General features: G+C 69.6%; 455 protein-coding genes, 5 tRNA genes, 3 pseudogenes and 1 riboswitch (1 of these 464 cut by a window edge). Of the genes and pseudogenes, 188 read left to right on the top strand and 275 right to left on the bottom strand.

Annotated elements, in window-relative coordinates:
- Positions 1-261 carry the beginning of a winged helix-turn-helix transcriptional regulator gene (locus tag ABIE44_RS13595; protein ID WP_209716690.1) on the bottom strand. 387 nt of this gene lie to the left of the window's left edge, so the window shows 261 of its 648 coding nt (coding positions 1-261); it begins with the start codon at positions 259-261; its stop codon lies beyond the left edge, outside the window.
- 77 nt (positions 262-338) lie between these two features.
- Between ABIE44_RS13595 and ABIE44_RS13590 the strand changes: the two genes are divergently transcribed.
- Positions 339-1784 (top strand): MFS transporter, encoded by a 1446-nt coding sequence (locus tag ABIE44_RS13590; protein WP_209716694.1) that lies wholly within the window; start codon positions 339-341, stop codon positions 1782-1784.
- Entirely contained in the window at positions 1781-2224 is a 444-nt protein-coding gene (locus tag ABIE44_RS13585; protein WP_209716696.1) for a PaaI family thioesterase, read from the top strand. The genes ABIE44_RS13590 and ABIE44_RS13585 overlap by 4 nt, the downstream gene beginning before the upstream one ends.
- Before the next feature lie 108 nt (positions 2225-2332).
- Here ABIE44_RS13585 and dapF read toward each other — a convergent pair whose 3' ends face one another.
- The 4 genes from dapF to ABIE44_RS13565 are packed head-to-tail and all read right to left on the bottom strand — an operon-like array spanning position 2333 to position 5065.
- A complete protein-coding gene (gene dapF / locus ABIE44_RS13580; protein ID WP_209716699.1) occupies positions 2333-3172 on the bottom strand; it encodes a diaminopimelate epimerase in 840 nt (279 codons plus the stop codon).
- Positions 3173-3181: 9 nt separating this feature from the next.
- Positions 3182-3850 carry an endonuclease/exonuclease/phosphatase family protein gene (locus ABIE44_RS13575; RefSeq protein WP_209716702.1) on the bottom strand — a complete coding sequence of 223 codons (669 nt, stop codon included), beginning with the start codon at positions 3848-3850 and terminating at the stop codon, positions 3182-3184.
- 35 nt (positions 3851-3885) lie between these two features.
- Positions 3886-4515: a hypothetical protein gene (locus ABIE44_RS13570; protein WP_209716705.1), complete on the bottom strand. Its 630-nt coding sequence runs from the start codon at positions 4513-4515 to the stop codon at positions 3886-3888.
- Positions 4516-4534: 19 nt separating this feature from the next.
- Positions 4535-5065, bottom strand: coding sequence for a dihydrofolate reductase family protein (locus tag ABIE44_RS13565; RefSeq protein WP_209716708.1), 531 nt, complete (start codon positions 5063-5065; stop codon positions 4535-4537).
- A gap of 71 nt (positions 5066-5136) precedes the next feature.
- Here ABIE44_RS13565 and ABIE44_RS13560 point away from each other — a divergent pair, with 71 nt between their 5' ends.
- Complete coding sequence (locus tag ABIE44_RS13560; RefSeq protein WP_209716711.1) at positions 5137-5280, top strand: hypothetical protein; 144 nt, start codon at positions 5137-5139, stop codon at positions 5278-5280.
- Between the two features lie 3 nt (positions 5281-5283).
- Here ABIE44_RS13560 and ABIE44_RS13555 read toward each other — a convergent pair whose 3' ends face one another.
- Together ABIE44_RS13555 and miaA are read right to left on the bottom strand one after the other, a co-directional pair.
- A complete protein-coding gene (locus tag ABIE44_RS13555; protein WP_209716714.1) occupies positions 5284-6294 on the bottom strand; it encodes an aldo/keto reductase family protein in 1011 nt (336 codons plus the stop codon).
- A gap of 7 nt (positions 6295-6301) precedes the next feature.
- On the bottom strand, positions 6302-7207 hold the full coding sequence (miaA, locus tag ABIE44_RS13550; RefSeq protein ID WP_209716717.1) for a tRNA (adenosine(37)-N6)-dimethylallyltransferase MiaA: 906 nt from the start codon (positions 7205-7207) through the stop codon (positions 6302-6304).
- Between the two features lie 73 nt (positions 7208-7280).
- Here miaA and ABIE44_RS13545 point away from each other — a divergent pair, with 73 nt between their 5' ends.
- Positions 7281-7484 (top strand): antitoxin, encoded by a 204-nt coding sequence (locus tag ABIE44_RS13545; RefSeq protein ID WP_209716720.1) that lies wholly within the window; start codon positions 7281-7283, stop codon positions 7482-7484.
- 36 nt (positions 7485-7520) lie between these two features.
- A complete protein-coding gene (locus tag ABIE44_RS13540; RefSeq protein ID WP_209716724.1) occupies positions 7521-7769 on the top strand; it encodes a hypothetical protein in 249 nt (82 codons plus the stop codon).
- An 18-nt stretch (positions 7770-7787) separates the two neighbouring features.
- Here ABIE44_RS13540 and ABIE44_RS13535 read toward each other — a convergent pair whose 3' ends face one another.
- The 7 genes from ABIE44_RS13535 to ABIE44_RS13505 form a co-directional block, all read right to left on the bottom strand.
- Positions 7788-8129: a hypothetical protein gene (locus tag ABIE44_RS13535; protein WP_209716727.1), complete on the bottom strand. Its 342-nt coding sequence runs from the start codon at positions 8127-8129 to the stop codon at positions 7788-7790.
- 71 nt (positions 8130-8200) lie between these two features.
- Positions 8201-8554, bottom strand: coding sequence for a hypothetical protein (locus ABIE44_RS13530; protein WP_354438076.1), 354 nt, complete (start codon positions 8552-8554; stop codon positions 8201-8203).
- A gap of 336 nt (positions 8555-8890) precedes the next feature.
- The gene (gene miaB / locus ABIE44_RS13525; protein ID WP_209716733.1) at positions 8891-10372 is read right to left on the bottom strand and encodes a tRNA (N6-isopentenyl adenosine(37)-C2)-methylthiotransferase MiaB; all 1482 of its coding nucleotides are present in this window, start codon (positions 10370-10372) and stop codon (positions 8891-8893) included.
- Between the two features lie 56 nt (positions 10373-10428).
- Positions 10429-11454 carry a hypothetical protein gene (locus tag ABIE44_RS13520; protein WP_209716737.1) on the bottom strand — a complete coding sequence of 342 codons (1026 nt, stop codon included), beginning with the start codon at positions 11452-11454 and terminating at the stop codon, positions 10429-10431.
- Between the two features lie 257 nt (positions 11455-11711).
- Positions 11712-11879: a hypothetical protein gene (locus ABIE44_RS13515; RefSeq protein ID WP_209716739.1), complete on the bottom strand. Its 168-nt coding sequence runs from the start codon at positions 11877-11879 to the stop codon at positions 11712-11714.
- Between the two features lie 106 nt (positions 11880-11985).
- Positions 11986-13392, bottom strand: a complete 1407-nt coding sequence (locus tag ABIE44_RS13510) for a hypothetical protein (RefSeq protein ID WP_209716742.1) — start codon at positions 13390-13392, stop codon at positions 11986-11988.
- An 84-nt stretch (positions 13393-13476) separates the two neighbouring features.
- Positions 13477-14913, bottom strand: coding sequence for a hypothetical protein (locus ABIE44_RS13505; protein WP_209716745.1), 1437 nt, complete (start codon positions 14911-14913; stop codon positions 13477-13479).
- Positions 14914-15086: 173 nt separating this feature from the next.
- Between ABIE44_RS13505 and ABIE44_RS13500 the strand changes: the two genes are divergently transcribed.
- A complete protein-coding gene (locus ABIE44_RS13500) occupies positions 15087-17921 on the top strand; it encodes an amidase family protein (protein WP_209716748.1) in 2835 nt (944 codons plus the stop codon).
- 54 nt (positions 17922-17975) lie between these two features.
- Here ABIE44_RS13500 and ABIE44_RS13495 read toward each other — a convergent pair whose 3' ends face one another.
- The 3 genes from ABIE44_RS13495 to ABIE44_RS13485 form a co-directional block, all read right to left on the bottom strand.
- The gene (locus ABIE44_RS13495; RefSeq protein ID WP_209716751.1) at positions 17976-20975 is read right to left on the bottom strand and encodes an MMPL/RND family transporter; all 3000 of its coding nucleotides are present in this window, start codon (positions 20973-20975) and stop codon (positions 17976-17978) included.
- A gap of 210 nt (positions 20976-21185) precedes the next feature.
- Positions 21186-21674, bottom strand: a complete 489-nt coding sequence (locus ABIE44_RS13490; RefSeq protein ID WP_209716754.1) for a hotdog fold domain-containing protein — start codon at positions 21672-21674, stop codon at positions 21186-21188.
- A 9-nt stretch (positions 21675-21683) separates the two neighbouring features.
- Positions 21684-22391, bottom strand: a complete 708-nt coding sequence (locus ABIE44_RS13485) for a GNAT family N-acetyltransferase (protein ID WP_209716756.1) — start codon at positions 22389-22391, stop codon at positions 21684-21686.
- A gap of 34 nt (positions 22392-22425) precedes the next feature.
- Here ABIE44_RS13485 and ABIE44_RS13480 point away from each other — a divergent pair, with 34 nt between their 5' ends.
- The gene (locus ABIE44_RS13480) at positions 22426-22920 is read left to right on the top strand and encodes a nuclear transport factor 2 family protein (protein ID WP_209716759.1); all 495 of its coding nucleotides are present in this window, start codon (positions 22426-22428) and stop codon (positions 22918-22920) included.
- Positions 22921-22923: 3 nt separating this feature from the next.
- Here the strand turns inward: ABIE44_RS13480 and ABIE44_RS13475 are convergent, their stop codons facing one another.
- The 7 genes from ABIE44_RS13475 to ABIE44_RS13445 form a co-directional block, all read right to left on the bottom strand.
- A complete protein-coding gene (locus tag ABIE44_RS13475) occupies positions 22924-23625 on the bottom strand; it encodes a hypothetical protein (protein ID WP_209716762.1) in 702 nt (233 codons plus the stop codon).
- A gap of 177 nt (positions 23626-23802) precedes the next feature.
- Positions 23803-24453 carry a regulatory protein RecX gene (locus tag ABIE44_RS13470; protein ID WP_354438075.1) on the bottom strand — a complete coding sequence of 217 codons (651 nt, stop codon included), beginning with the start codon at positions 24451-24453 and terminating at the stop codon, positions 23803-23805.
- 35 nt (positions 24454-24488) lie between these two features.
- Positions 24489-25571, bottom strand: coding sequence for a recombinase RecA (gene recA, locus ABIE44_RS13465; protein ID WP_354438394.1), 1083 nt, complete (start codon positions 25569-25571; stop codon positions 24489-24491).
- Between the two features lie 289 nt (positions 25572-25860).
- Entirely contained in the window at positions 25861-27135 is a 1275-nt protein-coding gene (locus ABIE44_RS13460) for an MFS transporter (protein ID WP_209716781.1), read from the bottom strand.
- Positions 27135-27329: a DUF3046 domain-containing protein gene (locus ABIE44_RS13455; protein WP_209716784.1), complete on the bottom strand. Its 195-nt coding sequence runs from the start codon at positions 27327-27329 to the stop codon at positions 27135-27137. The genes ABIE44_RS13460 and ABIE44_RS13455 overlap by 1 nt, the downstream gene beginning before the upstream one ends.
- A complete protein-coding gene (locus ABIE44_RS13450) occupies positions 27326-27844 on the bottom strand; it encodes a DinB family protein (protein ID WP_354438074.1) in 519 nt (172 codons plus the stop codon). Before ABIE44_RS13450 ends, ABIE44_RS13455 begins: the two co-directional genes overlap by 4 nt.
- Before the next feature lie 82 nt (positions 27845-27926).
- Positions 27927-28937 carry a hypothetical protein gene (locus ABIE44_RS13445; protein WP_354438073.1) on the bottom strand — a complete coding sequence of 337 codons (1011 nt, stop codon included), beginning with the start codon at positions 28935-28937 and terminating at the stop codon, positions 27927-27929.
- Between the two features lie 86 nt (positions 28938-29023).
- On the opposite strand from ABIE44_RS13445, the gene ABIE44_RS13440 reads away from it, so the two are divergent.
- Complete coding sequence (locus tag ABIE44_RS13440) at positions 29024-29521, top strand: GNAT family N-acetyltransferase (protein WP_354438393.1); 498 nt, start codon at positions 29024-29026, stop codon at positions 29519-29521.
- A gap of 1395 nt (positions 29522-30916) precedes the next feature.
- On the opposite strand, the pseudogene ABIE44_RS13435 reads toward ABIE44_RS13440, so the two are convergent.
- The 11 genes and pseudogenes from ABIE44_RS13435 to pstC (ABIE44_RS13385) all read right to left on the bottom strand — a co-directional run.
- A pseudogene (locus ABIE44_RS13435) lies at positions 30917-31669 on the bottom strand (serine/threonine protein kinase); the annotation flags it as partial.
- A 171-nt stretch (positions 31670-31840) separates the two neighbouring features.
- Positions 31841-32677 carry a phosphate ABC transporter ATP-binding protein gene (locus ABIE44_RS13430; protein WP_209716800.1) on the bottom strand — a complete coding sequence of 279 codons (837 nt, stop codon included), beginning with the start codon at positions 32675-32677 and terminating at the stop codon, positions 31841-31843.
- A gap of 111 nt (positions 32678-32788) precedes the next feature.
- A complete protein-coding gene (locus ABIE44_RS19635) occupies positions 32789-33409 on the bottom strand; it encodes an Ig-like domain-containing protein (RefSeq protein ID WP_502912761.1) in 621 nt (206 codons plus the stop codon).
- Positions 33410-34041: 632 nt separating this feature from the next.
- Entirely contained in the window at positions 34042-34677 is a 636-nt protein-coding gene (locus ABIE44_RS13420) for a hypothetical protein (protein WP_209716806.1), read from the bottom strand.
- Positions 34678-34708: 31 nt separating this feature from the next.
- On the bottom strand, positions 34709-36007 hold the full coding sequence (locus ABIE44_RS13415) for a hypothetical protein (RefSeq protein WP_209716809.1): 1299 nt from the start codon (positions 36005-36007) through the stop codon (positions 34709-34711).
- Positions 36008-36234: 227 nt separating this feature from the next.
- Positions 36235-37167, bottom strand: a complete 933-nt coding sequence (locus ABIE44_RS13410) for a sortase (protein ID WP_209716812.1) — start codon at positions 37165-37167, stop codon at positions 36235-36237.
- Positions 37164-39911: a hypothetical protein gene (locus ABIE44_RS13405; protein WP_209716815.1), complete on the bottom strand. Its 2748-nt coding sequence runs from the start codon at positions 39909-39911 to the stop codon at positions 37164-37166. The genes ABIE44_RS13410 and ABIE44_RS13405 overlap by 4 nt, the downstream gene beginning before the upstream one ends.
- Positions 39911-41044: a substrate-binding domain-containing protein gene (locus ABIE44_RS13400; protein ID WP_502912738.1), complete on the bottom strand. Its 1134-nt coding sequence runs from the start codon at positions 41042-41044 to the stop codon at positions 39911-39913. The genes ABIE44_RS13405 and ABIE44_RS13400 overlap by 1 nt, the downstream gene beginning before the upstream one ends.
- A 97-nt stretch (positions 41045-41141) precedes the next feature.
- Positions 41142-41567: pseudogene (locus ABIE44_RS13395) on the bottom strand (substrate-binding domain-containing protein); the annotation flags it as partial.
- Complete coding sequence (pstA, locus tag ABIE44_RS13390) at positions 41564-42691, bottom strand: phosphate ABC transporter permease PstA (protein WP_209716821.1); 1128 nt, start codon at positions 42689-42691, stop codon at positions 41564-41566. The gene pstA (ABIE44_RS13390) and the pseudogene ABIE44_RS13395, both read right to left, overlap by 4 nt.
- Complete coding sequence (pstC, locus tag ABIE44_RS13385; RefSeq protein WP_209716824.1) at positions 42688-43731, bottom strand: phosphate ABC transporter permease subunit PstC; 1044 nt, start codon at positions 43729-43731, stop codon at positions 42688-42690. Before pstC (ABIE44_RS13385) ends, pstA (ABIE44_RS13390) begins: the two co-directional genes overlap by 4 nt.
- Positions 43732-43928: 197 nt before the next feature.
- Here pstC (ABIE44_RS13385) and ABIE44_RS13380 point away from each other — a divergent pair, with 197 nt between their 5' ends.
- Genes ABIE44_RS13380 through ABIE44_RS13370 form a run of 3 tightly spaced genes read left to right on the top strand, consistent with a single transcriptional unit; the run spans position 43929 to position 49760 of the window.
- Complete coding sequence (locus tag ABIE44_RS13380; RefSeq protein ID WP_209723257.1) at positions 43929-48536, top strand: ATP-dependent helicase; 4608 nt, start codon at positions 43929-43931, stop codon at positions 48534-48536.
- Positions 48529-49305, top strand: coding sequence for an Fpg/Nei family DNA glycosylase (locus tag ABIE44_RS13375; RefSeq protein WP_209716827.1), 777 nt, complete (start codon positions 48529-48531; stop codon positions 49303-49305). Before ABIE44_RS13380 ends, ABIE44_RS13375 begins: the two co-directional genes overlap by 8 nt.
- 29 nt (positions 49306-49334) lie before the next feature.
- On the top strand, positions 49335-49760 hold the full coding sequence (locus tag ABIE44_RS13370) for an HNH endonuclease (protein WP_354438072.1): 426 nt from the start codon (positions 49335-49337) through the stop codon (positions 49758-49760).
- Here the strand turns inward: ABIE44_RS13370 and ABIE44_RS13365 are convergent.
- A complete protein-coding gene (locus ABIE44_RS13365) occupies positions 49688-49912 on the bottom strand; it encodes a hypothetical protein (RefSeq protein ID WP_209716829.1) in 225 nt (74 codons plus the stop codon). The genes ABIE44_RS13370 and ABIE44_RS13365 overlap by 73 nt on opposite strands.
- A gap of 123 nt (positions 49913-50035) precedes the next feature.
- Here ABIE44_RS13365 and ABIE44_RS13360 point away from each other — a divergent pair, with 123 nt between their 5' ends.
- From ABIE44_RS13360 to ABIE44_RS13335, 6 genes are read left to right on the top strand one after another with little or no spacing between them, the layout of a single operon-like run.
- Entirely contained in the window at positions 50036-51541 is a 1506-nt protein-coding gene (locus ABIE44_RS13360) for a spermidine synthase (protein WP_209716832.1), read from the top strand.
- Positions 51542-51589: 48 nt separating this feature from the next.
- Positions 51590-52672, top strand: coding sequence for a glycoside hydrolase family 26 protein (locus tag ABIE44_RS13355; RefSeq protein WP_209716835.1), 1083 nt, complete (start codon positions 51590-51592; stop codon positions 52670-52672).
- A 55-nt stretch (positions 52673-52727) separates the two neighbouring features.
- Positions 52728-53663: a hypothetical protein gene (locus tag ABIE44_RS13350; RefSeq protein WP_209716838.1), complete on the top strand. Its 936-nt coding sequence runs from the start codon at positions 52728-52730 to the stop codon at positions 53661-53663.
- A 10-nt stretch (positions 53664-53673) separates the two neighbouring features.
- Positions 53674-54675 (top strand): 5'-3' exonuclease, encoded by a 1002-nt coding sequence (locus ABIE44_RS13345; protein ID WP_209716841.1) that lies wholly within the window; start codon positions 53674-53676, stop codon positions 54673-54675.
- 14 nt (positions 54676-54689) lie between these two features.
- Positions 54690-55325 carry a DUF6629 family protein gene (locus tag ABIE44_RS13340; protein ID WP_209716843.1) on the top strand — a complete coding sequence of 212 codons (636 nt, stop codon included), beginning with the start codon at positions 54690-54692 and terminating at the stop codon, positions 55323-55325.
- A gap of 9 nt (positions 55326-55334) precedes the next feature.
- On the top strand, positions 55335-56900 hold the full coding sequence (locus tag ABIE44_RS13335) for a peptide chain release factor 3 (protein ID WP_209716846.1): 1566 nt from the start codon (positions 55335-55337) through the stop codon (positions 56898-56900).
- Here ABIE44_RS13335 and ABIE44_RS13330 read toward each other — a convergent pair.
- Together ABIE44_RS13330 and ABIE44_RS13325 are read right to left on the bottom strand one after the other, a co-directional pair.
- Entirely contained in the window at positions 56897-57538 is a 642-nt protein-coding gene (locus ABIE44_RS13330; RefSeq protein WP_209716849.1) for a LuxR C-terminal-related transcriptional regulator, read from the bottom strand. The two genes, ABIE44_RS13335 and ABIE44_RS13330, sit on opposite strands and share 4 nt — an antisense overlap.
- The gene (locus ABIE44_RS13325; RefSeq protein ID WP_209716852.1) at positions 57531-58805 is read right to left on the bottom strand and encodes an ATP-binding protein; all 1275 of its coding nucleotides are present in this window, start codon (positions 58803-58805) and stop codon (positions 57531-57533) included. Before ABIE44_RS13325 ends, ABIE44_RS13330 begins: the two co-directional genes overlap by 8 nt.
- Before the next feature lie 122 nt (positions 58806-58927).
- Here ABIE44_RS13325 and ABIE44_RS13320 point away from each other — a divergent pair, with 122 nt between their 5' ends.
- From ABIE44_RS13320 to ABIE44_RS13310, 3 genes are read left to right on the top strand one after another with little or no spacing between them, the layout of a single operon-like run.
- Positions 58928-60205 carry a PspC domain-containing protein gene (locus ABIE44_RS13320; protein ID WP_209716855.1) on the top strand — a complete coding sequence of 426 codons (1278 nt, stop codon included), beginning with the start codon at positions 58928-58930 and terminating at the stop codon, positions 60203-60205.
- Positions 60202-60555 (top strand): hypothetical protein, encoded by a 354-nt coding sequence (locus ABIE44_RS13315; RefSeq protein WP_209716858.1) that lies wholly within the window; start codon positions 60202-60204, stop codon positions 60553-60555. The genes ABIE44_RS13320 and ABIE44_RS13315 overlap by 4 nt, the downstream gene beginning before the upstream one ends.
- A complete protein-coding gene (locus tag ABIE44_RS13310) occupies positions 60552-60761 on the top strand; it encodes a PspC domain-containing protein (RefSeq protein WP_209716861.1) in 210 nt (69 codons plus the stop codon). Before ABIE44_RS13315 ends, ABIE44_RS13310 begins: the two co-directional genes overlap by 4 nt.
- Positions 60762-60860: 99 nt before the next feature.
- Here the strand turns inward: ABIE44_RS13310 and ABIE44_RS13305 are convergent, their stop codons facing one another.
- Entirely contained in the window at positions 60861-61610 is a 750-nt protein-coding gene (locus ABIE44_RS13305) for a MerR family transcriptional regulator (RefSeq protein ID WP_354438071.1), read from the bottom strand.
- Positions 61611-61801: 191 nt separating this feature from the next.
- Here ABIE44_RS13305 and ABIE44_RS13300 point away from each other — a divergent pair, with 191 nt between their 5' ends.
- The 5 genes from ABIE44_RS13300 to ABIE44_RS13280 all read left to right on the top strand — a co-directional run bounded on the left by ABIE44_RS13300 (position 61802) and on the right by ABIE44_RS13280 (position 68637).
- Positions 61802-62941: an acyl-CoA dehydrogenase family protein gene (locus ABIE44_RS13300; RefSeq protein ID WP_209716875.1), complete on the top strand. Its 1140-nt coding sequence runs from the start codon at positions 61802-61804 to the stop codon at positions 62939-62941.
- 45 nt (positions 62942-62986) lie between these two features.
- The gene (locus tag ABIE44_RS13295; RefSeq protein ID WP_209716878.1) at positions 62987-64177 is read left to right on the top strand and encodes an acyl-CoA dehydrogenase family protein; all 1191 of its coding nucleotides are present in this window, start codon (positions 62987-62989) and stop codon (positions 64175-64177) included.
- Positions 64178-64258: 81 nt separating this feature from the next.
- Positions 64259-66109: an AMP-dependent synthetase/ligase gene (locus ABIE44_RS13290; protein WP_209716881.1), complete on the top strand. Its 1851-nt coding sequence runs from the start codon at positions 64259-64261 to the stop codon at positions 66107-66109.
- Positions 66110-66115: 6 nt separating this feature from the next.
- Complete coding sequence (locus tag ABIE44_RS13285; protein ID WP_209716885.1) at positions 66116-67720, top strand: succinic semialdehyde dehydrogenase; 1605 nt, start codon at positions 66116-66118, stop codon at positions 67718-67720.
- Entirely contained in the window at positions 67717-68637 is a 921-nt protein-coding gene (locus ABIE44_RS13280) for an oxygenase MpaB family protein (protein WP_209716888.1), read from the top strand. Before ABIE44_RS13285 ends, ABIE44_RS13280 begins: the two co-directional genes overlap by 4 nt.
- Positions 68638-68735: 98 nt before the next feature.
- Here ABIE44_RS13280 and ABIE44_RS13275 read toward each other — a convergent pair whose 3' ends face one another.
- Positions 68736-69695 (bottom strand): glycerophosphodiester phosphodiesterase family protein, encoded by a 960-nt coding sequence (locus ABIE44_RS13275; RefSeq protein WP_209716891.1) that lies wholly within the window; start codon positions 69693-69695, stop codon positions 68736-68738.
- Positions 69696-69766: 71 nt separating this feature from the next.
- On the opposite strand from ABIE44_RS13275, the gene ABIE44_RS13270 reads away from it, so the two are divergent.
- The 9 genes and pseudogenes from ABIE44_RS13270 to ABIE44_RS13230 all read left to right on the top strand — a co-directional run bounded on the left by ABIE44_RS13270 (position 69767) and on the right by ABIE44_RS13230 (position 80347).
- A complete protein-coding gene (locus ABIE44_RS13270) occupies positions 69767-70312 on the top strand; it encodes a YbaK/EbsC family protein (RefSeq protein WP_209716894.1) in 546 nt (181 codons plus the stop codon).
- 45 nt (positions 70313-70357) lie between these two features.
- Positions 70358-72535, top strand: coding sequence for an MMPL family transporter (locus tag ABIE44_RS13265; RefSeq protein ID WP_209716897.1), 2178 nt, complete (start codon positions 70358-70360; stop codon positions 72533-72535).
- 90 nt (positions 72536-72625) lie between these two features.
- Positions 72626-73123 carry an ABC transporter ATP-binding protein gene (locus tag ABIE44_RS13260; protein ID WP_354438070.1) on the top strand — a complete coding sequence of 166 codons (498 nt, stop codon included), beginning with the start codon at positions 72626-72628 and terminating at the stop codon, positions 73121-73123.
- An 18-nt stretch (positions 73124-73141) separates the two neighbouring features.
- Positions 73142-73516: pseudogene (locus tag ABIE44_RS13255) on the top strand (ABC transporter transmembrane domain-containing protein); the annotation flags it as partial.
- A 3-nt stretch (positions 73517-73519) separates the two neighbouring features.
- Positions 73520-74329 (top strand): ATP-binding cassette domain-containing protein, encoded by an 810-nt coding sequence (locus ABIE44_RS13250; protein ID WP_354438390.1) that lies wholly within the window; start codon positions 73520-73522, stop codon positions 74327-74329.
- Positions 74326-76092, top strand: a complete 1767-nt coding sequence (locus ABIE44_RS13245) for an ABC transporter ATP-binding protein (protein ID WP_209716900.1) — start codon at positions 74326-74328, stop codon at positions 76090-76092. Before ABIE44_RS13250 ends, ABIE44_RS13245 begins: the two co-directional genes overlap by 4 nt.
- A gap of 40 nt (positions 76093-76132) precedes the next feature.
- Positions 76133-76522, top strand: a complete 390-nt coding sequence (locus ABIE44_RS13240; protein WP_209716903.1) for a hypothetical protein — start codon at positions 76133-76135, stop codon at positions 76520-76522.
- A 72-nt stretch (positions 76523-76594) separates the two neighbouring features.
- The gene (locus tag ABIE44_RS13235; protein ID WP_209716906.1) at positions 76595-77635 is read left to right on the top strand and encodes an LLM class F420-dependent oxidoreductase; all 1041 of its coding nucleotides are present in this window, start codon (positions 76595-76597) and stop codon (positions 77633-77635) included.
- A gap of 135 nt (positions 77636-77770) precedes the next feature.
- Positions 77771-80347, top strand: coding sequence for a bifunctional FO biosynthesis protein CofGH (locus ABIE44_RS13230; RefSeq protein WP_209716909.1), 2577 nt, complete (start codon positions 77771-77773; stop codon positions 80345-80347).
- A 151-nt stretch (positions 80348-80498) separates the two neighbouring features.
- On the opposite strand, the gene ABIE44_RS13225 is transcribed toward ABIE44_RS13230, so the two are convergent.
- The 3 genes from ABIE44_RS13225 to ABIE44_RS13215 are packed head-to-tail and all read right to left on the bottom strand — an operon-like array spanning position 80499 to position 83657.
- Positions 80499-81770, bottom strand: a complete 1272-nt coding sequence (locus tag ABIE44_RS13225) for a sugar ABC transporter permease (protein ID WP_209716912.1) — start codon at positions 81768-81770, stop codon at positions 80499-80501.
- Positions 81763-82584 (bottom strand): ATP-binding cassette domain-containing protein, encoded by an 822-nt coding sequence (locus tag ABIE44_RS13220; protein WP_209716915.1) that lies wholly within the window; start codon positions 82582-82584, stop codon positions 81763-81765. The genes ABIE44_RS13225 and ABIE44_RS13220 overlap by 8 nt, the downstream gene beginning before the upstream one ends.
- A complete protein-coding gene (locus ABIE44_RS13215; protein WP_209716918.1) occupies positions 82584-83657 on the bottom strand; it encodes a substrate-binding domain-containing protein in 1074 nt (357 codons plus the stop codon). Before ABIE44_RS13215 ends, ABIE44_RS13220 begins: the two co-directional genes overlap by 1 nt.
- Before the next feature lie 186 nt (positions 83658-83843).
- Here ABIE44_RS13215 and ABIE44_RS13210 point away from each other — a divergent pair, with 186 nt between their 5' ends.
- From ABIE44_RS13210 to ABIE44_RS13185, 6 genes are all read left to right on the top strand, one after another.
- Positions 83844-85010, top strand: coding sequence for an ROK family transcriptional regulator (locus tag ABIE44_RS13210; RefSeq protein ID WP_209716920.1), 1167 nt, complete (start codon positions 83844-83846; stop codon positions 85008-85010).
- Between the two features lie 65 nt (positions 85011-85075).
- Positions 85076-87004: an LTA synthase family protein gene (locus ABIE44_RS13205; RefSeq protein ID WP_209716923.1), complete on the top strand. Its 1929-nt coding sequence runs from the start codon at positions 85076-85078 to the stop codon at positions 87002-87004.
- 86 nt (positions 87005-87090) lie between these two features.
- On the top strand, positions 87091-88119 hold the full coding sequence (locus tag ABIE44_RS13200; RefSeq protein WP_354438069.1) for an iron ABC transporter substrate-binding protein: 1029 nt from the start codon (positions 87091-87093) through the stop codon (positions 88117-88119).
- Complete coding sequence (locus ABIE44_RS13195) at positions 88116-89651, top strand: ABC transporter permease (protein WP_354438068.1); 1536 nt, start codon at positions 88116-88118, stop codon at positions 89649-89651. Before ABIE44_RS13200 ends, ABIE44_RS13195 begins: the two co-directional genes overlap by 4 nt.
- The gene (locus ABIE44_RS13190) at positions 89648-90676 is read left to right on the top strand and encodes an ABC transporter ATP-binding protein (protein WP_209716926.1); all 1029 of its coding nucleotides are present in this window, start codon (positions 89648-89650) and stop codon (positions 90674-90676) included. The genes ABIE44_RS13195 and ABIE44_RS13190 overlap by 4 nt, the downstream gene beginning before the upstream one ends.
- A complete protein-coding gene (locus ABIE44_RS13185) occupies positions 90673-93159 on the top strand; it encodes an AMP-binding protein (protein ID WP_209716929.1) in 2487 nt (828 codons plus the stop codon). The genes ABIE44_RS13190 and ABIE44_RS13185 overlap by 4 nt, the downstream gene beginning before the upstream one ends.
- On the opposite strand, the gene ABIE44_RS13180 is transcribed toward ABIE44_RS13185, so the two are convergent.
- Positions 93149-94426: a cytochrome P450 gene (locus tag ABIE44_RS13180; RefSeq protein WP_209716932.1), complete on the bottom strand. Its 1278-nt coding sequence runs from the start codon at positions 94424-94426 to the stop codon at positions 93149-93151. The two genes, ABIE44_RS13185 and ABIE44_RS13180, sit on opposite strands and share 11 nt — an antisense overlap.
- A gap of 282 nt (positions 94427-94708) precedes the next feature.
- Between ABIE44_RS13180 and ABIE44_RS13175 the strand changes: the two genes are divergently transcribed.
- Positions 94709-95248, top strand: coding sequence for a hypothetical protein (locus ABIE44_RS13175; protein ID WP_209716935.1), 540 nt, complete (start codon positions 94709-94711; stop codon positions 95246-95248).
- 73 nt (positions 95249-95321) lie between these two features.
- Positions 95322-97073 carry a DUF4012 domain-containing protein gene (locus ABIE44_RS13170; RefSeq protein WP_354438067.1) on the top strand — a complete coding sequence of 584 codons (1752 nt, stop codon included), beginning with the start codon at positions 95322-95324 and terminating at the stop codon, positions 97071-97073.
- A 65-nt stretch (positions 97074-97138) separates the two neighbouring features.
- Here the strand turns inward: ABIE44_RS13170 and ABIE44_RS13165 are convergent, their stop codons facing one another.
- From ABIE44_RS13165 to ABIE44_RS13150, 4 genes are all read right to left on the bottom strand, one after another.
- A complete protein-coding gene (locus ABIE44_RS13165; RefSeq protein ID WP_209716941.1) occupies positions 97139-98632 on the bottom strand; it encodes an ABC transporter substrate-binding protein in 1494 nt (497 codons plus the stop codon).
- Entirely contained in the window at positions 98629-100119 is a 1491-nt protein-coding gene (locus ABIE44_RS13160) for an ABC transporter substrate-binding protein (RefSeq protein WP_209716944.1), read from the bottom strand. The genes ABIE44_RS13165 and ABIE44_RS13160 overlap by 4 nt, the downstream gene beginning before the upstream one ends.
- Positions 100116-101345, bottom strand: coding sequence for an ABC transporter substrate-binding protein (locus ABIE44_RS13155; protein ID WP_209716947.1), 1230 nt, complete (start codon positions 101343-101345; stop codon positions 100116-100118). The genes ABIE44_RS13160 and ABIE44_RS13155 overlap by 4 nt, the downstream gene beginning before the upstream one ends.
- A 563-nt stretch (positions 101346-101908) precedes the next feature.
- On the bottom strand, positions 101909-103378 hold the full coding sequence (locus tag ABIE44_RS13150) for an ABC transporter substrate-binding protein (protein WP_209716950.1): 1470 nt from the start codon (positions 103376-103378) through the stop codon (positions 101909-101911).
- A 156-nt stretch (positions 103379-103534) separates the two neighbouring features.
- On the opposite strand from ABIE44_RS13150, the gene ABIE44_RS13145 reads away from it, so the two are divergent.
- Complete coding sequence (locus tag ABIE44_RS13145) at positions 103535-105085, top strand: NAD(P)H-dependent amine dehydrogenase family protein (RefSeq protein ID WP_354438066.1); 1551 nt, start codon at positions 103535-103537, stop codon at positions 105083-105085.
- On the opposite strand, the gene ABIE44_RS13140 is transcribed toward ABIE44_RS13145, so the two are convergent.
- The gene (locus ABIE44_RS13140; RefSeq protein WP_209716956.1) at positions 105027-105443 is read right to left on the bottom strand and encodes a DUF6069 family protein; all 417 of its coding nucleotides are present in this window, start codon (positions 105441-105443) and stop codon (positions 105027-105029) included. The genes ABIE44_RS13145 and ABIE44_RS13140 overlap by 59 nt on opposite strands.
- A gap of 106 nt (positions 105444-105549) precedes the next feature.
- Positions 105550-106320 (bottom strand): trypsin-like serine peptidase, encoded by a 771-nt coding sequence (locus tag ABIE44_RS13135; RefSeq protein ID WP_209716958.1) that lies wholly within the window; start codon positions 106318-106320, stop codon positions 105550-105552.
- Between the two features lie 66 nt (positions 106321-106386).
- Here ABIE44_RS13135 and ABIE44_RS13130 point away from each other — a divergent pair, with 66 nt between their 5' ends.
- The 3 genes from ABIE44_RS13130 to ABIE44_RS13120 are packed head-to-tail and all read left to right on the top strand — an operon-like array spanning position 106387 to position 110617.
- Entirely contained in the window at positions 106387-108957 is a 2571-nt protein-coding gene (locus ABIE44_RS13130) for a DEAD/DEAH box helicase (RefSeq protein WP_209716961.1), read from the top strand.
- 44 nt (positions 108958-109001) lie between these two features.
- Positions 109002-110036: a hypothetical protein gene (locus tag ABIE44_RS13125; RefSeq protein WP_209716964.1), complete on the top strand. Its 1035-nt coding sequence runs from the start codon at positions 109002-109004 to the stop codon at positions 110034-110036.
- A gap of 8 nt (positions 110037-110044) precedes the next feature.
- Positions 110045-110617 carry a hypothetical protein gene (locus ABIE44_RS13120; protein ID WP_209716966.1) on the top strand — a complete coding sequence of 191 codons (573 nt, stop codon included), beginning with the start codon at positions 110045-110047 and terminating at the stop codon, positions 110615-110617.
- A 13-nt stretch (positions 110618-110630) separates the two neighbouring features.
- Here the strand turns inward: ABIE44_RS13120 and ABIE44_RS13115 are convergent, their stop codons facing one another.
- Positions 110631-111722, bottom strand: a complete 1092-nt coding sequence (locus ABIE44_RS13115; RefSeq protein WP_209716969.1) for a saccharopine dehydrogenase family protein — start codon at positions 111720-111722, stop codon at positions 110631-110633.
- A gap of 114 nt (positions 111723-111836) precedes the next feature.
- Between ABIE44_RS13115 and ABIE44_RS13110 the strand changes: the two genes are divergently transcribed.
- Positions 111837-112457 carry a ClpP family protease gene (locus tag ABIE44_RS13110; protein ID WP_209716972.1) on the top strand — a complete coding sequence of 207 codons (621 nt, stop codon included), beginning with the start codon at positions 111837-111839 and terminating at the stop codon, positions 112455-112457.
- Positions 112454-113041, top strand: a complete 588-nt coding sequence (locus ABIE44_RS13105) for a ClpP family protease (RefSeq protein WP_209716975.1) — start codon at positions 112454-112456, stop codon at positions 113039-113041. The genes ABIE44_RS13110 and ABIE44_RS13105 overlap by 4 nt, the downstream gene beginning before the upstream one ends.
- Positions 113042-113057: 16 nt before the next feature.
- Here ABIE44_RS13105 and ABIE44_RS13100 read toward each other — a convergent pair whose 3' ends face one another.
- From ABIE44_RS13100 to ABIE44_RS13090, 3 genes are all read right to left on the bottom strand, one after another.
- The gene (locus ABIE44_RS13100) at positions 113058-113381 is read right to left on the bottom strand and encodes a helix-turn-helix domain-containing protein (protein WP_209716978.1); all 324 of its coding nucleotides are present in this window, start codon (positions 113379-113381) and stop codon (positions 113058-113060) included.
- Positions 113382-113497: 116 nt separating this feature from the next.
- Entirely contained in the window at positions 113498-115054 is a 1557-nt protein-coding gene (gene guaA, locus ABIE44_RS13095) for a glutamine-hydrolyzing GMP synthase (protein WP_209716981.1), read from the bottom strand.
- A gap of 79 nt (positions 115055-115133) precedes the next feature.
- Positions 115134-115520 carry a hypothetical protein gene (locus tag ABIE44_RS13090; protein ID WP_209716984.1) on the bottom strand — a complete coding sequence of 129 codons (387 nt, stop codon included), beginning with the start codon at positions 115518-115520 and terminating at the stop codon, positions 115134-115136.
- Positions 115521-115553: 33 nt separating this feature from the next.
- On the opposite strand from ABIE44_RS13090, the gene ABIE44_RS13085 reads away from it, so the two are divergent.
- A complete protein-coding gene (locus ABIE44_RS13085; RefSeq protein WP_209716987.1) occupies positions 115554-117044 on the top strand; it encodes an ArnT family glycosyltransferase in 1491 nt (496 codons plus the stop codon).
- A gap of 338 nt (positions 117045-117382) precedes the next feature.
- Here ABIE44_RS13085 and ABIE44_RS13080 read toward each other — a convergent pair whose 3' ends face one another.
- The 5 genes from ABIE44_RS13080 to ligD form a co-directional block, all read right to left on the bottom strand.
- Positions 117383-119116 (bottom strand): GMC oxidoreductase, encoded by a 1734-nt coding sequence (locus ABIE44_RS13080; RefSeq protein WP_209716990.1) that lies wholly within the window; start codon positions 119114-119116, stop codon positions 117383-117385.
- Positions 119117-119120: 4 nt separating this feature from the next.
- Positions 119121-120722: a succinic semialdehyde dehydrogenase gene (locus ABIE44_RS13075; RefSeq protein ID WP_209716994.1), complete on the bottom strand. Its 1602-nt coding sequence runs from the start codon at positions 120720-120722 to the stop codon at positions 119121-119123.
- A 68-nt stretch (positions 120723-120790) separates the two neighbouring features.
- Positions 120791-121189: a hypothetical protein gene (locus ABIE44_RS13070; RefSeq protein ID WP_209716997.1), complete on the bottom strand. Its 399-nt coding sequence runs from the start codon at positions 121187-121189 to the stop codon at positions 120791-120793.
- 14 nt (positions 121190-121203) lie between these two features.
- Complete coding sequence (locus ABIE44_RS13065) at positions 121204-121914, bottom strand: hypothetical protein (protein ID WP_209717000.1); 711 nt, start codon at positions 121912-121914, stop codon at positions 121204-121206.
- Positions 121915-121944: 30 nt separating this feature from the next.
- A complete protein-coding gene (ligD, locus tag ABIE44_RS13060) occupies positions 121945-122898 on the bottom strand; it encodes a non-homologous end-joining DNA ligase (RefSeq protein ID WP_209717003.1) in 954 nt (317 codons plus the stop codon).
- 79 nt (positions 122899-122977) lie between these two features.
- Between ligD and ABIE44_RS13055 the strand changes: the two genes are divergently transcribed.
- Positions 122978-123883, top strand: a complete 906-nt coding sequence (locus ABIE44_RS13055) for a carotenoid biosynthesis protein (RefSeq protein WP_209717006.1) — start codon at positions 122978-122980, stop codon at positions 123881-123883.
- Positions 123884-123910: 27 nt separating this feature from the next.
- Here ABIE44_RS13055 and ABIE44_RS13050 read toward each other — a convergent pair whose 3' ends face one another.
- From ABIE44_RS13050 to glmU, 5 genes are all read right to left on the bottom strand, one after another.
- Positions 123911-124705 carry a 3'(2'),5'-bisphosphate nucleotidase CysQ gene (locus ABIE44_RS13050; protein ID WP_209717010.1) on the bottom strand — a complete coding sequence of 265 codons (795 nt, stop codon included), beginning with the start codon at positions 124703-124705 and terminating at the stop codon, positions 123911-123913.
- A gap of 209 nt (positions 124706-124914) precedes the next feature.
- On the bottom strand, positions 124915-125505 hold the full coding sequence (gene pth, locus ABIE44_RS13045) for an aminoacyl-tRNA hydrolase (RefSeq protein WP_209717013.1): 591 nt from the start codon (positions 125503-125505) through the stop codon (positions 124915-124917).
- Entirely contained in the window at positions 125502-126176 is a 675-nt protein-coding gene (locus tag ABIE44_RS13040; RefSeq protein ID WP_209717016.1) for a 50S ribosomal protein L25/general stress protein Ctc, read from the bottom strand. Before ABIE44_RS13040 ends, pth begins: the two co-directional genes overlap by 4 nt.
- 521 nt (positions 126177-126697) lie before the next feature.
- Positions 126698-127678, bottom strand: coding sequence for a ribose-phosphate diphosphokinase (locus ABIE44_RS13035; RefSeq protein WP_209717019.1), 981 nt, complete (start codon positions 127676-127678; stop codon positions 126698-126700).
- Between the two features lie 104 nt (positions 127679-127782).
- Complete coding sequence (gene glmU, locus ABIE44_RS13030) at positions 127783-129246, bottom strand: bifunctional UDP-N-acetylglucosamine diphosphorylase/glucosamine-1-phosphate N-acetyltransferase GlmU (protein WP_209717022.1); 1464 nt, start codon at positions 129244-129246, stop codon at positions 127783-127785.
- A 124-nt stretch (positions 129247-129370) separates the two neighbouring features.
- On the opposite strand from glmU, the gene ABIE44_RS13025 reads away from it, so the two are divergent.
- Complete coding sequence (locus ABIE44_RS13025; protein ID WP_209717025.1) at positions 129371-130378, top strand: hypothetical protein; 1008 nt, start codon at positions 129371-129373, stop codon at positions 130376-130378.
- Here the strand turns inward: ABIE44_RS13025 and ABIE44_RS13020 are convergent.
- Positions 130341-131690, bottom strand: a complete 1350-nt coding sequence (locus ABIE44_RS13020) for a wax ester/triacylglycerol synthase domain-containing protein (protein ID WP_209717029.1) — start codon at positions 131688-131690, stop codon at positions 130341-130343. The genes ABIE44_RS13025 and ABIE44_RS13020 overlap by 38 nt on opposite strands.
- A gap of 224 nt (positions 131691-131914) precedes the next feature.
- On the opposite strand from ABIE44_RS13020, the gene ABIE44_RS13015 reads away from it, so the two are divergent.
- Both ABIE44_RS13015 and ABIE44_RS13010 read left to right on the top strand, forming a co-directional pair.
- Complete coding sequence (locus ABIE44_RS13015) at positions 131915-133537, top strand: calcium-binding protein (RefSeq protein WP_209717032.1); 1623 nt, start codon at positions 131915-131917, stop codon at positions 133535-133537.
- 14 nt (positions 133538-133551) lie between these two features.
- Complete coding sequence (locus ABIE44_RS13010; RefSeq protein ID WP_209717036.1) at positions 133552-134154, top strand: TetR/AcrR family transcriptional regulator; 603 nt, start codon at positions 133552-133554, stop codon at positions 134152-134154.
- Positions 134155-134163: 9 nt separating this feature from the next.
- Here ABIE44_RS13010 and ABIE44_RS13005 read toward each other — a convergent pair whose 3' ends face one another.
- From ABIE44_RS13005 to ABIE44_RS12990, 4 genes are all read right to left on the bottom strand, one after another.
- Complete coding sequence (locus ABIE44_RS13005) at positions 134164-134610, bottom strand: SRPBCC family protein (protein WP_209717039.1); 447 nt, start codon at positions 134608-134610, stop codon at positions 134164-134166.
- 15 nt (positions 134611-134625) lie between these two features.
- Positions 134626-135825 (bottom strand): oxygenase MpaB family protein, encoded by a 1200-nt coding sequence (locus tag ABIE44_RS13000; protein ID WP_209717042.1) that lies wholly within the window; start codon positions 135823-135825, stop codon positions 134626-134628.
- A gap of 168 nt (positions 135826-135993) precedes the next feature.
- Positions 135994-136072, bottom strand: a tRNA-Gln gene (locus ABIE44_RS12995).
- Between the two features lie 44 nt (positions 136073-136116).
- Positions 136117-136965, bottom strand: a complete 849-nt coding sequence (locus tag ABIE44_RS12990; protein WP_209717045.1) for an acyl-CoA thioesterase domain-containing protein — start codon at positions 136963-136965, stop codon at positions 136117-136119.
- A gap of 157 nt (positions 136966-137122) precedes the next feature.
- Between ABIE44_RS12990 and ABIE44_RS12985 the strand changes: the two genes are divergently transcribed.
- Complete coding sequence (locus ABIE44_RS12985) at positions 137123-138097, top strand: acyl-CoA desaturase (RefSeq protein WP_209717050.1); 975 nt, start codon at positions 137123-137125, stop codon at positions 138095-138097.
- On the opposite strand, the gene ABIE44_RS12980 is transcribed toward ABIE44_RS12985, so the two are convergent.
- Positions 138087-138659: a DinB family protein gene (locus ABIE44_RS12980; RefSeq protein ID WP_209717053.1), complete on the bottom strand. Its 573-nt coding sequence runs from the start codon at positions 138657-138659 to the stop codon at positions 138087-138089. The genes ABIE44_RS12985 and ABIE44_RS12980 overlap by 11 nt on opposite strands.
- 94 nt (positions 138660-138753) lie before the next feature.
- Between ABIE44_RS12980 and ABIE44_RS12975 the strand changes: the two genes are divergently transcribed.
- On the top strand, positions 138754-139350 hold the full coding sequence (locus ABIE44_RS12975; protein ID WP_209723272.1) for a TetR/AcrR family transcriptional regulator: 597 nt from the start codon (positions 138754-138756) through the stop codon (positions 139348-139350).
- A gap of 1 nt (position 139351) precedes the next feature.
- Here the strand turns inward: ABIE44_RS12975 and ABIE44_RS12970 are convergent, their stop codons facing one another.
- Genes ABIE44_RS12970 through ABIE44_RS12960 form a run of 3 tightly spaced genes read right to left on the bottom strand, consistent with a single transcriptional unit; the run spans position 139352 to position 141218 of the window.
- Positions 139352-140032, bottom strand: a complete 681-nt coding sequence (locus tag ABIE44_RS12970; RefSeq protein ID WP_209717056.1) for an alpha/beta fold hydrolase — start codon at positions 140030-140032, stop codon at positions 139352-139354.
- Positions 140032-140412 carry a VOC family protein gene (locus ABIE44_RS12965; protein ID WP_209717059.1) on the bottom strand — a complete coding sequence of 127 codons (381 nt, stop codon included), beginning with the start codon at positions 140410-140412 and terminating at the stop codon, positions 140032-140034. Before ABIE44_RS12965 ends, ABIE44_RS12970 begins: the two co-directional genes overlap by 1 nt.
- A gap of 32 nt (positions 140413-140444) precedes the next feature.
- Entirely contained in the window at positions 140445-141218 is a 774-nt protein-coding gene (locus tag ABIE44_RS12960) for a methyltransferase domain-containing protein (protein WP_209717062.1), read from the bottom strand.
- An 86-nt stretch (positions 141219-141304) separates the two neighbouring features.
- Here ABIE44_RS12960 and ABIE44_RS12955 point away from each other — a divergent pair, with 86 nt between their 5' ends.
- Entirely contained in the window at positions 141305-141805 is a 501-nt protein-coding gene (locus tag ABIE44_RS12955) for a MarR family winged helix-turn-helix transcriptional regulator (RefSeq protein ID WP_209717065.1), read from the top strand.
- Position 141806: 1 nt separating this feature from the next.
- On the opposite strand, the gene ABIE44_RS12950 is transcribed toward ABIE44_RS12955, so the two are convergent.
- The 7 genes from ABIE44_RS12950 to rsmI form a co-directional block, all read right to left on the bottom strand.
- Positions 141807-142448 carry a LysE family translocator gene (locus ABIE44_RS12950; RefSeq protein ID WP_209717068.1) on the bottom strand — a complete coding sequence of 214 codons (642 nt, stop codon included), beginning with the start codon at positions 142446-142448 and terminating at the stop codon, positions 141807-141809.
- A 55-nt stretch (positions 142449-142503) separates the two neighbouring features.
- Positions 142504-144303: an ABC-F family ATP-binding cassette domain-containing protein gene (locus tag ABIE44_RS12945; protein ID WP_209717071.1), complete on the bottom strand. Its 1800-nt coding sequence runs from the start codon at positions 144301-144303 to the stop codon at positions 142504-142506.
- A 13-nt stretch (positions 144304-144316) separates the two neighbouring features.
- Positions 144317-145216, bottom strand: coding sequence for a 4-(cytidine 5'-diphospho)-2-C-methyl-D-erythritol kinase (locus tag ABIE44_RS12940; RefSeq protein ID WP_354438064.1), 900 nt, complete (start codon positions 145214-145216; stop codon positions 144317-144319).
- Positions 145213-146100, bottom strand: a complete 888-nt coding sequence (gene rsmA / locus ABIE44_RS12935) for a 16S rRNA (adenine(1518)-N(6)/adenine(1519)-N(6))-dimethyltransferase RsmA (protein WP_354438063.1) — start codon at positions 146098-146100, stop codon at positions 145213-145215. The genes ABIE44_RS12940 and rsmA overlap by 4 nt, the downstream gene beginning before the upstream one ends.
- 47 nt (positions 146101-146147) lie before the next feature.
- Entirely contained in the window at positions 146148-147275 is a 1128-nt protein-coding gene (locus ABIE44_RS12930; protein WP_354438062.1) for a resuscitation-promoting factor, read from the bottom strand.
- Positions 147276-147541: 266 nt separating this feature from the next.
- Positions 147542-148411: a TatD family hydrolase gene (locus ABIE44_RS12925; RefSeq protein WP_209717080.1), complete on the bottom strand. Its 870-nt coding sequence runs from the start codon at positions 148409-148411 to the stop codon at positions 147542-147544.
- The gene (gene rsmI / locus ABIE44_RS12920; protein WP_209717083.1) at positions 148411-149271 is read right to left on the bottom strand and encodes a 16S rRNA (cytidine(1402)-2'-O)-methyltransferase; all 861 of its coding nucleotides are present in this window, start codon (positions 149269-149271) and stop codon (positions 148411-148413) included. Before rsmI ends, ABIE44_RS12925 begins: the two co-directional genes overlap by 1 nt.
- A 37-nt stretch (positions 149272-149308) precedes the next feature.
- Here rsmI and ABIE44_RS12915 point away from each other — a divergent pair, with 37 nt between their 5' ends.
- A complete protein-coding gene (locus ABIE44_RS12915; RefSeq protein ID WP_354438061.1) occupies positions 149309-151003 on the top strand; it encodes a dolichyl-phosphate-mannose--protein mannosyltransferase in 1695 nt (564 codons plus the stop codon).
- Here ABIE44_RS12915 and ABIE44_RS12910 read toward each other — a convergent pair.
- From ABIE44_RS12910 to ABIE44_RS12900, 3 genes are read right to left on the bottom strand one after another with little or no spacing between them, the layout of a single operon-like run.
- The gene (locus tag ABIE44_RS12910) at positions 151000-151380 is read right to left on the bottom strand and encodes a hypothetical protein (RefSeq protein ID WP_209717086.1); all 381 of its coding nucleotides are present in this window, start codon (positions 151378-151380) and stop codon (positions 151000-151002) included. The genes ABIE44_RS12915 and ABIE44_RS12910 overlap by 4 nt on opposite strands.
- 3 nt (positions 151381-151383) lie before the next feature.
- On the bottom strand, positions 151384-151908 hold the full coding sequence (locus tag ABIE44_RS12905) for a ferritin (protein WP_209717090.1): 525 nt from the start codon (positions 151906-151908) through the stop codon (positions 151384-151386).
- 21 nt (positions 151909-151929) lie between these two features.
- Entirely contained in the window at positions 151930-152094 is a 165-nt protein-coding gene (locus tag ABIE44_RS12900) for a hypothetical protein (RefSeq protein WP_209723760.1), read from the bottom strand.
- 434 nt (positions 152095-152528) lie between these two features.
- Between ABIE44_RS12900 and ABIE44_RS12895 the strand changes: the two genes are divergently transcribed.
- Entirely contained in the window at positions 152529-154139 is a 1611-nt protein-coding gene (locus ABIE44_RS12895; protein ID WP_209717093.1) for an AMP-binding protein, read from the top strand.
- Positions 154140-154142: 3 nt separating this feature from the next.
- Here the strand turns inward: ABIE44_RS12895 and ABIE44_RS12890 are convergent, their stop codons facing one another.
- Together ABIE44_RS12890 and ABIE44_RS12885 are read right to left on the bottom strand one after the other, a co-directional pair.
- Positions 154143-154997 carry an LLM class F420-dependent oxidoreductase gene (locus ABIE44_RS12890; RefSeq protein WP_209717096.1) on the bottom strand — a complete coding sequence of 285 codons (855 nt, stop codon included), beginning with the start codon at positions 154995-154997 and terminating at the stop codon, positions 154143-154145.
- A gap of 142 nt (positions 154998-155139) precedes the next feature.
- Entirely contained in the window at positions 155140-157314 is a 2175-nt protein-coding gene (locus tag ABIE44_RS12885; protein ID WP_209717099.1) for a glutamine synthetase III family protein, read from the bottom strand.
- Positions 157315-157527: 213 nt separating this feature from the next.
- Between ABIE44_RS12885 and ABIE44_RS12880 the strand changes: the two genes are divergently transcribed.
- A complete protein-coding gene (locus ABIE44_RS12880; RefSeq protein ID WP_209717102.1) occupies positions 157528-157791 on the top strand; it encodes a DUF3263 domain-containing protein in 264 nt (87 codons plus the stop codon).
- A gap of 12 nt (positions 157792-157803) precedes the next feature.
- On the opposite strand, the gene ABIE44_RS12875 is transcribed toward ABIE44_RS12880, so the two are convergent.
- Both ABIE44_RS12875 and ABIE44_RS12870 read right to left on the bottom strand, forming a co-directional pair.
- Positions 157804-159015: a sulfotransferase family protein gene (locus ABIE44_RS12875; RefSeq protein WP_209717104.1), complete on the bottom strand. Its 1212-nt coding sequence runs from the start codon at positions 159013-159015 to the stop codon at positions 157804-157806.
- Positions 159012-159626, bottom strand: a complete 615-nt coding sequence (locus tag ABIE44_RS12870) for an acyl-CoA-like ligand-binding transcription factor (RefSeq protein WP_209717107.1) — start codon at positions 159624-159626, stop codon at positions 159012-159014. Before ABIE44_RS12870 ends, ABIE44_RS12875 begins: the two co-directional genes overlap by 4 nt.
- A gap of 75 nt (positions 159627-159701) precedes the next feature.
- On the opposite strand from ABIE44_RS12870, the gene ABIE44_RS12865 reads away from it, so the two are divergent.
- Both ABIE44_RS12865 and ABIE44_RS12860 read left to right on the top strand, forming a co-directional pair.
- Positions 159702-160733, top strand: a complete 1032-nt coding sequence (locus tag ABIE44_RS12865; RefSeq protein WP_209717110.1) for a quinone oxidoreductase family protein — start codon at positions 159702-159704, stop codon at positions 160731-160733.
- A gap of 22 nt (positions 160734-160755) precedes the next feature.
- Positions 160756-161220 (top strand): acyl-CoA thioesterase, encoded by a 465-nt coding sequence (locus ABIE44_RS12860; RefSeq protein ID WP_209717113.1) that lies wholly within the window; start codon positions 160756-160758, stop codon positions 161218-161220.
- Here ABIE44_RS12860 and ABIE44_RS12855 read toward each other — a convergent pair whose 3' ends face one another.
- The 4 genes from ABIE44_RS12855 to ABIE44_RS12840 all read right to left on the bottom strand — a co-directional run bounded on the left by ABIE44_RS12855 (position 161221) and on the right by ABIE44_RS12840 (position 164443).
- Complete coding sequence (locus tag ABIE44_RS12855; protein ID WP_209717116.1) at positions 161221-162024, bottom strand: ABC transporter permease; 804 nt, start codon at positions 162022-162024, stop codon at positions 161221-161223.
- Positions 162021-163004 carry an ATP-binding cassette domain-containing protein gene (locus ABIE44_RS12850; protein ID WP_209717119.1) on the bottom strand — a complete coding sequence of 328 codons (984 nt, stop codon included), beginning with the start codon at positions 163002-163004 and terminating at the stop codon, positions 162021-162023. The genes ABIE44_RS12855 and ABIE44_RS12850 overlap by 4 nt, the downstream gene beginning before the upstream one ends.
- 96 nt (positions 163005-163100) lie before the next feature.
- Positions 163101-163421, bottom strand: coding sequence for a putative quinol monooxygenase (locus ABIE44_RS12845; RefSeq protein ID WP_209717122.1), 321 nt, complete (start codon positions 163419-163421; stop codon positions 163101-163103).
- Positions 163422-163510: 89 nt separating this feature from the next.
- Positions 163511-164443 carry a siderophore-interacting protein gene (locus ABIE44_RS12840; RefSeq protein ID WP_209717125.1) on the bottom strand — a complete coding sequence of 311 codons (933 nt, stop codon included), beginning with the start codon at positions 164441-164443 and terminating at the stop codon, positions 163511-163513.
- A 95-nt stretch (positions 164444-164538) separates the two neighbouring features.
- On the opposite strand from ABIE44_RS12840, the gene ABIE44_RS12835 reads away from it, so the two are divergent.
- Positions 164539-166317 carry an ABC transporter ATP-binding protein gene (locus ABIE44_RS12835; protein ID WP_209717128.1) on the top strand — a complete coding sequence of 593 codons (1779 nt, stop codon included), beginning with the start codon at positions 164539-164541 and terminating at the stop codon, positions 166315-166317.
- Between the two features lie 48 nt (positions 166318-166365).
- Here ABIE44_RS12835 and ABIE44_RS12830 read toward each other — a convergent pair whose 3' ends face one another.
- From ABIE44_RS12830 to ABIE44_RS12820, 3 genes are read right to left on the bottom strand one after another with little or no spacing between them, the layout of a single operon-like run.
- Positions 166366-167175: an ABC transporter ATP-binding protein gene (locus tag ABIE44_RS12830; RefSeq protein WP_209717130.1), complete on the bottom strand. Its 810-nt coding sequence runs from the start codon at positions 167173-167175 to the stop codon at positions 166366-166368.
- Complete coding sequence (locus ABIE44_RS12825; RefSeq protein WP_354438060.1) at positions 167172-168272, bottom strand: FecCD family ABC transporter permease; 1101 nt, start codon at positions 168270-168272, stop codon at positions 167172-167174. Before ABIE44_RS12825 ends, ABIE44_RS12830 begins: the two co-directional genes overlap by 4 nt.
- Complete coding sequence (locus ABIE44_RS12820) at positions 168269-169327, bottom strand: FecCD family ABC transporter permease (RefSeq protein ID WP_209717134.1); 1059 nt, start codon at positions 169325-169327, stop codon at positions 168269-168271. Before ABIE44_RS12820 ends, ABIE44_RS12825 begins: the two co-directional genes overlap by 4 nt.
- 63 nt (positions 169328-169390) lie before the next feature.
- Between ABIE44_RS12820 and ABIE44_RS12815 the strand changes: the two genes are divergently transcribed.
- Both ABIE44_RS12815 and ABIE44_RS12810 read left to right on the top strand, forming a co-directional pair.
- Positions 169391-170425, top strand: coding sequence for an ABC transporter substrate-binding protein (locus tag ABIE44_RS12815; protein ID WP_209717138.1), 1035 nt, complete (start codon positions 169391-169393; stop codon positions 170423-170425).
- A 216-nt stretch (positions 170426-170641) separates the two neighbouring features.
- Positions 170642-171877, top strand: a complete 1236-nt coding sequence (locus ABIE44_RS12810; protein WP_209717141.1) for an MCE family protein — start codon at positions 170642-170644, stop codon at positions 171875-171877.
- Between the two features lie 14 nt (positions 171878-171891).
- On the opposite strand, the gene ABIE44_RS12805 is transcribed toward ABIE44_RS12810, so the two are convergent.
- From ABIE44_RS12805 to ABIE44_RS12775, 7 genes are all read right to left on the bottom strand, one after another.
- Positions 171892-172074 carry a hypothetical protein gene (locus ABIE44_RS12805; protein ID WP_209717144.1) on the bottom strand — a complete coding sequence of 61 codons (183 nt, stop codon included), beginning with the start codon at positions 172072-172074 and terminating at the stop codon, positions 171892-171894.
- Entirely contained in the window at positions 172071-172397 is a 327-nt protein-coding gene (locus tag ABIE44_RS12800) for a hypothetical protein (protein WP_209717147.1), read from the bottom strand. The genes ABIE44_RS12805 and ABIE44_RS12800 overlap by 4 nt, the downstream gene beginning before the upstream one ends.
- Positions 172394-173602 (bottom strand): fatty acid desaturase family protein, encoded by a 1209-nt coding sequence (locus ABIE44_RS12795; protein WP_209717150.1) that lies wholly within the window; start codon positions 173600-173602, stop codon positions 172394-172396. The genes ABIE44_RS12800 and ABIE44_RS12795 overlap by 4 nt, the downstream gene beginning before the upstream one ends.
- Positions 173603-173614: 12 nt before the next feature.
- Positions 173615-174691 carry a ferredoxin reductase gene (locus ABIE44_RS12790; RefSeq protein WP_209717152.1) on the bottom strand — a complete coding sequence of 359 codons (1077 nt, stop codon included), beginning with the start codon at positions 174689-174691 and terminating at the stop codon, positions 173615-173617.
- A gap of 70 nt (positions 174692-174761) precedes the next feature.
- The gene (locus tag ABIE44_RS12785) at positions 174762-175469 is read right to left on the bottom strand and encodes a class F sortase (protein ID WP_209717156.1); all 708 of its coding nucleotides are present in this window, start codon (positions 175467-175469) and stop codon (positions 174762-174764) included.
- Positions 175470-175537: 68 nt separating this feature from the next.
- Positions 175538-176128, bottom strand: coding sequence for a hypothetical protein (locus ABIE44_RS12780; protein WP_209717160.1), 591 nt, complete (start codon positions 176126-176128; stop codon positions 175538-175540).
- A 53-nt stretch (positions 176129-176181) separates the two neighbouring features.
- The gene (locus ABIE44_RS12775; protein ID WP_209717163.1) at positions 176182-176784 is read right to left on the bottom strand and encodes a TetR/AcrR family transcriptional regulator; all 603 of its coding nucleotides are present in this window, start codon (positions 176782-176784) and stop codon (positions 176182-176184) included.
- Positions 176785-176833: 49 nt separating this feature from the next.
- Here ABIE44_RS12775 and ABIE44_RS12770 point away from each other — a divergent pair, with 49 nt between their 5' ends.
- Positions 176834-177664, top strand: coding sequence for an alpha/beta fold hydrolase (locus tag ABIE44_RS12770; protein ID WP_209717166.1), 831 nt, complete (start codon positions 176834-176836; stop codon positions 177662-177664).
- 91 nt (positions 177665-177755) lie between these two features.
- Here the strand turns inward: ABIE44_RS12770 and ABIE44_RS12765 are convergent, their stop codons facing one another.
- From ABIE44_RS12765 to ABIE44_RS12730, 8 genes are all read right to left on the bottom strand, one after another.
- Positions 177756-177977 (bottom strand): hypothetical protein, encoded by a 222-nt coding sequence (locus ABIE44_RS12765; protein WP_209717169.1) that lies wholly within the window; start codon positions 177975-177977, stop codon positions 177756-177758.
- Between the two features lie 41 nt (positions 177978-178018).
- Positions 178019-178094, bottom strand: a tRNA-Ala gene (locus ABIE44_RS12760).
- Between the two features lie 66 nt (positions 178095-178160).
- On the bottom strand, positions 178161-178952 hold the full coding sequence (sepX, locus tag ABIE44_RS12755) for a divisome protein SepX/GlpR (protein ID WP_502912760.1): 792 nt from the start codon (positions 178950-178952) through the stop codon (positions 178161-178163).
- 90 nt (positions 178953-179042) lie between these two features.
- On the bottom strand, positions 179043-179642 hold the full coding sequence (locus ABIE44_RS12750) for a GNAT family N-acetyltransferase (RefSeq protein ID WP_209717175.1): 600 nt from the start codon (positions 179640-179642) through the stop codon (positions 179043-179045).
- The gene (locus ABIE44_RS12745; protein ID WP_354438059.1) at positions 179639-180133 is read right to left on the bottom strand and encodes a MogA/MoaB family molybdenum cofactor biosynthesis protein; all 495 of its coding nucleotides are present in this window, start codon (positions 180131-180133) and stop codon (positions 179639-179641) included. Before ABIE44_RS12745 ends, ABIE44_RS12750 begins: the two co-directional genes overlap by 4 nt.
- A complete protein-coding gene (gene moaC, locus ABIE44_RS12740; RefSeq protein WP_209717178.1) occupies positions 180118-180591 on the bottom strand; it encodes a cyclic pyranopterin monophosphate synthase MoaC in 474 nt (157 codons plus the stop codon). Before moaC ends, ABIE44_RS12745 begins: the two co-directional genes overlap by 16 nt.
- Positions 180591-181829, bottom strand: coding sequence for a molybdotransferase-like divisome protein Glp (gene glp / locus ABIE44_RS12735; RefSeq protein WP_354438058.1), 1239 nt, complete (start codon positions 181827-181829; stop codon positions 180591-180593). Before glp ends, moaC begins: the two co-directional genes overlap by 1 nt.
- A gap of 36 nt (positions 181830-181865) precedes the next feature.
- Complete coding sequence (locus ABIE44_RS12730) at positions 181866-183245, bottom strand: UTP--glucose-1-phosphate uridylyltransferase (protein WP_209717185.1); 1380 nt, start codon at positions 183243-183245, stop codon at positions 181866-181868.
- 26 nt (positions 183246-183271) lie between these two features.
- Between ABIE44_RS12730 and ABIE44_RS12725 the strand changes: the two genes are divergently transcribed.
- From ABIE44_RS12725 to ABIE44_RS12710, 4 genes are all read left to right on the top strand, one after another.
- The gene (locus tag ABIE44_RS12725; protein ID WP_209717188.1) at positions 183272-183862 is read left to right on the top strand and encodes a 5-formyltetrahydrofolate cyclo-ligase; all 591 of its coding nucleotides are present in this window, start codon (positions 183272-183274) and stop codon (positions 183860-183862) included.
- A gap of 66 nt (positions 183863-183928) precedes the next feature.
- Positions 183929-184231 (top strand): FmdB family zinc ribbon protein, encoded by a 303-nt coding sequence (locus ABIE44_RS12720; protein WP_209717191.1) that lies wholly within the window; start codon positions 183929-183931, stop codon positions 184229-184231.
- 66 nt (positions 184232-184297) lie between these two features.
- Positions 184298-184927: an SAF domain-containing protein gene (locus ABIE44_RS12715; protein WP_209717194.1), complete on the top strand. Its 630-nt coding sequence runs from the start codon at positions 184298-184300 to the stop codon at positions 184925-184927.
- Between the two features lie 65 nt (positions 184928-184992).
- Positions 184993-185340 (top strand): MscL family protein, encoded by a 348-nt coding sequence (locus tag ABIE44_RS12710; protein WP_209717197.1) that lies wholly within the window; start codon positions 184993-184995, stop codon positions 185338-185340.
- A 33-nt stretch (positions 185341-185373) separates the two neighbouring features.
- On the opposite strand, the gene ABIE44_RS12705 is transcribed toward ABIE44_RS12710, so the two are convergent.
- The 4 genes from ABIE44_RS12705 to ABIE44_RS12690 all read right to left on the bottom strand — a co-directional run bounded on the left by ABIE44_RS12705 (position 185374) and on the right by ABIE44_RS12690 (position 188490).
- The gene (locus ABIE44_RS12705; RefSeq protein ID WP_209717199.1) at positions 185374-185559 is read right to left on the bottom strand and encodes a hypothetical protein; all 186 of its coding nucleotides are present in this window, start codon (positions 185557-185559) and stop codon (positions 185374-185376) included.
- A complete protein-coding gene (locus ABIE44_RS12700) occupies positions 185559-186473 on the bottom strand; it encodes an NAD-dependent epimerase/dehydratase family protein (RefSeq protein WP_209717202.1) in 915 nt (304 codons plus the stop codon). The genes ABIE44_RS12705 and ABIE44_RS12700 overlap by 1 nt, the downstream gene beginning before the upstream one ends.
- A gap of 69 nt (positions 186474-186542) precedes the next feature.
- Positions 186543-187754: an LCP family protein gene (locus tag ABIE44_RS12695; RefSeq protein ID WP_209717205.1), complete on the bottom strand. Its 1212-nt coding sequence runs from the start codon at positions 187752-187754 to the stop codon at positions 186543-186545.
- Positions 187755-187884: 130 nt separating this feature from the next.
- Positions 187885-188490, bottom strand: a complete 606-nt coding sequence (locus ABIE44_RS12690; RefSeq protein WP_209717208.1) for a phosphatase PAP2 family protein — start codon at positions 188488-188490, stop codon at positions 187885-187887.
- Positions 188491-188614: 124 nt separating this feature from the next.
- Here ABIE44_RS12690 and ABIE44_RS12685 point away from each other — a divergent pair.
- Positions 188615-188690: transfer RNA gene (locus ABIE44_RS12685), tRNA-Arg, on the top strand.
- Positions 188691-188702: 12 nt separating this feature from the next.
- On the opposite strand, the gene ABIE44_RS12680 is transcribed toward ABIE44_RS12685, so the two are convergent.
- Positions 188703-189134: a hypothetical protein gene (locus tag ABIE44_RS12680; RefSeq protein WP_209717211.1), complete on the bottom strand. Its 432-nt coding sequence runs from the start codon at positions 189132-189134 to the stop codon at positions 188703-188705.
- Positions 189135-189220: 86 nt separating this feature from the next.
- Positions 189221-190264: an iron-siderophore ABC transporter substrate-binding protein gene (locus ABIE44_RS12675; RefSeq protein ID WP_209717214.1), complete on the bottom strand. Its 1044-nt coding sequence runs from the start codon at positions 190262-190264 to the stop codon at positions 189221-189223.
- A gap of 78 nt (positions 190265-190342) precedes the next feature.
- Here ABIE44_RS12675 and ABIE44_RS12670 point away from each other — a divergent pair, with 78 nt between their 5' ends.
- The 7 genes from ABIE44_RS12670 to efeB all read left to right on the top strand — a co-directional run bounded on the left by ABIE44_RS12670 (position 190343) and on the right by efeB (position 196993).
- Positions 190343-191425, top strand: a complete 1083-nt coding sequence (locus ABIE44_RS12670) for a FecCD family ABC transporter permease (RefSeq protein WP_354438057.1) — start codon at positions 190343-190345, stop codon at positions 191423-191425.
- Positions 191422-192459 (top strand): FecCD family ABC transporter permease, encoded by a 1038-nt coding sequence (locus ABIE44_RS12665; RefSeq protein ID WP_209717217.1) that lies wholly within the window; start codon positions 191422-191424, stop codon positions 192457-192459. The genes ABIE44_RS12670 and ABIE44_RS12665 overlap by 4 nt, the downstream gene beginning before the upstream one ends.
- 5 nt (positions 192460-192464) lie before the next feature.
- The gene (locus ABIE44_RS12660) at positions 192465-193280 is read left to right on the top strand and encodes an ABC transporter ATP-binding protein (RefSeq protein ID WP_209717220.1); all 816 of its coding nucleotides are present in this window, start codon (positions 192465-192467) and stop codon (positions 193278-193280) included.
- Positions 193281-193346: 66 nt separating this feature from the next.
- Positions 193347-193526, top strand: coding sequence for a CsbD family protein (locus ABIE44_RS12655; RefSeq protein WP_209717223.1), 180 nt, complete (start codon positions 193347-193349; stop codon positions 193524-193526).
- A gap of 159 nt (positions 193527-193685) precedes the next feature.
- Complete coding sequence (gene efeU, locus ABIE44_RS12650) at positions 193686-194540, top strand: iron uptake transporter permease EfeU (RefSeq protein ID WP_209717226.1); 855 nt, start codon at positions 193686-193688, stop codon at positions 194538-194540.
- Between the two features lie 30 nt (positions 194541-194570).
- On the top strand, positions 194571-195728 hold the full coding sequence (efeO, locus tag ABIE44_RS12645) for an iron uptake system protein EfeO (RefSeq protein ID WP_209717229.1): 1158 nt from the start codon (positions 194571-194573) through the stop codon (positions 195726-195728).
- A complete protein-coding gene (efeB, locus tag ABIE44_RS12640) occupies positions 195725-196993 on the top strand; it encodes an iron uptake transporter deferrochelatase/peroxidase subunit (protein ID WP_209717233.1) in 1269 nt (422 codons plus the stop codon). Before efeO ends, efeB begins: the two co-directional genes overlap by 4 nt.
- Before the next feature lie 31 nt (positions 196994-197024).
- Here the strand turns inward: efeB and ABIE44_RS12635 are convergent, their stop codons facing one another.
- Positions 197025-198203: a saccharopine dehydrogenase family protein gene (locus tag ABIE44_RS12635; RefSeq protein WP_209717236.1), complete on the bottom strand. Its 1179-nt coding sequence runs from the start codon at positions 198201-198203 to the stop codon at positions 197025-197027.
- A gap of 58 nt (positions 198204-198261) precedes the next feature.
- Here ABIE44_RS12635 and ABIE44_RS12630 point away from each other — a divergent pair, with 58 nt between their 5' ends.
- Entirely contained in the window at positions 198262-200172 is a 1911-nt protein-coding gene (locus ABIE44_RS12630; RefSeq protein WP_209717239.1) for a beta-propeller domain-containing protein, read from the top strand.
- Positions 200173-200187: 15 nt separating this feature from the next.
- Entirely contained in the window at positions 200188-200469 is a 282-nt protein-coding gene (locus ABIE44_RS12625) for a DUF2277 domain-containing protein (protein ID WP_502912737.1), read from the top strand.
- Positions 200470-200561: 92 nt separating this feature from the next.
- On the opposite strand, the gene ABIE44_RS12620 is transcribed toward ABIE44_RS12625, so the two are convergent.
- Together ABIE44_RS12620 and ABIE44_RS12615 are read right to left on the bottom strand one after the other, a co-directional pair.
- Positions 200562-201248, bottom strand: coding sequence for an iron-dependent transcriptional repressor DtxR (locus ABIE44_RS12620; RefSeq protein ID WP_209717243.1), 687 nt, complete (start codon positions 201246-201248; stop codon positions 200562-200564).
- 13 nt (positions 201249-201261) lie between these two features.
- Positions 201262-201654, bottom strand: a complete 393-nt coding sequence (locus ABIE44_RS12615; RefSeq protein ID WP_209717246.1) for a hypothetical protein — start codon at positions 201652-201654, stop codon at positions 201262-201264.
- Positions 201655-201834: 180 nt separating this feature from the next.
- Between ABIE44_RS12615 and ABIE44_RS12610 the strand changes: the two genes are divergently transcribed.
- Positions 201835-202497, top strand: coding sequence for a response regulator (locus ABIE44_RS12610; protein WP_209717249.1), 663 nt, complete (start codon positions 201835-201837; stop codon positions 202495-202497).
- A 94-nt stretch (positions 202498-202591) separates the two neighbouring features.
- Here ABIE44_RS12610 and ABIE44_RS12605 read toward each other — a convergent pair whose 3' ends face one another.
- The 9 genes from ABIE44_RS12605 to ABIE44_RS12565 form a co-directional block, all read right to left on the bottom strand.
- Positions 202592-205351 (bottom strand): GAF domain-containing protein, encoded by a 2760-nt coding sequence (locus ABIE44_RS12605; RefSeq protein ID WP_354438056.1) that lies wholly within the window; start codon positions 205349-205351, stop codon positions 202592-202594.
- On the bottom strand, positions 205348-205824 hold the full coding sequence (locus ABIE44_RS12600; protein ID WP_209717252.1) for a chemotaxis protein CheW: 477 nt from the start codon (positions 205822-205824) through the stop codon (positions 205348-205350). Before ABIE44_RS12600 ends, ABIE44_RS12605 begins: the two co-directional genes overlap by 4 nt.
- A complete protein-coding gene (locus tag ABIE44_RS12595) occupies positions 205824-208082 on the bottom strand; it encodes a chemotaxis protein CheA (RefSeq protein ID WP_354438055.1) in 2259 nt (752 codons plus the stop codon). The genes ABIE44_RS12600 and ABIE44_RS12595 overlap by 1 nt, the downstream gene beginning before the upstream one ends.
- A gap of 98 nt (positions 208083-208180) precedes the next feature.
- Positions 208181-209152 (bottom strand): SGNH/GDSL hydrolase family protein, encoded by a 972-nt coding sequence (locus ABIE44_RS12590; RefSeq protein WP_209717255.1) that lies wholly within the window; start codon positions 209150-209152, stop codon positions 208181-208183.
- 89 nt (positions 209153-209241) lie between these two features.
- On the bottom strand, positions 209242-209478 hold the full coding sequence (gene csrA / locus ABIE44_RS12585) for a carbon storage regulator CsrA (RefSeq protein ID WP_209717258.1): 237 nt from the start codon (positions 209476-209478) through the stop codon (positions 209242-209244).
- A 142-nt stretch (positions 209479-209620) separates the two neighbouring features.
- The gene (gene fliW, locus ABIE44_RS12580; protein WP_209717261.1) at positions 209621-210019 is read right to left on the bottom strand and encodes a flagellar assembly protein FliW; all 399 of its coding nucleotides are present in this window, start codon (positions 210017-210019) and stop codon (positions 209621-209623) included.
- A gap of 28 nt (positions 210020-210047) precedes the next feature.
- On the bottom strand, positions 210048-210938 hold the full coding sequence (gene flgL / locus ABIE44_RS12575) for a flagellar hook-associated protein FlgL (protein ID WP_209717264.1): 891 nt from the start codon (positions 210936-210938) through the stop codon (positions 210048-210050).
- A complete protein-coding gene (flgK, locus tag ABIE44_RS12570; protein WP_209717267.1) occupies positions 210938-212329 on the bottom strand; it encodes a flagellar hook-associated protein FlgK in 1392 nt (463 codons plus the stop codon). The genes flgL and flgK overlap by 1 nt, the downstream gene beginning before the upstream one ends.
- A 1-nt stretch (position 212330) precedes the next feature.
- Positions 212331-212810, bottom strand: coding sequence for a flagellar protein FlgN (locus ABIE44_RS12565; protein ID WP_209717270.1), 480 nt, complete (start codon positions 212808-212810; stop codon positions 212331-212333).
- 233 nt (positions 212811-213043) lie between these two features.
- Here ABIE44_RS12565 and ABIE44_RS12560 point away from each other — a divergent pair, with 233 nt between their 5' ends.
- The 5 genes from ABIE44_RS12560 (at position 213044) to ABIE44_RS12540 (ending at position 216983) form a co-directional block, all read left to right on the top strand.
- On the top strand, positions 213044-213898 hold the full coding sequence (locus tag ABIE44_RS12560; protein WP_209717273.1) for a sigma-70 family RNA polymerase sigma factor: 855 nt from the start codon (positions 213044-213046) through the stop codon (positions 213896-213898).
- A gap of 137 nt (positions 213899-214035) precedes the next feature.
- Complete coding sequence (locus ABIE44_RS12555) at positions 214036-214818, top strand: flagellin N-terminal helical domain-containing protein (protein WP_209717276.1); 783 nt, start codon at positions 214036-214038, stop codon at positions 214816-214818.
- A 100-nt stretch (positions 214819-214918) separates the two neighbouring features.
- A complete protein-coding gene (fliD, locus tag ABIE44_RS12550) occupies positions 214919-216253 on the top strand; it encodes a flagellar filament capping protein FliD (protein WP_209717279.1) in 1335 nt (444 codons plus the stop codon).
- 23 nt (positions 216254-216276) lie between these two features.
- A complete protein-coding gene (gene fliS / locus ABIE44_RS12545) occupies positions 216277-216663 on the top strand; it encodes a flagellar export chaperone FliS (RefSeq protein ID WP_209717282.1) in 387 nt (128 codons plus the stop codon).
- Positions 216660-216983 (top strand): hypothetical protein, encoded by a 324-nt coding sequence (locus ABIE44_RS12540; protein WP_209717285.1) that lies wholly within the window; start codon positions 216660-216662, stop codon positions 216981-216983. The genes fliS and ABIE44_RS12540 overlap by 4 nt, the downstream gene beginning before the upstream one ends.
- Before the next feature lie 114 nt (positions 216984-217097).
- Here the strand turns inward: ABIE44_RS12540 and ABIE44_RS12535 are convergent, their stop codons facing one another.
- On the bottom strand, positions 217098-217550 hold the full coding sequence (locus ABIE44_RS12535) for a molybdenum cofactor biosynthesis protein MoaE (protein WP_354438054.1): 453 nt from the start codon (positions 217548-217550) through the stop codon (positions 217098-217100).
- A 46-nt stretch (positions 217551-217596) separates the two neighbouring features.
- Between ABIE44_RS12535 and ABIE44_RS12530 the strand changes: the two genes are divergently transcribed.
- Positions 217597-218955, top strand: coding sequence for a zinc-dependent metalloprotease (locus ABIE44_RS12530; protein ID WP_209717292.1), 1359 nt, complete (start codon positions 217597-217599; stop codon positions 218953-218955).
- Positions 218952-219500: an NUDIX hydrolase gene (locus ABIE44_RS12525; RefSeq protein WP_209717295.1), complete on the top strand. Its 549-nt coding sequence runs from the start codon at positions 218952-218954 to the stop codon at positions 219498-219500. The genes ABIE44_RS12530 and ABIE44_RS12525 overlap by 4 nt, the downstream gene beginning before the upstream one ends.
- 4 nt (positions 219501-219504) lie before the next feature.
- On the opposite strand, the gene ABIE44_RS12520 is transcribed toward ABIE44_RS12525, so the two are convergent.
- From ABIE44_RS12520 to ABIE44_RS12510, 3 genes are all read right to left on the bottom strand, one after another.
- Complete coding sequence (locus ABIE44_RS12520) at positions 219505-220020, bottom strand: M48 metallopeptidase family protein (protein ID WP_209717298.1); 516 nt, start codon at positions 220018-220020, stop codon at positions 219505-219507.
- The gene (locus ABIE44_RS12515) at positions 220017-221099 is read right to left on the bottom strand and encodes a PHP domain-containing protein (protein WP_209717300.1); all 1083 of its coding nucleotides are present in this window, start codon (positions 221097-221099) and stop codon (positions 220017-220019) included. Before ABIE44_RS12515 ends, ABIE44_RS12520 begins: the two co-directional genes overlap by 4 nt.
- A 326-nt stretch (positions 221100-221425) precedes the next feature.
- Positions 221426-222232, bottom strand: a complete 807-nt coding sequence (locus ABIE44_RS12510; protein ID WP_209717302.1) for an enoyl-CoA hydratase/isomerase family protein — start codon at positions 222230-222232, stop codon at positions 221426-221428.
- A gap of 238 nt (positions 222233-222470) precedes the next feature.
- Here ABIE44_RS12510 and ABIE44_RS12505 point away from each other — a divergent pair, with 238 nt between their 5' ends.
- The 3 genes from ABIE44_RS12505 to ABIE44_RS12495 all read left to right on the top strand — a co-directional run bounded on the left by ABIE44_RS12505 (position 222471) and on the right by ABIE44_RS12495 (position 225036).
- A complete protein-coding gene (locus tag ABIE44_RS12505; RefSeq protein WP_209717305.1) occupies positions 222471-222629 on the top strand; it encodes a DUF5679 domain-containing protein in 159 nt (52 codons plus the stop codon).
- A 173-nt stretch (positions 222630-222802) separates the two neighbouring features.
- Positions 222803-223711: a TOMM precursor leader peptide-binding protein gene (locus ABIE44_RS12500; RefSeq protein WP_209717308.1), complete on the top strand. Its 909-nt coding sequence runs from the start codon at positions 222803-222805 to the stop codon at positions 223709-223711.
- The gene (locus ABIE44_RS12495; protein ID WP_209717311.1) at positions 223708-225036 is read left to right on the top strand and encodes an ABC1 kinase family protein; all 1329 of its coding nucleotides are present in this window, start codon (positions 223708-223710) and stop codon (positions 225034-225036) included. Before ABIE44_RS12500 ends, ABIE44_RS12495 begins: the two co-directional genes overlap by 4 nt.
- Positions 225037-225054: 18 nt before the next feature.
- Here ABIE44_RS12495 and ABIE44_RS12490 read toward each other — a convergent pair whose 3' ends face one another.
- From ABIE44_RS12490 to ABIE44_RS12470, 5 genes are all read right to left on the bottom strand, one after another.
- On the bottom strand, positions 225055-225456 hold the full coding sequence (locus ABIE44_RS12490) for a hypothetical protein (RefSeq protein ID WP_209717314.1): 402 nt from the start codon (positions 225454-225456) through the stop codon (positions 225055-225057).
- A 140-nt stretch (positions 225457-225596) separates the two neighbouring features.
- Positions 225597-225833, bottom strand: coding sequence for a putative WhiB-interacting protein (locus ABIE44_RS12485; protein WP_354438053.1), 237 nt, complete (start codon positions 225831-225833; stop codon positions 225597-225599).
- Entirely contained in the window at positions 225830-226105 is a 276-nt protein-coding gene (locus ABIE44_RS12480) for a WhiB family transcriptional regulator (RefSeq protein WP_209717317.1), read from the bottom strand. Before ABIE44_RS12480 ends, ABIE44_RS12485 begins: the two co-directional genes overlap by 4 nt.
- A 136-nt stretch (positions 226106-226241) precedes the next feature.
- Positions 226242-226454, bottom strand: coding sequence for a hypothetical protein (locus ABIE44_RS12475; RefSeq protein WP_354438052.1), 213 nt, complete (start codon positions 226452-226454; stop codon positions 226242-226244).
- 115 nt (positions 226455-226569) lie between these two features.
- Positions 226570-228648 carry an ATP-dependent DNA helicase UvrD2 gene (locus ABIE44_RS12470; protein ID WP_354438051.1) on the bottom strand — a complete coding sequence of 693 codons (2079 nt, stop codon included), beginning with the start codon at positions 228646-228648 and terminating at the stop codon, positions 226570-226572.
- A gap of 67 nt (positions 228649-228715) precedes the next feature.
- Between ABIE44_RS12470 and ABIE44_RS12465 the strand changes: the two genes are divergently transcribed.
- Positions 228716-228979, top strand: a complete 264-nt coding sequence (locus tag ABIE44_RS12465) for a mycoredoxin (protein ID WP_209717320.1) — start codon at positions 228716-228718, stop codon at positions 228977-228979.
- A 129-nt stretch (positions 228980-229108) separates the two neighbouring features.
- On the opposite strand, the gene nudC is transcribed toward ABIE44_RS12465, so the two are convergent.
- Genes nudC through ABIE44_RS12445 form a run of 4 tightly spaced genes read right to left on the bottom strand, consistent with a single transcriptional unit; the run spans position 229109 to position 234329 of the window.
- Entirely contained in the window at positions 229109-230023 is a 915-nt protein-coding gene (nudC, locus tag ABIE44_RS12460; RefSeq protein ID WP_209717323.1) for an NAD(+) diphosphatase, read from the bottom strand.
- On the bottom strand, positions 230020-231927 hold the full coding sequence (locus ABIE44_RS12455; protein ID WP_209717326.1) for a M3 family metallopeptidase: 1908 nt from the start codon (positions 231925-231927) through the stop codon (positions 230020-230022). The genes nudC and ABIE44_RS12455 overlap by 4 nt, the downstream gene beginning before the upstream one ends.
- 9 nt (positions 231928-231936) lie before the next feature.
- Positions 231937-232593, bottom strand: a complete 657-nt coding sequence (locus ABIE44_RS12450; protein WP_209717330.1) for a class F sortase — start codon at positions 232591-232593, stop codon at positions 231937-231939.
- Positions 232590-234329 carry a hypothetical protein gene (locus ABIE44_RS12445; protein ID WP_209717333.1) on the bottom strand — a complete coding sequence of 580 codons (1740 nt, stop codon included), beginning with the start codon at positions 234327-234329 and terminating at the stop codon, positions 232590-232592. The genes ABIE44_RS12450 and ABIE44_RS12445 overlap by 4 nt, the downstream gene beginning before the upstream one ends.
- A gap of 235 nt (positions 234330-234564) precedes the next feature.
- Between ABIE44_RS12445 and deoD the strand changes: the two genes are divergently transcribed.
- Positions 234565-235275 carry a purine-nucleoside phosphorylase gene (gene deoD, locus ABIE44_RS12440; RefSeq protein ID WP_209717336.1) on the top strand — a complete coding sequence of 237 codons (711 nt, stop codon included), beginning with the start codon at positions 234565-234567 and terminating at the stop codon, positions 235273-235275.
- A gap of 76 nt (positions 235276-235351) precedes the next feature.
- Here the strand turns inward: deoD and ABIE44_RS12435 are convergent, their stop codons facing one another.
- From ABIE44_RS12435 to moeZ, 6 genes are all read right to left on the bottom strand, one after another.
- Positions 235352-238573: an ATP-dependent helicase gene (locus tag ABIE44_RS12435; protein ID WP_209717339.1), complete on the bottom strand. Its 3222-nt coding sequence runs from the start codon at positions 238571-238573 to the stop codon at positions 235352-235354.
- The gene (locus ABIE44_RS12430; RefSeq protein WP_354438050.1) at positions 238570-239388 is read right to left on the bottom strand and encodes a RecB family exonuclease; all 819 of its coding nucleotides are present in this window, start codon (positions 239386-239388) and stop codon (positions 238570-238572) included. Before ABIE44_RS12430 ends, ABIE44_RS12435 begins: the two co-directional genes overlap by 4 nt.
- 142 nt (positions 239389-239530) lie before the next feature.
- Positions 239531-241831: an ATP-dependent helicase gene (locus ABIE44_RS12425; RefSeq protein WP_354438049.1), complete on the bottom strand. Its 2301-nt coding sequence runs from the start codon at positions 241829-241831 to the stop codon at positions 239531-239533.
- A 374-nt stretch (positions 241832-242205) separates the two neighbouring features.
- Positions 242206-242535: an MGMT family protein gene (locus tag ABIE44_RS12420; RefSeq protein ID WP_209717345.1), complete on the bottom strand. Its 330-nt coding sequence runs from the start codon at positions 242533-242535 to the stop codon at positions 242206-242208.
- 30 nt (positions 242536-242565) lie between these two features.
- Positions 242566-243429 carry a hypothetical protein gene (locus tag ABIE44_RS12415; RefSeq protein WP_209717348.1) on the bottom strand — a complete coding sequence of 288 codons (864 nt, stop codon included), beginning with the start codon at positions 243427-243429 and terminating at the stop codon, positions 242566-242568.
- A 118-nt stretch (positions 243430-243547) separates the two neighbouring features.
- A complete protein-coding gene (gene moeZ / locus ABIE44_RS12410; protein WP_209717351.1) occupies positions 243548-244747 on the bottom strand; it encodes an adenylyltransferase/sulfurtransferase MoeZ in 1200 nt (399 codons plus the stop codon).
- Positions 244748-244906: 159 nt separating this feature from the next.
- Between moeZ and ABIE44_RS12405 the strand changes: the two genes are divergently transcribed.
- The 3 genes from ABIE44_RS12405 (at position 244907) to ABIE44_RS12395 (ending at position 246197) form a co-directional block, all read left to right on the top strand.
- On the top strand, positions 244907-245566 hold the full coding sequence (locus ABIE44_RS12405; protein ID WP_354438048.1) for a TetR/AcrR family transcriptional regulator: 660 nt from the start codon (positions 244907-244909) through the stop codon (positions 245564-245566).
- 53 nt (positions 245567-245619) lie between these two features.
- Entirely contained in the window at positions 245620-245841 is a 222-nt protein-coding gene (locus tag ABIE44_RS12400) for a DUF3107 domain-containing protein (protein WP_209717354.1), read from the top strand.
- A 65-nt stretch (positions 245842-245906) separates the two neighbouring features.
- Complete coding sequence (locus ABIE44_RS12395; protein ID WP_209717357.1) at positions 245907-246197, top strand: GlsB/YeaQ/YmgE family stress response membrane protein; 291 nt, start codon at positions 245907-245909, stop codon at positions 246195-246197.
- On the opposite strand, the gene ABIE44_RS12390 is transcribed toward ABIE44_RS12395, so the two are convergent.
- On the bottom strand, positions 246194-246916 hold the full coding sequence (locus ABIE44_RS12390; RefSeq protein ID WP_209717360.1) for a ferritin-like fold-containing protein: 723 nt from the start codon (positions 246914-246916) through the stop codon (positions 246194-246196). The two genes, ABIE44_RS12395 and ABIE44_RS12390, sit on opposite strands and share 4 nt — an antisense overlap.
- Positions 246917-247151: 235 nt before the next feature.
- On the opposite strand from ABIE44_RS12390, the gene ABIE44_RS12385 reads away from it, so the two are divergent.
- A complete protein-coding gene (locus tag ABIE44_RS12385; protein WP_502912736.1) occupies positions 247152-248519 on the top strand; it encodes a DEAD/DEAH box helicase in 1368 nt (455 codons plus the stop codon).
- On the opposite strand, the gene ABIE44_RS12380 is transcribed toward ABIE44_RS12385, so the two are convergent.
- Together ABIE44_RS12380 and ABIE44_RS12375 are read right to left on the bottom strand one after the other, a co-directional pair.
- Positions 248520-249239 (bottom strand): L,D-transpeptidase, encoded by a 720-nt coding sequence (locus ABIE44_RS12380; RefSeq protein ID WP_209717364.1) that lies wholly within the window; start codon positions 249237-249239, stop codon positions 248520-248522.
- A gap of 6 nt (positions 249240-249245) precedes the next feature.
- Entirely contained in the window at positions 249246-250010 is a 765-nt protein-coding gene (locus ABIE44_RS12375) for a ParA family protein (RefSeq protein ID WP_209717366.1), read from the bottom strand.
- Between the two features lie 62 nt (positions 250011-250072).
- On the opposite strand from ABIE44_RS12375, the gene ABIE44_RS12370 reads away from it, so the two are divergent.
- The gene (locus tag ABIE44_RS12370; protein ID WP_209717369.1) at positions 250073-250846 is read left to right on the top strand and encodes an SDR family NAD(P)-dependent oxidoreductase; all 774 of its coding nucleotides are present in this window, start codon (positions 250073-250075) and stop codon (positions 250844-250846) included.
- A 36-nt stretch (positions 250847-250882) separates the two neighbouring features.
- On the opposite strand, the gene ABIE44_RS12365 is transcribed toward ABIE44_RS12370, so the two are convergent.
- Complete coding sequence (locus ABIE44_RS12365; protein WP_209717372.1) at positions 250883-251488, bottom strand: MarC family protein; 606 nt, start codon at positions 251486-251488, stop codon at positions 250883-250885.
- A 415-nt stretch (positions 251489-251903) separates the two neighbouring features.
- Between ABIE44_RS12365 and ABIE44_RS12360 the strand changes: the two genes are divergently transcribed.
- Both ABIE44_RS12360 and ABIE44_RS12355 read left to right on the top strand, forming a co-directional pair.
- Complete coding sequence (locus ABIE44_RS12360; RefSeq protein ID WP_209717375.1) at positions 251904-252365, top strand: hypothetical protein; 462 nt, start codon at positions 251904-251906, stop codon at positions 252363-252365.
- Between the two features lie 235 nt (positions 252366-252600).
- Positions 252601-252837 carry a hypothetical protein gene (locus ABIE44_RS12355; protein WP_209717379.1) on the top strand — a complete coding sequence of 79 codons (237 nt, stop codon included), beginning with the start codon at positions 252601-252603 and terminating at the stop codon, positions 252835-252837.
- Positions 252838-253069: 232 nt separating this feature from the next.
- On the opposite strand, the gene ABIE44_RS12350 is transcribed toward ABIE44_RS12355, so the two are convergent.
- Entirely contained in the window at positions 253070-253699 is a 630-nt protein-coding gene (locus ABIE44_RS12350; RefSeq protein ID WP_209717383.1) for a DUF6758 family protein, read from the bottom strand.
- 239 nt (positions 253700-253938) lie between these two features.
- A complete protein-coding gene (locus tag ABIE44_RS12345) occupies positions 253939-254511 on the bottom strand; it encodes a histidine phosphatase family protein (protein WP_209717386.1) in 573 nt (190 codons plus the stop codon).
- A 28-nt stretch (positions 254512-254539) separates the two neighbouring features.
- Between ABIE44_RS12345 and ABIE44_RS12340 the strand changes: the two genes are divergently transcribed.
- On the top strand, positions 254540-255730 hold the full coding sequence (locus tag ABIE44_RS12340) for an MFS transporter (RefSeq protein ID WP_209717388.1): 1191 nt from the start codon (positions 254540-254542) through the stop codon (positions 255728-255730).
- A gap of 3 nt (positions 255731-255733) precedes the next feature.
- On the opposite strand, the gene ABIE44_RS12335 is transcribed toward ABIE44_RS12340, so the two are convergent.
- The 4 genes from ABIE44_RS12335 to ABIE44_RS12320 form a co-directional block, all read right to left on the bottom strand.
- Positions 255734-256126 (bottom strand): YbjQ family protein, encoded by a 393-nt coding sequence (locus ABIE44_RS12335; protein WP_209717391.1) that lies wholly within the window; start codon positions 256124-256126, stop codon positions 255734-255736.
- A 1-nt stretch (position 256127) separates the two neighbouring features.
- Positions 256128-256310: a DUF5302 domain-containing protein gene (locus ABIE44_RS12330; protein WP_209717394.1), complete on the bottom strand. Its 183-nt coding sequence runs from the start codon at positions 256308-256310 to the stop codon at positions 256128-256130.
- Between the two features lie 163 nt (positions 256311-256473).
- Positions 256474-257673, bottom strand: coding sequence for an acyl-CoA dehydrogenase family protein (locus ABIE44_RS12325; RefSeq protein ID WP_209717397.1), 1200 nt, complete (start codon positions 257671-257673; stop codon positions 256474-256476).
- A 142-nt stretch (positions 257674-257815) separates the two neighbouring features.
- Positions 257816-258514, bottom strand: a complete 699-nt coding sequence (locus ABIE44_RS12320; protein ID WP_354438047.1) for a phosphocholine cytidylyltransferase family protein — start codon at positions 258512-258514, stop codon at positions 257816-257818.
- Positions 258515-258647: 133 nt separating this feature from the next.
- On the opposite strand from ABIE44_RS12320, the gene ABIE44_RS12315 reads away from it, so the two are divergent.
- Positions 258648-259190: a GNAT family N-acetyltransferase gene (locus tag ABIE44_RS12315; protein WP_209717403.1), complete on the top strand. Its 543-nt coding sequence runs from the start codon at positions 258648-258650 to the stop codon at positions 259188-259190.
- Here the strand turns inward: ABIE44_RS12315 and ABIE44_RS12310 are convergent.
- Together ABIE44_RS12310 and ABIE44_RS12305 are read right to left on the bottom strand one after the other, a co-directional pair.
- A complete protein-coding gene (locus ABIE44_RS12310) occupies positions 259159-260055 on the bottom strand; it encodes a DMT family transporter (RefSeq protein ID WP_209717406.1) in 897 nt (298 codons plus the stop codon). The two genes, ABIE44_RS12315 and ABIE44_RS12310, sit on opposite strands and share 32 nt — an antisense overlap.
- A 10-nt stretch (positions 260056-260065) precedes the next feature.
- Positions 260066-260944: a PhzF family phenazine biosynthesis protein gene (locus tag ABIE44_RS12305; RefSeq protein WP_209717409.1), complete on the bottom strand. Its 879-nt coding sequence runs from the start codon at positions 260942-260944 to the stop codon at positions 260066-260068.
- 125 nt (positions 260945-261069) lie between these two features.
- Between ABIE44_RS12305 and ABIE44_RS12300 the strand changes: the two genes are divergently transcribed.
- From ABIE44_RS12300 to ABIE44_RS12285, 4 genes are read left to right on the top strand one after another with little or no spacing between them, the layout of a single operon-like run.
- A complete protein-coding gene (locus ABIE44_RS12300) occupies positions 261070-262317 on the top strand; it encodes a magnesium transporter MgtE N-terminal domain-containing protein (protein WP_209717412.1) in 1248 nt (415 codons plus the stop codon).
- Positions 262318-262322: 5 nt separating this feature from the next.
- Complete coding sequence (locus ABIE44_RS12295; protein WP_209723303.1) at positions 262323-262928, top strand: DUF1003 domain-containing protein; 606 nt, start codon at positions 262323-262325, stop codon at positions 262926-262928.
- 18 nt (positions 262929-262946) lie between these two features.
- Positions 262947-264110 carry an Mrp/NBP35 family ATP-binding protein gene (locus ABIE44_RS12290; RefSeq protein WP_209717415.1) on the top strand — a complete coding sequence of 388 codons (1164 nt, stop codon included), beginning with the start codon at positions 262947-262949 and terminating at the stop codon, positions 264108-264110.
- Between the two features lie 16 nt (positions 264111-264126).
- Positions 264127-264474 carry a sec-independent translocase gene (locus ABIE44_RS12285; RefSeq protein ID WP_209717417.1) on the top strand — a complete coding sequence of 116 codons (348 nt, stop codon included), beginning with the start codon at positions 264127-264129 and terminating at the stop codon, positions 264472-264474.
- 122 nt (positions 264475-264596) lie between these two features.
- Here ABIE44_RS12285 and ABIE44_RS12280 read toward each other — a convergent pair whose 3' ends face one another.
- Genes ABIE44_RS12280 through sigE form a run of 3 tightly spaced genes read right to left on the bottom strand, consistent with a single transcriptional unit; the run spans position 264597 to position 267124 of the window.
- Positions 264597-266033 carry a S1C family serine protease gene (locus ABIE44_RS12280; protein ID WP_209717420.1) on the bottom strand — a complete coding sequence of 479 codons (1437 nt, stop codon included), beginning with the start codon at positions 266031-266033 and terminating at the stop codon, positions 264597-264599.
- 10 nt (positions 266034-266043) lie between these two features.
- Positions 266044-266514 (bottom strand): anti-sigma factor, encoded by a 471-nt coding sequence (locus ABIE44_RS12275; RefSeq protein ID WP_209717423.1) that lies wholly within the window; start codon positions 266512-266514, stop codon positions 266044-266046.
- Positions 266515-266536: 22 nt separating this feature from the next.
- Positions 266537-267124 (bottom strand): RNA polymerase sigma factor SigE, encoded by a 588-nt coding sequence (gene sigE, locus ABIE44_RS12270; RefSeq protein WP_502912735.1) that lies wholly within the window; start codon positions 267122-267124, stop codon positions 266537-266539.
- 238 nt (positions 267125-267362) lie between these two features.
- On the opposite strand from sigE, the gene ABIE44_RS12265 reads away from it, so the two are divergent.
- Positions 267363-268013: an O-methyltransferase gene (locus ABIE44_RS12265; RefSeq protein WP_209723306.1), complete on the top strand. Its 651-nt coding sequence runs from the start codon at positions 267363-267365 to the stop codon at positions 268011-268013.
- 148 nt (positions 268014-268161) lie between these two features.
- Here ABIE44_RS12265 and ABIE44_RS12260 read toward each other — a convergent pair whose 3' ends face one another.
- The 8 genes from ABIE44_RS12260 to ABIE44_RS12225 form a co-directional block, all read right to left on the bottom strand.
- Positions 268162-269754 (bottom strand): GAF domain-containing sensor histidine kinase, encoded by a 1593-nt coding sequence (locus tag ABIE44_RS12260; protein ID WP_209717429.1) that lies wholly within the window; start codon positions 269752-269754, stop codon positions 268162-268164.
- Positions 269755-269791: 37 nt separating this feature from the next.
- Positions 269792-270244 carry a MarR family winged helix-turn-helix transcriptional regulator gene (locus ABIE44_RS12255; protein ID WP_209717432.1) on the bottom strand — a complete coding sequence of 151 codons (453 nt, stop codon included), beginning with the start codon at positions 270242-270244 and terminating at the stop codon, positions 269792-269794.
- Positions 270244-271818: an MDR family MFS transporter gene (locus tag ABIE44_RS12250; protein ID WP_354438046.1), complete on the bottom strand. Its 1575-nt coding sequence runs from the start codon at positions 271816-271818 to the stop codon at positions 270244-270246. Before ABIE44_RS12250 ends, ABIE44_RS12255 begins: the two co-directional genes overlap by 1 nt.
- A gap of 289 nt (positions 271819-272107) precedes the next feature.
- Positions 272108-274138, bottom strand: coding sequence for an ABC transporter ATP-binding protein (locus ABIE44_RS12245; protein WP_209717435.1), 2031 nt, complete (start codon positions 274136-274138; stop codon positions 272108-272110).
- Entirely contained in the window at positions 274135-275868 is a 1734-nt protein-coding gene (locus ABIE44_RS12240; protein WP_209717438.1) for an ABC transporter ATP-binding protein, read from the bottom strand. Before ABIE44_RS12240 ends, ABIE44_RS12245 begins: the two co-directional genes overlap by 4 nt.
- Entirely contained in the window at positions 275868-276464 is a 597-nt protein-coding gene (locus tag ABIE44_RS12235) for a TetR/AcrR family transcriptional regulator (RefSeq protein ID WP_209717441.1), read from the bottom strand. Before ABIE44_RS12235 ends, ABIE44_RS12240 begins: the two co-directional genes overlap by 1 nt.
- A gap of 103 nt (positions 276465-276567) precedes the next feature.
- Positions 276568-278316 carry a S8 family serine peptidase gene (locus tag ABIE44_RS12230; protein WP_209717443.1) on the bottom strand — a complete coding sequence of 583 codons (1749 nt, stop codon included), beginning with the start codon at positions 278314-278316 and terminating at the stop codon, positions 276568-276570.
- Between the two features lie 97 nt (positions 278317-278413).
- Positions 278414-278818 carry a MarR family winged helix-turn-helix transcriptional regulator gene (locus ABIE44_RS12225; protein ID WP_354438045.1) on the bottom strand — a complete coding sequence of 135 codons (405 nt, stop codon included), beginning with the start codon at positions 278816-278818 and terminating at the stop codon, positions 278414-278416.
- An 86-nt stretch (positions 278819-278904) separates the two neighbouring features.
- Here ABIE44_RS12225 and ABIE44_RS12220 point away from each other — a divergent pair, with 86 nt between their 5' ends.
- Positions 278905-280365: an MFS transporter gene (locus tag ABIE44_RS12220; RefSeq protein ID WP_209717446.1), complete on the top strand. Its 1461-nt coding sequence runs from the start codon at positions 278905-278907 to the stop codon at positions 280363-280365.
- A gap of 9 nt (positions 280366-280374) precedes the next feature.
- Here ABIE44_RS12220 and pdxH read toward each other — a convergent pair whose 3' ends face one another.
- Entirely contained in the window at positions 280375-281007 is a 633-nt protein-coding gene (gene pdxH, locus ABIE44_RS12215) for a pyridoxamine 5'-phosphate oxidase (RefSeq protein ID WP_209723315.1), read from the bottom strand.
- 160 nt (positions 281008-281167) lie between these two features.
- Here pdxH and ABIE44_RS12210 point away from each other — a divergent pair, with 160 nt between their 5' ends.
- The gene (locus tag ABIE44_RS12210) at positions 281168-282271 is read left to right on the top strand and encodes a citrate synthase 2 (protein WP_209717448.1); all 1104 of its coding nucleotides are present in this window, start codon (positions 281168-281170) and stop codon (positions 282269-282271) included.
- Positions 282272-282329: 58 nt separating this feature from the next.
- Here the strand turns inward: ABIE44_RS12210 and ABIE44_RS12205 are convergent, their stop codons facing one another.
- Both ABIE44_RS12205 and ABIE44_RS12200 read right to left on the bottom strand, forming a co-directional pair.
- Positions 282330-282947 (bottom strand): DedA family protein, encoded by a 618-nt coding sequence (locus ABIE44_RS12205; RefSeq protein ID WP_209717452.1) that lies wholly within the window; start codon positions 282945-282947, stop codon positions 282330-282332.
- A 5-nt stretch (positions 282948-282952) separates the two neighbouring features.
- Entirely contained in the window at positions 282953-283591 is a 639-nt protein-coding gene (locus ABIE44_RS12200) for a DedA family protein (RefSeq protein ID WP_209717455.1), read from the bottom strand.
- Positions 283592-283982: 391 nt separating this feature from the next.
- Here ABIE44_RS12200 and ABIE44_RS12195 point away from each other — a divergent pair, with 391 nt between their 5' ends.
- A complete protein-coding gene (locus ABIE44_RS12195) occupies positions 283983-284711 on the top strand; it encodes a hypothetical protein (protein WP_209717458.1) in 729 nt (242 codons plus the stop codon).
- Here the strand turns inward: ABIE44_RS12195 and ABIE44_RS12190 are convergent, their stop codons facing one another.
- The gene (locus tag ABIE44_RS12190; protein WP_354438044.1) at positions 284712-285011 is read right to left on the bottom strand and encodes a GNAT family N-acetyltransferase; all 300 of its coding nucleotides are present in this window, start codon (positions 285009-285011) and stop codon (positions 284712-284714) included. It lies immediately after the preceding gene.
- Positions 285012-285048: 37 nt separating this feature from the next.
- A complete protein-coding gene (locus ABIE44_RS12185) occupies positions 285049-285204 on the bottom strand; it encodes a hypothetical protein (protein ID WP_354438043.1) in 156 nt (51 codons plus the stop codon).
- A 95-nt stretch (positions 285205-285299) separates the two neighbouring features.
- Between ABIE44_RS12185 and serC the strand changes: the two genes are divergently transcribed.
- Both serC and ABIE44_RS12175 read left to right on the top strand, forming a co-directional pair.
- Positions 285300-286421 carry a phosphoserine transaminase gene (serC, locus tag ABIE44_RS12180; RefSeq protein WP_209717462.1) on the top strand — a complete coding sequence of 374 codons (1122 nt, stop codon included), beginning with the start codon at positions 285300-285302 and terminating at the stop codon, positions 286419-286421.
- Positions 286422-286508: 87 nt separating this feature from the next.
- Positions 286509-287144: a serine O-acetyltransferase gene (locus ABIE44_RS12175; protein WP_209717465.1), complete on the top strand. Its 636-nt coding sequence runs from the start codon at positions 286509-286511 to the stop codon at positions 287142-287144.
- 2 nt (positions 287145-287146) lie between these two features.
- On the opposite strand, the gene ABIE44_RS12170 is transcribed toward ABIE44_RS12175, so the two are convergent.
- The 6 genes from ABIE44_RS12170 to ABIE44_RS12145 form a co-directional block, all read right to left on the bottom strand.
- Positions 287147-287644: an O-acetyl-ADP-ribose deacetylase gene (locus tag ABIE44_RS12170; protein ID WP_209717468.1), complete on the bottom strand. Its 498-nt coding sequence runs from the start codon at positions 287642-287644 to the stop codon at positions 287147-287149.
- Positions 287641-288597 (bottom strand): hypothetical protein, encoded by a 957-nt coding sequence (locus ABIE44_RS12165; RefSeq protein ID WP_209717471.1) that lies wholly within the window; start codon positions 288595-288597, stop codon positions 287641-287643. Before ABIE44_RS12165 ends, ABIE44_RS12170 begins: the two co-directional genes overlap by 4 nt.
- Positions 288594-289787: a class I SAM-dependent methyltransferase gene (locus ABIE44_RS12160; RefSeq protein ID WP_209717474.1), complete on the bottom strand. Its 1194-nt coding sequence runs from the start codon at positions 289785-289787 to the stop codon at positions 288594-288596. The genes ABIE44_RS12165 and ABIE44_RS12160 overlap by 4 nt, the downstream gene beginning before the upstream one ends.
- Positions 289788-289891: 104 nt before the next feature.
- Positions 289892-291181: an MFS transporter gene (locus ABIE44_RS12155; protein ID WP_209717476.1), complete on the bottom strand. Its 1290-nt coding sequence runs from the start codon at positions 291179-291181 to the stop codon at positions 289892-289894.
- Complete coding sequence (locus ABIE44_RS12150) at positions 291178-291630, bottom strand: MarR family winged helix-turn-helix transcriptional regulator (protein ID WP_354438042.1); 453 nt, start codon at positions 291628-291630, stop codon at positions 291178-291180. Before ABIE44_RS12150 ends, ABIE44_RS12155 begins: the two co-directional genes overlap by 4 nt.
- A gap of 83 nt (positions 291631-291713) precedes the next feature.
- The gene (locus ABIE44_RS12145) at positions 291714-293150 is read right to left on the bottom strand and encodes an NCS2 family permease (RefSeq protein ID WP_354438041.1); all 1437 of its coding nucleotides are present in this window, start codon (positions 293148-293150) and stop codon (positions 291714-291716) included.
- Positions 293151-293228: 78 nt separating this feature from the next.
- Between ABIE44_RS12145 and ABIE44_RS12140 the strand changes: the two genes are divergently transcribed.
- Complete coding sequence (locus ABIE44_RS12140; RefSeq protein ID WP_354438040.1) at positions 293229-293510, top strand: DUF2530 domain-containing protein; 282 nt, start codon at positions 293229-293231, stop codon at positions 293508-293510.
- Here the strand turns inward: ABIE44_RS12140 and ABIE44_RS12135 are convergent.
- On the bottom strand, positions 293507-294292 hold the full coding sequence (locus ABIE44_RS12135) for a DUF3027 domain-containing protein (RefSeq protein WP_354438039.1): 786 nt from the start codon (positions 294290-294292) through the stop codon (positions 293507-293509). The two genes, ABIE44_RS12140 and ABIE44_RS12135, sit on opposite strands and share 4 nt — an antisense overlap.
- Before the next feature lie 51 nt (positions 294293-294343).
- The gene (locus ABIE44_RS12130) at positions 294344-294808 is read right to left on the bottom strand and encodes a hypothetical protein (protein WP_354438038.1); all 465 of its coding nucleotides are present in this window, start codon (positions 294806-294808) and stop codon (positions 294344-294346) included.
- A gap of 227 nt (positions 294809-295035) precedes the next feature.
- Here ABIE44_RS12130 and ABIE44_RS12125 point away from each other — a divergent pair, with 227 nt between their 5' ends.
- Positions 295036-295755 (top strand): MFS transporter, encoded by a 720-nt coding sequence (locus ABIE44_RS12125; protein WP_354438037.1) that lies wholly within the window; start codon positions 295036-295038, stop codon positions 295753-295755.
- A gap of 10 nt (positions 295756-295765) precedes the next feature.
- Here the strand turns inward: ABIE44_RS12125 and ABIE44_RS12120 are convergent, their stop codons facing one another.
- The 4 genes from ABIE44_RS12120 to ABIE44_RS12105 form a co-directional block, all read right to left on the bottom strand.
- Positions 295766-296764: a hypothetical protein gene (locus tag ABIE44_RS12120; protein WP_209717488.1), complete on the bottom strand. Its 999-nt coding sequence runs from the start codon at positions 296762-296764 to the stop codon at positions 295766-295768.
- A 143-nt stretch (positions 296765-296907) separates the two neighbouring features.
- On the bottom strand, positions 296908-297303 hold the full coding sequence (locus tag ABIE44_RS12115; protein ID WP_209717491.1) for a cold-shock protein: 396 nt from the start codon (positions 297301-297303) through the stop codon (positions 296908-296910).
- 91 nt (positions 297304-297394) lie between these two features.
- Positions 297395-298204, bottom strand: a complete 810-nt coding sequence (locus ABIE44_RS12110; RefSeq protein ID WP_209717494.1) for an ABC transporter permease — start codon at positions 298202-298204, stop codon at positions 297395-297397.
- On the bottom strand, positions 298201-299139 hold the full coding sequence (locus tag ABIE44_RS12105) for an ATP-binding cassette domain-containing protein (protein ID WP_209717496.1): 939 nt from the start codon (positions 299137-299139) through the stop codon (positions 298201-298203). The genes ABIE44_RS12110 and ABIE44_RS12105 overlap by 4 nt, the downstream gene beginning before the upstream one ends.
- 98 nt (positions 299140-299237) lie before the next feature.
- Here ABIE44_RS12105 and ABIE44_RS12100 point away from each other — a divergent pair, with 98 nt between their 5' ends.
- From ABIE44_RS12100 to ABIE44_RS12090, 3 genes are read left to right on the top strand one after another with little or no spacing between them, the layout of a single operon-like run.
- Entirely contained in the window at positions 299238-299714 is a 477-nt protein-coding gene (locus tag ABIE44_RS12100) for a hypothetical protein (protein WP_354438036.1), read from the top strand.
- Positions 299707-301440: a helicase-associated domain-containing protein gene (locus ABIE44_RS12095; RefSeq protein ID WP_354438035.1), complete on the top strand. Its 1734-nt coding sequence runs from the start codon at positions 299707-299709 to the stop codon at positions 301438-301440. The genes ABIE44_RS12100 and ABIE44_RS12095 overlap by 8 nt, the downstream gene beginning before the upstream one ends.
- Before the next feature lie 31 nt (positions 301441-301471).
- The gene (locus ABIE44_RS12090) at positions 301472-303127 is read left to right on the top strand and encodes a DNA repair helicase XPB (protein WP_209717501.1); all 1656 of its coding nucleotides are present in this window, start codon (positions 301472-301474) and stop codon (positions 303125-303127) included.
- A 175-nt stretch (positions 303128-303302) separates the two neighbouring features.
- Here the strand turns inward: ABIE44_RS12090 and ABIE44_RS12085 are convergent, their stop codons facing one another.
- Together ABIE44_RS12085 and ABIE44_RS12080 are read right to left on the bottom strand one after the other, a co-directional pair.
- Entirely contained in the window at positions 303303-304940 is a 1638-nt protein-coding gene (locus ABIE44_RS12085; RefSeq protein WP_209717504.1) for an alpha/beta hydrolase, read from the bottom strand.
- Between the two features lie 108 nt (positions 304941-305048).
- A complete protein-coding gene (locus ABIE44_RS12080) occupies positions 305049-305789 on the bottom strand; it encodes a copper homeostasis protein CutC (protein ID WP_209717507.1) in 741 nt (246 codons plus the stop codon).
- 10 nt (positions 305790-305799) lie between these two features.
- On the opposite strand from ABIE44_RS12080, the gene ABIE44_RS12075 reads away from it, so the two are divergent.
- Positions 305800-306141: a DUF8819 family protein gene (locus tag ABIE44_RS12075; RefSeq protein WP_502912734.1), complete on the top strand. Its 342-nt coding sequence runs from the start codon at positions 305800-305802 to the stop codon at positions 306139-306141.
- Between the two features lie 20 nt (positions 306142-306161).
- Here the strand turns inward: ABIE44_RS12075 and ABIE44_RS12070 are convergent, their stop codons facing one another.
- A complete protein-coding gene (locus tag ABIE44_RS12070) occupies positions 306162-306905 on the bottom strand; it encodes a GntR family transcriptional regulator (RefSeq protein WP_354438034.1) in 744 nt (247 codons plus the stop codon).
- 165 nt (positions 306906-307070) lie between these two features.
- On the opposite strand from ABIE44_RS12070, the gene ABIE44_RS12065 reads away from it, so the two are divergent.
- Both ABIE44_RS12065 and ABIE44_RS12060 read left to right on the top strand, forming a co-directional pair.
- A complete protein-coding gene (locus ABIE44_RS12065; protein WP_209717513.1) occupies positions 307071-308384 on the top strand; it encodes an MFS transporter in 1314 nt (437 codons plus the stop codon).
- A 37-nt stretch (positions 308385-308421) separates the two neighbouring features.
- Positions 308422-309045 carry an alpha-ketoglutarate-dependent dioxygenase AlkB gene (locus ABIE44_RS12060; protein WP_209717516.1) on the top strand — a complete coding sequence of 208 codons (624 nt, stop codon included), beginning with the start codon at positions 308422-308424 and terminating at the stop codon, positions 309043-309045.
- Here ABIE44_RS12060 and ABIE44_RS12055 read toward each other — a convergent pair whose 3' ends face one another.
- The 12 genes from ABIE44_RS12055 to ABIE44_RS12000 all read right to left on the bottom strand — a co-directional run bounded on the left by ABIE44_RS12055 (position 309046) and on the right by ABIE44_RS12000 (position 320270).
- Entirely contained in the window at positions 309046-309726 is a 681-nt protein-coding gene (locus ABIE44_RS12055; protein WP_209717519.1) for a hypothetical protein, read from the bottom strand.
- A 34-nt stretch (positions 309727-309760) separates the two neighbouring features.
- Complete coding sequence (locus ABIE44_RS12050) at positions 309761-311716, bottom strand: CASTOR/POLLUX-related putative ion channel (protein WP_209717522.1); 1956 nt, start codon at positions 311714-311716, stop codon at positions 309761-309763.
- Between the two features lie 102 nt (positions 311717-311818).
- Positions 311819-313444, bottom strand: coding sequence for a chaperonin GroEL (groL, locus tag ABIE44_RS12045; protein WP_209717525.1), 1626 nt, complete (start codon positions 313442-313444; stop codon positions 311819-311821).
- A gap of 200 nt (positions 313445-313644) precedes the next feature.
- Positions 313645-314499 carry an ATP-grasp domain-containing protein gene (locus ABIE44_RS12040; RefSeq protein WP_209717528.1) on the bottom strand — a complete coding sequence of 285 codons (855 nt, stop codon included), beginning with the start codon at positions 314497-314499 and terminating at the stop codon, positions 313645-313647.
- 27 nt (positions 314500-314526) lie between these two features.
- On the bottom strand, positions 314527-315573 hold the full coding sequence (locus ABIE44_RS12035) for an amidohydrolase family protein (RefSeq protein ID WP_209717530.1): 1047 nt from the start codon (positions 315571-315573) through the stop codon (positions 314527-314529).
- 40 nt (positions 315574-315613) lie between these two features.
- Positions 315614-316258 (bottom strand): Pr6Pr family membrane protein, encoded by a 645-nt coding sequence (locus ABIE44_RS12030; protein WP_209717532.1) that lies wholly within the window; start codon positions 316256-316258, stop codon positions 315614-315616.
- On the bottom strand, positions 316255-316650 hold the full coding sequence (locus ABIE44_RS12025) for a hypothetical protein (protein ID WP_209717534.1): 396 nt from the start codon (positions 316648-316650) through the stop codon (positions 316255-316257). Before ABIE44_RS12025 ends, ABIE44_RS12030 begins: the two co-directional genes overlap by 4 nt.
- 81 nt (positions 316651-316731) lie before the next feature.
- On the bottom strand, positions 316732-317007 hold the full coding sequence (locus ABIE44_RS12020; protein ID WP_209717536.1) for a MoaD/ThiS family protein: 276 nt from the start codon (positions 317005-317007) through the stop codon (positions 316732-316734).
- Between the two features lie 22 nt (positions 317008-317029).
- Positions 317030-318301, bottom strand: coding sequence for a threonine synthase (gene thrC / locus ABIE44_RS12015; protein WP_354438033.1), 1272 nt, complete (start codon positions 318299-318301; stop codon positions 317030-317032).
- Positions 318302-318312: 11 nt separating this feature from the next.
- Positions 318313-318458, bottom strand: a riboswitch (SAM riboswitch).
- 79 nt (positions 318459-318537) lie between these two features.
- The gene (gene otsB / locus ABIE44_RS12010; RefSeq protein WP_209717553.1) at positions 318538-319383 is read right to left on the bottom strand and encodes a trehalose-phosphatase; all 846 of its coding nucleotides are present in this window, start codon (positions 319381-319383) and stop codon (positions 318538-318540) included.
- A gap of 34 nt (positions 319384-319417) precedes the next feature.
- The gene (locus ABIE44_RS12005) at positions 319418-319966 is read right to left on the bottom strand and encodes a LytR C-terminal domain-containing protein (RefSeq protein ID WP_209717556.1); all 549 of its coding nucleotides are present in this window, start codon (positions 319964-319966) and stop codon (positions 319418-319420) included.
- 7 nt (positions 319967-319973) lie between these two features.
- Positions 319974-320270 (bottom strand): DUF3263 domain-containing protein, encoded by a 297-nt coding sequence (locus tag ABIE44_RS12000; protein ID WP_209723325.1) that lies wholly within the window; start codon positions 320268-320270, stop codon positions 319974-319976.
- Between the two features lie 124 nt (positions 320271-320394).
- Here ABIE44_RS12000 and ABIE44_RS11995 point away from each other — a divergent pair, with 124 nt between their 5' ends.
- Both ABIE44_RS11995 and ABIE44_RS11990 read left to right on the top strand, forming a co-directional pair.
- Complete coding sequence (locus ABIE44_RS11995; protein WP_209717559.1) at positions 320395-321858, top strand: alpha,alpha-trehalose-phosphate synthase (UDP-forming); 1464 nt, start codon at positions 320395-320397, stop codon at positions 321856-321858.
- An 84-nt stretch (positions 321859-321942) separates the two neighbouring features.
- Positions 321943-323346: a WS/DGAT/MGAT family O-acyltransferase gene (locus tag ABIE44_RS11990; RefSeq protein WP_209717562.1), complete on the top strand. Its 1404-nt coding sequence runs from the start codon at positions 321943-321945 to the stop codon at positions 323344-323346.
- Here the strand turns inward: ABIE44_RS11990 and ABIE44_RS11985 are convergent.
- Positions 323343-324902: an FMN-binding glutamate synthase family protein gene (locus tag ABIE44_RS11985; RefSeq protein ID WP_209717565.1), complete on the bottom strand. Its 1560-nt coding sequence runs from the start codon at positions 324900-324902 to the stop codon at positions 323343-323345. The two genes, ABIE44_RS11990 and ABIE44_RS11985, sit on opposite strands and share 4 nt — an antisense overlap.
- A 114-nt stretch (positions 324903-325016) precedes the next feature.
- Here ABIE44_RS11985 and ABIE44_RS11980 point away from each other — a divergent pair, with 114 nt between their 5' ends.
- The 5 genes from ABIE44_RS11980 to ABIE44_RS11960 all read left to right on the top strand — a co-directional run bounded on the left by ABIE44_RS11980 (position 325017) and on the right by ABIE44_RS11960 (position 329624).
- A complete protein-coding gene (locus ABIE44_RS11980; protein WP_209717568.1) occupies positions 325017-326303 on the top strand; it encodes an alpha/beta fold hydrolase in 1287 nt (428 codons plus the stop codon).
- The gene (locus tag ABIE44_RS11975; protein WP_209717571.1) at positions 326300-327187 is read left to right on the top strand and encodes an SGNH/GDSL hydrolase family protein; all 888 of its coding nucleotides are present in this window, start codon (positions 326300-326302) and stop codon (positions 327185-327187) included. Before ABIE44_RS11980 ends, ABIE44_RS11975 begins: the two co-directional genes overlap by 4 nt.
- Before the next feature lie 163 nt (positions 327188-327350).
- Positions 327351-328103: an SGNH/GDSL hydrolase family protein gene (locus ABIE44_RS11970; protein WP_209717574.1), complete on the top strand. Its 753-nt coding sequence runs from the start codon at positions 327351-327353 to the stop codon at positions 328101-328103.
- A 9-nt stretch (positions 328104-328112) separates the two neighbouring features.
- Positions 328113-328805: a uracil-DNA glycosylase gene (locus ABIE44_RS11965; RefSeq protein ID WP_209717577.1), complete on the top strand. Its 693-nt coding sequence runs from the start codon at positions 328113-328115 to the stop codon at positions 328803-328805.
- Positions 328806-328841: 36 nt separating this feature from the next.
- On the top strand, positions 328842-329624 hold the full coding sequence (locus ABIE44_RS11960) for a dioxygenase family protein (RefSeq protein WP_209717579.1): 783 nt from the start codon (positions 328842-328844) through the stop codon (positions 329622-329624).
- Between the two features lie 102 nt (positions 329625-329726).
- On the opposite strand, the gene ABIE44_RS11955 is transcribed toward ABIE44_RS11960, so the two are convergent.
- On the bottom strand, positions 329727-331346 hold the full coding sequence (locus ABIE44_RS11955; RefSeq protein ID WP_209717581.1) for a GMC family oxidoreductase: 1620 nt from the start codon (positions 331344-331346) through the stop codon (positions 329727-329729).
- A gap of 232 nt (positions 331347-331578) precedes the next feature.
- Between ABIE44_RS11955 and pdxY the strand changes: the two genes are divergently transcribed.
- The gene (pdxY, locus tag ABIE44_RS11950) at positions 331579-332346 is read left to right on the top strand and encodes a pyridoxal kinase PdxY (RefSeq protein WP_354438032.1); all 768 of its coding nucleotides are present in this window, start codon (positions 331579-331581) and stop codon (positions 332344-332346) included.
- A gap of 3 nt (positions 332347-332349) precedes the next feature.
- On the opposite strand, the gene ABIE44_RS11945 is transcribed toward pdxY, so the two are convergent.
- Both ABIE44_RS11945 and ABIE44_RS11940 read right to left on the bottom strand, forming a co-directional pair.
- Positions 332350-332808 carry an ImmA/IrrE family metallo-endopeptidase gene (locus tag ABIE44_RS11945; protein ID WP_209717587.1) on the bottom strand — a complete coding sequence of 153 codons (459 nt, stop codon included), beginning with the start codon at positions 332806-332808 and terminating at the stop codon, positions 332350-332352.
- Entirely contained in the window at positions 332775-333176 is a 402-nt protein-coding gene (locus tag ABIE44_RS11940; protein WP_209717590.1) for a hypothetical protein, read from the bottom strand. Before ABIE44_RS11940 ends, ABIE44_RS11945 begins: the two co-directional genes overlap by 34 nt.
- Before the next feature lie 284 nt (positions 333177-333460).
- Here ABIE44_RS11940 and ABIE44_RS11935 point away from each other — a divergent pair, with 284 nt between their 5' ends.
- Positions 333461-334954, top strand: a complete 1494-nt coding sequence (locus ABIE44_RS11935; protein ID WP_209717593.1) for an aldehyde dehydrogenase family protein — start codon at positions 333461-333463, stop codon at positions 334952-334954.
- On the opposite strand, the gene ABIE44_RS11930 is transcribed toward ABIE44_RS11935, so the two are convergent.
- The 3 genes from ABIE44_RS11930 to ABIE44_RS11920 all read right to left on the bottom strand — a co-directional run bounded on the left by ABIE44_RS11930 (position 334951) and on the right by ABIE44_RS11920 (position 336273).
- Positions 334951-335277 carry a plasmid stabilization protein gene (locus ABIE44_RS11930; RefSeq protein WP_209717596.1) on the bottom strand — a complete coding sequence of 109 codons (327 nt, stop codon included), beginning with the start codon at positions 335275-335277 and terminating at the stop codon, positions 334951-334953. The genes ABIE44_RS11935 and ABIE44_RS11930 overlap by 4 nt on opposite strands.
- A gap of 14 nt (positions 335278-335291) precedes the next feature.
- A complete protein-coding gene (locus ABIE44_RS11925; RefSeq protein ID WP_209717599.1) occupies positions 335292-335903 on the bottom strand; it encodes a flavodoxin family protein in 612 nt (203 codons plus the stop codon).
- A gap of 139 nt (positions 335904-336042) precedes the next feature.
- Positions 336043-336273, bottom strand: coding sequence for a hypothetical protein (locus tag ABIE44_RS11920; protein ID WP_209717601.1), 231 nt, complete (start codon positions 336271-336273; stop codon positions 336043-336045).
- A gap of 88 nt (positions 336274-336361) precedes the next feature.
- Between ABIE44_RS11920 and ABIE44_RS11915 the strand changes: the two genes are divergently transcribed.
- Entirely contained in the window at positions 336362-337006 is a 645-nt protein-coding gene (locus tag ABIE44_RS11915) for a GAF and ANTAR domain-containing protein (RefSeq protein ID WP_354438031.1), read from the top strand.
- A 165-nt stretch (positions 337007-337171) separates the two neighbouring features.
- Here the strand turns inward: ABIE44_RS11915 and ABIE44_RS11910 are convergent, their stop codons facing one another.
- From ABIE44_RS11910 to ABIE44_RS11890, 5 genes are all read right to left on the bottom strand, one after another.
- Positions 337172-338017, bottom strand: coding sequence for a sigma-70 family RNA polymerase sigma factor (locus ABIE44_RS11910; protein WP_209717607.1), 846 nt, complete (start codon positions 338015-338017; stop codon positions 337172-337174).
- A 246-nt stretch (positions 338018-338263) separates the two neighbouring features.
- On the bottom strand, positions 338264-338395 hold the full coding sequence (locus ABIE44_RS11905; protein ID WP_354438030.1) for a hypothetical protein: 132 nt from the start codon (positions 338393-338395) through the stop codon (positions 338264-338266).
- A 23-nt stretch (positions 338396-338418) separates the two neighbouring features.
- Positions 338419-339114, bottom strand: a complete 696-nt coding sequence (locus ABIE44_RS11900) for a hypothetical protein (protein WP_209717610.1) — start codon at positions 339112-339114, stop codon at positions 338419-338421.
- Positions 339114-340343 carry an NRAMP family divalent metal transporter gene (locus ABIE44_RS11895; protein ID WP_209717612.1) on the bottom strand — a complete coding sequence of 410 codons (1230 nt, stop codon included), beginning with the start codon at positions 340341-340343 and terminating at the stop codon, positions 339114-339116. Before ABIE44_RS11895 ends, ABIE44_RS11900 begins: the two co-directional genes overlap by 1 nt.
- The gene (locus ABIE44_RS11890; RefSeq protein WP_209717615.1) at positions 340340-340816 is read right to left on the bottom strand and encodes a hypothetical protein; all 477 of its coding nucleotides are present in this window, start codon (positions 340814-340816) and stop codon (positions 340340-340342) included. Before ABIE44_RS11890 ends, ABIE44_RS11895 begins: the two co-directional genes overlap by 4 nt.
- Before the next feature lie 78 nt (positions 340817-340894).
- Here ABIE44_RS11890 and ABIE44_RS11885 point away from each other — a divergent pair, with 78 nt between their 5' ends.
- From ABIE44_RS11885 to ABIE44_RS11875, 3 genes are read left to right on the top strand one after another with little or no spacing between them, the layout of a single operon-like run.
- Complete coding sequence (locus ABIE44_RS11885; protein ID WP_354438029.1) at positions 340895-341023, top strand: hypothetical protein; 129 nt, start codon at positions 340895-340897, stop codon at positions 341021-341023.
- Positions 341020-342021 (top strand): DNA topoisomerase IB, encoded by a 1002-nt coding sequence (locus ABIE44_RS11880; RefSeq protein WP_354438028.1) that lies wholly within the window; start codon positions 341020-341022, stop codon positions 342019-342021. Before ABIE44_RS11885 ends, ABIE44_RS11880 begins: the two co-directional genes overlap by 4 nt.
- Before the next feature lie 55 nt (positions 342022-342076).
- On the top strand, positions 342077-342208 hold the full coding sequence (locus ABIE44_RS11875; RefSeq protein ID WP_354438027.1) for a hypothetical protein: 132 nt from the start codon (positions 342077-342079) through the stop codon (positions 342206-342208).
- On the opposite strand, the gene ABIE44_RS11870 is transcribed toward ABIE44_RS11875, so the two are convergent.
- The 3 genes from ABIE44_RS11870 to ABIE44_RS11860 form a co-directional block, all read right to left on the bottom strand.
- Positions 342195-343247: a mechanosensitive ion channel family protein gene (locus tag ABIE44_RS11870; RefSeq protein WP_209717618.1), complete on the bottom strand. Its 1053-nt coding sequence runs from the start codon at positions 343245-343247 to the stop codon at positions 342195-342197. The genes ABIE44_RS11875 and ABIE44_RS11870 overlap by 14 nt on opposite strands.
- A 90-nt stretch (positions 343248-343337) precedes the next feature.
- Entirely contained in the window at positions 343338-344015 is a 678-nt protein-coding gene (locus ABIE44_RS11865) for a YihY/virulence factor BrkB family protein (protein ID WP_354438385.1), read from the bottom strand.
- 34 nt (positions 344016-344049) lie between these two features.
- Positions 344050-344325: a YhjD/YihY/BrkB family envelope integrity protein gene (locus ABIE44_RS11860; RefSeq protein ID WP_354438026.1), complete on the bottom strand. Its 276-nt coding sequence runs from the start codon at positions 344323-344325 to the stop codon at positions 344050-344052.
- Positions 344326-344397: 72 nt separating this feature from the next.
- Here ABIE44_RS11860 and ABIE44_RS11855 point away from each other — a divergent pair, with 72 nt between their 5' ends.
- Positions 344398-344874: a DUF6328 family protein gene (locus ABIE44_RS11855; RefSeq protein ID WP_209717624.1), complete on the top strand. Its 477-nt coding sequence runs from the start codon at positions 344398-344400 to the stop codon at positions 344872-344874.
- On the opposite strand, the gene ABIE44_RS11850 is transcribed toward ABIE44_RS11855, so the two are convergent.
- Both ABIE44_RS11850 and ABIE44_RS11845 read right to left on the bottom strand, forming a co-directional pair.
- Positions 344871-345164 (bottom strand): DUF4235 domain-containing protein, encoded by a 294-nt coding sequence (locus tag ABIE44_RS11850; protein WP_209717627.1) that lies wholly within the window; start codon positions 345162-345164, stop codon positions 344871-344873. The two genes, ABIE44_RS11855 and ABIE44_RS11850, sit on opposite strands and share 4 nt — an antisense overlap.
- On the bottom strand, positions 345161-345565 hold the full coding sequence (locus ABIE44_RS11845; RefSeq protein ID WP_209717630.1) for a DUF5709 domain-containing protein: 405 nt from the start codon (positions 345563-345565) through the stop codon (positions 345161-345163). The genes ABIE44_RS11850 and ABIE44_RS11845 overlap by 4 nt, the downstream gene beginning before the upstream one ends.
- A 51-nt stretch (positions 345566-345616) precedes the next feature.
- On the opposite strand from ABIE44_RS11845, the gene ABIE44_RS11840 reads away from it, so the two are divergent.
- Positions 345617-346411 (top strand): enoyl-CoA hydratase/isomerase family protein, encoded by a 795-nt coding sequence (locus ABIE44_RS11840; RefSeq protein WP_209717633.1) that lies wholly within the window; start codon positions 345617-345619, stop codon positions 346409-346411.
- Positions 346412-346420: 9 nt separating this feature from the next.
- On the opposite strand, the gene ABIE44_RS11835 is transcribed toward ABIE44_RS11840, so the two are convergent.
- The gene (locus ABIE44_RS11835; protein ID WP_354438025.1) at positions 346421-347398 is read right to left on the bottom strand and encodes a TIGR03557 family F420-dependent LLM class oxidoreductase; all 978 of its coding nucleotides are present in this window, start codon (positions 347396-347398) and stop codon (positions 346421-346423) included.
- A gap of 28 nt (positions 347399-347426) precedes the next feature.
- On the bottom strand, positions 347427-348011 hold the full coding sequence (locus ABIE44_RS11830; protein ID WP_209717639.1) for an STAS domain-containing protein: 585 nt from the start codon (positions 348009-348011) through the stop codon (positions 347427-347429).
- A 126-nt stretch (positions 348012-348137) separates the two neighbouring features.
- Here ABIE44_RS11830 and ABIE44_RS11825 point away from each other — a divergent pair, with 126 nt between their 5' ends.
- The 4 genes from ABIE44_RS11825 (at position 348138) to ABIE44_RS11810 (ending at position 350800) form a co-directional block, all read left to right on the top strand.
- Positions 348138-348452 (top strand): STAS domain-containing protein, encoded by a 315-nt coding sequence (locus ABIE44_RS11825; protein WP_209717643.1) that lies wholly within the window; start codon positions 348138-348140, stop codon positions 348450-348452.
- 65 nt (positions 348453-348517) lie between these two features.
- Positions 348518-350104 carry a PP2C family protein-serine/threonine phosphatase gene (locus tag ABIE44_RS11820; protein ID WP_209717646.1) on the top strand — a complete coding sequence of 529 codons (1587 nt, stop codon included), beginning with the start codon at positions 348518-348520 and terminating at the stop codon, positions 350102-350104.
- A complete protein-coding gene (locus ABIE44_RS11815; protein ID WP_209717650.1) occupies positions 350101-350478 on the top strand; it encodes an ATP-binding protein in 378 nt (125 codons plus the stop codon). Before ABIE44_RS11820 ends, ABIE44_RS11815 begins: the two co-directional genes overlap by 4 nt.
- 34 nt (positions 350479-350512) lie before the next feature.
- Entirely contained in the window at positions 350513-350800 is a 288-nt protein-coding gene (locus tag ABIE44_RS11810) for a hypothetical protein (RefSeq protein ID WP_209717653.1), read from the top strand.
- 10 nt (positions 350801-350810) lie between these two features.
- Here the strand turns inward: ABIE44_RS11810 and ABIE44_RS11805 are convergent.
- The 4 genes from ABIE44_RS11805 to ABIE44_RS11790 form a co-directional block, all read right to left on the bottom strand.
- A tRNA-Thr gene (locus ABIE44_RS11805) sits at positions 350811-350883 on the bottom strand.
- Positions 350874-351047, bottom strand: a complete 174-nt coding sequence (locus ABIE44_RS11800) for a hypothetical protein (protein ID WP_209717655.1) — start codon at positions 351045-351047, stop codon at positions 350874-350876. Before ABIE44_RS11800 ends, ABIE44_RS11805 begins: the two co-directional genes overlap by 10 nt.
- 25 nt (positions 351048-351072) lie before the next feature.
- Positions 351073-351309, bottom strand: a complete 237-nt coding sequence (locus ABIE44_RS11795) for a DUF3618 domain-containing protein (RefSeq protein WP_209717658.1) — start codon at positions 351307-351309, stop codon at positions 351073-351075.
- Positions 351306-351761 carry a phage holin family protein gene (locus tag ABIE44_RS11790; RefSeq protein WP_209717661.1) on the bottom strand — a complete coding sequence of 152 codons (456 nt, stop codon included), beginning with the start codon at positions 351759-351761 and terminating at the stop codon, positions 351306-351308. The genes ABIE44_RS11795 and ABIE44_RS11790 overlap by 4 nt, the downstream gene beginning before the upstream one ends.
- 105 nt (positions 351762-351866) lie before the next feature.
- Between ABIE44_RS11790 and ABIE44_RS11785 the strand changes: the two genes are divergently transcribed.
- The gene (locus tag ABIE44_RS11785) at positions 351867-353636 is read left to right on the top strand and encodes a glycoside hydrolase family 13 protein (RefSeq protein ID WP_209717664.1); all 1770 of its coding nucleotides are present in this window, start codon (positions 351867-351869) and stop codon (positions 353634-353636) included.
- Here the strand turns inward: ABIE44_RS11785 and ABIE44_RS11780 are convergent.
- The 3 genes from ABIE44_RS11780 to cysS all read right to left on the bottom strand — a co-directional run bounded on the left by ABIE44_RS11780 (position 353633) and on the right by cysS (position 356527).
- Complete coding sequence (locus tag ABIE44_RS11780; protein WP_209717667.1) at positions 353633-354091, bottom strand: RrF2 family transcriptional regulator; 459 nt, start codon at positions 354089-354091, stop codon at positions 353633-353635. The genes ABIE44_RS11785 and ABIE44_RS11780 overlap by 4 nt on opposite strands.
- A 73-nt stretch (positions 354092-354164) precedes the next feature.
- Positions 354165-355115 (bottom strand): 23S rRNA (guanosine(2251)-2'-O)-methyltransferase RlmB, encoded by a 951-nt coding sequence (rlmB, locus tag ABIE44_RS11775; protein ID WP_209717671.1) that lies wholly within the window; start codon positions 355113-355115, stop codon positions 354165-354167.
- The gene (gene cysS, locus ABIE44_RS11770; protein ID WP_209717674.1) at positions 355115-356527 is read right to left on the bottom strand and encodes a cysteine--tRNA ligase; all 1413 of its coding nucleotides are present in this window, start codon (positions 356525-356527) and stop codon (positions 355115-355117) included. The genes rlmB and cysS overlap by 1 nt, the downstream gene beginning before the upstream one ends.
- A gap of 73 nt (positions 356528-356600) precedes the next feature.
- On the opposite strand from cysS, the gene ABIE44_RS11765 reads away from it, so the two are divergent.
- Complete coding sequence (locus ABIE44_RS11765; RefSeq protein ID WP_209717677.1) at positions 356601-357911, top strand: C39 family peptidase; 1311 nt, start codon at positions 356601-356603, stop codon at positions 357909-357911.
- 267 nt (positions 357912-358178) lie between these two features.
- Here ABIE44_RS11765 and ABIE44_RS11760 read toward each other — a convergent pair whose 3' ends face one another.
- Positions 358179-358964 carry an SDR family NAD(P)-dependent oxidoreductase gene (locus ABIE44_RS11760; RefSeq protein WP_209717680.1) on the bottom strand — a complete coding sequence of 262 codons (786 nt, stop codon included), beginning with the start codon at positions 358962-358964 and terminating at the stop codon, positions 358179-358181.
- Positions 358965-359008: 44 nt separating this feature from the next.
- Complete coding sequence (locus tag ABIE44_RS11755; protein ID WP_209717683.1) at positions 359009-360520, bottom strand: molybdopterin-dependent oxidoreductase; 1512 nt, start codon at positions 360518-360520, stop codon at positions 359009-359011.
- A gap of 187 nt (positions 360521-360707) precedes the next feature.
- Between ABIE44_RS11755 and ispF the strand changes: the two genes are divergently transcribed.
- Genes ispF through ABIE44_RS11740 form a run of 3 tightly spaced genes read left to right on the top strand, consistent with a single transcriptional unit; the run spans position 360708 to position 362794 of the window.
- The gene (gene ispF, locus ABIE44_RS11750) at positions 360708-361184 is read left to right on the top strand and encodes a 2-C-methyl-D-erythritol 2,4-cyclodiphosphate synthase (RefSeq protein WP_209717686.1); all 477 of its coding nucleotides are present in this window, start codon (positions 360708-360710) and stop codon (positions 361182-361184) included.
- A 28-nt stretch (positions 361185-361212) separates the two neighbouring features.
- Complete coding sequence (locus ABIE44_RS11745) at positions 361213-362082, top strand: alpha/beta fold hydrolase (protein WP_209717690.1); 870 nt, start codon at positions 361213-361215, stop codon at positions 362080-362082.
- Between the two features lie 10 nt (positions 362083-362092).
- On the top strand, positions 362093-362794 hold the full coding sequence (locus tag ABIE44_RS11740) for an IspD/TarI family cytidylyltransferase (protein WP_209717693.1): 702 nt from the start codon (positions 362093-362095) through the stop codon (positions 362792-362794).
- Here the strand turns inward: ABIE44_RS11740 and ABIE44_RS11735 are convergent.
- Both ABIE44_RS11735 and ABIE44_RS11730 read right to left on the bottom strand, forming a co-directional pair.
- Positions 362763-363332 carry a 2-C-methyl-D-erythritol 4-phosphate cytidylyltransferase gene (locus tag ABIE44_RS11735; protein ID WP_354438024.1) on the bottom strand — a complete coding sequence of 190 codons (570 nt, stop codon included), beginning with the start codon at positions 363330-363332 and terminating at the stop codon, positions 362763-362765. The two genes, ABIE44_RS11740 and ABIE44_RS11735, sit on opposite strands and share 32 nt — an antisense overlap.
- 69 nt (positions 363333-363401) lie before the next feature.
- Positions 363402-363887 carry a CarD family transcriptional regulator gene (locus tag ABIE44_RS11730; RefSeq protein ID WP_209717698.1) on the bottom strand — a complete coding sequence of 162 codons (486 nt, stop codon included), beginning with the start codon at positions 363885-363887 and terminating at the stop codon, positions 363402-363404.
- 191 nt (positions 363888-364078) lie between these two features.
- Between ABIE44_RS11730 and ABIE44_RS11725 the strand changes: the two genes are divergently transcribed.
- From ABIE44_RS11725 to ABIE44_RS11715, 3 genes are all read left to right on the top strand, one after another.
- Positions 364079-364807, top strand: a complete 729-nt coding sequence (locus ABIE44_RS11725; protein ID WP_209717700.1) for a UbiA family prenyltransferase — start codon at positions 364079-364081, stop codon at positions 364805-364807.
- Between the two features lie 62 nt (positions 364808-364869).
- Positions 364870-365454, top strand: coding sequence for a copper chaperone PCu(A)C (locus ABIE44_RS11720; RefSeq protein WP_209717704.1), 585 nt, complete (start codon positions 364870-364872; stop codon positions 365452-365454).
- Positions 365451-366194: a phosphoglyceromutase gene (locus tag ABIE44_RS11715; RefSeq protein ID WP_209717707.1), complete on the top strand. Its 744-nt coding sequence runs from the start codon at positions 365451-365453 to the stop codon at positions 366192-366194. The genes ABIE44_RS11720 and ABIE44_RS11715 overlap by 4 nt, the downstream gene beginning before the upstream one ends.
- Before the next feature lie 117 nt (positions 366195-366311).
- On the opposite strand, the gene phoU is transcribed toward ABIE44_RS11715, so the two are convergent.
- The gene (gene phoU, locus ABIE44_RS11710) at positions 366312-366968 is read right to left on the bottom strand and encodes a phosphate signaling complex protein PhoU (RefSeq protein ID WP_209717709.1); all 657 of its coding nucleotides are present in this window, start codon (positions 366966-366968) and stop codon (positions 366312-366314) included.
- A gap of 124 nt (positions 366969-367092) precedes the next feature.
- On the opposite strand from phoU, the gene ABIE44_RS11705 reads away from it, so the two are divergent.
- Genes ABIE44_RS11705 through ABIE44_RS11690 form a run of 4 tightly spaced genes read left to right on the top strand, consistent with a single transcriptional unit; the run spans position 367093 to position 371093 of the window.
- Positions 367093-368244, top strand: a complete 1152-nt coding sequence (locus ABIE44_RS11705; protein ID WP_209717711.1) for a sensor histidine kinase — start codon at positions 367093-367095, stop codon at positions 368242-368244.
- Positions 368241-368918 (top strand): response regulator, encoded by a 678-nt coding sequence (locus ABIE44_RS11700; protein WP_209717714.1) that lies wholly within the window; start codon positions 368241-368243, stop codon positions 368916-368918. The genes ABIE44_RS11705 and ABIE44_RS11700 overlap by 4 nt, the downstream gene beginning before the upstream one ends.
- 20 nt (positions 368919-368938) lie before the next feature.
- Positions 368939-370222, top strand: a complete 1284-nt coding sequence (locus ABIE44_RS11695) for a serine hydrolase domain-containing protein (protein WP_209717716.1) — start codon at positions 368939-368941, stop codon at positions 370220-370222.
- Positions 370223-370253: 31 nt separating this feature from the next.
- Complete coding sequence (locus tag ABIE44_RS11690) at positions 370254-371093, top strand: NAD-dependent protein deacetylase (protein WP_354438023.1); 840 nt, start codon at positions 370254-370256, stop codon at positions 371091-371093.
- On the opposite strand, the gene ABIE44_RS11685 is transcribed toward ABIE44_RS11690, so the two are convergent.
- Complete coding sequence (locus ABIE44_RS11685; protein ID WP_209717719.1) at positions 371063-371365, bottom strand: hypothetical protein; 303 nt, start codon at positions 371363-371365, stop codon at positions 371063-371065. The genes ABIE44_RS11690 and ABIE44_RS11685 overlap by 31 nt on opposite strands.
- Before the next feature lie 106 nt (positions 371366-371471).
- The gene (locus ABIE44_RS11680; RefSeq protein ID WP_209717721.1) at positions 371472-372395 is read right to left on the bottom strand and encodes a DMT family transporter; all 924 of its coding nucleotides are present in this window, start codon (positions 372393-372395) and stop codon (positions 371472-371474) included.
- A gap of 125 nt (positions 372396-372520) precedes the next feature.
- On the opposite strand from ABIE44_RS11680, the gene ABIE44_RS11675 reads away from it, so the two are divergent.
- Positions 372521-373195, top strand: coding sequence for a hypothetical protein (locus ABIE44_RS11675; RefSeq protein WP_209717724.1), 675 nt, complete (start codon positions 372521-372523; stop codon positions 373193-373195).
- Here ABIE44_RS11675 and ABIE44_RS11670 read toward each other — a convergent pair.
- Entirely contained in the window at positions 373192-373686 is a 495-nt protein-coding gene (locus tag ABIE44_RS11670; protein WP_209717727.1) for a type III secretion system chaperone family protein, read from the bottom strand. The two genes, ABIE44_RS11675 and ABIE44_RS11670, sit on opposite strands and share 4 nt — an antisense overlap.
- On the bottom strand, positions 373683-374984 hold the full coding sequence (gene mshA / locus ABIE44_RS11665) for a D-inositol-3-phosphate glycosyltransferase (protein ID WP_502912733.1): 1302 nt from the start codon (positions 374982-374984) through the stop codon (positions 373683-373685). The genes ABIE44_RS11670 and mshA overlap by 4 nt, the downstream gene beginning before the upstream one ends.
- Positions 374985-375054: 70 nt before the next feature.
- On the opposite strand from mshA, the gene ABIE44_RS11660 reads away from it, so the two are divergent.
- Entirely contained in the window at positions 375055-375855 is an 801-nt protein-coding gene (locus ABIE44_RS11660; protein ID WP_354438022.1) for an SDR family oxidoreductase, read from the top strand.
- Here the strand turns inward: ABIE44_RS11660 and ABIE44_RS11655 are convergent.
- Both ABIE44_RS11655 and ABIE44_RS11650 read right to left on the bottom strand, forming a co-directional pair.
- Positions 375852-376697, bottom strand: a complete 846-nt coding sequence (locus tag ABIE44_RS11655; RefSeq protein ID WP_354438021.1) for an N-acetylmuramoyl-L-alanine amidase — start codon at positions 376695-376697, stop codon at positions 375852-375854. The two genes, ABIE44_RS11660 and ABIE44_RS11655, sit on opposite strands and share 4 nt — an antisense overlap.
- Entirely contained in the window at positions 376694-377245 is a 552-nt protein-coding gene (locus ABIE44_RS11650) for an arsenate reductase/protein-tyrosine-phosphatase family protein (RefSeq protein ID WP_209717741.1), read from the bottom strand. The genes ABIE44_RS11655 and ABIE44_RS11650 overlap by 4 nt, the downstream gene beginning before the upstream one ends.
- 103 nt (positions 377246-377348) lie before the next feature.
- Here ABIE44_RS11650 and typA point away from each other — a divergent pair, with 103 nt between their 5' ends.
- Entirely contained in the window at positions 377349-379265 is a 1917-nt protein-coding gene (typA, locus tag ABIE44_RS11645) for a translational GTPase TypA (RefSeq protein WP_209717752.1), read from the top strand.
- Positions 379266-379299: 34 nt separating this feature from the next.
- Here typA and ABIE44_RS11640 read toward each other — a convergent pair whose 3' ends face one another.
- The 5 genes from ABIE44_RS11640 to ABIE44_RS11620 form a co-directional block, all read right to left on the bottom strand.
- A complete protein-coding gene (locus tag ABIE44_RS11640) occupies positions 379300-380307 on the bottom strand; it encodes a hypothetical protein (protein WP_209717754.1) in 1008 nt (335 codons plus the stop codon).
- Between the two features lie 2 nt (positions 380308-380309).
- The gene (locus tag ABIE44_RS11635) at positions 380310-381785 is read right to left on the bottom strand and encodes a sugar transferase (RefSeq protein ID WP_209717756.1); all 1476 of its coding nucleotides are present in this window, start codon (positions 381783-381785) and stop codon (positions 380310-380312) included.
- 10 nt (positions 381786-381795) lie between these two features.
- Complete coding sequence (locus ABIE44_RS11630) at positions 381796-382080, bottom strand: DUF2516 family protein (protein ID WP_209717757.1); 285 nt, start codon at positions 382078-382080, stop codon at positions 381796-381798.
- A gap of 153 nt (positions 382081-382233) precedes the next feature.
- The gene (locus tag ABIE44_RS11625; protein WP_209717759.1) at positions 382234-382812 is read right to left on the bottom strand and encodes a hypothetical protein; all 579 of its coding nucleotides are present in this window, start codon (positions 382810-382812) and stop codon (positions 382234-382236) included.
- Position 382813: 1 nt separating this feature from the next.
- A complete protein-coding gene (locus ABIE44_RS11620; protein ID WP_209717761.1) occupies positions 382814-383278 on the bottom strand; it encodes a helix-turn-helix domain-containing protein in 465 nt (154 codons plus the stop codon).
- Positions 383279-383421: 143 nt separating this feature from the next.
- Here ABIE44_RS11620 and ABIE44_RS11615 point away from each other — a divergent pair, with 143 nt between their 5' ends.
- The 6 genes from ABIE44_RS11615 to ABIE44_RS11590 all read left to right on the top strand — a co-directional run bounded on the left by ABIE44_RS11615 (position 383422) and on the right by ABIE44_RS11590 (position 389673).
- On the top strand, positions 383422-384375 hold the full coding sequence (locus tag ABIE44_RS11615; protein ID WP_209717763.1) for an asparaginase: 954 nt from the start codon (positions 383422-383424) through the stop codon (positions 384373-384375).
- Positions 384376-384431: 56 nt separating this feature from the next.
- Entirely contained in the window at positions 384432-385601 is a 1170-nt protein-coding gene (gene cysC / locus ABIE44_RS11610) for an adenylyl-sulfate kinase (protein ID WP_209717765.1), read from the top strand.
- Positions 385602-385650: 49 nt separating this feature from the next.
- Complete coding sequence (locus ABIE44_RS11605) at positions 385651-386619, top strand: sulfite exporter TauE/SafE family protein (protein WP_209717767.1); 969 nt, start codon at positions 385651-385653, stop codon at positions 386617-386619.
- Positions 386620-386629: 10 nt separating this feature from the next.
- Positions 386630-387295 carry a histidine phosphatase family protein gene (locus ABIE44_RS11600; protein WP_209717770.1) on the top strand — a complete coding sequence of 222 codons (666 nt, stop codon included), beginning with the start codon at positions 386630-386632 and terminating at the stop codon, positions 387293-387295.
- 123 nt (positions 387296-387418) lie between these two features.
- Complete coding sequence (gene cysD, locus ABIE44_RS11595) at positions 387419-388333, top strand: sulfate adenylyltransferase subunit CysD (RefSeq protein WP_209717773.1); 915 nt, start codon at positions 387419-387421, stop codon at positions 388331-388333.
- Positions 388333-389673 (top strand): sulfate adenylyltransferase subunit 1, encoded by a 1341-nt coding sequence (locus tag ABIE44_RS11590; RefSeq protein ID WP_502912732.1) that lies wholly within the window; start codon positions 388333-388335, stop codon positions 389671-389673. The genes cysD and ABIE44_RS11590 overlap by 1 nt, the downstream gene beginning before the upstream one ends.
- Before the next feature lie 101 nt (positions 389674-389774).
- On the opposite strand, the gene manA is transcribed toward ABIE44_RS11590, so the two are convergent.
- From manA to ABIE44_RS11570, 4 genes are all read right to left on the bottom strand, one after another.
- Entirely contained in the window at positions 389775-390962 is a 1188-nt protein-coding gene (gene manA / locus ABIE44_RS11585) for a mannose-6-phosphate isomerase, class I (RefSeq protein ID WP_209717776.1), read from the bottom strand.
- A 61-nt stretch (positions 390963-391023) separates the two neighbouring features.
- Positions 391024-391968 (bottom strand): CAF17-like 4Fe-4S cluster assembly/insertion protein YgfZ, encoded by a 945-nt coding sequence (gene ygfZ, locus ABIE44_RS11580; RefSeq protein ID WP_209717779.1) that lies wholly within the window; start codon positions 391966-391968, stop codon positions 391024-391026.
- 31 nt (positions 391969-391999) lie between these two features.
- Complete coding sequence (locus ABIE44_RS11575) at positions 392000-392419, bottom strand: Fur family transcriptional regulator (protein ID WP_209717782.1); 420 nt, start codon at positions 392417-392419, stop codon at positions 392000-392002.
- A gap of 10 nt (positions 392420-392429) precedes the next feature.
- Positions 392430-392930 carry a heme-binding beta-barrel domain-containing protein gene (locus ABIE44_RS11570; protein WP_209717785.1) on the bottom strand — a complete coding sequence of 167 codons (501 nt, stop codon included), beginning with the start codon at positions 392928-392930 and terminating at the stop codon, positions 392430-392432.
- 236 nt (positions 392931-393166) lie between these two features.
- On the opposite strand from ABIE44_RS11570, the gene ABIE44_RS11565 reads away from it, so the two are divergent.
- Positions 393167-393526, top strand: a complete 360-nt coding sequence (locus ABIE44_RS11565) for a DsrE family protein (RefSeq protein WP_209717787.1) — start codon at positions 393167-393169, stop codon at positions 393524-393526.
- Between the two features lie 16 nt (positions 393527-393542).
- On the opposite strand, the gene ABIE44_RS11560 is transcribed toward ABIE44_RS11565, so the two are convergent.
- Positions 393543-394499 (bottom strand): DUF1707 SHOCT-like domain-containing protein, encoded by a 957-nt coding sequence (locus ABIE44_RS11560; RefSeq protein ID WP_209717790.1) that lies wholly within the window; start codon positions 394497-394499, stop codon positions 393543-393545.
- A 65-nt stretch (positions 394500-394564) separates the two neighbouring features.
- Between ABIE44_RS11560 and dtd the strand changes: the two genes are divergently transcribed.
- From dtd to ABIE44_RS11540, 4 genes are all read left to right on the top strand, one after another.
- Positions 394565-394993: a D-aminoacyl-tRNA deacylase gene (gene dtd / locus ABIE44_RS11555; protein ID WP_209717793.1), complete on the top strand. Its 429-nt coding sequence runs from the start codon at positions 394565-394567 to the stop codon at positions 394991-394993.
- A 176-nt stretch (positions 394994-395169) separates the two neighbouring features.
- Entirely contained in the window at positions 395170-396558 is a 1389-nt protein-coding gene (locus ABIE44_RS11550; RefSeq protein WP_209717796.1) for a tyrosine-protein kinase domain-containing protein, read from the top strand.
- A 22-nt stretch (positions 396559-396580) separates the two neighbouring features.
- On the top strand, positions 396581-397912 hold the full coding sequence (locus tag ABIE44_RS11545) for an O-antigen ligase family protein (RefSeq protein WP_209717799.1): 1332 nt from the start codon (positions 396581-396583) through the stop codon (positions 397910-397912).
- Positions 397913-398091: 179 nt separating this feature from the next.
- Positions 398092-399024, top strand: coding sequence for a class I SAM-dependent methyltransferase (locus ABIE44_RS11540; RefSeq protein WP_209717802.1), 933 nt, complete (start codon positions 398092-398094; stop codon positions 399022-399024).
- On the opposite strand, the gene ABIE44_RS11535 is transcribed toward ABIE44_RS11540, so the two are convergent.
- The 6 genes from ABIE44_RS11535 to ABIE44_RS11510 all read right to left on the bottom strand — a co-directional run bounded on the left by ABIE44_RS11535 (position 399021) and on the right by ABIE44_RS11510 (position 404105).
- Positions 399021-399881, bottom strand: a complete 861-nt coding sequence (locus ABIE44_RS11535) for an NADase-type glycan-binding domain-containing protein (protein WP_209717805.1) — start codon at positions 399879-399881, stop codon at positions 399021-399023. The two genes, ABIE44_RS11540 and ABIE44_RS11535, sit on opposite strands and share 4 nt — an antisense overlap.
- A gap of 106 nt (positions 399882-399987) precedes the next feature.
- Entirely contained in the window at positions 399988-400284 is a 297-nt protein-coding gene (locus ABIE44_RS11530) for a DUF1416 domain-containing protein (protein ID WP_209717810.1), read from the bottom strand.
- Positions 400284-401132, bottom strand: a complete 849-nt coding sequence (locus tag ABIE44_RS11525; protein WP_209717813.1) for a sulfurtransferase — start codon at positions 401130-401132, stop codon at positions 400284-400286. The genes ABIE44_RS11530 and ABIE44_RS11525 overlap by 1 nt, the downstream gene beginning before the upstream one ends.
- Positions 401129-401638 carry a DUF4395 domain-containing protein gene (locus ABIE44_RS11520; RefSeq protein ID WP_209717816.1) on the bottom strand — a complete coding sequence of 170 codons (510 nt, stop codon included), beginning with the start codon at positions 401636-401638 and terminating at the stop codon, positions 401129-401131. The genes ABIE44_RS11525 and ABIE44_RS11520 overlap by 4 nt, the downstream gene beginning before the upstream one ends.
- A 289-nt stretch (positions 401639-401927) precedes the next feature.
- Complete coding sequence (locus tag ABIE44_RS11515) at positions 401928-403118, bottom strand: glycosyltransferase family 4 protein (RefSeq protein WP_209717819.1); 1191 nt, start codon at positions 403116-403118, stop codon at positions 401928-401930.
- A gap of 9 nt (positions 403119-403127) precedes the next feature.
- Positions 403128-404105: an NAD-dependent epimerase/dehydratase family protein gene (locus tag ABIE44_RS11510; protein WP_209717822.1), complete on the bottom strand. Its 978-nt coding sequence runs from the start codon at positions 404103-404105 to the stop codon at positions 403128-403130.
- Between the two features lie 210 nt (positions 404106-404315).
- Between ABIE44_RS11510 and gmd the strand changes: the two genes are divergently transcribed.
- The 3 genes from gmd to ABIE44_RS11495 are packed head-to-tail and all read left to right on the top strand — an operon-like array spanning position 404316 to position 406993.
- Positions 404316-405290, top strand: a complete 975-nt coding sequence (gene gmd, locus ABIE44_RS11505) for a GDP-mannose 4,6-dehydratase (RefSeq protein WP_354438020.1) — start codon at positions 404316-404318, stop codon at positions 405288-405290.
- A gap of 39 nt (positions 405291-405329) precedes the next feature.
- Positions 405330-406136: an SGNH/GDSL hydrolase family protein gene (locus ABIE44_RS11500; RefSeq protein WP_209717825.1), complete on the top strand. Its 807-nt coding sequence runs from the start codon at positions 405330-405332 to the stop codon at positions 406134-406136.
- A 53-nt stretch (positions 406137-406189) separates the two neighbouring features.
- Positions 406190-406993: an SGNH/GDSL hydrolase family protein gene (locus ABIE44_RS11495; RefSeq protein WP_209717828.1), complete on the top strand. Its 804-nt coding sequence runs from the start codon at positions 406190-406192 to the stop codon at positions 406991-406993.
- A 182-nt stretch (positions 406994-407175) separates the two neighbouring features.
- Here ABIE44_RS11495 and ABIE44_RS11490 read toward each other — a convergent pair whose 3' ends face one another.
- The 6 genes from ABIE44_RS11490 to ABIE44_RS11465 all read right to left on the bottom strand — a co-directional run bounded on the left by ABIE44_RS11490 (position 407176) and on the right by ABIE44_RS11465 (position 410926).
- Positions 407176-408174 carry a class I SAM-dependent methyltransferase gene (locus ABIE44_RS11490; protein WP_209717830.1) on the bottom strand — a complete coding sequence of 333 codons (999 nt, stop codon included), beginning with the start codon at positions 408172-408174 and terminating at the stop codon, positions 407176-407178.
- Positions 408175-408304: 130 nt separating this feature from the next.
- Positions 408305-409018 (bottom strand): FkbM family methyltransferase, encoded by a 714-nt coding sequence (locus tag ABIE44_RS11485; protein WP_209717833.1) that lies wholly within the window; start codon positions 409016-409018, stop codon positions 408305-408307.
- Entirely contained in the window at positions 409018-409761 is a 744-nt protein-coding gene (locus ABIE44_RS11480) for an SDR family NAD(P)-dependent oxidoreductase (protein WP_209717838.1), read from the bottom strand. The genes ABIE44_RS11485 and ABIE44_RS11480 overlap by 1 nt, the downstream gene beginning before the upstream one ends.
- Positions 409762-410004 (bottom strand): hypothetical protein, encoded by a 243-nt coding sequence (locus tag ABIE44_RS11475; RefSeq protein WP_209717841.1) that lies wholly within the window; start codon positions 410002-410004, stop codon positions 409762-409764.
- Positions 410005-410118: 114 nt separating this feature from the next.
- Positions 410119-410565, bottom strand: a complete 447-nt coding sequence (locus tag ABIE44_RS11470; protein WP_209717843.1) for a thioredoxin family protein — start codon at positions 410563-410565, stop codon at positions 410119-410121.
- 58 nt (positions 410566-410623) lie between these two features.
- Positions 410624-410926, bottom strand: coding sequence for a MoaD/ThiS family protein (locus ABIE44_RS11465; RefSeq protein WP_209717846.1), 303 nt, complete (start codon positions 410924-410926; stop codon positions 410624-410626).
- Positions 410927-410991: 65 nt separating this feature from the next.
- Between ABIE44_RS11465 and ABIE44_RS11460 the strand changes: the two genes are divergently transcribed.
- A complete protein-coding gene (locus ABIE44_RS11460; RefSeq protein WP_209717849.1) occupies positions 410992-411711 on the top strand; it encodes a winged helix-turn-helix domain-containing protein in 720 nt (239 codons plus the stop codon).
- Complete coding sequence (gene mshD, locus ABIE44_RS11455) at positions 411708-412598, top strand: mycothiol synthase (protein ID WP_354438019.1); 891 nt, start codon at positions 411708-411710, stop codon at positions 412596-412598. The genes ABIE44_RS11460 and mshD overlap by 4 nt, the downstream gene beginning before the upstream one ends.
- A 9-nt stretch (positions 412599-412607) precedes the next feature.
- On the opposite strand, the gene ABIE44_RS11450 is transcribed toward mshD, so the two are convergent.
- Positions 412608-413663: an alpha/beta hydrolase gene (locus ABIE44_RS11450; protein WP_209717852.1), complete on the bottom strand. Its 1056-nt coding sequence runs from the start codon at positions 413661-413663 to the stop codon at positions 412608-412610.
- Positions 413664-413727: 64 nt separating this feature from the next.
- On the opposite strand from ABIE44_RS11450, the gene ABIE44_RS11445 reads away from it, so the two are divergent.
- On the top strand, positions 413728-415893 hold the full coding sequence (locus ABIE44_RS11445) for an RNA degradosome polyphosphate kinase (RefSeq protein WP_209717855.1): 2166 nt from the start codon (positions 413728-413730) through the stop codon (positions 415891-415893).
- A 36-nt stretch (positions 415894-415929) separates the two neighbouring features.
- Entirely contained in the window at positions 415930-416181 is a 252-nt protein-coding gene (locus ABIE44_RS11440; protein ID WP_209717858.1) for a hypothetical protein, read from the top strand.
- Between the two features lies 1 nt (position 416182).
- On the opposite strand, the gene ABIE44_RS11435 is transcribed toward ABIE44_RS11440, so the two are convergent.
- Positions 416183-417298: a hypothetical protein gene (locus ABIE44_RS11435; RefSeq protein ID WP_209717870.1), complete on the bottom strand. Its 1116-nt coding sequence runs from the start codon at positions 417296-417298 to the stop codon at positions 416183-416185.
- A 41-nt stretch (positions 417299-417339) separates the two neighbouring features.
- Between ABIE44_RS11435 and ABIE44_RS11430 the strand changes: the two genes are divergently transcribed.
- The 5 genes from ABIE44_RS11430 to pstB all read left to right on the top strand — a co-directional run bounded on the left by ABIE44_RS11430 (position 417340) and on the right by pstB (position 422406).
- Positions 417340-418221, top strand: coding sequence for an NUDIX hydrolase (locus tag ABIE44_RS11430; protein ID WP_209717873.1), 882 nt, complete (start codon positions 417340-417342; stop codon positions 418219-418221).
- Positions 418222-418395: 174 nt separating this feature from the next.
- Positions 418396-419496 carry a phosphate ABC transporter substrate-binding protein PstS gene (locus ABIE44_RS11425; protein ID WP_209717876.1) on the top strand — a complete coding sequence of 367 codons (1101 nt, stop codon included), beginning with the start codon at positions 418396-418398 and terminating at the stop codon, positions 419494-419496.
- Between the two features lie 78 nt (positions 419497-419574).
- The gene (pstC, locus tag ABIE44_RS11420) at positions 419575-420525 is read left to right on the top strand and encodes a phosphate ABC transporter permease subunit PstC (RefSeq protein ID WP_209717879.1); all 951 of its coding nucleotides are present in this window, start codon (positions 419575-419577) and stop codon (positions 420523-420525) included.
- Positions 420522-421604, top strand: a complete 1083-nt coding sequence (gene pstA / locus ABIE44_RS11415; protein WP_209717882.1) for a phosphate ABC transporter permease PstA — start codon at positions 420522-420524, stop codon at positions 421602-421604. Before pstC (ABIE44_RS11420) ends, pstA (ABIE44_RS11415) begins: the two co-directional genes overlap by 4 nt.
- Before the next feature lie 22 nt (positions 421605-421626).
- Positions 421627-422406, top strand: a complete 780-nt coding sequence (gene pstB / locus ABIE44_RS11410) for a phosphate ABC transporter ATP-binding protein PstB (protein ID WP_209717885.1) — start codon at positions 421627-421629, stop codon at positions 422404-422406.
- Between the two features lie 70 nt (positions 422407-422476).
- On the opposite strand, the gene ABIE44_RS11405 is transcribed toward pstB, so the two are convergent.
- From ABIE44_RS11405 to ABIE44_RS11385, 5 genes are all read right to left on the bottom strand, one after another.
- Positions 422477-423370 carry a hypothetical protein gene (locus ABIE44_RS11405; protein ID WP_209717888.1) on the bottom strand — a complete coding sequence of 298 codons (894 nt, stop codon included), beginning with the start codon at positions 423368-423370 and terminating at the stop codon, positions 422477-422479.
- Positions 423371-423551: 181 nt separating this feature from the next.
- A complete protein-coding gene (locus ABIE44_RS11400) occupies positions 423552-424574 on the bottom strand; it encodes an inorganic phosphate transporter (protein WP_209717891.1) in 1023 nt (340 codons plus the stop codon).
- 3 nt (positions 424575-424577) lie between these two features.
- A complete protein-coding gene (locus ABIE44_RS11395; RefSeq protein ID WP_209717894.1) occupies positions 424578-425195 on the bottom strand; it encodes a DUF47 domain-containing protein in 618 nt (205 codons plus the stop codon).
- Positions 425196-425356: 161 nt separating this feature from the next.
- Positions 425357-425503 carry a hypothetical protein gene (locus tag ABIE44_RS11390; protein ID WP_209717897.1) on the bottom strand — a complete coding sequence of 49 codons (147 nt, stop codon included), beginning with the start codon at positions 425501-425503 and terminating at the stop codon, positions 425357-425359.
- A 116-nt stretch (positions 425504-425619) separates the two neighbouring features.
- The gene (locus tag ABIE44_RS11385) at positions 425620-425823 is read right to left on the bottom strand and encodes a cold-shock protein (RefSeq protein ID WP_209717900.1); all 204 of its coding nucleotides are present in this window, start codon (positions 425821-425823) and stop codon (positions 425620-425622) included.
- A gap of 413 nt (positions 425824-426236) precedes the next feature.
- Here ABIE44_RS11385 and ABIE44_RS11380 point away from each other — a divergent pair, with 413 nt between their 5' ends.
- Together ABIE44_RS11380 and ABIE44_RS11375 are read left to right on the top strand one after the other, a co-directional pair.
- A complete protein-coding gene (locus ABIE44_RS11380; RefSeq protein WP_354438018.1) occupies positions 426237-428150 on the top strand; it encodes a hypothetical protein in 1914 nt (637 codons plus the stop codon).
- Positions 428151-428718: 568 nt separating this feature from the next.
- Positions 428719-431019, top strand: coding sequence for a hypothetical protein (locus ABIE44_RS11375; protein ID WP_354438017.1), 2301 nt, complete (start codon positions 428719-428721; stop codon positions 431017-431019).
- Between the two features lie 13 nt (positions 431020-431032).
- Here ABIE44_RS11375 and ABIE44_RS11370 read toward each other — a convergent pair whose 3' ends face one another.
- A complete protein-coding gene (locus tag ABIE44_RS11370; RefSeq protein ID WP_209717906.1) occupies positions 431033-431722 on the bottom strand; it encodes an aspartate/glutamate racemase family protein in 690 nt (229 codons plus the stop codon).
- Positions 431723-431745: 23 nt separating this feature from the next.
- Positions 431746-433983 (bottom strand): molybdopterin-dependent oxidoreductase, encoded by a 2238-nt coding sequence (locus ABIE44_RS11365; protein ID WP_209717909.1) that lies wholly within the window; start codon positions 433981-433983, stop codon positions 431746-431748.
- A 72-nt stretch (positions 433984-434055) separates the two neighbouring features.
- Here ABIE44_RS11365 and ABIE44_RS11360 point away from each other — a divergent pair, with 72 nt between their 5' ends.
- The 5 genes from ABIE44_RS11360 to ABIE44_RS11340 all read left to right on the top strand — a co-directional run bounded on the left by ABIE44_RS11360 (position 434056) and on the right by ABIE44_RS11340 (position 436257).
- Positions 434056-434700 carry a TetR family transcriptional regulator gene (locus ABIE44_RS11360; protein WP_209717912.1) on the top strand — a complete coding sequence of 215 codons (645 nt, stop codon included), beginning with the start codon at positions 434056-434058 and terminating at the stop codon, positions 434698-434700.
- Positions 434701-434749: 49 nt separating this feature from the next.
- Positions 434750-434822, top strand: a tRNA-Lys gene (locus ABIE44_RS11355).
- 31 nt (positions 434823-434853) lie between these two features.
- Positions 434854-435783, top strand: coding sequence for an SPFH domain-containing protein (locus ABIE44_RS11350; RefSeq protein WP_209717916.1), 930 nt, complete (start codon positions 434854-434856; stop codon positions 435781-435783).
- Between the two features lie 23 nt (positions 435784-435806).
- Positions 435807-436100, top strand: coding sequence for an SRPBCC family protein (locus ABIE44_RS11345; protein ID WP_354438016.1), 294 nt, complete (start codon positions 435807-435809; stop codon positions 436098-436100).
- A gap of 13 nt (positions 436101-436113) precedes the next feature.
- Positions 436114-436257, top strand: coding sequence for a hypothetical protein (locus ABIE44_RS11340; protein WP_354438015.1), 144 nt, complete (start codon positions 436114-436116; stop codon positions 436255-436257).
- A 2-nt stretch (positions 436258-436259) separates the two neighbouring features.
- On the opposite strand, the gene ABIE44_RS11335 is transcribed toward ABIE44_RS11340, so the two are convergent.
- Both ABIE44_RS11335 and ABIE44_RS11330 read right to left on the bottom strand, forming a co-directional pair.
- Complete coding sequence (locus ABIE44_RS11335) at positions 436260-437216, bottom strand: haloalkane dehalogenase (RefSeq protein ID WP_209717924.1); 957 nt, start codon at positions 437214-437216, stop codon at positions 436260-436262.
- A gap of 1 nt (position 437217) precedes the next feature.
- Positions 437218-437808 carry a DUF4352 domain-containing protein gene (locus tag ABIE44_RS11330; RefSeq protein ID WP_209717927.1) on the bottom strand — a complete coding sequence of 197 codons (591 nt, stop codon included), beginning with the start codon at positions 437806-437808 and terminating at the stop codon, positions 437218-437220.
- Between the two features lie 53 nt (positions 437809-437861).
- Between ABIE44_RS11330 and ABIE44_RS11325 the strand changes: the two genes are divergently transcribed.
- Positions 437862-438998: a serine hydrolase domain-containing protein gene (locus tag ABIE44_RS11325; RefSeq protein WP_209717930.1), complete on the top strand. Its 1137-nt coding sequence runs from the start codon at positions 437862-437864 to the stop codon at positions 438996-438998.
- Positions 438995-440305 (top strand): flavin-containing monooxygenase, encoded by a 1311-nt coding sequence (locus tag ABIE44_RS11320; RefSeq protein WP_209717933.1) that lies wholly within the window; start codon positions 438995-438997, stop codon positions 440303-440305. The genes ABIE44_RS11325 and ABIE44_RS11320 overlap by 4 nt, the downstream gene beginning before the upstream one ends.
- Positions 440306-440310: 5 nt before the next feature.
- On the opposite strand, the gene ABIE44_RS11315 is transcribed toward ABIE44_RS11320, so the two are convergent.
- Genes ABIE44_RS11315 through ABIE44_RS11305 form a run of 3 tightly spaced genes read right to left on the bottom strand, consistent with a single transcriptional unit; the run spans position 440311 to position 443208 of the window.
- Entirely contained in the window at positions 440311-441234 is a 924-nt protein-coding gene (locus ABIE44_RS11315; RefSeq protein WP_209717936.1) for an alpha/beta hydrolase, read from the bottom strand.
- Between the two features lie 4 nt (positions 441235-441238).
- Positions 441239-442294, bottom strand: a complete 1056-nt coding sequence (locus ABIE44_RS11310) for an NAD(P)H-dependent amine dehydrogenase family protein (protein WP_209717939.1) — start codon at positions 442292-442294, stop codon at positions 441239-441241.
- A gap of 32 nt (positions 442295-442326) precedes the next feature.
- The gene (locus tag ABIE44_RS11305; RefSeq protein WP_209717954.1) at positions 442327-443208 is read right to left on the bottom strand and encodes an LLM class flavin-dependent oxidoreductase; all 882 of its coding nucleotides are present in this window, start codon (positions 443206-443208) and stop codon (positions 442327-442329) included.
- Between the two features lie 101 nt (positions 443209-443309).
- On the opposite strand from ABIE44_RS11305, the gene ABIE44_RS11300 reads away from it, so the two are divergent.
- Positions 443310-444830 (top strand): DUF1800 domain-containing protein, encoded by a 1521-nt coding sequence (locus ABIE44_RS11300; RefSeq protein ID WP_209717957.1) that lies wholly within the window; start codon positions 443310-443312, stop codon positions 444828-444830.
- Between the two features lie 5 nt (positions 444831-444835).
- The gene (locus tag ABIE44_RS11295; RefSeq protein WP_209717960.1) at positions 444836-446092 is read left to right on the top strand and encodes a DUF1501 domain-containing protein; all 1257 of its coding nucleotides are present in this window, start codon (positions 444836-444838) and stop codon (positions 446090-446092) included.
- 62 nt (positions 446093-446154) lie between these two features.
- Here ABIE44_RS11295 and ABIE44_RS11290 read toward each other — a convergent pair whose 3' ends face one another.
- The gene (locus ABIE44_RS11290) at positions 446155-446679 is read right to left on the bottom strand and encodes a nitroreductase family deazaflavin-dependent oxidoreductase (RefSeq protein ID WP_209717963.1); all 525 of its coding nucleotides are present in this window, start codon (positions 446677-446679) and stop codon (positions 446155-446157) included.
- A 101-nt stretch (positions 446680-446780) separates the two neighbouring features.
- Between ABIE44_RS11290 and ABIE44_RS11285 the strand changes: the two genes are divergently transcribed.
- Entirely contained in the window at positions 446781-447461 is a 681-nt protein-coding gene (locus ABIE44_RS11285; RefSeq protein ID WP_209717967.1) for a PaaI family thioesterase, read from the top strand.
- Positions 447462-447486: the final 25 nt, after the last annotated feature.

The raw sequence follows: 447486 nt of genomic DNA, 5'->3' as shown, positions 1-447486 counted from the left end.
GACACCCTCGCGGGTGAGTCGGTAGACCGAGCGGGCAGCCGGCGAGGGCAGCTCGTGCTGCTCGATGAGCCCGGCCTCCTCGAGCTTGCGCAGCCGCTCGCTGAGCAGGTTCGTCGCGATGCCGGGCAGACCCGCCTTCAGGTCGGTGAAGCGCTGCTCGCCGAAGGAGAGCTCTCGGAGCACGAGCAGCGTCCAGCGGTCGCCGATCAGGTCCATGGCCCGGGCGATCGTGCAGTACTGGTCGTAGGTCTTGCTGCTCACGTGACGTACCTTACGTTGCTTGCTTTTCTAAATCAATCAGTTGCTTTTCTAAACTGCATGGGTCTAGCGTCCTCGCCATGACGTCTCCCCAAGCTCGACGACCGGAGGACGTGAAGCCCTGGTCGGTGCTCGGCATCGCCAGCCTGGCCGCCTTCATGGTCTTCCTGGACACCCAGGTCCTCTTCATCGCCTTCGACGACATCGCCGCGAGCTTCCCGGAGGTCTCGTTCGCGACCATGTCCTGGACCCTGTCGGCGTACACGATCGCGCTGGCCGCGGCCCTGGTCCCCGCGGGGCGGCTCGCGGACCGGTTCGGGCGCCGACGAACGTTCCTCGTCGGCCTGGTCGCGTTCACGCTGGCCTCGGCCCTGTGCGCGGCCGCGACCTCGCCGTTCCTGCTCGTCGGCTTCCGGGTGATCCAGGCGCTCGGCGCCGCGGCCTTGATTCCCGCCTCGTTGGCGATCGTGCTCACGGTGTTCCCGAAGGAGAAGGTGCCCGCCGCCGTCGCGATCTGGGGTGCGATCGCGGCGCTCGCCGCCGCCGTCGGACCGACGCTGGGTGGCCTGCTGGTCGACGGCTGGGGCTGGCGCTCGGTCTTCCTGATCAACCTGCCCGTCGGTGCCATCGCCTTCGTGCTCGCCCGACGCGCGATGCCGGAGTCGCGGGAGTCGCACACCGCGCGCTTCCCCGACCCGATCGGCATCCTGCTGCTCGCCGGCGCCCTGAGCCTGCTGGCACTCGGCATCGTGCAGAGCGACCAGTGGCACTGGGGATCGGCACGCACGATCGGCGTGCTCGTCGGTGGCCTGCTGGTGCTGACGGCATTCGTCGTACGGACCCTCGACCACCCGCACCCTGCTCTTGACCTCACGCTGTTCGGGTCGCCGAGCTTCCGATGGGCCAACATCGCCACGGCGGCGTTCACCATCGGCTTCACCGCGATGTTCTTCGCCCAGGTGCTCTTCCTGACCCAGGTCTGGGGCTACAGCATCGTGAAGACCGGCGTCGTGATGATGCCCGGGCCGGCCGTCGTGATGGTGCTCGCACCGATCTTCGGACGGCTGGCAGGTCGGATCGGTCAGCGCTCGCTGCTCGTGCCCGGCGGTCTCGTCTACGCGTCGAGCGCCGTCTGGATGCTCGCGGTGATGACGACCGAGCCGAACTGGGCCGGCCACCTGCTGCCCGGCGCCCTGCTCGGTGGGCTCGGCGTTGCGATGGTGATCCCGCACCTGACCAGCGCGGCCGTCCAAGGTCTGCCCGCCGACCAGTTCGGGGCCGGGTCGGCGGTGAACCAGGCCGTCCGACAGCTCGGTGCCACCTTCGGGGTCGCACTCACCGTCGCGTTGCTCGGCACCGTCACCCCGCTGAACGTGCTGGACCACTTCCACCGCGTCTGGTGGATGTTGGTGATCTCCGGCGCGCTCACCACACTGGCCGCGCTCGCCCTGCCGCGCAAGGAGCGCGCCTTCACCCCCGAGATCACGCCCGACCTGACCCCCGCCTCGATCGGAGACCCCGCATGACCGCCACCGTGGACCTCGCCAGCCTGACCGGCCTGGAGACCATGCAGCTGATCGTGAACGGCGAGCTGCCCCCGCCGGGCATCGCCGTCCTGCTCGGGATGAGCGTCGTGGAGGTCGGCGAGGGCATCGCGACCTTCGAGCTGAGCCCCGACGAGCGGATGATGAACCCGATCGGCACGGTCCACGGCGGTATCGCAGCCACCATCCTCGACTCGTGCATGGGCTGCGCGGTGCACACGACGCTGGCGCCGGGCGAGGCGTACACGACACAGCAGCTCAACCTGCACTACCTCCGCGCGATGCAGCCGGGCATGGGACCGGTGCGCGCTACTGGGACGGTGCTGTACCGCGGCCGCAAGCAGGCGACCGCCGAGGGCAAGCTGTTCAGCGCCGACGGGAAGCTGATCGCGCACGGGACGACAACCTGCTTGGTGCTGTAGCTCCGGTCATAGCCAGCCCGGTCATCGCCAGCCCGGTCATCGAGCTTGCCGAGATGCGGTGACCTCCGCGCCGACCTCACCACGTCTCGACAAGCTCGACGACCGGGACTACAGGCTGGTGAAGCCCTCGGCGACGAGCACGGCCGGACCGGTCATCAGGATCCGGTCGTCGTCGGTCCAGACGATGTCGAGGGTGCCGCCCGGCAGGTCCACCCGGTACGACGTCCCTCGCTCGGCCTCGTCGGCGATCGCTGCGGCGACCATGACCGCGCAGGCGCCCGTGCCGCACGACCGGGTCTCCCCCGAGCCGCGCTCGTGGACCCGCATCGACAGGTGCTTGTCCCCCGCCCGGACGACGAACTCGACGTTCACACCGTCGGGGAAGACCGAGCGGTCGAACTCGGGCTCGGCGTACAGGTTGCCCGCGTCCTCGAGCGACTCGACGAACGCGACTGCGTGCGGGTTGCCCATGCTGATCTTGGTCGCGGGCCAGGAACGGTCGCCGACGCTGACCTTCGTCTCCTCGAAGACCTGCGGGTTGCCCATGTCCACGGTGATTCGCAGCTCCCCGTCATCGGCACGACCGAAGGTCAGCACCTTGATCCCGGCGCGGGTCGCGATCTTCAGCGGCTCGCGAGGGTCGGCGTCGGCGTGCGTGACCAGGTAGAGGCCGAGCACCCGGATGCCGTTGCCACACATCTCGGAGACCGAGCCGTCGCTGTTGCGGTAGTCCATGAACCAGCGGGCGGTCCCGCGCGACTCGACCGCGGCCGGGTCGTCGGTCGCATCGGTCCGTACGACGCGGATCACCCCGTCGCCGCCGATGCCCGCGCGGCGGTCGCACAGCCGCACGACCTGCTCGGCGGTGAGGTCGAGCTTGCCGTTGGCATCGGGGATCAGCACGAAGTCGTTCTCGGTGCCGTGACCCTTGACGAAGGAGATGTCCACCGGACCAGTCTAGGTGTGGGAGGGAGCGGTCGAGCCCGGGGCGACAACCTCGATCCAGTACGCATCGTGATCAGACAAACTCGGCGTCACCGCCACATGTCCAGCATCTACGACCTCCCAGCTCGCAGGTACGGCGATGTGGTCGATCGATTGCTGTCCGGCCGGTCGCCCCGGGAGCAGCTGGGTGGGCACCACCAGCCCGGCTGCATCGACGGCGCCTAGCAGGACTCGCTGGGCATCGCGGGTGAACCCCTGGATGTTGCCGGAGAGCGGCTGGTTCCAGTCACCGCCCCAAACGACCGGAGGTTCTGCGAGAACCGGACGGAGTCGCCCAAGGACCTCGGCCATCTCCCTCCCGTGGGACCCACCGCCCCACGGCGAGTACTGACCAGCCTGTTTCCACGGCAGCACGGATGAGCAGAAGCGGACCCCGCTGATCTGGCCGAGGGCCGATGCGACGTCCGGATCAGGCAGTGGATCGATCGGCCAGCGCGATGCGATGCCCGCCCAGTACTTCTTTTCGCCCATCCGGTCCACGGTGAGGTGCAGGTCGTACCCGTCGGGGCGAGCCAATGGCACGTTCTCAGTCAGCAACCACACGTCGCAGGCGAGCTCGCCGAGCAGACGGGCGTGATCGTCCGACCACTTGCCTTCCAGGTTCCAGGTCCCGATCCGCACGGGTCGAGCGTAGGGGTGACCGGTGCCGGTCTGAGTCAGCCTGCGAGCAGCACGTCCCGCACGTCGTCGCAGAACCCGACGAACTTCGTCTGGCTGCCGTAACCCTGGCCGCTGCAGACCAGCACCTTCTTCCCCACCACACGAGCCAGCGTGTACGCCGCCCCGACCCGAGTCGCGTAGGACCAGCCATCGAGTCGCAGCTCGGTCATCCCGGCGTCGGCCTCGGCCCGGAGTTCGGCGACGTACGCCTCCCCCGTCGGAAACCGGTCGGGCAGGGTGTTGACGGTGACGTGCACGGCCCTGCCGTCGACGTCGTCGCCCTCGAAGGCGTCGTCCGGGTTCTCGCAGGCGCCGCCCTCGGGGCGGTACTCGAGAACGGGCGCGCCGAGCGCGCGCGCAGCGATGGTGCTGACCTGAGCGCAGCGGGCGTCGTCGAGCGGGGTGTAGGTGTCTGCGGGCGGACGCGTCGGCTTTGCTGCCGCAGACGGCTTCTTGTCCGACTTCGGGGTCGGCTTGTCCGACGGTTCGGCGCCGCCGGGGGCGGCGGTGGTCTCCCCTGCAGCCGGCTTCTCGGCCTTCTTGTCGTCGCCGCCGCACCCGGTGAGCACGAGGCCGCTCAGGCACACGAGCAGGACAACGGCGGTGAGCCGACGGTTCAGGCGCATTCGGGAAGCCTACGACTCCCTACTTCTTGACCCTCAACCGGCGACAGGCGAACTCCCTGTTCTCGTCCAGCGCGATCTGCTCGAACTCGGCCCGGCGAGGAAGCAGGGGCGCTCCGGCCCCGAGCGTCAGCGGCGCGTACTGGATCCAGAGCTCGTCGAGCAGGCCGTGGTCGTGGAACTGCCCGGCCAGCTCACCGCCGCCGACGATCCAGACGTTCTTCTCCCCGGCCGCCCCCGCCATCTGCGCGTGGACCTCCGGCACCGGGTCGGCAGTGAACCGGATGTCCCGGCCTTCCGGCACCGCCGGGAAGGTGCGGTGCGTGAACACCCAGGTCGGCATCTCGTAGTACCACTCGTCCGGAGCGTGGGTGAGCAGCCACTGGTACGTCGTCGCCCCCATGGCGAGCGCGCCGACGTCGGCGATGAAGGCGTTGTATCCCTGCGGACCGTCGGCGTCGACGTCCCGGCTGAGCAACCAGGCGAGCCCGTCCTCCGGCTCCGCTGCGATGAAGCCGTCCAGGCTGGATGCGGTGAAGTACTGGGTGACCATGCGCTCAGCGTGCCAGCGACCTCGGACAGTTCCAGAGGACATGTGTCGGGGGTCTGTTCCACCCTCGAGCCATGGACACCTTGCTGATGCTCCGGGGCGAGACCCGGCACTGTGACGACTGCGGCACCGAGACGGTGTTCCTCCCGGTGGAGGACCTGGCTCCCGCGCTGCAGGACGTCTGGATCTGCACCGCCTGCGACTGCGCCTACGTCTGAGGTCTAGGTCGGTCGCCCCGCTGGCGCGCTCTTCGCGGTCATCGACGGGTCGCCGACGACGACGTCACCGAGCGCGTCGTCGATCGCGGCCATCGTCTCAACGCTGAGCTTCACCCCGGCTGCCTTCACGTTCTCCGCGACCTGCTCCGGACGCGACGCCCCGACCAGTGCCGAGGCGACGTTGGGGTTCTGCAGCACCCACGCGACCGCCAGCTGCGCCAGCGTCAGGTCGACGCCCTCCGCGATCGGCTTGAGCCGCTGGACGGCGTTCAGGATGTCGTCGGTCATCAACCGCTGGATGAAGAACGAGCCACCGTTCTCGTCGGTCGCCCGCGAGCCGGCCGGCGGCGGCTGCCCGGGGAGGTACTTGCCGGTCAGCACGCCCTGGGCGATCGGGGACCACACGATCTGGGACAGGCCGAGCTCCTCGCAGGTCGGGACCACCTCGGACTCGATCACCCGCCAGAGCATCGAGTACTGCGGCTGGCTGGAGATGAGCTGGACGTTCAGCTCCTTGGCCAGGGCGGCACCGGCGCGGATCTGGTCGGCGGTCCACTCGCTGACCCCGATGTAGAGCGCCTTGCCCTGGCGAACCACGTCGGCGAACGCCTGCATGGTCTCCTCCAGCGGCGTCTCGGTGTCGTACCGGTGGGCCTGGTAGAGGTCCACGTAGTCGGTCTTCAGCCGGCGCAGCGAACCGTTGATCGACTCGAGGATGTGCTTGCGGGACAGACCGCTGTCGTTCGGGCCACCAGGACCGGTGGGCCAGTAGACCTTGGTGAAGATTCCCAGGGACTCGCGACGCTCGCCGGCCAGGGCGTCACCGAGAACGGTCTCCGCCGCGGTGTTCGCATAAACGTCGGCGGTGTCGAAGGTCGTGATCCCGGCGTCGAGCGCCGCGCGGACGCACTCCCCTGCGACGTCGTTCTCGACCTGGGAACCGTGGGTGATCCAGTTGCCGTAGGTGATCTCGGAGATCTTCAGGCCGCTGTTGCCGAGGTATCGGAAGTCCATAGGTCGATCATGCCCGAAGGGCGTTCATCGCCTTCTCGACCCGGTTCGGGTCGTCGTGGTCGACCCAGACGATCCGGGGGTCCTTGCGGAACCAGCCGTCCTGGCGGCGTACGAAGCGGCGGGTGCGGTTGATGGTCTGCTCGCGGGCCTCGTCCTCGCTGATCTCCCCGGCGAGGAACTGCAGGATCTGGGCGTACCCGATGGCACGTGACGCGGTGACCCCGTCACGCAGGCCACGGGCCTCGAGGTCGCGCACCTCGTCGACGAATCCCGCCGTCCACATGGCGTGCACCCGCTCGGCGATCCGTGCGTCCGAGACAGCCCGGTCGATGTCGACGCCGATCTGGACCGTGTCGGGGTCGGCGTACGTCGGCTCCGGCAGCGTCGAGGCGTACGGCGCCCCGGTCAGCTCGATGACCTCAAGTGCGCGGACGATCCGGCGTGGGTTGGCCCCCATGATCTCTGCGGTGGCCGGGTCGAGCTCGGTCAACCGGGCGAGCAGCACCCCGGCCCCGACCTCGGCGAGCTCTGCCTCGAGACGCTCGCGGACCTCGGGATCGGTCGGCTGGAAGTCGAACTTGTCGAGGATCGCGCGGGTGTACAGCGCCGAACCGCCGACCAGAACCGGTACGACGCCCCGCCCGCGGCAGTCCGCGATCAGCCCCCGCGCGACGTCCTGGAACTTCGCGACCGTCGCCGGTTCGGTGACCTCGAGCAGGTCGAGCAGGTGGTGGGTGATCCCGCGGCGTTCGGCGACCGGCAGCTTCGCCGTTCCGATGTCCATGCCGCGGTAGACCTGCATCGCGTCGGTGTTGATGATCTCGCCACCGAGGCGCTCTGCGAGGTCGAGCGCGAGGTCGCTCTTGCCCGACGCGGTCGCGCCGACCACAGCAACGATCGGCGCGTTTGACATGCCTCTAGTCTGCCAATACTCAGCGAGCAGTCCGCACCGACCGGTGCGGACGAGAGGGAATGGGAGATCAAGCATGGGGTTCCTCGATGACGCCAAGAACAAGCTGGCCGACGCGGTCGACAGTCAGGGCGACAAGATCGGTGACGGGCTCGACAAGGCCGCCGACCTGATCAACGACAAGACCGGCGGGAAGTTCGGCGACAAGATCGACGCCGGCGCCGACAAGGCGAAGGACGCCCTCGACGGGCTCGACGGCAAGAACGACGACATCGCCTGAGTGTTGAACGCCGTCGGTCCGGGTACGGATACCTGCATGAGTGCTGCCGTACCCGGACCGCCGACCACCCCGACGATCGACGAGAACCCCGACCCCGGCAACGCCGCCGGCGGGACCGACGCGATCGAGGATCCCACCCCGTCGACCGAGGAGACTCCCCTCACCCGGGACCTGCCCGCGTCGGAGCACGTCGACCAGGAGCAGATCCCCGACGAGCTCCAGGAGCCCGAGGGCCCGGACTCCGAGGCGAACCTCGACGACCCGAGCGCGGAACCGCCGGGCTGAACCTCGGAACGACCCGGGTCAGACCGGAGCAGGCATCTCCAACGGAGCGACCTGCACGACGACCTCGGTCTCGTGCTCGAGGTTGCGGTCGTGCAGGTAGCGCCCGACGAGCTCACGCAGCCAGAGCGGCAGGCCGGAAGGCAAAGGCTGGCTCACGGCGACGTGGACCCGAACGGCTCGTACGCCCTCCCGGGTCGCCGTGACGACGCCGTACACCGGCAGTCGGTGGACGTAGACCATGCACCCGTCGCTGTCGCGGGAGTCAGGCAGGCCCTCGACGAAGGCCGCCAACGACTGGCCGAGCTCGGCGTCGACGTCGATGGGCAGGTCATCAGGCAGGTACAGGTCGACAAGGATCACGGCGGGCCCCCTCACGAGCGGATGAGTCTCCCCTAGGACCGCCTCCGGGCTGATCCATTACGCGTCGGCGTTCACGACGAGGGTGCGATGCGGCTGCCGAGGTAGAGCCGCGCGGTGTCGTCGGTGGTCCGCGGGGAGAACAGCCGGTCGGTCGTGTACACGATGTCGTCGTCCACGTGCACCGAGGCGAAGGTCTCCAGGAACGAGAACCGGACCCAGGGGCGTGCTCCCGGCTCGGCCTTCGGCAGGCACCCGGACCCGAACCTGATGGTGATCTGCCTGCCCTCGTCGCGCGGCAGGTTGATCCGGGCCTTGCAGCCCGGGACCTCCCCCACGATGTCGAACGGGTAGGCGCCCGCGCCGTCGCCGGACTCGTGGGTGAAGTTGCCGTCGAGCACCACCCCCGCACTGCGACCGATCTGCATCCCGGACGCCCCAGCGCGCGTCGGAACCGAGATCGATCGGCTCGGCGTACGTCAGCACCAGGTGGAGCTCCTCACCCACGCCCCGGGCGTCGACCTTGACCAGGTCGACGTTGTCGGCCGGCTCCACCTCGTCGCTGCTCACCATGACGTCGTCGGTCTGGTCGGGGATCTCCAGGCTCGGGTCCCAGCGGTCGGCGGTCGGCGCGACCTTCGACTCCCCGCACCCGGCGAGGACGATCAGGAACGTCAGGACGAGAAGTGCACGCAGCGGGTTCATGCCCCCAAGGACCCCGGAGCCGGGCCGCCCTTACGGACGAGCCGAGAAACTGCTGCGCGTCAGCGACAGGCGGGAGCGTCCGGCAGCGGCGCCGGTACGCCGATCCCCGGCAGACCCAGCGAGACCCCGGTCGGTTGCGGCGCCGCCTTGTTCTCCCAGACGTCGCCGGCACGGGTGCGTCGTACGGAGAGGACCGGACCGTCCGCGATCAGGTACGTCGGCGACCCGTAGGTGACCTTGATCTCGACCATGTCGCCAGGGCGGATGCTCAGCGGCGAGCCGTCCTCGGCGGTCGGCGTGAAGTGCACCAGCCGGTTGTCAGGAGCCCTGCCAGAGAGCCGCAGCGTCTCGGCGTCCTTGCGACCCTCGCCCTCGGACACCATCAGCTCGACGACCTTGCCGACCTGCTGCTGGTTCTCCTCCAGGGAGATCTGCTGGACGAGCGCGACGAGCCGGTTGTAGCGCTCGGTGACGACCTTCGGGTCGACCTGGTCGGGCAGGTCCGCGGCCGGCGTACCGGGCCGCTTGGAGTACTGGAAGGTGAAGGCGTTCGCGAAGCGGGCCTTGGCGACGACGTCCAAGGTGCCCTGGAAGTCCTCCTCGGTCTCGCCGGGGAACCCGACGATGATGTCGGTGCTGATCGCGGCGTCCGGCATCGCGGTGCGGACACGGTCGATGATCCCGAGGAAGCGCTCGGCTCGGTAGGACCGACGCATGTCACGCAGCACCTTGTCCGAGCCGGACTGCAACGGCATGTGCAGCTGGTGCATGACGTTGGGGGTCTCGGCCATCGCGTCGATCACGTCGTCGGTGAAGGAGGACGGGTGCGGCGAGGTGAACCGGACGCGCTCGAGGCCCTCGATCTGGCCGCAGGCGCGCAGCAGCTTGCCGAAGGCCAGGCGGTCGCCGAACTCGACGCCGTACGTGTTCACGTTCTGGCCGAGCAGGGTGACCTCGCTGACGCCCTCGGCGACCAGTGCCTCGATCTCGGCGAGGATCTCGCCGGGACGCCGGTCCTTCTCCTTGCCGCGCAGTGCCGGGACGATGCAGAAGGTGCAGGTGTTGTTGCAGCCGACGCTGACCGAGACCCACGCGGCGTACGCCGACTCGCGCTTGGTGGGCAGGGTAGAGGGAAACACGTCGAGGGACTCCAGGATCTCGACCTGGGCCTCTTCCGCGATCCGGGCACGTTCGAGCAGCACCGGCAGCGAGCCGATGTTGTGCGTGCCGAAGACCACGTCGACCCACGGGGCCTTCGAGGTGATCGTCGAGCGGTCCTTCTGCGCCAGGCAGCCGCCGACCGCGATCTGCATCCCCGGGTTCTTGGCCTTGATCGGCGCGAGGTGGCCGAGGTTTCCGTAGAGCTTGTTGTCGGCGTTCTCGCGCACCGCACAGGTGTTGAACACCACCACGTCAGCCTGGGTGTCCTCGGGCGCGGCGACGTAACCGGCGTCCTCGAGCAGGCCGGAGAGGCGCTCGGAGTCGTGGACGTTCATCTGGCACCCGTAGGTGCGGACTTGGTAGGTACGAGGCTCAGACATGGCGGGTCAAGCCTACGGCGCAGTCAGAGTCGTTGTGACCCCGAACCCCGCACGGACTACTTGCTGTACCGCTTCGCGTAGGACCAGTTGTTCTCGAAGATTACGTAGAGCGATGCCGACTTGTCGCAGGTTCGGTAGTACCGGCTCTCGATGATCTGGCCCTCGCCGTCGTCGGTGTAGCTGTTGCGCACGCCGGCTCCGTGCAGGATGCGCGCCACGTCGGACTTGTGAGTGCCGTACACAGACGGCTGATCGAAGTCGACCGCGACCTTCTTGAAGTCCGAGTACGTGGCGCAGGTGCGTCCCTTGAGAACAGTGAGCTTCTGCGAGCGCTTTGCGGTCTGCGTCTTGCCGTAGGTGAGCACAGGCACCGAGTTGCTGATCGACTTCTCGACCGTCATCCCAGCCTGGAGGTAGCCCGTGTAGCCGACGAAGTCCTCGGCCTTGTTCGTGTCAGGGGACTCATTGAAGAAGAGATCCATGCCTTCAACTATGAACTGGTAGTAGACCTCGCCCTCGCCGAAATCAATCGTCTCCACGTAGGCGGTTGTCTCGGCGTTGCCGAAGAACCGGTCGATGTTCCGATCGTCGACCGCCCAGCGGACCGCGCACGACAACTTCGCCGTACGAGGATTGGCACTCTCGGGGTCCACGGAAACGACCTTGCAGTCGCCCGGGGTGTAGAAACCGCCTGTCGGGTAACCCTCGTAGTAGCCGGCGAGGTAACGACCCCGCGCGAGCGTCAGGTTCTTGTTGGTCAACGTCGAGTTCCGGTACTTCAGGGTGGTCGTGACGCTGTACTTGCCGGGCTTGAGGCTGGCACTGGTCGCGTTCTTCTTGACGACCGTTCGCCCCTTCTTCACCGTCAGGCGTGCGCTCGACACAGCAACGCCCTTCCCGGACTTGTAACTCGGCTTCACCTTCGCCTTGCCCGTGTAGCCGGCACGCACTGTCGGGATCTTCTTGATCGTCACGGAGCTCGCGGCCTGAGCCGACTGCTGAGGCGCACCGACCAGCAACCCGCCCACCAGGGTGCTCGCGACGGCAAGAGCAAACAGGCGGAACTTTGCGGACGGCTTCATCGGTGTCTCCACTCCTGGATCGACGCGCAGAAAGGGAACGGCGCGGTGGAGAACCTAGATCACACCTCCGTCAGATCGCCTCTTGTCAGCGCGTCTGTCTAGACGATCCAAGTGTCACCCGTCGTTCAGACGTGATCGCCCGTGCGTTCACCACGGCGACCCACCATGGCCGGGACGTAGTTGAACCGGGACGAACGCTCCAGCGAGCGCCCCAACCCCGACGGGCCTGATGCGGATCGCATCGGGCCCGTCGCTCGTCACTGGCCCATGTGTCGCAGGAGGAAGAGCGCCCAGCGCGGATCCTCCTGCTCGGCCCGGCTGTGCGTCGGGCTGGGGGTCGGGCTCTCCTCCGAGTGGTCGAGGTGGTGCCCGGTTGCTTCGTCCTCGACGAGTACCGGGACGCTGAGGGGGTTCTGCGTCTTCATGGGGTCTCCTTCGCGGTGCGCTTGCACCTCACCCCTGCCCCGCCCGTCCATCGACAAACGGGACTGATCAGTACCTGATACGACTTCCGGCAGGAGACACCGGTCGTCAGCGCCGGTGCGCGGTGGGCACGACCACGATGTAGGGGCCGCTCATCACCGCGCGCACCCCGCGGTCCGCGAGCCGCATGACCCGCGCGTTGGCCGCCGGCGCGCAGCCCGGCGGGTGGCAGTTGACCATCACGGTGCCGTCGTCGTCGAGCGCCTTCTGGCTCAGATACTGCGCCTCGCGGGTGAAGACGGGGTTCGCCCAGTCCTCCGTCGTCCCGACGATCAGGATGCGAGCGCCGGGGTGCGCCTCTACCAGGACGTCGACGCGGTCCAGGATCTTCTCGTAGCGCGCACGCCGGTCCTGGTAGTCGTCGAGCACGCCGAGGTCGTACCGCACGCCCCAGCTCGCCACCAGCACCAGACCGACCACTGCCGTCGCCCGCTGCCAGCGCGGGAGGCCAAGCTCCTGGGCCAACCAGACCAGCGCGATCACCGGGAGAAGCCAGGCCCACCCCATCGAGCGGAACGGCGTGCTGACCCCGGTCAGCACCGTCGCGGACGACTGCACCCCGAAGCCGACGACTCCGAGCAGGACCAGCCGGATACCGCGGTCGCGGACCTCCGGGCGCAGCAGGCAGGCCAGCACGGCCAGGGCGCCGATCGCGAACGGGATGGTGGCCGTACCGAGGAGGGTGCGCACCTGGTCACCGACCCGGCTGATGTTCTCCGCCAGGTCGCCGAAGTCGTGGAGGTGGTTGGGGTTGCGCCACGGACGAACCTCGACCCCGAACGTGCCCAGCTGCCAGCCGTTGAGGCTGAAGACGATGCCGGTCGCGACGGCGTACGCGATGCCGAAGGCGACCACGAGCAGCGCGAGCTCGCGCAGGGGTCGGTCGATCAGCTCGCCGACCAGCACCACCAGCACGATCACGGTCAGGGCCGGGTAGGCGAGGAACACCAGGACCGTCGAGGCGAACACCCACCCGATCAGCCGGCGTCGGTCCTCGGTGCAGAACGGGAGCGTTGCGACGGCGGCGGCCAGCAGCAGCACCGACGGCGCCATCGTGGCCGGCCAGTAGGAGAGGTCGGTGATCATCGGCCAGGAGAACAGGGCCACCACGGTCGGGACGAACAGCCAACCGGGCGCCCACCGGCGCGCGATCAGCACGGCGAGCAGGAGCAGCACCGCGGAGAAGAAGAGGGCAGCCACGGTCGGCGTGAGCAGGTGTCCCACGGTCCGCCACCAGGCGTAGTTGAACCAGCGTCCCTCGGCGAGCAGACGGGAGTGGTGCTGGTCGATCCGCTCCGGGTTGACCGGCAGCAGGAACTCCCAGTCGTCGTGCTCCAGGAACGGGTGCGCGACCTGGCGCCACGCCCCGGTGACGAGCACGGCCAATGTCACGCCGACAGCCAGCGGCCCGAGATCCCCCGGCAGGCGGAGACGCGCGCGCTGGTCCGTGGTCATCGCAGCATGCTACGTGGCGGGTGGCGCGGTAGAGGGGCCGCCACGACGGAGTCGCCCCACCCCAGAACTGCCTGCGGCGCACTCCTAGACATCGTGCCCGGAGGGGGTGAAATGCGGCGGAGCGACGAGGATCTGTCCGTCGACGACGCGGACGCTCCCCTTCCGCTCGGCCCGCGCCGCCGCAGAGTCGAAGAACCGGCAGGTCTCCGGCGAGCAGTTGACCGCACGGATCCGGTGGTCGTGATACATCTTCGCGCCGAGGTACTGCGCTTCCTTCGAAGTCCGGCCAGTCTCGACCTGGCTGCGGGTGCGGAAGAGGATCACCGGGGCATCCGGGTTCTCGCGTAGCGCGTCCACGACCTCGTCCTCCACCGAGGAGAGCACGTCCTGGCGGTTCTGGTTGTAGTCGACGCCCTCGCGCACGTACCGGACCCCCCAACCCGCCACGAGCACGAGAGCCACCGTCGCTCCGATCGCCGTCAGGCGCGGCGACGGCACCGGGCGGGTCTGCGCCAGCCAGACGAACGGCAGCAGGATGAGCAACCACACCCAGCCCATCGACCGGAACGGGATCGTCGCGCCGGTCAGGATCGTGGCCGAGGAATGTATGCCGAAGCAGAGCACGGCCAGCGCGAGCACGCGGAGCGCACGTTCGCGCAGCGCGGGCACCGCCAGGCACACGCCGTACGCCGCGACCCCGAGGAGCAGCGGAGCCGTGGCGTACCCGAGCAGGTCGCCGAGCTGGTCGAGGGAGCGGCGGACGTTCTCGCCGAGGTCGCCGAGGCTCCGCAGCTTGTTCGGGTTGCGGAACGGCAGCACCTCGAGGCCGAAGACGCCGAACTGTGCCTTGTTCAGCGAGAAGACCAGCAGGGTGCTCAAGCCGTACGACGCGAGGAACACGACGACCACCCGCACGAGCTCGCGCACCGGCCGGTCCAGCAGCTCGACGCAGAGGACGACCAGGACGAGCAGCGCGTTCGCCGGGTAGGTGAGGAACATCAGGAGCGTCGAGGCCGCGATCCAGAGCACCAGGAGCCGCGGATCCGCTGCGCACCGGCGCAGGGTGCACACCGAGACCGCGAGTAGCAGCATCGTCAGGTCGAGGGTCGCCGGCCAGTAGGAGAGGTCCGTGACCATCGGACTCGCGGCCACCGCGACGACCACCGGGAGGCGCAGCCAGCCGGTCGCCCAGGTCCAGGCGATCCGCACCGCGAAGACCAGCAGCGAGAGCTGGAACAGGAGCACGGCGCCCACGGGCGAGAACAGGTGCCCCGGCCCGCGCCACCAGTAGTAGTTGAGCCAGCGCCCTTCCCACAGGACCCGCCGCAGCTGCGACTCCTCGCGCACCGGTTCAACCGGATTCAGGTAGTCCCAGTCGTCGTGGGAGAGGAACGGGTGCGCGACCTGGAGGTAGACCCTCGTCGCAAGAACGACGAGGACGAGACCGAGGGCGACCGGGAGCCAGGCGGATCGGTCGGGTCGCTCGGACTGCGTCGCAGCCTGGGCGTCTCCGGAAGTCACCGCAGCAGGCTACGTGCCGCGCCCCTGTCTCATTCGCTGCAACACAGTGTTCACGGGTCTCGTCGCCGCGAGAAACGGTTCTGACCCGTCCGCGAAACAGCGAGCGCGTTTGCTACTGCCCTCTCGGTCTCCCACGCCCACCCCTTGTCTGCTCACCTGGAGGACCCACCGTGATGCTGTCACGCAGAACCGTTGCCAAGACCGCCTCGATCGCCCTGGCAACCAGCCTGTCGATCGCCGCCCTCGCCGTCGGCGCCAGCAAGGCCGAGGCCGACCCGCCGGCCGCGCCGGCCACCTCGGCCGGCTTCCTCGCGCCGTACTACACGAAGGGCGACATCACCGGCGACGGCCAGCTGACCCGCGCGGACCTCGACGCGCTCGGTGCCGCGCTCGGCACCGTCAGCACCGACGCCGGCTGGAGCGCCGTGTCCGCCGCGGACTACGACGGTGACCTCAGCATCACCGCGACTGACGTCGCCGACCTGAGCCGACGCCTGCTGTACGACGACGGCCCGTTCCAGCTGCTGGAGTCCGACGCCGTGGAGATGCAGAAGGCGATGAATGCCGGTGTCGTCACCAGCGTCCAGCTGACCCAGGCCTACCTGGACCGGATCGCGGCGTACGACAAGCTCACCGACGACACCCACAGTCGTGCGCTGAACTCGATCATCACCGCCAGCAGCGTCGCGCTCGAGGCCGCCGCCGCCAGCGACGCCGCCCGTGCCGCGAACGGCGGCCCGCGCAGCATGGTCGACGGCATCCCGATCCTGCTCAAGGACAACTACGACACCAAGGACATGCCCACCACGGCCGGTTGCGGCTGCTGGGACGCCAACCAGACCTCCGACGACGCGTTCATGGTCAACGGGCTCAGGTCCGACGGCGCGATCATCCTGGGCAAGGCGACGCTCGACGAGTTCGCGTTCGGCTTCGTGTCCGAGTACTCCAGCTACCTCCCGTCCGGCACCTCCAAGCTGGTCGCGAGCCCGTACCGACTCGCCAGCACGGCCGGCGGGTCCAGCGGCGGCACCGGAGCCTCGATCGCGGCCAACCTCGGCGCCATCGGTTTCGGCACCGACACCGGCGGCTCTATCCGGGTCCCGTCGTCGTACAACCAGCTCGTCGGCATCCGGCCGACAGTCGGCCTGGCCAGTCGCGACGGCATCGTCCCGCTCGCGCTGTCGCAGGACACCGGCGGCCCGATCGCACGGTCGGTCACCGACGCGGCGATCGCGCTCGACTCGGTCACCGGCGTCGACCCCAACGACCCGGTCACCTCCGGGCAGTCGGGCAAGGTGCCGACGTCCTACACGTCCTACCTGGACCCGAAGGCCCTGACGGGCAAGAAGTTCGGCTACGTCGCCTCGATGGTGCCGACCAGCGGCGTGCCGAAGCGGCTCTTCGACCAGGCCGTCGCCAAGCTCACCGAGCTCGGAGCGACCGTCAGTCCGATCACGATCCCGAACATCTCCGCCACGCTCAACGAGGGCAGCGGCAGCACGAGCGAGATGAAGCACGACCTCGACATCTACATCGCCAACCACCTCAACCCGGGGGTCACGGCGAACACGATGCAGGGGATCATCGACTCCGGCAGGTACGTGCCGTCGCGGCTCTCGACGTTCAACCAGCGCAAGGTGATCACGCCCACGCAGTACGCGAGCTGGATGGCCTCGCACACCAACGTGATCAACACCAGCCGCGCGACCGTCACCGCGGCGATGGACGAGGGGGCCTACGACGCGTTGATCTACCCGAGCGCCGGGGTCTACACGACCATCGGCACCAACCTCCGGCTCAGCCCGAACACCGGCCTGCCGGCGGTGTCGATCCCGATGGGCCAGACCATCGCGGCCGACAACTCCGCCCTGGGTACCGGACTGGGCGTGAACCTGGAGTTCCTGGGTCGCGCGTACGACGAGGGCAAGCTCATCGGCCTGACCTACGCCTACGAGCAGGCCACCAAGTGGCGCACCGCACCGTCGCTCTACCCGGCTCTCGCGCCCGCGGCTCCGCCGGTCAGCCCGACGGTCGCGGCAGCCCCCGCCAGCGTCGAGCCGTACACGGTCACCGTCGACGACAACGACGTGAAGATCGGGGACACCGTCGAGATCACCGTGGCCACGACCGGCGCCACCGACCTGTACGCCTACGACCTCGACCTCGGCTTCGACGCCTCCAAGCTGAGCTACGTGGCCGGCAGTGCGACCACGGACATCAGCGGTGCGACGTACGTCGACGAGACCGGCAGCGGTGACCTGCACGTCGTGCACACCAAGCTCGGCACCTCGCCGGCGACCACCGGTCAGGCCACGCTGGTGAAGCTGAAGTTCAAGGCGAAGAAGGACGGCACCGCCACGGTGACGGCCGACGGGATCAGGAAGATCGCGACCGACCTGACCACCAGCACCGAGTCCACGCTTGGCTCGGTGGACGTGGCCGTCGCCCTGCTCGACCCGGCCGTGGCCACCACCGACCCGCTGATCGAGGGCAACTCGCTGCCGGGTGGCGTGATGACCGCGAAGGGCGGCACCTGGGACCTCGACGGTGTCACCCTCGGCTACCAGTGGCTGCTCGACGGCCTCCCGATCGCGAACGCCACGGGGACGTCGTACACGGTGAAGAAGGTGGACGTCGGGCACAAGCTGTCGGTCCGGGTGACGGCCTCGCTGGAGGACCACGCTGACGGGGTAGCAACCTCGAACAAGGTCGCGGTCACCAAGTTCGGCACGACCATCGCGGTCTTCCCGCTCAAGGGGAAGGTCAACAAGAAGCCGGGGATCGTGGTGGCGACCGGTGCGCTCTTCGGCCCGAAGGTCACCGGCGCGATCGACGTCTACTACGCCGGCGTGCTGATCAAGGACGAGCTCGTCCTCAACAAGGGAACCGCAGGTTTCCTCCTGCCGGCGAAGAGCGTCGCGGGCAGCTACCCGCTCAAGGTGGTCCTGCACCCCACGGGAGGGACGGCATCGGCCAGCAAGACCTTCACCTTCAAGGTCGTGCGCTAGTCACCTGAAAGCTCGGACGGCCCCACGCTCCCCACGGGCGTGGGGTCGTTCGTCCTAGTCGGTGGACGCGGGAACCTTCGAGGGCCACCACAGCTTCGGCCCGACGATCGCCGCGAACGCCGGCACCACCAGGGTGCGCACCACGAACGTGTCGATCAGCAGGCCGATGCCCGCGGTGAAGCCGAGCTGGACCAGCGTCGTCACCGAACCGCTCATCATCGCGAACAGCGATGCCGCGAAGATCACGCCGGCCGCGGTGATCACGCCACCGGTCAGCGCGACCGCACGGGCCACCCCCTCACGGGAGCCGTCCGGCGCCTCCTCGTGCACGCGTTTGATCAGCAGCAGGTTGTAGTCCGCCCCGACCGCGACCAGCAGGACGAAGGCGATGCAGGCCACCGTCCACTCGATCGGCGTGCCGCCGATGATCTGCCAGACCAGGATCGCCAGGCCCATCGTGGCGGCGTACGAGAGCACGACGGAGGCAAGCAGGAACGTGGCCGCGACGATGCTGCGGATCAGGAGCAGCAGGACCAGGTAGACCGCGATCAGGGCAGCGATCGCGACCAGCCGGAAGTCCGACTGCGAGAGCTCGGCGATGTCGGCGTTCGTGGAGGCCATGCCCGTGGCCGCGACCTTGCTGCCCTCCAGGCTCGTTCCGCTGAGGCTCTCGGTGACCGCGTCCGTGACGTCACCGGAACGGTCGGCGGCAGGGCGACCGAACGGGTCGGAGTCACCGAGCACGATCAGCCGGGCGACCTTGCCGTCCGGCGACAGGTAGGCACCGCTGGCGAGCGCGAACCGGGAGTCCTTCAGGGCGCTGGGCGGCAGGTAGAAGCCGCCGCTGGACGGCGGGGTCGACCTCGCCACGCCCTGGAGGTACGTCGCCGCGGCGTTCAGCCCGGCCTGGAGCTCGGTGACCGATCCGGCCAGCTTCTTGGTGCCGCCGGCGACCAGTCCGGTGCCGTCGGCGACCTGACCGGTTCCGTCGGCCAGCTTCCCGAGACCGTCGGACAGGGTGCGCTGGGCGTCGACGAGCTGGGCGGACCCGTTCTCGGCGGTGTCGAGGCCGTTGCGGATCTTCCGCAGCCCGGTCTCCAGGTCGACCGCGCCGTCGGCGAGCTGACGCGCGCCCTTCGCTGCAGCACGCAGGCCCGGGACGAGCTGGTCCCGCTCGGCGACCCAGATCTTCTTGATGCCGTCGCGGGCGCCGTTGCAGTAGGGGTCCAGCCCGCAGGTGAGGCTCTTGCCCAGTGCCTGGTGAGCCAGGCCGAGGCCGTCCACCGCGAGCTGGGTCTGACTGACAGCAGCCTCCAGTCCGTCGGCGAGCTGATCGGCTCCCTGCCGCAGCTGCGTGCTGCCGCCGGCCGCGGATCCGCTTCCGGCGGCGAGCTTCTCCAGGCCCGCGTGCAGCTTCTCGACACCCGTGAGCAGCCGCCCGGCTCCGTCCGCGGCGTCGCCGGCCCCGCGGGCCACCTGGGTGGCGCCCTCGTCGAGCTCACCGGCTCCGTCGACGAGCCGGTCGGTCTTCTTCTCGCCCGCCTTGAGCTGCTTGCCCGCGTCCTCGAGCTTGTCGCCGATGACGCCGGTCTGGTTGCGCAGCGAGGCCTGCTGGATCGTCGTACCGGTCGGGCGGGTGACCGCGCGCACCGAGGTGACACCGTCCACGCGGGCGGCTGCCGCCGAGGCCTGCTCGAGAGAGGCCAGATCGGTCGGGTTGCGCAGGTCGTGGTCGGCGGTGATCAAGACGAAGTCCGGCAGCGCCTCGTTCTTGGTGAAGTGCGCGTCCATGACCCGGTAGCCGAGGTTGCTCTCGGTGTCCTTCGGCTGCGGACTGCGTTCGTCGTAGCTCGGGGTGAACGCCGGGAAGAACGCCGCCAGGACGACGAGCGGGACGACGCCCGCGGCCAGGACGCGTGCTGGGTGGGCGACGACCTGCTTGCCGAGTCGTTCCCAGCCACGCGAGCTGCTCGGACGCTTCCGTGGTTCCAGAAGGCCGCGCTTGCCGAGGATGGCCAGCAGCGGCGGGGTGAGCGAGAGCGAGATGCCTAGCGCGAGCAGCACGCTGACCGCGATCGCCGGTCCCGTCGTACGGAACAGGCCCACGTGGGCCAGCCCCAGGCAGGCGTTGGCGAGGACGACGGTGAGCGCCGAGCCGATGATGACGGCCGAGACGCGGGAGGACGCCGTACGGGCGGCTTCCTCCGGCTCGAGGCCCTCGCGCCGCAGCTCGTGGTACCTGCTGATCAGGAAAATCGCGTAGTCGGTGGTCGCGCCGAGGACCACACCGGTCAGGAACGAGCCGGTGAAGGTCGAGACGTCGAAGACGTCGGCGTTGCCGAGCAGGGCGGTGATGCCGCGGGCGGCGCCGAGAGCGACGCCGATGATGCCGAGCACGAAGGCCGTGGTCGCGACCGAGCGGTAGATGAGGAACAGGATCAGCGCGATCCCGACCATCGTGACAGCGGTGATCTTGAGGATGCTGTTCTCGACCTCGACGACCATGTCGGTGACGGTCGCGGAGGCACCGGTGACCTTGATGTCCAGACCGTCGGGCTTGCCGGACTTGGCATCCTCGCGGATCGACTCGACCTGTCCTACCGACGTCGGGGCGCCGGTGTAGCCGGGCAGGCCGACCTGGAAGTACGTCGCCTCGCCGTCCTTGCTGGTCAACGCCTCGCGCAGCTGCGGCTCGCTGACGTCCTGGACGTAGGTGACGTTCTCGGTGTCCTTCTCCAGCCGCTCAGCCAGGCCCGTGACGAAGGTCGTGTCGGCGGCGGTCAGCCCGCCCTTGCGCTCGGCGACCACGACGATGAATGAACGGCTCTTGCCGTTGCCGAAGGTCGCGTCCATGTCCTTGACCGCGCGCAGCGACGGCGCGGTGTCGGGCACGAACGGGGTGCTGTCCTTCGCGACGACGACCTCGAGCTGGGGCACCAGCACGTTGACGGCGATCACGAACAGCAGCCAGCCGCCGATCATCCACGGCGCCTTGGCGATGGTGAACCTCGCGAGCCGGGCCAGCGGGGAGGACGTACCGGCTTCGGAGCTCATGGGGAGAGTGTCCCGGCGCGGGCCGGCCGAGCGCGTCCTACTGCGGTACGAATCGGGACGTGACGCGCGTCATGCAGGTCGGGCCTCGAGCTTCCCCGGTCATCGAGCTGCCCCGGTCATCGAGATTGCCGAGATGCAGTGAGGTCACTGCCGACGTCAGGACGTCTCGACAAGCTCGACGACCGGGGGCGGCCCGACGACCGTTGGCGGTCAGGCGTCCTTCGAAGGCTTCTCGGTCACCCAGAGCTTGATGACGCCCTCGATCACCACGACGCCGTCCGTGCGGTAGCCCTTGACCCGCACGTGCAGGTCGGGGTTGTCGCTGGTCCACTGCTCGGCATCGGTCTCCGCGACACAGGTGATGTCGGTGGTCGCCTTGGCGGTGTAGGAGATGTCCATCCCCTTGGGGATCCACCGCTTGTTCTTCGGGATGGTCGACTCGGCCAGCGCGCCCATCGCCGCCTCGAGGCCGTTGCACAGCGCGATCGCGTGCACCGTGCCGATGTGGTTCTGCACGGAACGACGCTTCGGGATCACCAGCTCGGCGTAATTCGGCTCGATCTTGGTGAACCGCGGGTGGATGCTCGCGAAGTACGGCGCCTTCTGCGCGAACGCGAGGGAGAACAGGCGCTCACCGACCAGCGGTCCGATGATTGGAAGCGTGGTGGTGGTTTTGTAGAGATCAGCAACGTTGGCCATGGCCAGATGTTACTCCTCGGTAACCTCCGCGGTCGAGAGGTTAAGACCCATGACCTGCGCCACATCGAGAGAGCACCCGATGACGGTGTCGACCTTGCCGTCGGACCCCGGCTCGTCGAACCAGAGCCCGCGGGTGAAGCCGAGCTTGTCGAGCAGCCTGAGGGAGGCCGCGTTGCGGTGGTCAGGCGCCGCGAAGAACTCGGTGACCCCCGCGTACGCCGGCCAGACGATGTCGCGCAGGAAGACCCAGATCAGGCTCGTGCCCAACCCCCGCCCCGCGAACGCCGGCTCACCGATCGCGTAGTCGATGCCGACCGCGTCAGGCTTCGAGGACAGCAGCGCGTACTCGGGGTGGTCGCTGATCCGGTAGTCCTGACCGAAGCCCACCGACCGCCCGTTCACCTCCCAGATCCACAGCCGGGTAGGATCCTCCCCCGCCAGCGCCGGCCCGTAGTAGGCGGCGACCTGGTCCGCCGAGCGGTTCTCGTCCCACCACTGGGCCACGTGCGGCTCGTTGGTCCATCGGGTCACGTCGGCGAGGTCGCCGGCCGTCATCGGCCGGACCGAGAGACGCTGGGACGGGTCGGTCCGGAAGACCAGCGGGTCGCCGGAGAGGTCCACCGCGAGAGCCGGCCCGGGCTCGGGCAGGTGCCGGTCGGCCAGGGCGGCCCAGGACTCCCCTGTTCGTGCCTGCGTACGAAGTACCTCGAAGTGCATTCCCACATTCTGCCGCGAGTGGTTTGATGGCGCGGTGAGCGAAAACGAGAACGTGTTGCAGTCCGGCTTCCAGCGCTACCTCGACAAGGTCGAGGAGATCTGCCAGACCCGGAACTGGTCAGAGTTCGCGGATATCTTCACCGAGGACGCCACCTACTGCGAGCACGTGTACGGCGACTTCAACGGTCGCGAGGAGATCCGCGCCTGGATCGTCAAGACCATGGTCGACGAGTTCCCCGGCAACGAGATGATCGGCTTCCCGCCGAAGTGGTACGTGTTCGACTACCCGACGAACCGGGTGATCCTCGACGTCCGCAACATCATGCGCGACCCGGGCGACGGTTCGGTGCACGAGGAATCGAACATCACGATCCTGACCTTCGACGACGAGGGCGGGTTGATCCGCGAAGAGGACATCTACAACCCCGCGAAGTTCGCCACGATGACGCGCGACTGGTGCCGGGTCGCCGATGCGCACGGGACCCTGAGCGAGGTCGGGCAGCGGATGCTCAAGGCGCTGGGCGGCTGACGCTCAGCTCTTCGAGATCCGGTTCGCCTCGGTCAACTTCGTGCCGAAGCTCAGCGCCGGCGTCTTGTCGCAGGCCTTCCCGTTCGGGTAGGTCGTCTTGAACTTGAAGGTCCGGCTCTGCTGGTAGATCGAGCGGCCGTCCCCAGCGAGTCCCTCGATCAGCAAGGTGGCCTTGGTCTCGGCGTTCCAAGAGCCCGGGAGTGCGGTCGGCCTGTTGCCGCTGCCCCCGAGCACGAAGGTGAAGTTGTCACCCTCCACGCCGACACCGGGCACCACCGGGAAGCCGTGGCGGTTTTTCAGGTCGTCAGCGGTCCAGGCCGTCCGCGACAACGTGCCCTGGCTCAGGGTCACCCGGAAGCTCTGCACGGACTTGCGGATCTTGCTGGTCGCGACGAAACCGATCAGGTTGACCTTGCCCACCTTGCCGCAGCCCGTGGAAGCCTTGGTCGCAGCCTTCGACGGCTTCGCCGATCCCGACGCAGGCCCCGAGGCCGGTGCCTTGGACGCGGTCGAGGCCGATGCCGGGCTTGTCACCGGCGGTATGGAGAGGTTCGGAACGGCCGGACCGTCACCGTTGCCGTTCGCGCCCTGCCCGTTCGCTACGCCCGGCTCGTCCTCGGGCGGGCGCTGCCCGGTGTAGCCGCCGCAGCCGGCGAGCAGCACCAGCGAAGCAGCGGCCGCAGCGACGAATCCCCGTTCCTTCACGTTCCCAGTGTCGGGCAACCGAGCCCGGCGCACCGGAGAACGTCGAGAAAGCCAAAGGGGACATCTGCGCCCGCTCGAAGTGGCTGGGCGGGACATCTGCGCCCGCTCGAAGTGGCTGGGCGGGACATCTGCGCCCGCTCGGCGGGGCTCGGCGGGACATCTGAGCCCGCTCGGCGATCAGAGGCCGGAGTGCTCCGGGTCGTTGAGGTCGGCGTCGAGCTCCTCGCGGACCACCCGGAAGGAGATCGAGCTCGAGTAACCCTTGCGGGCGAGCATGCCGACCAGACGCCTGATCGCGACCTGCTGGTCGAGTCCGCGCATCGACCGCAGCTTGCGCTGCACCAGCAGGCGCGCGGCTTCGACCTCGTCCTCGGTCTCGACGGTGTCCAGCGCTGCCCGCGCGACCTCGTCGTCGATACCCTTGCGGCGGAGCTCCTGGGCGAGGGCGCGGCGAGCGAGTCCTTTGCCCTCCTGCCGCTGGGTCACCCACTCTTGAGCGAACGCAGCGTCGTCGATCAGGCCGACCTCCTCGAACCTGTTCAGGAGCCGCTCGGCGATCTCCGCTGGGACGTTCTTCTGCCCCAGCTTCTTCGCCAGCTCAGCACGGCTTCGGGCGCGTCCGGTCAGCTGGTCGAGCAGGATCTTGCGGCCGACGGACTCGGGATCGGCCTCGGGGCCGAGGTCGCGGTCAGTGTCGTCGGCGATGGCCTCTGCGGTTTCGTCACCGCGTCTCGACGAGCTCGACGACCGGGAGTTGCTCGACGAGCGACGCTCGTGAGGAGTCCGCCGGGGCTCGTTCGACGACCGCGCCGGTGCGGCGTCGCCCACGAGGAGAGGCTCGTGGGCGACACCGAAGAGCTTGGCTACCTGCTCCGGATCAGAAATCGATGCCATCGGGGTCGATCACCTTCGGCGGTGCGGCGGCGTCGGGCCGGGGCGTCGAGGGTCGGACCGATGCCGAGCTTCTCGAGGATGCGCTTCTCGATCTCGTTGGCGAGGTCGGGGTTGTCCTTGAGGAAGCCGCGCGAGTTCTCCTTGCCCTGACCGAGCTGGTCACCCTCGTAGGTGTACCAGGCGCCGGCCTTGCGGACGATGCCCTGCTCGACACCCACGTCGATCAAGCCACCCTCGCGGGAGATGCCACGGCCGTACATGATGTCGAACTCGGCCTGCTTGAACGGCGGCGCGACCTTGTTCTTCACGACCTTGACCCGGGTCCGGTTGCCGACCATGTCGGTGCCGTCCTTGAGGGTCTCGATGCGACGGACGTCGAGGCGGACCGAGGAGTAGAACTTCAGCGCCTTGCCGCCGGTCGTGGTCTCCGGCGAGCCGAACATGACACCGATCTTCTCGCGGAGCTGGTTGATGAAGATCATCGTGGTGTTGGTGTTGTTCAGCGCACCGGTCATCTTGCGCAGCGCCTGGCTCATCAGTCGGGCCTGGAGGCCGACGTGGCTGTCGCCCATCTCGCCCTCGATCTCGGCCTTCGGCACCAGCGCGGCCACCGAGTCGATGACGATCAGGTCGAGCGCGCCGGAACGGATCAGCATGTCCGCGATCTCGAGCGCCTGCTCACCGCTGTCGGGCTGCGAGACCAGGAGCGCGTCGGTGTCGACACCGAGCGCCTTGGCGTAGTCGGGATCGAGCGCGTGCTCGGCGTCGATGAAGGCGACGATGCCGCCCGCGGCCTGCGCGTTGGCAACCGCGTGCAGGGCCACCGTCGTCTTACCGGAGGACTCCGGACCGTAGATCTCGACGACGCGACCGCGCGGCAGACCGCCGAGGCCGAGCGCGATGTCGAGGGAGATCGACCCGGTGGGGATCACCTCGAGGGGGGCGCGGACCTCGTCACCGAGACGCATCACCGAACCCTTGCCGTAGTTCTTCTCGATCGTGGCAAGGGCCATGTCGAGCGCCTTGTCCTTGTTGTCCCGCTCTTTGTCCATCGGGGTCTTGGTGCCAGCCATGTCCTTCGTCCTGTCTCGAGGTCCTGCGCGCCTGTCTTCGGCAGCTCGTGTCTGCCAGACGCTAGAGACGGCCCCCGACACTCGCTCCGCGCCCGGGAGGGCCGGTGGATAGTCGCCGGTTTGCACCGTCTGTGGAAGAGACGTTAGCCGAACAGGTGTTCGAACTGCCAGCAATCGCGTCCGCGTGTCGCGCGGAAAGACGCCGGGGAACGGGGCACCTGCATGAGGGGAGGGAGTAGGTGCCCCGTTCGGCCACCCGAGTACCCGCCTAGAGCGCTGGTGAAACGCGGACCAGCCTGGCCGACCAGAGCGCGGCGACCAGGCCGACCACGGCGAAGATCGACGCGAACGCCGCGAGCGTGGAGAACGAGAAGACCCCGACGATGACGCCGGAGGCGGCGCCACCGACAGCAGCGGCGAGGCTCATCACCAGGTCCGCGGTCCCTTGCACGACGGTGAGCGAGGCGATCGGAGCCTGCTGCGCGACGAGGGTCGAGGCGGCGACGGTGGCCATCGACCAGCCGAGGCCGAGCAGGAACAGGCCGACGAAGATCGCCTCCGAGCTGCCCTCGGGCGAGAGCGCGCAGAACAGCAGCGAGCCGAGTAGCACCGCTCCCCCGAGCGCGAGGACCACCGGTGCTCCGAACCGGTCGACCGCGCTGCCGAAGAGCGGCGCGAAGGCGAACATCCCCAGCACGTGCAGGCTGATCACGATCCCGATCACCTTGAGACCGGCGTGCCCGTGCCGCATGTGCAGCGGCGTCATCACCATCACCGAGATCATCACCGCGTGGGCTGCCGCCAGCCCGGTCATCGCCGCGACCAGGATCGGACGCTCCCGCAGGATCTCCCGGATCGGCTGGGCCGACGACGCGGTCGCCGTACCGTCCTGGACCGCGGCCGCGTGCAGCCGGCGGGCCGCGAGCAAGGGATCCGGCCGCAGCCGGACGAACAGCACCAGCGCGGCGATCAGCATGCCGAAGGCGCCGAGCGCGAACGGACCGGTGAGCTCGGGGATCCCCCAGGCGGCGGCCAGGTCCGCGGCGGGACCGGTCAGGTTCGGGCCCGCGACGGCACCGATGGTCGTCGACCAGACCACGATCGCGAGTGCACGTCCCTGTTCGGCTGCCGGCGCGAGGTCGGTGGCGGCGTAACGGGACGCGTAGTTGGCCGAGCTGGTGGCGCCCAGCAGGGTGGCACCGAGGAGCAGCAGCGGCATCGACTCCACGACGCCGGCGAGGACGGCGAGGGCTGATCCCGCCGCCCCGAGCAGGTAGCCGAGCACGAGCCCGATCCGGCGTCCGTGCGACGCCATCACCCGTGCCAGGAGCCAGGACGCCCCACCGGCGCCGAGCACCTGGGCGGTCTGCGCCGTACCGGCAAGGGTCTCGGAGTTCGCGAGGTCGCTGGCGAGCAGGGACGCGGTGGCGACACCGATGGTGATGCCGACGGCACCGAACGCCTGGGCCCCGACCAAGGTCTGAACCGTACGTCGCTGCAGCGCGGCGGTCGCGGTCGACGCACCGGCCACGGTCTCCCCCATCACCTTTCCTTCGCGGGCAGGTCGAGGGCAGCCCAGACCGCGCGCCAGACCTCCTTCGGCGGGACACCGGCGTCCAGCGCTTCCTGCGCGGTCCGACCGCCGAGGTCGGCCATGACGTAGAGGGTCGCCCAGGAGCGCGAGTACGCCGGCCCGAGGGCCGCGTCGAGGCGCTCCCAGAACTCGGTGTGCCTCACCGACCGATGTCGTGCAGGTGGTGGACGACGTCGTGCAGGTAGTACGCCCCGAGGGTGGCGACCGTGAAGCGCGAGCCGTTGCTGCGTCGGCCCGGACGGTCCCACTGGTCCTCCTGCACGCCCGCGAACACAGCGGCGATCTGGTCGGCGGCCTCGGCCATCTCACCCGCGACGACGGCCGGGTCCTGCTCGTCGTACCGGCTCTCGACCGCGGTCTCGTCCTGGTCCCAGTTCGCGAACTGCGGGTCGTCCTCCTCGAGCATCAACCGCACCCGCTCGCCGAACAGGCGGTGCACGTCGCGGACGTGGCAGCCGTACTCGAGCACGGACCAGACGTTCGACGCCGGTCGGACGGCGGCGTCCGGATCGGCGAGCGCGCCGTCCCACCCGCGCAGGTTCGCGGCGATCAGGTCAGGCAGGGCGCGCACGTCCACGACTGCCGGATCGAAGCCGCACTCGTCGCAGCGCTCTTCGAGGACCCAGGTCCAGTCCTTGGTGTCAGGTTCGATGGCCACCGGTGCAGTCTGCCCCATCACCGAGAAGGCCCCGCACCCATTTCCTGCCGAAGTGCGGCGACTTCCTGCCTTTGCTGCGCCCTCATCCCGCTGCCGGCTTGAGGTCGACCTCGATCTCCTTGGTCCCCAGCGTCGAGGAGTACGCGACGCCGGTGGTGGAGGTCTTCTCGAACGTCCCGCCGATCACGATCGTGCCGCGCTTGGCCTTCGCCGGGATCTCGAAGCCCAGCAGTGCCTTCTCCGGGGAGGGGTCGAGGTCCTTGGCCGGGAAGGTCCGCCCGTCGCCCAGGACGAACTTGATCTCGCTCGGGTCGAACGCGCTGGCCTGTTGCTGACCGTCGTAGGTGTAGGCGATCGACAACGTGAGGAACGTCCGCGCGGGGTCCGAGGGCGTCTGGTCGTCGAGGAAGAACTGACGTTGGACGTCGCCGACGTTGACGGTGCGGAAGAAGGTGTCGGTCGGCTGTCCGTCGGGGCCGAGCAGCGGGGTGCTGGTCCGCTCGCCGATCCGGAAGCTCTGCCGCACGTCGATCGGCTTGGTCAACCCGCGCTTGCCGAACAAGAGGATGTTGTCCGCGCCGAGCTCACCGTCGAGCAGCGAGACCGACTGGCTGAATTCGTCGGCGTCGACGACCAGGTCGACCTCGTCCGTACCGGGGGGCACCACGACGACGTAGGTGTTCTGGCCGGACTCCAACGACGAGGTCGTCCCGTCGATGGAGACCTGCGGGTCCAGCGTGTCCCAGGACTCGCACGGGGTGTCCTCGCAGGTCCAGTCGGCGACCTTGAACGCGACCATCCGGCTTCCCTCGGGAGGTCGGCGGACGCCGTCCTCGGTCTTCACCCGGTCGACCGGTGAGAGCGCGACGACGGCGAGGCCTGCGCTCCTCGAGCCGAGCGCCAACGGCTTGTCGAGCTTCTTCGGGCTCGCACCGGGCGCGGTGATCAGCTCACCGGTCACGGCCGGGCGGAAGACGGCGGTCGGTGTGCTCGTGCCACCCCCGCCGGCGCCCTTGCCGATCGCGGTGCCGATGACGGCGCCGACGAGAACGGTCCCGAGCAGGACCGCCGCGACCAGTGACCACTGGCGCACGGGGCCCGGTTCCTTGAGGGACGCCAAGAGGTCGTCCATGCGATCGCCCACACCGCAAGTCTGCCGCACCGGTCCCCGGTGGGATCATGGATCCCATGTCTGCCCCCGTGACGATCCGCGACGCCGTCGAGGCCGATCTCGTCTCGGTCGCCGCGATCTACACCCACGAGTCGCTGCACGCCTACTCCACGTTCGAGACCGAGGAGCGACCGCTGGGCGACTGGCAGCACAAGCTCACCACGGGCGACCCGTTCGTGGTCGCCGTGGACGGCGATCGGGTGGTCGGCTTCGCCTACGCGTCGCCCTTCCGTGACCGCCCGGCCTACCACCGGACCCGGGAGACCTCCGTCTACCTGCACACCGACGCCCGACGTTCGGGCACCGGCAGCCTGCTGTACGCCGCCCTGCTCGAACGGCTCCGCGCGGCCGGGTTCCACACGGCGTTGGCCCTGATCGCGATGCCGAACGACGGCAGCGTCGCGCTGCACGTGCGGCACGGGTTCGAGCTCGCCGGGACGATGTCCGAGGTGGGCGACAAGCAGGACCGGATGATCGACGTCGCGATCTACCAGCTGATGCTGTAGGACGCCTAGAACGCCTGCTGAACAGTGATCCGATCTCCAGTCCGCGGTCACCGGGATGTTCGCCGGGTCGTTGCAGCTGACCACCTGGTCCTGCTCGGGCGCGAGCTCGCCCGTGGTGCAGTCGAGGACGACGACCACCTTGGTGAGCTTGTAGAGCTTCAGGGTGAACGACGCGGTGTCGGGGGCCGAGGACACGTTCGTGACCCTCAGTCCGCTGACGGTCCAGAGCGGGCTGGTCCGGCTGATCGTCCAGCCGCCGTCCGCGGTGAACGAACCGACATCGAAGCGGTCGCCCTCGTCGATCTTCGCCGGCGGCGTGATGGTGCTGTCGCCGTAGCTGGAACCACCCGGTCCCTTGACCAGGACGAAGACACCGATGATCACCAGGACCGGGAGCACCAGGAGCAGGCCGCCGGGGATCATCCAGCCGAGGTCGGGGAGCTGCCGCTCGGCCTTGCGTCGGGGCAGGGCGATGGATTCGTCGGTGTTCTCGGGCGCGTCGGTCGGTGGGATCTCTGGCGCGGCCGGAGCGGGGTCGGAGTCGTCCGACGGGGCGTCCAGAAGTGCAGAGATCTGTACGGCGGACGGCTCGGACCTCTCGGGCTCCGCAGCGGCGGCCTTCGCCGCCGCCTTCTCCGCGGCCTTGGCCTGCTTCGCCTCCTTGCGGGCGCGGCGGGAAGGCAGGGTGAGCTTGCGCTCGATCTCGGCGTCGATGCGCGCCTGCAGGTCGGCGTCGAAGTCGGGCTCGGAGGCGGGGGTCTCGACAGGCTCGACCACCGGGGGGAGTTCGGGCGCGGAGGTCTCGGCGGGTTCGGCGGGCTCGCCCACCGCGGGGAGAGCGGTTTCGGCGGTGGCTGCTTCTTCCTTGCGAGCGCGGCGGCGGGCACGGAAGCCGAGGCGCGGCTGAGGTTGAGGGTCCTCGGCGCCGTCCTCATCATCCGCCGCAGGCTCAGGGCCCGCGAGCTCGTCGGCGAAGAGCGGGCGGGCTGCGGGGGTCTCGACAGGCTCGACCACCGGGGACGGCTCGGGCTCCGAGGGCGGCTCGGGCTCGGAAGGTGCCTCGGGCTCTGGGGACGGCACGGAAGTCGACTCAGGCTCGACGGGTGCGGGGGTCTCGACAGGCTCGACCACCGAAGGCAGCTCGACCACCAGGGACGACTCGGAAATCGACTCAGGCTCGACGGGTGCGGGGGTCTCGGCAGGCTCGACCACCGGGGACGGCTCGACCACCGGAGGCGGCTCGACCACCGGAGGCGGCTCGACCACGACCACCGGCTCGGGCTCCGGCTCGGGTTCGACGACCGGGAGCCCGACACCGGGGGTGACCGACGTCGGAGCGGGCGAGAGGGCGGAGAGCGCGGCGGCGAGCTCCTGGGGGTCGGCGTACCGGTCACCGGGGGCCTTGGCGAGGGCCTTGGCGAGGATCGCGTTGAGGCGGACGGTCGGTTCGTCGGTCGGCTCGAGCTGCGGGATCGGGTCGCGCAGGTGCGCCATCGCGACCTGCAGGTCGGTGCCGGCGTACGGCGGCGTGCCGGTGAGCGTGAACCACAGCAGGCAGCCCAGCGAGTACACGTCGCTGCGCAGGTCGGCGCGGACGCCCTCGTGCAGCTCCGGAGCGCGGTAGCCACCGCCCGACATCCCCTGCCCGTCGACGAGGCTCGCGGTGCCGAAGTCGCAGAGGTACGCGTACAGCACGCTGCCGCGCTCGCGCACCAGGACGTTGGTCGGCTTGATATCGCCGTGGACGACCCCGGCGGCGTACGCCTCGCCGAGAGCCTCGCAGAGCTGGGTGACGACGCTGATGGTGGCCTTCGGGCCCAGTGCCCCGTTGGCCGCGACGTGGGCCCCGAAGTCACCCTCGGGGATCAGCTGGACGGCGAGGTAGAGACATCCGTCCTCCTCGCCGCGCTCGAAGATCTGCGTGATGTGCAGCGAGTTGAGCGCGGTGATCGCGTCGGCCCGGTCGGAGTGGAAGCGGGTGCGGAACATCGGCTCGTCGGCGATCACCGGCGAGAACACCTTGAGCGCCACCGAACGGCTCAGCCGCGAGTCCAGCGCCTCGAACACGACCCCGAGCGGACCCCGTCCGAGCACGCCGGTGATGCGGTACGGCCCGAAGGCGTCACCGACTGCCGGGAACTTGGCCATCACTACCTTCTCGACTCGAGTATTTCGAGCATCTGGTCTGTCGCCGGAATATAGCGTCCGCAGGCACTCCGCGGGACCTTGCGGTGCGACGTCCTCGGAGATGACCTCGCGGCCGGCATCCCTCTGACCAGGAGGGACGCCGACCGCGAGGGGTTCGGGAGGGCTGGTCGATCAGCCGAAGCGACCGTGGACGTAGTCCGCGGTGCGCTGGTCCTGCGGGTCCGAGAACATCGTCTCGGTGCTGCCGTGCTCGACGATGACGCCCGGCGCGCCGTTCTCCGCGAGGAAGAACGCGCACTGCTGGGAGACCCGCGCAGCCTGCTGCATGTTGTGCGTGACGATCACGATCGTGACGTCGGCGGAGATCTCGGCGATGGTCTCCTCGACCACCCGGGTCGAGCTCGGGTCGAGCGCCGAGCAGGGCTCGTCCATGAGCAGCACCCGCGGACGGACCGCCAGCGAGCGGGCGATGCAGAGCCGCTGCTGCTGGCCACCCGACAGGGCGCTACCGGGCTGCTTGAGACGGTCGCGGACCTCGTTCCACAGACCCGCGCGGACCAGGCTCTCCTCGACCAGGTCGTCGCGCTCGGAACGCCCCGCCTTGACCCCGGTGAGGTGCAGACCCGCGAGCACGTTGTCGTAGATGGACATCGCCGGGAACGGGTTGGGCTTCTGGAAGACCATCCCGATCGAGCGGCGCGCGTCGGTGACCTTGCGCTCCGGGTCGTAGATGTCGGCACCGTCGAGGCGGACCTCGCCGGCCAGCTGCGCACCCGGAACGAGCTCGTGCATCCGGTTCAGGATCCGCAGGAACGTCGACTTGCCGCAGCCGGACGGGCCGATCAGCGCGGTGACCTGCCCGGCAGGAACGCTGAGGGAGACGCGGTCCAGCACCTTGCGCTGGCCGAACCAGGCCGAGACACGCTCGGCCTCCAGGGAGCCGGATACGGCGAGACCCGAGCGGTCGGGCAGGACGTCAGGTGCTGCGGGCAGTACGGCGGTGGTCATGTCGCCTTCGCTTCCGTGGTCGAGATGGTGCGGGGAGGGTGTGGGCGGCGCCGTGCCGGGAGGTGGCACTCCCGGCACGGCATCCGCTCAATAAATAGTAACTTACTGCACTTACTTCTTGATGGTGATGGTGACGGCCTTGGAGTTGCTCGCCCCGACCAGCGTGCTGCCGGCGTACTTGGCGACCAACGAGTACTTCTTGGCCTTCTTGAACTTCGGCAGGCTGATCGTCAGCTTCCCGTTGCTCGCCGCCGTCAGCGTCACCGTCTTCAGCAGCTTGGAGCCGCTGTAGATCCTGATCACGCCCGTCGGCTTCGCGACGCCGGCTGCCCTCACCGTGACCGTGATCTTGGGGGTCTTGGTCTTCTTCAACGGCGTCTTCACGATCGCCGCCGTCGTCGTCGAGACCGCCTTGGTGACCACGATGTTCTTCGCCGAGGCGCTGCTCGGGGCGACCGATCCGGTGCCGCTGTACTTGACGACCAGGGCACTTGTCCCCGGGTTCAGCTTGCCCCCGGGCACGGTGATCGTCGCCTTGCCGGCACCGTTGGCCGCGAGAGCCTTCGACGCCAGCGTGACGTTGCCGCGCAGCACCGAGACGGTGCCGGTCGGGTTCGGCGTACCAGCGACGGTGACGGTCGCAGTCACGTTGAAGGCTGCACCGTACTTCGCCGACGACGGGACGACCGAGGTCGTCGACGAGTTCGTCAGGTTGACGGGCGAGGTGGTCACGGTCCAGGTGCTGCCGGTGACCTTGACATACGCCGAGGCGTACCTCGTCCCGACGCCCTTCGCGTTGCCGGTGCGCAGCCGGATCTCGTAGACGCCCGCGAAACCGGTCGCGTTCGAGGTGTTGGGGTACGCCTCGATGTAGTCCGCGAGCGACTCGCTGCCACTGGTGCCCTTGACGACCGGGTCGTTGCCCACGACGCCGGGGGCGCCGGCCACCGGGTAGCTGTTGGCCGCGGTCAGCTGGGCGCCGCTCCACGCGCCCTGAACGAGGCTCGGGTTCGCGGTGTAGGCGAACAGCGACGCGGCGGTGTCACCGGATCGCAGCTCACCGTCGGCGTGGGCGAAGGCCACGAAGGGCTTCGCCGTCGTCGACCCTGTGGTGATTTCGGTACCGCCCGCGTTGTAGAACTTCAACGGGACAGCGGTCTTGTCGGGGTTTGCGGTGACCGTGGTCTCGTCCGCGCTGTACCAGGCGAGCGTGGTCGGGTCACCCGTGAAGCCGGCGGCGACGGACGCCCCGGCTGCAGCGGTGGACGCGAACAGGGCGAGCCCTGCCACCAGCGCCCACGGCTTGCGAAGTCGTGTGTTCACGATGTTCCTCTCGAGTCTTCTGTGGTGGATCGCCGTGGCGATCAGGGAGTGACGTTCTTGGCTGCGGTCCGTGCCGTGCTACGACAGTCCCCGCCACCGCCGGTGACGAGCTTCCAGTGGTCGCCGTCGATGCGGATGTCTGCTGCGTTGTAGTCGGTCGGCGCCTGCGACCCGGGGGCGGCGACGAGCAGCCGGAGCTGCACGTAGCCGTCCCAGGTCGCCGGGTACCCGGCCGTGAAGTCCGCCAGCGTGGTGGAGCGGGAGCTGATCACGGCGAACGGGTGCTTGACGTCGACGAGCGGGGTCGCCTTCGTCAGCAGCCCGCCGCTGAACTCCTCGGGGGAGACGCCCTCGCGGGGCTGGTACGCGAACAACGTCGCGTTCCCGCCCTCACCGAACTGGGCGTCGACTCCCGAGGAGCCGACGGCCAGATCGGCGAACGGTGCGTCCTTCACCGACCCCTCGACGACTTCCTTGCCCTGGGCGTCGCAGAACGTCAGGGTGCCGGTCGCCGCGGGGTCCGTGTACGGGGCCTCGTCGTCGCGCGTCACGAACCAGCCGATCACGAGCCCCGCGAGCACACCCGCCACCGCGATCGCGATCCAGACCTTGGTCCGGGCCGCGGGCGCGGTCGCGACGGCCTGGTCAGGGCCGGCGCTCTCGGTGTGTGTACTCACGGGACTTCTCTCTGCTGGAGGTGGTGTCGGCTCAGCCGCGGTCCACGTAGTTGGGCTCGATGCCCGCGGCCTCGAGGAGCGCCTCGCCGGCTTCGGTCTTGACGAACGGCTCCGGACCGTCGGGGTTGTAGAAGAGCGCCTGGACCCAGTTCAGCGTGCTGCCCGGCTGCCACGGCGTGTTCGACTGGTAGTCGGAGTCGCGGAAGATGGCGTTGTACGGGAAGTCCACGACGAACGGCGACGCGCCACCGGTCTGGTTGGTGCCGTTCTCGTTGAGCAGCTTCAGCCCGGCGATGCTCAGCGCGGTGCGGGTACCGGTCGAGTTGTAGGTGTTCGCGCCGGCGCTCCCGTCGACCGCGTTGATGTAGTAGCCGTTCTGCAGCAGGCGGAAACGGCCCCGCGGGAACGGGACGATGGTGTTGTCCTTGGCCGCCTGCGTCGGCAGCGCGGTGATCACCGTCGGGTCGTTCTGCTGCACCTGGCGGCGGTTCGGGTTGGTGATGTAGCCCGCGATGAACGCGTCCTTCTCGGCCGTGGTGCCGAATGCCTGACCCCAGTACGCCGCCAGCGGACGCAGGAACACGTCCCGCATGCCGGCCGAGGAGGGCAGCGTCAGCGGCAGGATCGTGTCGGTCGAGGTCCCGCCGATGTCCTGCCAGGTCAGCGCCGGCGTGGTGCCGTCGTCCTTCTTGCCGCGGTAGATCCAGGCCACCTGCTGCACCGTCAGCGAGCTCGGCGCGTTGGTGGTCGTCGAGGTCAGGATCAGGTCCTTGTCGATGCCGATCTGGACCGTGTGGATCGCACCGACTCCGGCGGCGTTGGTGGCGTCCGACTTCTGCTGGGCGGTCGGCAGGTTGGGGCTGCGGGCGACGTCGATCCAGTCGTTCGCGCCGTCGCGCAGCAGCGCGGTGATGCCGCCGTTGCCGCCCGAGGGACGGATCTCGTTGGGCGCACCGGCGGCCAGCGTGCTGGCCGGGTTGAGCACCTTGATGTCGTCGAGCTTCACGTACTTCTCGTTGCCCGGGTTGCCGTCGAGGTCGGCGGTGTAGCTCGTGGCCGCGGACGGGTCCGTGTACGCCGTACGCCCCTGCGCGTCACCCGAGGAGTCGAAGTTCACGAAGCGCCACTTGTTGCCCGCGGTGTTGTAGCCCGGGAGCGGGCCGTAGCCGTCGGCCAGGAAGTTGAAGGCGTTCTGCTGGATGTCGGAACCGACGGTGACGACGTCCTTGGGCTGCGGCGCCAGGTCGGCCTCGGCCGGGGCCGCGGCAAGGGTGCCGGCGACGCCGAGCCCAATGGCCAGGAGGCCGAGGGCAGTCCTCTTTTTCTGCATGGGATGACCTTTCTTAATGAACTCAGTCGAGTTAACGGGCGCGACGAGCCGCGTCCGTGGAGCTGGGTGATGGGCGAAACGGGGATCCGAGAGGTCAAGCGGGATCGAGGGCGAGCTTCAGCGACAACATCGCTGGGACGCCGGGGTTCGCATGCAGGTCATCCTAGGGCTCGCCTCCGCTTTCTGCAGTAAGTCTTCTATTTCAATACACAATGTCTGGACCGGTGTCAGATCATCGCCGGGAGCATCCGTGAGACCAGGGACGAGACCAGCCACAGCACCGCCAGCACCGTCGGGAGCCCGGTCACCCAGGCACCGATCCGTGACCAGCGGAACCAGGCCCAGACCGCGCCGGCCAGGACCAGGACCAGGAGCTGGACCGCGAGCGCGAGCACCGCCAGCTGACCCGCGCTCGCGTGGGCCTTCATGCCGATCCCCTGCGGGTCGCGGCCGGTGACCCGGCCTGCGACCACGGGGGTGCCGAGGAGCTTGGCGTCCACGTAGTAGGTCTCCGAGCGACGAAGGCCGGAGAACCACCCCTCCCCCGCCGAGGTGACCAGGGTGAGTCGGGCCTCGTCGGCCGAGGACAGGGCCGGCACACGGTCACCCTCGCGCCGACTGGCGAACACCTCGAACGTGAACTCGCCCTGGCCCGTGGTCACCCGGATCGTGTCGCCCTTGCGGAGATCGGTCAGTCGCCCGAACGGCGCGCCGTAGGTCAGCGAGCGTCCGGTGACGTAGCTCCACCCGGCCTGCCCCGGAAGGACGCTCCCGGGCATGTGCCCGGGGCCCTGCTTGAGCTGCTCGCTGCGCCCGCCCTCGACGACCACCAGGTTCTCGAGGTCGATGCTGGGCACACTCACCAGCGCGACCGGGGCACCGGCAGCGATGGGCGCGCCGACGGGTGCGGTGCCCTCGGCCAGCTGGGAACGCAGCTCGCCGTACAGGCGGTCCTGGTCGTGCGAGGTCTCGAAACCGCTGAGCACCAGCAGGTAGACCAGCAGCCACGCGATCAGGGCTGCGAGCGCGAGCAGCAGCTGGGAGACCAGGGACGGCAGCGCCTCGCGCCTCCCGGGTCCGGTGCTGCGCGCCGCGGACGGCGGCGAGGCGTCGATCGTCCCGGTGTGCACCGTGGTCGCAGAACCGGTCAGCGTGCTCATCGGCGCAGCCCTCCCACGACAGCGCGCGCCTGGGCGATCAGCTCGGTGCGACGCGGCAGCACCTGGAGTCCCAGCCCGCCGATCAGGGCGGCGACCAGCAGGGCGAGCGCGAGCAGGAAGCCCAGGTTGCCCAGCGGCGAGTAGTCCCGCTTGGTGCGGACCAGCTGGACCGGTTCGGTGACCGGAGCGGCGACCGGGCCGGTCTCGGGTGCACCCGGAGTGGCCTGGTCAGCCGCCACGGGCACGTTGCTCACGCCGCTCCCGGTACTGCCGCCGGGGTTCGGCGTGCTGCTCGGGGCGGTCTCGGGCGTCTTCTCGGCCTTCGTGCTGCAGGTGCCCGCCGGACCGGTCTGCCCGGGCAGCTGGCCGGTCTGCGCCTTCACCAGGCGTGAGGCACGGACCGTGTAGGCGCGGAGCTCGCCCAGCCCGTTGGCTGCGGTGATCGGCAGGTACCCCGCCGGCAACTGCCCGTTCGACGCACCCGAGGTCTGCCCGGACGTGGCCGCGTAGCAGAGCAGCCGCGAGAGCTTGCCCGCCTGCTCGGCGTCCACCCCCTGGGTCGGGACGTCGGCGAAGACCGGGACCAGACCGGGGTAGGCCCGGGTGGAGCCGGACGCCTTCAGGGCCGCGTAGTCGAAGGACCAGGAACCGGCGTCGTCCGGCTGGAGGAACTTCGCGGCCGCGGTCAGGCCGGCCACGTCGGGAGCCACGAAGCTGCCGCCGGGCACCTTCAGCGCGGCCGTCCGCAGGTTGTAGCGCCGGGCAGCCGAGATCGTCGAGAGTCCCAGCACCATCCGGGACCCGACCAGCTGGCGGCCGAACTTCTTCAGGCCGAGCTTGGTCACGTCACCCCGGTCCGCCGCCTCGCAGGCGAAGTTCACCGCGGACAGGGCGTACTGGATGTTGAACGCGATCGAGGCGAGGTTGGTCGTCGGGTTGGAGACGAGTCCCAGAACCGGCGAGGGGTTCTTGGAGTAGCAGAAGTTGCGGTCGCTGTTGCGGAAGGACTCCGGTGCGATCCAGGTGTCCAGCTGCGGCCACGCCTCGGTCGGCAGCTCGATGTCCTTGTACGCCGGGTTCACCTTCATGCCCCAGGGGTCCGGCGTGCCGTTCAGCCAGGCACGGGCCTCCGGGTCGGCGTCCAAGTACCGGGTCACCGACCACATCAGGTCCGAGTCCGTCCCGAGGAACTGGATGGTGCCGGCGGTCGCGTTCGCCGAGTCGGTCTTCACGCCCGGGTTCAGCTCCTTGAACTCCGGGTCGACGGTGATGTTCATCGGGTTGCCCGCGAGGGCGGCGTAGTCGGTGCCGACGACGTCCAGCGCCGGGTAGGACTGGCTGAGCAGCTTGGCGAGAAGACGTCCGTTCAGCTTGAGCGACTCCTTCGGCTCCTTGTCGCTGCCGTCGACGTTGAAGACGACCGCGAACCCACCCACGGCCAGCGGCGCCTGGACCGTCGGCCTGGCCGGCGCCTCGAGGGACTGCGACCCCAGCGCCGCGGAGATGTTGCCGATCTGGAGGAGGTTGCGCGAGGCCACCTCGGAGGACTGGACATGCACGAACGGGAACAGCCCGCGGTCGGTGCAGAACTTGGGCTGCCAGGACGCGGTGAGCTCGTTGAGGATCACCGAGCCGTAGACCGGCTCGGGCTTGTCCCCACCGACGACCTTGCAGATCGAGTCCGAGGCCGCGAACTTCAGCGGGACGGTGAACCGGTTGCGCCAGTTCGACGCCGACCACCACAAGGTGCCCGCCGTCGCCAGGTTCGTGACCTTCGCGTCCGAGTGGTCCGTGCCGGGTGCGTAGGCGTCGTCGCGGTCGCAGAACTCAGCAGCCTCGACCGCCTCGGTCTCGTTCGGACGCGCAGCAGCGGGGAGCCTGGTCCCGGACGCATCGCAGCTGATGCCGACGACCGGGACCGCCACAAGGGAGCAGTCCACCGTGTCGGTACAACCGAGGGAGGCGTTCTCGCTGGAGGTCCAGACGGGGAAGCTCGCGCTGCCGTTGCCCTGGGCGTCGGTGATCCCGTACGTCGTGTTGCTGGGCAGGCCGCCGGTGCCGACCTCGTCGGACTCCGGCGCCATCCCGACGCATCCGCCGAGCGGGGTGGGCCCGCCCTGGTAGACCGTGCCCGACTTCGCGATGAACGGCACCCAGCGCTCGGCCGGCGCGACCCGTCCGCAGGCGTCCGGACGCGGGTCCGGCGCGAGCACGTGGCGTTCACGCTCGGCCGGCGTGGCGTAGGCGTCCGAGCGCCACGCCGGCCACCGGGTCGCGGTGTCCCTGCGGAAACGCTCCTGAGCGGTCTGGGTCCAGCAGGTCTCGGGACGGACCTTGGTCTGCCCCTTGCCGGGGTTCTCGACGCCGCGGCACTGGAGCAGCACGAAGGGGTACTCCATGTCGACGCCCGCGCCCGAGTGCACGTCGTCGACGAGGCCGCCGGTCGGGTGTGCTCCGCTCCACCTGACCGCCACCTCCTGGCGGCCACGCAGGTTGGTCGTCTGGGAGACCGTGACCTTGATGTCGTAGTCGGCAACCGTGGTGGAGGTGCCGTCCGCGCTGATCTCGGTGCGCTCGATCTTCTTGGTCTTGCTGTACGCCACCCCGGTGGCGGCGTCAGCGGGGACGTCGACGACCGGGGCGAAGACGATGCCGGTCAGCGCGAGGAGCGCCGCGGCGACCAGCAGCGCGACCCGGGCCTGGCTGCCCCGGGACAACGACCGGACGTAGACGATCGGCGACATCACGCGCCGCCTCGACGCCGGATTGCCCGGGTCACCGCGACGGGCGTCACGACGGCTCCCGCGAAGAGGCCGATCACCACCGCCGTCAGGACCCCCGAGGCCCCGTCGGAGCCGCCCGCGTCCAGGGTGGTCGGCACGATCACCGCGTCGGCCTGAGCCGCACCCTGGGCAGAAGCAGGGACCAGCTCACCGGTGACGGGGTCGGTGACCAGGCCGCCGGCGGTCGGCGTACCCCCGGCCCCGTTCGGTCCCGCGGCTCCCGAGGCGCCGTTCCCGGTGCTGCCGGTCCCGGCCCCGCTGCCGCTGCCGCCCTGCTTCGCGCCACCGGTCGACCCCGGGTTCGCGTTGCTCGACCCGACACCCTCCGCGCACGGTTCGGCGCCGATCTTGTCGCAGGCGGGGGGCTGCGGGGCGATCTGGGCGAGGTGGTTCACGTTGGGCTTGCCGGCGATGAACGTCGGGTTGTTGCAGGTGCTCACGTCACGCTTGGTGAGGTCCACCTTGGAGTCGGCCTTCTTGATCTTCGCGATCTGCTCGAACCCGGCCTTGACCAGGTTGATCGGCAGCGGCGAGTAACCCACCGGGCCGATCTCGGACTGCCCCTGGCAGATCGAGTAGTACAGGAAGTCGGCCAGGGTCTGCCGCTTCGGCGTCGAGCTGAGCCGCTGGTCATTGGCGGCCGTCGGGATGATCGCGTACACGTAGGACGACAGGGCGTAGGTGCGCTTGTCCGGGTTCACGTAGACCCGGTCGAGCTTCTGCGTCAGGTAGTTGGGGTCCTTCGGGTTGTTGTTGATCTGCGCTGCGGTGAGCGCGACCGCGACGTTGTACTGGGTGGGCAGCGTGTAGTAGCCGGCCTTGTTGAGCAGCTTGGCCACCGGGAAGTTGGCCATCAGCGGGTAGGAGTACTCCTCCATCGCGATCGCACCGACCGCGTTCGACGACTTCACGTAGTTCATGACGCCGTCGGATCCGCTCTGCGCCTTCTGCGGCCCGTGGTCCTCCCCGCAGTTGGTGGGGAAGTAGTCGGTCGGGGCGGCCTTGCCGTTGCAGGCCTTCCAGATCGACGGGTACTCCTTGGCCAGCCAGGTCGTGAACTGGTTCGTGACACCGGCGCCGTCGGCCCGGACCACCGGGATGATCGGGGATGGAGGGCAGCTTGCGACCGTTGTTGTCCTTCGAGATCTGCGGGTCGTTCCAGTTGGTGATCTTGTTGGTGAAGATCTTCGCCACCGTCTCGCCGGACAGTCGCAGGTTGCGGACAGCCTTGCCGCCGACCTTGACGTTGTAGGGGAACGAGGTGCCGCCGGCGACGACGGGAAGGTAGGCGAACGAGCGGCCACCGGAATTGTCCGGCGCCCCGGTGGTCGGGTCCTGCCCGCGGTACGGCGAGTCGGTGACACCGAAGTCGGTGGACCGGTTGGCGTAGTCCTTGCGGCCCTGGGCAGCGCCGTTCGCGGTGTACACGATCTGCAGGCCCTGGTTCTCGACGTCGGCGACCCACTGGTTGATCGCGTTGGCCGCCCAGCTGGAGCCGGATCCCTGGATGAGCGCGTGGGCGTTGGCCGCGTAGGCGCCGCTGGGGCCGACGAGGACGGCGAGCACGCCTGACAGCGCGATCGCAGCGAGCTGGAGGAACCTCCGCGAGTGGTTCATCGGGCTTTTCCTTCCGGAGACTTTCGGGTCCTGACGACGAAGCGGGCCAGGACGAACAGGGACAGCACGACGACCAGCAGCACGGTGGCGGCGGCGTACGCGCGCACCTCGGCGTTCGGGTTTCCCGAGACGACCGAGGCGTAGACGAAGAGGGGCAGCGAGTTCATCGGGTTGTGGAAGGGGTCGGCGTTGAGGAACGTCGAGGCGCCCGAGGTCAGCAGCACCGGCGAGGTCTCCCCCACCGCTCGGGCGACGCCGAGGATCAGCGCCGTGGCCAGGCCGGGGCGAGCGGTGGGCAGCACTACCTTCCAGACCGTCTGCCACTTGGTGGCGCCGAGCGCGTACGACGCCTCGCGCAGCCCGCCGGGGACGACCCGGAGCACGACGTCACTGGCGCGGGCCATGATCGGCAGGGCCATCACGGCCAGGGCAAGTGCCGCCGCGAAGCCGCTGCTCGGGACGCCCAGCTTGACGATGGCGACGGTGTAGATGAACAGGCCCGCGACGATCGAGGGCAGCGCGGTCATCGCCTCGACGACGGCGCGCACCAGCCGGGCACCGCGACCGCCGACCTCCGACATGTAGATCGCGGTGAGCAGCCCGAGCGGCATCGCGATGGCGACGGCGATGCCGACCTCGATCACCGTGCCGAGGATCGCGTGCGCGATCCCGCCCTGGTCGAAGTCGGACGAGGGCCGGATGCCGGCCATGTCGTCGACGTAGAAGTTCGGGTGCACCAGTGCCGGCATACCCTTGGCCACGATCACCACGACCGTGCTGAGCAGCGCGGCACCGATCAGGACGGGAGCACCGATGACGGCGGTGGTCACCACCCGGTCCACGACGACGTGGCGCGGCTGGGTCAGCGCGCTCAGGCCGGCGTAGAACACCACGAAGGCCAGGTACCAGCAGACGACGAAACCGATCTTCCCGTCGAACGGCAGCAGCTTGGTGTAGAGCAACCAGAGGGTGGCCAGGGACCCGATCGCCGCGGCGACCACGGTGAGCTGGTCGTCCCGGGTGCGCGAGCGCGGCCGCAGGACCTTTTCCTCCGGCGGCTGCGGGACCTCTGCGCGGCGTCGGCCCGGAACGTTCTCGACGGGTCGCTCCTGCAACGTCGTCATATCTCGGTCACCTCGTTGCCGCGTGCCCGGGCGACGACGAGCGCAGCGCCGGTGTTGACCACCAGCGTCATGCAGAAGAGCACGAAGCCGGCCGTCAGCAGGGCGGAGAGCTGCGACGGCGAGGCCTCCTTGAAGCCGCTGGCGATCAGCGCGGAGATCGTCGAGGTGCCGGCCTCGAGCACGTACGGCTTGAGCTCGAAGGTCTGCGAGATGATCAGCACGACCGAGATGGTCTCGCCGAGCGCGCGGCCCAGCGCGAGCATGCTGCCCCCGACGATGCCGCTCTTGCCGAACGGCAGCACCACCGTGCGGACCATGGCCCACCGGGTCGCGCCGAGCGCGATCGCCGCCTCCTTCTCACCGGCCGGAGCCTCGGAGAAGACCTCTCGCATCACCGACGTCGCCATCGGGAAGATCATCATCGCCACCGCGATCGAGGCCATCGCGGCCGAGCCGGCGTACGACGGGTAGCCGGGCGCCTGGCTCCAGATCGGGTAGTCGGTGTCGGTGCGCACGTGGAAGAGCGGGATCCACCCGAAGGTCTTGCTCAACCAGTGCGCGACGTGCGTCGCGTGCGGCTGCACGAAGACCAGCACCCAGAGACCGAACACGATGCCCGGGACCGCGGCCATCAGGTCGGTGAGCCGGATCAGGGTCGGGCGCATCCAGCCCGGAGCCCAGTCGGTGATGAAGAGCGCGCTGAGCAGCGCGAGCGGGACCGCCAGCAGGAGCGCCAGCACGGCGACCTGGATCGTGCCGAGGACGACCGCGGCGATGCCGACGATGTCCTGGCTGGGCAGCCACCGGTACTCGGTGAAGTAGGAGAGGCCGTAGTGGTTCAGCGTCGGACCGGCCTGGACGCCGAGGAAGATGCCGATCGAGGACACGATGATCAGCACCAGGATGCCGATGCTGCGGACACCGTGGACGAAGAGCTTGTCCTCGAGCGTCAGCGGGGACGTGATCTGGCGCGGGCTGTCGTCGCCGTACGTGTCGGTGAGCAGGTCCCCCGCACCGTGGTCAGGAGTCGCGTCAGACATGGACGGTCCTTTCCATGGTCGACCTGCACCACCCGGTCGCGGTGGCGCTCAGGGACCAGCCCGAACTCGTCCGGACGCAAACTATACACAGTTAATAGAGTTTGTTTTCTTGATGGACAAAATCATGGATGGGACCTGCGTCACGCCTGACGCCCTCTCCGTCGGGGCGCCCGGCGGTGTCGGAGCGCTGCGTCATGATGGAGTGCGTGGAACAGTTCAGCGAGTCGACCCGGACGTGGTTCGAGGCTGCCTTCGCTGCTCCCACGCCGGCCCAGACCGGGGCGTGGGAGGCCATCTCGGCCCGGCGCAACGCGCTGGTCGTCGCGCCGACGGGTTCCGGCAAGACCTTGGCTGCGTTCCTCTGGTCGCTGGACCGGATCGCCTCCGAGCCGCGCCCGCCGGAGAAGACCAAGCGCTGCCGCGTCCTCTACATCTCTCCGCTCAAGGCGCTGGCCGTCGACGTCGAGCGCAACCTGCGCGCACCGCTGGCGGGCATCCGGCACACGGCCGACCGTCTGGGGGTCGAGGTCCCGGAGATCTCCGTGGGGGTCCGGTCCGGGGACACCTCCCCCGCCGACCGCCGTCGCCTGAGCACCAGTCCCCCCGACATCCTCATCACCACCCCCGAGTCGCTCTTCCTGATGCTGACCTCGCAGGCGCGCGAGGCCCTGCGCGGCGTCGAGACCGTCATCCTCGACGAGGTGCACGCCGTCGCCGGCACCAAGCGCGGAGCCCATCTGGCGCTCTCCCTGGAACGCCTCGACGAGCTCCTCGACCAGCCCGCCCAGCGGGTCGGCCTCTCCGCCACCGTCCGCCCGATCGAGGAGGTAGCCCGCTACCTCGGTGGAGCGGCCCCCGTCGAGATCGTGGCGCCTCCGTCGGAGAAGACCTGGGACCTCAAGGTCGTCGTTCCGGTCGAGGACATGACCGCCCTGGACACCGACGACGACTCCCCGCGCAACGGCTCGATCTGGCCTCACGTCGAAGAACGAGTCGTCGACCTCATCGAGCAGCACACCTCCACGATCGTGTTCTGCAACTCACGACGGCTGGCCGAACGCCTCACAGCCCGCCTCAACGAGATAGCCGCGGATCGTGCAGGCTCGGTCGTCGAGCTTGCCGAGACGTCCCACCCCGTCTCGGCAAGCTCGACGACCGGAAAGCGCACCCCCGCAGAAACCATGGCCCAGTCCGGCCAGAGCCACGGAGCTCCCGCCGTCATCGCTCGCGCCCACCACGGTTCGGTCTCGAAGGAGCAGCGCGCGATCATCGAGGACGACCTGAAACGAGGTCGCCTCCCCTGCGTCGTCGCCACCAGCAGCCTCGAGCTCGGCATCGACATGGGCGCCGTCGACCTGGTCATCCAGATCGAGTCGCCCCCCTCGGTCGCGAGCGCCCTGCAACGCGTCGGACGCGCCGGCCACCAGGTGGGCGAGACGTCCCGCGGCGTCCTCTTCCCGAAGCACCGGGGCGACCTGGTCCCCACCGCCGTCGCCGTGGAGCGGATGCGCTCGGGCGGGATCGAGGCCCTGCGCATCCCGACCAACCCGCTCGACGTCCTCGCCCAGCAGATCGTCGCCGCCACCGCGCTCGATCCGTGGCAGACCGACGCCCTCTACGAGCTCGTACGCCGCACGGCCTCCTTCGCGGGGCTCCCGCGCTCGGCGTTCGACGCGACGCTGGACCTGCTGGCCGGGCGGTACCCGAGCGACGAGTTCGCCGAGCTGCGCCCGCGGATCGTCTGGGACCGCGTGACCGGCATCGTCACCGGGAGACCGGGCGCCCAGCGCCTAGCGGTGACCTCCGGCGGCACCATTCCCGACCGAGGGCTGTTCGGCGTCTTCCTCGTCGGAGCCGCAGAGTCGTCGGGCGGGCGCGGTGGCGGCCGCGTCGGCGAGCTCGACGAGGAGATGGTCTACGAGTCCCGCGTCGGCGACGTCTTCACCCTGGGCACCAGCACCTGGCGCATCGAGGACATCACCCACGACCGCGTGCTCGTCTCCCCCGCCCCCGGGCAGCCCGGGCGACTGCCCTTCTGGACCGGCGACGCACTGGGCCGTCCCGCCGAGCTCGGCGAGGCGGTGGGCGCGTTCACCCGGGACCTCGCGGCCCTGCCCCCGAAGGAGGCGATCGCGCGAGCGCGGGACGCCGGCCTCGACGCGTGGGCAGCGGACAACCTGGTCACCCTGCTCACCGAGCAGCGCGAGGCCACCAACGTCGTCCCGCACGACCGGCAGCTGGTCGTCGAGCGGTTCCGCGACGAGCTCGGCGACTGGCGCCTGGTGGTGCACTCCCCGTTCGGCACCCCGGTGCACGCACCGTGGGCGCTGGCGATCAACGCGCGGCTGCGCGAGCGGTACGGCGTCGACGCGCAGGCGATGGCGGCGGACGACGGCATCGTGCTGCGCATCCCGGAGACCGACCAGGACCCGCCGGGGGCGGAGATCATCGCGTTCGAGCCCGACGAGATCGACCAGATCGTCACCACCGAGGTGGGCGGCTCGGCGCTGTTCGCCTCCCGGTTCCGCGAGTGCGCCGCCCGCGCCCTGCTGCTCCCCCGTCGCGACCCGGGTCGGCGGTCGCCGCTGTGGCAGCAGCGGCAGCGCTCGGCCCAGCTGCTCGAGGTCGCCTCGCGCTACCCGTCGTTCCCGATCGTGCTCGAGACCGTCCGCGAGGTGCTCCAGGACGTGTACGACGTCCCGGCGCTGACGGCACTCCACCGGCGGATCTCCGAGCGCCAGGTGCAGCTCGTCGACGTCTCCACCCACCGCGCGTCCCCCTTCGCCCAGTCGCTGATGTTCGGGTACGTCGCCGCGTTCATGTACGAGGGCGACTCCCCGATCGCCGAGCGCCGGGCCGCTGCGCTCACCCTCGACCAGGGTCTGCTCGCCGAGCTGCTCGGCCGGGCGGAGCTGCGCGAGCTCCTCGACCTCGACGTGCTCGAGGAGGTCGAGGCCGAGCTGCAGCGACTGCGGGGCAAGGAAGGGGCCGAGGACCGCCGCGCCCGCGACGCCGAGGGCCTGGTCGACGTGATCCGGATGATCGGACCGCTGAGCACCGCCGAGCTCGTCGACCGCTGCACCGCCGACGTGCCCGACGCGCTGGCCCTGCTCGCCGAGGCCCGCCGGATCGTCGAGGTCCGTGTGGCCGGCGAGGCCCGCTGGGCGGTCGTCGAGGACGTCGCCCGTCTCCGCGACGGGCTCGGTGTTCCCGTCCCGCCGGGCACGCCGGACGCGTTCACCGACCCGGTCGCGGATCCGCTGGGTGACCTGATCGCTCGGTACGCGCGCACCCACGGCCCGTTCACCACCGCCGAGGTGGCCGACCGCCTCGGCCTCGGTGTCGCCGTCGCCCGGCAGAACCTGCTCCGACTCGCCGCTGCCGGCCGCGTGCTCGAGGGCGAGTTCCGACCGTCCGGCTCGGGGAGCGAGTGGTGCGACGCCGAGGTGCTGCGCAAGCTCCGCCGCCGTTCGCTCGCCCGGCTGCGCCAGGAGGTCGAACCGGTCGAGCCCGCCACCCTAGGCCGGTTCCTGCCTGCCTGGCAGCAGGTGATCGGGGCGCGCAGCGGCGGTTCTCCGGTGCGCGGGCTCCGCGGACCCGACGGGGTGGTCGCTGTCGTCGAGCAGCTCGCGGGCTGTGCCGTTCCCGCCTCGGCCCTCGAGTCACTGGTGCTGCCCAGCCGGGTCGCCGACTACCAGCCGGCGCACCTCGACGAGCTCACCGCGTCCGGGGAGGTGCTCTGGGCCGGGCACGGCGGCATCACCGGCGCTGACGGCTGGATCTCCCTGCACCTCGCCGACGCGGCACCGCTGACCCTTCCCGGCCCGGGCGACCTGGTCCTGACCGACGAGCACCAGGCCCTCCTCGAGGTGCTGTCCGGCGGTGGGGCCTACTTCTTCCGCCAGCTCGGCCAGCAGCTCGCCTCCACCGACGACCGGGCCCTCTCGGCGCTGGTGTGGGAGCTCGTCTGGGCCGGTTACGTCGGGAACGACACCCTTGCTCCCCTGCGCGGACTCACCCGGTCGGGCACGGCGAGCCACCGAGCCCGGCGTACGCCGCCGCGGGCGCGGGTCACCACCGCCTCCAGCCGTTCGGCGCTGCCGTCGCGCTCCGGCCCGGCCGACATGGCCGGCCGCTGGTTCCTGCTCCCCGAGGTCGAGAGCGACCCGACCCGTCGCGCCCACGCCGCCGCCGAGGGCCTGCTCGACCGGCACGGCGTCGTCACCCGAGGCGCGGTGATGAGCGAGCGCACCCCGGGCGGGTTCGCGGCGGCGTACAAGGTGCTGTCGAAGTTCGAGGACTCCGGTCGCGCCCGCCGCGGCTACTTCGTCGAGGGTCTCGGCGCTGCCCAGTTCGGGACGGCCGGCTCGATCGACCGGCTGCGCACCTACGGCACCGCCAGCACCGAGGAGAAGCCCACCGGCGTCACCCTGGCAGCCACCGACCCCGCCAACCCGTACGGCGCCGCGCTCCCCTGGCCCGCCTCCGCAGGCTCGACCGCCGAGACCCGGGGTCACCGCCCCGGACGCAAGGCGGGCGCACTGGTCGTCCTGGTGGACGGCGAGCTGGCGCTGTACGTCGAGCGCGGCGGCAAGACCCTGCTCACCTTCTCCGAGGACGGTGCCGTGACCGGCGCTGCGATAGAAAGTCTGGGCACCGCCGTACGCCGCGGCGCTCTGGGACGTCTCACCGTGGAGAAAGCAGACGGTGCCGGGATCCTCGGCGCCGAGTCCGAGCAGATCCGAACCGCGTTGGAAGCCGCCGGCTTCATCGCCACCTCCAAAGGACTGAGAATTCGTGCCTGAGGGCGACACCGTCTTCCACACCGCGCGGCGGCTCGACCCGCTCGTCGGCCAGGAGCTGACCAGCACGGACTTCAGGATCCCCAGCCTGGCGACCGTCGACCTGTCCGGGCGGACCGTGGTCGAGTCCGCGAGCCGCGGCAAGCACCTGCTGCTGCGCCTGTCCGGCGACGTGACCATCCACTCGCACCTGAAGATGGAGGGCCGCTGGGACCTGCAGAAGCCCGGCGAGAAGTTCCGTCGGCCCGAGTTCGACATCCGCGCACTGCTGCGCACCGAGCAGCACCAGGCCGTCGGGTACGCCGTCCTGCTGGACGTGGTCCCGACCGCGGAGGAGCACAGCCTCGTCGGCCACCTCGGTCCCGACCTCCTCGGCGCCGACTGGGACCCCGAGGTCGCGGTCGAGCGGCTGATGCGTCTCCCGCACGTGCCGATCGGCGAGGCGCTCCTCGACCAGCGCAACCTCGCCGGCATCGGCAACGTCTACCGCGCCGAGATCTGCTTCCTCTCCGGCGTCGCTCCGCGCACCCCCGTCTCGGCCGTACCGAACCTGCCGCGGATGGTCACCCTCGCGGCCCGGTTGCTCGACATCCACCGCGACAAGGCGAGCCGGGTCACCACCGGCGACCGTCGCCCGGGCCGACGACTCTGGGTCTACGGCCGCAAGGGCCCGTGCCTGCGCTGCGGCACGACGGTGCTCATCGACGAGCTCGGACCCGAGGGCCAGGAGCGCACCGTCTGGTGGTGCCCGTACTGCCAGCCTCCCCGCTGACGGTGCCCCTCGCCCCTACGCTGAGCCGCATGCCCACGACGAGCCGCAAGGCGCGGTACGCCAAGCGCCGCAAGCGTCGGATGGACCAGGTCGAGCACGACCTCAGCTCCGAGCAGTGGGCGGCGCTCCAGGACCTGTGGGGCGGGTGCGCCTACTGCGGCGCGACGGACAAGCCGCTCCAGCGTGACTGCGTCCAGGCCATCTCGCGCGGCGGCCGCTACACCCTCGACAACATCGCCCCGGCGTGCGGCTCCTGCAACGCCAGCAAGTGCAACGACGAGGTCACCGGGTGGCTCCGCCGCAAGCGCCTCGACGAGCGCGCATTCCTGCAGCGGCACGTCGAGATCCAGGCCGAGCTCGCCACCCGGTTCGCGGCCGGGGCTCAGTCGGCGTCGGAGTCCTCGACCGACTCCTCGGCGGTCAGCGCGAGCGCCACGATGCAGAAGCCCGCGTAGGCGACCGCCAGCGAGCCGGTCACCAGCAGCTCGCCGCGTCGTACGCCGTCATGGCCCACCAGCAGCCGTGCCCCCAGGGCCAGGGGTCCGAGCACCAGGGTCACCCAGAGCACCGCCCGGACCGGGTGCAGCTTGGTCTTCGTCGTCGCCACGCGTGTTCTCCGATCTTCTGCGGGCCGGGTGCCCGTCGGAGAAGGACGCTCGGGAGGTCGTCGCCATCACGCGCTATCGCCGGACAGCGCGAGCGGTACCCACCACCTCGCTAGGGTCGGCGCGTGGCCACACGATCCCGCTCCCTCGAGCTCCTCGTCTTCGCCGTCGGAGCCGGCACCCTCGGCGCCGAGATCGCCGCAGCCCGCCTGCTCGCCCCGTGGTTCGGCGCGAGCACGATCGTCTGGGCCAACACCATCGCGATCGTGCTGGTCGCGCTCTCGATCGGCTACGCGCTGGGCGGCCGGTTCGCCGACCGGGACCCGCGGCCGGCCGCGCTGGCCCGGATCGTGCTGGTCGCCTCCGCGCTGCTCGCGATCGTCCCGTTCATCAGCGGTCCGTTCCTGCGCCAGGCCGTGAAGGCTGTCGACCAGCTCAGCGCCGCGACGTTCCTCGGTTCGCTGGTCGGCGTCGGCGTGCTGCTCGCCGTACCGCTGCTGCTGCTCGGGATGGTCTCCCCGTTCGCCGTCCGGCTCTCGGTCGACTCGGTGGCCGACGCCGGTCGGACCGCGGGTCGGCTCTCCGCGATCGCCACCGTGGGCTCGCTGACCGGCACGTTCCTGTCCTCGCTGCTGCTCATCCCGGTGGTCGGGACGCGGCGCACGTTCCTGATCTTCGCCGCCGCGATGGCGCTCGCCGCGCTGCCGCACCTGACCCGTGGCCGGCTCCCGGCGCTCGGCGTACCGGGGGTGATCCTCGTCCTGATGGCACTGCCGACCGGCACCCTGAAGAGCGCTGAGTCCGGCGACAAGGTGGTCTGGGAGAAGGAGACCGAGTACCAGTACGCACGGGTGATCCTCGATCCGGACGGGCAGCGGTCGCTCGAGCTCAACGAGGGCCACGCCGTGCACTCGGTCTACACCCGGGACACCTGGCTGGTCGGCGGCTACTGGGACGAGATGCTGGCGCTCTCGACGGCAGGTGGCGGCGAGCCACCGGGCTCGGTGGCGATCCTCGGCAACGCCGCGGGCACGACCGCGCGCGCGATCGGCCACTTCTTCCCGGGCACGCGCATTGACGCCGTCGAGATCGACGGCGAGCTGACGAAGGTCGGCAAGGAGCAGTTCGACATGACCGGCCCCGACCTGCACACCCACACCGCCGACGCACGTCCGTGGCTGCAGGCGACCTCGCGGACGTTCGACGTGATCATGATCGACGCGTACCGGCAGCCGTACATCCCCTTCTACCTCGCGACCGAGGAGTTCTTCGACCTGGTCCGCAAGCGCCTCGACCCGGGCGGGGTCGTGATCGTGAACGTCGGCCACCCGGCCGACTCCGACGCACTGGAGAAGGTGCTCACCGCGACGATGGCCACCGCCTTCGGTCCTCAGAACGCCTGGCGCGACCCGGTCAACGACACCAGCACGGTCCTGCTCGGCACCTCCGGCGGCGACCCGGCAGGACGGCTCCGGCAGGCGGCCACGAGACTGCCCGACGACCTGGCGGACGTGCTCGAGGACAGCGCCGACCGGCTCGCGCCCGGCCTGAAGGGCGGGAGGGTCTACACCGACGACAAGGCGCCGGTGGAGTGGCTGGTCGACACCTCGCTGGCCGCCGAGGCCGAGTAACCCTCGGCACCACCCGGAGTTCATCTCGTTGCCCTAGCATCCGGCGCGATGACTGAGGGCCTGGACCGACGGAACCTCCTGCGCCTGGGCGCAGGCGGCGCGATCGCCTCCGGTCTGGGGCTCGCGGACCTCGGGACCGCGTCCGCCGCTCCCGCCAGGAAGAAGCGGAAGAAGAAGGTCGGCAAGCCCAAGGTCCCCGGCACCTACCGCGATGCCGCCGGGACTGCGCACAGCCTCGCCTACCTCGGCCTGTACGACGCCCGGCGCGTCCCCGGTCTCTCGGAGCCCGAGCCTCTGGAGAACCGGATCGGGCGCCGGGTGTCCATCAACCACAGCTTCCGCCAGCCGCCCGAGGCCCCCTGGGGTCCGCTGAAGGCCCGGATGCTCAAGGACAAGGCTGCCGGACGGATCCCGATGCTGTCGTGGGCCGGTGGTGAGAAGCCCGGCATCGCCGACCACGACGCGGCGGCGCTGGCCCGGCTCCGCGAGATCGCGGCCGGGAAGCGCGACGCGGCGATCAACGGACAGGCCAAGGCGCTGCGCGACTTGAGGACGCCGGTGTTCCTGCGCTTCACCTGGGAGTTCGACACCCGCTACGCCGGCCCCGTCGGCGTACGGACGCACAAGGCTGCCTGGCGGCACGTGGTCAAGCGGTTCCGCGCGGTCGGAGCGACCAACGTCGCGTTCGTCTGGTGCCCCACCTGGCAGGCCTTCGGCAACGGCCGGGCCGCGGCGTTCTACCCGGGCGACACCTACGTCGACTGGATCGGCGTCGACGGTTACGCCCGCACGCCTGACTACCGGACCTTCTACAAGCTCTTCGCCGACGCCAGCGCGTTCGCCGTGAAGCACCGCAAGCCGCTGATGGTCTCCGAGACCGGGGTCCACCGGCTCGACAGCGGGGTCGACGTACCGGCAGATCGGACCGCGCAGAGCACCTGGCTCGACGCGCTGCGCACCGACCTGGACAAGGACCGGTTCAGCAACGTCAAGGCGCTGCTCTACTTCCACGTCGACGGTGACGACCACCCGCTGCCGAACCAGTGGCGGGTCACCGACCCTGGCGACGGACCCGCTTTGCTGTCCTTCAAGGCCTTGGCCCGGCACCCGCGGCTGCGAGCGGTCCGCTAGCCCGCTCCGCGGCACGTCCACGGCGCCGGACGGCGTACACGGCACAATGACGCCCATGGAAGCAGACGACCTCGCGTCTGCCGACGACCTCTGGTGGTCCTGGGCAGTGCTCGCAGCGGGCGACCGCCTGCCCGAGGGAGCCGTCGCGAGCCTCGACACCGAGGAGCACGTGCTGTCCTACGAGTACGGCGGCTCCTGGGCGCGGATGCAGCGGATCGGCGGCGGCCGGGCGGTCATCTGGGGCGCTGCGGCGGGGTCGACCCGGGACGCGATCAGCACCCACCTCGACCCGCTCGAGGGTGCTCCGGACTGGGCCAGCTCGAACGCCGTGTGGCGCTCGATCCGGACGGTGAAGCCCGGCTTCCTGGCGTGGTACTCGCGCGACGGCTGGGACACCAGCACGACCGGCATGTTCAGCGGTGTCGTCGACCTGCTCGCCCCGCTGCTGCGCGGCGACCCGCACCTGGTGGCAGCGGCGCGCGGCGGCACCGCCACCGACGAGCTGCTCGTCCGCGCGCACGGCGTCGCCCACGTGGCTGCTCAGGGGGCGATCCGCAAGCGGCTCAAGAGCCAGATCCACCGGCAGATGCGCGAGGCACACGAGCGCGACCGCGGTCTCCCCGAGCGTCCCACCCTGCTCGCGCGCTGGCACCGGGTCAGCGAGCCGGGCATCAGCTTCGAGTACACCGTCCTCGTCGACCAGGGCGAGCTGGTCCCCCTCGGCGACGCGCCCTGGCTCCCCGAAGCCCTCCAGGTCAGCCTCTCGAACATCCTGCGGGAGCTGCACCTCGCCGAGGCCGGCGAGGAGTCCGGCGCGTGGATCGCCGCCCAGGTGCGGGCCGCGTCCGGCCGGATCACGATCGCCCGCGCGTTCGACAGCCTGCCCGCCTGGTACACCGGCAAGGGCCCCACCCTGCGTGCGCTGACCTGGGAGATGCAGCAGCGCAGTGCCGTCTGGCGGCCCGCCTGGGCCACCCTGCTCCCGGCCTGATGCTCGCGTGATGTCCGTGCCTGACCGCCCCCGCAAGCTCCTGCTCGTCGTCGACGCCCCGTCGCTGCTGCACCGCAACCACCACGCGCGTGCCTACACCCAGGTCACGGACCGTTCGGGACGACCGGCGTGGGCTCTGCGCGGCATGCTGCGCCAGATCATCGAGGCCATCGACTCCTTCGCCCCGGACGCGGTGCTCTTCGGGCTCGACGACCGGACCTACTCCGAGCGCGCCGCCCTCTACCCCGACTACAAGGCGGGCCGGGCCGAGAAGGACGCAGCGCTCGTCGACCAGCTCGACCGCGCCGGAGCGCTTCTCGACGCTCTGGGTCTGCTGACCCTCACCCCGCCGGGACTCGAGGCCGACGACGTCAACGCCTCCGGCGCGACCTGGGCCGAGGCGAACGGCTGGAGCTGCGTCATCATCACCTCCGACCGGGACGCGTTCGCGCACATCAGTGAGCACACCCAGGTCCTCCGTCTCATCGACGGCGGCATCAACGGATCCCCGCTGCTCACCCCGAAGCGCCTGTTCGCGATGTACGGCGTCGCCGCCGAGCACTACCTCGAGTACGCCGCACTGCGCGGAGACGCCAGCGACAACCTCCCGGGTGTCAGCGGTATCGGCGAGAAGACCGCGGCCACCCTGCTCGCCCAGGTCGGCTCGATGCGGGCCGTCTGGGCCGACATCGAGCAGAACGAGGGCCGCGTCCTCGCCGCGACCCTGGACGCCTGGGCCGAGGAGACCGGCAGGCGGCGGATGGGCGCGACCGTCGTGCGGCGGCTCTCGGCGCCGGGCGCCAAGGAGCGGTTCGACTTCAACGTCCGGATCATGTCGGGACGGCACGACCTCGAGCTCGGACTGACCCCGGACGTCCCGGGCAGCCGCGGGCTGCTGCCGCTGGATCCCGACCGGGTCAGCCGCGTCGTGGGTTTCCTCGACGACCACGCGACCACGACGCTCGCCGTCCGCGTGCTCAGCACCGACCCCGCCTCGGCCACGAGCCGGTAGGCCAGGAGCCGACCGTGTGCTTCGCCCCCGAGGCCGACCTCGTCGCCGGTGTCGTCGTCACGGCGATCGGCGTGGACACCCTGCGCCGCACGTCGCGCCGCGAGCTGCTGCCGCTGGCGGCCCTGCCGCTGGTCTTCGGCGTGCACCAGCTGATCGAGACCCTCGTCTGGTGGAACCTGCGCGGCGAGGTCTCCGACTGCGTCGGTCGGCCGGCCGCGTGGATCTACGCGCTGATCGCGCTCTGCATCGTCCCCGTGCTGGTCCCGGTCGCGTTCGTCCGCGCGGACGCGATCTCGTCGAGGCCCCTCGCGCGCCTGCTCGTCGCAGCGGGCGTGGTGTCCGCGACCATCCTGTTCCTCACCCTGCTGTTCGGGACGATGCATGCCGGCATCAAGGGCCACCACATCGACTACCACGTCGGGACACCGTGGCTGCCGTTCACCTTGGGCCTGTACGTCGTCGCGACGTGTGCTCCCGGCCTGCTCGCGAACAGCCCGCCCCTGCGGGTCTTCGGTGCTGCCAACCTGGTCGTCGTCGTGCTGCTGATGTGGCTGGCGCAGTCGGCGCTCGTGTCCCTGTGGTGCGTGTGGGCCGCGATCAGCAGCGTCCTGATCAACGTCCATGTCAGGAGACGCGCGCACACCCGGTAAATTCGTCCGGTGTCCGACAACCGCCCTCGCCGCACCTTCGCCGTCATCAGCCACCCCGACGCGGGCAAGTCCACGCTGACCGAGGCGCTCGCGCTGCACGCCCGGGTGATCACCGAGGCCGGCGCCGTGCACGGCAAGGGCGACCGACGCGCGACGGTCTCGGACTGGATGGCGATGGAGAAGGCCCGCGGCATCTCGATCACCTCCGCGGCACTGCAGTTCGTGTACGGCGACCACGTCGTGAACCTCGTCGACACCCCCGGCCACAGCGACTTCTCCGAGGACACCTACCGGGTGCTGTCCGCGGTCGACTCGGCGGTGATGCTGGTCGACGCCGGTAAGGGGCTCGAGCCGCAGACCCTCAAGCTCTTCCGGGTGTGTGCGCTGCGCGGTATCCCGGTGATCACCGTGATCAACAAGTGGGACCGCCCGGGACTGTCGCCGCTGGCGCTCATGGACGAGATCCAGGAGCAGATCAAGCTGCGCCCGACGCCGCTGACCTGGCCGGTCGGCGAGGCCGGCGACTTCCGCGGGGTGCTGGACCGGCGTACGGGTGAGTTCGTGAAGTACACCCGCACCGCCGGCGGCGCGACCCGCGCTCCCGAGCGCAGGATGTCGGCCACCGAGGTGGAGGAGTCCGACCGCGCCGTGTGGTCGGACGCGGTCGAGGAGCACGAGCTGCTCACCCTCGACGAGGCCGACCACGACCAGGAGAAGTTCCTGGCCGGCGAGACCACCCCGGTCATGTTCGCCTCCGCGTTGCAGAACTTCGGCGTCGCCCAGCTGCTCGACCTGCTGCTCGAGCTCGCGCCAGGACCGAGTGCGACCGAGGGCGTCGACGGCTCGGTCCGCCACCCGGACGACGCGTTCAGCGCCTTCGTCTTCAAGGTGCAGTCCGGCATGAACAGCTCGCACCGCGACCGGCTCGCCTACGCCCGGGTCGTCTCCGGTGTCTTCGAGCGCGGCATGGTCGTCACGCACGCGGCGACCGGCCGGCCGTTCGCGACGAAGTTCGCGCAGTCGATGTTCGGGCGCGAGACCACCTCGGTCGAGACCGCCGCCCCCGGCGACATCATCGGGCTGGTCAACGCCCAGGCCTTGCGCGTCGGCGACACCATCTACGAGGGCGAGCGGATCGACTACCCGCCGGTCCCAAGCTTCGCCCCCGAGCACTTCATGACCGTGAGCGCCAAGGACATCGGCCGGTTCAAGCAGTTCCGCAAGGGCATCGAGCAGCTGGACCAGGAGGGCGTCGTGCAGGTGCTGCGCTCGGACCTGCGCGGCGACCAGAGCCCCGTGCTCGCAGCCGTCGGGCCGCTCCAGTTCGAGGTCGTCGAGGAGCGGATGGCCAACGAGTTCAACTCCCCGATCCGGCTGTCCCGGCTCGACTACGGCGTCGCACGACGTACCGACGCCGAAGGCGCCAAGGAGCTCGCGGGCATCCGCGGCTCCGAGGTGCTGCAGCGCTCGGACGGCACCTACCTGGCGCTGTTCGCCGACAAGTGGCGGGCCAACAACGCGGCCCGCGAGAAGCCGGACGTGCTGCTCGAGGAGCTCCCGGCCGGCGGCAGCTAGAGGAGCCTGCGCTCGGAAGCCCACCGCGTGAGCTCGTGCCGCGAGCTCAGCTGGAGCTTCCGCAGCACCGAGCCCATGTGGGTCTCGACGGTCTTGATCGAGATGAACAGCTCGCCGGCGACCTCCTTGTAGGAGTAGCCGCGGGCGATCAACCGCATCACCTCGCGCTCCCGGTCGGTGAGCCGGTCCAGGTCCTCGTCGACGGCGGCGACCTCGATCGTGCCGGCGAACGCGTCCAGCACGAAGCCCGCCAGCCGCGGCGAGAACACCGCGTCCCCGGCGGCGACCCGGTCGATCGCGTCGACGAGCTCCTCGCCGGTGATCGACTTGGTGACGTACCCGCGCGCCCCCGAGCGGATCGTGCCGATCACGTCCTCCGCGGCGTCGGAGACGCTCAGAGCGAGGAACTTGGTGTCGACGGCCTTGCCCGCCGTACGACGGATGACCTCGGCGCCACCACCGCCGGGCAGGTGGACGTCGAGCAGGACCACCTCCGGCTGGCCGGCGAGCACCGCGGCGACGGCTTCGTCGACGTTGGCGGCCTCGGCGATCACCTCGACCGCATCACCGAGCTCGGCGCGCACGCCCGCCCGGAACATCGCGTGGTCGTCGACGATCACGACGCTGCGCCTAGCCATGCGAGTCACTTCCCGTCGGTTGGGTCAGGCGGACCTCGGTGCCCGAGCCCGGGGTGCTGCGGATCTCCGCAGTGCCACCGTGCCGGCGCATCCGTTCGATGATGCTGTCACGGACGCCGTGCCGGTCGCTCGCCACGCTGTCCAGGTCGAAGCCGGTACCGCGGTCGCGCACGAAGATCTCGATCGTCCGGGCGGTCGCCTCGGCGTACACGTCGACCTTGGCCGCCCCGGAGTGCCGGGCCGCGTTCACGACCGCCTCGCGGGTGGCGAGGACCAGCGCACGCAGGTCCTCGGTGACGGTCCGGTCGCCCACGCAGACCACCTCGACCGGGACGCCGTACGCGTCCTCCACCTCGCCTCCCAGGGCACGCAGCGCGACCGCCAACGTGGTGGTGTCCCCGCCGGCGGAGTCGAAGAGCCAGGAACGCAGGTCTCGCTCCTGGGCGCGTGCCAGCCGCGCGACGGCGGACGGGTCGCCGGCGGACTTCTGGATCAGGGTCAGCGTCTGCAGCACGGAGTCGTGCAGGTGCGCAGCGACGTCGGCCCGCTCCTGGGACCGGATCCGCTCGGCACGCTCCTCGCCGAGGTCGGAGGTCAACCGGATCAGCCACGGGCCGGTGATCAGCGCGATGCCGAGCAGCCCCAGCGCCGTCGCCACGCCGACGTCGCGGACGGCACCCCAGCCTCCGCCGCCGACGGAGACGCCGATGATCGCCGAGCCGACCATGAGCACGCCGATGACCAGGCGCAGGTACGGCGCCGGGCCGCCGTCCCCGACGACGACCCGGATCAGGCTGATCCGGCCGGTGGAGTCGACCCAGCGCTCGCGCTGCGCCTCGTCGGCCTGGCGCCACAGCACCGCGACGCCACCGACGGCGAGCAGGACGGGGACGAGGAACTGGCCCCGCCCGCTCACCATGGCGAGCAACAGGCAGATGCCCAGACCGAGCGCGCCCAGCGCGATCAGCGGACCGTAGTCGGCGAGCTTGAGCATCCGGCGCGGGCGCTTGCCCTGCCGGTCGACCGCGGCGAGCCCGGGCGCCGCGTCGTCGAAGTGCCGCTGGACCGGGAGCACCATCCACAACGCGGCGTAGAACATCACGCCGAAACCGCCGATCACGGTGGCCGCGATGAAGCCGATCCGGACCGTCGAGACCGCCATCCCGAGGTGCTCGGCCAGGCCGGCAGCGACGCCGCCGACCACGCCCTCGTCGGCGTTCCGATACGCCTTGCGCACGGGCGCAGGAGGAGTCGCGGTGCCGGTCATGGATCCATCGTGGCATCCGGAACGCCGTCGGACATCAGGTGAGACCCCGAGACGGACCCCTGACCCAGAACCAGGGTGGTCCCCGATAGGAATCACCCCTCCGGAGAACCACGATGGATGACATGAACACGACTCCTCACGACTCGGGCACCGGCCAGACCCAGGCCGAGCCCCCGCCGGCAACGCACCAGCAGCTGCCGCCGCCGCACCAGGACCTGGACCGGCTGCGCCGCAGCGTCTCCGACCGCTACATCGCCGGTGTCGCCGGCGGCCTCGGTCGGCACTTCAACGTCGACCCGACCGTCATCCGGGTCCTGCTCGCCGTCCTCACCCTGTTCGGTGGCGCCGGCGTCCTCGTCTACGCCGTCTGTTGGGCGTTCGTGCCCGAGGAGGGCAGCGAGAAGGCAGCGATCAGGACCGGCAGCGACGCCCGCAAGATCCTGCTGCTCGCCGCCGCCGGCATCGCGGTCCTGCTGGCCGTCAGTGACTCCTTCAGCGGGTTCAACGCCGGCTTTCCGATCGCCGGCGTGGCGGTGGTCATCGGCGTGATCATGATCGCTCGCGACCGCCGGGCCGAGAAGCGCGCCGGAGCGGGCGCGCCTCCGGTGCCCCCGATGCCGCACGCCCCCGAGCACGACTACACCGAAGGCCGTTCGTACGTCGGGTCCTCCTACACCGGGTGGATCCAGCCGGGCGAGGAAGCCGCTGCGCCCAGCTACGGGGCTGACTACCGGCCGCCGGCGTACCAGCCGCCCGTGATCGCGCCGCCGATCCTGCCGCCGCACCCCAAGCGCACCGGGATCCTCTGGTTCTGGCCGACGCTCGCCCTGATCGCCATCGCCCTGGGCGTCGTCGGGATCATCGACGGCTCGCACGACGTGCACGCCGGCGTCTACCCGGCCACGGCACTGGCCATCACCGGTGTGATGCTGCTGGTCGGCTCGTTCGTCGGGCGCCCGGGTGGCCTCATTCTCCTCGGCATCGCCTCGACGACGGCCCTCAGCGCCGCCACCGTGCTCGGCTCGTTCAACTTCGACGACAGCCGTCAGCTCGAGGACAACCCGACGAGTGCCGCGGCGGTCCCGTCGAGCTACCGGGTGCACTTCGGCGAGATCGTCGTCGACCTGACCGACGTCGCGGACCCGGAGAACCTGGCCGGTCGCGAGATCAGGATGCGCCTCAACGCCGGCGAGATCCGGGTGATCGTGCCGAAGAGCCTGAACGTCGACATCGAGGCCGACCTGGGCTTCGCCGGCGGGATCAACATCCCCGGGTACGACGGCGGTGGCTTCGAGGTCTCCCGCGAGAAGCGCTTGGTCGGCGTACCGGCCAGCACCGCAAGCCCCCTCGAGCTGGACCTGGACGTCCGGGTCGGCCAGATCACCGTGGAGCGACGATGAACGACAACAACAGCAGCAACCGCCCCTTGGGCGTGGTCCACCTGGTCTTCGGCCTGGTCTTCTCCGGCATCGCAGCGATCTGGTGGATCGGCGAGGCGAACGACAAGGACGTCTCCGACCTCGCCGCCGGCTTCCCGGTGGTGCTGATCGGCGCCGGGATCATCGGCCTCGCGGCCAGCGTCGTGAACCAGCGCCGCGCCAAGGAGCGCCTGGCCGCGGCCCGCGCAGCAGCCGTGGAAGCCAGCGAGGTCACGGCAGCCGAGACCGAGGTCGTCGAACCCACCCAGACCATTCCGACCCAGGCGGTCCCCGATGACACCCTGGTCATCAACGAGAAGGACGAGTCATGAACTACGCCGAGAGCACTCCCGAGCCCAAGCGCCTGACCCGCGCGACCGACGACAAGATGGTCGCCGGCGTCTGCGGAGGCCTGGCCCGCTACTTCGGGGTCGACCCCACTCTGGTCCGCGTCGCCCTGGTCATCGCCCTGGTCGTCGGGTTCCCCGCCACCGTGATCGCGTACCTCGTCGCCTGGGCGATCACGCCGATGGCCTGAGCTCACTCAGGTGCACGAAACTGGCAGGGCAGCCCGATGCAACGGGCTGCCCTGCCGGTTTCACGCCAGCAGGCGTGAAACCGACACCGCATCTCCGCGTCACCGCGAAAGCGAGCGCGTGATCACCTGGTTCGCCGCCCGCTGGAACCCGCTCACCACGGCCTCGAGCGTCAGCTGGCGCAGCCGCGCCATCGTGTGCTCGAACTCGGCCTTGTCGGCCTCGGTCTTCGGGCTCTCCAGGTACGGCGTCAGGACCTGGTCCTTGAGCACGGCGGTGAGCTCGTCGGCCAGCTCCTCCATGTGCCGGTTGATCGCCACGCCGGCGGCCACCATCGAGTCGACCGGGATCGGCAGGTCGAGCACCTGCAGGCCGACGGAGAACGCAGGAAGGATCTCGTAGCGGCCGTCCTCGACCTCGTCGATCGACATGGTCGCGACCAGACGGGCCAGCGCGTCGTCGTCGAGCTTGCGACCGGCGCGGGACTCGAGCTGGCGCCGGGTGACCACCTCGTGGCCGCCGGTCTTCCAGCTGGTGAGCATCGCGCGCTGGACGGCGAGGTCCTCGACCGACGCGTCGGCGGGGATCTTCGCGAGGTACTTCTCGATCGCGGCGAGGGTGAAACCGTGGTCCTGCAGCGCGCGGATCAGCTCGAGGCGGGCGCGGTGCTGGGCGGAGTAGTAGGCCATCCGGCCGCGTCGCATCGGCGGCGGCAGCAGCCCCAGTCCGGCGTAGTAGCGGGTGGTCCGGACGGTCATCCCGGTGATCGAGGCGAGCTCGTCGACGGTGTACGACGCCTCGACGGAGTCCGTCGGCGAGTCAGCCGGCTCTTCGGTGCGCGACGCGCTCACGACGTCTCCTTACCGGGTGCGGCGGGCTGTGCCGGGACTGGCACCGTGCGACTGTAACAGTAGAACTGGCAGGTTTGGGGAGCACTTCGTGGCCGAGGTCACAGGGCTCTTGTATCGTGACAGTATTGCTGTAACAGTTGCGTTGTCACCATCGCGAGCAGTACCCAACCCCGAGAGGCCGACCCAGCCCCATGCGCGACATTTTCACCGCAGAACACGAGGACTTCCGCAGCACCGTGCGTACCTTCATGGAGAAGGAGGTCGTCCCCTTCCACGACCAGTGGGAGAAGGACGGCATCGTCCCGCGCGAGATCTGGACCAAGGCCGGCGAGCTCGGCCTGCTCTGCTTCGACGTACCGGAGGAGTTCGGCGGCGCCGGCATCGACGACTTCCGCTTCAACGTGATCGTCTCCGAGGAGCAGACCCGCGCCGGAGCCAACGGCCTCGGCTTCTCGGTGCACTCCGACATCATCGTCCCCTACATCTCCGCCGTCGCGAACGACGAGCAGAAGCAGCGCTGGCTGCCGGGCTGCGTGTCCGGCGAGCTCATCACCGCGATCGCGATGACCGAGCCGGGCACCGGATCCGACCTGCAGGGCATCCGCACCAGCGCCGTCGACAAGGGCGACCACTACGTCCTCAACGGCTCGAAGACCTTCATCTCCAACGGCATCCACGCCGACCTGGTGGTCGTCGTCGCGAAGACCAACCCCGAGGCCGGCCACCTGGGCTTCAGCCTGCTGGTCGTCGAGGAGGGCATGGAGGGCTTCGAGCGCGGTCGCAACCTGGAGAAGATCGGTCTGCACGCCCAGGACACCGCCGAGCTCTCCTTCAACGACGTCGTCGTCCAGAAGGCCAACCTGCTGGGCGAGGAGGGTCAGGGCTTCATCTACCTGATGCAGAACCTCCCGCAGGAGCGTCTGATCATCGCTGCGCAGGCGGCGTCGGCGTGCCAGCACGTCGTCGACATCACGCTGGACTACGTGAAGACCCGCGAGGCGTTCGGCAAGCCGATCGGCAAGTTCCAGAACACGCGCTTCAAGGTCGCCGAGATGGCCACCGAGGCCCGGGTCACCCAGACCTTCGTCGACGACTGCCTGAAGAAGCACCTCGAGGGCAAGCTCGACACCACCGACGCGTCGATGGCGAAGTACTGGGCCACCGAGACGCAGCAGAAGCTGGTCAACACCGGCCTCCAGCTGCACGGCGGCTACGGCTACATGCTCGAGTACCCGATCGCCCGGGCCTACCTCGACAGCCGGATCTCGACGATCTACGGCGGCACCACCGAGATCCAGAAGGAGATCATCGGCCGGTCCCTCGGCCTCTGATCACCCAGCAACCGCGGCACGCCCCAACCGACAACGAGGAACTCCATGGACTTCAACCTGCCCGAGTCCGCGATCGCCGTCCGTGACGGCGTGGCCGCGGTTGCTGCCAAGTACGACAACGCCTACTGGTCCCGCTGCGAGGAGGAGCACCGCTTCCCCGACGAGGTCTTCAAGGACCTCGGCGACGGCGGATGGCTGGGCCTCTGCATCCCCGAGGAGTACGGCGGAGGCGGGCAGGGCCTCCTCGAGCTCGCGGTCGCCAACGACACCCTGTGCGCGTCGGGCGGCACCCAGGGCACCTTCATCTACGTGACCACTCCTGGCTTCGGCGCGATGACGCTGGTCCGGCACGGGACGCAGGAGCAGAAGGAGCGCATCCTGCCGGGGCTCGCCTCCGGCGACATCCAGTTCTCCTTCGCGCTCACCGAGCCGGACGCCGGCTCGAACGCCATCGAGATCACGACCCAGGCCCGCCGTGACGGGGACGACTTCCTGATCAAGGGCCAGAAGGTCTGGATCTCCAACGTCGAGCGCGCCGACTGGATGGTCGCGGTCACCCGCACGGTCCCGGCCGCCGAGGCCAAGGAGGCGGGCGGCAACCGCACCCACGGCTTCACCCTCTTCCTGGTCAACGTCAAGGAGGCGCTCGCCGCGGGCACGCTGTCCTACACGCCCATCCCGAAGATGGGCAGCAACATCCTGCAGTCCTCGCAGGTCTTCTTCGACAACGTCCGGGTGCCGGCCGAGAACGTCCTCGGCGAGGTCGACAAGGGCTTCGGTGTCCTCTGGGACGTCCTCAACCCCGAACGCATCCTGGCCGCCGCCGGCGGTGTCGGCTCGGCGGACGCCGCCCTCGACGTGGCGGCGAAGTACGCCCGCGAGCGCGAGGTCTTCGGCCGTCCGATCGGCTCGAACCAGGCGATCCAGTTCCCGCTCGCCCAGATCAAGGCGAAGACCGAGATGGCCCGGCTGATGACCTACAAGGCCGCCTGGCTCTTCGACCAGGGCCAGATGTGCGGCAACGAGGCCAACGTCGCCAAGCTGAGCGGCGCCCAGGTCGCCTGGGAGGCAGCCGACCAGGCGTTCCAGACGCTCGGCGGCATGGCGTACTCCAAGGAGTACCCGATCGAGCGGATGTTCCGCGACGCCCGGATCGGCAAGAACATCCCGGTCTCCGAGCAGCTGGTGCTGGCCCACATCGGTACGTCGATGCTCGGCCTGCCGAAGAGCTACTAGGAATCCCGGGAACCCGGGCCCTTCCCGGGACGTTCACGCCCGTAAGAGACTGTGACCCCCGCCACACACCAGGAGACCGCCATGACCGACGTCCTCACCGAGCGCAGCGAGATCGATGCGCAGATCGCCGGCCGCAACATCGCCCACGCCTTCGCCGACACGGTCGCGCGCCTCGGCGACGCCCCGGCGTACTCCGACAAGGTCGGCATCGAGGGCGCTGGGTGGCGGACCCTGTCCTGGGCGCAGCTGCGCGAGCAGGGCCTGGAGGTCGCGGCTGCCCTGATCGACCTCGGCGTCGAGCCCGGCGACCGGGTCGCCATCATGGCGTCCAACCGGACCGAGCACATCCTCGCCGACATCGGCGCCATGCACGCGGGCGCGGTCGGGATGTCGATCTACAACACCCTCTCCCCCAGCCAGGTCGCCTACGTCGCGGGCCACTCGACGCCGTCGGTGGTGATCCTGGAGAACGCCGACCACGTCGCGCGCTGGTCCGAGGCGCTTGCGGAGTCCGCACCGAAGCAGGTCGTCGTCATCGACCCGACCGCTGCTCCGGCCGGTGCCATCACCTGGGACGACCTGGTCAAGCGCGGCCAGTCGCTGCGCGCCGAGCTCGCCGACGAGATCGACAAGCGCTGGCAGGCCATCGCGCTCGACGACCCCGCGACGATCCTCTACACCTCCGGCACCACCGGGAACCCGAAGGGCGTCGTGATCAGCCACCACAACGTGCTCTTCGAGGTGGCCAGCACCGACAAGACCGTGGGTGCCAGCGCGGACGAGGACCTGATCACCGTCTCCTACCTCCCCTACGCGCACATCGCCGAGCGGGTGCTCGGCATCTACCTGCCGCAGGTCATGGGTGCGCACCTGCACCTGATCGCCGACCCGGCGCAGCTGGTCGGCGCCCTCGGCGAGGTGAAGCCGACGCGGTTCTTCGGGGTCCCGCGCGTGTGGGAGAAGATCCAGACGGGCATCAACGGCCTGCTCGCGATGGAGACCGACGAGACCAAGAAGCAGGCCGTCGCCGACGCCATGGCCGTCGGCCTGGAGTACGTCGAGTCGCTCCAGTACGGCAGCACGACGAGCCCTGAGCTGCAGGCGAAGTTCGACGCCGTCAACGCTGCCGTGCTGACGCCGATGAAGTCGATGCTCGGTCTCGAGCGGGTCGCCTGGGCCGGCAGCGCCTCGGCGCCGATGCCGCTGGAGACCGCGAAGTTCTTCGCCGGACTCGGCTTCTCGATCTACGACATCTACGGCATGACCGAGACCTGCGGCGCGGTCACCGCGTGCGGCCCGGGAGCCTTCCGCCTCGGCACCGTCGGCCGCGCGCAGCCGGGCATCGAGGTGAAGCTCGCCGAGGACGGCGAGATCCTCGCCCGCGGTCCGGTCACCACCTCGGGCTACCACAAGAACCCGGAGGCGACGGCCGACCTGATCGACGCCGAGGGCTGGGTCCACACCGGCGACATCGGCGAGATCGACGAGGACGGCTTCGTGAAGGTGGTGGACCGCAAGAAGGAGCTGATCATCACCTCGGCCGGCAAGAACATCGCGCCGTCGAACATCGAGAACATGCTCAAGGAGAGCCCGCTGGTCGGCCACGCGCTCGCGTTCGGCGAGGGCAAGCCGTACGTCGTCGCGATCCTCACCCTGGACCCGGACATCGCGCCCGTCATCGCCGGCAAGCTCGGCATCGAGGACACGAACCTGGCCTCGCTGGCGCAGAACGAGGCGATCCTCGGCATCGTCGGGCAGGCCGTGGAGAAGGCCAACGACCGGCTCTCGCGACCCGAGCAGGTCAAGAAGTGGAAGCTGCTCCCCGTCGAGTGGACTGCCGAGTCCGCCGAGCTCACCCCGACGCTCAAGCTCAAGCGCCGCGTCGTGCACACGAACTACGCCGACGAGATCGCCGGCCTCTACGAGAACTGAGACACCATGACCGCCATCGTCGAGAACCACCTGCGCCACGTCGACATCCCCGCCGCTCGGCCTGAGTGGGTGACCGACGAGGTGATCACCTCGCTGGCCGCCCGCGTCTTCCGCGACGAGAACGGCACCGAGAGCGTGACGGCGTACGCGCCGTACGACTCGCGGGAGATCGCGACGATCCCGGCCAGCACGGCCGAGGACGTCCGGCAGGCGGTCGAGGCGGCGCGGCTCGGCCAGGTGGCGTGGCGCAAGCGCGACTTCCGCGAGCGTGCCCAGGTCATGCTCAACTTCCACGACCTGTTCCTCACCGAGCAGGACAAGCTGATCGACCTGGTCCAGTGGGAGATGGGCAAGGCCCGCTTCACCGCGTGGCAGGAGATCCTCCAGGTTGCCAACATCACCCGGCACTACGCCAGGGTCGGGCACAGGTACCTGAAGCCGAAGGGCGTCCGCGGCGCGATCCCCGGACTGACCAAGGTCGCCGAGACCCGCGTACCCAAGGGTGTCGTCGGGATCATCTCGCCGTGGAACTACCCGTTCTACCTGGGCGTCGGTGACGCCGTACCGGCACTGCTGGCGGGCAACGCTGTCGTGTCCAAGGCCGACTCGCAGACCGCCCTGACCCTGCTGTTCGCCCGTGAGCTGATGGGCCGCGCCGGGCTGCCGACCGACCTGTGGCAGATCGTCGTGGGTCGCGGCAACGTGGTCGGCACCGCACTCATCGACGAGGTCGACTACATCTGCTTCACCGGTTCGACGGCCACCGGCCGCACCGTCGGTGAGCAGGCCGGTCGCCGACTGATCGGCGCCTCCCTCGAGCTCGGGGGCAAGAACCCGCTGATCGTTCGGGCGGACGCGGACATCGCCAAGGCGGCCGAGGGCGCGGTCGCCTCCTCCTTCGCCAACACCGGGCAGATGTGCATCCACACCGAGCGCGTGCTGGTGCACACCGACGTGTACGACGAGTTCCGCAAGGCGATCCTGGACGCCACCCAGTCGTTGCGCTTGGGTCAGACCTTCGACTACACCGTCGACATCGGTTCACTGGCATCGCCGGCCCAGCTGGCGACGGTGGCGGAGCACGTCGAGCAGGCGCGCGCCGCGGGAGCGACCGTGCTCACCGGAGGTCGGGCGCGCCCCGACCTCGGACCGCTGATGTACGAGCCGACGATCCTCGAGGGCGTCACCAGCGACATGACGGTGTGCCACGAGGAGACCTTCGGCCCGGTGATCTCGCTGTACCCGTTCAGCACCGACGCCGAGGCGATCGCGCTGGCCAACGAGGGCAGCTACGGCCTCTCGGCGAGCATCTGGTCGAAGGACTCCCACACCGCCCGCACGATGGCAGCCCGGATCCGGTCGGGCTCGGTGAACATCAACGACGGTGCCGCCGCTGCAGCCGGTTCGATCGAGGCCCCGATGGGCGGCATGGGCGATAGCGGGTTGGGTCGTCGGCACGGCGCCGAGGGCATCCGGAAGTACACCGAGGCCCAGACCGTCGCCGAGCAGCGCGGCATGGCCCTGGGTCCGCCGCCGTCGATGACGCTGGACAAGTTCGTCGCCCTGACGAACGGCCAGCTGAAGCTGCTCCGCAAGCTCCGCGTGCGGTGAGCGACAGTCCCCACGCACGTGACGGCATCTCGGCAAGCTCGATGACCGAGCCCCGGTCGTCGAGCGCCCCCCGGTCGTCGAGCTTGTCGAGACGCAGCGAGAAGCGCGCAGACTTCGACATCGCCGACCAGATGCCCGGCGCCGCGGGGATGCTCGGAGCCGCCGCCAACGTGATCATGCAGCTGGGCCACCCCGGAGTCGGCTACGGCGTCGTGGAGAGCAAGGTCGATTCCGGCAACGTGATGCTGCACCCGTGGAAGCGGCTGCGCACGACGATCTCCTACCTCGTCGTCGCCCTGTTCGGCACGGACACCGACCGCAACGTCTACCGCAAGGCGGTCAACCGCTCGCACGTCCCGGTGCGCTCGGGCCCGGACAGCCCGGTGGCCTACAACGCCTTCGACCCCGAGCTCCAGCTGTGGGTGGCGGCGTGCCTGTACGTCGGCTTTCGCGACGGACGCACGCTGTTCCTCGGCCCGATGGACGACGAGACCGCTGACGGTCTGTACAAGTACTGCCACCGGCTCGGCACCTCGCTCCAGGTCCCCCGCGAGGCCTGGCCCGAGGACCGTGCGGCGTTCGAGGAGTACTGGCAGGCCGGCCTGGCGAAGGTCAGGTACGACGAGCCCGTCCGCGCGCACCTGATGAAGGTCGTCGAGCTCCGCATGGTGCCGAAGCCGCTGCAGTGGGGCAACGCCCCGCTGAACACGTTCTTCACCATCGGGCTGCTCCCGCCCGAGATCCGCACCGCGATGGGTCTGGAGTGGACGCCGAAGCAGCAGGCGACGTTCGACCGTTGGGTACGACGCATCAGGTTCGTCACCAGGCTGACGCCCCGCTGGGCGCGCAACCTGCCGATCCACCTGCAGCTCGCCGAGGTCCGCTTCCGGATCCGGCGGGGCTGGAAGCTGACCTGAGCCGGTCGGCGAACGCGCCTCCGGTAGCCGAGCTTGCCCCGGTCGACGAGCTTGCCCCGGTCGTCGAGCTTGTCGAGACGTGGTGACGTCTACAGCTCTCAGAGCGCCTCGGCCAAGCCCGGCAGCCGCCGGCGACCCACGACCGCGATCTCGGGGAAGTCGCTGATCAGACCGTCGATGCCGGCCTGGAACAGCATCGCCGCCTCCCCCGCCGCGTCGCCGTGTCCGTGCGGCGCGGCACCGATCCGCAGGTTCGAGGGCAAGTGCTGGTTCTCGGCGCGGTGCGTCCACACCAGGACGTCGAGGCCGCGTTTGTGCGCCTTGGCGACCAGCTTCGACGGCTCGCCGACCCGGCCACCGACGTCGCGCGGCAGGACTGCCTTGCGGCGTACGGCGACACCGGAGACGAACTCCGAGATCCGCGACAGCTCCTTGGGCGCGGGCGTCTGGTCGTAGATCTTGTACGAGCGGGACGCACCGAGTGCCTCCAGTGCCGAGGAGCTGAAGCTCATGAACGTGAGGTCGTCGGCCTCGGGGTCGGCGATCAGCTCGGGCAGCCACAGCCCCTGGGTGCGCAGGTGCGCGACCGACTTGAGCTCGACATGGATCCCGAGCCGGGTCCCGGTGCGCGCGGCCTCCGCGTCGCGCAGCTCGACGACCTCGGCCAACGTCGGGACCGGCCAGCGCCCGTCGTGGCTCGCGCTGGCCGATCGCTTGCGGGACCAGCGCTCGCGCGTACGCAGCTCGCGCAGCTCGGCGAGGGTGAAGTCGTGCACGAACCAGCCGGTCTGCAGCTCCCCCTCCACCTCGAGGGTCCGACGCAGGTGGGTGAACTCCGGACGACGCGCGACGTCGGTCGTGCGGGACAGCTCGACGTCGTGCCGGCACACCAGGTGTCCGTCCTTGGTCGCGACCACGTCGAGCTCGACGGAGTCGGCGCCGAGGCGGTAGGCCAGCTCGTAGGAACCGAGGGTGTGCTCGGGACGGTGACCGCTCGCTCCCCGATGGGCGATGACGAGCGGGGAGCCGAGGATGCGGGAGGGCGGTCGCAGTGCCATGGGCACAGCCTCGAGGGAGCCGGTGGACGTCAGGTGTCGTGGAGGACAACGAGCCCTTTACGGTGGGTGGCATGTCTGCCATCCACCACCTCGGCAAGCTCACCACCGTCCCCGTCCTCGACCGGCTCGACCTGGTCGGTGCCCCGGTCGCGGAGCTGCTGAGGACCTGGGAGCACGCGGCGGAGGTCGGCGTCGTCGAGATCGATCCCGAGCTCGCTGACACCTCCTCCACGGTCGACGTGTACGGCGTTCCGTGGGAATCCGGCGCCAACTGCGTCGTGGTCATGGGCAAGCGAGAGGGCGTGGAGCGGATCGCCGCGTGCGTGGTGCGGGGCGACACGAAGGCCGACGTGAACAACCGGGTCAAGCGTCTGCTGGACGTGCGCAAGTGCTCGTTCCTCGACCACGACCGGGCCGTCACCGAGACCGGCATGGAGTACGGCGGCATCACCCCGATCGGGACACCGCCGGAGTGGCGGCTGCTCGTCGACGCACGCGTGCCGGCCACCCCGACCGTGCTGATCGGGTCGGGAATCCGCGGCTCGAAGATCATCCTCCCCGGGCACCTCCTCGGCGTCCTTCCGGGCGCAGAAGTGGTTGAAGATTTAGCCGTCTAGAAGTCAGGGAAAACCCTGAGGCGCTTGTCGGTCGGCTCTGGTCAAATGTCGGCATGCATCGACAAAGTAGCCGGCAAGCTGACCGGCCCCGTGACCAAGTGGATCGTCCTCGTCGGGGCGATCGTCCTCGTGGGCATCATGGCCCCTCTCAACGGCAAGCTGATCGACGTGCAGAACAACGAGGCGTCCTCGTGGCTGCCCGGCTCGGCTGAGTCGACGAAGGTCGTCGAAGAGCTGACCGGCACCGTCGACCCCAACGACATCCCCACGCTCGTCGTCTACCACCGCGCCTCCGGTCTCACCGACGCGGACCTCGCCGCGATGGACGCGGACGCCCAGGAGATCGCCGAGATCAAGGGCGTGACCGACGAAGGCGCCTTCTCCCCCAACCAGGCCAAGGCCCTGGCCGCCACCGGCGCAAAGATCCCGCCGCTGCTGTCGGAGGACGGCAAGGTCGCGTTCATCGCGTTCACGTTCAACTTCGGCAAGAACGGTTGGCAGGACATCCCCGACGCGGCCAAGGACGTGCGCAAGCTGTCGAAGATCGACGGGGTCGACGTGCACCTCGCCGGGTTCGGCGGTCAGGCCTCCGACGCCTCCGAGGCGTTCGAGGGCATCGACACCAACCTGATCTTCGCGACCCTGCTGGTCGTCATCATCATCCTGCTGTTCACCTACCGCAGCCCGATCCTGTGGTTGCTGCCGATCATCTCGGCCGGTTTCTCGTACATGATCTCCGGCGGCGTGGTCTACCTGCTGGCCAAGTACGCCGACCTCACGGTCAACGGCCAGAGCCAGTCGATCCTCGGCATCCTGGTCATCGGCGCAGGCACCGACTACGCCCTGCTCCTCATCGCCCGGTACCGGGAGGAGCTCCGCAACCACGAGGACCGGCACGAGGCCATGGCGTTCGCCCTGCACCGTGCCGCCCCGGCGATCCTGGCCAGCGCCGCGACCGTCGTGATCGGCATGCTCTGCCTGGTCTTCGCCGACCTCAACTCGACCGCTGGGCTGGGGCCCGTGCTCGCCGTCGGCGTCGGCGTCACCTACCTGATCATGGTGACCCTCCTGCCGGCTCTGCTCGTGATCGTCGGGCGCTGGATCTTCTGGCCGAAGCGGCCGACCTTCGGCTCCGAGGAGCCGACCGGCTCCGGCCTCTGGGCCCGTGTCGGCGCTCGTATCAAGCCGCGCCCCCGGATGGTGTGGGGCATCACCACGGCGATCCTGGTGATCGCCTGCCTGGGTCTGTTCAAGCTCGACCCGTCCGGCTTCTCGACCGAGGAGACCTACACCAAGAAGTTCGACTCCATCCAGGGGCAGGCGCTCCTCGTCGACCACGGCCTCTCGGACACCTCCAACACTGTTCAGATCGTCGCCGACACCGACAAGGTCGCCGACGTCGCGTCGTCCCTCTCCGGGATCAAGGGGCTGGGTGACCCGACCGAGGTCCAGGACATCGGCAAGGGTCGGTCCTACTTCGAGGCGACGGTCAACGCCGACATCTCCTCGACGAAGGCCTTCGACCTGGTCGAGGACACCCGGGACGCGGTCCACGACGTCGACGGGGCCGGCGCTCTGGTCGGCGGCGGGTCCGCGTTCTACCTCGACACCAAGATCGCCTCGGAGCGCGACAACAAGGTGATCATCCCGATCGTCCTGGTCGTGGTGTTCCTCATCCTGGTGCTCCTGCTGCGGGCCCTGGTCGCTCCGCTCATCCTGATGGCGACGGTGGTGCTGTCCTTCGGCGCCGCGCTCGGCATCTCGACGCTGTTGTTCACCGAGGTCTTCACCCGACTCGGCGTCTTCGAGAGCAACGAGGGGTTCGCACACGTCGATCCAGGCTTCCCGCTGTTCACGTTCGTGTTCCTGGTCGCGCTCGGTATCGACTACAACATCTTCCTCATGACGCGGGTCCGCGAGGAGACAGCGAACGTCGGCACCCGTGCCGGCTCGCTGATCGCCCTGTCGTCCACGGGTGGTGTGATCACCTCGGCCGGCCTGGTGCTCGCTGCGACGTTCCTCGTGCTCGGCTCACTGCCGCTGGTCTTCCTGGCCCAGCTCGGTGTCGCCGTCGCGCTCGGCGTCCTGCTCGACACGATGATCGTCAGGTCGGTGCTGGTGACGGCGCTCAACCTCGATCTCGGCGGCAAGATCTGGTGGCCGAGCAAGCTCGACCGTGACCCGGTCGTCACCGCCCCGGAGGAGACCCCCGCGACGGTCTGATCAGCACCATCACCCAGCACCACCTCGGCGCCCCGGTACCGGTCGACAAACCATTCGACCGATACCGGGGCGTTTCGTAACGTAGGGACGGTGCGCCAGCTGCCCCTCGAACACCCCGGTCATGCGGATGCGCGCACCCCGTGGAGGTTCCTGGGATGGATGCTCCGAGGGCAGTGGTGGACGCTGGCCATGGGCATGGTCTTCGGCATCATCTGGATGACCTGCTCGGCGGTGATCCCGGCGATCATCGGCAAGGCGATCGACGAGGGCATCACCGCTCGCGACAGCGGTCAGCTCTGGCGCTGGGCTGCGATCCTGTTCGGGATCGGGTTGCTGCAGTCCTCCAGCGGGATCCTTCGCCACCGGTACGCCGTGACGAACTGGCTCACCGCCGCCTACCGCGTGGTCCAGCTGGTCACGCGGCAGGCGACGCACCTGGGGGCGACCCTGTCCAAGCGCGTCGCCACCGGCGAGGTCGTCGCGATCGGCACCAACGACCTGTCCCACATCGGCAACGCGATGGACGTGCTGGCGCGAACCGCCGGCGCGCTGGTCTCGTTCTTCGTGGTCGCGGTGATCCTGCTGTAGACCTCGACCGCCCTCGGTCTCGTCGTCCTGCTCGGCGTCCCGGTCCTGCTGCTCCTGCTCGGACCGCTGCTGAACCCGCTGCAGAAGCGCAACCTCGAGCAGCGCGACATGATGGGGCACCTCTCCAACATCGCCACCGACATCGTCAGCGGCCTTCGCGTCCTGCGCGGCATCGGCGGCGAGCGCTCGTTCGGCGACCGGTATGCCGTGGAGTCCCAACGGGTACGTCAGGCCGGCGTGCAGGTGGCCCGGCTGCAGTCGGTGCTCGACGCGCTCCAGGTCTTCCTCCCCGGGGTCTTCGTGGTGGTCGTGGTCTGGCTGGGCGCACGGTTCGCGGTCCAGGGCCGGATCAGTCCCGGCGAGCTGGTCGCCTTCTACGGGTACGCCGCGTTCCTGGTGCTGCCGTTGCGTACGGCGACGGAGGCGGCGAACAAGTGGATCCGGGCGTACGTGTCCGCCCAGCGGATCGTCCGGGTGCTCGCGCTGCAGCCGGAGATCAGCGACCCGACCCAGCCGGCGACCCCTCCACCCCCGGACAGCCCGCTCGTCGACGTCGTCAGCGGCCTCACCGTGGCCCCGGGCCGCTTCGTCGCACTCGTCTCCGAGCCCCCGGCGGACGCGGCGCGCGTGGTCGACCGGCTGGGTCGCTTCGCGGAGGGCGACGTGCACTGGGGAGGGGTCCCGCTGTCCGACCTGGACCGGTCCGTCGTGCGCGAGCGCATCGTCGTCTCCGACACCGGTGCTGTGCTGTTCTCCGGCCTCCTCGCCGACCAGCTGCGCGGTCCGCAGACCGACGCCGCCCTGCACGCCGCAGCGACCGAGGACGTGCTCGACGCACTCCCCGACCGGCTCGACACCGTCGTCACGGAGAAAGGTCGGTCCTTCTCCGGAGGCCAGCGCCAGCGCCTGGTCCTCGCCCGCGCACTGGCCCGCGACCCGGAGATCCTCCTGCTGGTCGAGGCGACCTCGGCCGTCGACGCGCACACCGAGGCCCGGGTCGCCGAGCGGGTCGCCCACCTCCGCTCCGGACGCACCACGGTGGTCACCACTTCCAGCCCGCTGCTGCTCAGCCGCGCCGACGTCGTGGCGTTCCTCGAGGACGGCATCGTCGTCGCCGAGGGAAGCCACAGCGAGCTGCTCGCCACGTGCCCGGCGTACCGGGCCGTGGTGACCCGGGAAGAGGTCGAGGAGGTGGCCCGACGATGAAGGTCACCCCGCCGAAGCTCGACGAGAACGACGCGCTGCCGGTCGCGGACCAGGCAGCCGTCCGCGCCTACCTGCACGACCTCTTCCGCCGGCACCCCCGGGCGATCTCGACAGCGCTGGTCCTGCACGTGCTCGCCGCGGCCGCCGGCCTGGCTGCGCCCCGGCTGCTCGGCGACCTGGTCCAGGCGGTGCACGACGGGACCACCGTCGCCCACGTGGACAAGATCGCGCTGCTGCTCGCCGGGTTCCTGCTGGCCCAGACCGTGCTGACACGCTTTGCGCGACTGCGCTCGCAGGTCTTCGGCGAGCAGGTCCTCGCCGAGCTGCGCGAGGACTTCGTCGACAACACCCTCGACCTGCCGATCGGCGTCGTCGAGAGCGCCGGCAGCGGAGACCTGCTGACCCGGACGTCCCGCGACGTCGAGCAGCTGGGCTGGTCGGTGCGCTGGGCGATCCCCGAGTGGTTGATCGCGGTGATCACGGCCGTCATCACCTTGGTCGGCGCCGTCCTGGTCGGCTGGTGGGTGCTGCTGCCGTGCCTCCTCGGCGTACCGCCGCTGGTGATCGCGCTGCGCTGGTACCTGGCCCGCGCGAAGGACGGGTACCTGTGGGAGGGCAGCACCTACTCGGTCATCAACGCCTCGCTCACCGAGACCGTCGAGGGAGCCCGCACGGTCGAGGCGCTCGGTCTGCAGCAGCAGCGGATCGACCAGGTCGACGCCGACATCGCGGAGTCCTACCGGGCCGAGCGCTACACGCTGTCGCTGCGCACCCTGTTCTTCCCGAGCGTGGAGACGGCCTACCTGATCCCGACCGTCGCCACGCTCCTGCTCGGCGGCTGGATGTACCTCAACGGGCACGCGAGCATCGGCGACGTCACCGCGGCGACCCTCTACGTGCAGGCCTTGATCGACCCCGTCGACCGGGTGATCTCGATCCTCGACGAGCTCCAGGTCGGCGGCGCCTCACTCGCCCGTCTGCTCGGCGTCGCGGAGGTCCCTGACGACCGGGTCGCCACCGGTCGGGTTCCGGTCGACGAGAAGCTCGATGCAGCCGACGTCCGGTTCGCCTACGACGAGGGACGCGACGTCCTGCACGGCATCGACCTGTCCGTCGGGATCGGCGAGCGGGTCGCGATGGTGGGCCCCTCCGGGGCCGGCAAGTCCACCCTGGGCCGACTGCTGGCCGGCATCCACCCGCCGCGGACCGGGTCCGTCACCGTCGGGGAGGTCGGCCTGACCGAGCTGCCCCTAGGCGACCTGCGCGGCCACGTCGCCCTCGTCACCCAGGAGCACCACGTCTTCGTCGGGACGCTGCGGCAGAACCTGGCACTGGCGGTCGACGCCACGGCGAGCGACGCCGTGCTCTGGGCCGCCCTCGACGCGGTCGATGCCGGCGACTGGGTCCGCCTGCTGCCCAACGGCCTGGAGACCGTGGTCGGCTCGGGTGGCCTCGAGCTCTCCCCCGCACAGGCTCAGCAGCTCGCGCTCGCCCGCCTGGTGCTCGCCGACCCGCACACCCTCGTCCTGGACGAGGCCACGTCCCTGATCGACCCGCGGGCGGCCCGGCACCTGGAGCGGTCGCTGGCAGCGGTGCTCGAGGGTCGGACGGTGATCGCGATCGCGCACCGACTGTTCTCGGCGCACGACGCGGACCGGGTCGCGGTCGTCGAGGACGGTCGGATCAGCGAGCTCGGGTCGCACGACGAGCTGGTCGCTGCCGGCGGCTCGTACGCCGAGCTCTGGAGGTCCTGGAACTCCTGATCCCTGGACGCCCCTCGTGACCCGGGGTTAGCGTGCCGAGGTGAGACGCGTCCCTCATGAGAACGTGGCGACCGTGCTGGTCGCTCCCGAGGCGCTGCCCGACCTGGAGCTCGAGCTGATGAGCCTGGACCTGCGGGCGTGGCCCGTTCGCACCGCACCCATCTGCGAGGACGGCGCCCGCCAGGCCTTCCAGCTGCGTCGCCGGCTGGTCGAGAGCCGGCGAGGCGCCTGGGACGACGCAGCGACCTGGGTCCCGGTCTGGATCGCCTTCGGTGCGACCTGGTCGAACGGCACCGACCCGTTGCCCTGGGCCGCGCACGACACGCTGTGGAAGCTGCTCGCGACGTACGACGGCCGGGTGCGCTTCGCCAAGCGCCTCGGTGGCGTACCGCGGATGTCCCTCCCGCGTGACGTCAGCCACCCGGCCTGACCCTGGCGCGGACACCGTGACAGCATTACTGTCACGGTAGTTCGGCTCCTCTCTCGACAGACAAGGCTGCAGATGAAGATCTCCACCATGCTCATGTACGACGGCAACCCGCGGAACGCCGCCGACCAGGTGACCTCCTGGGAGAAGGCCGGACTCGACACCGTCTGGGTGGCCGAGGCCTACGGCAACGACTCGCCCACCCTGATGGGCTACCTGGCCGCCAAGACCGAGACCGTCGAGATCGGTTCGGCCATCATGAACATCTACTCGCGCACCCCCGGCGCCCTGCTGCAGACCGCGGCCGGCCTGGACAACGTCTCCGGCGGGCGCGCGATCCTCGGCCTCGGCGCTTCCGGCCCCCAGGTCATCGAAGGCTTCCACGGCGTTCCCTACGCCAAGCCGCTGGCCCGCACCCGCGAGATCGTCGAGATCGTCCGCGCCGGCATGCGCCGCGAGCCGCTCTCGGCCGACGGCGAGTTCCACCTGCCGCTGACCAAGGAGCAGGGTGCGGTCACCGGCCTGGGCAAGCCGCTCAAGCTGCTCACCAAGCCCGAGCGCGACAGCGTCCCGATCTACATCGCTGCGCTCGGCCCGAAGAACGTCGAGCTGTCGGCCGAGATCGCCGACGGCCTCCTGCCGCACCTCTACTACCCGGAGAAGATCGGCCAGGTCATGGGCGAGCCCATCGCCGCCGGCACGGCGAAGCGCGACCCGTCCCTGGGCAAGCTGAACATCGTCGCCGGCGGCATGCTCGCCATCGGCGAGGGCCCGGAGACCAAGGCGCTCCTCGACTTCGCGCGCCCGATCTTCGCCCTGTACGTCGGTGGCATGGGCGCCAAGGGCAAGAACTTCTACAACGACCTCGCCTGCGCCTACGGCTACGAGAAGGAAGCCGCCGAGATCCAGGAGCTCTACCTCTCGGGCAAGAAGAAGGAGGCCGAGGCGCTGGTCCCGACCGAGTGGCTCGAGGCCGCGAACTTCGTCGGCCCGGCGTCGTACATCAAGGAGCGGGTCGCGGCGTTCGAGGAGAGCGGCGTGACCAGCCTCAACGTCACCCCCGTCGGCGCCGACACCACCGCGCTGATCGCGGAGCTCAAGGAACTCATCTCCTGATCGGTCATCGAGCTTGTCGAGCTGCGTCTCGGCAAGCTCGAGGACCGGTTCCGGAATATCCGGTGATGCAATTCTCGTTGACCACTCTATGAGAGTTTGCCACCGCGATCTGCCCCGCCGGATAGCCTGATCTCGATGACCATCACCGCCGCCCAGGTCCGTCGCGCGCTCGTGCGCGCCGAGCGCAGCGCTGCCCTCGACCACGACGAGGCGACAGCGCTGCTGACCGCCCGCGGCGAGGACCTCGACCGGTTGACGGCCGTCGCGGCGCGGGTCCGTGACGCCGGGCTCGAAGGAGCCGGCCGCCCCGGGGTGATCACGTACTCCCCCAAGGTCTTCATCCCGGTCACCAAGCTGTGCCGGGACAAGTGCCACTACTGCACGTTCGTCGAGACGCCGGGCCAGCTGCGCCGCAAGGGTCACGGGATGTTCCTCTCGCCCGACGAGATCCTGGAGATCGCGCGGCAAGGGGCCGCCCTCGGGTGCACCGAGGCGCTCTTCACCCTGGGCGACCGTCCCGAGGACCGCTGGCCCGAGGCGCAGGAGTGGCTGGACGAGGAGGGCTACGACTCGACGCTGGCCTACTGCCGCGCGATGGCGGTCCGGGTGCTCGAGGAGACCGGCCTGCTGCCGCACCTCAACCCGGGCGTGATGTCGTGGGAGGAGATGAACCGGCTCAAGCCGGTCTCGCCCTCGATGGGGATGATGCTCGAGACCACGTCCCGACGGATCTTCGAGACCAAGGGCGAGGCACACTACGGCTCCCCCGACAAGGACCCCGAGGTCCGCCTCCGCGTGCTCGAGGACGCCGGCCGCCTGGGGATCCCGTTCACCACCGGGCTGCTCATCGGCATCGGCGAGAGCCTCGAGGAACGCGCAGAGTCCATCTTCGCGCTGCGCCGGGTGGCTCGTCAGTACGGCAACGTCCAGGAAGTCATCATCCAGAACTTCCGCGCCAAGCCGGACACCGCGATGCGGCACACCGACGACCTCGCACTGGACGAGTACCTCGCCGCGATCGCGGTCTCCCGGATCCTGCTCGGCCCCAAAGTCCGCGTGCAGGCACCGCCGAACCTGGTCGACCTGGAGGAGTGCAAGGCCCTGCTCGGGGCCGGGGTCGACGACTGGGGCGGCGTCTCGCCGTTGACGCCGGACCACGTGAACCCCGAGCGGCCTTGGCCGTCGCTGGAGCGGCTGCGTGACGTGACCGCCGCGGCCGGCTTCACCCTCAAGGCCCGGCTCACCGCGCACCCCGAGTACGTGCTCGCGGGCGAGCCCTGGATCGACCCGCGCATCTCCGGGCACGTCGCCGCGCTCGCCGGGGAGGACGGGCTTGTCTCGACGGAGATCACCGACGGCACCCGCCACCCGACGGGCCTGCCCTGGCAGGAGCCTGACGGCGGGTTCGCTGCGGTGGGTCAGGGCGTGGGACGCACCGACCTCCACGAGGCCGTCGACCGAGAAGGTCGCAGCGCCGATCGCCGGTCGGACTTCGCCAACGTGTACGGCGACTGGGACTCGGTCGCTGCGTCGGCGGCGGACGTCTCGGCAGGCTCGACGACCGGACCGACCACGACCACCGGACCGAGCTCGACGACCGGCGCCGGACTCGCCGCCCTCAAGGCTGCCGAGAAGGACCCGGGCAACCTCTCCGACGAGCACGCCCTGACGTTGATGACCGCCGAGGGCGACCTGCTCGCCGAGGTCGTGAAGCTGGCCGACGCCCTGCGGCGCGAGGTCTCCGGCGACGCGGTCACCTACGTGGTGAACCGGAACATCAACTTCACCAACGTCTGCTACGTCGGCTGCCGGTTCTGCGCGTTCGCGCAGCGGCGTACCGACGACGACGCGTACTCGCTGTCGCTGGACCAGGTCGCCGACCGGGCCGAGGAGGCCTGGAAACTCGGCGCCTCCGAGGTGTGCATGCAGGGCGGTATCGACCCCGAGTTGCCGGGGACGGCGTACTTCGACATCGCGGCCGCGGTGAAGCAGCGCGTCCCCGGGATGCACGTGCACGCGTTCTCGCCGATGGAGATCGTCAACGGCTCCTCGCGCACGGGGTTGTCGTTCGAGGACTTCCTCATCAAGGCCCGCGAGTCCGGCCTCGACACCATCCCCGGCACCGCGGCGGAGATCCTGGACGACGAGGTGCGCTGGGTGCTGACCAAGGGCAAGCTGCCGACGGCCACCTGGATCGAGATCGTCTCCACCGCGCACCGCGTGGGGGTCCGCTCGAGCTCGACGATGATGTACGGCCACGTCGACAACCCGCGGCACTGGGTGACCCACCTCAACGTGATCAAGAAGATCCAGCAGACCAACATCGAGAACGGCATCCCGGGATTCACCGAGTTCGTGCCGCTCCCGTTCGTGCACCACTCCGCGCCGATCTACCTCGCCGGGGTCGCGCGCCCGGGGCCGACGCTGCGCGACAACCTCGCGGTGCACGCGATGGCGCGGATCCTGCTGCACGGCCGGATCGACAACATCCAGACCAGCTGGGTCAAGCTGGGGACCGACGGCACCCGCGCGATGCTGAACGCCGGCGCGAACGACGTCGGCGGCACGTTGATGGAAGAGACCATCTCCCGGATGGCCGGCTCCGAGCACGGGTCCGCCAAGACCGTCGAGGAGCTCGTCGAGATCGGCGCCGGCATCGACCGGCCGGTCATCGAGCGCACCACGACGTACGGACGCCCCGCGGCTCGCTGACGTCTCGGCAGGCTCGACGACCGGATCGCAGCTCGACGACCGGATGAGCGCAGCTCGGCCACCGGATGAGCGCAGCTCGGCGACCGGGTGAGCGCAGCTCTGGTCCGCCGAGCTGCGTCGTAATCAGCTCGGCGGACCAGAGGACCAGTGGCTAGCCGCGTCCCGAGGACGACCGTGCCCTGCGGGCGACCGAGTCGATCGAGACCGCCAGGAGCAGCACGCCGCCGGTGATCATGAAGCGCACCGGCGACCCGAGGCCCAGGACGTTCAGCCCGGACTGGATCGACTGGAGCACCAGGATTCCCAGCATCGCCGCGTACGCCGAACCCCGGCCGCCGAACAGCGACGTGCCGCCGATGACCGCCGCCGCGATCGCCGTCAGGTTCGTGTCCGTCGTGCCGCTGGCCTGGGACACCGAGGTGAGCTGTGCGGCGATCAGCATGCCGCCGAGCGAGGCCAGCGTCGAGCAGAGGACGAACACGCTCAGGTAGATCCGACCCACCTTGATGCCCGATCGTCGCGCAGCCTCCTCGTTGCCTCCGACCGCGAACACGTGCCGACCCCAGGTGGTCTTGCGCAGTGCCAGATCCATCGCGACGACCAGGACGACGAACAGCAACCAGAGGTAGCCCCACCCGCGGTCGATGTTGAGGTAGTAGGTCAGCCAGAGCAGACCGGCCAGCGCCAGCGCCGAACGGACCAGCAGACCGACCAGCGACGGGGTGCTCAACCCGGCCTTGCGGCGACGCTGCATGCCGTACAGGTTGGCGAGCACGTAGATCGCGATGATCCCGACGACGAGGAGGTACGACGCCACCCCCGTGACGAACTTCGTCCGGGCGAACTCGACCAGCCAGAAGGTGTCCGGCAGGTTGATCGTGCCCTGCTTGCCGAGGACCTGGAGCAGGACGCCCTGGAACCCGAGCAGACCCGCCAGGGAGATCACGAAGCTCGGCACGCCGATCTTGAGGTACAGGACCGCGTAGAAAGCACCCACGACCACGCCCGCGAGGATCCCGGCCAGCATGCCGAACACCAGGCCGTGCCCGTGGTTGACGACCTGGACCGTCATGATCGCGGCGGCCAGGCCGCTCATCGATCCGACCGAGAGGTCGATCTCCCCGAGCAGCAGCACCAGGACGATGCCGAGCGAGATGATTCCGACCGGCGCAGCGAACTGCGTGATCGAGACCAGCTGCCGCGAGGACAGGAACGACGGCTCCTGGGAGTAGAAGACCAGGGCGATGACGACCAGCCCGAGGATCACCGGCAGGTTGCCGATGTCTCCTCCGCGCAGTCGGCTCTTCAAGGTCGAGAGCCAGCCGGACAGACCCGTGCCGCTGCCGACGAGTCGCTCGTCGGTCAGGTCGGTGGGGATCGGGACGGCCGGACCGGCTTCTTCGGTACCGGGGAGATCAGTCATCGGAACCTCCCGAGGGTGCCGCCGTACGCCGGTGCGCGCGCTCGGCGACGACGTTGTCGCTGGCACCGGTGATCGCGGCGACCAGCTGGTCGGTGGAGACTTCCTCGGTACGGAACTCCGCTGCGTTGCGCCCCAACCGGAGTACGACGATCCGGTCGGCGACGGCCTGCACGTCGGCCATGTTGTGGCTGATCAGGATGACGCCGAGACCCTGGTCCCGGAGCCGTTCGATCAGGTTGAGCACCTCGGCAGTCTGGGCGACACCGAGCGCGGCGGTCGGCTCGTCGAGCATGACCACCTTCGGAGCTCCCACCAGGCTGCGGGCGATGGCCACGGTCTGGCGCTGACCGCCGGAGAGTGCAGCGATCGGGATCCGCACCGACGGGATCTTCGCGGAGAGCGAGCGCAGCAACCGCCACGACTCCTTCTCCATGGAGACCTCGTCCATGAACGGACCGACCGTGTGCTCCTGGCCGAGGAAGAGGTTGGCGACGACGTCGAGGTTGTCGCAGAGGGCGAGGTCCTGGAACACGGTCGCGATGCCGAGAGCCTGGGCCTGGGCAGGGCCGCGCGGGGCGACCTGCTTGCCGTCGAAGGTGATCTCCCCCGAGTCGGGTGTGTAGACACCGGAGATCACCTTGACGAGGGTCGACTTGCCGGCGCCGTTGTCGCCGACCAGGGCCACGACCTCACCGGCGGCCACCTGGAGGTGGACGTCGGTGAGGGCCTGGACCGCGCCGAACCGCTTGTTGACGCCGGTCAGGGACAGAACAGCGTCCCTGACCGGCGTCTCCACGGATGAAGCAGCAACCATCAGGACAGACCAGCGGCCTTGCAGGCGTCGGCGTAGTCCGCGGTGCAGATGTCGGCGACCGGGTAGAGACCGGTGTCGACGATGTTCTCCTTGACGTTGTCCTTCTTCACCACGACCGGGTCGAAGATGAACGACTTGATGCCCTCGAAGTCGGTGGTCTCACCGACGTCGTCACCCTTGACCAGAGCCACGGCGACCTCGCCGGCCTTCTCCGCCTCGATGAAGTAGGACTTGAAGATCGTCATGTACTGCTCGCCGGCGAGGATCCGCTGGATCGCAGCGAGCTCCGCGTCCTGGCCGGTGACCGGCGGCAGCGCGTTGGCCGCGACGCCGGCACCCTTGAGCGCAGCGATGACACCGCCGGCCTGACCGTCGTTGGCCGCGTAGACGCCCTTGATGTCCGACGGGCTGATCTTGCTCAGCTGGTCGGTCACGTACTTCTGCGCGTTGTCCGGCGACCAGTCCGGGTTGTCGTAGGACGACTTGGTCAGCAGCGTCAGCCCGCTGGCCTTCAGGACGCTCTCGGCGCCGGCCTTGAACTGCGCTGCGTTCGGGTCGGTCGGCGCACCGTTGAGCTGCAGGTAGCCGCCCTTGCCGCCCATGGCCTCCTCGAGCGCCTCGGCCTGGAGCTTGCCGACGGTCTCGTTGTCGAAGGACATGTAGTAGTCGGCACCCTTGATGAAGCGGTCGTAGGCGATGACCTTCGCGCCGGCCTCCTGAGCCGAGCTCACCATGCCACCGGCACCGTTGCCGTCGACCGGGTCGAGCACGACGACCTTGGCACCCGCGTTGATCGCGGTGTCGACCTGCTGCGCCTGCTTCGCGGCGTCCTGGTCAGCGTTGTAGTACTTCACCGAGCAGTCGCTGCACAGCTCCTTGACCTTCTTCTCGAAGATCGGGCGGTCGAAGGACTCGTAGCGGGTCGTCTTCGACTCCGGCAGCAGCAGCGCGATGACCTTGGAGTCCTTGCTGGAACCCTCGGAGTCGTTCGGGCTGCCGCACGCGGCCAGTCCGGCGGTGCCGAGTGCGATCGCGAAGCCGGTGACGGCGACGCGGCGGATGAGTGATGACACGGGTTTCCTCCTGGAGGCGGGGGTGAGGGCGGAGAGCGAGGAGCCAGGCGCCCGTACGGCACTTCGAAGTGTGCTGGGTCACAACGTAGTCGTCAATAGTTGAACGCAAATCGTTTCATCAGCGTTTTCATACGCGCTAGCACACATCTCTTGACGGCTACATACCCGTTGCAGCACAGTTCACCCATGTCTTCCGATTCCGCCACCCGGGCTGCCCCGGGATCCACGGGATCGCTCAAGGTCGCGAACCAGCGCCGGGTGCTGGCAGTCCTCCTCGACCGCGGCACCGAGCCCGCGACGCAGGCCGACATCACCCGCGAGACCGGTCTCGCCGCCGGAACCGTCTCTACGATCGTGCGTGAGCTCGCGGCCTCGCAGGTCGTCGACACCGTCGCCGGATCCGGACGCCGCGGCACCTCGGTCCGACTGGCCCGGGGCGCCGGACTCGTCGCCGGGGTCGACTTCGGGCACAGCCACGTCTCGGTCGCGATCAGCGAGATGTCCGGCGAGGTGGTCGCCGAGTCGCGCCAGCGGCTGACCATCGGCCATGCCCACACCGAGGGCCTCGCCGTCGCGAAGGAGATGCTCACCGCGCTGCTCGCCGAGCTCGGCGCCGACCTCTCCGACGTCCGCAACATCGGGATGGGTCTGCCCGCGCCGCTGTCGAACAACGTGGTGATGAGCTCGGCGATCCTGCCCGGCTGGGTGGGGCTGAACGCGCGCGACGCCGCCTCGGCGGTCCTGGGTGTCGACGTGCTCATCGAGAACGACGCCAACCTCGGAGCGCTCGCCGAGCACCGCCACGGCCACGGCCGCGGCCACGCGAACGTGGTCTTCGTCAAGGTCTCCTCGGGTGTCGGCGCCGGTCTGATCCTCGACAACCAGCTCTTCCGCGGAAGTGCCGGGACCTCCGGTGAGATCGGCCACCTGACCCTCGACGAGCAGGGTCCCCTGTGCCGGTGCGGCAGTCGCGGCTGCCTCGAGGCGTACGCCGCCACGGGCACGGCGCTGGCCATGATGGCCGACCAGATGCCCGGCGCCGGGGTGCCCGCGATCATCGAGTCCGCCCAGCAGGGCAACGTCTCCGCACTGCGGGTCTTCGAGGACGCCGGCCTGCACCTCGGCTGGGGTCTGGCCACGGTCACCAACCTGCTGAATCCCGACGTGATCCTGGTCGGCGGCGACATGGCGCACGCCGGCGAGCTGTTGCTGGAGTCGGCCCGCCTGGGCCTGCGCCGGCACGTCCTGGCCGGCACGTCCACCACGCCGGTCCTGGTTGCCGAGCTCGGCGACCGCGCCTCGATGATCGGCGCGCTGGTGCTGGCCATCGACGCCACCGACCTGCTGGCCTGAGGCTGCCCGGCCGGGGTCTCGACTAGGCTCGACCAGCCGGAACGCCCTCCCTGGAAGTCGAGTCGATGTCTGAAGACACTGCCGTGGCCGAGCCCGAGGCCGCCGGATCAGTGCCGGAAGCGGGCCAGCCGAACCGCGTTGCGAACCTGCTCTGGGCGATCAAGTTCTCCGCAGCAGCGGCGGTGGTCCTCAACACCGTGCTCGACCTGTCGGTGCTGGTCACCTCCGGCCCGCGGTTCTGGCGCTACAACTTCCTCTCCATCTCCTTCGTCGCGGACACCTTCCTGGTCTGGCTGGTGCTCATCGCCCTGGTCGCCATCACCAACCGCGTCGTGTTCAGCGTCGGCGTTCTCGGGGCCTTCGTCGTCCTGATCGCGGTGGCGAATCGGATCAAGCTGAACCTGCGCCTCGAGCCGATCTATCCCAGTGACATCGACTTCATCCGCGAACCCGGCTTCCTGTCCACGATGGTCTCGCCGTCCTTCATCATCGGCGTCGTCATCAGCCTGCTCGCGCTCGTCGGCGGGGCGGCGTACCTGTCGCGCAAGGAGGAGCGAGCCCTTCCCCGGTTGTGGTCGAAGGAGGTCCCGACCGGTCGTCGCGTCGGCTCGGCAGCACTGCGGCTCGGAGTCGTGGTCGTCTCGGCAGCGCTCCTGGTCAGCACCGCGTCGTTCAATCATCCGGGCAACCCGTGGAAGTCGATCTACGAGTTCGGCACGCCGGGCTGGCGCCCCTGGAACCAGCGCACCAACTACGCCGCCCACGGGTTCATCGGCGGCTTCCTCTACAACATGCCCGCGAAGGCGATGTCGGAGCCGAAGGGCTACAGCCGCGCCACGATGGACGCCCTGGCGGCGAAGTACCAGGCCGAGGCGGACCGGATCAACGCCACCCGCACGGGGTCCCTGGACGACACCAACGTGGTGATCGTGCTGAGCGAGTCGTTCAGCGACCCGACCCGGCTGAAGGGTTTCGAGCTCGCCGAGGACCCGATCCCCAAGACGCGCGCGCTGCTCGACCAGACGACGTCCGGCACGATGATGGCCCAGCTGTACGGCGGCGGGACCGCGAACATGGAGTTCGAGGTGCTCACCGGTCAGTCGGTGGGGCTGTTCGCGCCGCAGATGAACTCGCCGTACCAGATGCTCGTGTCCAACGAGGACCGCTACCCCTCAGCGGTCGGCTGGTTCGCCGCGCACGGGCACGAGCCGATCGCCATCCACCCGTACATGACCGGCATGTACAAGCGGAAGTCGGTCTACAAGACCTTCGGCTTCGACGACTTCATCCACGACTCGACGATGAAGGAGCACGACCGGATCGACCACAGCGACTTCATCTCCGACCAGTCGGCCTTCGACGAGGTGGAGCGCCAGATCGAGGCCACCGAGAAGCCGCTGATGGTCAACCTGGTGACGATGCAGAACCACATCCCGATGAACGACACCTACGACGACCCGATGAAGGTGTCCGGCCTGAGTGGCAAGGACGCCAGGAAGGTCGGCAACTACGCCCGCGGGCTGGCGCACACCGACGACGCGCTGGCGGAGTTCCTCGAGGACCTCAAGGCCTCGGACGAGAAGACCGTGGTGATCTTCTACGGTGACCACCTACCCGGCATCTACTCCGGCAAGGTCAAGAGCGACAACCCCGGCGGGACGATGTACCAGACCCCGTTCTTCGTCTGGAGCAACCGCGGCACGAACCCCGTGAAGCAGCTCCCGCTGACCAGTCCCAACCACTTCCTGCCGATCCTCTACGAAGCGGTGGGCGCGCCGGTCCCGCCGTACTTCGCGATGCTGCAGTCGCTCTACGGTCAGGTCAGCGCGCTCGAGCAGGGCCGGATCATGCTGCCGGACGGCACCAAGGTGTCGAGCAAGGACCTGTCGCCGGCCGCGCGCCAGGCGCTCGACGACGCCCGGATGGTGCAGTACGACTTCTCGATCGGGAAGCGGTACGCCGTCGCGACGATGTGGCCCGGCGCTCTGGGGTAGGCGCACGTCACACGGTCGGCCCTGCCCGCCGAGGCACGGGTAGCCTAGACTTACTTAGGCCAACCTAATCTTCGGAGGACCCACCCGTGGTTTCACGCCCCCGTGCCCTGCGCGCCCTCGTCGCCGTGGCGGCCGCAGCTCTCGCCCTTCCTGCACTGGCCGCATGCGGTGGTGGCGACGACGACAAGAACGCCGTGGTCGTCTACAACGCCCAGCACGAGGAGCTGATCGACGCGGTGGCGAAGGCCTTCACCAAGAAGACCGGTATCGAGGTCAAGCTCCGCAACGGGTCCGACCTCGAGCTCGCGAACCAGCTCGTCGCCGAGGGCAAGGCTTCCCCGGCCGACGTCTTCCTCACCGAGAACTCCCCGGCGATGGCGCTGGTCGACAGCAAGGACCTCTTCGAGCCGCTGGACGCGACCACCCTCGACAGGATCCCCGCGCAGTACCGACCGGCCGACGGTCACTGGACCGGGTTCGCCGGCCGTTCGACCGTCCTGGTCTACAACAAGGCGATGGTCAAGGAGGCCGACCTCCCGACCTCGCTGCTCGACCTCGCCGACCCGAAGTGGAAGGGCAAGGTCTCCTTCTCCCCGACCGGCGCCGACTTCCAGGCGATCGTCGCCGGCGTGCTCGCCCTCAAGGGCGAGGCCGCGACCAAGGCGTGGCTCGAGGGCATCAAGGCCAACGGCACCACCTACAAGGGCAACAACGTCGTCCTCCAGTCGGTCAACGCCGGTGAGGTCGCGACCGGGATCATCTACCACTACTACTGGTACCGCGACCAGGAGGAGGCCGGCGACAACAGCAACGACAGCGCGCTGCACTTCTTCGGCAACGCCGACCCCGGCGCGTTCGTGTCCACCTCGGGCGCGGGTGTCCTCGAGAACGGCAAGCACGGCGCCGACGCGAAGAAGTTCGTCGACTACCTCACCAGCAAGGAGGGCCAGCAGATCATCGCCGACTCCTACGCGCTGGAGTACACCTTGAACCCGGAGGTTCCGCTGGGCCGCGACGTGAAGCCCTTCGGCGAGCTGCAGCCGCCCAGCGTCGGCATCTCCGACCTCGACAGCAAGAAGGTCGTCGAGCTGATGCAGGACGCCGACCTGCTGTGACCGTGCTGCCGGCCCGTCGGGGGGCCTCCGCCCTCCCGCTGGTCGGTCTCGTCGTCGTCTTGCTGGCACTGATCCCGCTGGGCTACGTCGTCTACGCGGTCCTCGCCATGGGCCCGGCCGACCTGCACGCGCTGCTCTGGCGTCCGCGGGTCGGGGAGCTGCTGCGCAACACCCTCCTGCTCATGCTCGCAACGGTCGCGCTCACCGTGCTCCTCGGGCTCGGGTGCGCGTTCCTGGTGTGCCGCACCGATCTGCGCCTGCGCGGCTGGTGGCACGGCCTGCTGGCGGCGCCGCTCGCCGTACCGGCCTTCGTGAACTCCTACGGCTGGGTCTCCCTGACCAACGACGTCCAGTCCTACCTCGGCACGGTGCTCGTCGTCTCGCTGTCGTACTACCCGTTGGTCTACCTCCCGGTGACCGGGGCGCTGGTGTCGCTCGAGGCCGCCCCGGAGGAGGTCGCCCGGTCGCTGGGCCGCGGCCGTACGGCGGCGTTCTTCTCCGCAGCGCTCCCCCGGCTGCTGCCCGCCGTGCTCGGAGGCGCGCTGCTGGTCGGGCTTCACGTCCTTGCCGAGTTCGGCGCTCTGCAGCTGCTCAACTACGACACCTTCACGACCGCGATCTACGGGCAGTACCAGTCCAGCTTCGCCAGCGATGCCGGTACGGCGCTCTCCGGCGTCCTGGTGGTGCTGTGCATCCTGCTCCTGACAGTCGAGCTCCTCGGACGAGGGTCGCGCCGGGTCGACCGGGTGGGCAAGGGCACCGGCCGGCGCCCTGAACCCATCCGCCTCGGCTGGCGGACCGTCCCGGTGCTGGGCCTGCTCACCGGGCTGACCGTGCTCGCGCTCGGGGTACCGCTCTACTCCCTGGCGCACTGGCTGCGGGTCGGGTCCTCCACGGCGTTCCCCGTCGACGAGCTGACCAGCGCGCTGGCCAGCACCGTCGGCCTCGCCCTGGGAGGCGCCGCCCTCACGATGGCGATGGCGATGCCGCTGGCCTGGTTGGTCGTGCGCCGACGCGGAGTCGTCAGCACCGTCCTCGAGCGCGCGGCGTACACGGCGAACTCGCTGCCCGGCATCGTGGTGGCCCTGGCGCTGGTAACGGTCTCGATCCGCTACGCCCCCTCGGTCTACCAGACCGTGCCGGTGCTGTTGCTGGCCTACGCGATCCTGTTCCTGCCACGGGCGCTGGTCAGCGTGCGCAGCTCGTTGGAGCAGGCACCGCCGCTCCTCGACGACGTCGCCCGCAGCCTCGGGCTGTCGGCCTGGCGCACGTTCCTGCGGGTGACCGTCCGGCTGGTCGCCCCGGGCGTCGGCGCCGGCCTGGCCCTGGTGTTCCTCGCGGTCAGCACCGAGCTCACCGCGACGCTGCTGCTCTCCCCGATCGGCACGACCACCCTGGCGACCGAGTTCTGGTCGAACTCGTCCTCGGTCCGGTACGGCGCGGCGGCGCCGTACGCGGTGCTGCTGGTGCTCGCCGCGGTCCCCGCCACCGTCATGCTGTCCCGTCAGGTCCGACCAGAGAGGACAGCATGAGTGCCGTCACGGTGACGTCCGTCAGCAAGGCGTACGGCGCGCAGGAGGTCCTGCGGTCGGTGGACCTGCACGTCCCGAACGGATCGATCACCGCTGTCCTCGGCGCCTCGGGCTGCGGCAAGACGACGCTGCTGCGGATCGTCGCCGGCTTCGTGCGCGCCGACTCCGGGACCGTCTCGATCGGCGAGCGCGTCGTCGACGACGGCACGACCAGCACCAAGCCCGAGCTCCGCGGTGTCGGCTACGTGCCGCAGGAGGGCGCGCTGTTCCCGCACCTCGACGTCGCGGCCAACATCCTGTTCGGCCTGCCCCGGCGCGAGCGCACGGCGGCCCGGCTGGGCGAGCTGATGGAGCTGGCCGAGCTCGCACCCGAGCTGTCGACGCGGGCTCCGCACCAGCTCTCCGGCGGGCAGCAGCAGCGCGTCGCCATCGCACGCGCCCTGGCTCCCCGGCCTCGAGTCGTCCTCCTCGACGAACCTTTCTCCGGTCTCGACGCCGGTCTGCGCGCCTCGGCCGGGCGAGCCGTCTCCCGGGTGCTGCGGCACGCGGGCGCGACCGCACTGCTGGTCACCCACGACCAGGGTGAGGCGCTATCGCTGGCCGACCAGGTCGCGGTGATGCGGGCCGGCCGGTTCGTCCAGGTGGCAGCACCGGCAGACCTGTACCTCAGCCCCGTCGACGTCGAGACGGCCGAATTCGTCGGCGGCGCCTCGGTGGTGGTGGGCCAGGTCCGCGCCGGAGTCGCGACGACCGTCCTCGGCGCGATCGAGGTCGGCGCCGCTGACGGACCGGTCCGCCTCGTGCTGCGGCCCGAGCAGCTGGTGCTCGGGGCACCGGGCACCGGCGTACCGGCCACGGTCGAGGACGTCAGCTACTACGGCGCCCAGGTGGTCGTCCGGGTCCGGCTCGAGGACGGCTCGGTGGTCACGGCTCGAGGTTCCTCCACCCGCACGCCCGGGCCGGGCGACCGGGTCGGGGTCACCGTGGACGGCCGCGCCATCACCTTCGCGGAGGACGGTCAGTGAGCCTCGCGCACGACCTGCCCGAGCCGGACGGACTGCTCACCCTCGCCCGCCGCGGTACGGCCACGGCACTCGTGACCGACGACCGGGTGATCTCGCACGCCGAGCTCGACGCGATGGTGACGCGCCGCCTGGAGGTGCTCGGCACCAGCCGGCGCCTGATCATGCTCGAGTGCGGCAACGCCGTCGAACCGTTGGCGACCTACCTCGCCGCGCTCCGGGGCCACCACCCCGTGCTCCTGGTCCCCGACCTCAGCGCGGTTGCTGCGCGCCGCCAGTGGGAGCAGCTGGCCGCCGAGTACCGACCCGACCTGGTCTGCTCCCGGCTCGGCGACCACTGGGTCGACGACGAGATCCGGACGACGACCACGCACGACCTCCACCCCGACCTGGCCGTGCTCCTCGGCACCTCGGGTTCGACCGGTACACCCAAGCTCGTACGGCTCTCGCGCGAGAACCTGCGCAGCAATGCCGCAGCGATCGCGGACTACCTCGGTCTCGACGAGACCTCGCGCGCGGCGACGACCCTGCCGATGCAGTACTGCTACGGGCTGTCGGTGGTGAACTCGCACCTCCAGGCCGGCGGCAGCCTCTGGCTGACCGAGCAGTCCGTGGTGGAACCGGACTTCCTGGACTCCTTCGAGCGCGCCGGGGCGACCTCGCTCGCCGGGGTGCCGTACACGTTCGAGCTCCTCGAGCGGTCCGGCCAGGACTGGCTGGCGGTCGCCGGGTTGCGGCAGGTGACCCAGGCGGGCGGCCGGCTCGCGCCCGCGGTCGTGCGCGACCTGGCCCTGCGTGCTGCCGCGCGCGACGTCGAGCTCGTGGTGATGTACGGGCAGACCGAGGCCACTGCTCGGATGGCCTACCTGCCGGCCGGGATGGCGGCGCAACGCCCGGACTGCATCGGCGTCCCCATCGCCGGCGGCGAGTTCCGCATCGACCACGGCGAGCTCGTCTACAGCGGCCCGAACGTCATGCTCGGGTACGCCCGCACCGCGGCCGACCTCGCCCTCGGCGCGACCCTGACCGAGCTCCGCACCGGCGACCTCGCCGTCCAGCACGACGACGGACTGTTCGAGATCGTCGGGCGCTGCAACCGGGTGGCCAAGCTGTTCGGCGTACGGCTCGACCTCGACCACGCCGAGCACCAGCTCGCTGCGGGCGGGGTCCGGGCGTCCCTGGTCGTCGAGGGCGACAGGCTGCACGTCTTCGCGACAGACCCGGAGGACCTGGACACCGCGCGCGCGGAGATCTCCAGCTCCCACTGCGTGCCTGCTCACGCTGTGCACGGCCACGTCCTGGACGAGGTCCCGCGGACGGCCCACGGCAAGACGGACCTGGCTGCCCTCGGCGCTCTGGCCCGGCGAGCCCCGGCGTCGGCGGCGCCCGAGGACGTGGCGTCGGCGTACGCCGGGGTCTTCGGCCGGGACGTCTCCGATGACGACTCCTTCCTCTCGCTGCGCGGCGACTCGTTGTCGTACGTCGAGACCTTCGCCCGCCTGGAGCGGCTGCTCGGCACCGTTCCGGCGAACTGGCCCGAGCTGACCGTCGCCGAGCTCTCCGTCACGGCCACGCGTCCGCGTCGGGCCTGGGCCTGGCTGGAGACGCCGATGGTGCTGCGCGCGCTGGCGATCCTCCTGGTGGTCGGCTCGCACGTGGACCTCTGGAAGACCCAGGGCGGGGCCCACGTCCTGCTGGCGATCTTCGGCTTCAACCTCACCCGGTTCGCGCTCGCACGGACCGACGCCGCCGAACGACTGACCTCGACCCTGCGCGCCCTCCGGGAGATGCTGCTCCCCGCCGTGGTGGTCATCGTCGGCGTGATCCTGGTCCGCGGCAGCTACGACTGGCCGACCGCCCTGATGCTCAACTTCCTCCTCGGCGAGCGCAGCTGGGACGCCGACTGGCAGCTGTGGTTCCTGGAGACCGCGACCTGGACGGCGCTGGGACTGGCAGCCGCGCTCTGCCTGCCCGGCGTACGGAACCTGCACCGCCGACGACCGTTCGAGGTCGCCCTGGCAGCGGTCGCGGTCGGGGTCGCACTGCGGATCGCACCGCACCACGACCCGGGCGCGGTGGCGCTGTACTCGCCGGCGGCGTCCGCGTGGTGCGTCCTGCTCGGGGTCCTCGCCGCGTACGCCGACACCTGGCCGAAGAAGGCCGTGGCCGCGCTGGTCACCACGGCAGCCACCCTGGGCTTCTTCGACGTCCCGCTCCGCGGGTACCTGGTGATCGGCACGGTGGTCGCGATCCTCGCGCTTCCGCGCCTCCCGGTCCCGCGACCGCTGGACCGTCTCGTCGGCGTCATCGCCTCGGCGTCGATGTTCATCTTCGTGACCCACTGGCAGGTCTACCCCGAGATCGAGGACGCCGGTCACCGGGTCTGGGCGCTGCTGGCGTCGGTGGCCGTCGGGATCGCGTCGTGGTGGCTGTGGACCCAGGGGCGCCGGACCCTGCGAGCCAGGGCCGACGGGTTCAGACGTTGAGCCGGACCGGCAGCGCCTCGAGACCGTAGACGATCGACTTCGCGTGGTACTGCAGGTCGCCGGGTTCGACGGCCAGCTCCATGTTCGGGAACCGCTTCGCGAGAGCCGGGTACGCCGCCCGCAGCTCCATCCGCGCCAGCTCGGCGCCGACGCAGCGGTGCAGCCCGTGCCCGAAGGCGACGTGGTTGGAGGACTCCTTCATGGGGCACATCGCCTCACCCGGGGTCGAGCGCGGGTCGCGGCTCGCGGTCGGCAGGTGGGCGAGCATGACCGATCCCTTCTTGATCAGGTGCCCGCCGACGGTGACGTCCTCCTTCGCGAACCGCGGGAACGCGATCTGCACGACGGCCAGCTGACGCAGCAGCTCCTCGACGATGTCGTCGACGCTGTCGGGATCCTCGGCCAGGGACTTCCACAGCGCGCGGTCCTGCAGCAGCATCACCGTTCCCAGGGCGAGCATCGAGGCGGAGGTCTCCATGCCACCGTTGAAGGCTCCGTCGGCGAGGCCGCCCAGATCGAAGTCGTTGATGGCGTCGCCGTTGTCGCGGATGATCTGGCCGATCAGGCCCGGGCCCGGGTCGTTGCGCTGGCGCGCGGTCTCGGCGAGCAGGAACTCCCGGGAGCCGCCGATGGCGCCGATCGAGCCGGCCCCGCCCTCGGACATGTCGAAACGGGCGCTGCCGAGCTTGCGGAACTTCTCGCGCTGCTCGTCGGGCAGGCCCAGCAGGTCGCAGATCACCCGGAACGGCACCGGGAACGCGAAGGTCTGGACGAGGTCCACGACGCCGTCGGGATCCGTGGCAGCGCCGGACTCGGTCTCGGTCAGCTGGCGCTCGATGATGCTGTCGATCCCGGGCTTGAGGCGGGAGAGCCGGCGCATCGTGAACTCCGGGGTGAGCAGCTTGCGCTGCCGGGTGTGCTCCGGCGGGTCGGTGAACCCGAGGCCGCCGATGTCCCCCTTCTCCACGTCGCCGCTCTTGCCCATGTAGGGCCGGATGTCGGTGGAGTGGTTGACGTTGCCCAGCACCTCGCGCGCCTCGTCGTACCCGGTGATCAGCCAGAGGTCGAGCCCCATGAAGGAGGTGAGCTTCTGGACCGGGTCCTGCTCGCGCGCCGCGGTCAACCGCTCGGTCGGGTTCAGGCCGTCGCGCACCAACGGCCAGGCGACGCTGTCCGGGATCTTGTCGAGCTTCGTGAAGTCGATGCCGCCGCTGCGGGCCACCAGACGCTTGAGGAGGGCGGACTTGAGGTTGCTGAGCAGGCTCATCGGCGGATGGGGCCCTTCGGGTTCGGGGGTTGCAGCCTTGGACTGTACCGAGGCAACACCGCAGCGTCGATTCGGCATTCCTCGGCGGAGTCCGCCAAGAAAATGTGCGCCTTAATGACAGGTATTGATCTGAATGTCCGGATTTGTCAGGGGAATCCCGTCTTGGTGTCTGGACCACCTTCCGACAAAATGATCCCCGCGCCACAGGCGGCGGTTAAGGTTGTACCCGTAGTTCAGAACTTACGTTTCTGACCGCATTCGAACGACATCTGGAGACATTTCATGATCACTCAGCGCATCTCTGCGGCCGTCGGCGCCGCAGTCCTCGTTGTCCTCGGGAGTGCCACGGGTGCCTTCGCTGCGTACGAAGCCCCCACCATCACGCTCGAGGTCACCCCGACCTCCCTGCCCGGTGGTCAGAGCTTCTCCGGCACGGCCACCTCGAACCAGGACTGCTCCAGCTGGGAGATCACGTTCGACGGGCCGACGACCGAGGGCGCCAAGAACGGCTCCGGCACCTCGATCGACTTCACCTACTCGACCACCGAGGTCGAGGACGTCGAGACCGGCACCGTCACCGCGGTCTGCACCTACGACGACGGCACCCGGGCAACCGCTGCCGCCAACCTGAGCCGCAGCGTCGACGTGACGGTCAACCCGACCGGGGTCGCCGGTCCGACCGACGGTGGCTCGACCGGTGCCGGCGGTGACTACGGTCTGGCCAACACCGGTGGCCCGAACATGTGGCTCGCCATCGGTGGCGCCACGCTGACCGCGATCGGTGCGGGTGCTGTCATCCGCAGCCGCCGCGTCGCCGCCTGATCAGCTCTCGATGACGCCCGGCAACGGGTTCGAGAACACGCAGCCTCACCACGACGGGTCACGCTCCAGCAGCGTGGCCCGTCGTTATGTTCTGGCAGCCGTCGGAACTCTCGGGGCCGTGGTCCTCGTCCTGGCCATCTGGATGATCGTCGACGTCCTGCGCGTCCGTGCAGCTTTGAACGACGCCCGCACCCAGGCCAACGACCTCACCGAGCAGTTCAAGGTCGTCGGACCCGGTGGCGAGAACCAGATCGCCGCTCAGCTCGGCCGTGACATCACCAAGGCCCGCAAGATCACCGAGGGCCCGATGTGGTCGCTCGGCGAGAAGCTCCCGTTGCTGGGAGGTGACTTCCAGGTCGTGGCCGAGGCGGCGAGCGCGATCGAGGACGTCGCCAACGTCGGCGTTCCCGGCCTCACCAAGCTCTCCACCGAGCGTGACAACGGCGCACTGTCGGTCAAGGACGGTCGCGTCGACCTCAGCGTGATCCGTCGCCTGACGCCGATCCTGCAGGACTCCGACCGGGTGTTCACCGAGGGCCGGCGGAAGTTCCGCGCGATCGACCTCACCGTCGCGCACGGGCCGGTCAGGTCCGCGCTCGCCAAGGTGCAGGACAAGCTCTTCGAGGCGCAGGAGGCGGTGAGCAAGGGCGCCGACGCGCTCGAGCGTGCCCCGGAGATGCTCGGAGCCGACGGTCCCCGCAGCTACCTCCTGGTGTTCCAGAACAATGCCGAGCTCCGCTCCACGGGTGGAATCCCCGGTGCTTTCGTCGAGCTCACCGCGAACAACGGCGCGTTGATCATCAAGCGTCAGGGCGAGGGCTCCAGCACGGGCTTCTTCGACCCGCCTGCCGTCGCAGTGACCAACGACGAGCAGGCGTTGTACGGGAAGCTGATCGCCAACTACTGGGTGGACGCCAACTTCACTCCCGACTTCCCGCGCACGGCTCAGATCCTGCGCGCGATGTACCGCAGCAAGTACAAGAAGGACCTCGACGGCGTGGTCTCCCTCGACCCGGTCGCGCTCGCCCGCATCCTGCGCGCGACAGGCCCGGTGCAGGTACGTCCGAACGTCGCCCTCAGCTCGGAGAACGTGATCGGCGTGCTGCTCAACGCCGTCTACACCGAGTACCCCGAGGACGACGACGCCCAGAACCTCTTCTTCGCCCAAGCCGCCAAGAAGATCTTCGAAGCGTTCACGACCGGCTCCGCCGACTCCGGCGAGCTGATCAAGGAGCTCCAGGCGAGCCTCCAGGAGGGTCGCGTGATCGTGAACGCGACCAAGCCCGAGGAGCAGGCTCTGTTCGCCGGGAGCAAGCTGGCCGGTGAGCTCCCCGTCGACACCGGCGCGACCCCGAACGTCGGGCTCTACCTCAACGACTCCTCGGCGTCGAAGCTCGATTTCTACATGCGACGCCAGACCACGGTGAAGGCCACGCGCTGCGACGCGGACAAGGTGCAGACCTTCCGGGTCACCACCACGATGAAGTCCGAGGCACCCCGGCGTGTCACCGATCTGGGCCCCGGCGTCGTCGGCTTCAGCAGCGGCTCGAAGAAGGGGCACATGAGCACGGTGCTGACCTGGTACGCCCCGCTGGGTGGCAGGGTGACCGCGCTGAACATCGACGGCCGGCAGGTCTCGGTCAACCGCGCCAAGCACAAGGGCCTGTTCGTCGCGACCGCGTCGATCGACCTGGCCCCGGGCAAGCGGACCAGCATCGTGGCGACGATCAAGTCAGGTCCGGGCCAGCAGAAGGACGGCGTGTTCCGGACGACGCCCGGCGTCGAGGTGACTCCGAACTACGTGAAGATCGACAGCGCCTGCTGATCAGAACCAGCGGGTTGTGTGCCTGAGCGCGTCGGACAGCGCGCGCCGAGGCACACGACTCGTGCCTAGCTGCGACCGCCGCACATGAATTTCGCGGGTCCGAACGGCTTCCAGACGCCGCCCCTCATCTGGATGAAGCGCCAGCACGTCGCGACCTTCTTCAAGCCGACGTCGTGCGGCGCGTGCAGGCCGTTGGAGGTCCAGCCGCGGACCTTCTTGAGGCTGTTGATCAGCGCAGGTCGGGACAGCTTGCCGCCGAGCTTGGTTGCTTCCTGGACGAAGAGCCGCGCGGCTGACCACGCGTACGCCCCGAAGTACGTCGGCGTCGCGCCCGGCGCGACCTGCTGGAGCCACTGCATGTACAGCCGCAGCTCTGCGTTCTTCGACGCCTCCTCGATCGGCACGAAGTCGGCGAACACGATCGAGCCCTCGACGTCCGAACCCGCGGAGGCGTAGTTCTTGTCGTACGACGTCGCCGTCATCAGGAAGTAGTCCGGCTTGTAGCCCTGCGCCTTGAACGCCCTCTGCATCCGGATGGCCATGTCGGAGGACCCGAGGAAGAAGATGGTGCGGGCACCGGCCGCCTTCAGCTTCTGCGCGTACGGGCCGTAGTTGAACTCGGCGATGTCGAAGCCGGAGGTGTACACGTACTTCCAGCCACGCCTCTCGGTCGCCGCCTGCAGCCTCTTCGCACCGCCCACCGAGGCGCCGACACTGACGTACAGGAACGCCGCCTTCTGGGTAGCCGGCTTGTTGATCTTGGTGAAGTAGTCCGGGATGATGTTCGCCGCTCCGCCGCCGGTGCCCGACTCGGTCGCGAAGCAGTTGGGGCAACCCTGCTCGCGCTCCTGGTTGGTGATGATCGCGTGGATCTCGGGGATCTTGCAGGCCTTGCTGGCCGAGAGTCCACCGGTGTCGAACGCCTCCATCGAGCCGACCGCTGCGAAGGTCTCGTCGCACGTCTTCTGGGTCGCGACCGCGTCACCGCTGGTGTTGGTCTGGCTGTCGTAGGACTTCAGCGCCAGCTTGCGACCGCAGATGGTCGACTTGGAATTGAAGAACGCGACGTAGGCCTTCGCGGCGTCTCGCGCGGCCGACAGGATGCCTGGCACCGGGCCGGAGATGTCGGCGATGTTCCCGAGCGTGATGGTCGAGTCGGTGATACCGGTGGTGTTCTTGAAGCCGGCGCAGGACGCCGCCTTCACCCCGGATCCGGTCGGCGGAGCACTGGTGCCTGTTCCCGTACCCGTCCCGGAGCCGGTGCTCGTTCCCGTACCGGTCCCCGTGCCCGAACCAGTTGCCGTGCCGGTACCGGTGCCCGTCCCCGAGCCGGTGCTGGTCCCCGTGCCCGTGCCGGGGTCGACGCCGATCCCGGTGCCGGTCCCCGTACCGGCGCCCGTGCCGTTGATCGAGCCCTGGACCTTGGCGTTGGCCTCTGCGACGTCCTTCGGGTCCATCGAGGATCCGCCACACGCGCTCACCGAGAGCACGGCGACGGTCAGAAAGCCGATCAATGCCGTGCGCGGCCCCGCGATCGTCCGAGAGATGTTGCTGGTCACCGAGAACTCACCTGTCCGTTGCAGTAGTACTTCGATCCTCCATAGCTCTTCCACGTGCCGTTGCGGAGCTGGAGGAAGCGGGCACAGGGCGTACCGCGCTTGGATCCGACGGCCTGCGGGGCGTGCAGCCCGTTGGACGTCCAGTTCTTGATCGTGCGGAGCTGCTTCACCAGGTTCGGCCGGGTGAGCTTGCCGCCGAGGAGGGTCGCCTGCTCGGCGAAGAGGCGCGACGCGGACCAGGCGTAAAGACCGAAGTACGTCGGCTGGGAGCCGGGCGCGACCTGCTGGAGCCACCGGTTGTACAGCGCGAGCTCCGGGTTCTTCGCCATGTCCTCGATCGGGGTGAAGTCGACGAACAGGATGGTGCCGTCGACGGCCTTCCCGCCGGCCGCGTAGTTCTTGTCGTACTGCGTCGCCGGGAGGATGAACAGGTCGGGCTTGAAGTTGGCAGCCTCGAACGCCTGCGCCATCCGGATCGCCATGTCCGAGGAGCCGTACATCTGCACCAGCTGTACGCCGGCCGACTTCATCTTCTGCACGTACGGGCCGTAGTTGAACTCGGCGATGTCGAAGGATCCGGTGTAGACGAACTTCCAGCCGGCACGCTCCTCGGCCTTCACCTGGCCCTTGGCAGCGCCGACCGAGGCCGCGGCGTTCACGTAGACCATGGCGGCCTTCTGGGTGGCAGCCTTGTTGTGCCGGGTGAAGTAGTCCGGGATGGACCGCTGGAACAGCCCGCCGCTGGGTGCCGAGGCGGCGAAGCAGTTGTCGCAGTCCGCGCGGGCGTCGTTGGTGATGATCGCGTGGATCTCGGGGATCTTGCAGGCCTTGGCGACCGAGGTGCCGCCGGAGTCGAAGGCGTCCATCGAGCCCACCGCGGCGAAGGTCTCGTCGCAGGTCTTCTGGGTCGCGACGCTGTCCCCGCTGGTGTTCGTCTGGCTGTCGTAGGACTTCACGGCGAGCTTGCGGCCGCAGATCTTCGAGGTCGAGTTGAAGTAGGCGGCGTACGCCTTGGTCGCGTTCGCAGCCGCGGTGAAGATGCCGGGCACCGGTCCCGAGATGTCGGCGATGTTGCCGATCGTGATCGTCGAGTCGGTGATGCCGGTGGTGTTCTTGAACCCGGCGCACGAGCCGGCCTTGATGCCCTGCCCGGTCGCAGGTGCGGCCCTGCCGCCACCGGTCGTCGTCGTACCGCCGCCCGTCGTGGTCGTGCCGCCGCCGCCACCGGCGGTGGGGGTCGCGCCGCCCGTGCCGGGAGCGACATCCCCCGTGCCGAGGTCACCGACGGGAACGTCGCCCACAGCGTTCCCCGTGCCCGTGCTGTCACCGCTCGCCGCGGCGGCCTGGCCCTTGACGGCCTGGTTGGCACCGACAGCCTTCTTCGCGCTCACGGCGGAGCCACCGCAGGCGCTCAGCGCGAGGACGGCTGCCGTGGCGAGGACGACGCCCGGCAGGATCCGCGGGGCTCGGTGGTGGCGGGAGGTCACTTGCCGCTGGTCCTTCCCGAGCAGAGGTACTTGGTCGGGCCGTACGGCTTCCACGCGCCGCCGCGCAGCTGGAGGAAGCGCACGCACTCGGTGGCGATCTTGCGGCCCACGTCCTGCGGCGCGTGCAGCCCGTTCGCGGTCCAGCTGTGCACGCCCTGGAGACGCTTGACGAGGTTCGCGCGGGTGAGCTTGCCCCCGAGGACGGTCGCCTGCTCGGCGAAGAGGCGGGCCGCCGACCAGGCGAAGAGACCGAAGTACGTCGGCTGCGCTCCCGGGGCGACCTGCTGGAGCCACTGCATGTAGAGCTTGAGCTCGGGCGTGCTGGCAGCCTCCTCGAGAGGCGTGAAGTCGACGTACACGATCGCTCCGTCGACGGCGCTCCCGCCGCTGGCGAAGTTCCGGTCGTACTGCGAGGCGTTGAGCAGGAACAGGTCCGGCTTGTAGTTGGCCGACTGGAAGGCGCGCGCCATCCGGATCGCCATGTCCGAGGAGCCGTACATCTCCACGATCCGCGCACCGGTCTGCTTGAGCCGTTGGACGTAGGGGCCGTAGTTGAACTCCGCGATGTCGAAGCCCTGCTTGTAGACGAACTTCCAACCGTTGCGCTCCTGCGACCTCGCCTGGGTCTTCGCGCCGTTCACGGCCGCCGCGGCGTTCGGGTAGAGCATCGCGGCCTTCTGCGTCGCGGCCTTGTTCTTCTTCACGAAGTAGGTCGCGAGATCTTTCTGGAAGTGGCCGTCGAGGGGCGCCTCGGCACCGAAGCAGGTCCTGCACGCGGCGCGCTCGGGGTTGGTCACGATGGCGTGGATCTCGGGGATCCCGCACTTGCTCGCGTTGACCGCGCCGCCGGAGTCGAAGGCCGCCATCGAACCGACCGCGGCGAAGGTCTCGTCACAGGTCTTCTGCGTCGCCACCGCGTCGGCACTGGTGTTGGTCTGGCTGTCGTAGGACTTCATCGCCAGCTTGCGACCGCAGATGTTCGACGTCGAGTTGAAGTACGCGACGTACGCCTTCACCGCCTGCATCGCCGGGGTGAAGAACCCCGGCACGGGACCGGTGATGTCGGCGACGTTGCCGATCGTGATCGTCGAGGCGTTGATGCCGACCGTGTTCTTGAACCCGGCGCAGGAGCCGGCCTTCACCCCCTTGCCCGTCGGCGGCGCCGCGTTGACGACCTTGACCGGGGCTACGGGCGCGGCCGGAGCAGACGGCTGGCCGGGGTCCACGGGACCTCCGGGGGCGTCCTGGTCGCCAGAGCTCCCCGGCGTCTGGCCCGGGGCGACGGCCGATCCGGGGTCCGTGGTGACAGTCCCGGGTTGGTCGGCGCTGTACGAAGTGCCACGAGCTTTCGCATTGGCCTCGGCGACGTCCCTCGGGTCGAGATTCGAACCACCGCAGGCAGACAGGGCGAGGGCGCCCACGACGACCAGACCCACCGCCGAGCGGAGGGTCTTTCGCTGCGAGAGGGCACCCGAGCTGGTCATCGGACCATGGTGCCTAACCGACGTGACCGGCAAGTAACGGAAGCCGGAGACGGGAGAAGGCGGTCCAGACAGACCATCCGTTTAGACTCTGAGTCTCAATTGTCCGTCTGGATCCCCGTCTCGAAATTCACGTTGCCGCCTCGGCCGGAGCGGGCGGACGACAGCGCGCTCTGTACTGCGCAAATGCGGGCGTGCGGCTGCCCTGGTGGGCGACGGCCGCGCGCCAGCCGTCTGCTGGCGGCCCCCGTCGCCGGCGCCGCCGTACCTCGGACCTGTGAGGCAGAACACCTCGCCGACGAGGCCGGTCACTTGATGCTGGACAGTCCGCCGCAGTGGTACTTCGTGCCGCCGTACGGGCGCCAGCTGCCGCCCTTGACCTGGAGGAAGCGCACGCACCGGGCCGACTTCTTGCCACCGACGTCCTGCGGCGCGTGCAGCCCGTTGGCCGTCCAGCCGTGCACGGCCCTGAAGCGCTTGACCAGGTTCGCCCGGGTGAGCTGACCGCCGAGCGCGGTGGCCTGCTCCGCGAAGAGCCGGGTCGCCGACCAGGCGTACAAACCGAAGTACGTCGGCGTCGCCCCTGGTGCGACCTGGGCGAGCCACTGCTTGTAGAGCCGCAGCTCGGGACTGGAACCGGCTTCCTCGAGCGGGGTGAAGTCGACGTACACGACGCTGCCGTCCACGACGCTGCCCCCGTTGGCGAAGGCCGGGTCGTAGTACGTCGGGTTCAGCAGGAAGACGTCCGGCTTGTACCCGGCGGCATCGAAGGCCCGGGCGAACCGCACACCCATGTCGGCGGAGCCGAACAGCTGCACGATCCGCGCACCCGAGCTCTTCAGCTGCTGGACGTAGGGGCCGTAGTTGAACTCGGCGATGTCGAAGCTGCGCACCAGCGCGAACTTCCAGCCGCGGTTCTCCTCCGAGCGCACCTGGCCCTTGGCGGCCTGCACCGAGGCGGCAGCGTTCACGTAGAGCATCGCGGCCTTCTGGGTGGCGGCCTTGTTGGTCCTGGTGAAGTAGTCCGGGATCGACGCCGGGAAGAAGCCGCCCTGCGGAGCGTTCGCGGCGAAGCAGTTCGGGCACGCGACGCGCGCGGCGTTCGGCATGACCGCGTGGATCTCCGGGATGCCGCACTTGATCGCGGCGCCGGCACCGGCACCGTCGAAACCAGCGAGCCCTCCGACGCCGGCGAACGTCTCGTCGCAGGACTTCTGCGTGGCGACCTGCTCGGCGCTCGTGTTGGTCTGGCTGTCGTAGGACTTCACCACGATCTTGCGACCGCAGATCTTCGAACGCGAGTTGAAGTACGCGGCGTACGCCTGGGTCGCCTGGAGGGCGGGCGTGAAGATGCCGGGGACCGGACCGCTGATGTCCGAGACGTTGCCGATCGTGATGGTCGAGTCGGTGATGCCGGTGGTGTTCTTGAAACCCGCGCACGACGCGGCCTTGACGCCCTTGCCGGTCGGCGGCGCTGCACCGCCCACGACCGTACCGTTCGGACCACCCTGGTCGCCGCTGGTCGGCGCGCTCGGGTTGCCGGACGCGTCCGTGACGACCGGTCCGTCCGAGGTGACCGGTCCGTCGGAGACCGACGCGACCGGACGGGCATCACCCGGGCCGCTGCCGAGAGTGCCGTTGACACCACCGTTGGCGCGGGCCGCCTCCTTCGGACTCATGGCGGAGCCGCCGCAGGCGGACAGCGCGAGGGCAAGGACGGCCGTCACTCCGACGAGGACGCGGGAGTACGGCGGGAGGGGAGGGCGACCCGAGTTCACGGGGACATGGTGCGATTCGAGGCTGGCGAGGGAGTAATCGAACGCAGGTTCTGACGTCCTGCGGTCCAGACAGACCAGGCGTTTGGACTCGAAGTACAGCCGGGGATCGCCATACTCACGCCACATGTTCCGTGGCCGTTCTCGGGAGGACCACCAGTGACCGAACGACTCCGCATCGTGCAGTGGACGACGGGCAAGGTGGCCCGCGAGTCCCTCAGGGCGATCCTCGAGCGACCCGATCTCGAGCTGGTCGGCGTCTACGCCTACAGCGCGGACAAGGTGGGCCGCGACGTCGGCGAGCTGGCCGGGCTCGGGCGCACGATCGGCGTCATGGCCACCGACGACATCGACGCGCTGATCGCGCTCGCGCCCGACTGCGTGGCGTACATGCCCCTGCATCCCGAGGTCGACCACCTGGTCCGGCTGCTGCGCGCGGGCATCAACGTGGTCAGCACCGCCAGCTTCCTGACCGGGCGCGGGTACGGCGAGGAGGCGCGCGCAGCGCTGCGCGAGGCAGCGCTGGCCGGTGGCGCCAGCATCTTCGGCAGCGGGGTGAACCCGGGCTGGGCCGACAACCTGGCAGCCACCGCGTCGAGCGCCTCACGCGACGTGACCCTGGTGCGGATGACCGAGTCGTTCAACATCGGCATCTGGGCGGGTGACGCCAACCAGGACGCCCTCGGCTGGGGACGTCCTGCCGGCGACCCGGGCCACGCCGCCGACATCGAGCAGGCGACGCTGCCGTTCGGCGACGCTGTCGAGGCGATCGCGGAGATGTTCCGGATCACCCTGGACGAGGTGCGGTGCACGGTGGCGTTCGCGCACGCCACCGAGGACGTGGACATCGAGGGCCGACCGGTGCAGGTGGGCCAGGTGGCCGGCATCCAGACGAGCTGGCAGGGCATCGTCGCGGGACGTCCGGTGATCGAGTGCAACGTGCGCTGGACGATCACCACCGACCTCGAGCCGGCCTGGCCGGTCGCCTCGGCACACATCGTCGAGGTCTTCGGAACCCCGAAGATCACGCTGCGGATGGAGTTCCTGCCCGAGGACATGAGCCTCCCGATGGACGAACTGCTCTCGACCGGCTTCATCGTCACCGCGATGCCGGTGGTCAACGCGATCAGTGCCGTCGTGGCGGCCCGGCCCGGGATCGTCACGTACGCCGACCTCCCGCCCGATCACCTCGACGCTGCGGCCCTCGGACGTCGAGCACCCCGAGACGCTGCACGCGGAGCCCGAGGACGACGAGCCGGTGGTGCCGGTCGCGCCGAGCGACGGACCAGTGCCGGTGGCCGGGGACTGGAAGATCGTGATCAAGGGTCCGACCGGGCCGCAGGAGACGTTGCTGCACCTCGTCGAGACCGACGGCGTCCTGAGTGGCGAGCAGTCCGGCGACGGGATGTCCTCCCCCATCACCGATGCGAAGCTCGACGGCACGAACCTGTCGTGGATCAACCACGTGACCAAGCCGATGAAGCTCAAGGTGCGCTTCAACGGCTCGATCTCGGGAGATCAGATCTCCGGGAAGGTGAAGGCCGGCTTCATGGGGAGCTACTCCTTCACCGGCTCCAAGCTCTGACCCCTGTCGTCGAGCTTTCCCGGTCGTCGAGTTTTCCCGGTCGTCGAGCTCGTCGAGACGCGGTGACTAGCGCAGCCGCCGAGCCACCACCGGGATCACGATCGCAGCAGCGACGACGTGCGTGAGCATGAGCGTCAGCTTGGTCGCGGTCGCCGCGTCGGCGAGGAGGTCGGGGACGAACGACAGCGCCGTGAGAGCGATCGTCGTCCGCAGCCACACGGTGCGAGCGTCGCCGGCCCACCGGCGCAAACCGGCTGCGATGGCCAGTCCGACGAGGCTGAAGAGGAACGTCATCTGGGCGAACGCGAGGACGGGGATCGGCTCCCCCGCGATGTCGAGGGAGACGCCGGCAGCGTCGGCGACCGCGGCGACAGTGGTCGTCGCCACGGCGGCGACGAGACCGGCTCCGACGGTCGTGACCCAGAGCTTCTGGCCGGGCTTGCGGGCGGTGGTGCCGGGCTGGTTGGTGGCGATGACGGACATCGGATACTCCTGGGGATCCGGCAGCCGGTTGCTGCCTCTCACCCTGTCCACGAACGGGGTTCGACCGATACGACAGGTCCGCCGAAACTTTCTTCGACGACGCTGGTCAGCAGGCGTTCGCGGTGAACCCGATCGGGACGTTGTCGCCCTTGCCGCCAGCCACAGCGCGGTTGAACAGCGCCTGGACGTCAGCCCCGAACGGGGTGCTGTACTCGGCGTCCGCGGCACACCCACCCTGCTCGAGCCCGCCGATCACCCCGACGACCCTGCCGTCCTGCAGCCACGGTCCTCCACTGGTCCCGTCCTCGAACCCGTTGCACCGGATCCCGGAGTAGCCGTCGACCAGCTCGAGCGCGGCGGTGCAGGTCAGCGGCCGGCCCTTGCTGCCCATCGGGTAGCCGCTGACGTTGACGGACTGACCGACGGTCGGCGTACCGAGCGGGTGACCGTCGACGACGTCCTCGATCTTCTTGCCGCCGCGCGGAGCCACCCGGAGGAACGCGACGTCGTGGCGAGGGTCGAACGTCTTGGCCCAGGCAGGGTCGATGTAGATCTTCGTGACCGACCAGACGCCGGCGGGGAGGCTGTTGTCGTGCAGCAGCGGCGCGAACTCGATGGTCGGGCCGGTCCCGAAGACGCAGTGCGCAGCGGTGACCACGAGGTCCCGTGTCGGGGAGTCCACGACGCTCGCGCTGCAGAAGTGCGGAAGGCCCAGCGTCGGGAAGAGCCCCAGGATGCTCGGGTAGAAGATCGCTCCGGTCGCCGGGACGGTCTCGACCTGGTGAGCCGTCGGTACCGCGGCGTCGTCAGCGCTCGCGGCCGGCAGGCCGGTGAACGCAAGGCCGCAGACCAGGAGGGAGAGGAGGATCCGGCGCATCGTCGGAGGCTAGTGACGCCACCGGTGGGCGTCAATGGCGTCGCGGGTGCCCGGTAGCCTCGCTGGGTGAGCGTCGACGGAGCGGCTTGGGTCCCGCGGACCGACGACCCCGATGCCGTGTACGAGGCGCTCACCACCTGGGTCGACGAGCACGGGTTGAGCCTGTACCCGCACCAGGACGAGGCGATCATCGAGCTGCTCGGTGGCAACAACGTCGTGCTGGCGACACCGACAGGGTCAGGCAAGTCGCTGGTCGCGATGGCGGCGCACGCGTCCGCGCTCGCCGGCGACCGGGTCAGCTTCTACACGGCTCCGATCAAGGCGCTGGTGAGCGAGAAGTTCTTCGCCCTGTGCGAGATCTTCGGGGCGACCAACGTCGGCATGCTGACCGGCGACGCGTCGGTGAACGCCGACGCCCCGATCATCTGCTGCACCGCCGAGGTGCTGGCCAACATCGCCCTGCGCGAGGGCCCCGACGCAGACGTCGGCACGGTGATCATGGACGAGTTCCACTTCTACTCCGAACCCGACCGTGGCTGGGCCTGGCAGGTCCCGCTGCTCGAGCTGACCGGCGCCCAGTTCCTGCTGATGAGCGCGACGCTCGGCGACATCAGCGAGCTGGCCGAGGACCTGTCACGCCGCACCGGGCGCGCGACCGCGATCGTCGACGACGCCGAGCGGCCGGTGCCGCTGACGTTCACCTGGGCGATGAACCACCTGCCCGACACCCTGCTCGAGCTCGTCCAGACCCACCAGGCCCCCGTGTACGTCGTGCACTTCACCCAGGCCGCGGCGGTCGAGCACGCCACCTCGCTGCTCAGCGCGAACGCCGGCATCCAGGCCGACCGCGAGGCGCGCGACGCGATCAACGAACGCCTGGTCGGTTTCCGCTTCGGAGCCGGGTTCGGCAAGACCCTGCAGAAGCTCGTACGTCGCGGCATCGGCGTCCACCACGCCGGCATGCTCCCGCGCTACCGGAGGTTGGTCGAGCAGCTCGCGCAAGCCGGTCTGCTCGTCGTCATCTGCGGCACCGACACCCTCGGCGTCGGCATCAACGTGCCGATCCGGACGGTGCTGTTCACCGGTCTGGCCAAGTACGACGGCACGCGGCAGCGCATCCTGCGCTCGCGCGAGTTCATGCAGATCGCCGGGCGTGCAGGGCGGGCCGGCTTCGACACCTCGGGGTACGTCGTCGTGCAGGCTCCCGAGTTCGCGATCGACAACGCCAAGGCGCTGGCCAAGTTCGCCGACGACCCCAAGAAGCAGAAGTCCGTACGCCGCAAGAAGCCGCCCGAGGGCGAGGTCGTCTGGTCCGAGGAGACCTTCGACAAGCTGGTGACCCGGCCGCCCGAGCAGCTGGTCTCCCGGATGAAGGTCGACAACGCGATGCTCATCAACGTCGTGACCCGCGAGGAGGACGCCTTCCCGGTGATGCGGCGACTCCTGATGGACAACCACGAGACGCTCGCCAAGCAGCGCCAGCTCGCGCGTCGCGCGCTCCGGCTGACACGCAGCCTGGTGCACTCCGGGGTGCTCACCCGCCTCGACGAGGTCGACGAGTTCGGACGCCGCTACGTCCTGACCCACGACCTGCCGCCTGACTTCGCGCTCAACCAGCCCCTCGCGCACTTCGCGCTCGCCGCGTTCGACGTCCTCGATCCCGAGTCCGAGGACTACACGCTGGACCTGCTCTCGGTCGTCGAGTCGGTGTTGGAGGCGCCGCGGCAGATCCTCGCCCAGCAGCAGTACATCGCGCGCGGCATCGCCGTGAACGAGATGAAGGCAGACGGCCTGGAGTACGAGGAGCGGATGGCACTGCTCGACGAGATCACCTGGCCGATGCCGCTGCGCGAGCTGCTCGAGGCGACCTACGCGCTCTACCGGGAGAGCCACCCGTGGTTGCCCGAGGACGCGCTCGCCCCGAAGTCGATCGTGCGCGAGATGTACGAGCAGGGCATGAGCTTCACCGACTTCGTCTCCCGCTACCAGCTGGCCCGGTCCGAGGGCCTGGTGCTGCGCTACCTCACCGACACCTACCGCACGCTGCGGCAGACCGTGCCCGACCAGCACCGCACGCCCGAGCTCGACGAGCTCAGCGAATGGCTCGGCGAGACCGTGCGGCAGACCGACTCCTCGCTCCTGGACGAGTGGGAGTCGCTCACCGACCCCGAGGCTGTCCAGCGCCGCGCCGATGCGTTGGCTTCCAACGCGCCTCCCACCAACCCGCGTCCGATCTCCCAGCAGGAGCGCGCCTTCACCGTGATGGTCCGCAACGCGATGTTCCGTCGCGTCGAGCTGGTCGCCCACGACAACCTCGACGGCTTGATGGCTCTCGAACGCGCGGCCGCCGACCGCACCGATCCTCCGGGCGAGGTCGTGATGACCCGGTCGGCGTGGGACGAGGCGATCGAGGCGTACTTCGCCGAGCACGACGACGTCGACCTCGACGGTGACGCCCGCGGCCCGGCACTGCTGCGGATCACTCGCGAGGGGCGTTCCTGGCCAGTCGTGCAGACCATCCACGATCCCGACGGGAACCACGACTGGATCATCGAGGCGCTGATCGACGTCGACGCCTCGGACGAGACCGGCGAGCTGGTGCTGGTGACGCAGGCGATGCGCCGCCTCGACGGGTAGCGACCACCGTGCCACTTCCTCGCCGGGATGCGATCATCGAACCCGTGAAGTCTCGGGCCGCCACCCTCCTGCTCGCCTGCCTCGTCCTCGCCGGCTGCGGCGACGTGGGCGAGGAGTCGACCGATGCGTTCACGCTGCCGGTCGGGCAGACCGAGTGGGACGTCACCGCACCCGCTTGGTTCTACCGAGGAACGCTGCACATCGGCGATCGCACCGTCGAGCTCGGCGACAAGGTCGACAAGTTCGTGCTGGGCCGGACGGGCGCCTACTGGATGAGCGCCGGGACCCTGTTCTTCACCAGCGCCGAGGGAAGGACCCAACGCGTCGCCAAGGTCGGCTGGGGGAACCTCGCTGTCTCGGCGGACCGGTCGGTGTTCGCGACCGTCGATCAGTCCAGCGGGCCGAAGGACAGGTACGGGACCCGGGTCCTCCAGCTCGCTGTGTTCGACACCGTGACAGGGAAGCGGCTGTACCGAACGCCGGATCGGAAGCCGGACGCCCGCGACGACCTGGCCGACCTGTACGGCGAGATCATGCCGCTCCTGCACGGCGTCAGCGACGAGCGTGCCTTCTTCTACGGCAAGACCATCGACCTCGCTGACGGCTCGACCACGAAGTCGACAACGGACGCCGACGGGATGGACGTCTACGAGGGGTACGCCGACACGCTGTTCCCTGACGGCTTCCGTGTCAGCCTCCGCGGCGAGGGGAAGCAGCGCCGGCTGGTGGAGTCGTCGATGTACGCCGTCGGCCGGCTCTCGCCGGACCGGACGACGATCTTCGACGTCGGGACGTGGCCCACGCCGGCAGTGGTGTACGACGCGAAGACCGGCGTGCAGCGAGCGATCAACACCCCCTGGGACCACTTCACCCTCGCTGGATGGACCGACCAGGACACGTTCTACGGAGTGTCCGAGCGGGTCGACGAGGCGGTGCTCGACAACGTCGTGCGCGACCGTCAGGTCGTGAGCTGCGAGCTGCGAACGCTCAGGTGCACGCCGGTGAGCCCGGTGATCCCCACGGAGCCGACGACGAGGTTCCCGACCTTCCTGCTCGAGAACAGCGACAACTCGTTCTGATCCGGCTCGTGCGTCGTCCCGCGGCGCTCCTGGTCGTCGCGGCGCTGTCGGCGGCACTCGGCTGCCAGGGCGACAGCGGCAGCGCGGACGGCCGTGCGACCGCCGGCGAGCTGCGCCGGACGGGACTGACCCTCTACCTCCCGGACCTGACCGGCCTTCCCGGCGAGGCCGCGGACACACCGGGACCCGGGGTCGTCGATGCCGACCCGTCCTCCGGCGCAGGTCAGTCCGGCGAGCCGCTGGACGCGATGCCCGACTCGATCTCGGTGAGGGCTGGGGCTGTCGTGGTGACCTACCGCGGCGAGGACGGTCAGGACTTCCGGCTGGTGGAGCAGCAGGCTCCTTCGGAGCCGCTCTGTGCAGCGGTGGAGCAGATCGCTGACAGCAGCTGCGAGGAGAGCGGCGGAGTGATGCTCTCCACGATGGAGGAGCTGGCCACCCTCGCGGTCGTGCGTGACGGGACACTGCTGGTCCTGCGCGACGTCGTCGTCGAGAGCCGTCCCGGGTTGGTCGAGGCCTTGTCAGCCGCCCTCCGGGGCGCGCCCGTCGTACCGGTCGAGGAGCTCGCTGCGATCGGGTGACTGTCGGCGCGGCTCAGGCGCGGACGAGCCCGACCTGGGCGCAACCGGCCGCCAGGGCGTCCAACCCGAACGCCTCGACCGGACCGAGTCCACCGGTGGCGAGCAAGCCTGAGGTCGCGGCCGCGATCGCGCCCCACGCGAGGATGTCCGCGGTGAAGTCGTACGGGTCAGGACCTGTCATGGTCACCGTCGCCAGCACCGCACCGCTCGCCGACCGCGCCTCGGCCACCATCGTGTGGCGCGACCGCGAGCGCTGGTCGGCGTCCGGGCCGCCGGTGGAGCCCTTCACGAGACGGGCGGCTGCACGGCCGCCCAGACCACGCAGTGCGGCGGACTTGCGCAACGGGGTGCTGATCGCCGTGCTCGCACCCAGCACCCGCGCTGCCGCCGGTGGGACACCGAGGAAGACGCCGACCTCGCGCAACGTGGGGTGGATCGCCGGGAGTCCGAGGTGCTCGGAACCCGGGAGGCTCACCCCGGTCAGGGTCCTGCCGGCGACGTCGAACGTCCGCCGCCGGCGCCCGGCACGCTCGACCGCCAGACGTCCGTCGCGGAAGGCGAACCCGTCCTCCAGCATCATCCCGGCGATCGACGCGTTGGTGCCGCCGCTGGTCTGGAACCCGACCGGGAAGTAGCCGACGTCGACAGCGACTGCGTCCGGCCCCGCGTCGGCCAACGCCAGCGCCGCGGCGAGGTTGCCCGGCACGTAGTCGAACCCGAAGGCAGTGAGGAGCCCGATGCCGTTGCGGGCCGCGGCCGGTCCCCACTTCTCGAACACCTCGCGCATGAACGGGCCCTCACCGGTGGAGTCGAGGTAGTGAGCGCCCTTCTCGGCAGCGGCTCGCACGGCGGGTTCACCGAACCGCAGGAACGGTCCGACAGTGCTGATCAGGACATCGCCGGGCGCCACCGCGTCGTACACGCTGGACGGGTTCGACACGTCGGCGACGATGGTTTCCAACCCACCCAGCTCGGTCGCGAGGGCGCCGACACGCTCGGCGCTACGGGCGACGAGCACCGGGGTGGCACCCTGACGGACCAGGCTTCGAGCAGTGAGGTCTCCGGTGTAGCCCGTCGCTCCGAAGAGCAGGATGCGCGCAGTCATGCAGCGATCCTGTCAGAGCCCTGCCGCGGGTCACCACTGCTGCTCCGCTCCCAGCAGATCCGCCCCCGGCAGAACACCCTTCGGCCCGGCTGCGCCCCGACGCACGCTGGACGCATGAGCAACGAACCCACACCCCGCCTCTTCGACCAGGCCGCTCGTCGAGCCCTGCTCGAGCAACGCGTCCTCGTCCTCGACGGCGGTCTCGACGACGACAACGGCACCCTGCTGGCGACCCAGCTGATCACCCTCGCCATGGAGGATCCGGTGCGCGACGTCGCACTCTGGATCCACTCCCCCGGCGGCTCGGTCCCGGCGATGCTCGCGATCCGCGACACGATGCGCCTGGTCCCCTGCGACGTCGCGACGCTGGCGCTCGGCATGGCCGCCAGCGCAGGACAGTTCCTGCTGTCCGCCGGTACGCCGGGCAAGCGCCGCGCCCTGCCGCACGCACGGGTCCTGATGCACCAGGGCTCGGCCGGCATCGGCGGATCCGCGGTCGACATCGAGCTGCAGGCCAACGACCTCCGCACCACCCGCGACACCGTCCTCGGCCTGATCGCCGAGGACACCGGCCAACCGTTCGACCGCGTCTTCGAGGACTCGCTGCACGACCGCTGGTACAGCGCGCAGGAGGCGCTGGACTACGGCTTCGTGGACGCGATCGTCAGCTCGTTCGACGAGGTCGCACCCCTGCCCCGGCGCCAGGTCGGGCTAGGAACCGGAGGAGCGCGATGAGCACGTACACCATCCCCAGCGTCATCACGAAGAACCCGCGCGGCGAGCGGATCATGGACGTCTACTCGCACCTGCTCTCCGAACGGATCATCTACCTCGGCACCGGCATCGACGCCGGCGTCGCCAACGCCCTGGTCGCCCAGCTGCTGCACCTCGAGGCCGACAACCCGGAGGCCGACATCCAGCTCTACGTGAACTGCGAGGGAGGCGACCCCAGCGCGATGCTCGCGGTCTACGACACGATGCAGTTCATCCGGTCCGACGTCGCCACGATCTGCGTCGGCCAGGCCGTCTCCGTCGGCGCGGTGCTCCTCGCGGCCGGCGCCCCCGGGAAGCGGTCAGCGCTCCCGCACACCCGCGTCGTGCTGCACCAGCCTGCGGCGCAGGGCCGTGGTGCGATCCCGGACCTCATCATCCAGGCCGACGAGCTGGTCCGCGTGCGCGCGGACATGGAGGAGATCCTGTCGCGGCACACCGGTCAGTCGATCGAGACCCTGCGCGCCGACACCGACCACGACCGCGTGTTCACCGCGACGAGTGCGCGGGACTACGGGTTGATCGACGACGTGCTCGCGCCGCGCTGACAGAGCCGGAAAGGAGCTAGGCGGCGAGCGCGAGGACCTGACCGGTCGCCTGCGTGCGCGACGGCGTACGCAGGCGACGGGACACGGCCTCGGTGACCTCGCCGAGTCCGGAGCCGAGGGCACCGGCAACTGCGGAGATCATCTCGCTGGAGGGGTCCTTCGTCCCGCGCTCGATCTCGGAGAGGTACTGCATCGAGATGCCGGCACGGGTCGCCGTCTCCTGCAGGGTCTCGCCACGCTCCTGCCGCAACGAACGCAGGTGCTCCCCGAGCACGTCGCGCCACAGCGGCTCCTCGGTGCTCGTCGAGACGGGGTCCGGAACTGCGCGCAAGGTGGCCATGGATCGAGCGTAGGCACCGCCGCGGATCAGCAGCCAGATCTTCTGCTCACAGCAGAACGGGTCGTGTGCCTGAGGACGCGCCCTGGCGCGTCGTCAGACCCACGACCCGACGAGATCTACTCCCACTCGATGGTTCCCGGCGGCTTGCTGGTGATGTCCAGCACGACCCGGTTGACCTCGTCGACCTCGTTGGTGATCCGCGTCGAGATCCGCTCCAGCACCTCGTACGGCAGCCGGCTCCAGTCCGCGGTCATGGCGTCCTCCGACGAGACCGGGCGCAGCACGATCGGGTGCCCGTAGGTGCGGCCGTCACCCTGGACGCCGACCGAGCGGACGTCGGCAAGCAGTACGACCGGGAACTGCCAGATGTCCTTGTCGAGCCCCGCCCGAGCCGTCTCCTCGCGCACGATCGCGTCGGCCTCGCGCAGGATCTCCAGCCGCTCGGCGCTGACCGCGCCGACGATCCGGATCGCCAGACCGGGGCCTGGGAACGGGTGACGACCGACGATCTCCTCGGGGATGCCGAGCTGACGACCGACCTCGCGGACCTCGTCCTTGAAGAGCGTCCGCAGCGGCTCGATCAGGCTGAACTCGAGGTCCTCGGGGAGGCCGCCGACGTTGTGGTGCGACTTGATGTTCGCCGCACCCTCGCCACCGCCGGACTCGACGACGTCCGGGTAGAGCGTGCCCTGCACCAGGAACTTGACCGGCGGGCCCGGCGTCGCGAGCACCTCGCGCTCGGCGGCCTCGAAGACCCGGATGAACTCGCGGCCGATGATCTTGCGCTTCTCCTCGGGGTCAGTGACCCCGTCGAGGAAGCCGAGGAACTGGTCCTTCGCGTCGACGACCTTGAGGTCGACCCCGGTGGCGTCGACGTAGTCCTTCTCGACCTGCTCGGCCTCACCCTGGCGCAGCAAGCCGTGGTCGACGAAGACGGCGGTGAGCTGGTCGCCGACGGCGCGCTGGACGAGTGCGGTCGAGACCGCGGAGTCGACACCGCCGGACAGGGCCGAGATGACCCGCGCGTCGCCGACCTCGGCGCGGATCCGCTCGATCTGCTCCTCGACGATGTTGACGCTGGTCCACGTCTGGCGGCAGCCGGCGATGTTGACCAGGAAGTGCTCCAGGATCGCCTGGCCGTGCTCGCTGTGCAGCACCTCGGGGTGCCACTGGACACCGGCGATCCGACGCTCGGTGTGCTCGAACGCCGCGACGGTCGCGCGCGGCGACCTCGCGTTCACGGTGAAGCCCTCGGGTGCAACGGTGACCTCGTCGCCGTGCGACATCCAGGACACCAGCGTCTCGGGCAGCCCGGCCAGCAGCGTGCCCGCCTCGAGTACGGAGACGTCGGTCCGGCCGTACTCGCGCTGACCGGTGTGCGAGACCTCGCCACCGAGCGCCTGTGCCATCGCCATGAAGCCGTAGCAGATGCCGAACACGGGGACCGAACCGTCGACCAGGCTCGGGTCGAGCCGCGGGGCTCCGTCCTCGTAGACCGACGAGGGGCCGCCGGACAGGATGATCGCGGTCGGGTTCTTCGCCAGCATGTCGGCCGCCGACATGCTGTGCGGCACGATCTCCGAGTAGACCCGGGCCTCCCGGACGCGACGCGCGATCAGCTGGGCGTACTGCGCCCCGAAGTCGACGACAAGGACGAGGTCGTGGTCGGTCAAAGCCGGCCCCTTCTGCAGCTCGGATGCGGTGGGGCGAGTCTATCGGTGCTTACCGTTGCGGCCGTACGGCGTCCGCTGGTTACCTGCAGAGCCTGGCCAACTCGTCGACCGACCTGTCGAGCGCCTTCGCGTCGGCGAAGCTGGGCGTGCCCCCGACCGTCAGGAACGTGTCGAGCCCGTCGACGACGTCGGCGAACACGTCGTAGTCGTCCTCGCTCAGGTGCTTCGTCAGCGCAGCGGAGACCACGAGCTTCCGGTACGGCTCCGGGTCGAAGGACGTGTCCTCCTGCTGGCGGGTCAGGGTGTGCCGCAGCTCCTCGACGACCTCGGACGCGTGCTTGCCGCCCTGGAGGAGGTACTCGCGGCAGGCTGTCGTCCTGGCCGAGTCCTCCGGGGACTCGCCACCGCAGGCGGCCAGCGAGGTGAGCAGGACAGCGACCACGATCGCCCGAGAGAGATTGCGCATGAGCGCGACCCTAGCGGGTCTACAGTTCGGCGGGTGAGTGTCGGGCATCGCTCCTGGAAGGCCGTCGCGACCATGCCGACGACCTGGGTCTTCGCTGTCGCCCTCCTCGCTCGTACGGCGCGCTGCGTCGTCGGCGGCGGACTCACCGCTCCGTACGGGTACGACCCCGCGGTCTACTACGCGGCCGCCGCCGGCCTGGTCAACGGACGGGTCCCGTACCGCGACTTCACCCTGGTGCACCCGCCGGGCATCGCCGTTCTCGAGGCGCCGTTCGCGTTCCTCGGGCGTCTCACCACCGACCTGACGGGGTACTCCGCCGCGAGCGTGGCGATCATCGTGCTCGCCTCGCTGAACGCCGTCCTGGTGATCCGGGTCGCTCGCGCCATGGGCCTGAGCGAGCGCGCGGCGATCACCGGCGGCCTCGTCTACGCCGTCTGGACCAATGCGGTCGCGTTCGAGTTCGTGGGCTACCTGGAACCCGTCGGCAACTTCTTCCTGCTCTGCGGGCTGCTCGCCTTCCACCGCGCACTTCAGGCCGAAACGCCGCGCGCGAGCAGGCTGTGGTTCCTGTGCGGCGTCGCCCTGGGGGCGGCGGTCTGCATCAAGCTGTGGTGGCTGGTTCCGATCGCCGCCTTTCTCGGCTGGCAGCTGGCGGCAGAGCGACACTGGGCCCCTACCCTGCGGATCGCTCTCGGCGCTGGCGCCGCCCTGGTCGTGGTGGACCTGCCCTTCCTGCTGCTCTCCGGGCACGAAATGTGGGACTCGATCGTGCTCGACCAACTGGCCCGGACGCGCTACCGCCCGGACGGGCTCGAGGTGCTCGGCTACCTGGTCGTCGGGGACCGCTCGTACGACGTCTCGACATCCACCTTGCGTGCCACCGTCGTTCTCGGCGCGGCCCTCCTCGCCGTGCTCCTCTGGCGGGCCTGGCGGATCCGAGCAGCCCGTCCGCTGGTCCTGGTGCTGCTGGTCCAGCTGCTCCAGGTCTGGTTCCAACCGGTCTGGTTCCCCTTCTACACAGACTTCGTCAGCGTGGCGCTCTGCTTGGTGGTCGCGGCGGCGCTCGCGCAGCGACCGACCCGGAGCTGGCTGCCCGCGGTCGCTGTCGTCCTCGTGGCGGTCAGTACGTCGCTCGAGGTCGCCGGCACCGAGGCCGAGCCCGTGTTCCCGCGGAAGGAGCTGACGGCCGCCGTCGCCGACGTGCGCTGCCTGATGACCGACGGGCCGATGGCCCAGATCCAGCTCAACACGTTGAGCCGCAGCTTCCAGAACCGGTGCCCGGACTGGATGGACCCGATCGGACGTCGGCTGCGGCACCGACGCCTCTTCCCCGTCGCGGAGCCTGGTTCTGAAGCAGCGTGGTCCCGGCTCTACACGGCGTACCTGACCTCGGGGGACGCCGTGATACTGACCCGCCCGCCCGAGGAGATGGGACTGGCGCCCGACTTCCTGGCTCAGCTGGAGCGCGGCGGGGTCATCGCCCGGGAGGGCCGCTACACGGTCTACCGGGTCGGCGGTCGCTGACCGTCCCGGGCCTGAGCGGGCCCAGACTCCCGACGACCCGAAAAGTGACTCAGGGCCCAGCCGGGGACAACGGACCGAAAAACGACTCAGGGCCCAGCCGGGGACGAACGGCAGAGCGCTGGGCGGGGCCCAGACTTCCGACCGACCCGAAAAGTGACTCAGGGCCCAGCCGGGGAGGGAGGGAGGCTGGGCCCTGATTGTCCACGTGGTGTGAACCGTGTCGAGATCGGGCCTGGGAGGGAGCTGTGCACCCGATCTGCACTGTTCAACGAGCCCCGCGGGGCGGGGTTATGCAGGTTCCGAAGAAAATTTCGGGCGATATCGAGAGGTCGGACCGCTCAGCTGACCGCGACGATCGGGAGGTGCAGCGCACCGGGCGCCCCAGCCGGCACGACCGGAGAGTTCGGGGCCACCGGCTCGATCCGCTCGTACGCCGTGCCCAGCGCCGGACGCGGGTCCTCCTCACCCTTGTTGGGCCAGAACGACATGGCGCGCTCCGCCTGCGCGGTGATCGTCAGCGACGGGTTGACACCCAGGTTCGCCGAGATCGCCGACCCGTCAGCGATGTGCAGGTTCGGGTGGCCGTAGACCCGCTGGTACGGGTCGATCACGCCGGTCTCGATCGAGTCACCGATCGTGCAGCCGCCGATGAAGTGCGCCGTCAGAGGCCGGTTGAACGGCTCGCCGATCGACCCGCCGGCAGTGCCGTCGACGATCTCCGCCATCTTGGTGACGGCCTCGTTCGCGACCGGGATCCAGGTCGGGTTCGGGGTGCCGTGGCCCTGGCGCGAGGACAGGTAGCTGATGTTCGTCCCCGGGATCTTCTTGTTGAAGGTCGTGATCGAGTTGTCCACGGTCTGCATGACCAGCGCGATCACGGTGCGCTCGGACCAGTGCTTGAAATCGTAGAGCTCCTTGATGTTCCGACGCTGCGTCCACATCTCCTTGAGCCACTTCTGCCAGCGCGGCTCCGGCCCGGAGTCGTCGGTGAGGACGGTCTGCATCAACGACATGAAGTTGCTGCCCTTGCCGTAGCGCACCGGCTCGATGTGGGTGTGCTCGTCGGGGTGGAAGGACGAGGTGATCGCGACGCCGCGCGAGTAGTCGACCTTCGAGGTGGACGGCGCGATCGCACCGAGGATGGACTCGGAGTTGGTGCGCGAGAGGTAGCCGAGCCGGTCCGAGATGGCCGGCAGGTGGTGCTCGTCCTTCATCGTGTGCAGCAGCCGCTGGGTGCCCAGGGAGGCAGCAGCGACGATGACGTGCTCGGCGGTCAGGGTCCGCGTCGAGCGGGCCGTCGCCCGCTTGGCCTTGGTGTACTTGATCGTCACGTCGTACCCGACGCAGCCCTCGCTGTCGGTCTCGTGCGGACGGATCCGCGTCACCGTGCTCAGCGGCATCACCCGCGCGCCGGCGCGCTCGGCCAGGTACAGGTAATTCTTGACCAGGGTGTTCTTGGAGTTGTGACGGCAACCCGTCATGCACTCGCCACACGCCTTGCACGGAACGCGGTCAGGGCCGGCGCCACCGAAGAAGGGGTCCTTGATGGTGTCGTGGTGGGTCTCGCCCGGACCGCCGAAGAACACCCCGACGGGGGTCGGGTGGTAGGTCTCCTCGACGCCCATGTCCTGGGCGACCTTGTACATGACGTCGTCCGCCGCCGTCCGCAGCGGGTTCTCCACGACGCCGAGCATCCGCTTCGCCTGGTCGTAGTACGGCGCCAGCTCGGACTTCCAGTCGGTGATGTGCGCCCAGGACGGGTCGCGGTAGAACGCGTCCAGCGGCTCGTAGAGCGTGTTCGCGTAGACCAGGGAGCCGCCGCCGACCCCTGCACCGGAGACGATCATGCAGTCCTTGAGCGCGTCGATCCGCTGGATGCCGTAGCAACCGACCTCGGGACGGAAGAGGTACCGCTTCACGTCCCACGAGTTCTCGGCGAAGTCCTGGTCCTCGAACCGGGCACCAGCCTCGATCACGGCGACCTTGTAGCCCTTCTCGGTCAGGCGCAGTGCGCTCACCGAGCCTCCGAAGCCGGAGCCGATGATCAGCACATCGAAGTCGAACTCTGCCATCAGATCAGGCCCGTCCCATCTTCTTCATGGCCCGCAGGCTCAACGTCATCACCTTGGCGTACTGCTCGTCGTTCAGACCGAACTGCGGGCTGAAGCGCAGCAGCGACTGGGAGGCGACCGCCTGGGTCTCGGTGTACCGGTGGATGCCCTCGCTGCCCTGGCGCCGACCCATCCCGGACTCGCGCATGCCACCCATGGGCGCGTCGATGCTGGCGAACGTCGCACCGAAGGCCTCGTTGATGTTGACCGTCCCGCACTTGATCTGGCGCGCGATGATCCGGCCCCGCTTGATGTCGCGGGTGTAGATCGAGGCGTTCAGACCGTACTCACCGTCGTTGGCGCGCGCGATCGCGTCGGCCTCGTCGTGGAAGCGGTACAGGCTGATCACCGGGCCGAAGGTCTCGGTGCCGAAGCAGGTCATCTCCGGGGTGACACCCTCGAGGATCGTCGGCTCGAAGAAGTACGGGCCGAGGTCGGGGCGGGGCTTGCCGCCGGCGAGGACGACAGCTCCCTGAGCAACGGCGTCCTCGACGTGGGCGGTGACCGTGTCGAGCTGGTCCTGGCTGATCAACGAGCCCATGTCGCTGCCCCACTCCAGACCGGCCGAGAGGTTCATCGCCTTGGTGGCGGCGACGAACTTCTCCTTGAAACGGTCGTAGACCTGGTCGGCGATGAACATCCGCTCGGTCGAGACGCAGAGCTGGCCGGCGTTCGAGAAGCATGCGCGCACGGCGCCCTCGGCCGCCTTGTCGAGGTCGGCGTCGCGCAGGATCAGGATCGGGTTCTTGCCCCCGAGCTCGAGCGAGCAGCCGATCAGACGGTCAGCAGCCTGCTTGGCGATGATCTTGCCGGTCGCGGTCGAGCCGGTGAAGCAGATGTAGTCGGCGCGGTCGATGATCGGCGTACCCAGCTCGCGACCCGGGCCGGCGACGACGTTCCAGAGGTCCTTCGGGAAGCCGGCTTCCTCGAGCAGCTGGGCACCGAGCAGGGCGGAGAGCATCGTCTGCGCGTCCGGCTTGGTGACCACGGCGTTGCCGGCGAGCAGCGCGGGGATGCCGTCGCACAGAGCCATCGTGAACGGGTAGTTCCACGGCGAGATGATCCCGACGACGCCCTTGGGCACGCGGTTGACCTCGGCGCGGGTGAGACCGGGGATGACGCCGATCCGCCCTTCGGTGTCGAGGTGCTGGTGAGCGGTACGCGCGTAGTAGCGCGCGGTGAGCGCGATGTGCAGCGGCTCGTCGAACGCGTGCTTGCGGGCCTTGCCCGACTCCCAGCAGATGAGGTCGATGATCTCGTCCTGGCGGTCCAGCACGATGTCGTGCAACCGGAGCAGGAGCTCGGCGCGGTGGTCGAGCGACGTGCGCGCCCAGGCCGCCTGCGCACGGCGGGCGCGGGCATAGGCCTCCTTGACGTCAGCCTCGTTCGACTGCGGGATCACCGCGAGCGGCTTGCCGGTGGCCGGCGCGTACGAGGTCACGCCGGTGCCGGCGGTGGCGATCAACCGGTCGGTGAGGGCGGCGACGTACTCAGGCTCGAACGCGTACGACGCGCGCGGGTCGTGCTCGGGATCGGCAGGCAGCTGGGTCGAGGGGTTCACGCTCATGAACGGAGCCTAAACCCGCGGGTAACTTGACACAATGGCCGGACCTGTAAACCTGACTGTCGGCCCTGTCACTTCACCTGGTCGCGCAGATCGGGCTGGTTCCTGCGGCTGCTGAGGGCGACGCGCCGCTGCGCCTGCCAGGACGGGTGCGCCTCGGCGAAGATCAGGCCGGCCAGGATGCCCGGGACCGTCCACGCGCCCGCGTCGGTCGAGTCGACCTCGATGCCGCCGCCCCCGAGCAGGAGCAGGACGCCGAGGACCAGCAGGACGGCGAGCGGGTAGAGCCGCTCGGCCAGCGGCCGGGGGCCGAACCGGTACCACGCCCAGCCGAGCACCATGCCCGCCCCCATCAGGATCGCCGCCGCCCGCGCGGAGCCGACCCAGTCGACCAGGTCCTGGTCGACCCACGACAGCGCCCAGCACCCGAGCAGCGGGATCAGCCAAGGATTCGCGGTCAGACGCCTCATCGCAGCAGTATCCGTCAGCGGAACCGGACGTACACCCAGCGGCCGACGCCGGCCTTGTTGACCTGGTCCTCCGCGACCGACGCCCGTACCCGGTACTTCACCCCGGTGGGGTGCCTGCCCTTCCAGGTCCATCGAACGAGGCCCTGCTTACCCTGCACGACACACTTACCGGTCTTCACCGTCCGCCACCCCGACGCCTTCTTGCGCTGCACCTGGTGCCGGATGCAGCGCTGGCCGGGGAAGGCGGGGGAGCTCTGGCTGACGAACTTCGCTGCGGACCGGCCCATCACGCGGTACTTGCCGGACCGGCTGTAGAAGCCTGACGGCACCGTGCCCACCGAGGACCGCACCGGCACCGCTCTGGCCACCAGCGCCTCCACGGTGTCGTCCGAGGTGTCGTCCGGGGTGCCCTTGGTGTCGAGGAGAAGGGCCCGGACCTTCATGTTGTACTGCAGGCCGAGCTGACACTTGAAGTCGGCCGTGTTCACGTTGACGGACGAGCACAGGGTCTTCCACTCCGAGCTGCCCGGGTACTGGATCTGGAGAACGTAGGTGAGGTTCATCGCCTCGACGTGGCTGCGGAAAGTCGCAGTCTGCGACGCCGTGTAGACCGAGCGGTCCATCGACAGCGTCAGCACCGGAGAGGCCGCACCTGCCGGCACTGCAGGCAACGACAAGAGCGCAGCCGCCAGCACCAGCACCAGGACCCGAAACCGTCGCTTCATGCAACGATCAACGCAAAACGGGCGGATTGGTCACGCCTCGCCCGGCTCCGGCGGTGTGTCCTGGCCCTCACGCTCGTCCCGGTCGGCCCACTCCAGCAGCGGCGCGAGGTCGAAGACGTGGTCGTCGATGTCGTGGTGCAGGTCGCCGAGCCGCCCGTAGCGGTCGGGCATCGTCGCGATCGTGAAGTCACCTGGCTCGCAGTCGTCGATCTCGCTCCAGGCGATCGGTGCGCTGACTGTCCCCTCCGCGTTGCCGCGCACCGAGTACGCCGCCGCGATCGTGTGGTCGCGCGCGTTCTGGTTGTAGTCGACGAACAGGTCGGCGGGATCCCGGTCCTTGCGCCACCAGGCAGTCGTCACCTCGTCGCTGCGGCGCTCGACCTCGCGGGCGAAGGCGAGCGCTGCGCGGCGTACGCCCTGGTGGTCGTGGTCGGGCTGCACGCGTACGTAGATGTGCATCCCGGAGCCGCCACTGGTCTTCGGGTACCCGACGGCGCCCAGATCCTCGAGGACCTCGTGAGCCACGTGCGCCACGCGCTGCACGGTCTGCCAGGTGCACTCCGGACCGGGGTCGAGGTCGATGCGCCACTCGTCGGGCTTCTCGACGTCAGCGCGGCGACTGTTCCAGGGATGGAACTCGACGGTGCTCATCTGGACGGCCCACACGACCTGCGCGATCTCGGTGACGCACAGCTCATCGGCGGTGCGCTTCCACCGCGGGAAGAACACCTGCACGGTCTCCATCCAGTCCGGCGCGCCCGAGGGCAGCCGCTTCTGGTGGACCTTCTCGCCGTCCACACCCTTGGGGAAGCGGTGCAGCATGCACGGGCGCTCGCGCAGTGCGTTGACGATGCCGTCGCCGACGGAGAGGTAGTACTCGACCAGGTCGAGCTTGGTCTCCCCGCGGGCCGGGAAGTAGACCCGGTCCGGGTTGGAGATGCGCACGACCCGGTTGTCGACCTCGAGCTCGATCGCCTCTCCCATGGCGACGATTGTGCCCTGTGGTCCAGCCAGATGCCTGGCCATTCCTACCGGCACGGCGAAGTACCGCTATACATCTCGCATGGACGAACTTCTGTACTCCATGACGCACCGTTGGTACGTGACCTTGTTCCTGGTTTCGTTCCTCGTGCTGGGTTACCTGGAGCAGCGGTGGAAGCGGACCCTCTTCTGGACCGCCTCGGGATACCTGATCACGCTCGCGGCCGAGTGGGGGTCGATCAACCACCAGTTCCCGTTCGGCGACTACAAGTACGTCGAGTCGGGGCTGAGCAAGGACCTGATGGTCTTCGGCGTCCCGTTCTTCGACTCGCTGTCGTTCGCCTTCCTGTCCTACGTGTCGTTCGCGTTCGCGCAGTTCCTGATGTCGCCCGTACGGCGCCGGGGGCTCGACGTCCAGCGGGTCACGTCACGACGGATCCGCAACAGCCTCACGACCCTGGTGCTGGCGTCGTTCCTGCTGGTCGTCATCGACTGGGTCACCGACCCGGTCTCGCTGCTCGGCGAGCACACCTTCCTGGGGCAGATCTACCGCTACCCCGATCCGGGCTACCACTGGGGGATCACCCAGGCGAACTACATCGGCTGGTTCTTCGTCGGGATCGCGATCATCGGGGTCAACCAGCTCTTCGACGCCTACCTCGCCAAGAAGGAGGTGGCGTCGGGAACCGTCCCCACCCAGCACCGTCTCCCGTTGCAAGGATTGTTCGCCCCGCTGTTCTGGGCCGGCATCGTGATCTTCCAGCTCGGCATGACGTACTGGGTCGGCTGGTCGTACGACCTGAAGCACGTCGCGGTCGCCGACCGACCGGAGTTCGTGCACGACGTCCGTAACCTCTTCTTCTGCGGGCTCTACATCGTGCTGCCGATCCTGTTCCTGACGTACGTGCACTTGACCCGCGGTGACGGAGAGCCGAAGCCGGAGGAGATCGCAGCGTGGGAGCGGGACTTCCCGGAGGCCCCCGCCTAGGGCAGTCGGTGCCGTGCTCGCGGGTGCTCAGTCAGTTCCGTGCTCGCGCACGAAGGCCAGGATCGGCTCCGCGAGCTCCGGACGACAGACGATGAGGTCGGGCAGCCGGACCTCGCGTTGGTTGTACAGCAGCTCGGAGCCGTCGACACGGCTGGTGAACAGGCCGGCCGCGCGAGCGACCGCGACCGGGGCGGCCGAGTCCCACTCGTACTGACCTCCGGCGTGCACGTAGGCGTCGGTGACGTCGCGGGTCACCGAGATGACCTTGGCGCCGGCCGACCCCATCGGGACGAGCTCGGCATCGATCACCTTGGCGAGCTCCTCGACGAACTTCGGCGGTCGGGTGCGCGACACCGCGATGCGCGGGCGCGGAGCCGTCCGTGCCGGGACGACCGGCGGCTGACCGGTGTGGAAGGTTCGGCCGAGGCCGGGCTGGGCGACGGCGCCCGCGACGAGGGCGCCCTCCTGCCACAGGGCGACGTGCACGGCCCAGTCGTCGCGCGGGGGTTCGGAGTACTCCCGGGTGCCGTCGACCGGGTCGATGATCCAGACGCGCGGGGTCTCGAGACGGTTGTTCGCCCCGGAGGTCCCGCGGTGCTCCTCCTCCGACAGCACGGCGTCGGCCGGCTTGTGCTCGGCGAACAGGCTCATCAGGAGCTCGTGCGACGCGAGGTCGCCGGCGTCCTTGAGCGCCTTGCCCTCCAGCCCGCTGGCGCGGACCTGCTGGAGCAGCTCACCAGCCACCGTCGCCGTCCAGGCAGCGAAGAGGTGGTCGTTCTCGAGGGCCTCGGCGGGCGGCGTACCGGGATCGAAGTCAGTCACGCACGGAGCCTACCGAGTGCCCGAGCTTGCTCGTGGCCGAGTCGGCGACAGTGCGCCGACGAGCGCAGCGAGGAGCACGCACGGAGCCTATCGAGTGCCCGAGCTTGCTCGTGGCCGAGTCGGCGACAGTGCGCTGACGAGCGGAGCGAGGCACGCACGGAGCCTGTCGAGTGACCGATCGTACGACCTGCACGTCCAGCGAGACAGGCTCAGCGATTGAAGCGCTGCTGAGTCTCCTCCAGGCCCTTCTCGATCAGGCACTCGATCGCGTCGGCGGCACTGTCGATCTGGAACGGGAGCTCCTTGCGCTCGACCGTCGAGTAGTTGCCGAGCACGAAGTCGGCGGGATTCTGCCTGCCCGGAGGGCGGCCGATGCCGGCGCGGACCCGGAAGAAGTCACCGGTACCCAGGGAGGAGCGCATCGACTTCAGTCCGTTGTGGCCGTTGTCGCCGCCGCCGAACTTGATCCGCAGCGTGCCGAAGTCGATGTCCAGCTCGTCGTGCACGGCGATGACGTGGTCCGGGGCGACCCCGTAGAACTTCGCCAGCGTCGAGACCGGTCCCCCGGACTCGTTCATGTAGCCGCGGGCGCGCCCGAGGATCACTTTCGGAGCCGGCGCACCCGGGGGTGCCAGCCGGCCCTCCAGGACCTCGGCGCGACCGGACTTGTGGGACTTCAGCGAGCCGCCCATGCGTCGGGCGAGCTCGTCGACCACCAGGTAGCCGATGTTGTGACGGGTGCCGGCGTACGTCGGGCCGGGATTCCCCAGCCCGACGATCAGCCAGACGTCGTCAGTCACTCGGAGTCTGCAGCGTCCTCGGCCGGGGCCTCGTCAGCAGCAGCCTCGTCGGCGGCAGCCTCGGGGGCGTCGTGCTCGATGCCGGCCTCGGCCTCGGCCTCGGCGAGCTCGGCCTCGACCTCAGCGGCCGTGGTGGCCTGGGTGATGTTGACGATCAGGGTCTCGCCGTCGGTCAGCAGCGTGGAGCCCTTCGGGAGCGTGAGCTGCGAGGCGAGGATCTGGGTGCCGACCTCGGCGCCCTCGATGTCGACCTCGATGGCCTCGGGGATGTGGGTGGCCTCGGCCTCGACGGAGACGACGTTGTTCTCGATCTGGACGAAGGTCTCCTTCGCGGCCTCACCGGTGGTGTGGACGGGCACCTCGACGGTGACCTTCTCGCCCTTCTTCACCGCGACGAAGTCGACGTGCTCGAGGAAGCCCTTGATCGGGTCGGACTGGATCTGCTTGGTCAGCGCGAGCTGGACCTTGCCGTCGATCTCGATGTTCAGGACCGCGTTGGCGCCACCGTGACGGATCGCCATCAGGGTGTCGTGGCCCGGCAGCGTCACGTGGACCGGCTCGTTGCCGTGGCCGTAGATGACGGCCGGAACCTTGTCGGCACGGCGGATGCGGCGGGCAGCGCCCTTGCCGAACTCGGTGCGGGCCTCGGCCTTGATCAGGTCTTCAGACATGGTGGTGCTCCTCGAACGTAGGTCTGGGAAGTCGTGGTTGCCCGGTTCCGCAGCGGCCCGGAGACACGACATGCACCGCGCGCGACGAGGCACGGTGCATGCAGATTCACGAACCGACCGCGTCGATCACGGAACATCCCTGTCCGGGAGCTCCCTCGCCGAGGCAACCCGGAAATCGTACAGATCCCCGCGGGGGAAGGCCAATCCGTCGCCGAGCGGGCACAGATGTGCCACCCAGGTACGCCGAGCGGGCACAGATGTCCCACCCAAGTACGCCGAGCGGGCACAGATGTCCCACCCAGGTACGCCGAGCGGGCACAGATGCCTCACCCAGGTAAGCCGAGCGGGGCGTTCGCTCGTTGCGCGGGACATGTGTGCCCGCTCGGCGCAAACTAGCGGGACATCTCAGCCCGCTCGGCGCAAACCAGCGGGACATCCCGGCCCGCTCGACGCAGGTGGACGGGACATCTGTGCCCGCTCGGCGCGACCTGGCGGGACATCCTGGCCCGGTCGAGGGAAGGTCAGGCGTGCCCGTCGAACATGCTCGTGACGGAGCCGTCCTCGAAGACCTCCTTGATAGCCCGCGAAAGCAGCGGGGCGATCGAGAGGCAGGTCAGCTTGTCGAACTCCTTCTCGGGAGCCAACGGCAGCGTGTTGGTGATGACCACCTCGACCGCGGAGGAGTTCTTGAGCCGGTCGACGGCCGGGTCGGAGAGGATCGCGTGGGTGGCCGCGATGACCACTCCGGCCGCGCCGTCCTTCATCAACGCCTCGGCCGCCTTCACGATGGTGCCGCCGGTGTCGATGATGTCGTCGGTCAGGACGCAGATCTTGCCCGTCACGTCACCGACGACGCGGTTGGCGACGGTCTCGTTGGGTCGGGTGATGTCACGGGACTTGTGGATGAACGCGAGCGGCACGCCGCCGAGGCGCTCGGACCACCGCTCGGCGACCTTGATCCGTCCGGCGTCCGGCGAGACGACCGCGAGCTCCTGGTCGCCGTACTTGTCCTTGATGTAGTCGGTGAGGATCGGCAGCGCCATCAGGTGGTCGACGGGACCGTCGAAGAAGCCCTGGAGCTGGTCGGCGTGGAGGTCGACGGTGATGATCCGGTCGGCACCCGCGGTCTTGAAGAGGTCCGCCATCAGCCGGGCCGAGATCGGCTCGCGACCACGGTGCTTCTTGTCCTGGCGGCTGTAGCCCCAGAACGGCATCACGACGGTGATCCGCTTCGCCGACGCCCGCTTGAGCGCGTCGACCATGATCAGGTGCTCCATGATCCACTCGTTCACCGGCGCCGTGTGGCTCTGGATCACGAAGGCGTCGCACCCGCGGACGGACTCCTCGTAGCGGACGTAGATCTCGGAGTTCGCGAACTCGTACGCCGAGGTCGGCACGAGATCGGTGTCGAGCTCCTTCGCGACCTCGTCGGCGAGCTGCGGGTGCGCCCGGCCGCTGAAGACCATCAGGTTCTTCTCGGTCGTCTTCTTGATCTCGCTCACGCTGGGCGTCTCCTCGCAGGCACCACGGGTCCGTCGGGTCGATTCTCACCCACCCACGGCCGTGTCCCCAACCCGGAACGGCAACGTGCCAACATCTGGACGAACTATTCGCCGGAAGGCGCTGCGCCTGCCGGCCCCGCGCCGGACCCGGCCGCATCGGCGGCCGCTTTGGCCTGGGCTGTCCCGGCTCGTCGCTTCTGCACCCATTCGTCGAAGTGCCGCTGCGGACCGCTGCTCACGGCAAGCGCGCCGGGCGGCACGTCCCTCCGGATGACGCTGCCCGCTCCGGTCGCCGCTCCGTCGCCCACGGTCACCGGAGCGACGAACGTGTTGTTGCTGGCGGTCTTGGCGTGCGCACCGATCACGGTCCGGTGCTTGTTGACGCCGTCATAGTTCGCGAAGATCGTGCCGGCGCCGATGTTCGCGCCCTCGCCGATCTCGGCGTCCCCGACGTACGAGAGGTGCGGGACCTTCGCACCGTCCCCGATCCGGGCGTTCTTGGTCTCGACGAAGGCACCGATCTTGCCGTCGGCGCCGAGCTCGGTCCCGGGCCTCAGGTAGGAGAACGGGCCGACGGTCGCCCCGGCGCCGATGACGGCCAGCTCGCCGTGGGTCCGAACGACCTTCGCACCCGCTCCGACCTCCACGTCCTTGAGGGTCGAGTCAGGTCCGACGACCGCGTCCTCGCCGACGACGGTGGCGCCGAGCAGTTGGACCCCGGGGAGCACGGTGACGTCCTGGGCGAGCTGGACATCGGCATCGATCCAGGTGCTGCTCGGGTCGATGATCGTCACGCCGTCCCGCATCCAGCGGTCCAGGATCCGACGGTTCATCTCGGCCGCGAGGACGGCGAGCTGGGCGCGATCGTTGGCCCCCTCGGTCTCCATCACGTCCTCCAGCGTGAAGGCACCGACGGTGCTGCCGTCCGCGCGGGCCAGGCCGACCGTGTCGGTCAGGTAGTACTCCCCGTTCGCGTTCTGGTTGCCCAACCGCGGCAGCACGGTGTCCAGGAACGCCGCGTCGAAGGCGAGGATGCCGCTGTTGATCTCCGCGATGCGGGCCTGCTCCTCGGTGGCGTCCTTCTGCTCGACGATCGCCTCCACTCCGCCGTCCGCGCCACGGACGATGCGTCCGTAGCCGTGCGGGCGGGCGACGATGCCGGTGAGGATCGACACCACGTCGCGGGAAGAGCGGTGGAACTCGACGAACGCCTGCAGGCTCTCACCACGCAGCAATGGGGTGTCGCCGGACGCGACGACCACGGTTCCCGTACGCGCCTCGGGAGGCAACGACTCCCACGCGATCCGTACGGCGTGACCGGTGCCGTTCTGGCTCTCCTGCACGGCGAGCACGACGTCGGGGACGAGTGCCTCGATGTGCGGTCCGACCTGCTCGCGCTGGTTGCCGACGACCGCGACGATGCGGGTCGGCGAGAGCGAGGTCGCGGCGTGCAGGACGTGCCCGATCATGCTGCGGCCCGCGATCGGGTGCAGCACCTTCATGGTCTTGGACTTCATCCGGGTGCCGCCGCCGGCCGCCAGGACGATGACTGTCAGGTCGTCGGACATGCCGGACCCCTCCCGTGGTTGCTGCACAGACTGCTTCTCGAACCCTATCCAAACGCTGCTCCCGGTCGAGCCGGTGACCGGAACCACACGCCCCACGAAACGCGGAGCGCCTAGGCTGCTCGGTATGCCGGAACCCTCCCTGGCCGAACGCCTCCTCGACGCCCAGGTCGCCTGGCTGGTCGAGCAGCTGACCGGCCCCGCACTCCCCGACCTCATCGCCCAGGACGTCGACGAGCTGCTCGCGAGCGGTTCCCGGATCCCGCTCGCCGCGCTCGTCGGTCCGGCCGAGGTCAAGTCCCTGATCCACCTGCTCCTGGACAAGGTGCCCCCGAGCTCGGGCGCGACCACGCTCGTCGCCGCAGCCGCAGACGTCGCGTACGACGGACCGGGCGAGAGCTACACCCTGGCCGACGTGATCGATCGGGAGAACGTCGAGAGCCTGGTCGCCGAGGTGCTCGGCATGACCGACCTCGCCGAGCGCTTCCTCGACCAGCTCACCGAGAGCCCGCTGGTGGCCACCATGGCCTCGCGCTTCGTCGGCCGGATCGTCGGCGACATGGTCCAGGCCAACCAGGCGATGGCCGACAAGATCCCGGGCCTCGGCTCGCTCGTCTCCTTCGGCACCAGCGCCGCCGGCAAGGTGGTCGGCGCCGCCGGCGACGTGCTCGGCGACACGGCGGGCAAGGGCGCGACCTTCGCGATGCGCCGGTTGAACAAGGTCGTCGTCGAAACCCTGCGCGACCCCACGACCCGGGACGCTGCCCTCGAGGTCTTCGACCTGTACGCCGACAAACCGGTCGTCCGCCTCGACCAGCTCGGCGACCGGGAGGACGCGCAACGGGTCGCCGGCCTGCTCCACGACATCGTCATCGCGGGCGCTCCCACGGACCCGGTGCTGGCGCTCGTGGACGCGCTTGTCGACGGGTTCTTCGCCACCTACGGCGAGGATCCGGTGACCACGCTCCTCGACGACCTCGCGATCACCCGGAACGACGTCGTCGCCCAGGCGACCGCGATCGTGCCCGGCCTGCTTGCCACCGCGCACGAGGCCGGCGAGCTGGACCGCCTGGTCCGCGCCCGCCTCGAGCCGTTCTTCAGCTCGCCGGCTGTGGCTGCGATTCTCGGCTCCTGACGAGCTCGAGCAGCTCTTCCATCGAGTCCCGGAACCGGTCCAGGAATGCTGCCGGGTCAGGCACCGCCTCGGGGGCGACGGTCAGTCCGAGCGAGAGCCGACCGGCGTAGGAGTAGCCGGTGAGGCTGACCACCGACGGCGCGATGGCGATCGCCTGCGAGATCCAGTCGACCAGCTCGACGTCGCCGAACCAGCGGTTCGCGGTCGGTCCGGGCACGTTGGCCAGGGTGATCTGGTTGCCCACGATCGGGGTGATGTTCGCGAACGCCGCTCGCAGGTGCGGCAGCACGTACTGCTGGAACTCCACTCCGGTCCGGTAGTACTCGAAGCCGGTCGCAGCGCGCAGGGCGATCGCCCGACGGGCGTTCTCCGCGGCCGCGTGCAGGCGCTCCCACGGGTCCTCGACGTCGGCGTGCAGGAACGCGAACGAGGTGGCGAAGGCGTTGCCGAAGCGACGCCCAGGGTCTGCCCCGTCGGCGACGCCGAAGGCGGCGATCAGCTTGGCGTCGACCGGGAACCCGCGGTCCAGCAGCTCGCGGCGCATGGCGCCCGCGACGACACCGTGGAACGCACCGTTCACCGTCAGCCCGGCACCACGCGCGATCTCGCGCAGGTCCTCGAAGTCCAGACTCGTCGACGCGCACAACCGGTCCTTGCCGGTGACCGCGTTGAACGCCGTACGCCGCGACAGCGTCGGCAGGTCCTTGACCGGGCCGAACTCCTTGAGCTTCTTCTTGTTCTCCTTCGACGCCCGCCGGAACGCCGCGAACCTCCCGCGCCCGTCGACCGGCGCGTGCTCGGTGGTCCGCTCGGGCACCTGCCTGACGTCGTCCGGCGAGGCGGTGCTGGCGGCGTACAGCATGTTGATCGAGGCCTTGCCGTCCGAGATGGCGTGGTGGACCCGGACCACGACCGCCTGCCGTCCGCCCTCCAGCCCGTGCACCAGGGTCATCGCCCAGAGCGGGTGCGCGCGGTCGAGCTGGCGGACCAGCACCTCGGCGCACACCTGGTCCAGAGCGGCACGGTCACCGAGCCCGGGAGCAGTGACCTCCTCGAGGTGGTGCGCGAGGTCGAAGTTCTCGTCAGGCACCCACGCCCAGGCCCGCTTGCCGGGCAGTCGACCGACGCGCTGGGTGGCTCGGGGACTGAGGTGCAGGTTCGCGCCGACCACACGGTGCAGGTCCTCGAGCGTCACCTGCGCACCGTGGCGGGCCGGGTCGAGCACCAGGACCTTGAGCGTATGGGTGTAGGTGTCCGGACGCTCGAACCGAAGGAAGAGACCGTCCTCCCCGTTGATGCGTTCAGCGCTCATCGTGCTCTCCCGAAACGTACGTCTCCGCAACTCGTCGCCGCATGCTACGTGCGCGGAAGGGCGCACAGGTATCCAGCGCACAGGTGGTCTGAACCGGCGTGACCTCACGCGGTGACGTAGACCACTGGTCCCGATCTCGACGAACGCCTTGCGCCGGAGTCAGGCTGGAGGTTAGTTTCAGAGCACTTGCTCTTTAACTGCTCGGAAACCCGCTCGGAGGACTCATGCACACCCGCTCACTGCTCGCCGTCGCCGCACTGGCCGCGGCCGCCGCCCTGGTCGCCGCACCGGCGTACGCCGCGAAGACCTGCGGCGGCAAGGTCGTCACCGTCGACCTGTCGCTCGGCCAGAGCCCGACCTCGGGCGACGACGTCATCCTGGGTCTGCCCGGCGACGACATGCTCGTTGCCGGCGCCGGCAACGACACCATCTGCGGTGGCACCGGCAACGATCTGCTGCTCGGGCAGGAAGGCAACGACACGATCTACGGCGGTTCCGGCAACGACCTGCTCGACGGCGGCCTCGGCAACGACTCCCTGCGCGGCGAGACCGGTACCGACCAGCTCTCGTTCGACGATGCCAGCAGCTCGAGCACCGATCTCAGCACCGGCACCGCGTCGTCACCGCAGGCGGGGAACGACACGGTCACCTCGATCGAGGTCGTCTACGGCACCGACGGGCCCGACACGATGATCGGCGACGACCGGGCGAACGTGTTCTTCGGCAACAAGGGCTCGGACACGATCACCGGACGCGGCGGCAACGACGTCCTGTACGGCGACGACGACAACGTCCTCGACGCGGACGGCGGAAACATCCTCCAGGGCGGTGCCGGCAACGACGTCCTGATCGGCTCGCTGGGCAACGACACCTACTCGGGCGGCGACGGCAACGACACGGTCAGCTTCGAGCTCAGCACGGTCGCCATCACGATGAACCTCGGCCTGACCGCGCTCCAGAACACCGGCGAGGGGTCGGACACCGTGGTCGGCACCGAGAACCTCACCGGCAGTCAGCAGGTCGACCAGCTGGACGGCGACGACGGCCCCAACCGGATCCGTGGTCTCGGCGGCAACGACCGGCTCGACGGCGACCGGGGCAACGACGTCGTCGAGGGCGGCGACGGGAACGACTTCCTCTACGGGTACTTCGGCAACGACCGTCTTGACGGCGGCAACGGCGGAGACGTCCTGCGCGGCGGCCAGGACAACGACGTGCTCCTGGGCCAGGGCGGTAACGACGAGCTCTTCGGCGACGACGGCTACGGCAGCACCTCCTACACCGGAACCGACGCACTGTACGGCGGCGACGGTGACGACCTCGTCGACGGCGGTCCGGGCAACGACCACCTCGGCGGCGGCAACGGCAACGACTCGATCCAGGGCTACAACGGCAACGACGTCCTCGACCCCGGAGCCGGGGACGACGACGCGCTGGGCGGAGCGGGCAGCGACACCGTGACCTACGCCGGCGCGGCCAAGGCCGTGAGCCTGTCGCTCGGGAAGGACGGGGCCACCCAGAACACGGGTGGCGCCGGCTACGACACCCTGCTCTCCGTGGAGCACCTGTCGGGTTCGCGCTTCGCCGACGTCCTCGTCGGCTCGGCAGGCGGCAACGTCATCAAGGGCGGCGCCGGCAACGACCGCATCGCCGGCGGCGCCGGCAACGACACCCTCCTCGGCGGGACCGGCAACGACACCATCACCGGCGACGCAGGCACCGACAAGCTCTACGGCGAGGCCGGCAAGGACAAGCTCAACGGCGGCACCCAGAAGGACTACTGCAACGGCGGACCGGCCAAGGACTCGGCGACCGGGTGCGAGGTGAAGGTCGCGATCCGCCGCTAGGCGGAAGGACAAGCATGGGTCGACCGCAGTCACTCGACGTCGACGACCTGCTCGACCACGCCAGAGCGATCTGGGTGGCCGAGCGGGTCGCGGCGGTGACGATCCGCGCACTCAGCGCACGGTCCGGGGTGTCCAACGGGGCGATCTACCACCACTTCGCGTCCCGCAACCACCTGCTCGCCCAGGTCTGGGCACGCGAGGCGTCGGGCTTCCTGGCCTTCCAGGCCGAGGAGGTACGACGCGCACGTGAGGCCGGCACGGCCACGGACGCTGTCGTCGCGGCCGCGCTCGCGACCGGGGCCTACTCCGTCGCGAACGCCGACGCGACCCGGGTCCTGATGGCGAGCAGACCGGGATCCTCGGCAGGCGACGGCGTCCCGGAGACGTTGCAGGCCCAGCTGCGGCAGTACCGAGCCTCCGCGGCCACCCTGCTCGCCGATCTTGCGCACGACCTCTGGTCGCGGCGGGACGCGACCGCCGTGACGGTGGTGCGTGCCTGCGCGGTGGACATCCCGGCCCGCCTGTTCGTCACCGCCCGCAGCCCGAACGACCCCCTGGCTCGGTTCGTCGTCGAGCGCGCGGTCCGTGGCGTCCTCGCCGAGGAACCGCCGCGCTGACCGGGAGGGTCAGCCGCGCAGCGACTCCACGTTCCGCACCAGCGTCTCGCTGGTGTGCTTCACCGCGATGCCGACGAACGGCTTGATGCCGGCCGCCATCGTCGCGCCGACAGGCCCTCCCGGCAACGAGTAGCTGATGCACGCGTCGACCAGGGTGCGGTTGTCGTCCAGGGCGGTGAACGTCCAGCGCTGGGTGTTCCTGATGCCCCTGACCGAGGTCAGCTCGATCATCTTGTTCTCCTCGTACGCCGTGCACCTGATGCGCGACGACAACGAGACGCCGACCTTCATGACGCCGTCGTACTCCGCGCCGACACCGTGCTGGTTGCCGCCGACGTGCTCGATCTTGTCGAGGCCGTACATCCACTCGCGGGTCTTGTGGAAGTCGTCGACGTAGGCGAAGACCTTCTCCACGGGCGCTGCGATCTCGACGCTGTGCTCGACGATGGACGGCATCTCACGATCCTGCCACTAGTGACCACGCCCGACCGCGCCGGGAACCGCGTCGACCAGGTCGTGGGTCATAGCGTGCTCCGCCTTCAGGCGGGCGAGCTCGGTCGCACGTTCGGCGTACCCGCGACGGGTGACCTCCTCGCGCCCGAACCGACGCAGCCTGATCTGGTCGGCCGCCGCCAGGGCCGGGCGCAACGCCCGGACCACGTGCTTGGTCGCACCGTCGGGGATGCCCAGGTCGTCGGCCGCAGCATCGCCGAGGAACACCCGCGACATGCCGTACATGAGCTTCTTGGCAGCCTCCTCGCGCCACCGCTGCGGTCCGGGCAGCATGGTCGCGAGCTGCGGAGCGAGGTACTCCTCGGTCAGGGCTCGCGTGAAGTCCCGGCTGTAGACGTTCGGCCCGGGCGAGGTCAGCCGGTAGAGCTCCTCGATCCGGATCTGGTCCGCCTCGTCGGTCGGGTTCAGGGAGTCGTCCACCCCGATCACGTACCCGACGTAGCGCCACAGGTGGTAGATGTCCGCGAGCTCGCCGGGCTTCAGGCGCACCCCAAGGTGCTCCATCGCAGCCAGCGAGATGTGCCCGAACTCGGCAAGGGTGAACGCCATGTACGGCTGCGGGATCGGCACACCCCAGGCGTCGGTGTCCCACTCGTCGTTGCGACCGATGTGGCGGCGCACGTGGGCGTGGATCATCCGGACCCGGACCGTGTGCTGGAAGCCCGGGGCGTCGACCGCCATCCCACCGCGCGCCACCACGCGGGACAGCCACTCCCCGACCTCGAGGGACCGTACGGCGGGCTGATTGCCGTAGCGGCCGGTGAGCAGCAGCGGCTGCGCGGCGACCCAGTTGTTCGCCCCGGCGAGCAGCGACGCCGCACCGAGCACCAGCCCCCACTGCGCGGAGTACCGGACCAGGACGTCGCTCGCGCGGTCCAGCCGCTCGCGCTCGAGCCACGCCGGCTCGGCGGTGATCTGGTCGAGGAGTGCCTGCACCGAGGGCACCGGGTCGGTCACCGCACCGACTCCCTGCTTCATCATCAGGCGTACGGCGCGACCAGCCTCAGGCCCCGACGGGTCGTTGACGACGGCGTCGGCCAGCGGGTCCGCCCGCCACATGCCGGCCACCCAGGCGGCGCCGGTCGTCCCGTACCGCTCGACCGCCGCGTCGGCGTTCGGGATCGCGGTGGGCGCGGGACGCAGGTCGCTGGCGGTCACGCGGTCATTGAAGCACGTTGACAGTACTACTGTCAGGGTTGAGCGCACGGGTCGGTGGTTGCCCTGGCGCAGCTCTCACCGCGCCCCCCGGGTGCTCCTCGCTTCGCTCGTCGACCCCGGGTCGCTCGCTCGGCCAAGATCGAGCAAGCTCGACTTGGCTCTCGTTCGCTCCCCGGGTAGGAGTCGAACCTACGTCGCTAGTCCTGATTCAAAGTCAGGCGGGCCCTGCCGGCAGACCAACCGGGGATTGCTGCAGGGCTCAGGCTATCGGCAGCGAGGCGTGCGCCGCGCTCACGCCCCGTTGATCGAGTCCTCGGTGAAGTCGTGCTGGGTGAAGTCCACCGCACGACGCGCGTTCGAGATCGAGGTGACGGTCGTCGTGCCGATCGGACCCTCGCGGTCGAAGACGATGCAGCTACCGGTGGCGATGCCGTCGTGGGCCGTCCGGTTGACCGCGGCCAGCCCGATCTCCTGGCTGACCGGCACCCGCGAGATCGCCAACGTGACGTCGGTGTTGATGTACTGCACGCCCGCGTCACCCCAGTTCACGACCATGCTGGTCGAATCAGCGGCACCCGCCAGGCCCTGAAACGGCGTGGGCTTCTCTCCGGCCACGATCGCGAGCGCGGTCTGCCAGGTCTGCTTGCGACCACCGTTCTGGTGCTCGGCGAAGTTCTGCGACCAGCCGACGCCCTCGCTGAAGAAGATCGGCACCCGCGGCTCGTCGGAGACCTCGGCGATGTCCAGGGGCGGCGGGGTCGGCTCGTCCGGCGGGCCCCAGACCTCGCCCGGTGGGTTCTCGGTCTCTTTGAGGAACAGGCAGCTCGCCCGCGCCACGACCTCGCCGCCCTGGGACAAGGTGGCGTCCACGAGCATCAGCCGGGAGCCCTCGCGGACGACGGTCGAGGCCATCGCGCACGGGCCCATGCTCGGCGCCTTGAACAGGTCGACGGTGTAGCGCGCCGGGCGCAGATCGTCCCGCCCGGCCGACTTCACGGCGTTCTCCAGCTCCCGCGCGAGCGCACCGCTGGTGGCTACTCCGTGCATCTGATCGGCTCGCCACAGACTACGAGCGATGTCCTGGGGTACGAGAAGACCGTCCTCAAGTCGGAACAGGGCGTACTTCGTCGGAGCCGTCATACCGCTGATTCTCCCCGTCGCGAGACGCACCGTTCCGCCCGGGGGCCCGAACGTCCCCGATTTCACGACTACGCCACCGCACCTACGCATCCGTAGGTTACGGTTTTGCCAGAGACTGACCCCGTGCCGGCGGGGCCTAGCCCGCGAAGGAAAGAACATGACTGCGTCCCCCACCCTGGACAGGGCCACCCTGGATGAGCCCGTGGTCCACGCGACCCTGGGCGGCGAGACCCAGTCGCGCACCGAGCAGGTCGCACTGGCGATCTTCATCGCGGTGCCGTTCCTGGCCCTGATCGCCGCTGTCCCGATCGCCTGGGGCGGTTGGCTCGGCTGGAGCGACCTCGCCATCATGGCGGCGATGTACTGGTTCACCGGCCACGGCATCACCGTCGGCTTCCACCGGCTCTTCACCCACAAGTCGTTCAAGCCGAACAGGTTCACGAAGATCGCCCTCGCCGTCGCCGGCTCGATGGCGATCCAGGGGCCGATCGTGCGCTGGGTGGCAGATCACCGCAAGCACCACAAGTTCTCCGACCGGGACGGCGATCCGCACAGCCCGTGGAAGTACGGCACCAACCTGCGCGCGCTCTGGAAGGGCTTCTGGCACGCGCACATGATGTGGCTCTTCGACACCGAGCAGACCGTGCAGCGCAAGTACGCGCCGGACCTGCTCAAGGACAAGGACATCGTCCGGATCTCGAAGAACTTCTGGGCCTTCGTGCTGCTCTCCATGCTGCTGCCTGCGGCCCTCGGCGGTCTCATCACCTGGTCCTGGCAGGGTGCACTGACCGCGTTCTTCTGGGGCTCGCTGGTCAGGGTCGCCCTGCTGCACCACGTGACCTGGTCGATCAACTCGATCTGCCACACGATCGGCGACCGCCCGTTCGTCTCGCGCGACAAGTCGGCCAACGTCTGGTGGTTGGCGATCCCGTCGATGGGCGAGTCCTGGCACAACCTGCACCACGCCGATCCGACCTGCGCCCGCCACGGCGTGCAGCGCGGCCAGCTCGACACCTCGGCCCGACTCATCTGGATCCTGGAGAAGATCGGCTTCGTCAAGGAGGTCCGCTGGCCGGTGGCCGAGCGGGTCCAGGCGAAGCTCGTCAGCGCCCAGCCCGCGGCTACTGCCTGAACGTCTCCGCAGCCGCCTGGATCTTCGCGACGTAGTCGCTCCAGTACGCCGCGTCGCCGACCGCGGCAGCGTCAGCCTGGCCGCTGCCGTCGACGAGCTCGCGGCAGATGTCTGCGTGCCCGGCGTGGTGCGCGGTCTCGTCGACCATCCTGACCAGCAGCACGCCGAGCGTCGTGGCCCGGCGGTCCTCGGGCCAGTGCGGTACCGATCCCGCAGCGTCCAGCTCGAGCGCCTCGAGGGTCGCGTCCGAGTGCGCGCACGCGCGAAGGTAGAGCGCGACGAGCTCCTCCCGCGATTCAGCGGCGGTCGCCCACATGTCGGCGCCGTCCCAGACCGAACCGTCGGCGACCCACGGGAGCACGTCCGGCGGGGTGCGCCCGAACGACTCACCCAGGTAGACGTGCTCGATGCCGATCATGTGCTTGACCAGGCCGAGCAGGTTGGTGCCGCTGGCCGTGATCGGTCGCCGGGCGTCGTACTCGGACAGACCGTCGAGCTTGTCGAGAAGCACCTGACGGGTGACCTTCAGCTTCGCGTGCAGCTCGCCCTTGAGATCGGTCATGGCACCAAAGTAGGCGGCGGCACCGACGCAGCGCTGGCAGGATGACCGGGTGCCTCCCCGCGAACCTCGACCCAAGAAGCCCGCACGCAGCCGGATGACCGCTGCCGAGCGCCGCGAGCAGCTGATCGAGATCGCCCGGACGGTCTTCTCCGAGAAGGGTTTCGACGGTGTCTCGGTCGAGGAGATCGCCGCCCGCGCCGAGGTCTCCAAGCCGGTCGTCTACGAGCACTTCGGCGGCAAGGAGGGCCTGTACGCCGTGGTGGTCGACCGCGAGGTGCGGCAGCTGCTCGGCATGGTGCGCGAGGCGCTGACCTCCGGGACGCCGCGGCTGCTGCTGGAGCAGGCGGCGTTCGCGTTGCTCGACTACATCGAGGAGTCCCCCGAAGGCTTCCGGATCCTGGTGCGCGACAGTCCGCTCGGATCGGCCAGCGGGTCCTACGTCTCGATCATGAGCGACATCGCCACCCGGGTGGAGTTCATCCTGGTCGACGAGTTCAAGCGTCGCGGGTTCGACGCGAAGACCGCCCCGATGTACTCCCAGATGCTGGTCGGCATGGTCGGCACGACGGGCCAGTGGTGGCTGGACGCACGCAAGCCCGGCAAGGAGGTCGTCGCCGCGAATCTGGTGAACCTGGCGTGGAACGGGCTGTCCGGCCTGGAGTCGAAGCCGGGCCTCCGGATCACCGACTGAATCAGGCCAGCAGCACCGCCCGGGCCACCTCGGCCGGGAAGGACAGCGCGCACAGGTGCCCGCCCGGGACCACCGTCGGCTCGACACCGAGCCGCTCACGGGCGACCCGCTGCTGGAGCGCGAGCGGGAAGAACCGGTCCTCCCCGCCGGCGACCACACGCGTCGGCACGTCCGGCCACGCCGCGATCGCGCACGGCGAGACGAACGCGGCTTCCACCTCGTCCTTGCCACCCTCCATCAGCAGGGCGGTCGTCTCCTCGTCCAGGTCGTGCAGGAAGTAGGCGTCGAGGTCGAAGTCGGTCGGGTATCCGCCGGCCTCCGCAGCCTCGACCCGCGCCTGCTCCGAGCCGACCGCATCCCACCACTCCCCCGGCGTCTCCCCGGGCAGCGGCACCATCGCGTTGAGCAGGACGATGCCGACGACGGTGCGGCCCGCTGCCTGCAGACGCTCGGCGAGCATCGGCGCCGTGAAGCCGCCCATCGACTGCGCGACGACGAGCACGTCGTCAGCCGCACCGCACGACTCGAGTGCGACCTCGACGTACGTCGGGAGTCCGGCGGACTCGTCGTCCGCGGGCAGCTCGACGGCCACGGCGTCGTGCCCCTCGGTCTCGAGGAGCGGCACGACCTTGTCCCAGTACGCCGCAGCGCCGCCGGCACCCGGGAGCAGGACGATGCGCATCAGGCGTCCGAGGCGACGGTGTGGCAGCAGGCCTCGACGTTGTTGCCGTCGGGGTCGCGGACGAACCCGCCGTAGTAGTGGTCGTGGTACTCCGGCCACTGGCGGGGCTCGTGCAGCACCTCGAGCCCGAGACCGCGCGCCGCCTCGACGAACGCCTGCACGGTCTCCTTGTCGGGCGCGGAGAAGGCCAGGTGCATCTCCCGGTTGTCGGCGGGCTGGCCGTCGTACCGGCCGATCCAGAAGTCCGGCTTGTCCGTCCCGTAGCCGATGAAGTCTCCGTACTCCAGCAGGCGCTTGTGCCCGAGCGTGGCCAGCACGGTGTCGTAGAAGACCTTGGAGGCGTCGATGTCTGCGCAGTTGATACCGAAGTGATCGATCATGCCGCCAGCGTGCCCGTTCGCACCGACAGGATCTAGGGGTGCGGCGTCCGGGCCACCACGAACACCCGCCGGAACGGCAGAACCACGCCTGCCGGCGTCGCCTCGTACGCCGCATCCAGCCGCCGCTTCAGCTCTGCCTCGAAGCGCGGACGCAGCTCGGCATCGAGCGCCGCCAACGTCGGCCGGGCGCTGGTCCCGCTGATCCAGGTGAACACCGGGTCTGGTCCGGAGAGCTGGTGCAGGTAGGTGGTCTCCCACGCATCCACCGTGCAGCCGAGACCGGTCAGCGCGTGCAGGTAGGTAGCCGCGTCGAACGCTTGCGGCGAGGCGACTCCCGCGGTCTGCTCGGCGTACGGCGCCTCGGCCGCGAGCTCCTCGCGCAGGGTGTGGCTGGGCTCGTCGAAGTTCGCGGGGACACCGAAGGCGAACCATCCGCCGGGCGTCACCTGGCCGACGAGGCCTGGCAGCAGCTCGAGGTGGTCGGGCACCCACTGCAGCGTCGCGTGGGAGACGAGGACGTCCACGGGCTCCGGTGCCGTCCACGTCGCCACGTCGTCGACCCGGTAGTCGACGGCCGATCCCCTCGATCGCGCCCTGGCGATCATCGCGGCGCTCGCGTCGATGCCGACGACCCTCGCCGCCTGCCAGCGCTGCGCCAGCAGGTCGGTCATGTTCCCGGGCCCGCAACCCAGGTCGACGACCGTGCTCGGTGCCGTGGCATCGATGCGAGCCAGCAGCTCCACGAACGGGCGACCCCGCTCGTCGGCGAAAGTCAGGTAGCGGTCGGGGTCCCAGCTGTGCGGCATCGCGGATCTCCAAACTCTCTTGATATCAAGATACTTTGCTCGCGCTATCTCTCGATGTCAAGAATCTTTCTGACTAAGATGCCTTCATGTCCATCCCCGAGGGAGCCGACGAGGTTGACGAGCTGGTCCAGGCGTGGCGCCGCGAGCGCGACGACCTCGACCTGGGCCCCGTCGAGATCTTCAGCCGGATCAGCCGGCTCGCCCGCCTGCTCGACCTGGCCCGGCGCGAGGCGTTCACGGCGCAGTCGATCGAGCCGTGGGAGTTCGACGTGCTGGCCGCACTCCGACGCGCCGGCAGGCCGTACCAGCTGAGCCCGGGTCAGCTCCTCAAGGAGACGATGGTGACGAGCGGGACGATGACGAACCGGATCGACCGGCTCTCCGAACGTGGTCTGGTCGAGCGCTCCGCCGATCCCAACGACCGGCGCGGCGTTCTCGTCGGCCTGACCACTGCCGGCAAGCGCGCGGTCGACGGCGCGTTCGAGACGTTGCTCGCCAGCGAGCGCGACCTGCTCACCGAGCTGTCCGGCGAGGAGCGCACCGACCTCGCCGACCTGCTGAAGCGGTTGATGCGGCCGCTGCGCTGATTCAGTGTTCGCCGGTCACCGCGAGCGCCAGCCCCAGACCGATCATCGAGACGCCACCCACGGTCCCCATCGCCTCGCCGCGCTTCGGCGACCGGTTGAACCAGCTGCGCAGCTGGGAGGCGATCAGCGCCCAGAGGCTGTCGGAGAGCAGGCCGATCGTGGTGGCGATCAGGCCGAGGAGCAGCATCTGGAGCTGCAGATGACCCTCGCCCCGATCGACGAACTGCGGCAGCACGGCGGCGAGCATCATGTACCCCTTCGGGTTCGACGCCCCGACGACGAAGCCCTGCCGGATCGCCCGCGCCCAGGTCATCGTCGGCCCCAGGTCGTCGGGGCCGCCGGCCGTGAGGAACTCCTTGCGCCGGCGTACGGCCTCGACCCCGAGGTAGACGAGGTACGCCGCTCCGGCGATCTTCAGCACCAGGAACACGACCAACGACTCCTGGACGACGACGCCGAGGCCGGCCGCTACCAGGACGACGATCGTCACCAGGCCGAGCGTGTTGCCGATGACCGAGGCCAGCGCGACACCGCGACCGTAGGCCAGTGCGCGCCCGACGACGAAGACGACGCTCGGGCCGGGGATGACGATGATGACGAACGCGGCAAGTCCGAAGGTCAGGACCTGGTCGAGGGAGATCACCTGTCGAGGCTAGACCCTGCGGGCTCTTCGATGTCAGCGCATTTCGGCAGCAATTTCACTGCAGCAGCGCCGAGGCCTCGAGCCATTCCAGCTCGAGTCCGTCGCGCTCCTGCTGCGCCGCGGTGAGCTCTTCGGCGAGCTTGCCCATCGCCTCGTAGTCGTCGGCGACCGCCGCGATCGCTGCGTTCAGCTCGGCCTCGCGGGCGAGCAGCTTGGCGATCTTGTTCTCGACCCGGGCGATGGTCTTGCGTGCCGCGCGCTCCTCGGCGCCGCCGACCTTCGCCTTCGCCTTCCCGGGCGTCTCGGCAGGCTCGACGACCGAGGCAGGTTCGCCGACGGAGGCAGAATCGGCGGCCGGACCGCTCGCCGCCTTGCGCATCTCGAGGTACTGGTCGACACCCTTCGGCAGCATCCCGATGGTGCCGTCGCCCATGAGCGCCCAGATCGAGTCGGTCGCGCGCTCGAGGAAGTAGCGGTCGTGCGAGACGACGACCAGGGTGCCCGGCCAGCCGTCGAGGAAGTCCTCGAGGACGGCGAGCGTCTCGATGTCCAGGTCGTTGGTCGGCTCGTCGAGCAGCAGCACGTTCGGCTCGGAGAGCAGCAGCTTCAGCAGCTGGAACCGGCGCCGCTCGCCACCGGACAGGTCCCCCAGACGCGCGGTCAGCCGGTCACCGGTGAAGCCGAAACGCTCGAGCATCGAGGTCGCGGTGACCTCGCCCCCGCCGGCCGTCCTCGTCACCCGGCGGACGTCCTCGATGGCGTTCAGCACGCGCACCGACGGGTCCTCGGGCGTGACGTTCTGCGTCAGGTGCTGCAACGCGACCGTGCGCCCGCGCTTGACCCTGCCCTTGGTCGGCTCGAGCGATCCGGCAACGAGGTTGAGGAGCGAGGTCTTGCCCGCGCCGTTCACCCCGACCACGCCGACACGGTCGCCGGGTCCGAGCCGCCAGGTGGCGTGGTCGAGCAGCACGCGTTCGCCGCGGACCAGGTCGACGTCCTCGACGTCGATGACGTCCTTCCCGAGTCGCTGGGTGGCGAAGCGCTCCAGCTGCAACCGGTCGCGCGGCGGCGGCTCGTCGGCGATCAGCTCGTTGGCGGCGTCGATGCGGAACTTCGGCTTCGACGTACGGGCGGGGGCGCCGCGGCGCAGCCAGGCGAGCTCCTTGCGCATGAGGTTCTGCCGACGCTGCTCGCTCGCCGCCGCCTGCCGCATCCGCTCGTTCTTGGCCAGCACGAAGGCCGCGTACCCGCCCTCGTAGATGTCGATGACACCGTCGTGCACCTCCCAGGTCTGCTCGCAGACCTCGTCGAGGAACCAGCGGTCGTGGGTGACCACGACGAGCGCGGACGCGCGCCCCTTGAGGTGACCGGCGAGCCAGGCGATCGCCTCGACGTCGAGGTGGTTGGTCGGCTCGTCGAGGATCAGCAGGTCGTCGGGCTCGAGCAGGAGCTTGGCCAACGAGCACCGGCGACGCTCACCGCCCGAGAGGCCGTGCACCTCGCGGTCCAGGCCGATGCCGGCGAGCAGCACCTCGACCACCTCGCGGGTCGTGGAGTCCGCCGCCCACTCGTGGTCGGCCTTGCCGCCGAGAACGACCTCGCGGACGGTGTGGTTGTCGTCGAGCAGGTCGCGTTGGTCGAGGTAGCCCAGGTGCAGATCGCGCGAGCGCGAGACCCGACCACCGTCGGGCTCCTCGCGACCAGTCATCAGGTTGAGCAGCGTGGTCTTGCCGTCGCCGTTGCGACCCACGATGCCGATCCGCTCTCCCACCCCGACGCCGAGGCTGACCTCGTCGAGCAGGATCCGGATGCCGAAGGACTTCGACACCTTCTCCAGGTTGATCAGGTTGGACATGTGTCTCTCCAGGTCATACGTAGTCCACGACGTGCGTCCCGGCGACCGGACCGGTGGCGACGAGGACACCGGGCACCCCGCCCTCGAGCAGCTGCTCGCGCACCCGGTGCGCCTCGTCCTGGTCGGCAACCAGTCCGAGGAAGGTCGGCCCGGAGCCGGAGAGCAGCGTCGCCACAGCTCCGGCGTCCTCCAGCGCTGCCTGCGTCGAGCGCAGGTCGGAGCGCAGGTCGAGCGCCACCGCCTGCAGGTCGTTGGCGAGCGCGTCGGCGCAGGCGTCGAGGTCGCCGGACTCCAGCGCCGCCCGGATCGCCTCGGTGCCGGAGCCGCGCTGGATGTCCTCCGCCTCGTCGAACGCGCCGTAGACGACCGCGGTCGAGAGGCCCTCCGCGTTCGGGACGACGACCCACCACCAGGTGCCGTTGTCGACGACCGGTTCCACGAGCTCGCCGTGGCCCGTGCCGTGCGCAGTTCCGCCGATCAGCGCGAACGGGACGTCGCTGCCCAGGCGCGCGGCGATGGCGAGCAGGTCCTCGTCGGTCGTCTGCAGGTCCCAGAGCCGGTCGAGGGCGACCAGTGTGGCCGCCGCATCGGCGCTGCCGCCCGCCATCCCGCCGGCCACCGGGATGCCCTTGCTGATGGCGATCGCAGCGCGGCGGTCGATGCCGTGGTGCTCGGTGAGCATCCGGCCCGCGCGGATCGCGATGTTGTCCTCGTCCAGCGGGACCTCGGAGCAGTCGACGGCCCCGACCGGCCGCACCGTGACGCTCCAGGCGCCGGCGTTCGAGACGGTGACGTCGTCGTACAGGCTGATCGCCTGGTAGACGGTGTCGAGCGGGTGGTAGCCGTCCTCACGGACCGGGCCGACGCCGAGGACCAGGTTGACCTTGGCGGGGGCGCGCACGGTGATGCTCACGGGGCCTCCGTCGCTCGGGACGCGTCCAGACCCTCGGCGATCCGCACGAAGTCGTCGATCCGCAGCTGCTCGCCCCGGGTCATGGGGTCGATGCCTGCGCGCTCGAGCGCCGCCTCGGCCGCCTCGGCGGAACCGGCCAGCTCGCGCAGCGACGGCCGCAAGGCCTTGCGGCGGTGGGCGAACGCCGCGTCGACGACGGCGAACACCTGCTCCCGGGTGGCGGTCGTCGCCGGCGGCTCGCGGCGCGTCCAGGCCACCAGGCCGGAGTCCACGTTGGGCGCGGGCCAGAAGACGTTGCGTCCGATCGCACCCGCACGCCGTACGTCGGCGTACCAGGCGGCCTTGACCGACGGGACCCCGTAGACCTTCGAGCCCGGCGAGGCAGCGAGCCGGTCGGCGACCTCGGCCTGCACCATCACCAGCCCGCGCTCGAGCGAGGGCAGCAGCGCGAGGAGGTGCAGCAGGACCGGGACGGAGACGTTGTACGGCAGGTTCGCGACCAGCGCGGTCGGCGGCGGCCCTGGGATCTCGGCGATGCGCAGCGCATCGGCCAGCACGACCTCGAACGCACCGACCTGGTCGGGTGCGTGCGCCGCGATCGTGGCAGGCAGCGCGTGGGCGAGCAGCGGATCGATCTCCAGCGCGACGACGCGCCGCGCGACGGCGAGCAGCGCGAGGGTCAACGAACCCAGGCCGGGCCCCACCTCGACGACGACGTCGTCGCTCGTGATGCCCGACTCGGCGACGATCTTGCGGACCGTGTTGCCGTCGATGACGAAGTTCTGGCCCTTCTGCTTCGTCGGGCGCAGGTCGAGTCCCGCGGCCAGCGTCCGGATCTCCGCCGCCCCCAGGAGGGTGGGCGGAGAAACAGGTCGGCCGGTCACGGGTAGAAGGCTATCCGTGACCGGCCGTTTGCCTGTCATCGCCAGGGCTACGCCAGCTTGCCGCAGTGGGGCCAGGCGCCATACCCGCCCGAGCGCTGGCGGACGCGCTCGGCGACGGCGATCTGCTCCTCGCGGCTGGCCTGGTCGGGGCGACCGACGCCGCCGTTCGCACGCCAGGTGCTCATCGAGAACTGCAGGCCGCCGTAGTAGCCGTTGCCGGTGTTGATGTGCCAGTTGCCGCCGGACTCGCACTGGGCGATCCGGTCCCAGGCGCCACCGTTGGCCGTGCTGGCCGGGACGGCCTTCGTGCCGACCGCGACGACCGACTTCGTCGGAGCCTTGAGCACCTGCTGGGTCAGGACCTTCTTCTTCACGACCTTGCCGTTGTGGAAGACGATCTTGTAGGTCACGTCGCGCACGCCGGCCTTGCCCGTCTTCACGGTCTCGCTCTGCCCGACGTACATCGAGGGGTCGGACTTCTTCACCACCGGCGGGGCGACCCGCTCGCGGGCGACGTGCTTCCGGATGCTGCGGACCTTGATCAGGGTGATCTTGTCGCCGGCCTTGATCGGGCTCGTGAGCGCCGGGCGGACGATGTCGTTCTCGTCCTTCTCGGCACCGAGCTGCTTCAGCAGCACAGCCACGGTCGGGGCGGCCACCTTGACGCGACGGGCGTCGGCCTTGCCGAGCTTGACCACGAACTGCTTGGGCAGCGTGATCAGCAGTGCCATGCCCTCGCGGTCGATGGCGGCGTCACGGCTGGTCGACAAAGTGGCCTTGCCGTGGCGGATGCCGAGCTGGTCCAGGGCCGTCTCGACCTTGGTCGCGGTGGTCCAGTAGGTCTTCTTCCGCCCGTCGACGCTGACCTCGAGGGGCCGGCTGTACCGGACCGAGATCTCGGAGCCGTCGTTGACCGACGAGTCCAGGGACGGGACGACCTGGTCCCGGCTGGAAAGCTTGATGCCCTCACCGGCCAGCACGTCCTCGACGCTGTCGCCGAAGGTGCGCACGGTGTGGGTCTTGCCGTCGACCGAGAGGGTGACCTCGTGGCTCGCTGCCGCGTAGCCGACGGTCGTCGCCAGGACGGCGACGGTGATGGTGCTGACGAGGCCGATGATGACGGCCCGGCTGTTCATGATCCTTGAGCTGACGATGTGCGTGAGGTTCGCGCGCACGGTTCTCCGATGTTCGGACTCTCCGAGCCACGGGGGGATGCACCGCGGCGGCCCTGGCGGCTCATACCTGCCTGGGACGCTCACACCTGCCTCGATGCAGGATCCTGCGGTGTCCGAGATGTACTGATTCCCCGTTCTCGGCCAACAGTCATCGACCTTGACAGGACGGGACCGGCGATTGCAAACCGAACACACCCCTCTGAGCGGGGCAGGTGGGTCAGGTCACGTGTTTCGTGTCCGTTTTGTGACGGTTGTCACAGCGACTCTCAACTAGCGCTCCAGGGTCCGCCGAAGGCGTCCTCGGTGTTCGCGTCGATGGCCCGGCAGAGCTCCTCGAGGTCCGCGCCACGAGTGGCGGCCATCGCCCGTACCGTCGTCGGAACCAGGTACGACGCGTTCGGTCGACCGCGCCACGGCTCGGGTGTCAGGAACGGTGCGTCGGTCTCCACGAGGATCCGGTCGAGCGGTGCCATCCGGAGCGCCTCGCGCAACGGCTCGGCGTTCTTGAAGGTCACCGTGCCGGCGAACGACAGGTAGGCGCCCCGCTCGAGACAGGCAGCGGCGAACGCCGCGTCGCCCGAGAAGCAGTGCATCACCCAGCGGTGCGGGGCCCCGACCTCGTCGAGCACGGCGAGCACCTCGTCATGGGCGTCACGGTCGTGGATCACCAGGGTCTTACCGAGCTCGCCGGCCAGCTCGATGTGCCGGCGGAACGAGCGCACCTGCGCTGCCTGCCCCTCGGGCCCCGTGCGGAACGTGTCCAGGCCGGTCTCCCCGACCGCCCTCACCCGCGCATCGGTGGCGAGGTCGGCGATCTCAGCGAGGGCCTCGTCGAGACGACCCTCGGCGTCCAGGCGCGGCGCCTCGTTGGGGTGCAGCGCGACCCCGGCAACGATCGCCGCGTGGGAGTTGGCGGTCTCGACGGCCCAGCGGGCGCCGGGCAGGTCGCAACCGATCTGCACGATCCTCGGGACGCCGACGGCCGCCGAGCGGGCGAGCGCCTCGGCGACCAGAATTGGCTCACCGGGACCGTCGTGCGCCCCGATGTCGAGGTGGCAGTGGTTGTCGACGACGGGGTGCGGCAGCGGCTCGGGAGCCTCGGGTCGCTCACCGGAACGCTGGGCGGTGCGCGCCACTAGACGGCTCCCTTCTTGTGGACCAGGTCGTAGACCTCGCGCTTGGGAACCCCGGCGCGCCTGGCCACATCGGCGATCGCGTCCTTGCGGGAGACCCCGCGCGCCTCTTGGTCTGCTACCCAGGCGACCAGTGTCGCCGGGTCGTCGACCGGTCCGGCCTCCGGGGCTCCGGAGACCACGATGGTCACCTCGCCGCGGACACCATCGGCAGCCCAGGCGGCGAGAGCACCGAGGCCGTCGCGGACGACCTCCTCGTGCGTCTTGGTCAGCTCGCGGCAAAGGGCCGCGCTCCGGTCGGCGCCGAACGCGTCGGCCATCGCGGCCAAGGCCGCCTCGGTGCGGTGCGGGGCCTCGAAGAAGACCATCGTGCGCTGCTCGTCTGCCAGGTCGGCGAGGCGGCGGGACCGCTCGCCGGCCTTGCGCGGCAGGAAGCCCTCGAAGCAGAACCTGTCGACCGGCAGGCCGCTGACGGCGAGCGCGGTCAGGACGGCGGACGGACCGGGGACCGAGGTGATCTCGATGTCAGCCTCGACCGCTGCCGCGACGAGCCGGTACCCGGGGTCCGAGACGCTCGGCATCCCGGCATCGGTGACCAGCACCACTCGGTTGCCGGCCTCCAGGAGCTCGACCAGGTACGGCGTCCGGGCCTCCTCGTTGCCCTCGAAGTAGGACAGCACCCGGCCGGTGGGCTCGATTCCGAGGTCGGTGGTCAGACGCTTGAGCCGACGGGTGTCCTCGGCCGCGATCACGTCGGCCTCGGCGAGCTCGCGGGCCAGTCGCGGCGGAGCGTCCTCGACCCGGCCGATCGGCGTCCCGGCCAGGACCAGGACCCCTGCGGCTGTCCCGGCGCTCGACGTCATGCGCCGATCATGTCAGGCGCACCCGTAGGGTGGCGCCGTGCCTTCGGAGGAGGAGCCGGTCGCGACCGAACCGGACGACGCGTCGCCGGGCCCGGGCGCGCCCGCGGTCGCCACGCTGTCGCGCAACGCCGTCGACGACGCGGTCCCGACCGCCGTCGAGCGGGCCCGACCGCGGGCCTTCGACGTCGATCCCGTGATCTCCTGGGCGGCCACCTTCGGCGTCACCCTGATCGCGGCGTTCCTGCGGCTGTGGAAGCTGGACGACCCGAAGAAGTTCCTCTTCGACGAGACCTACTACGCCAAGGACGCCTGGTCGCTGGTCCACAACGGCTACGTGTCCACCTACGTGGACAACGCGGACTCCAAGATCATCGCCGGGAACGTCGACGGGCTCTGGACCGGCGACCCGTCGATGATCGTGCACCCGGAGGTCGGCAAGTGGCTGATCGGTCTCTCCGAGGCGATCGCCGGGATGACGCCGTGCGGCTGGCGCCTGGCTCCCGCGATCATCGGCTCGCTCATGGTGCTGGTGATGATCCGGCTCACCCGCCGCGTCACCGGGTCCACGATGCTCGGTCTGGTCGCCGGCATCCTGATGACCTTCGACGGACTCCAGTTCGTGCTCTCCCGGCTGGCGCTGCTCGACATCTTCCAGGCGTTCTTCGTGCTGTGCGCCGTATCCTGCCTGGTCGCCGACCGGGACTGGTTCCGCGCCAGACTGGCTCGAGAGGCCGAGAAGCGCGGCGGGAACCTCGCGGACTGGGGCCCGCGCTTCTTCTGGCGCCCCTGGCTGTTGGCCACCGGCGCCTGGTGGGGCCTCGCGCTGGGGACCAAGTGGTCCTCGATCTACCCGTTGGCGGCGTTCGGGCTGCTGTTCTGGTTCTGGAGCTCGGGGGCACGACGCTCGTTCGGCATCAAGCGGCCCCTCGTCAAGGCCGCCGTCGTCGACGCGCTGCCGGCCGTCGGGTACGTCGTGCTGCTGCCGGTCGTCGTGTACCTCGCCTCGTGGACCGGGTGGCTGATCCACGCCGACGTCTACGAGAAGCACCTGTCGAACAACGCCTACGGCCCCTACTGGGGCAGCTACCTCAAGCACGACGCCCACGGGTTCTTCCCCGAGCTCGTCCAGTCGCTGCGATCGCTGTGGCACTACCACCAGGACGTCTGGCAGTTCCACACGAAGGGCCTCAACACGGCTCACCACGTCTACCAGTCCAACCCCTTGGGCTGGCCGCTGCTCGGCCGGCCCGTCGGGGTGGAGGCGGACCTCGACATCGCCGCCGGGAGCCAGGGCTGCAACGCCACCGGCGGCGAGACCTGCCTGCGTCAGGTGATCCTGCTCGGCACCCCGGCGCTGTGGTGGTTCTCCTGCGTCGCGCTGGTCTTCTCCGCGATCGCGTGGATCGGCAAGCGCGACTGGCGCTACGGGGTCGTCGTGGTGGGTGCCCTGGTGACCTGGCTGCCGTGGCTGCGGTTCGACGACCGTCCGATCTTCAGCTTCTACGCGATCAACATGGAGCCGTTCATGATCCTGGGCGCCGTGATGCTGCTCGGCGAGATGCTCGGCCGCGCCGATGCCAGCGCGGTGCGGCGCAAGGTGGGCGCGATCGCCGCGGGCAGCGTCGTCGTCCTGGTGATTCTCAACTTCGCGTGGTTCTGGCCCATCTACACCGACGGCCTGCTCACCCAGAGCGAGTGGCTCCAGCGGATCTGGTTCCGACGCTGGATCTAGTGCTGGTGCCCGAACACCTCGTGGTGCACCCGGTCTGACTCCTGCTGGTCGAGCCAGGTGATCTCGTACGTCGTCCCCTGCACCTCGTCGCGCCCGGCAGCCCAGGTCGCGAGCAGCGCGTCGATCCGTTCGGGGCGGACCCAGTCGTCGCTGTCGAAGCTGCCGTCGTCGAGCTTCGTCATCACCACGGGGAACTCGGTCGGGTCCTGCCAGCGTCGCCACCACAGCCACCCGCTGAGCCGATCGGCCAGGTAGTCGGTCTCGACCAGGACGTGGCCGGAGGCAACGCCGTCACGGCTGAGCCGAGCGGCACGTCCTCGGTACGGGTCGAGCCGCGGATCAGGGACGGCGCCCTCGAAGGACGGGCTCCAGGGCACCGTTCAGGCGCCGGCGACCGGCGGCGCGGTCGGGTCGGCGCCTTCGCCACCCTGCTCGCGACGCATGTACTCCTCGATCGCGTTGACGTCGTCCTTCGCACGGGTCACGACGGTGAGCAGGTCGTTCATGGTCGCGACCTCCTCGACCTGCTCCTTGATGAACCACTGCGTGAACTGCTCGGCGGCGAAGTCGTTCTCCTCGCGCGCGGTGCGGGTGAGCGCGAAGATCTGCTCGGAGACCCGCTTCTCCTGGGCGAGCGCGAGCTCGACCGGCTCGACGATCGAGGAGAAGTCGGTCTTCGGCGCCTCGACGCCCGGGATCCTCACGGCGCAGTCGGTGTCCAGGAGGAACTGGACCATCATCATCGCGTGGTCGCGCTCCTCGAGCGCCTGACCGTAGAAGAACGCCGCCATCTGCGGCATGGTCAGCGCGTCGTAGTGGATCGCGCAGGCGACGTACTGCTGGTGGGCGGCGAACTCGTTACCGATCTGCTCGTTGAGCTGTTCGGCGAAGCGGGGTGCAGTCACTGCCTGGTCCTCCTGGTGGGATCAGGCAGCTTTCTTGCCTGACTTCTTCTGGTTCTTCACGGCGGAGGCGAGCTCGGACTTGGTGATCTTCTTGGTGACCTTGACCTTGGGGCGTGCCTTCTTGGCGGACTTCTTGGTCAGCGGCCGACCCTCGGGATCAACCCGGACGAGGTTTCGCCTGTGCACACCGTATCCGGACGGCAGGTCGCCCTCCTTGAGCATGCGGATGGGGCAACGGTTGCAGCGTGTCTTCGCCACGCAACACTTCGTCTTCGGAAGCTTCAGCGCCTTGCCCACGCTTCCAGCGTAGCACCGAGGAAGGGTTGCCTTACCTGAGTTGAGACACGAGTCACTCAGCGGAGCGCGGCGAGGACCAGCACCGCGACGACGAGGGCGGCGTAGGTGGTCAGGACGAGCAGCCTGTTCGGCCCGGTTCGAGTGATCACACTGGGGGAACCCGGAACACGACGGGTGATCACGGGCAGACAGCCGGTTTTCGCTGTCCGCGATGCGGGTGTCCCTTGACCTTCGTCCCGGTCCGAGCATGATTGCCCTGTCGAACGGGGGCTCGGCGTCCCTGCACGCACGTAGTCCCGTTCCAGGACCCGACGAGGAGACCCATGAACCCGATGCAGCTGATCGACCGTGCCGGAATCGAGTCGCGTGCCCTGCTCGCGCTGATGCGGGCGGGAGCGATCGGCGGCGCCGGGCCCCGGAAGACCGTCGAGATCCTCAAGACCCTCAGTGCCTTCGGACCGTTCGGCGCCTCGGTGCACCTCGCAGCGATCCGGCACCCCGAGTCCCCGGCGATCGCCGACGAGCGCGGCGAGATCACCTACGCCGAGTTCGACGAGATGATCAACCGGCTCGCCCACGCCCTGCTCGGGCTCGGCCTCAAGCCCGGCGACGGCATCGCCATGCTCTGCCGCAACCACCGCGCTCCCCTGGTCGTCGGGTTCGCCGCGTCCCGCGCGGGGCTGCGCAGCCTGTGGCTGAACACCTCCTTCTCGGCGCGGCAGGCGACCGAGGTGTGCGAGCGCGAGGGCGTCGACCTGCTCGTCCACGACGCCGAATTCGAATCGATCCTCGGTGACGTCGCCCCGCGGTTCGGCAAGTTCTCCGTCGACGTCTCCGGCGCCAGCACCGACGACCTCGACCGGCTGATCGCCACCGGCGACCCGGCCCTCCCGACTCCGCCGGCCAAGCCCGGCCGGATCGTACTGCTGACCAGCGGCACCACCGGTACGCCGAAGGGTGCTCCTCGCCCCGACCCGAAGGGATTCGCCATCCCTGGTGGGGTGCTCGACCGGATGCCGATGCGTTCCGGCGAGGCCACCGTGATGGGCCCGCCCCTGTTCCACGGCACGGGGCTGCTGCTGGCGCTGCTCGCGATCTCGGTCGGCAACAAGCTGGTGCTGCGCACCAAGTTCGACGCCCGGCAGATGCTCACCGACATCAGCGAGCACCAGGCGGCCACCATCTGCGTCGTCCCGATCATGCTGCAGCGGATGGTCGAACTGGGCCCCGAGGCACTGGCCGAGTACGACACCAGCTCGCTGCGCTGCGCCTTCACCGCCGGTTCCCAGCTGCCGGCCGCCGTGTCCAAGCAGGTCTCCGAGCTGATCGGCGACGTGATCTACAACCTGTACGGGTCGACCGAGGTCTCGGTCGCGACCCTGGCGACCCCCGACGACGTCCGTGACTTCCCGACGTCGGTCGGCAAGCCGTGCCTGGGCGTGCGGATCAAGATCCTCGACGACAAGGGGAACGAGGTCCCTCGGGGCGAGACCGGCCGGATCTTCGTCGGCACCACCGCGCCGTTCGAGGGCTACACCGGCGGCGGCGGCAAGGAGATCATCGGCGGGATGATGTCCAGCGGCGACGTGGGGCACTTCGACTCCGCCGGCCGGCTCTACATCGACGGCCGCGACGACGAGATGATCATCTCCGGCGGTGAGAACGTCTTCCCGCGCGAGGTCGAGGAGCTGCTCGTCACGCACCCGGCGATCGCGGACGCCGCGGTCCTCGGTGCCGAGGACGAGGCCTTCGGCCAGCGGCTGCGCGCCTTCGTGGTGCTCAAGCCGGGCGAGTCGCTGGAGGCCACTGCGGTGCAGGACTTCGTCAAGGACAACCTGGCGCGCTACAAGTCCCCGCGCGACGTGGTGTTCCTCGACGAGCTGCCCCGGAACCCCACCGGCAAGGTGCTCAAGCGGGAGCTCGCCAACCTCTGAGCCTCAGAGCTGCTGCAGCACCTCGACCTGGGGTGCCAGCGCGCGCACCAGCCCGAGCGGCTCGGTGCCGAGGTGCATCACGTGCACCTCGGTGACGCCGAGGTCGGCGTACGGCTTCATCCGCTCGGCGAAGCCGGTCGGGTCGCAGTCGCCGGTCCACAGCAGCGTCTTCGCGATCGCGTCGTAGTCCCGCCCGACCTCCGCGCAGTGCCGGCGCAGGACGGCGAGCTTCGCCTCGATCGCTGCCGGACCGAGGTCGTCGTTCGCGAACAGGTTGCAGGCGTCGGCGTACGTCGCGACCAGGCGCAGGGTGCGTCGCTCTCCCGAGCCGCCGATCATCAGCGGCACCGGCCTGACCGGCTGCGGCGAGCAGACCGTGGCGTCAAGGCGGTAGTGCGTGCCGACGTACGGGCCGTCGTCGGGCGACCACATCTGCCGGAGGATCTGCACGGTCTCCTCGAGCCGCTCGAAGCGCTCGGCGAGGCTGGGGAACGGAACTCCCAGGGCCCGGTGCTCCCCCTCGTACCAGGCGGCGCCGAGGCCGAGGACCGCGCGCCCGCCGGACAAGTTGTCCAGCGTCGCGACGATCTTGCCGAGCACACCCGGGTGCCGGTACGTGACGCCGGTGACCAGCAGCTGCAGGTCGACCGTGCTCGTGTGCGCGGCGAGGAAACCGAGAGTCGTGTACCCCTCGAGCATAGGGCTGGACGGCGGGCCCATGAATTCGAGCTGGAGCAGGTGATCCATCACCGAGAGGTTGTCGAACCCTGCCTCCTCGACCCCGGCGCCGATCGCAGCGAGGGCCGGGCCGACCGGTTCGCCGAGGTCGAAATTGACGAGGTGGAGTCCGAGCCGCATGCGTGAACGCTAGCGCCGCCCCTCCCCGACCCGGCAGCAATGTGCACCAAAACCACGCCGACCTGGCAACGATGTGCACGTCTCCGTGCACATCGCTGCCAGGTCGGCGGTGGATCAGAGCACATCCGTGCCGGGTCGGCGATCAGAGGATGTAGAGCATCTCCTGGTACGTCGGCAGCGACCACAGGTCGTCGGCGACCAGGGTCTCCAGGGTGTCGGCGGCCGCACGGACCGCGTTCATCGCCGGGAGCACCTCGTCACGGATCTTCGTCGCGGTCGCGAGCGCGTCGTCCCCGTGCTCGTGGCCGATCAGCTCGGCCAGCGTGGCCAGACCCGCGCGCAGGTCGGCGAGCGGAGCGGAGACCGCCTGGAGGGTGGACAGGTCGGCCTCCAGACCGGCCGCCTTGAGGGCAGCGACGTTCGCGGCGAGCTCGGTCTGGTAGCGGATCGCCGCCGGCAGGATCGTGGTGGTGCCGATCTCCAACGTCAGGTTCGCCTCGACCCCGACCGTGAGGATGTACTGCTCGAGGCCGATCTCGTAGCGCGAGTGCATCTCGCGCTCGTTGAAGACCGCGTACTTGCCGAACAGCTCGATGGCCTCGGGCGAGATCAGCTCGGGCAGCGCGTCGACCGTGGTGCGCAGGTTCTTCAGCCCGCGCTGCTCGGCCTCGATCGGCCACTCGTCGGAGTAGCCGTTGCCGTTGAAGATCACCGCACCGTGGTCGGCGACGATGGTGGCGAGCAGGGTCTGCACCGCCTCGTTGAAGTCGGTGCCAGCAGCGACCGCCGTCTCGAGCTGCGTCGCGCAGTAGTCGAGGGCCTCCGCCATGATCGTGTTGATCACGACCATCGGCGCGGCGACGGTCTGCTGCGAACCGGCCGCGCGGAACTCGAACCGGTTGCCGGTGAAGGCGAACGGCGAGGTCCGGTTGCGGTCGCCCGGGTCCTTGGTCAGGTCCGGCAGCGTGTCGACGCCGATGGTCAGCGTGCCGCTCTCCTTGGAGCGCGTCGCGCCACCCTTCGCGATCTGGTCGAAGACGTCGGCGAGCTGGTCTCCGAGGAAGATCGACACGATCGCCGGCGGGGCCTCGTTGGCGCCGAGACGGTGGTCGTTGGAGGCCGAGGCCACCGAGACGCGCAGGAGACCGCCGTACAGGTGGACGGCGCGGATGACCGCTGCGCAGAAGACCAGGAACTGGGCGTTGTCGTGCGGGGTCGCCCCCGGCACGAGCAGGCTGCCGAGCTCGGAGTTGCCGATCGAGAAGTTGACGTGCTTGCCCGATCCGTTGACGCCGGCGAACGGCTTCTCGTGGAACAGGCACTCCATGCCGTGCTTCTGCGCGACCTGCTTGAAGATCGTCATCAGGAGCTGCTGGTGGTCACTGGCCTCGTTCGCCCGCTCGAACATCGGCGCCACCTCGAACTGACCCGGTGCTACCTCGTTGTGACGCGTCTTGGCCGGGATGCCGAGCTTGAAGAGCTCCCGCTCGGTCTCCATCATGAAGCCGAGGACGCGCTCGGGGATCGCACCGAAGTAGTGGTCGTCGAACTCCTGGCCCTTCGGCGGCTTGGCGCCGAAGAGGGTCCGACCGGCGTTGAGCAGGTCGGGGCGCGCCAGGAAGAAGTGGCTGTCGACCAGGAAGTACTCCTGCTCGGGACCGCAGTAGGCGACGATCCGGTCCGGGTCCTCGTGACCGAAGAGCCGCAGCACGCGCTCGGCGTGGACAGCCATCGCCTGCTGCGAGCGCAGCACGGGCGTCTTGTGGTCCAGCGCCTCGCCGGTCATCGAGATGAAGACCGTCGGGATGCACAGCGTGTTGCCGTTCGGGTTCTCCAGCACGTACGCCGGGCTCATCACGTCCCAGCCGGTGTAGCCGCGCGCCTCGAAGGTGTTGCGCAGGCCGCCGTTGGGGAAGCTGGACGCGTCCGGCTCGCCCTGGATCAGGGTCTTGCCGGAGAACGATGCCAGCGCCGTGCCGTCGCCGACCGGGTCCAGGAAGGAGTCGTGCTTCTCCGCGGTCAGGCCGGTCAACGGGTAGAAGACGTGCGCGTAGTGGGTCGCGCCCTTCTCCATCGCCCAGTCCTTCATCGCGCTCGCGACGGCGTCGGCGACCAGCGGGTCCAGAGGCTCGGAGCGCTCGATGGTGGCGAGCACCGACTTGAACACGGTCTTGGGAAGACGGCGCTGCATCACCGAGACGCTGAAGACGTTCTCGCCGAAGATGTCACCCGGGGTGTCCTCGGGGTGGATCGGCGTCGGCGGCACGTAGGCCTCGACGTCCTTGATGGCCTGCAGACGAACGTTGTTTCCGGTCAAGGAGCACCCCTCGGTGATGGGAACGGGTGACGCCAAGAGCCGGCGCCAGCCTGAAAGGTAGAGAACGGGGGTTCCCGGCCGGTCTCCGGAATGTTTCCGGGATGTAACACGGGGTGTGACCCATCCGACACCAGCCGCCTGTGCGCCAGCCGTAACAGAGTGTTCAAAGACCCGAAACCAAGTCGTCCCGAACGGCATGGCAGGGTGATCCCCATGCCCGGACTGACCGATCACCAGCGTGCGATCCTCGACTTCGAGCGACAGTGGTGGCGCTCGGGCGGCGGCAAGGCCCTCGAGATCGAGAGCCAGCTCGAGCTGACCCCGGTCGCGTACTACCGCGAGCTCAACGAGGTCATCGACCTGCCGGCCGCGCTCGAGCACGATCCCACGCTGGTGCGCCGCCTCCAGCGCGCTCGCGCCCTGCGCCGACGGCGGCGCTCGACCGCCTCCTTTCGCCTCGCCCACCTCCCTGGCTGACCAGGCGGAGCACTAGTCCAGCGGCTCGGACTCCACGTCGAAGTAGTCCTGGTACGCCTTCGCGCGCTCGCGCAGCTCCCCCTCGTTCAGCCCGGTCTGCGCCCACGTGTAGCGCTTGAGGCTGCCGCCCTGGTCGCCCGGGTGAGCGTCGAGGAAGGCGCGCATCCGGGACTCGGCCTCCGCCGTGAGGTCCCAACCGAGCTGGTCGTAGATCCGGCCGATCGCGCCGACGAGGTCGTGGCGGATGTCCTGGTACCGGATGTCGAGGACGCGACCGCCCTGACCGGTGTCGAAGACTTTGTTGCTGCGCGCCTCGAGCGCCCGGTCGAGACCGAGGATGATGTCCTCGCCGTACTGCTCGGCCAGCCGGGTGACCTCGAAGTGCTCGGTGGTCATCTCCCGCAGGGATGCCCCCAGAGCGCTGATCGAGGCGATCACCTTGAGCGGGTCCCGGTGGTTCTGGATCACGATCGCGTCGGGGTACTCGGCCATCAGCTCGGGCAGCGTCCACAGGTGCTGCGGCGACTTGAGCAACCAGCGCTGCGCGTGGTGCTCGGACTGCAGGTGCTGCAGGAAGCGCCGGTGGTAGCGGTAGCCGTCGCTCATGTCGGCCTCGTGCAGCAGCCACCGGTTGTACGCCGGCACCTCGAACTGCAGCGAGTGCTGCATGGACTTGAAGTCACCGGTGAAGATGCGCACGCACTCCTGGGCGAGCTGGGCACCCAGCTCGTGGAAGGAGGAGAAGCCGGGGATGAAGGAGTTCACCAGGTCGAACTGGGCCTGGGCCTCCTCGATCCGCGGGTCGGTCGTGTACGTCGCGGTCTGCGGCGCCGGCACCGGGCGCTCGACCTCCCAGGTCAGCGGGGCCCGGTTGGCCGGGTCCTGCGCCATCAGGTCGAGCAAGATCGTCGTTCCGGTGCGTGGCTGGCCGACGATGATGATCGGCTGCCGGATCTCCTGCTCACCGACCGCGGGGTGCTCCTTCCGCCACGCCTCGATCCGGAGCCGGTTGGCCAGGTCGGCGACGATCCCGTCGTCGGCGACCCCGACGCCGATCTCGTTGAGCTGCGCGCTGTCGACGAGCGACTCGATGTAGATGTCGAGCCCCTCCTGCCAGGTGTCTGCGCCGAAGTCGTCGGCCCCCGCCGCCTCGATCGCGGCGGCGACCAGGCGGTCGCGGTGGGTCGCTGTCGTCTCGCGGGGGGTGCTGGCGGCGTTGGTCATGACGCTCCTCGGTGAGTGGGGTCGATCTGGACGAAACCTAGGTACTGCTGGATGAGGGCGGGCAGGTCGCCGCGGCCGCCGTCGGCGACCCAGACGTCGCACGCCAACCGGGTCGCAGCCATGGTCAGGGCACCGAGCATCCGCGGGCGCGGGTCCTCCTCGGCGAGCGGACCGAACCGGGGCGCGACGGCGTCGGCGATCGCGGTCTCCCAGTCGACGTACAGGTGCAGGGTCCAGGCGAACAGCACCGAGGACGACCGGGAGAGCTCGGCCTGCTCGAGGAACATCCCGCGCTGCTCCTCGAAGTGCTCCCCCAGGACCGCCTGCGCCGCGCGCACGGCGTCGAGCGGGCCGAGGTCTGCCGGCATGTCGGCGATGATCCCGGCGAGCACGTAGGCCCCGGCTCCGGAGAGCCCGGTCGCGATCGCGAGTTCCTTGGAGTCGTAGTAGCGGAAGAACGTGGCGCGGCCGATGCCGGCGGAGGCAGCGATGTCGTCGACCGTGGTCTCGGCGATGCCACGCTCGGACGCCAGGCGCGCGGCAGTCTCGGCGATCCGCTGCTGCGTCTCGGTCCGCTTGCGCTCGCGGGTCCCCGGTTCCTTGACTGCCATGATGGCAAGAATGATACTGAGTCTCATCTTTCTGTCTAGAGCCCTCGGAGGCCCATGGTGCCGGTTCCACGAACGATGCGCGCGCTGCAGGTGAACCAGCACGGCGACCCTCTCGACGTCCTGTCGGTCAACGAGGTTGACCCGCCCGAAGTCGGGCCGGGCGAGGTGCTGATCAAGGTGAGCGCCGGCGCCCTCAACTTCAACGACATCCTGCGCGCGCAGGGTGGGCTGGTCTCGGTCCCCAAGCCGCCCCCGTTCACCCTCGGCATGGATGTCGCGGGCGTCGTCGAGGCAGCCGGCGAGGGGGCGGAGTCCTGGGTCGGCAAACGCGTGGTCGCGGTGTCCAAGGACGCGTTCGGCGGGATAGCGGAGTACACCACCGCCCCGACCGCCGGCGTCTTCGAGGCACCGGAGTCGCTCGACGACATCGAGGCCGCCGCGTTCCTGCTCCCCTTCCACACCAGCTACCTGGCCCTGGTCACCCGCGGCGCGCTGAAGGCGGGCGAGACAGTCCTGGTCATCTCGGGCGCCTCAGGCCTCGGGACCGCCTCGATCCAGATCGCCAAGGCTCTCGGCGCCACCGTGCTCGCCACCGTCAGCTCGCCGGAGAAGGCCGAGCTCGTCCGCAGCCTCGGCGCCGACCTGGTCATCGACCACACGACCGAGGACTTCGCCGAGGCGGTGCTGCAGGCGACCGACGACCTCGGCGCGGACGTGGTCGCCGACCTCGCCGGCGGAGACTTCGTCGGCAAGTCCTGGACCTGCGTCGCCCGCGGCGGTCGCTACCTGCCCGTCGGCTTCACCGACGACGACCAGAACGGCATGACCGGCCGCCCGCTGCGGATGGCCAGCATCGGTAACTTCTCGATCGTTGGTGTGCTCGGCGCGTTCGTCGACCAGATCGACCCGGGGATGCGCCGGTTCGGTTTCAACCCGTTCACCCGCGCCGAGGGCGACGAGGTGCACGCGGCCCTGGTCGAGCTGCTGGCATCGGGGTCGATCAAGCCGCACGTCGGCCGGGTCGTCAGCATCGACGAAGCGGCCGCTGCCCTCGACGACCACTTCCGGCGCCGGGCCATCGGGCGGACCGTCGTACGGATCGACTGACCGGCCTGGGAGGATCCCCCGCATGACCGGTGCGACGTTCGACTGCGAGATCCAGGCCCGCTTCCGCGACATCAACGTCGGCGGACACGTCGACAACGTCGAGGCGGTGCGGGTGATCGACGAGGCTCGGATCCAGTTCTTCATGTTCGCCGAGGTGCACGGCGAGGGCTCGGCACCCGGACTGCTGCACCGCAAGCCGGCCGGCATCGTCGACCTCATGGGGGCCCAGCGCGTCGACTACCACGCAGAGATGCGGTTCGTCCCCTTCGCGCCGTTCCTGGTGCGGATGTGGATCTGCCACGTGGGCCGGACCTCGTTCACGGTCGCCACGGAGATGCGGGTCGCAGCCGACCACCCGCCGGCACTGGTCGCGCAGTCGACGTTCGTGTTCTGGGACCGCAGCACCGGCGCGTCCTGGCCGATCAACGACGAGGTGCGGGCCGACCTCGAGGCGTTCATCGGCCCCGAGGTCGGCCTGCGCGGCTGACTACTTGAGCGAGGCCAGCCGGTACTGCCGTACCGAGAGCGGCACGAACACCAGCAGGATCCCGATCACCCAGAGCACGGTGTACAGCACCGAGTGCTCCAACGGCCACGAGTCCGGTGTCGGGACGTTGCCGGTGTTGCCGAACAGCTCACGCGCCGCTTGGGTCAGCGCCGACACCGGGTTCCACTCGACCACCGTGCGCAGCCCGCCCGAGAACGACTCCAGCGGGACGAACGCGTTCGACACGAAGGTCAGCGGCATGATGACGATGAACGAGGCGTTGTTGATCACCTCGACGCTCGGGACCATCAGGCCGACCCAGGCCATCACCCAGCTGATCGCGTAGGCGAACAGCAGCAGCAGACCGAAACCAGCCAGGGCGTCGAGCGCGCCTTCACGGATCCTCCACCCCACGAGCAGTCCGGTCAGCGCCATGATGATCAGCGACAGGATGTTGTAGACGACGTCCGAGGTGGTCCGCCCGACGAGCACAGCCGCAGGCGACATCGGCAGCGACCGGAAGCGGTCGATGATGCCCTTCTGCATGTCCTCGGCGAGCCCGGCGCCGGTGAAGGTCGCTCCGAACACGACCGTCTGCGCGAAGATGCCGCCGATCAGGAACTCCTTGTAGCCCACGCCGGCACCGGGATCGATGGCCCCACCGAAGACGTAGGCGAAGAGCAGCACGAACATGATCGGCGAGATCAGCACGAAGACCAGGACCTCGGGCACCCGCTTGATCTTGATCAGGTTGCGCTTGGTGATCACCCAGCCGTCGGTCAGGGCGCGTGTCGCGGTCCTCATGCGTCCTCCTTCGGGGCTGGGCCGGCGTTCGTATCCGCGCTGTCGGCGTCCTCGGCCGGTCGCCCGGTCAGGGTCAGGAAGACATCGTCCAGCGTCGGGCGGCGCAGGCCGATGTCGAGCACGTCGATGCTCGAAGCCGCGAGACCGGTGAGCACCGTGCCCAACGAGGCCGCGCCGCCCGAGACTGCTGCGGTGATCGTGCGGCCGTTGTCGTCGACCTTGACCTCGCCCACGGCCACCTCACTGAGGACGCGCACAGCGGCTTCACGGTCGGCGGCCTCGGCCAGGACCGCCTCGATCCGCTCGCCGCCGGTCTGCGACTTGAGCTCGTCAGCAGTACCGCGGGCGATCTGCCGCCCGTGGTCGATGACGACGATGTCGTCGGCGAGCCGGTCGGCCTCCTCGAGGTACTGGGTGGTGAGCAGCAGGGTCGCGCCCTGGGCCACGAGCTCGCGGATGACGTCCCACATCTGCGCCCGGCTGCGCGGGTCCAGACCCGTGGTCGGCTCGTCGAGGATCAGCACCGGCGGCGCCGCGACCAGCGCACCGGCCAGGTCGAGGCGGCGGCGCATGCCGCCCGAGTAGGTCTTCGACGGCCGGTCGCCGGCATCGGTCAGGTCGAAGCGCTCGAGCAGCTCGCGGGCTCGCTCACGGGACTTCGTCCGGCCCAGTCCGTAGAGGCGTCCGACCATCTCCAGGTTCTCGAAGCCGGTCAGGTGCTCGTCGACCGCGGCGTACTGGCCCGAGAGACCGATCCGGGACCGCACCCCTTCCGGGTCCTTCCGCACGTCGACCCCGGCCACGGTGGCCTCGCCGCCGTCGGGCTTCAGCAGCGTGGCGAGGATCCGCACCGCTGTCGTCTTCCCGGCACCGTTCGGCCCCAGCAGGCCGAGCACCTTGCCCTCGGGGACGGTCAGGTCGAGGCCGGACAGGGCCTCGACGTCCTTGTAGCGCTTCACCAGTCCGGTCGCGCTGATCATGTCGCCCAACTCGAATCACACCCTCGACTCGTCCTCCCGGCGACAGCCCGACGCCGGATTTGGGACCGACCGTAGCCAGCCGCACCGACAACGGGCTCAGTCGACCGAGAGTTCCCCCATGGGCGCGAAACCGTCGCCGTCGACCTGCTTGCTGATGATCTGCGGGGTGGAGGCGAGCGCCTGGGGCATCGCGGCCATCGCGGCCTTGAAGTGCTCGCTGGCGACGTGGGGGCCGGCACCGTCGTCGGTGAACCCCTCGACCACGACGAACTCGTTCTCGTTCTCGACGCTGCGCGACCAGTCGAAGAAGAGGTTCCCGGGTTCGGCGCGGGTCGCCGCGGTGAAGTCCGCGACCAGGTCCATCCACCGGTCGGTCCACTCGGGCTTGGTCTGGAACTTGGCGACGATGAAGTACATGGGGCGAAGCCTGTCAGGTTTCGACGGGCTCAACCACCGCGACCGGGCTCAACCACCGCGGCCGGGCTCAACCAGCACCCCCGGCTCGATCACGACTTCATCGCGACGCCCTTGCGCCAGTAGCCCATGAACAGCACCTGGGACCGGTCCACGCCGACCTCGTTGACCAGGGCGCGCCGCAACGTGGTGACCATCCGCGACTCGCCCGCGATCCACGCGTACAGGTCGGCCAGCGGACCATCGGCGTGGGCGCCCTCCGCGATCTCCGCCCCGGAGGACGACCAGGTGGGCGTCTCCCACAGGTCGGGGTCGATCTCGGAGGGGTCCACCCAGCTCGTGTCCGGCTCCAGCCCGAAGTGGGTCCGGACGGCCGGGATCAACCGCGAGCCGGGGTCCGCGTGCCCGCGCGGAAGCCACAGCAGCTCGACCCCCGAAGGCGCGGCCAGGTCGGTGATGTCGCCGGCGTCGGGCACCTCGACGAACACCCGCCCCGCGGCCGAGCCGTCGAGGTCGGCCAGGATGCTGGCGATCGCCGGCAGCGCGGTCTCGTCGCCGACCAGCAGCAGCCGGTTCAGCTGCGGTGGCGCGAACTCGATCCCGCCGTACGCCACTCCCCTGCGCGGGGCCATGACGGTGACCCGGTCGCCCGGCTCGGCCGCCAGCGCCCAGGCGCCACCCGGACCCGCGAGCCCGTCCTCGTGCACGACGATGTCGACGACGAAGCGGGTCTCGCGCCCGCTGCCGAGCACGTCACGGATCGTGTACGTACGCATGTGGCCGCGCTCCTCCTCCGGCAGCGCCCACCAGGTCTCCAGCGATCCCTCGTCGTAGGAGTCCGGCCGCTTCTGGCCCGGCACCGGGAAGATCAGCTTGATCCGCTGGTCGTAGCGCGGCCCCTCGATGCCGTAGCCGGCCAGGTCGGGGCTGCCGAGCACCACGCGGACGAAGGAGGGTGAGATCCTTTCGGCGCTCAGCGTCTCGAGCTCGGCGAGCAGGAACGGAAGCGTCTCTGCGGTCGTCATCAGTACGTCTCTCTTCGAGATCGGGGGCAGTTCACCCCACCCTAACCTGCAAGTTAGGGTTACCTAACTCCAATCCGAGAGGCATCGCTCACCCCATGACCCCCGACCAACCGCTCAAGGCCCTGTGGCAGCGCTACCGCAACTACCGCGGTCGGTTCGTCGCCGCGGTGGGCGCCTCGGTGGTCAACAAGGTCGCCGACGTGGTCCCCGAGCTGCTGATCGGCGCGGCGGTCGACGTCGTCGTCCGGGCTGACGACTCGTGGATCGGCGGCGTGCTCGGCGTCGAGTCCCGCTACGCGCAGCTCGCCTGGCTCGCCGGAATCAACGTCGTCATCTGGATCATCGAGTCCGCCTCGGAGTACGTCGCCGCCGTCCTCTGGCGCGGCCTGGCCCAAGGGGTCGAGCACGACCTGCGCGTCGAGGCCTACGACCACGCGCAGCACCTCGACATGGCGTGGCACGAGTCCCGCTCACAGGGTTCGACGCTCGCCACCCTGAACGACGACGTGAACCAGCTCGAGCGGTTCCTCGACGTCGGTGCACCGTCGATCCTGCAGACCGCCCTCAACGTGCTGCTCGTCGGCGCGGTCTTCGCAGCGTCGTCGTGGAGCCTGCTGCTGTTCGCGTTCCTGCCGATCCCGATCATCATCGTCGGGTCCTTCCTGTTCCAGCGGCGGCTCGAGCCGCTCTACGACCGGGTCCGCGACGCCGTCGCCGACCTGTCCGGCGCACTGGCGGCCAATTTGGCGGGCATCGGCACCATCAAGGCGTTCACCGCCGAGGACCGGGAGGCCGCACGCATCGCCGAGGTCTCCTCGGCGTACCGGCAGGCCAACACCGACGCCATCCGCTCCTCGGCAGCCTTCGTCCCGCTCGTGCGGATGGCGATCCTGGCCGGCTTCACCTGCACCCTCCTGCTCGGCGGCTGGTCGGTGCTGCGCGGCGACCTCGAGATCGGGCTCTACTCGGTCCTGGTCTTCATGACCCAGCGCCTGCTCTGGCCGCTGACCGACATCGCCGAGGTGCTCGACCTCTACCAGCGCGGCCGCGCCTCCACGACCCGCATCCTCACGCTGCTCGCCGTCCCGATCTCCGTCAGCGCGGGAACGGTGTCGGTCCCGCGGCCGGTGCGCGGGCGCCTCGAGGTGCGCGGCGTCACCGCCGGCTACAGCGACGGTCCGGACGTGCTGCGCGACATAGACCTGGTGGTCCCGGCCGGCGAGACGCACGCCATCGTCGGCTCGACGGGGTCGGGGAAGTCCACCCTCCTGCGCCTGATCCTGCGGTTCGACGACCCGCGCAGCGGTGCGGTGCTGCTGGACGGGCACCACGTCCGCGACCTCGACTGGAACTCCCTGCGCGGCTCGATGGGGTACGTCGCTCAGGACGTCTACCTGTTCGCCGGTTCGATCGCGGACAACATCGCCTACGGCCGTCCCGACGCGACTGCCGAGCAGATCGCACAGGCCGCCGACGCCGCCGCGGCCCGGGACTTCATCGACGCCCTGCCGGACGGCTTCGACACCTGGGTCGGCGAGCGAGGCGTGACCCTGTCGGGCGGTCAGCGCCAGCGGCTCGCCCTGGCGCGTGCCCTGCTCCGCGACCCCGCCGTGGTCGTCCTCGACGAGGCGACCAGTGCGGTCGACAACGAGACCGAGGCCGCGATCCAGCGCTCGCTGCAGCGGGCGACCGCCCAGCGCACCACGGTCGTCGTGGCACACCGGCTCTCGACGGTCAAGCGCGCCCACCGGATCTGGGTGATGGACCAGGGCGTGATCACCGAGTCCGGGACGCACGACGAGCTGCTCGCGCTCGACGGCGCGTACGCCGGCCTCTGGAGGGTGCAGACGGGCGACGCCGGTCTCGTCGGCTGAGCCCACCTCGGCGGTCGAGCCGACCTCGGTGGTTGAGCTCGTCGAAACCTAGATGCTGCCGATCGGTACGACCAACGGCTTGCCGGTCACCGGGTCGTCGATCACCCGCGCGTCGAGGGAGAAGACCGTGCGGAGCAGGTCCACGGTGATGACCTCCTCCGGCGTCCCGGAGGCGATGATCCGACCTGCTCTCATCGCCACGATCTGGTCGCTGTAACGCGCCGCCAGGTTGAGGTCGTGCAGCACCATCACCACGGTCGCACCGCGATCGTGGTTGAGCATCCGGACGAGATCCAGGACCTCGATCTGGTGCGACAGGTCGAGGAACGTGGTCGGCTCGTCGAGCAGCACGATGCCGGTCTGCTGGGCCAGGGCCATGGCGATCCAGGCGCGCTGCCGCTGACCGCCGGACAGCTGGTCGATCGACTGGTCGGCGAGGTCCTCGATCGAGGTCCAGCGCAGCGTCTCATCCACGACGTCCTGGTCGTCTGCCGACCACTGCCGCAGCCACGACTGGTGCGGGTGCCGGCCACGGGCGACGAGGTCGCGCACGACCAGACCCTCCGGCGCCACCGGTGACTGCGGCAGCAGCGCGAGCTCGGTGGCGACCTCCTTGGTAGAGGTCTTGTCGATGCGACGGCCGTCGAGGAGCACCTCCCCTGCGCTCGGCCTCAGCAACCGGCCGAGCGCCTTGAGCAGGGTGGACTTGCCGCAGCCGTTCGGACCGATCACGGTCGTGACCGCGCCGTCGTGCAGGTCGAGGTCGAGGTCGCGGACGACCGGCTTCTCGCCGTAGCCGACGCTCAGGCCGGTCGCGCGCAGCCGGGACGAGGGGGTCCCGTCGTGGACGATGGTCATGTCGAAGCCTTCCGGTTGGCCCGGGCCAGCAGCCAGAGCAGGTAGGGCGCGCCGATCATCGCGGTCACGACGCCGACGGGGAGCTCGTAGGGAAGAACGGCACGGGTCAGGGTGTCCGCCACCAGGACCAGCAGCGCGCCGAGGATCGCCGAGGTCACCAGCGGCGGACGCGAGCCGCCCACCAGTCGCAGGGCGATCTGCGGGACGACGAAGGCGACGAAGTCGATCGGGCCCGAGGCGGACACCGCGAACGCCGCGAGGCCGACGGCCACCAGCAGGACGACGCCCTGGGCGACCTGGAGTCGGACGCCCAGACCGCGAGCACTGTCATCGCCGAGCTGGAGCGCCCGCAGCGTCCGGCTCAGGACCAGAGCGACCGGAGCGAGCACGACGAAGGCCCAGATCGCCGGAGTCGCCTCGTGCCAGCCGCGGTCGGCAATCGATCCGCTCAACCAGGCCAGGGCCGCGGGCAGGTCGTAGATGTCGGCACGCGACAGCAGCCAGCTGATCCCGGAGAGGAAGATCGCTTGCAGGCCGACGCCGACGAGCACGAGGCGGGTTCCGTCGATGCCGCGACGCCACGCAAGAACGTAGAGCAGCAGCGAGGCGACGAGAGCGCCCAACAGCGCAGCGCCGGTCACGCCGAACGAGTTCACGCCGGTGGCGAGCACTCCCCCGGTACTGCCCAGGACGATGACGAAGAGTGCCCCGACCGCTGCGCCGTCGGTGATGCCGAGGACGTCGGGGCTGGCCAGTGCGTTCCGCGCGAACGTCTGGAAGAGCGCACCGGAGAGACCCAGGCAGGCGCCGACGACGATGCCGACAGCAGCCCGAGGGATCCGGAGCTCGGTGATGATGAAACGGTTCGTCTCCTCGCCGCCGCCGGTGAGGACGGCGATGACCTGACCGAACGGGATCTTCAGGTCGCCGATGCTCACGCTCCAGGCAAGCGTGAACGCAAGCGCGACGAGAGCGCCCAGGGCGACGACAACAGCCCGCAGCGGTACCCGTCCGGAGGCCGCCCGGGTACGGATGGCCAGGTGACGCGAGGTCGCGCGCACCGCCGGGGAGGTCGGGGGACGGGTCGTGACGGTCACAGGCTGGTCAGCTTCTTCCGGCGTACGAGGGCGATGAAGAACGGGCCACCGACGAGTGCCAGCACCACGCCGACCTGGAGCTCGCCGGGGCGGGCGACGACCCGGCCGAGCACGTCGGACAGCAGCAGGAGGCAGGCGCCGGCGAGGCCGGCGTACGGCATCAGGAACCGGTAGTCGGGTCCGGTGAACCAGCGGACCAGGTGCGGGACGATCAGGCCGAGGAACGCGATCGGTCCGCACGCCGCGGTGGCTGCGCCGGCCAGGAGCATGGTGGCGAACAGGCCGACCGTGCGCGCCAGGCCCACGTGCTGCCCGAGCGAACGGGCGACGTCGTCACCGAGGCTGAGCAGGTTCAGCGCCGGCGCGTGGGCGATCGCGAGGAGCGCACCGACGACCACGAACGGCGCGACCTCGCGGACCACGCCCATGCCCCGGCCGTCCAGCGACCCGACGATCCAGAAGCGGTAGCTGTTGATCGTCTCCGCGTCGTTGACGAGCAGGACGGTGACCATGGACAGCAGGAACGCGCTGACCGCCGAGCCGGCGAGCACGAGCGAGAGCGGGCTGGGATTGCCGCTGACCCCGGTGCCGATGGCGTAGACGACGACGGAGGCGACGACCGCGCCGATCATCGAGAACCAGACGTAGCCCAGCGGGCTGTCCACGTGCAGGAACTTGATCGCGGCGACCACGGCGAGCGCGGCCCCGGCGGTGACGCCGAGCAGGCCGGGATCGGCCAACGGGTTGCGGGTGTGGCCCTGCATCAGGGTGCCGGACATGCCGAGAGCGATCCCGACCAGGATGCCGAGCACGGTCCGCGGGATGCGCAGGTCGTGCACGATGGTCGAGGCCTGGCTGCCGTCGGGGTGCCACAGAACGTCCCAGACGTCGCCGAGACCCAGAGGTTTGCTGCCGATCGCGAGGCTGGCGACGACGAGACCCCCGAGCAGTCCGACCAGCACGACCAGGCCGAGGAGCAGCCGTGACCGGCTGCTGCGCGTCGGTGTGGTGGACCTCTCAGGTCGTTGCGCCCGGGCCGGCGCGAGGGATGCCATGAGGTTAGGTTAACCTAACCTCAACTTACGATTTGGTAAGGCTTCCCTTACTCGAGGAGAGACATGCGTACTACCCGACTGGCCGCCCTGGTCAGCGCGGCAGCCCTGGCCGCGACCGCCCTGAGCGCCTGTGGCAGCTCGGACGACGACTCGTCGAAGTCGACCGACTCCTCGTGGACCCCGGTGTCCATCGAGACCAAGTTCGGAACCACGGAGATCAAGAAGAGGCCCGAGCGGATCGTCACCATCGGCCTGACCGACCAGGACGCCGTCCTCGCGCTCGGCACCGTCCCCGTCGCCGTGACCAACTGGTTCGGCAACGCCCCCGGCCGCATCTTCCCGTGGGCCGAGGACGCGTTGAAGAACGCGGAGAACAACCCGCTGAAGAAGGGTGAGGTTCCCGAGGTCCTCCAGGACGAGAAGCAGACCGAGAAGGTCCTGGCACTCAAGCCTGACCTGATCACCGCGATGTACTCGGGCCTGACCCAGGAGCAGTACGACACCTTCACCGCTGCCGGCGTCCCGGTCGTCGCGCCGCCGAAGGGCAACGTCGACTACGGCACGCCGTGGCAGGACGCCACCACGATCATCGGCGAGGCCATGGGCAAGAAGGCCGAGGCCGAGGCTCTCGTCAAGGGCGTCGACGACAAGGTCGCCGCCGCAGCCGCGGAGCACCCGGAGTTCGAGGGCAAGTCAGCCGTCACCATCACCAACTACGAGGGCTTCTTCATCTACGGCGCCTCGGACCCGCGTGGCCGGCTGCTGAGCGACCTCGGCTTCGTGCTGCCGAAGGAGCTCGACGACTTCACGAAGAAGAACTTCGGCAAGTCCATCAGCGCCGAGAACGCGAGCAAGATCGACCTCGACGTGCTGCTCTGGGTGAACAGCGAGAAGAAGGCGCTGGAGCTCAAGACGTACGCCGGGACCAAGGTGCACCAGAACGGCGGCGACGTCTTCATCGACGACACCGACCAGAACGGCCCGCTGTACATCGCCAGCTCGTTCGTGACGGTGCTCAGCCTGCCGTTCTACCTCGACGAGATCGTGCCCCGGCTCGCCGCGGCAGCCGACGGCGACCCGTCCACCAAGACGGACTGACGTCGCCCAGGACGTTTCAGCTCGCCACAAGCTGAAACCCGGACGCCGGGCCCGCGCACGCGGGCCCGGCGTTCTGCCTTCGGGACGCTCGTGTGACTTCGGGTACTCCTGCAGGCCCGAATCCTGTTCCGCCCGATCTGTCCCCTATCCTTGCCTTTCCGTGCAGGGGGAGTACGGATGCACCGCTCTCCCACCCCACCGAGCAGGAGCTCCCCTGTGCTGACCAGCCGGACCAAGAACCAGCTGCTGGCGTTCGTCCTCATCACGCTCGTCGGCATCTCCTACGTGGGAGCGCGCTACGCGCGGCTCGACCGGCTGGTCTACGACTCCCAGTACCAGGTCAACGCCCAATTCAAGGAGTCCGGCGGCATCTTCACCGGCGCCGAGGTCACCTACCGCGGCGTCGGCGTCGGCCAGGTCAAGGACATGAAGCTGACCCGCGAAGGCGTCACCGTCGTCCTGGCGATCGACAAGAGCGAGGACAAGATCCCCGCCGACACGCTCGCCCTGGTCGGCAACAAGTCGGCGGTCGGTGAGCAGTACGTCGAGCTCCAGCCGAAAAGCGACGGCGGGCCCTACCTGAAGGACAACGCGGTCATCAAGCAGGCCGACACCGAGGTGCCAGTCTCGACGACGGAGATCCTGAACAACCTCGATCGCCTGGTCACCTCGGTGCCCCAGGGCAGCCTGCGCACCGTCGTCAGCGAGCTGGGCGACGCGTTCAAGGGCACCGGTGAGGACCTGGCCCAGATCATCGACACCTCCAACGAGTTCATCCAGGCGGCGAACGACAACTTCGACGTCACCACCGCGCTGATCAAGGACGGCAACACCGTCCTCACCACGCAAGCCCTCAAGGGCTCGGCGATCCGGAGCTTCGCGCGCGACCTCTCGCTGTTCACGGGTGTCCTGGGCGACAACGACAAGTACCTGCGGGCGCTGATCGACAACGGGTCGGCGACTGCGAACGAGCTGCGGACCTTCCTGGAGGAGAACCAGGTCGACCTGGGCGGCCTGATCAACAACCTGGTCACGACTGGCAACATCATCGTCAAGCACCTGCCCGGCATCCGGCAGATGCTGGTGTTCTACCCGTACGTCGTCGCGGGCGGATTCACGGTCGTCGCGAAGAACACCGAGGGTTACAACGCCCGGTTCGGACTAGTCCTCACCCAGACGCCCGCGGTCTGCCACCAGGGCTACGACCCGAACGAGCGTCGCTCGCCGACCGACGGCAGCAACAAGAAGATGGACGAGGACGCCCAGTGCACCGAGGCCATCACCAAGGCGAACTCACGCGGCGCACAGAACGCCCCGCGCCCGCCGGTGGCGAGCTACGACCTCGGGAACAAGTCGGTCACCTGGGCCGAGGGCGATGCTGGCGTCACCCTGGTCAAGGCCCAGCGGGCCAGCGGTACCGACGCGCTGAAGGCGCTGCTCGGTACCAGCTGAGACCGCTCGGACCCCTACTGCTCGGGCCAGATCGCCTTGCGCCCGAGCACCCACACGCCGGCACCGAAGAAGCCGATCAGGGCCCAGGCCAGCGCCTGGCCGCCGTCGGCGAAGAGCAGGAAGACACCTGCCGCGACCGGCACGAGGCACAGCGCGGCGACGACCAGCATCGGCCAGTTGATCTCCCGGTTGCTCACGGCAGGAAGGATGCCACAAGCGAGTTCGGCACGAACGTGCAGCGCCTGTCGACGGCCTCCGCCGTCGGGCGGACGAACTCGAATCCGCCGGTCAACACCACCGCCGTACCGGCCGTCCCCCGTCGGGACAGGTCGTGCGCGCACTCCTGGTGCATCGGGGGCGCGTGGAACTCGTTGCGCGCCACCTCCTCCTCGGACCCGACGAAGGCGATCGGACGCCCCAGCGAGCGACCGCACCCGCCGCACACCCGGGACAACGCGCACTGGGTGACCCGACGGGGATCGAGCTCCCCGTCGAGCCAGGCGAACAACGGCGCGCTCACGACGCCGAGCGGGACCAGCCGCCCAGCTCGGTACGACGCACCTGCCGCTCTGCGTCGGCCTTCCGCCCGTGCTCGATGGTCACCTCGGGTCCGGTCGGCGGGCGGTCGTCCTTGGTGAACCTGTTCGGGAGCGACAGCTTCATCACCGTGCGCAGCACCTGTCCGTACTGCCGGTGCAGCGGTCCCGTGCTGTAGGGGATCTGGTACTTGTCGCACAGCTCCTGGACCCGCGGGGCGATCTGCTGGTAGCGGTTGCTCGGCAGGTCCGGGAAGAGGTGGTGCTCGATCTGGTAGCTCAGGTTGCCGCTCATCACGTGGAAGAGCTGGCCGCCCTCGATGTTGGCGGTCCCCAGAATCTGGCGCAGGTACCACTCGGCACGGGTCTCGTCCTCGAGCTCCTCCTCGGTGAAGTGCAGGGCGCCGTCCGGGAAGTGGCCGCAGAAGATGATCAGGTAGGCCCAGACGTTGCGGATCAGGTTGGCCGTGGCGTTCGCCTTGAGCGTGCCCTTCCACTCCTTGCCGCTCAGCGCCGGGTAGAGGACGTAGTCCTTGAAGATCTGGTTGCGGCCCTTCTTGGCGATCTGCTTGAGCTGCCGCTTCATCTCCTTCGGGTCCTTCTTGCCCGCGACGATCGCGTCCAGGTCGAGGTCGTGCAGCGCGACGCCCCACTGGAAGAGCCCGGCGAGCAGCGCGTTGTAGACCGGCTGCCCGAGGGCCGCCGGCGTCCACTTCTGCTCCCGGGCCATCCGGAGGATGCCGTACCCGATGTCGTTGTCGACCCCGAGGACGTTCGTGAACTGGTGGTGGATGTAGTTGTGGCTGTGCTTCCACTGCTCGGCCGGCTGCCCGGTGTCCCACTCCCAGGTCGAGGAGTGGATCTCCGGGTCGTTCATCCAGTCCCACTGGCCGTGCATGACGTTGTGGCCGATCTCCATGTTCTCGAGGATCTTGGCGAGACCGAGCGTGACCGCGCTGGCGGCGAGCGCAGGCTTGCGCACCTTCGGGAACGGCGAGCTGACGATCATCCCGACCCGGGCCCCGACCGCCAGCCACCGCTGGGTGGTGATGACTCGGTTGATGTACGCCGCGTCGGCGGCGCCGCGGGACTCCTCGATCTCGGCCCGAATCGCGTCGAACTCCCGGCCCAGCTGCTCGACCTCGTCCGCGGTCAGATGTGCGTACTCAGCAACATCGGCGATCGCCATGGATGTGTCTCCTCAGATGTTCAGGACGCAGGGTCCGACGGGTACGGTCACGCAGGTCTGCACCTGCTCGTTGGGCTGATCGAACTCTGCTCCGTTGCGCAGGTCGCGCACCGTGCCGGAGATCTTGGTGACGGTGCAGGTGTGGCAGATACCGACCCGGCAGCCGTAGGGCATCCCGACGCCGGCCTGCTCGCCGGCCTCGAGCACGGTGGTCGCGCCGTCCGCCTCGATCTGCTTACCCGAGTTCTGGAAAGAGATGCTGCCGCCCTCCCCACCGTCCCCGGTGAAGGCGAGGGAGAAGCGCTCGATGTGCAGGGCGTCCTCGAGCCCGGCCTCGGCCCAGTGCTGCTCCACGGCGTCCAGCATCGGCGCCGGCCCGCACGCCCAGACCTCGCGCTCGCGCCAGTCCGGGACCAGCTGGTCCAGCCCCGACCAGCTGAAGATGCCGTCGGTGTCGGTGTGCCGCTCGTGCAGCGTCAACCCGGGGTGACGCTCGTGCATCTCCAGCAGCTCGGACCGGAAGATCATCCGTTCGGGAGTGGTCGAGGAGTAGTGCAGGACGACGTCGCCCATGGTGCCGCGCCGGTCGAGCGTGCGGAGCATCGACATCACGGGCGTGATCCCGCTGCCGCCCACCAGGAACAGCGTCTTGGCGGGAGGCGGGTCCGGGAGGACGAAGTCGCCCGACGGGGTGGCCAGCCTAACGATCGTGCCGGGCTGGAGACCACGCACCAGGTGCTCGCTCAGCTTGCCCTCGGGCATCGCCCGAACGGTGATCGCCAGCGTCCGGCCGGACTTCTTCGGCGGGGAGCTGACCGAGTACGAGCGCCACTGGTACTTGCCGGCGACCTGGACGCCGATGCCGACGAACTGACCCGGGCGGTGCTGATAGCGCCATCCCCAGCCCGGGCGGATCACCAGGGTGGCGGCGTCCTCGGTCTCGGGGATGACCTTCTCGACCCGACCGCGGAGCTCGCGCGAGCTCCACAGCGGATTCAGCAGGGTCAGGTAGTCGTCGGGCAGAAGCGGTGTCGTCAGCTTGTCCGCTGCCTTGCGCACCTGTTCCCAGGTCATCACCCCGTCGCTCATCCGCTCAGTGAACGCTTGTAAACCGAAGGCGTCAACAGGTGCGACCGAAATTGTGCGCGCTCGATCCGGCTCAACCCCCGAGCAGACCGCCCAGGAGTCCGCCGAGCAGTCCGGGCGACGCCGGCTCCGGTGCGGGCGACGGGCTCGGTGCCGGCGGCGGCGCGGGGACCACCGGGACGGCGTACCAGATCGTCCGTCGGCTCCAGTTGCCCGGGGAGATCCGCTTGCCGGAGCAGGCGACGATGACCAGCTGCTCGGGGCCCCAGTAACGGAAGGCCTTCTTGCGCGGGACGTCGTCGGCCGGGTAGCTCTTGCGCTCGGTGATCCGGTAGCAGGCCTGTTTGCCCTTCTTGCTGGTCAGCACGACACGGTCGCCCTCGTGCAGCTTGTCGAGCATCGCGTTGCCGAGAGCAGAACCGTCGGGCCAGGTGTGCCCGGACAGGAGCACGCTGCCCTTGCGGCCGGCAGGCTTGGTGTGCGGATCCATGGCCATCAACCACTTGCCGGCCTTCGTCGTCGGGCCGGCGCCGACCGCGCCGCTCTTCGTGCGCTTGACCTGGATGACGCTCACCGTCCGGTCGAGCGCCGGGATCGTGGCGTACGACGGCACAAAACCCTTCTTGGGCCGCGCGCAGGCAGCCTTGGCCGCGGTCGTGGCGCGCGCCGCCGTCGTGCGCTCGGGCGCCGCCGCAGATCCGGCGTCGACCAGGGCGACCTCGGCCAACGCTACGAGAAGGACGCCGACGACTGCCCGCCTGAGCACACTGGTTGCTGACACCTGAACTCCCCTACCCTGCCTGGTCGTCCTCGAATCCACCCAGCACAACGACCGGACCGGGCTCCGCGTTACTGGCGCCGCAGCGGGCAGCTGGAGATGTCGGCCTGGTCTCCGTAGAGCGGGAGCTCTTCCATGGTGGCCATCAGCTCCTCGGTGCTGCCGAACAGACGCTTCGGGTCGAGGTAGACGTCCTCGTCGAAGAACTCGCTCACGATCGCGCGCGTAGCCGGCGAGCCCGGCGTCAGCGTGCGCGCGACCGCATCGCGCACGTAGCCGCGGCGGAGCGGGTGCAGCCGTGCCGAGGAGGGGGTGTGGATCATGTGCCACCCGTGGAAGAACTCCTCCTCGGTGAGCCGCTCGGGCTTGGGGAACCACGTGAAGTGCGTCAGCAGCGTGCCGGAGTCGACGGGTTGCGGGACCGACTCGGTCACCAGGTAGGCATCACCCGGCGCCTGCTCGACGATCTGCGGCCACACGTCGACCGAGTCGACCCAGAACGAGGCGAACCCCCGGAGGTCGGCGCCGCGTCCCATCAGCAACGGTGCCCCGGGCAGATCGGCGGCCACGGAGACCTGGACCGACTGCAGTCCGGCGACCTCGATCCTCGATGCGGCCGCTACCGCGTCGTCGGTCCAGAGCAGCAGGTCGATCTTCTCCACGACGTCGTCCTCCGTTCGTAGCGCTGGCTCGGGCGTCAGCACTAGAACGTGTTCTACCTCACCGGCCTGCGCGCGTCCAGCAGCGGGAGGATCAGCTCGGTCAGCGCGACCCGCACCTGCGCCTGGCTCAGGCCGAGGTCCCGGCGGAGGATCCGCCACGTCGTCGCGTCGCAGATCGCCGTCAGCTGGGCGACCCGGCGCTTCTTGGTTGCCCGGTCAAGGCCTGGTTCCAGGTGGTCGGCGAACGCCGTCCGGCACCAGTCCAGGTGGAAGGCGCGACCAGCGGCCACGAGTACAGGCAAACCCTCGATGAAGGGCGCTTCGCTGTAGGCCTTCAGGATCAGCGCGCCGTACCGCTCGTAATGGGTCACCAGGTCGGCGACGACCTGCTCTGGCCGGTCGGTTGCAGCCGCCGCACGAGCGGCCGCGATCGCCCCCAGTTCGCGTTCGACCACCACCCTCATCACGCCGGCCTTGCCGTCGAAGCGCCGCAGCACCGTCTGCACCGTCACCCCGGCGTCGGTGGCCACGTCCTCCAGCCGGATCTGGTCGTACGGCAGATCAGCGAACCGGGCAAGCATCGCGTCGGCGATCCGGGTGCCGGTCTGCTCGACAGCCTCGGCCCGCGCAGACATCTGGTACGGTCTCGACTTCATGTTAGTCAGATTAACACGAATATGATTCCCCGAACGGAAGAGACACACCATGACCACCACCGCGAAGAACGAGACGACCCAACGCGTCACGACCCGTCTGGGCGACTTGCACGTCCGGATCGCCGGCACCGGACCGGCCACCGTGCTGTGGCCGTCGATGTTCGTCGACAGCCACACCTGGGACGCACTGCTCCCCCTCCTGCCGCAGGACCGGCGCTACGTCCTCGTCGACGGCCCCGGACTCGGGCTGAGTGCAGCGCTGACCGAGGTGGCCGACATCGACGGCGCCGCCGCGGCGGCGTTGGACCTGCTCGGCGGCCTGGGCGTCGACGCACCGGTCGACTGGGTCGGCAACGCCTTCGGCGGTCACGTCGGATACAAGCTGGGCGCCATGCCAGGCGTGCTGCGCAGCCTGGTCTCCATCAGTGCGCCCGCCGAGCCGATCCCGGCCGACCTGCGCCGACAGATCGGTCTGCTCAAGCCGCTCCTCAGACTGGTCGGCCCGGCAGGCCCGGTGCGGACGGCGATCATCGGCGCCATGCTCACCGACCGCTCCGCAGCCGATCCCGTCGTCCGTCAGGTCGTGCTCGACAGCCTCCGCCGCCCGCACCGGGCGAGCCTGAGCCGAGCGCTGGAGTCGTTCATCCTGCGCCGCGTCGACGTCACTGCCGGGCTCGCCGCCATCGCCGTGCCCTGCCTGTACGTCGCCTCCGACGACCGCGGGGACTGGAGCCCGGAGGATGCCGTCCGTGCTGCCCGTGCGACGCCGAACGCCACCGCGGTCACGGTCAGCGGCGCACGCACCCTGGTGCCGCTCGAGCAGCCCGAGGCGGTCGCTGTCCTGCTCCGGGACTTCTGGGACGGTCTGGCGTCGAGCTAGTCGCGGCTGGCGCGGGTCCCGACCTCGACCCCCTTGGCGACGACGCCGATCAGCATCGCGGCGCCACTGATGACACCGAGCAACCAGCCGATCAGGACGCCGGCGTCGGTCTCGGCGTTGCCCAGGAGAGACCGGACACGATCACCCCGGCGAACCCGAGGAAGAAGTAGCCGCCCGCTCCCAGCGGGTCGTCCTGCCGCGGCTCCTCCTGGCGCGCCGCGGCGGGCACGCTCTCGGGGTGGAGGACCGTGCGGCAGTGCGGGCACACGACGGTGCCGGGCGCGATCTCCTGGGCGCAGTGCGGGCAGTTCACCCGCCGATGAAACCAGAAAGCCACCCCGAGGGATGGCTTCTTGGTGGAGCTGAGGGGATTCGAACCCCTGACCTTCTCATTGCGAACGAGACGCGCTACCAACTGCGCCACAGCCCCTTGTGCAGAGGAAAAGTTACCACCGGCGAACCGGGAGGCCGAATCGGGTCCCCGGCGCAGCGCCGATCAGGCGCCGGCGGCCTTGGCGTCGTCGACCTCGACCTCGACCACCTCGGCGGCGGCCTCGCGAGCTTCGGCGGCCAGCGCGCTGTCCGCGGCGTCGTGACCCGAGGAGGTGATCCCGGTCGAGGCCGCGGTGATCTCGATCGTCCGGACCGTCCGCCGCGCACGCGCCTTGTTCACGTACGTCGGCAGCGTCACCGGAAGCGGGTCCCAGAGGCCACCCTCGTCGAGCACCGGCTCGGCGAGCTCACCGGAGATCGCGGCTTCGAGCGCCTCGCGGGAGACCCCGACGGTGTCCTCGACGTCGAGCTCCGCCTCGAGGATCTCGGCCGGGGCGGTGCCCGCCGCCGGGGCGACGTGCTCGTCGTACTGCTGGACGGGCGCAGGAAGGCGTACCTGCTGCGCCCGGACTGTGAGCCGTGCGACCACGAGGAAGGCAACGATCAGGCCGCCCGGGATCGCGGTGCTGAACCACGGCGTGTAGGAGAGGTAGCTGGTGACGCTGACGGCGACCAGGGTGGTCAGCAGCAGCGCGAGCACGCGGCGGCGACGGCGGGCCGCCTTCTTCGCGGCCTCGCGGGTGATCGTCAGGACGGGAGCCGGCGCGCTCGCGGTCTCGGCCGGAGCCGAAGGCTTGGACGTCTTGGCCACGACGCTGCGACCCAGCACGCGGACCGACTCGGAGAACTCCTCGACGGGACGGCTGCGGTCCAGCTCGTCGTTGCGCTTGAGGGCCATCGGCAGCAGGTAGACCGCCCACCCGAGGGCGACCGCCACGAAAACCATCGCTGACATATCCACGGGACGAGCGTAGGAGCCAGTGGGGTCAGGGTGATGTAACGAGATCGGTGTGTCGCGAGGTGACTCCTGTGACTTGTGAGGTTTTCACGAGTCGAGGCGGGCGACCAGTCCCCTCGGGCACTCCTCGCGGGTGATGGCGAAGAGGCGGTGGTCGCGCCAGTCGCCGTCGATGTGCAGGAAGCGCGGCGCGTAACCGTACTCGGCGATGCCGAGCTTCTCCACGACCCGCAGCGACGCGACGTTCTCGGGACGGATGGCGATCTCGATGCGGTGCAGCCGGAGGACGAAGAAGCAGTGGTCGACCGCCATGGCGACCGACCGCGTGATCAGGCCCCTGCCGGCCACGGCCTCGTCGATCCAGTAGCCGATGGTGGCGAACTGGCCCGATCCGCGGGTGATGTTGTTGACCGTGAGCTGACCGACGAAGCGGCCGTCGTACTCCACGGCGAACGGCAGCTGCCTCCCCTCGCGCGCTTCGGCAGACATCGCCCGCACCATCGCTCCGAAGGTCCGCGGACGCGCGTTCGAGCCAGGGGGCGTGGTCGCGTCCCAGCGCGAGAGCCAGGCCACGTTGCGCTCGCGCACCTCCCGCCAGGCTCGTCGGTCACGCACCGAGAGCGGACGCAGCCGAAGTCGGTCGTGCTCGAGGACAGCAGGCCAGGCACGGCCCTGCCGGTTGCTCAATGGTCGCTCCCCGGGATCTGCTCGACCGCGTGCCGCAGCAGCGGCATCACGACGGCAAGGCCGTCCTTCACCCCGCCACGGGAGCCCGGCAGGTTCACCACGAGCGCTTCGCCGCTGACGCCGGCCAGGCCACGCGAGAGCGCTGCGGTCGGAACGCCGTTGCTGACGCCGTACGCACGGATCGCCTCGGCGATGCCGGGGACCTCGCGGTCGAGCAGCGCCCGGGTCACCTCGGGGGTGCGGTCGGTCGGGGTCAGTCCGGTGCCGCCGGTGGTCAGCACGGCGCGGGCACCGTCGGCGATCGCAGCGAGGATGGCCCGTCCGACCGGCTCGCCGTCGGCGACGACGTACGGACCCAGCACATTCCAGCCGTCGGCCGTGAGGGCCTCGACGATCACCGGTCCGGTGGTGTCGGCGTAGACCCCGGCCGCGGCGCGGTTCGAGGCCACGACGACGGCAGCCGTCAGGTCTCCGGTCACGGCCGCTGCCACGGGCCGCTCTTCCCACCGGTCTTGGACTCCACCCGTACGTCGGTGATCACGGCCGCCTTGTCGACCGCCTTGACCATGTCGACCACGGTCAGAGCGGCGACGGACACGGCGGTGAGGGCCTCCATCTCGACGCCGGTGCGGTCGGCGCTGCGCACGGTCGCGGTGATCGCGACGGCGTCGTCGAGCACCTCGAGGTCGACCTCGACCCCGGCGATCGCCAGCGGGTGGCACAGCGGGATCAGGTCCGGGGTGCGCTTGGTCGCCATGATCCCGGCGACCCGGGCGACGCCGAGGGCGTCACCCTTGGGCACGCCGTCACCGCGCAGCAGGTCGACGACCGTCGAGGAGACCAGCACCCGGCCGGTCGCGACGGCGACGCGCGCGGTGACCTCCTTGCCGGAGACGTCGACCATCCGGGCTGCGCCGGACTCGTCGACGTGGGTCAGCCGAGGCTCCATCAGTAGTCCCGGTCCAGCAGGATCACCGGCACGTCCGAGCCGGCCTGGGCCGAGGTGACGTCCTCGCCGAGGACGATCAGCGCGTTCGACCTCGACAGTCCCCCGAGCAGGTGCGACCCGGCACCACCGACCGGCGTGACCGTGGAGCCGCCGACCTTCGGCTCGAAGAGGCCGCGCAGGAACTGCCGCCGCCCAGGGATCGACGTCACCGGGCTGGTGATCTTCGCCCGGACCAGCGAGCGGGTGTAGGGCTCGCGGCCCATCATCTTGCGCAGGGCCGGGGCGACGAACATCTCGAACGAGACGTACGCCGAGACGGGGTTGCCCGGCAGCGTGAAGATCGGCGTCTCGTCCTCGCCGATCACACCGAACCCCTGCGGCTTGCCCGGTTGCATCGCGACCTCGTGGAACGCCACGGTGCCGAGCTTGGCGAGGGCTTCCTTGACCACGTCGTGGGTGCCCTTGCTGACCCCGCCGCTGGTGACGACGAGGTCGGCGCGGACGAGCTGGTCGCTGAGCGCCTCGGTGAACGTCTCCGGGTCGTCGGGGGTCGCTGTCACGCGGTAGGCGATGGCACCGGCCTGCCGTGCCGCGGCGGCGAGCAAGAAGGAGTTGGAGTCGTAGATCTGGTCCTTGCCCAGGCTCTCGTCCGGCTCGACCAGCTCGGACCCGGTGGACATGATCACCACGCGCGGGCGCGGCCGGGTGGCCACCCGGCCGATGCCGACGGACGCGAGCAGACCGACCCGACGCGGGTCGATCCGGTCGCCCGCGGCCAGCAGGACGTCGCCCTTGCTCACGTCCTCGCCGACCCGGCGGATGTGCTGGCCCTCGGTCGGCGCCTTGCTGATCAGCACCTGGGCGACACCGTCGTCGGTGTGCTCGACCGGCACGACGGCGTTGCACCCGGTCGGGATCGGCGCCCCGGTCATGATCTTGACCGCGGTCCCCGGGGACATCGCGAAGATCTTCGTCTGGCCCGCGGCGATCTCGCCGACCACGGGCAGGTGCACCGGCTTCTCCGGCGTCGCGTCGGCGACGTCGCGGAACACGACGGCGTAGCCGTCCATGGCCGAGTTGTCGAAGCTGGGAAGCGAGAGCGGCGAGATGATGTCGTCGACGACGGGGAGGCCGAGGGTCTCCAGCAGCGGTTGGTCGTACGCCGGGAGCTCGCTGATCCTGTCCAGGATCAGCGCAAGGTGTTCCTCGACGCTGATCGGTTCGTGCTGGTCGTTCAAGCTGGCCCCCTGTGACATGGGATCAACCCTAGGCCGTCAGTCCGAGAGGACCGTGCCCGAGTCGACCCGGCCGCGCTCTCCGCTGACCTTCACGGCGCCGACGACCTTCACGTTCTCGCCGAAGGTCCAGTCCCCGTCGACGACGAACGACTCGGCCTCGCGCAACGAGGGCGCCCCGGACTTGAAGCGCTTGTCGAAGTCGCCGACCAGCTTGTAGACGCCGTCGAGGTCCACGAACGGCACCGCGCCGGGTGCGTCGAGGACGAAGTCGGCGCCGATGTCGTACACGTCCGAGCGCAGCACCAGCAGGTCGTTCGTCGACTTCACCGGGACGTAGCGCTCGTTGCCGACCTCGATCGTCTGCGCGCCCGCGAAGATCTCGATCGCAGCGCCCATCGCGGACTCGATCTGCACGACCGGCGTGCTCGAGGGGTCGGACGGGTCGACCGTCTTGACGTTGCGGATCAGCGGGAGCCCGAGGATGCCGTCCCGGCTGGCGAGCACCTCCTGGAGCGCCGCAAGGTTGATCCAGATGTTGTTGGTGCTCATGAACTTGTGGCGGCTCAGGTCACCGAGGGCCTCCATGTCGCTCTCGAGCGTCTGCGCGGTCTCGCGCAGCACGATCCGACCGTCGCTCTTGCGGATCGCGAAGTGGCCGCCCTTGCGGTGCGACGGCGTACGACGGACGGCCTCGATCGCGAACGGCGAACCCGAGCCGGCGAACCACCCGGCCAGCTTCGGGTCCGGCACCGCGCCGAGGTTGTCGGAGTTGGAGATGAACAGCTGCGTGTATCCGGCGGCGAGGAGCTTGTCGATCAACCCGGTCGCGGTCATCGCGGTGTAGATGTCGCCGTGGCCCGGCGGGCACCACTCCAGGCTCGGGTCCTTGGTCCACGTCACCGGGGTCAGGTCGTCGACGCGGAGCTTGGGCTCCTTGTTCTGCAGGAACTCCAGCGGCAGACCGTCCACGGCCAAGTCGTCGTACCGGGCCAGCGCAGCGAGGGTGTCGGCGCTGGTGCGGAAGCTGTTCATGAAGATCAGCGGCAGCGGGGCCTCGTGCTCCTGGCGCAGGTGCAGGACCTGGCGGGCGATGATGTCGAGGAAGGACAGGCCGCGTCGCACGCAGAGCAGCGACTTCGCCCGCTCCATGCCCATCGAGGTGCCGAGGCCCCCGTTGAGCTTGATCACTGCGGTGGTGCGCAGCGCCTGTGCACCGTCCTGAGGCGCGACGTCGACGTCGTCGATCGAGGGCATGTCCAGCGGGTCGATGGTCGACTCCGGGATCATGCCGGTCTCGCCGAGCTCGAGCAGCCGGAAGTAGTGCGCGAAAACCTCGACGGCGAGGGGCTCCACGCCGGCGGCGATCATCTTCTCGCGGGCAAGTCCGAGCCCGGCGCCGCTTCCTGCATCGTTCATACCTCGATCGTAGGGTTGTTCCTGCCATGGCACACATCGAGCCCAGAACTCACGGCCAGAAGCTGGCTCTGCGCGACCAGCTGCTGACCGCGCGCGGTCGGCTCCCGGTCGCGGTCCTGGCCGAGCGGGGGGCCCGGATCAGCGACCTGCTGCTCGCCAGCCCCGAGGTACGCCGGGCGGCCACGGTCGCGGCGTACGTCTCGGTCGGGCGCGAGCCCGGGACGGGACTGCTGCTCGACGCGCTGCGCGCGGCCGGCAAACGGGTCCTCCTGCCGCTGCTGCAACCGGACAACGACCTGGACTGGGCGGCCTACGACTCGGTCGCCGACCTGGCGACCGCACGCCGCGGACTGCTGGAGCCCACCGGTCCGCCCCTGGGCGCCGGCGCTGTCGCCGGCGCGGACGTGGTGATCATCCCGGGGCTGGCCGTGGACCGGACCGGCCTGCGGCTCGGCCGCGGTGGCGGTTCCTACGACCGCGCGCTCGGCCGGGTGCCGGTCGGGACCTTCATCTGCGTCGTGCTCAACGACGACGAGGTCCTCGCCGAGGTGCCGGGCGAGGAGCACGACCGTCGGGTGAGCGCCGCGGTCACCGAGGAGCGGCTGTTGCGCTTCTGACGTAGGATTGGCACTCGGCACCATCGAGTGCCAGTCCCCTGTGCCACAGAAGAACCAAGGAACGCCGTGCCCACGTACCAGTACTCCTGCACCGACTGCGGACACTTCTTCGAAGCCGTCCAGAGCTTCAGCGAGGACTCGCTGACCGTCTGCCCCGAGTGCGACGGCAAGCTGCGCAAGGTCTTCAACGCCGTCGGCGTCGTGTTCAAGGGTTCCGGGTTCTACCGCAACGACAGCCGCGGCACGTCGAGCTCCACGTCACCCGCGTCCTCGACCTCCCCGGACAGCAGCTCGTCCAGCTCGAGCACCACGTCGACGTCCACCAGCTCGTCGAGCTCCTCGGGCAGCTCGAGCACCACCTCCGCCTGAGCGGACTTCTCCACAGCCCCAGCGACCCTCGCGTCGCGGGCTCGGCGTGATCCCTAGCGTCGGGCGGTGCCCACCACGACCCGCCTGCTCGAGCAGGCACGCCGCCGCGTCCTCATCCACCGACGCGCCCTGATCGCTGTCGCCGTTGCCCTCCTGGTGTGGTCGACGCTCCGGACGCTGCACCCCGCCGAGCCGCCGTCGGTCACCGTGTGGGCCGCGGCACGAGACCTACCTGCCGGCACCGTGCTCGAGGCAGGCGACCTGCGACGCACGAGCTGGTCCGCGGATGATCCACCGGTGGCTGCCCACGACCGCGCCACCCTGCTCGGCCGGACGCTGGCAGGGCCGCTCGGAGAAGGCGAGATCGCGACGACCACCGACCTGGTCGGCAGCGAGCGGATGGCGGGGTACCCCGGGAAGTCGGCCGTCCCGATCAGGATCCCCGATGCCGACGCCGCCGGGCTGCTCCGGATCGGTGACGAGGTCGACCTCGTCAGCAGCGACCCGCAATCGCGCGGCCCGGGTACGCGGCTCGTCGACGACGCGATCGTGCTGGCGCTGCCCCGTGCCGGGAGCACCGGGAGCTCTCCCGCCCTGACCGGGCGGCTGGTGCTGTTCGCCGTCCCGACGGCCGACGTGGCCGAGATCGCGAGCGCCGCCTCGACCCTCTTCCTCACCGTCATTTGGAATCGGTAGCGTGGGGTCCGGTTCCGGATATTCGTCCGTCCGGTCCGTCGTCACTGGGCTAGAAGGAGAAACAGATGAGTGGGTTCAAGGCGTTCATCCTGCGCGGCAACCTGGTCGACCTGGCGGTCGCAGTGATCATCGGCGCCGCGTTCGGCACCGTGGTCAGCACCTTCACGAACTGGCTCACCGCCCAGATGCCCAAGGGCGCCGAGGAGGTCTTCAGCAACAAGGAGAACACCTTCGGCGCGTTCCTCAACGCCGTGATCGCGTTCGTGATCCTGGCCGCGGTCGTCTACTTCGCCGTCGTGCTGCCGTACACGAAGGCCAAGGCGCGCTTCTTCCCCTCCGAGGCCGCCGGCAAGCCCGCCGACATCGCGCTGCTCGAGGAGATCCGCGACCTGCTGGCTGCCAACAAGGCCTGACGACCCCGTTGGTTGAGCTTGTCGAAACCAGGCTCAGCCGTGGTGCGGCGGGACCTGGCGCTTCAGCCATTCCTCGGAGGCATTCACGTCGCCCCGGTCGCCCTCCGACGCGTCGTCCCGGGTCTGCTCCGGCAGCACCTCGCCGAACACCTCGGCGAGCCGACGGCGACGCGCTGCGCGCTCGGCCGGCGTGAGCCCGGAAGTCGACTCGGCAGCCATCAGACCGCGACCGTGCTGTCCAGCGCGGCGTCGAACCAGGCCGGGTCGAACGCCGGACGGGTCGGCTGCCAGCCCGTCTGCGCGATGAAGTGGTCCGAGGAGATCCGCAGCGAGCGGGTCATCGGCTCGATCCTGCTCCCGGCCAGGCGGCGCAGCACCGGCCCGAGGTAGCCACCCTCCTCCGCCCCGACCGCCTTGGCGAAGCCCTCGACGAGCTCGGTACGGCGCACGGGTGCGGCGCCGACGTTGTAGACGCCGCTCGGCGCGTGCAGCGCGGCCAGCACCGCGGTCCCGAGGTCGTCGGTGTGCACCAGGTGGGTCCATGCGTGCGGCGAGCCGATACCGACCGGGCGGCCGTTGGCGGCCGCGCGCAGCCAGAACTTGGTCAGCGGGTCGTCGCCGAGGATGCACCCGAAGCGGAGCAGCACCCCAGCACGGAACCCACCGGCGTACTCCTGCACGTGCGACTCGCCCACCGCCACCGGCTCGGTGGTCGGGGTGATCTCGATCGGGTCGCGCTCGGTCACCCAGGAGTCGCCACGGTCGGCGTACAGGAAGCTCACGCTCTCCTGGACGACGCGACGGACGCCGGCCGAACGAGCCGCGGAGGCGACGTTGGCGACGGCCCGGGTGCGCAGCAGGTCGTTGTGCTTCCAGGCGTTCGGCCACGCAGCGGCGTACCCGACGGGAACCTCGGTGGCGAGGTTGACCACCACGTCAGCGCCGTCGTAGATCCGGATCAGCGAGTCGACGTCGAAGAGGTCGGCCGAGACCGGGCGTGCCCCGAGGCCGACGATCAGCTCGGCGTTCTCGGTCGACCGCGCCAGCACGTCGACGTCGTGCCCGGCGTCCAGGAGGGCACGCACCGCCGGGCGTCCGATGACGCCGGTGCCTCCCGACACGACTACCTTCACCTGGCCCATAGTGCATAACGAATCGATAACGCACAACAGTGCGACCGGTCGGCTCGTCCTACTCCTCGCTCACTCGTCCTCGGAGGTGCAGAGGCCGGCGGCCCGGAGCTGGGCGTCCTTCTCGGCCTTCCGCTGCGCCGCCTCGGCGGCCTTCTGCTCCGCGCTCTTGGTCGGCTTGTTCGTCGGCGTACCGGTGGCGGATCCGCCCGGAGTGCCGCCCGGAGTGCCGGTCGCCGAAGCCGTCGCCGAGCTGGTCGGCTTCTCCGACCCCGGGCTGACAGCCTCGGAGCCGAAGCGACCGAGCTTGCGGTCCTTCTTGATGACCTCCCAGAGGTTCGCGGCGTCCGCGGACCACTGCAGCCGGTTCGGATCGGGCGCGTACGCCTCGAACGGGACGGTGATGAACTTGATCTTGTCCAGACCGATGTTCTTGAGCTGGTTGCCGATGCTGGCCAGCAGCTTGATGTTGGTCTGCGGGTCCGTGGTCAGCGAGTTGGTCGCGGCGTTCAGGAACTTGATGAGACCGACCGGATTGGCCAGCGTCCCGGCCGACACCAGCTTCTCGATCATCGCCGAGACGAAGGTCTGCTGCCGCTTCATCCGCCCGATGTCCCCGGTCGGAGCGCCGATGTCGTGGCGGACCCGGACGTAGTCCAGGGCCTGCTGGCCGGTGACCTTGTAGGTCCCGGCAGGCAGGTTGATGTTGCCGACGTTGTCGTTGACCTCTTCGGGCACGCAGATCTTCACGCCGCCGATCGCGTTCACCATCGCCTTGAAGCCGACGAAGTTGACCACGATGAAGTGGTTGATCCGGATGCCGGTGAGCTGCTCGACGGTCTTGACCGTGCACGCCGGTCCGCCGAGCGCGTACGCCGCGTTGAACTGGGTCAGGCCGCCCGGGGACCATCCCGAGCCGTCCTTCTTCTTGCACCGCGGCCGCTCGACCATGGCATCACGCGGCAGGCTGACGCCGTAGGCGTACTTCCGGTTCTTCGAGAGGTGCAGGATCATCGTGGTGTCGGACAGGCCGGGAGTGTCGCCACCGATGCCCTTGCCGTTCGCGCCCTCGCGGGTGTCCGACCCCATCACCAGGACGTTCATCGGCTGGTCGTCGCCCGCGAAACGCTCCGCGGTCGGACGGTCGTCCGGGTCGAAGTCGACGTGCTCGATGTTTCCGTTCAGGTGTTTGAGGTACAGGACCCCCGCCAGCGAGAGCACCATCAGCAGCGCCAGGAACCCGATACCGATGCGCTTGAGGACCTTGCGGGTACGCGTCGGCACGCGGTGACGCGGTGCTTCGTCCGACACGCTCAGACCCCACTGACTCCACGGGCCCGACCCGCGATCCTGTTCCAGACCTCCCATTGTGGACGGTCAGCGGCGTTGTCCCAAATCCGCCGCAGGGCTCTGATCAGGACAAATACTGGCGAACCGGCACCGTCGCCGGGACCTCGCTCCACCCACGTTCGGCGGCAGCAGCCCACTGCAGCTTCACGCCGCGCGCGCTCGCGACCACGGTCGCGATCCACAGGAGCCCGAAGCAGAGCCCGGCGAGGACGTCGGTCAACCAGTGGTAGCCGAGGTAGATCCGCGACAGGCCGACGGCCAGGACGACGACGGCGCCGAGACCGACCGCCGTACGCCGCGCGCGGTCGGTACGCAGGGAGCGCCAGGCCACCATCAGGACCAGCCCCACCAGGACCGTCATCCCCATCGTGTGGCCGGACGGGAAGGCGTACGAGCTCAGCGCGTCGCCCGCCCTGAACTCGGAACCGGGTCGGTCACGACCGACCAGGTCCTTGATGCTGCCGCTGATGTCGCTCGCACCGACCATCCCGACCACGACCGCAGCGGCCTGGAAGGGACGCCCGAGCACCAGGGTGGTCGCGGCCAGGCCGATCATCGCCCAGTGCAACGTGCTGGCGTTGCCGAGCCAGGTGACCGACCACATCAGGTCGGTGAGGTGTGCGCTGCGGTGGTCGGCGAAGAACTCGGTGACGGCGCGGTCGATCCCCATGTGCTTCAGCGTCGGGATCTTCCCTGTCAGGGACCTGACGCTGGGTGATGTGTTACCTGTCCGTGAGTTGAACAGGACGTGGCGCGGGCCGGGACGCCGATCACCACTAGACTCGTGCGCCGCGGCCCCAGTAGCTCAGTGGATAGAGCAGCCGCCTCCTAAGCGAAAGGTCGCAGGTTCGACTCCTGCCTGGGGCACCAGCACGTCGCCGACTACGGGATCGGATCCGGGAGGCTGATGTTGTCGGGGCTCGTCGGCACGTTGCCGTTGGCGCCGTCCGCGTACGACTTGTACTTGGCATTGAAGGCCGTCGCGGCGGCGCGGTACCGGTCCGCTACGGCGTTGTACCTGTCCACCAGTCGGTTGTACTTGTTCACGGCCGAGGCGCTGTACCGGTCGAGCGGCTCCATGCGCCGGATCTGGTCCTCGTACGCCGAGGCGCTGTCGAGCATCGAGCGAAGTCTCGCCAGGTCTGCGTTGTACTCGACCTTCACGCTCTCGAGGTCACTCGAGCCACCTTGGTACGAGCCGTCGTACACGTCGTCGGCACTGCTCGGATTCTCCACAGAGCTGCACGAGCCGGCGAGCAGACAGGCGGCCGCCATCCCCGCGGCAGCTGCAGCGCGCACCAGTTTCTTCGTCACGGGCGCACATGCTGCAGGAGCCCGACCTCGGACGCCAGTGCCCGTCTAGGCCGCCCCGGTTCATGCTCATGCAATCCGCGTCTGACTCAACCCCTCGGGAACTCCTTCGGCGCCTTGCCCTCCGCCGCGAGCTCGAGCTGCGGCAGCAGCTTGTCCAGCGTGTAGCTGAGGCTCAGCGGCGTCAGGAAGTAGATCGCGCCAGCAAGGATCTCGTCGGTGTAGATCGCTCCACCGTTCTTCACCGCGCCCAGGTTGGCGATCGTCGAGAAGCGCTGGAGCTCGTCGAAGTTGCCCTTGTTCTCGGTGGCGAAGACGATCACGTCGTTGTCGATCAGGTCGACGTTCTCGGCCGAGATCTCGGCCTGCGAGCCCTTCTCGGGAGCGAACTTCTCCAGACCGGGGGTCATCGTGAAGCCGAGGTCGGAGAGGAAGTCGGTGCCCAGGCCGGCGGGGTAGACGTAGAGCAGACCCTCGTACGGCGCACCCTGCGAGAAGGTGGCGCCGAGCTTCGCGAACTCCGGGTGCGCGGCCTTGGCGTCGGCGTACTGCTTCTCGACCTTGGCGACCAAGGCCCTGCCCTCGGCCTCCTTGCCGACCGCCTTGGCGACCTGGACGGTCTGGTCCTGCCACGAGGAGAAGTACGGGAGCCCGCCCGGCTCGTTGGTCACGGTGGGCGCAAGCGCACTGAGCTTCTCGTAGTCCTCCTTCTCCAGACCGGAGTTGGTACCGATGATCAGGTCCGGCTTCAGGGCTGCGATCCGCTCGAACTGGAGCCCGTCGGTCTGGCTGAGCACCTCGGGCTTCGCGTCCCCGAGGAGCTCGGTCGCCCAGGGCCAGACCGCGTAGGGCTGCTCGCCGTACCACTCGGTGGTCGCCACCGGAACGACGCCGAGCTCCAGCAGGATGTCCTGCTCGGTCAGGCCGATCACCACGACCCGCTTCGGCTCCTTCTTGATGGTGGTCGAACCGAGCCGGTGCTCGATGGTCACCGGGAAGGCGCGGGCCGACGAGCTCCCGGCCTGCGTGTCGTCGTCCTTCGCGCTGTCGGAACCGCACGCGGAGATCGCGAAAGCGGCAAGGGCGACGCCGGCGGCAGCCAGGCGGAAGGTCAGGGTGCGGGTGCGACGCATGGAGAACTCCAGGAGAGAGACGGGTCCGAGGACGGACCCGGCAGCGGAAGATAGGTAAGGCTAGGCTAACTTAGCCGAGTGAGTCTCCACGCCGTCGGCGAGGTCCCCGATGCGGACACCCGGTCCGACCCTGCAGCCCTGGTCCAGGTCGGGCTGTTCCGCGCAGGTCCGGCGCGCGCGTTCGGGCTCGGCCTGCTTCTCGTCGCGTTGGCCGTGGTCGCGCTCGCCTCGATCCGGTACGGGTCCCGGCCGCTGTCCCTGGAGGCGGTATTCGACGCCTTCACCTCCTTCGACCGCGACCTGACCGACCACCTGGTGGTGCGGGACCAGCGAGTCCCCCGGACCCTCGTCGGGCTCCTGGTCGGCGTCGCCCTCGGGCTCTCCGGCGCGGTGATGCAGGGGGTCGCCCGCAACCCGTTGGCCGACCCGGGCATCCTCGGGGTCAGCGCCGGCTCAGCCCTCTTCGTCGTGGTCGCGATCTACGTTTTCGGAGTCACTGGCCTGCTCGGCTACGTCTGGTGGGCGTTCGCCGGCGCCGCGGTCGCCTCGGTTGCGGTCTACGCCCTCGGCGCGCTGGGGCGCGAGGGTGCGACCCCGATCAAGCTCGCCCTTGCCGGCACTGCCGTCACCGCGCTCTGCCAGTCGGTCACCTCCGCGGTTCTCGTCGTCGACGTCAACACGCTGAACCAGTTCCGGTTCTGGGAAGCCGGGTCGTTGGCCGGACGGACGAGCGAGATCGCAGGTCAGATGGCGCCCTTCATCATCCTCGGGAGCGGAATGGCCCTCGCCGCGGGGCCGAGCCTGAACGCCCTCGCCCTCGGCGACGACGTCGCCCGCTCACTGGGCCAACGGGTCCACCTGGCGCGCGGGTTCGCGGCGGTCTCGGTGGTCCTGCTGGTCGGTGCTGCGACCGCCGCCGCCGGCCCGATCGTCTTCGTCGGCCTGGTGGTTCCGCACGTCGCCCGGGCGATCACCGGACCGGACTACCGCTGGGTGCTCCCGTACAGCGGCGTGCTCGCCGCGATCCTGCTGCTCGCCGCTGACGTCGTCGGCCGGGTCGTCGACCGGCCGGGCGAGGTCCAGGTCGGCCTGATCACGGCCCTGGTCGGCGCCCCGTTCTTCATCGCCCTGGTCCGCCGCCGCAAGCTGGCCGAGCTGTGAACGACCGGGACGACCAGGCCCTGGTCCGCTCCGCACGGACCGCTGGACGCGGGCGGGCCGTCGTGGTCTCGGTGCTGCTCGCAGTGGTCGCCGCCGGCGCCTTCTGCTACTCGATCTCCGTCGGGGACTACTCCATCCCGGTGGCAGACGTCCCCCGCGCCCTGTTCGGGTACGGCGACAGTGCGACCGTGTTCATCGTCGGCGAGCTCCGGCTGCCCCGGGCGCTGGCCGCTGTCCTGGTCGGCGCGGCCTTCGGTCTGTCCGGGGCGGTCTTCCAGTCGCTGGCCCGCAACCCGCTCGCCTCCCCCGACATCCTGGGCATCACGGCCGGCGCGTCGGCCGCGGCCGTCTTCGCGATCATCGTCGGCAACGAGGCCGGGTCGGCGCTGTCGGTCGCGGCTCTCCTCGGCGCACTCGGGACCGCGCTGCTGATCTACCTGCTCGCCTGGAAGCGGGGGCTCTCGCCGTACCGGTTGGTCCTGGTCGGCATCGCGGTCTCCGCGGTGATGGTTGCAATCACCAGCCACCTGCTCACCCAGGCTCTGATCACCGACGCCCAGCGCGCCACCGTGTGGCTGACCGGGTCGCTGAACGGCCGCGGCTGGACCCAGGTCGAGCCGCTGCTGTGGGCGATGCTGATCCTGGTCCCCCCGACCTTGCTGATGACCCGCCAGCTGCGCACGCTCCAGCTCGGCGACGACACCGCGAGGGGGCTCGGCCAGCGGGTCGAGCTGTCCCGGGTGACGCTGCTCGTTCTCGCCGTCGCGCTGGCCGCGGCCGCCACCGCCGCCGCCGGACCGGTCACCTTCGTCGCGTTCGTCTCGGCGCCGATCGCGCGGCGGTTGGTGAAGGCACCGCTCGCGGTGGTGCCCTCGGCCTTGGTCGGCGCCGTCCTGGTGCTGGTCGCCGACCTCGCCGGGACTCAGCTGTTCGACCCGCGCGACCTGCCGGTCGGCATCATCACCGGCATCATCGGCGGGCCGTACCTGCTCTGGCTGCTCGCCCGCGCCAACCGCACCGGAACCGGAGGCTGACCTCGATGACCGTCCACCACACCCTCGCCGCAGCGAATCTGACGCTGGCCTACGACCAGGTCGAGGTGGCGACGAACCTGTCGTTGGAGATCCCGACCGGGAAGATCACCTGCATCGTCGGCGCCAACGCGTGCGGCAAGTCCACGCTGCTGCGCGCGCTGGCTCGGTTGCTGCAGCCGCGCGCGGGCACGGTGCTGCTCGACGGCCAGGACATCGGGACGCTGCCCACCCGCGAGGTCGCCACCCGGCTCGGGATCCTGCCGCAGAGTCCGGTCTCGCCCGAGGGCATCACCGTCGCCGACCTGGTCGCCCGCGGGCGCTACCCGCACCAGAAGTGGTTCCGGCAGTGGACCAGCGCGGACGAGGCGGTCGTCACCGACGCGATGCGAGCGACCGGGACACTCGAGCTGGCCCGGCGTCCGGTCGACGAGCTGTCCGGCGGTCAGCGACAGCGGGTCTGGATCGCGATGACCCTGGCTCAGGGCACCGACCTGTTGCTCCTCGACGAGCCGACCACGTACCTGGACCTCGCCCACCAGGTGGAGATCCTCGACCTGCTCGTCGACCTCAACCGCGCGGACGCCCGGACGGTCGTCCTGGTGCTGCACGACCTCAACCAGGCTGCCCGGTACAGCGACCACCTCGTCGCCCTGCGCGGAGGAAGGGTGGTCGCTGCGGGCCCGCCGGCCGAGGTGATCACCGAGTCGCTGGTCCACGACGTCTTCGGCCTGGCCTGCCGCGTGGTCCGTGACGAGGTGTCAGGAACTCCCCTGGTGCTGCCGATCGGTCGGCACCACCGACCCGGGACCGTTCACACCTAGGCACGTGTACGCCTCGCGCAACCGGGTAATGCTGCCTGTCCGAACCCAACCCGAGGAGGTATCAGCATGGGACTCGAGAACAAGGCTCAGGACCTGGCCGGTCGCGCCAAGGAAGCCACCGGCGCGGCGACCAACGACGACTCGTTGAAGGCCGAGGGCAAGGCCGACCAGACGAAGGCCGGCATCAAGGACAAGGTCGACGACGTCAAGGACAAGGTCAAGGACACCGTCGACAAGGTTCTCTGACGGGCCCTCAGGCCACGCAGACAGCGGGAGCGCACCGGGCGGTGCGCTCCCGTTCCTGTTTTTCGTGCGGTGAGATCTGGACCACGCCCGTTTGGCAGCCAACCGGGCGCAGGTGTTTACTTGTAAGGCAAGGCTTACCTGCTGAAACCCGGAGTTCACGTGCTCGGCAACTACTTGATCGGCCTGCGCGAAGGACTCGAAGCATCCCTCGTCGTGGTGATCCTGATCGCCTACCTGGTCAAGAGCGACCGTCGGAACCTGCTTCCCCGGATCTGGGCCGGCATCACGTTCGCGATCTTCGTCTCCCTGGCGTTCGGCGCACTGCTCACCTACGGTCCGCGCAAGCTGACCTTCGAGGCGCAGGAGGCTCTGGGGGGCGGCCTGTCGATCATCGCCGTCGGCTTCGTCACCTGGATGGTTTTCTGGATGGCCGGCCACGCGCGCTCCCTGTCCGGCGAGCTGCGAGGCAAGCTCGACCGCGCCGCCGAGGCCAGCTGGATCAGCCTGGTCGTGATGGCGGCTCTCGCCGTCGGACGTGAGGGCCTGGAGACCGCGCTGTTCCTCTGGGCCGCCACGGAGGCCGCCACCCAGGACGGCGGGTCCACCACGACCCCGCTCGTCGGCGGACTCCTCGGGTTGTTGACCGCCGTCGCCCTCGGCTTCCTCTTCTACAAGGGCGTGCTGAGCATCAACCTCGGCAAGTTCTTCAAGTACACCGGGATCATCCTGATCGTCGTCGCCGCCGGCGTGCTCGCGTACGGCGTGCACGACCTCCAGGAGGCGAACATCCTCAGCGGCCTGAACGACAAGGCCTTCGACATCAGCGCGACCATCGACCCGAACGGCTGGGTCGGAACCCTGCTCAAGGGCACCTTCAACTTCCAGCCCGACCCGACGTGGTTCCAGGCCTACGCCTGGCTCGCGTACCTGGTCCCGGTCATGACGATCTTCCTTCTCCGGCAGCGCACCCCGCGCACGCCCGCACCCACCCCGAACCTCCTCCCCCAGAGCTGACTGCTCGACCAACTCGAAAGGCACACCCCTGTGAAGCTCCCCCTGTTGGCGACCGCCTGCGCGCTCGTCATCGCTCCTCTCGCTGCGTGCAGCATCACCGAGGACAACGAACCCAAGTCAGGCAGCAACGCGATCTCGGTGACCTCGACCGACGACACGTGCAGGGTCTCTGCGGCCAAGGCCGAGTCCGGCACCGTCTCGTTCAAGGTCAAGAACGCCGGCGACAAGGTCACCGAGTTCTACCTGCTCGGCGAGGACGGCCTGCGGATCGTCGGTGAGGTCGAGAACATCGGCCCCGGCCTCTCCCGTGACCTCATGCTGACGGCGACCCCGGGCAAGTACTTCACCGCCTGCAAGCCGGGCATGATCGGCGAGGGCATCCGCGCCGACTTCACCGTCTCCGACTCCGGCAAGGACCTCACCATCACCGGTGTCGACCAGAAGGCGATCGACGCGGCGCTCACGCAGTACTCGAACTACGTGAAGAACCAGACCGGCGAGCTCGTCGCGAAGACCCAGGAGTTCGTCGACGCGTACAAGGCCGGCGACGACGACAAGGCCCGCAAGCTCTTCCCCGTCGCCCGGACCAACTGGGAGCGCACCGAGACTGTCGCCGAGTCCTTCGGCGACCTCGACCCGAAGACCGACCTGCGCGAGCGCGACCTCGAGCCCGGTCAGAAGTGGACCGGTTGGCACGCGATCGAGAAGGACCTGTGGCCCCCGGCGAAGGGCTACACCGCCTTCACCAAGGCGCAGCGATCGACGTACGCCGACGACCTGATGGCCAACATCACCACGCTCAACACCCGGGTCCAGGACCTGACGTACACCGTCGACCAGATCGCCAACGGCTCCAAGGGTCTGCTCGACGAGGTCGCCAGCGGCAAGATCACCGGCGAGGAGGACATCTGGTCGCACACCGACCTGTGGGACTTCCAGGCCAACGTCGACGGCGCTCGCGTCGGCTACGAGACCCTCAAGCCGCTGCTCGACGCGAAGGACGAAGCCCTCTCCACCGAGATCGGCAAGCGCTTCGCGGCCCTGCAGGTGCTCCTCGACAAGTACAAGGAAGGCGACGGATTCGTGTTCTACGACACCGTGACCGAGCCCCAGCGCAAGGAGCTCTCGAACGCGGTGAACGCCCTGGCGGAGCCGCTGTCCAAGATGGCTGGAGCGCTCACCCTGTGACCGACGCACCCCAGCACGACGTCTCGCGCCGGCGGCTCCTCGGAGTCGCCGGCGCAGGCGCGTTGGCCGGAGCCGCCGCGATCGGCGGCTACCAGCTCGCCTCGGCCGAGGAGGACGACGCACCGAGCGGCAGGAGCCGCACCTACCCGTTCCACGGGAAGCACCAGTCCGGGATCATCACCCCGGCTCAGGACCGGTTGCACTTCGCCGCCTTCGACGTCACCACCGACTCGCGCGAGGATCTGATCGCTCTCCTCCGGGCCTGGACCACCGCGGCCGAGCAGCTGACCAGCGGCAAGCCGGTCGGCGAGGGCACCGACCGCAACTACGCGTCCCCGCCGCTCGACACCGGCGAGGCGCTGGGCCTTCCCGCCTCGGGCCTCACCATCACCTTCGGCTTCGGGCCGACCCTCTTCGAGAAGGACGGCAAGGACCGGTTCGGCCTGCAGAGCCGGCGACCGAAGGCGCTCCAGCGCCTGCCGCACTTCCCCGCCGACGACCTCGACCTCGAGCGCAGCGACGGCGACCTCTGCATCCAGGCCTGCGCCGACGACCCGCAGGTCGCCGTGCACGCGATCCGCAACCTGGCCCGGATCGCCTTCGGCACGGCGGCGGTCCGTTGGGCGCAGCTCGGCTTCGGCCGCACCTCGTCGACCTCGACGAAGCAGCAGACCCCGCGGAACCTGATGGGCTTCAAGGACGGCACCGCCAACCTCAAGGCCGAGGACACGCCGAACATCGACACGTTCGTGTGGGTCGCCGAGGACGACGACCCGAAGGCCGGTTGGTTGGCCGGCGGGTCCTACCTGGTGGCCCGCCGGATCAACATCGCGATCGAGCCCTGGGACCGGACCTCGTTGAGCGAGCAGGAGGCACTGATCGGCCGCGAGCGGGCACACGGCGCCCCGCTGTCCGGCGGCACCGAGTTCACCGACCTGGACCTGAAGGTCGAGGGCACCAACGGTCCGCTCATCGGCATGGACGCGCACGTCCGGCTCGCACACCCGTCGCAGAACAACGGGACCAGGCTGCTGCGTCGCGGGTACAACTTCACCGACGGCTCGGACTCTCTCGGCCGTCTGGACGCGGGACTCTTCTTCATCGCCTTCGTCCGCGACCCCGGCAAGCACTACGTGCCGATGCAGAACCAGCTCTCGTCGCAGGACGGTCTGATGGAGTACCTCGAGCACCGGGGCTCCGGCCTCTGGGCGGTCCCGCCCGGGGTCAAGAAGGGCGAGTACGTCGGTCAGGCACTCTTCGCCTGACTCGGTTGGTCGAGCTCGACCAACAAGACCTTCAGTCCGTCACGACCTCGAACGTGATGCCGGCGGCCTGCAGCCGGGCGAGCAGGTTGTCGCCCATCGCGACGGCTGTCGTCACCTGACCCGAGGTGGGCGGGTTGTTGTCGAAGGCCAGCGACAGCGCCGATTCGGCGAGCATCTTCGAGGTCTCGCCGTAGCCGGGGTCTCCACCGGAGACGCGGGTGCGCACCGTCTCGCCGCCCCCGTCACCGACGAAGTCGACGGTGAACCAGGACTTGGCACGACGCGACTCCGAGGGACCCTCCCCCTGCTTGATCCGGCTCTTCAGCAGGTTGCGCAGCGGCGGGATGTTCGCGGCCACCACGAGCGACCCGACCGCGACCGAACCACCGATCGTGTAGCGCAAGGTCTTGAGCCCGGCGAAGTGCGCGTAGGTGAAGTCCGGCCCGTACGCCGGCAGGGCGGCAGCCGAGCGCACGACGACCAGGGGGTCGATCGTCGGCATCGGCAGCACCCAGAGGCCGAGCAGCGAGTCGCGACCGGGCTTGCCCGCGATGGTCCGGACCCGGCGGCCGCCCTCGGGCCGGCCCTCGCGCTTGCGCCGTTCGGCCAGCGCCTTCTTGGCCTGCGCCTGGCGTGACATGGCGCCCATCGCCGAGTGGAAGGTGCCGCCCGAGAACTGCGCGCCGCTGCGGACGACGCCGTAGACGCCGATGTGTCCGTCCGACGGCAGCTGCTTGACGGTGAAGTACGCGCCGAGGTCGTGCGGGATCGAGTCGAAACCGCAAGCGTGCACGATCCGCGCACCACTGGCGCGGGCGGTCTCGTGGTGGGCCAGGTACATCAGGTCGACGAACTCGGGCTCGCCGGTGAGGTCGACGTAGTCGGTCCCCGCGGCCGCACAAGCAGCGACCAGCGGCTCGCCGAACTCCAGGTAGGGACCGACCGTGGTGATGACGACGCGGGTGCTCTCCGCGACCGCCCGGATCGAGGCCGGGTCCTCCACGTCTGCCTGCAGCAGGGGCAGGTCCTTCAGCCTGGGGTTGAGCAGGGCCAGGCGTTCGCGCACGGCCTCGAGCTTGGCGGTGCTGCGGCCGGCGAGGGCCCAGCGGCACTCGGCCGGCGCGTGCTGGGCGAGGTACGCGGCGGTCAGCTCACCGGTGAACCCGGTCGCGCCGAAGACAACGATGTCGTACGCACGTGCTGCAGCCACATCTGCTCCTGGGATGACGGGACGGGAACCGGATGCAGCCTACTCACGTCTCAACCACATGCGTCTACTCGGCAAGGTCGTCTTCGGCGGCGGACTGGCATCAGCGGCAACGGCGGGGTGGCTCGTGGCGGCCGGAGTGTTCGCCACCTCGGCAACCCTGGTCGTCGCCGACCCGGTCGCACCACGGGCCCAGGCCGACCCCGACGGGCTGACGGGATTCGATTCCTGCGCCGAACTGCTCGACTGGTACGTCCAGCACGGCGTGAGCGAGGTCGGTCCCTACGGCTGGGACAACCCGATGATCGCGTACGCCGACATGCGCATGGCGGACGGCGTCGCGCCGGCCTCGGGCACGTTGGAGAAGTCCGTGTCGAGCAGCGCCACCGGCACCAACACCCAGGAGGCCGCCGTCGACGAACCCGACGTCGCCAAGACCAACGGCACCCTGGTGGCGCGGATCGTGGCCGACAAGCGGCTCGTCCTGGTCGACGTCAGCGGACCGGAACCGGTCGTGCTCAGCCGGACACCGCTGCCGAAGAGCGGGGACGACAACCAGCTCCTGCTCCTCGGCGACCACCTGCTGGTCACCCAGCAGACCTACGACCAGCAGCTCCTGCCGCCCGGCGGCAAGAGCGACGACGTCGTCGACCTCGCCTACGGCCGACCTCGCGGCCGGGTCGAGACCAAGGTGCTCGACATCGACATCTCGGTGCCGACCAGCCCGGAGGTCGTCAGCACCGACCGGTTCACGGGAACCCTGCTCTCAGCCCGCCAGTACGACGACACCATCCGCCTGGTGACCTCGACGTCGCGACCCGAGCTCGACTGGGTGACCCCGACCAAGGGCATCTCCGAGCGCCGCGCGACCCGCCTCAACCGAGCCAAGGTCAGGGCGACCACCATCGAGGACTGGCTGCCGTCGGTGAACCGCAACGGCCAGCGCGAGGCGCTGACCGACTGCGACGACGTGCTCCACCCGTCGGCGTACTCCGGGGGCGAGACGCTCGCCGTGACCACCTTCGACATCGACGGCACCGCCGAGCGCAGTGCGGTCGGCATCACCACTGCCGGCCAGATCGCCTACTCCTCGGCCGACCGCCTCTACGTCACCTCGGTGGCCTACGAGAAGGTGCGCGGCAAGGGCTTCTTCGCCCGCCGCACGATCACGCCGGCGTACGACGACACCGAGCTGCACGCCTTCGACGTCACCGGTGACGACACCTCCTACGTGGCGTCCGGCGAGATCAAGGGCAGTGTGCGCGACCGCTGGTCGATCGACGAGCAGGACGGTCGCCTGCGGGTGGCGTGGACCCGGACGGACCGCAGGGGCGGCACCCGCAACGGCGTGACCGTGCTCGCCGAGCAGAAGGGCCGACTCGTCCCGACCGGCCGCGTGACCGACCTCGGCATCGACGAGGACATCCAGTCGGTCCGCTGGTTCGACGACCTCGCCGTGGTGGTGACGTTCCGGCAGACCGACCCGCTCTACACGATCGACCTCAGCGACCCCGACCGACCGCGGATGATCGGCGCACTGAAGATCCCGGGGTACTCCGGCTACCTGCACCCCGTCGGCGACCACCTGCTCCTCGGGCTGGGCATGGACGGCGACGAGGACGGCCTCAACGGCTGGTCCCAGGCGGCGGTGTTCGACATCAGCGACCCGCGACGGCCGGTCAGGATCTCGCAGGCGAGCTTCGGCAGGGACACCCACTTCGCGGCCGTCGAGGACCCGCGCGCCTTCACCTGGGTCGACCGCACCTCCACCGCCCTGGCCCCGTTGACCAGCTGGGCAGACAGCAGCGGGCGACTGATCGCCCTGCACGTGGATGCGGGCGGGAGGCTGACGACCCACACCCTCGCCGACCTGCGCCAGGACTGGCAGGCCAGGACGTTCGAGCTCCCCGGGCGCCGGGTCGCCGTCCTGGACTCCCACCGGGTGAGGCTGGTTAGGCTCGAGGGCAGGTAGCATCCGAACCCAGCCGTGGAGGACCCCGTGTGCCGCAACATCCGCACCCTGCACAACTTCGAGCCGCCGGCCACCCAGGACGAGGTGCACGCCGCCGCGCTCCAGTACGTGCGCAAGATCAGCGGGTCGGCCAAGCCGTCGCAGGCCAACCAGGAGGCTTTCGACCACGCGGTCGAGGAGATCGCCCACGTGACCCGGCACCTGCTCGAGCACCTCACCACCTCGGCGCCTCCGAAGGACCGTGAGGTCGAGGCGGCCAAGGCCCGTGCGCGCGCCGAGATCCGCTACGCGCGGTGATCGCGGACGCGCCGGCGAAACCGGTCGTTGGTCATCGAGCGCGTCCGGTCGTCGAGCTTGCGGAGACGCGGTGACCTACCCGCAGAGGTGACTCAGACCCGGTGCACGAAGATGTGCTGAGCTGCCTCGTCGAGGATCTCGGCGGTCTCGCCGCCACTGCCCAGCAGCACGCCACCGTCGGTCTGCACCGCGGCCACCGCCTCACCCGGCTGCGCACCGATCCGGCGCAGCACCGACATCAGCACCGCGTCCTTCTGCATCTCCTCGGAGATGCGCCGGACCTGCACGCGGGCGGTCTCCGGACCGGCGACCTCGCTCAGCGCGCTGACGCCCTCCATGAACTTCTCGGCGTCCTGGGCCTCGCCGAGCTCTGCCAGGCCCGGGATCGGGTTTCCGTACGGCGACTCGGTCGGGTGGTCGAGGAGCTCGAGCAGGCGCCGCTCGACGCTCTCGCTCATCACGTGCTCCCAGCGGCAGGCCTCGTCGTGGACCTCTTCCCAGCCGAGACCGATGACGTCGACGAGCAGGCGCTCGGCCAGACGGTGCTTGCGCATCACCCGGGTTGCGGCGTGCAGGCCGACCTCGGTCAGCTCGAGGTGCCGGTCGCCCTCCACGGTCAGCAAGCCGTCGCGCTCCATCCGGGCGACCGTCTGGCTGACGGTCGGTCCGCTCTGGTGCAGCCGCTCGGCGATCCGGGCACGCAGCGGGACGATGCCCTCCTCCACGAGCTCGTAGATCGTGCGGAGGTACATCTCGGTGGTGTCGATGAGGTCACTCACGTGACCTATTCAATCACCGGTCGAGGAGACGACGCGCAACCTGCCGCTGGAGCGGGATCCGGTTGGCGGATCCGGAACGCGAGAGCAGCATCGCGATGTCCTCGACGGTGACCTTGCCGGCAGTCTTCTCGGCGGCCTTGTCGGCGGGCGTCACGACGATCTCACCGAGCAGACGGTCCTCCGCGATGTCAGCGGGGACCGGGCCGCCGAGGACGAGGCGGTAGTGGGTGTCCTCGGAGGTGAACTCGATGTCGACGACCAGGGCGGTCCGGTACTCACCGGCCGAGCGGACGAGGACTCTCTCGCCGTACTCCAGGCCACGGGTCAGCCGGGTCTCCGAGTGCGTGACGGCCAGTGAACGGCTCCGCGTGGTGAACTCGGACAGCTGCGTTTCGATGAGCTCCATGATCCTGCTTCCTCCCTGACACCCACGATTCGGGCTTTCCCTGTTCAACGCAATGCCGCCATGCCGGTTACGCCCTTTTTGGATGTTTTTCGCCCGACCTGGTCTATACCGTTTGTCCGTTTTTCAACCATTTTTGGGTGTCTTCCTACATCCGCGGCTCGACCGGAGTAGAAAAAGAGGATGAACTCGCCCCTCCGTGTCTTCCTGCTCGACGACCACGACATCGTCCGTCGCGGCGTACGAGCCCTTCTCGAGTCCGAGGGCGACGTCGACGTCGTCGGCGAGGCGAACACCGTCGCCGAGGCCGGTCGGATGATCCCCGCCCTGCAGCCCGCAGTAGCCGTGCTCGACGCCCGGCTGCCCGACGGCTCCGGCATCGACCTGTGCGCCCAGCTGCGCAGCACCGCGCCTGAGGTGCGTTCGCTGATCCTCACCAGCTACGACGACGAGGAGGCGATCGTCGCCGCCATCCGTGCGGGCGCAGCCGGCTACGTGCTCAAGGAGGTGCACGGGGCGTCGCTGCTGAGCGCGGTCCGCACCGTCGCCAGCGGCCAGTCGCTGATCGATCCTGCGATGGCCCGTCGGGTGATCCACTGGATCGAGCAGAGCAACTCGGGTCCCGAGGAGCTGGCCGGCCTGACCGACCAGCAGCTGCGGATCCTGGAGCTGCTCGCCGAAGGACTGACGAACCGCGAGATCGGTCTCCGTCTCTACCTCGCGGAAAAGACCGTGAAGAACCACGTCACCCGCATCCTGGCCACCCTCGGCGTCCAGCGACGCACGCAGGCCGCTCTGCTCGCCTCGCGCCTCCTGCCGGCGCAGCGCACCAGCACGCCCGTCTGACGCACCCGGACCCCACCGCCGGGCCCGTCACGGGTAGCAGAAAACGCCGGGCCGACCACCCCCAGTGGTCGGCCCGGCGTTCTGTTCCCCCGGGTCAGACGGTGAACCGTCCGACCAGACCCTTGAGCTCGGCGGCCATGCCCGCGAGGTCGGTCGCCGACTGAAGGGTGTTCTGGGCACCCTGGCGGGTGTCCTCGGCCGCGCTGGCGACCTGGGTGACGTCCTCGGCGATGCCGTTGGCCCCGGCGGCCGCCTCGGTGACGCTGCGCGCGATCTCGTTGGTGGTGGCGGTCTGCTCCTCCACCGCCGAGGCGATCGTCGTCTGGATGTCGTTGATCCGCCCGATCACCTCGGAGATCTCGGCGATGGCCGCGACGGCTCCCTGGGTGTCGGCCTGGATCGCCTCGATCTTCTGACCGATGTCCTCGGTCGCCCGCGCCGTCTCCTTGGCGAGCTCCTTGACCTCGTTGGCGACGACCGCGAAGCCCTTGCCCGCGTCACCGGCGCGGGCGGCCTCGATGGTCGCGTTGAGAGCGAGCAGGTTGGTCTGCTGGGCGATCGAGGTGATCACCTTGATGACCTGACCGATCTCGGCACTGGACTCGCCCAGGCTCGCCACGGTGCCCTGGGCCGAGCTCGCGACGCCGACAGCGCCGGTGGCCACAGTCGCTGCCTCGGTGGCGTTCTTCGCGATCTCACGGATGCTCGCGGTCATCTCCTCGGCCGCGGTCGCGACCGTCTGGATGCTCGCCGAGACCTGCACCGACGCCCCGGAGGCACTGGCCGCCCGGTCGGAGGTGTTGGTCGCACCGTCGCCCATTCCCTGGGACAGGATGGTGAGCTGCTCGGAGGCGACGGCGAGGGTGTCTGCCGTCGAACCGATGTTGGTCATGCTCCCGCGCAGCGTCCCGAGCAGCGACCCGAGGCCGGCGGCCAGCTGACCGATGGCGTCGTCACCGGCGACCGGGATCTCCTTGGTCAGGTCGCCCTCGGCCGCGCTCCGGACGACCGCGAGCACCAGATCGACCTTGCGCGACAGCTCCTCGGCGGCCTCGCGGGTGGCAGTCTCCTTGTCGATCCGCTCGATGGCCTGGGAGACGAGGCGACCGACGTTGCGCAGCGCGTCGAGGCGCTGCCCGGTCGGGTGCAGGGTCTCGGTGGCGAAGAAGTCCATCGTGCCGACGACCTCGCCTCCGGTCACGATCGGGAAGCAGACACCTGACTTCACCCCGACCTGCTGCGCGACCGGCGCCCGGACGCAGTCGGTCATCTCACCGATGTCCTGGGTGAAGAACAGGTCGCCCGTGGCCCAGGCACGGCCGGACAGCCCGACACCCTTCGCGAACGACGCCTCCAGGGTCACCTTGCGGAACTCCGGCCCGGCATCCCCGGACTCCTGGACGAACTTCAGCTTGCTGTCCGTCTCGTCGATGCGCCAGAAGGATCCGTAGGCCCAGCCGAAGTCGTTGCGCACCGTGTCGAGCGCCGTCTGCACGGCCTCGTCCACCGAGGACGCCGACGTCAGCGACGCGAGCACGTTGTTGACCGCCGAGGTGTCGGCAGCGGCCTCGCGATCGGTCGCCTCCTTCTGGACCCGGCCGATCGCCTGGGAGACCAGACGACCGACGTTGCGCAGCGCGTCGAGGCGCTGGGTCGAGGGGTGCAGGGTCTCAGTGGCGAAGAAGTCCATCGTGCCGACGACCTCGCCGGCGACGGTGATCGGGAAGCAGACGCCGGACTTCACCCCGACCTGCTGCGCGACCGGCGCCCGGACGCAGTCGGTCATCTCACCGATGTCCTGGGTGAAGAACAGGTCGCCCGTGGCCCAAGCACGGCCGGACAGCCCGACGCCCTTCGCGAACGACGCCTCCAGGGTCACCTTGCGGAACTCCGGCCCGGCATCCCCGGACTCCTGGACGAACTTCAGCTTGCTGTCCGTCTCGTCGATGCGCCAGAAGGATCCGTAGGCCCAGCCGAAGTCGTTGCGCACCGTGTCGAGCGCCGTCTGCACGGCCTGGTCGACGGAGGTGGCGGAGGACAGGTTGGCCAGCACGTTGTTGACGGCGGCGGTGTCGGCCGTGGCCTCGGCCACCTGGCGTTCCCCCGCGAGGCGCTCGGTGACGACCTCCCAGGTCGCCATCGCGCCGATGTAGGAGCCCTTGTCGTCGCGGATCGCCGAGACCAGCAGGTCCAGGGTCTCCGGGCCGACACTGATGTTCGCGCGCCGCGGCAGCGCGGCAGCGTCCTCGAGGATGCCGCGCTGGTACGACGGCTCCGAGTGGAAGATGTCCAGGCTCGAGCCCACCACGTCGGAGGCCGCCACCGGCAGGTGCGCCTCGAGCCGGGTCAGCGTCTCCAGCGACGCCGGGTTCATGTAGGTGATCACGAAGTCCCGGTCGGCGAACATCATGTTGGTCGGCGAGTTCTCCATCATCGAGGTGATCCTGGCTACCTCGAGCTCGGACTCGCGCCGTGCGGTGACGTTCTCCCAGGTCATCGCGAGCGAGACGAGGGTGCCGTCCGGGTCGTGGCTGCCCACGAGCTCCAGCTCGAGGGCGGCGGGACCGACGTTCACGCTGCCGGAGTACGGCAGCGCGACGTCACCCACGACGATGCCGAACATCTCCAGCCCGGCTCCGACTACGGAGTCCGGACTGACCGACAGCCAGTCGGCGAGGCCGCGGAGGCCCTCGACCGAGGCGGGGTTGGCGTAGGTGATGACGCCGTCCTTGTCGGCGAGCACCACCCGGGTGGGCAGCGCGTCGAGGACGTCGGTGGACGGTGCTGCGGTCCGCGTGGTCTTCCGCCGGCTCGTGCCGTTGGCGCCCGGCGCGGCAGTGTCGAGTTCGGTCATGGGGTTCCTCCGGTGGTGGTTTCGAGCACAGCCGAGACATCGGCTGCACGGTCGGCGTCGAGCACGAGCAGGATCGAGTCGGGGAGCGCGAGCACCCCGTTGACCACGTCCTGGATGACCGACGGCACGTTGGCGGGTGCGGGCTCGAGCTCGAGTCCGCTGCTGGGTGAGGTGTCCACGGTGATGACGTCCCCGATGTCGTCGACGAGGAGGCTGACCACCTCGCCGCGGCTGCGGACGATCACGTTCATCGGGAGCGCGTCGTCCGCGCGCGCCGGCAGTCCGAGCCGGCAGCGCAGGTCGACGGCGGTGACGATCTGACCGCGCAGGTTGATCAAGCCGCGGATCGCCTCGGGGGCAGAGGGGACGGCAGTCAGCTGCTGGTAGCGCAGGACCTCCTGGACGCTGGATACGGCGACGCCGAAGAACAGGCCGTCGACCCAGAACGTGCAGTACTGCGACTGGGTGCCCATCACGCCCCCACCCCCGAGAGAGCGACCACGGCGTCGAGGTCGACCAGGTCGGTCACGCGTTCCTGGATGACCGCCGAGCCGAGGACCCCTGTACGACGGCCGACCTCGCTGCACACCAAGGCCGCCTCGACGACGTCGAGCACGCGGTCGATGACGATGCCGACCAGGGTCGAGTCGGTCTCGTGCACGACGACGGAGACCTGGTCGTCCTCGCGGACGGTCTCGGCCAGCCCGATCGCGGGGGCGAGACGGACCAGCGGCAGGATGCCGTCGCGGTACTGGACCGCCTCGGCGCTGCCGGACCGCTCGATGCGGTCGACGGAGAACTCCTCGAGGCGGGAGACCTCGCGCAGCGGGAGCGCCGCACGGCGTCCGCCACCGACCTCGAGCACGAGCAGCTGGGTGCTGTCCTCGCCGGTCACCGCCTGGGTCGCGTCGCCGCTGGTGCGCTGGGCGACGTGCTGGGCCACCGCCCGGGAGTGCGCGATCCCCGGCACGTCGAGGATGAGCGCGACTCGACCGTCGCCCATGATCGTCGCGCCGGCGTACGTCGGCATCGCCTTGAGCTGGCGGCCGATCGGCTTCACGACGATCTCCTGGGTGTCGTGCACCTCGTCGACGCAGATGCCGAACCGGACGTCGTCGGCCTGGACCACGACGACCGTCAGCGCCTCGGCCTCGGGCCGCTCGCGGCCGAGCACCTCGGCCATCGAGACCAGCGGGAGCAGGTGCCCGCGCAGGCGCAACAACGGCGCACCGGCGACCTCCTCGACGCTGCGGGCGAGGTCCTCGGCCTCGAGCCGGACGAGCTCGACGAGGTTCGCCTGCGGGATCGCGTAGGTCTCCTCGCCCTCGCCGATCACCAGCGCCGGGATGATCGCCAGCGTGAGCGGGATCCGCACCCGGCAGGTGGTCCCCTGCCCGACCTGGCTCTGCATGTCGACGGTGCCACCGATGCGTTCGATGTTGGTCCGGACGACGTCCATCCCGACCCCGCGACCGGAGACGTTGGTGACCTCGGTGGCCGTGGAGAAGCCCGGCTGGAAGATCAGGTTGACGACCTCCCGCGGCTCCATCCGCGCGGCCTGGTCACGGGTGACGACGCCGCGCTCGATCGCGACCCGGAGGATGGTGTCGGGGTCGATGCCCTTGCCGTCGTCGCTGATCTCCACGACGACCTGCCCGCTCTCGTGGAACGACCGCAGCAGCAGCCGTCCCTGAGCGGCCTTGCCGGCCGCGACCCGTACGTCGGGCGGCTCGATCCCGTGGTCGAGCGCGTTGCGCACCAGGTGCGTGAGCGGTCCCTTCAGCGCCTCGAGCAGTGACCGGTCCAGCTCGGTGTCGTGCCCCTCCATCTGGAGGTCGACGTCCCGCCCCAGCTGGACCGCCAGGTCCCGGACGATCCGCGGCATCTTCGACCAGACCTGCCCGATCGGCTGCATCCGGGTCTTCATGATCCCCTCCTGCAGCTCGCTCGCCACCAGGTCGAGGCGCTGGGCAGCCCGCACCAGCTCGACGTCGTCCTGGCTCTCGGTCCGCTGCAGCACCTGGTTCCGGGTGAGCACCAGCTCCCCGACCAGCTGCACCAGGCTGTCCAGCAGGTCCACGTCGACCCGCACCGAGGAGTCCACGACCCCCCTCTTCATGGGCTCGTCGTCGTGCTGCTCGTGGTCCCGGTCATCGAGCTTGTCGAGAGGCGGTGCGGTCGGCGGGGTCTCTGCCACGGGTGCGGACGTCTCGGCAAGCTCGACGACCGGTGCTTCGACGACCGGCGCAGCGGCGACCTCGGCCTCAGGAGACGGGGAGGGCGGCGTCGTCTCCGGCTCCCCAGTGACCGAAGCACCCCCCGCGTCAGCCGAACCTTCCAGCACGTCCTTCAGCTGAGCGACCACCGACTCGACGTCGACAGCCGGAGCCTCGTCACGGCCGGTCTCCTCGACCGACTCCAGCAGCGCCCGCACCGTGTCGACCATCGTCAGCAACGACTGCGCCACCGGCGGGGTCATCTCCATCTCCCCGTCGCGAAGACGCGAGAGCAGGTTCTCCCCGACGTGCGTCAGCGCCTCGAGGCGGTTGAATGCCAGGAAGCCGCTGGTGCCCTTGATGGTGTGGATGGTGCGGAAGATGCTCGACAGCAGCTCCCGGGAACCCGGGTGCTGCTCCAGCTCGACCAGGTCCCGGTCGAGCTGATCAAGGTTCTCGTGGCTCTCCACGAGGAACTCGGCGATGATCTCGGCATCGTCGTCCACTGCACCCATCTAGGGCCTCCCTCTGACGGGAATGCCAATCGGCACAGCCACGTGGGAGTTGAGTCCCCGGATCCCAGGAGGGACCTAAGCCCCGCACGTACGGATAGTCAGCGAGCGAGCTGCTTCATCACCGAGCGGTACTGCGACGCGGCACCGGCCGAGTTCGGGTGGGCCGGGATCGCGATCGCCGGGGCGTTCAGGGACAGCACCCCGAGCCCCTCGACGTACCGGGTCGTCGGTCCCGTGCAGACGTCGTGGCCGTGGGAGTCGGCGAAGGTGTTCACGAACTCCGCACCACCCTTGGCAGCGGCGCGCTTCACCATCGCGTTGAGCCGGCCGAAGGTGACGTGCAGGTAGGCCATGTCGGCGTCGGTGATCGGGACGAAGGGGTAGCAACCCTTGGCAGGGATGCCGTCGAGGTAGTCGACCATGAGGATGCGCGCCTTCGGCGACCGCTTGCGGATCTCCTTGAGGGCAGCGACCAGCTTGGGCTCCGACGCGGCGATCTTCTCGGCGAGCAGGTCGCGTCCGCCCTTCACGAAGCGCTGCTTGCAGCCGCCGAGCGGGATGCCCGACCCGAGGAACGGGATCGCGATCGGCAGCTGCACCGTCTCGAACGCCGAGGTGTTCGTCGGCAGCAGGTTGATGCAGCTGACGGCGGCGCTCGCGAAGCCCGCGTCGTTCCCGCCGATGCCCACGGTGACCAGGTCGGTGGTCCTGGTCAGCCGGTCGAACTGCGCCGGGTTGGTGCCGCCGATCGGCAGACCCGTCTGCGGCTTGTAGAAGTCCTGGGTAGTCGCCGAGCCGCAGGTCGCGTCCCGGAACTTCGGGACGCCGAGGGCCCTGGCGACGAGCTTCGGGTAGCTCACCTGCGACTGGGCACAGTCGATCGGCGCGTGCTTGGTGTCAGGAAGGCCCTGGAAGTTGGCGATCACGACGTCCGCCGACCACGAGTCACCGAGGGCGACGTACTCCTGGTAGCGCGGCACGGTCCCCGCCGCGGACGAGGTGTCCGGCACGAACGGCACGGCCAGGACGGCGAGGGCGCCGGCTGCGGCGACGAGACGACGTGCGATCACGGGGCACTCCTGGGTGAGGACGAGCGGTGAGAACTGCTCGTTTCAACGCCTGGAACGGCGGCAGGTCACGCAGGAGAGGTCGTGCCGGACTACTCCGGTCGCTGCTTGAGGGCCTCGCTGAGAGACGCCACGGCGTCCTCGCTGGGCGAGGCGGCCTCGCGGTTGCTGGTCTCCAGCTGCTCGAGCAGCTCGGCCCGGTGGACGGCGACCGAACGGGGCGCGTCGATGCCGACGCGGACGATGTCGCCGCGGACCTCGAGGATCGTCACGGTGACCTCGTCGCCGATGACGACGCTCTCGCCGACTTTGCGGCTCAGGACCAGCATGGGAAGGAGATTACGCGAAGGAGCGGAGCAACGTGCGAGCTTGCTCGTGTCGTTGCGTAGCGAGGAGCGTCGAGGAGCGTCGCGACGACCCCGCGAAGGAGCGGAGCAACGTGCGAGCTTGCTCGTGTCGTCCTCCCCCAGGTCACGCCACCAGCGGGGCCGCGATCGACAGCGTCGGGTCGTCGAGGATGACCTGGCTGGCCCGCATGGTCGCGGTGTTGATGAGCACCGGGGCCATCAGGTTGGCCGTCGTGGTGGTCAGCGACTCGCCCGCGTTCAGCACGAGCAGCACGATCACGTCCTCGGCGGAGTCGATCTGCAGGTCGGCCACGACGTCGTCGCCGACCTCGGGCGCGTACTCCGGGAAGAACGCGACCGGGGGCATCACCAGGAACCGCAGGTCCGGGTCGTCCAGCGACCGCAGCTGGCAGAGGACGCCGTCCTCGTCGAGCTGGACGAGGGCGAACCTGCGCTGGTCCGGGAAGCCCGGGAGCGGGTGCACGAGGTCGATCACCGGCAGGTCGGTCATGGTCGCGGTCATCAGAGTTCCCGTCATCGGAGGCTGTCGTTCATCGGAGGAAGTCCAGGAGGCTCGGCTGGAGCACCTTCGCCGTCGCGGCGAGGGAGGCCTGGTAGGCGACCTGCTGCATCTGCAGGTCGACGATCACCTTGGGCAGGTCGGCGTTCTCGACGTTCGACAGCGAGGTGCTCAGCTTGAGCTCGCTGTCCGACGCCGCCTGGATGGCGGCCTCCACCCGGATCTGGCGGGTGCCGACGTCGGTCTGCGTGGTGGTGATCCGGTCCCGGTCCGCCGCCAGCGCGGTGATGCTGGCCTTGATGCCGGCCTGGTCGCCGGCACGGAGGGCGGTCGAGAGGGCGTCGAGGTGGTCGAAGACCGAGTCGCCGGTCGGGCCGAACGCCTGCTGCCCGTCGACGTCGACCCGGATGGTCGAGCCCTCCGAGACGGTGCGGTTCACCGCACCGGGGGTGCCGACGTAGGTGCCGGTGGGGTCGTAGGCCTTGGCACCGGAGGTGACACCACCGAAGACGGGCCGACCCAGGTAGTTGCTGTTCGCCGTGTCGATCAGTCCGCCACGGATCTGGTCGACCTCGGCCGCCAGCGCCTCCCGCGCGGTCGGTCCGATGCTGCCCGAGTTCGCACCCTGGAGCGCGAGGTCGCGGGCCCGCAGGACCTGGTCGTTCGCGCTGGTCAGTGCGGCATCGATCTGGCCGAGCCAGCCGTTGCCGTCGTTGGCGTTGCGGCCGTACTGCTTCACGTCGGCCATCGACGAACGGATCCGCATCGCCGAGGTGGTGTCGGTCGGCGAGTCCGAGGGACGGTTGAGGATGCGCCCGGTCGACATCTGCTCCTGCAGCTTCGCGAGCCGGGACAACCCCGTCTGCAGCGCACCGACCGAGCGGCCGGTGAGCATGTTCTGCGTGACTCTCTGGATCGGCATCAGCGGGTCACTCCTGTCCGGTTGATGAGGGTGTCGAGGACCGAGTCGAGGGTGGTGAGCACCCGGGACGCGGCCTCGTAGGCGTGCTGAGCGGCGAGCATGGAGACGGTCTCCTCGTCGAGGTTCACCCCGGAGAGCTGCTCCCGGGAGCCGTCGACCTGGCTGGTGAGGACCTGCTGGTTGGCAGCGAGGCGGGTGACCGAGGCGACCTCGGTGCCGAACCCGTTGATCAACCGCTGGTACGACGCCTCGACACCGGTCGCGGTCGCCATCGCGGTCGCGTTGGAGGCGTCGAGCCCGCCGCCGGGGATCCCCGACGCGGCCAGCTCGGCCGGATCGGTCAGCGCGACGGTGAGCGAACCCGCCGGGTTTGCCGGGTTGTAGGTGAAGAACGGCTGTCCGGCGTTGCCGGCCTTGTCGTAGCCCGCCTGGTGCTGGGTGTTGATCTCGGTGGCGAGCTGGACCGCGATCGCGTCCAGCCCCGCCGTGTACGCCGGCAGCGTCGTGTTGAGCAGGTCGGTGACGCCACCGATCTCGCCGAGCATCCCGGACGGGACGGCCGTCGTACCGCTGGAGTCGGTGATCTCGTAGGTGATCGGGTTGCCGTCGCTCGCACCGCCGGGGGTGATGCCCGTGGCCACCGACAGCGTCCCGGCCTGGTTGCCGACGACCAGCGGAACCCCGTTGACCGAGACGTCGAAGCCACCGTCGGACCGCAGCGTCGCCTTCGAGCCGGTGAGCTCGGAGAGCCGCATCGCCAGCTGGTCCCGCTTGTCGAGCAGGACTCCTGCGTCGGTGCCGTTGAGGTTCGCCACCGCGATGCTCCTGTTGGTCGCAGCCAGGTCGCTCGCGACGGTGTTCACCTCGGCCACGTCGGCGGTGATCCGAAATCGCTGGTCCCCCGCCTCGGACTCGATGTTGCGCGCCTGGATCTTGATCGCGTCAGCCAGGGTCGCGGCCCGTCCGAGCACCGCCGACCGGGCAGCGTCGCTGCCCGGGTTGTTGGCCAGGTCGTGCCACGCCGCACGGAAGTCCGCGATCGCCGCGGCGACCCCGCTGGGACCCGGCTCACCGATGCCGCTCTCGACCCGCTCCAGGACGGCCTGGCGGATGTCGAGATAGCTCTGGTTGCCGTGCTCGCGACGGGCCCGGATGTCGAGCAGCATGTCCGACATCCGGTCGATGCCGGCGACCTGGACGCCGTCGCCGGCGCCCGAGTAGCGCGACCACATGGCCGGCTGGTCCGGAGCACCGACCGCGACCCCCTGCACCGTACGGCGGGTGTAGCCCTCGGTGCCGACGTTGGCGATGTTTCCGCTCGCGACGTCCATCGCCACCCGGTTGTAGCGCAGGGCGCTCAACGCGGTGTTCAGCCCGGCGAAGGACGACATCTCACAGGCTCCAGTCCACGAGCCGCTGGCGGTGGTCGGTCACGGTGACCGCCGTACCGTCGGCGCCGTAACCCTCGGGGCCGCCGTCCAGGCTCATCAGCGTCTCGCGCGCCGAGCGGTAGCCCGCGGTGATCAGGTCGCGGTTCGCGTCCGCCAGGGCACCGATCTCGTGGGTCACCGTGACGAAGCCTTCGTGGTGGTCGGTGAGGATGGTGCGCCACGGCTCCTCGGCCGCCTCCGCCATCGCGCGCAGGCTCGGGTTGTGGTCCAGGCCGAGCGCGGCAGCGGCCTCGTCGCTGGCCACCGAGCGCAGTATCTCGGTCTCCCGGATCGTCCCGAGGACGTTCTCGACGTCCCGGGCAGCGCGCATCAGCCACCGGGTGCGTCCGCTGGCGAGCACCATCTGCTCGACCTCGAGCTTGAACAGCAGGGTGTCGAGCAGCTCGCGCTCACGCATGAGGATCTGCGACAGCTTTTCCATGACTGGTCCTGACATCTCTGGTGACGGCTCCCGAGCGGAGTCCTTGACCAGTACTTCGGCCGGAACGTCGTACGTGTGAGCGATTCAGGGAGACAATCGGGGACGCGGCGAGCGCACTGCTGGCCCCTTCGGGTCACGACACGCAGGGACTGAAGTCCCGACCTGGAGGGCCCTGCGGCCCAGATATCGCCATAAACCTATCAAATCGGACATTTACCCCCAATGGTGTTCCCATGAGGGAGAACGCCGAAACCACCGCAGCGGCCCAAGAGGCCCTGGATGCACTGATCACCAGCAGCATCCCCGTCGTCACCCACATCGTCCGCGAGACCATGGGCCGGGTCCCCAGCCACGTCAGCCGAGACGATCTCACCTCCGCCGGACTTGCCGCCCTGGTGCAGGCCAGCAAGTCCTTCGACGCCTCGCGCGGAGTGCCTTTCGCCCGGTACGCCGCGACCCGCGTCCGCGGTGCCGTGCTCGACGAGCTCCGCGGGATCGACTGGGCGTCACGCTCGGTACGCCGCCGCGCCCGCGACCTGGACGCCACCCGCTCCCAGCTCGCCGTGATCCTCGGCCGCTCGCCCAGCCAGCAGGAGGTCGCCGACGCCGTCGGCATGACCCGTGCCGAGATCGCCCAGAACGACGAGGACATCGCCCGGGCCCAGGTGCTCTCGCTCCAGGGTGCCCAGGACGCGTCGCTCGACGACGTGCTGCCCTCGGCCGGCCCGACGCCCGAGCAGCTGATCGAGCACCGCGAGCGGCTCGCCTACCTGGTCGAGGCCGTCGCCGAGCTGCCCGAGCGGCTGCGCATCGTCGTGTCCGACTACTTCCTCGAGGAGCGCCCGATGGCGGAGATCGCCGCCGAGCTCGGCGTCACCGAGTCCCGGGTCTCCCAGATGCGCGCCGAGGCCCTGGTGCTGCTGCGCGACGCGCTCAACCACGAGCTCGACCCCAGCCTGCTCCAGGCGCACGAGCGACCCAACGGCTCCGCCTCGCGTCGCCGCGAGGCCTACTTCGCGGCCGTCGCCAGCCGGCACGCCGCCTCGATCCGTCGTCCCTCGATGCGCGCCCTCGACGAGACCGCCTGAGCGGTCGTCGAGATCGTCGGGACGCTCGAGCAAAATCGCCGACGAAACTTCTCAACCCGTTCGCTGCCGGGCCGATGGACACGGCGTAGGCCACGGATGGCCGCAGCAATCGACTCACTATCCAGGAGGGAACCATCATGAGTCTCCGTATCAACCAGAACACCGACGCCTTCAACAGCTACCGCAACCTGTCGGTCACCCAGGGCCAGCTCTCGAAGTCCCTGGAGAAGCTGTCCAGCGGCTTCCGGATCAACCGGGCCGCCGACGACGCCGCCGGCCTCGCGATCTCCGAGGGCCTGCGCTCGCAGGTCGGAGGCCTCAAGGTCGCCGTCCGCAACGCCCAGGACGGCATCAGCGTCGCGCAGACCGCTGAAGGTGCGCTGACCGAGGTCCACTCCATGCTGCAGCGCATGAACGACCTCGCCGTGCAGTACAACAACGGCACGCAGAACACCGACTCGCAGGCAGCTCTGCAGGCGGAGTTCGACGCGCTGACGTCCGAGATCGACCGGATCCAGACCTCGACCCAGTTCAACGGTGTCGCCCTCTTCGGCGGGTCGGCCACCACGGACTTCCAGGTCGGCACCACCAACACCGACGTGCTCACCATCGACCTGTCGGGCGACGTGGACACCTCGGGCCTGGACATCACCGACAACACCACGGTCACCGACGCCATCACGGCGACGTCGACCCTGCGTGGTTCGCTCGGTGCGGTGCAGAACCGGTTCGAGCACGCCATCAACAACCTCAACGTGGCGGTCGAGAACCTGTCCGCCTCGGAGAGCCGGATCCGTGACACCGACATGGCCTCCGAGATGGTCAACTTCACCCGCGCGAACATCCTGAGCCAGGCCGGCACGGCCATGCTCGCGCAGGCGAACCAGGCGCCGCAGAGCGTCCTGCAGCTGCTCCGCTGATCCACGGCGGCGCAGGAACGACAGCAACCACGATCCGGGCGAGGGGCGACTCGCCCCTCGCCCGGATCTGTTGTTCCACCGAGACACGAGGAGATGAGCAATGGCATCGACAGCCAGCGTGAGCGGCCTGGCCAGCGGCCTGGACACGAGCACGATCATCTCCCAGCTGATGAAGGTCGAGGCGCAGACCCAGACCAACATCAAGGCGAAGCTCGCCGGCGAGCAGTCGAACGTGAAGTCCCTTCAGGACCTCAACACCGCGTTCGCCGCCCTCGCCACCAGCGCCGCCGACCTGGCCAAGGCCACCGCCTGGAACCCGGTCAAGGTCACCAGCTCGAGCACCCTGGTCACGGCCACCGCCGGCACCAGCGCGGTGCCCGGGCCGCTGAACCTCACGGTCGGTCACACCGCCCTGTCGCACCGGCTCACCTTCGCCGGCACCGCGGCGCTCACGGCTCCGGTCACCACCGGGTCGAACTCGGTGCGGATCGACCACCTCGACGGCACGACGCAGGACATCGACACCGGCGACGGCACCCTGGCCGGGTTGGTCCGGGGCATCAACGCGTCCGGGACCGGACTCAAGGCCAGCACCGTGCGGCTCGACGACGGCAGCTACCGACTGCAGGTCGTCTCCACCGCGACCGGCGAGGACGCCGACTTCACCCTCACCAACCTCGACGGCTCCGACCTGCTGGGCGGCGCGACGGTCCGGGCCGGCCGGGACGCCGAGATCACGATCGGCGCCGACACGGTGCACTCCGCCACGAACACCTTCACCGACGTGGCCAACGGCCTGAGCATCACGTTGGCCGCGACCGTGGCGGACGGCACCACTGTCGACCTCGACGTCACCCAGGACACCGCCGGGATGACCGCGAAGGTGAAGTCGATCGTCGACTCGATCAACGCAGCGCTGTCCAAGATCGACGCGCTGACCGGCTACAACGCCACCACGAAGACCTCCGGAGCCCTGGCCGGCGACGGCTCGGTCCGGGCGCTGCGCAACAGCCTCCTCAACGCGATCTACCCCGCCGACGGCAGCTCGATGGTCGGCGTCGGCATCCAGCTCGACCGCTACGGCAAGCTCGTCTTCGACGCCGACAAGTTCACCGCCGCGTACGCCGCCGATCCCAGCGCGGTGGCCGCCCGGTTCACCACCGGCAGCCCGACCACCGGGTTCGCGGCCCGGGTCCAGGCGGTGGCCAAGGGAGCCAGCGACTCGGTCGACGGCAGCATCACCACCTCGATCAGCGGACGCAACACCTCGATCAGGCGCATGCAGGACAGCATCGACGACTGGGACACCCGCCTCGCGCTGCGCCAGGACACGCTGACCAAGCAGTTCACCGCGATGGAGTCGGCTCTCCAGCAGATGAACGCGCAATCCAGCTGGCTCACCTCGCAGCTCGGCTCGCTCTCCAACTCATCGTAGAAACGCCAAGGAAGGCACTAACCATGATGATGAACGCCCGCGCGACGTACCTCGATGCGTCGATCGCGACCGCCAGCCCGGCGCGGCTGCTCGTGATGCTCTACGAGCGGCTCGTGCTCGACGTGCAGCGCGGACTCGACGCGCAGGAGCAGGGTCGGGTCGAGGAGACCCACCGCCAGCTGACCCACGCCCAAGACATCGTGATGGAGCTGCACAGCAGCCTGCGGACCGACGGCTTCAAGGGCGCCGGGGAGTTGGCCGCCCTCTACGGCTACCTGCACCAGCAGCTGGTGCTGGCCAACATGCGCAAGGACGTCGGGATCACCCGCGAGTGCCTGCGGATCGTCACCGACCTGTGCGACACCTGGCGGCAGGCCGCCCTCGAGTCGACGATGGCGAAGGGAGCGTGAGCACCGTGAAGGACGACCGGATCCGCGCCGTCTGGGAGACCGAGCTCGAGCGCCTCGAGCTCGAGGTGATCTCGGTCGAGCGGCTGATCCGCGGCCTCGAGGCCGCGCCGATCGAACCCTGGAACCCGCCGGCGGTGCTCGGGTCCCTGCCCGTCGACCTCGCCGCGCGTGCCCAGGACTTGCTGGCCCGGCAGCGCACTGCCTCCCAGGCGCTCACCGCTGCGCTGCAGAAAGCCCAGAAGCAGGTCTCTTACGCCGGCCGTGTCATCGACATCACCGGACGCATGCCCGAGCCGATCTACTTCGACGCCCAGGCATGATCAAGGACGCGTCAGCGGCCTAGATCGTCGGTGGTCGAGCAGCGAGCCGTGGCTGAGCCTGCGAAGCCACGGACCGAGCGTGTCGAGACCTGGTGACGTGCGCGCAGTGGCGAGCTAACAGCCGGTCGGGTCCACCCACTCGTCCGACCCGTCGGCGAACACCTGGTGCTTCCAGATCGGCACCCGCAGCTTGAGCCGGTCGATCAGCGCGCGGGACGCGGCGAACGCTTCGTTGCGGTGCGCTGCGGACGCTGCGGTCAGGACGGCGAGGTCGCCGACCTCCAGCACGCCCAGGCGGTGCACAGCCGCGAGGGCGATGACGTCGAACTCGGCGGCCACCTCGTCGGCGACCTCCCGGAGCCGCTCGAGCGCCGTCGGGTGGGCGGAGTACTCCAGCCGGGTCACCGCGCTGCCGTGGTCGTGGTCGCGCACCGCGCCCACGAAGAGGTCGATCCCGCCGGCCGTGCGGTCGCTGACCGCCGCGAGCACCTCGTCGACGTCGAGCGCGACGTCGCGAACGTCGAGCAGGCGCACGACGTTCCCGGTGCGGACGGATGCGGAGGTCACACGTGCAACTCTAGGGCGCCGGGGGTGTGCCCGGTAACTTGGAGGCATGAGCGACGACGCCGGGACGGGCAGCGGCGGCAACCCCGAAGAGCCCGACAACAGTGCGAACCCCTTCAAGGGCACGCCTTTCGAGGCCGTGTTCAACTCCTTCGGCGCGGGCGGTGGCGTCCCGAACCTGAACGGGATCGACCTGAACGCGCTGATGGGACAGATGCAGTCGTTGATGCAGCCGTACGACGGCCCGGTCAACTGGCAGCTCGCCACCGACATCGCCCGCCGTACCGCAGCCGCCGAGCCCGACCCGAGCCAGGACCACGCAGCCGGTACGCGGGTTGCCGACGCCCTCCGGCTCGCCGACCACTGGCTCGACGAGACCACCTCCCTCCCCTCGGGTATCACCACCACCGCGGCGTGGAGCCGGGCGGAGTGGATCGAGGAGACCACCAGTGTCTGGCGCGTGCTGGTCGAGCCCGTCGCGGAGCACATCGTCGGCGCCATGGGCAACGCGATCCCCGAGGAGGCACGGGCGATGGCCGGCCCGCTGATCGGCATCATCGGCAAGGCCGGCGGGGCGATGTTCGGCTCCCAGGTCGGCCAGGCCCTCGGCGGGCTGTCGGCCGACGTGCTGACCGCCTCCGACATCGGACTTCCGCTCGGACCGGCCGGCAAGGCAGCCCTCGTCCCGCACAACGTGGCCGAGTTCGCGAAGGGACTCGACGTCTCCGAGGACGACGTGCTGCTCTACCTGGCGCTGCGCGAGGCCGCCCACCAGCGCCTGTTCGCGCACGTCCCGTGGCTGCGCGCGCACCTCATCGCTGCGGTCGAGGACTTCGGCCGGGGTGTCACCATCGACATCAGCGGGATCGAGGAGTCGCTGTCGGGACTCGACCCCAGCAACCCGGAGGCGATCAACGAGGCGATCAGCTCCGGCCTCTTCGAGCCCAAGCAGCAGCCCTCGCAGACGGCGGCGCTCGCCCGCCTGGAGACGACTCTCGCGCTGGTGGAGGGCTGGGTCGACGAGGTCGTCGGTCTGGCGACCCACGAGCGGATGCCGTCGGCCGCCAAGCTCCAGGAGGCGATCCGCCGTCGCCGGGCCGCCGGCGGTCCCGCCGAGGAGACCTTCGCTGCCCTGGTCGGGCTCGAGCTGCGCCCGCGCCGGCTCCGGGACGCCTCCACCCTGTGGGGATCACTGCGCTCCCGGCAGGGCATCGATGCTCGCGACGCCGTCTGGGCGCACCCGGACCTGCTGCCCAGCGCCGAGGACCTTGACGACCCGCTCGGCTTCCGCGAGGACCTCGGCGAGGTCGAGTCGCTCAGCGATGCGGACTTCGACCAGGCGCTCGCCGACCTGCTCGACTCCGAGGACCCGAACGGCCCGAAGGACCCGGAGGGCCCGCAGGCGTGAGCACGCTGCACGCGGACGCCCTGGCCGCGTTGGAGAGCTGGACCGCGCCCGACGGTGAGCAGGAGCTCTGGCGCCTCGAGTACGTCGAGCACCTGCGGTCCCGGCCGGACGGACTCGCGAAGGCCTGCTTCCCCGACCACCTCACCGCCGGGGCGCTGGTGCTGAACCACGACGGCTCCCGGGTGCTGCTCAACCTGCACGGCAAGGCTCAGCGCTGGTTCGCCTTCGGGGGCCACCTCGAGCCCGAGGACAGCACGTTGGCCGGCGCCGCGCTCCGCGAGGCGACCGAGGAGTCCGGCATCGACGACCTGGTCCTCGACCCGGTCCCGGTGCACCTCTCGCTGCACACCGTGGACTTCTGCAATCCGCGCGGCCCGGTGCGGCACCTCGACGTCCGGTTCCTGGCTCGTCCGAGCACGACCGAGGAACCGGTCGTCAGCGACGAGTCGATCGACGTGCGCTGGTTCGACGTCGACGACCTCCCGACCGACGAGCAGGACATGCTCGACCTGATCCGGCTGGCCGGCGACCGGCTGCGCGGCTAGGCCTTCAGTCGCAGGTGTCGAGCTCCAGGTTCGCCGCCGAGGCGACACCCTCGAGGTAGCCCTTCGCCCGCTCCGCCTTCGGGAACTTGTCCACCCAGTGCCAGAACCGCTTGTTGTGACTCGGCTCGAGCAGGTGGGCCAGCTCGTGGACGAGCACGTAGTCGATGACCCAGACCGGCATCGACTGCAACCTGTCGGAGAGCCGGATGGTGCCCTCACCCGTCGTGCAGGACGCCCACCGCGTGGTCATGTTGTCGACCCAGCGGACCGAGGACGGTCGCGCCTGGTTGTTCAGGTACTCCTTGCTGAGCTCGGCGGCGCGCTTCATCAGCTGCGCCTCCGTCTGCCGGCCGCGTGCCGGGGAGCGCTCCAGCTTGCTCAGCATGGCGTCGACCCACTCGGTCTCCTCGGCGCGGGTGAAGCGCGCGGGAATCATCACGATCACCTTGCCGTCCTTACGGTAGGCGGAGACCGTCCTGGTGCGACGCGCGGAACGCCGAACCTCCACTTCCGGCTTCATGTCGAGACGGTATCGCCAGCCCAGGACAAAAGCCGGTCAACCGGCCACGTGTTGACGATCCGGTCCGGGTCCAGTCCGAGCTCCTCGGCCCGGGCGCAGCCGAAGATCTGGAAGTCGAGCTGGCCCGGAGCGTGCGCGTCGGAGTCGATCGAGAACAGGCACCCCATCTCGATGGCCTTCGTCAGCAGGTCCCGCGGCGGATCCCGGCGTTCGGGGCGTGCGTTGATCTCGACGGCGACGTCGTTCTCGATGCACGCCGCGAAGACGGCCTCGGCGTCGAACTCCGACTGACCGCGCGTGCCCCGGTTGCCGGTGACCAACCGTCCGGTGCAGTGACCGAGGACGTTGGTGAACGGGTTCTTGACCGCGGTGACCATCCGCCGGGTCATCGCGCGCGAGTCCATCGCGAGCTTGGAGTGCACGGAAGCCACCCGGAGATCGAGACGACCGAGCATCTCGTCGGTCTGGTCGAGCTCGCCGTCGTCCAGGATGTCCACCTCGATGCCCTTGAGCAGCCGGAAGCCGTCGCCACCGCCCGGGGAGAGGTGCTCGTTGATCGCCTCGACCACCTCCAGCTGACGGGTCAGCCGGGTCACCGACAACCCGTTGGCGATCCGGAGCCGCGGCGAGTGGTCGGTCAGGACCAAGTACTCGTGTCCGAGCTCGATCGCGGTGAACGCCATCTCCTCGATCGGCGACCCACCGTCGGACCAATCGCTGTGGCTGTGCAGGTCACCGCGCAGCGCTGCGCGGATCTCGGTGCCTCCGCTCACCAGCGGTCCACCCTCGTCGTTCTCCAATCTGGCCAGCCGCTCGGGCATGCGTCCGGAAGAGGCCGCGGCGATCACCTCGGCGGTCGAGGCCCCGATCCCGTCGAGCTCACGGAGCGTGCCTCGTTCGGCCCGGGTCCGGACCTCGTCGGGGTCCAGCGGCAGGATCGTGGCGGCAGCGGCGCGGAAGGCCTTGACCTTGTACGTCTCCGCGCGACTGCGCTCGAGCAGGAACGCTATCCGCCGCAGCGCGGCCACGGGCCCGTCGTCGTACGGGTCGTCTGCTCGGGTGCTGCCGGCCGGTGCCATGACCTCATTGTGGCCTCCGCGACCCACTACGGACCCGTTCTCGTCGGCCCGACCACCGCAGACCTGAGCGTTCTAGAACGTGATCCACAGCACACCGCGGTCTTTCCACACACCTTCCACAGGGTTATCCACAGGCGGTGGAGAAGGTGTCCGATTCCTGCATTGACCCGGCCCTGGCACTCCCCTAGCGTGACGCCGGAAGAGGCCCTCGATCAACGCCGGGCAGTGTTCGCAAGGGGAAGGCAAACACCACCGGCGCCTGACCGGGGGCCTCTCTGCGCGTGGTGGGCTCGGTGCCCACGTCCACATCTCGACACGCTCGGTGATCAGACGCCCTTGAAGTCCGGCTTCCGCTTCTCGCGGGCGGCGAGAACGCCTTCCTGCAGGTCCGCGGTGGCCAGGGTGATCGGCTGCGCCAACGCCTCCCACTGGATCGCGGACTCGAAGTTCTCGTGGCCGCCGTCGCGCAGGGCGATCTTGGTGTACCGACTGGCGATCGGGGCGGTGGCAGCGATGCCCTCGGCGATCTCCTGGACCTTGGTCGCGAAGTCGTCGGCCTCGAAGACGCCGTTGACCAGGCCCATCCGGAGCGCCTCGTCACCCTCCACGGCGCGACCGGTCAGCAACAGGTCCCGGGCGTGCACCGGCCCGACCACGTTCGGGAGCAGGTAGGTGCCACCCATGCCCGGGTTCATGCCGAGCTTGACGAACGGCACGCTCAGCTTCGCCCCGACTGCGGAGTACCGCAGGTCGCACGCCAGCGCCATGCACAGGCCGGCGCCGACGGCGGGGCCGTTCAGCGCGGCGATGGTCGGTACCTCGAGCTTCCGGATCGCCAACCAGGCGCGGTAGAACGCGATCATCCGGGTGCGCAGGTAGTCGACCTCGGCGTCCGGCTCCCCCGCGATCCACGCCGGGTTGCCGCCCGAGCAGAAGGCGCTGCCCTCGCCCGTCACCACGACCACCCGCACGCTGGCGTCCGCCGCGATCGCGTCGATCGCACGACCCCACGACTCGGTCATCGCGTCGGACATCGCGTTGCGCTGGGCGGGGTTGTCGAGCACCAGGCGGACGACGCCGGAGGACGGTCGCTCGAGGCGCAGGTCGGTGAGGGCCAGATCTTCAGAGGACATGGCCGGAGAGTACCGCCGCAACCGGTACCGGAACGCACTCCGCGAGCGAGGTCACACGTGCTCGAGTGGGGTCGAAATGTCCGGATTCCACGAGTCAGGACACGCTCCACCAGGCACACCCGGTACCACCATCGGCCGTATTCGTGGTCTAGGGTCGAATTGGTCCTCAACGGACCCCGGCGGGTCTTCCCCGGACTCCCGCCGCGACGACCAGAGCAACATGATCAAGGAGGCCGTCATGGCGGAGAGCTGGAGCGGCGAGTTCTACTGCGTGAAGTGCAAGGCCAAGCGTGAGGCCGAAGGCCACATCGAGGTCAACGAGAAGGGCACCAAGATGGCCAAGGCCACCTGCCCCGTGTGCAGCACCAAGCTGAACCGAATCCTCGGTCGCGCCTGAGGCACCACCTCAGCAGGACCCGGGAAGCAGAACACAGGCTTTTCAAGCAAGGCGGCGGGAGCCCCACCTCCGGGTGGGCCCCGCCGTCTGCTGTTCCCAGGTGTCCGCAGCGCCCTGCCCGGCTGTGGGCTCCCGCCTGTCGGTCGCGGTCGAGTTACCTACGCTCCGGCGGCATGACAGAGACCGTCACTCCAGGCAGACCCGTCCTCGCCCCTGGCCTGCACCCGTTGGAGGACCCGTCGGGTCAGGTGCAGTTCGGGCTCGAGCCCCCACACCGTCACCGGGTCCCCAACACCCCCGCCGTACGCCGGGTGCTCGAGATCCTCGGCCGGGGCGAGGCCCTCCCGGACGTTCCGGAGATCCGCACGGCCCGACGGCTGCTGGCACCGGTCCTGCGCGACGGCGACACCCTGGTGCGACCAGGGGTCGACCCGGCCGAGGTCGCCGCGGTGACGCTGCGCCATCCGCTCAGCGCTGCCGCCCGGCTGGCGGCCCGCCAGGACGCGCGCATCGAGGTCCGCGGATCACTGGGACCGGACGTCGCCGCGCTGGTCGCAGCGGTCGGGCTCGGGAGGACCGACGACAAGGCCGGCTCTGCTTCGGCCACCCCGCCGTCCGCAGTCCTGCTGCTGAGCCGCGGCGAGGCCGACCGTGACGAGCTGGACGTGCTCTCGGCCCGCGCGATCCCGCACCTGCTGGTCCGGGCGGTGGAGTCCGAGATCGTCGTCGGGCCGTTCGTCGTACCCGGCACGACCTCGTGCGTGAGGTGCCTGGACCTGCACCGCACCACTGCCGAACCGTCGTACGGATCCTTGCTCGGCGCCCGGCTCCGGGCGGACCGTCACGACGGGGTCGTCGAGCCTGTCGACGCCGCGCTCGCCTGGGTCGCGCTCGGTTGGGCGGTCACCGACCTCGTTCGGTACGCCGAGGGCGAGCGGCCGTCGACCTGGTCCGCCACGGTCCGGCTCGACGGTTCGCCGGGGCCGGTAGGCACCGAGCACCAGCGTCCGCACCCCGACTGCAGCTGCACCTGGACGGCGATGAGCGGCGGTTGGGACGGATCAGTGACAATGGAGGTATGACGGAGCTCCCGAGGAAGGCCGTACGCCGCACCGCGAAGCTCGCAGCGCTGCCCCTCGGGTACGCCGGACGCAGCGCGATCGGGCTAGGCAAGAGGCTGGGCGGGAAGCCCGCTGACACCGTGATGACCGAGCTCCAGCAGCGCACCGCCGAACAGCTGTTCAAGACCCTGGGCGAGCTCAAGGGTGGAGCGATGAAGTTCGGTCAGGCGATGTCGATCTTCGAGGCAGCGCTTCCCGAGGACGTCTCGGCGCCCTACCGCGAGCAGCTCACCAAGCTCCAGGACTCCGCGCCCCCGATGCCCACGATCACCGTCCGCAAGATCCTTGCCGAGGAGCTCGGCGCGGACTTCGAACGGCTCACCCACCTCGACGGCGATCCGGCTGCGGCCGCGTCGATCGGCCAGGTGCACCGCGCCCGCTGGGACGGCCGCGACGTCGCGGTCAAGGTCCAGTACCCCGGCGCCGGCGACGCGCTGCGCAGCGACCTGCGCCAGCTCGCGCGGGTGGCCCGGACGCTGGGGCCGGTCTTCCCGGGCATCGACGTGAAACCGCTGATCGCCGAGCTCCAGGAGCGTGCCGAGGAGGAGCTCGACTACCGCCTCGAGGCGGAGTCGCAGCGGATCTTCGCCGCCGCGTACGCCGACGACCCGGACATCGCGGTGCCGGAGGTGCTGGCCGGGACCGAGCGGGTGCTGGTGACCTCCTGGTTGGAGAGCACTGCCTCGCTGGCCTCGGTCATCCGAGACGGCTCCGAGGCCGAGCGGAACCACTACGGCGAGCGGTTCGCGCGCTTCCTGTTCGGCGCCCCCGCCCGTACGGGTCTGCTGCACGCGGACCCGCACCCCGGCAACTTCCGGCTGATCCCGGAGCCGGACGGCTCTCCCGGCAAGCTCGGCGTGCTGGACTACGGCGCCGTCGCGCGGCTGCCCGAGCGGGAGCTGCCCCGCAGCCTGGGAACGATCCTCGGGATCGCGTGCAACGACGACTACGACGCCCTCGTCGACGCGTTGCGTGACGAGGGGTTCATCCGCGACAAGATCCAGGTGGACCCGGACAAGCTCCGGTCCTACCTGGCACCCCTGATCGAGCCTGGCCGTGTCGAGGAGTTCACCTTCTCCCGCGCCTGGATCCAGGAGCAGTTCGCCCGCATCAACGACCCGCGCAGCGACGCGTACTCGGTGATGCTGCGGCTCAACCTGCCGCCGGCGTACCTGCTCATCCACCGCACCTGGGTCGGCGCCGGCGGTGTGCTGAGCCAGCTCGGCGCCACCGTGCGCCTGCGTCAGATCCTCACCGAGACGCTGCCGGGGTTCGCCGAGGCCTGAGGGCCGGCCGACCTGAGGTCAGTGCGGGCCAGCGTGCAGGATCGGCGACCCGACCGCGACGCACGCTGAGTCGACGCGCTGCACCGCGGGGTGGATGCCGTCCCGGGCTGCGTAGAAGTCCGGGCCCACGCCCGCTTCCTCGAGCGCCTCGGCCGCGTCCACCAGGGGCGTGAGCGTCTGTCGCGCCTCTGCGGTGCCGGCGGACGAGAGGCGTTCCAGCGCCTCGACGAACGCGTGCTGGGAGGCGGGGCTGGAGGCGACCAGTCCGTCGACGGCGGTGTGCACCTCCGGGCATAGCACCCGCAGTGCGACGGTCCCGGCGGAGGACGGACCCGCAGACCCGTCGGCGGCGTCCCCCTGGGTCGAGCCGGAACACCCGGCGACCACGCTCAGGGCCGCGGCGATCAGGACGAGGCGCATGGCAGCAACCTAGGCCACATCGGAGGACGGCGAGCCGGGCATGACAAAGCCGGGCATGACAAAGCCGGGTTGCCGACGGAACTGTCCGTCGGCAACCCGGCCTGGTTTGTTTCCCGCGATCGACGAGAAGTCAGTGGTGCTCAGATCACGCGGGCGAGAGCCAGACGCGCCTGGGCAGCGGCGCGCTCGGCTTTGCGAGACAGGCGCCGGGCTGCGGCGAGGTTGTACCCCAACCGCTCCTTCTGCGCCTGCTCCAGGCGCGACCGCATATGCGCTCGCGCGAGTTCTTCTGACATGAGGTTCATGGTCGTGCTCCATTCAAAGATCTGGTTCAAGGTCTGTAGTTCCTGTGTTGCGGTGCTGCGTCGGCCGGTCATGCTGCGACCGGGTTCTTGCGCGGACGGCCACGGGGGCGCTTGCGGGGGATGACCACTCCGGACAGGAACAGCTCACCGCCCCACACACCCCAGGGCTCGCGCCGCTCGAGTGCGCCTGCAAGGCACTCGACGCGAACCGGACAGGCCTGGCACAAGCTCTTGGCCAGCTCCACATCACTGGGCGACTCGGCGAAGAAAAGCTCCGCCTTGTTCACCCGACACGGCAACAGTTCTTCGTCGACACCCGTCTGGTCGAGAACGCTGATGCTCATGTTTCACCTCTTTCTTCTCTACTTCGATCGCTGAAACTTCGTGGTGGTGCGGTTCAACTTCGTGGGGAAACACAAAGGCCGCGGATCCCTTGTCTGGGATTCCGCGGCCTTGGAGGTGCCGGTCGATGAGCTGGGCTCATGTGACAGGTGGACTCCAAGGCTGGCGGTCCCAGAGGATTGCCTTCGCGGCATCGGCGTGACGCTTGTTCGCGGACGTGCCAGCGGCGCGGTCCATGAACTGCGGGCGGGTCGTCTGCGGGCGCACGTCACCCATGCCAAAGCCGTAGACGGGCACGACGGAAGTCGACCGCGTCACGGTCGTGGAAAGCCAGGACAGATTTACGTTCATGGGTCGTGCACCTCCTTCGGAGCTTCGGGCGCCAGCGTTGTCAGAGCTGTGTGTGCGCAATCTTGTGGGCAGGGACAAGGTACGCCCGCGTTCTCTGAGGGCGCAAATCATTTATTCAAGAATCTTTTCCGGCGAGCACGGCAAGAAGCTCCGGGCCGTATTTCTCGACCTTCGACGGGCCGATTCCCTTGATTCCGGTGAGTGATCCCAGGCTGCTCGGACGCACCTCGGCGAGCGCCTCGAGCACGGCGTCCGAGAACACCACGTACGCCGGCACCTCGTCGGCCTCGCTGCGCTCCTTGCGCCAGGCGCGCAACGACTCGAACAGCTCCTCGTCGTACGGGATCGGGCAGGTGCTGCAGAAGCCGCGGTTGCGCTCCCTCGAGGTGCCCAGCGGCTGCTGGCAGACCTTGCAGGTCGCGGCCTTGCGGCGCTTCGAGCCCTTCTCGGTGCGAGCACCCGCCGGGGTGTCGAGGATCGAGGCCGGACGCAGGCCGGTGAGGAACCGGGACGGCTTGCGCCGCGCCTGCCCGCCGGGGTTGCGCGCCAGCGACCAGGACAGCATCAGGTGCTGACGCGCCCGGGTGATGCCGACGTACAGGAGCCGGCGCTCCTCCTCGACCTCCTCCGGCTTGGTCGCGTAGACGATCGGCATCGATCCCTCCTGGAGCCCTGCGAGGAAGACCGCGTCCCACTCCAGGCCCTTGGCGGTGTGCAGGGTGGCCAGGGTGACCCCGTCGGCGACCGGCTCGTGCTGCTCGTTCGCCCTCCGGTCGAGCTCGGCGACGAAACCCTCCAGCGTGGGTGCGAGCTCGACCGTCGCGTACTCCTCGGCCTGGGAGACCACGGCGGTCAGCGACTCCCACCGGTCCCGCGCCTGACCGCGCGCGGCCGGCGCCTCGGTGGACCACCCCATACCCGCCAGCACCGCCGAGACGTGCTCGACGAGCTCGTCCCGGGGGGCCTCGCCGGCTCGTGCACTCGCCCGCAGCAGCGCGAGGGCCTGCCGGACCTCGGGACGTTCGAAGAAGCGAGCGGCACCGCGCACCAGGTAGGGGATCTTCCGCGAGGTCAGGGCCTCCTCGAAGTTCTCCGACTGCGCGTTGATCCGGAACAGGACCGCCATCTCGCGCAGGGGCACACCCGAGGCCTGCAACCGAGCGATCTCGTCGGCCACCGCGTCCGCCTCGGCGACCTCGTCGGGGGCCTCGCGCCAGGTGAGCTCGGCGCCCGACGGCTGCTGCGCGCGGAGCTGGACCGAGCTTGTCCGGGTGCCGGAGAGCAACGAGTTCGCGGCCGCGATGACCTGCGGCGTCGAGCGGTAGTTGCGAACCAGCTCGATGTTGGTGGTGCCGGGGTACTTCTTGGCGAAATCGGTCAGGTAGGAAGCTCGCGCACCGGCGAAGGAGTAGATCGTCTGCGCCGGGTCACCGACCACGCACAGCTCGTTGCGCCCACCCAGCCAGAGGTCCAGCAGCGCCGCCTGGATCGGGCTGACGTCCTGGAACTCGTCGACGACGAACCACTTGTACTGCGCTCGGACCGAGGCGGCCACCCGCTCGTCCTCGCTGAGCAGCGCCGCGCCGATGAGCAGGACGTCCTCCATGTCCATCCGCCCCTGCTCGCGCTTGAGGTCCTCGTAGGTGGAGAAGACGTGCCCGACCGTGGCGGGGTCGAGGTCGCTGACGGCGCGGTTGAAGCGGGGGGCGATCTCGGCGTACTCGGCGGGACGGACGTTGGTGACCTTCGACCACTCGATCTCGCTGGCGAGGTCGCGCAACCGGGCCTGGTCGACCTGCAGGCCGTTGCGGCGGGCTGCTGCGGCGACGACCGGGATCTTCGACGCGGTGAGCTCGGGTGGCTCGCCGCCGTAGACCTTGGGCCAGAAGTAGCGCACCTGGCGCAACGCCGCGGAGTGGAACGTGCGGGCCTGCACCCCGGGAGCGCCGAGTGCGCGCAGCCGGGTGCGCATCTCCCCGGCCGCGCGGGTGGTGAAGGTGACGGCCAGCACCTCTGCCGGGTTGTAGACACCGCTGGCCACGCCGTAGGCGATCCGGTGGGTGATGGCCCTGGTCTTGCCCGTGCCCGCACCGGCGAGCACGCGGACCGGGCCGCGGAGGGCCTCGGCCACCTGGCGCTGCTCAGGGTCCAGAGCGTCGAGAAGGCGCTCGCTGAGCAGTCGATCGGCAGTCACGGGAAGGTTTCACCTCGGGTCCTGGTTGGATGAGGTGAAGCCTAGTTGCGAGAACGGACAAGCCGACATGTCAGACCAGAACGCCAGCACGTTCACGATGTACTCCACCCCGTGGTGCGGGTACTGCCACCGTCTCAAGAGCCAGCTGAACCGTGAGGGCATCGAGTTCATCACTGTGGACATCGAGCAGGATCCGTCGGCTGCGGACCTGGTGATGCAGGTGAACAACGGCAACCAGACGGTGCCGACGCTCATCTACTCCGACGGCACCGCGCAGACCAACCCGTCGGTCGCGCAGGTAAAGGCGAAGCTCGCTTCCTTGGCTGGCTGAGCGCACCCACAAGCGGCACCTCGCCGCGTTGTCGTCGGTCGACGTCCGCTCCGCTGCGCTGCGCTGAAGGACGCCTTCCCTCCACCGCCTTGCGATGCACCACTTCTGGGCACGCTCACAGAGTCTCCATCACCACTGACCCGGCAGCGTCCCGCCGTACCAGTGCTCGATCAGCGACCGGGAGATCGAGATGCCCCCGGGCAGGACGAGCGTCCCGGCCTCGGCCTCGGTCCTCATCTGCTCGCGGGTGAACCAGCGCGCGTCCTCGATCTCCTCGCCGTCCACGGAGATGTCGGTCGACGTCGCGTGCGCCAGGCAGCCGATCATCAGGCTGCGCGGGAGCGGCCACGGCTGCGAGCCGAAGTAGGTCACCGCACCGACCTCGATGCCCGACTCCTCGAGCACCTCGCGGCGTACGGCCTGCTCGATGGACTCGCCGGGCTCCACGAAACCGGCCAGGGTCGAGTAGCGGCCCGCCGGCCACGACGGGTGCCGGCCCAGCAGGCAGCGGTCGTCCGGGGCCTCGCCGTCGGTGACCACCATGATCACGGCCGGGTCGGTGCGCGGGAACTCCTCGCGCCCGCAGTCGGTGCAGCGCAGGACGTGCCCGAGCTGCATCACCTCGTAGGTGCCGCCGCAGCGGATGCAGTGCCGGGTGGCCCAGATCCACTCGGCGATCCCGATCGCGTGCACCAGCAGCGCGGCTTGGTCGTCCGGATCATCGGCGAGTGCCGGGACCAGCCCGCGCAACGGCATCCACCCGGCATCCGCCGCGGAACCGTCGATGATCACGGCGAACGAGACGACACCGTCGCGCTCCCCCAGAAGCAGCCGGGTCCCCTCGGGCGCCTCGGCCGGAGACAACCAGGAGAGGGCGCCGTCGACCAGCTGCACCCGGGTGCCGGCGATCACGAGCACGCGCGTGGCCGGATCGGCCCACACCTCGGCGAGCCAGTCCTCGTCGGTACGCCGATGACCGATCCGGTCGTGCGGTCGGTTCGAGAGGGCGATCGGAGCGGTCGGCGGGGTGGACGGGGTGGTCATCGGTCCAGCCAAGCAGTGAAGGCGTCGGTGTTGTACGGGCGCCCCAGGAACTCAGCGACCAGGACTGCCGCGTCGTGCGATCCACCGGCCGCGAGGACGACGTCGCGGTACCGGGTGGCCTGTCCCGGGTCGAAGAGGTCGTCGGGGTCGAACGCGCTGAACATGTCCTTCGCGATCACCAGGGACCAGAAGTAGGTGTAGTAGGCGGACGTGTACCCGTCGAGGTGGCCGAACCCCGCGTGGAAGTGGGTGCCCTCCAGCGGCTCGATCAGGCTGTACTGCGGGTAGAGCTCGAACAACCGAGCCGTCAGGTCCTCGGGCACCTCGAGGTGAAAGCGGTAGGACACCGCGGCGTAGAACATCTGGGTCCGCGCCAGCAGTCCCTTGCAGAACTCGTCGGCCGCGCGCATCCGGTCCACCAGGTCGGCGGGGATCGGCGTACCGGCCTCGTCGGTGGCGAACACCTGCAGCACGCCGGCGTCCCAGGCCCACTCCTCGAGCATCTGCGACGGTGCCTCGACGAAGTCCCACTCGGTGGCGACCCCGGAGAACCGGACCCACTCGTGCCGGCCCGCGAGCACGTGGTGCATCAGGTGGCCGAACTCGTGGAACAGCGTGACGACCTCGTCGTGGTCCATCAGGCCTCGGGTGAAGTTGCAGACCAGGACGCCCTCCGCCAGCTGGCGCTCGCGGACGCCGGGCACCAGGTCGAACTGCGCGGCGTGGTTGTACTTCCGCTCCCGCGGGTGCAGGTCGAGGTGGATCCGGCCGAGCAGCTCGCCGTCGAGACGAACGTCGAAGGAGGTGACGTCCTCGTGCCAGGTGGGAGCGTCGACGGGCACGTACTCGAGTCCGAACAGCCGGGCGGTGACGTCGAGCAGGCCCTGCCGGACCCGGGAGAACTCGAAGTAGCGCCGTACCTCCTGGGCGTCGACGCCGTACTGGTCGCGCTTGACCGCCTCGAAGCAGTAGCGCCAGTTCGAGGCGTCGATGGTGGTGATGCCGTCCTGAGCACCTCGCGCCAGCAGTACCTGGAGGTCGCGCTCGCCCGCAGCCAGGGAGTCCTCGGCGATCTTGTCGATGAACTCGGCGATCGCGTCGCCGCGCCTGATCATCTTCACCTCGGCGTCGAAGTCCGGCCAGTCGGAGTACCCGAGCAGGCGGGCCTTCTCCTGACGCAGTCGCAGCAGATCGGTCAGCACGGCGTCGTTCTCCGGCCAGCCGAGGTTGAGGAACTCCGTGGCAACGGCGCGGCGCGCGTCGGCGTCCCGGCTGTAGGTCAGGAACGGATGGACGTCGGGGTACTCAGTCGTGATCGCCACGTTGCCGTCGCCATCGGCCGGGTGGTCCGCGACGAAGTCGGCGGGCAGGCCCTCGAGCGCGGAGGCCGGCACCGTCGCCGTGCGACGACCGTCGCGGATGTTCCTGGAGAAGGCCTGGCTCAGCGCGGTCTCACGCTCGTTGAGCTCGCGGACCGCGACCCGGATCTCCTCGTCGCGGTCGACGCCGGCGCGGCGGAAGGAACGCAGGGCGTCGGTCAGCACCCGCAGAGCACCGTCGTCGAGCGGGTCCTGCCGCACCGAGGACAGCTGGGCGAAGACGTCGGCATCGAGCAGCAGGTCGCTGGAGAAGCGGCGGACCTCGACCTCGATCTCCTCGGCCAGCTCGACGACGACGGCGTCGGGATGCACCGAGGACAGCAGGCTCGTCACCGCCGAGGCGTTCGCGACCGAGATCGATGCGTCGTTCCACAGCTGCAGGATCGCGGTGCTGCCGGAGGGAGCCTCCTTGAGGGCCGCGACGTGGTCGGCAGCCGTGCGCAGCGACCCGCGCCCACGCTCGGTGAGCCAGTCGGCCCAGTCCTCGGAACGCGTGGGCAGGGACAGCAGCTCCAGCGACGTCATGGAGCGAGGCTAGCCGGGGACCGCCCGGGCAGTGACCACGAGGTTGGCGGTGTAGTGGAAGCCGCCGCCCGCCGTGCTCACCCGGCGGGCACAGGTGACCAGGTGCAGGACATGTCGACCGTCGACCCTGAACAGCTCGGCCGGCACCCCCGTGGCCCGCGGGTAGGTGTGCAGGTCGACGACCTCGAACCTGTACCTCCGACCCCCCGGTGGCGCCCACGTGATGACCGCTCCGCGACGCACCTCGTTCAACCGGGAGAGCGCGCCGGGGACGTCCCGCTCGTCCGAGACGTGACCGGAGAGCACGCTCGCTCCCGAACTGTCGTCCACCTGAGCCGTCGACTGCAGCCAGCCCACGCGCCCCGGGTCGTCCGGGACGGCCATCGCCGAGCCGTCCAGTCCGACGGCGTCGACCGGTGCACGGATGCCCAGGCTCTTGATACGCAGGACCCCTCCCGCCCCGGGGTCGACCAGGTCCGGTTCGGCTCGGTAGCTGCGGTCCAGGTGCCTCGGGCTCGGGCGCAGGGTCGGCTGGACCGCGACGGGTTCCGGCGCCATCACGACCTTGTCCGGCGTCGTGGCCGGCGCCGGGGCGTGCGCCGGACCGGCGCCGGCACCGCAGGCCGTGGTCGTGGCCATCACCAGCAGGACGACCGCGCGGATCACCACCGGGCACCGCGCCCGACCACCGGACCGGACGGGATCTCCGGGACCAGCGGGATGACCGGCCGGGTCACCAGCAGCGTCTCGGCCGGTAGTCCCGGAGGTGAGGCGACGGCCTGGTTCGTCGACGTCGCCGGGATCTTCTCGGCGTACGTGACGCAGCCGGGCTCGTGGAGCACCGTGCTCGGCGTTCGGTAGGTTCCGTCGCCGGTGGCGGCAAACGTGCCGCTGGCGATGGTCGGGGCACCGCCCCAGTCGAGGTCCCTGCACGAGCTGCCGCGCGGAGCGAGCGGCCCGAGCAGGGACCAACGCACCGTCGCCCGACCCTGCCCGAGCCCCGTCACCACCACCGTGTCGTGGACCTCCGCTCCGACTTCGGCGCGCTGGACGGAGGCGCGGGTGCGCAGCGTCGGCTGGACCCGGGGCAGGACGCGAGCCGTGACCAGGGTCGTCTCCTCCGCAACACCGCACGGCGTGGTGACAGCATTCGTACGGGTGTCGCCCGGGAACGACTCCGTCCAGACGTAGTAGCCGGGCTCGGTGACCTTGACCGCCGGCGTGGTGAAGGTCCCGTTCCGGTCGACCACGAACGAGACCGTTCCGGCGAGCACCTGCTGGGTGCACGACGTCGCCGACGGCCGCTGGGCGAACGGGCCGTAGAGGTGCGCCGCCACGGTCTGCCGGTACCCGGCCGGCAGCTGGGCCACGGTGACGAGATCAGTGAGCGCGGACCCAGGGACCGCCGTCGCCGAAGAGGCCCGGGTCACCACCTCCGGCGTGCCCTTCACGATCGCCGCAGTCACCCGTGCCTCGGCCGTCACGACGCTACGCTCCGCGATCCAGCCGCGCTGCACCCCGCGGTTGGCAGCCGTGCTGCCACCGTGCGAGTGCCACCCCCCGACCCGGTAGATACGACCGTTCGCCGCCGGACCGCTCGCGGCCGCTCGCAGGGTGGACGCGCCCACGGCCCGAGGAGTGAGCACGACGGCCACCGGGGTGGCGCGGCTGGTCACCGGTGCCGGGCACGAGACCGGTCCGGTACAGCTGAAGCGGACCACGACGCCCGGCACGAGGTACCCCGCGGCGGAGCGCACGGAGAGGCTGTAGGCGCGGGACGTCCCGAGCTCGAGGCTGCCGGACTGACGTGTGGTCAGCTGCAGCCGGTACCCACCGTAGTAGCGCGATGCCTCGGACCACATGCGCCGGGCGGTCGTCATGATCGGGCCCTTCAGCCCGCCGATGGGTTCCTTGACCGTCTCGCCGACATCGAGCCCGCGCGGGTACACCACCGTCCCGTCGGGCCGGATGCCGTCGGACATCAGCTCGCGGATGATCAGCGCGATGGCCGCGTCCTTGGTGCCGCTGCCGGTGGAACCCTTCGGCGCCCAGGTCGAGACGATGTAGTTCAGCGCGGCGATCTCACGCGCGCCGACCTTGCGGCCCAGCTGGTTGACCATCCCCTGGGTCGTCCTGATGCTCGGCTTGCCCGAGATCCGGGAGTCGTAGAGGTAGTCCACGCAGAAGAAGACCCGCCCGTTGCTGGCCCGGTAGCTGCCGATCCAGGTGTACGCCGTCCGTCCCTTAGCCGTGTAGCGCAGGCAGGCGCCCTTGACCAGGTTTGGGTCGTAGCGCCGACAGGTGCTGTCTCCGACGACAGTGGCCGCGCCCGCTGACGGAAGCGGCACCTTCGGTACGACGCCCAGCAGCAGTGCACCGACCAGGACGGTCAAGACGAACAAGGATCTTCCGACGGCGACCACAGAGGCCCTCCCCAACGCTCAAGAAATGGAGTGTTGAGAGTGGGCGCTCCGGGACGTCAGGGCCTCACCCGCCCCGGCGAACTGTGGACGGTTCGCGTCGGGGTCCGGGTGTGGACGCGAGGACCGCGGCCGTCGGCCGACGGTCCGCACGCGGAACGAGTGCCAACCCACCTCGGGGCGGTGGTCCGTGTGCGGCCAGCGCTAGGTTTCCTCCATGAGCACGCACATCGGCGCCGCCTCCGGCCAGATCGCTCCGACCGTCCTGCTGCCCGGAGACCCGCTGCGCGCGAAGTGGATCGCTGAGACCTTTCTCGAGGATGCGGTGTGCTACTCCGAGGTGCGCGGCATGTACGGCTTCACCGGTACCTGGAACGGCGCCCCGGTGTCGGTGCAGGGCTCGGGGATGGGTCAACCCTCGATGGCGATCTACGTCAACGAGCTCTTCGCCGAGTACGACGTGCGGCAGGTAGTCCGCGTCGGCTCGTGCGGGGCGCTGACCACGGACGTGGCGATCCGGGACGTCGTGCTGGCCTCGGGCGCGTGCACCGACTCGTCCATGAACCGGCATCGCTTCCTCGGCCTCGACTACGCACCGGTGGCGGACTTCGGACTGCTGCGCGCGGCTGCAGCAGCCGCCGAGGCGCGGCCCGACGTGACGAGCCACGTCGGTCTGATCTACTCCTCGGACTCGTTCTACAACCCGCGGGCCGCGGAGCTCGGGAAACCGCTTGTCGACCACGGAGTCCTCGCGGTCGAGATGGAGGCGTCCTCGCTGTACACGCTGGCGGCGTCGTACAAGCGCAAGGCGCTGGCTATCTGCACCGTGTCCGACCACATCGTCACCGGCGAGGAGACCACGGCCGTCGAGCGGCAGGAGACGTTCGGTGCGATGGTCGAGATCGCCCTGGCGGCCGCGCTGGGGTGACTGCGTGCGGCAGGACGAAGGAGTCGGCCCTGCCGACGAGCTCCTCGGTGATTCGGTCCTGCGCGGCGAGCACTGATCAGTCCTCCTCCACGCCGGAGCGCAGCAGACGAGTCAGCTCCTTGCGCCCGGGAAGTCCCTCTGGCACGACGATGCGGCCGGTCCTGACGAACACGAAAGCGGCCTGCACCCGGTCGACGGCGACACCCATCAGGTCAGCCCACGCGACCCGGTAGACCGCGAGCTGGAGAGGGTCGGCAGTTGCTGCTCGGCTGGTCTTCCAGTCGACCACCAGCCAACGTCCGTCCGGCTCGGCGAACACGGCGTCGATGCGACCTCGGATGACCTGGCCGTCCAGGACGAGGGCGAACGGTGCCTCGACCGCATGCGGGACGCGGTCCGCGAACGGGCCGGCCTCGAAGGCTTCGACGACCTCGGCGAGATCGCCGTCGTCCTCGATGCCGGTGTCCCCGCGGTCGGCGAGCTCGTCAGGGTCGAGCAGACCTTGCTGGCCGAAACGCGACTCGACCCAGGCATGGAACCGAGTCCCGAACCGTGCAGCCGGTGACGGCTGACGCGGCATCGGGCGAGCCAGGTCACGCAGGTAACCGGACTCGTCCTGCCGCAGTCGGGCGAACGCAGTCGCAGACAGGCTCGCTGGGAGCGGGACGTCGATCACGTCGGCGACCTCGGTCCGCGCTTCCTCGACCAACCGGTCGATCTCGGCGTCCCAGTCGGCAACCCTCGCAGCCTCGACCATGTCGAGGTCCTCGTCGGGTGCGGTGGGGTCGGCGGCGTGCACGCGCGCAGCTGCGTCCAAGCGTCGGCGCACCTCCTCTCCGGGGCCCGAGGGGGGCCACGGACGCGAGGTGTCGACGTCGCCGTACGGGTTGGGGCTGCCCTTCTCCGGTTTCTCCAACCAGCGGTCCACGACCTCGCCGCGACGCTCCAGGTACTCCTTCACGACCACCTGGTACGCCGAGGGTCCGAACGCCGTCGCCCGGGACGTCCACAGGTACGACGACACGCTCAGCCGGTGGGCCGCGCGGGTGAACGCCACGTACCCGAGCCGCAGCTCCTCGGTCTGCCCGTGGTCGCGCGTGTCCTGCCGGTACGCGTCGAGCGCCGCCTTGTCGTAACCGTTCAGCTGCGGCAGGTCCGCGGCATCACCACGGAGCGGACCCGGGAGCACCGCCGGCGAGGAGGTCCACAGGGTCCGCGACCTGTTCGAGGGGAAGCGCGTCTCGCACACGCCGACCAGGAAGACGCTCGCCCACTCCAGGCCTTTCGACCGGTGCACGGTCAGCAGCTTCACGGAGTCCGCAAGCGTCGGCGTCGCGATGTCGAGGCCGTTGCCCTGATCGTCCTCGGCCGTCAGGTAGGCGAGCAGCGCGGGCAGGGTGACGCCGCCGTCGACCGACTGGAACTCGGCGACACCCTTGACGAACAGGTCGAGGTTGTCGCGGCGTGCCGCGGCAGCAGGACTCGTTGAGGAAGCCAGCTCGACGTCGACCCCCGTGACGTCGATGATCCGACGAACCACGTCCAGCAACGGTTCGCCGACAGCTCGACGAAGCATCCGCAGCTCCGCGGCGAGAAGGTCGAACCGGACCCGTGCCTGGTCGGAGTAGGCGAGGTCGCCCGGGTCCTCCAGCGCATCCGACAGTGCCGGCAGCTCGGCCGGGTCGACGCCGTCAGCGATCTCGCCGAGCTGGTCGAGGATGGTCTGTTCGGGGCCGGACCGGCCGGAGCGACCAGCGATCTGGCCCGCGCGGGTCGCCAGCAGGCGCAGGTCCCGCAGTCCGATGGCCCACCTCGGACCGGTGAGGAGGGTGAGCATCGCGGCATTCGCCGTCACGTCGTGGAGCAGGTGCAGTACTGCGACGACCTCGGCGATCTCCGGGAGCCGCAGCAGCCCTGACAGGCCGACGATCTCGACCGGGATCCCGGCCGCGGTGAGCGCGTCGAAGACCTGCTCGGCGTGGCTGTTGTCGCGGGTGAGGACGCCGATGTCGGACCAGGCTCCGTCGTGGGAGGACCGGACCTCCCCCACCAACCAGTCGAGCTCCTCGGCGTGCGTGGTGAAGACGTCGACGCCGACCCTCCCCTCGGCGGCGCCCGGTTTCGGTTCGAGCGGCAGCACCTGCGGCAGCGCGTCGTACAGCGGCCGCGCGAGAACGTTCGCGACGTCGAGGATCTTGGAGTCCGACCGCCTGTTCACGGTCAGCGGCAGCACGGGGACCTCGCCCCCGTCGGCCGCGGGGAAGGTGTCGGCGAAGTTGAGGATGTTCGAGACCGAGGCACCGCGCCACCCGTAGATCGCCTGGTTGGGATCGCCGACGGCCGTCACCGCGTGGCCGCGTCCACTCGCCACGTCGGCGCCGGAGAACAAGCGCGCGAGCATGGTGGCCTGGGCGACCGAGGTGTCCTGGTACTCGTCGAGCATCACGACCTTGAACCTGCCCCGTTCGAGAGCACCGACCTCCGGCTGCTCAGCTGCGAGACGCGCACCCAGCGCGATCTGGTCGGAGAAGTCCATCAGGCCGAGGTCCGCCTTGAGCCTCCTGTACGCCGCCACCAGCCCGAGCAGCTCGGTCCGCCGGTTGATCGCGTGCACGGCCTTCTGCATCTCGCTCAGGTAGGTCTTCCGCGCCTTCCCCGCAACCTCGGCAGCGATCTCGGCCGTGAACCCGGCAAGAGCCTCGCTGTCGACCCGGCGGACGTCGTCCTCCTCGACGAGGTGCTCGCTCATCGCGGACTCCAGCGCGAGCAGGTTCTGGATGACCGTCGGCGGATGGTCGGACAGGTGCGAGACGTCTCCGGTGAAGCGGTCCACCGCCCGCGCCCCGAGCTGGAACCGGGACGCGTCGGTGATGACCCGGGTGTCGGGCTCATGACCGATCCGCAGGCCGTGGTCGGTCAGGAGCGTCGCTGCGTAGGCGTTGTAGGTGATCACGGTCGGTTCGAGGACCTCGTCGCCGTCCGCCGTGGCCCGCGGCAGCCCACCGGACTTCACCAGCGCTTGCCGGATCCGCTCCCGCAGCTCGGCGGCGGCCTTCGTCGTGAACGTGAGGCCGAGAACCTCCTCGGGACGGACCTGCCCCGTGAGCACCAGGTACACCACCCGCGCCGCCATCAGGGTCGTCTTGCCCGAACCGGCGCCGGCGATCACGACGGCAGGCTCGAGCGGCGCTGAGATCGCAGCCCACTGCTGGGGGCTCGGAGCGAAGTCGGCCTGCATCGCTCGCTGCAGGTCCTCAGGGGTCCGGATGTCCACGGGGACCTGAGCAGGGGTGCTCATCCGACCACCGGCCCGGCGCTCTTGGCAGGGCACACCGCGACGAAGTCGCAGTGCTCGCAGTGCGGTCCGGCAACAGCCGGGAACGACTCGGCTCTGATCAGCGCCGCCGTACGGGCGAGGCCCGCACGCAGGTCGGCCCGACCCTGGCCCTCGGGGTCGGCGACCTCCTGCGGCTGCACGACCGGGGTGGTGGCCTCGTCCTCCTGCCCGAGCTGGAGGAGCTCGGCACCCCCGCTGCGCAGGGCGACGGGCGGCACCCCGAGGGCGTCGGCGACCGACACGTCGACCGCGCCGCTGTCGACGGCGTACTGGTAGAGGGCGAGCTGCTGGTTGCCCGCCACCTGCGGCTTGGAGGGCATCCCCCGCCCGGTCTTCAGGTCGACCACCACGACGTTGCCCTCCGCATCGAGCTCCAGGCGGTCGGCGTACCCGTGCAGGACGACGCGGACACCGTCGGCCAGCTCGACCTCGGCGGTGAACCGCTGCTCGACCCCGACGAGGCGCCGCGGGTTCTCGTGGTGCCACCTCAGGAACCGGGCGAGCGCCGCGCGGACGCGGGCGTGCTCACGCGCTCGCGACCAGGGCGTCCGAAACTGCAACCGGTCCCACACCTGCTCGACGTGGTCCATCAGGACGTCCACGTCGTCAGGTCCCGCCTCGATCTCACCGATCGCCACCCGTTCTGCCAGGGCGTGCACCAGGTTGCCGAGGTTGGCGGCCTGGTGCGAGGCAGTGACCCCGCCCGCCTCACGGCTGAGGAACCACTGCGTCGGGCAGACCGACAACGACTCCAGCGTGCTCGCCGAGATGGACACCGGTCGGTCGACCGGACGCACTGGTTCCTCGGACCAGCTCGCCGCGCGGGTGCCCCACCAGGTCCCGGGATCCGCCTGCGGTACCAAGGCACGCTGGCCGGCCCGCTCGCCCGCGAGTCGGGCCAGACGGCGCGCAGCGGCGTCACGCAGCCCCGGGGTCGTGTACCGGGTCGGCGACCGTACGCCGCAGCTCGGCCACCAGGCCGGCCAACGACAGCGGACGCTCCGGCCTACCGACCACCGGCAGGACGGTCAGGTCCAGCTCCTCGAGGAACCGTGAGGGCTGGTCACCGTCGTCGTCGGGCGACGCCACGGCCGTGACGATCAGGCGCCGTCGCGCTCGCGTGCACGCGACGTAGAAGAGGCGACGTTCCTCGGCGAGCAGGTGCTGGGGTGTGACCGGCGGGAGCAGTACCGCCGATCCGTACGGCGCGGAGCCGACCCGATCAGCCTGCAGCAGGGTGGAGCGACGACGTAGATCCGGCCATCCGCCCGCCTGCACGTGCGCCACCACGACCAGCTCCCACTCCAGACCCTTCGACCGGTGTGCGGTGAGCAGTCGTACCGCCGAGCCCCGGACGCCCTGCTCGGCGAGGGTGTCAGCGGGGATGCGCTGGGCTCGCAACGACGCCAGGAAGTTCGGCACACCGCCGTGGTCGCGGCGCTCCTCGACCCGAGCGGCCGTCTCGAACAAAGCGCAGAGCGAGTCGAGGTCTCGGTTGGCACGGGACGCCGCTCCCCCTCCGGACTCCGCTGCTCGACGCAGCCGGTCGGGCCAGCTCGTGCCGGACCACAGCAGCCAGAGCACCTCCTCGGCGGTGCGGCCCGCCTGCACCGCGGCGGAAGCGGCCGTCAGCAGCTCGTTGAGTCTGCGGGCACGATCGGCCTCGGCGCTGTCGACACCGTCGAGGAAGCCCGCCTCGAGCACCGCCCGCCGGAGCAGCTCGCGCGAGGTCGAGGGGCGTTCGGCCTCCGGACGGTCACGCTCCCGGTCGCGGGCGCGCAGCAGGCGACCGAGGCGGCGTACGTCTCCCGCGGTGAGGCCGACCAGCGGTCCGGTCAGCAGCTCCTCGGCCCGACCGGCGTCGATGTGGTCGACGTGCTCGGGGTCCTCGTTGTCCAGGTTGAGAGCGGCGCGGAGCGCCTCCAGGAGCGGTCCGACTGCCGGGTCCGAGACCAGGGGCAGGTCGTCCGCGGCGACCTCGACCGGCACCCCGGCTGCCCCGAGCGCCCGCCGCAGACCGGGGATCGCCGACCGGCCGGAGCGGACCAGGACGGCCATCTCGTGCCAGGGGATCCCGTCCTCGAGGTGGGCACGGCGCAGCAGGTCGGCCAAGTGCTCTGCCTCCGCGCGGTCGGTGTCGAAGGTGACCACCTGCACGCGTCCCTCCCCGGTCGACCGGTCGACCTCGGGCGAGGCGAAGGCCGTGCGGGCCGGCGCCGGGATCGATCCGCTCCACGTCAGCTGGCCCGAGATCCGCTGCGAGGCCAGGGCGATCCTGGTCCCGAAGCGACGCGTCCGGCGCAGCACCGCGATGTCGGCGGGCGCACCGTCCCGCGTCCGGAACTGGTCCGGGAAATCCAGGATGCCGCGGACGTCGGCGCCCCGGAAGCCGTAGATCGACTGGTGCGGATCGCCGACCGCGATCAGGTTCCGCCCGTCGCCCGCCAGGGCTTGCAGCAGCGCCACCTGACCCGGGTCGGTGTCCTGGTACTCGTCGACGAACACGTGCTGGAACCGCGCTCGCAGCTCATCGGCGTTCGCGTGCGCCTCGATCACGGCCCGGCGGATCAGGTCCGGGTAGTCGGTCGCGCCGTGGTCGTCGAGGTTGGTCAGGTACTGCTCGAGGAACAGCCCGGCGGCGACCAGCTCCGGTGCATCGGCGGTCTCCCCCAGCCTGCGCAGCGAGTCCGGGTCGAGACCGGAGTCCCGGGCGCGGCCGAGAACGGCCTGGACCTCGCGCGCGAACCCTCGGGTGTCCAACGCGTGCTGCAGCGCCGGCGGCCAGGCCACCGACTCCGGGGAGTCGCGGAGCAGCTCGCGCAGCATGACGTCCTGCTCGGGGGCCGAGAGCAGGCGGAGCGGACCGATGTAGAGATCGGCTGGCGAGTACTGCCGGACCAGCCCGTAGGCGAAGGAGTGGAACGTCGAGCACACGGCGCCGCTGGTGGTGCGACCGAGTCGTCCGGTCACCCGGTCGCGCAGCTGCTCGGCGGCCTTGCGACCGAAGGTCAGGGCGAGCACGGCGTCGGCGGCTGCCCCCCGGCCCTCGACCCGGTCGACGATCGCTTCGACCAGGGTCGTCGTCTTGCCCGTGCCCGGACCTGCCAGGACCAGCAGCGGGCCGCCGGGGTGCTCGACGACGGCCTGCTGGTGCTCGTCCAAGGTCGGCGCTCCGACGCCGCCCCGCGGGCGGACGAGTCGGTACGTCGGGCTGGTCACGAGGGCCACTCAACCACCCGCCCCCGACACGGTGACGGCGGGTGGGAGTTCTCGAAAATAGGCGAAGGGCCCGTCCAAGTATGAGTTGCACGGGCCCTTCAGGTTGATCGTCGGATGATGCCGTCGACCACCAGCTCTTCCTCGCGGTCCCCCGCTGCGCATCACCGCCGCGGCGACGAGTTGCCTCGTCGGGTGGAACCTCTTCTCCGAGCTGATCCGCTAGCCCCGAAGGGTTTCGCGTGAGAGATTTCTACGTCCGGTCTCGACCCCTGCGCAAGGGGTTTTCCTCAAGTATTTCGGGGAATTCTCGCCCCTCGGCGTGTCGTCCACAGAAGCGGACCGGTTGTCCACAGATCGGCTGCGTTGTCCACCGCTCACGGTGTCGAGCTGTGGATATCGGGAGGTAGCCAGACGGCCTTGGCGAGGTCGACCGCACCCGTCGGGCGCAGTGGCGTGCCCTCGCCGAGGTACGCCTGTCGAGCCTCGTCGGCGAGGTGGGCCGGCAGCGTCCCGTCGGCACGCACGACTCGCCACCACGTCACCAACGACCCGTGCCCTGCCATCACCGCAGCGACGTTGCGCGGGCCCCCGCGACCGAGCTGCTCGTGCAGCACCTCCGCGATCAGCCCGTACGTCGTCGCCCGGCCCTCGGGGACCAGGTCGACGATCGCGAGGACGGCCTCGCCGTACTCCTCCTCAGCCATGGGAGGAGGCTAACCAGGAGCGCCGACGTCCTACTTCTTGAAGCCGCGGGTGCCGTTCACGAGCACCAGGCCCTTGATGCCCGAGTACTTCTGCGCCCAGGCCAGCTCGTAGACGATGTTGCCCATCGTGTTGGTCACCGGCGTCAGGCTGATGCCGACGCTGAGTGTCGAGAGCACGCCTGCCGCGCGACCGGCGCCGTCCATGAACCCGCTCCCGGAGTCGCCGGGGATCCCCGGGCTGCCGGTCTGGATGTCGTAGGCGAGCACCGGCGTGCCGGCGACCCGGTTGAGGACCTTGCCGGTCTTCTTCGAGGCGTTGCCGGTGCGCAGCGACGAGTTGCCGATCGTGTAGATCGGCGCCTTCGCGGCCAGCGGCGGGGCCGCCAGGCCGGTCGGTCCGCCGAAGCCGGGGACCGTCGGGTTCACGTTCTTCACGCTGCCGGAGTCGACCTTCACCAGGGCGAAGTCGTTGTAGGCGCAGCGCGCCCCGTCCTTGGTCTTGAGCTTCGCCATCGAGGCCCACGAGCTGTAGGCGAGCTTGCCCGTCCCGACGGTCTTGCCGGAGCTGAAGAAGTTGCCGCCGGTGACGAACTGGACCGGGGTACCGAGCGGGAGGGACTTGGTCGTGCAGCCGTTGGTGTCGCTCGACTCCCCCAGGCCCGCGCAGTGAGCGGCGTACCCGACATACACGTTGCCGGCCTTGTCCCTGAAGACGAAGTTCGCGGTGCACTGCGCACCCTTGGTGTACATCTGCACGCCAGGCTTGATCGTGGCGGCGCTCTCGGACGCCCAGGACGTGCGGGCGTCGGCGGTGGGCGACACGGCGACGAGCGCGGCGGCCACCGGGACGACGGCGAGCGCAGCGGCGAGCAAACGTTTGCGGACAGCGAGCATGTCTGGGACCCCCGTGGAATGTGGTGAGAACTGAACAACGACAGTGCCCGCCCTCGGTCACGAGGGCGGGCACTGAGAAGTTGCTGAGTGTGAGGCGGTCCAGACCGTCAGCGGGCCGTCAGTACGTCGGCTGGCTGGGGTCGATCTGGTTGACCCAGGCCACCACGCCACCGCCGACGTGCACGGCGTCGGCGTACCCGGCACCCTTCACGATCGCGAGGCACTCGGCAGAGCGGACGCCCGACTTGCAGTGCAGGACGACCGGCTTGTCGCTCGGGAGCTGCTCGAGCGCGGACCCGTTCAGGAAGTCTCCCTTGGGGATCAGCACCGAACCCGGAATCTTGTTGATCTCGTACTCGTTGGGCTCGCGGACGTCGATGAGGACGAAGTCGCGGGTGCCCTCCTCGCGCTCCTTGAGCATGTGCTCCAGGGTCACGACCGAGATGGTGGCGTCCGCCGCGGCGTCGGCCGCGTCCTCGGAGATCGCACCGCAGAACGTCTCGTAGTCGATCAGCTCGGTGACCGTGGCGTGCTCGCCGCAGAGCGCGCAGTTCGGGTCCTTGCGAACCTTCAGCTTGCGGTACTCCATCTCGAGTGCGTCGTAGATCATCAGCTTGCCGACCAGCGGGTCACCGATGCCGGTGAGCAGCTTGATGGCCTCGTTGACCTGGATCGAGCCGATGCTCGCGCACAGGACACCGAGAACGCCGCCCTCGGCGCAGCTCGGGACCATCCCCGGCGGGGGCGGCTCCGGGTACAGGCAGCGGTAGCAGGGGGCGCCCTCGACGAGGTTCGGCGCGAAGACGCTGGCCTGGCCGTCGAACCGGTAGATCGAGCCCCACACGTACGGGATCCCCAAGAAGTACGCCGCGTCGTTGACCATGTAACGGGTCGCGAAGTTGTCCGTGCCGTCGACGATCAGGTCATAACCCTTGAAGACCTCGAACACGTTGTCGTTGTCGAGGCGCTCCTCGTGCAGGATCACCTTCACGTACGGGTTGATCTCGGCGATCGACTCCTTGGCCGAGAGGCCCTTCGGCTTGTCGATGTCGCTGACGCCGTGGATGACCTGGCGCTGCAGGTTCGACTCGTCGACGGTGTCGAACTCGGCGATGCCGAGCGTGCCGACGCCGGCAGCTGCCAGGTAGAGGAGCGCGGGGCTGCCGAGCCCGCCTGCGCCGATCACGAGGACCTTGGCGTTCTTGAGCCGCTTCTGCCCGGTCATCCCGACGTCGGGGATGATCAGGTGGCGACTGTAACGACGTACTTCGTCGATGGTCAGCTCGTCGGCTGGCTCGACCAGTGCGGGCAGGGACACGGTTTCCTCGGCTCCTCGTTGCTTTTGTGCTCGGTAGGGCGGTAACGCCACCGGTTCCTCCAGTGTTCCCCGGTGGTGCACGACCTCCGACCCGGGTCCGCCATCTGGAACCCGCCAGAGAGTAGGCTCGCGCTGCTCCCACTCCGGAAGGCACCGCCCGTGACCAGCCCGTCGACCCGCTCCGCCAGCGGCGAACCGCCCGTCAAGGGTGCCCGCCTGCCCCGGCGCGCCCGGCGTGCCCAGCTGCTCGAGTCCGCCCTCGAGGTGTTCGTCGCGCAGGGCTACCACGCCGCGGCGATGGACGACATCGCCGAGAACGCCGGTGTCTCCAAGCCGGTGCTCTACCAGCACTTCCCCGGCAAGCTCGACCTGTACCTGGCTCTGCTGGACCAAGCCGTCGACAAGGTCATCACCGGGACCCGCGAGGCGCTGGAGTCGACCGAGGACAACAAGCAGCGCGTCGCCGCGACGATGCACGCGTTCTTCTCCTACGTCGCCAGCGAGCAGGGCGAGTTCCGGCTGGTCTTCGAGTCCGACCTGACCAACGAGCCCGCGGTGCGCGAGCGCATCGACCGGGTCACCCGGGAGTGCTCGAACCTGATCGCGCACGTGATCCACGACGACACCGGGCTGCCGGACGAGGCGTCCCAGCTGCTCGCCGTCGCGCTGGTGGGAATGGGCCAGGTCAGTGCCCGGTTCTGGCTCCAGGACCGTTTGGCCGGCAGTGACACGATCGAGCAGGGCGACGCAGCGAGCCTGGTCGCCGGTCTCGCCTGGCGCGGGATCCGCGGCTACCCGCGGTCCGACGATCCGGCCTGACGCCCCACCCGAGCTTCAGTCCCCCGCAACCACGAACACAGGAGGTCCTCCGCATGGAGGTCAAGATCGGCGTCACCCACGCCCCCCGCGAGCTCGTCGTCGAGACCGACCTGGACGCCGCCGGCGTCGAGGAGCACGTCCGCGCAGCGCTGGTCGAGGGCGGCGTGCTGAGCCTCACCGACACCAAGGGCCGGCACGTGGTCGTGCCGGGCAACAAGGTCGCGTACGTCGAGGTCTCGGTCAGCACGGTCGGCAAGGTCGGCTTCAAGTCCTAGGACCGGTTGCACCCGGTGCCTCCGGGTAGGGAGAGAGCACTGACCCGCTCACCTGGAGGTTCCCCGTGCTCTGGACGATCATCGTCACCCTCGTTGCCGGCACCGTCGTCGGACTTCTCGGCAAGGCCGTCGCCCCGGGCGACCGGGACAACATCCCGCTCTGGCTCACGATCCTCTGCGGCATCGGCGGCTGCCTGCTCGGCAGCTACCTGTACGCCGCTATCTTCGACTGCTCCGACATGGACAACTGCACCAAGGGCGTCGACTGGTGGCGTCACGTGTGGCAGGTCGGCGTCGCGGCCCTGCTGGTCGTCGCTGCCGCGACCCTGACCGGTCGCAGCCGCGCCCGCCGCTAGCTCGCCAGTCCCAGCTCGGCCATCCGGGCCGCGTGGTTCTCGGTCAGTCGGTTGAACATCCGACCGAGGGCGACCAGGTCGAGGCCCGGGCGGTCGACGCCGCCGGCCAGCAGGGCCGCCAGCGAGTCCCTCTCCGCGGCGACGCGCTGCGCCTGGCTGAGCGCTTCACCCATGAGGCGGCGACCCCACAGAGCGAGCGGACCGGCGACCCGCGGGTCCTCGGCGATCGCCTGACCCACCCGCTCGACGACGAAGTCGGAGTGTCCCGCGTCCGACAGCGACGTCACGATCAGGGTGCGGGTGTCGGCGTCCAGGAACGCGGCGACCTCGCGGTAGAAGTCCGAGGCGAGACCGTCGCCGACGAACGCCTTGATCAGCCCCTCGAGCCAGTTGCTCGGCGCCGTCTTCGCGTGGAAGCTGTCGAACGGCTTCACGAACGGCGCCATCGCGTCCATCGGTTCGGAGCCGAGCTCGGCCATCCGCGCGATCAGCGGCTCGACGTGGGCGAACTGGATGGTCGCCATCTTCGCCAGCGCCAGCTTGTCGGCCAGGGTCGGTGCCAGCTTGGCATCCTCGGCGAGCCGCTCGAAGGCCGAGATCTCGCCGTACGCGATGGCGCCGAGCAGGTCGACGACCGCGGCCCGGTAACCCGGGTCCTGGAAGGCGACCGGGCCTTCAGAGGGGTCGTCGACGGCGTTCGAAGCGGGAATTTCGGTCATAGGGCGAGGGTACCGATAGACTGGAGCCGGCAGACGGCCCCCGTCAGCGCCCGGACACGACCGGGGAACACACCTGGACGACACCGCTCAGGCGAACGGGGAGGCAGCCGCGCCTTCACTGCTTCATTCACAGAACGGCAAGATCCTGACTACCTTCCGAGAGCTCGGGGTACTCCCCGAGATTTGCGATGCCCTCGAGCGCGGCGGCATCACCACCCCCTTCGCCATCCAGGAGATGACCCTGTCGGTCGCCCTGATGGGTACCGACCTGATCGGCCAGGCCCGCACGGGCACCGGCAAGACGCTGGCGTTCGGCATCCCGGTGCTGCAGCGCTCCGTCGCGCCGCACGACCCCGACTTCGAGGCGCTGGTCGCCCCCGGCAAGCCCCAGGCCCTCATCGTCGCGCCGACCCGCGAGCTCGCGCTCCAGGTCTCCAGCGACCTGACGCTGGCCGGCGCCGACCGGGGCATCCGCGTCCTCACCGTGTACGGCGGTGTCCCCTACGAGCCGCAGCTCGAGGCGCTCGAGACAGGTGTCGAGGTGGTCGTCGGTACCCCGGGTCGTCTCATCGACCTGATGAACCGCAAGGCCCTCGACATCTCGCACGTCAAGAGCCTCGTCCTCGACGAGGCCGACGAGATGCTCGACCTGGGCTTCCTGCCGGACGTCGAGCGGCTGCTCGCGAAGACCCCCGAGACCCGGCAGACGATGCTGTTCTCGGCGACGATGCCGTCCGCGATCGTGGCGCTGGCGCGCACGCACATGCGGCACCCGATGAACATCCGTGCGGAGTCGTCGTACGACAACCAGACCGTGCCGGCGACCGCGCAGTTCATCTACCAGGCACACGACCTGGACAAGCCCGAGATGATCGGCCGGATCCTGCAGGCCGAGGACGCCGGACTGACGATCATCTTCACCCGTACGAAGCGGCAGTCGCAGCGCGTTGCCGACGACCTCACCGAGCGCGGCTTCGACTCCAGCCCGCTGCACGGTGACATGGCGCAGGCCGCTCGCGAGAAGGCGCTCGCCAAGTTCCGTGACGGCAAGCTCCGCGTCCTGGTCGCGACGGACGTCGCGGCACGGGGTATTGATGTCTCCGGCGTCACCCACGTCATCAACTACACCTGCCCCGAGGACGAGAAGACCTACGTCCACCGGATCGGTCGTACCGGCCGTGCCGGCGCCACCGGTGTCGCGGTCACGCTCGTCGACTGGGCGGACCTGCACCGCTGGAAGATGATCAACAAGGCGCTCGACCTGCCGTTCGACGAGCCGGCCGAGACCTACTCCAGCTCCGAGCACTTCTTCCACGACATGGGCATCGCGCCGGGCACCAAGGGTCGCGTCATCCCCGAGGGCCAGGTCGTCATCGAGCGCCAGCCCCGCAAGGACGACCGCGGTGGCGGCGGCCGGGGTCGCAGCGGCGGCGGTCGCGAGGGTGGCCGTGACGGCGGGAACCGCGGGCGCTCCCGTGGCGAGGGCCGTTCCGCGGGTGCTGCTGCTCCCGCTGCCGAGGGCGAGGCCAAGCCGCGTCGCAGCCGGAACCGTCGGCGTACCCGCGGTGGTGGCGGCGGGGCCGCTCCGGCCGCTGCCGAGTAGCTAGGCGACCACGACCACGTCGGTGCCTTCCTGGGCGAAGTCCCACATCCGTACGGCGTCCTGGAGGCGCTGGCGGATGCACCCGTGCGACTGAGGAGTACCCAGCTGCGACTCGGTCTGCAGCGCCTTGCCGTTCTTGGTGGGGATGCTGTGGAAGCCGATCGGGGCGTTCTTGCCGTGGGTGAAACGGACGAAGTACTGCATCACGCCGGAGTCGTCGATGCCGACCGCCCAGCGTGAGCGGGAGTAGACGTCGTACCGGCCGGGCTTGAGGTTGTCGGTCACGCTGCCGGAGACCAGGTACGTCGAGACGGTGGCGTTCTTCGCGCTGACCAACCACACCCGCTGGTCACTGATCGAGAACACCACCCGGCGACCGTTCCCCGACGACACCGGCACGGCAGTGCTCGACGGCGCCTCAACCTTCTTGGCCGCCTTGGTCGGCGTGCTCGACGGCAGCGGCGTGCTCGACGGGACGGCCGGAGCCTTCGGGGCCGCAGCGTCGGCCTCGGCCGGCGCCGACCCGATGCCGCTGGCCGGGTTGGTCGGAGTGCCGGCAGCCCGGGCGGCATTCGCCTGCACCGGCCCGCCGTCGAGGTTGATCAGCCCCATGCCGCTGAGCATGGCGACCCCCGTGACGGCGAGCGCTACCGTCGCTGCCACCATCCGGCCCACCCGCGGGCGGACCTGCGGCGGGGGCTCGAGGCGGTGCTTGGACATCGTCGATCAGCCTCGCGCGAGCAGGTTGGCTGCGACCGTTCGGTAGGCCTCGGCACCCTTGTTGCCGGACGCCGTGCTGAGGATCGAACGACCTGCTGCGGGGGCCTCGGCGAACCGGATCGACTTGGGGATCGGCGGTTCGACGACGGTCAGGTCGTAGGCCTCGGCGATGTTCTCCAGGACCGCCCGCGCGTGCGTGGTGCGTCCGTCGAACAACGTGGGCAGGACGCCCCAGACCTCGAGCTCACGGTTGGTGAACCGACGGACGTCGTGGACGGTGTCGAGCAGCTGACCGACGCCGCGGTGCGAGAGCGTCTCGCACTGCAACGGGATGAGGACACCGGTCGCGGCCGTCAGGGCCGCCACGGTCAGCACGCCGAGCGAGGGCGGGCAGTCCAGCAGGACCCAGTCGTACTCGCCGTCGAGCTCCTCGACGACCGAGCGGATCACGTACTCGCGGCCGGTGCGGGTCAGCAGGTCGGCTTCGGCCCGGGCCAGCTCGATGGTCGCGGGGAGCAGGTCGACGCCGTCCTCGGTGGTGGCCAGGACCTCGGTGACCGGCACGCCCTTGGTCATCACGTGGTGGACCGAGAGCTCCAGGTCTTCCGGGTCGATCCCGAGGCTGAACGTCAGGCAGGCCTGCGGGTCCAGGTCCACGAGCAGCACTCGCTGACCGAGCTCGGCGAGGGCCGTGCCCAGGGAGGCAACTGTGGTCGTCTTCGCCACGCCACCCTTCTGGTTGGCAACGGCGATCACGCGGGTCGTGGACATCACGGTCCATCATGCCAGCCGCCCCTTGCCTGCGCCGACATCGCCCGTGAATGCTGTGCCGTATGTCGCAGCAGCAGATCACCTCCGCCCTGATCACCGGCCCCTCCGCGGGGATCGGCCTCGAGATCGCCCGCCAGCTGGCCGCCCGCGGGACGGACCTGGTCCTGGTCGCCCGCAACGAGGTGCGCCTCAAGGAGGTCGCCGACGAGCTGAGCGCCGCCCACGGCGTCAGCACCGAGGTGATCGCCGCCGACCTGACCGACCGGGAGTCGCTCGCCGCCGTCGAGGCCCGCCTGGCCGACGGGTCCCGCCCGATCGACCTGCTGGTCAACAACGCCGGGTTCGGTCTCAAGGGCAAGTTCCTCGACAACGACCTCGAGGCCGAGCAGGCCCACCTCGACGTGCTCGTGGTCGCGCCGATGCGGCTGACGCACGCTGCCCTGGGCCCGATGGTCGAGCGCGGCTTCGGCAAGATCGTGAACGTCTCCTCGGTGGCCGGCTACCTGCCCCGCGGCACGTACTCGGCCGCCAAGGCGTACGTGACCAAGTTCAGCGAGTGGGCGCACAACGAGTACGGCCCCCAGGGCGTGCACGTGATGGCGCTGTGCCCGGGCTTCGTGCGCACCGAGTTCCACGAGCGGATGGACGTCGGTCGCGACTCGGCTCCCGACTTCCTCTGGCTCGACGTCGAGGAGTTCGTCACCGCGGCGATGGCCGACCTAGACGCCGGCAAGGCGATCAGTATCCCGACGCTTCGCTACAAGGCGATCGTCACCGGCGCGAAGTACGTGCCGAGCGGGTTGCTGCAGCGGTTCCAGAGCTTCGGCCGCCGTTGATTGAGGTGCAGGCGCGCAGCGCTTGCCTCGAAATCTTCAGCCCTTGCCCTCGATGAAGGCGCGCACCGAGTCGGCCACCATCTGAACCGCGATCGCCGAGAGCAGCAGGCCGGCGATCCGGGTGACGAGCATGACGCCGCTGACCCGGATCAGGCGCAGGATCGGCAGCGAGTAGCGCAGCGCCAGCCAGATGGCGACGTGCACCCCGACCACACCGAGCGCCACGGCGGCGAAGTCCGCCCAGGTGTCGACGGACTTGCTGAACACCATCGTGGCGACGATGGCACCGGGGCCGGCGAGCAGCGGCGTACCGAGCGGCACCAGCGCGATGTTGGTCTCCAGCGCCGCAGTCGGCTCGCTCTCCTTGCCGGTCAGCAGCTCCAGCGCCACCAGGAGCAGCAGCAGACCGCCGGCGCCCTGCAACGCGGGCAGGGAGATGTGCAGGTAGGCCAGGATCTGCTGGCCGAAGAACGCGAACGCGCTGATCACGCCGAACGAGACGAGCACGGCCTGAGCAGCCAGGCGCCGTGCCATCTGCGGCGAACGGCCGCCGGTCAGCGAGAGGAAGATCGGCACCATGCCGACGGGGTCCATGATCACGAACAAGGTCACGAAGACCTCGGTGAGCAGCACCCATTCCATCCGGCAAGACTAGTGCCCGGAGGCCCGCGGACTCGATGTAGGCGGCGCTCGCGCCAGACTAACTTCACGTCTGCGAGCTCTCGGAGTCGTCGCGCGGGGTTCCGCATGCTGCGGGACGGTACGGGCGCGACCGACACGCGACGATTCCGCCCAGAAGGACGACTGCCCTTGGGTGACATTGGCACCCAAGGCAGTCATAAGAATGTGGGCACTTGCATACCTGTTTCGTTCCCAACCCGTGAACCTGTGGCTCGGGTCAGGCTGACAGCTGCTGAGCCTGAGGCTCTGGCCGCTCCCCATCGGAATTAGCGTACCGGTGCGTTTTCCACAGCCGATCACAACGGGACTGGTGGACTTTCAGGACCGGTGGTTCCCTGAATCTATGTCCCCACGCAACGTTGTCTTGGCGTCAGTGTTGGCCTTCTTCATCGGAGGCGTCGTAGCGCCGGCCGCCTTTGCCGCGACCGCGTTCGCCAATTGGAAGTACATCGGGCACTCAGGAGTCTCGTGCGGCTACGGTCGAGCGTCGATCGATAACACCGCGAAAGACGGAGAAACAAGGGTTTACAACGTCACGGATTCTGGCGGCTGCAATGTGGGAAATGCTAGTCATGCGGTCGGCGAAGGCCGCTTGGCCGCGAGTTTGTCACTCGTGGACGCGACAACCGGGTACGGCTGCGGCAACACCCCGGGCTACATCTACTCGACTACGACTACCGCCGACTGGCGGTGGCACGTCGCCGCCTTGTCGTCGACGAACTGCAGAAAGAGCTCCGGCGACGCCTGGTACTCGTACTCCGTGCACCTGAAGTACGACCCCGCAACCACCCTTTACATGGCGGCGCAGACCCAGTCGCCCAACCTGAACTTCAACTAGCACCAGAGGAGCTGGACTCATGCCGAATATCTCGAAGCGGCGAAGCCTGACCATGATCGCCATAGCTGGTGCCACGGGCGTTGCGTGTGGCATGGGCGCTTGGGCCCTTGCGTCCGGAGACTCGGTTACAGCAGCCCCGGCCGCGACTTCCCAGGCTGCCCAGCAGCCTTTGGCGCCCGCTGACTACCCAACCAATGCATCAGGCGACACGTTGGGCGAGCAGAGGCTCGGGACGGTGCCGCCGACGCTGATCGCAGCAACGGCCGACAACGGCAAACGTGGTTACATCTATCGAAGCGACCTCGAAGGCCCTGCTGAACCGGCGGCGAGCCCAGAAGAAGCAGCACGACGAACGCGGGACCTGCTCGACGACAAGGGACAGTTGATCGTCCCCGTCTACGCGGCCGACGGGAAAACCAGGATCGGCACGTTCCTCGCTGGGTGGGCTGAGTCGGCCCAGAAGGGCGATTGATTGCCCATCTTCATCGAGCGAAACGCCCGGCTCTGCTGAGGGAGGCCGGGGCGTTTCTCGTACAGCAAAAGGACTACCTCCGACGAGGTCAGGCGTTCCGCTGAGTGCGCTCTCCATCGCTCCCGCCGCAGGCAAGTGTCCCCGCTAGAATGGAGGGGCGCCTTTGGTTGCATGCACGTCGGTGAGCAGCACTCATTCCTCCCGGCAGGACTAGTGCCCGGAGGCCCCTGCGCTACCAGCCGGGCTTGGTGCCCCCGAACGGCATCTCCAGCGCCTCGGGACCGAACCCGGTGACGTCGGCGAGCAGCCACTCGTCGCGCAGCAACAGGGCCGCCGAGGCCGGTCGGATGACCAACCAGAGCCAACGGCCGTCGGCCTCGCCGGCGAACACCGCCTTGGCGAGCAGGTCGTCCTCGAGCGAGGAGTCCACCGCCCACATCCGCACCGAGTGTCCGGCGGCGCGGACGTTGATCGCGTGCGGGCCGACCCCGATCTGCTCGCCGGGGTCGTCGTACGCCGTGCCGGCGCAGCGGGCGCCCAGGCCGACGCCCGGGTCCTCGGAGATCACCGTGACCTCGACCGGTCCGTCGAGGTCGCTGGTGCCCACGGTCGTGGTCACGGTTGCCGAGGTCTTGCCCTCGCCGGCGACGCAGCCGAAGTCGGAGATCGACCAGCCCGGGCTCATCGGCCAGGGCAGGTAGGTCGGCAGGTCGCTGCGGCTGACGAGCTCGGCGAAGGTGTCGTAGTCGGCGACCTCGGGGCGCCACAGCGGGTGGATGCTGCCGTGCACCGAGCAGGCGTACAGACCGCCGGCGTCAGTGATCGTCGACGTGCACCGGGGGCATGAAGCCGCGAGCACCACGAGTCGAGAGTAGTGCGCTTCGAGCCGGTCATCGAACGTGCCGGCAAACCCCCGGTCATCGAGCCTGCCGAGCCACCGGTCATCGAGCCCGCCAAACCCCCGGTCATCGAGCTTGCCGAGATGGGGTGAGTCACCGCGCGGCTCACCACGTCTCGGCAAGCTCGACGACCGGACTGCACGCTCGACGACCGGACTGCACGCTCGACGACCGGGCTGCAGGCTGGACGACGGGGTGCAGCTCAGGCGTTCCAGCGCAGGACCACGGGTGTCTCCCGCTCGTACCCGAGGACCGACACGGTGGCGGTGTCCAACCGGAACAGCCGTCCCTGGGCCACCGGCTCCCCGAGCCACCGGGCAGCCAGCGCCCGGGAGGCGTGACCGTGCCCGAAGACGAGAGTCCGCCCGCCGTGCTTCCGCGCTCGCGCGACCACCCGGTCGAGTCGGGCGCCCACGGCCGCCGCGTCCTCACCGCCGGGACACGGGTGCGACCAGACGGTCCACCCGGGGACCGTTGCCCGGATCTCGGTCGTGGTGATGCCCTCGTAGTCGCCGTAGTCCCACTCGGCCAGGTCGGGATCGACCTCGACGTCGGGGAACCCTGCGAGCTCCGCCGTACGGCGGGCCCGCTCGCGAGGACTGGCCAGGACCAGGTCGAACGACGTCTCGGCGAGACGACCAGCCAGACCGCGGGCCGTCTCCTCCCCCACAGCCGTCAGCGGCAGCTCGGTGCGCGACGTGTGCCGACCGGCGGCGCTCCACTCGGTCTCGCCGTGCCGGACGATCCAGAGCTCGGCCGGGTCGTGAGCGTTCATGGCGCCAGCCTTCTGTGATCATGGGCTGATGACAAGTCCAGCGGCGGAGACCGCAGCCGACCCTGGCTTGCACCGCTCCCGACTCGCTGTCGCCGGCGCGTTCGCGACCCAGGGCATGGTCTTCATCAACCTGACCACCCGGCTCCCGGACTTCACCGACACGTGGAACCTGTCCGACGACAGGCTCACCCTGCTCCTGCTGATGATGGTGCTGCTCGCCGGCGCCGGCTCCGTGGTCGCCGAGACGATGGCGAAGACCCGCGACTCAGCCTCCCTGCTCCGCGTCGGCCTGGCGCTGATCGTCTTCGCGGTCCCGCTGATGGCGCTGGCACCGGAGTACGTCTTCTTCGGGATCGCGATGGCCGTGTACGGCGTCGCACTCGGCATGGTCGACGCGACCACCAACATGCAAGCGGTGGCGCTCGAGCACCGCTACGGCAGACCGATCTTGCCCTCGTTCCACGGCGCCTGGACGATCGGCGGGCTGCTCGGCGCCGGTGTCACGCTGGCCACCTCGCACGCGGACCTGGGCGTCGGGGCGGCGCTGGCCGTCGTACCGCTGCTGGCTCTGACACGACCGTTCCTCCGTCGCGTCGGCGACCCCACGGCGGCTGCTCCAGCTGTCTCGGTGCCGTGGCGACCGATCGTCCTGGTCGGCCACGGAATGGTGCTTTTCTACATGGTCGACACGGCAGCGTTCACCTGGGGCCCGCTCTACCTCGAGCACATCTTCGACGACACCCCCTCAGGCCTGTTCGCCCTCGCCGTGGTCCCGTACCTGCTCTCCAGCGGCGGGATGCGACTGGCCGGCGACGCGCTGGTGGCCCGCTACGGCGAGGTCGTGATCCTGCGCGTCGGTGGCCTGATCGCCTCTGGGGCGCTGGCAATCGTGGTGTTCGCGCCTGCCTGGCAGATCGCCGTCCTGGGCTTCCTCGTCCTCGGCTCCGGGGTCGGAGTGATCGCACCGTTGAGCTTCTCGGCCGCGGCGCGGATCGCCGGCGCCGCCGAGGAGGATCCGGTCATCCGACAGGCGCGTGTGGACGCCGTCATCGCGCGCTTCAACCAGTTCAACTACCTCGGCGCGCTGCTCGGCTCCGTGCTGACGGGCGCGGTCGGCAACAACGACCTGCGCTACGGGTTCGCCGTCCCGATGGTGCTGATCCTCGGGATCCTCCCGCTGGCGCGGGCCTTCGCCCGTCCGGTGGTACCGGCCGTCTGACGCTCAGGCCATCGGCGGGGCTTCCGGCGGCGGGGCGCCGTACCCGAGCTTGTGCGCCATCTCCTTGGCGGCGTCGGTGACCGGGATCGCGACGACTGCCGTGCCGTAGGCGCAGATCTCGGTCCAGTTGCCGCCCATCTCGGAGGTGTCGAAACGCATCGCGACGACGGCGTTGCCACCGCGGGCGCGCGCCTCCTCGAGCATCCGGCCCATCACCTCGTTGCGACTGTTGACCAGGTTCAGCGTCATGCCCTTGAGCTCGCCACCGGCCAGCGACTTGAAGCCGGCTCCGATCTGGGAGAACGCGTTGCGGGACCGGACCGTGAGGCCGAAGACCTCGCCGCAGACCTGCTGGATCTCCCACCCGGGGATCTCGTTCATCGTGACGACGAGCACCTCAGGAGCCTCCGCCACCCGCCTTGCGCCGGTGCATCTTGGGGGCGCCGCCGACGACCTCGGAGCCGTGCACCTTCTCGGTGTCACCGCCGCCCGTCGAACCGCCGCGCTCCTTGGACTTCTTCTTGTCCAGCGCCTCGCGCATCTTCGCCTTGAGGTCCTCGTTGACTCCGTTGTCTGCCATGGCCCCAGCCTGCCACCGCCGGGCAACAGCGTCGAGCAGGTAATGCGCCGACCGGGCTGACATGTCCCGCCCGACAACGTCGAGAGGGCGCTGATGTCTCACCGCGGTGAGACATCAGCGCCCTCTCAGCGCTTGTCAGCGAGACATCTGTGACCTCTCGGCGTCAGCCCTTGAGCTGGTAGTCCTTCAGCATCGCGTTGCCGATGATCATCTTCTGGATGTCGGTGGTGCCCTCGCCGATGAGCATGAAGGCGACCTCGCGGTAGAGGCGCTCGATCTCGTACTCCTTGGAGTAGCCGTAGCCACCGTGGATCCGGAAGGAGTCCTCGACGACCTCGTGCGCGTACTCCGACGCGATCATCTTGGCCATGCCGGCCTCGACGTCCATCCGCTGTCCGGTGTCCTTGAGGCGAGCCGCCTTCACCATCATGGTGTGGGCGACCTCGACCTTGGTGGCCATCTCGGCGATGCGGAACAGGATCGCCTGGTGCTTCGCGATCGGCTTGCCCATCGTCTCGCGCTGCTGGCTGTAGGCGACGCCGAGCTCGAAGCCACGGATCGCCAGACCGCAGGCGCGGGCGGCGACGTTGACGCGGCCGACCTCGACGCCGTCCATCATCTGGTAGAAGCCCTTGCCGGTCTCGCCACCGAGGACCTGGTCGGCACGGACGACGTGCTTCTCCAGGATCATCTCGGTGGTCTCGACGCCCTTGTAACCCATCTTGTCGATCTTGCCGGGGATGGTCAGACCGGGAGCGGTCTCGCCGAAGCCGGCTTCCTTCTCGATGAGGAAGGTGGTCATGTTCTTGTAGACCGAGTCGGCGCCCTCGTCGGTCTTGCAGAGCGTCGCCACCAGGCGCGACTGGGCGCCGTTGGTCAGCCACATCTTCGAGCCCGTGATCTCGTAGCTGCCGTCGTCCTGCTTGACGGCCTTCGTGGAGACCGCAGCGACGTCGGAGCCGAGCCCCGGCTCGGACATCGAGAACGCGCCGCGCATCTCGCCGGTGGCCATCTGCGGCAGGTACTTCTGCTTCTGCTCCTCGGTGCCGTGCTGCATCACCATGTACGCCACGATGAAGTGCGTGTTGATGACGCCGGAGACGCTCATCCATCCACGCGCGATCTCCTCGACGCAGAGCGCGTAGGTCAGCAGGGACTCGCCCAGTCCGCCGTACTCCTCGGGGATCATCAGGCCGAAGACACCGAGCTCCTTGAGTCCCTCGATGATCTCGGTCGGGTACTCGTCCGCGTGCTCGAGCTCCTGGGCGACCGGGATGATCTTCTCGTTCGTGAACGCGCGGACAGCCTTGAGGATCTCCTCCTGAATGTCGTTGAGTCCCTCGGTCTGGGCCAGTCGAGCCATGGTGATGATGTCCTTCCGGTCACGGTGGGCCGGCGTTCGCGCTCGGGCCCCGATCGATATTACCCGTCAGTAGTGAGGCGGGCGACCCTCTGCGACCATGACACAGGTCACCCGGAGGGGCGAGTCCATCAGCCGTCGACGCTCAGCCTTCTACGAACGAGTTGGCGCGGGTCAGGTCGTCCTCGAAGTCGACCTCGACGATCTCCCACTGCGAGATGTCGACGGCCTCCAGCTTGATGCCGTCGTTGGCGATCGCCAGCTCCAGCCCGCGCTCGAAGTAGTCCTGGTCGTCCACCTCGGCCAGACGCGCGATGAAGGCGGCCTTCTCGTCGGCGGAGATGTAGTTGATCCCGACCGCCTCGCCGAGTCCGCCGACGACGGTCTTGGAGAGCTCGGCGATGTAGCCGTCCTCGTCGAGGGTGTACTTGACCTCCTCCTCGGCGACCGAGGCGGTGTTCACGCAGACGAAGGACTTGCCGGCCTCGATCTTGTCGTGGATCAGGCCGAGGACGCGCGGGTCGAAGACCACGTCACCGTTGAGCCAGAGGACTCCGCCGGGCTGGGACAGCGTCAGGGCCTTGTGCAGGCTCTTGGAGGTGTTCGTGGAGTCGTAGACCTCGTTGTAGACGAACGAGATGTCCGACATCGCCTCGATGACCAGGTCGAGCTTGAAGCCGACGACCGCCGTCACGTAGACCTCGTCGCCGTACGCGTCGCGCAGCAGGTTCACGGCACGGCGCATGATGCTCTCGCCCGAGCTCAGCGGGGTCAGCGGCTTCGGGTGCGGCTTGCCGAGCCGGGTGCCGAGGCCAGCGGCGAGGATGACGACCTGGATGGCCACGAGCGCTCCACTCTTCGGGTTCTGGGACTCCGCCCCGGGGCCGGGACCGCGCCATCCTACGACCTGGGCCGGGTATTTCAGGTGCCGTGCCCGGACGCCGGTGCGACAGTGGAGCGGTGAGCGAGGAGACCCGATGCAGCTGACGACCGATCGACTGCTGATCCGCGACTGGACGATCGACGACGCACCGACGGCCCTCGACATCCTCAGCCGCGTCGAGGTCGTCAAGTGGCTCGGCGACGGCGAGCCGAAGCTGATGAAGGACCTGGACGAGGCCCGGGAACGGATCGGCACCTGGCTGGTGCGCGACGACCCGCCCTGCGGGTTCTGGGCGATCGAGGTCGCCGACGGCGGCCCGCTGGACGGCCGGGTGATCGGTTCGGTGCTGCTGGTCCCGCTGCCGAACAACGAGAACGGCGAGATCGAGATCGGCTGGCACCTGCACCCCGACGCGTGGGGGTACGGCTACGCGCCGGAGGCAGCACGGGTGATCCTGGACCGCGGGTTCGAGGGCGGCCTGCCCGACATCCACGCCGTCACGCACCTCACCAACGACGCGTCGATGTCGGTGGCGCGCAAGATCGGAATGGAGCACCGCGGCATCGTGACGTCCTGGTACGACGACCCGTCCCAGTACTTCGTCATCACGCGGGAGCAGTGGGCGGCTCGGCGCTAGGCCCGCTGCGCACGACGAGCACCATCCCGAGCAGGATCAGCACCAGTCCCACGACGGCTCCGGCGCCAGGCACCTGGTCGAGCCAGAAGCCGGCGATCAGCGCGGCACCGGGGATCTCGAGCAGCAGCGCCAGCGAGACGACCGTCGGGGTGACGGTGGCCAGCAGGTGGTTGAAGACCGAGTGGCCGAGCAGCTGCGCGGTCACGGCGAGCAGGACCAGCCAGGCCCACTGCTCCGCGTCGTACCCGGTGAGGTCCTGGCCCGCGACCAGCGCGGCGACCAGCAGGATCACCGCGGCGGCCCCGTAGACACCGAGCGTGTACGTCGCCGTGCTCATCCGCTGCCGGACCCGACCACCGATCACCGCGTACGCCGCGACCGCCACCGACCCGACCAGGGCCAGCAGGTCCCCGGCCAGCGCACGTCCGGACAGCGACAGGTCGACCCCCGAGACGACGACAGCCCCGACGGTGGCGACCGCGACGCCGAGGATCACCGGGCGCGGCACCGGCGCTCCGCGGACGACCTCGTAGCCGACCACCCAGATCACCTGCAGCGAGACGATCGCGGTGCTGGAGGCGACCGACGTCATCGTCAACGAGGTGATCCAGAAGCCGAAGTGCGCGGCGAGGCAACCGCCGGCGACCAGGACCGCGATCACCTGGCCGCGGTCTAGCGCCGCGACCTCGGTACGGCGCCCGGCCGCGACCACCGGGGCGATGAGCCCGGCCGAGAGGGCGTTGCGCCAGAACGCGATCGCGAGTGCCGGGACGACCAGCTGCGCCATCAGAGGAGCCGCCAGCGAGACCGCGGCGACCCCGACCGCGAGCAACCCGATCGTGCCCGCGGTGATGCGGTTGTTCACGCGCTGGGACTCACGGCTGTCGGATCTCTCCGCGGGCGACGTGGTGCACCTGACCCGCGACGCGCAGCGTGGTGGCCCTCCCGTCCACGACGTCCGCACTGCCGAGCAGCACCGAGGGACGCCCCAATTCGACGCCCTGGTGGATCCGGTAGCGCCCGCCGTCGGCGAGCAGACCCCGGGCGACCAGCGCCATGCCGAGACCGGCGGCCGCCGACCCGGTCGCCGGGTCCTCGATGCCGAGGACGAACACCCTGCTGTGCACGTCGGCTCCTGCGGAGGAGGTACGGGCGGCGTAGAGGTTGATGCCCTCGAGCGGGTCGGTCGTGGCCGGCAGGTCCGCCAGCTCGCGCACGTGGGTGCGGCCCACCCGGGCGCGGGCGATCGCGGCATCAGTGACCGGGAGGTGGACGAACGTCAGTCCGGTGCCGGCGATCCAGGCGTCCCCGACCCGGTCCTCGTGCGTCAGGCCGAGCTCGGCGAGCAGCGGGTCGACCAGGTCTTCGGCCAGCGGCCCGGCCAGGTCCCGGGGCGCGGCGGTGAGCTCGACGTTGCCGTGGGCGAACTGCACCCCGATGTCGCCCGCCCCGCACTCCTGGACGACGGCGTCCTCCGGCAGCTCACCGCGCTCGCGCAGCACCCAGGCCGTGCCCAGCGTCGGGTGGCCGGCGAACGGAACCTCCCCGTCGAGGGTGAAGATCCGGACGCGGTAGCGACCGCCGTCGACCGGCACCGGGAAGGTGGTCTCGGAGTAGTTGAACTCGCGGGCGATCGCGAGCATCGCGGCGTCGTCCAGGTCCGCGGCGCCGTGCACCACCGCGAGCTGGTTGCCCGCGAACGGCGCCTCCGCGAAGACGTCGACCACGTCGTAGGCGAGAAAGGTCCCGGTCATGCCCCCATCCTGCACTTACCGGGTGGCTCCGAGCCCGTAGGCTCCGCGTGATCCTCGCTTCGCTCGTCAACACGCTGTCGACTACTCGGCCACGAGCAAGCTCGGGCTCTCGGTAGGCTCCGCGTGTGAGCACCGCACCGACCCGCGTCTTCGCAGCCCGGCTCGCCGGGCTGCCGGTGTTCGACCCCCAGGGCGACCAGGTGGGCAAGGTCCGCGACGTCGTCGTCGTGCTCCGCGCGGACGTGCGACAGCCCCGCGTGGTCGGCCTCGTCGTCGAGGTCTTCGGCCGGCGGCAGGTGTTCGCGCCGATGACCCGGGTCACCAACATCGACTCCGGCCAGGTCATCACCACCGGCCTGCTGAACATGCGTCGCTTCGAGCTGCGCACCACCGAGACCCTGGTGATCGGCCAGATGCTGGACCGCCAGGTCACCGTGAAGAGCACCGGCGTGGTCGGCGTGGTCTACGACGTCGCGATGGAGCAGGCTCGTACCCGCGACTGGGTCTTGTCCCGGGTCGCCTTGCAGGAGCCGACCAAAGGCTTCCGCCGCCGCAGCCAGACTCACGTCGTCGAGTGGGACGACGTCGAAGGGCTGCACCAGCGCCAGGCCAACCAGGGCGCCACCCACCTGATCGCCTCGCTGACCGACCTCAAGCCGGCTGACGCGGCCAACGTGATCCAGGCGCTCCCGCCCGAGCGCCGTACCGAGGTCGTCGCGGCCATGGACGACGAGCGCCTTGCCGAGGTCCTCGAGGAGCTGCCGGAGGAGGACCAGGTCGAGATCCTGGAGCACCTCGACCGCGAGCGCGCCGCCGACGTCCTCGAGGAGATGTCTCCCGACGACGCCGCCGACCTCATCGCCGACCTGCCCCCGGAGACCGCTCGGCACCTACTCGAGCTGATGGAGCCCGAGGAGGCCGAGGACGTCCGCCGACTGATGTCGTACGGCGAGCAGACCGCCGGCGGCATGATGACGCCCGAGCCGGTCATCCTCTCCCCTGACGCGACCGTGGCCGAGGCACTTGCCCGGGTGCGCGCCGAGGACCTGACGCCGTCGCTGGCGGCCCTCGTCTACGTCTGCCGTCCGCCTCTGGAGACGCCGACGGGCAAGCTGCTCGGCATCGCCCACATCCAGCGTCTGCTGCGCGAGCCCCCCAGCGAGCTCGTCGCCGGAATCCTGGACACCGGCGTGGACTACCTGCACGCGGACGCCACGTTGGAGGACGTCGCGATCTTCCTCGCGACCTACAACCTGGTCGCCGCTCCCGTCGTCGACGACGAGGGGAGGCTTCTCGGCACCGTGACCGTCGACGACCTCCTGGACCACCTGCTCCCCGAGGGCTGGCGCGACCGCAAGATCGGGCGGGGGTGAGCGCGGTGACCCCGGAGAAGAAGCCGGAGAAGAAGGTCGACAAGACCGGCGACGACCGGTCGCGCACCCGGCTCGACCAGCCCCGCGAGCTGCGCCGGAACGTCGTCGGCCGCACGGTCTCGCGGCGCTCCTCCGACGACGACCGCTTCGGCCGCTTCGCCGAGCAGTTCGCCCGTTTCATGGGGACCGCACGGTTCCTCATCTACATGACGCTGTTCGTCCTGGTGTGGATCGGCTGGAACGCGCTCGCGCCGGAGGACTGGCGCTTCGACGACTACCCGTTCATCTTCCTGACCCTGATGCTCAGCCTGCAGGCCTCGTACGCCGCCCCGCTCATCCTGCTCGCGCAGAACCGCCAGGAGACGCGCGACCGGGTGGTCGCCGAGCAGGACCGCAGCAGCGCCGCCAAGCAGCAAGCCGACATGGAGTACCTCGCTCGCGAGACGGCCGCCCTGCGGATGGCCCTCGGTGAGGTCGCCACCCGTGACTTCCTGCGCTCGGAGCTGCGCGGGCTGCTCGCGGACCTCGAGGAGCGCGACGCGGCACCGGACACCGAGGGTGACGAGGTTCATGGTCCGCGGGACGCGGATCCGGACGGAGCCTCCGCCTGACGACGTAGGCTTGTCCTCATGTCATCCCCTGTTCTTGAGCAGATCCAGGCTGCCCTGGCGACCGTGAACGACCCCGAGATCAAGCGTCCGATCACCGAGCTCGGAATGGTCGACTCGGTCGAGATCGACGACACCGGCAAGGTCGCGATCAAGGTCCTGCTCACCGTCGCCGGTTGTCCGCTCAAGGACACCATCACGCGCGACGTGACCAACGCCGTCTCCCCGGTCGCCGGCGTCACCGGCGTCGACCTCGAGCTGGGCGTGATGACCGCCGAGCAGCGCGCCGGCCTCAAGGAGGTCCTCGCCGGCGGCCAGGCGCAGCGCGAGATCCCGTTCGGCAAGCCGGACTCGCTCACCAAGGTCTACGCGATCGCCTCCGGCAAGGGTGGCGTCGGCAAGTCCTCGGTCACCGTGAACCTGGCCCTCGGCCTCGCCGCGCAGGGCCTGAAGGTCGGCGTCATCGACGCGGACATCTACGGCCACTCGATCCCGGCCATGTTCGGCATCGCCGACACCCGTCCCACCCAGGTCGAGGACCTGATCATGCCGGTCCCCACCGCCAGCGGCGTCTCGGTGATCTCGATCGGCATGCTGAAGCCGCGCCGCGACCAGGTCGTCGCCTGGCGTGGTCCGATGCTTGACCGCGCGCTGGTCCAGATGCTCGCCGACGTCTACTGGGGAGACCTGGACGCCCTCGTCCTGGACCTTCCGCCGGGCACCGGCGACGTTGCGATCTCCCTGGGACAGCACCTCCCCAGCGCCGAGGTCATCGTCGTGACCACTCCGCAGGAAGCTGCTGCCGAGGTCGCCGAGCGCGCCGGCACGATGGCCTCGATGATGCACCAGCGCGTCATCGGTGTCGTCGAGAACATGAGCTACCTGCCGTGCCCGCACTGCACGGCCGAGGGCAAGGAGCACCGGATCGACCTGTTCGGCTCCGGCGGTGGCGCCCGGGTCGCGGAGACCCTGAGCGCGCGTTTCGGGTACGACGTCCCGGTCCTCGCCGAGGTCCCCCTCGACATCTCCTTGCGCGAGGGCGGCGACGTCGGCAAGCCGGTCATCGAGTCCGACCCGACCGCCCCAGCGGCCGTGGCGCTCACCGGGCTGGCGACGAAGCTCTCCGGCCGCGGCCGGAACCTGGTCGGCCTGCAATTGGGTCTGACCCCGACGTCCAAGTTCTGAGCCGTAGACTCGCGGCATGTTCGGAGTCGGACTGCCTGAGCTGGCGGTGATCCTGCTGGTCGGGGTGATCGTTTTCGGCCCCGACAAGCTTCCGGACTACGCCCGCCAAGCGGGTCGGATGCTGCGTCAGCTGCGGAATTTCGCGCAGTCCGCGCAGAACGACCTGCGCAGCGAGCTCGGACCCGAGTTCGCCGACCTCAAGCTAACCGACCTCGACCCCCGGGTCGCGATCCGCAAGCACATCCTCGAGGCGATGGACGCCGACGACCTGGCCGAGGCGCAGGCGGCACGGCTCGCGGCGAAGACCGGCGGGCCCGACCTGGAGCCCGGCGAGCGCCCGCCGTACGACCTTGAGGCCACCTGAGCCGTCGCGAGACGTGGTGCATGGCAAGGCGGAGGAGCGCAGGCGTCCTTCAGCGGAGCGGACGTCACGTGCACGCCACCGAATTCAGGGAGGGCGCGGCCAGGTGCCGCGTATCGCGGCGGTTAGCCCGTCTTGGCGAGCAACCCGACCTTTATCTTCTTCGTCTCGCCGTCACGAATGATCGTCAGCGTCACCTTGTCGGTGACCCGGTGCGAGCGGATCGCCACGACGACGTCAGTCTGGTCGGTCACCGGACGGCCGTCGACCTCGGTGATCACGTCGCCGACCTTGAGGTCGGAGTCGGCCGCCGGCGTCCCCGAGTTGATCTCGGTGACCTCGGCGCCATCGATCTTCGCGTTGCCCTTCACGGTCACACCGATGACCGGGTACTGGGCCTCGCCGGTCCGCAGGATCTGGTCGACGGTCACCTGGACCTGCTCGATCGGGATCGCGAAGCCGATGCCGAGGTTGCCGCCCTCCTGGCTGCTGGAGCCCAGGGTCGCGATCGCCGAGTTCACGCCGATCACCTGACCCTGCAAGTTCGCCAGCGGGCCACCGGAGTTGCCCGGGTTGATCGCCGCGTCGGTCTGGATCGCGTTGATGAACGAGGCCTCGTCGCCGTCGCCGGTGGTCACCGGACGGTTCAGCGCGCTGATGATGCCGCTGGTCACCGACGCCGAGAGCGCGAGCGGCGACCCGACGGCGATGACCGTCTCGCCGACGCGCATCTGGTCCGCGGACCCGAGGGCGACCGGCGGGAGCTCCGCGACGTCGTCGACCTTGAGGACGGCGAGGTCGTAGACCGGGCTGCGGCCGACGACCGTGGCCTTGTGATGCTTGCCGGCCTGGTCGATGACGTCGATCGGGCCGTCGTCCTCGGCGGCCTCGGCGACCACGTGGTTGTTGGTGACGACGTGGCCCTCCTCGTCGAAGACCCAGCCGGAGCCGGCAGCCCCCTGGGCCTCACCCTTGTACTCGGCGACGATCTTGACCGTGCTCGGCAGCAGCTTCTGCGCAACCGCGGGGACGCTCGCGTTGTCGTCGGCGAGCGGCGCCGCGGTCCGGCGCTCCACCTGGAGCACACCCGGGTCGTCCTTCTTGTTGTCGGCCACCAGGGCCCCGCCGATGGCGCCGCCGAGGATGCCGACGACCAGGGAGAGGACCGCGATCAGCGGCCACAACCACCCGGGCAGGCCCGGCCTGGTGTCGCGGTGCGTCGGCGTGCTGTCGTAGCCGCCGCCGTACGGGTTCGGCGGCGGGAACGACAGGTACTCGGGCTGCGGGAGCTGCTCGGTGGGCTGGGTGCCGTACGGCGCCCCGTAGGCCGACTCGTACGGCGGCGGAACGGCGGGCGAAGCCTGTGGGGCGGCATCCTTCGGCTCCTCAGGAGCCGGCGGCGTCGCGGGGAGCGGGAAGTCCGATCCCGGGGGCGCGTAGGTGGGCAGACCCTCGTACGGCGTCGTCGGCTCGGTAGGAGTCTGCTCGGCCAGCGGCTGGGTGACCTCGTCGTCGGAGGAACCCTGCTCGTCCGGCTTGCCCGGGATGTCGCTCTCGCTCACACCCCTATCTTTACCTACCGCGGAAAGCCGCGTTCTCGATGTCCGCTGTCAGCCCGGTGCCCGGGTCGTTGCGCGGGATCCCGTTGCGGATCTGAGCGGGACCCTGACCGGGGACCTCTCCGCGGCCGACCGGCGGCGCGGTGACCGCCATCAGGGCGAGCACGGCGACGCCGACGGAACTGGCTCCGACCAGCGCCACGGTCGCGCGGCGACGGGTGGAGCGACGTTCGATCTCGTCGACCTGCGCCCAGGCGTCGACGTCGTACAGGTTGCCGAGCAGGCTCGGCGGAGCCGAGAGCGGGCTGGGGGCGGCGAGACCGGCGAGGCGCTGCTTGATCCAGCCCTCCCGCTCGACGAGCCGACGGCAGCCCTGGCAGCCCAGCACGTGGCTCCATGCCCGCTCCTCGTCGGCCTTTGAGAGCTGGCCGTCGACGAGAGCAGAGGCGTTCGACCCGATGTGGCCGTGCAACTTGAGGATCATCGGGATCCCGCCCCCGGGCGGATCATCCGGCGCGTCCTGCGAGCTGCGGCCCGGAGACCCGGACACGACCCGGTGCGGGAGCGCGGTGCGCCAGCGCCTTGCGCAGCATCGACCGACCGCGGTGGATGCGGGAGCGGACGGTGCCCATCTTCACGCCCAGGACGTCCGCGATCTCGTCGTAGGAGAGGCCCTCGACGTCGCAGAGCACGACCGCTGCGCGGAAGTCCGGCGGCAGCTGCGCGAGGGCGGCCTCGACGTCGGCGTCGAACATCTGGTTCAGGTACGCGACGTCCGGGGTGGCCACCGGACTGGGCAGCCGGTTGTCGGCGTCCTCGGGCAGGGCGTCGAAGCGGATCCGGCTCTTGCGGCGAGCCTGGTCGAGGAACAGATTCGTCGTGATCCGGTGCAACCAGCCCTCGAAGGTGCCGGGCGTGTAGGTGTGCAACGAGCGGAACACGCGGACGAAGACCTCCTGGGTGAGGTCCTCGGCGTCGTACGGGTTGCCGGTCAGGCGGTAGGCCAGCCGGTAGACCCGGGTGGAGTGCTGCTCGACGATCTCGTCCCAGGACGGGATCGCAGCGTCCAGGGGCTCACGGGAGGTTGCGCTCATGGTGGGCTCCTTGCTGCGGTTCGTGTCGAGACGACGGACCATCGGGTGCTGGGACCTCCACGCTAGGAAATGTTCTTGAGAGCCGGCTGAGACCGGACTGAGGGTCCCCCGGCAATCTACGCCCGGCGAGCTCGATGGTTCCAACGCTCTGGGGCACGCCGGTGTTCCCGGGCGAGGTCCCCGACGTCGGAGCGGCGCGACGGTACAGTCCCACCAAGGTCGAGAAGAGGAGCCCGTCATCGTCACCGCACCGAAGCCCGCGAGCTGGACCTACTCCGAGGAGTACGTCGCCGAGGACACCGTCCTGGCCAACGCCCGCGCCCGCGCCGACGAGGTCGGCGTTTCCGCGATCGGGCACGGCGGCGGCGCTGCACTGCGCTTCCTAGCCTCGGTCCTCGACGCCCGCGCGGCCGTCGAGATCGGCACCGGCACGGGAGTCTCGGGGCTCTGGATCCTGCGCGGCATGCGCCCCGACGGCGTGCTCACCTCGGTCGACACCGAGGCCGAGCACCAGCGGCTCGCCAAGGAGACGTTCACCGAGGCCGGCATCGCCTCGCAGCGCGCCCGGCTCATCCCCGGCGCTGCTCTCGAGGTGCTCCCCCGGTTGACCGACGGCCACTACGACCTCGTCTTCGCCGACGGCGACAAGCAGGAGTACCCCGAGTACCTCGCGGAGGCGCTTCGACTGCTCCGTCCCGGAGGCGTGGTCGTCTTCGACAACGCCCTGTGGCACGACAAGGTCGCCGACCCCGCCCAGCGCGACCCTGACACCATCGCGATCCGCGAGCTCTGCCGGGTCGTCAACGAGCACGAGTCGCTGGTGCCGGTGCTGCTGCCCGTCGGCGACGGGCTGCTGGTGGCCAAGAAGGAATGGACCCCGGAGACCTGAATCTCACGGACTCTGGGTCCTGAGCGTTGTCAGGCGTGGTGGAGCATGGCAAGGCGGAGGTGCGCAGGAGTCCTCATGCGGAGCGCAGCGGAGCGGACTTCAAGCGCCGACAACGCAGCCAGGTGCCGCGCATGGCAACGCTCAGGGCTCAGAGAGGGACTTCCCACTCTAGTAGCGTTCCGTGCGGCTCCTCGGGGCCGATTCGCATGACACCGCCGCGGTCGAACGCGCGCCGGCGCACGTTGCGCAGGCCGCTCTCGGAGACCTCGGGCCCGATGCCGCGACCGTTGTCGGACACGCGCAGCACCAACCGGTCCGCGAACACCTCGACCTCCACGATGCAGGCGTCCGCCTCGGCGTGACGGGCCACGTTGGAGAGCGCCTCGCGCAGGGTGGCGATCAGCTGCTCCGCGGTCTGCACCGGGACGACGTTGTCGATCGGTCCGCGCAGCCGGACGAAGGGCGTGAACCCGAGCACCGGGACGTACTCCTGGGCGAGCCCGCGGATCTGCGTGCCGAGCGAGCTGTCGTTCTTGCGACGCAGCTCGAAGATCGTCGTGCGGATGTCGCGGATCGTGGTGTTGAGCTCCTCGACGGACTCGTCGAGCCGGACCTTGACCTCGTCGAGCAGGACGGCACGCCGCAAGCCCTGGAGCTGGAGTCCGGTGGCGAAGAGCCGCTGGATGACGGTGTCGTGCAGGTCGCGGGCGATCCGGTCGCGGTCCGCGACGAGCATGTGCTCCTGTCGCTCGGCGAGCGCCTGGGTGCGGTCGAGCACCAGCGAGGCCTGACCCGCGAACTCGGAGAACTGGTCGATGTTCGGTCCGGCGACGCCCAGGGTGGACTGCTCGAGCGCGACCAGCAGGAAGTGGCCGCGCAGGAGCCGGGACGACAGCGGGATCACGATCCGGGTCAGGCCGTCCTCGCGCCCGTCGACCGGGCCGGCCACGACAGCCCGCTCCTCGACGCTCGCCGCGGCGATCGCCTTGCCCCACAGCTCGGTGAGGTCGCGGTCGTCGGGATCCTCACCGTCGGCGCGGATCGCTGCGACCAGCTCGAGGCCTTCCTCGTGGTCGCGGACCACCCCGACGCCGTACGCGTTGGCGACCTCGCGCAGGTGGTAGACGACGGCGGACAGGGCGGAGGACGGGCTGGCCGACCCCTCCAGCTCGTGGGACATCGCGATGCTCGCCTGCAGCCAGCGGTGCCGGGTCTCGACGTTCGCGAACGTGCGTGCGTTGGTGAGCACGAGTCCGGCGATCTGGGAGAACTCGTCCAGGACCCGCTCGTCGTCGTCGGTGAAGAGCTGACCGCCGACCTTCTCGGCGAGGTAGAGGTTGCCGTAGACCTCGCCGTCGACGCGGACCGGAACCCCGAGGAACGTCTCCATCGGGGGGTGGTTCTGCGGGAAGCCCATGGCCCGGGGGTGGCTGCCGATCTTGTCCAGCCTGATCGGCCGGGCGGTGTCCTCGACCAGCAGACCGAGTACCCCGTGCAGGGTCGGCAGCGTCGGGATCTTCGCCTTGGTCGCGTCGTCCATGCCGTGCACCACGTAGTCGGCCATCGCGCCGCGCTCGTCGATCAGCGCGAGAAACCCGTACCGGGCGCCGGTCAGCGAGCACGCCGCGCGGACCAGCCGGTCCAGCGCGCCGCGCAGGTCGAGGTCCGAGGACATGAGCAGGACGGCATCGAGAAGGCTCGTGATGTCGTTGCGCCCTGCCGCCCCCGTGCCCCGTTGCATCAGATCAGGCTATGTCCGTTTGGTCGCGTATGGCGAGTTATTCCGATATCGCGGCATTGAACCGGGCGAGCCCGGCGGCCAGTCCGGCGATCGACTCGGGGTCCCAGTCGGCGAGCTTCTCGCCCACCGCCTCGCGCCGCGCCTCCACGACGACCGCCATCCGCTCCTCAGCGTACGGGGTCACGCTGAGGATCGAGGCCCGACCGTCGGCCGGATCGGGGGTGCGCTCGATGAGCCCGAGCTCGAGGAGCTGGTGGACAGCCCGGCTCACCGCCCCCTTGTCGAGGGCGAAGAGGTCGGCCAGGTCCGCGGCCCGGTGCGGACCGAAGGCGTGCAAGGTGACCAGCAACGGGTACGCCGTGGCGCTGAGCGCGGGGTCGACCTGCGCTGCCCGTTCCGCCGTCCCCCGTCGGATCCGGCGCAGCAGCAGGCCGATCTCGTGCTCGAGCCCGCTGATCGCCTCGTCGCGGCGCGCGTCCCGCGGGGCCATCAGCCCACCAGCTCCGGCTCCTCGCGCGGCTCCGAGGCCAGGGTGGTCCGCAGCGGAACCTCCTTGATGAACAGCACCGCGATCAGCGCGAGCAGCGCGAACGGGGTGGCGACCAGGAACAGCTCACCGGTGGCCGAGCCGAAGGCGTGCTCGAAGACGGCGCGCACCGGCCCGGGCAGAGCAGAGAGATCGGGGATCTCGTGACTGGCGTGCCCCGAGGTCGGGATGCCGAGTGCACCAAGACCGGAGGTGACCTTCTCGGCGACCTGGGCGCTGAGGAGCGCACCGAGGGCCGAGACGCCGATGGACCCACCCATGGAGCGGAAGAACGTGACCACGGCGCTGGCCGAACCGATGTCGGACTCGGAGGCGTTGTTCTGGACGGCGAGCACCAGGTTCTGCATCGTCGACCCGAGACCGACACCGACGACGGCCATGAACAGGCCGACCACGACCAGCGGGGTCGTCTCGTCGATGGTGCTGAGCAGGCCCAGACCGGCGACCACCAGGACCATGCCGCCGACCAGGAACCGCTTCCACCGGCCGGTCGCGGTGATCACCCGGCCGCTGACGATGCTGGAGACCATCAGGCCGCCGACCATCGCGATCGACATCAGGCCGGCGTGGGTGGGACTCATCCCCCGGGCGATCTGGAAGTACTGCGAGAGGTAGACGGTGGCGCCGAACATCGCGACCCCGACGAAGACGCTGGCGATGACGGCCAGGCTCGTCGTCCGGTCAGCGAAGAGGTGCACCGGGATGATCGGCTCCTTGGCGACACGTGCCTCGACGTACACCGCGGCAGCGAGCAGGACCAGGCCGAGCGCGACCAGCAGGTAGCTCGTGCTCGACCCCCAACCGAAGTCGTTGCCGGCGAGCGAGACCCAGATCAGCAGTGTCGAGACGCCGCCGACGATCAGTCCGGCGCCGAGGTAGTCGATGCTGACCTGACGACGTACGACGGGGAGATGCAGGGTCTTCTGCAGCACCACGAAGGCGATCGCGGCGATCGGGATGCCGACGTAGAAGCAGGAGCGCCAGCCGAGGCCCGGCGCGTCGACGAGCAGGCCGCCGATCAACGGGCCGCTGACCGTGGCGATCGCGAAGGTCGCGCCGATGTAGCCGGAGTAGCGACCGCGCTCGCGCGGCGGGACCATCGAGGCGATCACGACCTGGACCAGCGCGGTCAGGCCGCCGACGCCGAGGCCCTGGAACGCACGAGCGCCGATGAGCACCCCCATGGAGGGAGCCGTCGCGGCGATCAGCGACCCGATGACGTAGATGACCAGCGCGCTCTGCACGAGGACCTTCTTGTTGAAGAGGTCGGCGAGCTTGCCCCAGATCGGGGTGGACGCGGTCATGGTGAGCAGGGTGGCCACGACGACCCAGGTGTAGCCGGACTGGCTCCCCTCGAGGTCGGTGACGATGCGCGGGAGCGCGTTGGACACGACGGTGCTCGACAGCATCGCCACGAACATGGCGAGGAGGAGGCCGGACAACGCTTCGAGGATCTCCCGGTGCGTCATCTGGCCGGGCTGCGCGGTGGTGGCAGCCGGGGTGGATTCAGAAGTCATAGTTGCATTCTGCAACTATTTAGTTGCTAGGCGCAACCTTTGTGAAGGACGTCACGAAAGCAGCGACCCGCAGGCGTGAACCTGACGGTTCTGGCCGGTGGACCACCGGTTCGCCTGCGGGTCGGGTGACTGCTTGGTATTCGTCGGCAGCGCCGACGGGTTGGTCCCGAGGGACCGGGCGCTGCTAGCGAGCAGCCACCTCACTTGTCCTAGAAGAATGCATTACTGGGACCACCTCCTTTCCGTGTGCTTCGAGATTACGTCGGAGGTCACTCCTGGACAACGGGGTTTATCCCGAGGCAGCAGCGGCGGCGAACTGTGCGTTGTAGAGCCGCGCGTAGGCGCCGTCCGCGACCAGCAACTCGTCGTGCGTGCCCTGCTCCACGATCGCGCCGTCCTCCATCACCAGGATCAGGTCGGCGTCCCGGATCGTGGAGAGCCGGTGCGCGATCACGAAGCACGTCCGGTCTGTCCGCAGTGCCGCCATCGCCTTCTGCAGCAGGAGCTCGGTCCGGGTGTCGACCGAGCTGGTCGCCTCGTCGAGGATCAGCAGCGCCGGGTCCGAGACGAACGCGCGGGCGATCGTCACCAGCTGGCGCTCACCGGCCGACAGGTTCGAACCCTCCTCGTCGATGACGGTGTCGTACCCGTCGGGCAGCGAGTGCACGAACCGGTCGACGAAGGTGGCCTGGGCGGCCTGGAGGATCTGCGCCTCGCTCGCCGACGGGTTGCCGTAGGCGATGTTGTCGCGGATCGTCCCCTCGAAGAGCCAGGTGTCCTGCAGGACCATGCCGGTCTGGGCGCGCAGCTCGCCTCGTGGCATGGCGGCGATGTCAACGCCGTCCAGGGTGATCTGCCCCGACTCGACGTCGTAGAAGCGCATCGCCAGGTTGACCAGCGTCGTCTTGCCGGCACCGGTCGGCCCGACGATCGCCACGGTGTGCCCTGGCTCGGCCACCAGCGACAGGTCCCGGATCAGCGGCTTCTCCGGGTCGTAGGAGAAGGCCACGTTCTCGAACCGCACGAGCCCGCGGCGCTGGCCCTCGGGCGCCGCGGCTGCCGTGCCGTCGGCCGGCTCCTCGGGCGCGTCGAGCAGCTCGAAGACCCGCTCCGCCGAGGCGACACCGGACTGCATCAGGTTGGCCATGGACGCCACCTGCGAGAGCGGTTGGGTGAACTGGCGCGTGTACTGGATGAAGGCCTGCACCTCACCGAGCGAGAGCGAGCCGCTCGCCACCCGCAAGCCGCCGAGCACGGCGACCAGGACGTAGTTGAGGTTCCCGACGAACATCATGATCGGCATGATCAGACCGCTGACGAACTGCGCCGAGAAGGACGCCTTGTAGAGCTCTTCGTTCTCCTCGGCGAAGACCCGCTCGGACTCGGCCTGGCGACCGAAGACCTTGACCAGCGTGTGGCCGGAGAAGGTCTCCTCGATGTGTCCGTTGAGGCGGCCCGTACGTCGCCACTGCTGCACGAACATCCCCTGGGACCGCTTCATCACGCGACCGGTGATGAACATGGAGATCGGGACCGAGACCACCGCTATCACCGCGAGCAGCGGCGAGATCCAGATCATCATCCCGAGCACGGCCAGGACGGTCAGCACCGAGGTGAGCAGCTGGCTCAGCGTCTGCTGGAGGGACTGCCCGAGGTTGTCGATGTCGTTGGTGACCCGCGAGAGCAGCTCGCCGCGCGGCTGCTTGTCGAAGTAGCTCAGCGGCAGCGCGTTGACCTTGTCCTCGACGTCCGAGCGCATCCGCAGGATCGTCGACTGCACGACGTCGTTGAGCAGGTAGCCGGCCAGCCAGGCGAGCACCGAACCCAGGACGTAGATCGCCAGCACGACCATGAGGACGTGGCCGACCTTGTCGAAGTCGACGCCCTGACCGGGCACGAAGTCCTTCATCGAGGCGATCAGCGAGGCCTTCTTGTCCTCGCCGGCCGCCCGCAGGTTCTCGACCAGCTGCTCCTTGGTGACGTCGGAGGGGATCTTCGGGTCACCGCCGAGCAGGCCGGCGAAGATCAGGTCCGTCGCCCTTCCGAGGATGCGCGGACCTACAGCGCTCAGGCCGACGCTGACCACGGTCAGGACGAGCACCGCCCCGAGCTTGAACCGTTGCGGGCTCATCCGACGCAGCAGGCGCAGCGCCGACGGTTTGAAGGTCGACGCCTTCTGCCCGACGATGCCGCCCCCGAACGGGCTGCGACCCGGGCCGGGGCCGGCGACGACGCGCTCGGTCTCCTTGAGCCGGCCACCACCGGCGGGGGTCTCAGAGGTCTCGACCGGGCTCGACCCGCTCCCTTCGGTCGCGCTCATGCCGCCTCCTCCGCGCTCAGCTGCGAAGCGACGATCTCCCGGTAGGTCTGGTTCGACGCCAGCAGGTCGTGGTGGGTACCTCGGCCGACGACCTCGCCGTCCTCGACGACGAGGATGAGGTCGGCATCGCGGATCGTCGAGACGCGCTGAGCCACGATCACGACCGTCGCGTCGGCCGTCACGGGCTTGAGCGCGGCGCGCAGCCGGGCGTCGGTGGCCAGGTCGAGCGCCGAGAACGCGTCGTCGAACAGGTAGATCTCGGGTCTGCGGATGACCGCTCTCGCGATCGCCAACCGCTGTCTCTGACCGCCGCTGACGTTGGTGCCGCCCTGCGCGATCGGCGCCTGCAGCCCCTCGGGCATGGCCTCGACGAACTCGCGCGCCTGGGCGATCTCGAGCGCCGCCCACATCTCGTCCTCGGTGGCGTCACCCTTCCCGTAGCGCAGGTTGTCCGCGATCGTGCCGGAGAACAGGAAACCGCGCTGCGGCACCAGACCCAGCTTCGACCAGAGCAGCTCCAGCTCGAGGTCGCGCACGTCGACGCCGTCGACGACAACCCGTCCGCCGGTCGCGTCGAAGAGCCGCGGCACCAGGTTCACCATCGTCGACTTGCCGGCACCGGTCGACCCGATGATGGCGACCGTCAGCCCGGGGCTCGCCTCGAAGGACACGTTCCGCACCACCGGCACCCCGGCGCCCGGGTAGGTGAACTCGACCCCCTCGAACCGCAGCGTCCCGCGCTCGGTGACCTCGGTGACCGGGTCGGCAGGAGGGACCACCGACGTGGCGGTGTCGAGCACCTCGGTGATCCGGTCCGCGCACACCGTGGAGCGCGGGATCATCATCATCATGAAGGTCGCCATCATCACCGACATGACGATCTGCATCAGGTAGGAGAGGTAAGCCGTGAGCTCGCCGACCTCCATGGCGCCCGACTCGACACGGTGGCCGCCGAACCACAGCACCGCGACCGAGGCGACGTTCGCGACCAGCATCACCGTCGGGAACATCCCGGCCAGCCACCGTCCGGCCCGGATGGAGACCTGGGTGAGGTCCTCGTTGGCCTCGGCGAAGCGCGCTGTCTCGTGAGGCTCGCGGACGAAGGCGCGCACCACGCGGACACCGGTGATCTGCTCGCGCAGCAACCGGTTCACCTCGTCGATGCGCTCCTGCATCTTCGCGAAGCTCGGCACCATCCGGGTGACGATGAACCCGATCGAGACGCCCAGGGTCGGCACGACGAGCAGCACCAGCCAGGACAACCCCGCGTTGACGTGCACGGCCATGACGACGCCGCCGACCATCATGATCGGCGCGGAGACCATCAGCGTCCCACCCATGAGCACGAGCATCTGCACCTGCTGGACGTCGTTGGTCTCGCGGGTGATCAGCGACGGGGCACCGAACTGCTGGACCTCGCGGGCAGAGAAGCTGCCGACGTGGTGGAACAGGCCCGCACGCACGTCGCGGCCGAACGACATCGCCGTACGGGCGGAGAACCAGACCGCGGTCACGGAACAGACGACCTGGAGCAGCGAGACCGCCAGCATCAGGCCGCCGTGCCGGACGATGTAGCCGGTGTCGCCGAAGACCACGCCCTTGTCGATGATGTCGGCGTTGAGGATCGGCAGGTAGAGCATCACCATCGTGCCGACGAACTGCAGCGCCACGACGATCGCGAGCTGCTTCTTGTAGGGCGCCAGGTACTCCCTGACCAGACGGACGAGCATCAGCTACTCCCTCGGGGGTCGGCCAGCAGGCCGACCAGAACGGTGTCGACGATCTCTTCGGGCGCCATCAGGTCGCCCATGTTCATGTGCTCGTTGCTGCCGCCGAGGGTGAGCAGGCGCAGCGTGTTGACCAGCCGCGCGGCTGGCACCCGGAGCAGGTCGGCATCCGGCTCGACGAGGCGGACCATCGCGAGGTCGACGTGGCGGCGCCAGTCCTCGTGCCGACCGTGGTCGGCCTTCACGACCGCTGGCGGCCCCATCGTTCCGAGCGCGCGGATCAGCCCGAAGGTCGAGATGTACCGCTCCTGGAGCAGCCGGGTGATCGCCAGCAGGCGCTCGCGCAGCGGGAGCGCGGGGTCGACGTCCTCGAGCTGCGTGACGAAGGTCGAGGAGCGGAAGGCGTGCAGCACCGCCTCGTCGACCAGCTCGTCCTTGCTGTTGAAGACCCGGAAGATCGTGCCCTCGGCCACACCGGCCGCGTCAGCGATCTGGCGGGTGGTCACGGAGCGCCCGTGCTCGTGGAGCAACGGGAGCGTCGCCTCGATCAGGGCGAGGCGACGTTCGGCGGCCGGCAGCGCGGGAGCACGAGGAGTCACCCTCCGAGACTAAGTGAGTGAGCACTCACTCACAAATGAATAAACGAGTCCGCCCCCGCCACGTTCTCCGTGGCGGGGGCGGACTGCTGATCGCCGGTCGCGCTCAGCGCACGACGCGGAGGGCGTTCACGATCCCGTGACCGTAGAACCCGTTGTAGTACTTCGTACCGACGCACTTCGCCGTGTACGACGCGTCCCGTCCCTCGTCGAGGTAGGACTGCACCCCGCCTGCCGGGCACGCGTGGTCGGTCGCCGTGCCGAGCAGCAGCGCGCGAACGATGACCGGGGACAGCCCGAACCCGCCGTGCCTGCTGGACCGCCCGTGCGCCCCGACCGCGAGGGCCGCGACCCCGGCGGCGTGCGGACTCGCCATGGAGGTGCCCTGGTAGAAGGCGTAGTAGCCGCAGGCCGCCGTGCCCGGAGCCGGCTTGGCCTGGCACACCTTCTGCACCCCGGACTCCTCACCGAGCTCGGTGATGTTCCCGTCGGCGTCCACCTCACCGGTCTCCTGGACCGAGACGAGCGGGACCGTCGAGAGGATCATGTTCTGGTTGGTCCGGAACGTCGGGGTGCCGAAGCCGTCCCGGAACCAGCCACCCGGCGCGGAGACCTCGACCTCACCGGAACGCAGGTCGGTGGTGTAGTTCGAGAAGTCCGACTTCTTGCCCGACGGCCCGAGCGCGTTCACCCCGATCACGTAACGACCTTCGACCGGCAGGTCGAGGCACTTGGCGTTGTCGATCGTCCTGTCGTGCGGCTCGGCGCCGTAGTCGGGACTCGAGGTGTCGACCCGCGGGTTCGCCAGGTCCTCGTTGTTGTTGCCCGTCGCCGCCACCAGCGTGACGTTCCGGTGGTGGGCGTAGGAGAGCGCGCGGTTCATCGCGGAGATGATCACGCCCTGCTCGGCAGCCTGCTCCGGGGTGTCCTCCGGGGCACCGCCGGCACAGTTGTAGAGCCAGGGGTCGACGTAGAAGCTCATGTTCACCACGTCGATACCGGCGTCCGCCGAGTAGGTGATCGCGTCGACGACCGGCTGCAGGAAGAAGTAGCCGCTGTCCTGACCGGCGCGCACCTCGACCAGGTCGACCTTGGGCGCGACCCCCGTGACACCGAGACCGTTGAGAGCGGCGCCGATGGTCCCGGCGACATGCGTGCCGTGCCCGCCGTCGTCCTCGCCGACAGGGTCCTTGCAACCCGCGCTCTCGCACGGCCCGTCGATCTCCGGGATGTCGGTGACGAAGTTCCGCGAGAGCTTGTAGTCGAAGTTCGGGTGGATGTCGGGGTGGTCGGCCTGGACGCCGGTGTCGATCACGCCGACCCGGACCTTCTTGTTCCCGAGCGTGTACTGGTGCGCCTTGTCGGCGCCGATCATCCGCATGCCCCACAGCTGGGAGTCGAGCGGGTCGGAAGTCGACTTCTTGGGCTTCTTCCCGGCCTTCGGCCGCTGGGCGACCTTGGCGTTGCGCGCCTTCGTGGACCGCAGGTTCTCCTGCTCCACGGCCTGCGGGCGACGCGTCGGCGCGTAGCCGATGGTCCGGTCCGTCGCGACACCCTCCGCGCCGGCGACCTTGGACGCGCGTCCCTTGAAGGCGGCGTCCGAGGAGGACACCGAGACCAGGCCGATCGCGCTGTTGACCGAGCTGACCTTGCCACCCGCGGCCTCGAGGCGCTTGGCGAGCGCTGTCGCCGACGAGCCTTCCTTCGCCAGCACGACGTACGACGTCGTGGCGGTCCGGCCGGCCGAGCTGGCCGCCGAGGGGCTCGCGGTCGACGTCCAGGTTGTTCCTGAGACGGTCGCGACGAGCAGGACGGCGGCCGTGGTGACGGCCGCCGAGACATGACTTCTACGCATGGTTACCTCCGAGACGAGCGGGCGACCCGATGCCGTCCGCTCACCTTGCAACCTAGGCGGCGCAGACCCTCGGGCGCCAGACCCCAGGCGGAACTCGTCAGGAGCGGGCCGGCTCCAGGCACCCGCCGCCGTCCTCGCGCAGGACACGGCGCTGGGTGGGGCGGGCCTCGGCGTAGCGCGCGCGCCCCTCGCTGGTCAGCTTCACGAACAGCGAACGACGGTCGGTGGAGCAGGTCTCACGGGTGACCAGTCCGTCGCGCTCTAGACGCGACACCAACCGCGACAAGGCACTCTGCGTCAGGTGGGCGCTCTCGGCGAGCACAGCCATTCGCAGGCTGCACTGGTCGGACTGCTCCAGCTGCTGGAGCACCTCGAACTCGCTGGCCGTCAGGTCGTGACCGGCGCTGAGCTCGCGGTCGAGCGCGCACATCAGCCGCTGGTACCGACCCATCAGCTGATGCCAGTCGGCTGCCAGCGCATCGTCGTCGGTACGTCGGGCCACACGCGCAGGGTACCAGATTCTCGTGCAACTTATGCATACGCATTATTTGCTTGCGCATTTAATGCACGTGCATAAGTGTGGGCCGCATGACAACCACAGCCCTCCCGACGCACACCCCGACGTCGGCGACGATCCACCACTCGCACCCCTGGCCGGCCCGGACCTGGCTCATGCTCGTCGTCCTGTGCGGCGCGCTCTTCCTCGACGGCCTCGACATCTCGATGGTCGGTGTCGCACTCCCCTCCATCGGCGAGGACCTCGCCATGTCCCCCTCCGCCCTGCAGTGGATCGTGAGCGGGTACGTCCTCGGATACGGCGGCCTGCTCCTGCTCGGCGGCCGCGCCGCGGACCTGCTCGGCCGCCGTCAGGTGTTCCTCACCGCGGTCGCCGTCTTCGGGATCGCCTCGGTGGTCAGCGCGACGCTCAGCAGCCCCGAGGCGATCATCGCGCTCCGCTTCGTCAAGGGCGTCGCCGCCGCCTTCACGGTGCCGGCCGGACTGTCCATCATCACCACGACCTTTGCCGAGGGCCCGGCCCGCAACCGCGCGCTGAGCATCTACACCGTGGTCGGAGCCAGTGGGTTCTCCCTCGGTCTGGTCTTCGGCGGCATCCTCACCGAGATCGGCTGGCGGGCGACGTTCCTGCTGCCCGGCCCGGTGGCGATCCTGCTCGTCGTGGTCGGCAGCAAGGTGCTGCCCGCCTCCTCCCGCGCCGTTACCCGCCTGGCCGACTTCGACCTCGTCGGGGCGCTCACCAGCACCGCGGCCCTGCTGCTGCTCGTGGTCGCCGTCGTCGAGGCGCCGACGCGAGGGTGGACCAGCCCCCTGGTGCTCAGCGGGTTCGGCGCCTCGCTGCTGCTGGCCACGGCGTTCGTGCTGACCGAGCTGCGGCACCCCTCGCCGCTGGTGCGCCTCGGGATCCTGCGGTCCTGGCACCTGGTGCACGCCAACGTCTCGGGCGCCGTGATGGCAGGCGGCTACTTCGCCTTCCAGTTCCTCGTGACGCTCTACCTGCAGGACTCGCTGGACTGGTCACCGCTGGCCATGGCGCTGGGGTTCCTGCCGGCCGGGCTCCTGGTGATCGCCAGCTCGACCCGGATGGACCGGGTGCTGAAGCGGGTGAGCACGCAGGCCCTGATCGCGACCGGCATGGTGTCGTTCCTGCTGGCGTACGTGCTGTTCCTTCGGGTCGACCCCGGCCTCGGGTACGCCGCCCTGCTGCTCCCCACGATGCTCCTGCTCGGGGTCGGGTTCGCCACGGCGTTCCCGTCGATCAACGCGCAGGCGACTGCCGGGGTCGCCGACCACGAGCAGGGACTGGCCTCGGGACTGGTGAACACCTCGGTCCAGCTCGGCGGAGCGGTGGTGCTGGCGGTCATCTCGGCCATCCTCGCGGGCGCTGCTGCGGACCAGGGTCCGGCCCGGGTCGACCAGGTCATCCCGGGGATGCTCTCGGGACTCCAGGTGATCGTCGCGATCACGGTCGTCGGGGTGCTCGCCTCGCTCGGCACGTTGCTGCTGTCCCGGCGCGCGCACCGGTTCACCTGAGTCGAGCGGCTACGGCGCGAGGCGGCGGGTCGACCACCCGTCGCCCTCGCGCCGGTACTGCAACCGATCGTGCATCCGACCACGGCGTCCCTGCCAGAACTCCACGGAGTCCGGTGTCACCAGGTAACCGCCCCAGTGCGGTGGCGCCGGGATGTCCGCGCCGGCGAAGCGCGCCTCGACCTCGGCGTACGCCGCGTCCAGATCGGCGCGGCTCCCGACCTCCGACGACTGCGCGGAGGCCCACGCCCCGAGCTGGGAACCGCGCGGTCGGGAGGCGAAGTACGTCTCGGTGACCTCGCGCGACGTCCGCGTCGCGATGCCCTCGATCCGGACCTGGCGCTGCAAGGCGTACCACCCGAAGAGCAGGGAGCAGCGCGGGTTGGCGGCGAGCTCGACGCCCTTGCGCGAGTGGTAGTTCGTGAAGAACACGAAGCCACCGTCCTCGACCCCCTTGAGCAGCACCGTCCGCGAGGAGGGAACGCCGTCGAGGCTGGTGGCCAGGACCATCGCGTTCGGCTCGCCGATCCCGGCGCCGCGCACGGCGTCGAACCAGGTGCTGAAGAGCGCCAGCGGCTCCGGCGTCAGCTCGGTCTCGTCGAGACCGCCGAGCTCGTACTCGGCCCGCAGGGCGGCCAGATCCATGGGGTCCACGTGCTTAGCCTAGGATCTGCGTGGAGTCTGGCCTGGGTGATCCCCTCGCCGACACGGCACGAGCCGCCCTCCTCCGCTTCGCTCCTCCGGCGCGTTCGGACCGGGTCGGCTCCCTCAGGCTCCGCCTGAGCTGACAAAGGAGTCGACACACATGACTGAGGTACACCACGGGCTGGAAGGCGTCGTCGCCTTCGCATCGGAGATCGCCGAACCCGACAAGGAAGGCTCCGCGCTCCGCTACCGCGGCGTCGACATCGAGGAGATCGTCGGCCGGATCCCGTTCGAGAAGGTGTGGGGCCTGCTGGTCGACGGCGCCTACGACCCGGGCCTGCCGCCCGCCGAGCAGTACCCGCTGCCCGTTCACTCCGGCGACATCCGCGTCGACGTGCAGAGCGCGATCGCGATGCTGGCACCTGCTTGGGGAATCCAGCAGACCTACGACATCGACGACACCCAGGTCCGCGAGGACCTCGGCCGAGCCGCCGTCATGGTCCTCTCCTACGTCGCCCAGGCGGCGCGAGGCATCGGTCAGCCGATGGTTCCGCAGAAGGAGGTCGACAAGGCCTCGACCATCGCCGAGCGGTTCATGATCCGCTGGCAGGGCGAGCCCGACCCCCAGCACGTCAAGGCCATCGACGCCTACTGGTCCTCGGCCGCCGAGCACGGCATGAACGCCTCGACCTTCACCGCCCGTGTCATCACCTCCACCGGCGCCGACGCCTGCGCCGCGCTCTCGGGTGCCGTCGGCGCGATGAGCGGCCCGCTGCACGGCGGCGCGCCGGCTCGCGTGCTGACGATGATCGAGGACGTCGAGCGGATCGGGGATGCCTCGAAGTACGTCAAGGGCCTCCTCGACGAGGGCGAGCGACTGATGGGCTTCGGTCACCGCGTCTACCGCGCCGAGGACCCGCGCGCCCGGGTGCTTCGGCGTACGGCGCGCGAGCTGAACGCCCCGCGCTACCAGGTCGCCGAGGCCCTGGAGCAGGCTGCGCTGGCCGAGCTCCGCGAGCGTCGTCCGGACCGCGTGCTCGAGACCAACGTCGAGTTCTGGGCGGCCATCGTCCTGGACTTCGCGCAGGTCCCGCCGCACATGTTCACCTCGATGTTCACCTGCGCGCGCACGGCGGGATGGTCGGCGCACATCCTGGAGCAGAAGCGAACCGGCCGCCTGATCCGTCCGTCGGCGATCTACACCGGCCCGGCCAGCCGCAAGGCGTCCGACGTCCCGGGCTACCACGAGGAGTGGGCCCTCTAACCGCTTCGGTCATCCCTGTCGAGAAGCACCTCTCCGCCCGGCGGAGGGGTGCTTCTTGCTAGGGAGTACCCGGGTCGGGGCGCCGCTCGGAGCGCACCTTCCAGACGACGGCCGCCACCACGACGATCACGGCGAGGCCGATCGCGACGCCGCGGCCGGCCTGGTGCTCGACCTTCTTGTACGACGCACCCGCCAGGTAGCCGAGGCTGACGAACGCCGTGCCCCAGACGATCCCGCCGGCGGCGTTCCACACCAGGAACTTCCGGTACGGCATCTCGGCAGCACCGGCGAGCGCGGGCATCATCGCGCGGAAGAACGCCGTGAACCGGCCCAGGAAGACGGCGATGCCGCCGCGCACCCGCAGGAAGTCCTGAGCCCGGGCGATGCGCACCTGGTGCTTGAGGAGGATCCGGTGGTTCAGCACCCGCGGTAGGTAGCGCTTGCCGACCTCGTACCCGACCGAGTCACCCACGATCGCGGCCGCCACCACCACGAGGACCGGGACCACCAGCGCGATGTCCTGCACGTTCGTGCCGACACCGGAGAGCACCGCGGCGGTCTCCCCGGGGATCAGGAACCCGATGAAGATCGCGTCCTCGGCGAAGACCAGCAGGGCCGCGACGCTCAGCAGCCACGCCGGATCGAGGTTGAGGAGGTTGTCGAGGAGGCCGCTCACGGGCGTCAGTCTGCCGGAACGGCGACCACACCGGGCAGCGCACGCGCAGCACGGCGGCGACGAGCCACGACGACGGCGGTGAGGCACAGACCGAGGACCAGCAGGGCGATCGTCACCGGCTTCGACATCAGCCCGGTGCCGATCGAGGGCAGGGCGGATCCGCCGAGGTAACCGAGTCCGACGGTTGCGCTTCCCCAGGCGAATGCCCCGGCGACGTTCCAGACCAGGAACTGCCGGACCGGTACGCCGGCAGCACCGGCCAGAGCGGGCGAGGTCGCCCGCAGCACGGCGACCGAGCGGCCGATCATCAGCGCCAGACCCGCACGGCGGCGCAGGAGGTCGCGGGCGGAGTCCAGCCGAGCTGCGTGCCGGGCCAGCAGACGGTGCTCGAAGATCAGGTCGCCGTGCCGGCGCCCGATGCCGAACCCGACGGTCGCTCCGATGATCGCGGCCGCAACGATGCCGGCGTACGCGAGCGGCAGGTTGACGTGCCCCAGCCCCGCGAGCACGCCGGAGAACACCGCCGCCTTCCCGCCGGGGACCAGGAAGCCGACCACCAGCGCCGTCTGCACCAGCACGAGCCCGACCGCCACCGCAACGACCACGTACGGGTCGAGGGCGTTCAGGTCGAGGAGGTCAGGCACGGGTCGAGGCTATCGAGTGCCCGAGCTTGCTCGAGGCCGAGTGGCCGAGAACCCGCTGACGAGCGAAGCGAGGAGCACGGGTCGAGGTTACGCGTACGAGCGGAGCGGCGAGGAGCTTGCTCCGTCGTCCGCGTAGCGAGAAGCGTTGAGGAGCGCATCGACGATCATCGAGTGCCCGAGCTTGCTCGAGGCCGAGTGGCCGAGAACCCGTTGACGAGCGAAGCGAGGAGCACGGGTCGAGGTTACGCGTACGAGCGGAGCGGCGAGGAGCTCGGCCGAGGCCGGTAAGGCGCACCTTCGTGATCCAGACCACAAAAACCCAATCCGGGGTGCCGCCAGTACCGAATCACCATCACTCGAGCTCATCAACCACTTCCCGAAGGACCACCTCATGCGCCTCCGTCTCAGCAAGCCCACCCCCGCCTTCGTCGTCGCCGTCGCTGCCCTGGCCGTGTGCTTGGGAGGAACGTCGTACGCCGTCGCCACGATCGGCTCCGATGACGTCAAGAACGGTTCCTTGACCGGTGTCGACATCAAGGACGGGTCGCTGCGCGGCAACGACGTCGCCAACGGCTCCCTGCGTGGTCGTGACATCGCGAACGGCAGCCTGACCAGGAAGGACTTCAGCGAGGGCACCCTGCTGAAGGGCGACAAGGGCAGCAAGGGCGACACCGGCCCGAAGGGTGACAAGGGTGACGACGGCGACCAGGGCCTCCAGGGTGTCGCCACCCGATGGGCGCTGATCGACGAGGCCGGCGCGATCATCGAGCAGTCCGGTGGCTTCACCGTCAGCGACGCCTACGTGACCAACAACAACATCTACATCGACGCGCACGAGAGCCTGGTCGGCAACGGCGTCGTGGCAACGATCGCGATCCAGAACCAGATCGACCGCGACCCGGTGGCCGACGGCATCCAGGGCACCTTCTCGGGTGAGATCTCCGCGAGCCGCTGCAACTTGGCGGCGGTCGTCTGCGCCCCGGCAGGCACCAACAACAACACCCACTTCGTGGTCAGCCCCCGCAACAGCGATGGCACCGCGACCAGCAGCACCACCCGCAAGCGCTTCTACGTCGTCATCACGGGCAACAGCTCGGACTACGTGGCGCCGGCCGCCTGATCACAGAACCAAGGCCATGCAGCGGTTTTTCGGCGAGCTCCTGTAGTAGCCGAAGCCGGGGATGGACCGGTAGCCCGAGGACTCGTACAACGCGAGTGCCTCGGGCTGCTCGGTTCCGGTCTCGAGGATCATGAGATCGGCACCGGCTGCGCGCGCCGTCGACTCGAGATGGGCGAGCATCGCGCGAGCCAGACCCCGACCTCGACCGGCCGGGGCGACGTACATCCGCTTGATCTCGGCGGCGTCGCTGCGCTCGAACGCCGTTACGTCCGTACGCCGGTGCCAGGCCCCCGTGGCCACCGGGACGCCGTCGAGGTACCCGACGAAGAAGGCACCCTCAGGCGGGCGCGAAGTAGCCCTCGGGGATCGGCGTCTCGTCGCGGCTGCCGTAGCGGGCGACGTACTCGAGCTGGACCTCCTCGACCAGGCGGGCCGCGTCGGGATCGCCGATCAGGCGCATCTCGATCCGCAAGTCCGGCCTGACCCCGTCCATGTCGTCCGCTCCGTTATGCCTAGTGTGGTGAGTGCTGTCAGAATAGGACCGGCTGACAGCGTCGTCAGAACTCACCTTCGACTCAAGGACACGTAGTGAACGACGCCATCCAGATCCCTGACAGCCTCAAGCCCGCCGACGGTCGTTTCGGCGCCGGCCCCTCGAAGATCCAGACGTCGCACCTGGACGCCCTCGCCGCGACCGGCGCGAGCCTGATGGGCACCTCGCACCGCCAGGCCCCGGTCAAGAACACGGTGGGCCGCGTGCGCGACGGTCTCGCCTCGCTGTTCGACCTGCCCGACGGCTACGAGGTCGTGCTCGGCAACGGTGGCGCGACCGCGTTCTGGGACATCGCGACCTTCGGCCTGATCGAGAAGAAGTCGCAGCACCTGACCTTCGGTGAGTTCTCGAGCAAGTTCGCCTCGTCGGTCAAGGCCGCCCCGTGGCTCGACGCCCCCACCGTCATCTCGGCCGACCCGGGCTCGCGTCCCGACGCGGTGGCCGAGGCGGGCGTGGACGTCTACGGCTGGGCCCACAACGAGACCTCGACGGCCGTGATGGCACCGGTCGTCCGCCCCGCAGGAGCCGACGAGGGTTCGCTGGTCCTCATCGACGCGACCTCGGGCGCCGGCGGTCTGCCCGTCGACCTGACCCAGAGCGACGTGTACTACTTCGCCCCGCAGAAGTGCTTCGCCTCGGACGGCGGGATCTGGTTCGGCATCTTCTCGCCCGCCGCGCTCGAGCGCGCCGAGAAGCTTGCCGGCTCGGACCGCTACATCCCGCCGTTCTTCGACCTGAAGACCGCGATCGACAACAGCCGCCTGAACCAGACCTACAACACCCCCTCGGTCGCGACGTTGTTCCTCATGGCCGAGCAGCTGGACTGGATGAACGCGAACGGCAACATCGACGGCATGGTCGCCCGGACGACGGCCTCCTCGGACGCGCTGTACGGCTGGGCCGAGAAGACGTCGTACACGACGCCGTACGTGGCAGACCCGAGCCACCGCTCGCTGGTCATCGGCACGATCGACTTCGACGAGTCGATCAACGCCGACCAGGTGGCCAAGACGCTGCGCGCCAACGGCATCGTCGACACCGAGCCGTACCGCAAGCTCGGCCGCAACCAGCTGCGCATCGCCATGTACCCCGCCGTCGACCCGGCCGACATCGAGGCCCTGACGGCCTGCATCGATCACGTCGTCGGCGCGCTCTGACGGAACAGGTCGGTCGAGCGCAGTCGAGACCCTCGCGTTTCGTGGTCTCGACTACGCTCGACCAGCCGCGTCCCTAGGATTGCCCCCATGCCGACCGTCACCTCGTCCGAGGGCCTGAGCTTCAAGCAGCTCATCTTCTCCGACCTCAACCGCTACCGCCCCGGAGCGAAGACCTCCTACCTCCGGGTGCTGCTGACCGGCATCTCGCACCCCGGCCTTCTCGCCCAGTGGGTTCTGCGCAAGCAGCAGGTCGCGTTCCGCAAGGGCAAGGTCCGCAAGGCGTTCCTGTGGCGCAGCGTCGGGATGTACCTGTTCAGCGCCGACTTCGTCCCCGGCATGGACATCGGCCCGGGCTTCATGATCCCGCACCCGAGCGCCACCGTGATCGGCAACGGCCTGCGGATGGGCGCGAACGTCACCTTCGGAGGCGCCGTCACCGCCGGCGTCCAGCAGCCCGACACCCCGCCGGGCGAGGACGGCTTCCCGGTCGTCGGCGACGGCGCGATCGTGCTCGCGAACGCCGTCCTGGTCGGCCCGGTCACCATCGGCAATTACGCCCAGGTCGGCGCCAATTCGGTCGTCCTCTCCGACGTCGCCGACTTCGCCTGCGTCTTCGGCGTCCCGGCGCGCAAGGTCGCTGAGCGCAAGGGCATCCTGCCCGGGTCCTACGAGCTGCTCGCCGAGCCGCCGCCCAAGGAGCCGAAGCCGGCGGCCGAAGCCTGAGGCTAGGCCCCCACCAGGCGTCGTACGGCGTCGTAGGCGTCCGCCCCGAAGGCGACGATGCAGGCGTCGCCGACCTGGGTCGGGGTGCCGCGCAACGTCTCGACCGCCGCGAGGATCGCGTCCTCGCGCGGCCAGCCGTACGACCCTGCCGAGACCAGCGGGAACGCGACGCTGGTCGCGCCGATCTCGTCTGCGACCGCCAGCGCGTTCGCGTAGCACGAGGTCAGCAGGTTCCGGTCGGTCTCGCCGCGGTTGCGGTTCGGGCCGACCACGTGGATCACCCAGCGCGCGGGTAGGTCGCCCGCGGTCGTCCAACCGGCCTCGCCGGTGGCCAGCCCGTTCGGGAACCTGCGGCGGCAGTCCTCGAGCACCGCCGGGCCGCCGGCGCGGTGGATCGCGCCGTCGACGCCTCCACCACCTCGCATCGCCCGGTTCGCGGCGTTGACGACCGCATCGACCTCTTGGGCGGTGATGTCGCCCTGCACCGCTGTGATCCTCATCGTCGCCTCCTCACCAAGGAGAGAAACAGTGCCACAGCGCCGACCCCGAGGGCACCGAGACCCACCCAGGACCAGTCGATCCCACCAGCCTCGTCCGCGACGATCACGCCGTCGTCGTCCAGACCGCCGTCGGAACCGCCGCCGGGGCCGCCGTCCGCCGTCGTCGTCGGGTCGCTCATCGCGCGGCGCACGTCGGCCGGGAGCTTGATCTGCAGAACGGGGGCGTTCACGCCTTCGGAGCTGAGCCGGACCCGCCCCGACCTTCCGATCGAGACGCCCTCGCCCTGCTCCTGGCTCGGTAGGCCGAACTGGCCGACCACCTCGAACGCGGGGAAGGTGAGCACCAGCGCGCCGCCGTACCCGCGGACCAGCACGTGCTTGCCATCGGGGAACATCGCCGCGTCGGTGGCGTAGAGGTCGACCGGCGGTCCCGCCTGCAGCTTGTTCGGCCGGCCCGGGTCGAGGTTCTTCGGAGCCACGTAGACCCGACCGCCGAGGAAGTTCTTGGTGATGATCCGCAGCCGCCCGTCCGGCCCGACGACGAGCGACTCGGCGTCGTGCGCTCCGTCGGGGTAGACCAGGTCGTACGACGGCGCGTCGACGACACGGTCGGTCCTGCCCACCGGGACCCGGTAGACCTGCACGCTGCGCCGCTTGACCAAGTTGTCCCCGATGTCGCCGACCCAGACGGCGTCCCTGCCGGCGGGCGCGAGCGCCTCGACGTCCTCGACCTCGTCGGCGAAGCGGGTCGTCGACACCGTCCGACCTGATCGTGCGTCGACCACGAAGACCTCGGGGCCTCCGCCGGAGTCGTTCGTGGTGACCATCAGCGGGCCGAGGTCGACCAGTCCACTGGACTCGTTGATGGCGGTGTCGCGGAATTCGAACACCGGGGTGCCGTGCACGTTCGCCGCCAGCAGACCGGCGGCGACGGCGCCCGCGAACCAGCTCATCCGAGCAGCTCTGCCAGCTTCGGCTCGACCTGCCACGTCGCCGTGAGAGCAGCGAGCTCCTCGTCGGCCCCGGAAGCCACCGCTCCGGTGGCAGCAGCGCGGATCAAGGTGTTGCGCGGGGTGTGCTCGCTGCCGACGAACTCCACGACGTCGACCCGGTACCCGCGGGTGCGCAGCAGAGCGGCCCGAAGGGCGTCGGTGAGGGTGTCGGCGAAACGTTCGCGGAGGATCCCGTCCCGGGTCAGCAGCGAGTACGGCGCCGGGGCGGGTCGGCTCCGCAGCTGCCGGGAGACGTCCTTGTGGCAGCAGGGCGCAGCGAGGACCAGGTCTGCGGACCACTCGACCGCCCGCGCGAGAGCGTCGTCCGTGGCGGTGTCGCAGGCGTGCAGCGCCAGCACCACCTGCGGGGTCTCCTCCAGCACCACGTCGTCGATGCCCGCCTTGACGAAGGTGACCTGGTCCTCGACGCCGAGCCGCCGGGCGACCTCGGTGTTGTGCGCCCGGGACTGCTCCTTCACGTCGACGCCGACCAGCCGCACCGGCAAGCCCCGCACCCGGCTCAGCCAGGCGTGCGCGGCGAACGTCAGGTACGCGTTCCCGCAGCCGAGGTCGACCACGCGCAGGGGGTCCTCGGCAGTCGGTGCGAGTCGACCGGCGCCGAGGGCGTCGTCGACCGAGGCGCCGAGCTCTCGGAGGAACTCCTCGACCTGGCGGTACTTCGCGCGACGGGTCGGCTTCACGACGCCCTTCGCGTCACTGATGCCGAGCGCCACCAGGACCGGGTCGTCCTCGGGCAGCATCCGGGCCTTGGCCCGGTCGTGGGCGCGTTCGGCCACGGCAGCGACGCCGGCGGTGATGCCGACTGCGGCCTCGCCGCCCTTGGTGACCCGCAGCTGGACGGTCTCGGCGGTGGTCTCCACGTGCCAGTTGCCGAACGGCTCGGCGAGCAGCTCGGCGACCGCTGCCGGGGCGTCGTCGGGGCCGTGGTTGCTCACGTGGGCCTGGGTCTCGTCGTACCGGGTGATCTGGAGGCGGCGACCGGCCTTGAGGTCGACGTAGCGCAGCTCGACCCGCGTCCACCTCGGACGCTGACCCTTGCGACGACCGCTCGCCAGGGCGCGGACCAGCGTGTCCGGCGCCAGCAGGTGGTCGCGGACCCGCATCTGCGCGGAGGCGAGCGGCTCGATCATCGGACTAGCGGGCGAGCTTGGCGATGACGACCAGGAGGATCAGCCCCACCAGGGCGCCCGTGATCACCAGGCGTCGGTAGCGGGGGTTCACCCTGCCAGTCTATTCACGCGGCCAGAGCCGGGTCGGACTGCGTCTCCACGACCGCACCGCGCCGCCAGCGCAGCGGACTGGTCGAGGCACCGAACAGGGCCACCGCGAGCAGGATCCCGAGCAACGACATCGCACCGCCGCCGATCAGGGTCCAGCGGGCCCCGAAGGTCGCGCCGACCCAGCCGACGATCGGAGCGCCGAACGGGGTCCCGCCCATCACCACCATCATGTAGAGCGCCATCACCCGGCCGCGCATGGCCGGGTCGACGCTGAGCTGCACGGTCGTGTTCGCTGCGTTGAGCATCGTCAGCAGGCTGAGCCCGAGCAACGGAGTGAGGAGGGCGAAGGTCAGGTAGGTCGGCATCAGGCCGAGGATGATCTCGACCGTGCCGAAGGCCAGTCCGGCGAGGATCACCCAGTGCGGCCGGGGACGGGCCGCGCGACGTGCGCCGAGCAGGGCGGCGGTCAGTGACCCGACCGCGAGGGTGGTGCCGAGCAGCCCGTACTCCCCCGAACCCTTGTCGAAGACCTGGGTGGCCATCAGGGCCGAGGTCATCTGGAAGTTCATCCCGAAGGTGCCGGCGAAGAACGCTGCGAACAGGATCATCATGAGGTCCTGCCGGTTGCGCACGTACCGCACACCCTCGCGGATCATCCGCTTGCCGCGGGGTGCGCGCTCGACCGGGCTGAGCTCGCCGGCCCGCATCAGCCGCAGCGCGCTGATCACCGCCAGGTAGCTGAGGCCGTTGAGTGCGATCACCACGCCGGTGGCGCGGACGCCCGAGCCGAGCAGCGCGATCAGGAAACCGGACAGCGCCGGCCCGACCATCCGGCCGAGGTTGAACGAGGCCGAGTTCAGGCTGACGGCGTTGGCCAGGTCGTCGGCGCCGACCATCTCGCTGACGAAGGACTGGCGTGCCGGTGCGTCGAACGCCGCGCCGGCACCGAAGGAGAACGCCAACGCGAACACCATCCACGGCTCGACCACACCGGTCAGGGCGAGGACCGCCAGCACCAGAGCGGTGGTGCCCATCCAGGCCTGGGTCAGCTGGAGCAGCTGACGCTTGGGCATCCGGTCGGCGACCAGTCCGGCGTACGGCGAGAGCAGCAGGATCGGGAGGAACTGCAGCGCGGTGGTGATGCCGAGCGCGGTGCTCGCCTCGGCCGCGCTGCCGTGGTGCAGGGTCAGCACGAGCCAGTCCTGGGCCACGCGCTGCATCCAGGTGCCCGTGTTGGAGACCACGCCGCCCAGGGCGTACAGGCGGTAGTTACGGATGCGGAGCGCGCGGAACGTGGGACTCACTCAGTCGTCGCCAGCCTTTCGATCAGTGGGGCGACCTGGCGAAGCAGGTCGCGTTCTTCGGGATTCAGGTCCGCGAGCCGGCGGGCGAGCCAGGCGTCGCGACGCTTGCGGTCGGCCAGCAGTGTCTGGCGACCCTTGTCCGACAGGTCCAGCAGGACGAGGCGGCCGTCGTTCTCGGAGGACCGACGCACGACGTACCCGTCAGCAACCAGCGCATTCACGGTCCGGGTCATCGAGGGCGGCTGCACCCGCTCGTGCGCGGCCAGCTCCCCCAGAGTGATCTCGCCGCTGCGACGCAGGACGCCGAGCACGCTGATTTGCGCGACGCTCAGCGGGTTGGCCGGGTCGCGCTCGCTGCGCAGACGCCGGGCCAACCGGACCACGCCGAGCCTCAGCTCGCTGGCCAGGCCGCTGTCCGTGCGCGCGGCGCTCTGAACGGTGGGAGTCATGTCGTGAGCATAACTCATTACCTCTGCTAACTATTCCGGCAGCAGAAGGCCCTCCCCGCGAACGAGGAGGGCCTACGAGGCGATCAGGTCAGCCAGCGCGTGATCGGGTCGATCGCGAAGTAGACGGCGAACAGGCCCGCGATCACCCAGAGCAGGGCGTGGATCTCGCCCACCTTGCCCCGGACGATCTTGATCAGCACGTACGCCAGGAACCCGGCGCCGATGCCCACCGTGATCGAGTACGTGAACGGCATCAGCGCGATCGTGAGGAACGCCGGGATGGCGATCTCCAGGTCGTCGAAGTCGATGCCCTTGATCTGCTGCATCATCAGGAAGCCGACGAGGATCAGGGCCGGTACGGCCGCCTCGCTCGGAATGATGTCGACCAGCGGCGCGGCGAAGATCGACAGCAGGAACAGCAAGCCGGTCACCACCGAGGCCAGACCGGTGCGCGCCCCTTCCCCGACGCCGGAGGCCGACTCGATGTAGGACGTGTTCGACGAAACACCCGCCGCACCACCGGCAGCCGCGGCGATCGAGTCGACGATGAGGATCTTCTGGGTGTTCGGCGGGACGCCGTCCTCGTCCAGGAGGTCGGCCTCCGCGCCGATCGCGGTCATCGTGCCCATCGTGTCGAAGAAGTCCGCGAGCATCAGCGTGAAGATCAGGAGCAGGACGGTGACCACGCCGGCCTTGTCCCACGAGTCGAGCAGGTTGAAGTCGCCGAGGGTGTCGAAGTGCGGCGACTCGAAGAGGTTGCCGAAACCGGGCCACTTCGGAACGTTGAGGTTCCACCCGTCGGGGTTGACCTTGTCCGGCGCGATGAACGACGGGCCGATGTCACCGATCTTCTCGACGACGAGCGCGATCACGGTGGTGGCGACGATCGAGATGAGGATCGCGCCCTTGACCTTCCTGACCCAGAGGGCGATCACGAGCAGCACCCCGACGGCGAAGACAAGCACGGGCCAGCCGGAGAGGTTGCCGTCCTGGCCCAGCTGTACCGGGACCGGACCCGCACCCGTACGACGTACGAAGCCTGCGTCGACGAAACCGATGAGCGCGATGAAGAGGCCGATACCGACGGAGATCGCGATCTTCAGCTCCTTCGGCACCGCGTGGAAAACCGCTTCTCGGAAGCCGGTCAGCACCAGGACCAGGATCAGGACGCCCTCCATCACCACGAGACCCATCGCGTCGGCCCAGGTCATCTCGGAGGCGACCGAGTAGGCCACGAAGGCGTTCAGCCCGAGGCCGGTAGCCAGCGCCAGGGGGAAGTTGGCCACGACACCCATGAGGATCGTGATGACACCCGCGACCAGCGCCGTGGCTGCCGCGACGGCGGCGAGGTTCGGTTTGTCACCCCCGCCGAGGAACTTGCCGTCGACGTCGGCCACCGTTCCGATGATCAGGGGATTCAGCACGATGATGTAGGCCATCGTGAAGAACGTGACGATGCCTCCGCGGACTTCCCGACCTACGGTCGAGCCGCGCTCTGTGATCTTGAAGAAGTTGTCCACGGGCCGCAGCCTTCCAGAGTGAACGGCGATTGAACACGGGGGTGTCCGAGTAATTCACACGGCCGTTACAGTGAGCCCGTGCCCGAGGAACAGCCCGTCGTCCACGAGATCGGCAACCGCACGTACATCGTCGCGGACGTCGACCCGCTCGACGTCGACGGTGTGCGCACGCTCGCGGTCGGGACCATCCTCTGGGCGGTCGCCTTCGTCATGCTGATCCCGTTCTCGGGACGCCTCAAGGCCGACGGCCACCTGTGGTGGTTGTGGACCTGCGTGGCCGGCTTCGGACTCGGCCTCGTCGGCTGGGACTACTGCCGGAGGCGCCGTGCGGCGCGGCAGTCCACCGAAGACCCTGCTTAGAAGTCCTCGAGGTCGCTGCGGCTGACGGTGTCGAACACCGGGTCCGGCAGCGGCGGCGGGAGCTGCTTCTTGCGCAGCTGAGCCTCGGAGTGCGCTCCGCACCCGTGCTTGTGCGCGACGACGCGACCGTCGTCGTTGGCGAACTCGTTCGCGCAGACCCCGAACCCGCGCGAGAGCGGTCCGGCCAGCTGGACCAGGAACCCGCAGGAGTAGCACTGTGCCGGCGCCGACTGGGCGAGCGGAACGTCCGGCCCCTGCTCGCCGTCGTACCAGCGCTGCGCGGCGCTGTCGCGACCCTCAATCGAGAGCACCCGGGCCCGGCCGAGGCCGAGCTCGTCGGCGACGGCCTTGATCCCGGCGCGCTCCGCGGCAGCGTCCTTGGCCTCCGCGGGCGTCCAGTCCCCCGGGTCCCCGGTCAGGTACGTCGGAGCGAGGCGCGGGTCGTCCTCGTCGGCCGGGAGCAGGTCGCCGGGCGAGAGGTCGCCGGGCTTGATCCGCTCGCGCCACGGGATCCACGCCGGCGCGGTGATCGCGTCGTCACCCGGGAGCAGCACGACCTCGTCGATCGTGGGCGCGTCCTGGCCCTCGGGTTGGGCGACGGTGACGGCCCAGCGCCAGCCGGGATAGCCGGGCTGGGTGCAGCCGAAGTAGTGGGTGAACACGCCGCTGTCCTCGGCCACGCTCTGGTCGTGGTCGCCGACGAAAGCCTCCCCGACCTGCTCGAGCAGGGCGGTCCGGGCGGCGGCGACTGCGGCGCCGGCGAGTTCCTCGGTGGTGATCACCGGAGGATTCTCCCCCATCTCCCCGTCCGATGTCTCCCCGACCCCGCATTGTCAGGCAGGTCTTGGCAGGATGGGGACCATGGAGTCGGAGCCGGAGGTCAGCGACGCTGGCGGGGAGCGGCGCGGGGACCGGGTGGCTGACGCTGCCGGCCGCGGTGTCACCGCGGGTACGCGCGGCGTGCTCGCAGCCGGACGCGGAGCCGGGCGCGGAGCAGCCGCGGCCGTCCGGCTGGCCCGACGAGCAGCGCGCGCCGAGGGCGCCGGGGACTCCGGGCTCTCCCGCCTGATCGAGCTGCACTCCTTCAACGCGGCCGGCGACGCGGCGGTGGCGATCTCGCTGGCGGGCACGATCTTCTTCGCCGACCCGGGCGGGGCCAAGGGGCCGGTGCTGCTGTTCCTGGTCCTGACGATGGTGCCGTTCTCGGTGCTCGCTCCCCTGCTGGGACCGTTCCTCGACCGGTTCAGCCACGGCCGGCGGTGGGCGATCGGCTTCACCATGACGTTCCGCGCCTTCATGTGCTGGATGATGGCCGACGCGGTCTCCTCGGACTCCAACGCGCTCTACCCGACAGCGCTCGGCTGCCTGATCGCCTCGAAGGCCTACGCGATCGCCAGGCCCGCGACGGTCCCGCGCCTCAAGCCCCCTGAGCTCACCCTCGTCAAGGCCAACAGCCGGATCTCGTTGGCCGGCGTGATCGGCGGCGCGGTCTCCGCGCCGATGGCCGGCCTGGCCGCGACCGCCGGTGCCCAGTGGTCGCTGCGGGTACGCGTTCGTCGTGTTCGTCGGCGCCACCATCCTGGCCATCCTGCTGCCCGCCGAGGCCGACGCCAGCGCCGGCGAGCAGCCGGTCGGGCGTCGGGCCAAGTTCCGCCTGCCGTCCTCGATCGTCTTCGCGCTGCGGTGCAACGTCGGCCTGCGCTTCCTGTCCGGCTTCCTGACGATCTTCTTCGCCTTCGTGCTCACCCAGCACCCGTTCGAGAACTGGAACCACAGCACCACCTGGTTGCTCGGTCTGGTGATCGGCGCGGCCAGCCTCGGCAACATCATCGGGCTCGGGCTGTCCTCGGTGCTGCGCCGCCTGAACCCGGCCGTGGTCGTGGTGGCCGGCCTGATCGCGGACGTCGCGGCCACGGTCTGCGCCGCCCTGTTCTACAGCCTCGCGGTGGCGGTCGCCTTCGGCCTGACCATCGGTATCGCCGCCGCGATGGGCAAGCTCGCGCTCGACGCGACCATCCAGCGCGACGTCCCGGAGAACTACCGGACGTCGGCGTTCGCGCGCTCGGAGACGGTGCTGCAGCTGTCCTGGGTCTTCGGCGGCATCGCCGGGGTGGCGCTGCCCTCGGACCACCCCGTCGTCGGGTTGATCGTGCTGGCCGCACTGATCATCAGCTGGACCTTGTTCGTCCTGGCGAACCGGCGGCCGACCCGGGCGCACCCGTCCCCGGCGGTCGACCAGGTCTGAACCGAACTGGTCAGCGACGGCGCAGTGCCGCGGCGACGCCGCCGGCGATCCCGGCGACCAGGATGACCACTGCAGGGATGACGAGCTGCTTGGCCGAGAGCCAGGTGTTGTTGCCGAGCAGCGTCCAGAGGTCCTGACGGTTCGCGTCGACGGCAGCCTCGGCAGCTCGTCCGGCCCCGGCGACGAGCCCCACCAGCAGACCGATGCCCACGGATCGGCGGGCGCGCAGCAGGATCAGGTCGGCCAGGACGAACCCGCCGAGGGTGAAGACGATCGTCCAGTTGAGCTCGGTGTCGAAGTTCCCGAACAGGACGTAGGGGAGCTCGGCGAGCAGTGCGACGAAGAACCCCGTCGCCGGGATCCGCGACCACGCTGCCGCCAGCGCCGCGACGGCGAGGGGCGCGGCGTACGCGAGGACGGCGGCGAGGTTGCGCAGGGTGTACTCGCAGCAGGTGCCTCCGTTCAGCCAGGTCTGGATCCGGTCGATGTCGGCGTGCACCAGGTAGGCGAGCGCGAACGCCACCGCACCTCCCAGCAGCGTGAGCACGATGTCGAACGCGCCGAACGGCGGCCGACGGTCCTCCTCGGACCCGTCGCCCTCAAACAGGTCCTCGGGACCCGGCGGCGGCGGTTCGGTCCACACCGGGTTCGGGGGCTCGTACGGGAGCGCGCCCACCCAGGTCGCGTCGTCGGCCGGGAAGGTCTCCTCCTCGGCCGGTTCGTCCGGAGCTGGCGGGGCGTCGTACGCGGCGACCGGCTCGGCATCGGCCACCGGCGGCCAGGCGTCGTACACCGGCAGCTCGGGCTCGGGGTTCGGCGCAGGTTCTGCCTCGGGCTCCGGCTCCCGCTCGCTCTCGGGCTCAGGCTCGGGGTAGGGCTCCGGCTCGGGGGAAGGCTCTGGCTCTGACTCCGGCTCCGGCTCCTCAGCCGGCTCCGGGACCAGGGGCGGGACGTCGGCGAAGATGCTCTCCCGCGAGACCGGCGCGACCTCGACGACCCGCGGGGTCACTGCAGGAACCGAGGCCCCCGGGGGCAGCGAGGCACTGCGGGCGAGCCCGCAGGCAGCACAGAAAGCACTGTCGTCCTCGAACGGGGCCCCGCAGCTGACGCAGGAGAGCAGCATCCACGCACCTTTCCTAGGTACGCGAGAGGTTACAGCGCCAGCTCGTCCGCGAGCGCGCGCAAGAGCTTGGCGGTCGGCGCGGCGACCTTGCCGTCGGGGTGCCGGCCGTGCCGGTAGGCCTCCTCGACCCCCTCGAGGAGCTTGATCACGTCCTCGACGATGCTGACCATGTCCTCGGGCTTGCGGCGCTGAGCCTTGCCCTGCGCCTTGGAGACCGACGCCGGCGCGTCGAGCACGCGGACCTGGTGGGCCTGCTCACCCTTGCGGCCGGAGAGGATGCCGAACTCGACGCGGGTTCCCGCCTTGAGGGTCGTGATCCCTTCGGGAAGCGAGGACGACCGGACGTACACGTCGTCCCCGTCCTCGCGCGAGAGGAACCCGAAACCCTTCTCGGCGTCGTACCACTTGACCTTTCCGGTGGGCACCAGCTCGGCCTTTCTCTTGCGTCGAATGCGAAGGCACAGAGTACGTGGCCCCGCGCGGCCGTGGCGACCCGGTTGATCAGGGAGCGGGCGCTCAGGCGTCGCGACGGGTGAACAGCACGAAGGACGCCACCATCACCGCAGCCGAGACGCCCCCGAACACGAGGAAACCACCGAGGGCGCTGAGCGGGTCACCCCAGGTGCCGACCGGGTCGCTGAGCACGTCGACGAGGTGCGCACCGGCGTCGAACGGCCGGAACCGCAGCAGCTCGGTGTTGTCCCGCAGGCCCGGTACCAGCCGGAAGAAGACGAGCAGCAGGTTCTCGATCAGGAACGGCCACAAGAAGATCGAGACCAGGGCGAACGCCTGCGAGCGGGTGACCGAGGTGAACGCCATCGCCAGCCAGGTGAGCACCACCAGGTAGACGAGCTGCTGGCCGATCGCCTCCCAGGTCCGCGAGCTCAGCACGTGCACGTACTCGTGCAGGAAGATCGTGCCGACCACGCCCGAGAGAACCAAGGTCACGACGGCGACGACCGCCACCCAGGCGCCGACCACGAGGAACTTCGCGAGCCACAGGTGGGCCCGCGAGTTCAGCGCGGTCAGCGAGGCGCGGACCATGCCGTGCCGGTACTCGTGGCCCCACGCGAAGATCCCGATGATCGCCAGGACGAAGCAGATGACGCTGGGGATGAGGCCGCTGGCCGCAAGCTGCGTCGTGACGATCGGACCGAGTCCGTCGAGGTCGTCCGCGTTGACCCCGCTGGTGGTGAAGTCGTGGTGGATCCCCCACGAGAACAGCGTCGAGATGCCGACCCCGAGGAACACAGCGAGACCCGAGAGCCACCAGGTCGACCGCAGCGTCCGGATCCGCACCCACTCGTAGGCCAGGGCGTCCCTCATCGAGCACCACCTCCGGGTGCCGTGGGGCGACCGAGCGCCTGGAACTCCTCGGAACCCGCGGTGCGTTCGAGGAACGCCTCCTCCAGCGTCGCGACCCGCGGGCTGAGCTCGTGCAGCCGGATGCCGTGCTCGAACGCCACGTCGCCGACGGTGGCGATCTCGACGCCCGTGACGACCAGGGAGCCGTCCTCGCCCGGAGTGACGGCCGCGCCCGCGGCGACCAGCAGCGGCGCCAGCGTGGATCCGTCGGGCGTCCGGACGATGATCGCGTTCTGCCGCGAGCTGCTGACGAAGTCGGCGATCGGGCCGGTGGCGATGAGGGCTCCTCGACCGATCACGACCAGGTGATCGGCCATCAGGGCCATCTCCGAGAGCAGGTGGCTGGAGACGAAGACGCTGCGTCCCTCGGCAGCGAGACCCTGGAGGAAGACCCGCATCCACTGGATGCCCTGGGGGTCCAGGCCGTTGGCAGGCTCGTCGAGGATCAGCGTGTGCGGGTCGCCGAGCAGCGCGGCAGCGAGTCCGAGCCGCTGGCCCATGCCGAGCGAGAAGCTCTTCGGCTTCGAACGGGCGACCTCGGTCAACCCCACGACGGCCAGCACCTCGTCGACCCGCTTCGCGCTGATCCCGTTCGCGGCCGCGAGCATCCGCAGGTGGTTGCGCGCCGTGCGGGTGGGGTGGAAGGGCTTGGCCTCGAGCAGGGCGCCGACCTGGCGCATCGGCTGCTCGAGGTCGGTGAAGGCCTGTCCGTCGAAACGGGTGCTCCCGGCCCCTCTGTCCAGGCCGAGCATCAGCCGCATCGTCGTGGACTTGCCTGACCCGTTCGGACCGAGGAAACCGGTGACGCTGCCGGGCTCGACGTCGAAGGACAGGTCCACCACCGCCGGCTTCCCGGCGTAGGACTTGGCGAGCCCGCGGGCCGCGATCGTTGCCATGGCACCAGCCTGCCAGTCCTCGGGTTACCGGATCCGAAACCCACCTCCGTAGAATTGGCCGGATGTCTGTCCTGAGCCCAGACGAAGGGTCCTCGTCCGTGGCCCCGCGCACCCTCGCCGACCAGCTCCGCAGCTGGCCCGACGAGCGGATCGCCGCGCTCCTCCAGGCCCGCCCCGACCTGGCCGCGCCCGCGCCGACGGACTCCGCTCAGCTCGCCTCGCGAGCCGTCGTCCGGGTCTCGGTGGCTCGTGCGCTCGACCTGCTCAACCGGCTCCAGGCCGAGACCCTGCTCGCGGTCGTCCAGGTCGGCCCCGCACCGACCAGCGTCATCCAGTCCGTCGTGAACGCGAGCCCTGCGGCGGTTGCAGGAGCGCTCGACCGGCTCGGGGAGCTGGCCCTGATCTGGGGCACCGAGGGAGGCCTGGCGACCCACGACCGTGGTCGCCGACGCCGTCGGCCTCCCACCCGGTCCCACGCCGAGCCAGGTCGTGCAGAGCCTCGGCGAGATCGACGACCGGGCCCGAACGATCCTGGACCACCTGGACGAGACGGAAGCGGCGGGGACCGTGACTGACGCCCGGCGCGTCGTGCGTCCCGCCGACGCGTCCACCCCGACCGAGCACCTGATGTCCCGCGGTCTGCTCCAGGCACGCGACGACCGGCACGTCGTGGTGCCGTGGTCGGTGCGGCTGCACCTGCGAGGCGGGCGATCGACCCGCGAGTCGCTCGACCTCCCGCCCGAGCTCGCGACGAGCACGCGGGACGCGAGCCTGGTGGACCGGGCGGCGGCGGGTGCTGCTTTCGAGTTCACCCGACGCACCGAGATGCTGCTCGAGACGTGGAGCACGAAACCGCCGGCCGGTCTGCGCACCGGCGGACTCGGCGTCCGCGACCTGCGCGCCGTCGCCGACCTGGTGCACGCCGACCTTGCGACCGCGGCGTTGGTGGTGGAGACCGCGGCTGCGGCGAGCCTGCTCGCCGTGGGGATGAACGACGACCTCGACGCCGCGTGGCAACCGACCGATGCCTACGACGTCTGGGCAGCCCAGCCCACCGCCGATCGGTGGCTCGCCCTGGCGCGGGCGTGGACCGAGAACAACCGTCTGGTCTCCGCCATCGGCGGACGCGACGGGGACCGGCCGATCAACGCGCTCTCTCCCGGGCTGGAGCGCGGGTGGCTGGTCGGCGACCGGCACTCCACGCTGGCCGCGCTGCTCGACCTCGCTCCCGGGCATGTGCTCGCTGCCGGGACCGGGACCGGCACCCTGGTCGACCGGCTGCGCTGGAGCTTCCCGCGACGGCCGGAGACGCGCCTCGAGCTGGTCGCCACGATCCTCGACGAGGCCTCGGCGATCGGACTTCTCGGGCTCGGCGGCCTCAGCTCGTTCGGCCGGGCGCTTCTGCAGCGCGAGGACGCCCGTACGCCCCTGGTCGGCCTGCTCCCCGCTCCGGTCGACCACGTCCTCATCCAGGCCGACCTGACCGCGGTCGCGCCCGGACCGTTGGAGCAGGACTTCGCCCGGCGGCTCGGCCTGCTGGCCGACGTGGAGTCCCGGGGCGGTGCCACGACGTACCGGTTCAGCGTGGACTCCGTGCGTCGGGCCTTCGACTCCGGCTGGTCGACGCTGGAGGTGAAGGACTTCCTCGCCGCGTCCTCCCGCACCCCGGTGCCTCAGGCCCTGGACTACCTCGTGGACGACGTCGCTCGCCGGTTCGGCACCCTGCGCCTCGGGGTTGCGGAGTCGTTCCTGCGCAGCGACGACGAGACCGCACTGACCGAGCTGATGCACCACGCCGAGGCCGCCTCGCTGCGGCTGCGTCGGATCGCCCCCACGGTGATCGTCTCCGACGTCCCGCTGCAGGTGCTGCTCCCCCGGCTGCGCGAGCTCGGCGCCGCTCCGGTGGTCGAGGCCGCCGACGGCACCGTCCGGGTCGCGCGCCCCGACGAGCACCGCTCCCGCACCCCACGTCCGGCTCCGTCGGCAGGGCTCTCGGAGGCACGGCTGGCCGCGCGCACGACCGCGGTGATCTCCGCCCTGCGTGCCGGTGACCGAGCAGCCGCGGAACGCCCGGCCCGAGCCGCTGCCAAGTCACCGGCCGACGTGATGTCAGCACTGCGCGAGGCCGCCGAGGCACGTACCGAGGTCTGGATCGGCTACCTGGACAACCACGGCACGTCGGTGGAACGCGTCGTGCGACCGCTCGAGGTCGGCGGCGGCCAGCTCTCGGCGTACGACGAGCGCAACGACGAGGTGCGCTCGTTCGCCATCCACCGGATCAGCGAGGTACGCCGCCGATGACCCGAACCACTCACCAGCACCGGAGGAACGCGTGAACGACGGCCCCCTGATCGTCCAGTCGGACAAGACCGTGCTGCTCGAGGTCGACCACGAGCTCGCCGGCGAGGCCCGCCGCGCGATCGCCCCGTTCGCCGAGCTCGAGCGCTCCCCCGAGCACGTCCACACCTACCGGCTCACCCCGCTGGGACTGTGGAACGCGCGGGCCGCCGGGCACGACGCCGAACAGGTCATCGACGCCCTCCTCAAGTACAGCCGGTACGCCGTCCCGCACGCGCTGCTGGTCGACATCGCCGACACCATGGACCGCTACGGCCGGTTGCGGCTGGAGAAGCACCCGACCCACGGACTCGTCCTGGCCACCACCGACAAGGCTGTCTTCACCGAGGTGATCCGCAGCAAGAAGGTCGCTGGGATGCTGGGCGAGCAGATCGACGACCTGCCCGGCTCCGAGGGAACCATCGCGGTGCACCCGAGCCAGCGTGGCAACCTCAAGCAGGCGCTGCTCAAGCTGGGTTGGCCCGCGGAGGACTTCGCCGGGTACGTCGACGGCGAGGCGCACGCGATCGCACTCACCGAGGACGGGTGGGAGCTCCGCGACTACCAGAAGCAGGCGGCGGAGTCGTTCTGGCACGGGGGCTCGGGAGTCGTCGTGCTGCCCTGCGGGGCCGGCAAGACGATCGTCGGTGCTGCAGCCATGGCGCACGCGCAGGCGACCACGCTGATCCTGGTGACCAACACCGTCAGCGCCCGGCAGTGGAAGTCCGAGCTGCTCAAGCGGACCAGCCTGACCGAGGACGAGATCGGCGAGTACTCGGGAGCGGTCAAGGAGATCAGACCGGTCACGATCGCGACGTACCAGGTGCTCACCCTGCGCCGGAAGGGCGTGTACCCGCACCTCGAGCTGCTCGACGCCCGCGACTGGGGCCTGGTCGTCTACGACGAGGTGCACCTGCTGCCGGCGCCCATCTTCCGGATGACCGCCGACCTCCAGGCGCGTCGCCGGATCGGTCTGACCGCGACGCTGATCCGCGAGGACGGCCGCGAGGGAGACGTCTTCAGCCTGATCGGACCCAAGCGGTTCGACGCACCGTGGAAGGACATCGAGGCGCAGGGCTGGATCGCCCCCGCGGACTGCGTCGAGGTCCGGGTGACGCTACCGGAGGGCGAACGGTTGGCCTACGCCACCGCTGAGCCCGACGAGCGCTACCGGCTGGCGAGCACGACGTTCAGCAAGACCCGGGTCGCCGAACAGCTGGTCGCCCAGCACGAGGGCGAGCAGACCCTGGTGATCGGGCAGTACCTCGACCAGCTCGACGAGCTCGGCGAGCACCTGGGGGCACCGGTCATCAAGGGCGAGACGAGCGTGAAGGAACGCGAGGAGCTGTTCGCCGGGTTCCGCTCCGGCGACATCAACCTGCTGGTGGTCTCGAAGGTCGCCAACTTCTCCGTCGACCTCCCCGAAGCCGCCGTTGCGATCCAGGTCAGCGGGTCGTTCGGCTCACGGCAGGAGGAGGCCCAGCGCCTCGGCCGGCTGCTGCGACCGAAGGCCGACGGCAAGACGGCCCGGTTCTACACCATCGTCTCGCGCGACACGGTCGACGCGGACTTCGCTCAGAACCGGCAGCGGTTCCTCGCCGAGCAGGGGTACGCCTACCGGATCGTGGATGCCGGGGACCTTCCGGCCTGAGGCGGCGTCACGAGCGGTTGACGGGGCGTGCGGGGGCAAGGCGGAGGACGGAGGCGGCCCGGGTTTGGCCGCCGACCGACGACAACGCAGCCAGCGTGCGTGCCGTCAGCCGCACAGTAGCCGTGTCAGGCCGGCAGGTCCCCGTGGACCTGCCGGCTTGAGGCGGCGACGATCCTCAGCCCAGCGAGATCCGCTGGGTGCCGGTGAGCAGCGCACGCAGGCCCGTGGGCACCCCGGTCGAGACCTTGGCGGTCGAGCGTCCTGCGCTCGAGGCCGGCGGCCGCGGGACAGCAGGGCAATTCAGGTCGGAACGGCGACCCGACTGACGCGTCGGCAGCGCACCCGTGGCCAGGTAGCTCGCGATCCGGTTGTCGACGCACGCCACGCCGCTGAGCGAACCCGCGTGGGTGGTGCCACCCACGCCGGCGATCAGCGCAGAGCCCTTGAAGATGTTGCGCAGGTTCAGGGCACCGGAGTACGGCGTGGCCGCATCCTTGGTCTCGCTGATCAGCAGGATCTTCGTGGCCCCGAGACCCGCGCCGGTGATCGGGACCTTGCCTCGCGAGGGGGCACGCCAGGTCAGGCACGGCATGTTGTACCAGGTGTTGTCCCACGCCAGGAACGGTGCCTTCTTGTGCACCCTCCAGGTGTCCTTGACCTGCTTGCCCTTGCTCGGGCGGCGCTGGTCGGTGCACTGGACGCCGAGGTACACGGCGTACCCGTTGTCGTTGTCCGCACCCTGGTTGCCCGAGCGGTACATCGAGTAGAGCGGGTAGCCCTGGCCCTTGCGCACGAGCTTGGAGTACGCCGAGCCGATGCTCGCCCAGTCGTAGACGTAGTAGCCCGCTGAGAGCATCGCGTCGGTGAGCTCGTCGGGGCCGAGCCTGCCGCCGGCCTTCGGGTGCTTGTCGAGCTTCTTGAGCAGCTTGTTGTAGCCGGCCCGGATCTTGCTGCCGTTCTTACCGAGGTGGAAGACCTTGTCGTGCTTGGCCATCCACCGGAAGAAGATGTTGATGTTCTTGTCGAACGCCTTGCTCTGGTCGAAGTTCGAGCCGTACCAGTAGCGCGCCGGGTCGACGACGCCGTCGAGGACGAAGCGGCCGACCTTGGACGGGTAGAGAGTGGCGTAGACGGCGCCGAGGTAGGTGCCGTAGGAGAAGCCGTAGAAGTTGAACTTCTCGACCGCCGGCTTATTCAGCGCCGGTGCTGCGTCGTGCAGCGCCTGGCGCAACGTCTCCATGTCACGCGCGCTGTCGCGGGTGGTCATGAAGGGCAGCAGGTCCTTGGCCGTGCTCTTCGAGCACGCGGTGGCGTAACCCGCCGTCTTCTTGAACCAGTACGCCTTGAGCTTCTTGGTCTTCGGGACGAAGTTCGGCCGGTTGTTGCCGAAGTAGTTCGCGTTGCAGTGCAGCGCCGGCGTGCTGGCTCCCACACCACGCGGGTCGAAGCCGATCCAGTCGTAGCGCTTGGCGGCCGTGCCCGGAACGTACTCGCGGAGCACCGGGTACGGCGTTCCGGCACCACCGGGACCACCCGGGTTCACCACCATGATGCCGGCGTAGGCGCCGGCGAGCGGGTCGGCCGCGAGGCGGGTGATCGCCAGCTTCACGGTCTTGCCGTTGTCCGGGTGGGCGTAGTCCATCGGGACGGTGAGGGTCGAGCACTGCAGGTCACCGCAGTTCTTCCAGGCGGCCACGGTCGGCGTGAACGCCGGGCCCGCCTTCACCTGGTCGGAGGCTGCTGCGACGTTGGTGAGTCCGGCCAACGAACCGACCAGGACAACAGCTGCCAGAGCAGCGACGACACGCTTCACACGAGTTCCTTTCCCGATGTACCCGGATCACGATGTCCCGCCGCAGGCGGGATGTCCACCGGATCGGGAGGATTGTGACCTCCCGACGTCGAACCGAAACGCGGGACCTCAGTCCACGGGGACGCCGAGCGCCCGCTGGTGGGCGTCGTCGAGCAACAGCCTCCAGGACCGTACGGCGCCGGGGTCGACGTACGACTTGGTCCAGGAGCCGTCCGGGCGGACCTCCTGGGACACCGCGAACTGACGTACGCCGGCGCGGACCAACCACGGCACGTGGTCGGGTCGGAGGTCACCCGAGGCCAGCAGCAGCGCGGCCAGGCGCGGCGAAGATCCGACCCGGCCGATGAGCTCGTCGGCACCGAACGCCAGCCCCCGGCTCGATCCGGCCGAGGCGACCGCGTCGAGTCCGGGCAGTCCGACCACGTCGCGCCAGGCACGACGGGGTTCGAACGCGGCATCGAAGGCACGGTGGAAGGTCCACGGAATGCCCGCGAGGTCGTTGGCCAACGCCTGGCAGGACTCCCGGTCGATCTCGTTCTCGCGATCGAGGAACCCGAACGAGACCCCCTCGGCCCCGAGCTCGCGGTACCGGCGCGCGAGTGAGACCAGCTCGGCGTACGGGTTGGACTCGAGGGTCGGCGCGTCCCCGGTCTGCAGCAGCACGCGGACTGGGAGGTCGGTCTCGCGGAGCACTGCGGACACGGCCGCAGGCTCGGGCGAGCGGCCGCCGCGCTCGGGTTCGACCATCAGCAGGAGCCGGTCGGCCTCCCCTGCCGTGGCCGCCTGGGCGTCGCGCGGATGCAGGACCGCGACCTCGAGCAGGGGCGCGGATTCGGAGTGGGGGGACACAATGGCCATCGTGGCATTCGAAGACCCGATCGTGAGCGCACGCGCACTCGTGTTGCACGACCTCGAAGCAACCGGCGTGGCCGACCCCGAGACCGTCTCCCTGCTGGAGGAGTCGGTCGCCCACCGCGCGTGGTGGGTGGAGCAGTGGCCGGGCGGCCACCAGTTCGTCGCAGGGCTGGTCGCCCAGGACGTGCAGGACGGCCTGCTGGAGCGATCAGGACGCTGGCCGCTGTGCCCCGCGTGCGAGGACAGCACCCACGCGCTGCACGTCGACCCCGACCTCGGCGGACCCGACCCGACGTGGGTCTGCGAGGAGGCAGGCATCGTGGTGGCGCCTGTGGGGTCGTTGTAGCAGTTGCTGGCGCGTGAGCGTCAGCGGAGGTGTTCGGGGCGTAGAACAGGTACCCAGAGGGTGTAGCGGTCGGCGCGGTAGATGCTGCGGGTGACCTCGACCGCGACCTCGCGGCAGAACGAGCGCCGAGAGATGTGCAGCACGGGAGCACCGGGCTCGAGCTCGAGCGCCTCGGCCTCGTCCTCCGTGGCGACCGCGGCGACCACGGCGACCACAGAGTCCTCGCCCCAGGTCGGCATCAGGTCGCGGTCGGCGAAGAGGTAGTACAGGCTTGACGGCAGTGCCTCGTCGAGGAACCGCGGGAACGTGTCCAGCGACAGGTACACGTGCTGGATGGCGATCGGCTGGCCGTCAGCCAGTCGCAGCCGCTCCCAGTGCACGATCGGTGAGCCGACCTCGGTCTCCAGCGCACGCGCCAGACCGGGACCGGCGGTCTCGCGGCGGGCGAGCAGTGTCTTGGACTCCGGCACCTTGCCACGGCGCTCCATCTCCTCGGAGAAGGAGGACAGCCGCATCTGCATGTCGATGAGCGGCTTGGTGACGAACGTGCCGCGACCGGGGATCCGCTCGAGGAGGCCCTGGGCGACCAGGCCGTCGAGAGCGTGCCGCACGGTCATCCGGGCGACACCGAACTGCTCGACCAGGTCGCGCTCGGACGGGGCCGGACTGCCGGGCTCGGCGTCGACGATGAGGGAGCGGACGTACTCGCGCACGAGCAGGTGCTTGCGACCACGTTGGGTGGCCGGAATGCCGTGCTCAGCCAAGACGCGCTCCCCTCAAATTCCCTCGCAGAGCCCCCGCTCCGTCGCCACCCTAGCGATGACTAGGCCAGTTGGAAGTTGTTTTGAGAGCATCGGCCGCCATCGGGGCAATCCGGACGCGATTATCCGGATGCATCACGTCGGTTCCCGGTGACAGACTCGAACCCGATGACCTCGCCCACCACCTCCCGCCCCACGATCGCATCGTTCTGGCACGACCTGCCGCGCGAGGGGAAGCTGCTGCTCTCGGTCGTGGCGTTCGAGTTCATCGGCACCGGCCTGGTACTTCCGTTCTGGGTGGTCTACCTGCACGAGATGCGCGGCTACTCCCTCGACGTGGTCGGCATCCTGCTCGCCGTGATGTCCGCTGCCGGGGTCGTCGCCGCTGCACCGACCGGAACCCTCATCGACCGGGCCGGCGCGCGGGTCGCGATGATCCTGGTGCTGGTCTCCGCGATCGTCGGGCAGACGCTGGTCGCGTTCGCCGACGACCTGGTGACGACCACCGTCGCGGTCTCGATCATCGGCGCCGGGTTCGGCATGGGCTGGCCGACCTCGCAGGCCCTGGTGGCCACCGTGGTCCCGTCGCCGATCCGGGCCCGCTACTTCGGCATCAACTTCTCGCTGCTGAACCTCGGCATCGGGATCGGCGGGATCATCGGCGGTTTCGTCGCCGACGTCGACCGGCTGATCACCTTCCAGTGGATGTACCTCGGCGACGCGATGAGCTACCTGCCCAGCCTGTTCCTCATCCTGTTCCCGCTCCGGCACATCGGGAAGCCGGCCGCCTCCCCCGGATCCGGGAGCGGGAACGACGGCGCCAAGGTCAGCTACCTGCAGGTGCTCAAGGCACCGGCGATGGGGACGCTGACCGTGCTCACCTTCGTCTCGGCGTTCGTCGGCTACTCGCAGCTCAACGCGGGGATGCCGGCGTACTCGCGCGCGATCAGCGACGTCTCGACGCGCGGCCTCGGCTTCGCGTTCGCCGCGAACACCCTGGTCATCGTGCTGCTCCAGCTGCTGGTCCTGCAGCGCATCGACGGCAAGCGGCGTACGCGGGTGATCGTCGCGATGTCGGCGCTCTGGGCGACCTCGTGGGGCTTGCTCGGCGCGAGCGGCATCGCCCCGGGCACCGTGTCCGCCACCCTTTTCGTCGCCGCGTGCGCGTCCGTCTTCGCGCTCGGCGAGACCCTGCTGCAACCGACGATGCCGGCGATCGTGAACGACCTCGCACCCGACCACCTGCGCGGGCGCTACAACGCGCTGACGGCCGGTTCGTTCCAGTGCGCCTCGATCCTGGGGCCGGTCGTGGCTGGGTTCCTCATCGACCAGCGGCTGCACCTGGAGTACCTGGGTCTGCTCGTCCTCGGTTGCGGCCTGACGGCGTGGCTCGCAGTCGCCCGGCTGGAACCGCAGCTGGACGACGTCGCCAACGGCACCGTCCCTGCCACCGAGCCGGTGGTCACCGACACGTCCGTCTGATCGAACATGTGTTCGATATCTGGGCTATGCTCGTGCCATGACCCTCGCGTTCCAACCCAGCCTGTTCGGGGAGACGGAGCCCGCGCTCGCCGACCTGGCCGGACTGACGCGCACCCACCTCAGCCACGGTGCCTGGGTGGACGTGCTCCCCGGCTGGCTCGCCGGCGCCGACGAGGTCTTCGAGCGTCTGGTCGAGGCGATCCCGTGGCGCGCCGAGAGCCGCGAGATGTACGACCGAGTTGTCGACGTCCCCCGCCTGGTGCACACCTACGGCATCGGGGACCCGCTGCCCGACCCCGTGCTCACCGAGGCCAGGGACGCCCTCAGCGCCCGGTACGCCGACGAGCTCGGGGAACCGTTCGTGACCGCCGGTTGCTGCTACTACCGCGACGGCCAGGACTCGGTCGCCTGGCACGGCGACAACATCGGTCGCGGCCGCAGTCACGACACCATGGTCGCGATCGTCTCGCTGGGCAGCCCGCGCAAGCTGCTGCTGCGCCCGCGCGGGGGTCCGACCGAGCTCAGCCACGCCCTGGGGCACGGCGACCTGATCGTGATGGGCGGCTCCTGCCAGCGGACCTGGGAGCACGCGGTGCCGAAGACCTCGCGACCGGTCGGTCCGCGGGTGAGCGTTCAGTTCCGGCCGCGCAACGTCTTCTGATCAGACGAAGACGAACGACTCGACCTTCGACATCACCCCGGCGTTGAGGCCCTGCCGGGACACGTAGACCCGGTGCTCGCCACTCTTGGCGTTCGGGAACGGCAGGTGGAAGGTGCCGTTGGCGGCGATCTTGCCCGTGCTGATCGTCGTCCAGACACCGGCGTCCTTGCGCTGCAGGACGACCTTGGCGCCGACGGTGAACGGCTTGCTCAGACTGCCGTCGGCCGAGCCCGGGTTGCCCGAACCAGTGGACTGCATGAGGAAGTCGTTGTTGCTCACTTTGAAGAACGAGGTCTTGCGCAGCGCAGCGACCGTCACGCTCTTCGACCTCGCCTTCTTCAGCCCCTCGAACGCGGTCGCCACGGCGCGGTACTTGTAGTAGCCCGGCGTCGATTTCAACGTCACCTTTCCGGAGTACTTCCCGGCGCTCTTGGCCTTGACGGTGGTGACCGTCTTCCACTTCTTGCCGACCTTCCGCTGGATCTTGACGTTGGCGCCCTGGGGCGTCTTCGTCACCTTGCCGGAGATGGTGATCTTGCTGCCGGCGAGCGCAGCGGTCGGGTTCGCCGCGATCGTGATCGAGCGCGTCGTCGCCGCATTGGCGGACGGAGCCATCAGGAGGGCGCTGAGCACCAGCGCGACCAGGAGCGCGAGGGACGGGTACCGGAGGGGTCGAGACATGGCTGAAGCCTAGGCCGGATCGTGCTGGAGTGCGTCAGTCCTCGGCGAGGACCACGACGCGGTCCTCCGCCGAGATCGTGAAGGTCTCTGCCTTGCCCGGGTTGACGAAGACACCCGACGGGCTCACCTCCGAACCGATCCTGTCGACAGCTCGATACCCGAACGCGGTCTCACCACGGCGCCGGGCAGCCTCGACGATCGTCGCGAAGCTGACCGTGCTGCCAGCCCGCACGTACCAGTCCGCCGGTCGCAGGTAGATCTCGGCACCGTCGGCGTCGAGCAGGTCGATGAAGACCGGCTCGAGGCGACGGTCCTCGGAGAGCTGCGAGAGCATCAGGCTGAGGATCTTGTCGCTCACGATGACGTCGTCCACCGCAGCCACCTCGGCCAGTGCGCGGTTCCGGTCGTCAAGGAGCTCGCTCACGACCGCCGGGCTCTCCGGGCCGTCGCCGACGATGTCCCGCACGTGCAGCAGGGTCACCAGCGTCCGCGCATCGGCCTGCTGGACGTCGAGGTCGTCGGAGTAGCAGAGCACGATGATCTGGTCGAGGTCGGTGGTGACGTACTGGTCGAGGACCGAACGCGCGGTCGTCCGGCCGCGCACGATCGTCGGCGTCAGGTTCGCCAGGTCGGGCAGGACCGGCTCCCCCATCTCGGTGAGGATCGTCAGGGTCGAGCCGGGCTCGGCGTACGCGTCGAGCTCCTGGACGACGGTGTAAGCGCGCTCGTTCCAGCCGAGCAGCAGCGCCTGGCTGGGCTGTTCACCACGGCCCTCGACCGCGGTGATCGCACCCTCGTCGACGGCCGCCGAGCTCGCCGGCGGGGAGTTCAGCGCGGAGTCGTCCGAGGCGACCACGATCAGCGCCTGCTCGCCGATGACCGTGTCCATCGCCGGGTTGAGCACGGCGGTGCCGTCGGCGTCGAGCAGGCCGATGACGGCCACGTTCTCGATGTCGTTGAGCACGTCCCCGTAAGCGCGGGCACCAGCACCGTGCGCGGAGTGGAAGTAGATCTCGTCGCCGTCGAAGTCGAACAGCTCGGTGTAGACCGCGGCGGCTCCGGACTGCCGGGAGGTCTGCACGATCAGTCGGGCGACCGTGCCGCGCTTGTCGACGATGACCGCACGGCCCTTGGCGAGCATCCGTGCCGTCCCGAGGTTCTCGGGGTCCGAGATCTCGGCGACGATCGGTGCGCCGTCCTGGCTGTTGTGCGTCAGCGCCAGCAGGGTCTTGATGACCTCGCTGTCCGGGTCGTCACCACCGGAGCCCAGGACGATGATCGAGCGCGCTGCCTCCGGGCTGCTCAGGGCGAGGTCACCGAGATCGATGGGCGACCCGGACCGGCACACCACGCGGGTTCCCTTGAGGTCGGGAAGCTTCTCCCGGATGTCCTCCTCCATCTCGACCTTGTCCCGGTCGGCGAGGATCACCACCACCGGGCTCTTGGCGCTCTCGTTCGCGACGGCGAGCTCGGCGAGGATCGTGTAGACGGCCTCGGACCAGCCGAGGATCACGGTGTGCCCGCTCTCGATCACCCGGGAGCGGCCACGCTGCAGGTCAGCGATCTTCGCGTCGATCCCGGCAGCGATGATGCCGATGAGCGCGCTGACGATGAAGAGGCCGGCAAGGGTGAGCGCGAGCATCGTCAGCAGGAAGCGCCAGGTGCCGCTGTCCCCGGCGACCGTGCCAGGGTCCAACGCGTGCATGAGTGCCTGGAACAGCTCCCAGAAGAAGCCCTGGTGCTGCGCCCCGGGATCGTCGTCGCGCATGTTGAACAGCGCGACGATCGTGCCGAAGACCAGGATCAGGACGAACGTCGCCGCAGCCAGCCAGGCGACCAGCGCCGGCGTACCGCGGGCCATCGAGTTGTCGAACGCGTAGCGCAGGCGCTCAGCCCCACCGACCTTGGCCGCGGATTGGCGACGCGGGCCGGAGCTGGCCCCGATCGCACCCTTGGTCCGTGCCCGCATCTGACGTCCGGTCTGTCCCATGCGGTGCATCCTCCCGCAGGCGCGCGAGAGGCGTTGCCGGAACGAAAAGAAGCAGGACCCCGGTCGAGACCGGGGTCCTGCCTGTGCCTTGTCAGCGGTGGATCAGAAGTCCATGCCGCCCATGCCGCCGGTCGGGTCGCCCATCGGGGCGGCCTTCTCCGGCTTGTCCGCGACGACCGCCTCGGTGGTGAGGAAGAGCGCGGCGATCGACGCAGCGTTCTGCAGCGCCGAACGGGTGACCTTGGCCGGGTCGATGATGCCGGTGGCGATCATGTCGACGTACTCGCCGTTGGCCGCGTTGAGACCCTGGCCGGCGGGCAGGTTGCGCACCTTCTCCGCCACGACGCCGCCCTCGAGACCAGCGTTGACCGCGATCTGCTTCAGCGGGGCCTCGGACGCGAGCTTCACGATGGCAGCACCGGTCGCCTCGTCGCCCTCGAGCTCCAGCTTGGCGAAAGCCTTGTCGGCAGCCTGCACCAGGGCGACGCCGCCGCCGGCGACGATGCCCTCCTCGACGGCCGCCTTCGCGTTGCGAACGGCGTCCTCGATGCGGTGCTTGCGCTCCTTGAGCTCGACCTCGGTGGCGGCACCGACCTTGATCACCGCAACGCCGCCGGCCAGCTTGGCCAGGCGCTCCTGCAGCTTCTCGCGGTCGTAGTCGGAGTCCGACTTCTCGATCTCGGCCTTGATCTGGTTGACGCGACCCTCGATCTGGGCCTCGTCGCCGGCGCCCTCGACGATGGTGGTCTCGTCCTTGGTGATGACGACCTTGCGCGCGGTACCGAGCAGCTCGATGCCGGTCGACTCGAGCTTGAGGCCCACGTCCTCGGAGATGACCTGACCACCGGTGAGGATGGCGATGTCCTGCATCATGGCCTTGCGGCGGTCACCGAAGCCCGGAGCCTTGACGGCGACGGACTTGAAGGTGCCACGGATCTTGTTCACGACCAGGGTCGAGAGCGCCTCGCCGTCGACGTCCTCGGCGATGATCAGCAGCGGCTTGCCGGACTGCATGACCTTCTCGAGCAGCGGCAGCAGGTCCTTGACGGTCGAGACCTTCTGGTTCGCGATCAGGATGTACGGGTCGTCGAGGACGGCCTCCATGCGCTCCGGGTCGGTCATGAAGTACTGGGAGATGAAGCCCTTGTCGAACCGCATGCCCTCGGTGAGCTCGAGGTCGAGGCCGAACGTGTTCGACTCCTCGACGGTGATCACACCTTCCTTGCCGACCTTGTCCATCGCCTCGGCGATGGCGTCACCGACGGTGGTGTCGGCGGCGGAGATCGACGCGGTAGCCGCGATCTGCTCCTTGGTCTCGACGTCCTTGCTCATCTCGAGCAGAGCGTCGGAGACGGCCTTGACGGCGTTCTCGATGCCGCGCTTCAGCGCCATCGGGTTGGCACCCGCGGCGACGTTGCGCAGACCCTCGCGGACCATCGCCTGGGCGAGCACGGTCGCGGTCGTCGTGCCGTCACCGGCGACGTCGTCGGTCTTCTTGGCAACTTCCTTGACCAGCTCGGCGCCGATCTTCTCGTACGGGTCCTCGAGCTCGATCTCCTTGGCGATGGACACACCATCGTTGGTGATCGTGGGGGCGCCCCACTTCTTCTCGAGCACGACGTTGCGGCCCTTGGGGCCCAGGGTGACCTTGACGGCGTCGGCGAGCGTGTTCATGCCACGCTCCAGACCGCGCCGGGCCTCCTCGTTGAAAGCAATCAGCTTCGGCATAACTCTTGCGATTCCTCACGCAGATGAGTGGGTGGCCGATCGGTCGCCCGCGACGGACGGTCCGGGCTGACCCGCCGGACCCTTCCCGGCGGCGCCTTCGGACCTCGACGTTCTCGGCCCTGGGGTGGTGCTGGTTGTCACTCTCGAAGGGAGAGTGCCAATGTCAATTGTTAGCACTCGACCCCTGAGAGTGCAAACGTTCAGGAGCGGGCCAGCACGCCGGCGACCGCCGCCGCGAACGCCCTACCATTCTCGGGGAGCTCCTCGAGGTACAGACCCGGCTCGGTGACCTCGAGCTCGCTCACCGCGAGGGTCCCGTCGGCGAGCCGGAGCAGGTCCACCCGCGCGTACACCAGAGTGGCGTCGAGGATCTCCTCGGCGGCTCGGACGGTCCGCCGGGCGAGGTCGGAAGCCTCCGCGGTCCGGGGCACCGGTGCCGTGCTGCCGCCGTACTCCTCGTGCACCCGGATCTCCTCGCCGGCCGGCAGCTTGCGCACCATCGAGCGCGGTTCGCCCCCGATGACGTAGACCGAGTACTCCCCCTCGGTGCGGACCGAGGCGACCAGTGGCTGCACGATCCACGGACCGGCCCCGAGTGCGGACTCGTCGAGGCCCTCGGGACCACCGTCGGTCCCGTCGAAGACGACCACGCCGCGGCCTCCGGCACCCACCCGTGGCTTGACCACGGCGGTGTCCCACGCGGCGATCGCCGCGGGCAGGTCCTCCTCCCCGTCGACCGAGATCGTCGGCACGATCGGCACGCCGACAGCGTCCAGCTCGAGGAGGTAGGCCTTGTCGGTGTTCCAGGCGAAGACGTCGGCACCGTTGAGCAGCTTCGGGACCGAACGCGCCCAGTCCAGGAACTCCTCGAGCCGGACGTCGTAGTCCCAGGTCGACCGGACGGCCACCAGCGCCGACTCCCAGTCGACGTCGGGGTCGTCCCAGCGGACCCAGCGCGCCTCGACGCCGCGATCGGCCAGCGCGGTGTCGAGAGCCTCGTACCCGGGCTCACCGTCGGGGAAGGCGGAGCACGTCACCAGCAGCAGGTCGGTCATGGGGTCCAGCCTCTCAGGCAGAGCTCCTCAGAGGTCCAGCCGGTAGACGCGGCAGGCGTTGTCCCGCAGCAGCTTCCGCGGGTCGGCGGAGGGCAGGAGCTCCAGCAGGGTGTCCACCGTCGTCGAGATCGAGATCGTCGGCTTGTCCATCGGGAAGTTCGACGCCCACAGCGTGCGGTCCGCACCGAAGAGCTCCTGAGCACGGGTCACCAGCGGGGCCACCGCGTCGCGGTACCGCGTCGCGCTCACCGGCCCGGTCCAGCCGAGGACCGGCATCCCGAGACCGGAGTGCTTGGCGACCACGTTGGGCAGCGCAGCCAGGGCGGCGATCTCGTCGGACCAGCGCGCGAGCAGGTCGCGCCGGTCAGCCTCGGTCTGTCCGGTCCAGCGTCCGCGCGGCCCGAAGATCCCCACCGGGGTGGCGTAGTGGTCGAGCACGATCGTGGCTTCGGGATACTCCCGGGCCAGGGTGACCACCTCACCGAGCTGGTGCGAGTACACCCAGGCCTCGAAGCTCAGACCGCGCTCGGCGACCGCGGCGAAGCCGGCCAGGAACTCACGGCTGGTGAGCATCCCCTCGTCGGCCCAGGAACGCACCCCGCGGTCCGGGTGGTGCGCGGCCGAGCACCGGATGCCGCGCACCGGCCCCGCAGCGAGGTTGCGGTCCAGGAGCGGCCGGACGTCGGGGTCCCGCGGGTCGGCATGGCACACGATCGCACCGAGACGGGGAAGCCCGTCAGCCCCGAACGGCAGCGTGCCGAGCCAGGTCGTCTCCCCGGCCCCACCGAGGACGCGATGGTCCTTCCACGCCGCCTCGACGTGCACCACCGCCCCGACCGGCAGCTCGCCGGCGTCGGCGGCGTAGTCGGTCGGCAGGTACTCGTTGATCACGTTCACCGGGTCGCCGACGAACTCGCGGTCGCCCCGCGGCAGGAGCGCCTCGATCACCGGCCGCAGCACAGGCAGGCGCCGGACCAGCTTCGCGGGCGTCGAGACGACCCGCGGTGTGGTGAACGGATCCCACTGGTGGATGTGCGGGTCGACGATTCGCAAGCCGTCCGGGAGGGTCGTCATCGCCTCAGCCTTCCAGACGACGACGCCGAGCGGCGCTTCCTCAGGTCGCGGCTTGCGCCCTGGCGAGCCGGGCATCGAGCTTCACGGCCCCGTACGCGAGGCCGAACATCAGCACCCCGACCCCGAGGCAGTTCACCAGGACGATCCCGTACCCGTGCTCGCCGACGTCGATGAACGGGTACGGGTACCAGTCGACGAAGGCGCCCCGGACCAGCGTGTAGAGCAGCCAGAAGACCGGCAGCCGCAGGAACGGCACGAGATCGTCGGTCGTGGCGCGACCGCGCGGCCCGAACACCAGCCAGCCGACGAGTCCGAGCAGCGGCGCGACCAGGTGCAGCAGCTTGTCGGCGAGCAGGTCGGCACCGTCGAGGTCGAGAAGCGGGCGCAGGAAGAAGAAGTGCACGATGCCACCGCCGAAGCAGAGCACCACGGCGTTGAGGCGCAGCGCCCGCCAGACCCTGGTGTCCCGGTCGCGTCCGAGCGCGAGCGTGAGCGCCGACCACGCCACCAGGACGTTGCTCCAGATCGTCAGGTAGGAGCAGAACCGGATCAGCCGGGTGCCGGTGTCCGGGCGGTTGTTCTCGTCGAGCACCTTGTGGCCCTGGAGGACGAGGACGAGCTGGAGCACGACGGCGAGCGCCGCGACGGCGAAGGTGACCGCGTGGAACGCGCGAGCGCGGGTCACGGGCGGAGCAGCTGCCCGGCGAGCGCGAAGTCGTACCCGGCGCAGAGCGGCGCGTACCACCCGGGCAGACGCGAGTCCGGGCTCGGCCCCTGGCCGAAGTCGAACAGCGCGTGTGCCGCCCAGCCGAGGGCGAGCAGCCGACGGCCGGTGACCGGCGCGCGCCCGGCGGCGACGGCGGCCAGTGCGGTCGCGCCGACCACGACGGCGCCCTCGACGAGCAGCGCGACCGAGCGCTCGTGCTCGCGGCGTGCGGCCGGGTAGATCACCGCAGCGGTGACCAGTCCGACGCCGGCGCCGATCACCGGTGCGCGACCACCGCGTCGACGCAGCGGTTCAGCCGTGACGGCTCCGAGTGCTGCTCCTGCCGCGAGGGCGACTGCCTGGTTGCTCACGGTCTCACTCTGCCAGCACGGCGCACGAACGACGAGACCCCCGGAGCAGTGCTCCAGGGGTCTCGGTCGAGATCGTTCCGATCAGCCGCCGGCGACGGCGGGGATGATCGAGATGGAGGTGCCGGCCGGGGTGGCGGTGCCCAAGCCGTCGAGGAAGCGGACGTCGTCGTTGCCGACGTACACGTTCACGAACCGACGGATGTCGCCGCCGTCGTCCAGCACCCGGGCCTTGATCCCGGGGTGGTTGGACTCGAGGTTGTCCAGCACGTCGCCGAGGTCGGCGCCCTCGGCGACCACCTCGGACTCGCCCCCGGTGTAGGTGCGCAGGATGGTGGGGATGCGGACGGAAACGCTCATGGTTCTCCTCGAGAAGTGGTGGTCAGACGATGCCGGACGCGGCGAACGCGTCGTACGTCGGTGCGATGGTCGCCACGGGACCGACCTGGCCCGAGATCGCGTCCAGGGTCTTGAGGCCGTGACCGGTGTTGATGACGACGGTCTCGAGCTCGGGGTCGAGCTGTCCGGTCTCGACGAGCTTCTTGAGCACGGCGACGGTCGTGCCCCCGGCGGTCTCGGTGAAGATGCCCTCGGTCCGCGCCAGCAGGACGATGGCGTCGCGGATGGCGTCGTCGGTGACCTCCTCGACCGCACCCCCGGTACGGCGGGCGATGTCCAGCACGTAGATGCCGTCAGCCGGGTTGCCGATCGCCAGCGACTTGGCGATCGTGTCCGGCTTGACCGGGCGGATCGCGTCGACGCCGGCCTTGAAGGCCGTGGCGACCGGACCGCAGCCCTCGGCCTGCGCACCGAAGATCTTGTACGGCTTGTCCTCGACGAGCCCGAGCTTGATCAGCTCCCCGAACGCCTTGTCGACCTTGGTCAGCTGCGAGCCCGAGGCGACCGGGATCACGATCTGGTCGGGCAGGCGCCAGCCGAGCTGCTCGGCGATCTCGTAGCCGAGGGTCTTGGAGCCCTCGGCGTAGAACGGACGGACGTTGACGTTGACGAACGCCCAGCCGTCCTCCTCGCCGGCGATCTCCGAGGCCAGCTTGTTGACGTCGTCGTAGTTGCCCTCGACGGCGACCAATGACTCGGTGAAGATCGCGGAGTTGACCTGCTTGGGGGTCTCGAGGTTGCTCGGGATGAACACGACGGTCTTGATGCCCGCACGCGCGCCGGCGGCGGCGACCGCGTTGGCCAGGTTGCCGGTCGAGGGGCAGGCGAAGACCTTTGAACCGAACTCGACGGCGGCGCTGAGGGCGCACGCGACGACACGGTCCTTGAAGGAGTTGGTCGGGTTGGTCGAGTCGTCCTTGACCCACAGGTCGGCGATGCCGAGCTCGCGGCCGAGGTTGTCGGCCCTCAGCAGCCGGGTGAACCCGGGCTCGGTGTTCGGCGAGGACTCGATGTCGTCGGGCACGGGAAGCAGCGCCTTGTAGCGCCAGATGTTCGCGGGGCCGGCCTCGATCTGCTCGCGCGTCACCGACGGGAAGTCGTAGGCGATCTCGAGCGGACCGAAGCACTCCAGACACGCGTAGTGCGGTCCGAGCTCCTGGGTGGTGCCGCACTCCCGACAGATGAGTCCGGTGGCGTGACCGAAGGCGCCGTCGCGAAGCACGGTGCCGGTCGATGTCTCAGTGACGTTGCTCAAAGGAGGCCTCCTTCTCATCTTCCCCGGGCCGACTCTCGGACCAGGACGGATTTGGCACCACACCGCACGGTTCCGATCCGACGATCCGGAGACGGAGGCTCGAGCGGCGGTTGCCGGGACTTCAACGGGCCGTTCCCTCAGTCCCTCTCGATGAGCTGTGCACCAGCGTAGAGACGATCCCGCCTCCGGTGCACATCGATTCCGAAATCTGAGACCGATGTCTCAAATTGCGGACATCACGGGTTCGGCCGCGCGAGCCGGTCGTGCAGGACCTCGAGGAAGTCCATCACCCCGTCGGGCCCGTCGACGACCGCATCGCAGAGGTCCCGCAGGGCGGACTCCTCGTCCGAACCGGACGCGACCAGCAGGGCGGGCATCCCCTGCGCACGCAGCTCGCGCACCGCGGTGAAGGCGGGAACGTCGCCGAGGTCGTCACCGACGAAGACGATCCCTCCGACGTCGTGCTCCGCGACCAGCGACCGCAGCGCGATGCCCTTGTCCATGCCGCCTGCGCGGATCTCGATGACGTAGCGGCCCGGTTCGACCGTCAGGTTGCGCGCCTGCGCCGCCGCGGTCAGCACCGGGAGCAGGGCGTCGAACGCGGCCTTCGGGTCCGCGCAGCGCCGGGTGTGGACCCCGACGGCAAGACCCTTCTCCTCGATGTGCGCGTCCGGAGTACCGGCCTGTCGGAGGATCCGCGGCAGATCCCCGATCAGGCTGGCCAGTCCGCTCGGCGGCTTCGGTGAGACGACCCGGCGTCCGGCGGAGGTCCAGCGCTCGTTGCCGTACTGCCCCAGCACGACGAGCTCGTGCCCGTGCCGACCGATCTCGTCGCCGACGTCGTCCAGCCCTCCGAGCGCCAGGACCTGCCGGGCCGGTCGGCCGGTGATCACCGCGATCGTGCGGACGCGGTCGGCGAGCCTGGTCAGCAGGTCGCCCGCGCGCTCGTGGATGTGCGCGACCTCGGGGTTGCCCACGATCGGCGACAGGGTCCCGTCGAAGTCCAGCGCGATCAGCAGACGAGCACCGACTGCCACGACGGCGTCGTACTGGTCCGCGTCCTCCGGGGCGCTCAGCTCCATGGCTCCACTCTCGCAGAGGCGGTCGAGCGGTTGACTACTGGTAGTCGGTGGTGAGGATGACGGTCAGCATCTTGGGGTTCATCGGTTCGAACGAAGCCTTGATGCGGGTGATGTCCAGGTCGGCCGCGAGCAGCTTGGCAGCGGCTCGCATCTTCGGGCCGTAGTAGACCGTGCTCGCGTCGACCGACCCGTGCCAGTTGTCGGTCTTGAAGATGTTCCAACCGGCCTTCTCGGCCCGGGTCGCGGTCGCGCCGGCGAGCCCCTTGATGTTGGTGTTGTTGAAGACCACCACGGTCGTCTTGCCCTTGTTGACCGGCTTCGGGGGCTTGGGAGTGCTGGGGGTGCTCACCGGCCCACCGGGCCCCTCGGTGATCGGAGGTGTCGTGGGGGTCGGGCTCGGCGGCACGGTCGAGGTCGCGGCGGGCGACACCTTGGCCGGGCCGTTGTCGTCGTTGCCCTGGGTGGCGATGAAGCCGAGACCGGCGAGCGCGACGGCGGAGATGCTCAGCACCATCACCCGGGTCGGCAGGACCACACCGGCTGCGTCACGGGCAGCACCTCGGGTCGGGCGTCGCGAGGACATCAGGTGCTTAGAGCTCGAACCCGAGACGGCGGGCGGAGCGCTGGCGCTGACGAGCAGCGCGGAGACGACGCAGCCGGCGCACCAGCAGCGGGTCGTGCTCGAGCGCCTCCGGACGGTCGATCAGTGCGTTGAGCACCTGGTAGTACCGGGTCGAGCTCATGTCGAACTTCTCGCGCACGGCGGCCTCCTTGGCCCCGGCGAACTTCCACCACTGCCGCTCGAAGTCGAGGATGCCCTGATCGCGCTCGGACAGGAGACCCGACTCCTCGGGCTGCCCGGAACTCAGTGCTTGGTTGGCGACCATCGTCGTCGACTCCTCGGGGTGCTGCAGGTGGACGTCTCTCATCCTAGGGGACGAACCACACGGATGTCATTCGATCCGCTCGGGCGCGTCCCGGCGCTCGGACGCCCCCGCTAGGGTGGATCACGTGACTGGATCCAGCCGCCGCCGCAAGACAGCAGTCCCGCGCGCCGACCTGGTCATCGTGGCCAACAGGCTGCCGGTCGACCGGCTCGTCGGCGCGGACGGCGCGGTCAGGTGGCGCCGCTCCCCCGGCGGCCTGGTCAGCGCCCTCGCGCCGGTGATGAACAGCCAGGACGGCGCCTGGATCGGATGGCCCGGCGACGTCGGTGAGGACCTCGAACCGTTCGAGAACGACGGGATGACCCTCGTCCCGGTGAGCATGTCGGCCGAGGAGTACGAGGAGTACTACGAGGGCTTCTCCAACGCGACGCTCTGGCCGCTCTACCACGACGTCGTCGCCAAGCCGGAGTTCCACCGGGAGTGGTGGGACGCCTACGTGACGGTCAACCGCCGGTTCGCCGAGGCAGCCGCCGCGGTCGCCGACGAGGGCGCGATGGTCTGGGTGCAGGACTACCAGCTGCAGCTGGTGCCGGCACTGCTGCGTGAGCTGCGCCCGGACCTGCGCATCGGCTTCTTCCTGCACATCCCGTTCCCGCCCGCCGAGCTGTTCTCCCAGGTGCCGTGGCGCCGCGAGCTGCTCGAAGGTCTGCTCGGCGCGGACCTCGTCGGCTTCCAGCTCTCCGGTGCCGCGCAGAACTTCATCCGGCTGGTCCGGCAACGGGTCGGCCACAAGACGCACCGGGACTCGGTGTACCTGCCCGACGGTCGGGTCGTCACGGCCAAGGCGTTCCCGATCTCGATCGACACCGCCCAGTTCGAGGAGCTCGCCCGCTCCGAGGCCGTCCAGGCCCGGGCCGCGCAGATCCGCGAGGACCTCGGCAACCCGCGCAAGATCTTCCTGGGCATCGACCGACTGGACTACACCAAAGGCATCTACGCCCGGTTGCGCGCCTTCAGCGAGCTCATCCACGACGGCCACTTCAGCGTGGAGGACGCGACCTTCGTGCAGGTGGCGAGCCCGTCGCGCGAGCGCGTCGACCAGTACCGGATCCTGCGCGACGACATCGACCGCCTCGTCGGCCACATCAACGGCGACCTCGGCCGGATCGGTCGCCCGGCGATCTCCTACCTGAACGCGGCCTTCCCGCAGGCGGAGATGGCGGCGCTGTACGTCGCCTCCGACATCATGGTCGTGACGCCGTTCCGCGACGGCATGAACCTGGTGGCGAAGGAGTACGTCGCGTGCCGGTACTCCGACGACGGCGCGCTGGTGCTGTCCGAGTTCGCCGGCGCCGCCGAGGAGCTCAAGCAGGCCTACCTGGTCAACCCGTACGACATCAACGGGATGAAGGCGCAGATGCTCGACGCCTACCAGGCCGACGAGAAGGACCTCAACCGGCGGATGAAGGCGATGCGTCGTACGGTCGCCGAGAACGACGTGGAGCACTGGGCCAACGCCTTCCTCGCCGACCTGCGAGTCGCTCGACCGGGTCACGCGAAGCAGGTCAAGCCCGCACGGCGTACCTGACCGGGTCTGGACCAGTCGGCCGCTCGGCGACGCCGAGCTGTGGAAACCTGGCCGGGGCCAGGACCCGCGCCCTAGTCTGCGCGGATGAGCCGCAAAGTCCTCAAGGCGAACGACTCCGCCTGGTTGTACGCCGAGTCGCACCGCACGCCGATGCAGGTGGCGATGCTCGCCACCTTCCGCGTCCCCGAGGACCGACCCGACTTCGTGCGCGACCTGGTCTCCCGCTGGCGGGAGGTCCGCGAGTTCGCGGCTCCCTTCAACTACCTGCTGAAGATGGCCCCGCTGCCGAGCTGGAAGGAGCTCACGCCCGAGGAGATCGACCTGGACTACCACTTCCGGCACAACGCGCTGCCGCGCCCCGGATCCCAGCGCGAGCTCGGCGTCCTGGTCTCGCGGTTGCACTCCCAGAAGATGGACCGCCGGTACCCGCTGTGGGAGTGCCACATGATCGAGGGTCTCGAGGACGAAGCCGGTCAGCAGTGGTCGATGTACATGAAGGTGCACCACTCCCAGATCGACGGGGTCGGGGGCATCCGGCTGCTGCGGCGGATCCTGTCCGCGGACCCGGAGACCCGCGGCATGCTGCCGCCCTGGGCCGTGGGCACCCACGGCCCCGACCAGTCCGGGCTCCCGCCCAAGGAGAAGGCTCCCGTCCCCGCCCAGCACCAGACGGCGCCGATCGCGGCCGCGGTGTCCAGTGCGAGCGCGGTGGCCGGGTCGCTCGGACGGACCTACAGCGAGTCGTTGATGGGCACCCAGGACGCCGACCGCGCCGTACCCTTCCGCGCTCCGAAGACGGTGTTCAACGGCCGCATCCACACCCCGCGCCGGTTCGCCACCCAGCACTACCCGATCGACCGGCTCCGGGCCGTGTCCACGGCCACCGGAGGCAGCCTCAACGACGTCTTCCTCGCGCTCTGCGGAGGAGCCATGCGTCGGTACCTGACCGAGCTGGGCGACCTGCCGTCCGAATCGTTGATCGCGAACGTCCCGGTCTCGGTCCGCGAAGCGGGAGACGGCGCCGGGGTCGGCAACGCGATCACGTTCCTCTACTCGAGCCTCGGCACCGACGTCGCTGCACCGGTCGAGCGGATCCGGGTGATCCAGGCCTCCACCAAGCTCGGCAAGGAACGTCTGCCTCAGGTCGGCTCGCTCGCGATGGACGCCTACACCGCGGTCCTGATGGCGCCGTTCATGTCGCAGTCGATCCTCGGCTTCGGGGGCCGCGGCCGACCTGCCTCCAACGTCGTCATCTCCAACGTGCCCGGGCCGGCCGAGGCGCGCTACCTCGACGGCTCCCGGCTCGAGGAGATCTACCCGGTCTCGCTACTCTTCAACGGCCAGGCGCTGAACATCACCGCCGTGTCCTACGACGGCGAGTTCAACATCGGCTTCACCGGCTGCCGCGACTCGATCCCCTCCCTGCAGCGCATCGCTGTCCACGCGGGCGAGGAGCTCGAGGCCCTCGAGGCGGCGCTCGGCCTCTAGTCGCCCATCCGGTCGAGCACCGGGCCCTCGTCGAACGCAGGCTGCGGGTGCATCACCCGGGTGATCTCCTCGGCCAGCTCGGGACCGAGCTCACCCCACCCGTCCTTGTAGCCGTAGACCGCGGCCAGCGAGCGGGCCTCGTAGTTCCCGCAGAAGATGTCCACGTCGCGGGCGGTGATCAGACCGGGGTGCGGCACCCCGACGGCCGCCGAGACCTTCATCAGCTCCTTGCGCAGCGTGGTCACGTAGTTCGCGCAGCGTTGCGACTTCAGCGTCGGGTCGAGCCCGTGCACCAACCACTTGTTCTGGGTGGCGACCCCGGTCGGGCACGTGTCGGTGTGGCACTTCTGCGACTGGATGCAACCGATCGAGAGCATCGCCTCGCGCGCCACGTTGACCATGTCCGCGCCGAGCGCGAACGCCACCACCGCGTTGTCGGGAAGCCCTAGCTTGCCCGAGCCGATGAAGGTGAGCTCGTCGGTGAGGTCCATCTCGGCGAACGCGCCGTACACCCGCGCGAAGCCCATCCGGAACGGGACGGCGATCGAGTCGGCGAAGATCAGGGGCGTTGCTCCGGTGCCGCCCTCGCCGCCGTCGATGGTCACGAAGTCCACGCCGCGATCGCCGCGCGCCATCAACCGGGTCAGGTCGTACCAGAACTGCATCTCCCCGACGGCCGACTTGATCCCGACGGGCAGGCCGGTCTCCGCCGAGACGTGCTCCACGAAGTCGAGCATGCTGTCGACGTCGCCGAACGCGGTGTGCCGGGACGGGCTCGAGCAGTCCTGACCTTCCGGGATCCCGCGGATCTCGGCGATCTCCCGGGTGACCTTCGCCGCAGGCAGCAGGCCACCGAGGCCGGGCTTGGCTCCCTGGCTCAGCTTGATCTCGATGGCCTTCACCGGGGCCGAGTCCACGACCTCCTTGAGCCGCTCGACGTCGAAGTTGCCGCTCGCGTCGCGGCAGCCGAAGTACGCCGTTCCGATCTGCAGCACGAGGTCGCCGCCGCTGCGGTGGTAGGGCGAGAGTCCGCCCTCGCCGGTGTTGTGCAGGCAGCCCGCTCCGGCCGCACCCTTGTTCAGCGCGACGATCGCGGCGCTCGACATCGATCCGAAGCTCATCGCCGAGATGTTCACGACGGACGCCGGCCGGAACGCCCCGGCTCGACCTCGCGGCCCGCCGAGGACCTTGGCGCTCGGAAGCCGGCCGGACTTGTCGTGGTCGTCGGGGAGCTTGTCGGCGAAGGTGCGGTGCTTGATGTAGGCCAGGCCCTGGGTGTGCTCCACGTCGACGTCGGTGCCGAACCCGAAGTAGTTGTTCTCCTCCTTGGCGGAGGCGTAGATCCAGGTGCGCTGGTCCCGGTTGAACGGGCGCTCCTCCTCGTTGCTGGTCACGATGTACTGCCGCAGCTCCGGCCCGATCGTCTCGAGCCAGTAGCGCGCGTGCGCCAGCACCGGGAAGTTCCGCATCAACGCATGCTTCTTCTGGGTGAGGTCCCGCACGGCGACGACGCCGATCGCGACCGCCGCACCCCCGGCCAAGCGGCTCAGTCTCATGGGCCCTGTCCTACCTCTCCCGACGGCGCCTGTCCACGACCCGGTGATCCCGTTCCCACGGTCCAGGGAGCGGACGATGCGCCGGTTCAGGGCTTTGTTGGTAATTTTCGCCCCATGGATCTGATCCCGAAGCCGGACCAGGTCGCCTCCGCTGCCAGCAACGTCGCCCACAAGGTGCTGTACGGCGGGCTGGCGGACCTCCGACCGATGCCCCGGACCCTCATCGACGACGGTCCGCTCCGCGAGGTCTACCACTACCGACCGCAGAAGCAGGTGCGGACGACCGGCGACCCGGTCCTCCTCGTCACCCCGCTCGCGGCTCCAGCGATCTGCTTCGACCTGCGTCGCGACTGCTCCCTGGTGGAGCACTTCGTGAAGGCCGGTCGACCGACCTACCTGGTCGAGTACGGCGAGGTCTCCTTCAAGGACCGCAACTTCGGGCTCGAGCACTGGGTGGACGAGGTCATCCCCGAGGCGATCCGCGAGGTCAGCGCGCACGCCGGCGGGCGTCCGGTGCACGTCGTCGGCTGGTCGCTGGGCGGCATCTTCGCAGCGCTGGTCGCGGCCTCGGACGCCAAGCTCCCGATCGCGTCGCTGACGATCGTCGGGTCTCCGTTCGACGTCCGTGAGGTTCCGCTGGTCGCGCCCTTGCGCCCGATCCTGAAGATCACCGACGGCGGCATCGTCACCCGGATCTACCGCGCGATGGGCGGTGCTCCGAAGCCTCTGGTCCGCCGCGCCTTCCAGCTCAGCAGCGGCACGAAGCTGCTCACCAAGCCGATCGCGACGCTGCAGCACCTCGACGACGCCGAGTGGCTCGCCCAGATCGAGGCGGTCGACCGGTTCACCGCGAACATGATCGCCTATCCCGGCCGCACGTTCGGCCAGATGTACCACCGCGTGCTCAAGCACAACCAGCTGATCACGGGAAAGGTGAACCTCTCGGGCCAGGACATCAAGCTGTCCGACATCAAGGTCCCGGTCCTGGTCTTCGCCGGCAACACCGACGGCATCGCTCCGATCCCCGCAGTGAAGGCTGTCGTGCCGCTGCTGACCAACGCGCACGAGGTCAGGTTCGAGATCGTCCCTGGCGGACACCTGGGCATGCTGACCGGCCGCGCCGCCCGGCAGACGACGTGGGTGGTCATGGACGAGTGGATCGCTCAGTACTCCACCCCGGACGACCGCGAGCAGAAGCCGGTGAAGAAGGTCGCGGCCAGACCCGCCAAGAAGGTTGCGAAGAAGGCTGCGAAGAAGGCACCGGCGCGAAAGACTGCAGCCGTGAAGAAGACCGCCGCCAAGCCGGCCGCCGAGGTCGCGCCCGACCGCTCCGCGATCGGATCCAACCGCGACCGTCGGTTCTCCTCCTCGTCGTCGCGCGACCTGGCGCCCAAGCGATGACCCGTACCCGTCACCTCGTCCGGGGCGCAGCCCTGACGATCGGCTTCTCGCTGCTCGCGGCATGCGGCTCCGGTGGGTTCGGGTCGGCCGAACCGAGCGCGCTGCCAACCTTGAAGGTGCAGAAGTACGTCGCCCTGGGCGACGGGTTCGCCTCGGCGCCGTACCTCGGCGCGGACACCTCGAAGTCGCTGAAGTGTCTGCGTTCGAAGGAGAACTACCCGCACCTGGTCTCCACGGGAGTGTCCGCCAGCGTTCTCGTCGACGCCACCTGCGTAGGGGCGACGACGAAGGCATTGACGTCGGCCTCGAAGGCGCCCGGAAGCAAGAAGGAGCTCCGCCCGCAGTTCGACGCCGTGGCCAGCGACACCGACCTGATCACGATCGGGATCGGCATCGAGGACGGCAACCTGCTTCAGGACATGTTCCGCATCTGCACGGCAGAGCCGTGCGGCGACGATGTCCTGGCGCCCACGATCCTGAGGGCGACCACCGCGTACGGAACCAGCCTGACGACAGCCCTTCGGACGCTCCAGGACGTCGCGCCCAGGGCCAAGATCATCGTCGTCGGCTACCCGCAGCTGATGCCGAAGACCGGCCTGTGCGACGCACTGCCCGACATGACGGACGTGCAGCTGAACTACGCCGCGACCGTGCTCGACAAGATCAACACGCTGCTGCGATCTGCAGCGTCGCAGACAGGGTCGACCTTCATCGACGTCGCCGAGCTGTCTGCCGATCACACCGCGTGCTCGGACGTTCCGTGGGTCAACAGCTTCCGGACGAAGCCGGGCAAGCAGCAGGCGTTCCACCCGGTGGAGGCCGAGCAGCAGGCGGTGGCGGACGCCATCCTGGACGTCGTCCGCTCCACTTCGCAGGCCCGGTAATAATGAAGGCGCCATGACGCCTCCTGCTCCTGCCCGTGCACCACGGCGCCGACGTTCTGCTGGCGCGGTGGTCCTGAGTACCGCGCTCCTCGTGGTTTCGGGGTGCGGCAAGGAGGAGCCACCTCCACCCGCGCCCACACCGTCGAACAGCGAGTACGTGGCGATGGGGGACTCGTACACCGCCGTCGCCGGTGACGGTCCGTACCGGGACTCGAGCTGCTACAGAGCGTTCGACAACTACCCCTCCCTCCTCGCGGAGAAGGAGAACCTCGTCGGGTTCACCGACGCGTCGTGCGGTGGCGCCGACTCCGAAGACCTGGAGAACACCCAGTACCTCCCGAGCGGCGGCGCCAACCCCCCGCAGCTCGAGGCGGTGACCAGGCAGACGAAGCTCGTGACCCTCGGCATGGGGATCAACGACAACGACCTCGGCACCATCGTGACCCTCAGCTGCTACTCGCTGACCAACAAGGTGTCGGAGACGTGCCGGGCGTACCTCGACCGGCCCGAGTCCGAGCTCGACGACCTGGTCAAGAAGATGGGTACCGGGATCACGAAGAACCTGGCTGCGATCCGCGCTGCCGCTCCCGACGCTCGGATCGTGCTGATCGGCTACCCGCGATCGCTCCCCGACAAGGGCGTCTGCGACTCCGAGCTGCCGCTCCCGGGCCAGGCCGCCGAACGCGCGAGAAGGATGGCGGTCGCGGTCAACGACGAGCTCAAGCAGGTCGCGAAGAAGGAGCAGGTCGACTTCGTCGACATGTACGAGGCGTCCACCGGGCACGACATCTGCTCCGACGAACCCTGGGTCAACGGCCAGCAGACGATCGCCGGCGAGGCCCTCCCGTTCCACCCGTTCGAGGCCTACCACGTGGCGGTCGCCGACAAGCTCTCCGCGCTGCTCGACGCGTCCTAGGTCGACGGGATGGGCGCACTGACCGACCTGGTCGCGAAGGGGCAGATGGCGCCGGACTGGGCAGCCGCCCTGGCGCCCGTCGAGGACGACATCACCCGGATGGGTGCCTTCCTGCGCGCCGAGATCGCTGCTGGTCGCGGGTACCAGCCCTCCGGGGACAAGGTCCTGCGCGTCTTCGCCCGCCCCCTGGCCGACGTACGGGTCCTGATCGTCGGCCAGGATCCCTACCCGAACCCCGGCCACCCCGTCGGGTTGAGCTTCTCGGTGGCACCCGAGGTCCGCCCGCTGCCGCCGAGCCTGGTGAACATCTACAAGGAGCTGGTGTCCGACCTCGGCGTACCGGTACCGGCCAACGGTGATCTCTCCGCCTGGGCCGACGCCGGGGTGACGCTGCTCAACAGGACTCTGACCACCGCCCCGAACATCTCGAACGCCCACCGGGGCAAAGGGTGGGAGCCGGTCACCGAGCGCGCGATCGACGTCCTGGCCGCACGCGGCGGACCACTGGCCGCGATCCTCTGGGGAGCCGACGCCCGCAAGCTGCGACCCCGCCTCGGGGCCGTCCCCTGCGTGGAGTCGGTGCACCCGAGTCCGCTCTCGGCGCGCAACGGGTTCTTCGGCTCACGCCCGTTCAGCACGGTCAACGCGCTCCTGGTCGCCCAAGGGGCGGACCCGGTGGACTGGGCACTGCCTGCGGAATAGTCGCTAGTCGTTGAAAGTTGAACTAGTATGACCGCCATGACCGAACCCCGGATGCCTGCGCTCTACATCGGCCACGGCGCTCCCCCGCTCCTGGACGACCCCGTCTGGTCGGGACAGCTGAAGGACCTCGCCGCGACGATGGCGCGGCCGACGGGGATCCTCATCGTCAGTGCGCACTGGGAGTCCGCCCCGCTGGCACTCAGCGCGAGCGGCCCGGGCACCGAGCTCGTCTACGACTTCGGCGGGTTCGACCCGCGGTACTACCGGTTGCGCTACGACACCCCCGACGCGAGCGCCTTGGCGCAGCGGGTCGCCGCGATGATGCCGGACACCGAGCAGGTCCACCAGCACGCGAGCCGCGGGCTCGACCACGGCGCCTGGGTGCCTCTGAGCATCATGTACCCGGAGGCGGACATCCCGGTGCTGCAGATGTCGTTGCCGACCCACGATCCGTTCAAGCTGCTCACCCTCGGCAGCCGGCTCCGCGAGCTGCGCGACGAGGGCGTGCTGGTGATCGGCTCCGGATTCCTGACCCACGGTCTCCCGTTCCTCAAGGAGTTCCGGATCGAGGCCGAGGCACCCGGCTGGTCGAAGGACTTCGACCTGTGGGCCGCCGAGGCGTTGGGCCGCGGTGACGTCAACGAGCTCGCGGCGTACCAGACCAAGGCGCCCGGCATGCCGTACGCGCACCCCACCGTCGAGCACTACACGCCGCTGTTCGTCACCCTCGGAGCCGCGCTCGACCCCGAGGCCCCGGGCGACCAGGTGATCGACGGCTACTGGATGGGTCTGAGCAAGCGCAGCCTGCTGGTCGCGTGAGCGCTGCGGTTTCACACCATCTGGCGTGAAACCGACAGATTGACCCGTTGCAACGTGCCGATCTGTCGGAATCACACCGGAGGGTGTGATTCCGACACGACGTCAGTGGCCGAGGATGATGCTCGCGGCCTTCTCGCCGATCATGATCGCGGGGGCGTTGGTGTTGCCGCCGGTGATGCTCGGCATGATCGAGGCGTCGGCGACGCGCAGGCTTTCGACGCCCTTGACCTTGAGGTCGGGAGTGACGACCGAGAGCTCGTCGACGCCCATCCGGCAGGTGCCGACGCCGTGGTAGATCGACGTCGCGCGGTTGAGGATCTCGTTGCGCAGGTCGCTGCCCTGCAGCCCGATGCCCGGGTGGATCTCCTCCTTGACGTGGCCGCCGAACGCCGGGTCCGCCATGATCGCGCGGGTCATCTCGGAACCCTCGAGCAGCGTGTCGAGGTCGGAGGTCTCGGCCAGGTAGTTGAAGTCGATGAGCGGCGTCGACGTGGGGTCGGTGTTCGCCAGCCGCAGGGTGCCGCGGCTGCGCGGGTAGATCAGCGAGACCAGCACGGTCATCGCGGTGCGCGGGTCGACGTCGTGCATGATCGGTTCGTCCTGGTTGGGCGACACGTAGGACCACGGCAGCATGTGCAGCTGCAGGTCCGGCACTCCGTTGACCGAGTGCGAGGTCTTGACGAAGCCCACGGACTCGAAGACCGAGTTCGCGAGGAACGTCGTCCCCGGCCGCAGGATCTCCTTGGTGATGCCCTTGGCGAAGAAGGTCGGGCTGCCCTTCATCTTCGTCGACGTGGTGTGGAACGTCAGGGCGTGGAACATGTGGTCGTGCAGGTTGTCGCCGACGGGCAGGTCGGAGACGACCTGGATGCCGTGGTCCTTGAGGTGCTGGGCGTGACCGACACCGGAGAGCATCAGGATCTGGGCCGACCCGACGAACCCGGCCGAGAGGATGACCTCCTTGCCGGCGCGGATGGTCCGGTTGCCCTTCTTGTCGGTCACCTCGACCCCGGTCGCGCGACCGTTCTCGATGACGACCTTGTTGACCATCACCTCGCTCTGCAGCTCCAGGGTGGCCGGCTTCAGGTTGTGCACGTAGCCGCGCGAGGCGCTGTACCGCAGACCGTCGGCAGCGTTCTGCTGCATGTAGGAGATGCCCTCCTGCGAGGCGCCGTTGTAGTCCTCGTTGATCGGGACGTCGAGCGCGTTCGAGACGGCGTTGATGAACTGGTGGGTTCCCTCCTGGGGGAACTTGCACTTCGAGATCCGGATCGGACCGCCGGCGCCGCGGTAGTCGTCCGCGCCACCCTCGAAGTCCTCCATCTTCTTGTACGCCGCGTTGACCGAGTCCGCGTCCCACCCGGTGTTGCCCTCGGCCGCCCACGAGTCGTAGTTGGCGCGGTTGCCGCGCACGTAGACCATGCCGTTGACCGAGCTCGAGCCGCCGACGACCTTGCCGCGCGGGACCGGCATCTTGCGGTCGAGGATGTGCTTCTGGGGCACCGAGTAGAAACCCCAGTCGACGGTCTTCTTGATCTGCGGGACCGCGTGCATCGGTCCGATCATGCCCGGCTTGTTGGTGAGGAACTTGTCGTCCTTCTTGCCCGCTTCGAGCAGGATGACCGAGTGACCGGCCTGGGCGAGTCGCCCGGCGACGGCGCTACCGGAGCTGCCCGACCCCACGACGATGTAGTCGGCTTCGTTGGAGCGCTGCTTTGCCATGGTTTCAGTCCTCATTCGTACGCGCAGTGAGCCGGGTCACGCCCGGGCCGGATAAATGTAACAAGTTCTAGTTTCTCCTGCCAGAGCGGGACGAGGGCCGGAGGTCCCGACCTGGGGTGACAGGATCAGGGGATGCGCATCCTCTCGATCCAGTCAGCCGTCGCGTACGGCCACGTCGGCAACAGCGCGGCCGTCTTCCCGCTGCAGCGCCCTGGGCCACGAGGTGCTCGCGGTGAACACGGTCCAGTTCTCGAACCACACCGGGTACGGCGCGTGGCGCGGTCCGGTCTTCCCCGGAGCCGAGGTGCACGAGGTCGTCCTCGGGATCGAGGAGCGCGGAGCCATGACCGACATCGACGTCGTCCTGTCCGGCTACCAGGGCAGCCCGGAGATCGCGGAGGTGATCCTCGATGCCGTGACCCGGGTCAAGGCGGCGAACCCGGCAGCCGTCTACGCGTGCGACCCGGTGATGGGCAACGCCCGCAGCGGGTGCTTCGTGAACCCGGCGATCCCGCCCTTGATCAAGGACCGGATCCTGCCCGCAGCCGACCTGCTCACCCCGAACCAGTTCGAGCTCGGCGAGCTCACCGGGCGGCCGGAGCTCGGGACCGACCGGCCGCCACTGGCCGCCGTGCTCGACGCCGTCGCCGTCGTCCGCGATCGCGGCCCCGGCACCGTGCTGGTGACCAGCATCGAGCACGAGGGGCTGACCGAGGAGGAGACCGGCATGCTCGCCGTCACCGCCGAGGGCGCGTGGCAGGTCCGGACTCCCAGGCTGCCGATGAAGGCCAACGGATCGGGCGACGTGACGGCTGCCCTCTTCTCCACCCACGTCACCAGTACGGGCGACCCGTGCACCGCGCTCGCGCGGACCGTCTCCAGTGTGTTCGACCTGCTGGAGAACACCTTGACGGCCGGCTCGCGCGAGCTGCTGCTGATCGAGTCGCAGGAGACCTACGCGCACCCGCGCCTGCAGTTCGTGGTCGAGCAGGTGGGTTGAGGATCAACGACGCACGCGGGCAACCCGGCGGCGCAGACGTGTGCGTTCGGACCGACTGAGTCCGTCCTCGCGCACGGCCAGCATCTCCAGGTCGACACCGAGCTGGTCGGCGACGACCCGTCGGTTCTGCGACCAGGCCAACGCCGCCGCGAAGTCCTCGAGGGGGATCAACCGGTCAGCAGCCAGCCGGTCCGCCTGTGCTTCCTCGCGCCGCTCGAAGTGGCCGTTCAGAGTCCGCGCGTGGCCGAGGTCGAGGTGCGCGACCGCGTGCGCCAACGAGCTGCGGCGGGCATGAGCACTCTGCTCGCGCTCGATCAGGATGATCCTGCGCGTCCAGCAGAGAACCTCGGGGACGAGACCGCCGAGGTCGACCGTCGCGACGACCCAGCCCGGGTAGCGCTCGGCGACGTCGGCGGCAGGGTCGTAGGTCAGCGTTCCCGGAGGGTGAGCTCGATCTGCCATTCGATGATGCCCCGAACCTTGTCCTTGATCTCGTGCCACTGCTCGTCGGTCAACCCTGCCGGTCGCCGGAAGCGCAGGGCGTCGTCGTGCTGCTCGCCATCCTCGTGGCGACCACCGACAGCGGTGACCAGCTCGGGAGCCGGTCCACCCATCGCGATCGACCGCAGGGTGCCGGGCGCCCACCCGAGCGCCTTCTCGATCCGTCCCTGCGTGCCGATCTTCGGCCACCGCTTGCCGTTGAGGAAGTCGCCGATGGTCCCGGGATCAGCGTTCGCCTGCGCCACCAGCTGGGTGTTGTTCCACTCGTGCTGGGCCATCCACGCCGCGACAGCCTGGGCTGCGCGCTGCTGGTTCTTGGTCTGAGCCATGGATCCTCGGTGCTGGGAGCCGGGAGAACGGACTACCGGGGTTGATCTCGGAGTACTGAGGCAACCCCAGAGGCCTCGACCTTGTACACCTGGGATGTAGTGGCGGAATATTTCGGCACAACAAGGCACACTTACCCCGAACGCCACGGATCTTTCGGGTGTTATCGCGCCAGATCCGGGCAATCTGGTCTCGATCGCCTCGATCTTCTGGGGCTTTCTGGGAACAAGATTTCCTGCAGTAGAACCTGTTCCACTTCCCGGTCGCGCGGACTACCGTGAGCCGCATGACCCAGACCGCCACCGACACCTTCACGGTGACCAACCCCGCCACCGGGGAGTCCGTCGGCACGTTCCCCGTGCACACCGCCGAGGACATCGCGGAGCGCCTCGCCAGCGCGCGCGAGGCCCAGGTGTGGTGGGAGGGCCTCGGGTTCGCCGGGCGCAAGAAGCGGATCAACCGCTGGATCGCCGCGATCGCCCAGCGATCGGACGAGATCTGCGACCTCGGATTCGCCGAGACGGGTCGGCCGCGCGGAGACGTCCAGTTCGAGCTGATCGCCGGTCTCGAGGACCTCCGTTGGGCCGCTGCTCACGCGAAGCGGGTGCTGAGGCCCCGCAAGGTCTCCCCCGGGATGGCCCTCTTCAACTTCGGCGCCGAGGTGTCCTACCCGCCGCTCGGGGTCGCCGGCGTCATTGCCCCCTGGAACGTACCGATCTACACGGTGCTCTGCGGCCTGGCGTACGCGCTCGCCGCCGGCAACGCCGCGATTGTGAAGCCCAGCGAGTACGCGCCGGCCAGCTCGGTGCTGGTCATGGACGCGTTCTACGACGCCAACCCCGACGCACCTCGAGGCCTGATCACCTGGGTGACCGGTTTCGCCGAGACCGGCTCCGCCCTGTGCAAGGCCGGCCTCGACAAGATCGCCTTCACCGGATCGGTCCCGACCGGCCGCAAGGTGATGGCGGCGTGCGCGGACAACCTCACCCCGGTGCTGCTCGAGCTCGGCGGCAAGGACGTGACGATCGTGGCCGAGGACGCGAACGTCGAGAACGCAGCCCAAGCCGTCGTGTGGGGCGGCTTCTTCAACGGAGGTCAGGCCTGCGTCGGCATCGAGCGCGTCTACGTCACCAGGGCGGTGCGTGAGCCGTTCCTCGCCCGGGTCAAGGAGATCGCCGAGCAGGTGACCGCCGGGCTCGGCGAGAACGACTCGTACGGTCCGATGATCGTGCCGGCCCAGATCGACGTCGTACGCCGCCACGTCACCGAGGCGATCGCCGCGGGTGCGACCGCCCTGGTCGGAGGGGTCGAGTCGATCCGCGCTCCCTTCGTCGACCCGGTGGTGCTGGTCGACGTACCGGAGGACAACGTCGCGGTGCAGGAGGAGACCTTCGGTCCCGTGATCGTGATCAACACGGTCGCTGACGTCGAGGAAGCGATCAGCAAGGCGAACGCGACGCCGTTCGGTCTCGGCTCCTCGGTGTTCTCGGCCAAGCGGGGCAGGGAGATCGCCCGTCGGATCAAGGCGGGCGGGACCACCATCAACTCGGCGCTGACTTTCGTCGGGATGCCGTCGGTGCCCTTCGGGGGGATCGGCGACTCCGGCTTCGGCCGCTTCCACGGCGACGACGGTCTTCGCGAGTTCGCCGCCCCCAAGGCGACGACGAACAAGAAGTTCCAGCTCGGTCCCGACATGCAGAGCTACCCCCGTCGATCCGAGGACTTCGACCAGGTCCGCAAGATGGTCAAGCTCCGCTACGCCAAGCGCCGCGGGGTCTAGCGACCGACCGCCTTCTCCAGCTCGGCCTTGTTCATCCTCGACCGTCCCTTCACGTTCTTCTTGCGGGCCTCGGCATAGAGCTGGTCCCGCGTGCGACCACCGGCGCCGCGGTGCGAGCGAAGCCCTCCCCGTCGGGACGACGAGATGTCCTCGGTCGAGGTTCGGCTCGCCTCCTTTGCCTCGCCGTGCCTCGCGCGCTCCTTGTTCACCGTGCGGGCCGCGATCTCCTCGGCCACGTCCTCCGGCTTCCCCCTGTCGGTCAGACCGTCCTTGATGTGCTCGTACTGCCGCTCCCGCTTCTTGCTCCACTGTCCCTGGGGCATCTCAACTCCTCCTGTCACTCGGGCACGGGGTAGTTCGCGTCCCGCAGCAGCCGCGCGAGGTGCGCCGCGTTCGCCGCCAGCGTGCGGGTGGTGCCGGCCGTCTTCTCCGGGGCCTCGTCCAGGTCCTGGTAGTCGACCGATCCCATCGCCTCGCCGACCCAGTAGGTCACCGCCTGGGCGGGCACGGTGAACCCCACGTCGACCAGCGCCTGGGCGACCTCGGCCGTGACGTGGTGCGCGCCGTCCTCGTTGCCGACGACCGCGATGCCGGCGACCTTGCCGAACATCGAGGGGCGACCGGCGTCGTCGGTCTCGCTCAACTCCGCATCGAGACGTTCGAGTGCCACCTTGGCGACCGAGGCGGGCTGGCCCATCCAGATCGGGGTGGAGACCAGCACGATGTCGGCGGCCAGCACCTTCTCCCGGATCGCCGGCCAACCGTCGCCGTCGCCCTCGTCGGTGGTGACCCCGAACGCCACGTCGTGGTCGACCACTCGCACGAGCTCGCCGACACAGTCGTGGCGCGCGAGCTCGTCCAACACCTGCTGGGCGAGCAGCGAGGAGCTGGATTTCTCGTCGCCCTTCTTGAGCGTGCAGACCAGGGCCAGGGCTCTCAACGTCGTCATGGGGGCCCCGTGCCCGATCCGGAGCAGCTCATGTCAGGATGGGCCCAGCAACTCACGGATCCAGGTCATGAAGCGGCCGCAAGGTTCCCACGCACGGGGGGCGTCGATGCTCACGCTGTGCTCAGCACCAGAGCAGCTTTCACCAGGTTCGCAGCGGGACGAACGCGTCGTTCTCGTCGATACTGACCTTGTCGTCCACCCAGGCGGCGCCGAGCGCGAGCTGCAGGCGACGCTCACTCCACGTACGGAACTGCGGGAGCTCTCGCAGAGCGCCAGCCGTCGCCGGCCCTCCGGCGACCAGAGCAGAGATCACCTCGCTCTCGTCCGTGGGTCCAATCCGGGCGTTGCGCAGGTCGCGAATGTCCGTCATACCGTTGCCTTACCCCCTGAGCCTGCCCTTACTCGTCACCAGGAGCTCGACCGTGCCCACTAACCGCGATGCAGAAGAGTTCGCCGAGATGGCTCTCCGTCTCCACGACGAACCCGGCGTCGAGGAGACGGTCGACCTCGTCCTGGAGTACGCGCTGAAGGCGGTCGGCTGCGACTACGCCGGTGTCATCTTCGTGCACTCCAAGACGCGCGTGGAGACGATCGCCGCGACCGACCCGTTGATCGAGCGGCTGGACGAGATCCAGATGGAGGCCGGCGACGGACCGGACCTCGCCGCTCTCGAGGACCGGATCAGCATCATCGTCGACGACACCGCCACCGAGACCCGCTGGCCCGGTTGGGCAGCCATGGTCGCCTCCGCGGGCGTCCGCAGCCTCTTGAACGTCCGCCTCTACACGGCGGGGACGACCATCGGCACGCTGAACCTGTACGGCACCCGGCCGCACCAGTTCAGCACCGACGACCAGCAGGTGGCGCACATCCTGGCGCGGCACGCCGCGGTCGCGATCGGGGCGGCCCGCACCGAGGAGAACTTGTGGCAGGCCGTCGACGCGCGCAAGCGGATCGGCCAGGCCCAGGGGATCCTGATGGAGCGGTACGACCTCACGCCCGACAAGGCCTTCGCCGTCCTCCTGCGCTACTCGCAGGACAAGAACATCAAGCTGCGGGCAGTCGCCGACCAGCTCGTCGAGCACGGCTCGCTGCCCGACTGAACCGACTGTCGGGCACCGAGCAGTCCCGCGGCCCGAGCCGGAGGCAGATCCGGCTCGGACCGCGGGACTCTCAGCACATCTCCCTGGCCCCGGCCAGCCGGTGGAGCACCGAACCCACCAGAAGACGGAGGCGGAACCAGGTCAGCACCGGCCCGGGGACCGGGTTCAACTCGCCACCGGCAAGGTCGGCATCGCGTCGGTGAGCTCACCGAGCTCGCTGCGCAGGGTGCTGAGGATCCGGGACTGGATCCGGGAGACCTGCATCTGGCTGACGCCGATCTCCTCGCCTACCTCGCTCTGGGTCAAGCCGTGGACGAAGCGGAGCTCCAGCACGCGTTGGTCGCGCGGCTTCAGCTTGGCCACGAGCGGCCGCAGCATCGCGCGCGCCTCGCTGCGCTCCATGTCCGGGTCGTCCGCACCGAGGAAGGCGCCGAGCGTGGCCTCGGAGCCCTCGGCGTCAGCCCTCACTGCTGCGTCCAGCGACGCCGGGGAGTAGCAGTCGTTGACCTCGAGGGCCTCGAGCGCCGTCTCCTCGTCCACGCCGGTCTCGGCGCAGAGCTCGGAGATCGTGGGTTCCCGGCCGAGCTCCTGGACCAGCTGCGGTCGAGCCTTCGCGATCGCCTGGTGCGCCTCCTGGACGCGACGGGGCGGGCGGACGGTCCAGCCGGTGTCACGGAAGTGCTTGCGCAGTGCGCCGAGGATGCTGGGCACGGCGTAGGCGAGGAAGTCTCGCCCGAACTCGGACCGGAACTTCGGCACGATGCGGACCAGAGCAAGACGGGCGACCTGGTTCAGGTCCTCGGAGTCCAGGCCTCGTCGGCCGTAGCGAGACGCCAGAGCGTCCGCCACTCCGAGGTTCAGGATCACGATCTCGTGGTGGAGCCGCTCGAGTTCGAGCGGGTCCGTGCACCTGTCGACCTGCTCGAACAGCTCGCGGGTCTTGGTGGACCGGTCACGGTGGTCGACGTCGACGTCCGTGACGGGAAGAGAGGAATCGGTTGCCGTAGGCATGGGATTGCTCCTGGGAGGTGTCTGACGCTGAGTGAGCCAGTGATTTGACTCGGCGTCAGGCAACGCACAGGAGGTCTACCCCAGCAGGTGGGGCTCTGAAACCTTCCCGGGTCAGCGAATTGTGACCGAGAGGATCGCGGCCACCACCAAGCAAAGGCAGCCGAGCACGAGCGGAGCGCGGTCGAAGGCCGACTTCCGTGCCGGCGGGTGGATCACGTGGATAGCCATGGTCGTCAGGTACCCGGATCAGGCTCGCCCATGCGCACCGGGAGTGATCCTCCGGGCCGCGGCGAGACCGAGGTCGAGCAAGAGCGTCACCAGCGGGGGCGAGGAGACGGTGCCCTCGTGCCACGTCAGAGGTGCCGAGAACTGGGTCATGGGCGTTCCTTTCGTAGGGCGCCTCAGTTCCCCCGTCGCCCCAACTCATGCACCTGGTCGCCACCGGCTGCCAGGACGACCACGCCGCTGTCCCAGTCGACGCACTGAACGGCCGACCAGTCGACCAGACGGATGTGCCGGTGCAGCCAGGCGACCGCCCGGGCCACCAGCCACGGACCGTTGAAGTCGCCCCGGTCGTAGCCGAGGAGGGAGCCGGGGCGCCCGGGGCCGACCACCAGCTGGTCGACGACGAACCGGTCCCCGTCGGGGCTGAGCCGTACGTCGAGCACCTTGCCACCGACGGCGTCGGAGGCGACCTGCATCCCGACCAGCTCACCCATGCGGCGAAGCTCGTCACCACCCTTGCCGCGGGGCTGCCGGTCCAGCAGGCCGGCGCGCCCGACCGACAGCTCGACGGCGGACCCGAGGTGGCGGACCACGGTGAGCGGCAACGACAGCGGGACGTCGCGGTCGGCGTACTGGATGCCCAGACTCACCCAGCGCGCGCGCAGCCAGTGACCAGATCGGCTCGAGAGCCGGGGCACCAGCGCTGCGGGACCGACGAGGATGCGGGTCACGGCCGGGGCGCCGCCGTCGGCGTACAGGGTGATCTCGAGGTCGTCCACCTTGCAGACGGCCAGTCCTTCGACGTCGACCACCTGGCGGTCGAGGAGGTGCAGCGCCGCGTCGAGGTGCTCTCCGTGCAGCCTGTTCGTCATCACGACCCCATCCCGGTCACCAGCAGCAGGGGGATCGCCGCCACGGCCGCGACAACCACCAGAACGAGGTAGAACGTGCCCAGGGTGTTGGCCAGCCGCCCGTTGGTCTGCTCCCCCATGTAGTCCTTGTCGTTGGCCACCACCAGGATGGGGAAGTAGGTCAGGGGGAGGGCGACTGCGGACGCCACCACGGACACCTCGGTGACCAGGATCGGGTCGACGCCGGTCATCAGGACGCCGACGGCGAGCAGGACCGCCGCCACCAGCACGACGTGGAAACGGGTCGCCTCACCCGGACGGACGTACTTGCCCCACTGCCAGCCGAGGTACTGCCCGATGCTGTAGCCCGCGGACAGCCCGGTCTCGCACGCGGCCCCGAAGGTGGCTGCCACGAACCCGACGAGCACGACCGCGATGCCGATCTGCCCCAAGGCGATGCCGACCGGCATCCCGACCTGGCTCAACGAGTCGACCTCCACGTCCAGCGGACCGAACACGGTCGCCGCGCAACCGGCGATCGCCAGCGACAGGAGTCCTCCGAGCGGGAACCCGACGAGGACGTTCGCCCGCATGGTGCCGAGATCCTTCTCCGTCCAGCCCTCCTCGACGCCGCCGGAGGAGAAGAAGAACACCTCGTACGGCGTCATCGCTGCACCGAACAGCGCGACCGCGTAGTACGCGTAGGTCGCCCAGCCCTCGTCGCCCGGCTTGTCGGCGGTCGCCAGCTGGTGCAGCAGGTCACCCCACTCCGGCGAGAGCTTCCACAGGGCGACGCCGAACACGACCAGGGCCAGGCCGAGCAGGCCCAGCACGTTCTCCATCAGGGAGAACTTCGCACGCCACAGCACCAGCCAGACCAGCAGGCCGACCAACGGGATCACGAGCAGGTCGTTGACGGCGCTGGCGAGGGTCAGCGCGAGGGCCACGCCCCCGATCTCGGCGATGAACGTCAGCACGGTGACGACCAGCGAGGACAACAGGTTCAGCAGGCCCATCCGTGGGCCGAGTCGTTCGCGGACAAGATCGAAGGTGGCCCGGTTGCTGCACACGGCGACTCGACCTGACATCTCGGCGAACACGCAGATGCCGAGCACACCGACGACCACGACCAGGCCGAGGGAGAGCCCGAAACGTGCACCGACCTGGGCATTGACCACGAGGTCGCCGATGTCGACGAAGCCACCGATCGCGGTGAGGATGCCCAGCGCCAGCGAGAGGAATTTCTTCACGGTGTCGCACCCACGGCGTCCCGCGCGGCGACCGCGTCGTCGTACGCGCGGCGCAAGTCGGTCAGCGCGGCCCGACCGCTCCCGGCGCTCCCGGTCACCGCGGTGCCGGCGGCGTGCAGCAGCGCGACCGCCTCCTGGACCCGTGCGAGGACGTCGCGGTCGCGGTCGGCCAGCGACCTCGGCGGGCGTACGTCGACGAAGGCGGTGAGGTCCTTCTCCAGCGCATCGGTCGCGTCCTGGAGGGCGACGACCGCGTAGCTCTGCGGGAGGTCGCCGGCGTCGCGACCCTCGAGCACCGTCCTCGCGGTGCCGAGCGCGCTGATCGCGCTGCCGAGGACCTGGTCCGCGTCGTCGCGCCACTGCTGCGCGGTCGAGGCCGACCCGACCCGTGGCGCGCACCCGCCCAGGGCGATCACGATCAGCGCCGCCAGGAGCAGCGCCAGAGCTGTGCCAGCCCACCGACGATCGTGCACCCGGATCCGGTACCCGGCCGCCCCGCGAGGAAACGACGCGGGAGTACTGCGCAGACGCGGACGGGGTACTGCCCCTGCATGCATCCAGGCACCCGCGACGACGTGACCTCCGACCCCGCCCGTGACGACGAGATCGGCAGCGACTGGACCACCGAGGGTGGCGCCACCGAGGAGGGACCTGCCACCGACACCGACGACGACTCGTGAGACTGCGCACCGTCTCCTGCCAGCAGCCCGGCTGGCGCAGAGTCCGCCGAGGACGCGGGTTCAGCTACGTCGACGCCGGCGGCAACCCGCTGACCGAGGAGCAGGCCCAGCGTGTCCGCGCCCTGGTGATCCCGCCGGCGTGGACGGACGTGTGGGTCTGCCCCGTGGCCAACGGACACCTGCAGGCCGTCGGCACCGACGACGCCGGACGCCGCCAGTACCTCTACCACCCGCAGTGGCGCGTCCAGCGCGACCTCGAGAAGTTCGAACGGGTGCAGGAGATGGCCAGCCGTCTCCCGTCCATGCGCCGCAAGGTCCGACGCGTGCTGGCGGAACCGCTCGAGGGCACCTCCCCCACCCGGGAGCAGGCGGTCGCCGCAGCAGTCCGCCTCATCGACCTCGGGTACTTCCGTATCGGTGCGGAGTCCTACGCCGCGGAGAACGGCAGCTTCGGACTGAGCACCCTGCAGCGCAACCACGTACGACGCGAGGGCGACGGTTTCGCCTTCGCCTTCGTCGGCAAGTCCGGCATCGAGCACGACGTGCACATCGCGGACCGGCCGATCACCCCGGTGCTCGACCGGCTGATGCGCTCCCGGCACCGCGAGCAGATCCTGCTCGCCTCCAAGGTCGGCGCCCGGTGGCGTCCGCTCGCTCCTGATGAGATCAACGAGACGATCCGGGACCTGCTCGGCATGGACGCGACCGCCAAGGACTTCCGCACCTGGCACGCGACGGTCACCGTCGCGCGCGAGCTGAGCCAGGTCGTCGCGACCACCGCCGCCGCACGGCGCCGGGCCGTCCCCGCGGCGATCGACGTCGCCGCCGGCGTGCTCGGCAACACCCGCAGCGTCGCTCGCAGCTCGTACGTCGATCCGCGCGTGATCGATCTCTACGAGGAGGACGCGCTCGGCGTGGTGCCGCGAGGCCAGGCGGCCGGAGAAGCGGCTGTGCTCACCCTGCTGCAGACCCTCGAGGTGCGCTCACCCGCGGCCTGAGGCTTCGGACCCGCCACTACGGGTACGGGAGACCTCCCCGAGCACAGGAGGAACCATGAGCACCGAGAACAACGGTGGCGAGCCGGAGGCCGAGCAGCATCGCCGCACAGGGGTGGCCACCGTGGTCGCCGCCGTGCTCGTGATCGGGCTGGCCCTGATGATCGTCATGTACTTCATCGCGCAGTAGCCCGCTCGCCCACTGTCGTGGTGCGCACCTGCGGGAGCGCGGTGGGGTGCTCCTGCTGGAGCCACTCGAGCAGCTGCTCGCGGAGGTCGCACTTGAGGTCCCAGGCGGAGGACGCATCGGCTGCCGATGCGGTGACCCGCACGACCATGGTCAGCTCCGTGCTGCCCGTGACCTGCAGGACCCACTCGCGACGGTCCCACAACGGGTTCGCCTCGACCAGCTCGCGGGTCCGGCTGCGCATCTCCTGGATCGGTGCCGACGGGTCGACGTGCAGCTCGACAGCGGCGATCACCCGGGACTCCGAGCGCGTCCAGTTCTCGAACGGCGTCGTGGCGAAGTAGGTGGCCGGGAGCACGAGCCGGCGCTCGTCCCACAGGTGCACGACGACGTAGGTCAACGTCAGCTCCTCGATCCGTCCCCACTGCCCCTCGACCACGACGATGTCGTCGAAGCGCAGGGCGTCGGTGAAGACGAGCTGCAGACCGGCGAAGACGTTGCTCAGCGTGGTCTGGGCGGCGAGCCCGGCCACCACGCCCGCCAGTCCGGCAGAAGCCAGGACCGAGGCTCCGTAGGTCCGCATCGTGTCGAAGGTCATCAGGATGGCGGCGAGCGCGATCACGGCGATGATGACGGCGCTGAGTCGCCGGATCACCCCGAGCTGGGTGCGGACCCGACGCGCGCGCCGGTTGTCCTCGACGTCCACCTTGACCCTGCTCAGCACGGTGTCCTCCACCAGGAAGAGCACCTTCGCCGCCAACCAGGAGACCGAGGCGATCGTCACGATCACCAGGGCGTGGCGCAGCGGTCCCTCTGCCTCGCGAGGGAGCCCTGCGGCGCTCAGTGCAGCGAGCTCGCCGACCGCGACCAGCGTCGCGCGCCAGGCCGATCCGCACTGCTCGTGGATCCGTCGCAGCGCCGGCTGGCCGGAGAGGCGGGCGACGACGTCGAGCACCTTCCCGGTGAACCAGCCCACGAGCAGGGTCCCGACAAGGGTTCCGGCGAGCACGAGGGTCGGACGGGCAGTGACGAGGTCGAGCACGGGCGCCTCCCAGCGGGTCGGTGGTGGTTCCCCGAGCCCCTACCCGACCGCGCCGTGACTTACGCAGGTCGCGCCCGGGCGTGAGTCACCTCACGAGCTCTGCGAGGAGCCGCCCCGACCGGGAACGCTGTCCGCCTTGACCGCGTTGCGCTGGCCCAGCGGACGCGGCTCGCCCGTCGTGGTGTCGACGACGGTCTGCTCCTCCGCCTCGGCGTTGAGCTCGGCGCCGAGCAGGACCACCAACATGGTCATCCAGAGCCACAGCAGGAGCACCACGACACCGGCCATGGCGCCGTAGGTCTTGGCGTAGGACCCGAAGTTGTCGACGTACAGGGAGAAGCCGAGGCTGGCGACCAGCCAGACCAGGGTCGCGCTCACCGCACCGACCGAGACCCAGGAGAACTTCGGGGAACCCCGGTCCGGGGCCACCCGGTACAGGACGGCCAAGCCACCCATCATGGCCACTAGCAGCAGGATCCAGCGAGCGGCCTCCAGCCCCCAGCGCGCCGGGCCCGAGTCGACGAGGTTGTCGAGGACAGCCGGCGCCGCGGCGACCAGGGCGAGGGTGAGGGAGCCGAACACGATCGCGCCGGCCGTCAGTCCCAGGGAGAGCAGCTTCTTCTTCACGAAGCCGCGCTCGTCCTTCTCGTCGTAGGCGATGTTGATGGCGGTGACCAGGTTGCCGACACCGCCGGCCGCGCTCCACAGCGCCAGCGCCAGGGCGACGACCAACCCGATGCCGAGCGACTGCTGCGAGCTCGAGGTCAGCTGGTCGACCTGCTTGGTGATGATGCTCGTGGCATCACTCGGCCATCCCGGCGGTCCAGTCCGCGACCTGGGCGCGGATGTCAGCCGGGTCCCGCACCAGCCCGTAGAGCAGCACGGCCGCGATCAGAGCAGGGAACAGCGCCATGAACGCGTAGAAGGCGACCCCTGCCGCCAGCAGGGTGACCTGGTCCTCCTTGCCCTCCGCCCAGGCACGTTTGGCGACCTGCACCCAGCCGCGCCGGGGGATCTCGGTGGGCGCCTCGGCGTGTGCGCCCGGAAACCTGCGCTCGAGCGTGTCTGGGGTGGCCATGGCGGTGAGGTACCCGCTCGTACCGCGTCCACACCTTGCGTGGGGCGTCGTCCTGAGGGTAGAGGTCAGTGCATGGACCACGACGGTGGGTTGAGCCCGGACACGGTGACGCGCAACTGGGACGAGCTGCTGCAGGAGATCAGGGTCATCGAGACCGGGGTGCAGATCCTCACCGGGTTCCTGCTGACCGTCCCGTTCAACTCGCGGTTCGAGGACCTCGACGACTTCCAGCGCACGCTCTACCTGTTCGTCCTCACCGGTTCGGTCGCGACGACGGCACTGGTGGTCGCTCCGGTCGCCTTCCACCGCGTGCTGTTCCGCAAGCACGCTCGCCTCTGGTTGGTCGAGGCGGCCAACACGTGCGCCAAGGCCGGCCTCGTCCTGCTCGGCCTGACGATCAGCGGCGTGCTGTTCCTGGTCTTCGACGTCGTGGTCGGCGACCTCGCCGGCGTGGTCGCGTTCGTCGTTGCCCTGGGATTTTTCGCGGCGCTCTGGGCTGCCGTACCGGTGGCGGGCCGTCGTCGTCGGGCTGGCGGCGAGGGGGCCTAGCTCCCCGGCCACTCCCCGGTCCAGCGCTGGAACACGCGTGCCCCCGCCCGGTCGACCGCTGCCTTCACGGAAGCGAAGATCGCGCCCTGGAGAGCGGCCGCCAGCACCACCTGCCCGACCGAGTAGCGGGACTCCAACGGCTGCGGCGCCTGGTCCGAGGGCCCGGGGACGACCCGCCCGTACACCTGCTTGAAGACCTGGCCGGCCACCACGCCGCCGGCCACGCTGCCGACCAGGCCGATCGGCCGGTACAGCACCTTCGCCGACTTGTGGCGCGAATCGCTGCTCATCCGGAACCTTCCTCGTCGATCACGTGCATGGCGGCCTCCTCGGCGCTGGCGCCGGCGCCGTCGATGCCGACGTCGGAGGCGATCTCGTCCTTCGAGGTGTCCTCTCCGAGGCCCTCGTCGGGAGCGACCAACCGACCGCTGCGCACGTCGCCTGCGAACGACTCGGCAGGGTCGCCGAACTCGTCGTCGAGCGCCGCGCCGTCGCCGCCGAGCGGATCGACGTCCGGCTCCTCCTGCGCCAAGCGGTCCTCGATCGTCTCGCCCTCGGCCTGCTCGCGCGGAGTACGCCCCTTGGGACCCGAGGCCATCGGGCGCTCCGGAGGCGAGTAGCCCTCGTCGAGCACGTCGTCGACACCTCGGTCGTCCAGGGTGTCGCTCGGCTGCAGCTGGTCTTCGGTCATGCGGCGTCAGTTCCCCGAACAGCACCCACCAAACCCGCTAGCGTGCGGCCCATGACCCAGGTCCGGCTCGACGTCACCGACGGCGTGGCCGTCGTGACCCTCGACGGACCTGCGAGGCTCAACGCCTTCTCGTCGACGACCGGACGCGAGCTCAGCGCGGCCTACCGGACCTGCGACGCCGACGACGAAGTCAAGGTCGTGGTGCTGACCGGCGCGGGCCGCGCGTTCTGCGCCGGCGCCGACCTGAGCCCGTCGGCGGACTCGTTCGGCGCCCCCGGTGATGACTTCTCGGCCTCGCCGGTGGACCCGCCCGCCTTCGGCGTGCGCAAGCTCGTCGTCGCTGCCGTGAACGGGTCTGCGATCGGGATCGGCCTCACGCTCGCCCTGCAGTGCGACCTGCGGATCGTCGCGGCGGACGCCACCCTGGCCATCCCCCAGGTGCGGTTCGGGATGATCGGTGACGGACACAGCCACCTGACGCTTCCACGGATCGCGGGCCGGGGCGTCGCCGCCGAGATGCTGCTCACCGGACGGTCGATCACCGGAGCCGAGGCGTTCGAGCGGGGGATCGCGAACCGCGCGGTCCCGGCCGACCAGGTGCTCGAGCAGGCCCTGGAGCTGGCGCACGACGTCGCGGTGAACGCGAGCCCGGCCTCGATCGCGCTCAGCAAGCACATCTTGTGGGCAGACCTGGACGCGCCCGACGTCGAGCGCCGCGAGACCGCCGCCCACCGCGTGCTGATGGCGCACCCGGACGCGCAGGAGGGGGCTGCCGCGTGGCGGGAGAAGCGCTCACCCCGGTGGGGCTTCGCAGTCAGCGACCTCCCCGGAGAACCGGACCTCTAGGCCGGACCGTCACCGGGACGGAGCTCGGCGCGCAGCGTGCGGATCAGCTCCTTGCCCGCGACGTCGAGGAACTCGTCCTGGTACCGGTCGCCGATCTGGACCAGCGCTACGTCGGTGAAGCCTGCGTCGACGAACTCGCGCACCGAGGGAGACCACCTCCGACAGGTCGGGGCCGCACGGGATCGCTCCCGCGACGTCGTCGGGCGTGACGAACTGGGTCGCCCCGGCGAACGCGGCCGGACCCGGCAGCTCCGCGTTGACCTTCCAGCCTCCCCCGAACCACCGGAACTGGTCGTGGGCGATCTCGACCGCCTCGTCCCTGCTCGGCGCCCAGCACACCGGGAGCTGACCGATCTTGCGCGACGAGGTGTTCCCCCGGACCTCGTCCCAGGAGCGGACCAGGTCGGCATCCGGCTCCACGGCGATCAGGTCATCAGCGAGGTCGGCCAGGCGTTCGACCCCGTCTGAACCCGACACCGCGGCAGCGATCGGGACCGGCTTCTCGGGCACGTCCCACAGGCGCGCTGAGTCCACCTGGAAGTGCTTGCCCGGGAAGTTCACGTACCCGCCGCCGAGCAGCTCGGAGATGATCACCAGGGCCTCGACCAGCATCTCGTGGCGCACGTTCACCGCCGGCCACGGACCGACGATGTGCTCGTTGAGGTTCTCCCCCGCCCCGACGCCGAGGGTGAAGCGGCCGTTGCTCAGCAGGCTCGTCGTCGCGGCCTTCTGCGCCACCACCGCCGGGTGGTAGCGCAGGGTCGGACAGGTCACGTAGGTCATCAGCTCGACGCGCTTCGTGACCTGGGTGACCGCGCCCAGGACGGACCACGCGTACGGCGAGTGCCCCTGGCTCTCCAGCCACGGGAAGTAGTGGTCGCTGATCACCTCGAAGTCGAACCCCACCTCCTCGGCACGCTGGGCGTACCGCACCAGGTCGTTCGGGCCGGACTGCTCGGACATCAGGGTGTAGCCGATCTTGGTCATGCAGGTCGGGTACCCCGTGCGCCACGGGCTAGTCGACCTCGACGTCCCGACGGCTGCGCAGGTCGACCAGCACGGTCCGCAGCAGGTCCCGCGGGAGCTCGAGCTCGCCCGCCTTGTGCCGCGATGCCAGCTCGGCGAAGAAGATCTGCGGATCGGCCGCTGCGAGCTCGAACAGGTCGGCCGCCTCCTCGCCGTCCAGCTGCGCTCCGAGGTACTCCACGAGCTCCATCCGGAGCCGGTTGCGCGACTTCTCCGTCAGCGGCGCGGCCGTCGGTTGGTGGACTTCCCGCCACGCCGCCAGCGACGGGTAGACGGTGAACACCAGGTCGAGCCGGGTCAGGTTGAAGAGCCGGAGGAGGTTCGCGTTGGCGCAGGCGATCACGAAGGAGCCCCCGGCCGCGTGGGCACGCCGACGCCCGCCGATCAACGCACCCAGCGCCGTGGAGTCGAGGAACTCCGTCGCCGCGAGGTCGATGACGAGCTTCGTGCGTCCCGCCGAGATCAGGTCCGAGATCCGGTCGCGCAGCGTCGTGTACGACGACAGGTCCAGCTCGCCCCGCACCGCCAGGACGTCGTGATCGCCCTCGGTGGTGTGCTCGATCTCGATCTCCACACGTACCTCTTCCCGCTCTGCTCGGTGGGCGTCATGCTCCCACGTAACGCGTGATGGCAAACTTCGTTGGTCACCTCGGTACAACCAGCTGCCATCCAGGTGTCGACGAAGCGGCAGGAGCCGTCCGTGCCCGACCAGCACCAGCCCGACGACGCGTGCTCCCTCGCTGTCTCCGGGGAGATCGACATCGCCTCGGTCGAGGACCTCCTCGAGGACGCCCGGCGTTGCCTCGAGCAGGGTCCTCAGGCCATGACCCTCGACCTCGCCGGAGTGACGTTCATCGACTCCAGCGGTCTGGGTGCCCTGGTCCGGATCCGCAACGACGCCGCCCAGCAAGGTACCCAGGTCACCCTGGACCGGATGCCTGCGACGGCGCGTCGACTTTTCCAGGTCTCCGGCCTCGACCAGGTCTTCGAGATCCGCGACGAGGACGAGGCGTGACCCCGGGGACCGAGCCCGGGAACCAGACTCAGCCCCGGACCCAACGCACCTCACGCACGCGCAGGGTGAGCCCGGTCGCCGTGGTCATCTGCGTGGTGGGTCTGGCTCTCACCAGTCTGGCCACCTACGCGACGTCACGCGTGGACTACAACACCGAGCAGCGTCTTCTCGACGTGCAGACCAAGCAGGTCGGCGCGGTGCTGTCGACCACGGTCCTCGTCATCCGGAGCACCCTCACCACGGCGTTGACGGTGCAGCCCATGGCGGGCAGCGGCGACGCGTCAGCATTCAGGAAGGCGGTGAGGTCCTCGGTCGGGCCGGGCAAGCTCTTCGCGTCCGCGTCGGTCTGGCGTCGCACCGGAGACCGGATGGTTCGGCTGGCCAACGTCGGCGAAGCACCCTCGTTGAAGGTCGGGTCACCCGCGCAGCAGAAGTACCTGCGAGCAGCGTTCGGCCAGCCCGAGTTCATCGTGCGGCCGATCACCCTGCCCCAGAAGCGTCGGATCGCGTACGCGCTCGCTGCCCCGGACTCGTCGTACGTGGTGTACGCCGAGCGCGCCCTGCCCATGAACCGACGCTCGCCGGTCGACTCCGACAGCGCGTTCTCCGGTCTCCACTACGCGATCTACATCGGTTCGCGCGCCACTCCCGCTGCGCTGGTGGCGACCGACGTCGCGCCGTCCTCGCTTCCGTTGTCCGATCCGCGGGCGACGGCCACGGTGCCGTTCGGGAACACCGTCCTCACGGTCGTCACCTCACCCCGGCACCACCTGGGGTCCGCCCTGAGCAGGCGTCTGCCGGTCGTGCTGCTGCTCGGCGGTCTGTTCCTCACCGCGGTCGCGGCGTTCGTCGGTCAGCAGTTCGCGCGTCGCCGCGCCAAGGCCGAGGAGGCGACGGCGCTGGTGACCGACCTCTACAGCCGGGTGGACGCCCTCTACGGCCAGGAGCGCGAGCTGTCGGTGCGCCTGCAGCGGGCGCTGCTGCCCCCGGTCATCCCCCACGTCCCGAACCTCGAGGTCGCGGTCGAGTACGTCGCGGGTGCGCACGGCGTCGACATCGGCGGCGACTGGTACAGCCTCATCGCGCTGGGCACCGACGAGTTCGCGTTCGTGGTCGGCGACGTCTCCGGCCGCGGCATCGACGCCGTCGCGGTCATGGCGCGGGCACGGTTCACGCTGCGCGCCTACCTGCTGCGCGGCGACAGCCCGTCGACCGCGCTGGAGATGTGCTCGCACCAGTTCGACATCACTGCCGACGGCCACATCGCGACGACCATCGTCGGAGTCGGGAACTGGCGCACGGGAGAGATCACGGTGGCCAACGCGGGCCACCCGATGCCGCTGCTGCTCACCGACCACAGCGCTGACTTCGTGGAGGTGGCCACGGGGCCGCCCCTGGGGACGGGACCGACGTCGTACGGGTCGACCACCTTCTCCCTGCCGGCCGGCTCGACCCTCTTCTGCTTCACCGACGGGTTGATCGAGCGGCGGGGCGAAGGCATCGACACCGGGATGGCGCGCCTCGCCGCGACGGCCGGGGCCTCCCGCGGCTCGGTCGACCACCTGGTCTCGGACACGGTGAGCGCGCTCCGCTCGACGGATGCCGAGGACGACATCGCCGTCCTCGCGTTGCGATGGGTGCCGGAGTCGTGAGAGCCACGTTCCCTGCCGACCTGCGGGCACCGGCCCAGGCGCGCAGCTTCGTGGCCACGCAGCTGGAGGGCATCGGTGACGACGAGACCTTGGGCGAGGACCTCGTCCTCATCGTCAGCGAGCTGGTCACCAACGCCGTGCGAGCGGGGGCTGCGCGGATCGACGTACAGCTGAGCACCACCTCGGACCGCATCGACCTGCAGGTCACCGACGATGCCGAGGGGTGGCCCACCCCGAGACCTTCGCTCCCCGGCGACACCGGCGGCCGCGGGTTGGCCATCGTCGAGCAGCTCGCCGACACCTGGGGCACCCAGAAGCGCAACCCCGGCAAGACGGTGACCGCGACCTGGTTCCGCGACACCCGGAGCCACTAGTCTCCGAGCACTGATCCCCTCCCGGAGGTGCCCTGTGCAGCGCGTACTCGGTCTAGCCATCCTGCTGGTCTTCGGCATGCTCAGCCTTCCGCTGGCTGCACTGGGCTTCGACGAGGAGGGCAGCGAGAACTGGATCCTGCCCGTCCAGCTCGGCGGCATGGCGGCGATCGGGGCGCTGGTCGCGCTCGCGATCCCACGGCTGGCGCGGGAGGGATCCTCGCCTGCGCGGCGTGCCGTCGTCGGCGCGGGGTGGGGTCTGCTGATGGCTGTCGTCGGGGTGGCGACGTTCTTCCTGATCCTGAACGGCTTCGACGGCGCCTAGGACAACTCGGAGCCGATGACAGGACTCGAACCTGCGATCTTGGTCTTACAAGGACCCTGCTGTACCAACTCAGCTACATCGGCCTGCCGGGGCGACCGGCAACGCCCATCGTACCGACGTCGGGGCGCTCGGACTCCTCGGTATCAACGGGCTCGGACCCCGCACGACGGCTCGGGACGACCTCGGCGGCCAACCACCAGCCGACGGCGACCAGGACCATCAGCACGACCAGCACTACGGAGAACACGGGACCAGCTCCTCGACATCGTGGATCAGGGACGCTGCCGCCACCAGACGAGCGCCGCGGCTGCGAACGCGGCGCCGAGAAATGCGGCGACCACCGGCGGCTTGGGCAGCCCGGCGGGGGTGGTCGCCCGGTCGTGCAGACGGTGGACGGCCTCCGCACTGCGCGCAGGAACGTCGAGCTTGGCGCTCAGGCTCGTGGCGGTCTTCTCCAGCTCCGCGCGACGGCGGCGCACCTCTGCCTCCAGCTGCTGGACCTCGCTCACGGGCGGACCTCCTTCAGCACGGCCACGTCGTCGGACAACCCCTCGATCGCGCGCTTCGGCACCGGCGGTGCGCCGCGTTTGACCTGCGCCTGCCCGACCACTGCCAGGAAACCTGCGACCACCAGGAGGCCGGCCGTCACGATCAGCGCCGCCAACCACCCGTCGACGACCTCCGCCAGCGCCAGGATCGCGGCTGCGAGAGCGGTCCCGACGGCGAACAGCGCCACCACCCCGGCCGCGCCGAGCATGCCTGCCCCGATTCCCAGGCGCTTCCCCTTCTCGGCCACCTCGGCCTGGGCGAGCCGCAGCTCCGCGCGGATCAGATCCGGTACCTGCTCGGTCAGGTCGCCCACGAGGCGTCCGAGAGAGCGACTGTCCGGCTCGTCCCCGACGGGTGCCGGCGTCCCCTCGTCGTGCGGTCGCAACGGGTTGTTGATGATGACTGCGCTCATGCGTTGCATGTACCCGTCCCCGGCGATCCGACACGAGCGCAAGAAATCCTGAGAACTTCACCCTCCGGGTGACCGGACAAACCGGACTTCGTGAAGAATGGCCGTGTGAGCCACCTGCTGCACCGCCCCCACCACGACGGCTCACCGCTGTACACCTCCGCGGAGAGCGCACCCCTGGGCAGGGCGATCACCGTCCGGGTGCGCACCAGTACCCACGACCCGGTCGACGCCGTCTGGCTCAGGACCGTCCGCGACGGCGAGCCCTTCTTCGACCCGTGCACCCGAGGCGCCACCGACGGCGCGGACATCTGGTGGACGGCCTCGGTGCCGGTGCACAACCCGACCCAGCGCTACCGGTTCATGATCGTCACGGGCGAGACCTTCCGCTGGCTCAACGCTTCCGGTGTCGTGGACCACGACGTCCCGGACGCGCAGGACTTCACGGTCTCGGCGTACGGCGGACCTCCTGCCTGGGGGCGCGATGCCGTGGTCTACCAGGTCTTCCCCGACCGGTTCGCGCGCTCGGCCGCCGCCGACGTGCGCCCGATCCCGGAGTGGGCCGTGCCTGCGCAGTGGGACGACGCTCCGATCCACCAGGGCCCGCACACGCCTCTGCAGTTCTACGGCGGCGACCTCGACGGGATCACCGAGCACCTGGACCACCTCGTCGACCTCGGGGTGGACACGCTGTACCTGACACCGGTCTTCCCGGGGGAGAGCAACCACCGCTACAACGCCAGCACCTTCGACGAGGTCGACGAGCTGCTCGGCGGGGACGAGGCCTACCGACGCCTGGTCGACGCCACCCACGACCGCGGACTCAAGATCCTCGGCGACCTGACCAGCAACCACACCGGCGACACCCACGAGTGGTTCCTCAAGGCGCGGTCGGACAAGCGCAGCCAGGAGCGGAAGTTCTACTTCTTCTCCGCCGACGGAAGCTACGAGACGTGGAAGGGGCACCACACCCTGCCCAAGCTCGACCACGCCTCGGGGGCGCTCGGCGACCGGTTCCGCCGGGTGGTCGCGCGCTGGCTCGAGTTCGGCTTGGACGGCTGGCGGATCGACGTCGCCAACATGACCGGTCGGCTCGGCGCGGTCGACCGTGCTCTCGACGTCGCCCGCGAGATCCGGGAGGCGGCGGTCGCCGTCGACCCCGAAGCCCTCGTGCTCGCCGAGCACGGCCACGACGCGACCGGCGACCTCGCCGGTGACGGCTGGCACGGGACGATGAACTACTACGGGTTCTCCTTCCCGGTCTGGGAGTGGCTGCGCGACCCACGACGACCCACCCCGAGCTTCGGTCTCCCTGTCGACCTTCCCCGGCGCGGAGGCGCGGCGATGGTCGCAGCGATGCAGGCCTTCACGGCGAGCTTCGGCTGGCGGGCGACCCAGGCCAGCTGGAACATCCTGGGATCGCACGACTCCCCCCGGATCCGCACGATCACCGGCTCAGCCGCGTTGCACCACCTGGCCGCCGTCCTGCAGTTCACGCTGCCCGGGGTACCGATGATCTTCGCCGGGGACGAGCTCGGCCTCGAGGGCGTGAACGGCGAGGACTCCCGACGCACCATGCCGTGGGGCGACGAGATCGCGTTCAAGACCCGGACCCGCGACGTCTACCGGGCACTGGCCGCCCTCCGCCGGGAGCACGTCGCACTGACCCGCGGCAGCCTGCGGTGGGCGCACGTCGCCGAGGACGAGGTCGCTTTCCTGCGCGAGCACGAGTCCGGCACGCTGCTGGTCCAGGTCCGTCGTACGCCGGGAGAGTTCACCGAGCTGCCCGGCATCGTGCTCGAGGAGCACCTGTTCGGACTCGGCGAAACCGGACCGACTCCACGAGCCGCCGTGTGGAGTGTCCGGCCCAACGCCTAGTGCGACTGCCAGGCGTCGTCGTCCGCCGTACGGCTGGTGACCGCCTTGGGGAGCTTGCCGTCCGCGAGCTGCCGCACCGACACGGCCTCGAAGACCTCGCGCAGCGAGACCCGGCCGGCGATCCAGACGTGCTGCAGCACGGCCGCCGAGTCGTTGTAGTTCACCGCCTCGGGACGCAGTCCGTAGACGGAGACCAGCGGGCCGTCGACCGCGCGGATGACGTCGGCGACGGACACGTCAGCGGCGTCCCGGCTCATCCGCCAGCCACCGGACTGACCGCGCTGGGCGATCACCACACCCGCCCGACGGAGGTCGGCCAGGATTGCCTGGAGGAAGCCGTGCGGAATGTCCTGGAGACGTCCCAGCTCCTCCGCGCTGACCGGGGCAGCGTCGTCCCGGCGAGCGATCTCGATGAGTGCTCGCAGGGCGTAGTCGGACTTGGCTGTGACGCGCATGGGCTAAGTCTCTCAGATCGCTCAACTCAATGGATCCAACTGGGACACGTGCCGATGGACGCGTGTCGGGGGTTCAGCCCTTGCGCTTCTCCGCCACCGCGTAGAGCGCGATCGATGCAGCGACGCCCGCGTTGAGCGACTCCAGCGAGGACGCCATCGGTACCGAGACCAGCACGTCGCAGGTCTCCGAGACCAGGCGTCCCAGGCCCTCGCCCTCGGACCCGACGACGATGACCAGCGGCCCGTCGGCGAGATCCAGGTCGGGCAGCGAGACCTCCCCGTCGGCGGCCAGACCGATGACCATGCAACCCGCGTCCTGGTAGGCCTTCAGCTGGCGGACCAGGTTCACGACCTGCGCGACCGGGACCCGTGCAGCAGCCCCGGCGGAGGTCTTCCACGCCGACGGCGTCATCCCTGCGGCACGGCGCTCCGGAATGACGACACCGTGCGCACCGAAGCCCGAGGCTGACCGCACCACGGCACCGAGGTTGCGCGGATCGGTCACGGAGTCGAGCGCGACGATCAGCGGCTTCTCGCCGCGCTCGTCCGCGAGCTCGAGGAAGTCGTCGGCGTGCGCGTACTCGTACGCCGGCACCCGCGCCGCGAGGCCCTGGTGCACCGCACCGGCGGTCATCCGGTCGAGCTCGACCCGGGGCACCTCCATCAGCGAGATGCCGAGGTCGGAGGTGAGCTGGAAGGTCTCGCGCAGGCGGGCGTCACGCTCGGCGCCCTCGGCGACGTACACCGCGATCACCGGCATCTTGGCGCGCAACGCCTCGACCACCGAGTTGCGCCCGGCGACCCACTCGGCCTCACCGGGCTTGGCACGCCGCTTCGGTCGCTTGGCCTCGGCGCGCGCCGCGCGCTCGTTGGCCTTGTAGACCTTGTGGTTCGGGCGGTCCTTGGCCTTCGGCGTCGGACCCTTGCCCTCCAGGCCGCGCTTCACCCGTCCACCCGAACCCGCGGTCGGGTTGCCCTTGCCGGACTTCTTGATCGCGCCACGTCGCGCGCTGTTGCCTGCCATCAGTTGCTACTTTCCAAAGTCCACCGCGGCCCCGCCGCGGTGTCCTCGATCTCGATGCCGGCAGCCGCGATCTGGTCGCGGATCGTGTCGGCGGTGGCGAAGTCCTTCGCCTCTCGTGCTGCTTGTCGGGCCTCGAGCAGTCCGCGCACCAGCACGTCGACTGCCGTGCTCAGGCGCTCCGAGGAACCGCCCGAGTCCTGGGTCCAGTGTGGATCAGCCGGGTCCAGACCCAAAACCGAGAGCATCGCCCGGACGTCGTCGGCAGCCCTGGTAGCGCCGGCGGCATCGCCGTCGGCCAGCGCCGAGTTGCCGGCGCGGACCAGGTCGTGGATGACGGCGACCGCGGCCGGAGCGCCGAGGTCGTCGTCCATCGCAGCGACGAAGGCCTCCGGCAACGTCCCGTCGGCGGCGACACCCCCGGCCTTCTCGACGAAGCGCTCGATGCGCTGGAAGGCCGAGGCGGCGTCGCCCAGCGCCTCGAACGAGAACTCGACGTGCGAGCGGTAGTGCGCCGCCACCATGTAGTAGCGCAGCTCGATGCCGCGGACCTTCTTGAGCACCTCCGGGACGAGCAGCGAGTTGCCCAGCGACTTGCTCATCTTCTCGCCGGACGTGGTGATCCACGCGTTGTGCAACCAGTACGACGCGAACCCACCACCCGCGGCGCGGGACTGGGCCTGCTCGTTCTCGTGGTGCGGGAAGCGCAGGTCGACGCCACCGCCGTGGATGTCGAACGCCTGGCCCAGGTACTTGCCGGCCATCGCGGAGCACTCGATGTGCCACCCCGGACGACCGCGACCCCAGGGCGCGGGCCACGACGCCGTCACCGGCTCGGAGTCGGACTTCCAACCCTTCCAGAGGGCGAAGTCACGGGGGTCCCGCTTGCCCCGCGGGTCGGCGTCGGTGGCCGCCTCCATGTCGTCGATGCCCTGGTGGGTCAGCTCGCCGTACGACGGCCAGGACCGGACGTCGAAGTAGACGTCACCGGAGTCGTCGGAGGCTGGGTAGGCGTGACCCTTCTCGATGAGCAGCTCGATGAGCTCGATCATCTCCGGTACGTGCCCGGTCGCGGCCGGCTCGTACGTCGGAGGCAGCACGTGCAGGTCCGCGTAGGCACGGTCCAGCTCGCGCTTCATGTCGTAGGCGAGGTTGTACCAGGGGCGACCCTGCTCGGCGGCCTTGGTGAGGATCTTGTCGTCGATGTCGGTGATGTTCCGGATGAAGGTGACCTCGGACCCGGACGCGATCAGCCAGCGCCGCAGCAGGTCGAAATTCACCGCCGAACGCACGTGCCCGACGTGGGGCTCGCTCTGCACCGTCAGACCACACACGTAGATGCCGGCCTTGCCCTCTTCCAGGGGCACGAAGTCGCGGACTTCGCCGGTTGCGGTGTCATAGAGCCTCAGGGTCACCGGGGAAGTCTATTGGTCCCGAGGCTATGTGAAAATTGATCACTTATGTGACAAGTGGGGTTACCGTTCTCAGGTGCCCTTCCCCGATCTCCGGCCACAGCTCGCGCGTGCGATCGCGTACCCGCGCGTCGCCGTCAGCCTGGTCGCCCTCGTGCTCGGCCTCGGCGCCCTGGTGGTGATACGCCCGGACCTGAGCAGCGGCCCGGTCGACTCGGTCCGCCTGGCAGCCACCCCGGTCAAGAGCAGCTACGGCGCCTTCACCAGCACCGCCGACTTCGCGCGCGGCACCCGCGGCGGGACGACCATCTCGGCGGGCACCGTCCACCTCGGCTCCCCCGTCGGGACCCGCAAGATCGGCGACAAGAGCTACGAGTACGCGACCTGGACCTCCCCGTGGGTCACCCCGAAGCAGACCTTCACCCAGCTGGTGCCGTCCTGGACCGCGAGCACCCCGACCGGCTCCCTGGTCCAGGTCCTCGTCACCGTCAGGAACACCGCGGGCACGGTGAGCAGCGCCAAGAAGCTCGGCACCTGGACGCTCGGTGACTCCGGGTTCAAGCGCACCAGCGGCAGCACCCAGAAGGACGCCGTCGCCCGGGTCTCGACCGACACCGTCGTGGCTGGGCCGAAGGCGCTCACCGGCTACCGCCTCACGGTCCGGTTGCTCCGTCTGCCCCGAGGGGCGGCACCGAGCCTGAACGCGATCGGCGCCGCAACCGCGACCCCGTCGACAACGCTGCCCGCGACGTCGGTCCCGCTCAGGAGGACGGCTGTCAGCCTGGCCGTCCCGGGGTACAGCCAGATGACCCACCGCGGACACGCTCCCCAGTACGGCGGAGGTGGCGAGGCCTGGTGCTCGCCCACGTCACTCTCGATGGTGCTCGGCTACTACGGCCGCCTCCCGGACCCGACGTCGTACGCCTGGGTCCCGAAGAAGTACGCCGACCGCTGGGTCGACCACGTCGCCCGACTGACCTACGACTACGCCTACCGGGGTACCGGCAACTGGCCGTTCAACACCGCGTACGCCGCCACCCGCACCGGCAACGCCTTCGTCACGCGACTCACCAACCTCCGCATGGCCGAGCGATTCCTCCGCGCAGGCATCCCCGTGATCGTCTCGATCAAGTTCGGCAAGGGCCAGCTCCGCAACGCCCCCATCACCGCCACCGCCGGCCACCTCGTCGTCCTCACCGGCCTCACCGCCGCCGGCAACCCGATCGTCAACGACCCCGCAGCCCCCACCAACAAGAGCGTCCGCCGCACCTACAACCGCGCCGAGTTCGAACGAGCCTGGCTCCGCGGCTCCTGGGGCACCGCCTACATCGTCACCGACGCCAAGCACCCGCTCCCGAAGCGGCCAAAGGGCATCCACAACTGGTAGGCACCACCCAGGCGGGAAAGTTCACCAGCGCAGCGACGCGACCTCGGAGCCGCGGAGGTGGGGTGCGCGACGTCCGGACGCCCGCGGGGGCGGCGGAGCCGTGGATGGGCCTGGCCCCGTGGAGCGAGGAACGAGCGGAACGGTGGTTGGCTCAGCCGCCCCCGCGGGCGGCCGGGTGGCGCGCGGGTTGCGGTCAGGTCACCACGTCTCGGCAAGCTCGACGACCGGGGACCTCACCACGTCTCGGCAAGCTCGACGACCGGGACGCTAGACCCCGTATCCCCCGTCGACGTCCAGCTTCTGCCCCGAGATGAACCCCGCCCGGTCAGAAGCCAGAAAGCACACGGCCTCGGCGATGTCGACCGCCTGCCCGAACCGCCGCAGCGGGATGTTCCCCCGCGTCACCTCCAGCGCTCGCTCGTCCAGCTCCCCCGAGCTGATCAACCGGTCCGCCATCCCGTCGGTCAGCATCCCCGGACCGACGCAGTTCACCCGCACGCCGAACCGCCCCTCCTCCGCGGCGAGACCGCGCGCCAGCGCCTCGACCGCCGCCTTCGGAGCAGCCGACAACCCGTCACGGACGGGGTAACGCGAGGTGGCAGCCGTCGTCACCGCGACCACGCTCCCTCGCGCCTCGCGCAGCGCCGGCAGCGCGGCGGAGACGACCCGGAAGAACGCGCCGGTGTCGACCTCGAGCTGGGTCGACAGAGCCGCCGGGTCGACCTTGCTGAGGTGCGTCATCGGCACGTGCGGTCCGGCTGCGTAGACCAGCGTGTGCAGGCCGCCGTACCGGGCGACGACTGCGGTGACCGCGTCGACCACCGCGGCGTCGTCGAGGGTGTCCAGCCCCAGCGCCTCGCCTCGTACGCCGTGCGCCGTCGCCTCGGAGACCGCCTGCTCGGCGGCCCGCCGGCCGGACCGGTACGTCGCGACCACCGCGCTGCCGCGCTCACCGAGCATCCGCACGACGGCACGGCCCAGGCCGCCGCTGCCCCCGACCACCAGTGCCGCGCCGGGACGGTCGGAGAAGTCGGCGCTCAGGTCGGTTCCCATGCCCGCAGCGTAGGACCTTGCTCCGGGCAGCACCGGAGTTCGGGTCAGACGACGTCGAAGTCGATCTGGTGGAGCCCGGTGGCACCGCTCGGTTCCGCCGCGTTCTCGACGTCGGTCTGCACGACCCCGGTCATGTCGGTGGCTCGCACCACGAGCACGTGCGCACCGGTCCCGACTTCCAGGTCGGCGGTCCACTGCACCCAGGCATCGCCGGTCCTCGTCGTCGTGCCCACGCGGGCGGTCACCCACGGGCCACCGTCGAGCTGGTACTCGACCGCCCTGATCCCGGCGTGCGGCGACCACGCGACGCCACCGATCTCCAGGGTGCCGGACGGTACGTCGTCGCCGTCGCGGGGCAGGTCGATCCGGGACTGGGTGCGGACCGGACTGCCCTCGTCCCAGCCTTCCTCGGCCGACCGGGTCGACGCCTCCTCCGCCGTGGTGACCTCGAGATCGACGACCCACTTGGTCGTCGTCGCGTAGTCGTAGACACCGGCGACGACCGTGCGCGCGGGGAACCCCTGACCCACCTCGAGCACGGCACCGTTCATGGCCAGTGCGAGCATCGCCGTCCGGCCGTCGGTCAGCAGGTCGAGGGGAACGGCACAGGTCCAGCCGTCCTTCCCGGTCTGCACGACGGTGTCGGCCGCGGCCTGGACGCCGGCCTGCTCGAGGATGTCGCCCAACCGGATCCCTGACCAGTAGGCGTTGCCGACCTTCTCCCCACCCACCTCGTTGGTGGCCGCGCACATGGTCACCCACGCCTCGATCATCGGCAGGTTCACGAGGTCGGAGTAGCTCAGCTCGACCTCGCGGTCGACCATCCCGTGCACCCGCAGCGTCCAGTCGTCGATCTCGATCACCGGGTCCGAGATCGACGCGCGCACCTTGTAGAAGGAGCGGGCCGGGGTGCGCCACGAGCTGATCCCGACGACCCCGAGGCGCGACCCGGCGGGCACCGAGCCGCGGGTGATGGGCAGGCGCAGCAGGCGACGAGACCTGTCGACCGCGTTGCGCTTGGACCGGCTCGAGAGACCTGCCACGCCGACCCCCGCGGTTACCAGGACGACCCCGCTGAAGAAGCCGAGCAGCTGCCGGCGCGACGGGTCGACCTCGTCCGGCGCAAGGCTGCGTCCCACGGTCCGCACGAGCAGCCGGGACACGACGATCCAGGTGACCATCGCGACCACCGGGCACATCGCCGACTCGATGGACCGGTCGATCCGGAGGGCGGAGACCACCCCGATGCCCGCCGTCGCGACGTACACGACGTCTGCGACCAGAGGGCGTCGCAGCGCGAGCACACCGACGACCGCGAACACCACCAGCAGGAGGATGATCACCATGATGTTGCCGAGCGGCAGACCCACCGAGCTGGTCTTGGAGACCAGCCAGCGCATGACGACGCCGGGCGTTAGGTCGACGGCCGTGGTGCGCGCAGCGCGCACCGGGCCCGCGCCGGCCTGGAGCAGCCAGGCGGTCGACTGAGCAGTCACGATGCCGGCAGCGCCGGTCAGCAGACCCGCCAGGGCGAGGTAGGGCGTGGTCCGCTTCACACGAGCCTCCGGGGAGGCGCCGACGCCGCGGCGACGGCGGGAGGAGCGGGGATCACCGCCCCATCGTGCAGCATCCGCCCCGAATACCCGGCATGATCACGGGCGCAATCGTCACTTCGTTCCTCAGCAGGCGTTGGCGCCACGGGTGTGGCCCCGCGCAAGCTCGGACACTCGGTAGCCTCGTCCCGTGGATCTCAGAACGGGTATCGGAACCGACGTGCACCGTCTCGTCGAGGGACGGCCGATGACGATCGCCGGACTGACCTGGCCGGAGGAGACCTCGGGGCCCGAGGGTCACTCCGACGGCGACGTCGTGCTGCACGCGATCTGCGACGCACTCTTCTCCGCCTCAGGTCTTGGCGACCTCGGCAGCAACTACGGGACCTCCGAGCCGCAGTGGTCCGGCGCTGCCGGCGACGCCCTGCTGGCGGAGACCCTGGTGCGGGTCCGGGCAGCGGGCTGGACGGTGTGCAACGTCGCGGTCCAGCTGGTCGGCAACCGGCCGCGGATCGGGGGCCGCCGGACCGAGGCCGAACGTCACCTCGCCGAGACCCACGGCATCGCGGTCTCGTTCTCCGCGACCACCACCGACGGCCTGGGCCTCACCGGTCGCGGCGAGGGCGTCGCGGCGATCGCGACCGCACTGCTGCAACGAGATACCTGAGACACGGTGTATCAGGTACTTTCCTTCCATGAAGACCTTTGACGGCCTGCGCCTCGACGTGCGCACCTACGGTCCCGAGGACGCGCCGCTGACCGCCGTGCTCGCGCACTGCTGGACCTTGAACCAGGCGGACTGGCACTACCAGGTCCGGGACCTGCAGCGGGAGTTCGGCCACCGGATCCGCATCGTCACCTGGGACCACCGTGGCCACGGCAGCTCCGACGAGACGCCGAAGGCCGACTGCACCATCGCCAACCTGGCGCGCGACATGAGCGACGTCATCGACGCCTACGCGCCGACCGGGAAGCTCGTCATCGCGGGACACTCGATCGGCGGCATGACGACGATGGTGCTCGCCGGTCAGCGCCCGGAGCTCTTCGACCGCGTCGTCGGGGTCGCCTTCGTCGCGACCTCCTCCGGCGAGCTCGACACGATCACCCTGGGTCTCCCCGAGATGGGCCCGTTCGTGCGCGCCCAGATCCCCCGGATGCTCGCGCTGCGCTCGCGGACACTCACGAAGAAGGCACGTCGTCGCGCACCGATCATCGAACGCCAGGTGATCCGGCGCTTCCTGTTCGGACGCCCGATGCGCCTGGTCGACGCCGCCCTCACCGTCGAGGGTCTCATCAACTCCTCCGCCGCGACCGTGGTCGGCTTCTACGAGGACTGCCTGCGCCTCGACGCGGTCGAGGCGCTCAAGGTCTTCGACGGCATCCCCACCCAGGTCCTGGTCGGCACCCGCGACGTGCTGACCACGCCCGCGCACGCGCGCAAGATCGCCGAGAACATCGAGGGCGCCGTGCTCACGGTGATCCCCGACGCCGGCCACATGCTGCCCCTGGAACGCGACGAGCTGGTCTCCGGCGTCCTGATCAGGTTGATCCGCCCGCACGTGTGAGACTGCGCCGGTGAAGACCGCGATCGTCCTGCTCGCAGCAGGGTCCGGCCGACGCGTCGGCGCGGAGAAGAACAAGGTGCTGCTCCCGCTCGGCGGCAGCCCGATCCTGGCCCGCAGCGTCCGCACCGCCCTGGCGGTGGAGAGCTGCACACGGATCGTCGTGGTGGTCCGCCCCGAGGACCGCGACGAGGTCGGTGCCGCACTGGCACCGCACCTGGGCCCGTACGACGTCTGGCTCGTCGACGGCGGCGAGGAGCGGCACGACTCCGAGACCAGGGCGCTGGAGGCGCTCCGGACCGACATCGACGCGGGCGAGCTCGACGTCGTCGCGATCCACGACGGGGCCCGTCCGCTCGCGTCAGCAGCCCTGTTCACCGCAGTCGTCGCTGCAGCCGACCGGTACGGGGCGGCCGTTCCGGTCCTGCGCACCGTGCCGCTGAGCAACGCCGACGGCAGTCGCGCGCCGAGCGGGCTGGCAGCCGTCCAGACACCGCAGGCGTTCGCCGCTGGTCCGCTGGTCGCGGCGTACGACGCGGCTGCCGCCAACGGTTTCCGCGGCACCGACACGGCCGCCTGCCTGGAGCGGTACACCGACCTCGCCGTCCACGCCGTCGACGGCGAGGCCGCGAACATCAAGGTGACGTTCCCCGAGGACCTCGCGCTGGCCGAGGAGCTCCTGGTCAGTCAGGCGCCGAGCTCAGCGAACGACTGAGGGCCTCCAACCCGGTCAGGTCGTCCTGACCGGAGATGCGGCGCCCGATCGCGGGAGCCTCCAACCAGAGCAGGTCGCCGAGATCGGAGAGTTGCGCGACCAGTGCCGGAAAGTCCGTCGTGTCCAGGCCGTCGACCCGGGCCAGCACCGAGCCGGGCACCACCACCGGGCTGGTGACCGCGCGCAGTCCGGAGCGGTCGACCGTGGCGCCGAGGACGTCGCCCTCGCGCAGCTTCACGGTGTCGGTGACCGGCCTGAACGCCACCACGGTCTGCCCGGTCTCCCGGCACCGGTCGACCGCACGCGCGAGGAAGTCGGCCGGCACCAGCGGGCAGAGCGGGTCGTGCAGCAGCAGCGGCCGGCCGGACTCCTTGACCTGCTCGAAGGCGACGGAGGCGTCGAAGAGCTGCACCCCGGCCTCGCCGACCGCCCAGGAGGCGGCCGCGACCAGCGACTCGCCGTGCACCAGCGCGAACGGCAGCGATCCCCGGCCCTCGACCGGGACCCAGCCGAGTGCGGCCATCTCCTCGTCGTCCACCCGCCCAGCAAAGCAGAACGCCCCCGATCACCAGGATCGGGGGCGTTCGACAGCAGCAGTCGCGTGGGCTCAGCTCGCGAGGACCTCGTCGAGGATGGCCTCGGCCTTGTCCTCGTTGGTGTGCTCGGCCAGTGCCAGCTCGGAGACGAGGATCTGACGAGCCTTCGCGAGCATCCGCTTCTCGCCGGCCGACAGTCCGCGGTCACGCTCGCGGCGCCACAGGTCGCGAACGACCTCGGACACCTTCATCACGTCACCGGAGTGCAGCTTCTCCAGGTTCGCCTTGTAGCGGCGCGACCAGTTGGTCGGCTCGTCCGGGACGATCGCGCGCAGCACGTCGAAGACCCGGTCCAGTCCTTCCTTGTCCACCACGTCGCGAACCCCGACCAGGTCGAGGTTGCAGGCGGGGACTCGTACAACGAGGTCCTGCTGGGCCACGATCCGGAGTACGAGGTACTCCTTCGGCTCGCCCTTGATGGTGCGCATCTCGATGTCCTCGATGATGGCGGCCCCGTGATTCGGATAAACAACCGTTTCGCCGACGGTGAAAGTCATATGCAGTTAACCCCTTTCAAGGTGACCAGTCTAACACGGCGTACGGCGCGTCGATTTCGCGTTTGCGCAGGTCAGGCCGCTAACGAGGCCTTGACAGGGATGTGCTGTGTGTGCGTCAACGGACCGAGGTCCGCCGAACGTCGCGTCGCGTCGCACTCCCCGCGGACGCACGACATGGATAGTTTTCGTCCATGACCGAGTCAGGCACGACGCAGCGCCGCAGGCAGCGGATCACCGACCTGGTGCGGTGCACGCACCCCAAGCAGGCCGTCCTGGCCGCCGCGGTCATGGGCGTGCTGGCCTCGCTCACGGACCGTCCCGCGCGGGATGTGCTCGTCGTCATCGGCGCCGTCCTCGTCGTCCAGCTCTCGCTCGGTCTCTCGAACGACCTGTGCGACCTCAAGCACGACGATCGCGCCCAGACGCCGGGCAAGCCGCTGGCCGCCGGCCTCGTCGACCCGAGCAGCGCCAGCTACTGGATGATGGTGCTGATCCTGCTAGCGGTCCCGCTCGCGGTCTCCAGCGGCGTCGTCGCCGCGATCGCCCTGCTGGCCACGCTGCCGATCGGCTGGATCCACAACCGCTGGCTGCACCGGACCCCGTTGTCGTTCCTCGGCTGGATGCTCACCTTCGCGCTGTACCCGGCCTTCCTGGCGTACGGCGGCTGGGCCGGTGGGCTGCACGGCTCGGAGCCCACCTGGGCGGTCACCCTGCTCGCCGCGGGACTCGGGCTCTGCGTGCACTTCATCACCTCGCTGGGGGACCTGGTGGCCGACAACAAGTCCGGCGCGCGCACCCTCCCGCTCCGGACCGCCCTGCGCCTGGGCGCTCCGCGGCTGCTGTTCCTCACCGTGGTCGCCACGGCAGCAGCACTGGTCGGTCTCGTCGTCGCTGCCGCGTCCGTGGGCCTGCGCCAGTGACGGTAGGCTGCTGCCGCCCCACACCCACGTTTCGCACGCCTCCTGAGAGGACACGAGTTCTCGTGAAGTCCCCCTTCAAGCGCCGTACGGCCCTTGTCGCCGTCCTGATCGCTCCTGCCCTGGCGGCGTGCGGCTTCGGCGCGCAGACCGACCAGCCCTACCAGCCGGCCCAGGGCGCCTACAAGCGCTCCGCGAGCGCCGAGATCCACAACGCGGTCGTGGTCGCGGCGGAGAACGGTTCGGGCACGTTCGCGGGCAGCATCGTGAACAACACCAACGAGGAGCTCGCCCTCACCGGCGTGACCGGCGACGGCATCACCGCGACCAGCGACGGCGTGAAGATCGCCCCGAACGGGATCGTCAACCTGGCCACCCCGGTCAAGGGTCTCCCGCAGCTCTCGCTCGCGGGCTCCGCGATCAAGGTCGGCGAGCACGTGCGCCTCACCTTCACGTTCTCCGACGGGGACTCGCTGACCGTCAACGCCACGATCGTGAGCAACGACCCCGAGGACGGCAACGAGTACCTCGAGGTCCCGATGGCTCCGACCGAGACTCCGGACGACAAGGCCACGGACGAGGCCACCGAGAAGCCCGGCGACGAGGCCACCGCGCCCGCCGACGAGGAGACCGAGCAGGCCGAGGGATGACCTCCACGCTCGTCCTGCTCCGCCACGGCGAGAGCGAGTGGAACGCCAAGAACCTGTTCACCGGCTGGGTCGACGTCGCGCTGACCGAGAAGGGTCGCGCCGAGGCTGTCCGCGGAGGTGAGCTGCTGGTCGAGGCCGGGATCCTGCCCGACGTCCTGCACACCTCGCTGCAGCGGCGCGCGATCACCACCGCCGCCCTGGCCCTCGATGCGGCGGACCGGCACTGGATCGAGGTGAAGCGCTCCTGGCGCCTCAACGAGCGGCACTACGGCGCGCTCCAGGGCAAGGACAAGAAGCAGACGCTGGAGGAGTACGGCGAGGAGCAGTTCATGCTCTGGCGGCGTTCCTTCGACGTACCGCCGCCGCCGCTGAGCGACGACGACCCGTACTCCCAGGCCAACGACGCCCGGTACGCCGACCTCGGCGAGGACCTGCCGCGCACCGAGTGCCTCAAGGACGTCATCGCCCGCTTGCTGCCCTACTGGAACGACGAGGTCGTCCCCGACCTGGCCGCCGGGCGCACCGTGCTGGTCGCAGCGCACGGCAACAGCCTGCGCGCGATCGTGAAGCACCTCGACCAGATCTCCGACGAGGACATCGCCGGCCTGAACATCCCCACCGGGATGCCGCTGGTCTACGAGCTGGACGCCGATTTCAAGCCGACCGTCCCCGGCGGTCGCTACCTCGACCCCGAGGCTGCTGCCGCTGCGGCCGCCGCGGTGGCCAACCAGGGCAAGTGATCAAGGAGGCGTCAGCGGCCTTGATCGTCGGTCATCGAGCAGCGAGCGCATAGGCGAGGAACGAGCTCGGCGACCGAGCGCGCGAGATGTGGTGAGGGACGCGCGGTCCCAGCCACGTCAGCTGGTGAGGTAGGTCGGCTGCTCGCCGGTCACCAGGAACACGACCCGGCGGGCGATCGAGACCGCGTGGTCCGCGATCCGCTCGTAGTAGCGCCCCAGCAGGGCGATGTCGACGGCCGGCTCGACGCCGTGCTTCCAGTCCGACCCCAGCAGCTCGCGGAACGAGCTGCGACGGAGCTTGTCCATCTCCTCGTCGACCTGCTCGAGCTCCTCGGCGGCGGCGACGTCGGAATCGGCGATGACGTGGCCGACCTTCGCGATCATCACCTCGGCGACCGCGGCCATCCGGGCGATCGTCGGGACGACCTCGTCGGGCACCGCGACGTCGGGGACGCGCAGCCGGGCGATCTTCGCGACGTGCACCGCGAGGTCACCCATCCGCTCGAACTCGCTGACCATCCGGAGCGAGGCGACGAGCATGCGCAGGTCGCCGGCAACCGGGTTCTGGAGCGACAGCAGCTCGAAGCTGCGGTTCTCGATCGTGACCCGGAGGGAGTCGATCGCGGCGTCGTCGGAGATCACCTGCTCGGCAACCGTCGCGTCCCCGTCGAGCAGGGCGCCGGTCGCCTGGGAGACGGCGTTCCCCACCAGCTTGGTCATGGTGAGCAAGTCGTCCCGAATCGAGTCGAGTTGGTCTGCATAGGCATCGCGCATGACCCTCACCCTAGGCGCGGCGGGTGAACAGCAGGGGGCGTTGTGTGAACGGGGGGCGAACAGTCCTTGAAAGCCATAGCGAGCGGCCGAACCACTGGGTGAAACCCTGCGTACGATTCCCGGTGTGAGCCCGACGACCCAAGCGTTGCTGTTCGCCCTGCTCGGCGCAGCCATCGGTGCTGGTGTCGTCCTCGCCTGGCGGATCAGCGAGACGCAGACGCACCCCCGCAACGTACCGGCAACGCCTGCCAGCGCGCTGCCGCCGGGGGTCGCCGCCGTTCTCTCGGTCCTGCGAAGCAGCGCCCTGGTCGTGGACGCCAGCGACCAGGTCCTCAAGGCCTCGGCACCCGCCATCGCGATGGGTCTGGTGCGTGAGCGCCGGCTCACCGTCCGCGAGCTCGAGGAGCTCGTCCAGCAGGTACGCCGCGACGGCCAGATCCGCGAGACCGAGGTCGTGATGACCCGGGCGCCGGGGACACCGCCGCGCTACGTCACCGCGCGCGTCGCCCCGCTCAGCTCCCAGCTCGTGCTGGCGCTGGTCGAGGACCGGACCCGTGAGCGCCGCGTCGAGTCGATCCGACGCGACTTCGTGGCCAACGTCAGCCACGAGCTGAAGACCCCGGTCGGAGCCATCCGGCTGCTCTCCGACGCCGTGATCGATGCCTCGGACGACCCCGAGGCGGTCCAGCGCTTCGCCGGTCGGATGCACACCGAGAGCGAGCGCCTCGCCCGCCTCGTGCAGCAGATCATCGAGCTGTCCCGACTCCAGGGTGACGACCCGCTCGACGAACCGGTCGCCGTCGAGGTCGACGCGATCATCACGCGCGCCATCGACGAGAACCTGACCGACGCGAACGCGAAGAGCATCTCCCTGGTGCACAACGGCGAACGCGACCTGACGCTGCTCGGCAACAGGGAGCAGGTCGCCGTCGCGATCGGCAACCTGGTCGCGAACGCGGTGGCCTACTCCCCCGAGGGCTCCTCGGTCGTGGTCTCCGCCAAGCCGGGCGACACCACCGTGGACGTCTCCGTCACCGACCAGGGGATCGGTATCCCCGCGACGGAGATCGACCGCATCTTCGAACGGTTCTACCGGGTGGACCCTGCCCGGCACCGTTCCACCGGCGGCACCGGCCTGGGGCTGTCGATCGTCAAGCACGTGGCTGCCTCGCACGGCGGGGACGTCCGGGTCTGGTCCGTCGAGGGCCAGGGTTCGACGTTCACCCTCACCCTTCCGAGGAAGACACCCACCACCAACGTGGAGGCAACAACATGACCCGAGTCCTGGTAGTCGAGGACGAGGAGAGCTACAGCGACGCCCTGTCGTACATGCTCCGCAAGGAGGGCTTCGACGTGGCGATCGCCGCCACCGGCCCCGACGCACTGACCGAGTTCGACCGTGCCGGCGCGGACATCGTGCTGCTCGACCTGATGCTTCCGGGCATGCCCGGCACCGAGGTGTGCCGGCAGATCCGGCAGACGTCCAACGTCCCGGTGATCATGGTCAGCGCGAAGGACGACGAGGTCGACAAGGTCGTCGGTCTCGAGCTCGGCGCGGACGACTACATCACCAAGCCCTACTCACCGCGCGAGCTGGTCGCCCGGATCCGCGCGGTGCTGCGCCGAGGCACCGAACCCGACCTGGCACCCCTGACGCTCGAGGCCGGCCCGGTCCGGATGGACACCGAGCGGCACGTCGTCACCATCGACGGCGAGGACGTCCGGCTGCCGCTCAAGGAGTTCGAGCTCCTCGAGATGTTCCTGCGCAACCCCGGCCGGGTGCTCACCCGCGGTCAGCTGATCGACCGGGTCTGGGGATCGGACTACGTGGGCGACACCAAGACGCTCGACGTGCACGTGAAGCGGCTCCGGGCGAAGATCGAGCCCAGTCCCGCGGAGCCGGTCTTCCTCACCACGGTGCGAGGACTCGGGTACAAGCTCGACCTCTGAAGGCCCGGTACATTCGACCAGTGCGCAGGTCCTCGCTCATCCACGACAGTCTCGGCGTCCCCGACCTGCTCCGCCGCGCGCGGATCCCGAAGGACCTGGACGCGGTCACCACGGTCGGTGACGAGGTCGACCCCACCGACGTCGGGATGACCCGCGACAACGTCGAGGCGATCTGGGAAGCCGCCCGGAACCTGTACCGCTCCGGCATCCACCCCGCCGTCGCGCTCTGCGTGCGCCGGGAGGGCCAGGTCGTCCTGGACCGCGCGATCGGTCACGCCAGTGGCAACGGCCCCGATGATCACCGTGACGCCGAGAAGGTGCTGGCCACCCCCGACACCCCCTTCTGCATCTTCTCGGCCACCAAGGGCACGACGGCGACGCTGATCCACCTGCTCGACGAGAAGGGTCTGCTGCACATCGGCGACCCGGTCGCCGAGTACCTCCCCGAGTTCGCCCGCAACGGCAAGTCGAACATCACGATCGGTCACGTGCTCTCGCACCGCGCGGGCATCCCGAACGCTCCGAAGGATGCCCTGACCTTCGACACGATCGACGACTGGCAGGCCCAGCGCGAGTACATGTACGACGCCAAGCCGCTCTCCCGTGCCGGGACCAAGCAGGCGTACCACGCCGTGTCCGGTGGCAGCCTGCTCGGCGAGGTGGTCCGCGAGATCACCGGGCGCAGCATCCGCGACGTGCTCGCCGAGGAGATCCTCGAACCGCTCGGCTTCCGCTGGATGAACTACGGCGTCGCCCCCGAGGACATCGGCAAGGTGGCGGTGAACTACCCGACCGGACCAATCCCGGTCCCGCCGCTGAGCACCTTCCTGACCCGCGCGCTCGGCGTGCACCCGGACGAGGCGACTCGGATGTCGAACGACCCGCGGTTCCTCACCGCCGTGCTTCCCGCCGCCAACGGGGTCGCCACCGCGAACGAGCTCGGTCGGTTCTACGAGGTGCTGCGCTGCGGGGGCGAGCTCGACGGCACCCGGGTGATCGGCGAGCGCACCCTGCGCCGGGCGCGGGTCGCGCAGTCGCACCTCGAGGTCGACGGCAGCCTCGGTCTGCCGATCGCCTTCAGCTACGGCTACATGCTCGGCGGCAAGGTGCTCAGCCTGTACGGGCCGAACACGACCAAGGCGTTCGGCCACCTCGGCTGGATCAACATCATGGGGTGGGCCGACCCCGAGCGTGCGCTGTCGGTCGGGCTGATCACCACGGGGAAATCGGTCATCTACCCCGAGCTCGCGCGGTTCTGGGAGATCGGCCACCGGATCGGCCTGGAAGCGGCACCGATCGGCTGAGGCTGCTTGCGCGGTCCGCGACAATGATGGAGTGACCAGCGCGCTTCCGACTGCGACCCCGACCGCGGACTCGATGGCCGACGTCCTCGGGGACCGGCGCTGGCTGGTCCTCACCGGTGCCGGCGTGTCGACCGACTCCGGGATCCCCGACTACCGCGGGCCGGGAGCTCCGGTCCGCCGGCCGATGACGTACGCCGACTTCCGGCGTACCGAGGCGGCGCGGCAGCGCTACTGGGCGCGTGCCTACCTCGGGTGGTCGGCGATGGGGACCGCCCTCCCGAACGCCGCGCACTCGGCGCTGGTCGGTCTGGAGACGGAGGGGCGGCTGTCGGGCCTGATCACCCAGAACGTCGACGGCCTGCACCGGGCGGCCGGGCACCGGGACGTCATCGACCTGCACGGTCGGCTCGACCAGGTGATCTGCCTGGGTTGCTCGACGACGACCGCGCGCGCCGAGCTGCAGTCCGTGCTCGCCGACCTGAACCCGGGCTTCGGTCCGGACGCGCTGGTGCAGCTGCCCGACGGCGACGTCGCGCTGGAGGAGACCGCCACCTTCGTGGTCGCGCCGTGCGGCCGGTGCGGTGGCGACCTCAAGCCCGACGTGATCTTCTTCGGCGAGAGCGTGCCTCCGCCCCGGGTGCAGGAGTGCCAGCGGCTGGTCGAGGAGGCCGAGGCACTCGTGGTCCTGGGCTCGTCGCTGCAGGTCTACAGCGGCCGGCGGTTCGTGAAGCAGGCGCACGCACGCGGCATCCCGATCGTGATCGTGAACCGCGGCGAGACCCGCGGCGACGAGCTGGCGAGCCTCAAGGTCGACGCGGGCTGCGCCGAGACCCTCACCGGCTACGCCACGTCGACGACCCGCGCGGTGTGAGCACCTGACCGGTTCGTCCCCGGGGGCGGCATCGGCATGGCGTCGTCCGCGGAGTCCTCGACGAGCTCACCTCGACGCACCCGGACGGCGATGATCCCCTCGAGCCGGACGATGCAGTGGTCCTGGCCGTCCTCGAGGACGACACCTGCCGTGTCGCTGCCGACGATCCGGCCGCTGAGCCAGACCCCTCCGACCAGCACGTCGACGACGTGCCCCTCGTCGTGAGCTCGGGTCAGTGCCCGCCCGACGGTGTACAGCATCGAGGTCTGCACGGCTCGCCCTCCTTGGCTTCGTGAATCGTGCTGACCTCCACTGTCACCCCGCGCACCCCCGGTCCGGGGCCGTTCGGCGAAGGTCGGGACCAACGACCCGTGCTCGCTAACCGGCCGGCGGCACCTTCGGCTTGCGCCGGGTGACGAGGACCCCGCCGATGCACACAGCACCGCCGACGAAGGCGAGGACCGGCGGGACCTCGTCGAGCAGCACCCAGGCCAGCACCGTGGCGATCACCGGCACCAGGAACGTGGTCAGCGACTGCTTGCCGGCGTCGGTGAAGCGCAGGGCGAACGCCCAGGTGAGGAACGCGACGGCCGTCGGGAAGAGCCCGAGGTACCCGATCAGCAGCAGAGTCTGCGCCGATCCGTGCGTCACCACGTCCGACAGGTCGCCCACCCACGGGAGGCACACCACGACGCCGATCCAGCAGGCGTAGCAGGTGACCTCGAGTCCGGTGAGACGTCGCAGCAACACCTTCTGGCACACCACACCGATGGCGTAGGTAGCCGCTGCGAGCAGGGCGAGCAGCACGCCGTCCAGGTCGGAGCCTCCGTCGCCGCGCATCGCACTGCCGATCACGACCACGCCACCGAAGGCGACCGCCATGCCGAGCAGCAGCGACCCGGTGAGCTTCTCGCCGAGGAAGAGCGCCGCGAGCAGCGCGATCAGGATCGGGCCGACCTGGACCACCATGGCGGCCGTGGCGGCGTCGATCTTCTGCTCGCTCGCGTTCAGGGCCAGGTTGTAGATGCCGAACCACGCGACCCCGCAGCCGAGCAGCAGGAGGATCTCGGTGCGGGTGAACCGGTTGCGCGGGGAACGCAGCAGCACCACCGAGAGCGCCAGCGCCGCGATGAGCAGCCGGCCCAACGAGAGCGCACCCGGGCTGACCTCGTGCCCGAGGTGCCGGATCGCGACGAAGGCCGAGGCCCACAGCAGCAACGTCGTCGCGATCGCCGCGACCGGCTGCCAGGCCGGCGGTGCGGTGGTGCTCGAACCGGCGGGGGGAGCTGGGGTCGTCGTCACTGATCGAACCTAGGCGACCGGGACGTCCCGCGGCACACCATTTTCGGACGGCGACCCGCAGGATCCGGACAACATCGGCGACCCGGTGATTGTCCGTCCACCGGGGTGCTGACACCCTGTCCGGCATGAGCGAGGAGAGCGCGAACCCCCGTCGGGTGCTGTTCGGGATCATCGGCGCGATCGTGCTGATCGGCGTCATCGGCTTTGCGATCTCGCGGTCGGTCGACGACGAGCCCGAGGGTGGTACGTCGGTGGTCGAGCCCGGCGCGAACGTGGACAAGTTCAGCGCCGAGGGGATCTGCGCCGCGGATGCCGTGGTCCGGTTCGACGTCGAGACCTCGGCGAAGAGCGGCTCCTTCACCGCGACCGCCGCCGTCGAGAAGTGGCTCGGCGCGAACGAGACCGCCCGCTCGACGAACATCGACGAGGACACCAAGCGGGTCGGTCTGGCCGAGCCGGGCAAGCAGCCTCGGGTGGTCCTGACCGTGAAGCGGACCGACAACCTCTGGCGGGTCACCGAGACGGCGGCGTGCCTGGAGAAGGCCACGGGTCGGTCACCGCTCGCCTTCTTCGAGCTCGGCACGAAACGTCTCGGTCCCCAGGACGGCGACGTGAAGGCGGGTGCGCTCGTCGGCCAGGCAGAGATCGACAGACTGACCTCCGAGGCGGGCGGCAGCTTCATCTCGCGCGGTCGCGTCGCCCCGATCTCGGTCTTCGAAGCGACAGGCAGGCCGGTGGACTACGCGATCGTCCGGGACCACAAGCCGGTCCTGCTCTCGCGGGTGGTCCAGCGGGGTTAGTCCGCGGCCGGCTCCACCTCGAGCCAGCCCCGGAACGCCTCCAGGTTGGCGGTCGACTCGCCGTTCGCGATCCGCCAGTTCCACTCCTTGCGGATCGCCGAGGCGAAGCCGAGCTCGAGCAGCACGTTGAAGGACTCGTCGGCGTAGGACAGCACCGACCCGAGCAGCCGGTCGATCTCCTCCGGGGTGACCACGCTCAGCGGCAGCCGCGCGTCCAGGAAGATGTCGCCGACCGCGTCGAGGGCGAAGGCCATCGCGAACATCTTCATGTTGCGCTCGAGCATCCACCGGTACACGGCTTCGAAGTTCTCGTCCGGCTTGCGGCACACGAACGCGTGCAGGCTCAGTGCGTGCGCGCCCACCTCGATCCGCACCGGGATCTTGAGCTTGCGCTCACCGGGCAGGACGACGTCGACGATGCCGGGCGTCAGCTCCTCCCAGTCGATCCCCCCGTCGGTCAGCGCCGCGCGCAGGACGTCCGCCGCGCTCATCGGACACCCTCTGCGGTGAGGACCTGGACCGCACGCTGGTAGACCTCCAGCGTCGCGTCGGCCGTCCGCTCCCAGCTGAAGCCGGACGCCTGCGCGACCGCGCCCATCGACAGCTCGGCGCGCAGCGCCGGCTCCGCGATCACGCGGCGGAACACCCGGGCGTAGTCGGCCGGGTCGTGACCCTCGACCAGGAAACCGGACTCGCCGTCGACCACGGCGGTGGTCAGGCCGCCGACAGCGGCAGCGACGACCGGAGTGCCGACGGCCTGGGCCTCCACGGCGACGAGCCCGAAGCTCTCGTTGTACGACGGCACGCACACCAGGGTCGCGGCGGCGTACCAGTCGACCAGCTCGTCGCGGCGCACGGGCGGCACGAACCGGACGACGTCGGCGATGCCCAACGAACGCGCCAGCCCGACCAGGGCGTCAGGGTGCTCCAGCCCCGTGCCCGACGGTCCGCCGATGACGGCGACCACGAGCCGGTGGCGTAGCGACGGGTCCTGGCGCAGCAGCTCGGCGGCGGCGCGGAGCAGCACGTCAGGCGCTTTGAGCGGCTGGATGCGGCCCACGAAGGCGAGCACGTGCGCGTCCTGGCGCACCCCGAGCCGGGCGCGCGCAGCGGCCATCGAGGTCGGGCGGAAGGCGTCCAGGTCGACACCGGGGTGCACGACCTCGACCTTGGACGGGTCGGCGTCGTAGCGGTTGATCAGGTCCTTCGCCTCGTCGACCGTGTTGGCGATGAGCATGTCCGCAGCGGCGACGACCTGCTCCTCGCCGATCACCCGCGCCGGCGGCTCGGGAGCGTCGCCCTCGGCGAGCAACGCGTTCTTGACCTTGGCCATCGTGTGCATCGAGTGCACCAGCGGCACGCCCCACCGGTCGCGGGCGAGCGCGCCCACCTGTCCGGAGAGCCAGTAGTGGCTGTGCACGGCGTCGTAGTGGCCGAGGTCGAACTGGGCCTCGGTGCGCAGCACCTCGCGGGCGAACACGCAGAGCTGGCCGGGCAGCTCGTCCTTGGCCAGACCCTCGAAGGGTCCGGCGACGATGTGCCGCACGTTCACGCCGGCCGAGACCGGGACGAGCGCGGGCAGCTGCGAGTCGGTGGCGCGGGTGAAGATGTCGACCTCGATGCCGCGGGAGGCGAGCCGCTTGGCCACCTCGGTGACGTACACGTTCATGCCGCCGGCGTCACCCGTCCCGGGCTGCTCGAGGGGCGAGGTGTGCAGACTGATCATCGCGAGACGACGGATCGACGGCTCCGCGCCGTGCGGCTCGTCGTGCGTGCGCGCTGCGTTCACCTGGCCTCCTCCCCTGGCACCGATCACCGACACAACCACCGGTCATTGTTGCCCATTCCCCCGTGCCAGGATGGGAAACCCCCTTCCGCGCAGTCCCCGAGGAGCCCCTGTGAGCACCGATCAAGCCCGAGTCGCCGTCGTCACCGGTGCCAGCAGCGGGATCGGCGCCGCCTCGGCCCGGGCTCTCGCCGCGGACGGGTACCGGGTGGTCTGCGCGGCACGGCGTACCGACCGGATAGCCCAGCTCGCGGAGGAGATCGGCGGCACCGCGGTCACCTGCGACGTCACCTCGGCGGCGTCGGTCGCCGCACTGGCGGACAGTGTCGGGGACCGCCTGGACGTCCTGGTCAACAACGCCGGCGGTGCCTTCGACGCCGCCCACGTCGCCGACGCCGAGATCGAGACCTGGCAACGGATGTACGAGGTGAACGTGCTCGGCGTGGTCCGGGTGACCCAGGCGCTGCTACCGGCGCTGCGCGCTACCGGGCACGGCCTGATCGTGAACATCGGCTCGACCGCGGGAACGAACACCTACGTCGCCGGTGGCGGCTACACCGCGGCGAAGCACGGCCTGCGCGCGGTCAGCCAGACCCTGCGCCTGGAGCTGAACGGCGAACCGATCCGGGTGACCGAGATCGCGCCCGGGATGGTGCACACCGACGAGTTCGCGCTGACCCGGCTCGGTGACGCGGACCGTGCGGCTGCCGTGTACGCAGACGTGGACAGCCCGCTGGTCGCGGCGGACGTGGCCGAGGCCGTGCGCTGGGTCGCGACCCTCCCCCGGCACGTGAACGTCGACGAGATGGTGCTGCGGCCGGTCGCCCAGGCGGCGCAGTTCCAGCTGCACCGGGGGCCGATCTTCTCCGACTAGCGGCGCAGGTACTTCCGGATCCCGGCGACCACTGCTGCGGCGTACGTCTGCTGGCCCTTGCCGCTGGAGAACCTCTTCGCCTCCCTGGCGTTGCGCATGTTGCCGAGCTCGACCATCGCGATCGGCACGTCGGACTTGTTCAACGTTCCGAGGTCCGAGCGGATCACCAGACCGGTGCCGCCGGCGAGGTAGTTCGACCGCTTCACCCCGTGCTGGTCCAGGCCGGCGCGCAGCGCCTTGGCCAGCCTCAACGACCGCTTGGCGATGTCGTTCGTCCACGGCTTGCGCGACTTCGGCGCGATCACGTGGAAACCGCGGCCGGACGCACGGGTGCCGTCGGCGTGGAGGCTCACCGTGAGCGACGCGTGCACCTTCTCGCCGAACCTGCCCCGGACGTCGACGCACGGTCCCCACAGCTTCGGGCTGTTCCGCGTGCGGGTCATCAGCACGGTGGCCCCGAGCGCCTCGAGGCGTTTCTTCACGGCCGACGCGATCGCGAAGTTGGCCGTCGCCTCCGGGTAGCCGCCGTTGGTCGAGGTCCCCGTGGTGTTGCACGGCTTCTCGAAGCCCCCGGCCGGGACGAGCCTGTTGATCTTCGCCGGGAAGCGGTGGTTGCCGAGCTGGTGACCCGGGTCGAGGGCGATCCGGATCCCGGCCAGCGGCCGAGCGGTCGTCCTGGCGACCAGCGTCTCCGGTGCCACCACGGTCTGCCCGGCGACGACCGCGACCCGGTCGGGCCGGTCGTCGTGCACGCGCTCCGCTCCGGGAGCCGACCCCGAGGTCAGCACCGCGGTGAGCCCGACGGCGACGACCGCCGTCGCGGCGAGAACCGAGCGGATCAACGCTGCAGGCCTTCGGCGATCTGCTGGACCGCGTCGTGGATGGCCGCTGCCGCCGCCGCGTGCATCTCCGGACCCCGGCGGAAGGGGTCGGGCACGTCCTGCTCGACCGAGCCCGCGGCGGAACGGTGCGCACCGGCCCACTTGACGACCTCGGCCGGCGAGGTGGCGTCGTTCATGCCGGTCAGCGCAGCGAACTCCAGGATGGTGAAGGTGCGCCGCAGCGCACCCGGTGACTCCGAGAGCACCTGCGAGCGCAGGTCGCGGGTGGCCGTCAGGATCAGGTCCGCGCCCTCGATCAGGTCGGGGGTCAGCTGGCGGGCGGCGAAGCCCTTTGGATCGCCGCCGTAGCCGACCAGCTCCGCCGCGGCGTACTTGCTCATCGCGTAGCCGACCATCGCCCCGACCCCGGCGCTCGAGACGGTGAACCGGTCCGTCGGCAACCGGGCCGCCAGCAGCCGTTCTCCCACCGGGGAGCGGCAGACGTTGCCGATGCAGACGAACAGCACCGAGAACGTGGGGGCGCCAATTGGCGGTGGCAGGTCGGACACGAGACTCACGATAGACTTCGGGGTCGTCGTTCGACGCACTCACCCAGCATCAGACCCCGTTATCGAGACCTGTCTCACTCCTGCCCGGAAGGCACCACTGCTCATGAGCACCACCACCCGTAACGACCTGCGCAACGTCGCGATCGTCGCGCACGTCGACCACGGCAAGACCACGCTGGTCGACGCCATGCTCCTCCAGGCGGGCGCGTTCACCGAGCACCAGGCCGAGGGCGTCTCCGAGCGGGCGATGGACTCCGGCGAGCTCGAGCGCGAGAAGGGCATCACCATCCTCGCCAAGAACACCGCGGTGCACTACGCAGGCCCGGCCGCCGAGGGCAAGCCGATGACGATCAACATCATCGACACCCCCGGTCACGCCGACTTCGGTGGCGAGGTCGAGCGCGGCCTGTCCATGGTGGACGGCATCGTGCTGCTGGTCGACGCGTCCGAGGGTCCGCTGCCGCAGACCCGGTTCGTGCTGCGCAAGGCGCTGAACGCCGACATGCCCGTCATCCTGGTCGTGAACAAGACCGACCGCGGAGACGCCCGGATCGCCGAGGTCGTCGACGAGACCTACGAGCTGTTCATGGACCTGCTCGACGAGTCGCACAGCCAGGACGCGCTCGACTTCCCGGTCGTCTACGCCTCGGGCCGCGCGGGCATCGCCTCGCTGACCGCGCCGGAGAACGCGACCATGCCCGACGGCGACAGCCTCGAGCCGCTGTTCCAGACGATCCTGGACACGATCCCGGCCCCGACCTACACCGAGGGCGCACCGCTGCAGGCGCACGTCACCAACCTCGACTCCAGCCCGTTCCTCGGTCGCCTCGCGCTGCTGCGCATCCACGAGGGCAACCTGAAGAAGGGCCAGAACGTGGCCTGGATGAAGCGCGACGGCACCTCCAAGACGGTCAAGATCACCGAGCTGCTGGTCACCGAGGGCCTCGAGCGCAAGCCGGGCGAGAGCGCCGGCCCCGGCGACATCGTCGCCATCGCCGGCATCCCGGACATCACCATCGGTGAGACGCTGGCCGACCCCGAGAACCCGGTCGCGCTGCCGCTCATCCACGTCGACGAGCCGGCCATCTCGATGACCATCGGCACCAACACCTCGCCGCTGGCCGGCAAGGGCCCGACCAAGAACACCAAGGTCACCGCCCGCCTCGTCAAGGACCGCCTCGACAGCGAGCTGATCGGCAACGTGTCGCTCCGCGTCCTCCCCACCGAGCGCCCCGACGCCTGGGAGGTCCAGGGCCGCGGAGAGCTCGCGCTGGCCATCCTGGTCGAGCAGATGCGACGCGAGGGCTTCGAGCTCACCGTCGGCAAGCCGCAGGTCGTCACCAAGGAGATCGACGGCAAGCTGCACGAGCCGACCGAGCGCCTCACGATCGACGCGCCCGAGGAGCACCTCGGCGCCATCACCCAGCTGCTCGCGCTGCGCAAGGGGCGTATGGAGCAGATGACGAACCACGGCACCGGGTGGGTGCGGATGGAGTTCCTGGTCCCCTCGCGCGGACTGATCGGCTTCCGGACCGACTTCCTCACCCAGACCCGCGGCACCGGCATCGCCCACCACATCTCCGAGGGCTACGAGCCGTGGGCCGGGCCGATCCAGTCCCGCTCGCAGGGTTCCCTGGTGGCCGACCGCGCGGGCGCGGCCACGGCGTACGCGATGACGAACCTGCAGGAGCGCGGTGTCATGTTCGTCGAGCCGACCACCGAGGTCTACGAGGGCATGATCATCGGCGAGAACTCGCGCGCCGACGACATGGACGTGAACATCACCAAGGAGAAGCAGCAGACCAACGTCCGCTCCTCCACCTCGGACAACTTCGAGAAGCTCATCCCCCCGAAGAAGCTCAGCCTCGAGCAGTGCCTGGAGTTCTGCCGCGACGACGAGTGCGTCGAGGTCACCCCGGACACGGTGCGGATCCGCAAGGTCGTGCTGGACGCCGGCGAGCGCCTGCGTACGGCGGCCCGCGCCCGGACTGCAGCGAAGAACGCCGCCGCCAACTCCTGAGCACCGAGTCGTTGAGCGTCGCGCCTGGCGGCGCTCAGCGGTTGTAGACCGACCCGGTGGTGACGATCGACTTCGAGGTGATCGGCACGTCGGCCTCGCACGCCACCGGGTAGGTCCCGTCGGCGAGCGGCCAGCGGTCCGGGTCGATCTCGGCGATGCCGGTCAGCTTCTTGGTCGTGGAGACCGAGCGCAGGTAGGACGTGCAGGCCTTGTCCAGCTGCGCCAGGACGCCGGCGGGGACGTCGACGTACCGACCGTCGGGACCCAGGCGGATGCCCTTCTTCCCCGGGAACCGACCCGCAGCGACCGGAAGACGGACGTCGAGGATCGCGATCGTCTCGCGGTCGTGCTTGCGGGCGCAGTCCAGGTACACGAGCTTGCGGCTGTCGATGCAGGTGCGCAGCGAGGTCGGGAAGCGTTTCGAGAAGACCGCCGCGTAGCTGAACTTCACGGCCTTCTTCGAGGTCACCGTGCACGCGTAGACCCGCTGTCCGCGTTCCCACTGCTGCGGCGACGGAGGCGCCCACCCCAAGGTCACGCCGTCCGGGAACGCCGGCTCGGCGATCACCCCCTCGAGCTTGGTCTTCTTCGCCGTGCTCGCGAGAACCTTGTTCATGCAGGCCTTCTCCACCGACTCCGACAGCCGCCGGTAGGCAGCCTGGTTCGGCTGCAGCAAGGAGGCGTAGCTGGTGACCGCCGGCTTCACCGAGGCCACCGGCACGACCTTGTAGATCTCGACGTGGTGCGCGTCCCCGCAGGCCTCGGTCTCGGTGAACGCCGGCTTCGCCGCCAGTGCGTTCGCCGCGTCGAAGTAGGTGACTGCGTACTTCTCCGACAGCTTCAGGATGTCCTGGGGGTCCGCGCCGAGCGTCTCCGAGGTCCAGCAGGTCTTCGCGGCCAGCGTGACCTCGGCTCCGTCCTCGCCGCCGCCACCGCCACCGCCGGTCTTTCCTCCCGGATCACCACCGCAGCCGCTGAGGAGCACGAGCGCAGCGACGAGCGCGCCGACCAGCGCCGAGGTGGTGCCAGCCGCGCGGGGCATGCTCAGTACGCACCCTCGGACACCAGGACGGCCTTGACGGTCTTCACCATGATCACGAGGTCGATGACCATCGACCAGTTGTCGACGTAGTAGAGATCGAGACGGACCGTCTCCGCCCAGGACAGGTCGGAGCGGCCCGAGACCTGGCCGAGGCCGGTCATGCCCGGTCGCACCAGCATCCTGCGGTGGGTGTCCTTCTCGTACCGCTCGACGTCGGCGGGGAGCAGGGGCCGTGGGCCGACCAGGCTCATCTCGCCCTTGAGCACGTTGAGCAGCTGGGGGAGCTCGTCGATCGAGTACTTCCGGATGAACCGACCGAACGCCGTGATCCGCGGGTCGTTGGTCATCTTGAACAGCACCCCGTCGACCTCGTTGTGCTGCTCGAGCTCGGCGCGCAGCGCTTCGGCGTTGACCACCATCGAGCGGAACTTGATCATCTTGAACTCGGTGCCGCGGATGCCGACCCGGGTCTGCCGGTAGAACACCGGGCCGCGGTCCTGCACCCAGATGATGAGCGCCGTGGCGATCAGCAGCGGGGAGAGGAGGAAGACCACGACCGAGGCCGCGGACACGTCGAAAGCGCGCTTGATCCAGCCACCGGCGCGGTCGCTCTGCGGCTCCTCGACCTGCACGAACGGCAGGCCGGCGACGTGCCGCATGTGGACCCGCGGACCGGCGATGTCGGTGAGCGAGGGGACCACCAGCATCTCCATCGAGAGACCCTGGAGCGCCCACCCGAGACGGCGTAGGTCGGCTGCCGAGGAGTACGAACCGCCGGCGACGATCACGGCGTCCGCGCCCTGGTCGATCGCGACCTGACGCACGTCCTCGATGTCACCGAAGACCGGGACGCCGGTCTCGAGATGGTCCTGCGCACCGGGCACGCACATGCCGACGAGGCGGTAGCCCATCCACGGCGCCCGATCGAGCACCTCCACCAGCTCGGCGACCGCGACCGGCGACCCGACGGCGATCGTCCGGATGGCCAGGCGCCCCTGCTTGCGAGCGCTGTGCAGCGTCTGCCGGTCGACATAGCGGACCAGCAGCAGCATGGGAGTGCCGAGGGCGAAGAAGATGAGGACGTACCCGCGGGTCGGCTGGTAGTACGACAGGAAGCCCCCGGCGCAGGCGAGCCCGAAGGTGATCGCCGAGGCCACCGTGATCGCACGGAACTCCTCGAACCCGGTCCCGTAGTTGCGTGTCCGGTACGCGCCGAGGACGACGAGCATGAGCAACCAGGTGATGATCAGCCCGGGGCCGAGCACCGGCGCCCAGTGGAACGGGTAGGGGGGTTCGGGCCACCTCTTGTCGATGGAGCCCTGCCAGTACCAGGCCAGGACCGAGGTGACGAACAGGACGCCCGCGTCGAGGAGGAACACCCCTACCAGCATGTGCCGGATGCGCTCGTTCAGGCGCGGCCGCTGAGTCGCAGCCTCGGTTCCGGCGTCGGTCTCGTGGTCAGGGAGCTGGTCGGTCACAGAGAGGTCCTCACCGGCGCCGCCGGGTCAGCTCCGCCAGGGCGGGCTTGACGTCGAGCAGGTAGACGAAGGCCGCGACCGTACCCAGGATCGAGAGCAGGAAGCTGCCCAGGAGCAGGTGGGCCAGGAAGGTGAGACCGAGGATCCAGAGCCAGCCGGTCTTGGTCAGCTTGTCCGCCGCGTCGTAGGCGGCGGCAGGACGCAAGGAGGCGTCGACGAGCGCCCACAGCTTGACGGCGAGCAGCACGAAGTACACGACGGTCGTGATGCTGTACTGCAGGTCGGCGAAGAACACCCGCCAAGCCTAGAGGGGTTGCCCGCGCCTCGTGGGGAGTACCTCCACATCGGCGTCTCGCGTCGCGCGCCCGGGGACCCAGAGGCGGACGCAGAGGGGGACGCAGAGAGGCCCCCGGGGAGCGATCCCCAGGGGCCCATCAGGTGACGGAGGTCAGCTGGCCTTCTTGGCAGCCTTCTTCGCCGGAGCCTTCTTGGCAGCAGCCTTCTTCGCCGGAGCCTTCTTGGCGGGGGCCTTCTTCGCCGGCGCCTTCTTCGCGGTGCTCTTGGTGGCCTTCTTCGCGGTGACGGCCTTGACGCCGTCCTTGCGGACAGCGGCGACGAACTTCTCGCCCCGCTCGGCCAGGTCGGCGTACGTCGTGTTCAGGTCCTTGAGCGCCTCGTTCAGCTTCGCCTCGAACTTGGCCGGGAAGTCCGCGGCCTCCTTCTGGAGCTCGTTCACGCGGGCCTCGAACTTGGCCTGCGCGTCCTTCGCGTCGGCCTGCAGCTTCTCGACGCGGGCCTTGGCCTCGGCCTGGACCTTCTTGGAGTCGAACTCGACCTTCGAGACGCGGGCCTGGACGCCGGAGACCCGGGTCTGGGCGGCGTCGATCTGCGCCTGGGTCGCCTTGGTCGCCTCGGTGGCGTAGCCGCGAGCCTTCTCGACGGCCAGCTCGGTCGCGCCGGCGGCGGCGAACAGCGGCTTCTTGGCCTCGGTCTTGATCTTGTCGGCGTTGAACTGGGTCTTAGCCATGTCAGCTTCCTTCGGTTGGGTTCACCGGCGGGGTTGTCACCGGCTGGGGGGTGTTCTCGGGGTCGGGGGTGGGAGCGTCGTTGCTCCCGTGCTCCTCCGGCTCAGCACCAGCGGCCTCAGCCCGGAAGGACTGGTACACCGCGAGGAGGGCCTGCTTCTGCCGGGCGTTGAGCACGGGATCAGCGAGTACTGCCAGCTCCACCGACCGGACCTGGTCGTCGTCGGGCTTGAGGATCCCGGCTTGGACGTAGACCTGCTCGGCAGAGATTCGGAGGGCCTTGGCGAGCTGCTGCAGCACCTCCGCGGACGGCTTGCGGAGCCCGCGTTCGATCTGGCTCAAGTACGGGTTGGAGACACCCGCCTGCTCAGCCAGCTGACGCAGCGACATCCCGGCGGCGTCACGCTGCTCGCGCAGGTACCCACCCAGGGTCTCGACGGTCAGACCGACGTTGAGCTTCTTGGCCATGAGCCCATGGTGCTAACTATTGCTAGCACCATGCAAATTGCGGAACGGTGAAACGGGTCACACGGCCCATAAATAGGCAACTCTTCAACCAAACCGGCGCTAGCAAGCAAGGCCGGAACACGCCGTCACCTACCCTGACGAGCATGCTTCCGGTGATCGCTGAGGTCGTCCGCTCCGGCTTCGTCGAGGGCCACCACCACGGCTCGGTGGTCGCCCTCGGGACCGACGGCAGCGCGGCGTACGCGCGAGGCGACGTGGACTCCCCGGTGCTGCCACGGTCCTGCAACAAGCCCCTGCAGGCGGTCGGCATGGTCCGCGCCGGACTCGCCCTGGACGACGAGCTGCTCGCGCTTGCGGCGGCTTCGCACTCCGGAGAGCCGTTCCACGTCGAGGCCGTCGAGCGCATCCTCGCCTCGGTCGGACTCGGGGCGTCGGCCCTGCGCAACCCGGTGGGATGGCCGCTGCTCGACGGCATCAAGGACGACCTGCTCCGCGCAGGCGGCGAGGCGTCGGTGCTCACGATGAACTGCTCGGGCAAGCACGCCGCGATGCTGGCGACCTGCGTCGTCAACGACTGGCCGCTCGAGACCTACCTGGACCCTCAGCACCCGTTGCAGCGCGCGCTCGCGGGCACGTTCGCCGACCTCACCGGCGAACCCGTCGCGCACACCGCTGTCGACGGGTGCGGCGCTCCCCTGCTGGCGACCTCGCTGACCGGTCTGGCGCGCGCGTTCGGCCGCCTGGCCACCAGCGAGGAACCCGCGCTGGCGAAGGTCGCCAGGGCGATGCGGCGCTTCCCGGCGTACGTGTCCGGGACGACCCGGGACGAGCTCGCCCTGGTCACCGCGATCCCCGGCGCGATCGCCAAGGCCGGCGCCGAGTCCTGCTACGTGGTCGCGCTCACCGACGGGCGCGCCTTCGCCCTGAAGGCCGACGACGGAGGCATCCGGGCGCGGCCGGTCGTGATGGCGGCGCTGCTGGATCAGCTCGGGGTCAGCACCGAGGCCGGCGTCGACACCGAGGCCGTACGGCGCACCGGGGCAGCGCCGCTGCTGGGTGGCGACCGGGTCGTCGGCGAGGTCCGCGCGGTCCTTTGAGGAGGCGGCGCTGGACGTCGGGTGGCGGCAAGGCGGCGTCGTGGGAGCATGACGCCGTGACCGCCCAGTTCTGCCCGTCGCCCCGTGAGCTCGACGACCTCGAGCTCCTCCTCAACGGCGGCCTGGCGCCGCTCACCACGTTCGACGACGCGGGTCCGGTCCGCCTGTCCCTGCCGGCCGAGCTGGTCGGCGAGGACGAGGTCGAGCTCGTCGACCCCGAGGGGCTGCCGCTGGCTCGAGTGAGCGCGAACGGCCTGACGGAGCTGGCACGGCCGGCGTACGGGCCGTTCCGCCGGCTGCACCTCTCCCCGGCGCAGACCCGGGAGACCTACCCGGACGCGCTCACCGTCCCGGTAGCGGGCGCGCTCACCGACGACGACCTGATCGCGATCGGCGCGGCCCGGAGGGGTCGCCCGGTCGTGCTGCTCGCGTTCGTCGGCACCGGGACCCCGCAGGACGTCAGCCCGGTGGGCCTGGTGCGGGCGTCGCTCGCCGCGGCCGAGCTGCTCGGCGATGCGCACGTCGTCGCCGTCCCGCTGGCCGCTCACGGAGACCCGGCCGCTGACCACGAGCTCGGCCTCCGGGTGAGCGCGAACTACGCGGCCGGCGAGATCCTCGCGGTCGCCGGGACCGGCGAGCACCCCGACGCCGTCGCCGCCGTCGTCGATGCCGACCAGCCGAAGAATCCCGGCGTCGTCGTGTTCTTCACCGGCCTGTCCGGGAGCGGCAAGTCGACGCTGGCACAGGCGTTGCTGGACCTCGTGCTGGAGCAGGGCGAGCGCACCGTGACCAGCCTCGACGGCGACGTCGTACGCCGGAACCTGTCAGCCGGACTGTCCTTCTCCAAGGCCGACCGGGAGACCAACATCCGGCGCATCGGCTGGGTGGCCGCCGAGATCGCCCGACACCGCGGCGTCGCCATCTGCTCCCCGATCGCGCCGTTCGACGAGACCCGGCAGCAGGTGCGCGCGATGGTGGAGTCCGCGGGTGGCGAGTTCGTCCTGGTGCATGTGGCGACACCCCTGGAGGAGTGCGAGCGCCGCGACCGCAAGGGCCTGTACGCCAAGGCCCGGGCAGGCGAGATCCCCGAGTTCACCGGCATCTCCAGCCCCTACGAAGTCCCCGCCGACGCCGCCGTCGCGGTGGACACCACCGGACGCACCATCGAGGATGCCCTGAGCGACGTCCTCGCCGTTCTCCCGTTCGAGGTAGTCGCCACCGGCTGACCTGCTTCATCCACCACGTTCTGCTTGACCAACAGACATGGACTGACCTGTGCACGACCTCTTCACGCTCGACGCCGCCTCCGTACTCGCCGTCAGCTTCGGCGTCGGCATCGTCGTCGGGCTCACGGGCATGGGCGGCGGTGCCCTGATGACACCCGCCCTGATTTTCCTGGGCATCAACCCGGCCACGGCGGTCGCCAACGACCTGGTGGCGGCGAGCGTCAACAAGTCCGTCGGTGCCGCGGTGCACTGGCGCAAGGGCTCACCGAACCTGCGGCTCGCGGGCCTGCTGATGCTCGGCTCGGTTCCGTGCGCCTTCGCCGGCGGGTTCATCGTCAAGGCGGTCGGCGACACCGAGGCGAAGACCGAGTTCCTCACCGCCGCCATCGGGTACGCACTCCTGCTCGCGGCCGGCTCCTACGCGTTGCGCATCTACCTGCAGCTGCGTCTGGTCAGCTCCGGCAACGTCGTGCCCAGCGCCGAGCCGCACGTCCGTGCTCTCCCGACGGTGCTCGTCGGTGCGATCGGCGGACTGCTGGTCGGCATCACCAGCGTCGGCTCCGGCTCGGTGATCATGGTCGCGTTGCTGCTCCTCTACCCGACGATGACGGCGCTCAAGCTGGTCGGCACCGACCTCGTCCAGGCCGTCCCGCTGGTATTTGCAGCAGCGATCGGTCACGTCGTCAACGAGGGTGTCGAGTGGGCGGTGCTGATCCCGTTGGTCCTCGGCGGCAGTCCGGGCACCTACCTCGGGGCGCAGATGTCGAGCTGGGTGTCGCAGTCGGTGATCCGGCGCGGCATCGTGATCGTGCTGACGCTGACCGGCCTGAAGATGCTCGGCGTCCCGCCGGAGACGATCGGCTTCCTCGGCGCCGGCATCCTGCTGCTCGGTCCGCTGGCCTGGGGCTTCATCCGGCAGCGCCACGGCCTACCGAACTTCGACAACGACGCGACCGCCTGGCGACTGCCCGAGACGCCCGAGCAGCCCGTTCACCGCAACGACAACTCCGGTCCGTAGCATTCCGAACATGCGTCTTCTGCTCCTGCGCCACGGCCAGACCCATGGCAACGCGATCGGCGCCCTGGACACGGCGTACCCGGGGGCGGACCTGACCGACCTCGGCATCCAGCAGGCCGAGAGCGCTGCGCTGGCACTCGCCGACCGTGGCATCACCGGCATCTACACCTCGGCACTGGTGCGTACCGGGCAGACCGGCGCCCCGCTCGCCGAGGCCCTCGGCCTGGAGCCGGTCACCCTCGAAGGGCTGCGCGAGATCTCCGCCGGCGACTACGAGATGGCCACCGACGAGGACTCGATCCTCGGGTACGTCGGCACCGTCGCCGACTGGATCGAGCGGCGCCTGGACAAGCAGATGTCCGGGGCCGAGACCGGTCACGAGTTCCTCGCCCGGTACGACGACGCGGTCGCCCGGATCGCGGCCGACGGGCACGAGGTCGCACTGCTGGTCAGCCACGGAGCGGCCATCCGGACGTGGGTGTCGAACCGCGTCACGGACTCCGAGACGCACGAGATGGCGACCCAGGGCTTCAACAACACCGCGTGCATCGAGCTCGACGGTGACCCGGCGTCCGGCTGGTCGGTCGTGTCGTGGGTGGCCGATCCGATCGGCGGCGCCTACCTCGAGGACGAGACCGCTCCGGACCCGACGGGCGCCGACCTCGACGAGGTCTGAGTGGTCCGTCCGAACCGAAAACTAGAACACGTTCCACTCCTGTGAGACGATGAGCCCCGTCGTACGACGACTCGATACGATGTGCGCTGCCCCGTGCGGGCGCACAGTCACCGAGAGGCCCTCATGTCCCAGACCCACGCCGACTACCGGCTGAGCCAGCTCGACCAGCTCGAGGCGGAGTCGATCCACATCTTCCGCGAGGTCGCGGCGGAGTTCGAGAAGCCCGTCCTGATGTTCTCGGGCGGCAAGGACTCCATCGTCATGATGCGCCTGGCGGAGAAGGCCTTCTACCCGGCGAAGATCCCGTTCCCGGTGCTGCAAGTCGACACCGGCTACGACTTCCCCGAGGTGCTCGCCACCCGGGACAACTGGGTCAACCGCCTCGGTGTCCGCCTCATCGTCGCGAGCGTCGAGGAGGCCCTGGCCAAGGGCATCGTCGTCGACGACGGCAAGACCTCGCGCAACCGCCACCAGATCGGCACCCTGCTCAACGCCATCGAGGAGGAGGGCTTCACCGCCGCCTTCGGTGGTGGCCGCCGCGACGAGGAGAAGGCCCGCGCCAAGGAGCGCGTCTACTCCCACCGCGACGAGTTCGGCCAGTGGGACCCGAAGAACCAGCGCCCCGAGCTGTGGAGCCTCTACAACGGCCGGCTGCACGCGGGCGAGCACATGCGGATCTTCCCGATCAGCAACTGGACCGAGCTCGACGTCTGGCACTACATCGGTCGCGAGGGCATCGAGATCCCCTCCATCTACTACTCCCACCAGCGCCGCGTCTTCGAGCGCGACGGGATGCTGCTCACCGAGAGCGAGTTCAACCCCTGCAAGCCGGGCGAGGAGGCCAGCGAGCGGACCGTCCGGTTCCGCACCGTCGGCGACCTGACGCTGACCGGCTGCGTGGAGAGCACCGCGTCGACCATCGACGAGATCATCGACGAGGTCGCGATCGCCCGGGTCACCGAGCGCGGCGCCACCCGCGGTGACGACCGGTTCTCCGAGGCAGCCATGGAAGACCGCAAGAAGGAAGGCTACTTCTGATGCCCGCCCCCGAAAATGCACGCTTTCACGACGACGAGCAGCTGAAGTCGACCGCGCACAACGTCGGCCGTGGCATGGACCTGCTCCGCTTCGCCACCGCCGGCTCGGTCGACGACGGCAAGTCCACCCTGATCGGTCGTCTGCTGCTCGACTCCAAGTCGATCTTCGAGGACCAGCTCGAGGCCGTCGAGGCCACCAGCGAGGCCAAGGGCTACGACTACACCGACCTGGCGCTGCTGACCGACGGTCTGCGCTCCGAGCGCGAGCAAGGCATCACCATCGACGTGGCGTACCGCTACTTCGCGACGCCGAACCGCAAGTTCATCATCGCCGACACCCCCGGGCACGTGCAGTACACCCGGAACATGGTCACCGGTGCCTCCACCGCCGACCTCGGACTCGTCCTCGTCGACGCCCGCCAGGGCCTCACCGAGCAGTCCCGCCGGCACGCGGTGCTGCTCTCCTTGCTCCGCGTCCCGCACCTCGTCCTCGCGGTGAACAAGATGGACCTCGTCGACTACAGCCAAGAGGTGTACGACAAGATCCAGGCCGAGTTCACCTCGTTCGCGACGAAGCTGAACATCCCCGACCTGCAGGTCATCCCGATCTCGGCACTCGCCGGCGACAACGTGGTGAACCGGTCCGAGAACATGGACTGGTACCAGGGCCCGTCGCTGATGCACCACCTCGAGAACGTGCACGTGGCATCGGACCGCGACCTGGTCGACGCCCGCTTCCCGGTGCAGTACGTCGTACGGCCGAAGTCCGACGAGTTCCACGACTACCGCGGGTACGGCGGCATGGTCGCCAGCGGCGTCCTCAAGCCCGGCGACGAGGTCGTCGTGCTGCCCTCCGGCATGACCTCGAAGATCGCCGGCATCGACCTGTTCGACCGCGAGATCGCAGAAGCGTTCCCGCCGATGTCGGTGACGGTCCGGCTCGAGGACGACGTGGACGTCTCCCGCGGCGACATGATCGCCCGGGTGAACAACGCGCCGAAGCCGAGCCAGGACATCGACGCGATGGTCTGCTGGATGACGAACGAGCCGCTGCGCAAGGGCCAGAAGCTCGCGATCAAGCACACCACCCGCACGGGGCGGGCACTGGTCAAGGACATCCAGTACCGGCTCGACATCAACACCCTGCACCGCGACCAGGACACCAAGGAGCTCGCCCTGAACGAGATCGGTCGGGTGCAGCTGCGCACGACGGTCCCGCTGCTGTGCGACCCCCTACTCGAAGAACCGGACCACCGGCTCGTTCATCCTGATCGACGAGGCGACCGGCGTGACCGTCGGCGCCGGCATGATCAACGACCGCTCCTGACGCAGGTTGGTTGAGGTGCCCGCGCTCAGCGCGGGCCTCGAAACCTGGTGAGCTCTGCGCATAGGTCCGGAGTTTTCGAGGCGACCGCTAGCGCGGCCGCACCTCAACCAACCAGTCAGACCACGTCGACCAGGCGCGAGCGCAGCGCACGCGAGGAGGGCACGTACGCCTGGGCGACCTCGCCCAAGCCGTGCACCGTCGCACCGCGGTCGTCCGCGTCGAGGTAGACCGACTCGCCCCGACGCAGGTCGACCTTGCCACCGGCGTCGGTGGTGATGGTGACGTTTCCGCCGGTGCACATCAGCACGCTGCCGTCACCGCGCACCAGCTCGACGCCCTCGGGCGCTGCGGCGGAGATCTGCGTGACGGCGAGCGCGAAGTTCCCGCCCGCCGGCGAGAACACCTCGGTGTCGTAGTCGAGGAAGTCGGGCGTGACCCGGGCGACCCTGGCCATCCCGCCCTGCAGGCAGGCGACCAGCCCGGCCGTGTCGATGTGCTTGCTGGTCAGGCCGGCCCGGAGGACGTTGTCCGAGTTCGCCATCACCTCGACGCACAGGCCGGACAGGTGCGCGTGGATCACGCCGGTGTCCAGGAACGCGGCCTCGCCGGGCTGCAGCGTCATCCGGTTGAGCATCAGCGCAATCACCACGCCGATGTCCTCCGGGTAGTGCTCCGCGATCTCGACCGCCGTCTGGTACGCGCGCTTGATGTCGAGCCCGACCTCGCTCAACCCGCGGCAGGCCTCGACGATCCGCCGCACCTCCGCGCGGTCGATGTCGGCGGTGAGCAGGTGCTCGATGAGCTTCACGATCGTCGCGAACCCGGGGTCGGCCCGCAGCTCGTCGGAGAGCCGCTGGGTCAGCTCGGTGTCCAGCGGACCGAGAACGCGCAGGATCTCGGCGCTCGGCCGGAAACCGATCAGTGAGTCGAACGTGCTCAGCGCGTAAACCATCTCCGGCTTGTGGTTCGCGTCCTTGTAGACGCGGTGGGGGGCGTCGAGCGGCACACCGGCCTCCTCCTCCCGCGCGAAACCGATTTCCGCGAGCGGCTTGGAGGGGTGCACCTGGAGCGACAACGGGCGTGCGGCCGCGAGCAGCTTCACCATGTACGGCAGGTCACCGGTGAGGTCGGACAACAGACGCTCGCTGCCGTCGTCCTCGAGGACGATCGACGGGGACAGCGGGTGCGTGCCGATCCAGACCTCTGCGATCGGGTCGGTCGAACCACCGTCGCCGAGGAACTGCGGGATCGCGTCCGGCGAACCCCAGTCGTAATTCTTCACGCCGTTGCGGAGCCGATGCATTGCTCCACCCTAGAACAGCGGGGCACGCCCTTTCAGGGCAACCGTGGAGCCCGGAGCGGCCTCAGCCGAGACGCCGACGGACGTGCAGACCCACCTCGGGGTCGACCACGACCTCCTGGGCTGCGGCGATGCCGTCCACCTCGAGCGTCACGTCAACCGGCACCGCTCGCTTGAGCAGGGCCAGGGCGATCGGCCCCAGCTCGTGGTGCCGCGCCGAGGTCCCGACGAAGCCGATCTCGCGGCCGCCGTGGACCAGCGGGGTGCCCTGGGCCGGCAGCCTGTTGTCGGAGCCGTCGAGGTGCAGCAGCGTGAGCCGACGCGGCGGCCGACCGAGCGTGTGCACGCGCGCGACCGTCTCCTGACCCCGGTAGCAACCCTTGTCGAGGTGCACGCCGCGCGGGATCCAGCCGATCTCGTTCGGGATGGTGCGGGCGTCGGTGTCCAGGCCGGCGCGCGGTTCGCCGCGAGCGATGCGCAGCGCCTCGAACGCCCACAGCCCCGCTGCCGGGCCGGCAGCCTCGGCGTACGCCGTGAGCTCGGCTCGCGGCACCAGGTCGTACCGTCCGAAGTCCTCGGGTCCCGGCCGCCAGGCGACCGCGACCTCAGCCGTCACGTCCGCGACCTCGACCCGCAGCATGAAACGCATCCGGTCGAGCCACTCCACCAGCGCGGCAGCAGCGCCGGGCTCGACGTGCGCGGTGAACGCCTCGCCGTCGTCGACGCCGTACAGGGTGTGCTCGAGGTGGCCCTGGGGCGAGAGGACCAGCGTGACCGTCTGCTGGCCCGGCAGCAGACCGGTGAGGTGCTGCGTGGTCAGCGAGTGCAGCCAGTCCAACCGGTCGGGACCGGAGATCCGGACGACCTCGCGGTGCGACAGGTCGACGAACCCCTCGCCCTGCTCCAGGGCCCGTTGCTCGCCGTGGAAGGAGCCGTAGTGCGCGGCCACGGAGGCGTCCACGCCGTTTCCGGCGACGGCTCCGGGGAGGGCGAGCAGAGGGCTGGTCATCACGTTGGTCCCAACGTCGGGGAGGCCGTCCTCATTCCGTGGACCCGACGCAGTCGGCGCACCGGCCGAAGACCGAGAGGTGCCCGTAGTCGGGGTCGAAGCCGTACTCCGCGGCCAGGTCCGCCAGGGCGTGCTCCATCCTCGAGCGACCCACGCTGATCACGCGCGAGCAGCCTCGGCAGACGAGGTGGGAGTGCTCGTGACCCGTGGCCGAGTGGTACGTCGGCGCCCGGTCGGTGAGGTGGGCGTGCCGGATCAGCCCGAGGTCGTCGAGAAGCTCCAGGGTCCGGTAGACGGTGGACAGGTTGATCGCGTCGGACCGGGTACGCACCTCGGCGTAGATCTCGTCCGGGGTCGCGTGCCCGAGTGTCTCGACCGCCGCCAGCACGAGCTCGCGCTGCGGGGTCAACCGGTGACCGCTCTCCCGCAGCCGGGTCTGCCAGTCCGTCACCGGTCCGGCCTCACTGACGCACCAGCTGCGCGTGCGTGTGCGGCTGCAGCTCCTTGCCCATCGCTGCCATGTCGAAGGCGTACAGCAGGTCTCCGTTGACGTAGCCGTAGAGGCGCTTGCCACCGGCGTACTCCTTGGCGGACCCGGTGCGCGCCACGGCGTCGGTGACGATCTCGAAGCGCGGCTGCTCGGGGTGCAGCTCACCGTGCCAGATCTCCACGAAACCGGTGTTGTGGGTCATCACGACCTCGAGGCTGCCGTCCTCCTGGGGCCGGAAGAAGCCCGTCTCCTGGGCCGCCTCGCGCACGTGGTTGCCCTCGGCGTCGATGATCCAGGCGCGGCTCATGAAGTGGATGAAGGGACGCCCGTCCTGCTGGAAGATCAGCTCCTGACCGAACTGGAAGCTGTCGATGCCCTCGTACTCGCCGTGACCGTTGCCGGCCCAGGTGCCGATGATCCAGGCGAGCCGGGCGCAGTTCGGATGGATGTTCTCGGGGATCTCGAACGGCACGTCTCTACTCGTCTCCGGGCTCGAGGGCGGTCAGGTTCAGGAACGCGTCGATGGCGCGCCAGGCCCACGCGGCGACACCGAGCACCACTGCTGCCGTCAGCACCACGAAGAAGGCTTCCACGGGAGCGAGTCTAGAGCGCCCGGTCGCAAACCCGACGGTGATCCTCGCTGCGCTCGTCACCGCGATCTCGCCCTCTCGGCCACGAGCAGGCTGGGACGCTCGTTAGGCTCGACGCATGCGAAGTCTGGTGATCAAGTGCACCGCCGGGACCGACGACGCCGAGCGCTGCAGCCAGGCGTTCACCGTCGCGACCGCAGCCATCGTCTCGGGAGCGCAGGTCAGCCTCTGGCTCACCGGGGAGGCCGCGTGGCTGGGCGTCCCGGGGCGGGCGGAGGACTTCGACCTGCCCCTGGCCGGATCGCTGGCCGACGCCCGCGACCTGGTCCTCGAGTCCGGCGACCTGGTCGTCTGCGCGCAGTGCGCCGCCCGCCGCGGCATCACCGAGGCCGACCTCGCGCCCGGCGCCCGGATCTCCGGTGCTGCCGCCTTCACCGAGGCGATCCTGGCGGACGGCGTGCAGGCCATCGTCTACTGACCCAGGGACTCCTGGTTCAGCTGAACGGGTAGGCGCGTTCGACCTTGCCGCCCAGGGTGGTGGCGAGGTACCCGGACTCGTTGAACTCGTTGGACACGTAGATGTTCACGTTCGGCTCGTCGTCGAACTGCGGCCGGAAGTTGATCGTCACGTAGAACGTCTTCGGGTCCTCGACGTTGAGCGTCCGCTTGGCCCGGGCCAGGTTGCGCATCACCGCCGCGACGTCGAGCCTGCGGAGGTCCACCGACTCGGTGCCCGGGAAGTTCGCGGTCACACCGCCGAACTCGCTCCACTTCCCGTCGCGGTAGATGTGGCCCGAATTCCGCTTCTTGCCCGGGACCGGCACGCGGGCGATCGCGTAGTCGCCGTACATCGTCAGGTCGTTGACCTTCGTGGTCCCGAACGTGCGCTGGTAGACGGTCAGGAAGGACTTCACGCCGGCGGCCGTCAGCCGGAAGCTCTCGCCCTCCGGCTCCTCGGCCGGCGTGCCCTCGGCACCGGGCTCCTCCCCTGGCTCCTCCCCCGGCTCCTCGCTCGGGTCCGCACCCGGCGACGCCGGCTCGGGCAGCTCGGCCGACGTCACGGAGCCCGATCCCGAGTCGGAGTCCGAGCCGGCGAAGACGAACAGGGCGATGCCGCCGGCGGCGACCAGCGCCACGACCAGCCCCAGGATCAGGAACGGCACCGTCTTGCTTCCCGCACCGGTCGCGGACCTCCGCGCGACGTCGGCCTGGGACGTCGGCGTCCAGGTGCTCTGCGGCACCGGCGGAACACCCGCCGGCAGGGTCGCCTCGAGCTGGTCGAGGTCGCGGACGATCAGGTGGAGCTCGTTCATGCTCGAGGCCGAGGCCACGTTGCCGAGGCGGATGTCGCCGTCGGCGGAGCTGATCCTCCCGTCGGCGACGGCCTTCCTGATCCGAGCGCTGACGGGATCCCTGTCGCCGCTCCCCGGAGCGCGGTGCATGTCGTCCATGCGCGCAGCCTAGGGTCAGCGCTCGGGCGCTCGCCAGCCTCCGCCACTCGCTAGCCTCGTCCGGCATGAGAGCAGTGCTGCAGCGGGTCGCTCGTGCCTCGGTCACCGTCGCCGGTGACGTCGTCGGTCGGATCGACGAGCCCGGACTCGTCGTCCTGGTCGGGATCACCCACGACGACGGCCCCGACCAGGTCGCCTGGCTGGTCCGCAAGGTCCGCGAGCTGCGGGTCCTGCGCCAGGAGCGGTCGGTGGCCGAGGCGGACGCCCCGGTTCTCGTGATCAGCCAGTTCACCCTGTACGGCGACGCGCGCAAGGGACGCCGCCCGACGTGGGCCGCGGCTGCTCCCGGGCCGGTGGCCGAGCCGCTCTACGAGCTCGTGTGCCGCGGTCTCGAGGAGCAGGGCACCCGGGTGCAACGCGGCGTGTTCGGCGCCGAGATGGCCGTCGACCTGGTCAACGACGGTCCGTTCACCGTGGTGCTCGACTCCGACTGACCGAACCCAGCGGAAGAATCCGGAAGATTGCGGTCGTTTTGCGTGGATCGAGCAGGTTCGCAAGGCATGATCGTTCCTAGCCGGGACCAGCGTCGCGGCGGTGGACCCTCCCTCGGCCCCGGTCCGACTACACTCCGGTGGTCGAGTGGTACCAGCTACGAATCAGAAAGTTCAGCGTGGATTTCAAGGAACTGCTGCGCACAGTGCAGCGCCGTTGGCTGACCATCGTCGTCTTCTTCCTGCTGGGACTGCTCGGCGGCGGTGCGTTCACCTACGTCCAGACCCCGCAGTACGAGTCGGTCTCGCGCATCTTCATCGCTGCCGACGCCAACGACGGGTCCCCGAGCACCGCGGTGGCGGCCGGGTACTTCGCGGCGCAGCAGGTCCAGTCGTACGCCCAGGTCGCGACGAACACCACGCTGATGACAGATGTGGCGGACAAGCTCAAGCAGGTCGACCCGAGCCTCAACTACACGCCGGACCAGCTGAAGGACAAGATCGAGGCCTCCGTCATCGAGCAGACGGTGATCATCGAGCTGAAGGTCAAGGACCGCAAGCCTGACCAGGCGCAGCAGATCGCCCGCATCGAGGCCGAGCTGCTGACTGCCTACATCGCCAAGGAGCTGAGCCCGAGCGGTTCGCCCGTCAAGGCGACGATCGCCGACCCCGCGTCGTACAGCTCCAAGCAGGTCAGCCCCAAGCCGGCGTTGAACCTGGTGGTCGCCGCACTCCTGGGCCTGGTCATCGGCGCTGCGATGGCACTGCTGCGGGACGTGCTCGACAACACCGTCAGCTCCGCCGCGGACGTCGAGAACACGATCGACGCTCCCGTCCTGTCCAGCGTCGCCTACGACGCGGACGTTCCCCGACACCCGTTGCTCACCGAGGTGGGGAGCCACTCGACGCGCGTCGAAGCGTTCCGGCTCCTCCGCACCAACCTGCAGTTCCTCGACCTCGACTCTCGTCCGCGCGCCCTGGTCATCACCAGTGCCGTCCCGAGCGAAGGAAAGACGTCGACGGCGACGAACCTCGCCATCGCACTCGCCCAGACGGGCCTGCGAGTCCTGCTCGTCGACGGCGACCTGCGTCGCCCCAAGGTCGCCAGCGTGCTCGGCCTGGAGCGCTCGGTCGGTCTGACGACGGTCCTGGTCGGCCGCAGCGAGCTGCAGGACAGCATCCAGAAGCACACCGACTCGGGGATCTACTTCCTGGCCAGCGGTCCGATCCCGCCCAACCCCACCGAGGTCCTGCAGTCCCGCGCTGCCCAGGAGCTGTTCGACCGCGTCTCCCAGATGTTCGACATGGTGATCATCGACGGCCCGCCGCTGCTGCCCGTCTCCGACGCCGCGATCATGGCCCGCGACGTCGACGGCGCGATCCTGGTCGTCCGCCACGGCAAGACCACCAAGGAGCAGCTGAAGCAAGCCACGACACGTCTGGCCCAGGTCGATGCCAACCTGCTCGGTGTCATGGTCAACATGACGCCGAAGCGCGGCGGCAAGGGCTACGGCTACGGTTACGGCTACGGCTACGGCTACGGGCCGGACAAGTCACGTCAGTCGTGAGCCCTCGCGGACGGACGAAGCGATGATCCAAGCCCTGCAAAGGGCGGTCCCCAACGTCGTCGGCCTGGTTGTCCTGTTCGCCCTGCTCGTGCTCGGCGTGTACACGAACAGCTTGTTGCTGTCGGTCGCCGCAGTGGGCCTGGCCGTAGGCCTCACCGTCCTGGTCGCGGTGGGACCCGAGAAGATGGGGATCGGACTCCTCGTCCTCGGGATGTTCACGGCACCGATGAACGCCCTCGGACTGTCCGGCGGGATCGGCGCCTCGGACCTGCTGATGGTCGCCGGATTCGGCCTCCTGATCCCGCGGCTCCTCAGCTCCGGACGGGTGGCACTGCCGCCGCTCTACGTCATCGGAGCAGGGATCTTGTTCATCGGCGGCATCGTCTCGAGCCTGCTGGCCGAGGGGATCGTCGACAGCCTGGTCGGCTTCCTGAAGATCATCGCGGCGACCATGATCCTCGTCTTCCTGCTCAACCTCCTGCGCCCCGGCGACAAGCTGCTCGAGACCTTCGCCTGGGCCTACGTCCTGGGTCAAGGCGTCAGCGTCGCCTACGGCCTGGTCCGGTACGGCGCCACGCACGTGCAGGGTCGCGGGGTCGGCCTGACCTCGCAGCCGAACTTCTACGGGCTCGGTGGTCAGATGGCGTACGCGCTCCTGATCTTCCTGTTCTACCGGGTCGACCCGAAGCACCGCTGGATCGTGGTCGGTGCGATGGGTGTGGTCGGGTACTCGGTCATCGACAGCGGAAGTCGCGCGAGCCTCCTGTGCTGCGCGCTGATCACCGTCCTGTGGCCGATCGTCGAGCGGTCGGCGATCGCTTGGTACGTCATCCTGTCGGGAGCGTTGGTCGCAGTCCTCAGCGCCGACAAGGTGCTCAGCGCGATCGGCCAGGAGACGGTGCTCGACCGTCTCCGCGGCAACAGCAGCGCGCAGTACTCGGACCAGGCTCGAAGTCTCCTGCTCGACCAGGGTTTCACGCTGTTCTGGAAGCATCCGGTCCAGGGCAACGGCTGGGGCGGCGACACCATCCTGGCGTTCCACAACGCGTACCTGCAGGTCGCGGTCGGCGGCGGCGTGATCACCCTCCTGGGTTTCGTCCTGGTGGTGACTGCCCTGGTGCGACCGCTCTTCACCGCGGGCGCCCCCAACCGACTGGCCTACGCCGGCCTGTCGTACGCGGCGTTCGGCATGATCGGGCCCACGCTCTACGACCGGATCGTCTGGGCAGCACTGGCACTCATCCTGGTCTCGTCAGCCAACGTGCGTCCAGAAGTGCGCCCCGAGGGTGCGGAACCTGATCTCGACCTCGACGCCGGGAACGATACGCAGAGCAAGAGACAGCCACCTCGCTGACCTCGGACGTCCTCCCGACGCGTGTGCCCAAAAGCGGCAAAACGCGATGTTCCGACGGCACAGCAGTCCTACACTGACACCGGAGGGCACCGGTCCGGAGGGACGGACCGGAGTACGGGGGCCCGGCTGCTGCGACGCGGCCGCGTCCGTCCGTGACGCCCACATGAGGGAGAACTTCCTTGGCAGCCGCCACCCAGTCGGCCGAATCCACGATCTTGCGGTGCCCGGGCTGCGGCTCGGCGCGGCTGCTGCACTACCCGGCTTCGCGCAAGACAGGCCGGAGCGTCCTGGGCTGTCGCGCGTGCGGGCTGCGCTCCTGGGCCGAGCGGCGCGAGTTCTCCACGCCCGTCTACAGCATCGAGGTCGAGACCGAGGAGCGCGACCTCGGCGAGGAGTACAGCGGATACGCAGACCAGAAGCGGATCGAGACCGTGGAGGCCGCGTGGACGGACACGGCGAAACGGCTGCTCGCGCTGAGCGCTGGAAACGGAAGCGCCCAGCCCCGCCTGTACGACGTAGGGACCGGCGACGGCGCCTTCCTCAAGCTCGCGGAGAACACCGGGTTCACGGTCGCGGGCAACGAGGTGCACGCTGGTGCCGCGCGACTGGCCAAGGCCCGCTACGGCTACGACGTCGAGATCGGCGACCTCTCCGAGCTCGAGCTCGAGCCGATCCACGACGCCCTCACGATGTGGTGCGTCATGGTGCACACCGAGGACGTCGACATGACGCTCGACAACTGCAACAAGCTGCTCAAGCCCGGTGGCACGCTGTTCCTGCAGACGCCCCACTGGACCGCGGCCGACGCCCTCGCCCTCGGTGCCCTGCGCGCCACCCGCGGTCGCCTCAACCGGATCGTGGACCGCCGGGTCGCCTGGCACCACTGGCAGCTGCACACCCGCAAGAGCATCAAAGTACTGCTCGACCGGCACGGGTTCGACACCTTCGAGGTGCGGCCGCGCGGCCGGTACAGCCTCAACTCCGCCCTCTACATGCAGTCGCTCGGCGTCCCGGCGGGCGTGGCGGAGCGGAGCAGCAAGCTGGTCGACCTCGCGATCAAGTACGGTCCGGTCCCCCGGATCGTCCTCGACGTCTACGCCACCAAGCGTTAGCTCTCTGCTGCGGCGAACGCGACCGAGCTGATCGCGGTCGTGTTGCGCGGGCCCTTCTGCACCTTGACGACCGTCAATGTGACCGTGCCGGTCGCCGTGCGCGGGACCCGGATCGACTGGATCTCGCGATCCTCCGGGTTCGGGTCGACGTCCTGGGTTACCTCGGTGCCGTCGTCGAACGTCCAGGTGACCCGGGCGATCCGGTTGTTCTCGGCGTACCGGTCGATGCCGCTCCGTGAGTCGGTCTTGGCATACCCGGGGATCAGGCCGACCTCGCCGATCTCGGTCCCCGCGGGGAGGGTGAACGTGATCGACTCGTTGCGCGCCGAGCCGTCGCAGCGCCAGGCGGTCGTCGGGTCGTCGTCGAGGGTGTTGGCGACGTCGTAGCTGACCGGGTCGTTGGACGAGTCGACGCCGGGGTCCGAGGTGCAGGTCGCCTCTGCCGACTCCGGTGCCACCGGGACCACCTCGCCGTCCCACGCCGCCGGCTGGGACTTCTGGTCCGGATTCCCGTCGGACTTCTCGGACGGCTCGGGGTCCGCCGGAGGGTCGTCGGCAGACTGCTGCACCGACGGCGTCGACGCGCTGTCAGGAGTCTCGTCGACGCTCGACCCGAGCAGCTGCCCGATCCCGTACGCGACCGCGACGAGGACCAGCACAGCGAGCGCCGCGACGGCGATCCACCGCAGGCTCGACCCTCCGGTCGGACCGGGGACGAGGACCTCCTCCGGCTCCGCGACCTCGTCCAGCAGGCCGGTGCCGGTGTCCTCCAGGGCACGCCGGTAGGCATCGCGGTAGGTGTCCGCGTACTCCTCCGGAAGCTCCGGTGGCGTCCCCGGATCATCGATGCCCGACATGGCCGTTGAGCCTACCCAACCGGGGCGGGCCCAACGACCGGATCGCGAGGTCCGGACACGCGGACGCCCCGCCACCCGAGCGGGTGGCGGGGCGTCCGAGGTCCTGCTAGAGCGCGATCTCGAGCTCGGAGACGACGCCGATGGCGGCGGTCACCGTGTTGTCGACCGGGTCGCTCTGCGGTGCGAGCGTCCGCAGGGTCCAGTCACCCGGACCCGCGAAGAACCGGAAGTGCCCGGTCGCCGAGGTCGGGACCTCGGCGGTGAACTCCCCGGTCTTGTCGAGCAGACGTACGTAGGCGCTACCGACAGGTTCGCCACCCCGGGTCACCTGGCCCTGGATGATCGCTTCCTTGGCCACGTCGATCCCGTCGAGGGAAAGACCGCCGGCAGTCGCGCCGCACATCAGGCTTCGCCCGGCTCGTCGCCGAGGGCGATCGGAACGCCGACCAGGGAACCGTACTCGGTCCAGGAGCCGTCGTAGTTCTTGACGTTCTCGTGGCCCAGCAGCTCCTTGAGGACGAACCAGGTGTGCGACGAGCGCTCACCGATGCGGCAGAGCGCGATGGTGTCCTTGCTGTCGTCGAGACCGGCCTCGCCGTAGATCTCCTTCAGCTCGGCGTCGCTGCGGAAGGTGCCGTCGTCGTTGGCCGCCTTGCTCCACGGGACGTTGATCGAGGTCGGCACGTGACCGGCCCGCTGGGACTGCTCCTGCGGGAGGTGGGCCGGAGCCAGCAGACGACCGGCGTACTCGTCGGGGCTGCGGACGTCGACCAGGTTGTGCACGCCGATGGCGGCCACGGCCTCGTCACGGAAGGCGCGGATCGAGAGGTCCTGGTCCTTCGCGGTGTAGGTGGTCGGCTCCAGCTTGACCGGCTCGTCGGTCAGCTCGCGCGCGTCGAGCTCCCACTTCTTGCGGCCGCCGTCGAGCAGCTTGACGTCCTCGTGGCCGTAGAGCTTGAAGTACCAGTACGCGTACGCGGCGAACCAGTTGTTGTTGCCGCCGTACAGGACGACGGTGTGGTCGTTGCTGACGCCCTTCTCGGACAGCAGCGCCTCGAACTGGGACTTCGAGACGAAGTCGCGACGGACCTGGTCCTGGAGGTCGGTGGTCCAGTCGAGCTTGATCGCGCCACGGATGTGGCTGCGGTCGTAGGACGTGGTGTCCTCGTCGACCTCGATCAGGACGACCGACGGGTTGTCGAGGTTCTCGGCCACCCAGTCGGCGGTGACGAGTGCGGATTCGCGGCTCATGCGGTTACTTCTTCCTTGTTCGCTGCTGCATTGGTGGAGTCGTGGGTTGATGCGTGGGTGTTGCGGGATGCGCCCTGCCTCAGGCGCTGGATCAGGAGGTACATCTCGCACCCGAGGCAGAACCCGAACACGGAGTTCAGGAACGCTGCTGCCAGGGCGAAGGCCGAGAAGACGAACCCGAGGGTGTCGAGGTCAGCCAGGAAGCCGCCGAGGGCGACCACCGTGAACACCAGGCCCACGGTCTGGGCGAACCGCGGCGGCCGTGCGTCCTCCAGGTGCGAGGGCGCCGAGAGCCGCGGACGGATCAGCTTCTTGAAGACGTACGCCGTGGGCGTGAACTGCACGCCCCTGCCGGCGCCGATCGCGAAGAACGCCGTCTGGACGGCGAGCAGCACGACGGCTGCGGTGCTCGGGGCCGTCAGCAGGACGGCCGCGAACAGCACGAGGGTGACACCCGCGGTGAACCGCGGACCACGCGGATCGATCTCGTTCGGGGTGGTGCTCATGGGTTTTCTCCTGACGTGGACTGACGGGCCGGTCGGCGGCGGGACGCGGAGCCGTGCGATCGCGCAACGATCGCGGCGGGCTGGTCAGGCCCGGACAGTCCTGTTCTACGACTGCCGCTGAAGAGGCTGGGGCGTCCCGTCAGAACGACGGACACAGTGCCGAGTGCACGCGGCAGTGGTCCACTGCACGGCGCTTCGTCAGCATGGTCGAGAACATGGCATCAGCCTAGGCGGAACGGACAACGCCCCGGAAACCGAGTTCTTGCATCGTGAGACGACAGTCCACGATTCAAGACGTTACGCGGACCAAGATCTCCTCGAAGCGATTCCCGCACCCCTCGAGCGCGAACTCGCGCTCAGCCAGCGCCCGGGACTGCTTGCCCAACCGGGCCAGCTCCTCGTCATCGGCCAGGACCGAGGCGGCCCAGGCCGCGGCGGCGGGCAATGAACCCTCGTTCGGCGGGAGTACGCAGCCCTCGACGTCGTTGACGAGCTGCGAGGCCAAGTTCTCAGCCGGCATGAACCCCAGCACCGGCCTGCCGGCGCAGAGGTAGGACAACGTCTTGGACGGCACCGAGAACGCGCCGGCGTCCTGCTCGAGCAGGACCACCAGGATGTCGCCACTGCCGAGCACTTCCGAGAGCCGCTCGTAGGGCTGGAACGGCAGCAGCGTGAGCGGGACGTCGAGGCGAGCGGCCTCGTCGCGCAGGACCGCCTCGGCCGGACCCTCGTTCACCACGACCAGGTGCACCGGCGTGCCGGCGTCGCGGACGGCCGCGGCGACGCCGACGAGCAGGGCGGGGTTGTGCTTCAGGCCGAGCGTGCCCGAGTAGAGCAGGGTGCGGGTGTCGTCGAGTTGCTGCTCGGCCGACCAGGCGTTGTGCCGGTCGACCGGGAAGATCTCGTCCAGGGGTGCCCAGTTGGGGATCACCGTGGTCTTGTGCGCGGTGCCCCACTCGCGGTGGACGTCGACGAACGAGTCGGCGATGACCACCACGGCAGCAGCGCGGCGCGACACCCAGCGCTCGGCGATGGTGAACAGCGCCGCGACGAGGCGGAACCCGCGCCCGAGCTTCTCGCCGGCGAAGGCCTTGATCGCGACGGCGTACACGTCCTGGTGCCAGAGCACCCACGGCTTGCGCAGGAGCATCATGCCGAGCGCGAAGACCACCAGCGTGGGGATCTGCGCGTTCGACAGCATCGCCACGTCCGCCTTCGTACGACGGACCTGGCGGAGCAGCTGCCAGCCGAGGAGCGACTCGGTGACGACCCGCTTCACGAAGGCGTCCTTCGCGATCGGCTCGCTCGGACCCACCGGCTCGATGACCAGGGTGTCGCCGGGCTCCGCCTCCAGACGGCCCTTCCCCGAGACCCAGGCAGGGCAGTAGGAGTGGGTGACCTGGTGGCCGCGCCGGGCCAGCTCACGGCTCAGCTCCACCTGGAACGGGTGACCTGAGAAGTCGTGGATGAGGAGCCGCATCAGCTGTGCTCAGCCAAGCGAGCGCTTGACCTCGTCGTAGACCCAGGCGTAGGTCTTCGCGAGGCCGTCCGCCAGGGTGATCGACGGAGCCCAGTCGTAGATCTCCTTGATCAGGGTGTTGTCGGAGTTACGGCCCCGGACGCCCTGCGGGGCGGTGAGGTCGTAGTTCCGCTCGCACTTGATCCCGGCGATGTTCTCGACGATGTCGACGAGCTGGTTGATCGTGACGAGCTCGTCCGAGCCGAGGTTCACCGGCTCGTTGCTGTCGCCCTTGAGGATCATCTGGGATCCCTTGACGCAGTCGTCGATGTACATGAACGAGCGCGTCTGCTCGCCGTCGCCCCAGATGTCGATCGTGTGGTTGCCGGTGATGGCGGCGGTGGCGATCTTGCGACAGGTCGCGGCAGGCGCCTTCTCGCGGCCACCGGTCCAGGTGCCGTTCGGGCCGTAGACGTTGTGGTAGCGCGCCACCCTCGTGGTCAGACCGAAGTCCTCCTCGAAGTGGCGGCACATCCGCTCGGTGAAGAGCTTCTCCCAGCCGTAGCCGTCCTCCGGCATGGCCGGGTACGCGTCCGCCTCGACCAGCGCGGTGACGTTGGGGTCGGTCTGCTTGCCGGCGGCGTACACGCACGCGGAGGAGGAGAAGAAGAGGCGCTGGACGTTCTGGTCGCGCGCAGCCTCGAGCAGGTGCGTGCTGGTCAGCACGGTCAGCATGCAGAGGGCCTTGTTGTTCTCGATGAAGCCCATGCCGCCCATGTCGGCCGCGAGCAGGTAGACCTCGTCGGCCCCCGCGGTCGCCTCCTGGGCGTTGTCCAGCTTGGACAGGTCGGCGACGACGTTCTCGACGCCCTCGTGGACCTGGTACCACTCCTCCATCGGCTTCACGTCGACGGAGCGGACCGTCAGGCCCTGGCTCAGCAGATCGGCAACGAGATGTCCCCCGATGAAGCCGCCACCACCAGCGACCAGTACATCAACCTTGCTCACAGCGGATCCTCCTGAGATCACCAAAAGATGTGGGTGCCCGGCCCGAGAAGAGTGGACTGGACCGGCGCGACAACCTTACTGAGCCGGCTGGTACGGCGCAGGCGAATCCGGCAACCGACCAGCGCGCCACCTCCCGGCGTCACCGGGAGCGTAGGCCATCCCTGGCATGCCGGTCCGAGGGCGTCGGAGAACGGATAGGCTGCGCCAATCATGAAGCGCGCACTCATCACGGGCATCACGGGCCAGGACGGCTCCTACCTCGCCGAGCTCCTCCTCGAGAAGGGCTACGAGGTCCACGGCCTGGTCCGCCGGTCGTCCTCGATGAACCGCGGCCGGATCGACCACCTGCACAAGAACCCGGCGCTGCGCCTCCACTACGGCGACCTGACCGACGGTGTCGGCCTGGTCAACCTGATCCGCGACCACCGCCCGGACGAGGTCTACAACCTCGGCGCGCAGAGCCACGTCAAGGTGTCCTTCGAGATGCCGGACTACACGGCGTCGACGAACTCCATCGGAACCCTCAACCTGCTCGAGGCGATCCGGGCGGCCGGACTGGACTGCCGCTTCTACCAGGCCTCCACCTCCGAGATGTTCGGCTCGACGGCGCCGCCGCAGAACGAGGAGTCCAAGTTCCACCCGCGCTCGCCGTACGGGGCTTCGAAGCTGCAGGCGCACTGGGTGACGGTGAACTACCGCGAGGCGTACGGCCTGTTCGCGGTCTCCGGAATCCTCTTCAACCACGAGTCCCCGCGCCGGGGCGAGAACTTCGTGACCCGCAAGATCACCAAGGCGGTCGCCGCGATCTCGGCCGGGATCCAGGAGCACGTCGAGCTCGGCAACCTGGACGCCGTGCGCGACTGGGGTTTCGCGCCGGAGTACGTCGAGGGCATGTGGCGGATGCTGCAGGCCGACGAGCCGTCCGACTACGTGCTGGCCACCGGCATCGGGTACACCGTGCGCGACTTCTGCGAGGCCGCCTTCAGTCACGCCGGGCTCGAGTGGCGCGACCACGTGAAGTACAACGACGGGTTCGAGCGGCCCTCCGAGGTCGATGCCCTCATCGGGGACTCCTCGCGCGCGTTCACCGACCTCGGTTGGAAGGCCCAGACCACCGCGCTGGACCTGGCCCGGCTCATGGTCGACTCCGACCGGAAGGAAGTCGAGCGCCTGCTCGACCGCTAGCCCGACAACGCCGGGCCGTTCAGATCGGGGGATCTAGCAATGCCTGCACCACTGCCGTACCCGGTCCGGGTGCTCGTCAAGGGGTCGTCGCTGGTCGTGATGACGCCCGAGCGCGACGGCGCGCCCGGTGAGTACACCTTCCCGCGGTGGATCCAGAACGGCTTGCTCGACCGCGGCCGTCCGTGCGAGATCGACAACCGTGGTGTCGCCGGGGAACCGACCCGGAAGGCGTTCAACACCTGGGAGGCGCAGGTGATGGCCGGCTGCCCGGACGTCGTGGTCTACGGCTACGCGTACTACGAGTGCATCCACTCGCTGCTGCCGCACTGGCTCGAGCGCTACGTGAACACCTACAACGGCCGGACCGGGCCGGTGCGCACGCGGTTCCGCGGATACCTGGTCCGACCGCTGTGGAAGGTGCTGGCGCAGATGCAGCGCGTCGTCGACGGCCACCTGGCGGACCGCGTCTTCCGGTGGCGCGCGCAGCGGATCGCCAAGAACTACAGCCTGCTGATCCGGCGTACCAGGAGCCGCGCCGCAGGCAGCCCGCTGGTCTTCGTGCTGTCCCTCCTCGGACCAGGCGGACGCGCCGGCGGCTGGTTCCCCGGGATGCAGTCACGCATCGACACGATGAACAAGGCGCTGGTCGAGATGCTCGAGACGCTCGACGACCCCGGGGTCGTCCTCGTGCCGGTCGGCGAGCTCGCAGCGGCGCTGAACCCGCCGGAGGACCCGGTGCCGGACGGGATGCACTACACACCGCGGATGCGACGCAGCATCGGGAACTGGATCGCCGCCGAGATCGACCGACGGTTCGACCCGATTCCGCCCGACCGGGCCTCCTGACGCCGGTAATCTGGGACCTCGCCCGTCTCTCGGATCCCTGGAGTGAGTTCCCGATGACCGCCGCTCGACCGTTGCCGATCCGAGTCCTGGTGAAGGGCGCCTCGCTGATGCACGACATCTCCGAGTTCCCGCAGCGGCGGGAGGACTTCATCTTCGCCCGGGTGATCGAGGAGTCTCTGCTCGCTTCCGGCCACGGCGCCGACGTCTGGACCGCCGCGGTGGCCAGCGAGCCGGCCGCGCACGCGTTCAAGACCTGGGAGCAGCAGGTCAAGGCCTGGTCCCCCGACGTGATCATCCTCAGCTACGGCTACTACGAGGTGATCCACCTGTTCCTGCCGCGTTGGCTCGAGCGGCACGCCAACTCCTTCCGCGCCCGCCCCGGCAGGATCCGCACGTTCTACCGCAAGCAGCTGCTGCGGAAGTTCTGGGTCTCGCTCGCCAAGCTGCAAGCCGCGCTCGACCGCCGGGTCGGTGCGAGGTTCTTCGACGGCCGCGTCCGCAAGGTCGAGACCGAGCTGCGCAGCTACATCGACAAGAGCCGCAAGGTCGGCGAGCCGCTGATCATGCTGTTCGAGTTCCTGCCCACCGGCAAGCGCGGCCAGGACTGGTTCCCCGGCATGAGCGCCCGCACCGTGAAGATGAACGCGATGCTGCACCGTCTGGTCGCCGATTACGACAACCCCGAGATCATCCTGGTCCCGATCCCGGAGATCGCCGAGCGGGCGACTCCCGGCATCGAGCCCAACGCCGACGGCTTCCACTACACCGGCCCCGTGCACCAGGCCATCGGCGAGGAGATCGCCGACGAGATCCGGGCCTGGGCCAAGCAGTACCCGCGGCTGCAGCCCACCGACTGAGGCGGGCCGGGACGGCGTACCGGCCCGGGAACGCCTGGGCGCCTGCAAATGTCACGAGTGGTGCTGGTGGTGCTCCCGGTGGGCACACCGGCGACATTCGCATGCCTCCCGGCGCCGGAGCACGTCCCGAGAAGCACGGGACCCCGGCCCGCCCGAGGGCCACCGGGGTCCGCGGGGTCGATCTACTTGGTGCGCTGCAGCCAGAGCGAGGACGGCGGGTTCAGATCCTGGGCGACCGGCGTGTAGTCGGCGAAGCGCTCGATGAGGAAGTCCTCGTTGTGGTGGCGCAGCAGCGGCGTGGAGAGCTGCACCTCGAAGGACTCGTTGAAGGCCAGGAAGGCCTGGACGAGCATGACCTCCTGCCAGTACACCGGCCACCGCTCGCCGAAGAGCCAGTAGTCGGCCGGGTAGGGGTGGTTGTAGGGGAAGTGGATGTCGTGGATGTGCACGATCACGCCCGGCTTCACCCGCGGCAGCGCCTCCATGAAGAGGAACGCGACGTCGCTGTCGATCTTCAGCGCGTGCGAGGAGTCGATGAACAGCACGTCCCCCGCCTCGAGCTCCTCGAAGCGCTCCAGCGGCACGTCCTGCACGAAGCCCTCGACGAGCTCGAAGCCCTCGATCGTCCGCAGCGCGTCGAACGGGTACGGCTCGATGCAGGTGATCTTCAGCGGCGAGCCCTCGGCGGCGTTCTTCTCCGCAGCCAGGCTGGTGTAGTACGTCGAGAGACCGGAGCCGATCTCGAGGTAGCGCTTCGGCTTGTTCTCCCGCAGCGTGTAGTAGAGCGTGCGCGCATCGAACTGCGGGTATCCCGGACCGAACCCCTTGCGGGTGTTGGCGAGGTAGTCGCCGGTGACGCTGACGAACTCGTCTTCCCAGCTGTCGGCGAGGGTGGCCAGGTTCTTCTCCAGGACCGCGACGTTGATCTCGACGCCGGTCAGCGCGCTCGGCTTCTCCCAGCGCTCGCGGGTGGCCTCGATCTCGGAGAGCACCGGCAGCACCGAGTAGTAGTCGGCCTTCTTCACGATGTTGTAGCCGAACAGCCCGAAGAACCACTGCGCGGCGCGGATCCGGCGCTTTCGGATGCCGAAGAGGAAACCGTCGAGCAGGCCGACGATGCTCGCCGGTACGACGCGCGCGACGCGCTGCTTCAACGCCGGAGCAGGAGAGGAGGAAGTCATGCTGGTGAAGCTCCTTGCACCCCCGTGCCGGAAATCAACGAGGGGCATTCTTCCGAGTCCCCCCGCGACACGGACGATACCGGATCACGGCGTCCGGGATGTTTCATCCAGGAGAACTTGTCGGCCCTCCTCAGGAGCGGAAGAAGATCCCGTCCGCCTGCAGCATCTGCCCGGTGGCCGAGGCCCATCCCTGCTCGATGACCTCGAGGTGGAAGCCGGCGTCGTAGGCCAGCGAGATCGCCTCGTTCGCCAGCATGCCCCCTTCGTAGAGGGAGACGAAGGAGAGCTCGAGCTGGAGCCCGACGCTGCGAGCGAGGACGTCCGGTCCACCGGCGAGCACCTGGCGCTCGAAGCCCTGGGTATCGACCTTGAGGTACACGGTGTCGTCGGTGCCGAGGAACTCCGGCGCGACGTCGTCGAGCCGCTCGACCCGGATCGTCTCGGTGCGCACGATGTCGACGTTGGGCTCGGCCTCGCGGTGGGAGTCCTGCATCGGCAGCAACGAGCTGCTGGTGCTGTTGCTCGCCACGTTGATCTGGGCCTCGCCCGCGACGTCGCCGAGCGCGTGGTTGCGGGCGGTCCAGCGCGGATCGCCCGCGATCGCCTCGGACAGCTCGGCGTAGGAGTGCGCGAGCGGCTCGAAGGAGACGATCCGGCCGGCGTACCCGAACTGGCGCAATGCCCGTCCGAAGCCGCCGTCCGCGCCACCCACGTCGAGCACCAGGTCGACCCCGCGCGCGGTGATCAGCTTGTGCCGACGCGCCGCCGGGTGCCGGCGGATCTCGAAGCCACGCTTGTACGCCGCCATCAGGGCGGAGTTGAGCACCTTGCCCTTGAGCGACATCAGGAGGTCAGTCCGCCGTCGACCACGATCACCTGTCCGGTCAGGTACCCGTTGCCAGGCGCGGTGAGGAACTGGCAGACCCGAGCGATGTCCTCCGGGTCTCCCAGACGACCGGCCGGCGTGCGGCGGACGATCTGGTTGAGCTGGTCGGCGTCGAGACCGTGGCTCATCTCGGTCTTCAGGTAGCCCGGCGCGATGCCGTTGACGACGATGCCGCGCGAGCCGAGCTCGCGGGACAGTGCCCGGGTCAGACCGTCGAGAGCCGCCTTGGTCGCGCTGTACGTCGCCAACCCGCGGTAGCCGGACAACCCGACGATGGAGGAGATGTTCACGATGCTGCCGCTGCGGCGGGCGAGCATGCGCTTGGCGACGGCACGGGACACGTACAGCGTGCCCTTGATGTTCAGGTCGACAACGGTGTCGATGTCGTCGTCGGAGAACATCGAGTGGATCCCGTCGCGAGCGACACCGGCGTTGTTGATGAGGACGTCGATCTGCTTCCACTGCGCGACGACCGCCTTGACGAAGGCGTTCGCGTCCTCGGCCTTGGCCAGGTCGGCCGGCATCCACAGGAACCGGTCCTTGGTGGCCGGGTCGCTCATCCAGCCCTCGACCTCGGGCGTGATCGAGCGGGCGCAGGTGGCGACCAGGTCCCCGGACTCGAGGTACGAGCGGACGATCCCGGCGCCGAGACCCCGGCTGCCGCCCGTGACGATGACGACGCGCGGCTCAGCCGTGCTCACTCAGGCGCTCGCAGCGTAGAACGCGAGGATGTCGCCGACGGTCTCCGGCATGTCGCCCTCCGCGAACGGGTCCGAGCCGAGCTCGTCCTCGAGGATCGCGGACAGCTCGGCGGTCTCCAGGGAGTCCAGGCCGATGCCGTCGGCGTACAGCGAGAGCTCGGGTGACAGGCTCGCCGGCATCTTCTCGACCCGGGTCAGGAACTCGGAGATCGTCTTCTCGACGGCGGCGGGGTCGGTGCTCATGGCGTGGCAATCCGGTTCTGTGAGAGGTACAGGAAGTCGTCGTGAGACTAGCCGAACCGACCGGTCCACCTGCCGCGTTCGGAGAATGTGGTCGGGTGTGAGACGGGCGACAGGTCAGGCAGGCGCGAGGGCGCCGAGGACCTGCTGCTTGGTGGGCGCGCCGGTCGCCCGGGTGATCTCCGATCCAGACCCGTCCAGGATCAGCGTGGTCGGGGTGCGCAGGATGCCCAGACGTCGTACGACGTCGAGGTGGTGCTCCGCGTCGACCTCGAGGTGGGCGACTCCCGGGACGATGTGCGCCACGTCCTCGAGGATCCTCCTGGTCGCCCGGCACGGGGCGCAGAAGGCGGAGGAGAACTGGAGCAGCGTGTACCGCTCGCCGAGCTCGCCCTCCCACGGCGTACCGGCCAGCACCGAGGCGACCTCGCCCGTGGCCTCGACCGTCTCGCTCCCGCGGATCTTCTTCGTCCCGGTGAACCTGCCGTCGGTGAGCGCTCGGAAGATCCCGAAGGCGCCCGCGACGGCCAAGGTCGCGAGAAGGAACCAGGCGCCGGTGCTCATGGAGTGTCCAACGCCGCAGCGCGGGAAACATTCCCGACCGGATCACTCGACATAGGGATCACCCTCCCGCGAACGGCGGCAGGAACTCGACGGCCTGGCCCGGCGAGACCTCCACGGACGCCCGGTCCCGGGTGCCGACCGGCTCGTCGCCGAGCAGCACCGAGCAGGTGTCGAGCACCTTCTCCAGGCGCGAACCGGCCCCCAGGCGGGACACCGCGTCCTCGATCAGCCAGGCCAGCGTCACCGGTCCGGTGACCGCCACCTGCTCCTCGCCCACGCCTGCCAGAGCCTTGGCAGAAGCCCAGTACCGCAGTGTGATCTGACCGACGCCAGGCGGAACTGGTCCCGAAGTGGTCTCCATAACGGATATCCTCACGTATCGGCCCATCCCAGCGACACTGAGTCAGAGGGAGGAGTGCACTCACCATGAGCACCCTGCTACTGCTGACGAGCGCCTTGCAGCCTTCCGCCGAGGTGCTCCCGGGCCTGGCCCTGCTCCCCCACCAGGTGAAGATCCTCCCCGCCGAGGGAAGCGCCCTGCTGGAGGCGCCCGACTCCGACCTGGTCCTCATCGACGGCCGCCGCGACCTGGCGCACGCGCGGGACCTGTGCCGGCTGATCCGCACCACCGGCTCGGACCAGCCCGTCCTGCTCGTACTCACCGAGGGCGGCCTCGCCGTCGTCGCGGCCGACTGGGGCATCGACGACGTCCTGCTGGTCACCGCCGGCCCTGCCGAGATCGACGCCCGGATCCGGATCGCGCTCGGCCGCCAGGACGCCTCCCGCGACCCGAACGACCCCGAGGCGCACATCATCCGCGGGGGCGAGGTCGTCGTCGACGAGGCGACCTACACCGCGAAGCTCGGACGCCGCACGCTCGACCTGACCTTCAAGGAGTTCGAGCTCCTCAAGTACCTGGTGCAGCACCCGGGGCGCGTCTTCACCCGCGAGCAGCTGCTCCAGGAGGTCTGGGGCTACGACTACTTCGGGGGAACGCGTACGGTCGACGTGCACGTACGACGGTTGCGCGCCAAGCTCGGACCCGAGAACGAGTCGCTGATCGGGACCGTCCGCAACGTCGGCTACCGCTTCGTACTGCCCCCCAAGGACAAGAGCCGAGAACTCGAGGACGTGCCAGCACCGTGAGTCGTATCCGCCAGATCGATCCCGCAGACTTTGACAGCACCAGCGGCACCGGTCCGGCAGCCGAGGTCCGGCGGATCGCCGAGGCCTGCGACGTGGCCGACGGCGTCATCACCCTCAACGAGCAGGCGTGCCTGCAGCTGAAGTACCGGGGCTTGCGCGACGCGTCCCTCTGGCTCGGTGACGGCGGTTTCGCGCTGCTGCACGGGCAGATCCTGGACCTCGCCGTGCACCCGGACTCCCGCGGCCAGGGGGTCGGACTCGAGCTGGCGCGGTTGGCGCTGGCCGGCACCTCCAGGGTCGAGGCGTGGTCGCACTCCGACCACCCCGCCGCCGCGAAGATCGCCGAGCGCCTCGGCATCCCCCGCGAGCGCGAGCTGCGGATCATGAGCCGGCCGACCTCCTTGCCGCTGGCCGAGGCCGTGGTTCCCGAGGGCATCGTCATCCGCACCTTCGAGCCGTCCGACGAGCCCGAGTTCCTCGCGGTCAACGCGCACGCCTTCGCCCGGCACCCCGAGCAGGGACACATGACCTCCGAGGACTTCCGCGAGCGGGTCAACGAAGCCTGGTTCGACGCCGAGGGCCTGTTCCTCGCGGTCCCCGAGGACCCGAGCGACAAGACCATCCTCGGTTTTCACTGGACCAAGGTGCACGTGGACGAGGACCCGCCGTACGGCGAGGTCTACGTGGTCGCGACCAACCCGAAGGCAGCCGGACGCGGCCTCGGCGGCGTCCTGACGAACGTCGGTCTGCGGTACCTCGCCGACCGGGGGGTCGGCGAGGTCATCCTGTACGTCGACGGCGACAACACCCCGGCCATCGCGGTCTACGACCGGCAGGGGTTCACCACGCTGCGGACCGAGGTGCAGTACCGCGGCGCCACCCTCTGACCGCAGCGGTCAGGCCAGCGCCTCGCGCAACCGGTCGGCGATCTCAGCGGCGTACGAGCGCGCCTCGCGACCGAGACCGACGATGTTGAAGAACCCGTGGATCATCGACGGGTACCGCTTGGTCGTCACGGCGACCCCGTGGTCCGCGAGCAGCTTCGCGTAGGCCTCGCCCTCGTCGCGGAGCGGGTCGAACCCGGCCGTGACGACGTGGGCCGGCGCGAGTCCCGCGGGGAGCTCGGTGCGGCACCCCGGCGAGCCGAGCGGGTCCGCCTTGCGAGCGGGGTCCGGGAAGTACCAGGCGGTGAACTGGTCCATGCCGTCGTCGGTCAGGAAGAACCTGCGCGGACCGAACAGCTCTTGGCTGCGCGACCGGTTCTGGAAGTCGACGGCCGGGTAGATCAGCAGCTGGAAGGCCATCGGGAGGCCTGCCTCGGCGGCCTGGATCGCCGTCGTCACCGAGAGCAGGCCGCCGGCCGAGTCGCCGCCGACCGCGAGCCGGTCGGGGTCCGCGTTCAGCGCGTCCGCGTTCTTCACCATCCACTGGTACGCCGCGAAGCAGTCCTCGACCGCGGCGGGGTACGGGTGCTCGGGAGCCAGCCGGTAGTCGATCGAGAGCACCTGGACGCCCGACCTCTCGGCGAGCGCGCGGCAGGCGCCGTCGTGGCTGTCGAGGTCGCCGAGAGCCATGCCACCACCGTGGATGAACATCAGCGTCGGGACCGGGTCAGCGCCGACGCGCGAGGAGGGGATGTACAGCCGGGCCGCGATCGGGCCCTCGGCGCCGTCGACCACCAGCTCCCGGAGAGCGCCGATCGGCTGGTGGCCGGCGACCATCTGCGCCTGGGTCACCGTGACCGGTCGTGCCTCGGCCGCGCTCATGCCGACCCCGAGGGGTGGCTGGTGGGTCAGGTCCTGGAGCTTGAGCAGCATCTGCGTCTCGACCGCCAGCGTCTGGCCGTCGAGGACCACGGGCTTGCCGAGCAGGAGCCGCTGGACCTTCTCGGGGAGTCCCATCGCGGCGCGGAGCACGACGGTCTCGACCTTGGTCTGCAGGGAGGAGGGCATGCGGCAAACCTACGCCAGAAGATCTCGTCACCGTTTGTTCACCTGTGGATGGGACACTTTTCCGATGAGCATCGACACCCACGTCTCGGACGCCGACGAGGGGCCGCTGGAGTCGGCGCTGCACGTGGTTCCCTTCGACGTCGACCCGCCGTACGAGCCGGAGCTCGACGACCTCGACACCGGGGAGTTCGACGACCGGTTCCTCGACCGCGAGCTGTCCTGGCTGCGCTTCAACCAGCGCGTGCTCGAGCTGGCCGAGAACCCCAGCACTCCCCTGCTCGAACGGGCACGCTTCCTGGCGATCTTCACCAGCAACCTCGACGAGTTCTTCATGGTCCGCGTCGCCGGTCTCAAGCGCCGGATCGCGGCGGGCGTCGCCGTCCGGTCCGCCTCCGGCCTGATGCCGAAGGAGGTGCTGCAGCAGATCTGGGCGGAAGCCTCGGTCCTGATGGCCCGGCACGCCGGGGTCTTCCGGGAGCAGCTGATCCCGGCGCTGGCTGCCGAGGACATCCAGCTGGTGCGCTGGGAGGACCTCGACCGCGACGAGCAGCGCGAGTGCAAGAAGATCTTCAAGGAGCGCGTCTTCCCGGTGCTCACGCCGCTGGCCGTCGACCCTGCGCACCCGTTCCCCTACATCTCCGGGCTCTCGCTCAACCTGGCCGTCCTGGTCGCGAACCCGAAGACGGGCAAGGAGCACTTCGCCCGGGTCAAGGTGCCGCAGATCTTCAGCCGCTTCGTCCCGCTGGGCAACCAGCGCTTCGTGCCGCTCGAGGACGTGATCGGTGAGCACCTCAAGCGCCTCTTCCCGGGCATGGACGTCAAGGCCGTGCACACCTTCCGGGTCACCCGCAACGAGGACCTCGAGGTGGAGGAGGACGACGCCGAGAACCTCCTGAAGGCCCTGGAGAAGGAGCTGCTGCGCCGACGCTTCGGCCCGCCGGTGCGCCTGGAGGTGGAGGAGACGATCGACGAGCGGGTTCTCAACCTGCTCGTCTCCGAGCTCGGCGTCCGCGAGGAGGAGGTGGTGCGGCTGCCCGGCCCGCTGGACCTGCGCGGCCTGCACGACATCGCCGATCTCGACCGTGCCGACCTCAGGTTCGACACGTTCCTGCCCTCGACGCACCGGCTGCTCGCGCCGGTCGAGTCGGCGTCGCCGGTCGACATCTTCAAGGCGGTCGGACGCTCCGACGTCCTGCTGCACCACCCGTACGACTCCTTCAGCACCTCGGTGCAGCGCTTCATCGAGCAGGCAGCTGCCGACCCGCACGTGCTCGCCATCAAGCAGACCCTCTACCGGACCTCGGGAGACTCACCGATCATCGACGCCCTCGTGGATGCGGCCGAGGCCGGCAAGCAGGTGCTGGTGATCGTCGAGATCAAGGCGCGCTTCGACGAGCAGGCCAACATCCGCTGGGCCCGCAAGCTCGAGCAGGCCGGCTGCCACGTCGTCTACGGCATCGTCGGGCTCAAGACGCACTGCAAGCTCGCGATGGTGGTGCGCGAGGAGCCCGACGGGATCAAGCGCTACACCCACATCGGCACGGGCAACTACAACCCCAAGACCGCGCGGATGTACGAGGACTTCGGGCTGCTGACCACCGACGAGGCGATCGGCGAGGACATCGCGCACCTCTTCAACAACCTCTCCGGCTGGTCGCGCAACGCCCGCTACGACCAGATCATGGTGGCGCCGGACTCGGTGCGCTCCGGCCTGATCGAGCGGATCCGTGCCGAGGTCGCGCACCACCAGGCGGGCCGCCCGGCGCGGGTGCGGATCAAGGCGAACTCGGTGGTCGACGAAGCCGTGATCGACGAGCTCTACCGGGCCTCGCGCGCCGGGGTCCCGGTCGACCTGCTGATCCGCGGGATCTGCTCGGTCCGGCCCGGAGTCCCGGGCCTGAGCGAGACGATCCGGGTGCGCTCGGTCCTCGGACGCTTCCTGGAGCACAGCCGGATCTTCTGGTTCGAGAACGGCGGGGAGCCGGAGGCCTACCTCGGCTCGGCCGACATGATGCACCGCAACCTTGACCGGCGCGTCGAGGTGCTGGTGAAGCTCCCCGACGTCGATCTCGTGGCCGAGGTCGGCTCGGTGCTCGACCTGGCCTTCGACCCGGGCACTGCCGCCTGGACGCTGGGACGCGACGGTGCCTGGACTGCTGTCGAGCAGACCGGGGACGCGCCGCTGGTGAGCATGCACGACGTGCTCGTGAAGGCCCGCCGCAAGCGCTGAGCGCATCTTCCGGGGTGTTCGGGGTACTGCCCTCGCATGACCACTACCCACGGAGCACCTCCGAGCAGCGGGACCCGCACCAGCAACCTGTTCTCGATCCTCGCGATCGTGTTCGGTGCCGTCGCCGTGCTCTTCATCCCCATCCTGTTCGGCATCGCCGCCATCGTTCTGGCGGCCATCGCGCTGAACAAGGGCGAGCCGCTCGCGAAGATCGCGATGACCGTGGCGGTCATCGGCACCATCGCCGGGTTCGTGCTCGGCGCGGTCGTGTACTCGTCGATGAACTGACCTAGCAGGTCGCGAACAGCACTGGTCCGCTGTCGAGTGCCGACAGCACGTAGCCGGGGTCCGTCCGCGGCTCCAGCGTCAGCAGCACGGTGGCGCCCTCGGTCCGCGACGACGTCAGCCTGAAGTCGTCGTTGAACGATCCGCCGCGCCCCACGGCCTCGCCGACAGCGAGCTTCGCGCGCGGACGCAGGTTGGACCTCGCCTGGTCGTCGTCCTCGAACTGCTGCGCGACCGTGAGCGTGCGGTCCGGCGCCATCGCCATCACCAGCCCGGACAGCGGCGAGATCTTGCCGGCCCTGGCGACCAGCGCGTCACCCTCCTCCTGACGCTCCGCGTCGGCTGTGCCCATCGAGAGGTCGGCGCAGGCGAAGTCGCGCGACCACAGCATCGCCGCCGCCGGTTCGTCCAACGGCTCCACGACGTCGCGCGCGGACTCGAGGTCACCGAGGGAGTCCTTGTTGCCGAGCGCGACCTGCACGACCTTCTTCGCGTACTCCAGCCCGTCACTGGTGACGATGAGGTGCTCGTCCTCGAGGACGGCGACGTACTGCAGCTCGGGGGTGATGGTCGGGTCGATCGCCGCCGTCAGGTCCACCCCGCCGTCCCAGACACCGTCGTCGTCCTTCGGCTTCTTGAAACCGAGGTCCGCCAGCCGCCCCTTGACCTTGCCGAGGTCGAAGTCGTCGGGCATCCGTACGACCATCGTCGCGCCGTCGTCGCTCTGGGCGAACGCCTCCCAGCTCATCGTCGCCGGCGAGAACCCGAAGTTCTCCTGCAGCGCAGCCGCTGCCTCGTCGATGCTGGAGACCGCGGAGAAGTCCGTGTCGTACGCCTTGCTCGTCATCGCCTCGATGTCGGCGCGCTCCGGATCGTCGCCGAACTTCGCACCGAGCGCCTTGCGCACGGCCTGCCAGTCGGTGAACGAGAGTCGCTTCGTGTCGTTCGGGACCACGTCGAGCGCGGCCCGCAGACCGGTCTCGTCACCCCGCAGCAGCGGCTCGATCCCCACCTTGGAGGCGATCTTCTCGCCCGGGCCGCCGAACAGGACCGTGCCGAGGACAGCAACCAGGACCACACCCGCCGCGACGAGTGAAACGACACGTCCACGTTTGCCCACGCTGACTTCCCCAATGCTCGACTGCCGGTGACACTATCCGCATGGCCCCCAAGGACCCGGAGTCAACCGACGTCACTGCGGCCGGGGCCGTGGTGGTCCGCAAGAACGGCGGCGGCGAGGTGCTGCTGGTCCACCGACCCAAGTACGACGACTGGTCCTGGCCGAAGGGCAAGCAGGACCCCGGCGAGCACATCACCGCCACCGCGGTCCGCGAGGTGCTGGAGGAGACCGGTGTCGAGATCAGGCTCGGCCGACCGCTGACGCCGCAGCTGTACCGGGTCTCCGGCGGACGGCTGAAGACCGTGCACTACTGGATCGGCCGGGTCCTCGGTGACGCCGACGTCTCCGGGTACGCCGCCAACGACGAGATCGACCAGGTCGCCTGGTTCGACCTGGACAAGGCCCGCGCCCGTCTCACCTACAGCGATGACGTCGAGCTCCTCGAAGAGGCCGTACGCCGGCGCAAGCGCACCTCGACCCTGGTCGTCCTGCGGCACGCCCGCGCGATCAAGCGCGCGACGTGGAACGGCACCGACGACGAACGCCCGTTGACCGCCGTGGGACGGGTCCAGGGCCGCAGCCTGATCCCGGTGCTGTCGGCGTACGGGGTCTCCCGGGTGGTCTCCTCGGACAGCCTGCGCTGCCTGCGCACGGTCTCGCCGTACGCCGCGGACCAGGTGCTGCCCATCGAGGCGTCCCCCGGCCTCAACGAGGAGGACTCGACGCCGGTGACCGTAGCGTCGGCCGTCGCCGGCCTGCTCGCCTCGAAGGAGAGCGCCGTGCTGTGCAGCCACCGCCCGGTGCTGCCCGAGATCCTGGAGCGGCTCGGGGTCTCCGAGGAACCGCTGGCGCCGGGCGAGATGGTGGTCTGCCACCACCGCAAAGGGCGGGTCGTCGCGACCGAGCGCTACCAGGTCAGGTGAGCGGTAACTCCAGGTGAACAGCGAGTGACCCGCGTCTCGTTCACCCGTTCTCACGCTCAGCCGGGGGTAAATGGCGGCCTCCCGTTCACCTTGCGTTCACCTGCGTCGTCCGGGCGCGTCACTTCCTCTTCCTACGTTCGGCCGTGACAAGTCGCTGAACAACAGGAGATAGACGTGAACAGCACCGCCATCCGCCGCATCGCAGCACCCAGCATCGCGGCGCTCACCCTCGGGCTCTCGCTCGCCGCTTGTGGCGACAACGCCTCCGACGGCGGCGCCGCTGCCGGGGACCTGAGCGGCAAGCTCGCCGGCGCCGGCGCCTCCTCCCAGGAGAAGGCGCAGGAGGCCTGGTCCGTCGGGTTCCAGGGCCTCAACGAGGGCGTCACCGTGACCTACGACCCGCTGGGCTCCGGCGACGGTCGCAAGCAGTTCATCGCCAAGGGCGTGCTGTTCGCCGGTTCCGACTCCGCCCTGAACGACGACGAGGGCGAGCTCAGCGCCGCCAAGGAGCGTTGCGGCGGCGAGGACCCGATCGAGGTCCCGGCGTACGTGTCCCCGATCGCGGTTGCCTTCAACCTCGACGGCGTCGACGCGCTGAACCTGGACGCCAAGACGATCGCCCAGATCTTCGACAACAAGATCACCAAGTGGAACGACCCGGCCATCGTCGCGCAGAACCCGGACGCCAAGCTCCCGGCCACCGCAATCAGCCCGGTCCACCGCGGTGACGACTCGGGTACGACCAAGAACTTCACCGACTACCTCGGCAAGGCCGGCGACGGTGCGTGGAAGTACGAGGCCGCCGACGCGTTCCCGGTCAAGGGTGGCGAGGCCGCCGAGGGCACCTCCGGTGTCATCGCCGCGATCACCAACGGCAAGGGCACGATCGGGTACGCCGACGAGAGCCAGGTCGGCGACCTGTCGGTCGTCAGCGTGAAGGTCGGCGACACCTACACCGCCCCCTCCGCAGAGGGCGCTGCCAAGGTCGTCGCGATCTCGCCCGCCGCCGAGGGACGCCCCGATGTGGACATGGCCGTGGCGCTCGACCGGACGACCACCGAGGCCGGCGCCTACCCCGTCGTCCTGCTGTCGTACCTGATCGCCTGCCAGCACTACGACAACGAGAACGACGCCGCGCTCGTCAAGGGCTACCTGAGCTACGCGGTCTCCGAGGACGGCCAGGCCGCCGCCAAGGAGAACGCCGGTTCCGCCCCGCTCGACGCCGAGGTGGCCGCCAAGGCCCAGTCGATCGTCGACAAGATCGCCGCGAAGTAAGCAAACCCGGGTGCGTGCGACGGGCTCAGGCCCGCCGCACGCACCGCCGGTTCTCCCGAAGGAACTAACCCCGTGGCCATGACTGAAGTCGAGAAGCCGTCGCCCCCGACGAGCTCGGCACCCGTACGTCGGATCGGCGACCGCATCTTCGCCGGTCTCTCGCGCAGCGCCGCGATCACGATCGTGATCGCCCTCGCTGGAGTCTTCCTGTTCCTGTTCATCGAGGGCTTCCCCGGCCTGAGCCAGGACGCGTCGTTCTACGGTCCGGACTCCACCAACTTCCTCGGGTACGTGTGGCCGCTGCTCTACGGCACCGTGCTCGCCGCCACGATCGCGGTGCTCGTCGCCGCTCCGCTGGCGTTCGGGATCGCCCTGGTGATCAGCCACTACGCGCCGCGACCGGTCGCGGTCACCGCCGGCTACCTGATCGACCTGCTCGCCGCCGTACCGAGCGTGGTCTTCGGCCTCTGGGGCATCAGCGTCCTGGCCGTCAAGATCGCGCCGGTCTACAACTGGCTCTACGAGCACGCGAGCTGGATCCCGTTCTTCGCCGGGCCGCCGTCGACGACCGGTCGCACCATCCTCACCGCGGGCATCGTGCTCGCGATCATGATCCTGCCGATCATCACCGCGATCACCCGCGAGATCTTCATGCAGACCCCGCGCCTCAACGAGGAGGCCGCCCTGGCCCTCGGCGCGACCCGCTGGGAGATGATCCGCCTGTCGGTCTTCCCCTACGCCCGCTCGGGCATGGTCTCCGCGGTGATGCTCGGCCTCGGTCGCGCGCTCGGCGAGACGATGGCCGTCGCCATGATCCTCTCGGCCAGCGGCGGCATCACGCTGAACCTGATCAGCACGTCCAACCCCGCCAGCATCGCCTCGAACATCGCGTCGAACTACAAGGAAGGCACCCCGGCCAAGGTCGAGGTCCTGATCGCGACCGGCCTGGTGCTGTTCCTGGTGACCTTCGCGGTGAACTTCGCCGCCCGCTGGGTCATCGGCCGTAGCGAACGGAAGCTGAACGCATGAGCACCGCTGTCCTCGCCCCGGCCACGCCGCTCGGCCTGGCCCGTCCGCGACTCCCCCGGTGGGCCCCGCTGCTGACGGCCGGCTTAGCGATCGCGCTCGGCGCGCTGGTCATGCTGACCCTCGACTGGGGCGTCGCCGGCTGGATCGCCGTGGCCGCGATCGCGTTCCTGGTCGCGCTCCCCAGCTGGTCCTACGCCGTCGAGGGTCGCCGGGCTGCCGTCGACCGCAACATGACGAACCTCGTGTGGACGGCGTTCATCATCGCGCTGGTCCCGCTGCTGTCCCTGATCTGGACGGTGATCTCCAAGGGTGCGCCGCAGATCAACGGCACCTTCCTGGGCACCTCGATGTTCCGGACGAGCCTGAGCCAGCCGATCGGCATCTACCACGCGCTGATCGGCACGCTGCTGATCACGCTGTTCGCCGCGCTGCTCGCCGTACCGATCGGCATCTTCTCCGCGATCTACCTCGTCGAGTACGGCAACAAGGGCCGGCTCGCGCGCGTCATCACCTTCCTGGTCGACGTGATGACGGGTATCCCCTCGATCGTGGCCGGCCTGTTCGCGTTCGCGCTGTTCTCGCTGATCTTCGGGCCGTCGGTCCGGATGGGCTTCGGCGGGTCGGTCGCGCTCGCGCTGCTGATGATCCCGATCGTCGTCCGGGCCACCGAGGAGATGCTGCGCCTGGTGCCCTCGGACCTGCGCGAGGCGTCGTACGCCCTTGGTGTGCCGAAGTGGCGCACCATCGCCAAGGTGGTCCTGCCGACCGCGCTCGGCGGCATCGTCTCCGGTGTCACGCTCGCGATCGCTCGCGTCGTCGGCGAGACCGCGCCGCTGCTGATCATCGCGGGTCTGACCACCCAGACGAACTGGAACGTCTTCAGCGACCGGATGACCACCCTGCCGGTGCTGATCTTCACGCAGAACGCCAACCCTGGCGTCCCGAAGCCCGGCCACGACATGCTGCCCGGTGTCGAGGTCGCGTGGGGCGGCGCGTTCGTCCTGATCGTGATCGTGATGCTGCTGAACCTCGTCGCCCGCATCGTCGGGAAGATCTTCGCGCCGAAGACCGGCCACTAGAAGCTAAGAAGGAAACGAACTCATGGCCAAGAGCATCGACGTCTCTGACCTCAACATCTACTACGGGGACTTCCTCGCCGTCGAGGGCGTCAACATGACGATCACGGCGCGCTCGGTGACCGCGCTGATCGGACCCTCGGGCTGCGGCAAGTCCACCTTCCTCAGGACCCTGAACCGGATGCACGAGGTCATCCCCGGCGCCCGCGTCGAGGGCAAGGTCCTCGTTGACGGACAGTCGCTCTACGACCCGAACATCGACCCGGTCGAGGTCCGCCGGATGATCGGCATGGTCTTCCAGCGCCCGAACCCGTTCCCGACGATGTCCATCGCCGAGAACGTGCTCGCCGGTCTGCGCCTGAACAACAAGAAGCTCTCGAAGTCCGACGCCGAGGCCGTCGTCGAAAAGGCCCTGCGCGGAGCCAACCTCTGGAACGAGGTCAAGGACCGGCTCAGCAAGCCCGGCATGGGCCTCTCGGGTGGCCAGCAGCAGCGCCTCTGCATCGCCCGCGCCATCGCCGTCGAACCGCAGATCCTGCTCATGGACGAGCCCTGCTCCGCCCTCGACCCGATCTCGACCTCGGCCATCGAGGACCTGATCCACGAGCTCAAGGAGCAGTACACGATCGTCATCGTGACCCACAACATGCAGCAGGCCGCCCGAGTCTCCGAGGACACCGCCTTCTTCAACCTCGCCGCCACCGGCAAGCCCGGCCGCCTGATCGAGATGAACCCCACCAAGAAGATCTTCAGCGTCCCGGACGAGGAGGCCACCGAGGCCTACATCTCCGGCCGGTTCGGGTAGGTCCTTCGGCTTCTGGTCCTGCGGCCCCGGCGCGCCCACACCTGCGAATGTGGCGCACGGGGCCGTTCGGCTACCCAGCAACACCTCCACCGACATTCGCATGTCTCCGGGCAGTCGCCACCGCATCCGCCAGCACCCTCAGCACGTACGCCGGCCGGAACATCACCTGCGACCAGCTGAACCGGACGAGCACCATGCCCAGCAGTGCGAACGCGTTGTACCGCTCGCAGTCGCGGGTCAGCGCCGCACGTTCGCCGTGCCACTCGAAGCTCTCCGCCTCGATGATGATCCCGAGCTCGGGGTCGGTGAAGTCCGGCCACACCTTCTTGCCGCTCGGGAGCTGCACCGTCAGCTGCGGCACGACGTTGAGCCCGGGCACCGTGGACGCGAGCGCGTGCAGCACGGACTCGTAGGCGTTCGCCGTACGGCTGCTCGCCAGCTCGGCGAGCGCGCGCGCCCGTGCCCGGCCGCGACCACGCATCCGGTCGGCGAGTGATCGGAGCGCAGCGTGGGAGATGTCTCCGACCCGCAGCGCGCTCTCGACGATGGGGAGCGACTCCTCCAGCGGGAGCATGCGCATGCAGTCGACGAGCGTCCGACTCCGCGTGGTCACGCCGCCGTTCACATCGCCGGGCGGAAGGTCGGACCAGTGCGGTACGACGATGCCGCGCTCCGACGGCTCGACCCGCCTGTTGCGCGGAACCGTGACATCGGGCAGCTTCGGCACCTGACGCTGAGCCCATCCGTGGTGCTGCGCAGCACTGCGCATCGAGAGCACCCCCCGTACGGCGCTCGCCGCCTTCCGCGCATCGCTCAGGGTCGACGTGACGTACCGACCCCGTCCGACCCTCTCGATGCTCCCGCGCGCAATCGCCCGCTCGACCTCGGTCCGCCCGTACCGCGCGACCAGGTCCGCCCACTGCCCGACGCCGCCCAGTGCTCGCATGTGCCCTGTCAGATCCATCCGCGGATGGTTGTCCGGTTCGGGGGTGGCGTGTTCGGGCCGGGGCTGGGGCTGGGTACAACCGCCCCCACCCCTGCGAATGTGGATGGCGAGCGTGCCGATCGCCCCACCAGCCCCGGGCGCGACATTTGCAGGCCCCCAGGCGACCCGAGGCTGGACCCCAGACCCAGAACCGGCGGACCTACGGCAGCTGGAACACGAACTTCAGCACCAGGTACACCGCGGCGGCGGCGGCGCCGGCGGCGGGGAAGGTGAGGACCCAGGCGGTGAGGATGGTGCGGGCGACGCCCCAGCGGACGGAGGAGAAGCGCTTGGTGGCGCCGGAACCCATGATCGCGGAGGTGATCGTGTGGGTGGTGGAGATCGGGGCGTGGAAGACGAAGGCGGTCGTGTAGAGGACGCTCGCGCCGACTGCCTCGGCTGCGAAGCCGCGGGCCGGGTCGAGGTGGATGATCTTCCGGCCGAGGGTGCGCATGATCCGGAAGCCACCGGCGTACGTGCCGGCGGAGATGGCGGTCGCGGCGGCGAGGATGACCCAGAGCGGGAGGTCGCCGTCGGCGTACGTCGCGGGGTACGCCGTGATGAGGGCCAGGAAGATGACGCCCATCGTCTTCTGGGCGTCCTGGAGGCCGTGACCCAGGGCGAGCGCTGCGGCCGAGAACGTCTGGGCGAGGCGGAAGCCGCGGAAGACCTTGTGCGGGCTGCGGCGACGGAAGATCCACATGATCGAGAGCATCACCACGAAGGCGAACGCGAAGCCGAACAGCGGCGAGGCGACCATCGGGATGACGACCTTCTCCAGGATCTTCGCCCAGTGCACCGAGATGCCGTTGTCGGTGAAGACGCTGGCAATGAGCGCCGAGCCGACGAGGCCACCGATCAGGGCGTGCGACGAGGACGACGGCAGGCCGAAGTACCAGGTGATCAGGTTCCAGGTGATGGCGCCGAGCAGGCCGGCCATCACGATGATCAGACCGTGCGTGCTGTCCGGTACGTCGACCACGTCCTTGACGGTGTTCGCGATCTCCTGACCCAGGAGCGCGCCGACGAAGTTCATGATCGCCGCCAGCGTCAGCGCGACCCGCGGCGTCAGGGCGCGCGTCGAGACCGAGGTGGCGATCGCGTTGGCGGCGTCGTGGAAGCCGTTCGTGTAGTCGAAGACGAGAGCAACGACCACCACCGCGATGACGATGGCAAGCGTCACCGCTCAGGACTCCTTGACGTAGATCTGCTCAACGATGTTCGCGACCTTCTCGAACCCGTCGATCGCGTGCTCCAGGGAGTCGACGATGTCCTTGAGCTTCATGACCTCGAGCGCCTCGTACTGACCGCTGAACAGCTTGGCCAGGATGCGCCGGTAGCTCTTGTCACCGGTGTTCTCGAGCCGGTTGATCTCGATCCAGTACTCCTCGAGGTCCTTCAGGCTCTGCAGCCGGGGCATGGACTCGGCGGTCACCTCGGCGCAGCGCTGCAGCACCTCGATCTGCTCGGTCACACCCTCGGGGAGGTGGTCGACCTCGTAGAGGAGCACCAGGTCGACGGCCTCCTCCATGTAGTCCATGACGTCGTCCAGCACCGACGACAGCGCGTAGATGTCCTCGCGGTCGAACGGCGTGACGAAGGTGCTGTTCACCCGGCGTACGACCTCGTGGGTGGTCTCGTCCGCCTGGTGCTCGGCCTCGCGCATGCGGGCGGCGAGATCAGCACGGTCCTTGCCCTCGTCGAGAAGCTCCGCGAGGAGCGCGGCGCCGTCGACGAGGTGTACCGCCTGAGCGGTGAGCAGCGTGTAGAACGCGGTGTCTACAGGCTTGAAGCTGAACGCCACAGTGAACTCCAGGAGAGCAGGATCGGAACGGCACACATGCTAGGTGGTGATCATGGCGGCAACGCAAGCCGGAGCGCTACCCAGGGTCGACTAACCGGGCCCCTGAGCGGGAGGGGCGGGCCGGGTGGTTACCTGAATCACAGGCAGCCGGCCCTCGGGCCTCAGCCGAGACCGAGCAACCGGTCGATCTCCTCGGCCGTCAGAGGGCCGGTCGACTGGTTCGCAGCGGCGATCAGGGTGGTGGTCAGCTCGACCTCGTCGAGCAGGTCGGAGTCCTCGAGCTCGATGTCGAACGGGTCGCTGCTCACCACTGACCTCCCGGATCCTCGAGGGCGGATGCCCTGGGACGAAACTAGCCCGAATTGCCTGAGGGCTCCGACCAAACGGTCGAAGCCCTCAGAACTGGATGATCGGGGTTACTCGATCAGAGCGGGCGAACGTTCTCCGCCTGCGGGCCCTTCGGGCCCTGCGTGACGTCGAACTCGACCTTCTGGTTCTCATCGAGCGACTTGTAGCCGTTCGACTGGATCGCGGAGTAGTGAACGAAGACGTCGTCGCCGCCGTTCTCCTGAGCGATGAAGCCGAAGCCCTTTTCTGCGTTGAACCACTTAACGGTGCCCTGAGCCATGCTGGTTTTTCTCCTTATTGGGGCGAGAGACGACCACCTCGGTGCCTCTTCACACAGATGCGGTGAATACGTCGTCCCGCCTCGCAAAGAGAAGAAACGCCGTTGGATCACAAACTCCAACTGCGTTGTGTACCGCTGGAACTTGCACCTGCGTGCACGAGCCTACCAACTCAGCGCGTTCTGTCACCCCTCGCGGAGCCTGTGGAGAAGATTGTTCGCCCAGGATTGGACCGGCGTTCCCTCAGCAGGGCGGTACGACGGCTCGATTCGGTCCGCGGTTCGTGGGCACAATGGGGAAATCCGAGTGCGACAATTCGTTGCGAAGTGCGGCATTCGATGGTCAAACATGCAAGGGTTCAGGTTGCTGGTGAGCACCGCTCACCGGCCTGGCCGGTACAGGGAAGGGGTGGGTCGTGGCACGTGGTCGCCGCGCAGGCTCCGTCAACCCTGACGAGGAGCCCAGCAGCCCCACGGACGGCGCCACATCCGGCGACGACGTGATCGATCCGCTGCGGATCGCCTTCGACGACCTCGAGAACGCCGGCGACGACACCGGGACCGGTTCGATCACCCCGGTCGCGCTCCCTGATGCCTACGACCCGCTCGCCGTCCTGCGTACGTCGATCGAGGACGGCGCAGGCTTCGGCACCCTGGAGGAAGACCCCGCCAAGCGCCGCAGGTTCGGCCGTCGCAAGGGCAAGGACACCGCGCCGGCCGCGACATTCAGCCCGGCCGACGACCTCGACCTGCCGGATTTCCCCGCGAAGGCCCCCACCGAGCCGGCCGCGGATCCCGGCGAGGTGACGGCCACGGACGGCGTCGACGACTCCCCGCTGACCGCCTCCGGAGTGGACCTCCCCCGGGTCACGACCTGGGCTGACGACCTCGCTGACGACACCTTCTCGATGGAGCCGTGGGCGACCGGTGAGATCCCGGCGATCCGCGATGTCGAACCCGAGGTCGACCCGCTGACCAACAGCGTCCCGATCCCCGTCGAGCCGCCGACCCCGAGACGCGGCTCCGGCGGTCGACGCCGCAAGGAGAACGCGACCGAGGTACCCGTACCGGAGACGGCCGAGTCGCGCACCGAACCTCCGGTCGACTTCCTGGGGTCCTACCTGGAGGACGACGTCGCACCGAACCCGTTGGACGTCGCTGCCGCGGACATCACCCGGGCCGACGACGAGCGACTCGCTGCGGAGCGCGACGAGCAGCAGCGCCTGAACGACGAGCGCGCGGCGGCGGAAGAAGCCGAGGCTGCCCGGTTGGCCGACGAGCGTCGCGCTGCGGAGGTAGCCAGGGTCGCGGCCGAGCAGGCCGAGGAAGCTCGTCGTGCCGCTGAGGAGGCCGAGGCGCAGCGTATGGCGGAGCAGCAGCGCCTGGCCGAGGAGGCCGAAGCCGCCCGGCTCGCCGAGGAACAGCGCCTGGCCGAGGAGGCCGAAGCCGCCCGGATCGCCGCCGAGCAGGCAGAAGCAGAACGACTCGCTGCCGAAGAAGCCGCTCGCGTCGCGGCCGAGCAGGCGGAGGTCGAACGCCTTGCTGCTGAGGCCGAGCGCCTCGCCGCCGAAGCCGAACGACTCGCCGCGGAGGAAGCCGCTCGCGTTGCCGCCGAGGAGGCCGAGGCGCAGCGGCTCGCGGAGGCGGAGGCTGCACGAGCCGCTGCCGAGGAGGCCGAGGCAGCCCGGATCGCCGAGGAGCAGAGACTGGCCGACGAGGCTGAGGCAGCCCGGCTGGCCGAGGAAGAGCGTCTTGCCGCCGAGGCCGAGGTAGCGCGCCTTGCTGCCGAGCAGGCTGAGGCAGCACGTCTTGCCGAGGAGGCTCGCCTGGCGAACGAGGCCGAGGCCGCTCGCCTGGCCGAGATCCAGCGGATCGCCGACGAGCAGGAGGCAGCGCGCCTCGCCGAGGAGCGCGCCGAGGCCGAGCGCCTCGCCGAGGCTCAGCGTCAGGCCATGGAAGCCGAAGCCGCGCGGCTGGCAGAGATTCAGCGGATCGCCGACGAGGCCGAGGCCGAACGGCTCGCGATCGAGAAGGCCGAGACGGACCGGATCGAGGCCGAGCGTCTGGCCGCCGACCAGGCGGAGAAGCAGCGCCTGGCCGAGGAGCAGAAGCGCATCGCCGCCGCAGCCAAGGCCGCCGAGAAGGCCGAGCGCGACCGGATCGCGGCAGAGAAGGCCGAGGCCCTTCGCCTCGCCGCCGAGCTGAAGGCGGCCGAGGAGGCCGAGGCCAAGCGCCTCGAGGGACGAGCGGATCGCCGCGGAGGAGGCCGCCCGTCTCGAGGCCGAGCGTCTGGCTGCGGTTCGCGCGGAGGCTGCCCGCAAGGCGGCTGAGAAGATCGAGGCGGACAGGCTCGCTGCCGAAGCTGCCGAGCGGCAACGTCTCCAGGCCATCCGGGAAGCGGCCCAGCGGCGCGAGGCTGCTCGTCTGGCAGCGCTGCGCGCGGAGGAGGAGCGCCGCGCCGCCGAGGAGGCAGAGCGCGCGCGCCTCGAGAAGGAGCGGCTCGAAAGGGCCCGCGAGGAGGCGATCCAGCGCGAGAAGGAGCGGCGCGCGGCCCTCCAGGCCGAGCAGGAACGAATCGCCGCTGAGGCCGCGGAGGCCAAGCGCCTCGAGGAGGAGCGGATCGAGCGCGAGCTCGAGGAGGAGCGTCGCGCCGAGGCGGCACGGATCGCCGCGATCAAGGCAGAAGAGGCTCGCCTGCAGGCTGAAGCCGAGGAAGCTGCTCGGATCGAGAAGGAGCGCGCCGACGCGCAGCTCGCCGAGGAGGTTCGGCTCGAGGCCGCACGGATCGCCGCCATCGAGGCCCACCAGACCTGGCTCCGTGACGAGGCCGCCGAGGCGATCCGCATCGAGACCGAGCGCATCACCGCGCAGGAGGCTGAAGCCGGCCGTCTCGAGGGGTTGCAGCTCGCGGAGCTCAAGGCCGAGAAGAAGCGCCTCGTCGCGGAAGCCGTTGAGGCCGCACGCATCGAGGCCGAGCGGATCACCGCCCAGGAGGCCGAGGCCGAGCGTCTGGAATCCGTGCGCCTCGCGGCCATCGCTGCCGAGGAAGCACGTCTCGCAGCGGAGTCCGAGGAGCGCGAGCGGATCGCCGCCGAGCAAGCCGCTGCCCAGCAGGCCGAGGCCGACCGGCTCGAGGCCATCCGTCTGGAGGAGGAGCGACTCGAAGCGGAGCGTGCGGAGGCTGAACGGATCGCCGTCGAGCAAGCCGCTGCCCAGCAGGCCGAGGCCGACCGGCTGGAGGCCGCCCGTCTCGAGGCCGAGCGCCTGGCCGCCATCAAGGCCGAGGAAGAGCGCCTGGAGGCCGAGCGGCTCGAGGCCGAGCGGATCGAGGCAGCCCGTCTCGAGGCCCAGCGACTCGAGCTGGAGCGTCTGGAGATCGAGCGTCTCGAGGCCGAGGAGGCCGAGCGCGTCCGGCAGATCGCCATCAAGGCAGAGGAGCGCCGGCTCGCCGCCGAGCTGTCCGAAGCGGTACGGATCGAGCGTGACCGCGTCGCCGCCCAGCAGGCTGAGGCGGAGCGCCTCGAACGTGCAGCCATCGAGGCCGAGCGCGCCGCGATCGAGGCCGCCGAGCTCGAGCGCCTCGAGGCCGAGCATGCCGAGGCCACCCGTCTCGCGGCGGAACAGGCTGCAGCGGAGAAGGCCGAGACCGACCGTCTGGCCGCGATCCGGGCCGAGGAGGAGCGCCTGGCCGCCGAGCGCGCGGAGGCTGAGAGGATCGCCGCCGAGACCGCAGCGGCGACGGCTGCCGAGGCGGCCCGCCTGGCCGCGGCAGAGGCCGAGGCCAAGCGACTCGCCATCATTGCTGCCCGACGCGCCGAGATCCTTGCGGAGAAGGAGCGCCGCGAGGCCGAGGAGGCCGAGCAGAAGCGGCTCGCCGCGCTCGAGCGCGAGGAGCGTCGCGCCACGGCGATGCGTGAGCAGCAGGAGCGCATCGCCGCGCAGCGTGCCGAGAAGCAGCGCATCGCCGACGAGCGTGCCGAGTGGGAGCGCCAGGCCTCGGAGCGGTCCGCCCGCGCCGTCGCGCCGACCGCACCGGCCCGCGGAGCAGCGACTGCGGCCCTTGCCGACATCACCGGAGTTCCGGTACCTGCCTCCAAGCGCGCGGTCGTCCCCGCCACCGGGACCGGAGCCGTCACCGCGCCGGTCCCCGAGTCCGACGACTCGGAGGCAGAACATCCGGCTGACGAGTTCGTCGACCAGTTCGTAGCCGACGAGCCGGAGCTGGACGTCACCGACGAGGTCGAGGACGAGGCTGAGACCCCGGCCGAGCCCGAGGTCGAGGACGAGGCTCACGCCCCGGCCGAGCCCGAGGTCGCGGACGAGACCGACGACCTGGCAGAACCTGAGGCCGAGGACGAGGCTGAGCCGGAGACCGCGGACGAGGAGGGCGTCGACGAGCTCGTCTACGAGCCGGCCGAGATCGAGGACTTCACGCACGACGACACGATGGTCACCACGCTCGGTGACCTCGAGGACGCCGCAGTGGAGGAGGAGTGGACCGACCCCCTCGACAGCGGCATCATCCCCGCCGTCAGCGACGGCGAGGCCGAGACCGAGCCCGAGGTCGAGGTCGAGAACGAGCCCGAGAACGAGCTCGAGCCGGAACCCGAGGCCGAGCCGGAGGACGCGCACGAAGCACTGGTCGACCCCGAGACCGAGCCCGAGATCGAGAACGAGCCCGAGGACGAGCTCGACGTCGACAACGAGCCCGAGCCGGCCGCACAGCCCGAGGAAGCATCCGCCTCCACCCCGGCGAAGTCCACGGAACCGATCCCGCGCTTCGTCGAGTTCCGTCCCGGCGGCACCCTGAGCTACCTGTTCGGCACCCTGTTCGTGATCTTCGCGGTCGGCGCGGTCGTCGCGGTCGGCTGGGCCGTCTCCGCAGGCGGTTCGACGGCGCTCATCGCTGCGGGCGGCCTCCTCCTGCTGGCGATGGCGACCTGGTGGGCCCTGCTCAACTGGACGCCTGCGATCGTCTCGATCAGCAACGGAACATTGGAGATCTCGCGGGGTTCGGACGCGGTCAGCTGGGACCTCAAGGACCCGGCCACCCAGATCGACATGAGCGGCAAGATCGACTCACGCGCGTGGAAGGCCGTCCTCAAGGACGAGGCCGGCAAGCCGCACACGATCACCCCGGCGACAGTCGACCCCGAGCAGTTCGTGGCGATCGTCGAGCACTACCGCAGCCAGGCCTGACCCTCCGCCGCGGTCACGCCAGGGCGAAGCTCACGGCGGCCTCCGCATGCAGGCGGGTCGTGGGGAGAACCGGCACCGAGAACTCGTGCGCACCGATCATCAGCTCGATCTCCGTGCAGCCCAGGACGACCCCCTCGCAACCTCGGTCCACGAGGCGCCCGACGACCTCCACGTACGCCGCCCGCGACTCCTCGCGGACGACGCCGAGACAGAGCTCGTCGTAGATCACCCGGTGCACCAGGTCCCGGTCCTCAGCCTCGGGTACGACGACGTCCAGGCCGTGGGAGACCAGCCTGTCGACGTAGAAACCCTGCTCCATGGTGAACGCGGTCCCCAGCAGCCCGACCCGCTCCAACCCCAGGGACAGCGCGGCCCGCGCTGTCGCGTCGGCGAGGTGGAGGAACGGGACGGACACGGCCGTCTCCACCGCGCCGGCGACCTTGTGCATCGTGTTCGTGCAGAGCAGGACCACCTCCGCCCCGGCCGCTTCGAGCTGGGCAGCAGCGCCGGCGAGCACCCGCCCAGCCTCCTCCCAGCGGCCCTCGACCTGCATCGACTCGATAGCGGCGAAGTCCACCGAGACCAGGACGAGATCGGCCGAGTGCAGACCCCCGAGCCGCTCCCGCACCAGCACGTTGAGCAACCGGTAGTACTCCGCACTGCTCTCCCAGCTCATCCCGCCGAGCAGACCGATCCTCTTCACCGGTCCAGCCTCGCACGCTCCTCCTAGGTCGCGGCGCGGACCGAGACCTCGAAGCCGTTGACCATCGCGTTGCCGGAGGGCGCGTCGACCAACCGCCCCGGGGAGAGCACGTTGGTGTTCACGCCCGGTCGCCCTGCAGCGACCTCGAGCCGGGCGCCGTCCTTGCCGTGGCCCCAGCCGTGCGGCGTCGACACCACCCCGGCCAGGATGCCGTCGTCGAGCTCCAGCGGCAGCTCGATCGAACCGCTCTCCGAGGTCACGCGAACCAGATCACCCTCGGACAGCCCCCGGCTCGCCGCATCGGTCGGATTCATCAGCAAGGTGCACTGGTTGCTGCCCTTCATCAGGCTCGGGACGTTGTGCAGCCAGGAGTTGTTGGAACGCAGGTGCCGACGGTTGATCAGAACCAGCTCGGGCCGGCCGCGCGACATCCGCTCCTCGAGCCGCGTCAGGTCGTCGGTGATGTACGCCGGCGCGAGCAGCAGCTTGCCGTTGGCGGTGTCGAGCACGTCGGCGATCCGCGGCCGCATCGGACCGAGGTCGATGCCCTCGGGGTGCTCCTGCACCTTCGCGAGCGTCAGCCCGTCCGGGTTCTCGCCGTACCGGTCGCCGAAGGGTCCCGACCTGATCTGCAGGTCGAGCAGGCGCATCGGTCCGCCCTCGGTGTAGTGCTCGCGGGCAGCGGCTCCGTCGACCCCGTGCGCCATCGCGAGCACGTCGAAGAACCCGTCGTCGATCGCCACCACGTCGAAGTCGGCCATCGGAGTCCCGAGGCAGGCGCCCGCGAGGCGGATCAGGATCTCCCACTCCCCCGGCCGCTCCTCGACCGGATCGAAGACCGCCGGCGAGAACTTCGCGCCGCTGCGGACCGCGAACATCCAGATCATGTCGTCGAAGTGCGCGGACTCCAGGGCCGAGAGCCCCGGGAAGATCACGTCCGCGTGCCGGGTCGTCTCGTTGATCCAGAGGTCGACGCTGATCATCGCGTCGAGCCCGGGCAGAGCAGAGTCGAGCCGGTCACCCTCGGGCGAGGACAGGACCGGGTTCCCCGCCACGGTGAACAGCGCCTTGATCTGCCCCTTGCCCGGCGTCGAGATCTCCTCGTGCAGGCAGGACACCGGGACGTGTCCGAGGACCTCAGGGGCGCCACGCACGCGACTGCGCCAGCGACCGAAGTTGGGGACGCCGTTCTCGAGCTCGGGCATCGGCAGGTCGCTGACGGTCCAGGCCGCGGGCAGCGGGAACATCGACCCGCCCTCGACGTCGAAGTGGCCGGTGAGGATGTTGACGACGTCGACCAGCCAGCTCGCCAACGTCCCGAACTCCTGGTTGCACAGACCGATGCGCCCGTAGAGCACGGCCCGCTCCGTACCCGCGAGCTCCCGAGCGAGCCCGCGGATCCGGTCGGCCGCCACCCCCGTGACCTCCTCGACCCGCTCCGGCGTCCACGACGCCACCAGCACACCGAGCTCGTCGAGGGACGCCTGACCCCCGTCCAGGTGCTGCTCGACGTGACCCGGGTTCACCAACCCCTCGGCGAAGAGAACCTGCACGACGGCCATCAGGAACGCGGCATCCGTGCCCGGCACGATCGGCACCCACTCGCTGGCCTTCGCTGCCGTCCCCGTACGCCGGGGGTCCACCACGACGACCCGGCCGCCCCGCTTCTGGATCGCGCCGATCTCACCCATGATGTCCGGGCAGGACAGCAGCGATCCCTGCGAAGCCTGCGGGTTGGCCCCCATGATCACGAACAGGTCGGTGCGCTGCAGATCGGGCACCGGGATCTTCCACATCCCTCCGTACATCAGGTGCGCCCCGACGTTCTTGGGCCACTGGTCCACGACGCCCGGCGAGTAGATCATCGGGATGCCGGACATCCCGATGAGGATGCCGACGTACCGGCTGAGGTCGAGCGCGTGCGCGAGCGGGTTGCCGACGTACGCCGTCACGGCCTCGATGCCGTGCTCGGCGATCACCGGCCCGAGGAGCTCGTCCACCCGGGCGTAGGCCTCGGCGTAGGAGACCTCCTTGAACGAACCGTCGGGCTGCTTGACCACTGGTCGGCGCAAGCGGTCGGGGTCGTGGTGGAGCGCTCCGAGAGTGGTGCCCTTGGGACAGATGTGTCCCTTCGACCACACGTCGTCGGGGTCCGGGGTGATTCGTTCGACCTGGTCGCCCCGCACGTGGACGTTGAGCCCGCACATGGCTTCGCAGAGCGGACAGGTACGGCGGTGCACGATCACGGGGAGCTCGTCCATGCTCGGAGGATACACAGCAATTCCATCACGTGATGGAATTGCCTCGTTTCGTCCGGTGTAGGGTCCGGAACCGTGAGCGCCGAGCCGAGCCAACGACGTACCCAACGAGACCTCCTGCTCGACACCGCCGAGCGGGTGTTCGCCGAACGTGGCATCGAGGCGACGTCCCTGCGCACCCTGATGGCCGAGGCCGGCACCAACGTCGGAGCCATCAACTACCACTTCGGCTCCAAGGACGCCCTGCTCGCAGCGCTGATCCACGCCCGTAGCGACGCGATCCGCAGCGAGCGGGAGGACAGGCTCGCGTCTCTCGAGAGCTCGGATGCTCCCGACGTCGACCTCCTCGCCGCGGCGATCGTCGAGCCCGTGGCAGCGTTGGCCCTGCGCGGAGAGGACGCCTGGATCCGCCTCGTCGACCGGATCGTGCGCAGCCACCGTGAGCCTGGGTGGCAGCTGCTCAACGAGACCTTCGCCCCGCAGGCACAGCGGATGGGTGTGATCCTGCAACGCATCCAGCCGGGCCTGAGACGCTCGACCGTCCGCTTCCGGATGGCCGAGGCGACCTCGATGTGCTTCCGGGTACTCGGCGACCTCGCGTTCGTGCGCGCCAACGTCGGGACGCCGTCGCGGCCCGCCCCGGCCCGCGACGTCGTGGACGATCTTCGCGACGCGGTGGCCGCGATCCTGGCCGGGCGGGAAACCTCGTCGGCCCCCTGAGCACGCGGTGCGCCATACTTTCCCCGGACGCGCTCCGACCGGGCGTCTCGGGCCTCTAGCTCAATTGGCAGAGCAGCGGACTTTTAATCCGCGGGTTCAGGGTTCGATCCCCTGGGGGCCCACCCCGTTCACCCCACCGACGGAGGTTCTCCCATGCCCGGCATCCTCATCCTCGCGCTGATCGCCGTGATCGGAGCGGTCCTCGTCCTCCCGGTCAGCTGGACCGACTCCAAGGGCACCAAGCGGACGCTGCGCGCAGCGTCCGCCGGACTCGTCGTGCTGGCGCTGCTCTGCGTCGGGCTCGCCTCCTTCACGGTCGTCGGCACCCGCAATGCCGGTGTCGTCACGACGTTCGGCAAGCCGTCGGGTCGCACCTTGGGCAACGGCCTGCACCTGAAGGCGCCGTGGCAGAAGGTCACCGACATCGACGGCACGATCACGACCCAGAAGTTCACCGGCGAGGGCGACTGCATCAGCGTCCGCATCGGAGACGGATCGACGGCGTGCGTCTCGGTCGTGATCCGGTCGCGGATCAACCAGGACGCCGCCGACGACATCTACGCCGACTACCGCAACTCCGACAAGGACATCAACGAGAACGTCAACGACGCTCTGGTGCGGACGCAGCTCACCTCAGCACTGGCCTCGGTCTTCTCGACCTTCAACCCGCTGCTCAACACCGGCACGCAACCGGTCTCGAACACCGCCCCGGACCTCCAGAAGTTCAGCACCGAGGTCTCGACGAAGATGGACGGCCTCCTCCGCGCGGTGTCCGACGACGACAAGCCGCAGGTCGACATCAAGTCGATCACCATCTCCTACATCCGTCTCTCCGAAGGTACCCAGCAGAAGATCAACCAGCTCCAGCTCGAGGTGGCCGCCACCCGGGTCGCGGAGCAGAAGAAGATCACCAACCAGCGGCTCGCCGAGGCCAACAAGGCCCTCGCGGACTCGCTGTCGAAGGACCCGAACGTCCTGGTGTCCAAGTGCCTCGACCTCATCGACGACGGCCGCCAGCTCCCGGCCGGCTTCAGCTGCTGGCCGGGATCCGGGTCCAGCGTGGTGATCCCGAGCGCTCGGTGACCGGGTCCACCTAGGCTGCAGCCATGGCCGACCTCAACGAATCCGCGTCCACCACGATCGCTGCTCCTGCTGCGGTCGTCTTCGCGATCCTCTCCGACCCCCGCCAGCACTCCCGGATCGACGGCTCCGGCACCGTGCGCGACTCCGTGTCCGGCCCGGACAGGCTCGTGCTCGGATCGCGGTTCGGCATGAAGATGAAGATGGGCGCGCCGTACCGGATCCAGAACAAGGTCGTCGAGTTCGAGCAGGACGCGCTGATCGCGTGGCGGCACATGGGGCCTGCACCGGTGGCGCTACGAGCTCACCCCGACCGCTGACGGCGGCACCGCGGTGACGGAGACCTGGGACCTGTCCCACTACAACGCGGTCGGGAGGCGGGTGCTGCACGGGCTGTTCGGTGCGCGCACGAAGAAGGCGCTCGCGCGGACGATGGTGAAGCTGAAGGCCGCTGCCGAGGCGGACGCGGCGGCCTGAGCTCAGCGCAGGGCCACCTCGGCGATCACCGCGGCGAGCTGGTCGCCGGCTTCTTCCTGGAGGAAGTGACCGGCGCCGGTGATCGTGCGGTGCGTCTCGCCCCGTGCCCCCGGGACCCGCTCCGCGAAGATCTTCTCCCAGCCACGCGTCGCCGGGTCACCGTCCGAGTACGCCGTCACGAAGGGCCGCTCGAACGTCTCCAGCACGCGCATGGTCCGACGGCCGATCCGGGCTCCGGGGTCGTTGCGGGTGAGCGGCAGCAGCGCGGTCATCTGCCGCAGACCGGCTGAGTACTCCTCCCCCGGGAACGGGGCGTCGTAGGCCGCCAGCACCTCGGGTGCCAACGGCGTTGTGGCAGTCGCCCCGACGAACAGGCTGGCCTGCAGCTCCGGTGCCCGCTGGGTGTACAGGAGGTAGTCGACCAGCGCCTCCTCGAGCACGACGCGTGTCTCACCCGTGCCGTGGACGGCCCAGTTGAGCCGATCCTCCAGCGCCGGGTCCGCGGTGTGCAGGATCGTGTTGGCAGCGACGACGCTCGCGAACCGGTCGGGGTCCGCGGCCAGCACGCTGAAGCCGATCGGCCCGCCCCAGTCCTGCGCGACCAGGGTGATCCGCTGCAGGTCGAGGCCGGTGACGAGACTGGTGACCCAGCCGATGTGCCGGGCCAGCGTGTAGTCCGGACCGCGGGTCGGCTTGTCCGAGCGCCCGAACCCGATCAGGTCCGGAGCGATCACCCGCACGCCGCGCCCGACGAGCACCGGGATCACGTGCCGGTAGAGGTAGGACCACGTCGGTTGGCCGTGCAGCAGCAGCGCGACGGGGCCGTCTGCGGGCCCCTCGTCCACGTAGTGCATCCGGACCGGGTCCAGGTCCTCGGCGACGACGTCGGCGTAGTGCGCCGCGAACCGGTAGCCCGGCAGGTCGGCGAACCGTTCCTCCGGTGTCCGGACGATCTCCACCTCAGTCGACCGTGACGATGTCGTAGACGACCGCCTGCGGCTCGGCCTTCGCGGGGATCTCGTAGACCGCGAAGTCGGACTTGGTCTTACCTGGTCTGATCAGGTCCGAGGTCGAGGCGAGCTGGGTGCCCCGGGCGTCGGCGATGCCCTGGTAGTCGTAGGTCTGGTCGGTCTGGGCGAACTCGCCTTCGTCGGTGCGGAGCCTGGCGATGCCACGCGAGCTGAAGAAGTTCTTCCGGTCGCCGATGTTGGTCACGGCGAGCTCGACCAAGCACAGCTGCTTGCCCTTCGGCGCGACCAGGTCGATGTTCCGGTACTTCTTGTCGAAGCCGACCCCGGGCAGGTTGGCCGCGCACTCGAGGTCGCGGAACTCCAGCGACACCGGCGTCCTCGACGACACCACGCCCTTCGCGCTCGGCGCGGCGACGGTCACGGTGCTGCCCTTGGTCAGCTCCAGGACGTTGCGGCCCTCGTCGTCAGCAGCCGACTTCCGAATGGACGGCTTCTTCGCGTCCCCGTGGTCCCCTCCGCAGCCCCCGAGCAGGGCGAGGGACAGGACGGCGACGACCGGCAGTGCGAGCGAACGATTCACGCGAGCGAGCCTAGTTCGTTCCCCCGGACGAGAACACGTTCTAAAGTGACCCGGTGATCGAAGGAACCTGCGCTGACGCGTTCAGCCCCCTCCACGACCTTCTCGAGCGCAACCTCGCCGACGGGACCGACCGCGGCGCCAGCCTCGCCGTCGTCCACGACGGCGAGCTCGTCGTCGACCTCTGGGGCGGCGAGGCACGCCCCGGGGTCCCCTGGGCCCGCGACACGATCACCCAGGTCTGGTCGGTCACGAAGACGATGGCGGCTCTCGCCCTGCTGACCCAGGTCGAGGCGGGCTTCATCGACCTCGACGCACCCGTGATCGAGTACTGGCCCGAGTTCGGTGCCCACGGCAAGGAGAAGACCCTTGTCCGGCACCTGCTCGGGCACACCAGCGGGATCCCCGGCTGGGGCGCCCAGGTCAGCGTCGAGGACATCCTGGACCTGCCGGCGTCGGAGGCCACCCTCGTCGACCAGCCGGCTTGGTACGAAGCAGGCACCGCGCCGGCGTACCAGATCGTGTGCCACGGACACCTTCTCGACGGGGTCGTGCGCGGCGCGACCGGCCGGTCGGTCGCCGACATCCTGCACGACGACATCATGGCGCCGCTCGGCGGCGGCTTCCGGTTGGGCGTGCCCGACGACGAGCTCGACCTGTGTGCCGACCTCAGCAACCCGCCGCCCTCGAACATCGACTACAGCGTGCTGGGTCCGGACCACTTCCTGATCCGCACGATCATGAACCCGTTGCTGCTGCCGGAGGCCGTGTGCAACACCCCCGCGTGGCGCAGGGGTGCTGTCGGCGGCGCGGGCGGGCACGGCAACGCGCGCGGCATCGCGCTGGCGCAGGCGCTCGTCTCGCACGGCGGCGAGGTGAACGGCGTACGGTTGCTGTCGCCGGCGACCATCGACCGGATCTTCGAGGTCCAGGCCGAGGGCGTCGACCAGCTGCTCAGCGTGCCGGTGAAGTTCGGCGTGGGCTACGCGCTCCAGATGCCGTCCGCGCCCGCCATCCACGAGGGGCGGGTCTGCTGGTGGACCGGGTACGGCGGCGCGATCGTCGTCAACGACCTCGACACCCGCACCACCTTCGCGTACGCCGAGAACAAGCTGGCCGACCACATGGTCGCCTCACCGCGCACCGACACCTACGTGACCACCGCTTTCGACTGCGTCAAGGAGCTCTCGTGACCAAGGTCTGCATCATCGGAGCCGGCTGCTCCGGGATCACCACTGCCAAGCGCCTGAAGGAGTTCGGCATCGAGTACGACCAGTTCGAGCTGGCCGACGAGGTGGGCGGCAACTGGTACTTCAAGAACCCGAACGGGCGCTCGGCCGTCTACGAGTCGCTGCACATCGACACCTCGACGGCGCGGCTGCAGTTCGAGGACTTCCCGGCGCCCGCGGACTACCCGGACTTCCCGCACCACACGCTGATCCACGACTACTTCAAGGCGTACGTCGACCACTTCGGCCTGCGCGACAAGATCGAGTTCAACACCGGTGTCGAGCAGGCCGTGCGCACCGACGTCGGCTGGGACGTCACGCTCTCGACCGGCGAGACCCGGTCCTACACCGACCTCGTCGTGGCGAACGGACACCACTGGAGCCCAAGGTTCCCCGAGTACGAGGGCACCTTCGCGGGCGACCTGATCCACAGCCACGCCTACATCAACCCGTTCGAGCCGGTCGAGATGCGGGGCAAGCGGGTCATCGTGGTCGGCATGGGGAACTCGGCGATGGACATCGCCTCGGAGCTCTCGAGCCGGTGGATGGCCGAGAAGCTCTACGTGTCCGCACGCCGCGGCGTCTGGGTGCTGCCCAAGTACCGCAACGGCATCGCCGCCGACAAGGTGATGGCTCCGCCGGACATCCCCCGGGAAGTCGGCCTGGCTGCCGGCCGAGCGCTGATCAAGGAGCTGGTCGGGTCGATGAGCAACTACGGCCTGCCCGAGCCCGATCACGAGCCGCTCTCGGCGCACCCCTCGGTGAGCGCCGACTTCCTGACCAAGGCCGGGTCCGGTGACATCCACTTCCTGGCCGCCATCAAGGGATTCGACGGCCACACCGTGCACCTGACCGACGGCACCTCGGTCGAGGCCGACGTGGTCATCTGCGCGACCGGCTACGACATGAAGTTCCCCTTCTTCGGCGACTCCGAAGCCGACCTGCACCCGGACTCCGATCACCAGTACCCGCTGTTCAAGCGGATGATCAAGCCCGGCCACGACCACCTCTACTACCTGGGCCTGGCGCAGTCCTCGCCGACGATCGTGAACCTCGCCGAGCAGCAGTCCAAGCTGCTCGCCCGACTGCTCACCGGCACCTACGAGCTGCCGAGCGTCGAGGAGCAGGTGCGCATCATGGAGGCCGACCAGGCCGAGCACACCGCGCAGTACTACGACGCCCCGCGGCACACGATCCAGATCGACTTCGGCCGGTACGTCGTCGACCTGCTGAAGGAGATCGAGGCGGGCGAGGCGCGGGCTGCTGGTTAGGCGCCTCAGACCGCCGGGTGCAGGGCGCGCTGGAGCGCGTCCAGGTTCTCCGCGACCATCCGCTTCACCACGTCAGCGTCCTGGACGAGCTGGGCCCCGTGGAACGTGCCGGGGAACTGGTGCACCTCGACCGAGACACCCGCCTGAAGCAGCCGCAGGGCGTAGGTGAGGCCCTCGTCGCGCAGCGGGTCGTACTCGCAGGTCGAGACGTACGCCGCCGGAAGACCCGAGAGGTCGTCCATCCTGGCCGGCGCCGCGTACGCGTCCGCGGGCTTGCCGCCGAGGTAGTACTCCCAGGACTTGACCGCCTGGACCCGGCTCCACATCGGGGTGCCGTCGAACGCCTTCATCGACGGCGTCTCGAGACGGTCGTCGAGCTCGGGGATGCCGAGCGACTGGAAGGCCAGCGCGGGACCGCCACGGTCGCGTGCCACCAACGCCGTCGCCGCAGCAAGGCCGCCGCCGGCGCTCTGCCCGTGCACGGCGAGACGACTCGCGTCGACCCCGTCGAGGCCGGCCAGGTACTTCAGTGCTGCGTAGCAGTCGTCCAGACCCGCCGGGTACGGGTGCTCGGGCGCGAGCCGGTAGTCGACGTTCACGACGACCGCACCGACGGTGTTCGCGACCAGGACGGCGCCGGCGTGCTCGGTGTCGATGTCGCCGATGCAGAAGCCGCCGCCGTGCAGGTACAGGATCCCCGGCAGGTCGCCGGCGACTCCGCGCGGCCGGTAGACCCGAACCGGGACGCCGTTGACATCGGCGTCGGCGATGTCGAGCTGGTCCTCCCCGGGCGCCGGTCCCGCGGGCAAGAAATTCTGGAACATCTCGCGCGCAGCAGGGATGTCGTCGAAGGCCGACATCGTGTCCGGCAGCATCTCGACCAGCGGCCGCAGCTGGGGGTCGAGGTTCGGGAACGCGGACGCGTCCATCGGTCTACCGGGCCAGGTCCGGGTGCGCGCGGCCGGCGACGAGCGGCATGTCGACGAAGGTCAGGATGCCCGGCTCGGCAGCACACACGTAGGGGATCGAGTTCACGCAGTGCGCGGCCGTGACCACGATGCCCGGGTTGCGCACCAGGCCGGCGGCGACCGACGTCGGGTGCCAACCGTGGATCACCACGAAGGCGTCCGGGTCGCCCTTGACCTCGACCTCGAACCGGACGCCGTCCGGTCCGTACTTCCACGGCGGGTCCAGGTGCTCATCACCCATCAGCCAGTTGACCGCCACGCGGACCACCTTGGTGTCTCCGACGAACGCCTCCCAGGCGAACTGCTGGGCGGCGACCTGCCCCGGCTCGATCGTGCCGATAGGCGAGTCGATCGGTGCGGTGGCGACCGCCACGTGCCGCTCGGAGCGGATCTCGGCCTCGGCGAACCCGAGGGTGTCGAGGCACATCTGCACCGACTGCTCGAACCCGTTGGCGAGCAGCGAGAGCATCGGACCGTTCATCGCCTCCTCCGGCGACTGCCCGAAGCCCATGATGTGCCGCACCACGTCCGGGGCGTTGTAGGTGCGGATGTCGGAGTACTCCTCGCCGCGCACGTAGGTGATCGCCGAGGACAGACCGGAGAAGAAGAGCGGCTGCTGCTCGGTCGCGCCGCCCGGGTCGATCCCGGTGCCGTGCAGGGTGACGCCGCCGGCGATCGCGTGCGGCTCCATGCGCGCGCGCTCCTCCTCGGTCGGCCAGAACCAGCCGAGCGGGGTGACGACGTTCTTGCCCGACTTCAGCAGCGCCGCGACCTCCTTGGGGTTCGGCATCAGCGGCGAGTACAGGACGCAGTCGGCGTCCAGCGCCAGGATCTCCTCCATGCTGTTGGTGGCGATCACGCCGATCGGGTCGGTGCCGAGGATCTCGCCGACGTCCTTGCCCGCCTTGGACTCCGAGTGCACCCAGCACCCGACCAGCTCGAGGTCCGGGTGGAGCAGGATCTGACCGATCGCGGCCTGACCGACACCGCCGGTGGCCCACTGAATCACGCGCAACGTCATGTAGAACACGTTCTAGTAAACGGGGGGTGACGTCAAGACCTCGCCGCCACCAGCTCCGCTGCTGCGTCCAGGCAACGCAGGTCGGTCGTGGCCGGGACCAGGATGAACTCGTCGCAGCCGGCTGCCTCGGCACCGTCGAGGATCTCGTTCAGCACCGCGGCGCTCGAGGCCCGGGCGGTGCCGGCGATCGCCTCGGCGAGCTCGTCGCCCAGGAACCCGAGGTAGCGGGCGGTGAACGCGTGCAGCTGCTCGGCGGAGTCGTCCACGCCGAGGGCGAAGAAGCAGCCACTGACCTTGTGCGGCACCTCGCTCCGGCCGGCCTCGGCCCAGCAGGAGTCGGCGAGGGCGTTGCCGCGGGAGATCTCCGCCGCGTCACCGGCGATGCTGAACCCGCTGATGCCATCGGCCCAGCGGGCCGCCCGTGCCATCGACTTCGGCCCCATCGCCCCTGCCAGGATGCGCGGTTGCCGCGTGACGGCAGGTCCGACCGGCGCGGCCCCCTCGAACGGCGGCTCGCCCGCCAGCAGGCTCTTGAGCTCGGCGACCTTGTCGTCGAGGCGCTGGTGGCGCCCCTTGAACTCGCTGCCCAGAGCGCGGTAGTCGTGCTCGCGGCCGCCGACCCCGACCGCGACCTCGAGGCGCCCCGGGGCGAGGTGGTCGAGCGTGCCGATCTGCTGGGCGACCATCGGCATCGACAGGGGCGGCAGCACCCACAGGTTGGCGAAGATCCGCACCCGCTCCGTGGCCGCCGCGCACGCGCCGAGGGTGGCGACCATCTCCGGGTTGGAGAAGGTGACCCGCTCCCCCGCGGAGACGCTCGAGAACGGACCGGCGTCGATGCCTCGCGCCCAGTCCAAGGTCGTGCCCGGTCCGTAGCCGGGGGCCATCTGCGGAAGTGCGACACCGATCTCCATGCCGCAGACCCTCTCAGAAAAGTCGGAGAACCGCTCAGGTCGGGTCGGGGAGGGCCGATGGTCCCGAATACGACACTCCCAGCCAACGGAGACCCAGCACCATGACGGTCCTGCAGATCTCGCCACGGACGGCGACCAAGAAAAAGAAGAAGAAGAAAAAGGCCAAGAAGGTCGCGAAGACCTATCCGGCCACCAAGGTCCTCGACGCCCGCGCGCTGCTGGTGGTCAACCGGTTCACCGGCGGCTGGACCCCCGGCCTCGGAGCCGAAGTGACCAGGTCCGGCGGCATCGACAAGTGGTTCGCCAAGCAGCTGAGCCCGGCCTCCCTCCCGGACACCTTCTACGACTCCTCGGCGACCTGGTGGTCCTCGAACCTCGCTCCCGCGCTGACTACGATCGCGCGCCACTACGCCGGCACGGAGAACGTCTGGGAGGCCAACGCGCACTACCAGGCCTGGTCGATGATCCGACGGATCGGGTCGGAGCGTCAGGTCCTCGAGACGATGGCGAACTTCTGGGAGCACCACTTCCACGTCCCGACCGACGGCGGCCAGACCGGTGCCTACCGCCAGGAGTACGGCCGGCTGATCCGCCGGCTCGCCCTCGGCAAGTTCGACGAGCTCCTGAACGCCGTCAGCACCGACCCGGCGATGGGTGCGTTCCTGGGCAACGCCACCTCGACCAAGTCCGCCCCCAACGAGAACCAGGGCCGCGAGCTCCTCGAGCTGCACACGGTCGGACGCGAGGCCGGCTACACCGAGGACGACGTGAAGAGCTCGGCCCGGATCCTCACCGGGTGGCGGGTGGACCTCTGGAACACCTGGGTCGCGGCCTACAACCCGGCAGCGCACTGGACAGGTCCGGTCAAGGTGCTCGGGTTCTCGCACGCCAACACCTCTTCCGACGGGCGCGCAGTGACGAAGGCCTACCTCGACTACCTGGCCCGGCACCCGTCCACGGCCCGCCGGCTCGCCCGCAAGCTCGCCGTCCACTTCGTCTCCGACGCCCCGAGCAACGGACTGGTCGAGCACCTCGCCAGCGTCTACCTGGCCAACGACACCGCGATCGCACCGGTGCTCAAGGCCCTGGTCGCGAGCGCCGAGTTCAAGGCCTCGGCCGGCAAGAAGACCCGGACGCCGGAAGAGGACGTGATCGCGACGTACCGGGCTCTGGGCGTGAAGATCACCCGGCCGACGACCGACGAGGCCGCGGCGAACGCGATCCTCTGGCAGGCCAACCAGATCGGGATGACGCCGTTCGGCTGGCCACGTCCCGACGGCCGGCCGGACGTCGCCTCGGCGTGGACCTCCGTGTCCCGGATGCTCTCGTCCTTCGAGGTGCACTACACGATGTCGGGAGGCTGGTGGCCCGACAAGGGAGCGTCCTACAAGAAGCCTTCAGGATGGCTGCCGAAGGCATCTCTGCGCTTCGACGCGCTGGTCGACCACCTGTCCCGCAGCATCCTCGGGCGACCTTCGACCCCGTTCCTGCTCAAGGTCGCGAGCCAGGCGACAGGCATCCCTGCAGCCGCGACCATCACCGCCAAGCACGACCTGGTGAGGTGGCAGATGCCGCGCCTGCTCACGGTCTTCCTCGACAACCCCCTGCACATCGGACGGTGACCACCATGACGACCATCGACTGCTGCACCGAGCTCTCGGGGATGTCCCGCCGCGGCCTGCTCAAGGGCGGAATCACCGCCGCGGGCGTCGGCATGGCTACCTCCCTCTTCGGCGGCACCTTCCTGCAGGCGTCGTACGGCGCCACCCGGAAGGCGGGGAACGTGCTGGTGCTGCTGTCGCTGCGCGGAGCCGCCGACGGCCTGTCGTTGGTCGTGCCGCACGCAGACCCGGCGTACTACGCGGCACGTCCGCGGATCGCGATCCCCAAGGCATCGCTGCTCGCCCGCAACGACACCTTCGGTCTGCACCCGAAGCTGGCTCCGCTGCTGCCGATGTGGCAGGCAGGCAAGATCGCAGCGGTCCACGCGACCGGCCTACCGGCTCCGAACCGCTCGCACTTCTCGGCGATGGAGGAGCTCGAGGACGCAGATCCGGGTTCGGCCGCGCGCGTCGGGTGGATCAACCGGCTCATCGGCCAGGACGACTACCGGCACCCGCTGCAGGCGATTGGGATGGGCATGTCGGTGCCGATCACCGCGCTGTACGGACCGCAGCCCACGGTGACCGCGGCCTCGGTCGACGCCATCTCGTTGGCCGGCGACGACCAGTGGGACACCGCTGACCGGCGACGCAGGTCGATGCAGACCATGTGGGCCGGCGCGGGTGGCGCCATGGGCTCAGGCGCCCGCTCGGCACTCAGCACCATCGCGGACTTCCAGCCGGTGGCGAAGTCCTCGAAGACACCGGCCAACGGGGCGGACTACCCGAGCGACGACCTCGGGCAGGCTCTCCGGGCGGCCGCGCGGATCATCCGGTCCAACGTCGGCACCGACGTTATCGCCGTCGACCACGACGGCGGCTGGGACATGCACACCGACCTCGGCACCCTGGACTGGGGCCGGATGGTCGACGCGAGCAGCCAGCTCGCCTCGGGACTCGCCGCCTTCTTCCAGGACCTCGGAAGCCTCGGCGACAAGGTGACGGTCGTGACGATCTCGGAGTTCGGCCGACGGGTGAAGGAGAACGCGAACTACGGCCTCGACCACGGTCACGGCAACGTGATGTTCCTGCTCGGCGCCGGGGTGAAGGGCGGCTACTACGGCTCGATGCCGTCGCTGACGAACAGCCTGGATGCGGACCTGCCGGTGACGACCGACTATCGCAGCGTGCTCTCCGAGGTCGTGACGAAGCGCCTCGGCGCGTCCACCGCGGCGGTGTTCCCCGGCTTCGCCCCGGAGTCCGTCGGGGCGATCAACGTCTGATCCAGCGCAGTCTGCACGGCTGATCGAGCGCAGTCGAGATCACCCGGAAGATCAGGTCTCGACTACGCTCGACCGCCCGGCTCCGGCGACGGCGAGCAGATCACGACCGGGATCTCGCGGTCGGTGCGCTCGGCGTACCCGGCGTAACCGCGGTAGAGCGTCACGGCGAGGTTCCACAGCCGGTCGCGTTCGGCACCCTCGGCCGTGCGCGCACGGTAGCGACCCCCGTCAGGGCCCACGTGCAGCTGGACCTCCGGGTTCGCGGTGATGTTCAGGTACCAGATCGGGTTCTCCGGGGCCCCGCCCTTGGAGGCGATCAGGATGACGTCGTCGCCGTCGGTGAAGTACACGAGCGGCGTGGTGCGCTCCAGGCCGGACTTGCGACCGGTGTGGGTCAGCACGACGACCTGGTTGGTACCCGTGCTGTTGATCCGACCGTTGCTGACCTTCATGAGAAACGGGTCGATGACGCGCCCGAGGTGCACCAGGTACCAGGTCACCGGACGGAGCTCGGCAAGCTTGGCGCCGACCTTCTCCCGCCTGTTCTTCTCGCGGGTCGGGTCGCTGGCGGGCACGCGGGAGGTCATCGTCCGATCATCGACCACCCCGGGGGCCGCAAGGAAGAGGGTGCCCAGGCTCACCCCCTGATCCGTTCCGCAAAACTGGAACTCGTTCTAGTCTGATTGGCATGAGCCAACCCCCGTTCGAGTACCGCACCGTCGACATGACCGACGAGGAGTTCGCCGAGGAGCAGGCCGTCTACGGCCGGCTGACCGACGCGCTCCGGCGCCTCAACGAGGTCGCCCTGCGCACCACCGTGGACTACGACGCCGTCGAGGAGGCGACTGCCGCGGTCAAGGCGCTCACCGCGAAGCTCGAGACCGAGATGATCCCCGGCAACTTCGGGGTGGTCGTCACGAACAACAGCCGGGTCCGTGGTTACGGCAACACGGTGGTCGGACTTCGCAACGCGATCGCTCCCCCGTTGACGATCGTCCAGGACCGGGTGAAGGGCGGAGCCTCCTCGGAGTTCTTCCTCAACGCCCTGTACGAAGGCCCTCCGGGCAAGGTGCACGGCGGCGTGCTCGCGCTGGTGCTCGACCAGATCTTCGGCGAGGCCGCCGCCGCTGGAGGGACGCCGGGCATGACCGGGACGCTGACCCTGCGCTACCGCAAGCCCACCGCGCTCGGTGCGTGCAGCGCGTCGGCGTGGGTCGACTCCAGCGCCGGCATCAAGACGATCGTCAAGGGCGAGCTGCGCGACGCCGAGGGCGAGGTGACGGTCGAGGCGGAGGGCCTGTTCATCCTGCCCCGGTGGGCCCGCGAGCAGCTCGCCGAGAGCGGGGAGACCCCGCCGCAGTACGAATAGCTCGGTCATCGAGCCTGCCGAGATG

The sequence above is a fragment of the Marmoricola sp. OAE513 genome (assembly GCF_040546585.1).
In the GTDB taxonomy this organism is placed as follows: Bacteria; Actinomycetota; Actinomycetes; order Propionibacteriales; family Nocardioidaceae; genus Marmoricola.
Note: the sequence above shows the minus strand (reverse complement) of the source record. Positions and strands in the feature narration are given on the sequence as shown.

Coding starts and splice junctions, on each gene's coding strand:
- ABIE44_RS13590 (WP_209716694.1), top strand. CDS start 339: ATGACGTCTCCCCAAGCTCGACGACCGGAGGACGTGAAGCCCTGGTCG.
- ABIE44_RS13585 (WP_209716696.1), top strand. CDS start 1,781: ATGACCGCCACCGTGGACCTCGCCAGCCTGACCGGCCTGGAGACCATG.
- ABIE44_RS13570 (WP_209716705.1), bottom strand. CDS start 4,515: ATGCGCCTGAACCGTCGGCTCACCGCCGTTGTCCTGCTCGTGTGCCTG.
- ABIE44_RS13565 (WP_209716708.1), bottom strand. CDS start 5,065: ATGGTCACCCAGTACTTCACCGCATCCAGCCTGGACGGCTTCATCGCA.
- ABIE44_RS13560 (WP_209716711.1), top strand. CDS start 5,137: ATGGACACCTTGCTGATGCTCCGGGGCGAGACCCGGCACTGTGACGAC.
- ABIE44_RS13555 (WP_209716714.1), bottom strand. CDS start 6,294: ATGGACTTCCGATACCTCGGCAACAGCGGCCTGAAGATCTCCGAGATC.
- miaA (WP_209716717.1), bottom strand. CDS start 7,207: ATGTCAAACGCGCCGATCGTTGCTGTGGTCGGCGCGACCGCGTCGGGC.
- ABIE44_RS13545 (WP_209716720.1), top strand. CDS start 7,281: ATGGGGTTCCTCGATGACGCCAAGAACAAGCTGGCCGACGCGGTCGAC.
- ABIE44_RS13540 (WP_209716724.1), top strand. CDS start 7,521: ATGAGTGCTGCCGTACCCGGACCGCCGACCACCCCGACGATCGACGAG.
- ABIE44_RS13530 (WP_354438076.1), bottom strand. CDS start 8,554: ATGCAGATCGGTCGCAGTGCGGGGGTGGTGCTCGACGGCAACTTCACC.
- miaB (WP_209716733.1), bottom strand. CDS start 10,372: ATGTCTGAGCCTCGTACCTACCAAGTCCGCACCTACGGGTGCCAGATG.
- ABIE44_RS13520 (WP_209716737.1), bottom strand. CDS start 11,454: ATGAAGCCGTCCGCAAAGTTCCGCCTGTTTGCTCTTGCCGTCGCGAGC.
- ABIE44_RS13515 (WP_209716739.1), bottom strand. CDS start 11,879: ATGAAGACGCAGAACCCCCTCAGCGTCCCGGTACTCGTCGAGGACGAA.
- ABIE44_RS13510 (WP_209716742.1), bottom strand. CDS start 13,392: ATGACCACGGACCAGCGCGCGCGTCTCCGCCTGCCGGGGGATCTCGGG.
- ABIE44_RS13500 (WP_209716748.1), top strand. CDS start 15,087: ATGCTGTCACGCAGAACCGTTGCCAAGACCGCCTCGATCGCCCTGGCA.
- ABIE44_RS13495 (WP_209716751.1), bottom strand. CDS start 20,975: ATGAGCTCCGAAGCCGGTACGTCCTCCCCGCTGGCCCGGCTCGCGAGG.
- ABIE44_RS13490 (WP_209716754.1), bottom strand. CDS start 21,674: ATGGCCAACGTTGCTGATCTCTACAAAACCACCACCACGCTTCCAATC.
- ABIE44_RS13485 (WP_209716756.1), bottom strand. CDS start 22,391: ATGCACTTCGAGGTACTTCGTACGCAGGCACGAACAGGGGAGTCCTGG.
- recA (WP_354438394.1), bottom strand. CDS start 25,571: ATGGACAAAGAGCGGGACAACAAGGACAAGGCGCTCGACATGGCCCTT.
- ABIE44_RS13460 (WP_209716781.1), bottom strand. CDS start 27,135: ATGGGGGAGACCGTGGCCGGTGCGTCGACCGCGACCGCCGCGCTGCAG.
- ABIE44_RS13440 (WP_354438393.1), top strand. CDS start 29,024: ATGGATCCCATGTCTGCCCCCGTGACGATCCGCGACGCCGTCGAGGCC.
- ABIE44_RS13430 (WP_209716800.1), bottom strand. CDS start 32,677: ATGACCACCGCCGTACTGCCCGCAGCACCTGACGTCCTGCCCGACCGC.
- ABIE44_RS13415 (WP_209716809.1), bottom strand. CDS start 36,007: ATGCAGAAAAAGAGGACTGCCCTCGGCCTCCTGGCCATTGGGCTCGGC.
- ABIE44_RS13410 (WP_209716812.1), bottom strand. CDS start 37,167: ATGAGCACGCTGACCGGTTCTGCGACCACGGTGCACACCGGGACGATC.
- ABIE44_RS13405 (WP_209716815.1), bottom strand. CDS start 39,911: ATGTCGCCGATCGTCTACGTCCGGTCGTTGTCCCGGGGCAGCCAGGCC.
- pstA (WP_209716821.1), bottom strand. CDS start 42,691: ATGACGACGTTGCAGGAGCGACCCGTCGAGAACGTTCCGGGCCGACGC.
- pstC (WP_209716824.1), bottom strand. CDS start 43,731: ATGTCTGACGCGACTCCTGACCACGGTGCGGGGGACCTGCTCACCGAC.
- ABIE44_RS13380 (WP_209723257.1), top strand. CDS start 43,929: ATGGAGTGCGTGGAACAGTTCAGCGAGTCGACCCGGACGTGGTTCGAG.
- ABIE44_RS13370 (WP_354438072.1), top strand. CDS start 49,335: ATGCCCACGACGAGCCGCAAGGCGCGGTACGCCAAGCGCCGCAAGCGT.
- ABIE44_RS13355 (WP_209716835.1), top strand. CDS start 51,590: ATGACTGAGGGCCTGGACCGACGGAACCTCCTGCGCCTGGGCGCAGGC.
- ABIE44_RS13350 (WP_209716838.1), top strand. CDS start 52,728: ATGGAAGCAGACGACCTCGCGTCTGCCGACGACCTCTGGTGGTCCTGG.
- ABIE44_RS13345 (WP_209716841.1), top strand. CDS start 53,674: ATGTCCGTGCCTGACCGCCCCCGCAAGCTCCTGCTCGTCGTCGACGCC.
- ABIE44_RS13330 (WP_209716849.1), bottom strand. CDS start 57,538: ATGGCTAGGCGCAGCGTCGTGATCGTCGACGACCACGCGATGTTCCGG.
- ABIE44_RS13325 (WP_209716852.1), bottom strand. CDS start 58,805: ATGACCGGCACCGCGACTCCTCCTGCGCCCGTGCGCAAGGCGTATCGG.
- ABIE44_RS13320 (WP_209716855.1), top strand. CDS start 58,928: ATGAACACGACTCCTCACGACTCGGGCACCGGCCAGACCCAGGCCGAG.
- ABIE44_RS13315 (WP_209716858.1), top strand. CDS start 60,202: ATGAACGACAACAACAGCAGCAACCGCCCCTTGGGCGTGGTCCACCTG.
- ABIE44_RS13310 (WP_209716861.1), top strand. CDS start 60,552: ATGAACTACGCCGAGAGCACTCCCGAGCCCAAGCGCCTGACCCGCGCG.
- ABIE44_RS13300 (WP_209716875.1), top strand. CDS start 61,802: ATGCGCGACATTTTCACCGCAGAACACGAGGACTTCCGCAGCACCGTG.
- ABIE44_RS13295 (WP_209716878.1), top strand. CDS start 62,987: ATGGACTTCAACCTGCCCGAGTCCGCGATCGCCGTCCGTGACGGCGTG.
- ABIE44_RS13290 (WP_209716881.1), top strand. CDS start 64,259: ATGACCGACGTCCTCACCGAGCGCAGCGAGATCGATGCGCAGATCGCC.
- ABIE44_RS13285 (WP_209716885.1), top strand. CDS start 66,116: ATGACCGCCATCGTCGAGAACCACCTGCGCCACGTCGACATCCCCGCC.
- ABIE44_RS13275 (WP_209716891.1), bottom strand. CDS start 69,695: ATGGCACTGCGACCGCCCTCCCGCATCCTCGGCTCCCCGCTCGTCATC.
- ABIE44_RS13270 (WP_209716894.1), top strand. CDS start 69,767: ATGTCTGCCATCCACCACCTCGGCAAGCTCACCACCGTCCCCGTCCTC.
- ABIE44_RS13265 (WP_209716897.1), top strand. CDS start 70,358: ATGTCGGCATGCATCGACAAAGTAGCCGGCAAGCTGACCGGCCCCGTG.
- ABIE44_RS13245 (WP_209716900.1), top strand. CDS start 74,326: ATGAAGGTCACCCCGCCGAAGCTCGACGAGAACGACGCGCTGCCGGTC.
- ABIE44_RS13235 (WP_209716906.1), top strand. CDS start 76,595: ATGAAGATCTCCACCATGCTCATGTACGACGGCAACCCGCGGAACGCC.
- ABIE44_RS13230 (WP_209716909.1), top strand. CDS start 77,771: ATGACCATCACCGCCGCCCAGGTCCGTCGCGCGCTCGTGCGCGCCGAG.
- ABIE44_RS13225 (WP_209716912.1), bottom strand. CDS start 81,770: ATGACTGATCTCCCCGGTACCGAAGAAGCCGGTCCGGCCGTCCCGATC.
- ABIE44_RS13220 (WP_209716915.1), bottom strand. CDS start 82,584: ATGGTTGCTGCTTCATCCGTGGAGACGCCGGTCAGGGACGCTGTTCTG.
- ABIE44_RS13210 (WP_209716920.1), top strand. CDS start 83,844: ATGTCTTCCGATTCCGCCACCCGGGCTGCCCCGGGATCCACGGGATCG.
- ABIE44_RS13205 (WP_209716923.1), top strand. CDS start 85,076: ATGTCTGAAGACACTGCCGTGGCCGAGCCCGAGGCCGCCGGATCAGTG.
- ABIE44_RS13190 (WP_209716926.1), top strand. CDS start 89,648: ATGAGTGCCGTCACGGTGACGTCCGTCAGCAAGGCGTACGGCGCGCAG.
- ABIE44_RS13180 (WP_209716932.1), bottom strand. CDS start 94,426: ATGAGCCTGCTCAGCAACCTCAAGTCCGCCCTCCTCAAGCGTCTGGTG.
- ABIE44_RS13175 (WP_209716935.1), top strand. CDS start 94,709: ATGATCACTCAGCGCATCTCTGCGGCCGTCGGCGCCGCAGTCCTCGTT.
- ABIE44_RS13140 (WP_209716956.1), bottom strand. CDS start 105,443: ATGTCCGTCATCGCCACCAACCAGCCCGGCACCACCGCCCGCAAGCCC.
- ABIE44_RS13135 (WP_209716958.1), bottom strand. CDS start 106,320: ATGCGCCGGATCCTCCTCTCCCTCCTGGTCTGCGGCCTTGCGTTCACC.
- ABIE44_RS13115 (WP_209716969.1), bottom strand. CDS start 111,722: ATGACTGCGCGCATCCTGCTCTTCGGAGCGACGGGCTACACCGGAGAC.
- ABIE44_RS13110 (WP_209716972.1), top strand. CDS start 111,837: ATGAGCAACGAACCCACACCCCGCCTCTTCGACCAGGCCGCTCGTCGA.
- ABIE44_RS13105 (WP_209716975.1), top strand. CDS start 112,454: ATGAGCACGTACACCATCCCCAGCGTCATCACGAAGAACCCGCGCGGC.
- ABIE44_RS13100 (WP_209716978.1), bottom strand. CDS start 113,381: ATGGCCACCTTGCGCGCAGTTCCGGACCCCGTCTCGACGAGCACCGAG.
- ABIE44_RS13090 (WP_209716984.1), bottom strand. CDS start 115,520: ATGCGCAATCTCTCTCGGGCGATCGTGGTCGCTGTCCTGCTCACCTCG.
- ABIE44_RS13080 (WP_209716990.1), bottom strand. CDS start 119,116: ATGGCAGAGTTCGACTTCGATGTGCTGATCATCGGCTCCGGCTTCGGA.
- ABIE44_RS13075 (WP_209716994.1), bottom strand. CDS start 120,722: ATGAGCGTGAACCCCTCGACCCAGCTGCCTGCCGATCCCGAGCACGAC.
- ABIE44_RS13070 (WP_209716997.1), bottom strand. CDS start 121,189: ATGAGGCGTCTGACCGCGAATCCTTGGCTGATCCCGCTGCTCGGGTGC.
- ABIE44_RS13065 (WP_209717000.1), bottom strand. CDS start 121,914: ATGAAGCGACGGTTTCGGGTCCTGGTGCTGGTGCTGGCGGCTGCGCTC.
- ligD (WP_209717003.1), bottom strand. CDS start 122,898: ATGGGAGAGGCGATCGAGCTCGAGGTCGACAACCGGGTCGTGCGCATC.
- ABIE44_RS13055 (WP_209717006.1), top strand. CDS start 122,978: ATGGACGAACTTCTGTACTCCATGACGCACCGTTGGTACGTGACCTTG.
- ABIE44_RS13040 (WP_209717016.1), bottom strand. CDS start 126,176: ATGTCTGAAGACCTGATCAAGGCCGAGGCCCGCACCGAGTTCGGCAAG.
- glmU (WP_209717022.1), bottom strand. CDS start 129,246: ATGTCCGACGACCTGACAGTCATCGTCCTGGCGGCCGGCGGCGGCACC.
- ABIE44_RS13025 (WP_209717025.1), top strand. CDS start 129,371: ATGCCGGAACCCTCCCTGGCCGAACGCCTCCTCGACGCCCAGGTCGCC.
- ABIE44_RS13020 (WP_209717029.1), bottom strand. CDS start 131,690: ATGAGCGCTGAACGCATCAACGGGGAGGACGGTCTCTTCCTTCGGTTC.
- ABIE44_RS13015 (WP_209717032.1), top strand. CDS start 131,915: ATGCACACCCGCTCACTGCTCGCCGTCGCCGCACTGGCCGCGGCCGCC.
- ABIE44_RS13010 (WP_209717036.1), top strand. CDS start 133,552: ATGGGTCGACCGCAGTCACTCGACGTCGACGACCTGCTCGACCACGCC.
- ABIE44_RS13005 (WP_209717039.1), bottom strand. CDS start 134,610: ATGCCGTCCATCGTCGAGCACAGCGTCGAGATCGCAGCGCCCGTGGAG.
- ABIE44_RS12990 (WP_209717045.1), bottom strand. CDS start 136,965: ATGACGGCTCCGACGAAGTACGCCCTGTTCCGACTTGAGGACGGTCTT.
- ABIE44_RS12985 (WP_209717050.1), top strand. CDS start 137,123: ATGACTGCGTCCCCCACCCTGGACAGGGCCACCCTGGATGAGCCCGTG.
- ABIE44_RS12980 (WP_209717053.1), bottom strand. CDS start 138,659: ATGACCGATCTCAAGGGCGAGCTGCACGCGAAGCTGAAGGTCACCCGT.
- ABIE44_RS12975 (WP_209723272.1), top strand. CDS start 138,754: ATGACCGCTGCCGAGCGCCGCGAGCAGCTGATCGAGATCGCCCGGACG.
- ABIE44_RS12970 (WP_209717056.1), bottom strand. CDS start 140,032: ATGCGCATCGTCCTGCTCCCGGGTGCCGGCGGCGCTGCGGCGTACTGG.
- ABIE44_RS12965 (WP_209717059.1), bottom strand. CDS start 140,412: ATGATCGATCACTTCGGTATCAACTGCGCAGACATCGACGCCTCCAAG.
- ABIE44_RS12960 (WP_209717062.1), bottom strand. CDS start 141,218: ATGCCGCACAGCTGGGACCCCGACCGCTACCTGACTTTCGCCGACGAG.
- ABIE44_RS12955 (WP_209717065.1), top strand. CDS start 141,305: ATGTCCATCCCCGAGGGAGCCGACGAGGTTGACGAGCTGGTCCAGGCG.
- ABIE44_RS12945 (WP_209717071.1), bottom strand. CDS start 144,303: ATGTCCAACCTGATCAACCTGGAGAAGGTGTCGAAGTCCTTCGGCATC.
- rsmI (WP_209717083.1), bottom strand. CDS start 149,271: ATGACGTCGAGCGCCGGGACAGCCGCAGGGGTCCTGGTCCTGGCCGGG.
- ABIE44_RS12895 (WP_209717093.1), top strand. CDS start 152,529: ATGAACCCGATGCAGCTGATCGACCGTGCCGGAATCGAGTCGCGTGCC.
- ABIE44_RS12890 (WP_209717096.1), bottom strand. CDS start 154,997: ATGCGGCTCGGACTCCACCTCGTCAATTTCGACCTCGGCGAACCGGTC.
- ABIE44_RS12880 (WP_209717102.1), top strand. CDS start 157,528: ATGCCCGGACTGACCGATCACCAGCGTGCGATCCTCGACTTCGAGCGA.
- ABIE44_RS12875 (WP_209717104.1), bottom strand. CDS start 159,015: ATGACCAACGCCGCCAGCACCCCCCGCGAGACGACAGCGACCCACCGC.
- ABIE44_RS12870 (WP_209717107.1), bottom strand. CDS start 159,626: ATGGCAGTCAAGGAACCGGGGACCCGCGAGCGCAAGCGGACCGAGACG.
- ABIE44_RS12865 (WP_209717110.1), top strand. CDS start 159,702: ATGCGCGCGCTGCAGGTGAACCAGCACGGCGACCCTCTCGACGTCCTG.
- ABIE44_RS12860 (WP_209717113.1), top strand. CDS start 160,756: ATGACCGGTGCGACGTTCGACTGCGAGATCCAGGCCCGCTTCCGCGAC.
- ABIE44_RS12855 (WP_209717116.1), bottom strand. CDS start 162,024: ATGAGGACCGCGACACGCGCCCTGACCGACGGCTGGGTGATCACCAAG.
- ABIE44_RS12850 (WP_209717119.1), bottom strand. CDS start 163,004: ATGATCAGCGCGACCGGACTGGTGAAGCGCTACAAGGACGTCGAGGCC.
- ABIE44_RS12845 (WP_209717122.1), bottom strand. CDS start 163,421: ATGTACTTCATCGTCGCCAAGTTCCAGACCAAGCCCGAGTGGACCGAC.
- ABIE44_RS12840 (WP_209717125.1), bottom strand. CDS start 164,443: ATGACGACCGCAGAGACGCTTCCGTTCCTGCTCGCCGAGCTCGAGACG.
- ABIE44_RS12835 (WP_209717128.1), top strand. CDS start 164,539: ATGACCCCCGACCAACCGCTCAAGGCCCTGTGGCAGCGCTACCGCAAC.
- ABIE44_RS12830 (WP_209717130.1), bottom strand. CDS start 167,175: ATGACCATCGTCCACGACGGGACCCCCTCGTCCCGGCTGCGCGCGACC.
- ABIE44_RS12820 (WP_209717134.1), bottom strand. CDS start 169,327: ATGGCATCCCTCGCGCCGGCCCGGGCGCAACGACCTGAGAGGTCCACC.
- ABIE44_RS12815 (WP_209717138.1), top strand. CDS start 169,391: ATGCGTACTACCCGACTGGCCGCCCTGGTCAGCGCGGCAGCCCTGGCC.
- ABIE44_RS12795 (WP_209717150.1), bottom strand. CDS start 173,602: ATGGCGATCGCCGATGTTGCTGAGTACGCACATCTGACCGCGGACGAG.
- ABIE44_RS12790 (WP_209717152.1), bottom strand. CDS start 174,691: ATGAGCGACGGGGTGATGACCTGGGAACAGGTGCGCAAGGCAGCGGAC.
- ABIE44_RS12775 (WP_209717163.1), bottom strand. CDS start 176,784: ATGAAGTCGAGACCGTACCAGATGTCTGCGCGGGCCGAGGCTGTCGAG.
- ABIE44_RS12770 (WP_209717166.1), top strand. CDS start 176,834: ATGACCACCACCGCGAAGAACGAGACGACCCAACGCGTCACGACCCGT.
- sepX (WP_502912760.1), bottom strand. CDS start 178,952: ATGTCAGCGATGGTTTTCGTGGCGGTCGCCCTCGGGTGGGCGGTCTAC.
- moaC (WP_209717178.1), bottom strand. CDS start 180,591: ATGGAGCCTCGGCTGACCCACGTCGACGAGTCCGGCGCAGCCCGGATG.
- ABIE44_RS12730 (WP_209717185.1), bottom strand. CDS start 183,245: ATGAACGATGCAGGAAGCGGCGCCGGGCTCGGACTTGCCCGCGAGAAG.
- ABIE44_RS12725 (WP_209717188.1), top strand. CDS start 183,272: ATGGCACACATCGAGCCCAGAACTCACGGCCAGAAGCTGGCTCTGCGC.
- ABIE44_RS12710 (WP_209717197.1), top strand. CDS start 184,993: ATGAGTGGGTTCAAGGCGTTCATCCTGCGCGGCAACCTGGTCGACCTG.
- ABIE44_RS12705 (WP_209717199.1), bottom strand. CDS start 185,559: ATGGCTGCCGAGTCGACTTCCGGGCTCACGCCGGCCGAGCGCGCAGCG.
- ABIE44_RS12690 (WP_209717208.1), bottom strand. CDS start 188,490: ATGGGGATCGACCGCGCCGTCACCGAGTTCTTCGCCGACCACCGCAGC.
- ABIE44_RS12675 (WP_209717214.1), bottom strand. CDS start 190,264: ATGCGTCGCACCCGCACCCTGACCTTCCGCCTGGCTGCCGCCGGCGTC.
- ABIE44_RS12660 (WP_209717220.1), top strand. CDS start 192,465: ATGACCGTCCACCACACCCTCGCCGCAGCGAATCTGACGCTGGCCTAC.
- ABIE44_RS12655 (WP_209717223.1), top strand. CDS start 193,347: ATGGGACTCGAGAACAAGGCTCAGGACCTGGCCGGTCGCGCCAAGGAA.
- ABIE44_RS12630 (WP_209717239.1), top strand. CDS start 198,262: ATGCGTCTACTCGGCAAGGTCGTCTTCGGCGGCGGACTGGCATCAGCG.
- ABIE44_RS12615 (WP_209717246.1), bottom strand. CDS start 201,654: ATGGAGCTCATCGAAACGCAGCTGTCCGAGTTCACCACGCGGAGCCGT.
- ABIE44_RS12610 (WP_209717249.1), top strand. CDS start 201,835: ATGAACTCGCCCCTCCGTGTCTTCCTGCTCGACGACCACGACATCGTC.
- ABIE44_RS12605 (WP_354438056.1), bottom strand. CDS start 205,351: ATGACCGAACTCGACACTGCCGCGCCGGGCGCCAACGGCACGAGCCGG.
- ABIE44_RS12600 (WP_209717252.1), bottom strand. CDS start 205,824: ATGGGCACCCAGTCGCAGTACTGCACGTTCTGGGTCGACGGCCTGTTC.
- ABIE44_RS12595 (WP_354438055.1), bottom strand. CDS start 208,082: ATGGGTGCAGTGGACGACGATGCCGAGATCATCGCCGAGTTCCTCGTG.
- csrA (WP_209717258.1), bottom strand. CDS start 209,478: ATGCTGGTCCTGAGCCGCAAAGTCGGCGAGAGCGTCGTCATCGGCGAC.
- fliW (WP_209717261.1), bottom strand. CDS start 210,019: ATGACCGCGACCATGACCGACCTGCCGGTGATCGACCTCGTGCACCCG.
- flgL (WP_209717264.1), bottom strand. CDS start 210,938: ATGCCGATCCAGAGAGTCACGCAGAACATGCTCACCGGCCGCTCGGTC.
- flgK (WP_209717267.1), bottom strand. CDS start 212,329: ATGTCGTCCTTCGCCGGGCTGAACACCGCGTTGAGCGCCCTGCGCTAC.
- ABIE44_RS12565 (WP_209717270.1), bottom strand. CDS start 212,810: ATGGAAAAGCTGTCGCAGATCCTCATGCGTGAGCGCGAGCTGCTCGAC.
- ABIE44_RS12560 (WP_209717273.1), top strand. CDS start 213,044: ATGAGGGAGAACGCCGAAACCACCGCAGCGGCCCAAGAGGCCCTGGAT.
- ABIE44_RS12555 (WP_209717276.1), top strand. CDS start 214,036: ATGAGTCTCCGTATCAACCAGAACACCGACGCCTTCAACAGCTACCGC.
- fliD (WP_209717279.1), top strand. CDS start 214,919: ATGGCATCGACAGCCAGCGTGAGCGGCCTGGCCAGCGGCCTGGACACG.
- fliS (WP_209717282.1), top strand. CDS start 216,277: ATGATGATGAACGCCCGCGCGACGTACCTCGATGCGTCGATCGCGACC.
- ABIE44_RS12530 (WP_209717292.1), top strand. CDS start 217,597: ATGAGCGACGACGCCGGGACGGGCAGCGGCGGCAACCCCGAAGAGCCC.
- ABIE44_RS12520 (WP_209717298.1), bottom strand. CDS start 220,020: ATGAAGCCGGAAGTGGAGGTTCGGCGTTCCGCGCGTCGCACCAGGACG.
- ABIE44_RS12515 (WP_209717300.1), bottom strand. CDS start 221,099: ATGGCACCGGCCGGCAGCACCCGAGCAGACGACCCGTACGACGACGGG.
- ABIE44_RS12510 (WP_209717302.1), bottom strand. CDS start 222,232: ATGTCCTCTGAAGATCTGGCCCTCACCGACCTGCGCCTCGAGCGACCG.
- ABIE44_RS12505 (WP_209717305.1), top strand. CDS start 222,471: ATGGCGGAGAGCTGGAGCGGCGAGTTCTACTGCGTGAAGTGCAAGGCC.
- ABIE44_RS12500 (WP_209717308.1), top strand. CDS start 222,803: ATGACAGAGACCGTCACTCCAGGCAGACCCGTCCTCGCCCCTGGCCTG.
- ABIE44_RS12495 (WP_209717311.1), top strand. CDS start 223,708: ATGACGGAGCTCCCGAGGAAGGCCGTACGCCGCACCGCGAAGCTCGCA.
- ABIE44_RS12490 (WP_209717314.1), bottom strand. CDS start 225,456: ATGCGCCTCGTCCTGATCGCCGCGGCCCTGAGCGTGGTCGCCGGGTGT.
- ABIE44_RS12485 (WP_354438053.1), bottom strand. CDS start 225,833: ATGACCGGCCGACGCAGCACCGCAACACAGGAACTACAGACCTTGAAC.
- ABIE44_RS12480 (WP_209717317.1), bottom strand. CDS start 226,105: ATGAGCATCAGCGTTCTCGACCAGACGGGTGTCGACGAAGAACTGTTG.
- ABIE44_RS12475 (WP_354438052.1), bottom strand. CDS start 226,454: ATGAACGTAAATCTGTCCTGGCTTTCCACGACCGTGACGCGGTCGACT.
- ABIE44_RS12465 (WP_209717320.1), top strand. CDS start 228,716: ATGTCAGACCAGAACGCCAGCACGTTCACGATGTACTCCACCCCGTGG.
- nudC (WP_209717323.1), bottom strand. CDS start 230,023: ATGACCACCCCGTCCACCCCGCCGACCGCTCCGATCGCCCTCTCGAAC.
- ABIE44_RS12455 (WP_209717326.1), bottom strand. CDS start 231,927: ATGACGTCGCTGGAGCTGCTGTCCCTGCCCACGCGTTCCGAGGACTGG.
- deoD (WP_209717336.1), top strand. CDS start 234,565: ATGAGCACGCACATCGGCGCCGCCTCCGGCCAGATCGCTCCGACCGTC.
- ABIE44_RS12435 (WP_209717339.1), bottom strand. CDS start 238,573: ATGAGCACCCCTGCTCAGGTCCCCGTGGACATCCGGACCCCTGAGGAC.
- ABIE44_RS12420 (WP_209717345.1), bottom strand. CDS start 242,535: ATGGCTGAGGAGGAGTACGGCGAGGCCGTCCTCGCGATCGTCGACCTG.
- ABIE44_RS12415 (WP_209717348.1), bottom strand. CDS start 243,429: ATGCTCGCTGTCCGCAAACGTTTGCTCGCCGCTGCGCTCGCCGTCGTC.
- ABIE44_RS12400 (WP_209717354.1), top strand. CDS start 245,620: ATGGAGGTCAAGATCGGCGTCACCCACGCCCCCCGCGAGCTCGTCGTC.
- ABIE44_RS12390 (WP_209717360.1), bottom strand. CDS start 246,916: ATGACCGAAATTCCCGCTTCGAACGCCGTCGACGACCCCTCTGAAGGC.
- ABIE44_RS12385 (WP_502912736.1), top strand. CDS start 247,152: ATGACCCTGTCGGTCGCCCTGATGGGTACCGACCTGATCGGCCAGGCC.
- ABIE44_RS12380 (WP_209717364.1), bottom strand. CDS start 249,239: ATGTCCAAGCACCGCCTCGAGCCCCCGCCGCAGGTCCGCCCGCGGGTG.
- ABIE44_RS12375 (WP_209717366.1), bottom strand. CDS start 250,010: ATGTCCACGACCCGCGTGATCGCCGTTGCCAACCAGAAGGGTGGCGTG.
- ABIE44_RS12370 (WP_209717369.1), top strand. CDS start 250,073: ATGTCGCAGCAGCAGATCACCTCCGCCCTGATCACCGGCCCCTCCGCG.
- ABIE44_RS12365 (WP_209717372.1), bottom strand. CDS start 251,488: ATGGAATGGGTGCTGCTCACCGAGGTCTTCGTGACCTTGTTCGTGATC.
- ABIE44_RS12345 (WP_209717386.1), bottom strand. CDS start 254,511: ATGAACGCTCACGACCCGGCCGAGCTCTGGATCGTCCGGCACGGCGAG.
- ABIE44_RS12340 (WP_209717388.1), top strand. CDS start 254,540: ATGACAAGTCCAGCGGCGGAGACCGCAGCCGACCCTGGCTTGCACCGC.
- ABIE44_RS12330 (WP_209717394.1), bottom strand. CDS start 256,310: ATGGCAGACAACGGAGTCAACGAGGACCTCAAGGCGAAGATGCGCGAG.
- ABIE44_RS12325 (WP_209717397.1), bottom strand. CDS start 257,673: ATGGCTCGACTGGCCCAGACCGAGGGACTCAACGACATTCAGGAGGAG.
- ABIE44_RS12315 (WP_209717403.1), top strand. CDS start 258,648: ATGCAGCTGACGACCGATCGACTGCTGATCCGCGACTGGACGATCGAC.
- ABIE44_RS12305 (WP_209717409.1), bottom strand. CDS start 260,944: ATGACCGGGACCTTTCTCGCCTACGACGTGGTCGACGTCTTCGCGGAG.
- ABIE44_RS12290 (WP_209717415.1), top strand. CDS start 262,947: ATGTCATCCCCTGTTCTTGAGCAGATCCAGGCTGCCCTGGCGACCGTG.
- ABIE44_RS12285 (WP_209717417.1), top strand. CDS start 264,127: ATGTTCGGAGTCGGACTGCCTGAGCTGGCGGTGATCCTGCTGGTCGGG.
- ABIE44_RS12275 (WP_209717423.1), bottom strand. CDS start 266,514: ATGATCCTCAAGTTGCACGGCCACATCGGGTCGAACGCCTCTGCTCTC.
- sigE (WP_502912735.1), bottom strand. CDS start 267,124: ATGAGCGCAACCTCCCGTGAGCCCCTGGACGCTGCGATCCCGTCCTGG.
- ABIE44_RS12260 (WP_209717429.1), bottom strand. CDS start 269,754: ATGCAACGGGGCACGGGGGCGGCAGGGCGCAACGACATCACGAGCCTT.
- ABIE44_RS12255 (WP_209717432.1), bottom strand. CDS start 270,244: ATGGCCCCGCGGGACGCGCGCCGCGACGAGGCGATCAGCGGGCTCGAG.
- ABIE44_RS12250 (WP_354438046.1), bottom strand. CDS start 271,818: ATGACTTCTGAATCCACCCCGGCTGCCACCACCGCGCAGCCCGGCCAG.
- ABIE44_RS12245 (WP_209717435.1), bottom strand. CDS start 274,138: ATGAGCGCGACCGAAGGGAGCGGGTCGAGCCCGGTCGAGACCTCTGAG.
- ABIE44_RS12240 (WP_209717438.1), bottom strand. CDS start 275,868: ATGCTCGTCCGTCTGGTCAGGGAGTACCTGGCGCCCTACAAGAAGCAG.
- ABIE44_RS12230 (WP_209717443.1), bottom strand. CDS start 278,316: ATGCGTAGAAGTCATGTCTCGGCGGCCGTCACCACGGCCGCCGTCCTG.
- ABIE44_RS12220 (WP_209717446.1), top strand. CDS start 278,905: ATGACAACCACAGCCCTCCCGACGCACACCCCGACGTCGGCGACGATC.
- pdxH (WP_209723315.1), bottom strand. CDS start 281,007: ATGGATCTGGCCGCCCTGCGGGCCGAGTACGAGCTCGGCGGTCTCGAC.
- ABIE44_RS12210 (WP_209717448.1), top strand. CDS start 281,168: ATGACTGAGGTACACCACGGGCTGGAAGGCGTCGTCGCCTTCGCATCG.
- ABIE44_RS12195 (WP_209717458.1), top strand. CDS start 283,983: ATGCGCCTCCGTCTCAGCAAGCCCACCCCCGCCTTCGTCGTCGCCGTC.
- ABIE44_RS12185 (WP_354438043.1), bottom strand. CDS start 285,204: ATGGACGGGGTCAGGCCGGACTTGCGGATCGAGATGCGCCTGATCGGC.
- ABIE44_RS12175 (WP_209717465.1), top strand. CDS start 286,509: ATGCCGACCGTCACCTCGTCCGAGGGCCTGAGCTTCAAGCAGCTCATC.
- ABIE44_RS12170 (WP_209717468.1), bottom strand. CDS start 287,644: ATGAGGATCACAGCGGTGCAGGGCGACATCACCGCCCAAGAGGTCGAT.
- ABIE44_RS12165 (WP_209717471.1), bottom strand. CDS start 288,597: ATGAGCTGGTTCGCGGGCGCCGTCGCCGCCGGTCTGCTGGCGGCGAAC.
- ABIE44_RS12160 (WP_209717474.1), bottom strand. CDS start 289,787: ATGATCGAGCCGCTCGCCTCCGCGCAGATGCGGGTCCGCGACCACCTG.
- ABIE44_RS12150 (WP_354438042.1), bottom strand. CDS start 291,630: ATGACTCCCACCGTTCAGAGCGCCGCGCGCACGGACAGCGGCCTGGCC.
- ABIE44_RS12130 (WP_354438038.1), bottom strand. CDS start 294,808: ATGAAGGCGCGGAACGTCATGGTGAAGCCGATCGCCCACCGCCGGCCG.
- ABIE44_RS12110 (WP_209717494.1), bottom strand. CDS start 298,204: ATGAGGGACGCCCTGGCCTACGAGTGGGTGCGGATCCGGACGCTGCGG.
- ABIE44_RS12105 (WP_209717496.1), bottom strand. CDS start 299,139: ATGGCAACGATCGCGGCCCGCGGGCTCGCCAAGTCCTACGCCGGGAAG.
- ABIE44_RS12065 (WP_209717513.1), top strand. CDS start 307,071: ATGACCTCGCCCACCACCTCCCGCCCCACGATCGCATCGTTCTGGCAC.
- ABIE44_RS12060 (WP_209717516.1), top strand. CDS start 308,422: ATGACCCTCGCGTTCCAACCCAGCCTGTTCGGGGAGACGGAGCCCGCG.
- ABIE44_RS12055 (WP_209717519.1), bottom strand. CDS start 309,726: ATGTCTCGACCCCTCCGGTACCCGTCCCTCGCGCTCCTGGTCGCGCTG.
- ABIE44_RS12050 (WP_209717522.1), bottom strand. CDS start 311,716: ATGGGACAGACCGGACGTCAGATGCGGGCACGGACCAAGGGTGCGATC.
- groL (WP_209717525.1), bottom strand. CDS start 313,444: ATGCCGAAGCTGATTGCTTTCAACGAGGAGGCCCGGCGCGGTCTGGAG.
- ABIE44_RS12040 (WP_209717528.1), bottom strand. CDS start 314,499: ATGACCGACCTGCTGCTGGTGACGTGCTCCGCCTTCCCCGACGGTGAG.
- ABIE44_RS12035 (WP_209717530.1), bottom strand. CDS start 315,573: ATGACGACCCTCCCGGACGGCTTGCGAATCGTCGACCCGCACATCCAC.
- ABIE44_RS12020 (WP_209717536.1), bottom strand. CDS start 317,007: ATGAGCGTTTCCGTCCGCATCCCCACCATCCTGCGCACCTACACCGGG.
- otsB (WP_209717553.1), bottom strand. CDS start 319,383: ATGGAGCTGAGCGCCCCGGAGGACGCGGACCAGTACGACGCCGTCGTG.
- ABIE44_RS12005 (WP_209717556.1), bottom strand. CDS start 319,966: ATGTCCTCGCGACGCCCGACCCGAGGTGCTGCCCGTGACGCAGCCGGT.
- ABIE44_RS12000 (WP_209723325.1), bottom strand. CDS start 320,270: ATGGTCGCCAACCAAGCACTGAGTTCCGGGCAGCCCGAGGAGTCGGGT.
- ABIE44_RS11990 (WP_209717562.1), top strand. CDS start 321,943: ATGAGCCGCAAAGTCCTCAAGGCGAACGACTCCGCCTGGTTGTACGCC.
- ABIE44_RS11985 (WP_209717565.1), bottom strand. CDS start 324,902: ATGAGACTGAGCCGCTTGGCCGGGGGTGCGGCGGTCGCGATCGGCGTC.
- ABIE44_RS11980 (WP_209717568.1), top strand. CDS start 325,017: ATGGATCTGATCCCGAAGCCGGACCAGGTCGCCTCCGCTGCCAGCAAC.
- ABIE44_RS11975 (WP_209717571.1), top strand. CDS start 326,300: ATGACCCGTACCCGTCACCTCGTCCGGGGCGCAGCCCTGACGATCGGC.
- ABIE44_RS11970 (WP_209717574.1), top strand. CDS start 327,351: ATGGGGGACTCGTACACCGCCGTCGCCGGTGACGGTCCGTACCGGGAC.
- ABIE44_RS11965 (WP_209717577.1), top strand. CDS start 328,113: ATGGGCGCACTGACCGACCTGGTCGCGAAGGGGCAGATGGCGCCGGAC.
- ABIE44_RS11960 (WP_209717579.1), top strand. CDS start 328,842: ATGACCGAACCCCGGATGCCTGCGCTCTACATCGGCCACGGCGCTCCC.
- ABIE44_RS11955 (WP_209717581.1), bottom strand. CDS start 331,346: ATGGCAAAGCAGCGCTCCAACGAAGCCGACTACATCGTCGTGGGGTCG.
- ABIE44_RS11945 (WP_209717587.1), bottom strand. CDS start 332,808: ATGGCAGATCGAGCTCACCCTCCGGGAACGCTGACCTACGACCCTGCC.
- ABIE44_RS11940 (WP_209717590.1), bottom strand. CDS start 333,176: ATGGCTCAGACCAAGAACCAGCAGCGCGCAGCCCAGGCTGTCGCGGCG.
- ABIE44_RS11935 (WP_209717593.1), top strand. CDS start 333,461: ATGACCCAGACCGCCACCGACACCTTCACGGTGACCAACCCCGCCACC.
- ABIE44_RS11930 (WP_209717596.1), bottom strand. CDS start 335,277: ATGCCCCAGGGACAGTGGAGCAAGAAGCGGGAGCGGCAGTACGAGCAC.
- ABIE44_RS11925 (WP_209717599.1), bottom strand. CDS start 335,903: ATGACGACGTTGAGAGCCCTGGCCCTGGTCTGCACGCTCAAGAAGGGC.
- ABIE44_RS11920 (WP_209717601.1), bottom strand. CDS start 336,273: ATGACGGACATTCGCGACCTGCGCAACGCCCGGATTGGACCCACGGAC.
- ABIE44_RS11915 (WP_354438031.1), top strand. CDS start 336,362: ATGGCTCTCCGTCTCCACGACGAACCCGGCGTCGAGGAGACGGTCGAC.
- ABIE44_RS11910 (WP_209717607.1), bottom strand. CDS start 338,017: ATGCCTACGGCAACCGATTCCTCTCTTCCCGTCACGGACGTCGACGTC.
- ABIE44_RS11905 (WP_354438030.1), bottom strand. CDS start 338,395: ATGACCCAGTTCTCGGCACCTCTGACGTGGCACGAGGGCACCGTCTCC.
- ABIE44_RS11900 (WP_209717610.1), bottom strand. CDS start 339,114: ATGACGAACAGGCTGCACGGAGAGCACCTCGACGCGGCGCTGCACCTC.
- ABIE44_RS11885 (WP_354438029.1), top strand. CDS start 340,895: ATGCATCCAGGCACCCGCGACGACGTGACCTCCGACCCCGCCCGTGAC.
- ABIE44_RS11875 (WP_354438027.1), top strand. CDS start 342,077: ATGAGCACCGAGAACAACGGTGGCGAGCCGGAGGCCGAGCAGCATCGC.
- ABIE44_RS11860 (WP_354438026.1), bottom strand. CDS start 344,325: ATGGCCACCCCAGACACGCTCGAGCGCAGGTTTCCGGGCGCACACGCC.
- ABIE44_RS11855 (WP_209717624.1), top strand. CDS start 344,398: ATGGACCACGACGGTGGGTTGAGCCCGGACACGGTGACGCGCAACTGG.
- ABIE44_RS11850 (WP_209717627.1), bottom strand. CDS start 345,164: ATGAGCAGCGATTCGCGCCACAAGTCGGCGAAGGTGCTGTACCGGCCG.
- ABIE44_RS11845 (WP_209717630.1), bottom strand. CDS start 345,565: ATGACCGAAGACCAGCTGCAGCCGAGCGACACCCTGGACGACCGAGGT.
- ABIE44_RS11840 (WP_209717633.1), top strand. CDS start 345,617: ATGACCCAGGTCCGGCTCGACGTCACCGACGGCGTGGCCGTCGTGACC.
- ABIE44_RS11835 (WP_354438025.1), bottom strand. CDS start 347,398: ATGACCAAGATCGGCTACACCCTGATGTCCGAGCAGTCCGGCCCGAAC.
- ABIE44_RS11790 (WP_209717661.1), bottom strand. CDS start 351,761: ATGAGCGCAGTCATCATCAACAACCCGTTGCGACCGCACGACGAGGGG.
- ABIE44_RS11780 (WP_209717667.1), bottom strand. CDS start 354,091: ATGCGCGTCACAGCCAAGTCCGACTACGCCCTGCGAGCACTCATCGAG.
- rlmB (WP_209717671.1), bottom strand. CDS start 355,115: ATGGCAGGCAACAGCGCGCGACGTGGCGCGATCAAGAAGTCCGGCAAG.
- ABIE44_RS11760 (WP_209717680.1), bottom strand. CDS start 358,964: ATGGGAACCGACCTGAGCGCCGACTTCTCCGACCGTCCCGGCGCGGCA.
- ABIE44_RS11745 (WP_209717690.1), top strand. CDS start 361,213: ATGAAGACCTTTGACGGCCTGCGCCTCGACGTGCGCACCTACGGTCCC.
- ABIE44_RS11730 (WP_209717698.1), bottom strand. CDS start 363,887: ATGACTTTCACCGTCGGCGAAACGGTTGTTTATCCGAATCACGGGGCC.
- ABIE44_RS11725 (WP_209717700.1), top strand. CDS start 364,079: ATGACCGAGTCAGGCACGACGCAGCGCCGCAGGCAGCGGATCACCGAC.
- ABIE44_RS11715 (WP_209717707.1), top strand. CDS start 365,451: ATGACCTCCACGCTCGTCCTGCTCCGCCACGGCGAGAGCGAGTGGAAC.
- phoU (WP_209717709.1), bottom strand. CDS start 366,968: ATGCGCGATGCCTATGCAGACCAACTCGACTCGATTCGGGACGACTTG.
- ABIE44_RS11700 (WP_209717714.1), top strand. CDS start 368,241: ATGACCCGAGTCCTGGTAGTCGAGGACGAGGAGAGCTACAGCGACGCC.
- ABIE44_RS11675 (WP_209717724.1), top strand. CDS start 372,521: ATGAGCGAGGAGAGCGCGAACCCCCGTCGGGTGCTGTTCGGGATCATC.
- ABIE44_RS11670 (WP_209717727.1), bottom strand. CDS start 373,686: ATGAGCGCGGCGGACGTCCTGCGCGCGGCGCTGACCGACGGGGGGATC.
- ABIE44_RS11660 (WP_354438022.1), top strand. CDS start 375,055: ATGGGAAACCCCCTTCCGCGCAGTCCCCGAGGAGCCCCTGTGAGCACC.
- typA (WP_209717752.1), top strand. CDS start 377,349: ATGAGCACCACCACCCGTAACGACCTGCGCAACGTCGCGATCGTCGCG.
- ABIE44_RS11640 (WP_209717754.1), bottom strand. CDS start 380,307: ATGCCCCGCGCGGCTGGCACCACCTCGGCGCTGGTCGGCGCGCTCGTC.
- ABIE44_RS11625 (WP_209717759.1), bottom strand. CDS start 382,812: ATGGCTAAGACCCAGTTCAACGCCGACAAGATCAAGACCGAGGCCAAG.
- ABIE44_RS11620 (WP_209717761.1), bottom strand. CDS start 383,278: ATGGCCAAGAAGCTCAACGTCGGTCTGACCGTCGAGACCCTGGGTGGG.
- ABIE44_RS11615 (WP_209717763.1), top strand. CDS start 383,422: ATGCTTCCGGTGATCGCTGAGGTCGTCCGCTCCGGCTTCGTCGAGGGC.
- ABIE44_RS11600 (WP_209717770.1), top strand. CDS start 386,630: ATGCGTCTTCTGCTCCTGCGCCACGGCCAGACCCATGGCAACGCGATC.
- cysD (WP_209717773.1), top strand. CDS start 387,419: ATGTCCCAGACCCACGCCGACTACCGGCTGAGCCAGCTCGACCAGCTC.
- ABIE44_RS11590 (WP_502912732.1), top strand. CDS start 388,333: ATGCCCGCCCCCGAAAATGCACGCTTTCACGACGACGAGCAGCTGAAG.
- manA (WP_209717776.1), bottom strand. CDS start 390,962: ATGCATCGGCTCCGCAACGGCGTGAAGAATTACGACTGGGGTTCGCCG.
- ygfZ (WP_209717779.1), bottom strand. CDS start 391,968: ATGACCAGCCCTCTGCTCGCCCTCCCCGGAGCCGTCGCCGGAAACGGC.
- ABIE44_RS11565 (WP_209717787.1), top strand. CDS start 393,167: ATGCGAAGTCTGGTGATCAAGTGCACCGCCGGGACCGACGACGCCGAG.
- ABIE44_RS11560 (WP_209717790.1), bottom strand. CDS start 394,499: ATGGACGACATGCACCGCGCTCCGGGGAGCGGCGACAGGGATCCCGTC.
- dtd (WP_209717793.1), top strand. CDS start 394,565: ATGAGAGCAGTGCTGCAGCGGGTCGCTCGTGCCTCGGTCACCGTCGCC.
- ABIE44_RS11545 (WP_209717799.1), top strand. CDS start 396,581: ATGATCCAAGCCCTGCAAAGGGCGGTCCCCAACGTCGTCGGCCTGGTT.
- ABIE44_RS11535 (WP_209717805.1), bottom strand. CDS start 399,881: ATGTCGGGCATCGATGATCCGGGGACGCCACCGGAGCTTCCGGAGGAG.
- ABIE44_RS11530 (WP_209717810.1), bottom strand. CDS start 400,284: ATGTGCGGCGCGACTGCCGGCGGTCTTTCCCTCGACGGGATCGACGTG.
- ABIE44_RS11525 (WP_209717813.1), bottom strand. CDS start 401,132: ATGAGCCGCGAATCCGCACTCGTCACCGCCGACTGGGTGGCCGAGAAC.
- ABIE44_RS11520 (WP_209717816.1), bottom strand. CDS start 401,638: ATGAGCACCACCCCGAACGAGATCGATCCGCGTGGTCCGCGGTTCACC.
- ABIE44_RS11515 (WP_209717819.1), bottom strand. CDS start 403,118: ATGCGGCTCCTCATCCACGACTTCTCAGGTCACCCGTTCCAGGTGGAG.
- gmd (WP_354438020.1), top strand. CDS start 404,316: ATGAAGCGCGCACTCATCACGGGCATCACGGGCCAGGACGGCTCCTAC.
- ABIE44_RS11500 (WP_209717825.1), top strand. CDS start 405,330: ATGCCTGCACCACTGCCGTACCCGGTCCGGGTGCTCGTCAAGGGGTCG.
- ABIE44_RS11495 (WP_209717828.1), top strand. CDS start 406,190: ATGACCGCCGCTCGACCGTTGCCGATCCGAGTCCTGGTGAAGGGCGCC.
- ABIE44_RS11490 (WP_209717830.1), bottom strand. CDS start 408,174: ATGACTTCCTCCTCTCCTGCTCCGGCGTTGAAGCAGCGCGTCGCGCGC.
- ABIE44_RS11485 (WP_209717833.1), bottom strand. CDS start 409,018: ATGTCGCTCAAGGGCAAGGTGCTCAACTCCGCCCTGATGGCGGCGTAC.
- ABIE44_RS11475 (WP_209717841.1), bottom strand. CDS start 410,004: ATGAGCACCGACCCCGCCGCCGTCGAGAAGACGATCTCCGAGTTCCTG.
- ABIE44_RS11470 (WP_209717843.1), bottom strand. CDS start 410,565: ATGAGCACCGGCGCCTGGTTCCTTCTCGCGACCTTGGCCGTCGCGGGC.
- ABIE44_RS11465 (WP_209717846.1), bottom strand. CDS start 410,926: ATGGAGACCACTTCGGGACCAGTTCCGCCTGGCGTCGGTCAGATCACA.
- ABIE44_RS11460 (WP_209717849.1), top strand. CDS start 410,992: ATGAGCACCCTGCTACTGCTGACGAGCGCCTTGCAGCCTTCCGCCGAG.
- ABIE44_RS11450 (WP_209717852.1), bottom strand. CDS start 413,663: ATGCCCTCCTCCCTGCAGACCAAGGTCGAGACCGTCGTGCTCCGCGCC.
- ABIE44_RS11445 (WP_209717855.1), top strand. CDS start 413,728: ATGAGCATCGACACCCACGTCTCGGACGCCGACGAGGGGCCGCTGGAG.
- ABIE44_RS11440 (WP_209717858.1), top strand. CDS start 415,930: ATGACCACTACCCACGGAGCACCTCCGAGCAGCGGGACCCGCACCAGC.
- ABIE44_RS11430 (WP_209717873.1), top strand. CDS start 417,340: ATGGCCCCCAAGGACCCGGAGTCAACCGACGTCACTGCGGCCGGGGCC.
- pstC (WP_209717879.1), top strand. CDS start 419,575: ATGACTGAAGTCGAGAAGCCGTCGCCCCCGACGAGCTCGGCACCCGTA.
- pstA (WP_209717882.1), top strand. CDS start 420,522: ATGAGCACCGCTGTCCTCGCCCCGGCCACGCCGCTCGGCCTGGCCCGT.
- pstB (WP_209717885.1), top strand. CDS start 421,627: ATGGCCAAGAGCATCGACGTCTCTGACCTCAACATCTACTACGGGGAC.
- ABIE44_RS11405 (WP_209717888.1), bottom strand. CDS start 423,370: ATGGATCTGACAGGGCACATGCGAGCACTGGGCGGCGTCGGGCAGTGG.
- ABIE44_RS11385 (WP_209717900.1), bottom strand. CDS start 425,823: ATGGCTCAGGGCACCGTTAAGTGGTTCAACGCAGAAAAGGGCTTCGGC.
- ABIE44_RS11365 (WP_209717909.1), bottom strand. CDS start 433,983: ATGGACGAGCTCCCCGTGATCGTGCACCGCCGTACCTGTCCGCTCTGC.
- ABIE44_RS11350 (WP_209717916.1), top strand. CDS start 434,854: ATGCCCGGCATCCTCATCCTCGCGCTGATCGCCGTGATCGGAGCGGTC.
- ABIE44_RS11345 (WP_354438016.1), top strand. CDS start 435,807: ATGGCCGACCTCAACGAATCCGCGTCCACCACGATCGCTGCTCCTGCT.
- ABIE44_RS11315 (WP_209717936.1), bottom strand. CDS start 441,234: ATGGACGCGTCCGCGTTCCCGAACCTCGACCCCCAGCTGCGGCCGCTG.
- ABIE44_RS11310 (WP_209717939.1), bottom strand. CDS start 442,294: ATGACGTTGCGCGTGATTCAGTGGGCCACCGGCGGTGTCGGTCAGGCC.
- ABIE44_RS11305 (WP_209717954.1), bottom strand. CDS start 443,208: ATGGAGATCGGTGTCGCACTTCCGCAGATGGCCCCCGGCTACGGACCG.
- ABIE44_RS11300 (WP_209717957.1), top strand. CDS start 443,310: ATGACGGTCCTGCAGATCTCGCCACGGACGGCGACCAAGAAAAAGAAG.
- ABIE44_RS11295 (WP_209717960.1), top strand. CDS start 444,836: ATGACGACCATCGACTGCTGCACCGAGCTCTCGGGGATGTCCCGCCGC.
- ABIE44_RS11290 (WP_209717963.1), bottom strand. CDS start 446,679: ATGACCTCCCGCGTGCCCGCCAGCGACCCGACCCGCGAGAAGAACAGG.
- ABIE44_RS11285 (WP_209717967.1), top strand. CDS start 446,781: ATGAGCCAACCCCCGTTCGAGTACCGCACCGTCGACATGACCGACGAG.